The organism is Rhizobium sp. USDA 4016 (assembly GCF_056279705.1).
The window spans coordinates 1,693,840-2,150,713 of sequence record NZ_JBWCCY010000002.1 but is presented as its reverse complement, the minus strand read 5'-3'; the positions used below and the strand labels follow the sequence as shown (position 1 = coordinate 2,150,713).

General features: G+C 59.6%; 394 protein-coding genes, 35 pseudogenes and 1 riboswitch (2 of these 430 running past the window's edge). Of the genes and pseudogenes, 225 read left to right on the top strand and 204 right to left on the bottom strand.

The genetic code is table 11. The features are described 5' to 3' along the window. Positions 1-1,045, top strand: partial view of a Gfo/Idh/MocA family protein gene (locus ACZ9DP_RS11330; protein ID WP_476201707.1) — the 3' portion only. It extends 104 nt beyond the left edge of the window; the window shows 1,045 of its 1,149 coding nt (coding positions 105-1,149); its start codon lies beyond the left edge, outside the window; it ends in the stop codon at positions 1,043-1,045. A gap of 9 nt (positions 1,046-1,054) precedes the next feature. Then, positions 1,055-2,008: an alpha/beta hydrolase gene (locus tag ACZ9DP_RS11325; protein ID WP_476201706.1), complete on the top strand. Its 954-nt coding sequence runs from the start codon at positions 1,055-1,057 to the stop codon at positions 2,006-2,008. Here the strand turns inward: ACZ9DP_RS11325 and ACZ9DP_RS11320 are convergent. Then, positions 1,996-3,030, bottom strand: a complete 1,035-nt coding sequence (locus tag ACZ9DP_RS11320) for a LacI family DNA-binding transcriptional regulator (RefSeq protein ID WP_476201704.1) — start codon at positions 3,028-3,030, stop codon at positions 1,996-1,998. The genes ACZ9DP_RS11325 and ACZ9DP_RS11320 overlap by 13 nt on opposite strands. 160 nt (positions 3,031-3,190) lie before the next feature. After that, the gene (locus tag ACZ9DP_RS11315; RefSeq protein ID WP_476201702.1) at positions 3,191-3,952 is read right to left on the bottom strand and encodes a DeoR/GlpR family DNA-binding transcription regulator; all 762 of its coding nucleotides are present in this window, start codon (positions 3,950-3,952) and stop codon (positions 3,191-3,193) included. A 231-nt stretch (positions 3,953-4,183) separates the two neighbouring features. Between ACZ9DP_RS11315 and ACZ9DP_RS11310 the strand changes: the two genes are divergently transcribed. The 6 genes from ACZ9DP_RS11310 to ACZ9DP_RS11285 all read left to right on the top strand — a co-directional run bounded on the left by ACZ9DP_RS11310 (position 4,184) and on the right by ACZ9DP_RS11285 (position 10,940). Then, on the top strand, positions 4,184-4,984 hold the full coding sequence (locus tag ACZ9DP_RS11310) for a beta/alpha barrel domain-containing protein (protein WP_022713937.1): 801 nt from the start codon (positions 4,184-4,186) through the stop codon (positions 4,982-4,984). Between the two features lie 3 nt (positions 4,985-4,987). After that, positions 4,988-5,926 (top strand): PfkB family carbohydrate kinase, encoded by a 939-nt coding sequence (locus ACZ9DP_RS11305; RefSeq protein ID WP_476201700.1) that lies wholly within the window; start codon positions 4,988-4,990, stop codon positions 5,924-5,926. 127 nt (positions 5,927-6,053) lie between these two features. Continuing rightward, positions 6,054-7,199: an ABC transporter ATP-binding protein gene (locus ACZ9DP_RS11300; protein ID WP_074071343.1), complete on the top strand. Its 1,146-nt coding sequence runs from the start codon at positions 6,054-6,056 to the stop codon at positions 7,197-7,199. Positions 7,200-7,796: 597 nt separating this feature from the next. Further along, positions 7,797-9,050 (top strand): ABC transporter substrate-binding protein, encoded by a 1,254-nt coding sequence (locus ACZ9DP_RS11295; protein WP_476201698.1) that lies wholly within the window; start codon positions 7,797-7,799, stop codon positions 9,048-9,050. A 120-nt stretch (positions 9,051-9,170) separates the two neighbouring features. After that, complete coding sequence (locus ACZ9DP_RS11290) at positions 9,171-10,088, top strand: carbohydrate ABC transporter permease (protein WP_418336821.1); 918 nt, start codon at positions 9,171-9,173, stop codon at positions 10,086-10,088. A gap of 6 nt (positions 10,089-10,094) precedes the next feature. Continuing rightward, positions 10,095-10,940, top strand: coding sequence for a carbohydrate ABC transporter permease (locus ACZ9DP_RS11285; RefSeq protein WP_040114897.1), 846 nt, complete (start codon positions 10,095-10,097; stop codon positions 10,938-10,940). A 501-nt stretch (positions 10,941-11,441) separates the two neighbouring features. Here the strand turns inward: ACZ9DP_RS11285 and ACZ9DP_RS11280 are convergent. Then, positions 11,442-12,059 carry a TetR/AcrR family transcriptional regulator gene (locus ACZ9DP_RS11280; protein ID WP_194731615.1) on the bottom strand — a complete coding sequence of 206 codons (618 nt, stop codon included), beginning with the start codon at positions 12,057-12,059 and terminating at the stop codon, positions 11,442-11,444. A 108-nt stretch (positions 12,060-12,167) separates the two neighbouring features. Between ACZ9DP_RS11280 and ACZ9DP_RS11275 the strand changes: the two genes are divergently transcribed. The 3 genes from ACZ9DP_RS11275 (at position 12,168) to ACZ9DP_RS11265 (ending at position 16,656) form a co-directional block, all read left to right on the top strand. Then, positions 12,168-12,854, top strand: a complete 687-nt coding sequence (locus ACZ9DP_RS11275) for a PspA/IM30 family protein (RefSeq protein WP_476201697.1) — start codon at positions 12,168-12,170, stop codon at positions 12,852-12,854. 32 nt (positions 12,855-12,886) lie between these two features. Then, positions 12,887-13,168, top strand: coding sequence for a YiaA/YiaB family inner membrane protein (locus ACZ9DP_RS11270; protein ID WP_028739465.1), 282 nt, complete (start codon positions 12,887-12,889; stop codon positions 13,166-13,168). Between the two features lie 92 nt (positions 13,169-13,260). After that, a complete protein-coding gene (locus ACZ9DP_RS11265; RefSeq protein ID WP_476201696.1) occupies positions 13,261-16,656 on the top strand; it encodes an acyl-[ACP]--phospholipid O-acyltransferase in 3,396 nt (1,131 codons plus the stop codon). A gap of 504 nt (positions 16,657-17,160) precedes the next feature. Here the strand turns inward: ACZ9DP_RS11265 and ACZ9DP_RS11260 are convergent. Beyond that, entirely contained in the window at positions 17,161-18,945 is a 1,785-nt protein-coding gene (locus ACZ9DP_RS11260; RefSeq protein ID WP_283073458.1) for an APC family permease, read from the bottom strand. Positions 18,946-19,188: 243 nt separating this feature from the next. Here ACZ9DP_RS11260 and ACZ9DP_RS11255 point away from each other — a divergent pair, with 243 nt between their 5' ends. Then, complete coding sequence (locus ACZ9DP_RS11255) at positions 19,189-21,558, top strand: DUF1989 domain-containing protein (protein ID WP_476201695.1); 2,370 nt, start codon at positions 19,189-19,191, stop codon at positions 21,556-21,558. A gap of 3 nt (positions 21,559-21,561) precedes the next feature. Here the strand turns inward: ACZ9DP_RS11255 and ACZ9DP_RS11250 are convergent, their stop codons facing one another. The 9 genes from ACZ9DP_RS11250 to ACZ9DP_RS11210 form a co-directional block, all read right to left on the bottom strand. Continuing rightward, positions 21,562-22,161, bottom strand: coding sequence for a methyl-accepting chemotaxis protein (locus ACZ9DP_RS11250; RefSeq protein WP_239601375.1), 600 nt, complete (start codon positions 22,159-22,161; stop codon positions 21,562-21,564). Between the two features lie 113 nt (positions 22,162-22,274). Then, positions 22,275-23,612 (bottom strand): NAD(P)-binding domain-containing protein, encoded by a 1,338-nt coding sequence (locus tag ACZ9DP_RS11245; protein WP_239601372.1) that lies wholly within the window; start codon positions 23,610-23,612, stop codon positions 22,275-22,277. 50 nt (positions 23,613-23,662) lie between these two features. Continuing rightward, positions 23,663-24,703: a heme-dependent oxidative N-demethylase family protein gene (locus ACZ9DP_RS11240; RefSeq protein ID WP_476201694.1), complete on the bottom strand. Its 1,041-nt coding sequence runs from the start codon at positions 24,701-24,703 to the stop codon at positions 23,663-23,665. 30 nt (positions 24,704-24,733) lie between these two features. After that, entirely contained in the window at positions 24,734-25,699 is a 966-nt protein-coding gene (locus tag ACZ9DP_RS11235) for a PDR/VanB family oxidoreductase (RefSeq protein ID WP_476201693.1), read from the bottom strand. Next, positions 25,696-26,301, bottom strand: coding sequence for a dimethylamine monooxygenase subunit DmmA family protein (locus ACZ9DP_RS11230; protein WP_476201692.1), 606 nt, complete (start codon positions 26,299-26,301; stop codon positions 25,696-25,698). Before ACZ9DP_RS11230 ends, ACZ9DP_RS11235 begins: the two co-directional genes overlap by 4 nt. 10 nt (positions 26,302-26,311) lie before the next feature. Beyond that, positions 26,312-27,445 (bottom strand): aminomethyl transferase family protein, encoded by a 1,134-nt coding sequence (locus ACZ9DP_RS11225; RefSeq protein WP_476201690.1) that lies wholly within the window; start codon positions 27,443-27,445, stop codon positions 26,312-26,314. A 410-nt stretch (positions 27,446-27,855) separates the two neighbouring features. Beyond that, positions 27,856-28,542, bottom strand: a complete 687-nt coding sequence (locus ACZ9DP_RS11220) for a helix-turn-helix domain-containing protein (protein ID WP_194731605.1) — start codon at positions 28,540-28,542, stop codon at positions 27,856-27,858. A 134-nt stretch (positions 28,543-28,676) separates the two neighbouring features. After that, a complete protein-coding gene (locus tag ACZ9DP_RS11215) occupies positions 28,677-28,949 on the bottom strand; it encodes a hypothetical protein (protein WP_476201689.1) in 273 nt (90 codons plus the stop codon). A 118-nt stretch (positions 28,950-29,067) separates the two neighbouring features. Continuing rightward, entirely contained in the window at positions 29,068-29,742 is a 675-nt protein-coding gene (locus tag ACZ9DP_RS11210; RefSeq protein ID WP_476201687.1) for an HAD family hydrolase, read from the bottom strand. A gap of 227 nt (positions 29,743-29,969) precedes the next feature. Between ACZ9DP_RS11210 and ACZ9DP_RS11205 the strand changes: the two genes are divergently transcribed. Then, a complete protein-coding gene (locus tag ACZ9DP_RS11205; protein ID WP_476201686.1) occupies positions 29,970-30,782 on the top strand; it encodes a nucleotidyltransferase domain-containing protein in 813 nt (270 codons plus the stop codon). A 169-nt stretch (positions 30,783-30,951) separates the two neighbouring features. Here ACZ9DP_RS11205 and ACZ9DP_RS11200 read toward each other — a convergent pair whose 3' ends face one another. Beyond that, a complete protein-coding gene (locus ACZ9DP_RS11200) occupies positions 30,952-31,875 on the bottom strand; it encodes a LysR family transcriptional regulator (protein WP_476201685.1) in 924 nt (307 codons plus the stop codon). Between the two features lie 102 nt (positions 31,876-31,977). Between ACZ9DP_RS11200 and ACZ9DP_RS11195 the strand changes: the two genes are divergently transcribed. The 12 genes from ACZ9DP_RS11195 (at position 31,978) to ACZ9DP_RS11140 (ending at position 43,789) form a co-directional block, all read left to right on the top strand. Then, positions 31,978-33,003, top strand: coding sequence for a YeiH family protein (locus tag ACZ9DP_RS11195; RefSeq protein ID WP_476201683.1), 1,026 nt, complete (start codon positions 31,978-31,980; stop codon positions 33,001-33,003). Positions 33,004-33,104: 101 nt separating this feature from the next. After that, entirely contained in the window at positions 33,105-34,655 is a 1,551-nt protein-coding gene (locus ACZ9DP_RS11190; protein WP_476201681.1) for an acyl CoA:acetate/3-ketoacid CoA transferase, read from the top strand. Continuing rightward, positions 34,652-35,458, top strand: coding sequence for an SDR family NAD(P)-dependent oxidoreductase (locus ACZ9DP_RS11185; protein WP_476201680.1), 807 nt, complete (start codon positions 34,652-34,654; stop codon positions 35,456-35,458). Before ACZ9DP_RS11190 ends, ACZ9DP_RS11185 begins: the two co-directional genes overlap by 4 nt. After that, positions 35,455-36,306, top strand: coding sequence for a MaoC family dehydratase (locus tag ACZ9DP_RS11180; RefSeq protein WP_476201678.1), 852 nt, complete (start codon positions 35,455-35,457; stop codon positions 36,304-36,306). Before ACZ9DP_RS11185 ends, ACZ9DP_RS11180 begins: the two co-directional genes overlap by 4 nt. Continuing rightward, the gene (hutC, locus tag ACZ9DP_RS11175) at positions 36,303-37,070 is read left to right on the top strand and encodes a histidine utilization repressor (protein ID WP_476201677.1); all 768 of its coding nucleotides are present in this window, start codon (positions 36,303-36,305) and stop codon (positions 37,068-37,070) included. The genes ACZ9DP_RS11180 and hutC overlap by 4 nt, the downstream gene beginning before the upstream one ends. After that, entirely contained in the window at positions 37,067-38,572 is a 1,506-nt protein-coding gene (locus tag ACZ9DP_RS11170) for an HAL/PAL/TAL family ammonia-lyase (protein ID WP_476201675.1), read from the top strand. Before hutC ends, ACZ9DP_RS11170 begins: the two co-directional genes overlap by 4 nt. 115 nt (positions 38,573-38,687) lie before the next feature. Beyond that, positions 38,688-39,575, top strand: coding sequence for a glycine betaine ABC transporter substrate-binding protein (locus ACZ9DP_RS11165; protein ID WP_476201674.1), 888 nt, complete (start codon positions 38,688-38,690; stop codon positions 39,573-39,575). Positions 39,576-39,691: 116 nt separating this feature from the next. Further along, a complete protein-coding gene (locus ACZ9DP_RS11160) occupies positions 39,692-40,696 on the top strand; it encodes an ornithine cyclodeaminase family protein (RefSeq protein WP_476201673.1) in 1,005 nt (334 codons plus the stop codon). 6 nt (positions 40,697-40,702) lie between these two features. Beyond that, complete coding sequence (locus tag ACZ9DP_RS11155; RefSeq protein ID WP_476201672.1) at positions 40,703-41,521, top strand: phosphate/phosphite/phosphonate ABC transporter substrate-binding protein; 819 nt, start codon at positions 40,703-40,705, stop codon at positions 41,519-41,521. Between the two features lie 39 nt (positions 41,522-41,560). After that, a complete protein-coding gene (locus ACZ9DP_RS11150; RefSeq protein WP_194731593.1) occupies positions 41,561-42,193 on the top strand; it encodes an ABC transporter permease in 633 nt (210 codons plus the stop codon). Next, the gene (locus ACZ9DP_RS11145) at positions 42,190-42,825 is read left to right on the top strand and encodes an ABC transporter permease (protein ID WP_476201670.1); all 636 of its coding nucleotides are present in this window, start codon (positions 42,190-42,192) and stop codon (positions 42,823-42,825) included. Before ACZ9DP_RS11150 ends, ACZ9DP_RS11145 begins: the two co-directional genes overlap by 4 nt. 22 nt (positions 42,826-42,847) lie before the next feature. After that, positions 42,848-43,789, top strand: coding sequence for an ABC transporter ATP-binding protein (locus ACZ9DP_RS11140; RefSeq protein ID WP_476201668.1), 942 nt, complete (start codon positions 42,848-42,850; stop codon positions 43,787-43,789). 126 nt (positions 43,790-43,915) lie between these two features. Here the strand turns inward: ACZ9DP_RS11140 and ACZ9DP_RS11135 are convergent, their stop codons facing one another. The 4 genes from ACZ9DP_RS11135 to ACZ9DP_RS11120 form a co-directional block, all read right to left on the bottom strand. Further along, complete coding sequence (locus ACZ9DP_RS11135) at positions 43,916-44,257, bottom strand: hypothetical protein (protein WP_476201667.1); 342 nt, start codon at positions 44,255-44,257, stop codon at positions 43,916-43,918. A gap of 106 nt (positions 44,258-44,363) precedes the next feature. Further along, a complete protein-coding gene (locus ACZ9DP_RS11130) occupies positions 44,364-46,541 on the bottom strand; it encodes a xanthine dehydrogenase family protein molybdopterin-binding subunit (protein WP_476201665.1) in 2,178 nt (725 codons plus the stop codon). Between the two features lie 10 nt (positions 46,542-46,551). Continuing rightward, a complete protein-coding gene (locus ACZ9DP_RS11125; protein ID WP_476201663.1) occupies positions 46,552-47,022 on the bottom strand; it encodes a (2Fe-2S)-binding protein in 471 nt (156 codons plus the stop codon). Between the two features lie 374 nt (positions 47,023-47,396). Next, on the bottom strand, positions 47,397-47,786 hold the full coding sequence (locus ACZ9DP_RS11120; RefSeq protein WP_476201661.1) for a c-type cytochrome: 390 nt from the start codon (positions 47,784-47,786) through the stop codon (positions 47,397-47,399). A gap of 360 nt (positions 47,787-48,146) precedes the next feature. On the opposite strand from ACZ9DP_RS11120, the gene ACZ9DP_RS11115 reads away from it, so the two are divergent. Beyond that, positions 48,147-48,869, top strand: coding sequence for a response regulator (locus ACZ9DP_RS11115; protein ID WP_074071349.1), 723 nt, complete (start codon positions 48,147-48,149; stop codon positions 48,867-48,869). Continuing rightward, entirely contained in the window at positions 48,866-50,314 is a 1,449-nt protein-coding gene (locus ACZ9DP_RS11110) for an ATP-binding protein (RefSeq protein WP_476201659.1), read from the top strand. The genes ACZ9DP_RS11115 and ACZ9DP_RS11110 overlap by 4 nt, the downstream gene beginning before the upstream one ends. A 101-nt stretch (positions 50,315-50,415) precedes the next feature. On the opposite strand, the pseudogene ACZ9DP_RS11105 reads toward ACZ9DP_RS11110, so the two are convergent. The 6 genes and pseudogenes from ACZ9DP_RS11105 to ACZ9DP_RS11080 form a co-directional block, all read right to left on the bottom strand. Beyond that, positions 50,416-50,855: pseudogene (locus tag ACZ9DP_RS11105) on the bottom strand (ATP-binding cassette domain-containing protein); the annotation flags it as partial. A gap of 49 nt (positions 50,856-50,904) precedes the next feature. Further along, complete coding sequence (locus ACZ9DP_RS11100) at positions 50,905-51,819, bottom strand: SMP-30/gluconolactonase/LRE family protein (protein WP_239601333.1); 915 nt, start codon at positions 51,817-51,819, stop codon at positions 50,905-50,907. Between the two features lie 14 nt (positions 51,820-51,833). After that, complete coding sequence (locus tag ACZ9DP_RS11095; RefSeq protein WP_476201657.1) at positions 51,834-52,784, bottom strand: ABC transporter permease; 951 nt, start codon at positions 52,782-52,784, stop codon at positions 51,834-51,836. Next, positions 52,781-53,728 (bottom strand): ABC transporter permease, encoded by a 948-nt coding sequence (locus ACZ9DP_RS11090; RefSeq protein WP_476201655.1) that lies wholly within the window; start codon positions 53,726-53,728, stop codon positions 52,781-52,783. The genes ACZ9DP_RS11095 and ACZ9DP_RS11090 overlap by 4 nt, the downstream gene beginning before the upstream one ends. Further along, on the bottom strand, positions 53,725-55,176 hold the full coding sequence (locus ACZ9DP_RS11085; protein WP_476201653.1) for a sugar ABC transporter ATP-binding protein: 1,452 nt from the start codon (positions 55,174-55,176) through the stop codon (positions 53,725-53,727). The genes ACZ9DP_RS11090 and ACZ9DP_RS11085 overlap by 4 nt, the downstream gene beginning before the upstream one ends. A gap of 66 nt (positions 55,177-55,242) precedes the next feature. Then, positions 55,243-56,260: pseudogene (locus ACZ9DP_RS11080) on the bottom strand (substrate-binding domain-containing protein). 282 nt (positions 56,261-56,542) lie between these two features. Here ACZ9DP_RS11080 and ACZ9DP_RS11075 point away from each other — a divergent pair. Beyond that, positions 56,543-57,781 (top strand): GAF domain-containing sensor histidine kinase, encoded by a 1,239-nt coding sequence (locus ACZ9DP_RS11075; RefSeq protein ID WP_476201651.1) that lies wholly within the window; start codon positions 56,543-56,545, stop codon positions 57,779-57,781. A 13-nt stretch (positions 57,782-57,794) separates the two neighbouring features. Continuing rightward, complete coding sequence (locus ACZ9DP_RS11070; RefSeq protein ID WP_092584618.1) at positions 57,795-58,559, top strand: response regulator transcription factor; 765 nt, start codon at positions 57,795-57,797, stop codon at positions 58,557-58,559. A gap of 500 nt (positions 58,560-59,059) precedes the next feature. Here the strand turns inward: ACZ9DP_RS11070 and ACZ9DP_RS11065 are convergent, their stop codons facing one another. The 3 genes from ACZ9DP_RS11065 to ACZ9DP_RS11055 all read right to left on the bottom strand — a co-directional run bounded on the left by ACZ9DP_RS11065 (position 59,060) and on the right by ACZ9DP_RS11055 (position 60,801). Further along, a complete protein-coding gene (locus tag ACZ9DP_RS11065) occupies positions 59,060-59,602 on the bottom strand; it encodes an OmpA family protein (RefSeq protein WP_476201649.1) in 543 nt (180 codons plus the stop codon). A gap of 14 nt (positions 59,603-59,616) precedes the next feature. After that, the gene (locus ACZ9DP_RS11060) at positions 59,617-60,291 is read right to left on the bottom strand and encodes a L,D-transpeptidase (RefSeq protein WP_476201647.1); all 675 of its coding nucleotides are present in this window, start codon (positions 60,289-60,291) and stop codon (positions 59,617-59,619) included. A 135-nt stretch (positions 60,292-60,426) separates the two neighbouring features. Beyond that, positions 60,427-60,801: a DinB/UmuC family translesion DNA polymerase gene (locus tag ACZ9DP_RS11055; protein ID WP_476202265.1), complete on the bottom strand. Its 375-nt coding sequence runs from the start codon at positions 60,799-60,801 to the stop codon at positions 60,427-60,429. Positions 60,802-60,943: 142 nt separating this feature from the next. On the opposite strand from ACZ9DP_RS11055, the pseudogene ACZ9DP_RS11050 reads away from it, so the two are divergent. The 3 genes and pseudogenes from ACZ9DP_RS11050 to ACZ9DP_RS11040 all read left to right on the top strand — a co-directional run. Continuing rightward, positions 60,944-61,195 (top strand): annotated as a pseudogene (locus ACZ9DP_RS11050) (TerC family protein); the annotation flags it as partial. A 52-nt stretch (positions 61,196-61,247) separates the two neighbouring features. Continuing rightward, a complete protein-coding gene (locus ACZ9DP_RS11045; RefSeq protein ID WP_476201645.1) occupies positions 61,248-61,550 on the top strand; it encodes a hypothetical protein in 303 nt (100 codons plus the stop codon). A 33-nt stretch (positions 61,551-61,583) separates the two neighbouring features. Next, positions 61,584-62,204 (top strand): exopolysaccharide biosynthesis protein, encoded by a 621-nt coding sequence (locus ACZ9DP_RS11040; protein ID WP_476201644.1) that lies wholly within the window; start codon positions 61,584-61,586, stop codon positions 62,202-62,204. Between the two features lie 74 nt (positions 62,205-62,278). Here the strand turns inward: ACZ9DP_RS11040 and ACZ9DP_RS11035 are convergent. Then, positions 62,279-62,577 (bottom strand): annotated as a pseudogene (locus ACZ9DP_RS11035) (Tn3 family transposase); the annotation flags it as partial. 83 nt (positions 62,578-62,660) lie between these two features. Here ACZ9DP_RS11035 and ACZ9DP_RS11030 point away from each other — a divergent pair. The 4 genes and pseudogenes from ACZ9DP_RS11030 to ACZ9DP_RS11015 all read left to right on the top strand — a co-directional run. Then, a pseudogene (locus ACZ9DP_RS11030) lies at positions 62,661-62,773 on the top strand (ABC transporter ATP-binding protein); the annotation flags it as partial. Positions 62,774-62,898: 125 nt separating this feature from the next. Continuing rightward, positions 62,899-63,555, top strand: a complete 657-nt coding sequence (locus tag ACZ9DP_RS11025) for an ABC transporter ATP-binding protein (protein ID WP_476201643.1) — start codon at positions 62,899-62,901, stop codon at positions 63,553-63,555. Beyond that, positions 63,555-65,966 (top strand): ABC transporter permease, encoded by a 2,412-nt coding sequence (locus ACZ9DP_RS11020; RefSeq protein WP_476201641.1) that lies wholly within the window; start codon positions 63,555-63,557, stop codon positions 65,964-65,966. The genes ACZ9DP_RS11025 and ACZ9DP_RS11020 overlap by 1 nt, the downstream gene beginning before the upstream one ends. Next, entirely contained in the window at positions 65,956-67,029 is a 1,074-nt protein-coding gene (locus ACZ9DP_RS11015; protein ID WP_476201640.1) for a lipocalin-like domain-containing protein, read from the top strand. Before ACZ9DP_RS11020 ends, ACZ9DP_RS11015 begins: the two co-directional genes overlap by 11 nt. A 223-nt stretch (positions 67,030-67,252) precedes the next feature. Here the strand turns inward: ACZ9DP_RS11015 and ACZ9DP_RS11010 are convergent, their stop codons facing one another. Then, on the bottom strand, positions 67,253-67,873 hold the full coding sequence (locus ACZ9DP_RS11010; protein ID WP_476201639.1) for a LysE family translocator: 621 nt from the start codon (positions 67,871-67,873) through the stop codon (positions 67,253-67,255). Between the two features lie 16 nt (positions 67,874-67,889). Next, positions 67,890-68,819 (bottom strand): NAD-dependent epimerase/dehydratase family protein, encoded by a 930-nt coding sequence (locus ACZ9DP_RS11005; RefSeq protein ID WP_476201637.1) that lies wholly within the window; start codon positions 68,817-68,819, stop codon positions 67,890-67,892. Between the two features lie 110 nt (positions 68,820-68,929). Between ACZ9DP_RS11005 and ACZ9DP_RS11000 the strand changes: the two genes are divergently transcribed. Both ACZ9DP_RS11000 and ACZ9DP_RS10995 read left to right on the top strand, forming a co-directional pair. Next, positions 68,930-69,808 (top strand): LysR substrate-binding domain-containing protein, encoded by an 879-nt coding sequence (locus ACZ9DP_RS11000; RefSeq protein WP_194731575.1) that lies wholly within the window; start codon positions 68,930-68,932, stop codon positions 69,806-69,808. 925 nt (positions 69,809-70,733) lie between these two features. Beyond that, positions 70,734-71,180, top strand: coding sequence for a hypothetical protein (locus ACZ9DP_RS10995; protein WP_476201635.1), 447 nt, complete (start codon positions 70,734-70,736; stop codon positions 71,178-71,180). 75 nt (positions 71,181-71,255) lie between these two features. Here ACZ9DP_RS10995 and ACZ9DP_RS10990 read toward each other — a convergent pair whose 3' ends face one another. After that, positions 71,256-71,456 carry a hypothetical protein gene (locus tag ACZ9DP_RS10990; RefSeq protein WP_194731573.1) on the bottom strand — a complete coding sequence of 67 codons (201 nt, stop codon included), beginning with the start codon at positions 71,454-71,456 and terminating at the stop codon, positions 71,256-71,258. 12 nt (positions 71,457-71,468) lie between these two features. On the opposite strand from ACZ9DP_RS10990, the gene ACZ9DP_RS10985 reads away from it, so the two are divergent. From ACZ9DP_RS10985 to ACZ9DP_RS10970, 4 genes are all read left to right on the top strand, one after another. Further along, positions 71,469-72,872 (top strand): aminotransferase-like domain-containing protein, encoded by a 1,404-nt coding sequence (locus ACZ9DP_RS10985; RefSeq protein WP_476201634.1) that lies wholly within the window; start codon positions 71,469-71,471, stop codon positions 72,870-72,872. A 149-nt stretch (positions 72,873-73,021) separates the two neighbouring features. Then, positions 73,022-73,417 (top strand): DUF983 domain-containing protein, encoded by a 396-nt coding sequence (locus tag ACZ9DP_RS10980; protein ID WP_194731571.1) that lies wholly within the window; start codon positions 73,022-73,024, stop codon positions 73,415-73,417. A gap of 307 nt (positions 73,418-73,724) precedes the next feature. Beyond that, a complete protein-coding gene (locus ACZ9DP_RS10975; RefSeq protein ID WP_194731570.1) occupies positions 73,725-74,156 on the top strand; it encodes a SyrB-like regulator in 432 nt (143 codons plus the stop codon). 119 nt (positions 74,157-74,275) lie between these two features. After that, positions 74,276-74,887: a hypothetical protein gene (locus ACZ9DP_RS10970; RefSeq protein ID WP_194731569.1), complete on the top strand. Its 612-nt coding sequence runs from the start codon at positions 74,276-74,278 to the stop codon at positions 74,885-74,887. A gap of 196 nt (positions 74,888-75,083) precedes the next feature. Here ACZ9DP_RS10970 and ACZ9DP_RS10965 read toward each other — a convergent pair whose 3' ends face one another. Both ACZ9DP_RS10965 and ACZ9DP_RS10960 read right to left on the bottom strand, forming a co-directional pair. Next, positions 75,084-75,764 (bottom strand): DUF6064 family protein, encoded by a 681-nt coding sequence (locus ACZ9DP_RS10965; protein ID WP_476201632.1) that lies wholly within the window; start codon positions 75,762-75,764, stop codon positions 75,084-75,086. Beyond that, on the bottom strand, positions 75,764-76,684 hold the full coding sequence (locus tag ACZ9DP_RS10960) for an aldo/keto reductase (RefSeq protein WP_476201630.1): 921 nt from the start codon (positions 76,682-76,684) through the stop codon (positions 75,764-75,766). Before ACZ9DP_RS10960 ends, ACZ9DP_RS10965 begins: the two co-directional genes overlap by 1 nt. Before the next feature lie 598 nt (positions 76,685-77,282). Between ACZ9DP_RS10960 and ACZ9DP_RS10955 the strand changes: the two genes are divergently transcribed. Further along, positions 77,283-77,501 (top strand): hypothetical protein, encoded by a 219-nt coding sequence (locus tag ACZ9DP_RS10955; RefSeq protein WP_074073006.1) that lies wholly within the window; start codon positions 77,283-77,285, stop codon positions 77,499-77,501. A gap of 400 nt (positions 77,502-77,901) precedes the next feature. Here the strand turns inward: ACZ9DP_RS10955 and ACZ9DP_RS10950 are convergent, their stop codons facing one another. Next, positions 77,902-78,723: a DUF1206 domain-containing protein gene (locus ACZ9DP_RS10950; protein ID WP_476201629.1), complete on the bottom strand. Its 822-nt coding sequence runs from the start codon at positions 78,721-78,723 to the stop codon at positions 77,902-77,904. 161 nt (positions 78,724-78,884) lie between these two features. Here ACZ9DP_RS10950 and ACZ9DP_RS10945 point away from each other — a divergent pair, with 161 nt between their 5' ends. After that, entirely contained in the window at positions 78,885-79,700 is an 816-nt protein-coding gene (locus ACZ9DP_RS10945) for a pirin family protein (RefSeq protein ID WP_194731565.1), read from the top strand. 19 nt (positions 79,701-79,719) lie between these two features. Here the strand turns inward: ACZ9DP_RS10945 and ACZ9DP_RS10940 are convergent, their stop codons facing one another. After that, positions 79,720-81,186: an MDR family MFS transporter gene (locus ACZ9DP_RS10940; protein WP_476201627.1), complete on the bottom strand. Its 1,467-nt coding sequence runs from the start codon at positions 81,184-81,186 to the stop codon at positions 79,720-79,722. Between the two features lie 375 nt (positions 81,187-81,561). Next, positions 81,562-82,050 (bottom strand): cupin domain-containing protein, encoded by a 489-nt coding sequence (locus ACZ9DP_RS10935; protein ID WP_476202263.1) that lies wholly within the window; start codon positions 82,048-82,050, stop codon positions 81,562-81,564. Between the two features lie 381 nt (positions 82,051-82,431). Here ACZ9DP_RS10935 and ACZ9DP_RS10930 point away from each other — a divergent pair, with 381 nt between their 5' ends. From ACZ9DP_RS10930 to ACZ9DP_RS10910, 5 genes and pseudogenes are all read left to right on the top strand, one after another. Then, positions 82,432-82,653 (top strand): hypothetical protein, encoded by a 222-nt coding sequence (locus ACZ9DP_RS10930; protein WP_476201625.1) that lies wholly within the window; start codon positions 82,432-82,434, stop codon positions 82,651-82,653. Positions 82,654-83,225: 572 nt separating this feature from the next. After that, positions 83,226-83,435 carry a cold-shock protein gene (locus tag ACZ9DP_RS10925; protein WP_003588915.1) on the top strand — a complete coding sequence of 70 codons (210 nt, stop codon included), beginning with the start codon at positions 83,226-83,228 and terminating at the stop codon, positions 83,433-83,435. A 131-nt stretch (positions 83,436-83,566) separates the two neighbouring features. After that, a complete protein-coding gene (locus tag ACZ9DP_RS10920) occupies positions 83,567-83,791 on the top strand; it encodes a hypothetical protein (protein WP_074071378.1) in 225 nt (74 codons plus the stop codon). A 22-nt stretch (positions 83,792-83,813) separates the two neighbouring features. Further along, a pseudogene (locus tag ACZ9DP_RS10915) lies at positions 83,814-84,119 on the top strand (DUF6481 family protein). A 157-nt stretch (positions 84,120-84,276) separates the two neighbouring features. Next, a complete protein-coding gene (locus ACZ9DP_RS10910) occupies positions 84,277-84,552 on the top strand; it encodes a hypothetical protein (protein ID WP_092584589.1) in 276 nt (91 codons plus the stop codon). 257 nt (positions 84,553-84,809) lie between these two features. Here ACZ9DP_RS10910 and derI read toward each other — a convergent pair whose 3' ends face one another. The 7 genes and pseudogenes from derI to ACZ9DP_RS10875 all read right to left on the bottom strand — a co-directional run bounded on the left by derI (position 84,810) and on the right by ACZ9DP_RS10875 (position 91,997). Beyond that, positions 84,810-85,265 carry a D-erythrulose-4-phosphate isomerase gene (gene derI / locus ACZ9DP_RS10905; protein ID WP_476202261.1) on the bottom strand — a complete coding sequence of 152 codons (456 nt, stop codon included), beginning with the start codon at positions 85,263-85,265 and terminating at the stop codon, positions 84,810-84,812. Positions 85,266-85,280: 15 nt separating this feature from the next. Then, positions 85,281-86,048, bottom strand: a pseudogene (locus ACZ9DP_RS10900) (triose-phosphate isomerase); the annotation flags it as partial. Next, the gene (locus tag ACZ9DP_RS10895) at positions 86,045-86,821 is read right to left on the bottom strand and encodes a DeoR/GlpR family DNA-binding transcription regulator (protein WP_476201623.1); all 777 of its coding nucleotides are present in this window, start codon (positions 86,819-86,821) and stop codon (positions 86,045-86,047) included. The pseudogene ACZ9DP_RS10900 and the gene ACZ9DP_RS10895, both read right to left, overlap by 4 nt. A gap of 99 nt (positions 86,822-86,920) precedes the next feature. Further along, positions 86,921-87,856 (bottom strand): sugar-binding transcriptional regulator, encoded by a 936-nt coding sequence (locus ACZ9DP_RS10890; protein ID WP_074071383.1) that lies wholly within the window; start codon positions 87,854-87,856, stop codon positions 86,921-86,923. A gap of 72 nt (positions 87,857-87,928) precedes the next feature. After that, positions 87,929-88,861: a sugar phosphate isomerase/epimerase family protein gene (locus ACZ9DP_RS10885; RefSeq protein ID WP_074071384.1), complete on the bottom strand. Its 933-nt coding sequence runs from the start codon at positions 88,859-88,861 to the stop codon at positions 87,929-87,931. A gap of 11 nt (positions 88,862-88,872) precedes the next feature. Further along, positions 88,873-90,384 (bottom strand): glycerol-3-phosphate dehydrogenase, encoded by a 1,512-nt coding sequence (locus ACZ9DP_RS10880; protein ID WP_476201620.1) that lies wholly within the window; start codon positions 90,382-90,384, stop codon positions 88,873-88,875. A gap of 38 nt (positions 90,385-90,422) precedes the next feature. Continuing rightward, positions 90,423-91,997 carry an FGGY family carbohydrate kinase gene (locus tag ACZ9DP_RS10875; RefSeq protein ID WP_476201618.1) on the bottom strand — a complete coding sequence of 525 codons (1,575 nt, stop codon included), beginning with the start codon at positions 91,995-91,997 and terminating at the stop codon, positions 90,423-90,425. A 795-nt stretch (positions 91,998-92,792) separates the two neighbouring features. On the opposite strand from ACZ9DP_RS10875, the gene ACZ9DP_RS10870 reads away from it, so the two are divergent. From ACZ9DP_RS10870 to ACZ9DP_RS10840, 7 genes and pseudogenes are all read left to right on the top strand, one after another. Continuing rightward, positions 92,793-93,449 carry a DUF2291 family protein gene (locus ACZ9DP_RS10870; protein ID WP_476201617.1) on the top strand — a complete coding sequence of 219 codons (657 nt, stop codon included), beginning with the start codon at positions 92,793-92,795 and terminating at the stop codon, positions 93,447-93,449. After that, positions 93,446-94,990, top strand: coding sequence for a sugar ABC transporter ATP-binding protein (locus tag ACZ9DP_RS10865; RefSeq protein WP_476201615.1), 1,545 nt, complete (start codon positions 93,446-93,448; stop codon positions 94,988-94,990). Before ACZ9DP_RS10870 ends, ACZ9DP_RS10865 begins: the two co-directional genes overlap by 4 nt. A 23-nt stretch (positions 94,991-95,013) precedes the next feature. Further along, entirely contained in the window at positions 95,014-96,066 is a 1,053-nt protein-coding gene (locus ACZ9DP_RS10860) for an ABC transporter permease (protein ID WP_074071388.1), read from the top strand. A gap of 111 nt (positions 96,067-96,177) precedes the next feature. After that, positions 96,178-97,125, top strand: coding sequence for a D-ribose ABC transporter substrate-binding protein (locus ACZ9DP_RS10855; protein WP_074071389.1), 948 nt, complete (start codon positions 96,178-96,180; stop codon positions 97,123-97,125). 182 nt (positions 97,126-97,307) lie between these two features. After that, on the top strand, positions 97,308-98,150 hold the full coding sequence (locus ACZ9DP_RS10850; protein ID WP_074071390.1) for a DeoR/GlpR family DNA-binding transcription regulator: 843 nt from the start codon (positions 97,308-97,310) through the stop codon (positions 98,148-98,150). A 37-nt stretch (positions 98,151-98,187) separates the two neighbouring features. Further along, positions 98,188-99,739: pseudogene (locus ACZ9DP_RS10845) on the top strand (FGGY-family carbohydrate kinase). 28 nt (positions 99,740-99,767) lie between these two features. Beyond that, positions 99,768-101,513: a glycerol-3-phosphate dehydrogenase/oxidase gene (locus ACZ9DP_RS10840; RefSeq protein WP_476201614.1), complete on the top strand. Its 1,746-nt coding sequence runs from the start codon at positions 99,768-99,770 to the stop codon at positions 101,511-101,513. 8 nt (positions 101,514-101,521) lie between these two features. On the opposite strand, the gene fba is transcribed toward ACZ9DP_RS10840, so the two are convergent. Both fba and ACZ9DP_RS10830 read right to left on the bottom strand, forming a co-directional pair. Beyond that, the gene (gene fba / locus ACZ9DP_RS10835) at positions 101,522-102,586 is read right to left on the bottom strand and encodes a class II fructose-bisphosphate aldolase (protein ID WP_074071393.1); all 1,065 of its coding nucleotides are present in this window, start codon (positions 102,584-102,586) and stop codon (positions 101,522-101,524) included. A gap of 693 nt (positions 102,587-103,279) precedes the next feature. Beyond that, positions 103,280-104,443 carry an IS110 family RNA-guided transposase gene (locus ACZ9DP_RS10830; RefSeq protein ID WP_476200710.1) on the bottom strand — a complete coding sequence of 388 codons (1,164 nt, stop codon included), beginning with the start codon at positions 104,441-104,443 and terminating at the stop codon, positions 103,280-103,282. A gap of 260 nt (positions 104,444-104,703) precedes the next feature. Here ACZ9DP_RS10830 and ACZ9DP_RS10825 point away from each other — a divergent pair, with 260 nt between their 5' ends. Next, positions 104,704-105,375 carry a transporter substrate-binding domain-containing protein gene (locus tag ACZ9DP_RS10825; RefSeq protein ID WP_476201612.1) on the top strand — a complete coding sequence of 224 codons (672 nt, stop codon included), beginning with the start codon at positions 104,704-104,706 and terminating at the stop codon, positions 105,373-105,375. A gap of 46 nt (positions 105,376-105,421) precedes the next feature. On the opposite strand, the gene ACZ9DP_RS10820 is transcribed toward ACZ9DP_RS10825, so the two are convergent. Then, positions 105,422-105,907: an Lrp/AsnC family transcriptional regulator gene (locus ACZ9DP_RS10820; protein WP_283073999.1), complete on the bottom strand. Its 486-nt coding sequence runs from the start codon at positions 105,905-105,907 to the stop codon at positions 105,422-105,424. Positions 105,908-106,080: 173 nt separating this feature from the next. On the opposite strand from ACZ9DP_RS10820, the gene ACZ9DP_RS10815 reads away from it, so the two are divergent. From ACZ9DP_RS10815 to ACZ9DP_RS10775, 9 genes are all read left to right on the top strand, one after another. Continuing rightward, positions 106,081-106,863 carry an ABC transporter ATP-binding protein gene (locus ACZ9DP_RS10815; protein WP_476201610.1) on the top strand — a complete coding sequence of 261 codons (783 nt, stop codon included), beginning with the start codon at positions 106,081-106,083 and terminating at the stop codon, positions 106,861-106,863. 45 nt (positions 106,864-106,908) lie between these two features. Continuing rightward, positions 106,909-107,682, top strand: coding sequence for a transporter substrate-binding domain-containing protein (locus ACZ9DP_RS10810; protein ID WP_074071396.1), 774 nt, complete (start codon positions 106,909-106,911; stop codon positions 107,680-107,682). 25 nt (positions 107,683-107,707) lie between these two features. Further along, positions 107,708-108,433, top strand: a complete 726-nt coding sequence (locus ACZ9DP_RS10805; RefSeq protein WP_476201607.1) for an ABC transporter permease — start codon at positions 107,708-107,710, stop codon at positions 108,431-108,433. 12 nt (positions 108,434-108,445) lie between these two features. After that, positions 108,446-109,135: an ABC transporter permease gene (locus tag ACZ9DP_RS10800; RefSeq protein WP_476201605.1), complete on the top strand. Its 690-nt coding sequence runs from the start codon at positions 108,446-108,448 to the stop codon at positions 109,133-109,135. Positions 109,136-109,336: 201 nt separating this feature from the next. Continuing rightward, positions 109,337-110,254, top strand: a complete 918-nt coding sequence (locus tag ACZ9DP_RS10795) for a homocysteine S-methyltransferase family protein (protein ID WP_476202260.1) — start codon at positions 109,337-109,339, stop codon at positions 110,252-110,254. A 92-nt stretch (positions 110,255-110,346) separates the two neighbouring features. After that, on the top strand, positions 110,347-111,171 hold the full coding sequence (locus ACZ9DP_RS10790) for a hypothetical protein (protein ID WP_476201604.1): 825 nt from the start codon (positions 110,347-110,349) through the stop codon (positions 111,169-111,171). A gap of 1,167 nt (positions 111,172-112,338) precedes the next feature. Then, entirely contained in the window at positions 112,339-113,499 is a 1,161-nt protein-coding gene (locus ACZ9DP_RS10785; protein ID WP_476201603.1) for an alpha-hydroxy acid oxidase, read from the top strand. Between the two features lie 839 nt (positions 113,500-114,338). Further along, positions 114,339-115,337, top strand: coding sequence for a L,D-transpeptidase family protein (locus tag ACZ9DP_RS10780; RefSeq protein ID WP_476201602.1), 999 nt, complete (start codon positions 114,339-114,341; stop codon positions 115,335-115,337). Positions 115,338-116,306: 969 nt separating this feature from the next. Beyond that, positions 116,307-117,521 carry a peroxidase family protein gene (locus ACZ9DP_RS10775; RefSeq protein ID WP_476202259.1) on the top strand — a complete coding sequence of 405 codons (1,215 nt, stop codon included), beginning with the start codon at positions 116,307-116,309 and terminating at the stop codon, positions 117,519-117,521. A gap of 387 nt (positions 117,522-117,908) precedes the next feature. On the opposite strand, the gene ACZ9DP_RS10770 is transcribed toward ACZ9DP_RS10775, so the two are convergent. Both ACZ9DP_RS10770 and ACZ9DP_RS10765 read right to left on the bottom strand, forming a co-directional pair. Continuing rightward, positions 117,909-118,235, bottom strand: coding sequence for a DUF2934 domain-containing protein (locus ACZ9DP_RS10770; protein ID WP_083635933.1), 327 nt, complete (start codon positions 118,233-118,235; stop codon positions 117,909-117,911). Positions 118,236-118,239: 4 nt separating this feature from the next. Next, on the bottom strand, positions 118,240-118,482 hold the full coding sequence (locus tag ACZ9DP_RS10765) for a hypothetical protein (protein ID WP_040114960.1): 243 nt from the start codon (positions 118,480-118,482) through the stop codon (positions 118,240-118,242). Positions 118,483-118,844: 362 nt separating this feature from the next. Here ACZ9DP_RS10765 and ACZ9DP_RS10760 point away from each other — a divergent pair, with 362 nt between their 5' ends. The 10 genes and pseudogenes from ACZ9DP_RS10760 (at position 118,845) to ACZ9DP_RS10715 (ending at position 130,943) form a co-directional block, all read left to right on the top strand. Beyond that, on the top strand, positions 118,845-118,991 hold the full coding sequence (locus tag ACZ9DP_RS10760; RefSeq protein ID WP_074071407.1) for a DUF1127 domain-containing protein: 147 nt from the start codon (positions 118,845-118,847) through the stop codon (positions 118,989-118,991). A 557-nt stretch (positions 118,992-119,548) separates the two neighbouring features. Beyond that, entirely contained in the window at positions 119,549-120,577 is a 1,029-nt protein-coding gene (locus ACZ9DP_RS10755; protein ID WP_283073506.1) for a substrate-binding domain-containing protein, read from the top strand. 63 nt (positions 120,578-120,640) lie between these two features. Further along, the gene (locus ACZ9DP_RS10750) at positions 120,641-122,167 is read left to right on the top strand and encodes a sugar ABC transporter ATP-binding protein (RefSeq protein ID WP_476201600.1); all 1,527 of its coding nucleotides are present in this window, start codon (positions 120,641-120,643) and stop codon (positions 122,165-122,167) included. A gap of 22 nt (positions 122,168-122,189) precedes the next feature. After that, positions 122,190-123,179, top strand: coding sequence for an ABC transporter permease (locus ACZ9DP_RS10745; protein ID WP_476201599.1), 990 nt, complete (start codon positions 122,190-122,192; stop codon positions 123,177-123,179). Position 123,180: 1 nt separating this feature from the next. After that, the gene (locus ACZ9DP_RS10740) at positions 123,181-124,188 is read left to right on the top strand and encodes a sugar-binding transcriptional regulator (RefSeq protein WP_074071410.1); all 1,008 of its coding nucleotides are present in this window, start codon (positions 123,181-123,183) and stop codon (positions 124,186-124,188) included. Next, positions 124,185-125,180: an aldo/keto reductase gene (locus ACZ9DP_RS10735; protein ID WP_476201597.1), complete on the top strand. Its 996-nt coding sequence runs from the start codon at positions 124,185-124,187 to the stop codon at positions 125,178-125,180. The genes ACZ9DP_RS10740 and ACZ9DP_RS10735 overlap by 4 nt, the downstream gene beginning before the upstream one ends. 12 nt (positions 125,181-125,192) lie before the next feature. Next, on the top strand, positions 125,193-126,941 hold the full coding sequence (locus tag ACZ9DP_RS10730) for a glycerol-3-phosphate dehydrogenase/oxidase (protein ID WP_476201596.1): 1,749 nt from the start codon (positions 125,193-125,195) through the stop codon (positions 126,939-126,941). Then, positions 126,914-127,756, top strand: a complete 843-nt coding sequence (locus ACZ9DP_RS10725; RefSeq protein ID WP_194731542.1) for a class I fructose-bisphosphate aldolase — start codon at positions 126,914-126,916, stop codon at positions 127,754-127,756. The genes ACZ9DP_RS10730 and ACZ9DP_RS10725 overlap by 28 nt, the downstream gene beginning before the upstream one ends. 34 nt (positions 127,757-127,790) lie before the next feature. Then, positions 127,791-129,321 (top strand): annotated as a pseudogene (locus ACZ9DP_RS10720) (FGGY-family carbohydrate kinase). Next, positions 129,318-130,943, top strand: a complete 1,626-nt coding sequence (locus ACZ9DP_RS10715) for a GMC family oxidoreductase (protein ID WP_194731540.1) — start codon at positions 129,318-129,320, stop codon at positions 130,941-130,943. Before ACZ9DP_RS10720 ends, ACZ9DP_RS10715 begins: the two are co-directional and overlap by 4 nt. Positions 130,944-131,368: 425 nt before the next feature. Here the strand turns inward: ACZ9DP_RS10715 and ACZ9DP_RS10710 are convergent, their stop codons facing one another. After that, the gene (locus ACZ9DP_RS10710; protein ID WP_476201594.1) at positions 131,369-131,689 is read right to left on the bottom strand and encodes a nuclear transport factor 2 family protein; all 321 of its coding nucleotides are present in this window, start codon (positions 131,687-131,689) and stop codon (positions 131,369-131,371) included. Between the two features lie 199 nt (positions 131,690-131,888). Between ACZ9DP_RS10710 and ACZ9DP_RS10705 the strand changes: the two genes are divergently transcribed. From ACZ9DP_RS10705 to ligD (ACZ9DP_RS10680), 6 genes and pseudogenes are all read left to right on the top strand, one after another. Further along, a complete protein-coding gene (locus tag ACZ9DP_RS10705) occupies positions 131,889-132,041 on the top strand; it encodes a hypothetical protein (protein ID WP_194731539.1) in 153 nt (50 codons plus the stop codon). Positions 132,042-132,053: 12 nt separating this feature from the next. Beyond that, positions 132,054-132,351: pseudogene (gene rpsU / locus ACZ9DP_RS10700) on the top strand (30S ribosomal protein S21). Positions 132,352-132,362: 11 nt separating this feature from the next. After that, positions 132,363-132,557 (top strand): hypothetical protein, encoded by a 195-nt coding sequence (locus ACZ9DP_RS10695; RefSeq protein WP_074073013.1) that lies wholly within the window; start codon positions 132,363-132,365, stop codon positions 132,555-132,557. A gap of 21 nt (positions 132,558-132,578) precedes the next feature. Then, the gene (locus ACZ9DP_RS10690) at positions 132,579-133,154 is read left to right on the top strand and encodes an alpha-ketoglutarate-dependent dioxygenase AlkB (protein WP_194731538.1); all 576 of its coding nucleotides are present in this window, start codon (positions 132,579-132,581) and stop codon (positions 133,152-133,154) included. 124 nt (positions 133,155-133,278) lie between these two features. Beyond that, positions 133,279-133,446 (top strand): annotated as a pseudogene (locus ACZ9DP_RS10685) (DUF982 domain-containing protein); the annotation flags it as partial. A gap of 171 nt (positions 133,447-133,617) precedes the next feature. Next, positions 133,618-136,261, top strand: a pseudogene (gene ligD, locus ACZ9DP_RS10680) (DNA ligase D). Between the two features lie 285 nt (positions 136,262-136,546). Here ligD (ACZ9DP_RS10680) and ligD (ACZ9DP_RS10675) read toward each other — a convergent pair. From ligD (ACZ9DP_RS10675) to ku (ACZ9DP_RS10665), 3 genes and pseudogenes are all read right to left on the bottom strand, one after another. Next, a pseudogene (ligD, locus tag ACZ9DP_RS10675) lies at positions 136,547-137,595 on the bottom strand (non-homologous end-joining DNA ligase). 4 nt (positions 137,596-137,599) lie between these two features. After that, positions 137,600-138,418, bottom strand: a complete 819-nt coding sequence (gene ku, locus ACZ9DP_RS10670; protein ID WP_476201592.1) for a non-homologous end joining protein Ku — start codon at positions 138,416-138,418, stop codon at positions 137,600-137,602. A 14-nt stretch (positions 138,419-138,432) separates the two neighbouring features. Next, positions 138,433-139,056: pseudogene (gene ku / locus ACZ9DP_RS10665) on the bottom strand (non-homologous end joining protein Ku); the annotation flags it as partial. Between the two features lie 120 nt (positions 139,057-139,176). Between ku (ACZ9DP_RS10665) and ACZ9DP_RS10660 the strand changes: the two are divergent. Continuing rightward, complete coding sequence (locus ACZ9DP_RS10660) at positions 139,177-140,208, top strand: IS110 family RNA-guided transposase (RefSeq protein WP_476201518.1); 1,032 nt, start codon at positions 139,177-139,179, stop codon at positions 140,206-140,208. A 337-nt stretch (positions 140,209-140,545) separates the two neighbouring features. On the opposite strand, the pseudogene ACZ9DP_RS10655 reads toward ACZ9DP_RS10660, so the two are convergent. Then, positions 140,546-140,833: pseudogene (locus tag ACZ9DP_RS10655) on the bottom strand (Ku protein); the annotation flags it as partial. A gap of 196 nt (positions 140,834-141,029) precedes the next feature. Here ACZ9DP_RS10655 and ACZ9DP_RS10650 point away from each other — a divergent pair. Further along, positions 141,030-141,210 (top strand): annotated as a pseudogene (locus ACZ9DP_RS10650) (hypothetical protein). A 142-nt stretch (positions 141,211-141,352) separates the two neighbouring features. On the opposite strand, the pseudogene tnpA reads toward ACZ9DP_RS10650, so the two are convergent. Then, positions 141,353-141,739 (bottom strand): annotated as a pseudogene (tnpA, locus tag ACZ9DP_RS10645) (IS200/IS605 family transposase); the annotation flags it as partial. 36 nt (positions 141,740-141,775) lie between these two features. Between tnpA and ACZ9DP_RS10640 the strand changes: the two are divergent. The 3 genes from ACZ9DP_RS10640 (at position 141,776) to ACZ9DP_RS10630 (ending at position 143,639) form a co-directional block, all read left to right on the top strand. Next, positions 141,776-142,672, top strand: a complete 897-nt coding sequence (locus ACZ9DP_RS10640) for an RNA-guided endonuclease InsQ/TnpB family protein (protein WP_476201591.1) — start codon at positions 141,776-141,778, stop codon at positions 142,670-142,672. A gap of 41 nt (positions 142,673-142,713) precedes the next feature. Then, complete coding sequence (locus ACZ9DP_RS10635; protein WP_476201589.1) at positions 142,714-143,022, top strand: zinc ribbon domain-containing protein; 309 nt, start codon at positions 142,714-142,716, stop codon at positions 143,020-143,022. 200 nt (positions 143,023-143,222) lie between these two features. After that, positions 143,223-143,639 carry a GFA family protein gene (locus tag ACZ9DP_RS10630; RefSeq protein WP_476201588.1) on the top strand — a complete coding sequence of 139 codons (417 nt, stop codon included), beginning with the start codon at positions 143,223-143,225 and terminating at the stop codon, positions 143,637-143,639. A gap of 148 nt (positions 143,640-143,787) precedes the next feature. On the opposite strand, the gene ACZ9DP_RS10625 is transcribed toward ACZ9DP_RS10630, so the two are convergent. Both ACZ9DP_RS10625 and ACZ9DP_RS10620 read right to left on the bottom strand, forming a co-directional pair. Further along, positions 143,788-144,204 (bottom strand): GFA family protein, encoded by a 417-nt coding sequence (locus tag ACZ9DP_RS10625; RefSeq protein ID WP_476201587.1) that lies wholly within the window; start codon positions 144,202-144,204, stop codon positions 143,788-143,790. Next, positions 144,201-145,001 (bottom strand): imine reductase family protein, encoded by an 801-nt coding sequence (locus ACZ9DP_RS10620; RefSeq protein ID WP_476201586.1) that lies wholly within the window; start codon positions 144,999-145,001, stop codon positions 144,201-144,203. The genes ACZ9DP_RS10625 and ACZ9DP_RS10620 overlap by 4 nt, the downstream gene beginning before the upstream one ends. A 179-nt stretch (positions 145,002-145,180) precedes the next feature. Here ACZ9DP_RS10620 and ACZ9DP_RS10615 point away from each other — a divergent pair, with 179 nt between their 5' ends. From ACZ9DP_RS10615 to ACZ9DP_RS10605, 3 genes are all read left to right on the top strand, one after another. Beyond that, on the top strand, positions 145,181-145,549 hold the full coding sequence (locus ACZ9DP_RS10615) for a winged helix-turn-helix transcriptional regulator (RefSeq protein ID WP_476201584.1): 369 nt from the start codon (positions 145,181-145,183) through the stop codon (positions 145,547-145,549). A 481-nt stretch (positions 145,550-146,030) separates the two neighbouring features. Continuing rightward, complete coding sequence (locus ACZ9DP_RS10610; protein ID WP_194731526.1) at positions 146,031-146,735, top strand: carbonic anhydrase; 705 nt, start codon at positions 146,031-146,033, stop codon at positions 146,733-146,735. A 4-nt stretch (positions 146,736-146,739) separates the two neighbouring features. Continuing rightward, the gene (locus ACZ9DP_RS10605) at positions 146,740-148,269 is read left to right on the top strand and encodes a SulP family inorganic anion transporter (protein WP_476201583.1); all 1,530 of its coding nucleotides are present in this window, start codon (positions 146,740-146,742) and stop codon (positions 148,267-148,269) included. Between the two features lie 358 nt (positions 148,270-148,627). Here ACZ9DP_RS10605 and ACZ9DP_RS10600 read toward each other — a convergent pair whose 3' ends face one another. The 3 genes and pseudogenes from ACZ9DP_RS10600 to ACZ9DP_RS10590 all read right to left on the bottom strand — a co-directional run bounded on the left by ACZ9DP_RS10600 (position 148,628) and on the right by ACZ9DP_RS10590 (position 151,284). Then, positions 148,628-149,821 carry a (R)-mandelonitrile lyase gene (locus ACZ9DP_RS10600; RefSeq protein ID WP_476202257.1) on the bottom strand — a complete coding sequence of 398 codons (1,194 nt, stop codon included), beginning with the start codon at positions 149,819-149,821 and terminating at the stop codon, positions 148,628-148,630. A 132-nt stretch (positions 149,822-149,953) separates the two neighbouring features. Beyond that, a pseudogene (locus tag ACZ9DP_RS10595) lies at positions 149,954-150,273 on the bottom strand (hypothetical protein); the annotation flags it as partial. A gap of 21 nt (positions 150,274-150,294) precedes the next feature. Then, complete coding sequence (locus ACZ9DP_RS10590) at positions 150,295-151,284, bottom strand: aldo/keto reductase (RefSeq protein ID WP_476201582.1); 990 nt, start codon at positions 151,282-151,284, stop codon at positions 150,295-150,297. Between the two features lie 153 nt (positions 151,285-151,437). Here ACZ9DP_RS10590 and ACZ9DP_RS10585 point away from each other — a divergent pair, with 153 nt between their 5' ends. Together ACZ9DP_RS10585 and ACZ9DP_RS10580 are read left to right on the top strand one after the other, a co-directional pair. Next, on the top strand, positions 151,438-152,334 hold the full coding sequence (locus ACZ9DP_RS10585; RefSeq protein ID WP_074071423.1) for a LysR family transcriptional regulator: 897 nt from the start codon (positions 151,438-151,440) through the stop codon (positions 152,332-152,334). Between the two features lie 128 nt (positions 152,335-152,462). Continuing rightward, a complete protein-coding gene (locus ACZ9DP_RS10580; protein WP_476201580.1) occupies positions 152,463-152,888 on the top strand; it encodes a VOC family protein in 426 nt (141 codons plus the stop codon). A 203-nt stretch (positions 152,889-153,091) separates the two neighbouring features. Here ACZ9DP_RS10580 and ACZ9DP_RS10575 read toward each other — a convergent pair whose 3' ends face one another. After that, a complete protein-coding gene (locus tag ACZ9DP_RS10575) occupies positions 153,092-153,370 on the bottom strand; it encodes an HU family DNA-binding protein (RefSeq protein ID WP_476201578.1) in 279 nt (92 codons plus the stop codon). A 1,084-nt stretch (positions 153,371-154,454) separates the two neighbouring features. On the opposite strand from ACZ9DP_RS10575, the gene paoA reads away from it, so the two are divergent. Genes paoA through paoC form a run of 3 tightly spaced genes read left to right on the top strand, consistent with a single transcriptional unit; the run spans position 154,455 to position 158,241 of the window. Beyond that, positions 154,455-155,093 carry an aldehyde dehydrogenase iron-sulfur subunit PaoA gene (paoA, locus tag ACZ9DP_RS10570; RefSeq protein ID WP_194731522.1) on the top strand — a complete coding sequence of 213 codons (639 nt, stop codon included), beginning with the start codon at positions 154,455-154,457 and terminating at the stop codon, positions 155,091-155,093. After that, positions 155,090-156,040 carry an FAD binding domain-containing protein gene (locus ACZ9DP_RS10565; protein ID WP_476201577.1) on the top strand — a complete coding sequence of 317 codons (951 nt, stop codon included), beginning with the start codon at positions 155,090-155,092 and terminating at the stop codon, positions 156,038-156,040. Before paoA ends, ACZ9DP_RS10565 begins: the two co-directional genes overlap by 4 nt. Before the next feature lie 2 nt (positions 156,041-156,042). Beyond that, a complete protein-coding gene (paoC, locus tag ACZ9DP_RS10560) occupies positions 156,043-158,241 on the top strand; it encodes an aldehyde oxidoreductase molybdenum-binding subunit PaoC (RefSeq protein WP_476201575.1) in 2,199 nt (732 codons plus the stop codon). 95 nt (positions 158,242-158,336) lie between these two features. Here the strand turns inward: paoC and ACZ9DP_RS10555 are convergent, their stop codons facing one another. Continuing rightward, positions 158,337-159,221 (bottom strand): alpha/beta fold hydrolase, encoded by an 885-nt coding sequence (locus ACZ9DP_RS10555; RefSeq protein WP_476201573.1) that lies wholly within the window; start codon positions 159,219-159,221, stop codon positions 158,337-158,339. Positions 159,222-159,231: 10 nt separating this feature from the next. On the opposite strand from ACZ9DP_RS10555, the gene ACZ9DP_RS10550 reads away from it, so the two are divergent. Together ACZ9DP_RS10550 and ACZ9DP_RS10545 are read left to right on the top strand one after the other, a co-directional pair. After that, positions 159,232-159,534: a hypothetical protein gene (locus ACZ9DP_RS10550; protein ID WP_476201571.1), complete on the top strand. Its 303-nt coding sequence runs from the start codon at positions 159,232-159,234 to the stop codon at positions 159,532-159,534. Beyond that, complete coding sequence (locus ACZ9DP_RS10545) at positions 159,531-160,475, top strand: LysR family transcriptional regulator (protein ID WP_476201570.1); 945 nt, start codon at positions 159,531-159,533, stop codon at positions 160,473-160,475. Before ACZ9DP_RS10550 ends, ACZ9DP_RS10545 begins: the two co-directional genes overlap by 4 nt. Before the next feature lie 429 nt (positions 160,476-160,904). On the opposite strand, the gene ACZ9DP_RS10540 is transcribed toward ACZ9DP_RS10545, so the two are convergent. The 3 genes from ACZ9DP_RS10540 to ACZ9DP_RS10530 form a co-directional block, all read right to left on the bottom strand. Continuing rightward, the gene (locus ACZ9DP_RS10540; protein ID WP_239601195.1) at positions 160,905-161,060 is read right to left on the bottom strand and encodes an entericidin domain-containing protein; all 156 of its coding nucleotides are present in this window, start codon (positions 161,058-161,060) and stop codon (positions 160,905-160,907) included. 18 nt (positions 161,061-161,078) lie between these two features. Further along, positions 161,079-161,369, bottom strand: coding sequence for a hypothetical protein (locus tag ACZ9DP_RS10535; RefSeq protein WP_476201568.1), 291 nt, complete (start codon positions 161,367-161,369; stop codon positions 161,079-161,081). A gap of 100 nt (positions 161,370-161,469) precedes the next feature. After that, complete coding sequence (locus ACZ9DP_RS10530) at positions 161,470-161,790, bottom strand: YciE/YciF ferroxidase family protein (protein ID WP_283074004.1); 321 nt, start codon at positions 161,788-161,790, stop codon at positions 161,470-161,472. Between the two features lie 256 nt (positions 161,791-162,046). Here ACZ9DP_RS10530 and ACZ9DP_RS10525 point away from each other — a divergent pair, with 256 nt between their 5' ends. The 3 genes from ACZ9DP_RS10525 (at position 162,047) to ACZ9DP_RS10515 (ending at position 163,495) form a co-directional block, all read left to right on the top strand. After that, complete coding sequence (locus ACZ9DP_RS10525; protein WP_074073016.1) at positions 162,047-162,361, top strand: PepSY domain-containing protein; 315 nt, start codon at positions 162,047-162,049, stop codon at positions 162,359-162,361. A 24-nt stretch (positions 162,362-162,385) separates the two neighbouring features. Next, on the top strand, positions 162,386-162,985 hold the full coding sequence (locus ACZ9DP_RS10520) for a general stress protein (protein ID WP_476201566.1): 600 nt from the start codon (positions 162,386-162,388) through the stop codon (positions 162,983-162,985). 303 nt (positions 162,986-163,288) lie between these two features. After that, positions 163,289-163,495 (top strand): KTSC domain-containing protein, encoded by a 207-nt coding sequence (locus ACZ9DP_RS10515; protein ID WP_040114991.1) that lies wholly within the window; start codon positions 163,289-163,291, stop codon positions 163,493-163,495. Positions 163,496-164,903: 1,408 nt separating this feature from the next. On the opposite strand, the gene ACZ9DP_RS10510 is transcribed toward ACZ9DP_RS10515, so the two are convergent. Together ACZ9DP_RS10510 and ACZ9DP_RS10505 are read right to left on the bottom strand one after the other, a co-directional pair. Then, positions 164,904-165,137 (bottom strand): BrnA antitoxin family protein, encoded by a 234-nt coding sequence (locus ACZ9DP_RS10510; RefSeq protein ID WP_074071434.1) that lies wholly within the window; start codon positions 165,135-165,137, stop codon positions 164,904-164,906. A gap of 410 nt (positions 165,138-165,547) precedes the next feature. After that, positions 165,548-167,416, bottom strand: coding sequence for an adenylate/guanylate cyclase domain-containing protein (locus ACZ9DP_RS10505; RefSeq protein WP_476202256.1), 1,869 nt, complete (start codon positions 167,414-167,416; stop codon positions 165,548-165,550). Positions 167,417-167,863: 447 nt separating this feature from the next. Here ACZ9DP_RS10505 and ACZ9DP_RS10500 point away from each other — a divergent pair, with 447 nt between their 5' ends. After that, positions 167,864-168,253 carry a RidA family protein gene (locus ACZ9DP_RS10500; protein WP_074071436.1) on the top strand — a complete coding sequence of 130 codons (390 nt, stop codon included), beginning with the start codon at positions 167,864-167,866 and terminating at the stop codon, positions 168,251-168,253. Here the strand turns inward: ACZ9DP_RS10500 and ACZ9DP_RS10495 are convergent. The 6 genes from ACZ9DP_RS10495 to ACZ9DP_RS10470 all read right to left on the bottom strand — a co-directional run bounded on the left by ACZ9DP_RS10495 (position 168,250) and on the right by ACZ9DP_RS10470 (position 174,310). Next, the gene (locus ACZ9DP_RS10495; protein WP_239601192.1) at positions 168,250-168,831 is read right to left on the bottom strand and encodes an NAD(P)H-dependent oxidoreductase; all 582 of its coding nucleotides are present in this window, start codon (positions 168,829-168,831) and stop codon (positions 168,250-168,252) included. The genes ACZ9DP_RS10500 and ACZ9DP_RS10495 overlap by 4 nt on opposite strands. Then, complete coding sequence (locus tag ACZ9DP_RS10490; protein ID WP_476201565.1) at positions 168,828-170,237, bottom strand: FAD-binding oxidoreductase; 1,410 nt, start codon at positions 170,235-170,237, stop codon at positions 168,828-168,830. The genes ACZ9DP_RS10495 and ACZ9DP_RS10490 overlap by 4 nt, the downstream gene beginning before the upstream one ends. A 1-nt stretch (position 170,238) precedes the next feature. Beyond that, positions 170,239-171,552, bottom strand: a complete 1,314-nt coding sequence (locus ACZ9DP_RS10485; protein WP_372418989.1) for a cytosine deaminase — start codon at positions 171,550-171,552, stop codon at positions 170,239-170,241. Further along, the gene (locus tag ACZ9DP_RS10480) at positions 171,552-172,391 is read right to left on the bottom strand and encodes an ABC transporter permease (protein WP_074071440.1); all 840 of its coding nucleotides are present in this window, start codon (positions 172,389-172,391) and stop codon (positions 171,552-171,554) included. The genes ACZ9DP_RS10485 and ACZ9DP_RS10480 overlap by 1 nt, the downstream gene beginning before the upstream one ends. A 2-nt stretch (positions 172,392-172,393) precedes the next feature. Further along, positions 172,394-173,221, bottom strand: a complete 828-nt coding sequence (locus ACZ9DP_RS10475) for an ABC transporter ATP-binding protein (protein ID WP_476201563.1) — start codon at positions 173,219-173,221, stop codon at positions 172,394-172,396. Positions 173,222-173,293: 72 nt separating this feature from the next. After that, entirely contained in the window at positions 173,294-174,310 is a 1,017-nt protein-coding gene (locus ACZ9DP_RS10470) for an ABC transporter substrate-binding protein (RefSeq protein ID WP_074071442.1), read from the bottom strand. A 185-nt stretch (positions 174,311-174,495) separates the two neighbouring features. Between ACZ9DP_RS10470 and ACZ9DP_RS10465 the strand changes: the two genes are divergently transcribed. Further along, positions 174,496-175,446, top strand: a complete 951-nt coding sequence (locus ACZ9DP_RS10465) for a LysR family transcriptional regulator (RefSeq protein WP_476201560.1) — start codon at positions 174,496-174,498, stop codon at positions 175,444-175,446. A 2-nt stretch (positions 175,447-175,448) separates the two neighbouring features. Here ACZ9DP_RS10465 and ACZ9DP_RS10460 read toward each other — a convergent pair whose 3' ends face one another. The 12 genes and pseudogenes from ACZ9DP_RS10460 to ACZ9DP_RS10405 all read right to left on the bottom strand — a co-directional run bounded on the left by ACZ9DP_RS10460 (position 175,449) and on the right by ACZ9DP_RS10405 (position 186,214). Next, on the bottom strand, positions 175,449-176,246 hold the full coding sequence (locus tag ACZ9DP_RS10460) for a creatininase family protein (protein WP_074071444.1): 798 nt from the start codon (positions 176,244-176,246) through the stop codon (positions 175,449-175,451). A 291-nt stretch (positions 176,247-176,537) separates the two neighbouring features. Then, positions 176,538-177,449: an ABC transporter permease gene (locus tag ACZ9DP_RS10455; protein ID WP_476201559.1), complete on the bottom strand. Its 912-nt coding sequence runs from the start codon at positions 177,447-177,449 to the stop codon at positions 176,538-176,540. Further along, complete coding sequence (locus ACZ9DP_RS10450) at positions 177,446-178,546, bottom strand: ABC transporter permease (protein WP_074071446.1); 1,101 nt, start codon at positions 178,544-178,546, stop codon at positions 177,446-177,448. Before ACZ9DP_RS10450 ends, ACZ9DP_RS10455 begins: the two co-directional genes overlap by 4 nt. Further along, the gene (locus ACZ9DP_RS10445) at positions 178,543-180,066 is read right to left on the bottom strand and encodes an ABC transporter ATP-binding protein (protein WP_476201557.1); all 1,524 of its coding nucleotides are present in this window, start codon (positions 180,064-180,066) and stop codon (positions 178,543-178,545) included. The genes ACZ9DP_RS10450 and ACZ9DP_RS10445 overlap by 4 nt, the downstream gene beginning before the upstream one ends. Before the next feature lie 3 nt (positions 180,067-180,069). Further along, on the bottom strand, positions 180,070-181,167 hold the full coding sequence (locus ACZ9DP_RS10440) for a BMP family ABC transporter substrate-binding protein (protein WP_239603630.1): 1,098 nt from the start codon (positions 181,165-181,167) through the stop codon (positions 180,070-180,072). Between the two features lie 24 nt (positions 181,168-181,191). Then, the gene (locus ACZ9DP_RS10435; RefSeq protein WP_476201555.1) at positions 181,192-182,571 is read right to left on the bottom strand and encodes an amidohydrolase; all 1,380 of its coding nucleotides are present in this window, start codon (positions 182,569-182,571) and stop codon (positions 181,192-181,194) included. A 1-nt stretch (position 182,572) separates the two neighbouring features. Further along, positions 182,573-183,233 (bottom strand): annotated as a pseudogene (locus tag ACZ9DP_RS10430) (glutathione S-transferase family protein). Then, entirely contained in the window at positions 183,230-184,075 is an 846-nt protein-coding gene (locus ACZ9DP_RS10425) for an aromatic ring-hydroxylating dioxygenase subunit alpha (RefSeq protein ID WP_476201554.1), read from the bottom strand. The pseudogene ACZ9DP_RS10430 and the gene ACZ9DP_RS10425 overlap by 4 nt, the downstream one beginning before the upstream one ends. Continuing rightward, complete coding sequence (locus ACZ9DP_RS10420; RefSeq protein WP_476201553.1) at positions 184,072-184,725, bottom strand: Rieske 2Fe-2S domain-containing protein; 654 nt, start codon at positions 184,723-184,725, stop codon at positions 184,072-184,074. Before ACZ9DP_RS10420 ends, ACZ9DP_RS10425 begins: the two co-directional genes overlap by 4 nt. Positions 184,726-184,890: 165 nt before the next feature. Further along, entirely contained in the window at positions 184,891-185,160 is a 270-nt protein-coding gene (locus ACZ9DP_RS10415) for an acylphosphatase (protein WP_194731503.1), read from the bottom strand. Between the two features lie 196 nt (positions 185,161-185,356). Next, a complete protein-coding gene (locus tag ACZ9DP_RS10410; RefSeq protein WP_074073019.1) occupies positions 185,357-185,578 on the bottom strand; it encodes a hypothetical protein in 222 nt (73 codons plus the stop codon). 150 nt (positions 185,579-185,728) lie between these two features. Beyond that, the gene (locus tag ACZ9DP_RS10405; RefSeq protein ID WP_074071453.1) at positions 185,729-186,214 is read right to left on the bottom strand and encodes an Hsp20 family protein; all 486 of its coding nucleotides are present in this window, start codon (positions 186,212-186,214) and stop codon (positions 185,729-185,731) included. A 326-nt stretch (positions 186,215-186,540) separates the two neighbouring features. Then, a riboswitch (guanidine-I (ykkC/yxkD leader) is annotated at positions 186,541-186,649 on the top strand. Positions 186,650-186,723: 74 nt separating this feature from the next. Here ACZ9DP_RS10405 and ACZ9DP_RS10400 point away from each other — a divergent pair. The 7 genes from ACZ9DP_RS10400 (at position 186,724) to atzF (ending at position 196,327) form a co-directional block, all read left to right on the top strand. Further along, positions 186,724-187,797 (top strand): putative urea ABC transporter substrate-binding protein, encoded by a 1,074-nt coding sequence (locus tag ACZ9DP_RS10400; RefSeq protein WP_476201551.1) that lies wholly within the window; start codon positions 186,724-186,726, stop codon positions 187,795-187,797. Positions 187,798-187,859: 62 nt separating this feature from the next. After that, positions 187,860-188,678: an ABC transporter permease gene (locus ACZ9DP_RS10395; RefSeq protein WP_476201549.1), complete on the top strand. Its 819-nt coding sequence runs from the start codon at positions 187,860-187,862 to the stop codon at positions 188,676-188,678. Then, positions 188,675-189,484, top strand: a complete 810-nt coding sequence (locus ACZ9DP_RS10390; protein ID WP_476201547.1) for an ABC transporter ATP-binding protein — start codon at positions 188,675-188,677, stop codon at positions 189,482-189,484. Before ACZ9DP_RS10395 ends, ACZ9DP_RS10390 begins: the two co-directional genes overlap by 4 nt. Continuing rightward, positions 189,481-190,299 carry an urea amidolyase associated protein UAAP1 gene (locus ACZ9DP_RS10385; RefSeq protein ID WP_074071457.1) on the top strand — a complete coding sequence of 273 codons (819 nt, stop codon included), beginning with the start codon at positions 189,481-189,483 and terminating at the stop codon, positions 190,297-190,299. Before ACZ9DP_RS10390 ends, ACZ9DP_RS10385 begins: the two co-directional genes overlap by 4 nt. 13 nt (positions 190,300-190,312) lie before the next feature. After that, positions 190,313-190,963: an urea amidolyase associated protein UAAP2 gene (locus ACZ9DP_RS10380; protein ID WP_194731499.1), complete on the top strand. Its 651-nt coding sequence runs from the start codon at positions 190,313-190,315 to the stop codon at positions 190,961-190,963. A 1-nt stretch (position 190,964) separates the two neighbouring features. Beyond that, entirely contained in the window at positions 190,965-194,501 is a 3,537-nt protein-coding gene (uca, locus tag ACZ9DP_RS10375) for an urea carboxylase (RefSeq protein ID WP_476201545.1), read from the top strand. Then, positions 194,501-196,327, top strand: coding sequence for an allophanate hydrolase (atzF, locus tag ACZ9DP_RS10370; RefSeq protein WP_476201543.1), 1,827 nt, complete (start codon positions 194,501-194,503; stop codon positions 196,325-196,327). Before uca ends, atzF begins: the two co-directional genes overlap by 1 nt. 265 nt (positions 196,328-196,592) lie before the next feature. Here the strand turns inward: atzF and ACZ9DP_RS10365 are convergent, their stop codons facing one another. Beyond that, complete coding sequence (locus ACZ9DP_RS10365) at positions 196,593-196,850, bottom strand: hypothetical protein (RefSeq protein ID WP_074071460.1); 258 nt, start codon at positions 196,848-196,850, stop codon at positions 196,593-196,595. A 278-nt stretch (positions 196,851-197,128) separates the two neighbouring features. Here ACZ9DP_RS10365 and ACZ9DP_RS10360 point away from each other — a divergent pair. Continuing rightward, positions 197,129-197,260, top strand: a pseudogene (locus tag ACZ9DP_RS10360) (DUF6894 family protein); the annotation flags it as partial. A 33-nt stretch (positions 197,261-197,293) separates the two neighbouring features. On the opposite strand, the gene ACZ9DP_RS10355 reads toward ACZ9DP_RS10360, so the two are convergent. The 3 genes and pseudogenes from ACZ9DP_RS10355 to ACZ9DP_RS10345 form a co-directional block, all read right to left on the bottom strand. Further along, on the bottom strand, positions 197,294-197,485 hold the full coding sequence (locus ACZ9DP_RS10355; RefSeq protein WP_476202292.1) for a hypothetical protein: 192 nt from the start codon (positions 197,483-197,485) through the stop codon (positions 197,294-197,296). Positions 197,486-197,795: 310 nt separating this feature from the next. Beyond that, a complete protein-coding gene (locus ACZ9DP_RS10350) occupies positions 197,796-198,830 on the bottom strand; it encodes an IS110 family RNA-guided transposase (RefSeq protein WP_476201541.1) in 1,035 nt (344 codons plus the stop codon). Between the two features lie 131 nt (positions 198,831-198,961). Then, positions 198,962-199,557 (bottom strand): annotated as a pseudogene (locus ACZ9DP_RS10345) (Crp/Fnr family transcriptional regulator); the annotation flags it as partial. Positions 199,558-200,075: 518 nt separating this feature from the next. On the opposite strand from ACZ9DP_RS10345, the gene htpG reads away from it, so the two are divergent. Continuing rightward, positions 200,076-201,968 (top strand): molecular chaperone HtpG, encoded by a 1,893-nt coding sequence (gene htpG, locus ACZ9DP_RS10340; protein WP_476201539.1) that lies wholly within the window; start codon positions 200,076-200,078, stop codon positions 201,966-201,968. A 97-nt stretch (positions 201,969-202,065) separates the two neighbouring features. Here htpG and ACZ9DP_RS10335 read toward each other — a convergent pair whose 3' ends face one another. Next, the gene (locus ACZ9DP_RS10335) at positions 202,066-202,326 is read right to left on the bottom strand and encodes a tautomerase family protein (protein ID WP_476201537.1); all 261 of its coding nucleotides are present in this window, start codon (positions 202,324-202,326) and stop codon (positions 202,066-202,068) included. Between the two features lie 26 nt (positions 202,327-202,352). Further along, positions 202,353-202,556: pseudogene (locus ACZ9DP_RS10330) on the bottom strand (SDR family oxidoreductase); the annotation flags it as partial. A gap of 630 nt (positions 202,557-203,186) precedes the next feature. On the opposite strand from ACZ9DP_RS10330, the gene ACZ9DP_RS10325 reads away from it, so the two are divergent. From ACZ9DP_RS10325 to ACZ9DP_RS10315, 3 genes are read left to right on the top strand one after another with little or no spacing between them, the layout of a single operon-like run. Continuing rightward, on the top strand, positions 203,187-204,683 hold the full coding sequence (locus tag ACZ9DP_RS10325) for a sugar ABC transporter ATP-binding protein (RefSeq protein ID WP_476201536.1): 1,497 nt from the start codon (positions 203,187-203,189) through the stop codon (positions 204,681-204,683). A gap of 16 nt (positions 204,684-204,699) precedes the next feature. Beyond that, the gene (locus ACZ9DP_RS10320) at positions 204,700-205,764 is read left to right on the top strand and encodes an ABC transporter permease (RefSeq protein ID WP_476201534.1); all 1,065 of its coding nucleotides are present in this window, start codon (positions 204,700-204,702) and stop codon (positions 205,762-205,764) included. A gap of 38 nt (positions 205,765-205,802) precedes the next feature. Further along, positions 205,803-206,903: an ABC transporter substrate-binding protein gene (locus tag ACZ9DP_RS10315; RefSeq protein ID WP_476201532.1), complete on the top strand. Its 1,101-nt coding sequence runs from the start codon at positions 205,803-205,805 to the stop codon at positions 206,901-206,903. A gap of 96 nt (positions 206,904-206,999) precedes the next feature. On the opposite strand, the gene ACZ9DP_RS10310 is transcribed toward ACZ9DP_RS10315, so the two are convergent. Continuing rightward, a complete protein-coding gene (locus ACZ9DP_RS10310) occupies positions 207,000-208,022 on the bottom strand; it encodes a LacI family DNA-binding transcriptional regulator (RefSeq protein ID WP_476201530.1) in 1,023 nt (340 codons plus the stop codon). A gap of 213 nt (positions 208,023-208,235) precedes the next feature. Here ACZ9DP_RS10310 and ACZ9DP_RS10305 point away from each other — a divergent pair, with 213 nt between their 5' ends. The 4 genes from ACZ9DP_RS10305 to ACZ9DP_RS10290 all read left to right on the top strand — a co-directional run bounded on the left by ACZ9DP_RS10305 (position 208,236) and on the right by ACZ9DP_RS10290 (position 211,178). Continuing rightward, the gene (locus ACZ9DP_RS10305) at positions 208,236-209,039 is read left to right on the top strand and encodes a transporter substrate-binding domain-containing protein (RefSeq protein WP_074071467.1); all 804 of its coding nucleotides are present in this window, start codon (positions 208,236-208,238) and stop codon (positions 209,037-209,039) included. 66 nt (positions 209,040-209,105) lie between these two features. Then, positions 209,106-209,810, top strand: coding sequence for an amino acid ABC transporter permease (locus tag ACZ9DP_RS10300; RefSeq protein WP_476201528.1), 705 nt, complete (start codon positions 209,106-209,108; stop codon positions 209,808-209,810). After that, the gene (locus ACZ9DP_RS10295) at positions 209,807-210,466 is read left to right on the top strand and encodes an amino acid ABC transporter permease (RefSeq protein ID WP_476201526.1); all 660 of its coding nucleotides are present in this window, start codon (positions 209,807-209,809) and stop codon (positions 210,464-210,466) included. The genes ACZ9DP_RS10300 and ACZ9DP_RS10295 overlap by 4 nt, the downstream gene beginning before the upstream one ends. Further along, on the top strand, positions 210,447-211,178 hold the full coding sequence (locus tag ACZ9DP_RS10290) for an amino acid ABC transporter ATP-binding protein (RefSeq protein WP_194731489.1): 732 nt from the start codon (positions 210,447-210,449) through the stop codon (positions 211,176-211,178). Before ACZ9DP_RS10295 ends, ACZ9DP_RS10290 begins: the two co-directional genes overlap by 20 nt. Positions 211,179-211,225: 47 nt before the next feature. Here ACZ9DP_RS10290 and ACZ9DP_RS10285 read toward each other — a convergent pair whose 3' ends face one another. The 5 genes from ACZ9DP_RS10285 to ACZ9DP_RS10265 form a co-directional block, all read right to left on the bottom strand. Beyond that, entirely contained in the window at positions 211,226-212,245 is a 1,020-nt protein-coding gene (locus tag ACZ9DP_RS10285; RefSeq protein ID WP_074073021.1) for a LacI family DNA-binding transcriptional regulator, read from the bottom strand. Between the two features lie 191 nt (positions 212,246-212,436). Further along, complete coding sequence (locus ACZ9DP_RS10280) at positions 212,437-212,769, bottom strand: hypothetical protein (protein ID WP_074071471.1); 333 nt, start codon at positions 212,767-212,769, stop codon at positions 212,437-212,439. Beyond that, entirely contained in the window at positions 212,766-213,653 is an 888-nt protein-coding gene (locus tag ACZ9DP_RS10275) for an NAD(P)-dependent oxidoreductase (RefSeq protein ID WP_476201524.1), read from the bottom strand. Before ACZ9DP_RS10275 ends, ACZ9DP_RS10280 begins: the two co-directional genes overlap by 4 nt. Then, entirely contained in the window at positions 213,650-214,141 is a 492-nt protein-coding gene (locus ACZ9DP_RS10270) for a gluconokinase (RefSeq protein WP_476201523.1), read from the bottom strand. The genes ACZ9DP_RS10275 and ACZ9DP_RS10270 overlap by 4 nt, the downstream gene beginning before the upstream one ends. A gap of 13 nt (positions 214,142-214,154) precedes the next feature. Further along, positions 214,155-214,913, bottom strand: a complete 759-nt coding sequence (locus ACZ9DP_RS10265; RefSeq protein ID WP_074071474.1) for an SDR family oxidoreductase — start codon at positions 214,911-214,913, stop codon at positions 214,155-214,157. A gap of 88 nt (positions 214,914-215,001) precedes the next feature. Between ACZ9DP_RS10265 and ACZ9DP_RS10260 the strand changes: the two genes are divergently transcribed. The 3 genes and pseudogenes from ACZ9DP_RS10260 to ACZ9DP_RS10250 all read left to right on the top strand — a co-directional run. Continuing rightward, positions 215,002-215,949 (top strand): 2-hydroxyacid dehydrogenase, encoded by a 948-nt coding sequence (locus ACZ9DP_RS10260; RefSeq protein WP_476201521.1) that lies wholly within the window; start codon positions 215,002-215,004, stop codon positions 215,947-215,949. 11 nt (positions 215,950-215,960) lie between these two features. Continuing rightward, positions 215,961-216,992 carry an L-idonate 5-dehydrogenase gene (locus tag ACZ9DP_RS10255; RefSeq protein WP_476201519.1) on the top strand — a complete coding sequence of 344 codons (1,032 nt, stop codon included), beginning with the start codon at positions 215,961-215,963 and terminating at the stop codon, positions 216,990-216,992. A 67-nt stretch (positions 216,993-217,059) separates the two neighbouring features. Then, positions 217,060-217,152 (top strand): annotated as a pseudogene (locus ACZ9DP_RS10250) (SMP-30/gluconolactonase/LRE family protein); the annotation flags it as partial. A gap of 337 nt (positions 217,153-217,489) precedes the next feature. On the opposite strand, the gene ACZ9DP_RS10245 reads toward ACZ9DP_RS10250, so the two are convergent. Continuing rightward, complete coding sequence (locus ACZ9DP_RS10245; RefSeq protein WP_476201518.1) at positions 217,490-218,521, bottom strand: IS110 family RNA-guided transposase; 1,032 nt, start codon at positions 218,519-218,521, stop codon at positions 217,490-217,492. 102 nt (positions 218,522-218,623) lie between these two features. Here ACZ9DP_RS10245 and ACZ9DP_RS10240 point away from each other — a divergent pair. Next, positions 218,624-219,459 (top strand): annotated as a pseudogene (locus ACZ9DP_RS10240) (SMP-30/gluconolactonase/LRE family protein). A gap of 458 nt (positions 219,460-219,917) precedes the next feature. On the opposite strand, the gene ACZ9DP_RS10235 reads toward ACZ9DP_RS10240, so the two are convergent. Then, complete coding sequence (locus ACZ9DP_RS10235; RefSeq protein ID WP_476201516.1) at positions 219,918-220,310, bottom strand: HipA domain-containing protein; 393 nt, start codon at positions 220,308-220,310, stop codon at positions 219,918-219,920. 1,523 nt (positions 220,311-221,833) lie between these two features. On the opposite strand from ACZ9DP_RS10235, the gene ACZ9DP_RS10230 reads away from it, so the two are divergent. Beyond that, on the top strand, positions 221,834-222,250 hold the full coding sequence (locus tag ACZ9DP_RS10230) for a helix-turn-helix domain-containing protein (protein ID WP_074071477.1): 417 nt from the start codon (positions 221,834-221,836) through the stop codon (positions 222,248-222,250). A 186-nt stretch (positions 222,251-222,436) separates the two neighbouring features. Here the strand turns inward: ACZ9DP_RS10230 and ACZ9DP_RS10225 are convergent, their stop codons facing one another. Continuing rightward, positions 222,437-222,952, bottom strand: a complete 516-nt coding sequence (locus ACZ9DP_RS10225; protein ID WP_476201514.1) for a hypothetical protein — start codon at positions 222,950-222,952, stop codon at positions 222,437-222,439. Positions 222,953-223,100: 148 nt separating this feature from the next. Here ACZ9DP_RS10225 and ACZ9DP_RS10220 point away from each other — a divergent pair, with 148 nt between their 5' ends. Together ACZ9DP_RS10220 and ACZ9DP_RS10215 are read left to right on the top strand one after the other, a co-directional pair. Further along, positions 223,101-223,688, top strand: coding sequence for a DUF4304 domain-containing protein (locus ACZ9DP_RS10220; RefSeq protein ID WP_476201513.1), 588 nt, complete (start codon positions 223,101-223,103; stop codon positions 223,686-223,688). Between the two features lie 215 nt (positions 223,689-223,903). Further along, positions 223,904-224,771: pseudogene (locus tag ACZ9DP_RS10215) on the top strand (3'-5' exonuclease). 217 nt (positions 224,772-224,988) lie between these two features. On the opposite strand, the gene ACZ9DP_RS10210 reads toward ACZ9DP_RS10215, so the two are convergent. After that, positions 224,989-225,903: a proline iminopeptidase-family hydrolase gene (locus ACZ9DP_RS10210; RefSeq protein ID WP_194731480.1), complete on the bottom strand. Its 915-nt coding sequence runs from the start codon at positions 225,901-225,903 to the stop codon at positions 224,989-224,991. A 105-nt stretch (positions 225,904-226,008) separates the two neighbouring features. Beyond that, complete coding sequence (locus ACZ9DP_RS10205; RefSeq protein WP_476201511.1) at positions 226,009-226,791, bottom strand: helix-turn-helix transcriptional regulator; 783 nt, start codon at positions 226,789-226,791, stop codon at positions 226,009-226,011. A 127-nt stretch (positions 226,792-226,918) separates the two neighbouring features. On the opposite strand from ACZ9DP_RS10205, the gene ACZ9DP_RS10200 reads away from it, so the two are divergent. From ACZ9DP_RS10200 to ACZ9DP_RS10180, 5 genes are read left to right on the top strand one after another with little or no spacing between them, the layout of a single operon-like run. Continuing rightward, positions 226,919-227,809, top strand: coding sequence for a proline iminopeptidase-family hydrolase (locus ACZ9DP_RS10200; protein ID WP_476201509.1), 891 nt, complete (start codon positions 226,919-226,921; stop codon positions 227,807-227,809). A gap of 51 nt (positions 227,810-227,860) precedes the next feature. After that, complete coding sequence (locus tag ACZ9DP_RS10195) at positions 227,861-228,799, top strand: ABC transporter permease (RefSeq protein WP_239601138.1); 939 nt, start codon at positions 227,861-227,863, stop codon at positions 228,797-228,799. After that, on the top strand, positions 228,796-229,647 hold the full coding sequence (locus tag ACZ9DP_RS10190) for an ABC transporter permease (protein WP_283073562.1): 852 nt from the start codon (positions 228,796-228,798) through the stop codon (positions 229,645-229,647). The genes ACZ9DP_RS10195 and ACZ9DP_RS10190 overlap by 4 nt, the downstream gene beginning before the upstream one ends. Next, on the top strand, positions 229,644-231,347 hold the full coding sequence (locus ACZ9DP_RS10185) for a dipeptide ABC transporter ATP-binding protein (RefSeq protein WP_239601134.1): 1,704 nt from the start codon (positions 229,644-229,646) through the stop codon (positions 231,345-231,347). The genes ACZ9DP_RS10190 and ACZ9DP_RS10185 overlap by 4 nt, the downstream gene beginning before the upstream one ends. A 19-nt stretch (positions 231,348-231,366) precedes the next feature. Further along, positions 231,367-232,884, top strand: coding sequence for an ABC transporter substrate-binding protein (locus ACZ9DP_RS10180; RefSeq protein WP_476201507.1), 1,518 nt, complete (start codon positions 231,367-231,369; stop codon positions 232,882-232,884). 52 nt (positions 232,885-232,936) lie between these two features. Here ACZ9DP_RS10180 and ACZ9DP_RS10175 read toward each other — a convergent pair whose 3' ends face one another. Both ACZ9DP_RS10175 and ACZ9DP_RS10170 read right to left on the bottom strand, forming a co-directional pair. Then, on the bottom strand, positions 232,937-233,554 hold the full coding sequence (locus tag ACZ9DP_RS10175) for a hypothetical protein (protein ID WP_476201506.1): 618 nt from the start codon (positions 233,552-233,554) through the stop codon (positions 232,937-232,939). A 285-nt stretch (positions 233,555-233,839) separates the two neighbouring features. Then, positions 233,840-234,310, bottom strand: a complete 471-nt coding sequence (locus ACZ9DP_RS10170; RefSeq protein WP_476201505.1) for a transposase — start codon at positions 234,308-234,310, stop codon at positions 233,840-233,842. 645 nt (positions 234,311-234,955) lie between these two features. On the opposite strand from ACZ9DP_RS10170, the pseudogene ACZ9DP_RS10165 reads away from it, so the two are divergent. Beyond that, positions 234,956-235,123: pseudogene (locus ACZ9DP_RS10165) on the top strand (ABC transporter substrate-binding protein); the annotation flags it as partial. A gap of 9 nt (positions 235,124-235,132) precedes the next feature. Here ACZ9DP_RS10165 and ACZ9DP_RS10160 read toward each other — a convergent pair. From ACZ9DP_RS10160 to ACZ9DP_RS10150, 3 genes and pseudogenes are all read right to left on the bottom strand, one after another. Continuing rightward, positions 235,133-236,907: pseudogene (locus ACZ9DP_RS10160) on the bottom strand (adenylate/guanylate cyclase domain-containing protein). A gap of 444 nt (positions 236,908-237,351) precedes the next feature. Further along, positions 237,352-239,022, bottom strand: a complete 1,671-nt coding sequence (locus tag ACZ9DP_RS10155; RefSeq protein ID WP_476201504.1) for an MFS transporter — start codon at positions 239,020-239,022, stop codon at positions 237,352-237,354. Next, entirely contained in the window at positions 239,019-240,065 is a 1,047-nt protein-coding gene (locus tag ACZ9DP_RS10150) for an HlyD family secretion protein (protein ID WP_476201502.1), read from the bottom strand. The genes ACZ9DP_RS10155 and ACZ9DP_RS10150 overlap by 4 nt, the downstream gene beginning before the upstream one ends. Before the next feature lie 89 nt (positions 240,066-240,154). On the opposite strand from ACZ9DP_RS10150, the gene ACZ9DP_RS10145 reads away from it, so the two are divergent. Next, positions 240,155-240,793 (top strand): TetR/AcrR family transcriptional regulator, encoded by a 639-nt coding sequence (locus ACZ9DP_RS10145; RefSeq protein ID WP_476201501.1) that lies wholly within the window; start codon positions 240,155-240,157, stop codon positions 240,791-240,793. A 217-nt stretch (positions 240,794-241,010) separates the two neighbouring features. On the opposite strand, the pseudogene ACZ9DP_RS10140 reads toward ACZ9DP_RS10145, so the two are convergent. Beyond that, positions 241,011-241,364 (bottom strand): annotated as a pseudogene (locus tag ACZ9DP_RS10140) (pirin family protein); the annotation flags it as partial. Between the two features lie 756 nt (positions 241,365-242,120). Between ACZ9DP_RS10140 and ACZ9DP_RS10135 the strand changes: the two are divergent. Beyond that, positions 242,121-242,870: an SDR family NAD(P)-dependent oxidoreductase gene (locus ACZ9DP_RS10135; RefSeq protein WP_476201499.1), complete on the top strand. Its 750-nt coding sequence runs from the start codon at positions 242,121-242,123 to the stop codon at positions 242,868-242,870. A 120-nt stretch (positions 242,871-242,990) separates the two neighbouring features. On the opposite strand, the gene ACZ9DP_RS10130 is transcribed toward ACZ9DP_RS10135, so the two are convergent. Next, positions 242,991-243,926: a LysR family transcriptional regulator gene (locus tag ACZ9DP_RS10130; RefSeq protein ID WP_194731468.1), complete on the bottom strand. Its 936-nt coding sequence runs from the start codon at positions 243,924-243,926 to the stop codon at positions 242,991-242,993. 232 nt (positions 243,927-244,158) lie between these two features. Between ACZ9DP_RS10130 and ACZ9DP_RS10125 the strand changes: the two genes are divergently transcribed. The 8 genes and pseudogenes from ACZ9DP_RS10125 (at position 244,159) to ACZ9DP_RS10090 (ending at position 253,722) form a co-directional block, all read left to right on the top strand. After that, complete coding sequence (locus ACZ9DP_RS10125) at positions 244,159-244,695, top strand: RrF2 family transcriptional regulator (protein WP_476201497.1); 537 nt, start codon at positions 244,159-244,161, stop codon at positions 244,693-244,695. Positions 244,696-244,932: 237 nt separating this feature from the next. Further along, positions 244,933-245,583 carry a response regulator transcription factor gene (locus ACZ9DP_RS10120; protein WP_074071499.1) on the top strand — a complete coding sequence of 217 codons (651 nt, stop codon included), beginning with the start codon at positions 244,933-244,935 and terminating at the stop codon, positions 245,581-245,583. A gap of 719 nt (positions 245,584-246,302) precedes the next feature. Beyond that, positions 246,303-247,082 (top strand): annotated as a pseudogene (locus ACZ9DP_RS10115) (alpha/beta fold hydrolase). A 71-nt stretch (positions 247,083-247,153) separates the two neighbouring features. After that, complete coding sequence (locus ACZ9DP_RS10110) at positions 247,154-247,909, top strand: SDR family oxidoreductase (protein ID WP_476201494.1); 756 nt, start codon at positions 247,154-247,156, stop codon at positions 247,907-247,909. 210 nt (positions 247,910-248,119) lie between these two features. Then, the gene (locus ACZ9DP_RS10105) at positions 248,120-248,557 is read left to right on the top strand and encodes a CBS domain-containing protein (RefSeq protein WP_074071501.1); all 438 of its coding nucleotides are present in this window, start codon (positions 248,120-248,122) and stop codon (positions 248,555-248,557) included. A gap of 184 nt (positions 248,558-248,741) precedes the next feature. Further along, a complete protein-coding gene (locus ACZ9DP_RS10100) occupies positions 248,742-249,008 on the top strand; it encodes a hypothetical protein (protein WP_476201492.1) in 267 nt (88 codons plus the stop codon). 369 nt (positions 249,009-249,377) lie between these two features. After that, positions 249,378-253,073: a PAS domain-containing protein gene (locus tag ACZ9DP_RS10095; RefSeq protein ID WP_476201490.1), complete on the top strand. Its 3,696-nt coding sequence runs from the start codon at positions 249,378-249,380 to the stop codon at positions 253,071-253,073. Positions 253,074-253,359: 286 nt separating this feature from the next. Further along, a complete protein-coding gene (locus ACZ9DP_RS10090; protein WP_239601118.1) occupies positions 253,360-253,722 on the top strand; it encodes a response regulator in 363 nt (120 codons plus the stop codon). Between the two features lie 47 nt (positions 253,723-253,769). Here ACZ9DP_RS10090 and ACZ9DP_RS10085 read toward each other — a convergent pair whose 3' ends face one another. After that, on the bottom strand, positions 253,770-254,510 hold the full coding sequence (locus tag ACZ9DP_RS10085) for an NIPSNAP family protein (protein WP_476201488.1): 741 nt from the start codon (positions 254,508-254,510) through the stop codon (positions 253,770-253,772). An 86-nt stretch (positions 254,511-254,596) separates the two neighbouring features. Here ACZ9DP_RS10085 and ACZ9DP_RS10080 point away from each other — a divergent pair, with 86 nt between their 5' ends. Together ACZ9DP_RS10080 and ACZ9DP_RS10075 are read left to right on the top strand one after the other, a co-directional pair. Continuing rightward, positions 254,597-255,223, top strand: coding sequence for a TetR/AcrR family transcriptional regulator (locus ACZ9DP_RS10080; RefSeq protein ID WP_074071506.1), 627 nt, complete (start codon positions 254,597-254,599; stop codon positions 255,221-255,223). Positions 255,224-255,446: 223 nt separating this feature from the next. Further along, positions 255,447-256,688 carry a flavin monoamine oxidase family protein gene (locus ACZ9DP_RS10075; protein ID WP_476201486.1) on the top strand — a complete coding sequence of 414 codons (1,242 nt, stop codon included), beginning with the start codon at positions 255,447-255,449 and terminating at the stop codon, positions 256,686-256,688. 77 nt (positions 256,689-256,765) lie between these two features. On the opposite strand, the gene ACZ9DP_RS10070 is transcribed toward ACZ9DP_RS10075, so the two are convergent. The 5 genes from ACZ9DP_RS10070 to ACZ9DP_RS10050 form a co-directional block, all read right to left on the bottom strand. Next, a complete protein-coding gene (locus tag ACZ9DP_RS10070) occupies positions 256,766-258,301 on the bottom strand; it encodes a cation:proton antiporter (RefSeq protein ID WP_476201484.1) in 1,536 nt (511 codons plus the stop codon). Between the two features lie 468 nt (positions 258,302-258,769). Further along, positions 258,770-259,585 (bottom strand): ABC transporter permease, encoded by an 816-nt coding sequence (locus tag ACZ9DP_RS10065; RefSeq protein WP_074071509.1) that lies wholly within the window; start codon positions 259,583-259,585, stop codon positions 258,770-258,772. After that, the gene (locus ACZ9DP_RS10060; protein WP_476201482.1) at positions 259,585-260,841 is read right to left on the bottom strand and encodes an ABC transporter permease; all 1,257 of its coding nucleotides are present in this window, start codon (positions 260,839-260,841) and stop codon (positions 259,585-259,587) included. The genes ACZ9DP_RS10065 and ACZ9DP_RS10060 overlap by 1 nt, the downstream gene beginning before the upstream one ends. A gap of 69 nt (positions 260,842-260,910) precedes the next feature. Next, complete coding sequence (locus ACZ9DP_RS10055; RefSeq protein WP_418336828.1) at positions 260,911-261,927, bottom strand: ABC transporter substrate-binding protein; 1,017 nt, start codon at positions 261,925-261,927, stop codon at positions 260,911-260,913. A 78-nt stretch (positions 261,928-262,005) separates the two neighbouring features. Beyond that, complete coding sequence (locus ACZ9DP_RS10050; RefSeq protein WP_194731457.1) at positions 262,006-263,088, bottom strand: ABC transporter ATP-binding protein; 1,083 nt, start codon at positions 263,086-263,088, stop codon at positions 262,006-262,008. A gap of 237 nt (positions 263,089-263,325) precedes the next feature. Between ACZ9DP_RS10050 and ACZ9DP_RS10045 the strand changes: the two genes are divergently transcribed. The 5 genes from ACZ9DP_RS10045 to glgB all read left to right on the top strand — a co-directional run bounded on the left by ACZ9DP_RS10045 (position 263,326) and on the right by glgB (position 275,176). After that, on the top strand, positions 263,326-264,732 hold the full coding sequence (locus ACZ9DP_RS10045) for an aminotransferase-like domain-containing protein (protein ID WP_476201479.1): 1,407 nt from the start codon (positions 263,326-263,328) through the stop codon (positions 264,730-264,732). Next, complete coding sequence (locus tag ACZ9DP_RS10040) at positions 264,725-266,050, top strand: NAD(P)/FAD-dependent oxidoreductase (RefSeq protein ID WP_208645065.1); 1,326 nt, start codon at positions 264,725-264,727, stop codon at positions 266,048-266,050. The genes ACZ9DP_RS10045 and ACZ9DP_RS10040 overlap by 8 nt, the downstream gene beginning before the upstream one ends. A gap of 344 nt (positions 266,051-266,394) precedes the next feature. Further along, on the top strand, positions 266,395-269,640 hold the full coding sequence (locus ACZ9DP_RS10035; protein WP_476201478.1) for a maltotransferase domain-containing protein: 3,246 nt from the start codon (positions 266,395-266,397) through the stop codon (positions 269,638-269,640). 14 nt (positions 269,641-269,654) lie between these two features. Then, positions 269,655-272,972 carry a maltose alpha-D-glucosyltransferase gene (gene treS / locus ACZ9DP_RS10030; RefSeq protein ID WP_476201476.1) on the top strand — a complete coding sequence of 1,106 codons (3,318 nt, stop codon included), beginning with the start codon at positions 269,655-269,657 and terminating at the stop codon, positions 272,970-272,972. Beyond that, complete coding sequence (glgB, locus tag ACZ9DP_RS10025; protein ID WP_283073585.1) at positions 272,969-275,176, top strand: 1,4-alpha-glucan branching protein GlgB; 2,208 nt, start codon at positions 272,969-272,971, stop codon at positions 275,174-275,176. The genes treS and glgB overlap by 4 nt, the downstream gene beginning before the upstream one ends. A gap of 155 nt (positions 275,177-275,331) precedes the next feature. On the opposite strand, the gene ACZ9DP_RS10020 is transcribed toward glgB, so the two are convergent. Continuing rightward, on the bottom strand, positions 275,332-277,338 hold the full coding sequence (locus tag ACZ9DP_RS10020; RefSeq protein WP_476201474.1) for a putative bifunctional diguanylate cyclase/phosphodiesterase: 2,007 nt from the start codon (positions 277,336-277,338) through the stop codon (positions 275,332-275,334). Positions 277,339-277,808: 470 nt separating this feature from the next. Between ACZ9DP_RS10020 and ACZ9DP_RS10015 the strand changes: the two genes are divergently transcribed. Continuing rightward, on the top strand, positions 277,809-278,012 hold the full coding sequence (locus ACZ9DP_RS10015) for a response regulator transcription factor (protein WP_022716742.1): 204 nt from the start codon (positions 277,809-277,811) through the stop codon (positions 278,010-278,012). A 21-nt stretch (positions 278,013-278,033) separates the two neighbouring features. Here ACZ9DP_RS10015 and ACZ9DP_RS10010 read toward each other — a convergent pair whose 3' ends face one another. Then, complete coding sequence (locus tag ACZ9DP_RS10010) at positions 278,034-278,804, bottom strand: hypothetical protein (protein WP_476201472.1); 771 nt, start codon at positions 278,802-278,804, stop codon at positions 278,034-278,036. On the opposite strand from ACZ9DP_RS10010, the gene ACZ9DP_RS10005 reads away from it, so the two are divergent. Continuing rightward, complete coding sequence (locus ACZ9DP_RS10005) at positions 278,787-279,287, top strand: hypothetical protein (protein ID WP_476201470.1); 501 nt, start codon at positions 278,787-278,789, stop codon at positions 279,285-279,287. The genes ACZ9DP_RS10010 and ACZ9DP_RS10005 overlap by 18 nt on opposite strands. A gap of 35 nt (positions 279,288-279,322) precedes the next feature. On the opposite strand, the gene ACZ9DP_RS10000 is transcribed toward ACZ9DP_RS10005, so the two are convergent. The 6 genes from ACZ9DP_RS10000 to ACZ9DP_RS09975 form a co-directional block, all read right to left on the bottom strand. Next, complete coding sequence (locus ACZ9DP_RS10000; protein ID WP_476201468.1) at positions 279,323-280,537, bottom strand: ROK family transcriptional regulator; 1,215 nt, start codon at positions 280,535-280,537, stop codon at positions 279,323-279,325. 108 nt (positions 280,538-280,645) lie between these two features. Beyond that, on the bottom strand, positions 280,646-283,666 hold the full coding sequence (locus ACZ9DP_RS09995; RefSeq protein ID WP_476201466.1) for an alpha-mannosidase: 3,021 nt from the start codon (positions 283,664-283,666) through the stop codon (positions 280,646-280,648). Between the two features lie 28 nt (positions 283,667-283,694). Beyond that, positions 283,695-284,537: a carbohydrate ABC transporter permease gene (locus tag ACZ9DP_RS09990; protein WP_476201465.1), complete on the bottom strand. Its 843-nt coding sequence runs from the start codon at positions 284,535-284,537 to the stop codon at positions 283,695-283,697. After that, the gene (locus tag ACZ9DP_RS09985) at positions 284,534-285,466 is read right to left on the bottom strand and encodes a carbohydrate ABC transporter permease (protein ID WP_476201463.1); all 933 of its coding nucleotides are present in this window, start codon (positions 285,464-285,466) and stop codon (positions 284,534-284,536) included. Before ACZ9DP_RS09985 ends, ACZ9DP_RS09990 begins: the two co-directional genes overlap by 4 nt. A 90-nt stretch (positions 285,467-285,556) precedes the next feature. After that, positions 285,557-286,840, bottom strand: a complete 1,284-nt coding sequence (locus ACZ9DP_RS09980) for an extracellular solute-binding protein (RefSeq protein ID WP_372431615.1) — start codon at positions 286,838-286,840, stop codon at positions 285,557-285,559. Positions 286,841-287,120: 280 nt separating this feature from the next. Next, on the bottom strand, positions 287,121-288,008 hold the full coding sequence (locus ACZ9DP_RS09975; protein ID WP_074071522.1) for an AraC family transcriptional regulator: 888 nt from the start codon (positions 288,006-288,008) through the stop codon (positions 287,121-287,123). Between the two features lie 212 nt (positions 288,009-288,220). On the opposite strand from ACZ9DP_RS09975, the gene melA (ACZ9DP_RS09970) reads away from it, so the two are divergent. The 8 genes from melA (ACZ9DP_RS09970) (at position 288,221) to ltrA (ending at position 299,372) form a co-directional block, all read left to right on the top strand. Then, positions 288,221-289,687: an alpha-galactosidase gene (melA, locus tag ACZ9DP_RS09970; RefSeq protein ID WP_476201462.1), complete on the top strand. Its 1,467-nt coding sequence runs from the start codon at positions 288,221-288,223 to the stop codon at positions 289,685-289,687. A 119-nt stretch (positions 289,688-289,806) separates the two neighbouring features. Beyond that, on the top strand, positions 289,807-291,894 hold the full coding sequence (locus ACZ9DP_RS09965; RefSeq protein ID WP_476201460.1) for an ABC transporter substrate-binding protein: 2,088 nt from the start codon (positions 289,807-289,809) through the stop codon (positions 291,892-291,894). A gap of 117 nt (positions 291,895-292,011) precedes the next feature. Next, positions 292,012-293,019 (top strand): ABC transporter permease, encoded by a 1,008-nt coding sequence (locus tag ACZ9DP_RS09960; RefSeq protein ID WP_194731446.1) that lies wholly within the window; start codon positions 292,012-292,014, stop codon positions 293,017-293,019. Between the two features lies 1 nt (position 293,020). Continuing rightward, entirely contained in the window at positions 293,021-294,154 is a 1,134-nt protein-coding gene (locus tag ACZ9DP_RS09955) for an ABC transporter permease (RefSeq protein WP_476201458.1), read from the top strand. Positions 294,155-294,164: 10 nt separating this feature from the next. Next, on the top strand, positions 294,165-295,832 hold the full coding sequence (locus ACZ9DP_RS09950; RefSeq protein ID WP_476201456.1) for an ABC transporter ATP-binding protein: 1,668 nt from the start codon (positions 294,165-294,167) through the stop codon (positions 295,830-295,832). 22 nt (positions 295,833-295,854) lie between these two features. After that, a complete protein-coding gene (gene melA, locus ACZ9DP_RS09945) occupies positions 295,855-297,225 on the top strand; it encodes an alpha-glucosidase/alpha-galactosidase (protein ID WP_074071525.1) in 1,371 nt (456 codons plus the stop codon). 45 nt (positions 297,226-297,270) lie between these two features. Then, a complete protein-coding gene (locus ACZ9DP_RS09940) occupies positions 297,271-297,657 on the top strand; it encodes a zinc ribbon domain-containing protein (RefSeq protein ID WP_476201455.1) in 387 nt (128 codons plus the stop codon). 419 nt (positions 297,658-298,076) lie between these two features. Next, the gene (gene ltrA / locus ACZ9DP_RS09935; protein ID WP_476201453.1) at positions 298,077-299,372 is read left to right on the top strand and encodes a group II intron reverse transcriptase/maturase; all 1,296 of its coding nucleotides are present in this window, start codon (positions 298,077-298,079) and stop codon (positions 299,370-299,372) included. 85 nt (positions 299,373-299,457) lie between these two features. Here ltrA and ACZ9DP_RS09930 read toward each other — a convergent pair whose 3' ends face one another. From ACZ9DP_RS09930 to speB, 5 genes are all read right to left on the bottom strand, one after another. Then, positions 299,458-300,255 (bottom strand): ABC transporter permease, encoded by a 798-nt coding sequence (locus ACZ9DP_RS09930; protein WP_194731442.1) that lies wholly within the window; start codon positions 300,253-300,255, stop codon positions 299,458-299,460. Next, positions 300,252-301,106: an ABC transporter permease gene (locus ACZ9DP_RS09925; protein ID WP_022716722.1), complete on the bottom strand. Its 855-nt coding sequence runs from the start codon at positions 301,104-301,106 to the stop codon at positions 300,252-300,254. The genes ACZ9DP_RS09930 and ACZ9DP_RS09925 overlap by 4 nt, the downstream gene beginning before the upstream one ends. Then, on the bottom strand, positions 301,103-302,140 hold the full coding sequence (locus ACZ9DP_RS09920) for an ABC transporter ATP-binding protein (protein WP_194731441.1): 1,038 nt from the start codon (positions 302,138-302,140) through the stop codon (positions 301,103-301,105). The genes ACZ9DP_RS09925 and ACZ9DP_RS09920 overlap by 4 nt, the downstream gene beginning before the upstream one ends. 107 nt (positions 302,141-302,247) lie before the next feature. Next, on the bottom strand, positions 302,248-303,336 hold the full coding sequence (locus tag ACZ9DP_RS09915) for an ABC transporter substrate-binding protein (protein ID WP_476201452.1): 1,089 nt from the start codon (positions 303,334-303,336) through the stop codon (positions 302,248-302,250). 59 nt (positions 303,337-303,395) lie between these two features. Continuing rightward, complete coding sequence (gene speB, locus ACZ9DP_RS09910; RefSeq protein WP_476201451.1) at positions 303,396-304,457, bottom strand: agmatinase; 1,062 nt, start codon at positions 304,455-304,457, stop codon at positions 303,396-303,398. Positions 304,458-304,623: 166 nt separating this feature from the next. Between speB and ACZ9DP_RS09905 the strand changes: the two genes are divergently transcribed. From ACZ9DP_RS09905 to ACZ9DP_RS09895, 3 genes are all read left to right on the top strand, one after another. Next, on the top strand, positions 304,624-305,652 hold the full coding sequence (locus tag ACZ9DP_RS09905) for a LysR substrate-binding domain-containing protein (protein ID WP_194731439.1): 1,029 nt from the start codon (positions 304,624-304,626) through the stop codon (positions 305,650-305,652). 25 nt (positions 305,653-305,677) lie between these two features. Continuing rightward, entirely contained in the window at positions 305,678-306,841 is a 1,164-nt protein-coding gene (locus tag ACZ9DP_RS09900; RefSeq protein WP_476201450.1) for an aminotransferase, read from the top strand. 67 nt (positions 306,842-306,908) lie between these two features. Further along, a complete protein-coding gene (locus ACZ9DP_RS09895; protein ID WP_476201448.1) occupies positions 306,909-307,856 on the top strand; it encodes a lytic transglycosylase domain-containing protein in 948 nt (315 codons plus the stop codon). 9 nt (positions 307,857-307,865) lie between these two features. On the opposite strand, the gene maiA is transcribed toward ACZ9DP_RS09895, so the two are convergent. The 3 genes from maiA to hmgA are packed head-to-tail and all read right to left on the bottom strand — an operon-like array spanning position 307,866 to position 310,945. Then, positions 307,866-308,525: a maleylacetoacetate isomerase gene (gene maiA, locus ACZ9DP_RS09890; RefSeq protein WP_476201447.1), complete on the bottom strand. Its 660-nt coding sequence runs from the start codon at positions 308,523-308,525 to the stop codon at positions 307,866-307,868. Between the two features lie 8 nt (positions 308,526-308,533). Next, positions 308,534-309,550, bottom strand: coding sequence for a fumarylacetoacetate hydrolase family protein (locus ACZ9DP_RS09885; protein WP_476201446.1), 1,017 nt, complete (start codon positions 309,548-309,550; stop codon positions 308,534-308,536). A 39-nt stretch (positions 309,551-309,589) separates the two neighbouring features. Continuing rightward, the gene (hmgA, locus tag ACZ9DP_RS09880; protein WP_476201444.1) at positions 309,590-310,945 is read right to left on the bottom strand and encodes a homogentisate 1,2-dioxygenase; all 1,356 of its coding nucleotides are present in this window, start codon (positions 310,943-310,945) and stop codon (positions 309,590-309,592) included. Between the two features lie 67 nt (positions 310,946-311,012). On the opposite strand from hmgA, the gene ACZ9DP_RS09875 reads away from it, so the two are divergent. Then, positions 311,013-311,462, top strand: a complete 450-nt coding sequence (locus ACZ9DP_RS09875) for a MarR family winged helix-turn-helix transcriptional regulator (protein WP_476201443.1) — start codon at positions 311,013-311,015, stop codon at positions 311,460-311,462. Between the two features lie 370 nt (positions 311,463-311,832). On the opposite strand, the gene ACZ9DP_RS09870 is transcribed toward ACZ9DP_RS09875, so the two are convergent. The 6 genes from ACZ9DP_RS09870 to ACZ9DP_RS09845 all read right to left on the bottom strand — a co-directional run bounded on the left by ACZ9DP_RS09870 (position 311,833) and on the right by ACZ9DP_RS09845 (position 317,309). Next, positions 311,833-312,225, bottom strand: a complete 393-nt coding sequence (locus ACZ9DP_RS09870) for a hypothetical protein (RefSeq protein WP_372418890.1) — start codon at positions 312,223-312,225, stop codon at positions 311,833-311,835. A 72-nt stretch (positions 312,226-312,297) separates the two neighbouring features. Beyond that, positions 312,298-313,932, bottom strand: coding sequence for a chaperonin GroEL (gene groL, locus ACZ9DP_RS09865; protein ID WP_476201441.1), 1,635 nt, complete (start codon positions 313,930-313,932; stop codon positions 312,298-312,300). A 49-nt stretch (positions 313,933-313,981) separates the two neighbouring features. Next, entirely contained in the window at positions 313,982-314,299 is a 318-nt protein-coding gene (locus tag ACZ9DP_RS09860) for a co-chaperone GroES (protein WP_283073608.1), read from the bottom strand. 291 nt (positions 314,300-314,590) lie between these two features. Beyond that, on the bottom strand, positions 314,591-315,004 hold the full coding sequence (locus ACZ9DP_RS09855) for a flavodoxin (RefSeq protein ID WP_476202255.1): 414 nt from the start codon (positions 315,002-315,004) through the stop codon (positions 314,591-314,593). 272 nt (positions 315,005-315,276) lie between these two features. Further along, positions 315,277-316,434: an aldo/keto reductase gene (locus ACZ9DP_RS09850; protein ID WP_476201440.1), complete on the bottom strand. Its 1,158-nt coding sequence runs from the start codon at positions 316,432-316,434 to the stop codon at positions 315,277-315,279. A gap of 14 nt (positions 316,435-316,448) precedes the next feature. Continuing rightward, the gene (locus ACZ9DP_RS09845) at positions 316,449-317,309 is read right to left on the bottom strand and encodes an aldo/keto reductase (RefSeq protein WP_476202253.1); all 861 of its coding nucleotides are present in this window, start codon (positions 317,307-317,309) and stop codon (positions 316,449-316,451) included. Between the two features lie 611 nt (positions 317,310-317,920). On the opposite strand from ACZ9DP_RS09845, the gene ACZ9DP_RS09840 reads away from it, so the two are divergent. From ACZ9DP_RS09840 to nuoG, 17 genes and pseudogenes are all read left to right on the top strand, one after another. Continuing rightward, complete coding sequence (locus ACZ9DP_RS09840) at positions 317,921-318,817, top strand: LysR family transcriptional regulator (protein WP_476201439.1); 897 nt, start codon at positions 317,921-317,923, stop codon at positions 318,815-318,817. Between the two features lie 285 nt (positions 318,818-319,102). After that, positions 319,103-319,390 carry an alpha/beta fold hydrolase gene (locus ACZ9DP_RS09835; RefSeq protein ID WP_476202251.1) on the top strand — a complete coding sequence of 96 codons (288 nt, stop codon included), beginning with the start codon at positions 319,103-319,105 and terminating at the stop codon, positions 319,388-319,390. A gap of 76 nt (positions 319,391-319,466) precedes the next feature. Then, positions 319,467-319,559, top strand: a pseudogene (locus ACZ9DP_RS09830) (ABC transporter ATP-binding protein); the annotation flags it as partial. Between the two features lie 181 nt (positions 319,560-319,740). After that, positions 319,741-320,235, top strand: coding sequence for an NADH-quinone oxidoreductase subunit J (locus ACZ9DP_RS09825; RefSeq protein ID WP_040115122.1), 495 nt, complete (start codon positions 319,741-319,743; stop codon positions 320,233-320,235). Then, complete coding sequence (gene nuoK / locus ACZ9DP_RS09820; RefSeq protein WP_074071540.1) at positions 320,235-320,537, top strand: NADH-quinone oxidoreductase subunit NuoK; 303 nt, start codon at positions 320,235-320,237, stop codon at positions 320,535-320,537. The genes ACZ9DP_RS09825 and nuoK overlap by 1 nt, the downstream gene beginning before the upstream one ends. Positions 320,538-320,541: 4 nt before the next feature. Further along, on the top strand, positions 320,542-322,005 hold the full coding sequence (locus tag ACZ9DP_RS09815) for a monovalent cation/H+ antiporter subunit D family protein (RefSeq protein WP_476201437.1): 1,464 nt from the start codon (positions 320,542-320,544) through the stop codon (positions 322,003-322,005). Further along, complete coding sequence (locus ACZ9DP_RS09810) at positions 322,002-322,256, top strand: hypothetical protein (protein ID WP_194731427.1); 255 nt, start codon at positions 322,002-322,004, stop codon at positions 322,254-322,256. Before ACZ9DP_RS09815 ends, ACZ9DP_RS09810 begins: the two co-directional genes overlap by 4 nt. After that, complete coding sequence (locus tag ACZ9DP_RS09805) at positions 322,249-324,009, top strand: Na(+)/H(+) antiporter subunit D (RefSeq protein ID WP_476201436.1); 1,761 nt, start codon at positions 322,249-322,251, stop codon at positions 324,007-324,009. The genes ACZ9DP_RS09810 and ACZ9DP_RS09805 overlap by 8 nt, the downstream gene beginning before the upstream one ends. An 8-nt stretch (positions 324,010-324,017) precedes the next feature. Next, positions 324,018-325,493 carry an NADH-quinone oxidoreductase subunit M gene (locus tag ACZ9DP_RS09800; protein ID WP_194731426.1) on the top strand — a complete coding sequence of 492 codons (1,476 nt, stop codon included), beginning with the start codon at positions 324,018-324,020 and terminating at the stop codon, positions 325,491-325,493. Beyond that, positions 325,490-326,929, top strand: coding sequence for an NADH-quinone oxidoreductase subunit N (locus ACZ9DP_RS09795; RefSeq protein ID WP_476201434.1), 1,440 nt, complete (start codon positions 325,490-325,492; stop codon positions 326,927-326,929). The genes ACZ9DP_RS09800 and ACZ9DP_RS09795 overlap by 4 nt, the downstream gene beginning before the upstream one ends. A gap of 154 nt (positions 326,930-327,083) precedes the next feature. Next, on the top strand, positions 327,084-327,449 hold the full coding sequence (locus tag ACZ9DP_RS09790; protein WP_074071546.1) for an NADH-quinone oxidoreductase subunit A: 366 nt from the start codon (positions 327,084-327,086) through the stop codon (positions 327,447-327,449). Continuing rightward, on the top strand, positions 327,437-327,940 hold the full coding sequence (locus tag ACZ9DP_RS09785; RefSeq protein ID WP_022716698.1) for a NuoB/complex I 20 kDa subunit family protein: 504 nt from the start codon (positions 327,437-327,439) through the stop codon (positions 327,938-327,940). The genes ACZ9DP_RS09790 and ACZ9DP_RS09785 overlap by 13 nt, the downstream gene beginning before the upstream one ends. Next, complete coding sequence (locus ACZ9DP_RS09780) at positions 327,937-328,500, top strand: NADH-quinone oxidoreductase subunit C (protein WP_476201433.1); 564 nt, start codon at positions 327,937-327,939, stop codon at positions 328,498-328,500. Before ACZ9DP_RS09785 ends, ACZ9DP_RS09780 begins: the two co-directional genes overlap by 4 nt. A 1-nt stretch (position 328,501) precedes the next feature. Next, on the top strand, positions 328,502-329,716 hold the full coding sequence (nuoD, locus tag ACZ9DP_RS09775; protein WP_476201431.1) for an NADH dehydrogenase (quinone) subunit D: 1,215 nt from the start codon (positions 328,502-328,504) through the stop codon (positions 329,714-329,716). Positions 329,717-329,734: 18 nt separating this feature from the next. Continuing rightward, the gene (gene nuoE, locus ACZ9DP_RS09770; RefSeq protein WP_476201429.1) at positions 329,735-330,244 is read left to right on the top strand and encodes an NADH-quinone oxidoreductase subunit NuoE; all 510 of its coding nucleotides are present in this window, start codon (positions 329,735-329,737) and stop codon (positions 330,242-330,244) included. A gap of 4 nt (positions 330,245-330,248) precedes the next feature. After that, complete coding sequence (gene nuoF / locus ACZ9DP_RS09765) at positions 330,249-331,514, top strand: NADH-quinone oxidoreductase subunit NuoF (RefSeq protein ID WP_476201428.1); 1,266 nt, start codon at positions 330,249-330,251, stop codon at positions 331,512-331,514. Between the two features lie 32 nt (positions 331,515-331,546). Further along, entirely contained in the window at positions 331,547-334,177 is a 2,631-nt protein-coding gene (nuoG, locus tag ACZ9DP_RS09760; protein ID WP_476201427.1) for an NADH-quinone oxidoreductase subunit NuoG, read from the top strand. Here the strand turns inward: nuoG and ACZ9DP_RS09755 are convergent. From ACZ9DP_RS09755 to ACZ9DP_RS09740, 4 genes are all read right to left on the bottom strand, one after another. After that, on the bottom strand, positions 334,171-334,611 hold the full coding sequence (locus tag ACZ9DP_RS09755; protein WP_194731419.1) for a CBS domain-containing protein: 441 nt from the start codon (positions 334,609-334,611) through the stop codon (positions 334,171-334,173). The two genes, nuoG and ACZ9DP_RS09755, sit on opposite strands and share 7 nt — an antisense overlap. Positions 334,612-334,655: 44 nt before the next feature. Next, positions 334,656-335,222: an NADH-quinone oxidoreductase subunit I gene (locus ACZ9DP_RS09750; RefSeq protein WP_194731967.1), complete on the bottom strand. Its 567-nt coding sequence runs from the start codon at positions 335,220-335,222 to the stop codon at positions 334,656-334,658. Positions 335,223-335,253: 31 nt separating this feature from the next. Further along, the gene (nuoH, locus tag ACZ9DP_RS09745; protein ID WP_074071553.1) at positions 335,254-336,240 is read right to left on the bottom strand and encodes an NADH-quinone oxidoreductase subunit NuoH; all 987 of its coding nucleotides are present in this window, start codon (positions 336,238-336,240) and stop codon (positions 335,254-335,256) included. Between the two features lie 326 nt (positions 336,241-336,566). Next, the gene (locus tag ACZ9DP_RS09740) at positions 336,567-337,046 is read right to left on the bottom strand and encodes an Lrp/AsnC family transcriptional regulator (RefSeq protein ID WP_194731418.1); all 480 of its coding nucleotides are present in this window, start codon (positions 337,044-337,046) and stop codon (positions 336,567-336,569) included. Between the two features lie 128 nt (positions 337,047-337,174). Here ACZ9DP_RS09740 and hppD point away from each other — a divergent pair, with 128 nt between their 5' ends. Further along, positions 337,175-338,287: a 4-hydroxyphenylpyruvate dioxygenase gene (gene hppD, locus ACZ9DP_RS09735; protein WP_476201424.1), complete on the top strand. Its 1,113-nt coding sequence runs from the start codon at positions 337,175-337,177 to the stop codon at positions 338,285-338,287. A gap of 83 nt (positions 338,288-338,370) precedes the next feature. Here the strand turns inward: hppD and ACZ9DP_RS09730 are convergent, their stop codons facing one another. Both ACZ9DP_RS09730 and ACZ9DP_RS09725 read right to left on the bottom strand, forming a co-directional pair. After that, entirely contained in the window at positions 338,371-338,970 is a 600-nt protein-coding gene (locus ACZ9DP_RS09730; RefSeq protein ID WP_476201423.1) for a HupE/UreJ family protein, read from the bottom strand. A gap of 187 nt (positions 338,971-339,157) precedes the next feature. After that, positions 339,158-340,174, bottom strand: coding sequence for a substrate-binding domain-containing protein (locus ACZ9DP_RS09725; protein ID WP_074071557.1), 1,017 nt, complete (start codon positions 340,172-340,174; stop codon positions 339,158-339,160). A gap of 319 nt (positions 340,175-340,493) precedes the next feature. Between ACZ9DP_RS09725 and ACZ9DP_RS09720 the strand changes: the two genes are divergently transcribed. The 7 genes from ACZ9DP_RS09720 (at position 340,494) to ACZ9DP_RS09690 (ending at position 347,884) form a co-directional block, all read left to right on the top strand. Continuing rightward, the gene (locus ACZ9DP_RS09720; protein WP_476202250.1) at positions 340,494-341,744 is read left to right on the top strand and encodes an ABC transporter substrate-binding protein; all 1,251 of its coding nucleotides are present in this window, start codon (positions 340,494-340,496) and stop codon (positions 341,742-341,744) included. A 68-nt stretch (positions 341,745-341,812) separates the two neighbouring features. Beyond that, positions 341,813-342,799, top strand: coding sequence for a carbohydrate ABC transporter permease (locus ACZ9DP_RS09715; protein ID WP_194731414.1), 987 nt, complete (start codon positions 341,813-341,815; stop codon positions 342,797-342,799). After that, the gene (locus ACZ9DP_RS09710; protein WP_476201421.1) at positions 342,799-343,629 is read left to right on the top strand and encodes a carbohydrate ABC transporter permease; all 831 of its coding nucleotides are present in this window, start codon (positions 342,799-342,801) and stop codon (positions 343,627-343,629) included. Before ACZ9DP_RS09715 ends, ACZ9DP_RS09710 begins: the two co-directional genes overlap by 1 nt. 12 nt (positions 343,630-343,641) lie before the next feature. Next, positions 343,642-344,667, top strand: coding sequence for an ABC transporter ATP-binding protein (locus ACZ9DP_RS09705; RefSeq protein ID WP_476201419.1), 1,026 nt, complete (start codon positions 343,642-343,644; stop codon positions 344,665-344,667). 65 nt (positions 344,668-344,732) lie between these two features. Then, entirely contained in the window at positions 344,733-345,518 is a 786-nt protein-coding gene (locus ACZ9DP_RS09700; RefSeq protein WP_476201417.1) for a ThuA domain-containing protein, read from the top strand. Between the two features lie 10 nt (positions 345,519-345,528). After that, a complete protein-coding gene (locus tag ACZ9DP_RS09695; protein ID WP_476201415.1) occupies positions 345,529-346,644 on the top strand; it encodes a Gfo/Idh/MocA family protein in 1,116 nt (371 codons plus the stop codon). Between the two features lie 145 nt (positions 346,645-346,789). Continuing rightward, positions 346,790-347,884 (top strand): Gfo/Idh/MocA family protein, encoded by a 1,095-nt coding sequence (locus ACZ9DP_RS09690; RefSeq protein ID WP_476201413.1) that lies wholly within the window; start codon positions 346,790-346,792, stop codon positions 347,882-347,884. Positions 347,885-347,894: 10 nt separating this feature from the next. Here ACZ9DP_RS09690 and ACZ9DP_RS09685 read toward each other — a convergent pair whose 3' ends face one another. The 3 genes from ACZ9DP_RS09685 to ACZ9DP_RS09675 form a co-directional block, all read right to left on the bottom strand. After that, positions 347,895-349,793: an ABC transporter ATP-binding protein gene (locus tag ACZ9DP_RS09685; RefSeq protein WP_476201411.1), complete on the bottom strand. Its 1,899-nt coding sequence runs from the start codon at positions 349,791-349,793 to the stop codon at positions 347,895-347,897. A 23-nt stretch (positions 349,794-349,816) separates the two neighbouring features. After that, complete coding sequence (locus tag ACZ9DP_RS09680) at positions 349,817-351,670, bottom strand: ABC transporter ATP-binding protein (protein WP_476201409.1); 1,854 nt, start codon at positions 351,668-351,670, stop codon at positions 349,817-349,819. A 159-nt stretch (positions 351,671-351,829) separates the two neighbouring features. Further along, a complete protein-coding gene (locus ACZ9DP_RS09675; protein WP_476201407.1) occupies positions 351,830-353,044 on the bottom strand; it encodes an acyltransferase family protein in 1,215 nt (404 codons plus the stop codon). Positions 353,045-353,088: 44 nt separating this feature from the next. Between ACZ9DP_RS09675 and ACZ9DP_RS09670 the strand changes: the two genes are divergently transcribed. The 3 genes and pseudogenes from ACZ9DP_RS09670 to ACZ9DP_RS09660 form a co-directional block, all read left to right on the top strand. After that, the gene (locus ACZ9DP_RS09670; protein ID WP_476201405.1) at positions 353,089-354,018 is read left to right on the top strand and encodes an alpha/beta hydrolase fold domain-containing protein; all 930 of its coding nucleotides are present in this window, start codon (positions 353,089-353,091) and stop codon (positions 354,016-354,018) included. Between the two features lie 331 nt (positions 354,019-354,349). Further along, positions 354,350-355,756, top strand: coding sequence for an FAD/NAD(P)-binding protein (locus tag ACZ9DP_RS09665; protein ID WP_476201404.1), 1,407 nt, complete (start codon positions 354,350-354,352; stop codon positions 355,754-355,756). Between the two features lie 113 nt (positions 355,757-355,869). Then, positions 355,870-357,453 (top strand): annotated as a pseudogene (locus ACZ9DP_RS09660) (ATP-binding protein); the annotation flags it as partial. Here ACZ9DP_RS09660 and ACZ9DP_RS09655 read toward each other — a convergent pair. From ACZ9DP_RS09655 to cyoA, 5 genes are read right to left on the bottom strand one after another with little or no spacing between them, the layout of a single operon-like run. Then, positions 357,356-358,117, bottom strand: a complete 762-nt coding sequence (locus ACZ9DP_RS09655; RefSeq protein WP_476201402.1) for an SURF1 family protein — start codon at positions 358,115-358,117, stop codon at positions 357,356-357,358. The pseudogene ACZ9DP_RS09660 and the gene ACZ9DP_RS09655 sit on opposite strands and share 98 nt — an antisense overlap. A gap of 47 nt (positions 358,118-358,164) precedes the next feature. Continuing rightward, on the bottom strand, positions 358,165-358,566 hold the full coding sequence (cyoD, locus tag ACZ9DP_RS09650; protein WP_074071569.1) for a cytochrome o ubiquinol oxidase subunit IV: 402 nt from the start codon (positions 358,564-358,566) through the stop codon (positions 358,165-358,167). Then, complete coding sequence (gene cyoC / locus ACZ9DP_RS09645) at positions 358,563-359,183, bottom strand: cytochrome o ubiquinol oxidase subunit III (RefSeq protein WP_074073032.1); 621 nt, start codon at positions 359,181-359,183, stop codon at positions 358,563-358,565. Before cyoC ends, cyoD begins: the two co-directional genes overlap by 4 nt. A gap of 5 nt (positions 359,184-359,188) precedes the next feature. Next, the gene (gene cyoB / locus ACZ9DP_RS09640) at positions 359,189-361,192 is read right to left on the bottom strand and encodes a cytochrome o ubiquinol oxidase subunit I (protein ID WP_239601057.1); all 2,004 of its coding nucleotides are present in this window, start codon (positions 361,190-361,192) and stop codon (positions 359,189-359,191) included. A 46-nt stretch (positions 361,193-361,238) separates the two neighbouring features. Continuing rightward, positions 361,239-362,426 carry a ubiquinol oxidase subunit II gene (gene cyoA / locus ACZ9DP_RS09635; RefSeq protein WP_476201400.1) on the bottom strand — a complete coding sequence of 396 codons (1,188 nt, stop codon included), beginning with the start codon at positions 362,424-362,426 and terminating at the stop codon, positions 361,239-361,241. 368 nt (positions 362,427-362,794) lie between these two features. Here cyoA and ACZ9DP_RS09630 point away from each other — a divergent pair, with 368 nt between their 5' ends. Beyond that, the gene (locus tag ACZ9DP_RS09630; protein WP_194731400.1) at positions 362,795-364,129 is read left to right on the top strand and encodes an MFS transporter; all 1,335 of its coding nucleotides are present in this window, start codon (positions 362,795-362,797) and stop codon (positions 364,127-364,129) included. A gap of 99 nt (positions 364,130-364,228) precedes the next feature. On the opposite strand, the gene ACZ9DP_RS09625 is transcribed toward ACZ9DP_RS09630, so the two are convergent. From ACZ9DP_RS09625 to ACZ9DP_RS09575, 11 genes are all read right to left on the bottom strand, one after another. After that, the gene (locus tag ACZ9DP_RS09625) at positions 364,229-364,699 is read right to left on the bottom strand and encodes a cyclic nucleotide-binding domain-containing protein (RefSeq protein WP_022716669.1); all 471 of its coding nucleotides are present in this window, start codon (positions 364,697-364,699) and stop codon (positions 364,229-364,231) included. Between the two features lie 107 nt (positions 364,700-364,806). Beyond that, positions 364,807-367,521, bottom strand: a complete 2,715-nt coding sequence (locus tag ACZ9DP_RS09620; RefSeq protein WP_476201399.1) for an ABC transporter transmembrane domain-containing protein — start codon at positions 367,519-367,521, stop codon at positions 364,807-364,809. 193 nt (positions 367,522-367,714) lie between these two features. Then, a complete protein-coding gene (locus tag ACZ9DP_RS09615; protein ID WP_476201398.1) occupies positions 367,715-368,863 on the bottom strand; it encodes a glycosyltransferase family protein in 1,149 nt (382 codons plus the stop codon). After that, positions 368,845-370,092: a glycosyltransferase gene (locus tag ACZ9DP_RS09610; RefSeq protein ID WP_476201397.1), complete on the bottom strand. Its 1,248-nt coding sequence runs from the start codon at positions 370,090-370,092 to the stop codon at positions 368,845-368,847. The genes ACZ9DP_RS09615 and ACZ9DP_RS09610 overlap by 19 nt, the downstream gene beginning before the upstream one ends. Positions 370,093-370,103: 11 nt before the next feature. Beyond that, positions 370,104-371,312, bottom strand: a complete 1,209-nt coding sequence (locus ACZ9DP_RS09605) for a glycosyltransferase family protein (protein WP_074073034.1) — start codon at positions 371,310-371,312, stop codon at positions 370,104-370,106. Between the two features lie 93 nt (positions 371,313-371,405). Beyond that, positions 371,406-372,578, bottom strand: a complete 1,173-nt coding sequence (locus ACZ9DP_RS09600; RefSeq protein ID WP_074071575.1) for an ABC transporter permease — start codon at positions 372,576-372,578, stop codon at positions 371,406-371,408. Then, complete coding sequence (locus ACZ9DP_RS09595; protein WP_074071576.1) at positions 372,578-373,576, bottom strand: ABC transporter permease; 999 nt, start codon at positions 373,574-373,576, stop codon at positions 372,578-372,580. The genes ACZ9DP_RS09600 and ACZ9DP_RS09595 overlap by 1 nt, the downstream gene beginning before the upstream one ends. A gap of 1 nt (position 373,577) precedes the next feature. Beyond that, positions 373,578-375,488: an ABC transporter substrate-binding protein gene (locus ACZ9DP_RS09590; protein ID WP_476201396.1), complete on the bottom strand. Its 1,911-nt coding sequence runs from the start codon at positions 375,486-375,488 to the stop codon at positions 373,578-373,580. Further along, positions 375,482-377,377: an ABC transporter ATP-binding protein gene (locus ACZ9DP_RS09585; protein WP_476201395.1), complete on the bottom strand. Its 1,896-nt coding sequence runs from the start codon at positions 377,375-377,377 to the stop codon at positions 375,482-375,484. The genes ACZ9DP_RS09590 and ACZ9DP_RS09585 overlap by 7 nt, the downstream gene beginning before the upstream one ends. A gap of 145 nt (positions 377,378-377,522) precedes the next feature. Then, positions 377,523-378,866, bottom strand: coding sequence for an adenylate/guanylate cyclase domain-containing protein (locus ACZ9DP_RS09580; RefSeq protein ID WP_476201393.1), 1,344 nt, complete (start codon positions 378,864-378,866; stop codon positions 377,523-377,525). A gap of 204 nt (positions 378,867-379,070) precedes the next feature. Beyond that, on the bottom strand, positions 379,071-379,250 hold the full coding sequence (locus ACZ9DP_RS09575) for a hypothetical protein (RefSeq protein ID WP_476201392.1): 180 nt from the start codon (positions 379,248-379,250) through the stop codon (positions 379,071-379,073). Between the two features lie 57 nt (positions 379,251-379,307). On the opposite strand from ACZ9DP_RS09575, the gene ACZ9DP_RS09570 reads away from it, so the two are divergent. Next, positions 379,308-380,648 (top strand): nucleotide sugar dehydrogenase, encoded by a 1,341-nt coding sequence (locus ACZ9DP_RS09570; protein WP_476201391.1) that lies wholly within the window; start codon positions 379,308-379,310, stop codon positions 380,646-380,648. Here ACZ9DP_RS09570 and ACZ9DP_RS09565 read toward each other — a convergent pair. Further along, positions 380,638-381,813, bottom strand: coding sequence for a DUF3095 domain-containing protein (locus ACZ9DP_RS09565; RefSeq protein ID WP_476201389.1), 1,176 nt, complete (start codon positions 381,811-381,813; stop codon positions 380,638-380,640). The two genes, ACZ9DP_RS09570 and ACZ9DP_RS09565, sit on opposite strands and share 11 nt — an antisense overlap. A gap of 123 nt (positions 381,814-381,936) precedes the next feature. On the opposite strand from ACZ9DP_RS09565, the gene ACZ9DP_RS09560 reads away from it, so the two are divergent. Together ACZ9DP_RS09560 and ACZ9DP_RS09555 are read left to right on the top strand one after the other, a co-directional pair. Then, the gene (locus ACZ9DP_RS09560; protein WP_074071583.1) at positions 381,937-382,416 is read left to right on the top strand and encodes a class I SAM-dependent methyltransferase; all 480 of its coding nucleotides are present in this window, start codon (positions 381,937-381,939) and stop codon (positions 382,414-382,416) included. Positions 382,417-382,457: 41 nt separating this feature from the next. Further along, a pseudogene (locus tag ACZ9DP_RS09555) lies at positions 382,458-382,713 on the top strand (hypothetical protein); the annotation flags it as partial. Here ACZ9DP_RS09555 and ACZ9DP_RS09550 read toward each other — a convergent pair. Continuing rightward, positions 382,686-383,564, bottom strand: coding sequence for an FkbM family methyltransferase (locus ACZ9DP_RS09550; protein WP_476201388.1), 879 nt, complete (start codon positions 383,562-383,564; stop codon positions 382,686-382,688). The pseudogene ACZ9DP_RS09555 and the gene ACZ9DP_RS09550 overlap by 28 nt on opposite strands. Then, complete coding sequence (locus ACZ9DP_RS09545; RefSeq protein WP_074071585.1) at positions 383,564-385,282, bottom strand: adenylate/guanylate cyclase domain-containing protein; 1,719 nt, start codon at positions 385,280-385,282, stop codon at positions 383,564-383,566. The genes ACZ9DP_RS09550 and ACZ9DP_RS09545 overlap by 1 nt, the downstream gene beginning before the upstream one ends. 302 nt (positions 385,283-385,584) lie before the next feature. On the opposite strand from ACZ9DP_RS09545, the gene ACZ9DP_RS09540 reads away from it, so the two are divergent. Together ACZ9DP_RS09540 and ACZ9DP_RS09535 are read left to right on the top strand one after the other, a co-directional pair. Beyond that, on the top strand, positions 385,585-386,673 hold the full coding sequence (locus tag ACZ9DP_RS09540; protein ID WP_074071586.1) for a glycosyltransferase family 4 protein: 1,089 nt from the start codon (positions 385,585-385,587) through the stop codon (positions 386,671-386,673). Further along, a complete protein-coding gene (locus ACZ9DP_RS09535; protein WP_476201387.1) occupies positions 386,670-387,449 on the top strand; it encodes a polysaccharide deacetylase family protein in 780 nt (259 codons plus the stop codon). The genes ACZ9DP_RS09540 and ACZ9DP_RS09535 overlap by 4 nt, the downstream gene beginning before the upstream one ends. Here the strand turns inward: ACZ9DP_RS09535 and ACZ9DP_RS09530 are convergent. Together ACZ9DP_RS09530 and ACZ9DP_RS09525 are read right to left on the bottom strand one after the other, a co-directional pair. Then, complete coding sequence (locus ACZ9DP_RS09530) at positions 387,431-388,261, bottom strand: MBL fold metallo-hydrolase (protein ID WP_074071588.1); 831 nt, start codon at positions 388,259-388,261, stop codon at positions 387,431-387,433. The genes ACZ9DP_RS09535 and ACZ9DP_RS09530 overlap by 19 nt on opposite strands. A 391-nt stretch (positions 388,262-388,652) precedes the next feature. Beyond that, positions 388,653-389,420 (bottom strand): SDR family oxidoreductase, encoded by a 768-nt coding sequence (locus ACZ9DP_RS09525; protein WP_476201386.1) that lies wholly within the window; start codon positions 389,418-389,420, stop codon positions 388,653-388,655. Positions 389,421-389,538: 118 nt separating this feature from the next. On the opposite strand from ACZ9DP_RS09525, the gene ACZ9DP_RS09520 reads away from it, so the two are divergent. Beyond that, the gene (locus ACZ9DP_RS09520; RefSeq protein ID WP_476201385.1) at positions 389,539-390,063 is read left to right on the top strand and encodes a GNAT family N-acetyltransferase; all 525 of its coding nucleotides are present in this window, start codon (positions 389,539-389,541) and stop codon (positions 390,061-390,063) included. Here ACZ9DP_RS09520 and ACZ9DP_RS09515 read toward each other — a convergent pair. From ACZ9DP_RS09515 to pcaD, 11 genes and pseudogenes are all read right to left on the bottom strand, one after another. Beyond that, a complete protein-coding gene (locus ACZ9DP_RS09515) occupies positions 390,060-390,776 on the bottom strand; it encodes an ABC transporter ATP-binding protein (protein WP_194731389.1) in 717 nt (238 codons plus the stop codon). The genes ACZ9DP_RS09520 and ACZ9DP_RS09515 overlap by 4 nt on opposite strands. Then, positions 390,757-391,521, bottom strand: a complete 765-nt coding sequence (locus tag ACZ9DP_RS09510; protein ID WP_074071591.1) for an ABC transporter ATP-binding protein — start codon at positions 391,519-391,521, stop codon at positions 390,757-390,759. Before ACZ9DP_RS09510 ends, ACZ9DP_RS09515 begins: the two co-directional genes overlap by 20 nt. Then, entirely contained in the window at positions 391,518-392,528 is a 1,011-nt protein-coding gene (locus ACZ9DP_RS09505) for a branched-chain amino acid ABC transporter permease (RefSeq protein ID WP_194731388.1), read from the bottom strand. Before ACZ9DP_RS09505 ends, ACZ9DP_RS09510 begins: the two co-directional genes overlap by 4 nt. A gap of 1 nt (position 392,529) precedes the next feature. After that, a complete protein-coding gene (locus ACZ9DP_RS09500) occupies positions 392,530-393,393 on the bottom strand; it encodes a branched-chain amino acid ABC transporter permease (protein ID WP_239601034.1) in 864 nt (287 codons plus the stop codon). Positions 393,394-393,596: 203 nt separating this feature from the next. Further along, positions 393,597-394,770 (bottom strand): annotated as a pseudogene (locus tag ACZ9DP_RS09495) (ABC transporter substrate-binding protein). A 179-nt stretch (positions 394,771-394,949) separates the two neighbouring features. Continuing rightward, positions 394,950-395,996, bottom strand: a complete 1,047-nt coding sequence (locus ACZ9DP_RS09490; protein WP_194731385.1) for a 3-carboxy-cis,cis-muconate cycloisomerase — start codon at positions 395,994-395,996, stop codon at positions 394,950-394,952. Between the two features lie 110 nt (positions 395,997-396,106). Beyond that, positions 396,107-397,276, bottom strand: coding sequence for an acyltransferase family protein (locus tag ACZ9DP_RS09485; RefSeq protein ID WP_476202249.1), 1,170 nt, complete (start codon positions 397,274-397,276; stop codon positions 396,107-396,109). Between the two features lie 184 nt (positions 397,277-397,460). Continuing rightward, on the bottom strand, positions 397,461-398,072 hold the full coding sequence (pcaG, locus tag ACZ9DP_RS09480; protein WP_476201383.1) for a protocatechuate 3,4-dioxygenase subunit alpha: 612 nt from the start codon (positions 398,070-398,072) through the stop codon (positions 397,461-397,463). A 2-nt stretch (positions 398,073-398,074) separates the two neighbouring features. Then, positions 398,075-398,824 carry a protocatechuate 3,4-dioxygenase subunit beta gene (gene pcaH, locus ACZ9DP_RS09475; RefSeq protein WP_194731383.1) on the bottom strand — a complete coding sequence of 250 codons (750 nt, stop codon included), beginning with the start codon at positions 398,822-398,824 and terminating at the stop codon, positions 398,075-398,077. Positions 398,825-398,833: 9 nt separating this feature from the next. After that, the gene (gene pcaC, locus ACZ9DP_RS09470; RefSeq protein WP_074071596.1) at positions 398,834-399,238 is read right to left on the bottom strand and encodes a 4-carboxymuconolactone decarboxylase; all 405 of its coding nucleotides are present in this window, start codon (positions 399,236-399,238) and stop codon (positions 398,834-398,836) included. After that, a complete protein-coding gene (gene pcaD / locus ACZ9DP_RS09465) occupies positions 399,235-400,044 on the bottom strand; it encodes a 3-oxoadipate enol-lactonase (protein ID WP_476201381.1) in 810 nt (269 codons plus the stop codon). The genes pcaC and pcaD overlap by 4 nt, the downstream gene beginning before the upstream one ends. A 92-nt stretch (positions 400,045-400,136) precedes the next feature. Between pcaD and pcaQ the strand changes: the two genes are divergently transcribed. Beyond that, a complete protein-coding gene (pcaQ, locus tag ACZ9DP_RS09460) occupies positions 400,137-401,060 on the top strand; it encodes a pca operon transcription factor PcaQ (protein WP_476201380.1) in 924 nt (307 codons plus the stop codon). A gap of 197 nt (positions 401,061-401,257) precedes the next feature. Here the strand turns inward: pcaQ and ACZ9DP_RS09455 are convergent, their stop codons facing one another. Further along, the gene (locus tag ACZ9DP_RS09455) at positions 401,258-401,917 is read right to left on the bottom strand and encodes an SGNH/GDSL hydrolase family protein (RefSeq protein ID WP_476201379.1); all 660 of its coding nucleotides are present in this window, start codon (positions 401,915-401,917) and stop codon (positions 401,258-401,260) included. 105 nt (positions 401,918-402,022) lie between these two features. On the opposite strand from ACZ9DP_RS09455, the gene ACZ9DP_RS09450 reads away from it, so the two are divergent. The 7 genes from ACZ9DP_RS09450 to ACZ9DP_RS09420 all read left to right on the top strand — a co-directional run bounded on the left by ACZ9DP_RS09450 (position 402,023) and on the right by ACZ9DP_RS09420 (position 409,633). Next, positions 402,023-403,069, top strand: a complete 1,047-nt coding sequence (locus ACZ9DP_RS09450; protein ID WP_194731379.1) for a LacI family DNA-binding transcriptional regulator — start codon at positions 402,023-402,025, stop codon at positions 403,067-403,069. A gap of 28 nt (positions 403,070-403,097) precedes the next feature. Beyond that, positions 403,098-404,699: an FAD-dependent oxidoreductase gene (locus ACZ9DP_RS09445; RefSeq protein ID WP_476202247.1), complete on the top strand. Its 1,602-nt coding sequence runs from the start codon at positions 403,098-403,100 to the stop codon at positions 404,697-404,699. Positions 404,700-404,732: 33 nt separating this feature from the next. Continuing rightward, on the top strand, positions 404,733-406,016 hold the full coding sequence (locus ACZ9DP_RS09440; protein ID WP_194731378.1) for an ABC transporter substrate-binding protein: 1,284 nt from the start codon (positions 404,733-404,735) through the stop codon (positions 406,014-406,016). 11 nt (positions 406,017-406,027) lie between these two features. After that, positions 406,028-406,960, top strand: coding sequence for a carbohydrate ABC transporter permease (locus ACZ9DP_RS09435; RefSeq protein ID WP_476201378.1), 933 nt, complete (start codon positions 406,028-406,030; stop codon positions 406,958-406,960). Beyond that, positions 406,950-407,792: a carbohydrate ABC transporter permease gene (locus ACZ9DP_RS09430; RefSeq protein WP_476201377.1), complete on the top strand. Its 843-nt coding sequence runs from the start codon at positions 406,950-406,952 to the stop codon at positions 407,790-407,792. The genes ACZ9DP_RS09435 and ACZ9DP_RS09430 overlap by 11 nt, the downstream gene beginning before the upstream one ends. A 19-nt stretch (positions 407,793-407,811) precedes the next feature. Next, positions 407,812-408,861 carry an ABC transporter ATP-binding protein gene (locus tag ACZ9DP_RS09425; RefSeq protein ID WP_476201376.1) on the top strand — a complete coding sequence of 350 codons (1,050 nt, stop codon included), beginning with the start codon at positions 407,812-407,814 and terminating at the stop codon, positions 408,859-408,861. A 232-nt stretch (positions 408,862-409,093) separates the two neighbouring features. Continuing rightward, a complete protein-coding gene (locus ACZ9DP_RS09420) occupies positions 409,094-409,633 on the top strand; it encodes a DUF2380 domain-containing protein (RefSeq protein WP_476201375.1) in 540 nt (179 codons plus the stop codon). A gap of 324 nt (positions 409,634-409,957) precedes the next feature. On the opposite strand, the gene ACZ9DP_RS09415 is transcribed toward ACZ9DP_RS09420, so the two are convergent. Further along, positions 409,958-410,128, bottom strand: coding sequence for a hypothetical protein (locus ACZ9DP_RS09415; RefSeq protein WP_167377989.1), 171 nt, complete (start codon positions 410,126-410,128; stop codon positions 409,958-409,960). Positions 410,129-410,364: 236 nt separating this feature from the next. Between ACZ9DP_RS09415 and ACZ9DP_RS09410 the strand changes: the two genes are divergently transcribed. Together ACZ9DP_RS09410 and ACZ9DP_RS09405 are read left to right on the top strand one after the other, a co-directional pair. Then, the gene (locus ACZ9DP_RS09410) at positions 410,365-410,679 is read left to right on the top strand and encodes a hypothetical protein (RefSeq protein WP_476201373.1); all 315 of its coding nucleotides are present in this window, start codon (positions 410,365-410,367) and stop codon (positions 410,677-410,679) included. Between the two features lie 26 nt (positions 410,680-410,705). Beyond that, a complete protein-coding gene (locus tag ACZ9DP_RS09405) occupies positions 410,706-410,960 on the top strand; it encodes a YMGG-like glycine zipper-containing protein (protein ID WP_194731372.1) in 255 nt (84 codons plus the stop codon). Positions 410,961-411,107: 147 nt separating this feature from the next. Here ACZ9DP_RS09405 and ACZ9DP_RS09400 read toward each other — a convergent pair. Together ACZ9DP_RS09400 and ACZ9DP_RS09395 are read right to left on the bottom strand one after the other, a co-directional pair. Continuing rightward, positions 411,108-411,466 (bottom strand): annotated as a pseudogene (locus ACZ9DP_RS09400) (YciI family protein); the annotation flags it as partial. A gap of 227 nt (positions 411,467-411,693) precedes the next feature. After that, positions 411,694-412,743 carry a GlxA family transcriptional regulator gene (locus ACZ9DP_RS09395; protein WP_476201371.1) on the bottom strand — a complete coding sequence of 350 codons (1,050 nt, stop codon included), beginning with the start codon at positions 412,741-412,743 and terminating at the stop codon, positions 411,694-411,696. 179 nt (positions 412,744-412,922) lie between these two features. Here ACZ9DP_RS09395 and ACZ9DP_RS09390 point away from each other — a divergent pair, with 179 nt between their 5' ends. Further along, the gene (locus ACZ9DP_RS09390; protein ID WP_476201370.1) at positions 412,923-413,999 is read left to right on the top strand and encodes a class I SAM-dependent methyltransferase; all 1,077 of its coding nucleotides are present in this window, start codon (positions 412,923-412,925) and stop codon (positions 413,997-413,999) included. A 184-nt stretch (positions 414,000-414,183) separates the two neighbouring features. After that, positions 414,184-414,450: a YjiS-like domain-containing protein gene (locus ACZ9DP_RS09385; RefSeq protein WP_372418788.1), complete on the top strand. Its 267-nt coding sequence runs from the start codon at positions 414,184-414,186 to the stop codon at positions 414,448-414,450. On the opposite strand, the pseudogene ACZ9DP_RS09380 reads toward ACZ9DP_RS09385, so the two are convergent. After that, positions 414,436-414,926, bottom strand: a pseudogene (locus ACZ9DP_RS09380) (ROK family protein). The gene ACZ9DP_RS09385 and the pseudogene ACZ9DP_RS09380 overlap by 15 nt on opposite strands. Before the next feature lie 29 nt (positions 414,927-414,955). Between ACZ9DP_RS09380 and ACZ9DP_RS09375 the strand changes: the two are divergent. Then, a complete protein-coding gene (locus ACZ9DP_RS09375; protein WP_476201368.1) occupies positions 414,956-415,312 on the top strand; it encodes a Beta-galactosidase C-terminal domain in 357 nt (118 codons plus the stop codon). A 225-nt stretch (positions 415,313-415,537) separates the two neighbouring features. Here ACZ9DP_RS09375 and pobA read toward each other — a convergent pair whose 3' ends face one another. Further along, positions 415,538-416,710, bottom strand: a complete 1,173-nt coding sequence (gene pobA, locus ACZ9DP_RS09370) for a 4-hydroxybenzoate 3-monooxygenase (protein WP_476201367.1) — start codon at positions 416,708-416,710, stop codon at positions 415,538-415,540. A gap of 112 nt (positions 416,711-416,822) precedes the next feature. Between pobA and ACZ9DP_RS09365 the strand changes: the two genes are divergently transcribed. Continuing rightward, positions 416,823-417,704, top strand: a complete 882-nt coding sequence (locus tag ACZ9DP_RS09365) for a helix-turn-helix domain-containing protein (protein ID WP_476201366.1) — start codon at positions 416,823-416,825, stop codon at positions 417,702-417,704. 35 nt (positions 417,705-417,739) lie between these two features. Here ACZ9DP_RS09365 and ACZ9DP_RS09360 read toward each other — a convergent pair whose 3' ends face one another. Then, positions 417,740-418,495 carry an IclR family transcriptional regulator gene (locus tag ACZ9DP_RS09360; RefSeq protein WP_074071617.1) on the bottom strand — a complete coding sequence of 252 codons (756 nt, stop codon included), beginning with the start codon at positions 418,493-418,495 and terminating at the stop codon, positions 417,740-417,742. Positions 418,496-418,648: 153 nt separating this feature from the next. Between ACZ9DP_RS09360 and ACZ9DP_RS09355 the strand changes: the two genes are divergently transcribed. The 6 genes from ACZ9DP_RS09355 (at position 418,649) to ACZ9DP_RS09330 (ending at position 425,472) form a co-directional block, all read left to right on the top strand. Continuing rightward, positions 418,649-419,356, top strand: coding sequence for a 3-oxoacid CoA-transferase subunit A (locus ACZ9DP_RS09355; protein WP_476201365.1), 708 nt, complete (start codon positions 418,649-418,651; stop codon positions 419,354-419,356). Continuing rightward, entirely contained in the window at positions 419,353-420,057 is a 705-nt protein-coding gene (locus tag ACZ9DP_RS09350) for a CoA transferase subunit B (RefSeq protein ID WP_283073771.1), read from the top strand. The genes ACZ9DP_RS09355 and ACZ9DP_RS09350 overlap by 4 nt, the downstream gene beginning before the upstream one ends. A gap of 10 nt (positions 420,058-420,067) precedes the next feature. Further along, on the top strand, positions 420,068-421,273 hold the full coding sequence (gene pcaF, locus ACZ9DP_RS09345) for a 3-oxoadipyl-CoA thiolase (RefSeq protein WP_476201363.1): 1,206 nt from the start codon (positions 420,068-420,070) through the stop codon (positions 421,271-421,273). Positions 421,274-421,387: 114 nt separating this feature from the next. Continuing rightward, positions 421,388-422,182 carry an SDR family NAD(P)-dependent oxidoreductase gene (locus ACZ9DP_RS09340; protein WP_239600995.1) on the top strand — a complete coding sequence of 265 codons (795 nt, stop codon included), beginning with the start codon at positions 421,388-421,390 and terminating at the stop codon, positions 422,180-422,182. A gap of 77 nt (positions 422,183-422,259) precedes the next feature. Beyond that, complete coding sequence (gene glgX / locus ACZ9DP_RS09335) at positions 422,260-424,413, top strand: glycogen debranching protein GlgX (RefSeq protein ID WP_476201361.1); 2,154 nt, start codon at positions 422,260-422,262, stop codon at positions 424,411-424,413. 15 nt (positions 424,414-424,428) lie between these two features. Then, positions 424,429-425,472 carry a DNA topoisomerase IB gene (locus tag ACZ9DP_RS09330; RefSeq protein ID WP_372431499.1) on the top strand — a complete coding sequence of 348 codons (1,044 nt, stop codon included), beginning with the start codon at positions 424,429-424,431 and terminating at the stop codon, positions 425,470-425,472. A 48-nt stretch (positions 425,473-425,520) separates the two neighbouring features. Here ACZ9DP_RS09330 and ACZ9DP_RS09325 read toward each other — a convergent pair whose 3' ends face one another. Beyond that, positions 425,521-426,081: a DJ-1/PfpI/YhbO family deglycase/protease gene (locus ACZ9DP_RS09325; protein ID WP_476202246.1), complete on the bottom strand. Its 561-nt coding sequence runs from the start codon at positions 426,079-426,081 to the stop codon at positions 425,521-425,523. A gap of 134 nt (positions 426,082-426,215) precedes the next feature. On the opposite strand from ACZ9DP_RS09325, the gene ACZ9DP_RS09320 reads away from it, so the two are divergent. From ACZ9DP_RS09320 to ACZ9DP_RS09310, 3 genes are all read left to right on the top strand, one after another. After that, complete coding sequence (locus ACZ9DP_RS09320) at positions 426,216-426,707, top strand: cupin (RefSeq protein ID WP_476201358.1); 492 nt, start codon at positions 426,216-426,218, stop codon at positions 426,705-426,707. A gap of 201 nt (positions 426,708-426,908) precedes the next feature. Further along, entirely contained in the window at positions 426,909-427,868 is a 960-nt protein-coding gene (locus tag ACZ9DP_RS09315; protein ID WP_194731359.1) for a S1C family serine protease, read from the top strand. Between the two features lie 498 nt (positions 427,869-428,366). Beyond that, on the top strand, positions 428,367-430,508 hold the full coding sequence (locus ACZ9DP_RS09310; protein WP_476201356.1) for a TonB-dependent receptor: 2,142 nt from the start codon (positions 428,367-428,369) through the stop codon (positions 430,506-430,508). 259 nt (positions 430,509-430,767) lie between these two features. Here ACZ9DP_RS09310 and ACZ9DP_RS09305 read toward each other — a convergent pair whose 3' ends face one another. The 9 genes from ACZ9DP_RS09305 to ACZ9DP_RS09265 all read right to left on the bottom strand — a co-directional run bounded on the left by ACZ9DP_RS09305 (position 430,768) and on the right by ACZ9DP_RS09265 (position 441,906). Then, on the bottom strand, positions 430,768-431,931 hold the full coding sequence (locus ACZ9DP_RS09305) for an ABC transporter substrate-binding protein (RefSeq protein ID WP_476201355.1): 1,164 nt from the start codon (positions 431,929-431,931) through the stop codon (positions 430,768-430,770). Further along, positions 431,928-433,157, bottom strand: a complete 1,230-nt coding sequence (locus ACZ9DP_RS09300; protein ID WP_476201354.1) for an MFS transporter — start codon at positions 433,155-433,157, stop codon at positions 431,928-431,930. Before ACZ9DP_RS09300 ends, ACZ9DP_RS09305 begins: the two co-directional genes overlap by 4 nt. After that, positions 433,154-435,040 (bottom strand): IucA/IucC family protein, encoded by a 1,887-nt coding sequence (locus ACZ9DP_RS09295; RefSeq protein WP_476201352.1) that lies wholly within the window; start codon positions 435,038-435,040, stop codon positions 433,154-433,156. The genes ACZ9DP_RS09300 and ACZ9DP_RS09295 overlap by 4 nt, the downstream gene beginning before the upstream one ends. After that, positions 435,040-436,179 carry an NAD/NADP octopine/nopaline dehydrogenase family protein gene (locus ACZ9DP_RS09290; protein ID WP_476201350.1) on the bottom strand — a complete coding sequence of 380 codons (1,140 nt, stop codon included), beginning with the start codon at positions 436,177-436,179 and terminating at the stop codon, positions 435,040-435,042. The genes ACZ9DP_RS09295 and ACZ9DP_RS09290 overlap by 1 nt, the downstream gene beginning before the upstream one ends. Further along, entirely contained in the window at positions 436,176-437,186 is a 1,011-nt protein-coding gene (locus tag ACZ9DP_RS09285; protein WP_476201349.1) for a cysteine synthase family protein, read from the bottom strand. Before ACZ9DP_RS09285 ends, ACZ9DP_RS09290 begins: the two co-directional genes overlap by 4 nt. Next, the gene (locus tag ACZ9DP_RS09280) at positions 437,187-438,560 is read right to left on the bottom strand and encodes a Y4yA family PLP-dependent enzyme (protein ID WP_476201348.1); all 1,374 of its coding nucleotides are present in this window, start codon (positions 438,558-438,560) and stop codon (positions 437,187-437,189) included. Next, entirely contained in the window at positions 438,557-438,988 is a 432-nt protein-coding gene (locus ACZ9DP_RS09275; RefSeq protein WP_194731962.1) for a ParB N-terminal domain-containing protein, read from the bottom strand. Before ACZ9DP_RS09275 ends, ACZ9DP_RS09280 begins: the two co-directional genes overlap by 4 nt. Positions 438,989-439,266: 278 nt before the next feature. Beyond that, positions 439,267-440,316: a L,D-transpeptidase family protein gene (locus ACZ9DP_RS09270; protein ID WP_476201347.1), complete on the bottom strand. Its 1,050-nt coding sequence runs from the start codon at positions 440,314-440,316 to the stop codon at positions 439,267-439,269. Between the two features lie 234 nt (positions 440,317-440,550). After that, entirely contained in the window at positions 440,551-441,906 is a 1,356-nt protein-coding gene (locus ACZ9DP_RS09265) for a peptidoglycan L,D-endopeptidase MepK (RefSeq protein WP_476201346.1), read from the bottom strand. Positions 441,907-442,533: 627 nt separating this feature from the next. Between ACZ9DP_RS09265 and ACZ9DP_RS09260 the strand changes: the two genes are divergently transcribed. From ACZ9DP_RS09260 to ligD (ACZ9DP_RS09245), 4 genes are read left to right on the top strand one after another with little or no spacing between them, the layout of a single operon-like run. Further along, entirely contained in the window at positions 442,534-442,800 is a 267-nt protein-coding gene (locus ACZ9DP_RS09260) for a hypothetical protein (protein ID WP_476201344.1), read from the top strand. Positions 442,801-442,815: 15 nt separating this feature from the next. Further along, positions 442,816-443,046 carry a DUF2188 domain-containing protein gene (locus tag ACZ9DP_RS09255; RefSeq protein ID WP_074064889.1) on the top strand — a complete coding sequence of 77 codons (231 nt, stop codon included), beginning with the start codon at positions 442,816-442,818 and terminating at the stop codon, positions 443,044-443,046. Positions 443,047-443,066: 20 nt separating this feature from the next. Then, the gene (ku, locus tag ACZ9DP_RS09250) at positions 443,067-443,888 is read left to right on the top strand and encodes a non-homologous end joining protein Ku (protein WP_476201342.1); all 822 of its coding nucleotides are present in this window, start codon (positions 443,067-443,069) and stop codon (positions 443,886-443,888) included. A 2-nt stretch (positions 443,889-443,890) separates the two neighbouring features. Next, positions 443,891-446,395, top strand: a complete 2,505-nt coding sequence (gene ligD, locus ACZ9DP_RS09245) for a DNA ligase D (RefSeq protein WP_476201341.1) — start codon at positions 443,891-443,893, stop codon at positions 446,393-446,395. Between the two features lie 68 nt (positions 446,396-446,463). On the opposite strand, the gene fdhA is transcribed toward ligD (ACZ9DP_RS09245), so the two are convergent. The 10 genes from fdhA to ACZ9DP_RS09195 form a co-directional block, all read right to left on the bottom strand. Then, the gene (fdhA, locus tag ACZ9DP_RS09240) at positions 446,464-447,654 is read right to left on the bottom strand and encodes a formaldehyde dehydrogenase, glutathione-independent (RefSeq protein WP_074071636.1); all 1,191 of its coding nucleotides are present in this window, start codon (positions 447,652-447,654) and stop codon (positions 446,464-446,466) included. 136 nt (positions 447,655-447,790) lie between these two features. After that, complete coding sequence (ku, locus tag ACZ9DP_RS09235; RefSeq protein ID WP_194731349.1) at positions 447,791-448,606, bottom strand: non-homologous end joining protein Ku; 816 nt, start codon at positions 448,604-448,606, stop codon at positions 447,791-447,793. Between the two features lie 268 nt (positions 448,607-448,874). Next, on the bottom strand, positions 448,875-449,909 hold the full coding sequence (locus ACZ9DP_RS09230) for an IS110 family RNA-guided transposase (RefSeq protein WP_476201339.1): 1,035 nt from the start codon (positions 449,907-449,909) through the stop codon (positions 448,875-448,877). Positions 449,910-450,048: 139 nt separating this feature from the next. Further along, positions 450,049-450,780, bottom strand: a complete 732-nt coding sequence (locus ACZ9DP_RS09225) for a glutathione S-transferase (RefSeq protein ID WP_476201337.1) — start codon at positions 450,778-450,780, stop codon at positions 450,049-450,051. A gap of 8 nt (positions 450,781-450,788) precedes the next feature. Beyond that, a complete protein-coding gene (locus ACZ9DP_RS09220) occupies positions 450,789-451,079 on the bottom strand; it encodes a DUF3175 domain-containing protein (protein WP_074071639.1) in 291 nt (96 codons plus the stop codon). A 53-nt stretch (positions 451,080-451,132) separates the two neighbouring features. Next, positions 451,133-451,447 carry a plasmid stabilization protein gene (locus ACZ9DP_RS09215; protein WP_476201336.1) on the bottom strand — a complete coding sequence of 105 codons (315 nt, stop codon included), beginning with the start codon at positions 451,445-451,447 and terminating at the stop codon, positions 451,133-451,135. Positions 451,448-451,549: 102 nt separating this feature from the next. Then, positions 451,550-454,273 (bottom strand): hybrid sensor histidine kinase/response regulator, encoded by a 2,724-nt coding sequence (locus ACZ9DP_RS09210; RefSeq protein WP_476201334.1) that lies wholly within the window; start codon positions 454,271-454,273, stop codon positions 451,550-451,552. 162 nt (positions 454,274-454,435) lie between these two features. After that, positions 454,436-454,606, bottom strand: a complete 171-nt coding sequence (locus ACZ9DP_RS09205; protein WP_022716605.1) for a hypothetical protein — start codon at positions 454,604-454,606, stop codon at positions 454,436-454,438. A gap of 327 nt (positions 454,607-454,933) precedes the next feature. Continuing rightward, complete coding sequence (locus ACZ9DP_RS09200; protein WP_040115247.1) at positions 454,934-455,188, bottom strand: DUF2934 domain-containing protein; 255 nt, start codon at positions 455,186-455,188, stop codon at positions 454,934-454,936. Positions 455,189-455,320: 132 nt separating this feature from the next. After that, a complete protein-coding gene (locus tag ACZ9DP_RS09195) occupies positions 455,321-455,962 on the bottom strand; it encodes a UdgX family uracil-DNA binding protein (protein ID WP_239600967.1) in 642 nt (213 codons plus the stop codon). 128 nt (positions 455,963-456,090) lie between these two features. Between ACZ9DP_RS09195 and treZ the strand changes: the two genes are divergently transcribed. Beyond that, positions 456,091-456,874: the 5' portion of a malto-oligosyltrehalose trehalohydrolase gene (treZ, locus tag ACZ9DP_RS09190; protein WP_476201332.1), read on the top strand. Its footprint extends 1,043 nt past the window's final position; the window shows 784 of its 1,827 coding nt (coding positions 1-784); it begins with the start codon at positions 456,091-456,093; the stop codon falls past the right edge of the window.

Here is a 456,874-nt window from a genome sequence, read left to right as displayed (position 1 = left end):
GAGGGCATGTGCCGACATCTCATCCGAGATGTCGGCGCTGAGGGCGAAGGAATACGGCATCCGGGCAATGGAGGTCGATGCGCTGTTGGCCGACCCCGAAGTCGACCTTGTCGTGAACCTCACGATCCCGGCCGTCCATTTCGACGTGACGATGTCGGCGCTTTCTGCGGGCAAGCACGTCTTCACCGAAAAGCCGCTCGCCACGTCGGCTGCCGAGGGCCGCAAGCTTGTGGCCGAAGCCAGAAGTCGCGGTCGTTTGTTGGGTTCCGCTCCCGATACATTCCTCGGCGCTGCCGGCCGCCGTGCGCGAAGCCTGATGGATGCAGGTGCGATTGGCCGCCCGGTCAGCGGCACCGCCTTCATGTTTGGCCGCGGAATGGAGCATTGGCACCCCAATCCGCAATTCTACTATCAGCCCGGCGGCGGCCCGCTCTTTGACATGGGCCCCTATTATCTGACGATGCTCGTCAATCTGCTCGGCCCGGTGAAAAGCATCATGGCGATGGCGACGAAAGGCCAAGAAGAGCGGTTGATCACCGCTGACGGCCCCTTCAAGAACACCACGTTCAAGGTCGGGACGCCGACCAGCGTGCTCTCGCTTCTCGAGTTTCAGTCGGGTGCGACGGTGAATTTCGGTGCGTCGTGGGATGTCTTTCGACACTCCAATCATCCGATCGAATTGCACGGCACGGAAGGTTCGTTGCGCTTGCCCGATCCTGATACCTTCGGCGGAACAGTTTCGTTTTCCGAGCGCGGTGCCGAATGGAAGAATTTCGAAAGCGAGGGGGAGCTGTATGGCGCGCCGAACTGGCCGCATAACGCTCCCGACCGCGCCAATTATCGCATGCTGGGCGTTGCCGATCTCGTCCGCGCGCTTGGCGAGGGCAGGGCGCCGCGCGCCTCCGGCGATTTAGCGCTTCATGTTCTCGAGATCATGGAAGCGACCCTGGCATCCAGCGAGAGCCGGAGCGCGGTTGCGGTTGCGGGCACAGTTGCGCGACCACCGTTGCTCGGCGAAGACGAGGCCCGCAGCCTGCTTGTTTGAGGTGAAGCGATGAAACATCGAGTGGATCCCGGCGCCGCGCATGTCCTGGCACTCGGTCGCGCCGCCAACCAGCCACCCTTTGAACTTGGGACAGCCAACGAGGCGCGCGCTGCCTATGACGCCGGTTGCCCGACATTGCAGGGCGATCGCGAACTGGTTGCCGCCATCGAGCACAGGACCATCGCTGGGACGGGTGGCCCGATCCCGCTCCGGATCTATCGCGGCGTGGGTGCTCCGATCGCGGATGCGCCGGCGCTTCTCTACCTTCATGGTGGCGGCTGGGTTGTCGGCACGCTTGAATCGCATGACGAGATTTGCCGGTGGTTTGCAAATATCGGTGCCTGTATTGTATTTTGCCCCGACTATCGGCTGGCGCCGGAGCACAAGTTCCCGGCGGGCTTGGAGGACTGCGTATCGGCTCTTGCCCATGTGGTGGAGCAGGCAAGTTGGCTTGGTATCGATCCTGACCGGATCGCGGTCGCGGGCGATAGCGCCGGCGGCAACCTGGCCGCAGTCTTATCACTTCTGTCGCGAGATGGCGCTGCGCGGAAAATCTCGGCGCAACTTCTGCTCTATCCGAACACCGATGCCCGACAGACAGCCGACAGCTATGTCAGGTTTTCGGAAGGATACGGTTTGACCACCTCGACGATGCGTTGGTTCCGGGATCATTACGTCCGCGATGCGGCTGATATCGTTGATTGGCGCGTCTCTCCCCTGATCGTCGAGAATGTCGCGGGTGTGCCGCCGGCCTTCATCGCGATTGCGGGCCATGATATCCTCGCAGACGAAGGGGAAGCCTATGCCCGCCGGCTTGCCGAGGCGGGTATCCCCGTAATCCTGCGGCGTTGGCAGGATCAGATTCATGGCTTCGTTTCCATGGGGCGGCACATTCCGGCGGCGCGGCGGGCCGTGGAAGAGGCAGTTGCCGGATGGCGCAGCCTTGTCGATCACGCCGACTGACGCATCACCAATGTACCGTCGAATATGATTTTTCGGGCAATGACCTGTGCGGAATCATCGGATTCGTCCAGCATGGAAAGCAGCGTGTCGACGCTGCTGCGCGCCATGGCCGTGAAGTCCTGTGCCATTGTCGTCAATGGCGGGCAAGTATAGCGGCTGAGGGGGTGGTCGTCATGGGCGGCGATGCGAAGATCACTATCGCTCCTGCGGCCGACGCGTAGGCCGCGCGCATGGGCGGCTGCCATCGCGCCGAAGGCGAGGCGATCGTTCGCGCAAAGAATTGTCGTGCCCGGGAGCGTACCAGCCGTGATCAGTGCATCGGTCTGCTCATACCCCATGTGTTCGAAATTCCAGCTGTAACTCTCAGTGTCGCCAAACACGACCGGTTCAAATCCGAGCGACTCCATCGTGGCGATATAGCTTGCCAGCCGCTCCCCGGAATTGTGATTGACATGCGGAATGTCGAAATATGCAGGCGGCTCGCCCGATCGACAAAGATAGTCGACAATTGTCGCAACGCTTTGGGCGTTGTTGTTGCCAATGAACGGCGTGTTGCCTTCGATGAACGTATCGAAGTAGACAATGGGAATGCTCTCCCGAAGTTTTTCGAAGATGCCAGGCTCGGAAGCGAGGCCCAGAGGCGCAATGATCGCGCCAGCAGCCTTCAATGACAACAGCGTGTTCACAGCCTCGGCTTCAAGATTTGGCAAGCCGTGAGACGAGATTACGATTGGCCAGTAACCTTCGCCGCGAACGAGTAATTCCAGACGGTTGACCATTTCGGCATAGAATGGATCCGTTATGACAGGCACGAGAATGCCAATGTTCCGCGTCCTCTTGCGATTGAGGTTGCGGGCATAGAGATTGGGACGGTAGTCGGATGCCGACAGCGCGTCCTCGATGCGTTTGCGCGTCATCGGCTTTACGCTGCTCGGGCTATCGAAATACCTCGAAAGCGTTGGACGAGAAACGCCGCAGGACCGTGCGAAATCGTCCATGGTTTTGATCGTCATCTTATCCATTGGCAATTCTGGTTGCACTGCGCCAAGGAACGTCTGCGTCAGCTGATGTCGCAAAGGCAGTCAGTGTGAGGGCTTTCAAACTGCGTTTGTAGCCTGACAATATCGCATGCGCAAAATTTTTTGTTACACAAAGCACAATCGGCAGCGTAGTCGCCGCCCTCTATACATAGCGCACTTCGACTCCCAGCTTGTCCAATCGACTGCGAATCCCATGCGGCATGCCCGTATCGGTAATAATCAAATCGACCCGTGAAAGCGAAAATGCCTTGGATGAGGCGCCAATATCCCACTTGCTGGAATCCGCCACAAGGATCACGCGCCTCGCCATGCGCACCAGATTTCGTTTGGTCCGTGCAATGTCTTCCGAGACATCGACGACATCGAATGAGTGATCGATTGCATGAGCGCTGAGAAACGCCTGGTGGGCAACGAGACCGCCCACGGCCTTGTCTGAATCCGAGACAATCGTGCTGACAGTGCTGGGAAAGACTCGACCGCCTATCATGTGCACGTCCAAGCCTGGCCGATACATCAGATGCTGCGCAATATTCATGGCGGTTGTGGCCACCACGACATTGTTGACCGGCGGCATTTGCATGGCCACCTGCAGCAGCGTCGAGCCGCTGTCAAACACCACGGACTGGTTGTCGATGATCTGGCGTGCCGCCATCTGAGCGATGCGTCGTTTGGCATCGAAATTGCGGTTCATACGTTCTTCGAAGGCTGCCGCGGGCGAACTGGCCGGCAAAACTATCGCACCGCCATGTGTCTTGATGAGCAGCTTCTTGGCATCCAGAATTTCCAGGTCGGATCGGATGGTCACTTCGGACACGCCGAAATTTTCCGCCAGCTGGCTGGTGCGCGCTTGGCCGGTCCGCTGAAGTTCCAGCATAATCTGATGTCGCCGTTGTTCTGCAAGCATGTTTGATCCCGAATTGGCTTCCGAACAGGTTGCGGTGCCGATCTTTCGAAAATCGAAAATACGTGGTCGACCGTACTGTTCAAAGGACGAGCGAAAGGCCGAAGTTGGCATATGTCAGCGCGCGCAATCGTAAACTTAAATTAAAACGAAAGAAATCGAAATATTGAATATTCGTTTACTTTCGAGTTAGGCTCTCCCGCGAAATCGAACCTTATAAAGGACAGCATTGATATGGGCCTTGGAACCAAAATTCGCCTGTCACGGCTGTTTTCTCATCCGTCGGGGCATTTATTCGGTGGCGCCGTCGACCACTTCGTTGGCTATGGCAACGTCCGCGAGGGCGGTCTTGCGGATCTGCCGGGCGCCCTGAAGCGGGTGATGGCTGGAGAGCCGGACTATATCAGCATTCAGCCGGGGGCGGCGCGTCACTTGTGGCCGGCCTATGCCGGCAAGGCGGCGCTGGTTATTCAAGCCGGCTGCTTTACGCCGGACGATCGAATCCGTCAGTTGATCGCGACCCCTGAGGATGCGGTGCGCTACGGTGCCGATGCTTTGGCCGTTGCCATTCCGGTGCGCGGCAATACCGAAGGCGAATACATTCGCTGGCTTACCGATACGGTCAACGCCGCTGCTCGCTTTGAAATGCCGGTCGTTGCGCATGTCTATCCCCGCGACTATTCAGACGGCGGCAAGATCGTATTCACCCCCGACGAAATCGCCTATGCCGTGCGGATCGGGTTTGAAACCGGCGTCGACGTGATCAAGGTCGGATACACCGGGGACTTCGCTTCATTCCAAGAGACTGTCGCCACTTGCCCAGTTCCCATCGTTATCGCGGGCGGTCCGAAGGCGGATAATCTGCTCGGAGCCCTGACACAGACCTCCGATGCCTTGCGCGCGGGGGCAAAGGGTGCAGTGGTGGGGCGAAACCTTTGGGGGCACGGCGACACGACGATGGCGGCGCGCGCCTTCAAGCTGGTCATTCACGGTGGTATGGCGCCGCAAGAGGCGCTCGCGGCCGCGGGCGGTTGACAGGTGACACGCAACCTTCAGGTTCTGGGCTTTGGGGCCCTGGCGATCGACGATATCATCTACGTCGACCGACCGCTGAGTGCCGGCAAAGGGAAGGTGATAAATCGCACTCAGGACCACGGCGGCAATGTAGCGACGGCCCTTGTTGCGGTCGCAAAGCTGGGAGGGCGGGCCGGTTTCATCGGCTGGTTGAATGATCAGCCTCTCGCCGATGTCAGCGCCCGCGAGCTTGAGCGGCACGGAGTCGATATATCCTTTGCACCGCGTCGCCCAGATGCCAGGCCCATACGTTCGGTGATCACGGTCGGACCTGAAGGCGACAGGTTTATCGCCTATGACGATGATGTGCCGCACGGAACCTCCGAGGCGCTGACCGATAGCACCCTTGCGCAAGCCCAGGTGCTGTTGATTGACGGCTATGCCGTCAACGCCGATATGGTTGTTGCGCGCGCCCGTAAGCTGGGCTTGGCGGTGGTGGCAGACATTGAATGGGCGATCGGGCCGGCAACCGAACGATTAATGAGCTTATCCAATCACCTGGTATTGCCATTGAAATTTGCGCAGACTTATTCTTGCGAAACCGACCCGACATTGATCTTGCGCAAGCTGTGGTCTGATGACCGGACCGCAGTCGTTCTGACCGACGGCGAACGAGGATCTTATATCATGCAGACGGGAGATGACGTTTTGTGGCATGTCCCGGCCTATAAGGTCAAAGCGGTCGACACGACCGGCGCCGGAGATTGCTTTCACGGCGCCTATGCCTTTGCCCTTACACAGGGAAAGCAGCCTGTCGCCTGCGCCGTTTACGCAACTGCCGCAGCGGCGATTTCCGTGACCGGCCCGGGTGGCCGTATGGCTCTGCCAGATCAAAGCGCCTGTCTCGCGTGGATGGCGAAGGATAATGCGCCCGTGCCCAGACCGATTGCGCCGCCAGACTGAGCGTTCATTACGCTGGTGCCCTGGAGATCGGAATAGCGCTGCACAGAAGACGGTTCGGTTCGATCTGCGGTCGCGCCGGGAGGGCTGTCCGGAGGATTGGATGGCGTGATAGTAGGGAGGAAGTGCCGTGGCTGTTGTTGTACTGGACAAGATTTGCAAGACCTTCGGAACGAAATTCCACGCAATCAAGGATCTTAGCCTGACGATAAATGATGGCGAGTTCCTTATCCTCGTAGGCCCTTCGGGATGCGGAAAATCGACGGCGTTGCGCATGATCGCGGGGCTGGAGGAGATCAGCAGCGGAACCCTGAGCATCGGTGGGGAGAATGTCGAGGATCTCGCGCCGAAGGATCGGGATATAGCGATGGTCTTCCAGAACTATGCCCTGTATCCGCATATGACAGTGTTCGACAACATTGCCTTCTCGATGAAGCTTGCGGGGAAAAGCAAGGAGGAGCGCACGAAGCGGGTCCATGAAATAGCAAAGACGCTTCAGTTGCATACGCTGCTCGACAGCAAACCGGCGGCGCTGTCCGGCGGCCAACGCCAGCGGGTCGCCATGGGACGCGCAATGGTGCGGGAACCGGCGGCCTTTCTCATGGACGAGCCCCTGTCAAATCTCGACGCCAAGCTGCGCGTGCAAATGCGGGCCGAAATCGTCAGCCTGCAAAGACAGCTGGGCGTGACGACAATCTATGTGACGCACGATCAGACCGAAGCCTTGACCATGGGCGACCGGGTTGCGGTCTTGAAGGGCGGCGTCCTTCAGCAGGTCGACACGCCAAAGACATTGTATAGTCGGCCAGTCAATGCCTTCGTCGCGGGTTTCATCGGCTCACCGTCCATGAACCTGTTCGAAGGCCGTTTGCAGAACGGCAGGATCAATCTTCCCACCTTTTCGATACCAGTGCCGACGACCGCATTCGAGCGCTCTCCCGGTTTGACGACGTTCGAGGGCAAGACGATCATCTTCGGCATCCGCCCAGAAGACCTTTACGACAGCAGTTTGGAATCCGGATCACGCTACGCGACGATTCCGGCAGCTGTAAGATCGATCGAGGAATTGGGCTCCGAACTGATCGTTCATTTGAATATCGAAGCGGTGCGTATCGACTCCGGCGACCCCGATGCCGTCGAGGACTTAAGCGGTGCAGCAAACGCCGTAGCGAAATTCGAAGCGGTCAGCTCGGTCCAGCCGGGCGCAATGATCGATCTGGCGATCGATGCGGCCAAGTTACACTTCTTCGACCCACAAACGCATTTGGCAATCTAAGCATGATCCGCGATAGCGGACCTGATTGGTGGGCAGCCGCAAGACCGCATGCTTGCTTTGATGCTCACAACTGTTGCCGCCAAGCTCTTCGCTCTTCGCTCTTCGCTCTTCGCTCAGCGGCGTGGCGTGTCCCGTATAGAGAGCCCTAGATTTCACGCCGTCTTGAAACCCTGTAACTTTGCAGCCGGAGGTCGGGTCCTTCTGTGCTGCTCGATGGTAACCCGAGCGCATCTGATCACGATCAGCTGGTCGAAGGCATTTTTGCGAGGTCAATGGCGCGCACGGTCCCGCTGAACCCCGCTTTTCTTCGATCAACGAGCCTTTCATTTGTTTTCCTTTGGGCGGGGTGCCTTTCATTTGTTTACGAAAGTAAAGAAATAATGCGACACGAGGAAGGTGTAGGTTAGAAAAAAAGCGTCTCGGGTTCCATGGACAAAGCCTAGATTATTCAATGCCTTGCTGGCTTTTTGTTCCTCCCTGGGCCCCGCCAGCTTTTTCCGATGACAGTTCTTCATTGACAGCTAGACCCCGAAAGGAACCTACTTTGGTCTCGATCGGGAGGATCGAGCAAAAATATCGTTTCTATGGGAGGGAAACATGAACGTCAGAAGATATATCATGGCGGCTCAGTCCGCTGTGGCGGTCTGGGCACTATGCGCCACCTGCGCCTTTGCTCAGACCAATCTAGAGTTCATTCAATGGTGGGAGCCCGAAATGCCCGCCGGTGCTCTGCGCAGCATCATGGACGATTTCGAGGCCGCAAACCCCGGCATCAAAGTGACGCTCGTCAGCGGCCCCTATTCCGCCACCCATGATCAGATCGTCGTTGGAGCCGCGTCGGGGACACTCAGCGATGTCGTTGGCCTCGACGGAGCATGGGTCAACGGCTTGGCAAAGCAGGGCGCAATCGCTTCGATGGACAGCCTGATGGCTGACGCCAAATATGATCAGAGCCAGATCGCCGACATTGTCAAGGTCAACGGGCAAAGCGTCATGTTCCCGCTTGCCTCGTTCGTCTACCCGGTCTTCGTCAATCTCGATCTGGCAAAGGCCGCCGGCATCGACAAGGCGCCGACGAACCGCACAGAATTCGCCGATGCGGCGAAGAAGATGACCAATGCGGACAAGAACCAATACGGTTGGGTGCTACCGCTTTCGTTGCAAAATCCCGGCGGCATCCAGAATGACGTGATGTCCTGGGTCTGGGCATCCGGAGCATCGATGCTGAAGGATGGCAAGCCCGATCTGGAAAACGCCTCCGTGGTCGGGACACTTGAATATATCAAGTCGCTGCAGGACGCCGGCGTCATCGCGCCTGGTATTTTTGCCAAGAAGGAACAGGACAAGGTCGAAGAATTCGTCAATGGCCGCGTGGGTATGATGATCGATTCACTCGCTCACATCAATCTCATCCGCCAGCGAAACCCCAATCTCAAGTTCGGCATCTCCGCCCTTCCAGCTGTCGACGGTTATACCGGCAAACGCGGACTGCCGTATGCTTCCTGGGGTATCGGCATCAGCGACAAAAGCGAACACAAGGCAGAAGCCTGGAAGCTCGTTGAATATTTGATGAGCCCCGAAGTGAACAGCCGTCTCGTGTCGGTCGCCAATGCCTTCCCGGGAAATATCCACGCCAAACCCGATTTCTCGAAATCGGACCCGCTGTTTGAAGAAGCCTTCAAGATATTTCAAAGTGGGAAGCTGGCCAACGAATTCGTCGGCCTGCCGGTGGCCGAAGATCTCATGCGGCAGATGAACGTTGAAGTTCAAAAAATGTTCGACGGTCAGCAAACCGCGAAGGAGGCGGCCGCCAACACACAAAAGCAGTGGTTGGTCGAGTTCGACAAGTAAGACGCCACCGACAGTCATCTGCAGCGTGATAGAGATTATCGCGCTGCCGATGCATCAGGACGAATTGATGCGTTTTACGATAGGCGGAAATCACATCTCATGAGCCTCGCCACAGAAACTATGATCCGGACGCAAGCCAAAACGCGCAAGCGTGGCATGCTGTCTTACAAAACGAGAAAGAGGCTTGTTCCCTTCTTCTATGTTGCCCCGGCGACGTTTCTGTTCTGCCTTCTGATGCTGTTTCCCATGATCACCGTCCTGCGCTATTCGCTGATGGACGGCGCGATCACGAAGAAGGACGCGGCTTTCGTCGGATTGCAGAACTATGTGACGATCTTCAAAGATCCGGTTTTCTGGCAGTCGGTCGGGCAGACACTCTACTTCACTGTGATGAGCGTCATCTTCCATCTTCTGATTGGTCTGGCCTTCGCCCTTTTGTTAAACAGCCAACGTGTCGATCCGTTGATCAGAAGCATCCTGCGGGTTCTCTACATTATGCCGTGGCTCTTCACTGCGGTGATCATCGCCATCATCTGGCGGTTGCTCCTGGATCCCAATGGGGTCATCAACAGCATCCTGATGACGCTGCATATCATTGACTTCAAGGTCGAGTGGTTCTCTTCGACGAAAACCGCGCTGCACGCCTTGACCTTTGCGAATATCTGGGCGGGATATCCGCTCTATATGGTGAGCCTTCTCGCTGGTCTTCAGGGCATCCCCAAGGATCTCTACGAGGCCGCCGGTATTGATGGTGCTAACGAGTTCCAGAAATTCCGCTACATCACGATCCCGCAACTGATGCCGATTATCATCAGCATTGCCTTGCTGGATTTCATCTGGACAATGCAGGTCTTTCCCCTCGTATGGATGACGACGGGAGGCGGTCCGATCTACGCGACCGAGGTGCTTAGCACCTACACCTACAAACTTGCGTTTTCGAGTTACGAATTCTCCCGCGCGTCGGCGAGCGCAATCTTCATTCTGATCATCTCGATGGGCGCCACATACTTCTACATCAAACATCAGAAGGCCAGGTGACCGGCAATGGCAAAGCGTTCTCTCAGTCGCACCATATTACCGACCCTGCTGACATATCTCGGGCTCGCGGTTGGTCTGGTCTTCGCGGGCTTTCCGATACTGTGGATGTTTTTCACTTCTTTGAAGTCAAACACCGAGATCTTTGCCCTGCCGCCGCGGCTGCTTCCCGACCATTTCACGAACGTCGCCTACCTGTCGATCTTCAACGACCCAGCGAAGATTCGTTTCTTCCTCAACAGCTATCTCGTCGCGGGAGTGGTAACACTCCTGACGTTGCTGATCGCCATTCTGACGGCCTATGGCTTCAGCCGGTATTCGTTTCGATTCAAAAATACGCTGAACGTGTTCATCATCAGCACGCAGACCGTCCCGCCGATCACGCTTTTGATCCCGTATTTCGGGATGGTGGTCGCCTTCGGCATTTTCAATACCTATTTTGCGCTGATTTTGACGTACATGGTCTTCACCCTGCCTTATGCGATCCTTCTGATGACCGGCTATCTCAATACCCTGCCAAGGGAGCTTGATGAGGCTGTGCTTGTCGATGGCGGGTCAAGTTGGACGGCGCTGTGGCGAGTGATCATCCCACTGTCAGTGCCTGGCATCGTCGCGACCGCGGTCTATACGTTTCTGTTGGCATGGAACGAATTCCTCTTTGCTCTGACTTTGACGAAGTCGATGGATATGCGGACTGTTCCCATTGGGATCGAGTTGCTTATGGGCCAGCATGCCTTCGAATGGAACGAGATGATGGCGATGAGCGTGCTAGGATCGCTCCCGCTTTTGCTCCTGTATCTGATCGCCCAGCGCTACTTCCTTGCGGGCATGGCAGCTGGTTCGGTAAAGAGCTAGCAGGCGTGCAGCCGGGCGGGAGCAATGTTTCACTGTTTGTGAATCGGCATGGGGTCCCGGCGCCGGTTCGAATATGAAACAATTGGTTTTGCTGAGGTGACGGGGCTCATTGCACGACGCCTATTCACAACTACCGCTTGATGGCGTGATTCTCAGGCGGAAGGATGACTGTTCGGTTTGAGTGTGGTATCGACGGCCGGTGGTAGCGCTGCCCGAAAAAATCTCGCCGTCTTAAACATCGTCAATCAAACCGGGTGGGCAGCCCGCGCTGCCCCACATTCGCGTGTTGTTTTAATCTCCGACCGGACGCTCGCGCATGTCAGCGTGTTGAGTTCCGCTGTGATCTGAAACGCTTTTCCGTTCCGGACCAATCATGGGGTACACCGCCAAATGGCAGACGGGGTGAATTTCGAATGGAATTCCACATGACTGCGCTTCACCGAGCGAGACATCTGACCTGGTTGGAACAATCACGCAGCGGTTTCAAAACCAACATTCCCGTCAGGCCCGCGGCGCCCGTCCTGCGACCGCCCCAGCCGCAATGGTCAGGACGAATTCATCGAGTTCGCGTCCTAGCCGATCAGACGGCAAGCCGACGAAGCGCGCTTCCAGGCTGATGCTGATCACCCCATGCACCGCCCCGAACAACGTGCGAGCACGAATTGCTCTATCCTCTGCAGGCATGTCCGGCTGCAGTTCCGCGAGGGGCTCAGCGATCACGTCCATCAGGAACAGATGTTCATCGAGATGCCACTGGGGCGTTGGACTGCCTTCGGGCGGATAGTGATCGAACAGGGCTTTCCACAGATTACGATGGGCAAGCGCAAACCTAAGATATCCCTGTGCCAAATTGCGCAGTCGATCGGTCGGGGTGCGGTTTTTGACTTCGGTGAGAGCCAACGATTCCTCCAGAGCTTTAAGCGTTGAGGAGTTGACCTGGATAATGAGCTCATTGAGGTCAGCAAAGACCGTATAAAGACCTCCCAACGCACAACCGGCCTCCTGGGTGACGTCGCGTGCGCGCAAGTTTGCTAGCCCTTCGTTGGCTATCCTGTTGCGTGCGGCGTCGATTAACCGGGCCTTCAGGTCCTCGCGTTTTTCTTCTCTTCGACTGGCCATTAACCACTCCAATTTGATTCGTGAACGTTGTTCAAAAAAAGCTTGAACAACGTTCACGGTTGTGACAAAACAACTTCGTGAACAACGTTCATAAATGGGAGATTCGAAATGTTCAACTTAATTGTCACACTGCTGCGGGGCAGGGCGCATGACGCCGAACGTGCTTTTGCCGACCGTAACGCCATTCCTCTGCTCAGTCAGCAAACTCGCGATGCGGCCCACGCCATCCAGTCTGCCCGCCGCGCAGTGGCGGTGGCAATTGCACAAAATGAGCGGGAAAAGAGCCAACACACCATGATCCTGTCCCGGATCACTGATCTCGAAACACGCACTCTTGTCGCATTGGAAAAAGGCAGCGAGGGTCTTGCCCGCGAAGCGGCCGACGCGATCGCCTATCTCGAAGCCGAGCGGGATGCGTCGGAAAAGGCCCAAGCCCAGTTCACAACGGCGATTGCCAAGCTGAAGGGGATCGTGCGTGCCGCTGAAGCGCGATTGCAGGATCTGCAGCGCGGCGAGCGGCTGGCCCGTGCAACGGAACAAGCCCAGAAACTTGATCTCGCGGCTACCGGATCGGGTCTTGCCACACTCGACGAGGCTGAGGATACCCTTGCGCGCCTTCGCGCTCGCCAAAGCCAGAACGATACGATTGCCTCCTTGCTTAAGGAGATGGACAGCGCGCCTCGCTCTGCCGGGATCATCGAGAAGCTTGCCAATGCCGGCTGCGGTGCGCCGTTGCGGTCATCCTCCGATGATGTGTTGGCGAGGCTCCGCACTCGTATCAACAACGCTGCCTGAAACGTACTTCACTTAACAAAAGGACCACGACGATGAACGACAGTTTTCAGAAGCATTCCTCCAGCTGGGTCAGCTTTTCATACATCTCCTTCGGCACGGCAGCTTTCATGCTTGCAGCCGGCCTTTACATGATGCCGCTCGACCTCTGGGGCAAAGGCTATCTCGCCATGGGCATACTGATGCTGGTGCAAACGACGGTGAACATCACCAAGACGCTGCGCGATAACGCTGAGTCGGAGAAGTTGATCCGCAAGATCGAGGACGCCAAGACTGAAAAGCTCCTCGTCAATTTCAATCGTGGCAACGAAAGCTAAGACTTCTTGATCACACCACAGAGTTGTTTCTGTCTGCAACTTTTGCGTAACCACTCTGTGGCTTTCTCTTGCGATCTAACAGGGAAACAGCCATGCACGGCAATCTTATGACATCGAGGAAGTTCGCTCCGTTATTCTGGACGCAGTTCCTCTCGGCCTTCAACGATAATTTCCTGAAGCAGACGCTTATCTTCCTGATCCTTGCGCAGATGGCTGCCGAGGGGGCTTGGCTCGTGACGCTCGCTGGCGGCATCTTTATCATTCCGTTCCTGCTGCTTTCGGCGCTGGGCGGCGAGCTTGCCGACAAATATGACAAGGCGCAGATGGCCGAAATCCTCAAGCGTTGCGAGATCGCAGTCGCGGCGATCTCCGTCATTGGTATCGCGCTGTCGTCGATCTGGGTCCTTATGCTGGCTCTTTTCGGATTCGGGGTTATCTCGTCGCTCTTCGGCCCGATTAAGTACGGCATTCTTCCCGATCATCTCGAACGTAAGGACTTGCCAAAGGCCAACGCCTGGATCGAGGGCGGCACCTTCATCGCCATCTTGACGGGCACGATCGTTGCAGCGCTTGCCTTCACGAATGGCGAGAATGTCTGGGTGTTCGGACCGATGATGATGGGGCTTTCGGTGCTTTGCTGGTTCGCCGCTCGCATGATCCCTGCGACCGGTTCAAAAGCGCCCGATCTCGTTATCGACAGGAATGTCTTCCGCTCAAGCGTTACACTCGTCAATGAACTGCGCGAAGACAAGCGAGTCTGGCGCTCGGCGCTAATGAATTGCTGGTTCTGGTTCGTGGGCGCATTCGTCATGTCGATGCTGCCCTTCATGGTTACGGAAATCCTTGGTGGTTCGGAGATCGTCGTCCCCGCCTATCTTGCCGTTTTCGCGATCTCCATTGCGGTCGGTTCAGCGATCGCCGGCTGGATGTCGGCAGGCCGCGTCGTCTTGCTGCCGGCGCCAGTCGGCACCGTCATAGTTGCACTCTTCGGAATAGACCTCGCTTGGAATCTGTGGGGCCTGCAGTCCGCCTCTCATGCTGAAACCATCACCGCCTTCTTTGCCGGCGCAAAGACCTTGCGTGTGGCGATCGATCTCGCCGGTATGGCCATTGGGGGCGCATTCATGGCCGTGCCGACGTTCGCGGCGATGCAGGCCTGGGCAAACGAAGCCCGCCGTGCCCGTGTGATCGGAGCTGCGAACGTTTTGTCCGCGTTATTTATCACAACCGGGCTTGCGCTGGTCGCGATCTTGCAAGCCGTCGGTGTCTCCGTTCCGATGATCATTCTAGGTCTTTCGCTCATCAATGTCGGCGTTGCCTGGATGATGTTGAAGACGCTGCCCACCAATCCGTTCCGTGATTTCATTTCCATATTGTTCCGTGCCTTCCTGCGCCTTGAGGTGGAAGGTTTGGAGAACATCAAGAAGGCTGGTCGGGCACCGATCATCGCGCTCAATCATGTGAGTTTTCTTGATGGAGCTCTGGCGCTTGCAATAACTGAGGAAGAGCCTGTTTTCGCCGTCGATTACAAGATAGCTCAGGCTTGGTGGGTTCGTCCTTTCCTGAAGATGTGCAAATTCCTTCCGCTCGATCCGACGAAGCCGATGGCGACACGTTCGCTCATCAAGATTGTCAACGAGGGCAATGCGATCGGCATCTTTCCCGAGGGCCGCCTGACGGTGACCGGGACGCTGATGAAGGTCTACGACGGCGCGGCTATGGTTGCCGACAAGACAGGATCGATGATCGTGCCCGTCCGTATCGACGGGCTTGAGAAGAGCTACTTCTCGCGCCTTTCGGCTGGCCAAGTTCGCCGTCGCCTCTTTCCTAAGGTCAAAGTGACGATCCTCGAGCCGGTGAAGCTCGACGTTCCCGCAGACATCAAGGGCCGCAAGCGCCGTATCGCCGCAGGCGCGGCCCTGTACCAGGTCATGTCGATGTTGATATTCCGTACGACGAACACCAATCTGACGGTCCTGGACCGTATTATCGAGACGGCTTTGGAAGGAGGTGGGGGAAAACTTGCAGTCGAGGATCCGATTAGCGGCCAGCTCTCCTATGCCAAGCTTCTCACCGGCGCTTCGGTTCTGGGTGCCAAGTTCAAGGCGTTGTTTCCCGATGAACAGGCACTTGGCGTCCTGCTTCCAAACGCCACTGGCACTGCTGCGACCGTTCTCGCTGTGATGTCAGCGGGCAAGGTTCCGGCGATGCTGAATTTCACCGCCGGCGCCGCCAATATCTTGTCAGCGTGCAGGGCGGCAGAGGTAAAGCAGGTTCTTTCCTCACGTGCCTTCGTCGAGCAGGGCAAGCTTGGTCCCGTGATCACCGAGCTCGAAAAAGAGATGAAGATCGTCTGGCTCGACGAACTGCGCACGACAGTTACCGTCGTGGACAAAATTCGGGGCTTCCTCAACAGGTACACGCCGCTGGTCAAGCGCAGGGCCGGTGATGCCGCCGTGATCCTGTTCACATCTGGTTCGGAGGGAACGCCGAAGGGTGTTGTTCTCACCCATCGCAATATTTTGTCAAACGCCGCCCAGGCGGCCTCGCGCATCGACTTCCATTCCGGGGATAAAGTCTTCAATATCTTGCCGGTGTTTCATTCCTTTGGTCTGACGGCGGGGACCGTTCTGCCATTGGTCTCGGGCGTGCCGGTATATTTCTATCCGTCGCCACTTCACTACCGCATCGTGCCGGAACTGATCTACACTTCCAACGCGACCATCATTTTCGGGACCGATACTTTCCTGAACGGCTATGCCCGAACTGCGCACCCTTATGACTTCCGATCGATCCGATACATCTTTTCGGGTGCCGAGCCCGTCAAACCATCGACCCGCGAGACCTATATGGAGAAGTTCGGCCTGCGTATCCTTGAAGGCTACGGTGTTACTGAGACGGCACCCGTGATCTCCCTCAATACGCCAATGTTCAACCGCTCAGGCACCGTCGGCAAGATCATGCCCGGCATGCAGTCGAAGCTCGAGCCGGTTCCGGGTATCGATGAGGGTGGTCGCCTTTTCATCCGCGGCGCCAATGTCATGGCCGGCTATCTCCGCGCTGAGAACCCTGGCGTGATCGAGTCGCTCCCTGATGGCTGGCATGACACGGGCGACATTATCACAATCGACGATGATGGCTTCGTCAGGATCCGTGGCCGTGCCAAGCGCTTCGCCAAGATCGGCGGCGAGATGATTTCGCTCGCTGCCGTCGAGGCGCTTGCCGGCCAGTTGTGGGCCGGGGCCCTTTCGGTCGTTTCATCTATTCCGGATGCAAAGAAGGGTGAGCGACTGGTGCTGCTGACAGATGCGCCAAACGCTACTCGCGCTGAATTCGCGGCCTTTGCCAAATCCAGGGGAGCGATGGATATGATGGTTCCGGCGGAAATCAAAATCGGCAAAGTGCCAGTGCTGGGTTCGGGAAAGGTGGATTTTGTTGCAGCGAGCAAGATTGTCCAAAATTTGGAGCCATCGCAGCACGCCGCGTGAAGCCTCACACAAGGCGTGTAAAAATTGCTGCTTCAGCATGCAAGGAATTGTAGGGGTGGGCGCTATGCAAAGCGGATTTTTCCGCTGATGGTCCTATTTGCGTAAGCGATGGGGTGGACGCCCCCAGTCGACGGCATCCGACGTGCCAGAATGGTTGCGTTGGAGCCGTGAAAGAGGGAAGCGTCATCCATGGAAGAGATTTGCATAATCGGCGGGGATTTGGCGAAGAGAACCATCCAGGTCCATGCAGGCGAGGCAGATGGCGCGGCGATTTTTCAACGGAAGGTCTCGAGTGGCAAGCTGCTGCAATTCTTGCCATCCATCGAACCCTGCACGGTCGCGATGGAGGCTTGCGCCGGCAGCCATCAATGGGGTCGCGATTTCGCAAAGCTTGCGCACGACGTCAAATTGATGGCGCTCATCTATGTCACAGTTAGCGCTCGCACCCTTCCTCAAGGATCGCCGCCCTCACGGAGAGCGGCGATAAATGAATCGTCTTGGGCGTTAGGCCGGCAGTTGGAAGATCCAGTTCGCGATCAGGACTATCGCCAGACCGCCGGCAAGTGCGACATAGGGAAGGATGCCCGCCTTTTTCGTGCCAAGGTCCTGACCTGTCAGGCCCAGATCGTCCATCGCTCCTGCAGGGAATTTGCCGCCGTCCCGCACATAATGGCGATACGCAAAGACCGGGAGGATGACGGCGGCGAAGGCGAAGCCGACCCAAAGTGCGTTGGCATAACCCCAGACCTTTGCGCCGGCGCCGAGGAAGAGGGCATTGACGAAGGCGAGAACCGTGTTAAGGCCGATCAGCCAGCTCGGCGCCTTCCAGGGACGTTCGATGTGGCCGGAATCCATGCGATGGATCCAACCGGAGTTCAGGTTGAGGAAGTTGAAGATAATGTAGCCGACATTCGAGACGGCGAGCACGAAGAAGTAGCCGCCGACATCCGATGCGATCGCCAGAAGGAAGAGGTTGAAGGCGAAGTCCGTCCACATGGCACGGGTCGGCGCGCCGTTCTCATTCACATGGTCGAGGTATTTCGGCAGCCAGCCGTCTTTGGCGCCCTGATAGAGCGTGCGTGAGGATCCCGCCATCGCCGTCATGATCGCCAGGAAGAGTGCCATGATCATCAGGACGACGAGAAGCTGGGTGATAATGCGGCCCGCGCCGATCAACCCACCGAGGGCTTCCGCTACACCGGTACCGTCGATGATTCCAGGTGCCAGCATGCCGGCATGGCCGAGCACACCCTGGAAGGCGAAGGGCACGAGGAAGAAGAACAAGCAGCATGCCAGTCCGGAATAGAAGATCGCCTTGAAAGTATCGGTCTTCGGGTTCTTCAGTTCCCGGGTATAGCAGACGGCCGTTTCGAAGCCGTAAGTAGACCAAGCGGCGATATAGAGGCCGCCAAGGAAGAGTGTCCAGCCGCCGTTGCTCCATGTACCGTCCGCGTCTGAATATGCTGCCGTCGGCGGAAGGAGGCCTGTGACGTTCGCAGCAACGATCTGACCGCTGAGGATAGGGTAGATGCCGATCAAAAGCAGCGGCACGAGCACAATGATCGCCAGCCACTTCTGCACGCTTGCGGTTTCCGAGATGCCGCGATGCTGGATGGCGAAGATGATCAGCATCAGGATGCCGCCGATGAAGAAAGTGGCGTTGATGTTGGCGGTAGCGAGGAACGGAATGCCGAAGCTTGCGAGTGACCAATTGCGGACCGCCGGCGTCAGCGCCGCTACCGCATCCGTGCTCAGCAAGGCTTTGATGGCATCGTCCGGCGCCGTGCCGGCATGGGCTGTTATGTATTCTGCGACGCGCGGGCTATCGGCCGTGATTGAAGCGGCATGCGCGGCAATCCAGTCGAGGGCTGCTTGCGAGTCAGCTGCCGGAATCGGAAAAAATGCATTGAGAATATAACCGGCGGCGATGGCGCAACCGAGCGAAAGCACCGGCGACCAGGCAAACCAGTTGCACCAGACCGAAAGCGGCGCAATGAACTTCGAATATCGCAGCCAGGCGGTCGCGCCATAAACGGAGGCGCCGCCGGATTTATTGCCGAACATGCCGGCAATCTCTGCATAGGTGAAGGATTGCAGGAAGCCCATGATCATGGAAATGATCCATACGACAAAGGCGAGCTTGCCTGTCGTGCCTGCAATGCCGCCGATGGAGAAAAGGACGAGTGGCGGCACTCCCGCAGCCACCCAGAATGCACCCTTCCAGTCGAGGGCACGTATAAGCTTACCTTCGGTGCCGGCCGAAATCCCGGCGTCCACTACGTCTGTCATTGCTGAAGTTCCCCATTCGATTGTTCCGGACGTCTCTTCGTGCGTCTCCCTGAACGTGCCTCTCCCGGTATTTCCGGGGCCAGCCTGGTTTTTGGCGATCCGCGTTCCCGCACGGATTCTGAGCTTTGACCCTTGATGCATAGTGAAGATATTTTCTTTTTAGTCAATATGGTTTACTTTCCGACGGCATTTTGTAACGTTGTTTGGCGGGCGAAAGCGCGCTTCCAACCCCATGAGGGTCAAATGCGAGATCTCCATCCGGCGATGACCGGGGTGCGGCCGGCTTCCCCGAGCATCGTCCGCTATCCGGGCATTCCCGCGCTGCCGCAGGGCACGGAGCGCTACCGCGTCAAGGGCGGCGGCTCGTTGGTCGTGCGCGTCGAGGTCGCTGACCACGTGACCGTCACCGACATGGAAGGCGGTCAGCCGTGTGAACTTTCCTTTGTCGATGAGGCTGGGCGTTTCTTGTCGGCAGGTCTCGGCGCGACGTTCACCAATGCCGCCGAGGGCTTGAAGGCCATCCTGTCGACGGGGGAAGACAGTGCTATCCGTACCCGCGCTGCGCTTGCCCGTCGCGGCGCTGATCTTACGGCGGCTGGCGCGCTACGTCTCTTCGGAGCGGCAGCGACGCCGGGAAGCTCCGCGGAATTCACCATCGCCCTGAAAGGTCTCTTGATTGTCGCTGCTCCCGCAGGCGTGATGTTGCCGCAGGCGCAGGATACGGCGACGCCGATCGAGATTAGGATCAGGCGGAGCCAGCTCATTCACGATTATTCCTCGGCCTTGCCCGAGCCGATGGCCGATCCGATCGAGGATATCCGCATCAAGGCGGCAACAGCCTCAGCCTATTTCGTCCGCGCTGGCGAATTTATTCAGATCATCGACGTCTATGGGCGGCAATGCACGGATTTTCAGGCTTTCGCCGCCCGCAAGGTGGATAAAGGCCTCGATCTGGCCCTGGATTCGACGGTCACCCGCACGCTGCTCGGCCGCAGCTACCCGATGCCCGGCCTGCCGTCAAAGGCGTTCGATCGCGATTTCGAACCTCTCGTGGAGATCGTCCAGGACACGGTCGGTCGTCACGACGCCTTCGCAACCGCCTGCAACTCTCGTTATTATGACGATATGGGCTATCCCGGCCACGTCAATTGCACGGACAATTTCAACGCTGCGTTGGCGCCCTACGGGATTGCGCCTCGCAAGGGCTGGGAAGCGCTCAACTATTTCTACAATACGAACATCGATCACAATAACCAGCTCTACCTCGACGAGCCTTGGTCGCGCCCGGGCGATTATGTGATGATGCGGGCGCTGACCGATCTCGTCTGTGTCTCCTCCTCATGTCCAGACGATATCGATGCCGCGAACGGCTGGGATCCGACGGATATCCATGTCCGAACCTTTTCCGGAAAAGAAAAATTCTCACGAGCGGTAGCCTATCGCATGACACCTGACTCCGACGCTGAACTGACGCGCGAAACCGCCTTCCACCCACGCCTTTCGGCACTCACGAGGGATTACGCGGAATATCGCGGCTACTGGCTGCCGAACCGCTTTTCCTCCGAGGGCCCCGTCGAAGAATATTGGGCCTGCCGGGAGAGGGCAGTCGTCATCGACCTCTCGCCGCTGCGAAAATTCGAAGTGACCGGTCCCGATGCCGAGGAACTGCTGCAATATTGCCTGACGCGCGACGTGCGTAAGCTGTCGACCGGACAGGTCGTCTATTCGGCCATGTGCTACGAAAACGGTGGCATGATCGATGACGGTACGCTTTTCCGTCTTGGCGACAAAAACTTCCGCTGGATCGGTGGTGATGATGCAAGCGGCATCTGGCTGCGCGAGCAAGCGGAAAAGAAAGGCTTTAGGGCCTGGGTCCGCTCCTCAACCGACCAGATGCACAATATCGCTGTGCAGGGACCGAAGAGCCGCAACATCCTGAAGGAAATCCTCTGGACGGCGCCGCGCCAGCCGGCGATCGGCGAACTCGAGTGGTTCCGGTTCACGGTTGGGCGCATCGGGGACTTCGAAGGCGCGCCTGTCGTCGTCTCGCGCACCGGCTATACGGGCGAGCTCGGTTACGAGATCTTCTGTCATCCGAAGGACGCGCTTAAAGTGTTCGACGCGGTTTGGAAGGCCGGTGAGCCGCATGGCTTGAAGCCTATGGGCCTCGAAGCGTTGGACATGGTGCGCATCGAGGCGGGGCTGATATTCGCCCATCACGAGTTCACCGACCAAACCGATCCATTCGAGGCCGGCATTGGTTTCACCGTGCCGCTGAAATCCAAGGCGGATGATTTCATCGGCCGCGAAGCGCTGATTCGGCGCAAGGAGCATCCGCGTCATCTGCTGGTTGGGCTCGACGTGCAGGCCAATGAGGCGGTTGGCCATGGAGATTGCGTCCACATCGGCCGCGCTCAGGTGGGTGTGATCACCAGCGCTACCCGCTCACCTATCCTCGGCAAGACCATCGCTCTCGCCCGTATCGACGTCACGCATGCGTCTGTTGGAACGGCGGTGGAAATCGGCAAGCTGGACGGCCACCAGAAACGCTTGCCGGCGGTCATAGTACCGCTATCGCATTATGATCCTCAGAAGACGCGGCCGCGCTCTTAAGCTTCAGCCCGACTTGAGCTGGGCGTTTGAGATCGCGCGGGCGGCCTCCTCAGAGGCGTTGGCAAGCGCGCGCATTTCGGCTGCAAGCACGGCAAAGCCTGACCCTGCCATACCGGCACGTGCCGCCTCGATGCCGGCATTGACGGCAAGCAGTTTCAAGTAGCGCAGCGATTGCAGGATCTCATTGGTTTTCGATGCCGTGACGCGCATACCTGCCGTCTGCTCGTCGATACGCTGGTAAAGGGACTCAATGTTTATGATGCTGCCTTCGAGGTAGAGCAATTCGCCATTCTCGGCCCAAACACCACCGCCGGTTTCGGTCACCCAGATGAAATTCCCGTCTCGATGGCGGATCCGGTACTCCATCGTCCAGTCGGTACGCCGTTCGAGCGCCAGGCCGACGACCTGGTCCATGATCGGCACATCCTCCTCACACATGATGGAGGTGAAGGTCCGCGTCCGGTTGCCGATGATCTCGTCAGCGGGATGGCCGAAGATGCGCTCGATGCCGTTCGTCATCTCCAGCATAGTGTAGTTTTCGTCGGCACGGCAGCGGTAGAGAAATCCGCTCATGCGGCTAAGAATGCTCGTTTGAAAATCCATCAAGTCCACGTTCGAAGTGAGTTGCAGGTGAAATTGCTTCGTCTCATTTGATAGACCCACGAAAGGATCGCGATGAACGACCTTTTCGCGGTTAAGGGAGGACTTGGAATGCTTCAGTTGCGCAGATACTCGTCCATCGAATCGTCGAGAGCTTCAACCCACGGCGTATGGTGCCTCGGCGACATATTGCCGGTCATCAGTGATCGATAGGCGTGATCACGAAAGCCCATGATATTTTCCGCCTTATGGTGTTCCCATTCCATGAAGGTTCTATTCGTGCCTTCGATGTCGAAGCTCGGGTAGTCGGTCTCGGCGAGCAGCTCTTTCACGTAGTCTCCCTGATACCAGATCATCTGCTCGGCATCTTCGAGCGTCTCCTCGCGGGCACGCCACATGTCGAAATTCGCCTTCAGTTCTGCTTCCGGCGGCAGCTTGATGCGGCCCATCATGACGTCGCGCGCCCACCAGGCTTGTACGTCGAACATGTTGAAGGTGTAAAATTGGTCCTGCATGCCGATGTAGAAGAGCTGTGGGTTCTTGTCGAAAACAACGCCCTTGTAGAGGCCGTCTGCCCAGAGCCGGTTGGCAGTCTTCAGTCGTAATTCGTCCGGCAGAAAGGGAAAGTGGTGCTGGTAGCCGGTGCAGAGGATCAGCGCATCGACTTCCTTCATGGAGCCGTCGAGAAAATGCGCAGTCTTGTTTTCGAGCCGGGTCAAGAGCGGCCGCTCCTCGAAATTCTCCGGCCAATTGAAGCCCATAGGCTTCGACCGGTAGCTCGTCGTTACCGACCTGGCGCCGTATTTCCAGCATTGCGAACCAATATCCTCGGCCGAATAGCTACGGCCGACGATAAGGATGTCCTTGCCCTTGAATTCCAGCGCGTCACGAAAGTCGTGCGCATGTAAAACACGGCCGTTAAAGGTCCTGACACCCTCAAAATAGGGAACGTTCGGCGTCGAGAAATGACCGGTCGCAACCACGACATAATCGAATTCCTCGTCATACATGCGGTCCTCGATGCGGTTGTGGGCCGTCACCGTGAATTTCTTCGTCTCCTCGTCGAAGCGCACCATGCGCACGGGCGTGCTGAAGCGCACCCAATGGCGGACATTCGCCTTTTCGACACGGCCCTTGATGTAATCCCAAAGCACCGCGCGTGGAGGATAGGAGGCGATTGGTTTGCCGAAATGCTCCTCAAAGGAATAATCGGCGAATTCCAGGCACTCCTTCGGTCCGTTCGACCAGAGGTAGCGATACATGCTTCCGTGGACCGGCTCGCCATATTCGTCAAGCCCCGTGCGCCAGGTGTAATTCCAAAGCCCGCCCCAATCTGCCTGCTTTTCGTAGCAGACGATCTCCGGGATTTCAGCCCCGTTCTGGGCAGCCGATTGGAAGGCGCGCAGCTGTGCCAGTCCGGAGGGACCGGCGCCGATAACGGCAACTTTTGTCATGAAGCATTCCCCTCTTGGTATATTGCATTGCTTCGGCGCATCGTTGCGCGTTAATCCGGGAAGATGCCGAGGCTGGTGGGCGCCCCGTCATCATATTTCGCAAGCCAGTTGATCGTGTCCTCGCGGTAGCGGGTGAGCCCCTTGTAGTCGATGAGTTCCGTCGGCAAGGTTCTCAGCACGCGTGGCATGCGTCGCGCCCATTTCGGCACGGTGACCAGCTCGCCCATGTTCATGAGGTAGCAGCGGATGACGAAGAGGATGGCGTTCGAACGCGGCAGGCGCCACAGACTCTGCAGCTCGACGCGCAGATGTACCTTCTCGCCAACATTCTCTGGTGTCACGGTCGTGCGATCCGGCCCCCATTTGTGGTAGTTTTCTGGGCTGGTATCAAGCCGTGGATTGATCGTCATCGTCCAGTTGAATCGGCGCGTCGGCTTTCCCTGCTGCAGGTTCAGGAGGAATTTTAATGCGCGGTCGAAGACGCCGATCTGGTGGGCGAGTGGCACGGGTCCGTGCCACTCCATGAAATTCATGCCTATGTCGAAATCGAGCGACCAGTCGGCCTGGGTCGTCACCATCCCGGCATCCATCCAAAGATTGCCGTCGCGCTGGTCGACTATGCAGAAATCACCCTGCGCCTGCCGCGTGATATATTCGAAGGGCTCGTAGGGCAGCGTCGAGACATCGCCGAAGGTGAAAGTGTCGTCGATGCAGAGCGGCCGGTTGATCCAGCGCCACTGGTCGCCATTCCTCGTGAGGGTGAAGTGCTCGGGATAGCCAGCTGCCTGCTCTTCCATCAGAAGCTCGAGCGTATCCCACTGCGCACTCATCATATGGGGGAGGGCCTGATAGCGGAGCGAATCCTCCTTCAGCACCAGCATCCGGTCATGCATCTCTGCGACATAGTGCTCATCGACGTCAATCAGGTTTTCGAAGACGGTCCCCGGTCTGCCGCGCACGTGCGGCTCCATGTTGACGGAATACATGTACTCGTCGCGATCGAAGGGGAACGGGAAACGGCTGATGTTCTCCGGGCTGTTCCGGTAGCTGAAGTCGTCGCGGAAACTTTCCTGCTTGAAGGCGATTGCCATGTCGTTCTCCTTGTTCCGCGTTCAGGGCCGCTAGAGGTCGAGATGCAGCGTTTTCCCCTCGAAGCGGGAGACGCAGATCATCACCTTGCGGCCGGCCGCTTTTTCCTCATCGTTCAGGTAGAGGTCGTGATGCAGCAGCTTGCCATCGCAGGTGACGACCGCCGTCTCGCACTGACCGCAGGCACCACCTCGACAGAGGAAAGACGCATCGACGCCCGCCGCTTCGATGGCCTCCAGCATGCTTTCGTGATGGCCGACCCTCACGGTCTTGCCGGAGCGCACGAGCTCGACGGTGAAGGGCTTGCCCGGCAACGAGGAAAGGAAGCGCTCCGAATGCAGGTTCTGCTCCGGCCAGCCGGCCTCGATCCCGGCCCTTAAAACGCCGTCGATCATCCCCGATGGGCCGCAGACATAAAGATGCGTGCCGAGCGGCTGGCTGTCGAGCAGACGGCCGAGCGGCATCGTTATGCCTTCGGCGTCGCAATAGATCTTGATCCGTTGCGAGCCGTAGCGCTCGGCCAGTTCCTTCCAATAGGCACCGCGATCGCGCGTGCGCACGGCATAATGCAGCTCGAAATTGGCGCCTTCGCGGGTGAACTGCTCCATCATGGCGATGAAGGGGGTGATGCCGATACCGCCGGCGATCAGCAGATGCTTGCGGGCCCGCCAATCCGGCTGGAAAAGGTTGACCGGATAGCTGACCTTCAGATTGTCGCCTTCCTTGACCCTTTCATGCATGAAGGTGGAGCCGCCGCGCGAATCCTCGACATGCAGGACACTGATCTCATAGGCCGCGCAATCATGCGGCGGCGACATCAGCGAATAGGCGTTGCGACGCACATGGCCGTCATCATTCATCGCGACAATGATGTGCGCACCGCCTGAGAAATATGGCAGCGGCTTGCCGTCCAGCCGCTCGAAGCGGAAGCGCTTGATGCGCTCGGCAACCGGCGTCACCTTCGTCACGCGGACGGGAACTTCAGTACCACCGCTCAAAGGAACAACTCCTCTGGATCGGGCGCGCTGCCCGGCTCTTCCGCATCGATGTTGACGCCTTGAAAGGCACCGAGCCGTCGCGAATAATGATCACGCACGAGAAGCGTCAGGCGGCAATGGCTGCAGGTGAAGGGGCTCGCAGTCACGTCGTCAGTGATCCCTTTGCAATGCACGCACTGGACACGCCGCGCCAGCGAGCCGCGATGTTCGGTGATGATCGAGGCGTAATCCATGCCATGTTCGAGCCCCACCGTCATTGCCTGCCCGATGAAACCTTCCGTTCCAGCGATATAGAGGCGGATGCCCATGTGGGCGGTTGCCAGCAATCCCTTCAGCCGGAAGAGGAGCGTCGCAATCGTCGGCGCCGTCCAGAAGACATCTGTGCCAAGGTCGAGTAGCGCCGTGTCATGGCCTTTGCCCTTCGACCCGCACGCGACATAGAGGATTTCGCTCCGTGACAGGATCGTTTCGTCGAGGGCCGGTTTCTGGTCAGTGAGCGCTGTCGCACCCTCACCCTCGAGCGCGAAGATATGCCGCTTGGCATGCGGCTCGATGGTCAGACCTTTGTAGACCGGACGGCTCTTGATGCCTGCAACGAGCATGGCGCGCTCCCTAACCTAAGGCGGTTCGCTTCTTCTTTTCCGGATCGTCAAAGGGAAGCGTATGCGCGCTGGCCATGGCCTTCACGCTCTTGCCGCGCACTTCGAGCCTCGTGCCATGAACAGCCTTGTCGACATCGAGGCGAGCGATCGCCATGGATTTCTTCGTCAGCGACGAATAGCTCGGGCATGTGATGACGCCGACTTTTTTGCCGTCGGCCCACACCTCATCGCCGAGATCGGCCGGGCCATCGGCATCAATCAGCATGCCGAAGATCTTGAAGCGTTCCTTGCCTTTGAGGCGCGCGTGCTCCTCGGCACCGCGGAAGCCGGTCTTGCCGGGACTGACGGTGAAATCGAGGCCAAGTTCCCAGAGGCTGTCGCCAGGCGGCTGATCGGCAAAGGGATACATCTGCGAATTGTCATAGGGATAGAAGAGCAGATAGCTTTCGACCCGCAGCATGTCGAGCACGCTGAAGCAGCAGGGAATAATGCCCATATCCTTGCCCTCTTCGACGACCCGGTCCCAGACCATGACAGCATCCTGGCCGCGCACGAAGATCTCGTAGCCGCGCTCACCGGTATAGCCGGTGCGCGAGATCATTACCGGAGCGCCGAAGAGCGTCGCTTGCAGGTGATGGAAATATTTGAGGTCGCGGATGCCGGGCACATATTTGGCGAGGTAGTCGACCGCCAAAGGTCCCTGGAGCGAGAGATCATGTAGATCGTCGTCGAAGAGCACTGCACAATTGCGGCCAGCCGCCTGCTTGACGACCTCCTCGTGACCGGACCCGGAGCCATGCACCAGCATCCAGGAATTCGGGCCTGTGCGGTAGACGATGCAATCGTCGGTGAAATGACCGCGATCATTTAGCATCGTGGCATAGACCGAGCGACCGGGATAGATCTTCGTCATGTCGCGGGTGGTGACGTAGTCAAGCACAGCGATGGCATGGGGGCCGACCAGATGCACCTTCTTCAAGCCGGAAACATCCATGATGCCCGCCTTGGTGCGGACGGCGACGTGCTCTTCCGACATGTCCTTCTCATAGGTCCAGGCGGTTCCCATTCCGCTCCAGTCCTCAAGCTTCGATCCGAGAGCGCGATGCCGATCCGCCAAGGCGGAGAAACGCCAAGATAAAGCCATTCCCGTTCCCTCTTATTTCTTCTACGGAATATTTGTTTCCTGACTATATTCGTCTTTTGCGTCGTGGCAAGCCTGCGTGAGCAGGGATTCCTGCAAATCTTCAGCGGCGTCTGCTCGGCGGTGCGTTGGGCGGAGATGACGATGTTGGCAATCCGCCGCCGCCCGGAACCGGGATGATGGTGCTTGCGACGGTTGAGGGAATTCCTCGACGGTGAGCTCACCGCCGAGCCCGGGCCTCGCCCTTGTCCGGTGCGCCAATAGGGTTGATGCCGGCTTCCACAACCGCGGCGACCGGCTTGACTCGTAGCTGCTAGGGCTTGCCCGGAAGACCGGATTTCGTTCGCGTTCGGAAAAGGACCAGCGGGTCTTTGTGGTCAACTTGTAAGAATAGTTTGTTCTTTTGGAGCAATCTATCCCGTCTTGCCCCGCTGGGGATAACAGATGATTGAGAGGTAGCGGCTCGGCAGTTTGACCAGCACTTCCGGCCCGTGCGGCGCATCGGCGTCAAAGAACAGGCTGTCGCCCGGCTGCATCGGAAAAAGCTGGTCGCCGTGGCGATAGACGACTTCGCCTTCCAGCATGTAGAGAAATTCCATGCCCTCATGCTGAAAGGTCGGGAAGACGTCGGAATCGGCCGTCAGCGTGATGAGATAGGGTTCGACGATGACGCCGCTGGAATTGTTGTCGATATGTCCGAGCAGATTATATTGATGTCCCGCCCGCGTGCCGCGCCGCTCGAGCTCGATGCCTTGGCCGGCTTTGACGAAGACGGCATTATGCGGCTCCTCGTAACGCCGGAAGAAGGCGGTGAGGGGCACGCCGAGGGCGCGGGAAAGCGATTGCAGCGTAGTGAGCGATGCCGAGATATTGCCGTTTTCGATCTTCGAGAGCATGCCGAGCGAAATACCGGTTGCGGCGGCAAGATCGGTGACCGTGATGCCGAGCCTCTTGCGATAGGCGCGAACCTCGTGGCCGATCGCCATTTCGAGGTTGTTTTCCTTCGGTTCGCGGACAGCATGCGGATCCTGGGAAAGAGCGATCCGATTCCCGTGCGGCTGCTCCGCTTGGCTCAATTTGTCATCGGGCTTGGCCTTCATGCACCGTCCTTTCGCGTTTTCCTCTCCCCGGAAATCCTATCGCCGTAGTGAAATTTTCTCAACCGTGAAGAAAGTCAGGATCTGCGGCTATGCCCCATACCAATGGAGTGCGATAGGCGGCGCTGACATGCTGTTTAACTTCTGTGCTTCGCCATGGAACGATCGAGATGGAGCGGGCAGCAGTCGATGCGATAGGCGGCGCGGGCCGGCGCGTAGCGCGTGGCCGAGAATTTGAGAGCACGTTCGACCTCGGCAAAATCACCACGAACACCCGCTTCGATGGCAACGCACTTAGGCGGCGTCCCCCTTGCCTCTCGTGGCGCGGCGAAGCGACGGCCATGGGTAATCGTCGCGTGCTTCAGCCAGGTATTGATCCGCAAGCCGTATTCCCGGATGGTTTCAGCCATCGTGGGCGGGCTCTGCGTCGGCGGCCTCGCCCTCATCACGCTCGCCGTCCTGTCTTCGAGCCACTCTGCCTGCTGATCGGCTTTAGCGCCTATTACACCGCGGCGGCGGAAGATCTACCTATCGCCGCCCTCCCACTTCGTCGACATGATAGAGCAGATCGGCAGGATCCTCGTATACCCGGATCGCTCCAGCATCCCGGAGTTCCTCGCGACCGTAGCCTCCACTCAGCAACCCGACGCCGAGCGCCCTGCATCGGGTGGCCGCCAGCATGTCCCAGATACTGTCCCCGACAACAATGGATTTTTCGATCGCAACCCCTAAGGCCTCGGCCGCAGCGACAAATAGATCCGGATCCGGCTTGGCATATTTCACCTGATCGCGTGTGATCACGGGAAACGATCCCGGATCGACGCCAAGTGCCGCTATATTGACTGCGGCCGTCTCCATACGGCCGCTTGTTGCAATCGCGTAGGGGATATTCTCACTCGAAAGCCATTGAAGCAGTTCGCTCGCCCCAGGCAGCGGTTTTATTTGCGCTCCCAGTCGGCGATACGCGGCCGCATGAAGCTGACGCAACCGTTCGTTCTTCTCGTCAGTAATCTTGATCCCGGTTTCACGAAGCAACTGGTTGGTAAATAGTCCCCCGCTCATCCCGATCTTTCTATGGATCCGCCAGATGGATAGTTCGATGTTCTCGGCCTCGAGTGCTTCTTTCCAGGCTAGGACGTGTTGGTAAACGCTGTCGACTAACGTGCCGTCGAGATCGAAAAGGAAAGCGTGTTCCATCCGCATTTTCCATACCTCTTCCATTGTTCTTGTTCGATTCGAGCCGTGAACTTAGATGGACAGACTCGATTGTTCGGCAAGCGCCGATAAATTGGCAAGAGTCGCGGGCCTTCTTGTCGCCACGGACACCCGATTGCGCCGGCGCCACTAGATTCAGCCCCATTCGCCGCAGAGAAGCGGCACGATGGCACTCGATCCTTTGCGGTTGTTTCGAAGTCAGGTAGTCTCTCTACATGAGGACACCGATCAAACGAGACGATCTCGAAAGCGCGAGAAGCGACCTTCTTGCCACGGCGGTTGGCTGGTTCAAGAGAGAGCAGGACGTCGTGGGTATTTTCCTGGGAGGGTCGGTCGCTGCTGGAAGCGCCGACGCCTATTCCGATATCGACTTGCGCATAGTCGTGCAACCCGAGCACCATTTGCACTATGTGGAGAGGCGCAGGGAAATTCCAACGCTGTGGCCGGGTTTTCTCTTCAACGAATGGCTTCCCAACACGCAGCATTGCGTGTCGCATTTTCAGCCATTCGGGAAAATCGACATCTTTTATTATGATGCCGCCAAGCTGACACCTTCGCCCTGGTATCGGCTGCCGATCAGGATTTTGCACGACCCCAAAGGCATCGTTACCGATCTCGTGAAGCGATCGGAGGAGCTGCCGTTCTTGGTCGGAGAGAGCGACGTGGACCTTTCAATTAGCAAGGGCTTGGCGGCGGCTCATGAGACATATCGGCGGGCGAAGCGTGGCGAGCTGTTTTACGCGCAGACGCTCTTGGACGAACTGCGTCACCACGTGATGCAGGCCGACGATTGGCTGCATGATCGAACTCCTGAGACCACAGTGATGGCGAAGTTCGACAATCGAGCGAGTGGGGAGGTACTTAGCAGTCTCGCGACGTCCTATTGCCCATGCCTAGACGAGGCGATTTTGGCGGCATTGTCCTCGCTCGCTCGCGCCTATCGCAATCAGGTGCTGGCGCTGCATGAGAAGTTTCAACTTTCCCGACCGCTGAGAAATGATGTCGCGGCTCTTGATATGGTCGCGTAACTGCATCCGCTTTAGAGCACTGCAGGCCCGCGTTCGTGCTCTATCGGACCATCAAACACTTTCACGGTCCCGTTCGGACTTAATTATGTGGATGAGAGGAACCTCGGCAGATACTGCTGAAATGGTCCGCAATAGCGCTTTCGGCGTCATCTCATCGATGTTCAATGCGCTAGAGCGTCCAGTCCTCCCAACTTTGGACTTCGCCAGCTTTATCCTCGCGGCAAATCGTTTCCAGCGCTAACGAGGCACGACTAGAGTGCCGTTGTTTATGCCGCAGGATTGCAAATTGGCGGGACGGCAGAGGGAAGCGCGCCTTTACCAGCAGACCTTGCGCCAAGAGGGGCGCGGCTACCGCTCCCGACACGACAGTCGCACAGATGCCCTCTCTTGCTGCCGATATTACCGCCTCATTCGATGGCAGCTCAAGCGCAACAGCCAGGTCTGCAAAGCTTATTCCGGCATTGGAAATCGCGGTCTCGAAAGCCGATCGGGTTCCGGACCCCTTTTCTCGCATGACCCATTTTGTGCCCGAAACCAGGTCCGCCGGTGCAACCGGTTTGCCGGTTGCCCAAGGATGGCGCGGACCGACGACAACAAGGAGTTCGTCCTCGGCGAGAGACTGAAAAGACAGCGCCGGCTCCTCGACGCCGCCTTCGACAAAACCGACTTCGGCCAATCCATCGACAACCGCCCTTGCCACCGTGGTCGTGTTGCCAATTATCAGTTTAAGGTCGATGCCCGGGTAGCGGATCTTGAAACGCATCAGCATCGCCGGTAGCCAATAGCTCGCAATCGTCTGGCTGGCAAAAACCACGAGTTCACCCTTTTGCAACCCGCCGAGATCGGACAAGACGAGGGCTGCAGCCCTTGCGCGGGCGAGCGTCGCTTTTGCCTCTCCGAGAAACACCCGACCTTCATATGTGAGCTCTATGCGGCGTCCGACGCGATGGAAAAGTTCGACGCCATAGGAGGCCTCGAGATTGCGGATTGCCGAGCTGACGGCCGATGGTGTGAGGCCGATCACGAAAGCGGCCTTGGTCAGATGCTCCCGTTCCGCAACAGCGACGAAAATGGAAAGTTGCTCGAAAGTCATGAATCAATCCGTTCGATTTTACCGAACGAACTCTACTGAACTATTCAATAGAAGTCGATGATCGAGTGTGTGACAGTATAGCCATTCCGCAAGGTCCTACCGATGCTCATGTCAGCCTCACGCTCCCTATCGCTTCCTTCAGCCCTGCCGGGACTCGTCCTTTGTGCCGCGGTCGCGCTCGCTGCGCATCTCGTTGAGCAACTGCAGATGTTGATTTTCGGTTTGCATTGGATTGAGAGCCTCGTGTTTGCCATTCTGGTCGGCATTGCCGTTCGCTCTTCGGTCTGCCTGCCGCAGAGTTTCATTCCCGGCATCCAATTCGCCGCCAAGACGCTTCTCGAGATTGCGGTGGTGTTGCTGGGCGCGTCGCTCAGCGTGGCTGCAGTCCGGCAGGCTGGACTGCCGCTTGTCGGCGGAATTGCCATTCTGGTTGCTCTGTCTTTGGCAGGCAGCTTTCTCATAGGGCGCCTCTTGGGGCTCTCGGCCAGCCTGGCGACGTTGGTTGCTTGCGGCAACTCGATCTGCGGCAACTCTGCGATTGCCGCCGCAGCGCCCGTGATCGGCGCCACACCGGACGACATCGCGGCCTCGATAGCCTTTACCGCGCTGCTTGGCGTCGCTGCAGTTCTGACGCTGCCAGTTCTTCACATGCTCTTTGGTCTCACCGCCGTACAATATGGCGTTTTCGCAGGACTGACGGCCTATGCGGTCCCGCAGGTATTGGCGGCCACGGCCTCTGCCGGAGCCGTCAGTACCCAGGTGGGCACGCTCGTCAAACTGATCCGCGTGATGATGCTCGGACCCGTCATCCTTCTGCTTGGCGCAGTTCATGGCCGCCGCCTTGGCGGCTCCGCAGTCAATCTTCGCCATATTCTCCCATGGTTCATCATCGGTTTTGCAGCCATGGCGGTGCTTCGCTCCCTGGATGCCATCCCGGCCCCGCTGCTTTCCGGGATGTCGGCTGCCTCCACCGCCTTCACCGTCACCGCCATGGCCGCTTTGGGTCTCTCCGTCGATATTCGGTCCAGCGCCCAGACCGGCAGCCGGGTACTGGCGGTGGCGGCGCTGTCGCTGTTGGCGCTGGCGGCTCTTGGTCTGTGTCTGATTGGGCTGCTGAAAATTGCCTGATCGAGGCAATATGCCCAAAATACTTGCAAAGATTCCGGTTGCCTTCGAAACGATCAGCGGCTAGCCTGTATATACAGGTGGGGCGGAAACATAGATCGTTCATGCGGGTCATCTCTTCACAACAAGCTGCGGATCTTCTCGAAGACGGGATGACTGTCGCTGCTTCGGGTTTTGGAGGATGCTGCCATCCTGAGGCCATCACGGCCGCTGTCGACAAGCGCTTCCTCGCCTTTGGAAAGCCGCGCAACCTGACCCTTTTGTTTGCTGCCAGTACGGGCGATCGTCAGACGCGCGGCATGGGGCACTTTGGCTATGAAGGCCTGGTCGCCTGCGTGATTGCCGGGGGATGGCGCGGAACGCCGCGCCTTGGAAGGCTTGCGGTCGAGGGAAAGATCGAAGCGCATTGCTGGCCGCAGGGCGTCATCGCGCAGCTCTATCGGGCGATCGCCGCCGGTCAGCCCGGTGTGGTCACCCATATCGGGCTCGGCTCTTTCATGGATCCGCTTCATGACGGCGGTCGCATGAATGCGACGACGCCGCGTCCGCTCGTCGAGCGTGTGTCGTTGCGCGGCAAGGAATGGCTGCTTTATCCGTCGATGCCACTCGACTGCGTGCTCTTGCGCGGAACGACGGCCGACGAAGACGGTAACATCACCTTCGAGGACGAGGCCTTCCCACTCGACGTGCTCGCCATGGCACAAGCAGGCCGAAATTCCGGTGGTATCGTCATCGTGCAGGTCAAGCGGATTGCCGCGCGCGGCTCGCTGCAGCCGAACGATGTTCGTATCCCGGCAATGCTGGTCGATTATGTCGTCGTCTGCGAAGATCCGGTCCAGCACGGCATCAGCTTCGCCGAGACCGACAATATCGCCTATACAGGGCGCGTCCGGATGGCGGTGAGCCGCCTAAAGCCGGCGCCGCTGTCGGTCGATAAAATTATTCAGCGACGTGCCTTCCTGGAGCTGGCGCCGCTGAATTTTCCAACGATCAACCTCGGCATCGGCATTGCCGCCGGGATCGGCCGCATCGCGAGCGAAGAGGCATTCGACGATTATACGGTGACGATCGAATCCGGTGTCATCGGCGGCGTGCCGGCCGAGGAACTATCCTTTGGGGCCGCCATCAATCCGACCGCCATCGTCACGCAGGCATCGCAATTTGACTTTTACGATGGCGGTGGTCTCGATATCGCCTTTCTCGGTATGGCCGAAGTAGATAGGCATGGCGCGGTCAACGTCAGCCGCTTCAATAATTCTATCGTCGGGGTCGGCGGATTTACCAATATCTCGCAGACGGCCAAGCGCATTGTCTATCTCGGCACATTTTCGGCTGGTGGCGCGCAAATTACTGTCGCCGACGGCAGGCTCGACATCGTGCAGGACGGAAGACTTTGCAAGATCGTCGACGATGTCGACCAGATCAGTTCGAGCCCTGCCTTTGCGCCGGAGGACCAGTCGCAGCTCGTCGTCACCGAGCGGGCTGTCTTTCGTGTGATCGAGGGACGCCTGACGTTGACGGAGTTTGCCCCCGGTATCGATCTTGCCGCGCATGTTCTCGACCGTTTGCCGAAGGGCGTCGCGGTGGCGGACCAACTAAGGCAAATGGATGCGCGCCTGTTTTCGACCCGTGCGATGAAGGATTTTGTCCCATGAAAATAGATGGAGCAGCCATCATTGTCACGGGCTCGGCAACCGGCGTGGGGGCTGCATGCGTGAAGCAATTCGCCGAGGGCGGTGCCCGGGTGGTCGTCAACTACAGCCGCAGCAGAAAAGAGGCCGATGAGACCGGCGATATCTGCCGCAGTCTGGGCGCTCAGGTCGAGGTCGTCCAGGCTGACGTTGCCGATGACGCGGCTTGCCGCCGGATGGTCGCGACCGCCGTCAATCGATGGGGGCGGCTCGACGCCTTGGTGAACAATGCCGCAATGACGGTCAAGTCCGATCCTTTCGATCTGGAGACACTGTCGGCCGCAGATTTTCAAAACGTTTTCGGTGTCAATGTCATCGGCGCTTATCAGATGTGTCGGGCGGCGGTGCCCGCGATGCGTAACAGCGGCGGCGGTGCGATCGTCAATGTCTCATCCAACGTTGCCTTTACCGGGGGCGGCAGCTCGCTTGCCTATACGGCCTCCAAAGGCGCGCTCAATGCGCTGACCTTGGCCTTGGCGCGCACCTGCGGTCCCGATATCCGTGTGAACGCGGTTTGTCCCGGCATCATCGATACGCGCTGGATGCGCGACACACTCGGGCCAGATACCTATGAAGCCGTTGCCAAGCGATTTTCGGAAACCGCGCCGCTCGGCCGCGTCGCAACACCGGAAGACGTTGCAGGCGCCATTGTCTGGCTTGTTCAGGGTGCGGACTTTGTCACCGGCGAACTGCTTTCCGTTGACGGCGGAATCCGCCTGTCAGGTGGGGTTCGCAAACCCGCTACATCAGGGGGAGCCGCAAAGTGACGATCTCGGCTCAATCCATCCTCGACTTTCCAGTGCCGGAAGCGACCCAAGTGGTTAGCGCAAGGGATGCCATCCTTTACGCCCTGTCGGTTGGCTACGGCACCGATGCCCTTGACGATCAGGCACTGAAGTACGTCTATGAACGCGATCTCGTGACCGCGCCGACCCTTGCCAATATCGTGGCGCACCCCGGCCCATGGATGCAGCAGACGGGCGTCGACTGGACGCGTTTGGTGCATTCCGAACATCGCCTGACGATCCACCGGCCGGTTCCCGTCGATGTGCCCCTAATCTCTCGTTCACGCGTTTTGTCGGTGGTCGACCGGGGCGTTGAAAAAGGGATGTTCGTCAGCGTCGAGCGCCTGATCGCAACCGCTGACGGTGATCAGCCAGTTGCGACGATCGTCCAGACAAACGCGTGCCGGAGCGACGGTGGATGCGGATCGGCGGGATCTGCGCCTGAACCGCTGTCCAAGGTCCCGGACCGAGCGCCGGAGCTCGAATTCAATGTCGACATCCCGGAAAATGCCGCTCTGCTTTACCGCCTGAACGGCGATCTCAATCTGCTGCATGTCGACCCGCAGGCAGCCCGCAGGAGCGGCTTTGCCCGGCCGATCCTGCACGGGCTATGCAGTTTCGGCTATGCGGGTTGCGCCATCGTCGCTGCCGTCGATCCAAGTATGGCTACGGGGTTAAGCTCGATCGCAGCGCGTTTCAGCGCGCCGATCTTTCCCGGCGAAACGATCACCTTGCAGATGTGGCGTAACGATGCCGAGGTCCGCTTCAGGGGCCGTGTTGCGTCACGGAGCGCTACCATCCTCGACAATGGCATCGCGAGGTTGTCATGACGAAAGCGGTCAAACCGGCCGCCGGCGAGGCGCGCCACTATATACGGATCAAGGAGCAGATCCTGGCTGAGATCGCCGAGGGCAAGCTTCAGCCGGGAGACCGGGTATCTTCTGAAAGCGAACTCGTGGCGGCATTCGGGGTCAGCCGCATGACGGCGAACCGGGCGCTACGGGAGTTGATGTTCGAGGGTGTTCTCAAGCGGTCGGCCGGGGTCGGAACGTTCGTGTCGCCAAAGCACCTCGACGTGGATCTCCTGCAAATCCGCAACATAGCCGACGAAATACTTGAACGGGGTCACAAGCATAAGGCGGCGATCGTCGCGGTCGGCTTGATGAAGGCGGATGCCAACGTTGCCGACGCGCTTGAACTGACCCTCGGCGCCGAAGTAATGCATTCGCTGATCGTGCATATGGAAAACGACCAACCCATTCAGGTCGAGGAGCGCTACGTCAATCCATTGGTCGCGCCTGACTATTTGTCGACCGACTTCCACAGCATGACGCCGCACGAATATCTGACGAAGGTGGCTCCGATAACGGCGTTCGAACATATCGTTCAGGCCGTCAAACCGGATACGGCGGTGCGCAAATATCTTGGCCTGAAGAACGATTACCCTTGCCTGCGGGTCTTTAGAAGAACCTGGTCGGGTGAGGCCGTCGTGACTTGTGCGCTGTTGTATTATCCCGGCGCGCAATACCGGCTGGAAGCACGGTCCACCAAGGGTCCTCCTAAACCCGTCGCCATTCTCGGAGAGAAAAAGTGACCGCCATCAACTCTCCATCGATCATGTTCAGCGCGGCACCGCCGACGATCGAGGACATCGCAGCGGTTGCCCGTCGTCACGCAAAGATCGAGATATCCGCCGAGGTCGAGGCCCGGATTGCGGCCGCACGAGCCGTCGTCGATCGCTATACGGAAAGCGATCTGCCGGTCTACGGCCTGACAACAGGACTTGGAGCGGGTGTCGATACGCGACTTGCAACGGACGATCTGGTGGCGTTCCAGATGCGTGTGCCGCAAGCCCGCTCGGTCGGTGTCGGAAAGCCGCTTGCAAAGGAATCCGTGCGCGCGATGATGGCCGTTAGGGCAGCCGGCATGGCGGCGGGCGGTTCCGGCGTCTCGCCGAGCGTCTTCCATGGTCTGATCGCCGCCATCAATGCGGGTGTTCACCCTGTCGTCCCGTCACTGGGTTCGATCGGTGCAGCGGATTTGGCTCCGCTTGCTCATATGAGCCGGGGGCTTCTGGGCTTTGGCGATGTCGAGCTCGGCGGCGAAGTGCTGCCGGCCGGTATCGCTCTTGAAAGAGCGGGCCTGAAGCCGCTCGAACTAGCACCGAAAGACGGGCATGCGCTCGTCGTGGCCAACAGCCTCTCCAGCGGCCTTGCCTGCTTGGCGCTCGAAGACATCGAGCGGCTCTTCGGTTGGTCTCTTAAGGCGATTGCCATTAACTTTGAAGCGTTTCGGGCCAATGTCAGCGCCTTCGACGATCGCGCTTTGGCTGCGAGACCGGCCTTTGGACAGCGCCGTGTCGCCTCTGAGCTCATGGAGATTCTTTCGGGCAGCTCCTTGCTTGCTGCCGATGCAGCAAGACGTCTCCAGGACCCCTTGAGCTACCGCTGCGCCCCGCAGGTCTGGGGCGCATTGAGGCATGCGATCGATGAGGCAAGGCAGGCGACGGAAATCGAGCTCGTCAGTTCCAGCGACAATCCTGTTGTCATCGCATCTGAGGGTGTCATCCTTTCCCACGGCAATTTTGACATGACCGCTTTTGTGCTCGCCTGGGAAAGGCTGGGGCAGGCCATGGCGCATTGCGCGGCAGGTACCGCGCATCGGATCATGAAGATCATGTCGCCGGGCATGTCCGACCTCCCACGCTTCCTGACGCCAATGGGCCAGAGCCGCACCGGTTTTGCGACCGTACAAAAGACTGTCTCGGCTATGGAAGCCGAAATCCGCCATCTGGCGATGCCGGTTTCGCTCTCGCCCATTCCTGTTGCCGATGGCGTCGAAGACCAGGCGTCGATGGCTCCGAGCGTTTTGGCAAAGGCGCAGGCGATCGTCGAGCGCCTTCGCTATCTGGTCGCCATCGAACTGATCGCATCGGTACAGGCCGTCGAGCTGCGAGGCGTCTCAGGCGAATTGGGCAAGGGATCGGCACAAACCTATGCTTTTGTGCGCAACTATGTCCCCGCGCTTGAAGAGGATCGCGCGCAAGCGCCGGATTTTGCGACGATTGCCGCATTGATCGGGCTCGGCCCGCAATAAGCCCGGTTCGCCATTGCCACGACAAGAAGGGCAGGGTGCCGAGTGATCATGCTGACGGTCAATCTGAAAGATTCCGTCAGTCCGTTCGTTGAAAAGTCAACCAGAGGGAATGATTATGAAAAATTGGACAAAAGGCATCCTTGTAGCCGGCATCATGGCCGCCGCCATGTTCCAGTCTGCATCCGCACAGACCATCAAGGTCGGCAGCAAGAATTTCACCGAGCAGTATATTCTGGCCGAAATGTACGCCGCCGTTTTGGAAAATGCCGGTTTCACCGTCGAGCGCAAGATTAACCTCGGTGGCACGCTGATTGCTCATCAGGCATTGGTGGCCGGCGAGATCGATCTTTATCCGGAGTACACCGGCACAGCCCTGGCTTCTGTCGTCAAGGGTGAGATGTCGACCGATGCCGACAAGGTCTACACGCAGGTCAGGGACTTCTACGCCAAGCAATTCAACCTCACATGGCTAAAGCCGAGCGGCATTAACAATGGTTACGTCATTGTGGTCCGGCAGGAAACGGCGCAGGCCAACAATCTGAAGAGCCTGTCGGATCTCGCCAAGGTTTCCAAGACCCTGGTCTTCGGCGGCGGTGCTGAATTTCCAGATCGCGCCGATGGCCTGCCGGGCCTGAAACGCGTTTACGACGCGGAATTCAAGGAATTCAAGCTGTTCGCCAAGCTTGGTCTTCGTTATGACGCGCTGGAACAAGAGGACATTGACGTCGCCAACGGCGCGGCGACCGACTGGCAGATCGGCTCGAAGAAGCTCGTGCCGCTGGCAGATGACAAGGGTCTGTTCCCGCCTTATTACGTGGCCCCTGTTGTCCGCCAGGACGTGCTGAAGGCCAATCCGAAGATTGCCGAACTCCTGGACGCGGTCGGAGCCCATTTGGATAACGAGAAAATGCGGGTTCTCAATGCCAAGGTCGAGACCGATCACGAGGAATCCGAGGACGTGGCGGTAGACTTCCTCAAGGAAAACGGCCTGCTGCCGAAATGATTGGACGCCCTGCGCGCGGGTATCAATACGGCCGCGGCCTGGCGCAGCGGCCCTTTCACAGAATTTTCGAAAATTCCTCCGTTCAGCAGCCGGACAGGAATGTGGAGAAGCGGGAAATGCAGGAAATCTGGATTGACTATCTCAACGCCCTCGATGCCAAGTCGCTGGCGCTGACGAATGACGAGATTCTCGATGCGGTGTCGAAGGCGCTGGATGCACAGGGCAGGGGCGAAACCGTCATAGAGCCGCGTGTTCATCTTGTGCCGGAGAGCTCTGAGAAAGGCCATTTCAACGTGCTTCGTGGCTATGTCAAAGCGCTGAACTATGCCGGCGTCAAAGTCGTCGGCGATTTCGTCGACAACTACAAGGTCGATCTGCCTTCAGAGCTTGCGGTCCTCAACCTGTTCGATCCGAACACGGGCGTGCCGAAGGCCGTCATCGATGCAACGGCAATCACCGACATGCGCACCGGCGCCGTGACCGCCCTTGGTGCAAAATATCTCGCCCGCAAGGACAGCAAAATACTCGGGCATATCGGTGCCCGCGGAACCTCTTACTGGAATGTCCGCCTTCTCGATCATCTCTTCGACTTCGATGAGATCCGCGTACACTCGCGCCGCCCGGAAAGCCGCGATGCCTTCGCAAAGCGGCTTGAGACGGATCTCGGCAAGAAGATCATCGTCACCGACAACTGGGAGAATTGCCTCAAGGGTGCCGACATCATGGTCGAGGCAAGCCGCCTGCCGGAACCGGCGCCGCTGTTCAAGACGGGATGGGTGAAGAAGGGAGCTTTCGTCGTGCCCTATGGAACGATGAGCGCGCTTGAATTCGATCTGACCGACATCATGGACAAGGTCGTCGTCGACGATTGGGGACAATGCGGCCCGGGCAAGCCTTTCGGAGCGCTTCGCCGTCACGTCGACGAGGGCAAGGTGACGGCCGACAATCTGCATGCCGAAATCGGCCAGATCGTCTGCGGCATGAAACCCGGCCGGGAAAATGACGAGGAGACAATCCTGTTCTGGCACCGCGGCCTTAGCACGACGGACGTGGCGCTCGGCGCCGCTATGGTGAACAAGGCAAGAGACATGAACATCGGCCAGCGTCTGCGGTTCGCATAAACTGCCATGGTCATGTCCAAGCCAATCGCCTGTTCGAGAATGTATAATCTCAGCGCGCGCATTCGCGGGCTGTGGGATGCGCTTTTTGCGCTCGTCAGCGTGCATTCCGGAATCGCGCTTGAGATCATCGCTCATGCAGCTCCAGCACCCTTGTCGGAGTTATGGACAAGGCCGGATATGGGAGCGGTCTTCATGTGCGGCTATCCGTTTTCGCGCATGCCGGAGGGCGCAAGACCGACTGCCCTTGCCGCGCCCGTCTCGAGCGAGGCATGGTCTTCGGACCAGCCGCTCTATGCCAGCCACATCCTCATCGCCTCCACGGGGCCGGTAAACGCGGTGGCGGATCTCGCTGCGGCACGCTGGGGTTGGACCGTGCGCGATTCCCAATCGGGCTATCACGCGGCGCGTTCCTACCTCGCTGGCCAGTTCACGGGCAAGATGAAAGAGAGCGCGGCGGTCGGACCACTGCTCAACCCGTCAGGCATCGTTGCAGCTCTCAGGGATGGCAGGATCGAGGCGGGCGCCATCGACGCTTACGCCTTCCAATTGTTGTCAATGCATGAACCCGACGCGATCGATGGTCTTCGCATTCTTGCGACGACCGATCCGCTTCCCGCTCCCCTATTGGTTGCCGCAAAAACATTGCCCGGGGACATGGTCACGGCATTACAGCGGAGCCTCGTGACGTTGCATGAAACGCCTGACGGAACGGCGGTTCTGGGAGCACTCGGCCTCAGACGATTTTCGGCGGTCGCTCCGTCTGCCTACGATGTACTGCCGCAGAGAGCCGGCGCCGCCGATCGCAGATTGGGGATCACATGGTAGACGGTGGCGAACGAGCGCCCGGACACGGAGGTCTCGACGATGAAATGGGTCCCTAAACACCTCGACCGGCTACTCGAAGCGCTGCTGGAGCACCTGTATCTCGTTTTTTCCTCAGTTGGGATTGCCCTGGTGATCTCGATGATCGTCGGGATATGGGCTGCAAGGCGGCCTCGGAGTTTTGCCGTTATCGTCGTCTTGACCGGTATCCTGTTCGCCGTGCCGAGCCTGGCGCTGTTTGCGCTTCTCATTCCCGTCATGGGTATCGGGGCGGCACCCGCTATTACCGGACTTGCCGCCTATTCGCTGATGATCCTGATCCGCAATATCGGCATGGGGTTCCAGGCTATTCCGCGTGACATACTAGAAGCCGCCGATGGCATGGGCTACGGCACGGCGCGCCGGATATGGGAAGTCGAGCTGCCGCTGGCGATGCCCTATATCGTCGGCGGCATCCGCATTGCCATGGTGACGGTAATCGGCATCGGTACCGTTGCCGCCTATATCAATGCCGGCGGCCTGGGCGTCATCATTTTCGAAGGCATCGATCAGCGATTTCCCGAAAAGATCATCGCAGGCGGACTGCTGACGTCATTTCTGGCGCTCTTTGCCGACTATTTTTTTGCATCGTTCGAAAAGCTGCTGCGCCGTCGCAGTGGAGGTAAAGCCGCATGATCGTCATCGATGCATTCAGTTGGATCTTCAACAACTCCGGCGCCTTCTTCAACGCTTTCCATCGCCATCTTCTGATGTGCGTCCTATCGCTCGGCATAGCCTTTGTCATTGCCGTGCCGCTCGGATTTTCGGTCGCACGGGCACCTCGCGCCGCCTTCGCGGTGGTCAATATTGCCGGCGCTCTGCGCTCTATACCGAGCCTCGCGATCCTGTCGGCGACGATGCCATTCCTCGGCATCGGATTGTTACCGTCTATGACCGCCCTCGTCGTCCTTGCCGTACCGCCGCTGTTGTTGAACACGATCATCGGTATCCGCGAGATCGACACTTCCGTAATCGATGCGGCAAAAGGAATGGGCATGAGCACCGGGCAGATGCTGCGGGAAATCGAACTTCCTCTGGCCGTTCCGTCGATTCTGTCAGGTGTCAGGACGAGTGCCATCCAAGTCATCGGCGGTGCGGCACTGGCCTCCTTCATCGGCGGCGGCGGACTTGGCGATTTCATCAATGCCGGCATTGCGATCATGAACATGCCGCGCCTTCTTGTCGGAGCGGTTCCAATAGCCCTGCTCGCAATCTTTGCGGAATTGGCGTTCAGCGCTCTGGAGCGCATCTTCACTCAACGGCGCTAAGCGGCCGAAAACGGATATCAGTATGATTCATCTCGATCATGTTACGAAGAATTACGACGGAAGCGGCCAGCATGCGGTCGACAATCTCGATCTCTTGATCGAGACCGGTACGACGGTTGCGATGATCGGCCCTTCGGGCTGCGGCAAGACCACGACCATGCGCATGATCAATCAATTGGAGACGCCCACGACGGGACGCGTGCTGGTCGATGGCAAAGATATCGCCCGCGTCGATCAGAAAGAGCTACGGCGCAGCATCGGTTATGTCATTCAGCAAGTTGGTCTCTTTCCGCATATGTCGATCGCACGCAATGTCGCAACCGTGCCGCGCCTTCTTGGCTGGGATAAGGCGCGCAGTGATCGTCGGGTTGACGAGCTCCTGGATCTCGTAGGCCTCGATCCGGCCATCATGCGGCAGCGCCTGCCACACGAATTGTCAGGTGGGCAGCGTCAGCGCGTCGGGTTCGCGCGCGCTCTCGCCGCCGATCCCGCAATCATGCTGATGGACGAACCGTTCGGCGCGATCGATCCGATCACCCGCGTTCGACTTCAGGACGAATTCCGCGATATTCTCAGGAAGGCGAAGAAGACGGTGGTCATCGTCACGCATGACCTCGACGAGGCAATCAAGATGGGTGATCGCATTGCGATCATGCGGGATGGCCGCCTCCTTCAATATGACGCCCCGCAAGAGGTCCTTGCGCGTCCCGTCAATAAATTTGTCGAGAATTTCCTCGGCCCCGACCGAGCCATAAAAAGGTTGAGCTTAATCCCCGTATCGATGATCATGACCACGCCGGAACCGTTCAAGGGGGACGCCGAAATCGCCGCTGATGCCACGGTTCACGACGCCTTGGCGCTCATCCTCTCCGGCGAAATGCCGGGTCTGCACGTCAGAGCCGCCAACGGAACGCTTGCGGGATATTTGTCTCGTGACACCTTATTACGCGCCAATCGGCTCTAGTCTGCGCACACCCATGAACTTGTTTCACACTGTTAACATGCTTCGAGATTTCATTAAATCTTGCTGGTCGGTTCAACCCGAAGTTAATTTGAGGTTTCACGCTCATCCACTATCCATCGCCAGCCCCTACAGCATGGTGTTTGCGTCCAATCTCGACGACACTTTGCGAGGGGCGAGTATCGTGTTGATGTTCGGAACATGGCGCAATCTCATTGCCTCCGAGCTGCCTCCCGCCGGCATCCTGCCGTCGATGCAGGGCGTTGCGGGTCTCGCGATGACGAATGCCGACAGGGGTCGGTCGGAGGCCGGAGTTGTGTGCGCCGGCGCGGAGTCCAGGCCTATCGCCATCGCCAGAATGGAGAATGCGAAAAGTGCGAGGCCGACGAAGTAGTCGGATATAGCATGCCGACGGCGGTCCAGACGCTCTTCCAGGTAGTCCGGCTTTTGATCTCTGTCTTCGTCGTGCATGACAAACTCGCGTGGTTGGTTCTAGGGGGCAAGGTTCCGTAAGGAGGGTCTCCAGCATTCGTTGCGGAACCCGTTTCCGCCTATAAAAAGCTGCATCTCCCCTTGTTCATGAAGGGTTATTGTTCTTGAACGGCAGTTGCCGGATCCGTTTGCCGGTAGCGGCGAAGACGGCGTTCAGAACGGCCGGTCCGGCAACGGCGATGGTCGGTTCGCCAACGCCTCCCCAGAAGCCGCCGGACGGCATGATGATTGTCTCGACCGCCGGCATCTGCTCCATCCGCATCACCTCGTAGGTGTCGAAATTCTCCTGTTCGACGCGGCCGCCATTGATTGTGCATTCGCCGTAGAGGCAGGCGGAGAGACCGTAAACGAAGGACCCTTCGACCTGGCGTTCGGCCTGGGCGGGGTTGACGATATGACCGGGATCCGTCGCGGCGACGATGCGGTGGATCTTCAACTGTCCGTCGGTGATGGAGATTTCCGCGGCGGCGGCGACATAGCTGGCAAAACCCATGATCTGCGCGAGGCCACGGTATATGCCTTGCGGCGCCGGCGTTTCCCAGCCGATGCGCTCGGCAACGGCTTCCAGAACTGCCAGATGCTTCGGGTGGTCGGCCATCAGCTTCCGGCGGAAATCGAGGGGATCGATTCCGGCCGCATCGGCAAGCTCGTCCAAGAAGCTTTCCACGTAGAAGGCATTCTGGTTGAGGTTCACGCCACGCCAAAAGCCGGGCGGTACTGGAGGATTGCGCATGGCATGGTCGATGAGCAGATTTGCGACGGTGTAGCCGAAGACACCTTCGCTGCCGCTGGCGTTCAGCCCCTGGAACACGATTGGATCGTGACCGTTCTCACGAAACATCTGGGGACGGAGCGAGGAGAGGATGGACTGACCGCTGATACGCATGTGAAGCGCCGTCAGATTGCCGTCGGCATCAAGCGCGGCCCGCATCCTGCACTGCGTCGTCGGGTGATAGGAGCCGTGCAGCATGTCCTCCTCGCGCGACCAGATCAGCTTGACCGGCGTGCCCGGAAACTCCTTGGCGAGCGTGACCGCCTGGCGGACATAGGATTCGTTGGCGCCGCGCCGGCCGAAGCCGCCGCCGAGATGCAGTTTGTAGACCTCGCATTGTCCGATCGGCAGGCCGGAGGCTTCCGCCACGTTGACAAGGCTGCTTTCGCCGTTTTGCGTCGGCACCCACACCTCGCATTTATCTCGCGTATATCGCGCCGTCGCATTCATCGGCTCCATCGTGGCATGGGCCTGATAGGGGAAGGAATAGGTTGCCGTGACGACCCGCGCTGCTCCCTCAAGTGCTGCGGGCGCATCGCCGATCGAAGTGCCGACGAAGGCATCGTCGGCATCGAGGCCTTCGGCGAGCATTGCGGCGATGGAGGCACTGGTGACGGCGGTGTTCGGACCATCGTCCCAGGCGACCGGCAACGCGTTGAGCGCCGATTGCGCCTGCCACCACGTCTCGGCAACCACGGCCACGGTTGCCTCATCGACCTGCACGACCTTGCGCACGCCCGGCCTCGCCGCGACGGCGGCGGCATCGAAGCTTGCAATCTTGCCACCGAACACAGGGCAGGCCTTCACCGCGGCGTTCAGCATTCCGGGCAGTTGCACATCGGCGCCATAGATCTGCCTTCCGGTGAGCTTGTCGGCGGTATCGAGCCGCGGAAGCGGCTTGCCGGCGATCTTCCAGTCCTTCGGGTCCTTGAGCGCGATAGTGCTTGGAACCGGCATCTGTGTGGCAAGCGCCGCCACGGCGCCATACGACGTCGTACGTCCGGAAGCGGGATGGGTGATGATGCCGTTCTGGACCGTGCATTCGGAACTCGGGACATTCCAGGTACTGGCGGCGGCTGCAATGAGCATTTCGCGTGCGGCGGCTCCGCCCTGCCTGACGTATTCGTGCGAGCCGCGAATCCCCTGGCTGCCCCCGGTCGAGAAACTGCCCCAGACGCGCTCGCGTCGAAGGCTCTCCCCGGGCGTCGGATATTCGGTCCTAACCTTGGACCAGTCGCATTCGAGCTCTTCCACAACTAGCTGCGCCAGTCCCGTGAGCGTGCCTTGTCCCATTTCCGAGCGGGCGATGCGGATGACGACAGTGTCGTCCGGATGGATCAGAACCCAGGCATTGACTTCTGGCAATATATCCGATGCCGCCTGCTCGGCATTTGCCGACAGCGGAATCTGAAAGCCTAGTGAAAATCCGCCGGCCGCCGCGGCCGTACCGATGAGAAACTTGCGGCGTGATAGCGTGACCACATCATTCATCGTTCTACCCTCAGCCTTTCTGCGCGGCACTGCTGTTTGCAGCGGCGAGCTTGATCGCAGCCCGCACCCGGTTATAGGTGCCGCAGCGGCAGATATTGGTGATTTCCGCGTTGATATCGTCATCCGTAGGATCCGGGGTCGTGTTCAGCAGGGCGGTGGCCGCCATGATCATTCCGGCCTGACAGTAGCCGCATTGCGGCACGTCGAGCGCGAGCCATGCCTGTTGGACCGGATGGGAGCCATCCGGGGAAAGCCCTTCGATGGTGACGATCTGCTGGTTTGCGTCAATCGCGCTGACCGGCATAGCGCAGGAGCGCGTGGCGACGCCGTCGATATGCACTGTGCATGCGCCGCATTGCGCAATGCCACAGCCGAACTTCGTGCCGGTCAGGCCGGCCTGTTCGCGCAAGACCCATAAAAGAGGCGTTTCCAAATCCACGTCGATATCGCGGACCACGCCGTTAATGGTGAGTTGAACCATGACATGCTCCAATCTCTTGAAAGAAAGTCCCAGATGCGATGGCGGTTTTGCCCGCCATCGCACGCCGCTCGATCAGGATGCAGGTGTGGTATCCTGGTCAGCCGGCGTTGCGCTGCGCGTCCGATCCGGACTGGTCGGCCGGAGGAACTGGCTGCGATTGCGAGCTGGCGGACTGGAGCCGGGTGCAACCGGACCCTTGAGCCAAGGCAGTGCCTGCCGCCGCAAGAAGGCCGACGGAGGCTGCGAATGCGATGAGAAAATTCTTCATGGATGCCTCACTTCTGGTTGAAGTTTGAATTGCCTGAGACGGACGGTCCGATCTCTGGCTGCTACCGGAGCTTCCGCTCCGTCTTTTCCCCGCCTGGCGCATCGTCCTAGTTGGCGGCGGAAAGGCTCCGCAGATAGGCGATGATCGCCGATCGCTGCGCCTCGTCACGAATACTGACGGTCATCGTCGTGCCGGGAACGACCTGCCGCGGATTGGCGAGAAAGGCCTGCAGCCTTTCCTCGTCCCAGACGATGCCGGACCCGCCGAGCGCTTTCGAATAGCGTGCGCCTTCGATGGTTCCCGCCGACCGGCCGAGAAGGCCGGAAAGATGCGGTCCCATCCGGTTTTCGCCGCTGTTGGCACTGTGGCAGGTGCCGCAGCGGGTGCGAAATAGCCTTTCGCCCTCCGGATTGACCGGCTCCTGCGCCAGGCCCTGGCCGGCAGCCGCGAGCGAGAGCGAGAACACCAGCATTGAACCGAGACAGATTGGTTTCATCGAAAATCCTCACGTCATTGCGTCTTGCATCGTTGAGACTGCCCGGATGCAGATGAACGGCTGCTTCGCTGTCGATCGTTTCGACGCTTGCAGGCTAAGGGCGGTTTGTCGCAGAGATGTGCCAGACGGGCAGGAAAATTGTCGCGAAATGTCTCAAGCCGTCCGGATTGCATCCATACGCGCTTGGGGCCGGACCGAAGACGGATACGCCAGTTCAGGCTATTCCTTGGAAGGGCGAGCAATTCGCCAGGTAACCGGATCGCCGGTTTTGACAAACTTTGATACACTTTTGGAGATGCCGGGATTTTTCCGTCATTTTATATTGCCGTTCATGTCTTCATCCCATGCGCGAGGCGCTCCATGCAATCGGCACCCCATATCGTCGTCGTAGACGATCACCGGGACATCCGTGACCTTGTCGGCAAGTATCTTTCCCAGCAGGGCTACCATGTCAGCGTCGCCGAAAGCGGCGCGGCGCTGCGGCGAATCGTCGAACGCGGCGCCCCGGACCTGATCGTTCTCGATGTCATGATGCCGGGCGAGGATGGTCTGTCAGTCTGTCGCCAGCTGCGCGGTACACTGGAGATACCGATCATATTCCTGACGGCGATGGCGGACGATACCGACCGCATCATCGGGCTGGAGCTCGGCGCCGACGACTATCTCACCAAGCCCTTCAACCCGCGGGAGCTTCTGGCGCGCATCAGGGCGGTGCTGCGCAGGGTCAATAGCCTGCCGCCGCAGCAGCGCGAGACGATCAAGGCGAAAACCGTGACCTTCGATCAATGGCGGCTCGATGTCGGGCGCCGGGAACTCATCGGCGAGGACGGCGTCGGTATCGCGCTCAGCACCGCGGAGTTTCGCCTGCTAAAGGCCTTCCTGGAACATCCGGGTCTCGTCCTCAGCCGCGACCAGCTTCTCGATCTCACCGTCGGCCGCACCGCCGATTTTTTCGATCGCAGCATCGACAACCAGGTCAGCCGGTTGCGCAAGAAGATCGAGTTCGATCCGAAGAATCCCGCCATCATCAAGACCCATTGGGGTGGCGGCTACAGCTTTTCTGCGGAGGTGGCATCCGGATGACGCGATGGTGGAAAAGGAGCCTTGCTGCCCAGTTCATCGGCTTCATGCTGCTTGCGCTCGTTATATCGCAGGCCCTTGCATTCCTTATCTCCTGGGACGAGCGCGACAAGGCCCTGCGGGCGGCCGCCAAGGGCGAGTTCTTCAGCCGCACCGCATCGCTTGCGAGGCTGCTCGAATCCCTGCCTGTTCCCCTTCGCCAGGACGTCCTGCTTGCCAGTGGAACAGGCTATTCGCGCTTCTGGATTTCCGCCAGCGATCCGGCCGATGCGGACCAGTGGCGGACGGTGGCAGTAGCACAGCTTGCAAAACCATTGCCGAACCTGCCCGACCCACGTCGGAATTGGCAGGTGCAGCCGAGGGACCTGCCAGCGAAGCTTGGCTATGAACCCGGCCTCTTCGCGGCTGCAAACGCTTCGGATGACTGGACCACCTTGGCGTCTGGACCATGGTCCCTGCCGCATCCGGCGAAGTTCCTCTATTTCGATCAAACGAACGGAATGGGGCTTGCCGTCCGGCTCAGCGACGGCAGCTGGTTGAATTCCGCCTATCACAAGGTGATGCCGAGCACGCTCTGGAACACGCAATCGCTGTTCTCGCTCGGGATAACGGCGATTGTTCTTTCGATCATCGGTGTCTTCACTGCCAATCGCATTACCCGGCCGCTGCGAGGGCTCGCCTCGGCCGCCGAGGCTCTTGGGCGGGGCGAGACCGTGGAGAAGCTGCCCGAATCCGGGCCCGACGACATCCGCCAGACAGCGGAGGCGTTCAATCGGATGCAGTCGCGGCTGCATCGTTTCGTTGAGGATCGGATGCGCATGCTTGCGGCGATCAGCCATGACCTGCGCACGCCGCTGACATCCTTGCGTCTGCGCGCCGAATTCGTTTCGGATCCCGACGTACAGCAACGCATGCTGGCGACGATTGACGAAATCCAGACGATGACGGAGGCGACGCTTGCCTTTGCACGAGGGGAGGCGACCGTCGAGGAAACCAGGACGATCGAGCTCAACGCGCTTGTTGGAAGCCTTTGTGACGACCTTGCGGAACTAGGGCAGAACGTGGAATTTTCCGAAGGCGCGAAGATCAACTATCGCTGCCGCCCCGAAGGCCTGCGCCGGGCCATCCGCAACTTGGTCGAAAACGCGGTCCGTTACGGCGGCGAGGCCAGGGTCCATCTCTTTCATACGCCTACGACGATCGACATCGTCGTCGAGGACGACGGCCCCGGCATTCCCGAAAACGCAACCGAACAGGTGTTCGCGCCCTTCTTCCGCCTCGAGCAGTCGCGCAGCCGCGAGACTGGCGGCGTCGGGCTGGGGCTTTCGATCGCCCGAGCCATCGTCCGCCACCACGGTGGAGATATCGTACTTTCCCAGAATCGGCCGGCGCAGAAGTGGCCGGGGTTGCGGGCGTCTGTCTCTCTGCCCAAGGTGATTTCTGGTTGAAGTCGATGGGTAAGGTAGCAGTTGCCGCCGAAGTTTACGCCAGTCGATGACTGTATCTCATTTGACGTGTGCTACCCGCCGGCCTTAAGCCCGTGCCGTCTTTAGCTCGCTGATAGCCGCTTCGTTGTCTTCGCATCGAAAAGATGCACTTTCTTGAGATCGGTTTTACAGCGATGACATCGCCTGCTCGCAGGTCAAGCCGCTCTCGAACGTGCCCATTGAGTCTCGGCGCCTGTAGGTTCGATCACCGAACCTTGGCGCTTGTTTCTCCGTGATTGGCCAGGCGGTCTGGACGGATGCCATAGATGACTTCTTTTCCTCTCGCCATCGACACATTCCCAGAACCGGCAGCCTGCGCCTCCATCGGCAACGAATTCAAGTGGTCCCGAAGCGCTGATCGTTCCTTGATGAAGTTCATACCAGGCGAACCGACGAAACCGGCAACGAACAGGTTAGCTGGTCGTTCATAGAGCTCGAGCGGCGATCCAATCTGCTCGACGTAACCATCTCGCATTACAACGATCCGGTCGGCCATCGTCATCGGAATGACGGGTCTTTAGTTCAAATCCTGTCAAGGCAATATCATGATCCTATGGCAGCTGAGAGCCTGTCACAGCGACGTAAAGTGCATAGAGCGAGCGGGTTGCCGCGATGAACAGCCGGTTGCGTTTGGGCCCGCCGAAGGTGAGGTTCGCGACGGTTTGCGGTACGCGGATCTTGCCGATCAGTTTGCCCGTCGGGTCGAAGCAATGCACGCCATCACCGGCGCTCGACCAGAGGTTCCCGTTCACGTCTGTGCGGATGCCGTCCGGAATGCCGTTGTCGATGAGGCAGAAGACACGACCGTTCGCGAGCCGTCTGCCATCGACCACGTCGAAAGCGCGGATGTGACGCGGTAGGCTTTCGTCATGGCTTGCTGCCGAATCCGCCACGTAGAGGATTGTCTCGTTGGGCGAGAAGGCAAGGCCGTTCGGCTGGATGAAATCCGTGACGACCGCCGCAAGCTCGCCGGTCGTCGGATCGAGCCGGTAGACATTGCGGGTCGGTTGCTCCGGCTCCGCGCGATAGCCTTCGTAGTCCGACATGATGCCGTAGGTGGGATCGGTGAACCAGATCGTGCCGTCGGACTTGACCACCACGTCGTTCGGCGAATTGAGCCGAGCGCCCTCGAAACGGTCGGCGAGCACGGTGATCGAGCCGTCGACCTCGGTGCGTGTGACTCGGCGCGTACCATGCTCACAGGAGATGAGCCGTCCCTGCCTGTCGCGCGTATGGCCGTTGGTGAAGTTGGACGGTTGCCGATAGACGGAGACGCCGCTCTCGGGTGTCCATCGCATCATGCGCTGGTTGGGAATGTCGCTCCACAGGAGTTGGTTCGCGTCGTTGAACCAGACGGGACCCTCCGCCCAGCGGCAGCCGGAATAGAGTTCGTCGAGACCGGCGCTCATCACGATCATCTGCCGGAAGCGCGGGTCGTGGATTTCGTAGATGTCGGCCTCGGCCATGGCGGTCTTTCCGTTTATCGCATGCCAGGTCGGCGATCGCCGGCGAGCATGATGACGCTGATGATGATGAGGCCGGTCATGATGAGGCGGATGCCCGCGCCGAGCCCGTAGGTGTTGAGCATGGAAACGACTAGGAACATGAAAAGCGATGCGCCCCAGATGCCCGGCACGTTGGAATCGCCGCCGGCGACCGCCGTGCCGCCGATGACGACGACGGCGATCGACATCAGGAGATATTCCGAGCCCATGTTGAGCGCTGCGCCGCCGGAGAAGCAGGCGAGCAGATAACCTGCGACCGATGCGAGCACGGCGCAGAAAAGGTAGGTTACGAAGCGCGTGCCGTCGACCGGTATGCCCGCCATGCGCGCGGCCGGCATGCTCTGGCCGATTGCTGAGATCCAGCGCCCGTAGATCGTCTTCTCGAGCAGGAACCAGGCGAGGATCGAGATGAGGAGCGCGACGATCGCCACGTTCGGCGCGCCGAGCGTGTTCGACGTGGTGAACTCCGCAAGCACGCTCGGAGGCTTGATGCGCAATCCCCGATTCGTCCAGATCGCGGCGGACTGCACGATGAAGCTCATGGAAAGCGTCGCGATGATCGGCGGAATGCGCAGCGCCTTGATGAGCGCGTAATTGCAGAGGCCGACGACCAGGCCGATGACGATGACAACAAGAAGGCCGGGCAGGATCATGCCGTTTTCGACATTCATAAGCTTCAGCGCCACCGTGCCGGCAAGCGTCATGGTGGCGGGAACCGAGAGATCGATGTTGCCGGGACCGAGCGTGATGACGAACATCTGGCCGATCCCGACGATGACCGAGAAGGCCGCGAAGGTGAGCGCGGCCTGCGATAGGCCGAGCGTGCTGGCGCCGAGCGTCACCATGATCGTCAGGAACCACACGATAAAGGCGGCAAACCACGACCAGATCCAGGGTTTGCCGAAAAGGCGCAGGAGGGGGGTCATCGGCGTTTCTCCCGCTTCTCGAGGCGGTTCAGCATCAGGCGGAGCGCGAGCACAATGATCAGGATCGCGCCCTGAGCCCCGATCTGCCAGTCCGGCGAGATGCGTAGGAAGGACAAGAACGAGCCGGCGAGCGTCAGCGTCAGCGCGCCGATTACGGCACCGATAGGGGAGACGCGGCCGCCGATGAACTCGCCGCCACCGAGGATCACGCCGGCGATCGACAGCAGCGTGTAGCGCAGCGCGATATTAGCATCGGCTGAGGTGGTCAGGCCGACGAGGGCAATGCCAGCAAGAACCGCGAAAAAGCCGGCAAGGCCATAGGCGGCGGCGCGCGCCCCGACAATCGACCAGCCGGCGCGCTCGACAGAGCGCTGGTTGCCGCCGATGCCGCGGATAAGCACGCCGAGCGAGGACCGCATGACGACGAGATGGGCGACGGCGGCGACGACAATGCTGGCGACGATAGCCATCGGCGCCAACGGGGGCTTGACGGTCATCAGCCAGCGCACCCAGTCCGGCGCCTGCCCGCCCGGTGACGGCAGCAGCAGTACGGCAAGGCCGCCCCAGACGAAGCTCATGCCGAGGGTCACGACAATGGACGGCAGGTTGCGCGGATGGATGACGACGCCGAGCGCCGCATAGGTTGCGATCGCGCCGGCAAGGATCAGAACGCCGGTCACGGGGGCATCCCGCAGAAAGGTCGCGGTTACGCAGGCGATGAAGCTGACGAAGGTGCCCATCGATAGATCGAGATCGTTCACGGCCATCACGAGCATCTGGGCGATCGTCGCGAGAGCGATGGGCACAGCCAGGTTGAATAGCAGGTTGAGCCCGACATAGCTCATGGCGCGGGGCTGCAGCCAGAAGACGGCGGCGAGCAGCATCGTCAGCGACAGGGCGGGAATGGCAAGACGCATGGCGTCGGACGAGAGCCGGAACGTCATGCGGCGACCCCCTCGAAAGAGGCGGCGATAATGTTCGTCTCGTTGACGGCGTCGCCGGCGAGTTCGGCCGCGATACGGCTCTCGCGGAAGACGTAGACGCGGTCGCAGAGGCGGACCTCGTCCATCTCCGTCGAGTACCAGATGAAGGTGCGGCCGTGCGCCGCTTCCTCGCGGATGATCGCGTAGACCTCCTGCTTGGTCCCGATGTCGACGCCGCGCATCGGATCGTCCATCAGGACAATCGGAGCGCGCGTCGCAAGCGCGCGCGCGAAGAGTACCTTCTGCTGGTTGCCGCCGGAAAGCGACAGGATGCGGTTGTTCATATCGGGCGTGCGGATCTCGATCCGCCGCTTCCAGTCGGCGCCTTTCGTCCCCTCTTCGCTTGTGAGGATGAGGCCGCGCCGGGACAGGTCGCCGAGCGATGCGATGGAGAAGTTGCGCAGGATGCTCCACAGCTCGAAGACGCCGTTGAGGCGGCGGTCGCCGGCGACGAAGGTGACGAGCGGATCACGCTCAGGCAGCCAGTTGCCGGACTGGGAGGCATGCAGGGCGAGCAGGAGCTCGGTCTGCCCGTGGCCCGCCAGACCCGCCAGTCCAATGATCTCGCCCTTGCGCGCCATGAAGGAAAGACCCGCTGCCTGATGAGACAGAATGAGCGGAGCGGTGGACTGTTCGCGCGCCGAGCGCTGCCCGGTCTCCTCTTTCGCAACGGTGCCCATGGCTTCCACGACGCCATGATGGTCGAAGCCGTGCGCCGGACGTTCGGCGACAACGCGGCCGTCCTTCATGACGACGATGCGGTCGGAGGTTTCGAGGATCTCGTGCAGGATATGCGAGATGAAGATGACGGACCCGCCCGCGACAACGAAGCGGCGGACATGGTCGAGCATCTGGCGAGCAAGGCTTGCATCGAGCGACGAGGTCGGTTCGTCGAGGATCACTAGCCGCGGCGGAATGCCGGCGTCGGAAAACGCCATGGCGATCTCGACCATCTGCCGCTCGGCGATCGAGAGATCTCCCACGGTCCGGGTGCTATCGATGCCATGGCCGGGAAAGACGGTGTCGAGGCTCTTCTCAATGATTTTTGCGGCACGCCTCCGCCAGCCAAAGCCACCGAGATCGCGATGCATGATGCGCGCGTTCTCGACGATGGAGAGGTTGGGGCAGAGCGAAAGTTCCTGGAAGACGCAACGCACGCCGCGGGCACGCGCGACGTTGATGCCATAGCGCTCCAGCCGCTCGCCGTCGCTCGCGACGATTCCTTCGTGCGGTGTGAGGCCGCCGTTGATCACGCTGACGATCGTGGACTTTCCAGCTCCATTATGTCCGACGAGCCCGACGCATTCGCCCGGCATGACATGGAGCGTCACGCCGTCGAGTGCCCTGACCGCGCCGAAGCTCACCTTGGCGCCATCGACTGCGATCACGGCCTTCAATACGTCATTCATGCTGCCCGCCTGCTCGCAAAGAATGCCACGCGGCCATTTGCGGCCGCGCGGCAGTCGCCGGGAGATTTACTTTGCCGACTCGATGACCTTGACTGCATCTTCCTGCGTGTATTCGACGTTGGCGACGCCGCCGGCCTGGGTATTGGCGAGGTTCGTTTCGAGATTGTCCTGGTCGATGCGCAGGAAGGGCACGACGAGGTCCTTCTTGACCTCCTTGCCGTCGAGGATCTGCTGGGCGACCCAGAAGGCAAGCGTGGAGACGCCCGGCGCAATGGATACGGACATGGTCTCGTAGCCCTTCGCGTCCTTCTGCTCCTTCCACCACTTCAGTTCGTCTTCGCGGTTGCCCATAACAATGATCGGCATCTTCCGGTCGGTCGCGGCAATCGCCTGGGCCGCGCCATAGCCGTCGCCGCCCTGCGTCACCACGCCGACGATGTCGGGCAGGCTTGGCAGGATGCCGGCAACAGCCTTCTGCGCCACGTCCTGCGCCCAGTCTCCGTGAACGGAGCCGACTACCTTGAACTGCGGAAACTGCTTGGCGCCCCTCGTGGATGCCCGCCGAAATCTCGTCGTCGACGAAGACACCGGCAAGGCCGCGGATCTCGAGCAAGTTTCCGCCGTCTGGGAGCTTCTTAGACAAGTACTCCACCTGGCTGCGGCCCATTTCCTTGAAGTCGACGGCGATGCGCCAGGCACAGGGTTCGGTGACGATGCCGTCGAAGGAAACGACGGTGATGCCGGCGTCGCAGGCTTCCTTGACCGCGCCGTTTAGCGCCGTCGGCGAGGCGGCGTTCAGCACGATCGCGTCATAGCCCTGCAGGATCATGTTTTGGATCTGGGCGGCCTGTTCCGTCGCCTGGTTCTCGGCGGTGGTGAAAGCGTCGGCTGCGGCAACGACGCCAGTCTTCACGGCCTCGCCCGTCACCTTTCCCCAACTCGTCAGCATGGCTTGGCGCCACGAGTTGCCGGCATAGTTGTTGGACAGGGCGATCTTCTTTGCCGAAGTCTCGGCAAAGGCGGAAACGGGCATCGCGGCGCAAGCTATAGCGGCCGATGCCAGAAGCATCTTACGGATTGTCATGTCTCTCTCCCTCATGATCGCGCCGGTCAGCGGATCGCTTCACTCCTGCCTGCCCAAAATGGGTTCGAGTGAAAATTGTTCTTGCACTGAGCATCCTCCTCTCAGTAAGGGCAGGATGCGGGAGATCGACCGGCCTGTATAGGGGCAAGGCGGCAAGTCGTTTGCGGGTTTTGCGCAACAAGCTGCGGGTTTCCGCAAGACGGCGGCGCTTCCGCGGGCGCTTACTGCGAAGCGATCGCGGCGGGTTGAGGAGCCTGCTGCCGTCTCGGGGAGGAAATGACAATGCTGCACCTCGCACCCGCAGCCATGTTCGACCACTATCTCGGCATTTCCCGGCTGCTCGCGGGCCAGCTCGACTTCCGCTCGGCCATCCGTTCAGTCGCGGCCGAGGTCGCCCATATCATCCCGCACGATCATCTCGATGTCTGTGTGCTCCTTGAGGGCGGCAACTACCACACGGCCTACGAGACGGGCATCGAGACTGCCTGGGGCGACCTTGCCGGCGCGCCGGTGGTCAACAGCCCCATCCGCTCGCTGCTCTGGGGCGAGGTGGACTTTCTCCTGGCGGACGACGCCATGACGGACCCGCGTTTCCATTTCGAGGGCGCGTTCAAGCGGCCGATCGTCGAACAGTCGCTGAGGAGTCGCTTGCATGTACCGATGAAGGTGCAGGGCACGATCATCGCGGCGCTCTCCTGTTCGTCGCAAAAGGCAGATGTCTATACGATGGAGGATATCGAACGCGCCCGCATCATCGCCGACCTGCTGACGCCCTATTTCTTCGCGCTGCAGGCGGCCGAGCAGGCGCAGCGCTCGGCCATCGTGGAGGCGGAGGCCCGCGCCCGCGAGGAGGGGTTGCGACAAGGCGCGCTGAAGCTGACCGAAGCACTGGAGCAGGAACGCCAGCGGATCGGCATGGACCTGCACGACCAGACGCTCGCCGACCTGACGCGGCTCGCCCGCCGGATCGATCGGCTGTCGCGCAACGCCGAGGTGGCGCCCGAGGCGCTGGAGCCCATCTCCCGTTCCCTCCAGCATTGCATGCAGGATCTGCGGCAAATCATCGAGCAGGCAAAACCCTCCGTGCTCCAGCTCTTCGGCCTCGCCCAAGCGATCGAGCATCATCTGGACCGATCGACCCGCGACACGGGATCGGGCATCGAATGGGGCCTCGTCGACGAGACGCACGGCGCATTGGAGCGACTGGAACCGACTGTCAGCGTCGCGCTGTTCCGTATCGCGCAGGAGGCGATCAACAATGCGGTGCGCCATGCCGCCCCGCTGGCCGTCATGGTTCGGCTCGAGGCCGACGACGACCGGCTGTCGATCGAAATCTCCGACGACGGGAGCGGGCTCGCCAAGACGCGGGGACGGATCGGCGGAGGCATCGACAACATGAAGACCCGTGCGCGGCTCATCTCGGCGCGCTTCACGACCGGGCCTGGCAACAACAATCGCGGGACTGTGGTGCGCGTCGTGCTGCCGCTCGTGCCGCACGACCCGGCGAGCGGGTCAAACTGAGGAGAAGGGCACGATGAAGGTTCTGATCGTCGAGGACGACCCGCTGCACCGGTCCTATCTGCACGAGGCGGTCAACGCTGCCCTGCCGGAATGCGACACGGTGATCGAGGCGGAAAACGGAACCGTCGGCGAGAAGCTCGCCCGCGACCACAAGTCGGCGCATATCGTCATGGACTTGCAGATGGCGAGCCGCAACGGCATCGAGGCGGCGCGCACGATCTGGAAGGAGCGGCCGGAGACCCGCATCCTGTTCTGGTCGAATTACTCGGACGAGGCCTATGTGCGCGGCGTCTCCCGCATCGTGCCGGACGGCGCCGCCTATGGCTATGTGCTCAAATCCGCCTCCGACGAGCGGCTGAAGCTTGCGCTACGCTCGATCTTCATCGAGAGCCAGTGCGTCATCGACCGCGAGGTGCGGGGCCTGCAGCAGAAGAGCCTCGGCCAGACGAACGGCTTCACCGATTCCGAATACGAGATCCTCGTCGACATCGCGCTGGGCCTCACGGACCGGGCCATCGCCAAGCGTCGGGGCCTCTCGTTGCGCAGCGTGCAGAACCGCTTGCAGCAGCTCTACGACAAGCTGGACGTCTACCAGACCGCCGGCGACGACCACGAGGACGGCCGCTTCAATCTCCGCGCCCGCGCCGTTGCGGTCGCTTTCCTGCGCAAACTCCTGAACTACAGCGCTCTGGAGCGGGCTGAGGCAGAGGTGCAGGAGTGGCTTGATGGATTGCATGAAAGCCCGCGCGACAGGCATCGCAGGCGGGCTCGAACCTGAACTCGCGGTAGCTATCGATGTGTTCTTCCCATTATGGGCGACCGCTGATGGTTCGCACGAGTTTCGAGAAGAATTCCCGGCGACCCCGTTGCCGCTCTCCTGATTGAACTGTCGATCCAAATACTACCCCGGCGGGCTAAAGCTGCCGATGTCTGCAGTTTACGGCGTGGTCGCTCCGCCAGGACCCGCGGGCGGTGGATAATTGACCGTCTCAAATCGTGTTCTGGCGGCAATCTTAAAACAGTCAGCCCTTTGAATTGTTCGGCGCCGCAGGCGCGAACACACTTTGGAATGCATGACGACCACAGGCGAGAGGTCTCGCAGCATATTCGCGCTGTTGGTTCGAATACGACCTCGGATTGGCTTCGTTTTAAAGGATATCCGGTCCGCCGGGACGACCCGCCCATCCAGAACGGTGTTTCGACTTGCTGGCCACGGCCGGTTGTTCTTTTGCGATCACGCCACGGAGCAGGTGAGAAGCCAAAAGGCCCGGTCCGTTGTCAAGCTCCTTCATCATCGCGCTGGGTGCGCAGATTGGAGACAACGCGCCGGTTCTGCACCTTGCACGAGCGCTCCGCGCAATCGCGGACTTCGCGGTCCTTGCCGTAACCCTTGGCCCACATGCGTCTGGCGTCCACGCCCTTCGAAGCGAGATAGGCCATTGCCGCATCGGCGCGCTTCTGCGACAGCGCCACCATTTTGGACGCGGAACCGGAATCGTCGGCAAACCCCTGCAATTTGACCAGCCAATTCGGGTTCTTGTTGAGCCAAGTGGCTTGGTTATCCAACGTCGCCATGGCGACGGAATCGAGCGTGGCGGAGTCCTGCGTGAAGTAGATCCGTCGACCGGCATTGAGGATAAAATCCTCTTCGCTGCCAGCCATGATGTTCTCGAAACCTGGCGCGGGATCGTTGGTCTGACCGGTCATCGGCGCCGCGGCAGGTTCTTCCATGGAGGCGATATCGGTGGTGGTGCAGGCGGCGAGCATCAAGAGCATGGCCGCGGCAACAACGCTCCTCGTGTATCCGATGGTAGCAGACATCTGGATGATATTCCTTATTGTACCGGGGCTATTTCGCCAAGCTGAGCGGCATTTTCAGCCTGGTCGGCAATATGCGGCAGAACCTGCACAGCGGTGCCGACGGGGCAACGCTGGTAAAGATCGATGGCGTCTTCGTTGAACATGCGAATACAGCCGCTGGAGGCATCCTTGCCGATGCTCGCCGGCTCCAGCGTCCCGTGGAAGCGATAACCGGTGTCGACGCCGTCGCGAAGCAGGTACATGGCGCGGGGGCCAAGTGGATTCTTCGGTGAGCCTCCCGCCACGAATTCGGGCAGTTCGGGATGGCGCTTGCGCATCTCCGGCGGCGGTGTCCAGCGCGGCCAAAGCGACTTACGATCGATCGTGGCGCGGCCAAACCATTTGAAGCCCTCGCGGCCGACGCCGACGCCGTAGCGGATGGCTGTCTTGTTCTCCATGATCACGTAGAGAAAATGGTGCCTTGTATCGACAACAACGGTGCCGATCGGCTCGCTGCTGAAATATTTGACAACCTGGCGGTGCCACCGCTTATCGATCTTGGCGAAGTTGGTCTTTCGGAACGTCACGCCATTGTCGACGGCGGTTCCGGCAAAATAGGAAGACGCCTGGGCGAATGCCGGTTTTTGCACCGCGCCGGTGCCAAGTAAAGCCAAACCACCAAGTAACATATCCCTGCGGGTCCACACCATCGGCAATATCCCCCTCAAAGCCAAACAGCGAAGTGTCAGTAAATCAGATTTTGAATTGGCCACAACAGAAAACTCCGTTCCTGCTAACAGGCCGTGGTCGAGTTTCGGCTGTTCTGTATCTGTTTCGTTTGATCGTTACTTAGGAGGTTGCAACCAACAAACGCAAGGATCACTTGAACGGATAGACGAAGTTGTCAGCGGTCGTGACGCTGCGTCAAAAATATCTGTCATGTTTGCGAAGGCCACCCGCGCCTGTTCGACTGCGTGTCGCCCGGTAAAATCCGAATACTTGATTTTCACGATCACCGTCTTGCCGCTGATCTCTGCGCCTCGCAGGTGCCTCAGACCTTCGGTAAGCGGCTTCAGCTCCGCCGTTGCAACGTCGAACTCGTCAATATCCTGGACGAAGGTATCCTCGGCGCTCAGAGATTTTCGGATCGGCTCGCCGTCGCATTCCGATGGAGGAGGCGAGTTCAGGCTGCCCTTGACGGCAGAAAAGTGAATCCCCATCTGCGGGCTAACCCGTTGGTCCGGGCCCCTCTGGCGAGAGCCTCGGCACTCTTGCGATGTCGGACCGTTTTCCGACAACCAGTGCCGATTGGGGGTTATCTTTGGATCTCTCGTTTTTGCTTGTCGAGTGGCTGGGGACGCCGCGAATATATTCGCGATCCTCGGTCTCCGAACCCTCTATTTCGCCCTCGCGGCGATGATCCATCGCCTCCGTTATCTGAAGCCTGCGCTTGCCGTCGTCCTGATCTTTATCGGCTCGAAGATCTTCGTCGCCGATCTTCTCGGTCTTGAAAAGTTCCCGGCCGCGGTGTCGCTCGGCGTCACCTTCGCCATCATCGTTGCCGGAGTGGTCTGGAGCCTCCTCAAGACGCGGGATCAGCAGCAGCTTGCATGATCGGCGCTGCTCATAGGAACACCGTTAGCTACCGAACCGGAAGGAAATAGATATGTTCTCGGATTTCATCGGCTGGATTTTTGCCGTTCTCGTGGTCGATCCGCTGCAGGCTCAGATAGTGGAACAAGCCGAGCGCGCGAAGCTTCCCGTGGAGATCGTTCGACAGTCCCAGTCCTGCCTCACGTCCCACGGCCCGCAGCTGATCGATCGTGCCGCCGGCGACTACGGCTGGGCGGCGGCTACTGTCGTCAACATTGCGATCGGTCGTACGTCGCCGGCAGAACTTCTCGACAACCAAGACCCGCAATGCGCAGCCCTCCTTCGCGTTTTGGGGGGTGCCGGCGAGGATGCGTAATGCGCGGTTCGGGTTTGAAATGGCTTGAGTAAGATGTTCGAACAAGACGGGCACAAACAGTCGCGCGGAGTGGCCTCCGCGCAACTGAGGAAGATGCTGGAACTCGCCAGGGCGAAAGGCGGCCTCTCCATCGGCGAGGTTTTGGAATCCATGGGGCCGGCCGGCATCGCTTTCACGGTCCTGTTTCTGGCAATCCCGGCCCTGACGCCGATACCTGGCCCGTTCGGCATGGTGTTCGGCACGACGCTTGCTCTGGTCTCGCTCCAGATTAGCGCGGGCCGTCGGACGGTGTGGTTGCCTGCCATCGTCAGAAACCGTCAGGTTTCGTTCGCGACGCTTGATCTTATAGTCCGTCACTCGGTTCCGATGATCGCAAGGGTTGAGAAAGTCGTGCGCGCCGATCGGATAGAAGTCCTCACCGGGCCGACGGCGCAGGCCTTGCTCGGCTTCCCCATCTTCCTGCTCGCCCTGGTGATTGCCCTGCCGATCCCCTTTGGCAACGTGCCGCCGGTGTTGTCGCTGGTGATCCTGGCAGTTGCCATGATGGAGGGCGACGGCCTCGTCACTCTGATTGGGCTGCTGCTCGCATCGGCGACGATCGTCACAACCGCGGTTTTGCTCAACTTGATGGCGTCAATGGTCTTTGCGGCGTAAGGCGCCACCTGGCGAGTGTCGACCTTAACGTCCTCAAGAGCCGTGGTCGCCTGCAGTCAGCCCGTTCCTATCTACTCCACCGGCGGCGGCGCCCGAAGCACGGCCGCCGGATCGTCCTGGCGCGGATAGGATGCGAGTGTACGGAAGCAACTGGCTTGCCCTGATCTTGCCGGCAGCCATCGTGGCGGCGCAGCGGAACTAATCGGGCCGGTTCGCCGCGCAGTTCCTTGGGCGTCCGGCGGGATTAAACACGCAAAGCCGCTTCGAGGGCAGATCGCGGATGCGCAGCACAAGCCGATCCGAGCATGGCGCTGATGCCGAAGAGGTGATCGGTGAACCCGGACGACCTGAAGCGGCTGGCGCGTGCCGCTCGCGATGGGACTATCCCCGTGGTTAGCATAAGCTCGCGATCTTGCGAGCGCTTCCGCGCACGCTGTCGGCCGCTACGACGCTGTCTCCGTCGCGCGAGCCCTCATTCCGAACCGAAGCTGATCGTCGCCGATGGGCCGGTCTTAATGGTAGACACTTCACTTCGCATGTCGATCGTCAACCTCTTTCGCGGTGTGCGGAAATGGGGATGTATGCGCCGGCGCCGAGTATTGATGCTGCCTTCCCAAAATCGCCATGCAAGAACGGTTACAAAGCCGACGGTTATGCCTAAATACTCTGACATCTTCATCGATCCCGAACTCAGATGCTGCTCTCACTCCGCAATGTCAGAAAATCCTATGTGACCGCAGAAGGACCTCTTGAGATCCTGAAAGGCATCGATTTCGATCTCAATGCCGGCGAAAGCGTCGCGCTGACCGGGGAGTCCGGAAGCGGAAAGAGCACCCTACTTCACCTTGTCGGCGGGCTTGACTATCCCGATGTCGGACAGATCCTTTCAGCGGGCCGAGATATTGCCGCTCTGGATGATCGGGAAAGGGCCCAGTATCGACGTTCGGCGGTCGGGTTGGTGTTTCAGCAGTTCAACCTGATTCCGTCGCTCGATGTCGCGGCCAACATTTCCTTTCATGCAAAGCTTGCTGGCCGGCACAATCCTACCTGGGAGCGGCAGCTCGTAGAAAATCTTGGCATCGAGGCACTTCTCGCTCGATACCCCGAGCAGCTTTCCAGCGGCCAGCAGCAGAGGGTGGCGATCGGCAGAACGCTTGCCGCGCGGCCGCCCCTGGTTCTCGCCGACGAACCGACCGGCAATCTCGACGAAGTGACCGGGGACGCGGTGCTCGGCATCATGCTGTCGCTGACGAAGAGTGCAGGTGCTGCGCTGTTGATGGTGACGCATTCTTCGAGGCTGGCACAGATGCTCGACCGCAGCGTTCATCTCAGTGGCGGAAGGATCGCCTGATGCTCTGGACCGCCGCAACGGCTCTCGTTTCGCATTGGCGGCGTCGGCCTCTTCAGCTTGTTACGCTTATCCTCGGTCTTTCATTGGCAACCGCGCTTTGGTCGGGTGTCCAGGCGATCAACGCAGAGGCACGGGCGAGTTATGCCCGGGCAGCCTCCGTGCTCGACCAGAACGAACTGACGCAACTCGTAGCGAGTAACGGCCATTCCGTTCCCCTAAGCACGTATTCCAAATTGAGAAGGGCAGGCTGGAATGTCTCGCCCATTATCGAAGGCGACCATCGCTTCGGAAATGTCCGTGTGCGGCTTATCGGCAGTGATCCGTTGACGATGCCAGCGCAGGCGCGGGGCTTTAAAACCGGGGAATGGAATGACCTGGCTGCCTCCATGGTGGATCCGGGTACCCTCGTGGTTTCCAAGGCGACCGCCCTGAAGCTCGAGGGGCAAACGCAGATGCAGGTCGAGGTGTCGCCGGACCTGCCGGACGGAGCCGCGTTCACCGATATCGCCGTCGCCGAGCAGGTTCTCGAAAGACACGGTGAGTTGAGTCGTCTCGTCGTTGCGCCGGAACAGCGACCGAATCTGCCTTCGCTTGACACTCTCGCACCCGAGGTCGCAGTCAAGCCACCGGGCGACCGGCCGGATGTCGCCCAGCTCACCGACAGCTTCCACCTCAACCTCACGGCATTCGGTTTCCTCGCGTTTGCCGTCGGTCTGTTCATCGTCTACGCGACGATCGGCCTGGCGTTCGAGCAGCGCAGAGCGACCTTTCGGACCTTGCGCTCTCTCGGGCTTTCCATGTCGTCGCTAAACCTCCTGCTGATGACGGAGCTTCTGACGCTGGCCTTCCTTTCCGGGCTTATCGGCGTCGTGATCGGATATTTCGTGGCCTCCCTGTTGCTCCCCGGTGTAGCGGCAACCCTTAAGGGGCTGTATGGGGCGAGCGTCCCGGGTGCGCTGACCATCCGGCCGGAATGGTGGGCAACAGGGCTGGGAATAGCGATCGGCGGAACGATCGTGTCGTCGGCCCAAAGCCTCTGGCGGGTCCGGCGCATGCCGTTGCTGGCTGCAGCGCAGCCTCGTGCCTGGGCCCGTGCGACGGCAATCGGTATCCGATTGCAGCTTTTGGGCGGGTTGGCTCTGCTGATCACATCGGCCACTTTGGCGAGTGTCGGACACGGGCTGATCGCGGGCTTCGCGGTCCTGGCTTGCCTCTTGCTCGGAGCGTCCCTGATGCTGCCGGGCATGCTGTCGGCGTTTCTTGCTATCATGCAGAGAAACTCGTCACGCGTGCTCGTCACGTGGTTCTGGGCCGATACGCGGCAACAGCTGCCTGGGCTTAGCCTGGCCCTGATGGCGCTGCTTTTGGCGCTCGCCGCCAATGTCGGTGTCGGCACGATGGTCTCCAGCTTCCGCCTGACTTTCATCGGCTGGCTCGACCAACGGCTGGCGGCCGAGCTTTACGTCACGGCGCGAGAGGAGAACGAAGCGATGCGCTTGCGGACATGGCTGCTGGACCATTCGACGTCGGTTCTTCCCATCTGGAGCGTCGAGGGTGAGGTGCTTGGAGACAGGCTGCAGATCTTCGGCGCGGCAGCAGGCGATCCGACCTATCGCAACAACTGGCCGCTCCTGTCGGGCACGATCAATGTCTGGGACCAGGTCGCCGCAGGGCAAGGGGCGCTCATCAACGAGCAGCTCTGGCGTCGCAAGGGGCTCGCAATTGGCGATAGTCTGGTCTTACCCGGCGAATGGAAACTCCCGGTCGTCGGGGTCTATTCCGACTACGGCAATCCAAAAGGACAGGTCATCGTCGGCGTCGAAGCCCTGGCGGCACATTACACTGACGTTCCAAAGCTGAGGTATGGCGTGCGTGTTCCGCCGGTCGACGCCCCGGCGCTGAAGGAACGCCTGACGACCGAATTCGGTCTGCCTTCTGAAAACATCATCGACCAGGCTTCCCTGAAGCGGCAATCTCAGGCGGTCTTCGACCAGACGTTTGCCGTGACTGGAATGCTCAATCTCTTCACCCTCGGCGTTGCAGGTTTTGCGATGTTCTCCAGCCTGCTGACCTTGTCGGGCATTCGGCTGCCGCAGCTTGCACCTGTCTGGGCGATGGGGATCAGGCGGCGCGATCTTGCCTTGCTCGAAGTGCTGCGCACTCTGGCGTTGTGGCTCGCGACCTTCGTTGCCGCGGTCCCCGTCGGCCTTGCGCTTGCCTGGGTGCTGCTGTCGATTGTCAATGTCGAGGCTTTCGGCTGGCGGCTGCCGTTGCGGATTTTTCCGATGGACTGGCTCGTCCTAGGGTTGGTGGCGCTGGCTGCGGCGATCCTGTCTGTCTTTATTCCACTCCGACGGCTGGCGACGGTCGCGCCATCGGATTTGCTGAGGGTGTTTGCCAATGAACGCTAGAGGTCTTCTGGCCGCCTTTGTTTTCGTAGCCACGGCAATCTCCGTTCCTGCCGCCGCTATTTCGCAAGGGTTTGCCGGACTGGGCTCGACCGCCGAGGGCTTCGCTGTTCCACGCCCCGGCATACAACTCCGCTTTCCGGCAGATCACGGCCCCCATCCTGAATTCCGCATCGAATGGTGGTACATTACTGCAAACCTTGAGAGTGAGGACGGGACGCAGTACGGCGTACAATGGACGCTTTTCCGCGCCGCCCTGGCGCCGAAGACCGAGGGCGGCTGGTCCGATCCTCAAGTCTGGATGGGCCATGCCGCGATCACCGCGAAAGATCGGCATCTCTTGGCTGAAAAACTCGCCCGCGGAGGGGTCGGCCAAGCAGGTGTCGTGGCCGTACCCTTTTCTGCCTGGATCGATGATTGGGAAATGAAAGGCCTGCCCAAACCGGGCGCCGACCAGCTAGACAAGGTTAGCCTGCACGCAACCGGAAAAGATTTCGCCTACACGCTCGAACTCTCAGCCAGCGGTCCTCTCGTGCTGCAGGGAGACCAAGGCTATTCGGTGAAGTCGGCCGAAAGGCAGGCGAGCTACTATTACTCGCAGCCATTCTATGAGGTGTCGGGTTCTCTCGACATTGCCGGCAAGACCGTCCGGGTCAGCGGCAAGGCATGGCTTGATCGGGAATGGTCTTCGCAGCCCCTCGCTAAGGATCAGACCGGATGGGAGTGGTTTTCGCTCCACCTGGATTCCGGCGAAAAGGTCATGGCGTTTCGGCTTCGCGACGGCCGCGGCGGCTACACGTCGGCGAACTGGATTTCGTCGGATGGCAAGCCTACCCCCCTGTCGCCTGGATCTCTGCAGATAACCCCTTTGCGAACAGCACGCGTCGGCGACCGGGATGTCCCGGTTGCATGGCGCGTCCGGATCCCCGAGCGCGGCTTCGACGTCACGACTAGCCCTTTGAACGACCATGCATGGATGGCGACTACCACGCCCTATTGGGAAGGTCCAATTTCATTCAACGGAAGTGCTGGGGGGCATGGCTATTTGGAAATGACGGGATACTAACGATGATCGGCCGCGATATGCGCGGCCGAACTTTATGTCGCGCCTCGGGCCGGAGACGTCGAGATAGCGTCGAAGAGCCCCACCCTCCCAGGCGACAGGATCGAAGCGTTCATCTGCACATACAGCCTCGCTGAAATGCAATTACGCAAGTCTCGCGGTGTTCCACTAGGCTGTGATCGCATTCGGCGCATCGGATCTCTCACTTCGTCCAACTTGCTTCAGCTCACAGAAGGGTAGCGAGGAGGATGCCACTGCAAATTAGCAAGGCGATGCCGCTCAGCAGATTGAGGGTCGCTCCCTGGAAAACGGCCCTTGAGAGGCTCCGGCTGAAGAGCCGGACCAAGAGCGTCAACGCAGCAAAGTAGCATACATTAACTATCTGAAAAATTGCGCCCAACGCATAGAATCCCAGTAAGGTTGGCTGGTGGCCGAGCGGTAGAAATGCGGGAAAGAAGCCTGCGAAAAATATAATCGGTTTGGGATTGGAAAGCGTCAGCGCAATTCCCTTGGCAAATTGGTGCCGAGGCGGAACAACTTGACCGCGTTTGTCCATGCTGCCCCGGGAACTCAACGCCTGCCTGATCAGCCCTATTCCGATGTAGGCTACATAAGCTGATCCAAGGACCTTGATTGCATCAATTAGAAAAGGCCATTGGGCGACGAGGGCCGCAAAACCTAGGCCTGCACATGTAATGAGGACTATGTCACCAACGACAATTCCCGCAATGCCTCCGGCGGCGGCGGCCATGCCCCGTCCGGCCTGTCCCATCACAAAGAAGGTTGCTGGGCCTGGCACGAGGATTACGAGGCTAGAGGCAAGCACGAACGAAGCGATCGTTTCCATTGCGAACATGCTGGGCCTACCGTCCGTGCTCGAGGTGTGCGGCAACAACACCGGGCAACCATTGGGAAACATCTGGCGCTTTGTAGCCTAGAGAAATAGCCCTCGCGCTCGACATCGCGTAGTCGGCGGGGAAGTCATATGGACTGAGTACTGCGGCGCGGCTAATCCCGGTCATGGACTCCGATTGAGCCTCTCTTCCCATGACTGATGCGACGGCTTGATGTATCTCCAGAGCCGTCAACGTGCCGTTCGCGCATGCATTGATCGCACCAGTAAAGGTCTGCTGCCCAGCCCAGCAAAGAAAGTCGGCAATTCCGGCGGGATTGAAAAACGAACTCTTGCCGTTGTTGATCGAATAGAAGAGCGGCCGGCCGCTGGATACCCGATCAACATAACTCCGAAGCCGGCCGGTGAAATCGTCCGGCCCAGACAGAATATGCCCGATCCGAACGCTGACCACCGGCAATATGCCAGACTGATGAAACCAAACCTCAGCAGCGCGTTTGGCCTCCCCGTAGAGGCTTTCGGAGTATGTCTCGTCGCGCCAGGGAAAATCGGGATTTGTGCGCTCGTTGCTTAGATCGATGAGATCTTCGTCGAACGGCGCTTTTTTGGCCCAGAGCAATTGCGCATAGACCTCGATGGTCGACGCCATGATGTAACGGCCCACTCTCCCGGCGAAGACAGATTCCGATATCCGAGCGTCGAGCGGACTGTAGCACATCTGGTCGAAGATGACGTCATAGTCTCCTCTTCCAGCGAAAGCACGGTCCATGGCATCTTCGTCGCGCCGGTCCACCGTGACGCGGCTAACGGTAGACCCGAAGTCGTCCGAGGTGATCCCCCGGGTCGCCACGGTTACGTTGAGGCCAGCTTCGAGAAGCCGCCTTACCAACAGCCGGCCGAAAAAACGGGTTCCGCCAATGACTAAGGCATTTTTTTGCATGGTGGTTGTAGCTCCTGAATTAATCCTTGATTCCCATGCATCTATTGACTGCGCAACCGACAAATACTAAGCCAATGAATAAGAATTTCTATGTCTTTATGGACTGACAAATGCGCAGCCTGGCGGGACTTATTGACTTCGAATGCGCCGCGCGCTGGCAGAGCTTCAAGCTTGCGTCGCTTGAACTTCATAAGACGCCGGCTGCCGTGAGCCAGCAGATCAAGACTCTTGAACAAACGCTGGGCTTCCCCCTGTTCGAGCGGCACCCGCGCGGCGTGACGATTACCGATAAGGGCAAAGAACTTGCCGAGACTGTTGCCAAGGCAGTTCTGCTACTCGACCAGAAAATAAACGACCTTGCTGATGGCGGCGGCGACCGGGTGCTACGGGTTTCGACGACTCATTCATTCGCAATGAAATGGCTCATCCCAAGACTTCCGCGCTTCAACCTCGCCTATCCAGAGGTCGACTTTAGGCTGGAGGCGACAGATGAACCGGTACCGTTGAACTCGGGCAAATGTGACGTCGTGGTACGACATGCCAGGTATGAACCGCACGCGGCAGACGACCTGACGTTCCCGGATCGCTTCGTGATGGTCGCGAGCCCAAGCCTTCTTGAAAGGACAGGGCGCCCGGACCTCTTGATCGATGACATAGATGGCCTTCCAATAATCTATGAAGGTTCAACGCACCCTTGGATGCTATTGCTGGAAGCGCGGGGCATGCTTGGGAAGACATTGTCTTTCACCCGAGCCTTTAGCCATGCTGGGTTGCTCGTCCAGGCGGCGGTTTCGGGTGACGGGGTGGCACTGGTATCTGCAGCGATCGCGTCTGACGACATTTTGGCGGGCAGACTTGTTATGGCTGCCGATCTGTTCGTTCCGTCGTCCTACTGCTACAGGGTGCTGACTGCCTCCTCTAGTGCCACTAAGATCCAGGTGAAGCATTTCCGATCATGGATCGGCGAGGAAATGAGGCGATGCACTTAACCATGAGTCCGTTGCTGTACGAGTTCCCCAGATTCGTGATCCCTGCGGAAATGGCCGAGAGAACATGGCTGACCAAATGGATCCACCGCCACTGCACTCGATACTTTTCCCCAATTGTCTGCCTCGCATGAGAAAAATGCTCGGAAGTTTGACCCCTTCGGCGCAGAATATTGACCCTTGCGGAGGCAGGGTATCTCATTTCTTCGATTGCTGAATTTAGCGGGCTGTTGGGGTCAATCTTCAATGCAGACGGCGAACGTCTATGCCGAAATACACTCGTCAACCATGCCTTCGCGGCGGAGCCGTCATTCAGGCGTTTCTCCAGCTCTTGAATGCTCGAAAACACCTCGTCGGACGTGGGCGGAGTTTCAAAATCATGGCAGACATGCGCTCGTAGTCCGCCTCCAGCCGCTTGTGCACGTCGGCGCTCGGCACCAGCCGACGGGTTGCAGGCATGGCCGGTCGTATCGATGATCGGGCGCCCGAAACATTAGCTCCTTGTGCTGTCGGCTCGCCTCGGCGAGCTCGCGCTTTGAAGCCGTTGCGACACCATAGTCGGCATGAGTCCAGATCTGGTGGACATCGAAATACTGGCGCGAGTGCCGGTCGAGGTCGGGCACTGTGCGCGACGAGTCCGTGTCAGGGGGGCACTTCTTGGTCATTTCTGTCATGGCGGGCAGAGCCTTCGCCACTCTCCGCCACTATTCCACCGCCATGACGCAAAGGTAGGCTGGATTGCGGAACGTCCAGAAGCGGCAAAAATTATCTTTTGTTAATTACAGGTCTCGCTGACAAGGTTCTATCCTGTCTCGCTGCAGGTCGAGAACCGCCGGCGATGAGTGACCACCGCGACACGACGGAACTGGACGACACTGCAGACGGGAGGATGAAAAGACAATCGTCCTCCAAATTCGGGAGATGCAAAATGCGCTCTTTGATCGTTAAGACGGCGCTCACCGCCATCCTTATATCTGTCCCACTAGCAACCGCCTTCGCTGCGTCCCATGCTTCCCGTAATTCGCACGGTGTGCGCGCCGGCGAGCATGATCGTCGCGATCATTGGGTTCGGACCGAGCACGGCGACGATGACCCGCTGGTGGATCCAATGCCGATGTTCATCCCCGACAGCCGATTGCACACCATACTTGCTGAGATCCGTGCCGCCGACGGCCGTATCGCGGCTGACAGGGGCCGAAGGCTGCTCAGCGCCGCTGAAGTTCGTGATCTCCGTTCGGAAGAAGCCGCGATCCACAGGCAAGCCATCCAGATGGCTCTGAGCGACGGCATGATATCCCCGTTTCATTATCACGTGATAGAGCATCAGATCGCCAATCTCGATGGAGCGATTTCACGCGAGGCCCGCCACGCCTGACCGCTATCATCGCGCACCTGAAAGCCGCTCCTCTGGGCGGCTTTTCTCTTCCTTAAGTGTTTTGAACTGGCAAGGTCAGATGTGGCCGGCGCCGATCGTGGCCGCGCTCAGCAAGCGGCCAATTTTTGCAAGCCGTGGCGGCGGGTGGCTCTGCGTCTCGGCTGCCAATCGCTTGAGTGGGCTGAACTGGCCGACATTCGCATCGGAGTTTGAGACATTCTTCGTGACAGAGGGAAGTTGCAACAATATACAGTCAATGTCGATGAAGAAGGACATGGCGATATTCCGATGAAAGACTGGCGACCCGACCTCAGCCGCAGCAACAGCCCCCGCTACATGGCCATCGCCGACCTTATCGAGATGGATTTGCGCAGCGGTCATCTGGCCATCGGTGATCGTCTGCCGCCGCAGCGCGAGTTGGCGAAACATCTGGATATCGATTTCACCACCGTCGCGCGTGGTTATGCCGAGGCGCAGAAGCGCGGCCTGGTGGATTCGCACGTTGGCCGCGGCACGTTCGTCACTGGCGGGGCCGACAAGGAGCGCCGGGGCTTTGGGTCCGACAGCGCCCCCGATCCGCGCCGTACGTCTGCAATCGACCTTTCGATGAATATGCCGCCGGAGCCAACCGATCCGGAATTGATCACGCGGATGCGCGAGGGCATCTCGGCGGTGACTTCCAGCCTTATCCCGCTTCTGCGCTATCAGGGATTTGGCGGCTCGGGCATGGACAAGGAGGCTGCAGCCTCCTGGCTCAGCCGCCGCGGCCTTGTCCCTTCGCAGGAGCGTATTTTCGTGACGCCCGGCGCTCATCCGGCGCTGCTGGCGATTTGCGGCCTGCTGGCAAAGCCCTCTGAAACCATCCTGTCGGAATGCATCACCTATCCCGGCATCCGCTCGATTGCGGCGCAACTGCGTCTCAATCTTTCGGGTTTGCCGATGGACGCTGACGGCATTTTGCCCGACGCCTTTGCCGAAGCCTGCGAGAGAATGAAACCCAAGGGGCTTTATCTCAACCCGACCCTGCAGAACCCGCTTACCCTGACTATCCCAGAGCGGCGGCGCGAAGAGATTTGCGCGGTGGCGCGCAAATATCACGTCCCGATCATCGAGGATGACGCCTATGGCTTCATTCCGCTGCATGCGCCGCCGCCGTTTGCAGCAATGGCTCCGGACCTCACCTGGCATATCGGCGGCTTGGCGAAATGCATCGGCGCCGGGCTCCGGCTGGCCTATGTCGTTGCACCGGATACCAAGGCGATCTGGCCCTTCGTCAGTGCCATGCGTGCCAACAATGTCATGGCGTCGCCGCTCAACATGGCGCTTGCCACGCGGTGGATCGAGGATGGCACCGCCGATACCATCCTTCGATTCATCCGCAAGGAGGCAGCGGCACGCCAGGAACTGGTCGCAGCCATCCTTCCGCCCGGTAGCTATCGTGGCGATCCCATCAGCTTCAACATCTGGCTGCCGCTGACGAACGGCTGGACGCGGTCGACCTTCGGTAGCCACATGCGCGCCTCGGGCATTGGCGTCGTTGCCAGCGATGCATTTGCGGTCGAAGGTCAGGCGCTGGAAGCGGTGCGCGTCTGCCTTGGAGGCCCTATCGACCGCGAAAAGCTGCGGGGTAGTCTTGAATTCATGGGGCACGCACTCGAAGGCTCGCCTGAACTCGCGGCGTCCTTCTTCTAGGTTGTTGCGCATGTCAATTGATCCGAAGTGAGAGCACCGCGGCAATATGCCATATCGCACCAATTGGAGAAATGTACTTATTTTGAATGCAGTCAATGAATTCAGTCAATACATGCATACGTGCATGCACTGTATAAGGATCGTTCGTCATGCAAACGGAGTGGCCACCAATTCCGCCGACGACAACCGGGCTCAAAGGACGATGCCCGCGCTGTGGCCAGGGGCACATTTTCAACGGCTTTCTGAAAATTAGGCCCGAATGCGAAGTCTGCGGCCTCGACTACGGTTTCGCCGATCCGGCGGATGGTCCCGCATTTTTTGTCATCTGCTTCGCTTGCGTGCCAAGTGTCCTGCTCGGCGTGTGGCTCGAGATCCAGTACAGCGCGCCCTTGTGGGTCCATCTGCTGGTCACCGGTCCCTTTATGCTGGCTACTTGTATCCCGCCCTTGCGGCCGCTGAAGGGATGGTTGGTCGCCAGCCAATATTTCTACAAGGCGGAAGAGGGCAAGCTAGCCCGCACCTCTCCTGCGTCGAAAGAGGTTTAAGCCCCGTTCCCGCCGCATATGCAAAACCGGCTCATGCTATTGGCAGCCGGGCACACTGAATTCGAAACCTCGATCAAGCTACTTGAGAGCAACGCGCATAAATCGGCGGCGTTACTCAAGCTCAATTCAGATCGCTGCCCGTGGTTCGAATACGCTCAAGGCGAGCGCGGGAGCGTTAGCTGCTTCGCCAATCTTCTTATACGAGCGTTGGCGCCGCGTCTCAGCGTGAGCTATCCATGGCGCGCTCATGTTGACTCCGTCTTTCACTCAGCTCAAAAGAACTCTTGCCTACAGAGGGAGATAACTGATGGCTGACGAGAACAATACGGGCTCCATTACCGAAGTCGCAGAGAAGGATGCAACGGCAAAAGTGCCGGCACCTAAAAAGCCGCGCGCACCACGGGACCAGAAGGCCTCTGCCGGCGCAACGGTAGCTGCATCACTTGGGAAGACTGCGCAGCTGCCGAGTGGTCGCAGGAAGCGTGCCGGGCAGGCAAAGCTGACGCCCCAAGAAACGCAAATCACTGGCAAGAGCACGAGCAAGGACGCCATCAAGGACACCGGTAGAAAGCGGACGCCAAAGCAAATCGCGCAAACAGCCAAGACGCCGCTACCAGCTCTCGATGAGATGGCAGATCTTACTCAGCTTGAAGAAGAGAATAAAAGGCTTCGCAAAACCCTGGCAGATAAGCTTCGCGCGGAAAATACCGATCTGCGCAAGCGGCTCGGGCTCGTCTGATCGACTAGGGTGGGAGCGATTGGGCGATCGACGGTAGAAAAACTCGCCGGCCCCAGTCGCGAGCCCGGATCTAAAGCTGCGGCAACGCCCTGCTGCGGATTGCTCGAGGTTGAAGCACTATGAAAACACCATGGAAATTCCTTGCTCAGTTAGCGTCGCGAAGACGGCCGACAGAAACACGAGAGAGTTCGGTTGGGAATGATGCTGATACCGAGGCGAGCGAAAGCGGCGTACGACACGCCTCGGCGCTTTCGTCAGACTCAACGGAAGTATCCGTTCGTCCTGACCACAATGAGAATCCTGCTGTTGATCTAGTGGCAACGACGACTTCAGATGAACCCGACAGCGATCTCGATGTTCCCCAGGCAATCTCGCCGCCAAACGATGGGGAAGAGGTCCAGAGGCCCACTCGTCATGAGATTAGCCGACCCGGTGCCGATGCGCATGCGTTGGTGCCGGAAAGCAAGCCAAGTAAAAAATCTCCACGAAAACCGCGGACAAAGCGGCCAGAACGCCGCCCGAAGAGAACCCGCGCCGACATGGTTTCGGGGAGCGCTACCATCGCAAACAGTGATCAAAGCGCGCAATCCTCGTCCCCTCGAGAGGCTTTCTTCGATGAGGTGGCAAGCCTGGACGAGGAGATCACGCAACTGAGAATCCAATTAGCGCAAAAGCTGCATTTGCAGAATGTTCAGCTTGTAAGGATGCTTGAGCGATTCGACGGATCGTGAGCCTACATATCTCCTGGCGGTTGCCCGGACAAACCGGGTGGCCTGGATGGCAGAGATATCACTATCGACGATCCGTGCTCCGAGAGGATCACGCCAACATCTCCGCATAGCTGTCGCGGCAGTGGCTTGCAGAAGGCGCTCTCACTGGCGGGCGGTGCCGGAGAGCGCCTTCCTTCACGCAGCGGCATCGCAATAATCACGCGGTCGGTTGTCGCTGGTCGATGATCGCTCCGATGCAGGCTGCAAGCGTGAGCGCTACGGCCGCAAAAGATGCCCATGCCTCCGGCGCTCCCATGCTCCAGAGGGTTAGGCCGCTCAAGAAGCACCAGAGGAGGGGGATCGGTAGGAGCAGAGGTAAGAACTTGCTGGGGGCGAGAAGCAGAAAGCCCAACGTTCCGATCGCTGTCGGATCGGGCGCGACGCCAAAGATCTCGGATGAGGTCCAGACCCGTCCCTGCATCGGCGCAAGCAGCGGCTGCCCGGCGAGCGCGAAGGCGAGAAGCGCATATCCCGTCCAGGCGGCGGGTCCGCGCCGGCAAAAGACAAGACCGTTAAGCAGCGTGCCGATGACGAGGAGAAGGAGGGCCTCAACGGCAAATGCGGGTGCGACGTAGGCGGCGGTCCAGTTTATGGTCGCGTAACGGTTCCATAGAAAAGACCATCCGACGAGGGCCCAAAGGATCGCGAGAACGAGCGCGACGAAGCGCCCGGAGGCAGAAGACTGTCGCACGATAAGGGTAACCATTGCAAAGCCGCAAGCCAGTGTGAGCACCTGTAGCGGCCATAGGATCGCATTGTGCAACTCGAACATCCGCCAGTAGACGCGTGGCGAAAAGAGCAGAAAATCCTCAAGGCTGTAGGTCCACCATTCCGACATCAAAGATCCTGCACATGGGCAACCATGCGCTCGCGAGTGGCGGCATCTGGCAAGGGGCCTGTCGCCGCCGCGACGTTCTCACGCACATGGTCGGCACGGGTCGTTGCTGGGATCGCGACGGTGACGGCCGGGTGGGAGAGAATGAATTTCAGGAGAAACTGAGCCCAACTCGATACACCTAGTTCGGCCGCCCATTCGGGCATAGGTTCGCCGTCGAGCCGGCTAGTCAGCGCGCCTTGCCGGAAGGGCCGGTTGATGATCACGGCAATTCCACGTTCGGCCGCCAGCGGCAGGATCCGCTCTTCCGCCTCGCGATCGATGATATTATAGGAGAGTTGCACAAAATCGATGGCTTCGTGCCGCATGATCTGTTCAAGAAGATCATGACGGCGCCCTTCGGAGGTCGTAATCCCGACATAGCGCACGGAGCCAGCCGCCTTCATTGCGAACAGGGTTTGCAGATGCGCCTCCCAGGCAAGGAGGTTGTGGACCTGAATGAGGTCGAAGCGCGGCACATCCCAGAGACGGCGGGATTGCTCGATCTGGCTTGGACCGTCAGCGCCCGCGGACGTCCAGACCTTCTCCGCCGAAAAAAGCGCCGCCGGTTGCCCGAGCTTTTGCAGGCCATGGCCGATGACTGGCTGCGATGATCCGTACATGGGCGAAGAGTCGATCATGCGTCCGCCAGCCTCGAAGAAGGCTGCGATGACGTCCGCGCATTCGTCCCTAAGCGTCGGATCGTCGCCGACATTGAAGGTGATCCAAGTCCCAAGTCCGACGGCCGGAATCGCCTCGCCCGTCGAAGGGATGCGGCGCGCGACAGGCCGCTGATCCTGGGAATGTGCCAAGAGCGGCGGGAAATTTATTGCGGCCATCACAGCTAGGGAGGCCTGCACCAGCATTCGACGTGTCGTCAGCATCCGGTCTCCGTGATATCGGCGGCAACTGGCGAACCCCATGAGGCGATGGCCGATCTCGATCGTCTCGGGCTTTTACCGGGATTTTAGAACGTTGCCGAGGGTCTGCAAAGCGTCGGCCGCAGCCGATAATATAATGATACCCGCCGGCAGTCGTTGTGGACTTCGCCGAGCAACGGCTTTCAGCGACTCTATGGCGGAATGGAATGTCGCGAGGCGCACGTCGTATCATCTCGGACGCGGACGCATGCGCCCTCGCTAGGACGCGAAGCCGAGCCGCCGGACACGTTGCCACAATCTCGCCTAGGCCCACCGCCCAGGAGCTTGTCTTCAGAAAGTACCGTCTCGAGAGTTGGCCAAGGCTGGCAGCCACGAGTTCCCGTTCCGCGGCGCCGAATGGACCGAAGGCCCGCCGAACCGGGCCTTCGAGCTGAAGCCGGTGAGGGGCATTGAGTTCCGGTTTGGATTAGGGGTTGCGTGAAACAAGGGCAATCTGCGTCGCGTGAGGTAACTTCGCTCTTAGATGATGCGCGATTGACTCCGACAACCTTTGTGCGACTGTGCGCAAACCGGAATCACTTGCCAGAAAATGTCCGCAACCATGACACCCGAACGATTTTCCGAATGCCTTCTGCACATCCGTTGGACGCCGATCAACATTGCGTCCGCGCTTCAATGCGAGTTGTCATGGATCGAGGCGCTTGAAGCGGGAAACGAGGAAATTCCAGAGGGTCTGGCAGCTTGGTTGGAGACGCTGGCGCAAGCACACGAAGCTCTGCCGCCACCAAAGACATATCGCGGCAAGAGGTCTCAGTTATAAGCAGGGCGCCGGAACGGCATAGCGCTGTGAAGCTTGGCGCACTTGCATCCGACATAGGTGCGCCCGTACAGGCCTCCTTAAAACGTTCTCTCGCCCGCGCCGGGTCGACCGCCACTCTCCATCTCGATGAAATCTTCCTAGATTCCTGCAGCCGTATGCTCCTCTTCGTCACATGCTTGCTTGTGAATTTTCCCAGAAGTTTGACCCCTTTCGGCCCAGAACATTGACCCTGGCGGAGGTAGCATATCTCATTTGTTCGATTGCAGATTTAAGCGGGCTGTCGGGGTCAATGTCCAATTCATACGGTGGGGTCAAACGCTATGCCGAAACACACTCCGACTGCGGCAAGGAAGAATAACTATGGACAAAGTTATGGGAGCCGACCTCCGGGAAAGTACTATCAGGAGCCCGCAATCGAGATCGAACGCTTAGCGTCCGTTAACGATAGACCAGAAATGACGCGGTACCGTGCCTCCACAAGATTGTATATTCCGAAAGCTGCCAACCCAAAGGCGACGGCGATGTAGAGGAAGGATCCTAACGGAAGCTGGAGGAGCCATTCCAGGGCATCACCCATGCTTCCGGCTTGTCCCGGATCCACTCGGAAACCTGCATATGCGAAAAGTACGCCGGTAACCACAAACACTACGCCGCGAGCGACGAGACCGTAGATGCATACCAATGTCACGATACGCTTGCTATCAGGTATCTGAACGTAGCGCTCGAACGTCCTGGTGATGCCCTTCACAGCCGTCACGATCCCGCCGATGACCAAGCCAGCCCCAACGGCGATCGCAAAGTAGGAACCGAACGGCTGCGACATAATCCATCCTGCCAGACCCTTCTCACCGGAACCCTCGCTACCTCCTCCCAGGAACAAGGCATTCCCAAGTGCGTATCCGGCTAGCCCGAGATAGGTGATGGCGCTGCCGAGGAGCGCGGCCCGGATCGCCAAAGCCTTTCCGTCCCTCCCGTGGCCGTCGCTATCCGCTAGGGACTGGGCCAACCTCCAGGCAACAAATCCTAGCAGACCGAGGCCAATCAATCCGACCCAGACGCGGCCGAGCGGCTGGCCAAGGAGCGTTGAAAGCGCGGACTTCGTTTCTGGTCGGCCCCCCTCCACGCCGGAGAAGAGGGCGAACCCTGCCACAAGGAGAAAGACCACGCCGCGCGCCGCATAGCCGCCTTTGGCAAGTACATCAAATCGAAATTCTTTGGTCATCGGCGTTCCCTGTCCGTCGCAATGCGCGAAGTTAACGCGCCAACCCTCCGAAAGTTTGCTGAAGGACTCGCAGAGGTCCCCATGGATCGTAGACATCGACCTCCTTTGGTGGATAGCTAGTGGACCTGTGCCGTCACTGCCTTACAGGCATGGAGGATGCGATGCTGCGCAAGGGCGAACGGACGTTCGTGGTACGGGAAACGGGAGGTTTCGTCGCGCACCTCAACATGCCGGGGTGGCTGAATCCGAAGCCGACCGATCATGGCCAAGGCCCTCTCGCCATGGTCGTTGAATCCATCCTCGATCCTGGTCGCCTGATCGAGATGCACGAGCATAAGAACGACGAAATCATTTCCTGGGTGCCCGAAGGCGTCATGCGTCACAACGACAAGGCCGGTGGCCGACTGGTGATCGATCGCGATCATCTCATGGTGATGAATGCCGGAGTAAGCTTTTGGCATTCCGAAGAGACGCTGGCATCCGATCCACCTCTGCGGATGCTGCAGATATTTGTTCGCCCTCGGGCGGCCGATCTCGAGCCGAAGATCCAGCACGGACCGATCCCGGTGACGGCGGCAAACTCCTGGCGGCACCTGGTCGGTCCGGAAGGGGAGGAGGCGCCATTTTATGTCCGTAACGCGATCGACTTCTTCGACGTGCGGCTGGATTCGGGCGCACGGGTGAAGTTCCCGCAAAAGCAAGGCCGGGACCTCTATTTTTACGTCTTCAGCGGTTCCGTGGTCGTCGATACGCAGACCTTTGCCGGAGGAGAGCAGGGGCTTCTTTCATCTGATGATAACCCCGAATTGGAGGCGAAGGCATCAAGCAAGTTGGTCGCCTTTCTTCTGGATTCGAACGCACCGGTTACGAAGCGCGGGACTGTTGGCGACCATAAGAAGATCCCGTCGTCAATCGTCATTCGGGCGTTCCTGCGATGGCGGAAACTTCGCCACAGGTGGCGTCTTTTCGGATCGTGATCGACCGGAGATCGCTTCCTCAGGTCTCTTGCTGCATTTCCCGACGTTCCAAGGGTCGCGGAACAAACAGGCAGGCTGGAACGATCAATAAGGCAGTCACCAGCATGACCAAGAAGGTAGAATGTAGTGCATGCTGAAGGACGAGCCGGAGCTCTTCTGCACTAGCGACGACGGCACCCGTGCCATTCAAGAGCGCCCGCAGTTGCTCCGGCGTTATCGCCTGGCCGCTGGCGGTGTGCGCCAGGCCATATGTCAGTACTGCACCGAGCACGGCTGCGCCGAGCGTGCTACCGAGGTTGCGCGAGAAGACGTTCGAGGCGGTAGCACTGCCGCGCTCAGACCAGTTCACGCTTTCCTGAGTGAGGATCAAGGCACAGATGTTGAGCAATCCCATGCCGAAACCCATCACCAATGATCCAGCGCCAGCCAGGACAGCCGAACTCGAGGGCGTCAGCAGAACCAGCAGGCACGTGCCCGCCGGAATGCAGACGCTGCCGGCGATCATGATGGGTCGCAAACCGAAGCGGGCAAACTGACGGGATGCGATCGTTGCACCGCAGGGCCAACCCAGCAGCAACATGGTCAACGCGAAACCTGCCACGAGAGGCGAGCGGTTGAGAACCGTCTGCACGTACATCGGAAGGAAGGTCGTCAGACCCATGATCGACATACTTGCGAAAAAGACCGCCAGATTTGCGAACGCTATCGGCCGTTTCAGCCACAGGTCCGGAGCGACCATGGGCGCCTCGGCACGACGCGCCTGCCAGATGAAAGCGGCCAGAGTGACGATAAAGACGACGAGGGCAGCGATGGCTTGGCCGGAAACGGCACTTTCCATTTCCGTCAAAGCAATCATCAGTGAGGAAATCGAAATGGCGAAAAGTGCGGCGCCGAGCACATCGACAGAGACCACTCGGCTCCGCTTCTCCTCGTGCAAAAACAGTATGAACCCCAATGCGGCGAGAAGTCCGACCGGCACGTTGATCCAGAATACCCAGGCCCATGGGAGATTGTGAATGATCAGGCTGCCGAGGAGCGGGCCGACGACGGCCGACAGCGCCCACACGCTTGCGAGGTAGCCTTGGACCTTGCCGCGCTGGTTTCCGGGAAAAAGATCGGCAACTACCGTCATGGCGACGGGCTGAATCGATCCTGCACCAATACCCTGGAGCAGCCGAAAAGCAATCATCGACGGCATCGACCATGCGAAGCCGGCAAGCACGGATGCGAACAGGAACAATCCGATACCCAGGAGGATCATCGGTTTGCGGCCATAAATATCCGCGAGCTTGCCGAATACAACGGTTGTCGCCGTCTGCGTCAGCAGGAATGACGAGAAAACCCAGGAATAGAGGTTGATCTGCCCCAGCTGGGCGGCGATTTGCGGCATCGCCGTCGAAACAATCGTTGCTTCGATGGCAATCATCGCCATGCTTGCCATGATCGCGACCACAACGAGCCCGCGATGGGAAGTTTTTTCAGGCATAGATGGCTCTTCAGAAAAAAGGGGGGCCGTGAGGGGCTTGGCAGCGATGACGGGCTATTGCATGAGGACCTAACTACTCCTCAGGTCCCTCGCGTCAAGCAACGATTTGAGCGCTACCCAGGCTGCCCAGCAATATCTATTCCTGCCGATCATCAGCTCTTGTTCGCAGGCAAGCAGAGACGCGTTGGACTTAAATTGCGATGGAATCAGAGAGTTGCTGACCAAAATCAGGTACGAAAGCACCATGGATCGCAAGTGAATCGCCGGATTCGACTGAGCAGACTGACGTCAGCTTGGAATGCGTCTTAAGCGCGCGGATGACCGAACAAAGCGAAACTCCTCGACATTATTCCGTCCATGCGCGTTACCGATCAATCACGCGCGGTGGATTGGATCAATCCAGCGGACCTCTTCCGGCTTTTCGACCGGTTCGATATCAAGGTTGACGACCACCGGTTCCTGGCCCGAGCGGACGAGGACGCATTCCAGGGTCTCGTCCCGACTGGCGTTGATTTCTTGATGGGGAACGAATGGCGGCACGTAGATGAAATCGCCAGGACCAGCTTCAGCCGTATACTGAAGCTCCTCTCCCCACCGCATCCGGGCTTTGCCCTTGACCACGTAGATGATGCTTTCGAGATCGCCATGATGGTGAGCGCCGGTCTTGGCATTGGCATGGATCGTCACGGTGCCGGCCCAGATCTTCTCCGCTCCGGCGCGCGCCTTGCTGACGGCGGTGGCGCGGTTCATGCCAGGTGTCTGCGCCGTATTCGGATCGAGCGAATTGCCGGGAATGACTTTGACACCATTCTCGCGCCAATGGTCTTGCGCATGATGGTGCTGGGATCTGGTTTGCTCGGTCAGGCGGCCTCCCGTAGGTTGAGTTTGCGAACAGCGTCGATGACATCGGCAGGCTCGGTGCGGACCAGCCGGCACCGGGTCTGACATCTAATCGACAACAATGGTCGCCTGCATCGGCAGTTCCCAGTGCCGGTACACCGTTCACCTCGCCGATCGGAGAACCACTGGCGATCGAAGACCGCTTCGCTGGTTCGTCGAGAGTGTAGATGATACCGAAGCGGTGACCAAGCCTATTGTCCGTATCGCTGGCGTTCGCAAAATCGAACTTGTGGCGCTCGCCAATCTCGGCCGACCTTAATCAGTTCGAATGGTTCGACGGTATCGCCGGCCTTGACGAGACCGTCGCGGTTGCTCGTGTCGACCAGCAATTGACGCTGATCGACATTGATCTTCAGTTTATCGGGCGCCATCTGGTGCGTCGGCAGCTCACGTCTTACCGAAATCGAGGCGGCGCGGCACTATGGCAGCCGCTTCGTGACCGCCGCGGGATCACGCCCGGGGAACCGAAGCCGCCGCTCTCCGCATATTCCAGACGGATCGCGGATCGTCGTCACCCTCGTCTGCGACGGCCTCGATCCCGGCATCACCCGCCGGCACATGACCTGACCGCGAGACTAGCAGGAACTACGCCGCCCGGCATCCGCTCGTGCGGCTCCATTGGGTGCTTGCAGGAGCGGACTGCCGTTCCTATCTCAAATGCGGGAGCGTAAGAGGAGTGAAAAAAATGGCCCCGTCATCAGTTGAACCTTCCTGTTACGAAATCGAGATACTGCCGCCGCAACGATGCGGGCCGTCGCAGAGCTCCTTTATCTGTCTGTGTTGCCGCCGAAGCCAGCTTATGGACCCGGACGGCTGCGGAATCTGCGACGATTGCCTGAGCCCTGGCCTGCTTCCTGAACGCCCTTCGGCAGTTCACAGCACGATGTTCTTCGAGAAGGTCGCCCTATCACGTGTAGGGGTGGCGAGAGCAACTAAAAGATGACGTGTACATCAACGACAAACTAATAGTTGACGACGCGGCTTAGGTCAGTTATATGACTGATTGTCGAATTTTGCTTGCTAGCTTGGTTATCGCGCGATTGGCACCGCGGCCTGAACGAACTTCCTTTCAAAAATCGCTATCCCGTCCGCATCGCTTGGCGCTGCGGTTCTTCAATATTGCTATGAAAGGGTTCATCATGACCACTGGCACAGTTAAATGGTTCAATTCCACCAAGGGCTTCGGCTTCATTCAGCCGGACAACGGCGGCGCTGACGCCTTCGTTCACATCTCTGCCGTCGAGCGTGCCGGAATGCGCGAACTCGTCGAGGGCCAGAAGATTGGTTTCGATCTCGAGCGCGACAACAAGTCGGGCAAGATGTCGGCCTGCAATCTTCAGAACGCTTAAATCGATATCTGCTTTCCTTTGACCACGGATGTACTGGCACTGCCGGAAGCAGGTTATCAATTCGGGGCCAGGCGATTTGCCTGGCCTTTTTGCTTTCGCTCGCGCGTCGAGCCTGCCCTATCGGAGCCAAGATGACAGAGACCTACAGCAAATCTCGCCAACAGGCGGAGATTGCCTTCGGCAGTATCCAGACGCAGTTCTTCGCAAAGAACAAGGCGGTCGAAGAGCTCGACTCCGTTGCCAAGTCCCGAGAGGCGAAGACCTTACGGCTTCGTGAGGCGCGCCTTGCAAGGGAACTCAATGACCCCGTGTTGGCAACCTCCGCCCTGCTTGCAAAACGCGCCAAGGCCAGATGACCGCTATCACACCCCCATTTGGATGAAAAATAACGAGCTTTCAGACCGGCGCGCCGAAGCTGCGGGGGCCAAGTCAGCTCAGCTTAACGCATATCGTGTCGCAAAGACTGTGGCCGAGCCCGATCGGGGTGGCAAGGCAAGGCCGAGCGCACGACGGTTGCTGCGGCGCGGGATGCTCGACGCCTCGAGCGCACGCGACTGAAGCTCGATGAGCGGAGCCGCCTTGAGATGGAAGCAACTGGCTGCTGCGCTAGCCGAAAATCATACCCGGGAGAGCCGAAAAGGTTCGCATCGCAGGTATGCCAACCGCAAGGCAAAACAAGCGTAGTTGATCGGCGGCGCTCGGAGATCGCCCTCGCTGAGACTTCCCGCATCGCCCTGTCTTGAACGTGAAGCACCCTGGAGATGCACTTGTGCGGTTGGGGGGCACCAACTGCATTGGCCAGAGGCTTGCTGACAGTTCACTCACACCAAAGGAAGCTTCAATGGCACAGGATACGAAGGAACTTCAGTCGATCAATACGGCCTGGCAGATCGCTATCCAGGAAATTCTGCGCATGGTTATCAGAGACATGTATCACGGCGGCGGCGAGGCTTCATTCAAGACGCATATCAAGCGTATCGAAGAGGCAGCCGTGGACAGCATTTACACGGACCTGAGGCTGCGGGGGACAGATGAATGGACGGAAGTCCTGGTCAAGGAAAGGGCGAGTAATTTCGTTACGACCCTGCTGACCTCGTTTACATATGATCGGGCATGACAACAGCTGCTGGCAATCTCCAGCCGGCTCTGCCGTGAGCAGTCCGGGAGCAAACGAGCTAATGTCCTCTTCGGCCGCGCCGGCCACGCGGCCTGTGAGCTGCTTCTGAAATTGTCTGCAACGATCGTCGGTCAGGCGGATGTGGAAGTGGAAAGCGGGGCTTCCCGATCGTCGTAGCATGCCCATGGCGCACCCGTGCCGCTCTGACGATCGTGGCATTGGGCAATCTCCGGATCCGGCTCCATCGTCTGCACGGATTAACGGGCCTTGTACTTCGCGTCGAGATCATCCATGGCTTTGACATTACCGGCAGACCGACCGTTCTCGTCGAAGGTATGGGCAAGAAACGCATCAGCGATCGACTTTGCAAGCTCCGTTCCGATGACGCGGGCTCCCATCGTGATAATCTGCGCATTATTGGAAAGCGCGGCGCGCTCGGCAGAATAGGTGTCGTGCGTCAGGGCGGCGCGGATGCCCGGAACTTTGTTGGCCGAGATGCAGACGCCGATGCCGGTGCCGCAAACGAGGATCGCTTTGTGGTAGGCGCCGTCGATGACGCCTGAGGCGACGCGGTCCGAGAGGTTGGCGTAGAAAGGATCGGCACCGGCGCTGGTGCGCGAGACTTCGTGCACTTCGAAGCGGTCTTTTAGATGGTCGGCCAGTACTTTGGCGAGGCCTTCGCCGGCGCTGTCTCCTGCAATGGCAAGCTTCATGGTTCTTTCTCCTGAGAGTTTGGCGGCGCATTTTGTCAGGATGTCGAGGTAGCCTTCGACATTCCAGGCCGAACGGCCGATGAAGAGCCCGTCGATATGCGGGCTCACGATCAGTTCTTCGCAGTTCTGTGGGTTGACTGACCCGCCATAAAGGCAGGGGATCTTCCGGCCGAGCACAGCTTCGGCAACGGCGATTATTTCAGACTGGCGGGCATCTGCGTAATCCGCAGTCGCCGGAATGCCCTTTTCGCCGATCGCCCAGACGGGCTCGTATGCCAGCAGGATCTCGGCGCTCTTCTGGCCGCTCGAAAGTTTCGAAAGTGCAACACGCACCTGGGCCGCTAGGATTTCGGCAGCCTTCCCGCTTTCACGGTCGGAGAGCGTCTCGCCAATACAGATCAACGGAATGAGACCGTGGCGAACGGCCGCTTCGGTCTTCAGGCCAACTGTCTCGTCGGTCTCTCCAAAATGTTCGCGCCGCTCTGAATGGCCGAGCTCGACGAGATCGAGATCGCAGTCCTTCAGCATCACCGGCGAGACTTCGCCCGTCCAGGCTCCCTCTTCGGCCCAGTGCATGTTCTGCGCGCCGACCTTCACGGACGTCTTGGCAAGCATCGCCTTGACCTCGCGTACCGCCGTGAAGGGCGGAATCACGAAGCGCTGGATGCGCGGGTCGCGCACGGCATCCGCGGCTTCGAGGCCGCGCGCGAAATGTTGAGCTTGCGCAAGCGTCTTGTTCATCTTCCAGCTGGTGCCAATCCAGAAGCGCGGTTTTTCGGTCATGTCGGATCCTGCGTTGATGCGATGGTGAGCGTAATGCCCGCCTGCTCGAATTCCGCCAGGAAAGCAGCATCCGGTGCGATGTCGGTTATAACGGCGTCGAAATCGGCGAGATCCGCCATGACATGCAGTGCGGTATGGCCAATGCGCTGGTGGTTGACCAGGAGGCAGGTCCTGGCCGACGATGCGATCATCGCCCGCTTGGCGCGCACGACGTTGTCGTCCATGTGGTAGGCGAGCCTGCCGCTGACGGCCGGTGTGGAAATGAAGCCGATGTCGGCCCTTAGTCGCGACAGTGCCTCTTCGGTGACGACGCCGAGATAGGCGTTGAACTTCGCCGAATAGATGCCCCCGAGCGCGATCAGCGTGATGCCGCTTTCGCCTTTCAGCCGCTCCATGATCGCCGCGTTGTTGGTGATCAACGTCAGCGGACGCTTCTGCAGCAACATTTCCCCGAGCACGGCCGCCATTGAGCCATCGTTTACCATCACGGTCATTCCCGGCTCGACCAGTTCCAGCGCGGTCTGCGCCATTGCGAGCTTGGCCTCGGTGCCCTGGCGCTCGCGAATGCGAAAGTCGCTTTCGAACTGCATTCCCGCATCGATGGTCGCGCCCCCCCGAACCTTGCGCAGGACACCCTCCTGCTCGAGATCGTCGAGATCGCGATGGATCGTCATCTTCGACACGGCGAAGCGATCGGCAAGGTCGTCGAGATCGACGGTCTTGTTTTCGACGAGCAGGTTGACGATCAACTGCTGCCGCTCTTCCCGCCTCATCCCGGTCTCCGCCCTCGTTTGATATCAAAATAACGATTATCTCGTGATAATCAACACTACTTGTGTTATTTTGCGATGAAAACTTGTTTTCTTGATATGCTACTCCAACAGTGCCTGCGCGGTTCGCTCGTCCGTTATAAGCCCGAAAAGGCGGCGGCTGTTGAGAATTGCCCGGATGGCCGGCACCTTCGCCTGTCCACCCGCCAGCGCCACAAGCCGCTCGCTCGTGGTTTTGGGGAATGACGCGGAGAGCGTGCGCGCTGTTAGCGTCGTCTCAAGGATGTGGCCGTCGGCGTCGAAAAAGTGCCCGAGGATTTCGCCCACACCGCCTGCGGCGGCAATGTCCTCCATTTCACGGGGCTCAACCACACCGGACAAAACAAGCTGCGCCTCTGCATCGACAGTCCCCAGGCCAACGAGCTTCAGATCGGCGTTATTGGCCAGATCGAAGACTTCTTTGACGGCACGCTGCGCCTTCAACACTTCGCGGTCCTCGCCGGTATTGGCGAAGAAGGGAACCGGCATGACATAGGCATGGGTACCGGTCTTTTCGGCGATACGGTGCATCACGTCATAGGGATTGGCGCCGTAGTTTCGTGTCAGGCCGCCAAGCAACGAGACGAAGCGCAGGCCCTTCGCGTTCACCCTCGGCATATACTGGACGGCGGCGGAAAGCGTGCGGCCGTGACCAAGGCCGATGACCGTATTGTCGCCGCGCTCGATCTCGCGCTTGAGATAGCCGGCGCCTGCATGGCCGAGAGCGCGAAGCGGTAAGCCTTCCTCGCCGAGATCGGGTGCGACCTCGCAATATTGGAGCCCGAACCGTTCGGAAAGCCGCATCTCCAGCTCGACGCATTCGACGATATCCCCGTCGATGGTGACTTTGACGACGCCATCGGCAACCGCTCTCGCGATCAGGCGATGCGCCTTTACCGATGGCACGCCGAGGCGCCGGGCGACGTCGGACTGCGTTAGCCCGCCCGCATAGTGAAGCCAGGCAGCACGCACGGCCAGCGTATCATCGGCGTCCGTCATCACGGTTCCCTTTCGAATGTCACAGGCGGCGATTCCGCCGCATCGCAGTGCTGCCTTTTAAAGATGCCCGCCTTAGATGTTCAAGTCGGCGACGCCAGTGTCGATATGCGGCGCCCAGAAGGCGACGCTTTCGGCGATCTGCGGGATGACCTGACGATCGTTCGGCTCGCGTTCCTTGAAGGAGAGTTCCAGGCAAATTTCATTGTCCTTCGCCCCACCTTCGGCAAGTGCCTGGAGCAGAGGCGCGGGCTGAATGCGGCCCTTAGCATTGAATTCTGCAGTAAAGGGCCGGTGTCCGCCCTTGTCCATCAGGCTCTGCTTGATGTGGATGATCGGCGATACCGGCGGGACGGCGCGTGCCCAGGCATAGGGGTTGTAGTCGTCGGGGTTGGGGGAGGTGATGTCGCCATGATCGATATCCGCCATCATCCACATCGGGATGGCCAATCCGGCGGCTGCCAGCCGCTTTTGCAGCGACAGGCATGCGGCAATCGTCTCTCCGAACTCGCGACCGATGCTCATCGGTTCCCAGAAGATGCAGGAAAGGCCTGCGGCGCGTGCGTGGTCGGCTATCTCGGCCCAGCAGTCGATCGCGATCTTGACCAGTTCCTCGCGTCTGACCGGATCGTCGAAGTCCTTGTAGGTGAAGATTGCAAACTGCGTTCCGACGGAGTGGCCGCCGAGATCGGCGGTGATGTCGGCAAAAGTCTTGAACCATTCGATGTAATAGCGGCGCACATCGGCATCTGGATGTCCGAAGTGGTTGAGGCGACCATAGGGCCCCGTCATGCCTGATGTGATCCGCACACCCGTGCGCTTCAGCGCGGCGTTCATCGTGCGCGCCAGACGGCGGATCACGGGCGCCTGCCAGCTCGGATTGATGAATTCGTGGGTCAGCTGGAGGTCGCGGATCCTCAAGTCTCGCGCGACCGTCTCGATGAGGTCGTCGGGGTCTGCGAAGCGGTTCACAAGTGGATTGGTATTGAGCGAAAGGGTCAGCGGCATGGCAATATCCTTCAAGCTGCGGCAAGGCGGATTGAAGCAAACCACTCGTCAAAGGCTGCACGTTCCGCTTCGCTCAGATGCAGGTAATGCTTGGTGCGGCGGTAGAGGATGTCTTCGGCCGTCGCGGCCCATTCCGTCGCAACGAGATAGCGGGCCTCGGCCTCATAAAGCTGCCCGCCGAAATGCCGCCCGAGCCCTTGGATGCCAGTCGCACCCGCAATCACATTCTTCGTGCGGGCGCCATAGAGACGGCCGTAGTGATGCACGAGCTTGCGCGGCATCCATGGATAGGCATCGCGCAGGCTGTTGGCGAAGGTCTCGTAGTCGGCATTCGGAATTTCGCCGCCGGGCAACGGCGCCTTCTCCGTCCAGTCTCCGCCCATGTTCGGAAAAATATGCCTGAGACGTTGCATGCCCCGTTCGGCAAGTTCACGGAATGTGGTGATCTTACCACCGAAGACGTTGAGCAGAGGAGCGCCGCCCGTCTCGTCGAGATCGAAGACATAGTCGCGGGTAACGGCGGACGGATTGCCCTTGCCGTCGTCGAAAAGTGGACGAACGCCGGAGAAGCTATGCAGCACATCCTCCCGGCGTAGCTTCTCCTTGAAGTAGCGATTGACCGCCTTCAGCAGATAATCGATTTCCGCATCGTCGGCGGACACATCCTCGGCGCGGCCTTCATAGGCGATATCGGTCGTCCCGATCAGCGCCTTGTCGCCCTCATAGGGGTTGATGAAAATGACGCGCTTGTCGTGGTTCTGGACCAGATAGGCATTGGAGCCGGCCCAGAACTTCGGCACGATGATATGGCTACCCTTCACGAGACGGACGTTGCGGCCGGAGTTCGAGCCGGTGACACGATTGATGATGTCCATCACCCAGGGGCCGGCGCAGTTGACGAGACATTTTGCGCGGAAGGTTCGCGTCTCTCCGGTGAGGCTGTTTTTCGTCGTAACGATCCAGCTGCCGCTCTCACGACGCGCCGAGATTGCTGCCGATCGAGTGAGAATAGTAGCGCCCTTTTCCGCCGCGCTGACCGCATTCAAGATCACGAGGCGGGCGTCATCGACCCAGCAATCGGAATACTCGAAGCCGCGCGTGTATTGATCGAGGATCGGGGTTCCCTCCGGATCGCGCAGCAGATTGAGCGTGCGTGTCCCCGGCAGCTTTTTGCGGCCGCCAAGGTGATCGTAAAGGAACAGGCCGAGCCGCACGAGCCACGCCGGACGATCCTGCGGGCTGTGCGGCAGGACGAAGCGCATCGGCCAGATGATATGCGGCGCGGCATTGAGCAACACTTCACGCTCGAGCAGCGCCTCGCGCACCAGGCGGAATTCGTAGTATTCGAGATAACGCAGACCGCCATGCACCAGTTTGCCCGAACGAGACGAGGTTCCCTGTGCCAAATCGTCTTTATCGCACAGCGCGACTTTCAGCCCGCGGCCCGCAGCATCGCGTGCGATTCCCGCGCCATTGATGCCTCCGCCGATGACGAAGAGATCCAGGAGGTCGGGTTCAGTCATGTCATGCTCCTTCGATGCCTGCTGCATCAAAACTTGATTTACTCGCCTACCAGCGATGTCGTTGCGGCTCGGGCGAGCTTGCCCCAGGCAGGCGCCATTGCCTGGCGCACATCGGTGTAGGCGGAAAATAGCCGGTCGAACCGGGCAGCCTCGTTTACATCCGGAATCTCCGCGTCGCCGAGCAGCGGCGTCACCCAGTCGGCAATGCATTCGTCCATGCTGGAATAGACGCCGACGGCCACCGCGGCCATCATCGCCACGCCGGCGGCCCCCGTCTCATCGCGGCGCGACTGGCGGATCGGTGCGTTAACGGCGGCCGAGAGTGAACGGCGAAGGGCGAGCGAGCGTGTTGCGCCGCCCGTGACCCGCAACTCTTCGGGCATCGCGCCCATTGCCGCGTAGCAATCGCGGGTGGCAAGCCCCAACCCTTCGACCACACTGCGCAGCAGGTCGGGGAAGCCGTGGCGCGTAGAAAGCCCCGTGAAGCCCGCGCGCGCATTGGCGTTGACGAAAGGCCCACGTTCCCCAGCTTCGGAGATGTAGGGATGGTAAAGCACCGAACCCGGCCGGCTTTCCGCAAACCAGCCGTCGATGCGCGCAATCAGGTCTGCATGCGAATGAGGCTTGCCCGCCTCGGCCATCAAGTAGGCGGCGACGTCCAGGATCCAGTCGATGTTGATCGTAGCGCCCATGTTGGTCTGGACCTGGGTGACGATGCCGGGGATGGGCAGGGCGATCACATAGCCCGTTCCCTCATGATTGAGCTGAACGTCAGCAACGGGCTTGGCACGCATGTGCACGCCCGTCGAGCCGATCGTCGAGCAGGCGGCATTGCGAGCGCCGCTGCGCACGCCTGCACCGAGCGCCGTCATCGCCATGTCCACATAACCAAGGCAGACCGGCGTACCGGCAAGAAGTCCGCAGGCCCTCGCCGCCTCGGACGTCAGCGGGTGACTGATCTCGGTGCCGTCGATGATTTCAGGCAGAAGCGCCCGTCTATGGCTCAGGCCGAGCGCATCGATCACCACCGCATCATATTGCCGCGTCCGGAAGTTGCCAAAGGTAAAGCTCGCTTCGGACGGATCGGTCGCCCGCACGGTTGTCAGGTTGAGATAAAGCCAGTCCTTGCAGTGCAACGCCGTCTCCGCTCGGTCGAGAAGGTCCGGTGTGAAGCGATCCATATGGGCGAGTTGCGCACCCTGCTGGCAAGTGTTGAGGCCGGTGCCCGTTGCCTCGAAGCGGGCACGGTTCTCATTTCCGCCGGCAAGCGAAGTGACGGTCGGTGCGGCGCGCGCATCGAGCCATAGCCAGGCATCAGCGACCGGCGTATTGCCGCGGCCGACGAGCCAGGTGCCGTCGCCCTGGCCGGTGACCGCGACGGCTGCGGTGCGTGATGCGAGATTGGGTACTTTTTCTCCGAGGCCACGTAACGCGCTGGCGCAATCAAGCCAAGTCTGACCCAGCGACTGCGTTGCGGAGCCGTCGTCTCCCGTCGTGTATCTGTTGCGTACGGAGGCCGTGGCGATCTGGCGTCCGGACAGATTAAAGGCCACCGCCTTGATGACGGAGGTACCGGCATCTATCCCGATGATGATTTTCTCAGTCGATGTCATCGCAGGACCATCCCGCCTCTATTGCGAGCGCCTCGGCGGCTGTTACGCGCGTCCAATTCATCTGAAGTCCTCCCGATCGGCAAGATTCGTTGGGGATTCGGCATCCGGCTGCCAACTACTTCGGTCCTTTTGGCCTGCGGCAAGCTGCTCTGCCTTTTGAAAATCCTGGATGGAATATGTGGCCGAACCTCCGACAGGCCTCGTTGCGAAACATAACATAACGATACCATAAGGCTAGTAAGATTTTGCTGGCATTGAAATTTTTTTCATCTAGAATAAATCGCATAAGAGTGTAGAAAGCCGCTTGCGAAGATTGGGCCGCAACGTCATCATCGCCAGTCTCCGCTGCGCCGGATCTGGATAATACGCAATCTGTACAGCGAGTTATATGCCTATGCCGGGTGCGAAGCGTAGAGGAAAGTTTGTGCGTTTGCTTCCAATTATTCCGCGCTGCAGCGGGAAAAACTGAACGCGAAGTCACGCGTTTTTGCTCAGGTTCTCATCAAGTTGCCGTTGACATGTGTCGAAAATTATAACATCGTTTGCGACGTAAATAACATAGTTCTATCACGGAGGTGCGCTTCCGGATCGAGAGCTGCAGGTCCAGGTGGTTGGAGGAGACAGTCGCCGGTCTTGCTGAGGAGGCTTCCCAATGAGGATTTTTGTCCACGGTTGCGGTCCTGCCGGTGATCCGCCGATTTTTTGCTCTGGTGCGGCACAACGGGTCCGCCGGTCTGCGATTGCTGCCGCGCTCGCCCTTCTTTCCCTGCCATTCAAGTCAAAGGCCGTCCGGACATGAGTACACCGCCTGATTATGCAGCATCAAAGCCGAGCAGCGGCAATTTCAAGCTCATCGCAAGCGCGGCGCTTGCCGTCATCGTCGTTGGAGCGATTGCGCTCGATACCACGGTCGTCAAGATCGGCTCCGCCGACGATGTCCGCCAACAGGCATTTTCCGCGGAGACTTTCGGCGCAGAGCAGTTCCCGAAGATTAAGGCGAATGTCGAGGATCGGGCCGTTGCGGTCGCCGAGCTTGCGGCCGCAATCGCTGCCGACAAGAAGGCAGCCGCCGAAAAATACGGCACTGCGACGAGCACCGGACCGGTGATTCCTGTTACGCTGACGGGTGTCTTCGGCGCCCGCAAGGCGAACATTAACGAGATAAAAGTCGATGGGTTGCCTCCCGAGACGGTGGTCCGTGTCCAGACCGGTCCTGCGGTCAATGGCACGGACCTCCGTGACGCGACCGGAACCATCGAATTCGGGCAGTTTACCAACCAGATCCAGTATCAGGATGCCGGTTCGGCCATCAACAACGAGATGAAGAAGACGGTCTTTGCAGGCCTCGATCCTGACACGCTGGATGGAAAGACGGCGACCGTGGTGGGTGTCTTCAAGCTCATCAACCCGAAGAACTGGCTCGTCACGCCGGTGAAGGTCGAGGTCAAATGAGCCAGCCGCTATGCAACTCCGGAAGCCGGGGCGAGGTCGTTCTTGCCGCTCGCAACATCGCCAAGTCCTATGGCAATGTTCACGCCCTGAAAGGAGTGAACTTTGACATCCACCGCGGCCAGGTCACGACTCTGTTCGGAGAGAACGGCGCGGGCAAGTCGACTTTGATGAAAGTCCTTTCGGGGGTCGTGCAGCCGAGTTCTGGCGAGATCATCCTCGACGGCTCGCCTGTCAGCTTTGCATCGTCGACCCATGCGCGCGGGTGCGGGATTTCTATCATTCACCAGGAGCTCAGCCTGGCACCCAATCTCAGCGTCCGTGACAACATCTTCATGGGTCGAGAGATCATCAAGGGTGGGGTTGTCGACTTCGCCGAGGAAGAGCGCCAGACACGTGCGCTCATGGAAGAGCTCGAGGAAGACATCGATCCGCTGACGCGTGTCGAGGATCTCCGCCTCGGCCAGCAGCAGATCGTCGAGATCGCGCGCGCCCTTTCTATCAATTCGCGTATCCTCATCATGGACGAACCGACTTCGGCTTTGAGCGCCACCGAAGTGGAAGTGCTCTTCAAGGTCATCCACGACCTAACCAGCCGCGGCGTCTCGATCGTCTACATCTCGCATCATCTGGAAGAGGCCCTGCAGATCACCCACCACGCCGTTGTCCTGCGCGACGGGAACATGACGGCCTATGCGGAGCGCAAGGATATCGACCTCGAATGGATCGTCCGCAACATGGTCGGCGATAACTTTGACCTTGGCAATCCACCGCAAGGCCATCAGTTCGGCGCAGTGGCGCTTTCCATCGAAAACCTGAGTGTTCCGGGTCCTTCCGGCGTTGCCTATAATGCGGTCGACCGCCTATCGCTGCAGGTGCGCACCGGCGAGGTCGTCTGCATATACGGGCTGATGGGGGCCGGGCGGACCGAACTCCTTGAATGCATCGCCGGTCGCCTGCGTTCGAACGGCGGCAAGGTTCTGCTCGAAGGACAGGACGTCGGCGGGCTCAGCATCGCCGGACGCATCGCCGGCGGTCTCGTCCTTGTACCCGAAGATCGCCAGCGCGATGGCCTGGTCCAGACGATGACGGTCGGATCCAATCTGTCGCTTGCGAGCATCGGCGCCTTTACGAAGGGGCTGTTCACCTCCGGCCATCGGGAGCGCGATCTCGTCAACGATGCGATCCGCCGGGTGCATGTGAAGACCGATGGCGGCGCGGCAGCGATCGGCTCGCTGTCCGGCGGCAACCAGCAGAAAGTCGTCATCGGCAAGATGCTGGCAACCCAGCCGAAGGTGATCCTGCTCGACGAGCCGAGCCGCGGAATCGATATCGGCGCCAAGGCCGAAGTGTTCAAGCTGCTCGCGGAGCGCGCCAAGCAGGGACTGGCGGTCATCTATTCGACATCCGAAGTCAATGAATGCCTGAGCATCGCGCACCGCATCGTCGTTATGCACCGCGGCAGGATATCGGCCGAGTTTGGCTCGGACGTCACCAAGGAAAAGATCATGGCAGCCTCCGGCGAAGCCGTGGTCGCGCACTAGCCTGGAACTATGGAGCGCTGAGTATGTCAGTCACAAACATCGTCGAGAAGAAGTCAGTTTCCACCGGGCAGAAGCGCAATACCAACGTCGTGCGTCTCATCCTGGAAGGCCGGGCATTCTTTGCGCTGATCGTCATCATCGCAGTCTTCTCATTCCTGTCACCCTACTATTTTACGCTGAACAACTTCCTAATCATGGCGTCGCATGTCGCGATCTTTGGCATTTTGGCAATCGGCATGCTGCTGGTGATCCTGAACGGCGGCATCGACCTGTCGGTGGGCTCGACGCTGGGGCTCGCAGGCTGCATCGCCGGCTTCATGATGCAAGGCGTCACGCTCAACTATTTCGGCGTCATCCTCTATCCGCCGGTCTGGGCCGTCGTCATCATCACATGTGCGCTTGGTGCTTTGGTGGGTGCCGTCAACGGCGTGCTGATCGCTTACCTCAAGGTGCCGGCCTTCGTCGCTTCGCTGGGTGTGCTTTATGTAGCCCGCGGTATTGCGCTATTGATGACCAATGGCCTGACCTACAACAATCTCGGCGGCCGCCCGGAGCTCGGCAATACCGGGTTCGATTGGCTCGGCTTCAACCGGCTCGGAGGCATCCCGATCGGCGTGATCGTGCTTGCGGTTCTGGCAATCGTCTGCGGCATCGTGCTGAGCCGAACGGCCTTCGGCCGTTGGCTCTATGCCTCGGGTGGTAACGAACGTGCGGCCGACCTTTCGGGCGTTCCCGTCAAGCGCGTCAAGATCGTCGTCTATGTGCTGTCGGGTGCCTGTGCCGCGATCGCCGGCCTGGTGCTGTCGTCGCAGCTGACCTCCGCCGGTCCGACTGCCGGCACCACGTATGAACTGACGGCGATCGCAGCCGTCGTCATCGGTGGTGCAGCGCTGACCGGCGGCCGCGGTACGGTTCGCGGCACCATGCTCGGGGCCTTCGTCATCGGCTTCCTCTCTGACGGCCTCGTAATCATCGGCGTCTCAGCCTACTGGCAGACCGTCTTCACCGGCGCGGTGATCGTTCTCGCCGTCCTCATGAACAGCATCCAATACGGCCGCCGGGTCAAATCGTCCTGACGGCTTCAACTGAACTTATCCGCGACGGCAGGCTGGATTCCATGAAGGCCGATTGGGGAAAGCACCGCCGGGTCTCCGGCAATAACTGAGCTCACTAGTGGGAGAGAGACTATGTTTAAAAAAGGCATGCGCATTCTTTTTGCCGCCGCGACTGTGGCGCCGCTTCTTGCAAGCTCGGCCTGGGCGGCCGGGATGATGACGATCATCGTCAACGACCCGTCGAACCCGTACTGGCTGACGGAAGGCAACGTTGCCAAAGCCGCCGCCGAAAAGCTTGGCTATACCGCCTCGGTCAGCGCGCACAAGGGTGACACCAACACCGAAAGCAACCTGATCGATACGGCCATCACCAACAAGTCGGTTGCGATTATCCTTGATCCGGCGAATGCTGACGGTTCCGTCGGTGCGGTGAAGAAGGCCGTTGCCGCAGGCATTCCGGTTATCCTCGTCAACGCGGAAATCAACCAGGAAGGCCTGGCGAAGGCGCAGCTCGTTTCCAACAACGCCCAGGGTGCAGCACTCGGTGCCCAGCAGTGGGTCGAAGCTATCGGCGACAAGGGCAACTATGCCGAACTCTTCGGCGCACCGTCGGACAACAATGCCGCGACGCGCTCCAACGGCTATGAGACCGTGCTTTCGCAGTATCCGGACCTGAAGAAGGCTGCCAAGGAAGTCGCCAACTGGGACCGTACTCAGGGCCATAACAAGATGCAGTCCATGCTGCAGGCAAACCCGGACATCGTCGGCGTCATCTCTGGCAACGACGAAATGGCGCTGGGCGCCATCGCCGCTCTCAAGGAAGCCGGCAAGCTCGCCAACATCAAGGTCGGCGGTTTTGACGGTTCTCCGGATGCTGTTGCGGCCATCAAGGCAGGTGAACTCCAGTACACCGTCCTGCAGCCGGTTGCCGTGTTCTCCGAAGAAGCGGTGAAGCAGGCAGACAGCATCATCAAGACTGGCAACACCGGTGCCAAGAGCGAGAAACAGCTCTTCGATTGCCTGCTGATCACCAAGGACAATGTGGATAAGTACACGGGTCCGTTCGTCTTGTCGCAGTAATCGTCGAAGGGGCGCTCGAAAAGGCGCCCCTTTCAGCGACGGCGGCACAGGCTGCTCGGCTCTTCGGATGCCGGAAACGCTAACTTGTGGGCCGCAACCGCCCGTTCCATGTCGCCTTTTTGCCTTGGGGCGGCAATCACTGTACGAAGCTGGGATCCAGAGTTCAGCGACAAGGGTGACCCGTGACACAGAAGACGAGCCAGGGCGACGATCTGTTGGACCAGCTTACGAGCGACAGCCGCCAGACGCGCCAGATCGCTCGCCGGCGCATGATTGCCGAGGCCGTCATGAATGAAGGCTCGATGCGGATAGAAGACCTCACCGACCGTTTCGGGATCAGCCTGATGACTGCTCATCGCGACGTGGACGAACTTGTCAGCCGCGGTCTCTTCAGGAAGACGCGCGGCATCGTCACTGCGGCTGCAACCAATCTCATAGAATCAAGCGAGGTCTATCGCTCGAACCGCCAGTCGGCGGAGAAGAAGCTGATCGCCGAAGCGGCGATGCAGTTCGTTGAGCCGGGGCAGGCCATTTTTTTCGATGATTCGACCACGGTACTACAGATGGCGGCGCATCTGCCGTCGAAGGTACCGGTCACGGCCATCACCAATTCGCTGACGCTCATGAACGCGCTGAAGGGCATGCACGACGTGACGCTGCTCGCACTCGGTGGACAGTATTACAACTGGTGTAACGCCTTCATGGGTCGCATGACCATAAACGAGATCAGAGGTCTCAGGGCCGATGTCGCGTTCATCTCCATGTCGGCGATCAGCGACGGCACGGTTCTGCACCAATCCCCGGAGACGGTCGATACCAAGCGTGCCATGTTCGACTGTTCCGTCAAGCGCATCCTGCTTGCCGATCACACGAAGTTCGAGCAGCGGGCGCTTCACAGTTTCGCGGCACTGGACGAGTTCGACGTCGTCATCGTCGACGACAAGACGCAGCCGGTGCACATCGACCGCATGCGGTCCAGAGATATCAACGTTGTCATCGCCAAGGGCGCCGGAGGGCGCTCGTGACCGGACAAGCCCGTTGCTGATAGCGAGGTAAAAGCGAATGCCGAGTCTGCTCGGGATCGATAGTGGCCTGACGGTCACCAAGGCCGTCATCTTCGATATTGACGGCACGCCGCTCGCAGTCGCCCGGCGCCGCGTCACGCAGTTTATCCCAAATGCCCGCCATATCGAACGGGACATGGACGAATTGTGGAGCGCGACGGTTGACGCGATTCGGGAGGCGATCACTCTCAGCAATCGGCCGGCAAGCGACATCCAGGGCATCGCGGCAACGGCCCACGGGGATGGCATCTATCTGCTCGACCACGAACGGACACCTTTGGGCCGGGCCATCCTGTCCCTGGACAGCCGGGCCGGTGCCGTCATCGATCGGTGGATGGAAAGCGATGTCGCCGACCAAGCCATCGAGCTCACGGGTCAGATCCCGCATGTCTCCGCACCATCGACACTGCTTGCCTGGATCCGCGACATGGAACCCGAGCGGTTCAAACGCATTGGTCATTTCCTGAGCTGCAAGGACTGGCTGCGGTTTTGCCTGACAGGCATCGTTGGTACGGATCGCACGGAGGCAAGTACCTCCTTTACCGATGTGAAGACACAGGAATACAGCCAGGAGGCCCTGAGGCTCTTTGGGTTGCAGAAACTTGTCCATGCTCTGCCGCCGGCCGCGCGTTCCGATCAGATCATCGGGCGGGTGACAGGTGAGGCGGCGCATCTGACCGGCCTTGCCAAGGGAACGCCGGTCGTTGCCGGGCTGCATGATGTCACGGCCTCCGCGCTCGGGGCAGGCGGCTATGCCAAGGGCGTCGTCGCCGTCATTGCCGGTACCTATTCGATCAATGAGACGCTATCGTCGGAACCGCGGGTCGACCGGCGTTGGTTCTGCCGCAACGGCATCGCGCCCGGCATCTGGAATAACATGTCGATCTCGCCGGCATCGACCGCGAATTACGACTGGTTTCTCGACAAGCTGTGCGCCGGCGAGCGGACGAAGGGCGAGGCGCAAGGCAGCTCCATTCACGCGTTGCTCGCGCCGGAAATCGATGCGGCTTTCGATCGGCCATCGACGGCGCTCCTTCCATCCCTACCTGTTCGGCTCGCCCTATGGTGCTTTGGCAAGTGCCGGCTTCTTCGGCCTCGGCGGCTGGCACGATCGCGGCGACATGCTGCGGGCCGTGCTTGAGGGTATCGCTTTCAATCATCGCATCCATGTCGATGCACTTGGCGACGGCTTTGAATTTGAAGAGGCAAGGCTTGCCGGGGGTGTCTCGCGCAATCCGCTGGTCGTTCAAATGTTCGCCGATGTGCTCGGCATACCGGTGACCGTGACCGAAACGGATGAGGCCGCCGCCTGGGGTGCTGCTCTTTGCGCCGGATCGGGCGCCGGCGTTTATGCTGATCCGCAGAGCGATCCGCGCGACATCTCCCGCATCGCGAAGACGTGCCAGCCGGATGCGGCACGCAGTGCGGACTACGACAAACGCTACCGGGTCTTCCGCCAGATCGCCGACGCTATGACGCCCCTTTGGCCGAAAATTGCCGGCCTTGCGCCGGAGCAATCGGTAACCGACGAGGCAGAACCCCGGCACTGATGTGTGGGCGATTTAGGACGACAAGATCATGACTCCCGACATGCAGCAACGCTTCTCGAACCTTGGACAGGGCGACATCGACGTCCTGATCATCGGAGCGGGCATCAATGGTGCCGGACTGTTTCGCGACCTTTCGGCGCAAGGCGTCAATTGCGTGATCGTCGACAAGGCCGATTTCGGCTCCGGGACGAGTGCTGCGCCATCGCGCCTTATTCACGGTGGCCTGAAATATCTCGAGACGGGCGAGTTCGGCTTGGTCGCCCAGTCGACGTTGGAGCGCAATTTGCTGCTGAAGAACGCTCCGCATTGCGTCGAGCCATTGCCTACTTTCATACCGGTATTCTCCTGGACACGGGGTATTTGGGCAGCGCTGCGCACGCTGCTTGGCTCCAAGACTGCGCCACGCAGCCGGGGGGCCGTTCTCATCAAGATCGGGCTTAGGCTCTACGATTTCTTTGGATCACGCGACCAGGTCATGCCGCGCCATCGGCTGATCCTGAAAAAGAAGGCGCGCAAGGAAATGCCGCACCTCACCCCGGCAATCGTCGCCGGCGGAATTTATTACGACGCCAAGATCAGCAGGCCCGAGCGGCTCGTCTACGAACTCGTCATGGACGGACTTGAGGCAAATACGAAGAGCCTTGCCGCCAATTTCGCGACGCTTGCGGCAGTCTCCGGCGGGCGGCTGACATTCAGGCAACCGGACGGCGGCGAATTTGCTGTGTCTCCCAAACTGGTGGTGAACGCCGCCGGTCCCTGGATCGATCATGTCAATGGGGCGCTCGGCGCTCCCTCTCGGATGATCGGCGGTACCAAGGGTTCCCACATTCTGCTGGATCATCCTGAGCTGGTTCGCGGCCTGAACGGCCACATGATCTATTTCGAGGCCGATGATGGGCGCATCTGCCTTGTCTACAGCTATCTCGGGATGGCGCTCATCGGTTCCACTGATATCCCTGCCGACGACCCGGATAATGTCCGCTGCGAGGAACCGGAAACCGAATATTTTCTCGATAGCGTCCGCTCGCTGCTACCGACGCTTCGCTTCGATCGTGATCAGATCGTCTACAGTTATAGCGGCATCCGTCCGCTGCCGGCCTCCGACGCGACCGCCCCGGGGCTGATCAGTCGCGATCATTCCGCACCAGTGAAGGAGCCGGAAGAAGGCAGGCCGTTTCCGATCATCTCGCTGGTCGGCGGAAAGTGGACTACTTTCCGCGGTTTTGCCGAGGAAGTTGCCGATTCCGTTCTCGCGCGCCTGCAGCATGTTCGCAAGCAGTCGACCCGCTACCTGCCGATCGGTGGCGGAAAGGCCTTCCCAATGGATGTGCAGCAACGAAGCGTCTGGATCAAGGAAATCGCGGCGTGGACCGACGCGCCGGTCGAGCGCGTGGACGAACTGCTTGGCCGCTACGGAACGACGGCTGCGGCCGTGCTCTCTTTCTCGTCGGCATATTCCGATGAACAGCGGCTGACGGGCGCGGGGCACTACAGTTTCAAGGAAGTCGACTGGATTGCTCGAAACGAACTCGTCGTACACCTCTCAGATATCGTCCTTCGGCGCACGACGCTTGCTATCGAAGGCCGCTTGAAGCTCGAAGGCTTGCGGGAAATCGCCGGTGTCGCCGGGGCTGCGCTCGGCTGGAACGCAGAACGCATTGCAGGCGAGATCGAGGACGTCGTCAACCAGCTTGAAAATTTCCATGGCCAGACGCTCGCAAGCAGGATGCCTGCCGCCGGGCCTAAGCAGGCACAGCACCCCGCGTCAGCATAGGCTGCAGCTCAAGAGAAGACCGGATCGAGCGAACCGGATTTGTAGCGCTTGGCCATTTCCGACACAGGAAGCGGCGTAATCCGGCTTGCCATTCCGGCCGTGCCGAACTGTTCGAAGCGCTCCTTGCAGAGCTTGCTGAGCGCAGCCATCGCCGGCTTAAGATATTTGCGCGGGTCGAATTCGCTCGGATCTTCCTGCAGCACTCGGCGGATCTGGCCGGTCATCGCCATCCTGCCATCGGTATCGATGTTCACTTTGCGCACGCCGTTCTTGATGCCGCGCTGGATTTCTTCGACCGGCACGCCCCATGTCGGCTTCATCTGGCCGCCGTACTTGTTGATGATCTCCTGCAGTTCGATCGGGACTGACGACGAGCCGTGCATGACGAGGTGCGTATTCGGCAGTTTGCGGTGGATCTCTTCGATGACGCTCATCGCCAGCACGGATCCGTCCGGCTGGCGGGTGAATTTGTAGGCACCATGGGACGTGCCCATGGCGATCGCCAGCGCATCGACCTTGGTTTCGCGCACGAACTTTACGGCCTCGTCGGGGTTTGTCAGCAGCTGGTCATGCGACAGCTTGCCTTCGGCGCCGTGGCCGTCCTCGGCCTCGCCCATGCCGGTTTCCAGCGAGCCGAGAACGCCGAGTTCGCCCTCGACTGAGATGCCGCCGAAATGCGCCATGTCCGTCACCATCTTGGTGACGCCGACATTGTAGGCCCAGTCAGCCGGTGTCTTGGCATCCGCCTTTAGCGAACCGTCCATCATCACCGAGGTGAAGCCTGCCTGGATCGCCGTCATGCAGCTCGACGGATCGTTGCCGTGGTCGAGATGAACGCAGACCGGAATATGTGGATAGATCTCGACGACGGCATCCATCATGTGCTTCAGCATGATGTCGTTGGCGTAGGCGCGCGCTCCGCGCGACGCCTGCATGATAACCGGTGCACGAGACGCGTCCGCGGCCTCCATGATGGCGAGTGCCTGCTCCATGTTGTTGATGTTGAAAGCAGGAACGCCGTAGCCTTCCTCCGCAGCGTGATCGAGCAGCTGCCTCAGCGTGATGCGTGCCATTCAAGATTTCCCCATATCGATGGTCGAACGGAACGCCGCCATCCTGTCGAAAGTAGAGCCCAGGCGCGCGGGCTGTTCGCGCGCCCAATTTGTAAAGGGCAGAATGGCATAGGAGGAGGAATGTAACAAGCAGGAATAACAATATCACAATCAGTATGATATTTGCGGGAAGCCATCTTCGCATGCGTCAACCGATCGGAGCAGTGACCAGGAAGGCAGTAGCCCTATAAATGCTCGCTGCACCGCGCTTCTCCTTTCCAGCCGAAGAATTGTTGGTTGTTGGTGGCAAAGCGGACTTTTCCGCCGCAATATCTCAGTGAAACTGCAGCTGTTGGTCGCGCCAGCTCGTGGACGCAGGGAGTGACAAACCCTTATATGAGGAAGGTCAAGGGGAACGGGGATGTCAGGGCAACATTTCCACTTCTCCTGGTTGGTCCATTGCGGAATCCATGGTCTGAGCCCGATGGCATGACGCGGCCCGTTTGTCCGAGCCAGATCCACCTTATATACGGTCGCCGTTCGAAACAGCGCGCACCAACATCCCGCTTGCGACGGGGCAAGGGCTCAGGAGGACGAAACCCTTCTGGACAGGCGGCATTTCAAGCCAAGGGTTTGTTCGGTTCGTCCCACCTGGATCCGCCGGGACTGATCAGGTCCCGGAAGATGGCAGAATTCAGTTTGATGGCTAACGCATCAGGCGGTCGTCATGGCCGCTCCCTCGATGACGACGCCGGCATTGATGTATTTCCACATCGCCACAAGCAGCTTGCGAGCAAGCGCCACAATCAGCGTCTTCTTCAGCCGCCCGTTGTTCTGCTTCACCCGCTCCTTGAACCATAGGGTGAGCGCCGATTGCGGTTGATGGCGCACCCACAGCCAGGCAAGCTGAACGAGCGTCGTTCGTAGCCTAGGATTGCCGGATTTCGACACGCCCTGCTCGTGATCAATCGCCCCACTCTTCCACGGTGTTGCGACCAGGCCCGCATAGGCAGCCAATTGTCGCCGGTTGTCGAAGTGGCGGGACAGGCCTTCCGACCACAGCACGGCGGCAAACTCTGGTCCGATACCTTTCAGAGCGAGTAGCATGGTCGGCGCCGATGAAGCACCCTGCTGGGCCGCCAGCATGGCGTCGCGCTCAGCCTCGATCGCCTTGATCTGTTCGATCAGCAGTTCCAGCCGGTCGAGGATGCGGCCAATCTGCCGCTTCAGATGGACAGGCAGCGGACGCCCGTCGCCGGTCCTCAGTTCCTCAAGGCACTTGCGCCGGTCTCGACGCAGTGGTTCGTAGCCGGACACGCCCTGGGCAAACAGCAGGCCCTTGACGCGATTGACGTGCCTTACGCGCTCGTTGGTCAAGACCTTGCGCTCTCGCGCAAGGCGGCGGCGGTCCTCTTCCTCGGGTGTCGGTACCCTGAGCATGGCGCAGACGCGCGGCTCGCCCCGCTTATAGGCGAGCAGCGCGCGCACCAGCGCTTCGCCATCGATCTTGTCGGTCTTGGCCCGCCGCCGCCGGCGCGAGGTCGCAATCGAGGCGGGATCGACGACGTGGCTCTCGATCCCCTCCGCCTCCAGCACGCGGTGGATCCAGAAGCCGTCGAGCCCAGCTTCCTGGATGACGATGATCGGAAAGCATCGTCCCGTCCGCGCCTGGGCCTTCCTGTTGAGTTCGGCAAACCGTTCCAGCAGGGCGGCGATGTCGCCGGCCTCCACCCAGTACTTGGACATCTTCTCGCCGCCACCCGGCGACAGCGAGGTGACCAGCCATTTCGAGCGGGAGAGTTCCATCGAGACGAAAATTGCGCGAAGATCGGTGTGGATAGCGGTCGGCGTTTCGGGGTGGTGTGCTGCAACCGGCATGCTGGCCTCCAGTGTGAGATGTTTTAGCGAGCCTCACTTTGCCACAGCGCGGACCGCTATCCACCTCCTCATAGGATCTGGCTGCGTCAGTAATCTCGCGCGACTAGCCGGCAATCCCGCTGCAACAACCGAAACAATGTCTATAGAGAGGAACCATGAAGCGAACCTGTTTTGCGGCCTCGTTGGTGGTGGCGTGGAGCCTGACATCGGCACTGACCTTCGCGGCGGACGACGCTCTATCGGAAATCAAGAAGGCTGGCGTGATCAAGATCGGCACGACGGGCGACTACAAGCCCTTCAGCTACAAAGCTGCTGATGGCACCCTCACGGGTGCCGACATCGCCATGGCCAAGGATCTTGCCGCCGATCTCGGGGTCAAGGCGGACTTCGTTACCACTACCTGGAAAACAATGTTGGACGATTTCAAGGCCGGCAAGTTCGACATCGCACTCGGCGGCATTACCGTAAACGCCGCTCGTGACGAAGTGGGCGACTTCTCGGTGCCCAATGTGACCGACGGAAAGCGACCGATTGCCCGCTGCGAGGACAAGGAAAAATACACCACGCTTGATGCGATCGACCGGCCCTCCGTGCGGGTGATCGTCAATCCGGGCGGGACCAACGACAAGTTCGCCCACGAGCATTTCGACGAGGCGTCGATCGAGGTGTTTCCCGACAACAAGACAATTTTTGACCAGATTGCGTCGGGCAGGGCCGATGTGATGGTCACGGACGGCGTGGAGGTGGACCTGCAGTCCAAGCTGCATGCCAGCGTCTTGTGCCCGGTCGCCGTCAAAGAGCCGTTCACGCATTTCCAGAATGCCTATCTGCTGCGCGAAGACCCCGCCTTAAAGGCGGCGGTGGACACTTTCATGCGCAAGCAACTGGAAAGCGGTGGGTGGAAAGAGAAACTCGACGCGGCAATGCAGTAAGGAATCTCTGCTGCGTAATAGCGGACGAAAAGAGTATTGTCCGCACTCATCTGCTGGGATCATCGGCAGCGCTCAGCGGAACCAATAGGCCTAACTTGACGTCCCTCAGCACTACATTCGTGTGCATGCGCCGGATCTGCGGGTTTTCTTTCATGATCAGCGCCGCGATGTCGTCATAATGTTCGACGTCGCGGGCCGTGATAATGGTGATCAAGTCCACCGCTCCGGTAACGTAGTAAACTTGCTGGATGTGATCCTGCTTTTCCGCCCAAAGGCGGAACTTCGCTAGCGCATCGTAGTTGTCACGCTCGATCTCCAATCCGGCGATGAACACCATCGGTGTGCCCGTCGCCTTGCGATCGACGACGGCTACTTCTGCCTTGATGATGCCGTCCTCGCGCAGGCGTTTCAGCCGCCTCTGCACCGCCGAGGTCGAAAGCCCGACCTTTTCGGCGATGGTTTCCGCCGTCAGCTGACAATTGCGCTGAATGATGTCGAGAATATCGCGATCAAAGCCATCCAATCTTTCCATGCTCCTCCCTCCGCTTTCCAACGGCGAAATTACCCGGCGACACCGGTGTTCTGTCATATTAAACGCATTAGAAACAGATTTCTGCTTAATAAATGCAAAACAATCAGAATTTGCGCGCAAAAACCGCAGCTATCCGCGATATTCTCCAAACATTATTTGAACCGGTACCGCGCATGACAAAACCGTCTATCCAGGCACTTCGTGTGGATGATCTTCACAAGAGCTATGGCCCACATGAAGTCCTCAAGGGCATTTCGACAACGGCCCGTAAAGGCGACGTGATTTCGATCATCGGTTCGTCGGGCTCCGGGAAGAGTACATTCCTGCGCTGCATCAATTTGCTGGAGATACCGGATCGGGGCCGCATTGTCGTGAACGGCGAGGAAATTGCTTTGAAACACAGCCGCAGCGGGCAGATGCAGCCGGTGAACTGGCGGCAGATCGAGCGGCTGCGCACCGGCCTCGGCATGGTTTTCCAGAACTTCAATCTCTGGGCACATCGAACGGTTCTTGAGAACGTCATCGAAGCACCGGTCCAGGTCATGGGATATGCTCGCCGCGAGGCCATCGAGAAGGCGGACGCTCTCCTCAATAAGGTTGGGCTCTACGACAAGCGCGACGCGTACCCCGCCTTTCTTTCCGGCGGCCAGCAGCAACGGGCGGCCATTGCCCGGGCGCTTTGTGTCGATCCGTCCGTCATGCTGTTCGACGAGCCGACCTCGGCGCTCGATCCCGAGCTGGTCGGAGAGGTGCTCAAGGTGATCCGCGAGCTCGCCGAGGAGGGCCGCACAATGCTGATTGTCACCCATGAGATGCGCTTTGCCCGCGACGTCTCAAGCCACGTTCTCTTCCTGCATCAGGGCCTGATCGAGGAGGAGGGATCGCCTCGGCAGATCTTCGACGCCCCACTCAGTGCCCGCTGCCGGGAATTTACCGGCATGCTCGCCCATCATTGATCCGCCGCTTGGTCACAGATACCCCCAAACAGGAGAAATCCACGAATGAAACTGCTCCCCCTGCTGCTCGCCGGCGCCACGCTTGCCATTTCTGCCATCACGGCTCAGGCTGAAGTCCGTTTTGGCGTCATGAACGAATCGTATCCTCCCTTTTTCGCCAAGGATGCCTCCGGTGAGTGGCAGGGCTGGGAAATCGACCTGATGAACGCCGTGTGCGAGCAGATGAAGGAGAAGTGCTCAGTTGTCGAGGTCTCCTGGGATGGGCTCATTCCGGCGCTGCAGAGCAAGAAGTTCGACGTCATCTGGTCGTCGATGTCAAACACTGCAGAGCGCTCGAAGGTCATCGACTTCACCGACAAGTATTACAACACGCCGAGCACCTTGATCGGCCCAAAAGACCAGAAGCCGGGCGCGACGGCCGATGACGTGAAGGACAAGACTCTCGGCATTCAGGTCTCAACCATCCAATCGGAATACTACAAGAAGTATTTCGCTGATGTCGCTGACGAGAAGACCTATCAGACCCTGGATGAGGCATTCCAGGATCTTGCCGCCGGCCGCATCGACTATGTGTTCGGGGATTCCCTTGCCCTTGATGCATTCCTGAAAAGCGACGCCGGCAAGGATTGCTGCGTCAAGATGGGTGACGTCGCCGACGACGAGGAGATTCTCGGAGCCGGCGTTTCCGGCGGCCTGCGAAAGGAAGATTCCGAGCTCAAGGCAAAGCTGAATGCTGCGATCGCCGCCGTGCGCGCCAGCGGCAAGTACGGTGAAATCACCAAGAAATATTTCGCCTTCGACATCTACGGTACGAACTGACCTCGATCCCGGATCCGGCCGGACGATGGCAACCGAACCACGAGGCATATTAGACCTGCTTTCCCCCTATCCGCCCGGATGGGGTGGAACCCTGCTTGTCGGTGCCGCCTCCACGATTGCCATCTCCGCCGGCGCTTTCCTGATCGGCATTCTGCTCGGGACGGGAGGCGCGCTTGGCAAGCTTTCCGGCAACAGGCCGCTCGGCTTGCTGCTCAATGTCTATACGACAGCTATCCGCGCCATTCCGGAACTGATTTTGATCGTCGGGCTCTATTATGCGGGAATGGACGGCCTCAACCGGCTTTTGGCCGGGCTCAATCTGCCTGCGATCGAAGTGAACGGCTTCGTCGTCGCCGTCGCCGTACTCGGCTTCGTGCAGGGTGCCTATATGACGGAAGTGCTGCGCGGCGCGATCCTCGCCATCCCCGTTGGTCAGATCGACGCGGCGAAAGCCTTCGGCATGGGGCCGATGCTGCGTTTCCGCCGAGTCATCCTGCCGGCATTATTGCCAAATGCCCTGTCGGGCCTTGCCAATCTGTGGATGTCGGTCACCAAGGACAGCGCGCTGGTTGCCGTCGTCGGCTATCAGGAACTGGCGCTCGCCACTCGCCTGGCTGGCGCGAGCACCAAGCATTATTTCATCTTCTTCCTCGCATCTGCGCTTCTCTATCTCGCTCTCACGCTCGTCTCCAATATCGTCTTCAACCTGATCGAGCGCCATGTGCGGCGCGGACAGCCGAAGCCTGCCTAAGGAGCACACGGCATGACCTTCTCGTGGATAGCCACCTATTGGTCGCTCCTATTGGCGGGCGCCGCGCAGACGGTGCTGCTGCTGGTGATCTCGGTCGTCTTCGGATTCGTCCTGGCGATCGGCCTCGCCTTCGCGCAGGTGAGCGGCGGCACGCTGACGCAATATCTCGCTCGCGGCTACTGCACCTTCTTCCGCGGCACGCCGCTGCTCATCCAGCTCTGGCTTTTCTATTACGGCGTCGGTTCGCTGCTGCCAATGATCCCAGGCCTGCGTCAGAGCCTGTTCTGGCCCGTCCTGCGTGAGGGCTTCTTCTTCGCGGCCGTGAGCTTTACGCTAAACTATGCCGCCTACGAGGCGGAAGTGCTGCGCGGCGCGCTGCTCGCAGTGCCCAAGGGCGAGTTGGAAGCGGGCCGCGCCTTCGGCATGCGGCCCTTCACTCTGATCCGGCGCATATGGCTGCCCCGGGCCATTCGCATCGCATTGCCGACAATTGGCGGCGAAATCGTCATGCAGCTCAAAGCGACACCGCTCGCATTTACCGTCACAGTGATGGATCTCTACGCGGTGGCGAGCAAGGTGCGCCAGGACACGCTGCTCGTTTATGAGCCGCTGATCGTCGTTACTGTCTTCTATCTCATTCTCACGGCAATCATCGCTCGCGCCTTCCGCCTCCTCGAGGCGCAGGTGCCATCGCGACGCTAACGCCAACGCGGAAATGAACGGTCATGACTCCACACCTTTCCGGACTTGTTTCGCCGTGCTGGCAGAAATGAGTGCTGGAAGGCCATCCGCCAGAGACGCTTCCGGTTGTCGATCGGCTCGAAACTGCGGACGACATCATCGCCCACTCGCGGCCAGGCTTTGCGGCCGGCTTTGGTTCAATTCCCCTACGGAGACCTATCCATGAGCAGACTGTGCATTCTCGACGGCGGCATGAGCCGCGAACTCCTGCGCCTCGGTGCCGAACTGAAGCAGCCGGAATGGTCGGCACTGGCGCTAGTCAATTCGCCAGACATTGTCCGAAAGGTCCACGAGGAATTCATCGCCGCCGGCTCGGACGTCGTCACCACCAACAGCTATGCGCTGGTGCCTTTCCACATCGGCGAGGAGCGGTTTCAGAAGGAAGGGGCGGCGCTAATCGCGCTCTCAGGCCAATTGGCACGCAAAGCCGCCGATGCCGTCAAGGATCGGAAAGTCCTGGTTGCTGGTTCGCTGCCGCCAATCTTCGGGTCCTACGAACCCCAGAACTTTGATCCTTTGCGGGTCCAGGACTATCTCAAGGTGCTAGTTGAACAGCTCAGCCCCTTTGTGGACCTGTGGCTAGGGGAAACCCTCAGCCTGATCGCCGAGGGCGAGGCTGTGCGCACTGCAGTCGCCGCAAACGGGAAGCCGTTCTGGATCTCGTTCACGCTGGCCGATGACGAGGTACAAGTAAAAGGAGGTGAACCGAAGCTGCGTTCCGGCGAGCGGGTCGACGATGCGGCGCATTGGGCAGCCTCGTCTGGCGCGCAGGCGCTCTTGTTCAACTGCAGCAAGCCAGAAGTCATGCGGGCGGCGGTTGAAACAGCATCTCGTGCATTTAAGACTAGGGGCTCCACGGTAGAGATCGGTGTCTATGCCAATGCCTTCGAAGGGGAGCAAAATGATTCCGGCGCGAATGAAGGCCTCCATACTACCCGCAACGATCTGAACGATGATGGCTATTCGCGCTTTGCCTGTTCTTGGGCGGAGGCCGGTGCAACAATAATCGGCGGTTGTTGCGGCATTGGTGCCAGGCATATCCATCGCCTTAAGCAGACCCTGGCGGGTGAATCTGTATGAGCGAATGCTGCAAAGCCGCGTTTGTGTCGCAGGTTTCCTAAGTACAAAGCCGAGGCTGTGATGAGTGTACGACCGATCAGGAGGCATATACCTTGAATCTTATGCGTCGCGTGCTTTTGGGATCGATGTGGACCATGATCGGCTGGAAACCTTCGTCGGCGCAGGAATTCGGTCGAGATTCGTCTGACGGGGAAACAACGACGCAAACCGAGGCGAAAGGATCGTCAGTCACGCCCCGGCATGTTCTCTGTTTTCTCGGCAAGGAGCGCGACCTGACGCCTTTGTCCGGTGCGGCATCGCAGGCCATCCGCGACTTCGCCACGGGATTCAGCGTTGACGAGGACTATTCTCGGGCCGAGCCGGATGATCGTATGGAGCAGTCATTCGCCGTGTGCTGGGATCGGGTCGAACCTAGAGCGTGGAACGCGGCAGACGAGGAAGGCGTCGCCAATCACCAGGTGGAGACGGTGAAGGTTTCGATGGCAGCCGCGCGCCTTGTCGGACGGTTGATCGACGCAGGGGCGGTTGCCGTGAAGGGAGAAAAGCGCTGGTCGCCCAATGGGCTTGATCGATGGAGAGAACTGATACGCCAAGCAGCCGAAGCGCTCAAGGCCGGCGACCTTTTGGCTCAACAGCGGGTCGGACGCCTGGCTTTTGCGAAACGCCCGCTATCAGCTCGGGGATATTTTGAGAGTGTCGGTTTTCATCTCGTGGGGCTTCCGGAAGTGTATGTGCCGGAACCGGTTGGCTCTGAAAGGCAGGCTGTCGCCACGATGGATGCGGTCGCTGACGAGATCGCGAAGCGGGGGCTCGAGCCGACACTTAAGATACGCCATGCAACCCTTTCCTTTGATTCAACTTACGACGTGGACGAGTTCAGGTTCAATCCATATGGAATTGTCAGGCTCGCCATGTGAGCTGGGCGGATCCAGGCGAGGGGCCGTCGTCAAAAAGAAGGCGGTAGGCGCTCATGTTTGCCCACCGCCCTCCGCCTCCGAGCGTTCGCCGCCACGCGCTCAAGAGAGAGGCCGAGTCTATCTCAGCGGGGCCTCGGTTTGTATCGAAGCCGACAAACAAATGCATAGTGTCATCCAACAGTCACATAGCATTGTGTGTTGTGATTTCCGTCACGCAAATGTCATTGAAGTTTGCTGCGGTCGTCGTCGCCATTGCTGTGGACAAGCTGTGGATAATCGGTGGATAACGCAATCAGTCAGCGCATGATATGGTCCCCAAATCCGATCCCATGTTGCCTATCCGTTCCGAATCTCTTCATCTTGTCGGTGCCTGCTGTCGACCTCCGCCGCAAACGTCGTCGACCGCATGCTACGGGCGCTCCGAGATGAAGTCGTGGAGCGCCCTTTCTCTTCCGGCAAGATCGCTGCAAAGCTGGCGGGTGAGCCAGAACCCGATATGTTGCATTACCTTGTCGTGCAGTCGCTGGATCAAGTAATTGCCGAAGCCCCCCGTGATCCTCCGGCACCACCAGAGGCGTCGTTCTCTGAGTATTACCGTGACTACTACGGGAGCGCGGCTTGCGCGGACATTTGCGGATACTGATAAGTCTGCTACCGTCTTCCTTCTATCCAAACGGTGCTTCAACTCCCGGGAATTTCGGGCAGACAGCCCCGCGCGATCACGTAAAGCGCACTCTTCAGTGAAAGCGCCTTAATCGCACATCTCTGCGCCTGCACGCAAGAACTGACGAAAAGGCTTGCGGAAGATGAGTTGGTAGGCAGCACCGGAGGTGTAGTCATCGGAGAACCTACGATTGTCGGTCTACAACCCACAACGTCGGACGCAAATATAGGTGACTTATCTTTCCCCCGTAGGTATCCAAAGCACAGGGACGACTTGTCCAGGCCGCCATGTCACAACGCGACATATCCCGTTTCCGATCTTTGCAGGAACTTGCCATCGAACGCGGCACCCTCTACCCCTTCATCGAGACACAAGGTCGAACTCTAGGGCAATGGAACGTCCTGGGCTTAGTGGAGGATGGAACCGAGACATCCCGACGACGATTGAATGGGCGAAAATCAGAGCTCGGTCGTCAGTGCAATTCAAGATACCAGAGCTAGAATATGAATGTGAAGAACTGCCATAATTTCCATGATTTCCGCCAATTGGCCAAGCGGCGCCTCCCCGGGCCGATCTTCAATTATATCGACGGTGCGGCTGACGACGAAGTCACCTATCGTCGCAATACGACATCCTTCGGTGACTGCGACCTGGTGCCTAACGTATTGCGCGGCGTGAGCGATGTAGACATGTCGGTGACGATCATGGGCCAAAGACTAGCAATGCCAGTCTATTGCTCGCCGACGGCGCTGCAGCGGCTGTTTCATCATCAAGGCGAGAGGGCGGTGGCTGCAGCAGCAGCCAAATACGGCACTATGTTCGGGGTGTCGTCACTGGGAACTATCAGTTTAGAAGAAGCGCGTCAGATCAGCGACGGGCCGCAAGTCTATCAGTTCTATTTCCACAAGGACCGTGGCCTGAACCGGGAAATGATGGCACGCTCCAAGCAGGCCGGCGTAAACGTGATGATGCTGACCGTCGACAGCATCACCGGCGGCAATCGCGAACGCGACAAGCGCACGGGCTTTTCGATTCCGTTCAAACTGAACCTCGCCGGCCTCACCCAGTTCGCGGTCAGGCCGGCTTGGGCCATCAACTATCTCATGCATGAACGTTTTCGTCTGCCGCAACTCGACAGCCACGTCGACATGAGCGGCGGCGCCATGTCGATCAGCCGCTATTTTACGGAAATGCTGGATCCTGCGATCTCATGGGCCGATGTCGCCGAAATGGTGCAGCATTGGGATGGACAGTTCTGCTTGAAAGGCATCATGTCGGTTCAGGATGCTCAGCGAGCAGCCGAGATAGGATGTACCGGCATCGTGATCTCCAACCATGGCGGCCGCCAGCTGGACGGCTCGCGTAGCGCATTCGACCAACTCGCCGAAATCGTCGACGCGGTCGGCCACAAGATCGACGTGATGATGGATGGCGGCGTTCAGCGTGGCACCCATGTGCTCAAAGCATTGTCATTGGGCGCGAAAGCTGTCGGCCTAGGTCGATACTACCTATTTCCGCTCGCCGCCGCGGGGCAAGTGGGCGTCGAACGCGCGCTGGATTTGATGCGTAGCGAAATCGCGCGCGATATGACGCTTATGGGATGCACGTCCGTCGATCAGCTCACAAGACAGAACCTGCGCTTCCGTCAAAACCTCCCATATTAGATTGACCAGCAACCAACTCGCTCAAGTTTTGGCGACTTCGCCCGTGCCGCAAACGACCCATCCTGCCTGCGGGTTTGTAAAAGCGGCTTCCTGATCGTGGAAACCTGCTGCGGGGATAGGCGCGGCGTCGGTTCCGTCGAGACGCAAGATGCGAATAGCGCGGTCGATCTGCCGGTGCCGGACCGCATGCATGTGCAGTGGCGATAGCGGAACATCTGCGCTTATGCAGAGTTGAGACGCGATCAAACATGATGGCGACCATCAGCCGACCTCCAATCCATTTGACTGGCTTCAAGGGAAGATGCCCCAGAAACGGCGGCAAGGCCACCTGTTCGGGAGCTAAAAGCTTGCTCCTCCATGCGATGTGTGGGGTCGACTATTCCCTCCCCGACCCGGCGGATGGACCAGCTTATTCCTCCATGATTCTCGTAGCGGTCCCGGCACTAGCTTTGCCCTCTGGTTCCAGCTTGCATCGGATCCGCCCCTTTGGCTGCATGTGTTGTCACGTTACCAATTCCCTACTCGCATGCGTCCTCCTCTCAGACCGCTGAGGGGCTGGCTCGTCTTTTCCTCGTTTTTTTCATAAAGCGGAGGAAGGAAGTATCGATGTCGAGCGGCACACCGCCGCGGCTGAGCTTCGTTCATAGAAATAGCTACCAGCCGACCTGGGGTTTCGAAATGCGAGAACTGCCAGCGCTCGCTTTTCCAGGCCTCACAACCTGCATGCAGCTAGACAGCCATCGATAGTCAATGCCGCTCGGCAGCTTTCTTAGCATTATCAAGGCACCAGGCCCTGCAGCGTTGTGGAACAAGTTGCCGGTATCGGCCATTTGTTGTCCATGAAAACAGCCCTGCCGATGTCGCTGCTCGCTCTGGTCTTCACCGTTGGTGGTGTTGGCGCGCAGGAACTTCGGCGCGAAGCCATCGATGCCGCTTCGATTGCTTCCATCGTTGCAGAAAGGCCGACTAAGGCGCCTACCGATCCAGATCCAGCGGTCGTGCGTCTTCAGGTCCTGCTCGACCGCGCGGGCTCGTCTCCAGGTGTGATCGACGGCTTCTACGGCGAGAATGTCCGCAAAGCCGTGGCCGGGTTCGAGATGATGAACAGCCTTGTTGTCGATGGTAAGCCGGATCCGGAGGTGGTCGCCCGCTTGGAAGGCAATTCGCCCATCGTTGAGAGCTACGTCGTCTCGGCAGAGGATGCCACGGGCCTCGTCGACAAGATCCCTGAAGATTACGACGAGAAGGCGAAGATGCAGAGCCTTGGATACACCAGTGTTGCCGAGAAGCTTTCCGAGCGGTTTCACATGGACGTCGGCCTTATGCAAGCGCTTAATCTCTCTTCGCGGTTCGCTCCTGGTGACACGGTTTGGGTCGTGACGCCCGGCCCTCCGAAAGAAGGAAAGGTCGAGAGGATCGAGGCCAACAAGAAGACAGGGCAGATCCTGGCCTATGCCGAAAACGGATCGCTGCTTGCAGTCTATCCTGCGACGATCGGAAGCGAAGACAATCCGGCCCCGTCGGGCAAGCACAAGGTGAAAGGCGTCGCGAGGATGCCAGCGTACAGGTACGACCCAAGGCTCAACTTCAGGCAGGGGAAGAATAACAAGGTTTTGACGATACCAAAGGGGCCGAACGGTCCGGTCGGCAGCGTCTGGATCGACCTGACCGAGCCGACTTATGGAATACATGGGACGCCTGAACCAAAACTCATCGACAAGGTTGGATCGCACGGTTGCGTGCGTCTGACGAACTGGGACGCCGAAGAGCTGGCCGGAATGGTCAAGCCAGGAGTCGTGGTGGAATTCGTCAATCAAGGTCCGGCCGCTCCTAAGTGAAGCGTATGGCATTTCGGTCGGTCGAAAAAACCGTGCGACTGGCGGTAATGAGCGCCACCCTTGCTCGGTCGCGGATTTTGGCCGGTCTTTCCGCTTTTGACGAGTGCTTGGCTCACGGCAAGCGATGCCTGAGCGCCGCCTCAGAAGTGGGCGGCGTTGTTTCTGGCGATCGACGTGCAAGGTATACGAACTGCGGCGCTGGCGTTGACCGAGTGTCCTAAGGGGCTAGCGCTCACGACAATTATGGCCGCGTTGACAAGTGCTCGGAATCCAAACACCACGTGCGCCAGTTTACACTGTGTTTACCAACTTTAAGGCGAATAATAGCCCTATATGATTAATTGACTTCGCCTTCTGGCTGTACGAATTATCCCGCGGGCTGGAAAACGGAGGGTGTTGCCAATGGCAATCGTTTTTCAATCACACGGGGGTACAGAGCAAAAGCGCACCGTTTCTATCTCAAGCCTTCGCGCCGGGCCGCCAGCGACAGGTGACGTCGCGGTCGACGAAGAGGCGGACTTCGGCTATTTCGTACCGCCACTGGATGCGCCCGAGAATTACTTGCCCAGCACGGCGGAGACGGTGGGGGAACTCGATGAACTGGGCGCAATGTTGATCGACGTTGTCGCTACGCCGACGAGTGAGGACCCGACTGAAGATTCTACGCTCCCGCCGGTTTTCACATATTGGGGGCAATTCCTGGATCACGAGCTGACAGCCCGAACCGATCGCGAAGGGGCAATTTCGAGCATGGTCAACGCACACCCGCCTGTCGCCTCGTCGACAGTGGAGAGCCAGTTCAGGAACGCCCGCTCGCCCCGCTTCGATCTTGATAGTGTCTACGGCGGATCTGCCGTCGGTGACGGAATAGATGCAGACGTTGTCAAAGTGATTTCTGGTCTTCGCCACCCCACGCTGAAAGACAAAATGCGTGTCGGAACAGCGATCGAACCGGGGCCTTTGCCCGACATGCTCGACCAACATCGAGACCTGCCTCGGTATGGCCAGGTCCAGTCGTCTGTCCGGGAAGCGGCTTTACGTCTGGCTCAGGCGGCGATGAACCCTGAGGCGTTTCAGAAATTCTCCGATACGTTGCCCCAGCGCGCGATAATCGGGGATAATCGCAACGACGAAAATCTCGTCGTTGCGCAGTTCCATCTGAGCTTTCTTCGGTTCCACAACAAGGCCATCGATTACCTTGCGTCGCACGACACGGGCTGGATCGCCGATTTCAGCTCAGCGCAGGCTCTAACCAGACTCCATTATCAGTGGCTGATCGTTGATGGATATCTCAAGGGCGTGTGCGACCCGGTTGTGGTGGACCGCGTCGTCAACGATCGGGCATCTCATTTCTTCAAGTTTAGAGCCGAATTCGATGCCCGAAGGCAGAATACCCGACTTGGAAATGCCTTGCCGTTAGAATTCTCCGCGGCGGCTTATCGGTTCGGTCATTCCATGGTGAGAGCCTTCTATGACTACAACAAGAACTTTGGGCGACCGGGCACTGGTTTTCTACCGCGCGCCACCTTGCGGTTGCTTTTCGAATTCACCGGCGGCGGCGGCAGGCTGGATGACGAGAAGAAGCTGCCCAAGAACTGGATAATCGACTGGGCGCGCTTTACAGGGGTCGATCCCCACGACGGGAGCGACGGGGAGCCGGCCCGTCTTGCCAGAAAGATCGACACGGAACTCGCTCCGCCATTGCATACGATGTTCAAGGAAGGCGAAGACCAGGGCGATCAACAGCTCAAGGCGTTGTTCAAGAACCTGGCAAGGAGGAACCTTCGTCGAGGCTACAATCTCAGGCTTCCGACGGGCCAGGCGCTACACAAGCATCTCAAACAAATCGGCGCAGTGGAGTCCTCGCCGATCCAAGATGTCTCAGCCCTGTTTGCCACGAAGCCCGATTTGCAGAACTTCCTCGCCAGCACCGCGTCGCGCTTCCACGAACGCACACCCCTCTGGTTCTACATTCTTGCCGAAGCCGAGGCTGCAGGTGGAAACCGATTGGGCGAAGTTGGCAGCTGTCTCGTGGCATTGACATTCGTGGGCGTGCTACTTGCCGATCCCGACTCGGCCCTTTCGCGCGGGTTCACGCCCGATCAGAGCCCTCTCAAGATGCCGGACAACGCACCGATCGACTCGATCGCCAAGTGGATGCAGTTCGCCGCGGTTATGCAGTAGGGGCTCTTGAGACTGCTGCCTCGCCGCATCGCGGCGAGGCAAAGAGACATACTTGCTGCTTTGGCAAATCACCGAGACGAGCCAAGGCTGCCGCCGGCCGTGGCCGGCACGACCGTTTGACAAATCAGGATCGATACCGTCTACCCGGCGTGCTGACGGCGTCCCGTCCGCTGGTGTCGCCGATCTTGGTATCGGCTTTGCGCCGGAATGGAAACCGAAGGCTGAGCATCGGTTCTAAGGATCGGATTGGGTGTTGCCCGGAACGATCGGTGTCACGAACCCATGCCGCGGATCGTGTTACCGCAGGCGGAGAGTGAAAGCAGGATGCCGCAGGCGGCCGCAATTGTTGTCACGGTCTTCGTCATCTTCTCTTTCCTTTTGCCATGATCAGGGTTGCTCACGGGTGCCGGGCGCGGCCTCGCGCTGATCGGCATCTTCAAGGTCGGTTGCAACTAGGAACGCGTCGGTATGTTCGCGTGCGGCTTCTCTCAGGGCGTCCAAACTTGGAAGGTCGTCGCCTTCGATTTCCCCGGCCTCCCGTTCGATCTCCCCCTTCGCCTGGATCCAGTGATCTTCCTGACGACCCTCAGGTCGTCCTTCTCGCTCCCAAATGGCATGAGCTCGTCTCCGCACTTCGTCTTCGTGGATGGAGCCATGCCGTCCTCCATATTCATCAATACTCTGCGATCGAGCGTCATTTTGCTCTCCTGCCATGTCTTTACCTCCAATACCGATTTCTGGTGGAGACGGACGACCTGCCCAGCAGGTAGCCAATGCCGAAGGCTGCCGCTCCAATACCGAGGATGAGTGAGCTTGCGGCCTGCGGATGGTCTGTCACGCCGACTGCGACAGCGTTGGCCTCCCGCTTGATTGCGGATGCCGTGTCAGATGCGACTTTCCGGATGCCCTCAGGTTTTTCAACTGGCGATCCGGTAAAGCCGGCTTCGAGTTCATTTGCCATTGAGTTTTCCTTTCATAAAAGGAGAACTGGCGGGGAGGGGTGTCGGTTCCTCAGTATTTTACCGGCCGATGCGGATACTCCCGAGGTGGTCCGGACAAAGTTCCTGATCGCGTCCAATGAGGCGTTTGCGGGATGCGGCTTTTAAGATCGGCGGGTAGATGCCATTCAGGCGTCTGCTTAAAGAGCGAGCCAATGGCGATCGTCGCAAGAACTCCGGACCATATGCGGCAGACGCATAGCTGCGGTGACGGATTGTTGCTGTTTTAAAACGATTGAAACACCTATATTCCAATCATCGAAACGACGCCAGAGCCCAAGCACGGTTGCTGACGTCAGACAGCCCTCGGGAAAGGGGATTTATCATGAACGTGGCACGCTCTTTCAACAACTGGCGCAAGTTCCGCCAGACCGTTTCCGAACTTGGCCGGATGTCCAGCCGTGAATTGCAGGATCTCGGCATCGACCGCGCCGATATTCGTAGCATCGCCCGGGCATCGATCGCTCGCTGATAGCGCTGCTCCAAGCTCGACGACACTGCCGACGCCCGCTCATGCGGGCGTTTTCGCGTCAATTTTCATGTTACCATATTCTCCTAGGGCTTTTGCCGGTCGCGAGCCTGGTGGCTTGTGTTTCTTGCATAGCTGCAGTGCAACATAAAGCCTATCAACCGCCGAGCGATCGCGTATGATCTCTCTCAACGAAGCAATTGCATCTCCTCCCGCAGAGCTTCGTGTTTCAGGCGGCCCACTCCTCCTCCCAAGGGACGTCTGTAGGAACGGCGGCACTCCTCCTCCCAGTCGCTGTTCGGTTTTTTTGAGAAAGCCTGCCGCACCTCCTCCCGCGGCAGGCTTTTTCGTTTCTGGGCTCTGCTTGAGCACCGCGTAGCGATGGTAGCGTATGTGAATTATAATTCACGAGATGAATTATATTGACAGGCGCGGCGCATTGCGTTTAGTTACCCCTACCGGACTTCGAGGAGGAAATCCGGTCATCACTGCGATCACCGGCGCCGCTCTGGCGCCCTTCGGGCTTTTTTTGGGAGGGGCTTTGGCCCCGAGGAGGACACTTGCGCACTTTTTTCAGCACGACCGCGATGGCGGTCCTTGCGTCGACGCTCTTTGCCGGTTCCGCGGCCGCCGAAACGGAAAACCCGTTCCGCTGCAAGCCGGGCGAAAAATACGTCATGAACGTCATGGTGTCGGGCGTGGAATACTGGTTCCCCGTCTATGAAATGTTCAAGCAGGCCGGCCAGCAGCTCGGCTGTGAGACGGAATATACCGGCACGCCGGAATATGACGTCAACAAGCAGATCGCCACCTTCGACCAGGCGTTGGCACAGAACCCGGCCGGCATTCTCGTTCATCCGATGAATTCCGATCCCTTCATCGAGCCAATCAACCGCGCGATCGACCAAGGTACGGCGGTCGTCACGTTTGCGGCCGACTCGCCGCTTTCCAAGCGCGTCTCCTTCATCACCTCGGACAACACCCGCGAGGGCACCTATGCCGCCGACGCGATCGCCGAGAAGATGGGCGGCAAGGGTGAATATGCGGTTCTCGAAAATCCGGGCCAGGACAACCACGACAAGCGTATCGCCGCCTTCATAGCCCGTATGGAAGAGAAGTGGCCGGACATGAAGCTCGTCGGCCGCGCTGCTTCCAACCAGGACCCGACCAAGGCTTATCAGGGGCTTTCGAGCCTTATCCAGGCCAATCCGAACCTCGGCGCGGTCTTCATGCCCGAAGCGAACTCGGCGATCGGCGCCGCACAGGCAAACAAGGAAAGCGGCGGCAAGGTCCTCGTCATGTGCGCAGATGTCAACGCCAACATCCTCGACATGATCAAGGCCGGTGAAGTCTTCGGCTCGATCAATCCGAACCAGGGCATGCAGGGCTATATGGGCTTCATGCTGCTGTGGTTCGCCGAGCATCCGGAACTGATCGACCCGATGAACGACGCCAAGCGCTCCGGATTCAACCCAATGAGCATCCCGGTCGTCGATAACGGCCTGTCTATTGTGACGGCGAAAAACGCCGACGACTTCTACTGGGACAAGTACCTGAAGCGCCGCGGCACGAAGGGTATCGAGGAATAAGCTTCTGAAGATCGCCATCCGCACCCTTGAGTGCGGATGGTCGTGATGGAGAGGGAGAAGACGATGACAGAGCCGGTGCTCAGCATTCATGGCGTGACCAAGCATTTCGGGGCGGTGAAGGCGTTGACCGACGTCGATTTCACGCTGGAGCGCGGCGAAGTCCATGCGCTCTGTGGCGAGAACGGTGCCGGCAAATCGACGCTGATGAACATTATCGCCGGCGTGCTGCAGCCGAGCGAAGGCGAAACTCGCGTAGACGGCAAGGTCGTGCGCATATCCTCCCCTGCCGCCGCCCAATCGCTCGGCATCGGGCTCGTGCATCAGGAAATCGCCCTCTGCCCGGATGCGACCGTGGCCGAAAACATGTTCATGGCGGCGACCAACCGCCGCCGTGCTCCCTTCATGAACTATCGAGCGCTGGAGCGCGATGCACAGGCCGTCATGGATCGTCTCGCCGCGATCGACGTCCGCCGCAAGGTCGCGGACCTGCCGATTTCCAGCCAGCAACTCGTCGAGATCGCCAAGGCTCTGACGCTCGACTGCCGCGTACTGATCCTGGACGAGCCTACCGCGGCGCTGACCGAAACCGAGACGCGGCAGCTTTTTGCAATCATCCGCGACCTTAAGGCGAACGGCATTTCGATCATCTATATCAGCCATCGAATGGCGGAGATTTTCAGCCTGTGCGACCGGGTTACCGTGTTCCGCGACGGCCGCTACGTGTGTACCGACCACATCGCCGACATCACGCCCGACGACGTGGTGCGCCGCATGGTGGGGCGCGAGATCACGCAGCTCTATCCGGACAAGCTCCGTGCGGACGACGCGTCCGGGGAGGCGATCCTCGAGGCCGACAATATCGGTGACGGCGAGCGGTTCCATGATGTGAGCTTCGACCTGCGCAAGGGCGAGATCCTCGGGATCGGCGGCCTCATCGGCTCCGGCCGCACGGAAATCGCCGAAGGCATCTGCGGGCTCAAATCGCGCTCGGCGGGCACGGTTCGCCTGCATGGCAAGGCGCAGTCGATCCGCGCCTATTCCGATGCCGTAAAGGCCGGCATCGTCTATCTCTCCGAGGACCGCAAGGGGTCGGGCGTGTTTTTAGAGATGTCCATCGCACAGAACATCTCCGTACTGGACCTTAAGTCGCTGACCAATCCGATCGGTCTGCTCAACCGTCGCGCGGAAGCCGCACTGGCAGAGAATTTCGCGCGCCGGCTTGGGGTGCGCATGGGCGGCATTGAGGCGCCGGTCAAATCGCTCTCCGGCGGCAACCAGCAGAAGGTTGCGCTCGCCAAGCAGCTTGCGGTGAAGCCAAAGGTCATCCTGATGGACGAACCGACGCGCGGCATCGATGTCGGCGCGAAAACCGAAATTCACCGCCTACTACGTGAGCTTGCGCGGTCGGGCATCGGCATCATCGTTATCTCTTCGGAAATGCCGGAGCTCCTCGGGCTATGTGACCGCGTGCTTGTCGTCCGGGAGGGGCGCATCGCCGGCGAGCTCGGCGTCGACGAGATGACGGAGGAGGCCGTGATTCGCCTCGCTTCGGGGGTGGGCACGGCAAAGGCGGCGAGCCATGCCGCGTGAGGACAAAGTGGGAGAGACGGGAATGGCAATCGACACGTTGGCGACAGGCGCACCGAAGACAGCGTCCTTCAAACGCATCGGCACAATGCGCGAGGCGGGGCTGATCGCGATCATCCTCGCGCTCTGCGTGATCATGAGCTTTGCCTCGCCGCACTTCCTGACGCTTGGCAATTTCCGCGCCATGCTGATGAGCTTTTCCGTTGAAGGCATCGTTGTCGTGGGCATGACGATCCTGCTCATCGTCGGCGGCATCGACCTCGCGGTCGGCTCCGTGGTCTGCTTCGCGATGGTGCTCTCGGGCTCGCTCTTCCTCGCCGGGCTCGACCCGTGGACGGCCTCGCTCATCGGCGTCGTCGCGAGCAGCACGATCGGTGGCATAATGGGCTTCTTTGTGACGGTCGTGGGTCTCAACCACTTCATCACCTCGCTTGCGGCAATGGTGATCGTGCGAGGCCTTTGCCTCATTATCACAAAGGGCACGCCGCTCTCGCTCTTCACGCTGCCGGCGGGCTTCAAGGCGGTGGGGCAGGGCACGTTTTACGGCGTACCCTACGTCATCTTGATCTTCGTCGCCGTCGTCATCCTGTTCGATTTCCTGCTGCGCCGGGCCACCGCCTTCCGCAAAGTCTTCTATACGGGCAGCAACGAGAAGGCCGCGCTCTACTCCGGCATCAAGACCAATCAGGTGAAATTCTGGGTGACGGTGCTCTGCTCCACGCTCGCCGGTGTCGCAGGCGTCATCTACATGTCCCGCTTCGGCGCGGCGACCCCCACCTTCGGCGTTGGCATGGAACTCAACATCATCGCTGCGGCGGTGATCGGCGGCGCCTCGCTCAACGGCGGCTCCGGCACGATACTCGGCGCCATCCTCGGCATCGCACTTCTATCTGTCGTCACCAGCTCTCTGATCCTGCTCGATGTTTCAGTCTATTGGCAGGACATGATCAAGGGGTGCATTCTGCTCGCTGCCGTTTCGATCGACCATTTCCTGCACAAGCAGAAAGCTGCCTGACATGCCAATTGCGAAATTGAAACCCAAGACGACAGTACCGCGCGAGGAGATTGTCATCGCCCGCCAGATGCACCAGGCGCTCGTCCTTCACTTTATGGAGGGCCTGACGCAGGCACAGATCGCCGGCCAGCTCGGCATCTCGCAAGCCACCGTCAACCGCCTCATCAAACGCGGCCGTCAGCTCGGCCTCGTCGAGATCAAGATCAAGTCTCCGGTCGAGCCGCTGGTCGACATGGAGGAGCGGCTTCTGGCACTTGGCGGCATCAGCCGCGCGATCGTGGTCCCGACCGTCTCCGACAATCCGCAGACCGCGCTCCAGGCAGTCGGGGAGGCGGCGGCTCGCCTACTGATGGAGGAGCTCGGCGACGGCGACACAATCTGCATCACTGGCGGCAAAGGGGTGAGCGCCGTCGTCGCCGGTCTGCAGCCGCCGCGCCGTTTTGATGTCGAGGTCATTCCGGCAACGGGCTGCGTCCAGGGCAAGCACTATACCGACGTCAACCATGTTTCGACCCTGATGGCCGACCGGCTCGGGGGTCATTCCTACCAGATCCACGCGCCCCTCTTCGCCGACGATGCCGAGCAGCGGGCGATGCTGATCAACATGCGCTCTGTCGCCGACGTCTTCAAACGTGCGCGCGAGGCGAAGGTGGCGGTGGTCGGCATCGGCTCGATCCTAACGGACGACTCCAGCTATTACGACCTGCATCCCTCCTCGAGTACTGATCGGGTGGCGATCGAGCGCTCGGGCGCAAGCTGCGAATTGCTTGCCCATCTGCTCGATGACCAGGGCCGGGTCTGCGACTACAGCCTCAATCGTTCGCTGGTGTCGCTTACCCTGGCGGAATTCGCCTCGATCCCGCTGAAGATCGGCGTCGCCAGCGGCCCGAACAAGGCGGGCCCGATCCTCAGCGTCCTGCGCGGCAACCATCTCGACACGCTTGTCACCGACGAGGCGACCGGGACACGCATTCTTGAAATTGCATCCACGGAAGGGGTTTCGGCATGAGCGGCGAACAACTGATCCGCGAGATCGGGTGCTCCGGCGTCAAGGCGTCGGCCGTTGGGCTCGGCACCTGGGCGATCGGCGGTTGGATGTGGGGAGGAACCGACGAGGCGCAATCCATCGCCGCCATTCAGGCCTCGCTCGAAGCCGGCGTAACCCTGATCGATACGGCGCCCGCCTACGGGCTCGGCCGCTCAGAGGAAATTGTCGGCAAGGCGCTTGCCGGCCGGCGTGACAAGGCAGTGATCGCCACGAAATGTGGCCTCGTCTGGCACACGCATAAGGGCAATCACTTCTTCGACCAGGACGGTAAGGCGGTTCACCGCTATCTCGGCGGGGATTCGATCGTCCATGAAGTGGAGGACAGCCTGCGCCGGCTCGGCACGGATTATATCGACCTCTACATCACCCATTGGCAGGACGTGACGACGCCGGTCGAGGAGACCGTCGCGGCGCTGGAGGAACTGCAGCGGGCCGGCAAGATCCGCGCCATCGGCGCCAGCAATGTCAAACGGTCCGCGCTTGAGCAGTACATAGCCACTGGCTCGCTTGACGCGATCCAGGAGCGGTACAGCATGATCGATCGAGAGATCGAGGCGGACCTTTTGCCGCTCAGCGTTGCAAACGGCGTATCGACGCTCAGTTATTCCTCGTTGGCGCTCGGGCTACTTTCGGGCAGCATCGGGCCGGACCGGATCTTCTCCGGCGACGATCAGCGCAAGGACAATCCGCGCTTTTCCGTCGCCAACCGGCAGAAGGCCCGCGATTTCTCCGACGCGATCCGGCCCGTCGCGGAGCGTCACGATGCGAGCATCGCCCAGACGGTGATCGCCTGGACACTGGCGCAGCCAGGTGTGACTTTTGCCCTTTGCGGCGCGCGTAACCCGGCACAGTCACTCGACAATGCCCGGGCCGGCACGCTTCGGCTGTCCCCGCAAGATCTCGCGGCTATCGACGCCGCCCTATCGGCGAAGCTGGCCAACATGGACGGATAACGGATTGTCATGATGAACCGCGAACAGACATTGGACGGGCTTCGCCGAAGCCCGAAGGTGGACGTGTGCGTCCTTGGCGGCGGCATCAACGGTCTCAGCGTGTTCCGCGAGCTGGCGCTGCAGGGCGTCAACGTGCTCATCGTGGAAAAGGGCGACTATTGCTCCGGGGCCAGCGCCGGGCTCTCGCGCATGGTGCATGGCGGTCTGCGCTACCTGGAAAACGGTGAGTTCAACCTCGTGCAGGAATCGCTCGTCGAGCGCGACCGGTTGCTGCGCAATGCCCCTCACTATGTCGCCCCGCTGCCGACCATGGTGCCGATCTTCGATATCTTTTCCGGGCTGGCAAACGGCATCGTGCGCTTTCTGGGGCTCACCCGTCGGCCGAGCCGCCGCGGCAGCGTCGCCATCAAGGCTGGACTGAGCATCTACGACTTCCTGACGCGCAAGCGCGCCCTGATGCCGCGCCATCAGTTTCGCGGTCGCAGGAGCACGCTTTCGAAATGGCCGGCGCTCAATCCGGCGATCCGCAACTCCGCCACCTATTATGATGCCTGGGTCAGTCACCCGGAGCGCATCGGCATTGAGCTCCTGCTTGATGGGCTCTTGGCCGGCCCGAGCGCCGGCGCCTTGAACTATGCGACGATCGAGCATGCACCGGCCGGGGCGTTTCTGCTGCACGACGGGATTTCGGGCGAAACCTTGGCAATCAAGCCGTCACTGGTCGTCAACGCGACCGGCGGCTGGATTGACATCGCCAATGGCGCGCTCTTTCCTGAGGCAGCTCGTCCCGCGCCGCTGATCGGCGGCACGAAGGGCTCGCACCTCATCATCGACCATGCGGGGCTTCGCGACATGCTCGATGGCCACATGATCTATTACGAGAACGAGGACGGGCGCATCTGCATCCTCTTTCCTTATCTCGGCAAGGTGCTCGTCGGCTCAACGGATATCCGCGTGGACGACCCCGGAACGGTGCGCTGCGAGGCCGACGAGCGGGACTATATCCTGCAATCGCTCGCCTTCGTGTTGCCGGGTGTCCGCATCCGCCCGGAAGAGATCGTCTTCCAGTTCGCAGGCGTGCGCCCGCTGCCGGCAAGCAATGACAGCTTCACCGGCCGCATCCCGCGTGACCATTACTGCACCGTTCTCGAAGGCCGCGACGGCGGGCCGCCAGTGCTCTGCATGATCGGCGGCAAGTGGACGACCTTCCGCTCCTTCGGCGAACTCGCCGCGGATATGGCGTTGGAACGGCTTGACCGGAACCGCCGCCTCGACACGGCGGACCGCACTTTCGGCGGCGGACGGGCATTTCCGGTAGACCGTAGCGGCTGGATTCGGGACCTGTCGGAATCGACAGGCCTTTCCCTCGATCGCGCCGCAACGCTTTTCGAGCGCTATGGCACAGATGCGAAGGCCGTCGCCCGCTTCACCGCCGCGGGGCCGGACAACCTCTTGCCTCATGCCGGCTACAGCGCCCGGGAGCTCCTGCATCTCATCCGCACGGAGGCGGTCGAGCATCTGGACGACCTGCTCCTCCGGCGCACGACACTTGCCATCACCGGTGAGCTTTCCCTCGACATGGCCGAGATCGCGCTCGACCTCCTCGCCGACGAGAAAGGCTGGCCAGTACAGCGCAAGGCCGAAGAGCGCACCCGTTTTCTCACCCTCATGCGCGAGCGCCACGGCGTCGCGGAGGCAATCCTTTCCGCAAGGAACAAACAAAGGAGTGAACCATGCGAGACAACCGCAAGATCCGGATGAACCGGCTGTTCGGCAACGGCCGTTGCCTGGACGTGGCGATCGATCACGGCGTGTGCAACGAACCGTCCTTCCTCGATGGACTCGAGAACATGCCGGCCATCGTCAACGCGCTGGTCGATGCGAAGCCGGATGCGATCCAGATGAACTACGGCCAAGCCGACCTGCTGCAGGACATTGCCGGCAAGGAGAAGCCGGCGCTCGTCATGCGCATCGACATGGGCAACCCCTATAACCGGATCCGCCATCGCGACATGTGGGCGGTGTTGCAGAACGAGGCGGAGCCGCTGATCGGCGCGTTGCAGATGGATGCCGCCTGCGTGGTGGTCAACCTCTTCATGCTGCCGGACGAGCCGGATCTCTTCCGCCAGTGCGTGCAGAACATTTCTCGCGTACGGGCAGACTGCGAAAAGTACGGCGTGCCGCTGATGATCGAGCCGCTCGTCATGCAGCCGGTCACCGAACGCGGCGGCTACATGGTCGATGGCGATGCCGACAAGATCGTCACGCTGACGCGGCTTGCCCGCGAGATGGGCGCGGACATAGTCAAGGCGGACCCGACGACGAATGCGGAAGATTTTCACCGCGTGGTCGAGGCTGCGCGCTGCCCGGTTCTGGTGCGCGGCGGCGGCAAGGAAGACCTGCGCGCCGTGTTCGCCAAGTCCGCGGCCTTGATGCGGCAAGGCGCGGTGGGCATGGTCTATGGGCGCAACATCTACCAACATGCCAATCCGAGCGCCGTCGTGCGCGGGCTCATGGCGATCGTGCACGAGGATGCGAGCAGCGAGGACGCCTTCGCGCTCTATCAGCAGGGGTGAAGGCGTAACCAACCGAACCTGGGAGGGGTTGCGAATGGGAGACTATCTTTTAGGGATCGACGCCGGCAACACCGTCATCAAGGCGGTGATCTTCGACCGGACGGGCCAGGAACTGGCGCATGCGGGGGAGGAGGGCCACAGCCGCATGCCATACCCCGGCCATGTCGAGCGCGATCTCGGCGAGCTCTGGGCCCATGCCAAGCGCGTCATCCGCACCTGTCTGGACAAGGCGGGCATCGCGGCGACCGATATCGCCGCAATCGGCTGTGCCGGCCATGGCAACGGGCTTTATGCGCTCGACCGGAACGGCGAACCGTTCCTCGCCATCCAGTCGCTCGACACGCGGGCGATAGGTCTCGTCGAAGAATGGGCGGCGGAAGGCGTGGGCGACCGGACCTATCCGATCGGCCGCCAGCGCCCCTGGCCCTCGCAGACGCCAACGCTTCTTGCTTGGCTGAAGCGTCACAGGCCGGAGCTCTTCGAGCGCATCGGCACGGTGTTCTTCTGCAAGGATTTCGTCGTCAACCGTCTGACCGGCCGTCGCGTCAGCGAGGTCTCGGACATGTCCGGCGCCGGCCTTCTCGATCTCGCCGTCCGCCGGTACGACCGGACGCTGATGGCTGCCTATGGGCTGGCTGACTGCATGGACCTGCTGCCGCCGCTCATCGAAAGCGCCGACATCGCTGGCACCGTGACTGAAGAGGTCGCAGCGCAAACCGGGCTTGCAGCCGGCACGCCAGTCATCGGCGGGCTGTTCGACGTCGTCGCCTCAGCCCTCGGCTCGGGCGTCTCGCGCACCGGCAGCGCCTCGATCATCGCAGGCACCTGGAGCATCAACCAGGTGATCATCGATCGCCCCGCCCTCGACGGGCCGGTCTTCATGTCCGCGACCTTCGACCGCAGCCGTTACATGGCGATGGAAAACAGCGCGACCTCGGCGGCCAATCTCGAATGGCTGGTGCGGGAATTCTTCGAGGGGGAACATCAGGATGGCGTATCGCCCTTCGACGCCTGCTGCGCTTTGGCGGCTGCGATCGAGCCTGCGTCCGACGATCCACTCTACCATCCCTATCTCTACGGTGCCCAGCAGGACGGCCATGCGCGGGCGGGCTTTTATGGAGTTGCGGGCTGGCATGGCAAGGGGCACCTGGTTCGCGCGCTTCTGGAGGGCGTGGCCTTCGGGCATCGTCAGCACATCGAGACGATCCGCAAGGCGGGCGCCATCTTCGACGAGGCCGTGCTGTCGGGCGGCGGATCGCGCAGCCGCCTCTGGCCGCAGATATTCGCCGACCTGCTGGGTATGCCGGTTTCCGTCGCTGTCTCGCGGGAAACAGGCGCGTTGGGCGCGGCGATTGCGGCGGGAACGGGCGTCGGCCTCTTTGCAGATTTCACGGAAGGGGCGAATGCCATGGTGCGGGTCGAACGGCACTACGAGCCGAACGATGCGCTGACGGCGCACTACAACAGGGCGCTATGCGCTCTACAAGGATATTGCAGAAGCGATGACCCCCCTCTGGCGGCGGCTTTCGGCAACCAAAGGCCAGGTGGCGGGAGCTGCGGCATGACCATGCATAGCACTGAAATGCCGGTGGACGAAGGCAGCTACGATTTCATTGTCGTGGGTGCCGGCTCGGCCGGATGCGTCCTGGCAAACCGGCTGTCCGCCGATCCGAAGAACCGGGTCCTGCTGCTCGAAGCCGGCGGCTCGGATCGCTACCATTGGGTCCATGTGCCGATTGGCTATCTCTATTGCATGGGCAACCCGCGTACCGACTGGATGATGAAGACGGCCGCGGAAGCCGGCCTCAACGGCCGCGCGCTGAACTATCCGCGCGGCAAGCTGCTTGGGGGCTGCTCGTCGATCAACGGCATGATCTATATGCGCGGGCAAGCCGCCGACTACGACGGCTGGCGGCAGGCCGGCAATGTGGGCTGGGGCTGGGACGACGTACTGCCCTACTTCTTGAAGTCAGAAGATAACTATCGTGGCAAGTCCGCCACGCACGGCGCCGGCGGCGAATGGCGCGTCGAGCGCCAGCGTCTCTCCTGGCCGATCCTCGACGCCTTTCGCGACGCGGCGGAAGAACTCGGCATTCCGAAGACCGGCGACTTCAACGACGGTGTCAACGAAGGTTCGGGTTATTTCGAGGTCAACCAGCGCGGCGGGGTGCGCTGGAACACAACAAAAGCCTTCCTGCGGCCGGCGATGAAACGCACGAATCTGCGCCTGCTCACAGGCGCCGAAACTGAACGACTTGAATTCAACGGAAAGACGGTCACCGGCGTGCGCTTCCAGCATCGCGGCCGCCTCTGTTTCGCTCGCGCATCCCGAGAAGTCGTGCTGTCGGCTGGCGCGATCAACTCTCCGAAGATCCTGGAGTTGTCCGGCGTCGGCCGGCCGGAGGTGCTCTCGGCCAACGGCATTCCCGTCCACCACGACCTTCCGGGTGTCGGAGAAAACCTTCAGGACCACCTTCAGATCCGCACGGTTTTCAAGATTGAAGGCGCGCGCACACTGAACCAGCTCTATCACAGTCTCTTCAGCCGCGTCGGCATGGGTTTGCAATATGCCATCAGCCGGTCCGGCCCGCTCTCCATGGCGCCCAGCCAGCTCGGTATCTTTGCCAAGAGTGATCCGGCCGTCGCGACGGCCGATCTCGAGTACCATGTCCAACCGCTCAGCACCGATCGGCTTGGCGAACCGCTCCATCGCTATCCGGCTGTAACGGTGTCCGTCTGCAATCTCCGGCCCGAAAGCCGCGGCACGGTGCATGTGACGACGCGCGACGCGGCGCTGCCGCCAGAAATCCGCCCGAATTATCTCTCCACCGCCGGCGACCGGATTTTGGCGGCACGGTCCATCCGCCACGCCCGCAGCCTTATGAAAACGAAGGTGCTCGCGCGCTTCCGGCCGCAGGAAATCCTTCCCGGTCGGGAGCACGACAGCGACGAGGATTTGATCCGCAGGGCGGGCGACATCGCGACGACCATTTTTCACCCAGTCGGCACATGCAAGATGGGGAATGACACTTTGGCGGTGGTGGATCCGACGCTGAACGTGCACGGGATCGATAGATTGCGTATCGTCGACGCCTCTATCATGCCGACGATTGTCTCCGGCAACACGAACTCACCGGTGATTATGATCGCGGAGAAGGCTTCGGAAATCATTCTGAAGCGGTTGTGAGCATTAATTGAAAATGTGCCAGCGCTGACGTTCGCGTTCAATCGCAGTGAGCGAGGCTCCAGTTCTGATCCGTTTAAGGCGCCTAATCTGTGCAGCAGAGCGATTCTACGAGAGGCGAGCCAGTTTTTGTGTTGTGCTGGTGATTGTGCGGCAGATCAGCCGCCATGGACCATCACTTGACGAGTCCACCCATGAGCTTAAGACCGAGACTTGATCTAGCCTCGCGGGTTCTCCGGCAACCGACCCCTCTCTGTCGTCTTCGTCATCGCATAAAGAATGGGGACCTTTTTCCCAGAAAGGGCGCTCGCCATTGAGCGTCATCACGTCTGCGGTTCGACGGGAATGGATCCGATTGATGCGTCTCTTTCAAGCGCACGACGGCGCACGGCATGACCTCCACTCATGTCAAAGGCGCTCCTGTGTGGTTAGATTTGGCGGCTGATGGCTGTTGCCTGCGACCAGACGACCGTCCAGACGCCGTCGCGATGCTCGTAAGCGTCGGTGTGCCAGTAGTCTCCGGGCGGAACGGGATGCCCGTTGAATACGACTTCGAGGCGTGCGCGGTAGCGTATCACCGCCGCGAAGCTGCAGAGGCGGACCGCGATGTCACCCGCTTCCCAGGCGCGATATTTGATCTGCCCGGCTGCGATCGCACCGAGATATTCGTCCCCCAGCGAAACGCTTCTTCCTCGGAGCGTGGCTGCCGTTGAAACCGCTTCTCTGCCATTGCGAGCTATCGTGGTCAACGACGCGCAGGGTTGAGCGCCTCCATTCACCCATCTATGTCCGCGGCTGTGCACCGCCTTGTAATGCAGACGGGCACCTCTTATCTTTTGGCAATCACCCACATATCCCATACCGCGCGGCTTGCTCCTGATGAGGTCGACAATCCGCGTGTCAAAAGGGCGGCCGAGGTGTGGCCGCCTGTACTGCTAAGGTACTCGATTGAACAAGACAAGCATCGCTACCGCGCCTGCGGTCATGAAGCCGCGCGAGCGCGGTGACGTCGTCGCTCGGCCGGACAACAACTGGAAGCCGTACCCCTGCCTTCTAACGCGCAGGGAACTGGAGGCGATCATTGCCAAGCAACTCGGCTGAACATAAACCACAATGATAGGGGAAGAAGCAGATGCAGGTCATCGTCAGAGAGATGTCGAACAGGCCAGCCGCGCGGTGAAAAGATATACAGCGCGAAGGCCTGTTCCTCGAGATAAAGGAACGCCGCGCTTACGAGAAACCGTCGGAACGTCGGGTTCGCGAACGAGCCCAGGTGATTGCCAGATGGCAAAAGGCAGTCTGCAAGAAGATGCAGCGCGAGGGCCTTCTGCCTATCGCCGTGCGCCGAGCGTCTGCCCGTAAATTATTTTGGCCCGCTGGCACATTGAACAGCCGGCAGCCGAAACCTTGAAAGGTCGAACGATGGAAGAATTGCACAGCATAACAATCTCGGACGAGCGGCTCGACGATTGCCGCGATGTCGTCGAGCCTGATCTGCAGGATCTGATCCGCACTACGATCGCTTCTGGCTTCTCGGCCGAGGAAGTCCTGATTGCGATCAGCGAACTGGTGGCAGAAGATTTCGCCGCAGTCGTCAAAACGCCGCGTGTCCACTGACACGCCGGCGAGGAACTGACCATGAGCATTTCGCCGCAAGGAGACCTGTTTGCTGAAGCGGAGACGCGATTGCCGCAGGGCTTCCGCTATCAACCCGCCGTCGTTCCCGAGGCGGTCCAGTCGGATCTGCTTCGAGAGATAAGACAATTGCCGCTGAAACCCTTCGACTTTCATGGCTTTGAGGGCAAACGAAAGGTCATCTCCTATGGCTGGAAGTATGACTTCGATAGGGAGCGGGTGAGGCGCATTGACGACGTTCCGCCGTTCCTTTTGCCCGTGCGCACCCTTGCGGCAGATTTCGCCGGTATCGAACCCGATGGATTGCAACAGGCGCTGATCACCGAATATGCGCCGGGCGCGCCGATCGGCTGGCATAAGGACAAAAAAGTGTTCGGCAGGGTCGTCGGTGTCTCATTGCTATCGCCATGTACTTTCAGGTTGAGGCGCCCCGCCGGCCCGAACTGGGAGCGTGTCTCGGTGATTGCCGAGCCGGGCTCCGTCTACCTGCTGTCGGGTCCCGCCCGGAGCGAATGGGAGCACTCCATCCCGCCTGTCGGGCAGCTTCGCTATTCCATTACCTTCCGGGAGATCGGTTGACGGAACCGTGCAGATTCCCTGAACAACGGCGCGATGATCTGGTTGGCCTTACGGTCTTGAACAGTCGGAGACAACTCCCAATATCATTTCGTCAGGATCATTGGTGGCATGAAAGGAGGAAAAGATGCCGCTCAACGATGTTCCATGGACCCGGCCGGTAAGGATTCGGCTGCAATGCGGTTTGGAGCGGACCTTCACAGGCGCTTACGACGCGTTGGATTTTCTCAAAAACGAATGGCCACTGCGCCACGGAGAGCGCCATGAACGCGCGGTGAAGACGTGCCGGGGTGCCCGGCCAGCACGTGTAGCCATTATCTAGAGCATCAGCGATGGCCTCGTCTCCGAAGAGACGAGGCCTGGTACAAGCTTCCTGTTTTCCGATGATCGGCTGGAGGAACGCCATCATGGAACTTCCAGCTGCCAACCAGCATTTCGCTGTCGGACGCTGTTTGCGGGAACAACCATGGCCAGTGACAAACTATCGACCTATCGATCGAAGCGCGATTTTCAAAGGACTGCTGAGCCGAGCGGTGAAGGGCGCATTGCGCGCAGCAATCGCTCTCGTTTCGTCATCCAGAAACACGACGCGACCCGCCTTCACTACGATCTGAGGCTCGAGTTCGATGGGGTCTTCAAGTCCTGGGCCGTCACGAAAGGCCCGTCTCTCGACCCGCACGACAAGCGGTTAGCGGTCGAGGTGGAGGACCACCCGCTCGATTATGGCGATTTCGAAGGGACGATCCCGAAAGGCCAGTATGGCGGCGGTACTGTGATGCTATGGGACCGCGGCTATTGGAAGCCGGAAGGAAAGAAGAGCCCGAAGCAAGCTCTGGAAAAGGGCGATTTCAAATTCACCCTCGAAGGCAAACGCCTGCATGGCGGCTTCGTGCTGGTGCGCATGGGCAACGATCGCGAACGTGGTAAGCGAACCAACTGGCTGCTGATCAAGCACCATGACGCGTTCTCGGTCGAGGAGAATGGCGCGGCGATCCTGGAGGACAATGACACATCGGTCGCCTCCGGCCGAACAATGGAGATGATCGCCGCTGGCAAAGGGCGCAAGCCCAAAACCATTCATCGTCGCGGGAGGCGACGTTCAGGCTGATGCGGTCTGGGACAGCCATCAAGGGCTGGCCGCTGACGAGCGAAAATCGGATGTGCGAGCCGGCAAGGCGTCGGTTTCGCCTGTCGACCTGCCTGACTTCATCGCGCCACAGCTCTGTCAGACCCTGGAGCGCCCTCCCGTGGGCAAGGGCTGGATCCACGAGATCAAGTTCGACGGTTACCGGATCCAGATGCGCGTGCTGGACGGTGAGGCGACACTGAAGACCCGCAAGGGCCTCGACTGGACAGCCAAATATCGCGAAATAGGCGAGGCGGCATCTGCACTGCCCGATTCGATTATCGATGGTGAGATCTGCGCCCTCGACGAGAATGGTGCGCCCGATTTCGCAGCCCTGCAAGCGGCGCTTTCGGAAGGCAAAGCCGGCGATCTCGTCTACTTCGCATTCGATCTTCTTTACGACGGTGGTGAGGATTTGCGATCTCTGTCAGTTGTAGATCGGAAGGCGCGGTTGCAGAGCCTGCTGGCCGAGGCAGGCAATAATCCCCGCATCCGGTTTGTCGAGCATTTCGAGACTGGCGGCGACGCGGTCCTCAGATCTGCCTGCAAACTGTCGCTGGAAGGCATCATCTCAAAGCAGGTGGACGCGCCGTATCAATCCGGCCGAACCGAAACCTGGGCCAAATCCAAATGTCGGGCCGGCCACGAGGTCGTGCTCGGGGCTTATGCCAAGACGAATGGCAAGTTCAGATCCTTGTTGGTCGGCGTCTACCACGGCGACAACTTCGTCTATGTCGGCCGCGTCGGTACCGGATACGGCGCGAAGAAAGTGGAAACGCTCCTTGCGAAGTTGAAGGCGCTCGAGACGACGAAATCGCCCTTTACTGGCATCGGCGCGCCGAAGAAGGGGGCGGAGGTCACTTGGCTGAAGCCCGAACTCGTAGCGGAAATCGAATTCGCAGGCTGGACCGCCGACGGTCTTGTCCGCCAAGCTGCTTTTAAGGGACTGCGCGATGACAAGCCGGCCAAGGAAGTCGAGGCCGAACGGCCGGCGAAGCCTTCGAAAACCGACGTGCCCGGGCCGGCGCTGCTAGTTCCGGCGGCCAGGTCAACGCGGCGGAAGGGTGTTAAGGCGGAAGTGATGGGTGTGCTGATCTCCAACCCGGACAAGCCGCTGTGGCCGGATGCCAGCGACAAGGGACCCGTCACCAAGGAAGAGCTGGCCCGTTATTACGAAGCCGTCGGCTCCTGGATGATCGAGCACATCAAGGGGCGGCCCTGCTCCATTATCCGCGCTCCCGACGGGATCGGTGGCGAGCAGTTTTTCCAGCGACATGCCATGCCTGGCACCTCGAGCCTTCTCGAACTAGTAAAGGTCTTCGGTGACAAGAAGCCTTACCTGCAAATCGACCGGATCGAGGGTTTGGCTGCCGTCGCTCAGATCGGTGCTGTTGAACTGCATCCTTGGAATTGCGAGCCGCAGCAGCCGGAAGTGCCGGGACGGCTCGTCTTCGACCTCGATCCTGGTCCGGACGTACCCTTTTCTACAGTCGTTTCAGCAGCCCGCGAGATGCGTGACAGGCTTGAGGAACTGGACCTGATCAGTTTCTGTAAGACAACTGGCGGCAAGGGCCTTCATGTGGTCACTCCGCTTGCCATCAACAAGCGCAAGCCGCTCTCCTGGTCGGAGGCGAAAGGGTTTGCGCATGCTGTCTGCCAGCAGATGGCGCGCGACCATCCCGAACTCTATCTGATCAAGATGACCAAGAGCTTGAGGAACGGCCGGATCTTTCTCGACTATTTGCGCAATGACCGCATGGCGACGGCGGTTGCACCATTGTCACCACGGGCCCGAGCGGGCGCCACCGTCTCGATGCCGCTGACATGGACGCAGGTCAAATCCGACCTCGATCCGAAGCGGTTCACGGTCAGGACTGTGCCGGTTCTGCTCGCAAAGACATCGGCTTGGCAGGGCTATTGTGATGCCCAGCGGCCGCTGGAGCAGGCGATTAAGCGTCTGGGCAAGACAAGAGCCGCCGCATGAGCGGCATCTGCAATAGCTCTGATGCGGATCGTATTGCGATGGTCATGGCCTGAGTTGCCGTCATGCCAAAGCGCACGACGGCTGGCTTATCGCCGTAGCCGATGATTTCATGCTGGCATCCAGCTCGCGCTTGAGAAGTGGCGCCACCTCATCATTGACGTGCCGAAGCCGCTCTCCTCCAGGGAAGCAATCGCTGCCTCGATCGTCTCGACGCCTTTCGCGTGAACAGGTTCCGCGAAGCGCGGATCGCCTGTTCCGGCGCGCCGACGGTGTGATCTATTCCCATCACCAATCCGTCACATCGAAGACGGCCGCGTTGTCCTGGACCTCCCGAAGCCCCTTGTAGGAAGCGTGTCGTAGATTGCGGTCATGCGTCCAGCCGCGAAATTCGATCTCGACGATCAGTGTCGGCTGCGCGAAGACGAAGCGCTTGCCCTTAAGCGGAACCACCGGCGTGTTCGTTCTCAGCTGATCGAGCGCCTATTTCAAATACTCGGCATCGCTCCTGGTGAAACCGGTGCCGACCGACCCGACATAAACCCGGTCGAAGCCCTTCTTGCCGGCCAATAGCAGACTGCCGATGCCGCCGCACGCTGATGCCGATTGTTCATAGCCGACGACCATGAAGCTTTCACTCTGGACGCACTTGATCTTCAGCCAGTCGCCAGTCCGACCGCTCCGGTAAGGCTGATCCCGATGCTTGGCTATGATCCCTTCCAGGCCGACCTGGCATGCGTGCTCAAGGAGATCTTCGGCTGGCAGTTCTATCGCTTCGGAAAGGCGGATCGTCCCATTGCCGCCTTCTGGTATCAGATCTTCAAGAAGGCGCCGGCGCACGGCAAGCTCGGTGCGAGTGAGATCGTATCCGTCGAGATAGAGAAGATCGAAGGCGTAGAGGATGGACTCGGTCGAGATCCGTTTGCCGACCCGACCTCCGAGCGAACGCTGCAAGGCGCCAAAGTCCGACCGGCCCTGATCGTCGAGAACAACGGCCTCGCCGTCGAGAATGGCGGTCGTCACCCCGAGGTCTTTTGCCGCCGCGGCGATCGAGGGAAAGCGGCGGGTCCAGTCATGGCCGCCGTGGTAATGATGCTCACACCCTTTGGTTCGATATGAATCGCGAGCCGGGAACCGTCCCACTTCACCTCGTAAAGCCAATCCGGTCCCAGCGGAGCCACGCTCTTCAGCAGCGCGAGGCAGGGTTCCACGCGCTGCGGCATCGGATCGAAAGGCAGGCTCGGCTGCTCAGGATCGCGCTTGCGGATTGGACGAGACTGCAGCGCCGAATGAGACACGTCGAGAAATGGCAAAGAGGGTCGGCGCGGGCGCGTCATGAGGCTACTGCCGCTCCGAGCGGTTTTCAGCTTCGACCGATTTGCGCAATGCATCCATGATGTTGATGACGTTGGTTGGCGCCGGCTCTTCCTTGTCCTTGCCTTTCGGCTTTGCCCTGGCGGGTTTCTTCATCAGCTTCTTCTTCGCCTCGATGATGTCGAGGAGCTTATCCTGGACAGGGTCGGAGGCCATCTTCGGGTTCCAGGGTTGTGTCTGCTTTTTGATGAGTTGCTGGACCAGGGGCATCAACTCATTGTCGGTCATCTCGTCATCGATCTTCTCGAAGTAGGTCTCGGCGTCGCGGACCTCATCCCCGTAACGCAGCGTCCAGAGCACGATGCCCTTACCGCGCGGCTCAAGCATGACGGCGCGTTCCCGCCGCGAGATGACAAGTCTGGAAATACCGACCATATTCTCGGCCGCCATGGCGTCGCGAATGACCGAGAAGGCTTCCTGGCCGACAGGATCGTCCGGCGACAGGTAGTAAGGCGTGTCGAGCCAGATCCATCCAACACTATCGCGCGGCGCGAACACCTCGATGTCTATGGTTTTGGTGCTCTCGAGTGCAACATTTTCGAGTTCCTCGTCTTCGAGAATGACATAGTCGTTCTCGCCTTTTTGGTAACCTTTGACTTCGTCTTCGTCCTTCACCTCCTTGCCGGTGACGGAATCGACATAGTGGCTCACGACGCGATGCTGGGTTTGCCGGTTCAGCGTGTGGAAGCGCACCTTTTCGTTTTCCGACGTGGCCGGCATCATCTGTACCGGGCAGGTAACCAGCGAAAGCTTCAGATAGCCTTTCCAGTAAGGACGGAGAGCCATGGTGTCCTCTTCGATCAGCCAGCACGGCGCTGGTGGGCACCAGTGCTGCGGGCCTTGGATGCGGCGGCCCGACTGGCTTGTTGCCGGCCTTTGCCGGCGGTGGCGTTGGCCGCGGTGCGTTTGCTCTTGGCAGGCGTGGACATTCCGGCACTTTCACGCAGGGCCTGCAGAAGATCGCCCGGTTTGGATGCTGGGGGTGCCTTCTTCTTCGGCAGCGTGCGGCCTTCCATCTTTGCTTTCACGAGCTCGGCCACCGCCTCCTCGTAGCGGTCGTCGAACTGTTTCGGGTCGAACTCACCCTTCTTGGTGTTGATAATGTGCTTTGCCAGCTCCAGCATCTCGCCTTCAATCTTCAGGTCCGGCATCTCCTCGAACGCCTTTTCGGATGAACGCACCTCGTAGTCGTAGTTCAACGTCGATCCAATCAGGCCCTTGCCGTGCGGTCGGATAAGTACGGTGCGCAGGCGCCGGAACAGGACCGTGCGAGCGATTGCGGCGACCTTGGCTTTTTTCATGCCGTCGCGCAGGAGCTTGTACGCATCGTTGCCCATTTTGTCGGGCGCAAGATAATACGGTTTGTCGAAATAGACGTCGTCGACCTCGTCGCAAGGAATGAATGCCTCGACATGGAGTAATCGCGGCGCGATCACCCTCAGCCATTTATACGATGATGGCTGGCGGGGGTGGTTGCCCCCGATATGATGGAAAAACGGGCTCACGATTGGAACCGGGCCCAAGGCATCGAACGGAGAGCAACCATGGACCAATATATCGGGCTTGATGTTTCATTGAAAGATACCGCGATCTCGATCCGAGAAAACGGGAAGCGGATCTGGCGGGGGAAGTGTCCTTCGGATCCAAAACTTCTAGCGCAGATGATCCGCAAGCACGCCCCAAACGCCAGGCGCGTCGTATTCGAGACGGGGCCGCTGTCGACGTGGTTCTATCACGGACTGACGGCGGAGGGGATTCCGGCGATCTGTATTGAAGCGCGGCACGCGCAAAAGGTATTGGACGAGACGCTCAACAAGACCGATGCCAATGATGCGGATGGCTTGGCGCAGCTGGCCGAAGCCGGCTTCTACAAGGCGGTTCGGGTAAAATCGTTCGACAGCATGCTGACGCGCACGCTGGTCGGGGCTCGCAATCAGCTCTTGAGCATCTCAACCCAGCTCAGCAACCAGATCCGCGGCCTGATGAAGACGTTCGGTCTTATCGTCCCCAACGGAAAAGGTCGGGTGTTTGATGGCAATGTGCGGGAGCTCTTGGATGGGAATGACGGCCTGGCACGGATCATATTGCCTCTGCTTGAGGCGTGGCGCGACATCCGCAAGCGCGCCGCCGATCTTGATCGCCAGCTGCTCGCAGCGGCACGGGAGAGCCAGGCCACGCAGCTGTTGATGACGATCCCGGGGATCGGCGCCGTCACGGCGGTCTCCTATGTCGCCGCGATTGAAGATCCAGACAACTTCCGAACGTCGCGCTCGGTTGGCGCCTGGCTCGGGCTTACAACGCGGCGCTACCAGTCAGGCGAGGTCGATTATGATGGCCACATCTCGCGAAGAGGCGACAACCACCTGCGGGGACTGCTTTATGAAGCGGCGACGGTGATCCTCACAAGAACCAGCGCCAGGAACGACAGCAGTCTCAAGAGCTGGGGGCTTAAGCTGCGGGAGCGGTTGGGCTTCAAGCGCGCTGCGGTGGCGGTCGCGCGTAAGCTTGCGGTCATCATGCACAGCATGCTCAAAACAGGAGAGGTATTCAACACATTGGCTGGCGCCACCGCATAAGCGAAGTGTCAGCCTTCTTCCCTCAGCGCGTCAAATCTGATTTGAGGCACTGAGCGTCCCCTGCTGCGGACGTGGGTTCGATCATTCCGTTGCACTGGGCTGCAGCTCGTTCGAGACTGCGCCCTCGACATAGGAAGATCCTACCTGCGAAGACCCATTGTGCGGCGACCATTTGTCGACCGCGGAGACAACCCTGCTCCCGGCGCGGGACAGCTCTGAAGAAAATATGGCCGCTGAGGCCCGATCCAAACAGTCCATTCACGCCGCGTTGCCTATTCTGCAACACGGCAAGATGGCGAGTGCCCAGACGACCTTGACTAAGGGAACGCGATTAGACAACCTTCAGTGTCTTGTCGCTATTTGGAATCGCTGCTGCGACTTCTTCGGGTTCGAGGACAACATAGCGCCCGTCGTCGATCTCGAAGCCCTTCACCTGTGCCTCGCGCTCCACCGGATCGCCGGTTTCGCTATCGACGAATTCGCGGCGGACGCGATTGCCGGTCTTGCGATTCAAGGTATTGAAGGCGATCCGCTCGGAGGACGAGGCGGCCGTGTAAAGCGCGACCGGAAACGCAACTTCACCGAACTTGATGTAGCCCTTCCAATTCGCTCGCGGGGTAACCATTTACGCGGACTCCTGACTCCAACTATCGCGAATCAACCGAATCACTGATCGATTGTTCCGATTCGAAACGAATCTAATTTCAATGACTTAGCCTTGCGTCGAGGCTCGTTTTCCGAGTCATCATCATGGCCTTGATTCGATGCATCTTTTTTGCCCCGGCGTGCGTTCTTCGTTAGTCGCAACTGACGGATGGATGTTGACCAAGCCCGAACTGATGATACAGGCAGCGACGAACGCTGTGTCCGCCGCAATGAAAAGGGACAGTTCAAGGAGAGCGACGACCTCGGCGGCTCTCTTTCTGCCGATCGCCGCCGGACGGCAAAACCAAAGCAAGGCCTGGTGAGGGCGACCGGGGCGATTGGAAGGTCAAGCGCTGACCAGGTTTCGCCGATGTACTGGCATCAACGGCGGAAGAGCTTTAAGCGTCTCCGCGGCGAAACGGGGGATGTCATCGTGAACCTCGCGGGATACCCCGGCGTTCGGGCGGCGGAGGAACGCGAGAGCGGCCTTTGCCGCTTCCCGCTGGGATTTGACATATTCGGTGATCACCGAGAGCGGTGCGCCGCCACAGCTTGCCGCAAAGGAGGACGGCGACCACAAAACGCCCTTGTGGTAGCGCCCGGTGATTTCCGGGCGGCTCTCGCGCAGACGTCGGCTGGATACGCCGTTGCGGCTGTTGACCAGCTTCGACAGGGCGATCTTCGGAGGGTCATGCACCCGCAGGTGAACATGATCGTCCTCGCCGTCGCATTCGATCAATTCGGCCTCGAAGTCGCGACACAGCTTGGCGAAGATGCGCCGCAGGTGGCGGATTGCCGGTTCTGACAGAACGTCACGGCGGTATTTCGTGACAAAGACCCAATGACCATGGAGCATGTAGACGACATGCCTGCCGGTGCGATCCACGGTTGCGCTCCTTGGAGCAATTGATAGAACCGCAACATGATCCACCGCGCTTTCCGCTACAAGCTCGCTCCGACCGCCGAACAGGAAGTCCTGTTGCGGCAGTTCGCGGGTGTTGTGCGGCTGGTCTATAATCTGGCGCTGGAGCAGCGCAGGGACTGGTGGCGGCATTACCGGCGGCAGACCGGGAACCGCTTGAACGACATCGCCCAGGCGCGGGAATTGACCGCATTGCGGGCCGCGTTCGACTGGATTGCCGCCGTGCATGTGACGCCCCAGCAGCAGGCCCTGCGCGATCTGGATAAGGCGTATGCCAACTTCTTCGCCGGGCGCGCAGGATATCCCTCACCCCGCAAGAAGGGCGTGAACGGCGCCTTCCGCTTTCAGGGGCGGGAGATCGAGGTCAAGCGCCTGAACGGCAAGTGGTCCGCCGCGCGCCTTCCCAAGATCGGCTGGGTGAAGTTCCGCGACACGCGGCGCCTGCGTGGCAAGACCATGAATGTGACGGTGAGCCTGGCGGCGAACGGCAGGCACATCGCCTTCGCCTGCGAAATCGACCATGCCGTCCCGCAAAACGATTTGCCCGCCGTGGGGATCGACCGGGGCGTGGCGAACACGCTGACGCTTTCGACCGGGGAGCATTGGTGGATGCCTGCCGGCCTTGCGGAGATCGAGCGCAGGAAGCGCCGGGCCCAGCGCGTTCTGGCGCGGCGCAAGCGCGGGTCGCGTCGCCACGCCAAGGCCCGCCGCCGGGTTGCCGCCTTACAGGCCCGTGCTGCCCGCATCCGGCAGGATTGGCGGCACAAGGCCAGTCTTGATATCGCCCGTCGCTTCGCAACGGTCGTGCTGGAAGACCTCGCCACGCGCAACATGACGCGCAGCGCCAGGGGAACCGTGGACGCGCCCGCAACCAACGTCTGCCAGAAGCGGGCCTGAACCGGGCGATCCTCGAACAAGGCTGGCACGGCTTTGAAACCGTGTTGGCCGACAAGCTCGAAGAACGGGGCGGATACCTGTGCAAGGTCGATCCCCGCCACACCTCGCAGACCTGTTCGGCCTGCGCAGCCGTGGACAGGGAAAGCCGCGAAAGCCAAGCGTCTTTCCGCTGTTGCCAATGCGGCTTCCGCGCCCATGCCGACCACAATGCTGCAATCAACATCCTGCGTCGGAACACGGCGTCTATGATCGTGGAGGAAGGGCAGCGGCTCTCCGTTGAAGCGATAACCATCGGCGGAGCTTCGCGCCCCCTCGGAAATCCCCCGCTCTCAAGCGGGGGGAGATGTTAATGAAGTGCTTCGATCAGTTCCCCGATCGTCCGGATTGGTCGCTGCTATGCGGCCACTTGCATTGTGTCTTGTCTCCAGTCTTGATGAAAACTACTCGTGAAGATTCCCATGAGAAATTCGCCAGCGGTCAAGGCAAAAGTGGCGATTTGTGCTATAGGGCTGAATCGGTGAGATGATGCAAAGCATTGGGAGGACCTGGAATGGTTGAAGCCGGCTCCAATAGCCGACTAACTGGCGGATGCCGTTGCGGCGCCGTTCGATATGAGTCCGATCGACCTGTTCACGCCGCGATCTGCCACTGCGAGGATTGTCGTCGTTCGTCCGGTGCGCCGATGGTCGGTTGGATGGGGGTAGAGGCCGGCAGCTTCCGAATTACCAAAGGCGAACCTCGCATCTGGTCATCCAACGGCGAAGCGCACCGCCATTTCTGCGCGATATGTGGAACAGGCCTTGTCTATCTGAACGAAGCCCTCATTCCCGGGATCGTTGACGTGCAAATTGCCACCCTCGACGATCCAACGATGGTTGCCCCTGACATTCAGGTTCAGGTCGCCGAGCGCTTGCCTTGGTCCGCGCACATCCAAGCGCTTCCAATATTCGATCGGTATCCAGATTGAGTCGGCCGCGAGAGGAAACCGCGGAAGAGAATGCTCAAGCCTAAGCCGCGAGAGGCGGGTAATATAGTCTTTCCAGCTCGGTCTCTCCCGAATGAAGGTTCCCGGTAAACAGCTTACAATATTTGAGTGCGGTCGCAGAGGATTGAGGCTACTCGACAAGCTGGATCTCCGCGTTCGGCTCGTACCAGCCGTGGCGGCGCCGTGACCAGAAGATCGCAGCTGGCGGCGCGAAATCTGGCTCGGCGAAACAGCCAATCGAGACGACGATCTGCTCGTCCAGCACCTCAGCCTCCATGTAGATCAGCGTGCCGCAATTCGGGCAGAAGATCTGATCCATCCAGCGGCCCTTGTCGGTGAAGCGCCGGAAGCGCCGTCGCTCGCCGTCGTCGGCGATGATGGCCTGTTTGCGATAACGCGCCCGGTAGGAAAATGCCGAACCAGTCGCTTTCTGGCAGTTCAGACATGCGCAGGCATAGACCCGTTCCGGCGCGCCGCGGAGGCTCAGCTTCAGGCTGCCGCAGGAACAGCGTGCCGTGCGGACGACGGGCTTTTCCGCACCGGTCATGGCGCCCTCATGAAACGAGCCAGTATCGCGAAATCGTCGCCGACGTGACCATTTTGGATGGCGGTTCTGAAGAGGCTGTCGAAGGCATCGGCAAGGACCGGATTCAGGCCGCGCTCGGCGTTGATATGCCGCAGATGCTGGAGAGCGACATTGTGAGCAGCGATTGTTGCAAATGTTTCATCGTCACCGCGGTCGCGGCCGTCGCGGACCCGTTGCATGAGGTCCCGCTCGGCCCCGTCGATGACCGGCTGGACGAGCTTGAGGTACGTCGCGTAGGTGTCGGCATTAATGTTTTCTGCCCTGTTAATGGCGAGCGCTTGAAGCGTGCCGAACAACGTGCCCCACATCTGCCCAAGAAGGGCGCTGTCGAGGGCCGATGCAGCCCCGAAATCCTCGCTGAGGAAGGCGGATTTGCCGCCGAGCGCCACAAATACCCTTTCGTGCTTTTGGTAACGCGACTTCGACCCGGCGAAGAGGATCAGCGTTTCGGGTTCTCCGATGACATTTGGTGTCGCCATAATGGCTCCGTCGAGATAGGCGATCCCGTGGCCGGTCGCCCAGGCGCCGGTGTCGCGCGCCGCTTTTGGGGAGCCCGAGGTGAGCTGCACCAGGAGCTTGCCCTTCAGCGTCTGTGTGACCTCCGGCTTTCTCAGCTGTGCGTCGGAGGCAGCATAGTCTATCAGGTTGACGAAGACGATCTCGGCCTCAGCCGCCGCCGCTTCCGGCGTTAGTTTCGGCTGCACACCGAACGGCGCCAGCGCTTCCGCCTTCGCCGCCGTTCTGTTCCAGACATGCACCCGCTTTTTGCGAGCGTCCGAACAAGTGAAGCTCCCATCCGGCCCGCGCCGAAGAACCCTATTGTAGTCATCGAATTGAACTCCAATATTTGAGACGTCATTTGATACGGCTGCAAGTCGGTGAGGTAAATTGCGTACCTTCAGGTAAGCGGTTACTCTGCAGTAAGGGGAGAACGGAAATGAAACGCCTGCCGGACGACGATTGCGGCTTTGCAAGTGCACTCGACGTGATCGGTGGAAAGTGGAAGACTGACATCCTCTGGGAGATCAATCTCTCGCCCCGCCGCTTCGGCGAGTTGAGGCGCATCCTGTCAGGGATCAGCGAGAAAGTCCTCGCCCAGCAGCTCCGCGAGATGGAGGCGGACGATCTCATCAGCCGCGCGGTATTTCCGGGGAAGGTGCAGCGGGTGGAATATTCTGCGACCGAGTTCGGCCGCAGCCTCAACCATGCCGTGACCGTGATGGCAAACTGGGGTAAGGCATACGAAATCCGCATGGCGGAGAAGGCAGAGCAGGAGCGTCGGCCCGTCTTGGCGATGGGGGCCTGAGGCAGATCCTGCCGAAATTCATCGCCGTTCCGCGCTACGGCTTCACCGTATTTGTTGAGCAGCCGATGACGCTTGTCTTGTCGCTCAAGCGGGACAGCACCACCACCACTGCGCGGTAAAGTTTCAGTTCTATGGGAGCCGCCAGGCCAGTTCGTGGGACCTTCTTTCAAGCATCGTGCTGGATCATGATGCCGTTCTGTCCGTCGGAATAAGGGCATCTGCGAATCACCGGCGAATTCGGCGGCGGAACCCCGCGCGAAGGCGTGGATCGCACCAGTTCGATCTTGGAATTCGCGACGTGAGCGGCAATCAACCAGATCACGTCTTGTTCAAAAAATGTTGCGACGCAATATGCTGCGAGACTCTTTTTTTGCTCTCGTTCTGCCCTTTATTGTGCATCTGCGAACAGATCGCTTCTGCAACCCGCCGGATGAGAGACATCCTCCCAGTCCGACGTCCGGCCAGAAAGAGGATCCGATATATGGGTGACTTCCTGAAAGGTATCTCCAGTTTTCGTGGCGCCGTGTTTCCGAATCATTCGGCCCTTTACCGCAAGCTGGCGCGCGAAGGCCAGCAGCCACATGCCCTGATGATATCTTGTGCCGACAGCCGAGTGATGCCGGAAACGATAACACAGTCCGGTCCCGGCGATCTCTTCGTCTGCCGCAATGCCGGCAATATCGTTCCCCCCTTCTCGACCCTCAATGGTGGGGTCTCTTCCGCAATCGAATATGCCATCCTGGCGCTCGGCGTCAGCGACATTGTCGTTTGCGGTCACTCCGATTGCGGGGCGATGAAAGGGCTGTGCCACCCGCAAATGCTGGAACCAATGCCGAATGTCGCAGCCTGGCTGCGGCACAGCCACGCCGCCTATTCGATTGTTTGCCAAGCCTATCCCGACGATCTCTCCGAAACTGACCGCGTGCGTGCGGTAGCCATGGAAAACGTCGTCGTGCAGCTCGACCATTTAAAGACCCATCCGTCGGTGGCTGCGAAGCTTGCGACCAACGAGATCACGCTGCACGGCTGGTTCTTCGACATCGGGACGGGCGAGGTCCAAGTCTATGACGGGGTTTTGGCGACGTTTACCGAGGTGCAGGAGGGCGAGCCGCTGCCGGTCGCCATCACAGGACGAGACCACCCGCATGTCATGCCGCGGGTTGCCGCAACGCTTGGCGGGGAGTAGTGCCATGATAAACAACGGCTCTGCATTCTCGCGCGACCTCGCTTCGTCTCTGGTGGTTTTTCTTGTCGCCATTCCGCTCTGCCTGGGAATTGCGATCGCCTCCGGGGTACCAGCGGCCATGGGGCTTATCTCCGGTATCATAGGAGGCCTCGTTGTCGGCCTGCTGGCAGGCTCGCCTCTTCAGGTCTCCGGGCCTGCCGCCGGTCTTGCCGTCATCGTCTTCGGCTTCGTCGAACAGTACGGCGTTGCCATGCTCGGTCCCGTGCTGCTCATCGTCGGCCTCCTGCAGATCTTGGCGGGTTTCCTCAGGATCGGCTCCTGGTTCAGAGCAATTTCGCCGGCCGTCGTTCATGGCATGCTGGCCGGCATCGGCATTTTGATCATCCTCGGACAGGTCCATGTGCTCATGGATGCCAAACCTGCCGCCGGCGGCATCGAGAATGTCACCGCGATAAACGAGAGTGTCGGTAGATTGTGGGGCGCCAGCGTGACCAACGAGGCCGTCGCGCTACTGGTCGGTCTAATCGCCCTCCTCGCCATGGTCTGCTGGGAACAATTCCGGCCCAAATGGCTGGCGCTGGTTCCGGGGGCGCTTGTCGGGGTTGCTGCCGCGACGGTCCTGACGACCACTCTTGAACTCCCGATTGCCCGTGTGGAAGTGCCTGCCTCACTGGCAGAGAGCATATCGATACCGACGGCCGAGAATTTTGGCCAGCTAGCGCAGCCCGGCATTATCTTGACGATCCTGATGATTGCCGTCATTGCGAGCGCCGAAACGCTTCTTTCGGCGGCCGCTGTCGACCGCATGCATGACGGGGGACGCACGCGCTTCAACAGGGAGCTTTTCGCCCAAGGCGTCGGTAACGGGCTTTGCGGATTGCTCGGGGCATTGCCTATCACCGGTGTCATCGTCCGTTCATCGGCCAACGTCCAGGCTGGGGCTCGCACGCGGGCCTCGGCAGTATTGCATGGCGTGTGGATCCTCGGCCTTGTTGCGCTTTTGCCGGGATTGCTGGAAATGGTACCCTTGACGGCGCTCGCCGCCGTGCTGCTCGTCACCGGCTGGCGGCTGATCAGCCTTCACCATGTGCGCCACCTGTTCGAACACCATGGTCTTATGCCGGTTGGAATCTGGGCCGTCACGGTGGCCATGGTCGTCCTGCAGGACCTGCTGGTCGGGGTGGCGCTCGGCCTTGCGCTGTCGATCCTCGAAATTCTTCCTTATCTGCGCCGAAAGCTCGCAATCAGGCATTCCGAGGTCGACGATGAAATTCATGTCCGACTGGGCGGAGCGGTCACCTGCAAGGACGTGCCGGTGTTGCTTAGCACGCTCGAAGGGCTGCCCGAAGGCCGTAAAGTCAGTATTATCGGCAAACACCTGCTCTACATGGATCACACCAGTGCAGAGACCATCAGCGAATGGCTCAGGCGCGAGACGAAATCCGGCCGAACCGTAGAGATTCATCCGCCTCAGGCGGCGCGTCATCCTCGCCTTAAGCCGCTATTTGCACGTTTCTCTGCAGAAGCCGCCTGATTGTTCGCGGGAGGGCAATTCTTCCGTTGCCCTCCCGTCTAAAGCCCGTCTCACTGAACCGGCAGCCTGTAATGAACCCGCCATGATGGCGGGAGCTAGAGAACGCTCCAACCGGGTGCGATCATGTCGCATTTGTGGATTTTGCTTCCGTAATTGCGAGGATGATTTGCCGCAGAAATGCCACCCAGCTCGTGGAGCTCTATGGATTGCGCGGTGCCCAGGCCCACCTTATGGCCCAACCGCGTAAGAACGCGAGCCCCGCTCGCATGAAGCCGGCTGCTCAGAGACAGAGCCTTTGGAAGAGTTCGTTTTTAGATCCTCTTCCGCATCGATTTCTCCGTCAGGCTCCTCCGGCCACTCAATCGATTTCGCGACCCTTGCCGTAGTCTTCGTCGGAAACCTTCTCCATCCAGGTGACCGAACTGCCGTTTAGGGCTTCGGCCACTGCAAAATGTGTCATCGGCTCGCCTGCCGAGGCGCCGTGCCAGTGCTTGACCAGCGGCGGTATCCAGACCACGTCGCCCGGTCCGACCTGCTCGATAGGCTTTCCTTCTGTCTGAATCCAGCCGCGGCCGGAGATGATGAAGAGCGTTTGACCAAGCGGGTGGGTATGCCATGCCGTGCGGGCTCCAGCCGGGAAGGATACTGTCGCTCCTCCTATGCGGGCGGGCGTATCGCCCCGATAGAAGCCAGAGGTCTCAACCTCGCCCGTGAAATATTGTTCGGGAGCCCTGGCCCGGCCCTGATTGACGCGGGTTATCTTAAGATCGGCAGAGGCCGCAGATGCTTTAGAGGCGGCCTCCCGACTGTCGAACGCCCGCTGGAGCACCTGCACTGCGGACATGGCTCGTGGCCAACCCGCGTAGAAGGCAACCTGGGTTACGACCTCGGATGCTTCCGCGCGGGTCAAGCCGTTGTCCATCGCCCGGTTCGCATGGAAAGGAAGCTGCTCCGGTTGTCCAATGGCAATCAGCGCCGACATCGTTACCAGGCTGCGGTCGCGGGCCGAAAGATCTGGCCGCTGCCAGAGGTCCCCGAAAAGCACGCGGTTTGTGAGATCGGCAAGACCCGCGGCGGTCGGAGCGACGGAGGCATTGACCGTCGCTGCGCGAGCCGCCTCGGCGGCAGCCTCGAGCTCGATCCGGGCCGTCACACTGTTCTTGACCGGAGCGATGTTGCGCTCGTCAAATACCGTTTTAGTCTCTGCTACGGCGGAGATGGCGTTCGGCCAACCGGAATAAAAGGCGAGCTGGGTGATCAGTTCGCCAATCTCTCCGGCTTTGACGCCGTTGTCGAGGGCGCGCCGGACATGACCGCCGATCTGCGCCGTCTTGCCAGTCGAGATGATCGCCGAGACGGTGACGAGGCTGCGATCGCGAGGTGCAAGTTCTGCTCGTTCCCAAACCTCGCCGAAGAGCACATCGTCGGTGAAGTGGGCAAGGCCGGGCGCGACGTCGTAGACGGCGGGTGGAGCGACCCGGCGACGTTCCTGAGCCTCGACTCCTGCCGCGGCGAGAGCGGAAATGGCGATGCCTGCGGCAATGTTCTTCATCTGGTTTTCCTCTTCCATGGTCTGCTCCCGTGAACACTAGCTCTCCAGTAGCGCGCCGCGTCTAGTGTGTCAGATGGGTGACGAATCCCATTCGATTAGATTGCTGCATCCGATTGGGTCTATATCTCCCGTTCATGATCCGGACTGTGTGTACGCGTCCCGCAGTAGCAGCGCCTCGCCGACGTCCAATTGGACCCTGAGCTGTATTGCGCGGCGTTCGTCCATGGCGCCATAGCCTTCGGCGACATCGGCAAGCGGCAGTTCGAGGTCGAAAACCCAGCCCGGGCCGATGGTGCGGTCGAGCACCAGGTCCATCAGCTAGGGCAGGAAACGGCGGACTGGGGCCGGACCTCCGAGCAGGTCTTCTGCGCGAAGAACAGGCCCCGTCGGTCAAGCTGCACGCCGTGCGGGACCCCGACGAAGCCGATCTTGCCATCCGGACGGGAACAGTTGTGCGTCAACCCGCCCAAGCGTCAGCGCCCGGTAGTGGCCATCAACTGTTCCGGATAGCGTTCCCCCTCGATTTCGATCGTCGCGGCGGCATCCTCGATCTCGGCAAGGTCCGCGGCCGTCAGGGCGACGTCAACTGCTCCCAGATTCTCTTCTAGGCGATGCAGCTTCGTGGTGCCCGGAATCGGCACGATCCACGGCTTTTGGGCAAGCAACCAGGCCAGAGCGATCTGAGCGGGCGTCGCGCTTTTCTCTCCTGCGATGCGTTTCAACAGATCGACGAGGGCCTGGTTCTTTTCAAGCGCTTCAGGAGTGAAGCGCGGCAGAATTTTACGGAAGTCATTGTCTCCGATCTCCGTGTCCTTGCTGATCGCACCGGCGAGGAAACCCTTGCCGAGGGGACTGTAGGGAACAAGGCCGATACCGAGTTCCTCGCACGCGGCCAGGATTCCGTTGGTTTCCGGCCCGCGGGTCCAAAGCGAATACTCGTTCTGCAGTACTGCAACGGGCTGGACGGCGTGGGCGCGGCGGACCGTCTGCGCGCCAGGTTCGGACAGTCCGAAGTGCCTGACCTTGCCCTCTGCGATCAGTTCTTTCACCGCGCCGGCGACATCCTCAATCGGCACGTTCGGATCGACGCGGTGCTGGTAAAAGAGGTCGATGACCTCGACACCGAGCCGCTTCAGCGATGCGTCGCAAACCTCGCGTATGTGTTCCGGATGGCTGTTCAGTCCCGCCATCTTCCCGTCTTCGATGTTGAAGCCGAACTTGGTTGCGATGACCGCGCGGTCGCGGACCGGCGCGAGCGCTTCACCTACGATTTGCTCGTTCGTAAATGGGCCGTATACCTCAGCCGTGTCGAAGAAGGTCACGCCGTGTTCGACCGCGGCGCGGATGAGCGCGACGCTGTCCTGCCTGCTCAGGGAGTGACTGTAACTGAAGTTCAGCCCCATGCACCCGAAGCCGAGAGCCGATACCTCCAGGCCACTGTTTCCAAGGACACGTTTCTGCATTTGCTTTCTCCATTTTTGCGTGGTGGGGTCGGGGCTACACCTGCCATGGCGCAATCTCCGATGATGATGAAACGCGTGACCTAAAATTTAGCGCTGGTAGGGACGAGCTGTTAGGTGCTAGGTTCGGCATGAACCTATGCTGTGGATTCATGAATGAAGCGGGACGAACTCGGGGATCTTGTTGCCTTCCTCGCTGTCGCGGAGGAGCGTAGCTTTACCCGCGCGGCTGCACAGCTCGGAACTTCTCAGTCTTCGCTGAGCCACACCGTGCGCCGTCTGGAAGAGCGCATGGGCGTGCGGTTGCTCACTCGAACGACGCGCAATGTCTCACCCACTGATGCAGGCGAGCAACTGGCCGAAACTCTGCGCCCAGCCTTCAATGACATCCGGAGCAGGATCGATGCCCTGAGCGCGTTGCGTCAGCGGCCCGCCGGAACGATACGCGTCACGTCCAGTCGACACGCGGCCGAGACCATACTCATGCCTGCCGTGAAACGTCTGATGGCCGAATTTTCTGAGATCAACGTGGAAATATCGATCGAGCAAAGGTTCGTTGATCTGGCCGCTGAGCGCTTCGATGCTGGCATACGGCTTGGAGAGGGCGTTGAGAAGGACATGATCGCTGTGAGGATCGGACCGGAGCTTCGCATGGTGGTTGCCGGATCGCCGCAGTACTTCGAGCGTCATACGAAGCCTCGGACACCCCACGACCTGACGCAGCACTCCTGCATCAATCTGCGCCTTCCTACGCTCGGCGGGCTCTACGCATGGGAATTCGAGAAAGATACACGTCCGCTGAACGTCCGCGTCGACGGCCAATTCATCTGCAATGATGTGCCGATGATAATCGACGCCGCTTTGAGCGGTATCGGGTTGACGTGTCTCCCCGACGATCATCTCGGTCCGCTGGTGAAGGAGGGTAAATTGGTTTCGGTGCTGGAGGACTGGTGCCCTCTATTCCCTGGCTATCACCTCTACTACCCGAGCCGCCGCCTGGCTTCGCCCGCGTTCGCGCTTCTGGTCGACGCTTTGAGATATCGCTCGGCCTAGGGCCAAAGAAAAAACAACTCTGAGTGTTACGCCAGCTCCCGGGCAGTGCTCCTTCGGCAGCACTGTTTACAAATCGAAGCCCCGTCGATTTGGGATTTGGCGGAGCTGATTGAGACGGAGGAATGTCCATGAAACCGCGAATTTCTGTCTTGACGCTGGGTATTGCCCATCTTGAGCGCTCGCTTGCCTTTTACCGTGACGGCCTGAAACTGCCCACTCAAGGGATCGTCGGCCGTGAGTTCGCGCATGGCGCCGTCGCGTTCTTTGACCTTTCCAGCGGGGTTAAACTTGCGATTTGGGCTCAGGATGATCTAGCCCACGACAGTGGTCTGACGAAAGCGCCCGCGAGCAGCACCTCGTTCTCGATCGGCCACAACGTCTCGCATCGACGTGAGGTTGACGAGGTCATGGAACAGGCCCGGCTTGCGGGAGCAGACATCGTAAAGCCCGCTGAGGAAACGTTTTACGGTGGATACGCTGGATACTTTACTGATCCGGACGGCCACCTTTGGGAAGTGGTGTGGAATCCGGCCAATCTGCCACCGCAGGATTGAATGACTTGACGTCCGCTACTGCGAACGGAACGGATGCCCGCATCCTGGCCAACGCGCCGCGCCGGGGGATGTTGCCCTGCAGATTGTGCGGCCGTAGGCTCTGAGCCTGCACAGTACAGAACTCAGCCCTTAAATCAGCCGGCCTTCTAAACTGTCCAACTTAATGGGGTCAGTTCAAAGGCGGGCCTCCTTGATCCGAACGATCACTTGTTCAGAGCATCCTTCACTGCCTTGGCCGGCGTGAAGGCGAGCTTCTTTGCGGCAGCGATCTTGACGGTGGCCCCGGTTGAGGGATTGCGGCCTTCGCGCTCCGGCATCTCCTTTACCTTGAACTTGCCGAAGCCCGGGATCGAGGTCTCGGCGCCAGATGTGGCGGCCGACGTGATGGAGGCGAAGACCGCCTCTACGACGGCTTTGCTCTGGGCTTTGGTAAGGCCATGTTCACCGGCAATCTTGTCTGCGATTTCGTTTGTCGTCGTCATGTAAGATGGTTCCTTTTGAATGTTTCCTATCCACCTTGACACATCAGCTTCGCAAAAGGGTAGAGAGGGAACGGGTTCAACGGCGTCAATCCACTGATTTGATGCGTACTTCCCTTCGGCGGTCATGAAACGAGAGGCTGAATTGCAGCGTGTGCGTGAATGCCTAACATCCTGCTCGTTGAGCTCTGGGGCCGTTGAAGCCTATGGGACCGGAAACGAGACGGTGCGTCCACGAGCTACGATTGGATCCAGACGAAGAGTATCGTTCGCTATCCGTATCTCCCTGGCGAGACCGAAGAACGCAAAAGGAGGGTCGCCTCAGGTGTTCGTCTGGCCGACCTGAGGACCGCAAAACACCAAAGCGGAGATTTGGCTTCAGGCGCCGAGGCGCACTTTGCAGAATCGTCTCCGCAAGCGTCTGCAGGTCCTTCACCCGCGCGACAAGCCATTGCAGTTCATCATTGCTGACCGTGTATTTCGAGGAGTAGCGCGCCTCGACATAAGCCCGTGACAACGGCTCGAAGCAGCGGCGGCAAAGCGAGTGTCGCGCGGCCAGGCCGCGACCAGCCGCGCATCTGCTCTCGGCTTGAGAACGCAGCACTCTGATCCGGTGCGATTTCGGGCTGTAGAGGGTCAGGGTCGGCAAGACGCAATGATAAAAGCGCTCTGTCGATTGGTGAAGGTCGAATGCGGCGCTGCGCCTCATCGGTTGGTGCGCACCTAAACTCTTTACGTACACAATTTGTAAACTGAAACTGGACTTCGGGCGGAAAGTCGTCTGGATCCCAAACTTCACCTCGATCCCGCGAGGCTCCGGATTCACTTTCGAACAGTTCCGCTGCCCTTTCGGCCGCGCCCACTTCAAAGTGACAGGCAATTGCGCGCGAAGCGCTGTGTGACAAAGGATGCATGGCCGGCATAACCTTGCACTAGCCTGTCGGAATGCCATTCATGAATCAGATCGATAAGAGTATGCAGCAGGAAGGCCTAATCATCGCTCGTTTCTGCTCTATCTAGCCTGCTGGCGCCTTTACCGGATCGACTGGACGCGCCCCCATGCAATGAGCGTGAAGTGGAGCTGCACATGCATAACCCCATTCAACTCGAAATCTCCCGTCGGGATTTACTTATCTCGTCTGCCGCGACCGTCGCGGTCACCGGCGTTGCAGCCGGGGGAGCGGCGGCACAATCTGCGGAAACCGCAATGCACTACACAACGAAGATGTCCTTCACCGTCAACGGCGAGAGGCGTGATCTCGACGTTGACAATAGAACAACGCTCCTCGACGCGCTGCGCGAACACCTCCATCTGACGGGTACGAAGAAGGGATGCGACCACGGTCAGTGCGGCGCGTGCACAGTCATGGTCGACGGCCGTCGCGTCATCTCGTGTTTGACGCTTGCCGTCATGCATGAAGGCGACCAGATTACGACGATCGAAGGTCTCGGAAAGCCAGGCGATCTCCACCCGATGCAGGCGGCCTTCGTCAAGCACGACGGATTTCAGTGCGGCTACTGCACGCCTGGGCAGATCTGTTCCTCCCTGGCGGTGCTAGAGGAGATCAAGGCGAACATCCCGAGTCACGTCACTGGCGACCTAACCGCCAAGGTGGCTGTCACCCCGGCCGAGATCCGTGAGCGCATGAGCGGTAATATCTGTCGTTGCGGCGCCTATTCCAACATTGTCGACGCCATCGTCGAGGTCGCGGGGACAAAAGCATGAGAGCCTTCACCTACGAACGGGCCTCGTCCGTCGAGGCCGCGGCCCAAGCGGCCGCCTCCAATCCGGAAGCGAAGTTTATCGCCGGGGGCACTAACCTTCTCGACCTCATGAAGCTCGAGATCGAGACGCCGACGCATCTGATCGACGTGAACGGCCTCGGATTGGACAAGATTGAACCCACTTCGGAGGGCGGACTGCGCATCGGGGCCCTGGTTCGCAACACGGACCTTGCGGCACACGAAACCGTTCGTCGAGATTACGAGCTCCTGTCCCGAGCGCTCGTCGCGGGCGCTTCCGGTCAACTCCGCAACAGGGCGACGACGGCGGGGAACCTCTTGCAGCGCACGCGCTGTCCGTACTTCTACGACCCGAACCAGCCGTGCAACAAGCGTCAGCCAGGCAGCGGCTGTTCGGCCATCGGCGGCTTCACCCGCCAGCACGCCGTCGTCGGCACGAGCGACGCCTGCATCGCCACCCATCCGAGCGACATGGCGATCGCCATGCGAGCGCTGGATGCCGTGGTCGAAACGGTAAAGGCAGACGGCAGCCAGCGTTCCATCCCCATCGCCGACTTCCACCGCCTGCCGGGCAACACCCCGCATATCGAGACGGTTCTCGAACGCGGCGAGTTCATCACAGGGGTCATTCTCCCACCGCCGATCGGGGGGCGTCACATCTACAGGAAGGTCCGCGATCGCGCCTCCTACGCCTTCGCACTCGTTTCCGTGGGCGCGGTTATCCAACCTGATGGGACCGGTCGCGTCGCCGTCGGTGGCGTTGCCCATAAGCCTTGGCGCGTCGAGGCGGCCGAAGCCGAGCTGCCAAAAGGGGCCCGCGCCGCCGCTGGTGTCCTTCTCGCGGACGCCCGTCCTACCGAACAGAACCGTTTCAAGGTCGACCTGGTCGAGCGCACGCTCGCAGCGGTCATCTCGCAAGCCAGGGGGTAGCCATGCAGTTCGATACGCCAGCAACTACGAACCCGATCGACCAGCTCAAGGTCGTCGGCCAGCCGATCCACCGCATCGACGGCCAGCTCAAGACGACAGGCCGGGCGATGTACGCCTACGAATGGCACGATGCCAAGGTGCCGTACGCCTACGGCTATCCCGTGGGCGCGGCTGTCGCCAAGGGGCGCATCAAATCCATGGACGTCTCTGCCGCAAAAAAGGCGCCAGGCGTCATCGCCGTTGTGACCGCGCCTGAAGTCGGCGAACGGAAGAAGGGCAAGTTTAACACCGCCAAGCTCTTCGGCGGTGACGAAATCCAGCATTACCACCAGGCGATCGCCGTCGTCGTGGCCGAAACCTTCGAACAAGCCCGCGCAGCCGCAGCACTGGTAAAAGTCGACTATGCCGAAGAGAAGGGCGCCTTCGACCTCAGAGAGGCGAAGGAATCGGCAGTGAAGCCGGACGAGTCCCAGCAGCCGGACTCAGCTGCCGGCGACTTCGATGCGGCTTTCAGGACGGCTCCGATCACTTTCGACGAAACCTACACGACGCCGGACCAGTCCCACGCGATGATGGAGCCGCATGCCTCCATCGCAGCCTGGGATGGCGACGAGCTAACAGTCTGGACCTCGAGCCAGATGATAGACTGGTGGCGGTCAGACCTGGCGACCACCCTCGACGTGGAAAAGGAGAAAATTCATCTGATGTCGCCATTCATCGGCGGCGGGTTTGGAGGCAAGTTATTTCTTCGTGCCGACGCCGTCCTTGCCGCGTTTGGAGCAAAGGCTGCGAAGCGACCTGTCAAAGTGGCGCTGCCGCGTCCGTTCATGATGAACAACACGACCCACCGCCCGGCGACCATCCAGCGCATCCGCATCGGAGCGGAACGCGACGGCAAGATCACCGCGATCGCCCATGAAAGCTGGTCAGGCGATCTGAAGGGCGGACAGCTCGAGACGGCCGTCAATCAGACCAGGTTGCTCTACGCCGGCGCGAACCGCATGACGGCGATGCGGCTGGCGACGCTCGACCTTCCCGAGGGCAACGCGATGCGTGCTCCAGGCGAAGCGCCTGGCTTGATGGCTCTGGAGATCGCCATCGACGAGATGGCCGAGAAGCTCGGTCTCGATCCCGTGCAATTTAGGATTATCAATGACACCCAGGTCGATCCCGAGAAGCCCGAGCGGCCGTTCTCGCACCGCGATCTCGTCGGATGTCTGAAGCTCGGCTCCGAGCGGTTCGGGTGGAGCGCGCGAGGAAGACCGGGGTCGAAGCGTGAGGGCAACTGGCTGATCGGCATTGGCGTCGCAGCCGCCTTCCGCAACAACCTGCTGCTTCCTTCCGGAGCACGCGTCCGCCTCGCCCGGGAAGGGGTCGTTACCGTCGAAACCGACATGACCGATATTGGAACGGGCAGTTACACCATCATCGCGCAGACTGCGGCCGAGATGATGGGCGTCACCGTCGACAAGGTCGCGGTCCGGCTTGGCGACTCCCGCTTTCCGGTGTCCGCCGGTTCCGGCGGGCAGTTCGGGGGCAACTGCTCGACGGCGGGTGTTTACGCAGCCTGCGTGAAGCTGAGGGAAGCCATTGCGCAGAAACTTGGTTTCAATTCCGAGGATGTCGTCTTCAAAAACGGCGAGGTCCGCTCCGGCAACCGGTCGGTGTCACTCGCAGAGGCAGCGGGCGCCGAGGGACTGGTTGGTGAAGATACGATCCAATGGGGCAAGCTTTCCGAAACGCACCAACAATCGACCTTCGGCGCGCACTTCGTCGAGGTCGGCGTGGACGTCGCCACGGGAGAAACGCGCATCAGACGGATGCTGGCGGTGTGCGCGGCGGGACGCATTCTCAATCCGATTACCGCGCGCAGCCAAGTGATCGGCGCGATGACCATGGGGGCGGGCGGGGCTCTTTCGGAGGAGCTCGCGGTGGACGCGCGCCGCGGCTTCTTCGTCAATCACGATCTTGCCGGCTATGAGGTACCAGTGCATGCCGACATCCCTCATCAGGACGTTATTTTCATGGACGAGACGGATCCGATGTCGTCACCGATGAAGGCGAAAGGGGTCGGCGAGCTCGGCCTGTGCGGTGTCTCCGCCGCAATCGCCAACGCCATCTACAACGCGACCGGCGTCAGGGTCCGGGACTATCCGATCACAATTGACAAACTGATCGGCGGCCTTCCAGACACCGCTTAGCGCAGGCAACACGGAACCGCCGTGCACGAGGTCTTGAGCCGCCGCTGCCTAGAGGCTCCTTGAGTCAGAGAAGTGACCATCGGTTGAACATGAGCTCACCGGCTTGTGGTGTTGTCGGATTCCGAGAGCAATCTCACCACTTCTGTGATGAATTGCGAACGGCCACGCTCGGAACGATCGAGGTGGACATAATGCGTGGCGCCCGGAATCGTTACGCTACGGACACGGGCCGCATTGACGAGGTGACCTTCAAGCGTCGTTACGTCATCAGGACGGCTCCAAAAGTCGTTCTCAGAACGGATGATCAGCACGCGTGCGGTAATCGATGCAGCGTCCCAAAGCTGCCTGCCGGAGGCAAGATAGAAGCTGTCTTCCATTGCCCCGGAAGGGGAGCGGAATGCAGCCGGCTTCCGATCGCCAGATGTCTGATCGGACGCCAGCGCCGCCTGTTGGTAGGCTTCGACCACTGCCGGATCACGCCAGCTTTCCTTGGCGTCCACAGGAATGGATTTGTCCCAGGAGGGCATGAGTGAAGCAGCCGTGTTCAATCGGTAGGCCCCGAACTTCGCAATGTTGAAGCGGCGGTGATCATTCGGGTCGGCGGTCTCGCTGTCCGATCCAAGTGTCGGATGTCCAGAGGTTGCGCCGTAAAGCGAGTTATAGACGACCAGGTGGCTGACCTTTTCCGGGAAAAGAGATGCGTACATGCCAGCCCAATGTCCGCCGGTGGCCCAGCCGAGCAACCCGACTTGCCGGCTGTCAGTCCTATCCCGGATAGCCTCGACCGCAGCATCGATGTCGCGGGCGACTTCGTTGGAATGGGTCAGCGGCCGGCCTTCCGGTGGACCATCCTGTCCGGGACGGTCCGATCTGCCGTAGCCACGGGCGTCCACGATGAACACCTGATATCCTCTCGTTGCCAAGTCCGCAGCCAGTGATCCTCCTTCGACCGGCAAATCGAAGGAGGCAATACCCGGCACCCCGTGCTCCATGGACAAGGACGATGGGAGGCCCGTTGCGTTCTGCCTCTGTCTTCCAGACCTCCCGGATAGCCAGTTCGACATCAGGTGCAGCATTTACCCGGAAATCCTTGCGTTCGACTTCTGCGAATGTAGGCACAACACCGAACGTCGTCGCGATGGCAGCGCAATAGAAAGCAAGTTTTTGCATGGTCACTCCTTCGAAATAGTTTTCCGCCCATGGGCTGGCTTCGACTGGATCGACCGTAAATCGTTGTTGCCGGCGAATGTTTCCAATATCAAAACAGTGTTTATTGATATTCTCTTGATATGATGATCAGCTTGCTCCATATGCGGCATTTCATTGCCGTGGCCGAAGAATTGCATTTCGGACGCGCCGCTGCCCGGCTCGGCATGGCGCAACCGCCGCTTAGCCAATCGATCAAAAGGCTTGAGGAGCGTTTGGGATTTCCGCTATTCGAGCGGACGCAACGCATGGTGAGCCTCACAGCCGCGGGTCGCGTGTTTCTGGAGGAGGCTCGTCGAACAATTGCGCAATCTGAAGACGCGGTTCGCTTGGCCCGCCGCGCGGCTTCAGACGACCTTGCCCAGATTTCCATCGCCTTTGTCTCCGCAGCTCTCTATCGGCTGCTTCCTCGGGCCATTCGCGCCTTCCACAACGTTTGGCCCGATACGACAATTCGCCTCGATGAACGTTCCACGGAGGCGCAACTGGCCGATCTTGCCGGCGGTGATATCGACCTTGGCTTCTTCCATCCGCCCATCAAGACTGTCGATGGCCTCGCGGTGGAACTGATACACCGGGACAAGCTGGTTGTCGCAGCGCCATCACATCACCCGCTCGCTGTTTCGAACTTTTGCCGGCTTGCTGATCTGGCTGGACACGATTTCATTATGTTTCCTCACCCACAAGGCCCGACGCTTCATGGGAGGATTACAAACGCCTGCAGGACGGCGGGTTTCGTACCGAATATCGTCCAGGAAGCAAGGCAGATGCATACGATTTTGAGCTTGGTCGCCGCTGGGCTCGGCGTATCGTTGGTGCCCGTGGGCGCGACGACGATGAAGATCGCTGGTGTAGCATTCATCCCACTGATTGACGCACCTGTAGAGCTGGCCTGGGAACTGGCCATGGGATGGCAGCCACGAGGTGCGCGAAAAGCACTGCGAAACTTCCTGGAAGCGGTACGATCAACAAGTCAGGAGCTGAAGTCCGAAATAGCCTGCCTCCCTAACCAACGCTCAAACTCATGACGTTTCCAGGTATAGCTGCCGTCCCGCTCCACGGGTCGGAAGAGGAGCCGCTTTAGTGAGTAGGTACGGAAGAATAACCCTTTTCGGAGGAGCACATGGACCCTGGCGGAGGCAGGATATCTCATTCGTTCGATTGCAGAGGTTAGTGCCGCCGGCGTCAATGTTTAAAGCGCGCGGTGGGGCCTAACGCTATATCGAAACACATCCTTGAAAACGAGGGGAAGCCTCGGCTTTCAACGAGTTGCACAAGCCACTCGTCGGCGCTCACGGTCTTCGAGCGAGCTCCGATGCGGTCTTCGTCAGCCGTCCCACTTCTGGCCTTGCGCTCTTCCGATCCTAGAGACGCAAGCGTTGGCCAACCGGCGGAAAGTCCGCCGGCGAATTTGGCCCAGGGATGGCCGAGAACGGGGCGCTTACTGTGCTTGCCGCTCAATTCGCCGCTGCTCTGCCTACCCGATTTCCGGCACTTTGGGTGGCATCCACGGTATTGGCAGCATCACGCCCCACGCCACGGATAGTGTTCCCGCAAGAGGAAAGGGCGAGAAGAACGCAGCAGGCGGCGGCGATTTTTGTCGTCAGTAACATTGCATAGATCCTTGGAGTTTAAGGCCGTTTGCGAATTCGCGACGCCTTCTGTTGGTCGACATCCTTGGTGCTCTCGGAGAGAAACATGTCGGTGTGCCTGCGAGCAGCTTCGCGAAGCGCGTCCATCCTCGAAAGGTCGTCTGCGTCGGCGCCGGCTGCGCCTTGACCGATTTTCGGTAAAGCCTGGCCCCAGTGCTCAACGCTTTTGCCCTCTTGCCGGCGTTCCTTCTGTTCGGCGCGCAGGCATAAAGGCCGTCCTCCGTTTTCATTGACACCCTCCCATCGGGCACCTTTTGTTCCGCTGATCATGATGATCTCCTTCCATGAGAGGAGAACTGCCGGGGAGGGCGTGTGTTCCGTCGCGGCGAGAATAAGCGCGGCGCGCCTAGAGGTAGTTCCTCGACACCCGTCATATTAAACCTTCCTCTTCAGCGAGGCTTGCCTGAAGGAGAGGGATCGCGTCCTTCAGACCCAGCTGCTTGGCCCAGGCGATCAGCGTGCCGTAGCGGTCGATTTCGTAATGTTCGACGGCCTGGGCCGCAGAGATCAATCCTGCGTCGAGTGCGGCAGAGCCCTTGAACTCTTCGATGATCTCTTCGCTTTCGGCGATGATGCCCTTCAGGAAACCCACTTTGCCTTCCTCCGATTGCGCCGCGCGCGCCATCCTCGGCAAGGCTTTGAGGATTTGCTTCTCGGCGAAGTAAATGTCCTTCAGGGTGTCGTCGAACAGGTCGGTTTAGCGTCTTTGCAGCCATTCTGCTCTCCTATGGTGGGGTAAGTCACCAACCCGCCGCGTAGGGCGTCGCGGGATGTTCCGCTCAGCAACGATAGGCGCATTTTTCGAGCTCGCCTCTGGATGCAATCAATCAGAAGAATGGAATTCCGGCCGGCAACCAGCTCATACCTGCGCCGGCTGGAACTTAAAGCGCACCATGGTGTTCTCCGGTCATGGATCGGACATGAGGTCCGCAAAAAAGGAAACACCGATGAAAAACATCATTCTCGTGGCGGCCCTCGGGGCATCCGCGCTCTCAGCATTTGCCCAGACAACCCCCGCTCCCTCGTCGAACGGAAATACCCCTGCAGTAGCGACCCCGGACACGAAGAACCCGGCGGCGCCTGTCGAAGGTGCCAACAGCTTTACCGAAGCCCAGGCCAAGGAGCGCATCGAGAACGCAGGTTACACCGATGTCAAAGGCCTGAAGCTCGATGACAAGGGGATCTGGATGGCGTCCGCCACCAAAGACGGCAAATCGTTATCGGTCGCACTCGACTACCAAGGAAATGTAGTCGCCAAGTAACCAGCACCATCAAGGAGAAGAACAATGAGAACTGTAAACGGACTATTCGACGACTATTCCGACGCGCGCTCGGCCGTGAATGAACTGGAGTCGGCCGGAGTTCCCTCCGATGATATCAGCATCGTCTCGAACAATGGGCGCGATCAGGATAACGCCTCTGGCGCAGCAGAAGGTGCGGCGACTGGCGCCGGTATCGGCGCGGCGGTGGGTGGCACCGGTGGACTACTTGCCGGGTTGGGCCTTTTGGCCATTCCAGGTGTCGGGCCTGTCGTTGCAGCCGGTTGGTTGGTCGCGACCGCGGCTGGCGCCGCTGCTGGCGCGGTAGCTGGCGGAGCTGCGGGCGGTCTGATCGGAGCGCTCACCAGTTCGGGAGTCTCGGAAGAAGATGCTCACCTCTATGCAGAGGGCGTGCGTCGGGGCGGGACGCTCGTGAGCGCAAGGGTGGACGAGGGTCGGGTCGCTGAAGCCGAAGCCATCCTCCGGCGTTCCAACTGGGTGGATCCGAGCGAACGCCGCCGTGCCTATATTGAGGAGGGCTGGACACGGTTCGACGACAGCCTCGATCCCTATAGCCCCGAGCAGATCGAACAGGAACGGAACCGCTACCGCCGTACCGCACCCTAAGGAAAGCGCGGGATTGAGAGCACGAATCTCTTTGGGCTCTGCTTATGATGTCGTGCGACTTGCGTTAGGCGGGACACTTTTTTCGGGAAGCGGCAACCAGACGACTGGCGATCGCGCCTGGGCCCCACATCGAGCCTTTCCATAACCGTCCGGTCGTTGCCCCCGAGCCCTGGGGCACGTGGTTCGATCTCATCCGGTCAGAAGCGGGACTCCTGCGACCCTATGGGCGGGCAGCCCTGGAGGTAGCAGCTTGGGTCAGCAAGCGATTGAGCGAGACGAGATGCCTGAGGGATGGAGTGGGCAATGCCTTCGCATTTGATCCGCGACACCAATTATGATGCGGCGACCCGCACACTCTCGGTCTGGCTGGTCACCAGCGAGAACCGCTACGACTACGAGGATGTTCCTCCCGAAACATATGCGGCGTTCCGGCGGGCCTTCTCGAAGGGACGGTTCTTCAACGCCCATATCAGGAATCGGTTCACATATCGAATTTCCAAGGAGGAGTGACGTGTTGGCCCTCTGGTGGTTGGCGCTGCTGGGTGTGGCGAGAAGGGTCCGAGCCACTAGGGACGGTACGCCCGTATATGGCAGACGGTTGACCTGAACCAGTGCCGAGCGAGCGTTCTTGTCCTGTCTGGAGGAAAAGACCTAACGCCGGATTGTCGTGCGTAGCAGCGATTGCACGGGCAGAACGTGCCAATCGCTATCGGCAAATCTGTGCCAACATGTATCGACTGTTTCATCTTGCTCGCGAAACCACTTAACTTGACCAGCTAAGTTCGGACTGGCAGTCGACGTACCCTCATCGGTACATGGCGCATAGGAGTGAGAGCTGCGATTGGGCCCAATCGCGGGCCAGCTGTTGGGTTTCTGTCAGTCCGGACAAGAGCGCGCCAATTTCGCCGCTGATTTCAAGGTTCGTATCTCTTATCCGGCATTCAACCGTATCAAGCGTTATCGTGGCCACAACCTGACTGTCGAGTGGCGGCGTCTGAAAAAGCGCCTCTGAATCAGCCTCGCACGTCAGCAATGCCCTTGCTGTGACTGAGGAGACACTGCTCGAAACGGAGCAGAAATCGACCGACTCCACCTGAAGCCGGGCGGTTTGATTTGGGCCGACGGGAATCTGTTCGCACAACTGCAAGGAAGCAATTGACTTGGCGATCCTTGGCCACTCTGGGTTGTCGAGGGCTGATCGGCAGTCAGCTGAAACTGGAGCATAAGACCAAAACGAGATTGCTGCCGCAAGGCAGCAAGCTTTGGATTCTCTGGAAAATCGTCCCCTCATTGACCATCCTCGTTGGCCGAGAGGTCGATTTTACGCTACTTGGGGACAGTCAACAAAGGGTTCCCTCCAAAAATTGAGAACTGGGCTCTTGGAGGCTGCCTTCGGTAGCGGCCGCAGAAGTCCTGCTTCGGGTTTGTGAGCTCCAGCCGGTGCCACCAGCCTGCGGCTTCAGGACGACGATCTGTCGTGCACGACGCGGGGTGGCTGCTTTCGCCCTCCTGCCAAAGGCTGCCGAAAGCCATGAACGTCCGCCGACAAAGGTGAACCGATGCTCGGCCTTACGATATTTCGTGCCGTAACTTCAGAATGCCGAGGCAGGGACGAGGCACCTCTTGCTGTCGCCGAAGTAGCGGCCTCCGAACCGGAAATTGAAGGCTGGTCCGCGTCTCTTGCCTGCGGGCGGCCGGAGCCGTTCCTTCATGGGAGACAGGCTGACGATGCTCTCACCCGCGGCGCAGCATTACCAGCCCCGTATCGCCGAACTTGATGTCGTCGGCCAGAGGCAAATCGAGCTCGGATTGGTGATCCGGTAGTCCGAGCGCGAGATACTGCATCATTTTGCAGTGGCGCCATCGAGCGGCGACTGACCCCGCCAACGGATAGTTGGCTGCGCTCCGATCGAGCCGCTCAGGTCTTGTCTGTCATTACGGCCCGCAATGTCTCGTTGATCCGATCCTGCCAGCCGGGGCCGTCTTCCTGGAAATAGGCGAGCACATCGCTGTCAATCTTGAGCGAGACAAGCTCTTTTGTTTTTGGGAGCGCTGGCCGGTCGATCGCAGGTGCTGCGGCCTTTCTCGCTGGTTTGAACAGCGCTTCGGCCGCGTCCATTGGATTGAGGGGTCTGCGAGGCGGGTTTGCCATGAGCGAATCTTTCTATTCTGACAGCAGCCGTAACCGTCTGATCTGTTAAAGGCATATCACCTTTTCGCCGGTCATGTGAACCGCTCCTACCCGCCGAAGTTGTGTGCAAACGATGTCTCGTTACTTGAAATGCCCGCGTCGCCATCACACCTATCGAGCGCCTTTTCGTTTTCAGACGGGTGCCTGACCGCCTGAGTCATTGATTTGTCCTCGTGGAATGCCGGAAGTCCGAAAGCTAATTTGATGCGTGCAGATGGGGGACGCATCCCTTGAAATTGGCAAGCACAGGCCGTCGTCGCGCCGAAGCGGCATTCTGACACCATTTGCCGCCCTCTCCGAGTTGGCTTCGAGCGATGACTGGCGGGCGAAGGACGAGGCAACCTGAAAATCTGTTTCCAGATCAGTGTCTCTTAGTCGAGGAGTTCAAGCACCTTCAGGAAGTGCGGATGACGACGGATCGGGTCGAGATCCGAGTCGTATTTCACCCACCTTTTTGTTTCGTGGGTGGCGCGCGGGAGAAGCTCCACTAGCAGGCCGATGGCTCGTTCATGTTCACCCTCGAGCGAGTAAAAGCAAGCCACGTTGTATTTCGCCAGGCGGTCGTCGGGATCGATGGTCAAAGCGCGTCCTGCCCATTCCTTAGCACGATCAAGCTCACCAAGGGCCGCGAGACCCAAAGCCCCCAGGTAGGCGGCCCTCGCGTTTTCCGGACGCAAAACGAGCTCGCGCTCGGCGCGTGCAACACCTTCACGCGCCGCTATCTTCATTTCCTGCTCGCGCCCGAGCGATCGGAGAACGTTAATGAGCACAAGCAAGGCCTGGTAATCGTCAGGCTTGATCTCTGCGGCGCGCTGGAAAAGCCTGGCCGCTTCGTCCAGTTTTCCCTGGGTGAAGCAGGCGCGGGCATAGAAGTAATAGGCTTCAAACAGATTGGGATCGAGGGCAATTGCCTGATCGAACTCTGCCATCGCTTCCGGATGTCGCTCGCGAAGCGAAAGAGCGAGGCCGCGTGAAGCATGCGCTTCTGCGAGACCGCTCTCAAGATCCAGCGCCTTGGCGCTGGCCGCCAGAATGCCGTCGATTGAGACATCAGCGTTATAGTGAAGGAAGAGAAAGGAATCGCAGTCCGCAATTCCGGCGTAGGCCCGGGCATAGAGTGGGTCGAGTTCGACGGCCATGGCGAACATGCGCTTCGCCAGGACGTAATGAGATTTGGAGTGCCAGTGCAGGAAATGCCGTCCTCTAAGGTAGTACGCATAAGCCTCGACACTCCCGGTCGGGGCCTGACCGATGACCTTCTTCTCCTCGGGCAACAGCTTGACCTTCAAGTGGTCCACGATGGTATGGGTGATCTCGTCTTGAAGGGCGAAGATGTCGGTGAGATCACGGTCGTAGCGATCGGCCCAGAGATGACCTCCGCCCTTTCCCTCGACGAGCTGCGCGGTGACCCGCACACGCGAGCCGGCCTTGCGGACGCTTCCTTCCAGAATATAGTTCACCCTGAGATCCTGGCTCACCTGCTGTACCTTCGCCGGCTTGCCCTTGTAGGTATACACCGTATTGCGCGCGACGACGAACAGACCGGAGATTTTCGACAGGTCAGTAATTATGTCCTCAGTGATCCCATCACTAAAATATTCTTGCTCGGGGTCGCCGCTGATGTTGTTGAATGGCAGGACCGCGATGGACGGCTTTTCGATCTCCCAAGGCTCTTCTTGGCTTGCATCCGAGCCGCTCGGAGCCGGAGGAAAGTCCAGGGAGATACCATAAGCGCGCACGGGCCTGTCGATGTTCTTGAGCGTCTGCTCGCCCATGTCCTCGAACCGAAGATCGAGCCGGTTGCCGACATTATCTCGGACGGCTGCAGAGACCGCGATTCCGCCCGGCGCCGCTATGCTTTCAAGCCTCACCGCCACGTTGACGCCGTCCCCGAAGATGTCGTCGCCCTCAACGATCACGTCCCCAAGGTTGATGCCCATGCGAAGCTCTATTCGGCTGCGCTGCGGCACACCCGCATTACGCTCTAGCATGCCCCGCTGGACTGTGGCCGCGCAGGTGACCGCATTAACGACGCTCGGAAATTCCGCCAGAAATCCGTCGCCGGTGAGCTTCACGATGCGACCCTCACATTCGGCGATCTTGGCGTCGATCAGTTCCTTGCGATGCGCTTTCCAAGCCGCGTGAGTGCCTTCCTCGTCCCGGCCCATGAGTCGGCTATAAGTTACAACGTCTGCGGCGAGGATTGCCGTCAAACGTCTGTGCACCGTCGGATCGTCCATGTGACCATCTCGTCTCCGTGTACTGCCACGCTCGGGGTGCCATATTTCCAGGCCGATCCGATCATACTCCAGCGGTTGATGAATGTCTCTTTTTGCTGCCGCCAAGACCGCGAACTTGCGCTTTCTGGTCATTCCCGACCGCCGATATTCAGAGGGCGCGGATCAAGTTCCATAATTTTTGCGCGGACTTACGAAAGAGCCTTGCTCTTCCAAAGAGTTGAAACCGCAGCGCGTCGAGATCTGGCTCACGGGCTAAGGAAAAAGACGACAATCGACATGACTGTGGCCGGTTTTCGGATGCCGAGTAAGCTAATCCACTCTGTTGAGGTCTAACTGGATACGTGATCTGGACGGTGGCTTTTGGGATTCCCTCCGGGAGATGAGACCACGGTCTTGGAACCACGACGGTTTTGGCTATAACTGATAGGGTTCCAACGAGGCTCTTCCATGACGAAGGTTTTCAATCCGCCGTCGGTTCGCCGACCCTTCGGAAACTATAATCACGGCATGCTGGTGCCGCCCGGAGCTTCGTTGCTGGTGACATCCGGCCAACTCGGGATCAGCCTCGACGACACGGTGCCCGGGGACGTGACGGCGCAGGCCGCGCTGTGCTTCGAGGCGATCAGGGCTATACTCGAAGAGGCGGATATGAGCTTTGCCGATGTCATCCGCATTTCAGGCTTCCTGACGCGGCGCGAGGATTTTCCGGCCTATATGGCCGTGCGCGACCGCTTTACCGCGGACCTGAAGCCCACGTCGACGCTGATCATCGTCAGTGGCTTTACCCGGCCGGAATTTCTGGTCGAGGTCGAAGTGACCGCTGCTAAGGTTTTCTAGAAACGCTCCATTGCCGTCTTCACCTTACCAAGGAATGCAGCGCGCGTTTCCGCCGTGCAGTTGTTCATGTCGTAATGGGCGAGGAAAGTGACCGGCCTCAGTGGGTTTATCTGGGCGCGCAGCACCCGCTTGACGATCTTCTTCGGCGGATTGCCGGCGACGAAGGCGCGAAAAGGCGTGGCGCCGTAAGTCAGGACGGCTGCTAGTTTTTGGATGTGCCGGAGCCGCGATTGCACCTGTCCGTCAACCAGCTCGAAAGATACACCCGGTAGCCAGACGCGGTCGAAATATCCTTTGAGGATCGCCGGGAAACCGAAATTCCACACGGGTGTGACGATGACGAGCCCTTCCGCCTGCTTGAGGCGATCGACATAGGGTTTCACCAGCGCGATATTCCCCGGATATTCGTGATAGACGAGGCGATCGTCACGGGAGAGCACCGGATCGAAGCTTTCCGCATAAAGATCGCAGCCATCGACCGTGTGTCCGGCCGTGGCGAGACTTTCAAGCGTCTGTCGGTAAAGGGCTGCACCGTAACTTGCTTCCACCGGATGGGAATGAAGGACGAGAACCCTCATGAGGGCTCCATGATGCTGGCAAGACCCGGGAACAGATAGTTCTTGCCTGCCGAGAAGTCGAAATTCGGGTTCTCCCAGGCAATCATCTTGCCGGGATTGAGTAAGCCCTTTGGGTCCGTTTCATGCTTGAAAGCAAGCTGAACCTTGTCGGTCCGCTTCATGCCGCCCTCCTCCAGTGTATAGCGGTGCGGATTGAAGATCGGGCAGCCATGGTCCTGATGGATCTGAATGATTTTTTCGAGCCGCTCTTCCGTCGTGTAGCGCACCAGCGGCAGGCCGGAGCACTGGATCTGACCGTCGAACCTGATGAATTCGAGATGCCCAGGCACTTCATCGCCGAAGATTTCGACCATCTTCTGAACCTTCTCGACATGGTCCGGTCCCGGATACTGGACCTGAAGATAGGTGAATTTCGGATCGATCTTCAGCGCACGGAGCGTCGTGTGGTTCCAGGCAAGCTCGTAGGCATGCGGAATACCCCGCATGCTCTCCACCTTGTCGGAGCGGAAAATGATCTCGCCGTTCTGCGATGCCGCAAAGGCAAGGAACGCATCCATGGAATGCGGCGCAATCATCAAGACGACGACTGACTGATCCTTGCGGATGTAGGGCCTGTGGCGGGTGAAGTAGTCATGCGGGATCGGGGCGGCAATCGGCGCGATTTCCTTGACGAGGATGCCGTTGCACCGCAAGAGCTTATCGGAGAAGCGGACGGCCGTCATGAAATCGTCGCAGCCGACCAGCACGTCCACCCAATCGTAGGCCGGCGCGAGCGGCATTTCGATCTCGGTGATGATGCCGTTCGTGCCGTAGGCGTGGCTCACCTTCTGCAGGTCCCAGCCCGTCAGGTCGAGCACCCGCGGTTCTGCTTCCATGGTAACGACGCGCAGCCGCAGGATATTGCCGAGGTCGCGCAGTCCACCCCAGGTGATCGAGCCGACGCCGCCGGAGCCGCCAGCAATGAAGCCACCGATCGTTGCGGTCTGGGCCGTCGACGGGTGGAAGCGCAGTTCCTGGCCGGAATGGGCCCTCGTCTCTTTGTCCAGTTGCGCCATGACGATGCCCGGCTCGCAGATGACGCGCCCTGGATGGATTTCCTTGATCTTGTCCATGGCCGAAAGATTGAGCACGATGCCGCCGGAAAGCGGCATGGCCTGGCCGTAATTGCCGGTGCCGGCGCCGCGCGGCGTCACGGGTACGCCGTGTGCGAAGGCGACCTTCAGCGCCTGGATCACCTCGGCTTCATTTTTCGGCGTGACGACGAGATCAGCGGTCACGTTGTCGAGCTGGGCCTTCAGGATCGGCGAGTACCAATAGAAATCGCGGCTCTTTTGACGCACGAGCGCTGGATTGTCCTCGATGGCTATGCCTGCAAGTTCCTTTTTGATCTTTTCGTAATCCGGCATGTCAGGCTCCAACGACACTATCGAGTTCACGGTAATCCGGCAGGCTGCGGTCGATCACCTTGCCGCGCCGAAGCACGACGCGGTCAGACTGCGGACGGGAGAGAAATTCGCTCCAGCGCCGGGCGCTGAAGAGGACGAGATCGGCCGGGCTTCCGGGGGCGATCCGGCCGATATCCGGGCGGCCGACGATCGACGCTGGCGACGTGGTGATGATGCGAGCAGCCGTATCCAGAGGATGATCGAGATGCAGGATGCGTACCGCCTCGCGGAAAACCTCGACCGGATCAAGATCGCCATATGCATAGAACGGGTCGCGGGTATTGTCGGAGGCGACGGCGGTCTTGACTCCGGCTTTGGCAAGCTCCTTGAAGAGCGTTACCCCACGCCATCGCGGCGTGCGGTCCGGATAGCGATCCTGGAGATACATGTTGCACATCGGAAGCGAGATGATCGACAGGCCGGCCCTGGCGACCAATTCGACAGTTCTCTGAGCAAGACCGTCGTCCTGTCGGGCGAGCGAGCAGCAGTGGCCTGCCGTGACCTTGCCCTGAAAGCCGTTGCGGATCACCGAGTCGGCGATTGCTTTTAGCGTTTCAGCGCCCGGATCGTCCGTCTCGTCTACATGGAGGTCGACGTCGAGCCCACTGTCTGCGGCCGCACGAAAAAGCGTATCCAACTGCCAGACGAGGTCTGGTCCCACCTTCGTGACCCCGCCAAGCAGGCCGCCTTTATTGCGAACGACCGTCACGAGATCGGCGAAATAGGCCGCATCGGTCATGAGCTCCATGGGAAAGAGCGCGACCGCTTGCAGTGTAATCCTATCCTTCCAGGCATCCCGCACGTCGTCGAAGACATCGAAGGAAATCCTGTGCTGCGGAGCGATAGAATCGAGATGCGTGCGGATGAGGCTGGTGCCGTGGGCGTAGGCGGAGCGTAGCGAGAATTCCATCCGCATTCTGACGTCTGTGGCGGACCAATGCGCCTCCCGATCGACGCGCACCGCCTCCAACGCTCCCATGAAGGTGCCGTCGAGGTTGGCGTTGCGGGACCATATATGTCCCTTGTCGAGATGCGTATGAGCGTCCACGAAGCATGGCCAGGCCATGCCGCCCTTAAGATCGGACCTTGCATAGTCCGCGGGTGCTTCGCCTGGCGGCAGAACGGCGGAAACCAGACCGTCTGCGACGACAATATCAGCCCTGACGAGACCCTCTTCGGCCGGTGCGGCGTAGCCGCTGACAGCTGCCGCCGGAAGCGTCGCATTGCTCAGCACGAATCGGCCGGCATTGGGAGGTGAGATGAAGGAATAGGTCATCAGTTTTCCCGTCTCAGGCTGCTTTCATGCCAGCGATGCAGGCTGAGCCACGAGATGAAGGACGTGACGGCAAAGATTGCGACGCCGAGCAGCGACAGCATCAGCAAGGCCGCGAAGAGTCGGGGTATGTTCAGCCGATACTGGGCCTCGAGCAGGCGAAAGGCGAGGCCGGAACCGGCGCCGGCTGAGCCGGCGGCGAATTCCGCCACAACAGCGGCAATCAGCGCAAGCCCGCCACCGATCCTGAGCCCTGTCATGAAATAGGGCTGGGCTGCAGGCAGCTTGAGATAGAGCAGCGTCTGCCAACGCGAGGCACCGTAAAGCTCGAAGAGATTGATCAGATTGTGATCGACGCTTTTCAGGCCCTGGACCATGTTGGAAAGGATCGGAAAGAAGGCGACGAGGAAAGCGCAGATGAGGAGCGCCACCTGCGTCGATGGTGCATAAATGAGGATGAGAGGCGATATAGCCACAATCGGTGTTACCTGCAGGATCACTGCAAGCGGGTAGAAGGCGATCTCGATCCACCGGGATTGAACGAGGAAGATCGCAAAACCGACGCCGCCGACCAGTGCCAGCATCAGCGACATGAAGGTGATCTTGGTTGTGACCCAAAGGGCGGGGGCGAGCGTGCCCCAATCCGTGGCAAAGGCATTGGCCACGGCGATCGGTCCGGGGAGGATATAGGGCGGAACACCGGAGAGCTTGACATAGAGCCCCCAAATCAAGACAACGACGGCTATGACGGCGAAGGGTACGGCAATGCGAAGCGCCAGATCACGCCGCCTGGGGTTGGGCCGATTGGGGATCGACGGCGCGAAGGCGTCGGCTGTGTCCATCTTCAACGATCTTCCTTTGCAGCGTTAATTGCCCCGATCAGCGAATGGGAGACCGTTTCGCAGGCGCGCCGGTATTCTTCCGAGGTGCGATAATGCGCGTCGCGCTCCCGGCTCGTCACAAGCGAAAGATCTGCATGAACCCGGCCGGGGCGCGCCTTCATGACAACGATGCGGCTAGACAGATAGGCGGATTCGAAGACGGAATGGGTGACGAAGATCACGGTGATGCCCGTCTCCTTCCAGAGCCGCAGTACATCGTCGTTCAGCTTCTGACGCGTGATTTCGTCGAGTGCCGCGAAGGGCTCGTCCATCAAAAGAAGTTTCGGCTTGGTTACGAGCGCACGGGCGATCGAGACGCGCATCTTCATGCCGCCGGAGAGCTCGCGCGGATAGGCGCCGGCGAAATCCTGCAAGCCGACGGTCGCGAGCGCACTCATGATCTGATCGCGTGCCGCGGCCCTTGAAACCCCGCGCAGCTTTAGTGGCAGATGGACATTACCGAAGACATTCTTCCACGGCATCAGCGTCGGCTCCTGGAAGACGAAACCGATATCGCCTTCGGGAAGTCCCTTTGCGTTGATGCGCGAACTTGGCCAGTCGATGCTGCCGGACGTGATATCACCAAGGCCGGCGATGATGCGAAGCGCAGTCGACTTGCCGCAACCCGACGGGCCGAGCAGGCTGATGAACTCGCCAGTCTCGACCGTGATCGACATGCCAGAAAGCGCGACCGTTCCGCTGGAGAAAACCTTCGAAACGGATTGCATGGCGACCAGCGGCCGTTTGCGTTTTTCAGTCAGCGGCGCCGTCTGGACTTCGGCTAGGGGCATTGCGGGTCTCTTTGTTTGAAGAGGATGCAGCTTGACGCTTGGCGCGGCAAGCTCTTCACACAGCCCTGTGGCTTACTTCTTCAGCGACATGCCGGTGCCCTTGCAGACGAACTTGGTCGTAAAGGCCTTGGTATAGTCCGTGTCTGCCTTGAAGATCTTGATCGCCACCATTTCGTCGAAGAACTTCTTGTAGTGCGCGTCGGTGATGCAGCCGATGCCCTTGTCCATGGCGTCGCCGGATTCAACGATGCCGAATTCCTTCATCTTGGCAATGGAATAGGCGATCTGACCATCCGTCATTTCCGGATTGTCATTCTTGATCAGTTCATTCGCCTTGCTGTTGTCACTGTAAAGGTAATTGTACCAGCCTTCGATCGAGGCATCGACGAAGCGCTGGACGATGTCCGGCTTCGTGTCGATCATCATCTGGGTCGTTGTGATCATCGTGGAGTATGGGGTATAGCCGTTGTCGGCGAGCAGGAACACCTTCGGCTCCCAGCCCGTCTGCTTCTGGATTTCGTAGGGTTCGGACGTCAGGTAGCCTTGCTGGGCAGACTCCTTGTCGGCGATGAACGGTCCAGGATTGAAGTTGTAGGGTTTGTACTGTTCGTCCTTGAAGCCGTTGTAATTGGACTTCATCCACTCGAAGTAGGTCAGGTAACCGTCCTTGCCGAGGAAGAGCGTCTTCAGCTTGGCCAGATCCTCGAACGTCTCAATGCCGGCATTAGGATGCGCAATCAGCACCTGCGGGTCTTTCTGGAAGATGGCTGCGACATCCACCAAAGGAATGCCTTGCTCGACGGCGGTGATTTCGCCCTGTGAGCCGCCCATGTAGAAGTCGATCTTGCCGGATATCAGCAGCGCGCTGTTTGCTGCATTCGGGCCGCCCTGAACAATGCTGACGTCGAGACCGTACTTCTCGTAGGTGCCGTCGGCGACCGCCTGATAGAAGCCACCATGCTCGGCCTGCGCCAGCCAGTTGGTGCCATAGCTTACCTTGTCGAGCGCGTGGCCCGGCACGGCCGCGGCGATCGAGCCCCCGATACCAAGGAATGCGGTGAGTGCAATATTTTTCAGTGCATTGGACATGTTCGGCGTTCCCCTATGGTGCCAGGGATTGCCCCTACCGGCACCCCATTTTCTTTATTTGAGCGATTGCGTTGCTCTTTGAAAAGCATCAAAATTCGTGCGCAACGATGCCTTTTTGGCATCTCAAACGGTGCGCGTTCCTTATTTGGGCTGCGTGCTTAAATTTGATGCACCGAGGGCGCGCGATGCTGCATTCCAGGAAGCTTCTCTACATCAACGAAATTGCGCGGTCGGGCTCTATTCGCAAGGCAGCGGCACGGTTGAACGTTGCTTCCTCTGCCATCAACCGGCAGATCCTGGCGCTGGAAGCGGAAATGGGCGCTCCGCTCTTCGAGCGCCTGCCGCGCGGCCTCAGGCTGACTGCGGCCGGCGAACTGTGCATAGAACACATTCGCGAGGTTCTGAAGAATTACGATCGTTTGGAGGGCCGCATCCGCAGTCTCAGGATGCAGCAGGCGGGCAAGGTGCGTCTGGTAACGACGGTCGGGCTTGCCGCTGGGCCGCTGGCGGAAATCATCAGCCGCTTTCAGTTGGAACATCCGCGTGTTTTCTTTCAGATCAGAAATGATGCCGGCACGATGACGGTCAATCCCGTGCTGTCGGGTGAGGTGGATATCGGCCTCGGCTTCAATATTCCGGCGACACCTGGAATACGCACTCTCGGAACTTTCGACATCCCGATCGGCGTCGTCCTGCCACCCGGCCATCGGCTTATCGGTCAAGGCCCGATCAACCTGACGGACGTGGTGCAGGAGCGACTGGTGCTGGCCCAACAGGGCACCAGCCTGCGCGAAGTGATCAATCTTGCACTTGCGCGGCTCGATGTTCATGTCGAGCCGGTGCTTGAGACCAATGCTTCGGAGATGCTGAAGAAGCTGGTGAAATGCGGGGCAGGGTTATCGATGCTCAATCCGCTCGACGTGATCACCGAGTGCCGAAAGGGCGAACTGGTTTTCCGTCCGGTCGCCGAGCCACATGCGCGCCAGCAGCCGATGAAGTTGTTTGCCCGTGTGCGTGCGCCGCTGGACGCCGCAACGAGCCTGTTCGTGGAATACCTGCTGGCAGAGCTTGCCGGCCTTGTACGGGAACTTCAGGTCAAGGGGCACATCGCGCCCGACAAGCCGGCTGCCAGTTGACCTTACTTCGTGTAGAGATTTGAAAGAGGATAGAGCTTCAAATCATAGAGCATCTCGATGAAGCCCTTCACTTGATGGCGGCAGATGGCTGCGCCCTTTTCCGCCGTGCCGCGGGAGGCGTCGCCGACGACGCCGTTGGGATTGAGATCATGCGCAATCCACGCCAACGAATGCGGGGGTAAAGGCTGAATATAGTTCGACCGTTCCCGCATCCATTCGGCTTTCGAGGCAAAATTCTGCGCCTTGTCCATGCGCACCAGGTCCGGCCGGAAACGCAGCATCAGGGAGGTCTCCACCTCGCCGCCGTGAATACCATATTTTGCTTCGTGTTCGCTGATCATGCCTTCCGGATGTCCGAACCGGCCCCACTGCGTCGACAGCACGGCCATCTGGTGACGGACGCGCAATTCGCGCGCAACGATGCTCATGATGTCGACATTGCCGCCATGCGAGTTGACGATTACCATTTTGCGGATACCAGCTTCCGCGACCTTTGCGCCAATCGCAGTCCAGACCGGGATCAAAAGTTCGGCTCCAAGCGAGAGCGTGCCCGGGCCATAGATATGTTCGTTCGCCTTGCCGATCTCCTGCGTCGGCAGGACCAGTATGTCAAGGTCTTCGGGCCGCTCCTTACGCAACTCCGCAAGCATTCCGTGTGCGATTGCGACATCGGTGGCGATTGGCAGATGCGGCCCATGCTGTTCTGTCGACGCGATCGGCAGGATGGCTATGGTCGTGTCGCAAGAAAGCGCCGCGAAGTCAGAGGTATTGAGCTCGTTCCAGTAAAATGGCATCGCCATTGCCGCATCCTTCCTTGGCCTTCCACTATTGAGTAGGGAACCTGCGTGCATGCGAAAAGCATCAATTTGCGCCAATGCCGATGCCTTTTTGCGAGAGGTGCCAAGAGTACAGTCTAAGGCTTGCCCAGGTGGCGCTCGGAATAATTTTTCGGACGCAGGTGCTCGACCACAATCCGAAGAGAAAATGCGGTTCGAACGCGCGCCTTCGGCCAATGGGCGGTTGCGCCGCAACGCAGGTTCATGGTCGAACTCTCTTCACACCTGAATTTTCAAAAGCCGCTTGGCGTTATGCTAGCGTTCGAAAGGCTCGCCGAGCGAGGCGACGCCATTCAGCTTAAGCAGGCGGCGGTCTGCCGAAATGATGCCCAGCACGATAATCGTGACGAGATAGGGCAGGCTCGCAAGCAGTTGTGATGGGACGTCCAGTCCGGCCGCCTGGGCTGCGAGACCCGTCAGTGACACGGCTCCGAAGAGGCACGCCCCCAAAAAGATCCGACCGGTGAGCCACGTCCCGAAGACGACGAGCGCGATTGCGATCCAGCCACGACCGGCGATCATCCCATCGGCCCAAAGCGGTGTGTAGACGACCGACGCGTAGGCGCCGGCAAACCCTGCCATCGTTCCGCCGAATGCGATGGCGGCGAAGCGGACGGCGATGACTGAATACCCGACAGCATGGGCGGCTTTGGGGCTCTCGCCGATCGCCCGGACGACAAGGCCGGCCTTCGTATAGGCAAACATCGCCCAGATGGCGAATGTTGCGGCAAGGGAAAGCCAGACGACGGCGTCTTGGATGAAAAGGTTGCCAATGACTGGGATATCGGAAAGCCATGGAAAGGCAAACTTTGGAAGCCCCTTAACCGTGAGGCTTTCATAGGTCTTGCCGAAGAGCGCCGAGAGGCCTTGACCGAGAATGCCGATCGCTAGACCTGTCGCTACTTGGTTTGCCCGAAGTCCGACCGCGATGACGGCAAATACGATTGAAAGCGCGGCGCTGCCGAGACCGGCGGCGACGAAACCCAAAAGATGGCCCCCACCATGATAGACGATAATGAAGGCGAGCACCGCACCGAACGCCATCAAACCCTCGGCGCCGAGGTTGAGAACCCCGGCTCGCTCGACCACCAGCTCGCCGAGAGCTGCAAGGAGGAACGGTGTCGCAGCTGCGAGCATCCCGGCAAGAATGAACTCGATGGCGTTCATGGCTGGCTCCGATAGGCGGAAAGGCGCCATTCGAGACGGTACCGCACGAAGGCGACGGCGATGAGATAGGCGACGAGGAGACTACCTTGAAATACGCGGACCGCGGCAATCGGCAAGTTTGCCGACACCATGGCATTGTCCCCCCCGATGTAGAGCGCCGCCATGAACAGCGCAGAGACCACGATCCCGATTGGATGCAGACCGCCGAGATAGGCGACGATAATAGCCGCATAGCCATAACCCGTCGAAATCGAGCGCTGCAACTGGCCGAGGGGACCGGCAACCTCGGCTGCGCCAGCAAGCCCTGCGGCGCATCCGCCGATGAGAAGGGAAAGCCAGATCGCCCACCCTTCGTTAAAACCGGCGTAGCCGGCGGCACGCGGCGCGAGGCCGCCGACCTGGAGCTTATAGCCGGTGAAGCTCTTCTGCATGAAGATCCATGCCACCATCGACAAGACGATCGTCAGGAGCAGGGAAACGTTGATGCGGGTGCCGGAGATCAAGATCGGCACCATCGCGTCATACTGGAACATCACAGATTGAGGAAAGTTAAACCCGTTGGGATCCTTCCAGGGACCAAGCAGCAGGTAGTTGAGCAACTGCGCAGCAACGAGGCTCAGCATCAGGGAAACGAGGATCTCGTTCGCGTTGAGCCTGACGCGCCAGAAGGCGGTAAGCGACGCCCATGAAGCACCACCGAGTGCGCCAAGGAACAGCATCAGTGGCCAGATCCATTGACCCGTCGCCTGCGGGAACCATACGGGGATGGCCGAGGCGAAGATCGCACCAAGAATGAACTGGCCCTCGGCACCGATGTTAAAGACCTTGGCGCGAAAGCCGATCGCCAGGCCCTGCGCGATGAGGAGAAGGGGGCCCGTCTTCAGCATGACTTCGGAGAACGACGCCCAAGAGAGGAAGGGTTCGAGAAGCATCGCGTAGAAGACAGCGACCGGATCGCGGCCCATCAACACGTAAAGTCCGAGATTGAGAGTGGTAGCCACCCCCAGAGCAACGGGAGGTGCAAGCAAGGTGGCGGTCAGCGAGGCGCGCTCCCGACGGACAAGGGTGGGAAGGATAGCTGCCAATAAAGCCCTCATGCCAGAGCCTTCTCCTGCGAAGAATGTGCACCGATCATATATCGGCCGATGTCCTCCGGCCGCGTGTCCCGTGTGACGAGAGCCGGGCTCAGCGTGCCGTGGTGCAACACCTGAATGATATCGCAGAGTTCGAAAAGCTCTTCGAGCTCCTCTGAAATGATGAGGATCGCCATGCCTTCGTTACGCAGCCCGACAAGCCGCCTGCGGATGGCCGATGCAGCGCCGATGTCGACGCCCCATGTCGGCTGTGCGATGAACAGTAGTTTCGGAGACAGCATGATCTCTCGGCCCACGATGAACTTCTGCAGATTACCGCCAGAGAGCGAGCCGGCTTCCACCTCTTGGCCGGGCGTGCGGACATCATACTGGCGGATGCACTCATCGGTGAATGCCATCGCCTTCGCTTCGTCAACGAGACCGTATCTGAGAAGGTTGAGCGGATGAGCGGTCAGCAGGCTATTTTGGGTGAGGGACATTTCGGGTATGGCGCCACGCCCAAGCCGGTCTTCGGGAACGAAGGCAAATCCAAGCTGCCGGCGTGCAGCCGCATCGAGCGTGCCCACGTCCTTTCCCATCATGTAGATCCGCTCGCGCTGTTCTCCTGGCAGGACCACTTCGCCGGAAATGAGCGAGGCAAGCTCGCTTTGCCCGTTGCCGGAAATTCCGGCTATGCCGAGGATTTCGCCCGAACGAACCGTGAGGCTCAAAGTGCAGAGCGGCACGGCAAAGGGGTCATCCGGTCGATAGTCGAGGCCTATGATTTCAAGCCGCTTTTCCCCGCCAGAAATGGGCAACGCCGGCATTGGCTCCGGCATGTCGCGGCCGATCATCATGCGGGCCAGGTCATGAGCATCGTGTTTTCGCGGATCGACATGCCCGGTAACGCGCCCGCCGCGCAGAATGGTCGCCCTGTCGCAGATCGCGCGGATTTCCTCCAGTTTATGCGAGATGAAGAGAATGGAGACGCCACCGTCGCGCAGGCGACGCAATGTCTCGAAGAGTCTCTCCACCGATTGCGGCGGCAGGACGGAGGTCGGCTCGTCGAGGATCAGCAGCTTCGGGTTTGTCAGCAGACAGCGGATGATCTCCACCCGCTGCCGCTCGCCGACGGAAAGCGTGTGCACATGGGCGAGGGGATCGACTTCGAGCCTGAAGTCGCGCCCGATCTTCCGGATGCGCTCAGCGAGATCGGCTTTCCGGCCCGGAACGACCAGTTGCGTGTTCTCCACCACCGTCAGGGTCTCGAACAGCGAGAAGTGCTGAAAGACCATGCCGATACCCTTGCGCCTCGCCTCTGCAGGGGATGCGAGGCTCAAAGGTTCTCCTTCCCAGATGACGGTTCCGCTGTCCGGTTGCTCGACGCCATAGATCAGCTTCATCAGCGTCGATTTACCCGCCCCGTTTTCTCCGAGGATTGCATGGATCGACTGCGGGGCCACGTCCAGGTCGATGGCTTGATTGGCCCGGTTCTGGCCGTAGCTCTTGGAAATGCCGCGCAGCGACAGGAGCGGAACGGTCATGGCTCACTTCGGCAGAGGCGTAGCGACGCCCTTGACGTGCCAATTCATGGCGACGACCTCGCCATCGGTGAGCGTTGCACCGGAGGGCGCCGCTTCGCTGCCATCGGCCTTGGTGATCGGCCCTGTGAAGGGAGTGAAGCTGCCGCTGGCGATCTTCGCCTCGATCTCCTTGATCTTGGCCATGGCGTCGGCCGGGATATCCGGATTCCAGTCGACAACCTCGACGACCTTTTCAGCGACGCCGAGGAAGGCATTGCCGCCCTTGAACGTGCCGGCGATATGAGCGTCCACCGAGGCCTTGAAGAACGGCGACCAGTCGGTTGCGACACAGCCGAGATAGGTCTTAGGCGCGTACTTCTTCATCGACGAGTTGAGGTTGAACGCGTAAACGCCGGCTTCCTCGCAGGCAGAGATGACCGACGGCGTGTCCTGCGCATTGGAAAAGATCACATCGCACTTCTGCGCCATCAGCGCCTTCGCAGCTTCCTGCTCCTTGGCCGGATCGAACCACGAGTTCACCCACACGACCGACACCTCGATATCCGGTTTCACCGACTGGGCACCGAGCGTGAAGGCATTGATGGACGTGATCAGTTCCGGGATGGCAAAGGCGGATACTGAGCCTAACTTACCGGTCTTGGAGAGCGCAGCGGCAGCCATGCCGAGCAGGTAGGTTCCCTGAAAATACTTGGCTGCGAAGGGCGAGAAATTCGGTGCTACCTGGAAGCCCGAGGCATGCAGCACGGTGACCGCCGGATTCCGGCGGGCGATCTGCAGGGCGCCGTTCTGATAGCCGAAAGAGCCGGCGATCAGGAATTTGTTTCCGTCGGCGACCGTCTTGTTCATGATGCGGTCGGCATCCGGACCTTCCGGGATGTTCTCGATGACCGTGACCTTTACCTTGTCGCCGTACGCAGCCTTGACGGGTTCGAGGCCGGCGGCAAGGGCATGTCCCCAGCCGACGTCACCGACCGGCGAGGGGATCACGAGAGAAATACCGAGCGGCTCGTCGGCTGCCATGGAGGACCGGCCGCCAAGCACGCTTGCGAGGCCGGAGGCGGCAACAGCCTTTATCAATGTTCTGCGGGTGAGGTTTTTCAGCATGTCAGTTCCCCTGTTTCGTTTTTAGAATTCCATTGTCGCGAGAGCGGCCTCGGCTTCGGCGAACAGCCGCATTTCGTCGAGCCCGATGAACTCGCCCTTGGCCCAGACGATGCGTCCATTGATCATGGTCATGTCGGTAGGCATTCCGATGCCTACTTTGGCAATCAGGCTCAGCGGGTCATGCCGCGTGCCGATATAGTCCATGCGCCGGGTGTCGATTGCAAAGAGGTCGGCGGCCATCCCGGCAGCAAGCCGGCCGATATCCCCGCGGCCGAGGAGGGCCGCCCCGCCGGTCGTCGCATAGCCGAGAAAATCGACCGGAGGCGGGACGGGATGGGCGCGTGTCGAGGCTGTCAGGCACTGCAGCATGTAGGCGGAGTGCAAGCAGTGCATCAGGTTTGAATTGTCGTTCGAGGCGGCTCCATCGCAGCCGAGACCGACGCGGAGACCGAAGGCCGACATGGCCGGAATATCGGTGACCTCGGCGCCGACCAGATAGACCGGCTCGGGGCAATGGGAGACACCGGTGCCGCTTGCCGCCATCATGCGCAGTTCGTCATGGGTGAGTTCCCAGCAATGGGCATAAAAGGTATCGGGACCGGCAAATCCAATTTCTGCGCAGTAATCCACCGTCCTCATGCCGTGCCGAGCCTCGATGACGGGGCTTTCGCCTTCGCCGACATGGGTATGGAGTTGCACGCTGCGGTCGCGCGCCAGCGCTGCCGCCTCGACGAAGGTCTCTCTATAGCAGTTGACCGGCTGACAGGGCGCGACCACGACCTGCCGCATGCTGAAGGGGCTTGTATCGTGGTAAGTGTCGATCAGGCGCGTACAATCGGCGATGAATTCGTCCGTCGTCTCCAGCATGGCGTCCGGGATGGTCGAGCCTTCGGACTTCGGCAGCGTGTTGCCGCCGCGGCCCGCATGAAAGCGCATGCCCAGCAGGTCGGCTGCCTCGAACTGACGGTCTATCAGTTGCTTGCCAGCGCGGCGCGGGAAGCAGTACTGGTGGTCGAAGGCCGTCGTGCAGCCGTGCTTGATCATCTCCGCCATGGCGGTGACAGAGGCATGGTAAAAGCATTCCTCGGTCAGGCGCGAGAAGATTGGATAGATGCGATCAAGCCATTCAATGACCGTCAGCTTCGTCCAATCGAGATCCGCCCGGTTGCGCACGAAGCACTGGAAGAAGTGGTGGTGGGTATTGACGAGCCCCGGATAAACGAACCAGCCCGTCGCGTCTTGGGTGATGGTCCCGGCCGGCAGCTCTCCCTTGTAGAGGTTTTCGCCGATCGCTTCGATCGAAGGACCGTTTGTCAGCAGGTCCACGTTCCGGCAGACACGCAGCCCCTCGCCATCGTTGGCGATGACGGCAGCACAGTTCGTTAGGAGATAACCGGCCACGTCACACCTCGCCCGGTTCTGCGTAGGGTTCGGGCGTTAACTCGTGCAGCCTATGGATGCCAGGCATCTCGACAAAATTATCGAGGCTGCGGATTGCACGCGACCAGAGCCTGATGGCGGGATAGGGGTCGAGCGGGATGCCGCCATCCGGCGGCGAGCGCCACGTAGGGAAAGCAAGCGATATCAGCAATTGTCGGGCGGTTCGACGCGAGGAACTGAAATCCCCGCAAGCCCTGTTCGACCAGGTTCGCTTCCAGTTCGCGAAGCGCAGCAATCCCTTGTGCTTGAAGCGAGGCGATGTCCCCCGGCCCCAGAAGCATTTCATGAAGGCGCGCGCCTCCGAGGTTGGCGGTCAGCCGGTGTGAGAACGAAAGCCATTGCTGGACGCGCGCTGTTTCTTCCGGCGTGCCGCTGCCCAGCCACTTTGGCGCCGTCTTGGCGGCGAGGTAGGTAAGCATGGCGGCGGATTCGGTCAGGATCAGATACCCATCTTCCAAGATCGGGATCGAGCCCGCCGGATTAAGCGCCATGAGCTCGAGGCTGCGATGCTCGGCGCCGGGATGAAAATCTACTGGCCGGATTTCCAGCTTCACGCCGGCCAGTGCCGCCATCAGCCGAACTTTGTAGCAACTGGGTGAGAGAACGTAATCATAGAGCTTCATTGCGCCACCAATTGTGCCCCATAGGTGTAGTGGTGGCGTTTCAGCCAGCGTCTGTAAGCGATCGAAGTCAGGTCGGCTCTGGTGGGGATTTCCATTCCGGGATCGAGGGGCAGGAGCCTGGGGATCTGGTTTTCGAGAATGGACCGGTCCTGCAGGAAGATCGTCTGCTGAAAGTGAATGAGGTCGGTCATCGGCGTGACATCGTCGAAGAGCGCCATCCACGGCCAGACGTCGCACAGGTCTTCGGCGAGGGGTTGGACGAAGAGGGCGATGACATCCCATTCACCAGGGCGGGGCGGACAGGTCTTGTAAAGGACGGAGCAGGTCGGCGCCGGCACGCGGTACATGTATTCGGTCGTGAGGCCGCCGCTTGCCGACTTGGCAGCCTGAGGTTGGTAGAATTTGACCTGCGTGGCCCAGACCTCATCTACTTCTTCGCGGATTTCGACCTTGTAGTCCTGAACCTCGGTGTGTGGCTCCGCGCCTAAGATGTCGGTGTGCACAAAGGGAAAGTGCGCTATGTCGAGAAAGTTCTCCACTGCGCGCAGCGGCGAGCAGCGCACGCGAGCGACACCCACATCGACAAACCGGCGGCCGGGCTGATCGGCCTCGGGGATCGGAAAAAGATCCGTTCGAGGTTTGCCGAGAGAGGACCAGATGTGGCCGTAGCGGAGGCAAACGGGGAGAAAGCGCCCGTCGCCGGATTTCACGTTGATGTTTCCGTGGGCGTCAAGCGCCACTTCGATAGGCTCTCCCATCAGGGCGGTCTTGCGCCCATCGATGTCGAGCTGGCTGAAGAGACCGACGGGATACCACTCGTCGATCATCGCGTTTTGCCTCATGACGCTTTCCCTTTCGTCTGAAGCTCCTCGGCCATCCGCCGCAAAGTTTCGGATGCCCGTGACGCGGCAATGCGCGCGGCCAGGCAGCTATCATTGTCCAGCAGGATATGAATCAATGTCTGGCCGTTGTCTTGCGGGACGAGCAACAGCCGGATCGTCTGGCTATTCTGCGCATGCCAGACAAGGCCTTCCGGGCCTGCCTTTCCGTTCGCAGCAGCCTCGACCGCCTCAGTACCGGCATCTGCCACCAGGGAGCGCAATGGAACAAGGCCTTCAAGCCGCGGGGGCCCAGCTATAAGTTGCTCTGCGGCAACCCAGATGACGCCGTCAGACTCTTCGACCTGTTGCGTCTCCAAGCGGATCGTTTCGGGCGGCGTGAGGCCTGGATGGGCCGGGATGCGCAGGCAGGTTCCGGTCCGGGTGTAGCTCCAGCCGTGATAGATGCACGAAAGTGCCTCGCCACGCACGAAGCCGTGAGACAAGCGCATGCCGCGATGCGGACACCGGTCTGCCGATGCTGCCACGCGCCCTGACTGACTTCGCCAAAGAGCAATCGGCCCGGCTGGCGTCCGTGCCGGAATAACGGTTCCCGCTGGCAAATCCGCGGACAGGGCGACTGGCGTCCAAGAGCCCGTCGTGTCAGACAGCATCGCTCGGCTTTCTATATAAAATCAATGGCCTGGTTGGTGAATCCGCTAAGCGTCGGCGGTCCGCCAATCAGTGTGGTCACGTTTGCATAATTTTTTCGCATTGGCAATATTGATTAAATATAAGGCATACAATGCGCATGCAGCCAAAAAAGATCGATCGCGACGTCAGCCGGCTCCCCTGTCGATTGGTGTGCGGTGTATCGTCTCGACCCAGACATCGATGGGCCCGAGCAAACATCCGATCTCCATCATGTCGATCAGCTCCACGGGCCCGGTGATGTCGAGCTCGACCCGATCGGAACTGGTATGGGCGATCGCCTGCGCAAGCCCGAGCTTAGCGGCATGGCGTCGGATCCAAGGAAGGAAGGAGGCGGCGTCAAGTTCGCCGAGGATCGTCATTCGCTCCCGAAAGTCGCTTTGATGTTGGTCCGTCATGAAAGGCCCTAAGCTTGGTATCTTGGCATAGAGCATAGCGCCCAGGTGCACTTATGAAAGGGTGGTCATCAAAGCGCGCCTCAGCCGCGCTGGCTGTCGCGTCCTGCGGCTCGCGTCACACAAGGCTGCGCGCCTCTATCGGTAGGCACTGCCCTTTGCCGCCGATCAGTCACGCAAAGAAACGGCAAGCGGCGCTTTATAGTTCGTTCTCCTGGCCGGGATCCAGCAGATCAACAAGCCGCGCAATTCTTCCCGTCGGCAACGGACGGCCTTCATCGGCCAGAGCTTCTTCAGCATTCACCCAGGCCCAGGCTTCCGCCAGTTCCTTTGCCGAAGCTCCTGTCGCCAGAATGTCTGCAAGCAAGACCTCGTCAACCGGGCCGATGATGGCCCTTACTTCTCCTGACGATAGGGTCATTTCAATCACCTCCCTCACGTTCGGCACTTCATGACTGCGGCTGTGCCAGCACATTGTGTCGCTGCTGGCAGCCAATAGGACACGCATCGCATCCAACCGCGGCAATGCCGCGCCGGGTAAAAGCCCGGCGCGGGTCGTCGTCATGTTCGATCAAGCCACCTGCTTTTCGCCTTCGATCTGTAGCGGCCCAGTCTCCTCTTTGGCCTGCTTGGCCTCATTCGTTCCGATAGCAATGCGCCGCGGCTTCATCTCTTCGGGGATCTCGCGTTTCAGCTCGACCGACAGAAGGCCGTTCTTCAGGCTCGCACCAAGCACCTTGACGTGGTCGGCAAGCTCGAAGCGTCGTTCGAATGATCGGCCGGCGATGCCGTGATGCAGATATTGCATATCCTCCTTGTCGGGCTTCGCACCGGCAATAACGAGCACGTTTCGCTCATGTGTGACCGACAGATCTTCCTCGGCGAAACCTGCAACTGCCATGGTTATGCGGTACTCGTCCTCGCCTGCCTTGACGATATCGTAAGGCGGCCAGGTATCGACAGCTTGAAATCGCTGCGCATTGTTGAGGAGATTGAAGACGCGGTCAAAGCCGATGCTGGACCGGTAAAGCGGGGCGAAGTCGAATTCGTTTCTCATAGCCATATCCTCCGTAAAGCAACATGGAATGGAGACGCATGGAAACTCGCGTCTCCAACATCAGCCCCGTACGGGCGGCTGACGGAATTGATTTGGTTGCGGAGTTTTCAGGTTCAAGAGCGTTCAGACAAAAATTGGCACTCCAGGCTCGAGAGTGCTAAAAATTGTCGCCGCCGTTCTTGAAATGCCGTCTTCCACATTGTGACAGCTGCGCCTAAATAATGAGCAGTTGCCGCTCGGTGCCGCTGTGAGAAAGCCGAGACAATAGAAAAACCTTTATAGAATCAATTTAGCAGTAACTGGCACGCGTCTTGCTTTGACAATACTGAGTTGGTGGCTAGGGTTCCGGCGCTTGACAAGCGTGCTGGTCCGAGAGCTGCCGTCGGTGGGAGAGAAATCCTGCCGGATGCACGGCGGGACAAAAGCCCGGGAGACCTCGTAAGCCAAGGGATTGGCGGCGCGATGGTCTTTGCCAATCCCTTTTTGAAAAAAGCAAAAGGGGAATTTCAATGCAGACTTTTTCGAAGCTTCTTTCCATCACCGCCTTGACTGCCTACTTCATTCTGGGCCTCGGCCCCACCGTCGAGGCTGCCCAAAAGACCGAGTTCAAGGTTGCATGGTCGATCTATGTGGGCTGGATGCCCTGGGGCTATGCTGCCGATCACGGCATCGTCAAGAAATGGGCCGATAAATACGGCATCAAGATCGACGTGACCCAGTTCAACGACTACGTCGAGTCGATGAACCAGTATACGGCCGGTACCTTCGACGCCGTGACGCTCACCAACATGGATGGCCTTTCCATTCCGGCCGCCGGCGGCGTCGATACGACCGCCGTGATCGTCGGCGACTTCTCGAATGGCAATGACGCCGTAATTCTCAAGGACAAGACGAGCCTTGCCGATATCAAGGGCCAGAATGTCAATCTGGTCGAGTATTCCGTCTCGCATTACCTGCTTGCTCGCGCGCTCGAAAGCATCAAGCTGACAGAGCGCGACGTGAAGGTCGTCAATACGTCCGACGCCGACATGGTCGCCGCCTATAAGACGCCCGACGTCACCTCCGTCGTCACCTGGAATCCGCTGGTCTCCAGCATCCTTGAGGATCCTTCGGCCAAGAAGGTATTCGACAGTTCGCAGGTTCCTGGCGAAATCATCGACCTGATGGTCGCCAATACTGATGTGCTCAAGGACAATCCGAACTTCGGCAAGGCGCTGGCAGGCATCTGGTATGAGACCGCGGCGCTGATGGAGGCGGATACGCCGGACGGCAAGGCGGCCCGCGAGACGATGGGGTCGGCCTCCGGCACCGACCTTACAGGTTTTGAGGCGCAGATCGCTGCGACCAAGCTCTTCGCCAAGCCCGCTGACGCCGTCGCCTTCACCGTGTCCCAGAGTCTTCCCAAGACGATGGATCTGGTGCGCAACTTCCTCTTCGAGAAGGGCCTGCTCGGCAACGGTGCGCCGTCGGCGGATGTCATCGGGATCGAAATGCCGGACGGCAAAATCCTCGGAGACAGCGGCAACGTCAAGCTGCGCTTCACCGAGACCTACATGAAGGCGGCCGCTGACGGGACGCTCTGAAGTTCGACCGGCGGCGCGGGAAAACTGCGCCGTGTCATTCCTTCATCAGCGGAGCTTTCCTCATGCGCTGGATCAATATCAAGCCAAGTCGGGGCGCGCAATTTGCCCTGATGCTGATACCCTTCGTGCTGCTGATCGTAGCCTATGCCTTCGGCTCGGCGGCGCGCCTGTCCGAGAATGCCAACGACAAGCTGCTGCCCACTCTCTCCGGCTTCGCCCAGGCGATCGAACGCATGGCCTTCATCGCGGATCAGCGTACCGGCGAATACCTGTTCTGGTCGGATACCTGGGCGAGCCTGATCCGGCTTTTCGCAGGCCTCGGCATCTCCACAGCGACAGCGCTGCTGATCGGAATGCTGATCGGCATGCTTCCGTATCTGCGGGCGCTCCTCGCTCCCTTCATCACTGCCGTCTCTATGGTGCCGCCGCTGGCGCTGCTTCCGATCCTCTTTATCGTGATGGGTCTCGGCGAGACATCCAAGATCGCTCTTATCGTGATTGGCGTCGCGCCGACGATGATCCGCGACCTGGCGCTGAAGGCGCTGGACTTGCCGCGCGAGCAGGTCGTCAAGGCCGAGACGCTTGGCGGCTCCTCGTGGCAGATCGCCTTGCGCGTGGTTCTGCCGCAGATCCTGCCGCGGCTGATCATCTGCCTCAAGCTGCAGTTGGGGCCCGCCTGGCTCTTCCTGATCGCGGCCGAAGCGATTTCCTCGGAATCCGGCCTCGGCTACCGCATCTTCCTCGTCCGCCGCTATCTGGCGATGGACGTGATCTTTCCCTATGTCGTCTGGATCACGCTCCTCGCCGTCTTGACGAACTACGTCCTTGATCGCATCCGCGTCGCCGTCTTCCCCTGGTCCGAACTGGAGAAGCAGGGATGAGCGAACTCAGGATCGAAAATCTCTGGAAGGAATATGGCAACCAGATCGTGCTCGAGAACGTGTCGCTGAGCGTCCCCTCGCGCGCCTTCGTCGCACTTGTCGGGCCTTCCGGCTGCGGCAAGTCGACGTTCCTGCGTATGCTGCTCGGTCAGGAACAGCCGACCAGGGGCCGGATTTTGCTCGATGGCGAGCTTCTTCCGGCGCAGCCCGGCCCCGATCGGGGTGTCGTCTTCCAGCGCTATTCTGTCTTTCCGCATCTAACCGTGCTCGGCAATGTGCTGCTCGGCAAGGAACTTTCCGGCGCGCGCTACATGGCGAAGCTCTTCGGAGCGGCGCGGCGCAATGCGATTGCCGAGGCGCAGCAATTGATCGGCGAAGTCGGCCTGGCCGGGGCGGAGGACAAATATCCGGCACAGCTTTCCGGGGGCATGCAGCAACGGCTGGCCCTTGCCCAGGCGCTAATCATGAAGCCCAAGGTAATGTTGCTTGACGAGCCATTCGGCGCGCTCGACCCGGGTATCCGCGCCGAGATCCACATACTGATGAAACGGCTCTGGCACGAAACGCAGATGACCGTCGTCATGGTTACCCATGACATGCGCGAGGCTTTCACGCTTGCAAGCCGCGTGGTCGCCTTCGAGCGGCGCCGCGATCGACACGGCGCGACCATCACTAAGGACATCTCAATCTGGCCGCCACGCCATGCCGGAGCGCCTTCGATCTTCAGCCCCGACCGGGACGGCCTGGTCGCTTACCAGGGGCATTGCCGGGACGACCTGGCTTCGTCAGGAGAAACCCAGCCATGACACGCGTCAGACGTTCGCCGGAAGAAATCACTGCCAACCGCGCGCGTTACGAGGAGCATCAGAAGAAGGGGCTCGAATTTGCACCCAAGGCACTGCCCGGTGCAAGCCCATTGCCGGCGCCCGGGATCGCGCCCGACAAGATCATCCACCGCGAGGTAATCCCGGGCGGCTGGTATTGGTCGACCCATATCAAGAAGCACGAGGCATTCCGTGTCAGCCTCGATAGCGGATTCTCGACCATTTCCCTCATCGCTTGGAGTACCGCCGACACCAGCGAGCGGTTGAACCTGCCCGATACAGTGAAGGTGCAGTGGACAACTGCTCTGGGGAAAGGCCGTGTGATTTTCTCTGACATGGGGCGGGTGATGTTTTCGGTGACGGAAGACTCGTCCGGCGCCCACGACGGGCTGATGGGCGGTTCCACATTCACGTCGAACGCGGCAAAATACGGAGAGGGGACACGCAACACCCGTGACAACCTGATCCTCCTTGCAACCAAAGCCGGGCTCGATAAACGCGACATTCCGCCGGCCCTTGCACTCTTTGCTCCGGTCCGCGTCGACCGGAACGGGGCATTTTTGTGGAAGCCGGAACTTCTGCACGAAGGCGATTATGTCGAGTTGCGCGCCGAGATGGATATGATCGTCGGCTTTTCCAACTGCCCCCATACGCTCAATCCGGACACGGTCTATCGACCCAACCCGGTGACCGTCACGCGTATCGCGGCGACCGAGCCCCCGAGCGGCGACCTTTGCCGGACTGCGACCGCCGAGGCTGTTCGCGGCTTTGAAAACAACGCGCGGGCAGCCGTGTGAGGGAAACATGACCATGACCGATTTCATTCAGACAGCGCCGGGCCGCACGCTCGAAAACGCCGCACAGGACCATTACATCCCGGCTGAGGCACCATTTTCGGCGGTGGTCCGGAAGGGCCAGACCATCCGTATCGAGGACACATACGGCCAACAGGCGATCGACACGCTGTTCTACAATGCCGAGGACTTTTCCGAGCGCTACTCCAACCAGGATACGATGCGCGAACAGGGTGCGGCCTATATTTCGACCGGCACGAGGATCATCTCCAATGAGGGCCGGGTGATGCTGACAATGACCGCCGACAGTTGCGGGCGCCACGATACGTCCGCTGGTGCCTGCTCCTGCGAGAGCAATACGGTACGCTTCGGCCACGGCACCAAATATCTCCATGCCTGCCGGGACAATTTCGTTCTTGAAGTCTCCAAGCACGGCATGAGCAAGCGCGATGTCGTCCCCAACATCAATTTCTTCATGAACGTCCCGATCGAGCCAAGCGGCGAGATGACGATCGTCGACGGGATCTCCGCGCCGGGTGACTATGTGGAACTGAAAGCGGAGATGGATGTTTTGCTCGTCATTTCCAATTGCCCGCAGATCAACAATCCCTGCAACGGTTTCGATCCTACCCCGATCCGGGTGCTGGTCTGGGACAGCGAGATCTGACATGTTCAAGAAGGTTCTGATCGCAAACCGGGGCGAGATCGCTGTCCGGATCATCAAGACGTTGCAGCGCATGGGTATTGCATCGGTCGCCGTTTTTTCGGATGTCGACCGCTTTTCCAAGGCGGTGTTGATGGCAGACCAGGCGGTAAGGCTCGGCCCGGCGCCGGCGGCCGAAAGCTACCTCGACGTCGAGGCCGTCATCGCGGCCTGCATGGCAACAGGTGCCGAGGCCGTCCATCCCGGCTACGGCTTCCTTTCGGAGAATATCGACTTCGCCGAGCGACTGGCAAAGGTAGGCATCGCCTTCATTGGCCCGACGCCCGGCAATATCGCGGCTTTCGGGCTCAAGCACACCGCCCGCGAACTGGCGCAAGCCTGCGGGGTGCCGCTACTTCCCGGCAGCGGCCTCCTGGAGACGAGCGAAGCCGCGCTCACGGCCGCAGCCGACATCGGATATCCGCTGATGTTGAAATCGACCGCCGGCGGGGGCGGCATCGGCATGCGACTCTGCGATGACCCCGAACACCTGACGGCGGCCTTCGAGAGCGTGCAGCGCACTGCGCGCGCAAGCTTCGGTGATGCGCGCGTCTATCTCGAGCGTTTTGTCGCCAAGGCCCGCCATGTTGAAGTGCAGATCTTCGGCGATGGCAATGGCCGAGTGATCGCGCTTGGCGATCGCGACTGCTCGTTACAGCGCAGGAACCAGAAGGTGATCGAGGAGACACCGGCGCCGGGATTGCCGGATGTGGTTCGCACGCGGCTGCATGCCGCGGCCGTCGCGCTCGGCGCCTCCGCCGGCTACCGCTCGGCGGGAACGGTCGAATTCATCTACGATCCTGCGCGTCAGGAATTCTACTTCCTCGAGGTCAATACGCGCCTGCAGGTCGAACATCCGGTGACCGAGGCCGTCTTCGGCATCGATCTCGTCGAATGGATGATCCGCCAGGCGGCTGGGGAGGATATGCTGGCCGGTAACGCGGCCCTTATACCCAGCGGCGCGGCCATCGAAGCGCGCATCTATGCCGAAATGCCGCATGCGGAGTTCAGGCCAAGCGCTGGACTGCTGACCGAGGTCGTCTTTCCGAAAAACGTGCGTGTCGATGGATGGATCGAGACCGGCACCGAGGTCAGCCCCTATTACGATCCCATGCTTGCCAAGGTGATCGTGAAGGCCGAAGATCGCCCCGCCGCAATCGCGGCACTCGGCAAGGCTCTTAAGGAAAGTGCGATTTCCGGAATCGAGACCAATCTCGATTATCTGAGGGCGATTGCGGCTTCGCAGCTCCTGTTAAGTGGTGATGTGGCGACGACGGCGCTCAATGATTTCGCCTTCGTGCCCGAAGTCGTCGAGGTGATCGCGCCAGGCGCCCAGTCGAGCTTACAGGAATTGCCCGGGCGGCTGGGTCTCTGGCACGTCGGGGTACCGCCATGCGGGCCGATGGACGAGCGATCCTTCCGCCATGCCAACCGGCTGGTCGGAAATGCAGACGAGGCGGTAGCTCTCGAACTCACCGTATCCGGCCCAGTGCTCAAATTCCTCTCGGATGTCAGGATCGCACTTGCCGGCGCGCACATGCCGATGACCCTCGACGGTACGTCGATTCCGCAGGGAGCGGCGATCCTCGTCAAGGCGCACCAGACGCTTGCGATCGGGACGATTGCTGGCGCCGGCCAGCGCTCGTATCTCGCCGTCGCCGGCGGATTTGCAGCACCAGTAGTGCTCGGTTCACGAGCAACCTTCGGCCTGGGACAGTTCGGCGGCCATGCGACCGGCACGCTTCGCGCCGGACATGTGCTGCGGCTTGCCCGCACGCCGCAGCCGACATCGAAGCCGGCCAACGACCCAGCCGAGCTCACGCGCGCCTGGGAGGTCGGCGTCCTCTACGGCCCGCATGGCGCTCCCGATTTCTTTTTGAAGGAAGACATCGAAACGCTGTTTTCGACGGAATACGAAGTCCATTTCAACAGTGCCCGCACCGGCGTGCGGCTGATCGGTCCGGCGCCGACGTGGGCCCGCGCCGATGGCGGCGAGGCGGGGCTCCACCCGTCGAACCTGCATGACAATGCCTATGCCGTCGGCGCAATCGACTTCACCGGCGACATGCCGATCATCCTCGGCCCCGACGGCCCAAGTCTCGGCGGTTTCGTTTGCCCGGCGGTGATTGCGCGCGACGAACAATGGAAGATGGGCCAATTCAAACCGGGCGACAAGATCCGCTTCCACGCGGTGAAACGCACCGGAGACCCGATCGCCGGGCCGATGGTCAAGCGCATCGGCGATGCCGCCGGCTGCCCGATCGTCGGACGGAACGAGACGGGGCCGGTCCCCGTGATCTATCGCCGGCAGGGAGACGACAACCTGCTGGTCGAATATGGGCCAATGCAGCTCGACATTGCGCTCCGCTTGCGTGTCCATCTTTTGATGCAGGCGATCAAGGAGGCGAAGCTCACCGGGCTTATCGATCTTACCCCCGGCATACGATCGCTGCAGATCCATTATGGCGGAAGCGGCCTCACCCGTACACGCCTTCTTGGCCTGCTCGCCGAGATCGAAGCTTCCCTGCCGCCGGCGCAGGCGGTGAAGGTGCCAAGCCGGATCGTGCATCTGCCGCTCTCCTGGAACGATTCAGATGCCGAACTTGCGATGCGCAAGTATCAGGAACTCGTCCGGCCGAATGCGCCCTGGTGCCCCTCGAATATCGAGTTCATCCGACGCATCAACGGCCTGGCCGACGAACAGGCGGTGCGCAAGGTCGTCTTCGACGCCAGTTATCTCGTACTCGGGCTCGGCGACGTCTATCTCGGCGCTCCGGTTGCCACACCGGTGGATCCCCGGCATCGGCTGGTGACGACAAAATACAATCCCGCCAGAACCTGGACGCCGGAAAACGCCGTCGGCATCGGGGGCGCCTATATGTGCATCTACGGCATGGAAGGTCCCGGCGGCTATCAGTTGTTCGGCCGTACGATCCAGGTCTGGAACACTTGGCGCCAGACGCCGTTCTTTTCCAAGGACAAGCCTTGGCTGCTCGATTTTTTTGACCAGATCCGCTTCTTCCCCGTGAGCCACGAGGAACTGACCGAGGCGCGCGCCGCCTTCCCTTATGGCGGTTATCCAGTCCGCATCGAGGAAACCGAATTCAGCTATGCGGCCTATGAAGCGGAGCTTTCAGCCAATGCACAGGCGATTGGCGCCTTTAAGGCCAATCAGCAATCGGCGTTCGAGGCCGAACGCAAGCGCTGGAAGGATCTTGGCCTCGACAGCTTCGTCGTCGACGAGGGCAGCGGCAGTGGGCTTGGGGGCGAAATACCCGATGGCTGCTTTGGCGTCGAAAGCGCCGTACCCGGAAACGTCTGGAAGATCCTCGTCGAGGAAGGCCAGCCGATCGCCGCCGGTCAGACGCTCGCCATTATCGAATCCATGAAGATGGAAATTAATGTGACCGCCCATGCCCCAGGTCGCGTCCGCGATCTGCGCGCACGCCCCGGCCGCAACGTGAAAGCCGGCGATGTCCTCGTCGTGCTGGAGGAAATCTGATGCTCCCTACCATTCTCGATCTCGCTTCGCTCCAATCCGCCTATGCAGCCGGACTTTCGCCCCTTGATCTCGTCGAGCAGGTGATCGCCCGAAGCAGAGCTGCCGATGATCCGGCGATCTTCATCACACAGACCCCCGACGATGATTTACGCGCCGCTGCCAGGGATCTGATGGCACGCGCTCCCGAGCCAAACAGTCTCCCGCTCTGGGGCATCCCCTTCGCGGTCAAGGACAATATCGATGTTGCCGGCTTGCCGACGACGGCGGCCTGCCCGGCCTTTGCTTATCGCCCCGAGCAGGACGCGACGGTGGTGGCGCGGCTGACAACCGCCGGCGCGTTGGTGATCGGCAAGACCAATCTCGACCAGTTCGCCACCGGCCTCAACGGCACGCGGTCTCCCCACGGCGCGCCGCGCTCGGTCTTCGACAGAAATTATGTGTCGGGCGGCTCGAGTTCCGGGTCGGCCGTAGCCGTTGCTTCGGGCCTGGCGAGCTTCGCGCTCGGCACCGATACGGCCGGTTCCGGCCGCGTGCCGGCAGCCTTCAACAACCTGGTCGGCATCAAGCCGACGCCGGGGCTCGTGCCGAATGTCGGCGTGGTTCCCGCCTGCCGCAGCGTCGATGTCGTCACCGTCTTTGCCGCGACGGTCGGCGACGGCGTTGCGATCCGCAAAGTGATGGAGGGTTATGACGCCGCCGACCCCTTCTCACGCAAGGCAGTTCCCGCCAGCCTGCCCGCCTCCGGCCTGAGAATCGGCGTGCTCGACGGAGCCGAACGGGAATTCTTCAGCAACAAGGATGTCGAAGGCCTCTATGATGCGGCCATCGAAAGGGCGCGTGCTCTCGGTGCCACCATCGTTCCTTTCGATTATGCCCCGTTCCGGCAGGCGGCCGAATTGCTGTATAACGGCCCCTGGATCGCCGAACGGCTGGCCGCGGTGAAGGATTTTCTCGCGACGAATGCCGGTGATTTTGATCCGACGGTGCGCACTATCATCGAGGGTGCGAAAGCCTATGATGCCGTTGCCGCCTTCGAGGGCAGATACAAGCTCGAAGCGCTCCGGCAGAAGACCAGGCAGGAATGGCAAAAGGCGGATATTTTGATGCTGCCGACCTCGCCGACTACTTATACGGTCGAGCAGATGATGGCGGATCCGATTGTCAAAAACGGTCATTTCGGCCGGTACACCAACTTCGTCAACCTGCTCGATTGCGCGGCGATCGCCGTCCCAGCCGGATTTGATGCGGACGGCCACCTGCCGGCCGGTGTGACGCTGATCGGCCCGGCCTTTACCGACGACGCTCTCGCCCCTTTAGCCGACGCCATGCACCGGACCTTGAACATGGGGATGGGTAAGGACCGCGCGGCCGTCATCCCCGAGGTAAGCCACGTGCCGCAGGCCGATGATCGCTCGGTGCCGATCGCTGTCGTCGGGGCACATCTGACTGGCATGCCGCTCAATTCCGAGCTCACGGGAGGAGGTGGGCGCCTTGTCAAAACTTGCCGGACTGCAGGTGACTACCGGCTATTTGTCCTTCCGAATACAGCCCCGCCAAAACCCGGCCTGGTGCGCCAACCTGGGTATCAGGGAAAAGGCCTCGAAGTCGAAGTCTGGGCGCTGCCTCCGGAAGCCTTTGGTCGCTTCGTGCAGAATATCCCCGGACCGCTCGGCATCGGCAAGCTTGTTCTCGATGATGGCTCCAGCGTCTCAGGATTTATCTGCGAAGCCTATGCCGTCGATGGTGCGCACGAGATTACCGAACTCGGCGGCTGGCGACACTACATGCGAATGAAGACCGAAACAGAGGAAAAGGACAGAGGATGAGGACATCATTGAGTCGGCCCCCCGCGCAAAGACGACGCTCCCCTCCGAGACTAGGTATGGCTTTTTTGCCTTCGTGTCGTTCGCCTCGTGCGATCCCCAATGGATAGCGGCCTTACACGACGTTATGGGAGGACGTGAAGCGTTGAGTTCACAACCAGGCGCCGCAAGCAATAGCCCTCACAGAAGCAGCACGATCTAGCGAAAGCCACTTGCGGCCTGGCACATCACGCCACGCGTGGCCGAAGGTTTCGAACTGGAATAGTAGTCAGCCGGTTCTGTTTTCGTCGCCCGCGAGAGACGAAGGATGGCCACCGGGCGGTGGCGCGCAATCATGGTTGAGCCTCTCGACCAATGTATCCGACGACTTGATGCCACAGCTAACAAGCTCGATGGCGCGCTTGACCGCGTCCTGGCCGCGCTCGCTGTGGATTTCAACGCGATTTTTTTGCGACCACCGGCGCAGGGCGGAGGTGATGAGATCGACCTCTTCGTCCGTGAAGGAGAGGAGTTCAAAGAGAACCATGACGCCCTCCCATGAAGCAAAACAGTCGTCCGAATACAACCTCGTCGGGGCCAGGAAAAACTATGGCAGAAAGGACGAACGGCTAAAAGGCATTGTGCGTTTTCGGACATACCGGATCCATCAAGCCAGCCACGGCGCTGCCGGACCGGCTGTTGGTCAGCAGCGTTGAAAGCCAGCCTCAGGGCCAGCTTGACTGATCCAGAGCTTCACGCGGCCCAGGATCTTGGTACAACGGCTCCCCGCGCTTACCCAACGCGACGTTTTCGAGCACAAAAGGACTGAGCGCTGATCTCCCTACGCTAGAAGATGCCAGGCATGAGGCGCTCAATGACGCGCGCGTACTGATGAGCGACGCTGTCCTTCGGGGTCGAGACATTTCCGAGCGGAATGTTGAACCCTGCCATGATGCCGGCCGTTCTTTGCAGTTCAGTTTGCAGATGCGATCAAGCGATGCGAACAGCCCGGTGCGCCACGCTCATTGGAATGCCTATCAGCCGCTCGTACTCCGCCTCGGGCAGGCCGTAGCAGCCACCGGCAATTTTCTTGAGCTTTTCCCTGTCGATGATGCGTACGTTCCCCGCGTTGATCTGATGGCGTCGTCTAATCGCACGGCATTTTGCAAGCGTTTTTTTCAAAGATCAGTCCGGCCGGCACTGTGGTCAGTGCTGGAGTGCGAGCGATGTGGGCGCCAAGTATATGATTTTCGGCGTCTAGTGAGCGTTTGCCGGAAGCAGGGTCGTCTTCGCGGTCGACACACGGTCGCCGCATGATGGGGCTTCGCAGGTCGAGTGTTCCAATGTGGACGACGCAATTCGCAGGTTACTTGCGAGTGCACCCCAACAGGCGGAATCACCGTGCCTACGTCCCGGCAGGGACGTTCTGACGCCGGTCCATCAGGACGCTGGCGGAAAGTATTCGGATCAAACCAGGCAGTCTTCGGACCAGCTAGCCGTTGGCCGGATCCATTCCAGCTGCTCGATCAAAAAGCTGACCAGTCTTGAGCATCGCGTGCATAGTGACAGACAATCTGCGCGCAACCGCGACCGCGGCACGTTTGAAACCCAGCCTTTCCCTTAGCTTTAACCCCCAAGAGCGCAGGCCGCTATCGGCACTGCTGCGCGTGAGGATAACAGTTGCAGCTTCGAACAGGAGACCGCGCAAATGGGCGTCTCCGCGACGCGAGATATGACCGTCATAGTCGACCTCGCCTGATTGATAGCGGCGTGTCGTTAGTCCCAGCCAGGCTCCTACGGATCGTGACTTCTTGAAGTTCTCCGGATCTTCAATGGCAGTCACGAACGAAGTTGCAGTGACAACCCCAACACCGGGAACCGACATGAGTAGCCGGCACGATTGGCTCGCCCGCGCGATCGCGATCAACTGCCTACTGAGTTCGGCCGCCTGTTCGCGCGTGCCATACCAGGCCTTCAAGAGTGGGAGAATGATCCGCGAAAGAGACTGGTGGCCGTCAAGGAGAATTCGAACGTTGTTTCCGAAGGTGGCACCCTTGCCACTTGGAATGACCAAGCCAAACGTCTTCATCAAGCCTCGGATCTGATTTGACAGCTCTGTGCAGATCGTCACCAACCGCATTCGTGCCGCCACGAGCGTCCGGGTGAGCATGCTGTCGTACCCTTTGACCCGGACTTCGCGGTAGAAGCCGACCTCGGCAAGATGCGCGAGGCCATCGGCGTCGTTCGCATCTGTTTTGTTCGCAGCCATGTCGAGCGCCGCCTTGGCATGCCGAGCGTCGATGCAAATCGCCGGAACCCCTGCATCGGTCAGCGCATGATAAAACCATATCGATAGCGGACCAGTTTCAAAGATGACCCGCCTCGCATCAGGCGCATGCTTATGGAGCAATGTTATGATGCTGTCCGGGTCGGATTTGCATTTACCGCGCCAGATCCTTTTGCCACCGCGCCGAATGGAAATAGCTGTCTCTTTCAACGACACGTCAAGCCCGATATACTCTTCCATGGTTGTTCTCCGTTAGATGCCTGGGCCTGACCGACCAGTCTTGAGCCCGCACTTTCATCTTATCGGGGAACAGCCACCAGCTTCCACTGTCCGGACTGCATCAGGGGGACTCGCTCCCGCGATTACCCCATGTGGATGCCTTCGAGAATGTGCAACTCGTTTTGTCACGCCAGCACGCCGAACCCCGAGCATCATTCCCAGGAATTCATGGGTAAGCGCGAGATTGTCGCCCTCGAGACGGTCATGACACATCAGCAGCCATCGCGCGAGGCACTCCTGCATGCTGTAGCGCGCGTTTGCGAGAGCTGAATGAGCAAGCTGCAAGCTCGCCGAATTGCACGTAGCGCAGCAGCAAATCTCTCGTCGGCTTATGGTTGTCGATAACGGTCATGAAGTGTTCGACCGGAACGGCTATTCCAGTTCCGGCGACTTGCATAAATGTTTTACTCGGGGTGCGGTCGGTCATTAACAGCACATGGTGGCCACCAAGACCCTCGCGTCCCACGTGCCCGGCCTCGACCACTTCATTGTCGGAGCTGACGGCAACCATTGACGCAAGACCGCTCTCGATGAAGCAAACATGTGAGATGGGCGCGTCGGATTCGACAACAACTTGTCTGAGACCAAGATCGATTGCGGCCATTTCCGAACTGAGCCGCTCGAAGGCTTCCGGCGCCAATGCCTTAAGCAGTCTGTTCGCAACGGTCGCCTGTGAGAAGGATGGCATGGACGTCACAGGGCTAGAACTGCGGCGGTTACTCGGGAGCTCCAGAGGCCCCATATTCGATGACGGCCAGGGTACTCGATGGTCGCTGCGACCGATAGAACGAGATTGGTGTGAGCCCAGATACCCGCAAACACGCGCAAGGGCACGTTCACGTGGCTCGCGCAGAGGGACCATCAGGCGGCTCGACCAGCCTGCCTGTGTCGAGCTCACTCGTGCTCCGCCGCTGCGTATCGAAGTGGCCTTCCTTCCGAGCAACGGGGCAGTGCCCGCGATCCCTCAGCCGGGCCCCGGCGCGTCCTGCGGGCGCTGCTGCTCGGTCCGGGAAGAGGCGGCTTCGCCAAGCACACCGAGATCGTCAGCGGACGTGTCACCGACAATCGACACTGCGAATTCCGAAAGCCGGCGGCGCAAGCGCACTGAGTATTGCGCTTCATTCGGCGTTAAAGAAACATCTTGAATTCAATCGCAGTCTTTGCCACCTGATCGATCGTTTTTTTCATCATGGGAGATCATGACGTATGACGACGACCGCCACGCACAACACTGCCGAAAACCACATCTTCGAAGCCGATGTGGCGCGCCTTCTGCATATGATGGTGCATTCGGTCTATTCGGATAAGGATGTCTTTCTGCGTGAACTGATCTCGAACGCCGCCGATGCGTCCGAGAAGCTGCGGTTCGAGGCGATTGCCACACCCACAATGCTTGCAAACGATCCGGACAGCCGGATCACGCTATCGCTCGACGAGGAAAAGCGCCAGTTGGTCGTCGAGGACAACGGAATTGGTATGAGCCGTGACGAATTGATCGAGGCGATCGGCACCATTGCCCGCTCGGGAACCCGTGCCTTCATGGAGCGCATTGAGGCCAACAAGACCGGCGAGAGTGGCCAACTGATCGGACAGTTCGGTGTCGGCTTCTATTCCTGCTTCATGGTTGCCGAACGCGTCGACGTGGTTTCCCGGCGTGCGGGCGCCGATGAGGCTTGGTTGTGGTCGTCTGATGGTCGGGGCAGCTATAGCGTCAGCCCCGTGGATGTGGTGGATGCTCCGCCGCGTGGCACGCGTATCACTTTGCATTTGATGGAGGACGCCAAGACCTACACATCCCGTTGGTCGGTCGAGCGGATCGTCAAGGAGCAATCCGGCCACGTTCCCGTGCCGATCACGATCATTGAAAAGCCGGGCGCCGAACCGATCCAGCTCACCGACGGTACGGCTCTTTGGACTCGTTCGAAAAGTGACATTTCGACCGAAGAGTATACGGATTTCTACCGCGGAATTTCCGGACAGTACGACGAGCCTGCCGTGACTGTTCATTTCCGGGCCGAAGGACGGCATGAGTATACTGCACTAGCCTTTGTTCCGGGATCGCAGCCGTTCGACATGTTTGATCCTGACCGCAAGGGCCGGATGAAGCTTTATGTAAAGCGTGTCTTCATCACCGATGACACCGAACTCATGCCGCGTTATCTTCGCTTTGTGAGAGGCCTGATCGATACCGCAGACCTTCCCCTCAACGTTTCGCGCGAGATGATCCAGGCGAGCCCCATTCTGGCGGCGATCAGGAAGGGCGTCACCAGCAGGGTCGTAGCAGCAATCGAAAAACTCGCCGAGACCGATGCGGACGCCTTCATCAAGTTTTGGGAGAATTTCGGTTCAGTCGTTAAGGAAGGCATTTACGAGGATTTCGAACGCCGCTCGCAGCTGATTGCCCTATCGCGCTTTAGAACCACGGCCTCGAGTGACGGGTATCGCTCTCTGGCAGATTATGTGAAAGATGCCAAACAGGATCAGAGCGCAATTTATTACTTGACCGGCAACAATCTGGATCAGCTGAAGGCATCGCCGCAGCTAGAAGGATTTCGCGCTCGCGGCATCGAGGTCCTGCTGTTGACCGACTCCATCGACAGCTTCTGGGTGATGAATGCACCCGAATTCGAAGGAAGGACCTTCAAATCGATCACGCAAGGGGCAGCTGACCTGGCGCAGTTCGCCACGTCCAATGACGAAGCAGCCACGAAGAGCGAAACGTCGGCGGATCTCGAGAGCTTCATCGCCTTTGCCCGCGAGACGCTCGCAGACCAGGTGTCGGATGTTCGTGCCTCCCATCGACTGACGGAAAGTGCGGTTTGCCTTGTCGCATCTGAGCAAGGCTACGACCGCCAGATGGAAAAGATACTGCAGGGCGCGGGGCGGCTCCAGTCGGCTGCAAAGCCCATCCTGGAGATCAATCTCGAGCATCCGCTGGTGAAGGGAATTGCTGCCAAAGACGACGGCTCTTCGCTAAGGGAGGATGCAGCATTGCTCCTGCTTGACCAAGCACGGATCCTTGATGGCGACAGACCCGTCGATCCCCGTGCCTTTGCCGAGAGACTGACACGGGTATTCCAAAGAGCGTTGCAATCTTGATGGAGAGCTGGCGGTAGGCTTACTCTGCCGCAATAGTCAACATCACCGGTAACGCTTGCGGAACCGTGCTCGACATGGGCAGGACGCGGTACGAATGTCACATTCCCGGCGGACGGCATGTCCGCCGGGAATGGGCCACGTAACTGTTTTCTTTGCTGCGATAGGCGTCCGGCAGGATAAAGATCTCATCGCAGCGGCCGTAACCGCCGTCCTTCACCTCCTCGATTAGTACCATGGTGTGCGGCCTTGCGGCCTCTGAAAAATACTCGACGAGCATGTTCGTCGTGCGGTGCACGATCTCCTGCTTCTGGGCGCGGTTCAGCGCGCCTTCCGGCGTCTTGATGTTCACGAATGGCATGGTTTTATCCTCGGTTCGGGCTTGCTTCAGATCATGCTGCCATTGACGCGAAGTACCTGGCCGTTCACCCAGGCACCTTCCGAGCTGGCCAGGAAGGCAACGACCGAAGCGACATCCTCCGGTTGGCAAAGCCGGCTCAGCGGTATCGTTCTGACGATGGACTGGACCAGTTCATCCGATTTGCCGGTCATGAACATATCCGTTTCGACCGGGCCGGGCGCGACCGCGTTGCTCGCTCTGAGACGTGGCTGTCTTACTACTCCTTCGCTTAAGCCTTTGGGACAGGCTTCGATACGCGAGAAATATGTTATTCTTCGATCTCGCGCGCTCTCGCAGACCATCGACGCCCACGGGACGTGCGTTCCGCCAGTCCTATTCTGGCATCTGGCCCTGCCCCGTCTGCCCCCAGCCCGCAGGGCCTTTTTTGTGAGGGGTATCACTGCGAGCCGACGTTCCACCACTTTGGAGGAATTGAATGGGTCATTCAGTCTGGGCATTGCGAGCAAGCCCAGTCGTGCATCGTGTTTTCATCTGTCAGCCCGAGCAGTAATCCCGAACGCTGCAAGAACTACAATTTGCTTGTGGAAATGGTCCTATGAGGGAAAGTCAGCTGGGGATCCGAGCGACATCCCGATATGTCTAAGGGCTGCGCGGCGGCGCGCTCTTCTAGACGGGTGGCCTTCCACCTTGGCCGTCGACGATCACGAACGGCTGCCGCGGAAGCATGTGTCAATCCCGAAAGAAAGCAGCCATTGCAATGCCTTGTGCGCGACCAGCCTACGCGCAATTCCCTGTTGACAGCATTGTTATCGATAACATACCATGTCTTGCAAGTTCACAGAGCTTTGGGAGGAGCGCCGATGTCGAGCGAAAAACTGCTGGAGTTTCGCTCCATCACCAAGGAGTTCGGCGGCACTCGGGCCTTGTCGCAGGTATCGCTGGATTTGCATCCGGGGGAGATCCTGGCGCTTCTTGGAGAAAACGGCGCGGGCAAATCGACACTCATCAAGACCTTGGCCGGCATCTACAGGCCGGACGGCGGCGATATTCAGTTCCGTGGTGAACCCTATGTCCATCGGCCGCCAAAGCCTAACGAACGTCAGCCTCTCGCCTTTATCCACCAGGACCTTGGCCTGATCGAATGGATGACGGTCGGCGAAAATGTCGGATTGGCGCAGGGTTTCTCCATGCGTTCGCGCCTGATCGACTGGAAGCGAACGGAGGAGCGGGCCAGGGAGGCGCTGAATCTCGTCGGCTGCGACTTTGATCCGTCGACGCGTGTCCAGGATCTCACCCGTACCGAAAAGTCGCTTGTGGCGATTGCCCGCGCGCTCGCCGTGGAAGCGGACGTGCTTGTTCTTGACGAGCCGACCGCCAGCCTTCCGGCTGATGAGGTGGAGCGTCTCTTCCATGCTATCCGTCCGCTGAAAGCGCGAGGGGTGGCGATGATCTACGTGTCGCATCGGCTCGATGAGATTTTCCGCATCGCCGACCGGGTCGCGGTCTTGCGCGACGGACGCCTGGTTGGCCAGAAGCCGGTGGCACAGACGACGCCGGACGAATTGATTGAAATGATCGTCGGCCGCAAGACGGACCAACTTTTCGCCAAAGCGACAAGCAACCCGGGCGAGACGATCGTCAGCATTCGGGATCTTGCCTGCCGCAGCGCCGGACCTGTCTCCTTTGATATCCGGAAAGGAGAGCTGCTTGGCTTGGTTGGCTTGCGCGGCGCCGGTCAGGAACTGATCGGTCGGGCCCTTTTTGGCTGCGAAGCTTTTTCCGGCGCAGTAGATGTCGGTGGGGCGGTACCGGACCTGTCGAGCCCGGTCGCTGCAATGAGGTCCGGCATAGGCCTGATTGCGCGCGACCGCACCGAAGAATCCGTTGCCATGTCGCTGTCGCTTCGGGAAAACACCTTCCTCAATCCGGCAGCGTCCGGACGCAGGCTCCTTTCTTTCCTGTCGCCGTTTAAAGAAGCGTCCCTGGCGCGCACGATCGGCGAGAGTGTCGGATTGAGGCCGAACGACCAGAGCATGCCGATCGAGGCGCTATCGGGGGGCAACCAGCAGAAGGTGGTTGTCGGCCGCTGGCTTGCAACTGGTCGCAAGCTCCTGATCGCCGAGGATCCGACCGCAGGCGTCGATGTCGGCGCCAAGGCCGACATCTATCGGCTGATCGCCCGTGCACTTGAGGCGGGTCTGGCTGTCGTCGTCGTGTCGACGGATTTCGAGGAAATCGCACATATCTGCCATCGTGCCTTGGTGTTTTCACGCGGACGGATTGTGCGTGAATTGCAAGGTGCGGATTTAACCACATCGGCGGTGGTCGCTGCCGCGTCGGCTTCAGAGGCCGCTTGAGTTCCGGGAGAAGATAATGCAGTCGATCGAATCCACCGCCCTTGAGCCGACCCGAGCCGAACTGGCGGGCCTCAGCTATACGCAGAAGCTCCTGCGGTTCCTGCCGGTTTACGGCCTGGTCATCCTTACTTTGCTGCTTATCGTGCTGTTTTCGCTTCTCCTGCCGCAGACCTTTCCGACGGTTCTCAATCTTCGCTCGATCGTCTCCGACAAGGCGATCATCGCTCTCCTGTCGCTGGCGGCCATGATCCCGATGGCTGCCGGTCGCATCGATCTTACGGTCGGCTACGGCATCGTGCTCTGGCACATTCTTGCGATCAGCCTGCAAACCGTGTTCGGCGTGCCTTGGCCGGTCGCAGTCGTCATCGTGCTTGCGCTCGGTGCTTTCACCGGCTTCCTCAACGGTCTTCTGGTGGAGGTCGCACGCATCGACTCGTTCATTGCGACGCTCGGCACCGGCACGGTCCTCTACGCGCTGGCACTCTGGCACACCGGCGGGCGCCAGGTCGTTGGCGTCTTGCCGGAGGGTTTTTACTCGTTGAACGGCACCATGGTATTCGGCCTGCCGATCACCGGCTTTTATGTGCTGCTGCTTGCCGTTGCGCTCTGGCTCATTCTCGAATATCTGCCGATTGGCCGCTATATCTATGCGATCGGCGCCAATCCGAAAGCGGCAGCGCTGAACGGCATTCCGGTCCGCCGCTTTGTCATCGCCGCTTTTGTCTCCTCGGGCACCCTTGCTGCGCTTGCAGGCGTCCTGCTCGCCTCTAAGCTGCGCATCGGCCAGGCCAGTGTTGGCCTCGAGTACCTGCTGCCGGCGCTCGTCGGTGCCTTTCTCGGCTCAACCACCATCAAGCCTGGACGCGTCAATGTCTGGGGCACGATGACCGGTGTCATCATTCTTGCCGTCGGCATTTCCGGCATCCAGCAATTCGGTGGCTCGTTCTTCGTCGAACCACTCTTCAACGGCATCACCCTGCTCGTGGCCATCGGCATCGCCGGTTATGCGCAAAGGAAACGGGGTGCAGTTGGAAAAACGGCAGCCACCAATCCGGCATCTGCAAACCCACCGAAAAACTGATCGCCGTCGGCACACAAACTTCAAAGGGAGGAAGAACCATGAAACGCAGAACGCTTATCCAGAGTTCCGTCGCCGCACTGGCCTTGATGCTCGCGGGACCGGCACTGGCAGATGCCATGTCCGACGCCAAGGCGGTGGTCGAAAAATATGCGACCCGCGTCACCACCTGGGACGGACCGAAGACAGGACCCAAGGCGCAGGAGGGAAAGACGATCGTCGTGCTCGCCGGCGACCTGAAGAACGGCGGCATCTTGGGCGTTACCACCGGCGTCGAGGAGGCTGCAGCCGCCATCGGTTGGCAGGTCAAGGTTCTCGACGGTGCGGGCTCGATCGGCGGCCGCACGGCAGCGTTCGGCCAGGCCATGGCGCTGAAGCCCGCCGGGATCATCATCAACGGCTTCGATGCCGTCGAGCAGGCGCCGGCTCTTGAGCAGGCAAAGGCTGCGGGAATTCCGCTCGTCGCCTGGCACGCAGGCCCGGTCATCGGCCCTGACGAAAAAACCGGCCTTTTCGCCAACGTCAGCACCGACGCGATGGAAGTTTCCAAGTCGGCCGCGGACTGGGCCTATGCAGATGCGAAGGGCAAGCCAGGCGTCGTGATCTTCACCGACTCGACCTATGCGATCGCCATCGCCAAGGCCGACAAGATGAAAGAGGAGATCGAAAAACTCGGCGGCAAGGTTCTTGAATATGTCGATACGCCCATTGCCGAAACCTCCCAGCGCATGCCGCAACTGACGACATCGTTGCTGCAAAAATACGGCGACCAGTGGACTCATTCGCTCGCCATCAACGATCTTTATTTCGACTTCATGGGCCCGTCGCTGGCAGCCGCCGGCAAGGGTGGTACAGACGCGCCAATCAATGTCGCTGCCGGTGACGGCTCGGAATCGGCCTACCAGCGCATCCGCGCCGGCCAGTTCCAGAAAGTTACGGTCGCCGAGCCCCTCAACCTGCAGGGCTGGCAGCTTGTCGACGAGTTGAACCGCGCCTTTGCCGGCCAACAGTGGTCTGGCTATCTCTCCCCGCTCCATGTCGTCACCGCCGACAATGTCGAATTCGATGGCGGCCCCAAGAACTCGTTCGATCCGGAAAACGGTTACCGCGACGAGTATAAAAAGCTCTGGGGCAAGATGTAGCAGCCTCCCTCCGGAAACTGGGCACCGCGAATGGTGCCATTTTTTTTGCACGTTGCGTCGCAAGCGATATTGACGGAAGGATGAACGGGCGATCGATTATCGTTTCGTCGTCGTGTTGCCCTGGATGAGCTGGATCTCAGCCCGCCACGATCTGTTCATGTGCACGTGTGCAAGTATATTCAAGAGCGCCTGAGCCGCCGTCTTTCCGATCTCGGCGCGAGGTACATCAACGGTCGTAAGTCTGGTTCGGACCGTGTTGGGGATGGACGTGCCGTTAAATCCCACCACGGACACCTGCTCTGGAACTGGAATTCCCGCTTCGTGCAGATAGGAGAGGCCACCAAGCGCCATCGCGTCGTTCAAAAAGTGAATAGCCTGGATCTCGGGATGATCGCGGATCAATTCCTGCGTAAGGGCGCGTCCTGTTTCGGCCTGTCTCGGCCGATTTTCGCAAACCATGCTGATCACGTCGATGTTGGCGCTCGCAAGCGTAGACCGCAAGGCAAGGTAGCGCCAGCGGGCGCAGAGATCCTTCTCCAATTCGGCGCCGACATAGGCAACGCGCCTGAGGCGGCGCTCCAGGAAATGCGCAGCAACGAGTTGCCCTGCCTCCATGTGCGAAGGGCCTGCGCTGAAATCGAGATCTTCATTGTCGCAATCCCACAATTGAATGGCCGGGCAGGTACGTCTTTCTAGCAATTTGTCGCAAGCGGCGCTTCGTGCCATGCCGCCGTTTAGCAAAAGCCCTGCCGGGCGGAAGGACAGCATCTCGCGCACGAGGTCTGCTTCGATGCCGGGATCGAAATGCGATTCTCCGATGAAGGTATGAAGCCCATTGGGGCGCAGGATGGCGTTTACCCCACTCAGCACTTCGGAAAAGACGATGTCGCTCATCGAGGGGATAATCACTGCTACCATCCGGCTCTTGCGCGAACTCAATGATCCGGCAAGGTTGTTCGGCAGATAGCCAAGCTCGTCTGCGGCACATCTCACCCTTTGTTGCGTCGCCTCGGAAATGTTGCCGACGCCTCGCATCACCTTTGAGACTGTCATGCTGCTTACGCCTGCCTTTGCCGCCACATCAAGCAGCGTGACGATCCGTGTCTTATCCTTTGCCACTTGCCCCGTCCCCACGCCTTGAAAAGTAAAAACTGGCTTGACAGTCCGATTGTTATCGATAACATAAAATGAGGTTAACGATAACCCTTGCATGATTCAGATGCAATGCCCGGTGCAAGGGAGTCCAGAGGAGGCGAGCAATGGAGCGGTTTCTGTCGCTCCAGAGATCGCATGCACGAGCAAGAGCTCAGTCAAATAAGGTGGAGGAATGTCATGAATGTTCTTAACTCTATGCGCGCGGTTGTAATGGCAGCCGCACTCGCCATCACGTCCTTGGCGATGACCGCCGAAGCCGGGGCGGTCACGCTCAATGACATCATATCACGCGGCACCGTCCGGATCGGCGTTCTGACCGGTGCACCGCCGATGGGGATGGTGGATGAAAAAGGTAATCCGACCGGCTACGACGTTGACGTCGCCAACTTGATTGCCGGATATCTCTCGCTGCCTGTCGAACTCGTCCCACTGACGCCGCCGGCCCGCATTCCGGCGCTCCAGACCGGCAAGGTCGATTTCCTCGTTGCGACGCTGGCCCCGACGGGTGAGCGGGCCAAGACCGTCATGTTTACGCAGCCCTACAGCGCCTTTAACATGGATATCATATCCGGTCCCGACCAGAAGTTTGCGAGCCTTGCCGATCTTCAGGGCAAGCGCGTCGCGGTCAATCGGGGTTCGTCACAGGAAACCGCGCTTCGCAAGGCGGCGGTCCCCGGCATGGAGATCGTGGTTTTCGAAGACGACTCCACCAGTGCGCAGGCGCTGATTGCCGGTCAGGCGGACGCGGTCGCACTGCCGTCGACTGTGGGAGAAGCGATCATCAAGCAGCGTCCTGACGCTGGCCTCCAGGTCGGCTTCACCTTCTTCCAGCAAGGCAACTCGATGGCGACGAAGCTCGACGATTTCGAACTGCGTCAATGGCTGAATACGTCGATCTATCTGATGAAGATCTCCGGCGATCTCGACAAGATCGCGACGAAATGGACAGGCCGTCCGATGCCGACCCTTCCGTCCTTCTGATTGAGCTTGCGTGAGAGCCTGCCGGTGAGGCACCGGCAGGCCGCGAAACTTCGACGGAGCTCGCTTATGTCCTACACTTTTCAATTCGGCGTGCTGGCCCAGTATCAGGGCGAAATCCTGAGCGGTGTCTGGCTGACGATCAAGCTGTCGATCCTTTCGATCGTTCTCGGTTCGGCAGCAGGTGTCATGCTTGCATCCTTGCGCTCCATAAAGGGCGGTGCCGTGCGGTATCTTGTCGATGCCTACGTCGAGGTGATCCGCAACACGCCCTTTCTGGTCCAGCTCTTCATCGTCTATTTCGGCCTGCCTGGGCTTGGTATTCGCGTGGGCGCCGATACAGCGGCGCTGATCGGCATGACCATCAATCTTGCCGCCTATTCAACGGAAATCATCCGTGCCGGCATCGAGGCCGTGCACAAATCTCAGATCGAAGCGGGCGAGGCGCTTGGCTTCTCGCGTTTCCAGATCTATCGCCACGTCATTCTGGTGCCGGCGGTCGCCAAGGTTTATCCGGCGCTCTGCAGCCAGTTCGTGTTGATGATGCTGGCCTCCAGCATCTGCTCGGCAATTTCGACCCATGAGCTTGCCGCCTCGGCCGCTTTCGTCGAATCGCAGACCTACCGGTCCTTCGAAGTCTATATTGTCGTCACGCTGATCTATCTGGCGCTGGCGCTGGCGCTGCGCGCAGCCCTGGCATTCATGGGCATGTGGCTTTTTGGCAGGCGGGTTGCCCGCCGCACGATGACGGCTCTGCCGGAGGTGCCGGCATGACGCTGAGAACATTCGGTTTCGATGAATTCGGTTTCCTGCTGCAAGCATTGCAGTGGACCATTCTCCTGACGGTCATCGCCCTTGTCGGTGGAGGTCTGCTCGGCTTTGCCGTGGCGCTTGCCCGAACCTCACCCGTCAAGGCCGTGCGCTTTGCCGCAGGTTCCTATATTCAGGTTATCCAGGGCATTCCGGTGCTGATGATCCTGTTTTTGTCCTATTACGGCCTCAGCCTTGCCGGGCTTGAGCTGCCGCCGCTCTTTGCCGCCGGCGCATCGATGACGATCTACGCATCAGGTTATCTCGCGGAAATCTGGCGCGGCTGCATCCAGGCGGTGCCGAAGCAGCAATGGGAAGCGTCGGAATCGCTTGCCATGACCCGCCTTCAACAATACCGCTACATCATCCTGCCGCAGGCAATCCGCGTTTCGCTGCCGCCAACCGTCGGCTTTGCGGTGCAGGTGGTCAAGAATACGTCGATCACATCGATCATCGGCTTCGTCGAACTCGCCCGCGCAGGGCAGCTTGTCAATAACACGACATTCCAGCCCTTCCGCGTCTTCATCGCGGTGGCCGCTCTTTATTTCATCGTCTGCTACCCATTGTCCCAGCTGTCGCGTTGGCTGGAAAGGAGGCTTCATGCCGGAAGTAATCGTTGAAAATGTTCACAAGAGCTTCGGTGCGCTCGAGGTTCTCAAGGGCGTATCGCTCAGCGTCGGGCGCGGAGAGGTCTTTGCACTGATCGGCCGGTCCGGTTCTGGAAAGAGCACGCTGCTACGCTGCATGAACGGTTTGGAAAAGATCAACTCCGGTCGCATCGAGATCGCCGGCCATGCGCTTGGAGGAGACGCAAAGGCGCTGCGAAGCCTGCGCACCGATGTCGGCATCGTCTTCCAAAGCTACAACCTCTTTCCACATTTGACCGTGGGCGAGAACATCATGCTGGCGCCCCGCATTGTCAAAGACGTTGCAAAGGCGGAGACACGGGAGATCGCCCGCGAGGTTCTCCAGCTCGTGGGCCTGTCGGAAAAATTCGATGCCTATCCGGACCAGCTTTCTGGCGGCCAGCAGCAGCGTGTGGCGATTGCCCGTTCCCTTGCAATGCGCCCGAAGGTGATGCTCTTCGACGAAGTCACCTCTGCGCTCGATCCGGAACTGACCGAGGAAGTGCTGACGGTCATGGAGAAATTGGCCCGCGATGGAATGACCATGATACTCGTCACGCATGAGATGGGTTTTGCGCGACGGGTGGCTACGCAGACGATCTTCATGCACAAGGGCACGATCTGGGAGCAGGGGGCATCCAAGGAGCTGTTTGTTAATCCACAGACGCCCGAGTTGCGGCAGTTTGTGAAATCGGACGTTAAGTAATCGTGACAGCGGGTGGGCAAGCAATCTTCTTCCGGCCCGCTATTTCCTCAGCGGCTTGTTTGACGCAGAATCAAATCCGGTCGGATCGTTATCACGCCCGCGCTGTCCGAAAGCGACCCGTCCAGGACGTCGAGAATGAGCCGCGCCGTTTTTGCTCCGATCTCGGCTGCAAAGGCATTGATCGTTGTCAGACTGGGAACGCAAATTGCGCCGATCTCGTAGTCGCCGAAGCCGCCGATGGCAATCTGGTCCGGCACCGCAATGCCGCGCCGTTGACATTCGGTAAGGGCGCCGAAGGCCGAAAGATCAGAAACGCAGATGACCGCTTCGGTATCTGGGAAATGCTCCAGCAACCGGCCCATCGCGTTCGCGCCCTCGCGCATTGAAATCGGCGGCGGCCCGGCGGCAATCAGGCGCGTCGCGTCCAACCCGTGATCCTCCATCGCGGTTATGAAGCCGGCTCGCCGATCGCTGCCGCGTGTGTCTCGATCAGCATCACCACCAATGAAGGCGACCTTTCTATAGCCGACGGTGACAAAGTGATCGATCATCTCGCGCACCGCCAATGCGTTGGAAAACCCGACCACGTGTCCAATCGGGTCTTCCGGAAGATCCCAGGTTTCAATGACGGGGATGCCGGCATTCGACAGGAGTTTGCGGGCTCGCGATGTATGCTTGCCGCCCGTTACCACGATTGCTTCGGGCTTGCGCCGCAAGAGCTGCTCGATCAGCCGCTCTTCTTCACGAACGTCGTAGTTCGTGTAGCCGAGCAGGACCTGCAAGCCCTTATCCGACAAGCCGTCCGACAGCGCCCGCACCGTATCGGCGAAATTGGCATTGTTGATCGAGGGGATCGTAACGGCCACGAAGTCGGTGCGCTGTGATCGCAGATTGGAAGCCGTGCTGTCGAAGACGTAACCAAGTTCCTCGGTTGCGCGTCTGACAGCCTCGCGTGTCTCTTGGCTGACGGAGGTGTCACGCTTGAAAGCGCGCGACACCGTCATCGGCGACACGCCTGCCATGCGGGCGACATCCGCCATGGTTGGTGGTTTACGAATATTGGGCATTTGCATCCATGTTATCGTTACCAGATTGATACAACCGCCTTTACGCTTAATTTGCAAGCAGGTTGTGATTTCGCCTCGTTCAACGCGAAGCCAAAGGCCGATGCTTTGGGCCTCGACGGTTCGGTCTTTGGGTCTGCCCCTTGCCGGTAGTCGAACAGCCAAGAGGGCAGCTAGCCGCCACGGCGTCGAGCTTAGAGCGGGAATTCGTTCGCCTGGGTCACATGATGATGGATTCGCCCGTCAAAAAAGCGCGCCAATACCTCTTCCGTCGCTGCCTTGGCCGCAGTGCGGGCTGGACTTGCAAGCGCGGCCTCGACGGTTGCGAGATCGGGATAGTTGATCGCAAGGATCATGGGAATTTCCGGCGCTCCTTCATCGCGGGCATCGGCGAAGGTTACCCGGACATCGAGGGCGCCGGGGAAGGCCTTCCATTTCGGCAGGATGTCGTTGAGCACTGCGGCCCGAAACGCCTCCGTTTGACCGTCCTTCACTTTTCCTTCGAAGAGGGCATAGCGTGTTATCATTGTACGATGTCCTTGTTGGGTCCCTTGAAAAATTCCATAAGGGCGGCCTGGTCCTCACCGCCGAGGCCGGCGGCAGTCAGCATGCGGTGAATTTCGGCGCACAGCGCCGTCAGCGGCATGGCGGTGTTGGTGCGGCGGGCGAGATCCTGCGCCCCGCTCAAATCCTTGACCATGTTGTCGATCCGGCCGGTGCGACGGTAATCTTTGACGACAAAGCGCGGCATGTATTCTTGCAGGATTGCGCTGTCGGCCCGGCCGCCTTTCAATGCCTGCGGGATCTTTGCCGCATCCACGCCGGCGTCGAGAGCCAATTGAGTCGCTTCCGCAACGGCCAGAAAATTGAGCCCGCAGAGAACCTGGTTGATCAGCTTCGTGGTCTGGCCGGCGCCGGAAGGCCCCATATGCGTGTAATTCGAGGCAACGTGCCGCAGCACCTCATGTGCATCAGCGACATCTTGTTCCTTGCCGCCGGCCATAAGCGTAAGCTGTCCGACCAATGCCTTGGGCGCGCCGCCCGACAGGGGACTGTCGACCCAGCGCAGGGCCTTTTCCGCCGCGTCGGACGCCAGGGCCTTCGTCGCCTCCGGGTCGATCGAGGACATGTCTATGATGACAGTTCCGGGCCTGGCGCCGCCTGCAACGCCGCCTTCGCCGAAGACGGCGAGCCGGACGATTTTCGCCGAGTTGAGGCTGAGGATGACATAGTCCGAGTCGGCGGCTGCTTCCGCCGCGCTTGCCGCCGGTAGAGCGCCTTTGTCGACCAGGTCGCGCATCTTGGTCGTGTCGAGATCAAAGACCGTCAAATGATTCCCGGTTTCGACGAGCCGCGTTCCGATGGCGCCGCCCATCGCGCCGGCGCCGATCAATGCAATCTTGTTCGTCATGTTTTCATTCCTTCCAATTGCGTGACGATTGCTTCGACGATCGCGCCGAGCGGCCGGTCGATATCCACGTTGAACGCGTTTTCGTCCGCGTCCGGTGGTTCCAGCGCTGCGAACTGGCTCGTCAGCAGGCCGGCCGGCATAAAATGACCTTTTCTTGCATTCATTCGCGCCTTGATGACCTCGGGCGTACCGGCAAGATGAACGAAGGTGATCGTCTCTCCGGAAGTTTGCGTGATGTGAGCGCGGTAGGCTCGCTTGAGCGCCGAACAGCCGACGATCTGCGGCCCTTCGGACTTGGCCAGATTCTGGCCCACGAGGGTCAACCATGGCCAGCGATCCTCATCGTCCAAGGCCATGCCGCGGCTCATCTTGTCGATGTTCGCCGACGGGTGAAGGTCGTCGCCATCGAGATATGCCGCCCCCAATCGCGCGGCGAGCGCGGCCCCGACCGAGGACTTGCCGCACCCTGCAACCCCCATCAGCACCATTCGCTGCGGAACCTCAAAGAGAGGCCGTGATGCCACCGTCAACATAAAGCACATGTCCGTTCACAAATGAGGATGCGTTGGAGGCGAGGAACACGCAGGCGCCGACCAGTTCGTCCACCTTGCCCCAGCGGCCGGCCGGCGTGCGCTTTTCCAGCCAGGCGGAAAAGGCGGAATCGGCAACCAATGCGGCGTTCAATGGCGTATCGAAATAGCCGGGCGCAATGGCATTGCATTGCAGCCCGTATTTGGCCCAGTCGGTTGCCATTCCCTTGGTCAGATTACCGACGGCGCCCTTCGTCGCCGTGTAGGGTGCAATGCCGGGACGTGCCAATGCAGTCTGTACGCTGGCGATATTGATGATCTTGCCCGCTCCGCGTTTGATCATGTGCCGTGCGACCGCTTGGCCAACGTTGAAAACAGTGGAGATATTGGTCCGCATAAGCTGCTCGAACGCGTCCGCCGGAAAGTCCTCGAGAGGCGTGCGATGCTGCATTCCCGCATTGTTTACGAGGATGTCGATCGCACCGATCGTTGCTTCGAAGCCATCCACTGCTGCGCGAACGGCCTCATGATCGGTCGCGTCGAATGCCAGTTGATGCGTGCTGCCGCCGAGACCTCTCGCGGCTTCCGCAAGTTTTGCGGCGTCGCGGCCATTGAGCACGATTTCGGCACCGGCATTGGCAAGACCGCGCGCAAGGGCAAGGCCGATCCCCTGCGACGATCCCGTGACGAGGGCTCGGCGGCCCGTCAAATCAAACAAGTCCTGCCCCATTGGCTTCCCTCATTTTTTGTCTCGACATTCGCAATGCCCACCTTTATGTTATCGATAACATTAATTGTCAAGGGACGGAGACACCGAAATGAGAAAACCCCAGATCCTTCAAGTCGGGCCCTATCCGGAATGGGACGAAGCGCCTCTGAATGCTGCATTTTCGGTTCATCGCTACTTCGAGGCCTCCGACAAGTCGGACTTTCTTGCTGCTGTCGGTCCCAATGTCCGGGCGATCGCTACGCGAGGCGAACTCGGCGCCAGCCGGGCCATGATCGAGGCCTGCCCTTCACTTGAGCTGATCTCTGTCTATGGGGTTGGTTTTGATGCCGTCGATCTGGCTGCTTGCCGGGAACGTGGCATCCGCGTCACCAACACACCGGACGTGCTGACGAGCGACGTAGCGGATCTTGGCGTGGCGATGATGTTGTGCCTGTCGCGCGGCATGATTGGCGCGGAAAGCTGGGTAAAGGACGGAAGCTGGGCGGCAAAGGGGCTCTATCCGCTGAAGCGTCGCGTGTGGGGCCGCCGCGCCGGCGTACTCGGCCTTGGCCGGATCGGCTATGAAGTGGCCAAACGCCTTCAGGGCTTCGATATGCAAATCGCTTATTCCGATGTTGCGCCAAAAGATTTTGCCGCCAATTGGGAATTTGTCGCCGATCCGGTAGCGCTCGCGGCGCGTTCGGATTTCCTGTTCGTCACTTTGGCCGCTTCCGCCGCCACCCGCCACATCGTCGGCCGCGAGGTGATTGCGGCTCTCGGCGGGGAGGGGATGCTGGTCAATATCTCCCGCGCTTCCAATATCGATGAAGAAGCCCTGCTTGATGCACTCGAATGCGGTGCGCTGGGCTCCGCCGCCCTTGACGTGTTCGAAGGTGAGCCGAAGCTCAATCCACGGTTTCTCGCCCTCGACAATGTGCTCTTGCAGCCACACCACGCATCTGGAACCATCGAAACACGCAAGGCCATGGGACAGCTTGTTCGTGACAATCTCATGGCGCATTTTTCCGGTCAGCCCCTGCTGACCCCGGTTCTTTAAGGAGCGCGCCGATGAAAGCCATCGTCATTCACGGTTCGAAAGACCTGCGTATCGAGGAGCGCCCGATCGAAGCGCCAGGTCCCGGAGAAGTGCGCCTGCGCCTTGCGACCGGTGGCATCTGCGGCAGCGATCTGCACTATTACAATCACGGCGGCTTCGGCGCAGTCAGGCTGCGGGAGCCGATGATCCTTGGTCACGAGGTGTCCGCGTATGTGGAAGCACTCGGCTCGGGCGTTGAGGGATTGAAATCGGGCCAGCTCGTCGCTGTTTCTCCGTCCCGGCCGTGCCGATCCTGCCTATATTGCCAGGAAGGGCTTCACAATCAGTGCCTCAATATGCGGTTTTATGGCAGTGCCATGCCTTTCCCGCATGTCCAGGGAGCATTTCGAGAGGTTCTCGTCGCCGATGCCGTTCAATGCGTGTCGGCGGACGGTCTTACCCCAGGCGAAGCGGCGATCGCAGAACCCCTGGCCGTTACTCTTCACGCCACTCGCCGGGCGGGAGATATATTGGGTAAACGGGTTCTGGTGACCGGCTGCGGGCCGATCGGCCTTCTGTCGATCCTCGCAGCCCGCCGTGCCGGCGCCGCCGAAATCGTCGCAACGGATCTCTCGGATTTCACCCTCTCGCTGGCACGCAAGGTCGGCGCGGACAGGACCATCAATATGGGAGGCGAGCCGGATGCGCTGACCCCTTACGCAGCCCAAAAGGGCTCATTCGACGTCCTTTACGAGTGCTCCGGTGCCGCGCCTGCCTTGGTTGCCGGCATCGCTGCTCTTCGCCCGCGCGCCGTGATTATTCAGCTTGGCCTTGGTGGAGACATGAACCTCCCGATGATGGCGATTACAGCCAAGGAGCTGGACCTGCGTGGTTCCTTCCGCTTTCACGAGGAGTTTGCGACCGGTGTCGGACTGATGCAAAAGGGGCTGATCGACGTGAAGCCGCTGATTACCCACACACTTCCCCTATCAGACGCTGTGACGGCCTTCGAACTGGCAACTGATAGGAGCCAGGCGATGAAGGCGCAGATTGCCTTCAATTGACACCAGTCCCAACTCGCGTCCGGCTGTCCGAATAAGAATGGCCCGGTAAATCTGGGAGAAGAACGCAATGCCATGTTTCGAAGTGCTTGATCCGCTGTTTAGCACCTATGTGCTCGGCAATGCGCCGGTCAAGCAGATCGCCACCGGCTTTGACTGGGTTGTCTAATCGCGTTCCCTTAGTCAAGGTCGTCTGGGCACTCGCCATCTTGCCGTGTTGCAGAATAGGCAACGCGGCGTGAATGGACTGTTTGGATCGGGCCTCAGCGGCCATATTTTCTTCAGAGCTGTCCCGCGCCGGGAGCAGGGTTGTCTCCGCGGTCGACAAATGGTCGCCGCACAATGGGTCTTCGCAGGTAGGATCTTCCTATGTCGAGGGCGCAGTCTCGAACGAGCTGCAGCCCAGTGCAACGGAATGATCGAACCCACGTCCGCAGCAGGGGACGCTCAGTGCCTCAAATCAGATTTGACGCGCTGAGGGAAGAAGGCTGACACTTCGCTTATGCGGTGGCGCCAGCCAATGTGTTGAATACCTCTCCTGTTTTGAGCATGCTGTGCATGATGACCGCAAGCTTACGCGCGACCGCCACCGCAGCGCGCTTGAAGCCCAACCGCTCCCGCAGCTTAAGCCCCCAGCTCTTGAGACTGCTGTCGTTCCTGGCGCTGGTTCTTGTGAGGATCACCGTCGCCGCTTCATAAAGCAGTCCCCGCAGGTGGTTGTCGCCTCTTCGCGAGATGTGGCCATCATAATCGACCTCGCCTGACTGGTAGCGCCGCGTTGTAAGCCCGAGCCAGGCGCCAACCGAGCGCGACGTTCGGAAGTTGTCTGGATCTTCAATCGCGGCGACATAGGAGACCGCCGTGACGGCGCCGATCCCCGGGATCGTCATCAACAGCTGCGTGGCCTGGCTCTCCCGTGCCGCTGCGAGCAGCTGGCGATCAAGATCGGCGGCGCGCTTGCGGATGTCGCGCCACGCCTCAAGCAGAGGCAATATGATCCGTGCCAGGCCGTCATTCCCATCCAAGAGCTCCCGCACATTGCCATCAAACACCCGACCTTTTCCGTTGGGGACGATAAGACCGAACGTCTTCATCAGGCCGCGGATCTGGTTGCTGAGCTGGGTTGAGATGCTCAAGAGCTGATTGCGAGCCCCGACCAGCGTGCGCGTCAGCATGCTGTCGAACGATTTTACCCGAACCGCCTTGTAGAAGCCGGCTTCGGCCAGCTGCGCCAAGCCATCCGCATCATTGGCATCGGTCTTGTTGAGCGTCTCGTCCAATACCTTTTGCGCGTGCCGCGCTTCAATACAGATCGCCGGAATCCCCTCCGCCGTCAGTCCGTGATAGAACCACGTCGACAGCGGCCCCGTCTCGAATACGACGCGCCTGGCGTTTGGGGCGTGCTTGCGGATCATCTGCGCTAGAAGTTTTGGATCCGAAGGACACTTCCCCCGCCAGATCCGCTTCCCGTTTTCTCGGATCGAGATCGCGGTATCTTTCAATGAAACATCAAGCCCGATATATTGGTCCATGGTTGCTCTCCGTTCGATGCCTTGGGCCCGGTTCCAATCGTGAGCCCGTTTTTCCATCATATCGGGGGCAACCACCCCCGCCAGCCATCATCGTATAAATGGCTGAGGGTGATCGCGCCGCGATTACTCCATGTCGAGGGCCCGGTCTGGTTCGGTGACGCGGGATGCCTACTGTTCTCGGACATTCCGAATAATCGCATCCTTCGCTGGTCCGCGGGCGCTGGGGTATCGGTATTCCGAGAGCCGTCAAACTTTGCCAATGGCAATACGCGCGACAAGCAGGGCAGACTGGTGACATGCGAGCATGGAACGCGGCGGGTGACACGGACGGAACTCGACGGTTCCGTCACTGTAATTGCAGACAGCTACCAGGGCAGGCGGCTAAACTCCCCTAACGATGTGGTGGTAAAATCGGACAATTCGATCTGGTTTTCCGATCCGCACTACGGGATCATGACCGACTACGAGGGCTATCGTGCCGAGCAAGAACTGCCATGCCACGTCTACCGGTGGAGCCCTCCGGAAAAATCGAAGCCGTTCTGACGGATTTTGCCTGCCCGAACGGCCTGGCCTTTAGTCCAGACGAATCTCGCCTTTATGTTGCCGATACCGGGCGGATGTTCAGCTCAGATCCGCGACATATCCGGGTCTTCGATGTTGCGTCCAACGGCAGGCTTGCCGGCGGAGAGGTGTTTTGCGCCATCAATCCCGGATGCGCGGATGGTTTTCGGATCGATGGTGAAGGTAACCTGTGGTCTTCGGCAGCCGATGGGGTGCACTGCATCGCTCCAGACGGTCATCTGATGGGCAGGATCCTCGTCCCGGAGCTTGTGTCGAACCTTTGCTTCGGTGGTCGTGCAAAACATCAGCTCTTCATCGCTGCGACAACGAGCATTTATGGAATCGTCCTCAATCGAAGAGGCGCTCAAAATCCGTGAGTTCACCCGATCGCGCGATCAAATCTGAAATCGAACACGACGGTTTTCAGGTCGAACCTTTCAAGGCGATTTTGCTGGTGCATTTGTCTCGCACACCGCCGTTGAAGCTGCTTGTTACGCCCCGAACGACTTTGGAGGTTGCTAAAGCAGTCCGGTGGTGCAACCGACCGCTCATCGCCTCATGTCGACAAACCTGCCCCTGAAGATCACCGCAGCCAGTGCCCCTTCGAAGCTTGCGGCAGCCTCAAGAAGCCACCGGGGCACCCACGAATGCGAAATAGAGCCAGGCGACCGCAAACAAAACAAGCACGACAAGTACAATGAGAATCTTGCGAAGACGGGGATCTCGCTGACGGGGCGGCCTGGGCTTGCGAAACTTGATGACATTGTCGTCCATCACGCAGGCTTAGCGCGATTGCCGGGCGAAGTGCAAGTCGATCGAAATTCCGCCGCCTCTCTTAAAGCTGCGTCAAAGTCCGTCGGCATCTCTTGCGGCCCTCGTGCACGATCCGCTCCAGTACTCGGGCTGGATCACCAGCTCCTGTGACGATCTGCTGTGGAACATCTCCGCAGACCTGATCGACCTTGGCGGCAAGTTGGCCAACGCGCTTTACGGTCGATGCCGGGCTCAGCCCAGTCTCTTCGGCGAACGCTTTCCACTGCTTCCCATGTAAATCCGCCGCGAGAAAGCTGCCGCCAATATTTTGCGGCAGGTGTTGATCTACCCGGTCGTAGATTGCCGCGCAGATCAGATCGTAGGGCGCAAGCTTTGCAGTCCCGCCCGCACCGATCAGGACTGAGCAGTTCTTCGCCTGTGAGTCGGAATTGCAGATCAACACGTTAAAGATCACTGCGTCCAGCAGCCCCCAAGGCGCTCTGCGGGAGAGACGAGATCGGCGACGGCCTTAAACATCTGTGGTAGCGTGGCGCCGGATCCACCTGCCGCATTCTCATATTTCTGCGATGGGAAGTGACCGGTGAGCTGGCAAAGATCCTCCTGATGGAGCCTGCGGATTTGCAATCCCTAGGACTTGGGAAGACACTCCTTGTCGGCGACGAAGAAATGTCGGATGCCTGAGCGTCTCGAGCGCGTCGGACCATCGCGAAAGAGACCGATGGTTCAGAACTCTGCAGTGTCTGTATCGGGGTTCGTGGGGCGCTCTTTGCCTCTCATGGTCTGGGCGTCGCCAGCCGCTTCGGAAGAACCGGTTATATATCGGTGTGCCTGGGCGGCTCGAGTTCGTCTGCAGATCCTTGCCAGCCCGCCTGGAGTTCGCGACTGAGGGAAGACTACAACAAGCGGGAGTATGTGCCGACCAGCCAGAAGGTCGAAACCTATAGCAAATGCTTCTCATCGAAGTCGCGACAGCCAAGGTAAAGATGAAGAGGCCGTGCGTCGTCAAGAGATCGATAACGCCACCATGAGCGCTGCGGCCCAGAACAGGGCCGACAGTTCAGCTGCCACCATGAAACCAACAGCGGTATCGCTCATAATCTAAACCCTCCTTAGGCAACCTCCATTGCTGAAAGGAAACTATAGGGCACAGCTTGAGGTTCGGCTACCCAACGGGTGTCGACTTTTCCTCGAGCAATCGAATCAAGACCCGGCCGGGAGGGACGAGTTTCGCAGAACGCCTTCACGTAAGCAGGGAGTACATCAGAACGCCGACGGAACCCCAGAAAACAACCATCACGAGTGACATCGCAACAACGAAGATTTTAGCCATAGCGAAAACTCACAACCCTTTCGCGTACAAACATACTGTAGCTGCCGAGAGGTGGTATCGGCACGAAGTCTGAGAAACGGTCGGACTTTGGTCTGATATTCGCTCTTTACACCTGCCCAACCGGGCCTGACGGTGTTTCGGCGGGGCATTTGAGGCCCATCTCCATGAAGGACCGTGGCAAATCTGGCAGCCGCAATCCTAAAGGAAAGGGCCGGGCGACACGCGCACCGGCCCTTCCTGATCAATCGACGACGGCTGCCAGTACATCCGTGGTCAGCCGTCAGTACGAATTTGATGAATCCATGATAGCGTCTTCGACGAGAAGCGCTATTACCCATGGGTAGTACATTTGGCGGACGTAACGGTCACCACCCCACTGGCCGAGGGAAGGCCCATCGGAGATGGGCTCGGGAATGTCCTCATCGATGCCCGACGTTGTGCTCTGACCGCACACGCGCCGGTCGCAGCTATCCTGGGCGTTGAACAGGGCGGAACATTAGGCCGGGAGTGAAAGGCACGCCTGTCATTGAAGAGAACGGATCGGGCGATTGGGAGGGACACCTCTTCAAGAACTAGCTAGATTGGATCAATCGACAACGTTTCCACACTGGCACAATTTTAGTTCCCTGAGGCGCAAAGGAAAGATCATGAATAAAGCCGTTAATGCGAAGGAGCCAAGTGCAGTCGACATAGAAGTCGGAAGGCGAATCCGTATGCAACGACGGGTGCTTGGGATGAGCCAGTCAGCGCTTGCTGAACGGGTCAGTGTCACATTTCAGCAGGTGCAGAAATACGAGAAGGGAAGCAACCGGGTGGGGGCGAGCCGGCTTCAGGGCATTGCCGACTGTCTGAACGTGCCTGTTTCATTCTTTTTCGAAGGAATGGCCGGAGCGGATGAAAGTGAATCAGGTTTAGTGAAGGGCATGGACGATCTGACGGGCTTTATTTCCACCGCCGAGGGGCTCGCGCTAAACCGCGCATTCCTTGCTGTAAAAGACGCCCGAATACGGCAAAAGATCGTGGGTTTGGTAAAGTCGCTTGCGTCGCTGGAAGGCGACGACTGATACTCACGGATTCCAAGAATAGGATGCTTCCGGCCCATGGCGGCTGTGGGCTTGCTGTTCACTTCAGTTGTGAAAACCGACAACAGCAAGATGCGGTGGTTGGGCCGGAGGCGAGGCGACAGCCGGGCAATTGACGTGGCCTGGCCGCCATTCACGTAGTTTCCGCCGCTTAAGCAGGACCGATCATTAATCCTCACACCCTTTGATCCGGGCGACTTTGCCGCCAGGAGATAGACCGAAACGACAAACGACCGGCATGGCGGGCGTGTAGGTAGCGGTGCCCCTCAACTCGACGCGTGCCCCGTCCTTGGAAAAAGTCATTTCTGGCGTGCCTATGCTGTAGAAGCCACCTTTAACCAATTCCACGGAATGGACGATTTGGGCGTCATCTGTTTCAGTCGGCACTGATTTCCATTCCACCACGACGCGCGACGATACGTGCTCAAAGCCCTGGTTCACAACGATGATGCGGTAACTTCCTTCGCCGACGCCGTCTTCTTGCCAGTGTCCGCCTTCAACGACAGACACGACATTCGTGTCTACGAAGGTTTCGGCGAATGCCGCGTTTGCAACGAGCAGAAAAATGCCCCCACATAACCTCGGGATCGTTGGGTACGCGCCGCCGACACATTTGCCGTTCATCATCATCATCAACAACGCAAGAATACCTTTAGTACAAAGGCCTGATCCTAGCACGATCAAGACGCCTCGCGAACCGCGATTGCGCCTTGCCCGGCAGAGGATCCAAATCAGCCGCCGTCGACCACGTAGAGCAGCGAACTCTTGACCGTCGCGCCCGCCTCCTGTCTGCTGACCCTGCCATTCGACCCGAGTGAGGGGACGCCAAGAGGTGGAAAAGACCGACAAAACGATGGAGGACGCCGACAGAAATGCCATTAATGCATGGAAGGCTGCGCTCGATCCGACGACGCGCAAACGGGCGCTGAAGCTTCTGACGAAGGAGGTGGATGATATCTTTCTGCCGCTAGGCTTTGTCCGGAAAGGGGTCCGCTGGCATCGCACCGGCTGGTTCGCGACGACGTTTGTCGAGATCCAGAAGAGCCGCTATGGCGATGCCTGCTTCATCAACTTCGGCCGAGACGCGAGGGATGCCGACTGGCGCGCGCCGAGCTACCGCAACAACACGCATTGGCGAATCGCATCGCTCGCGCAGAGGGACGCCGCCTGCCGGCTCGACCAGCTTCCCTATGCCGAGCTCGATGGTGCTTCGGAGCTGCGTCTCGAGGTGGTCTTCCTCCTGCGCCACGGGGCAGCGCCCTTCCTTGAGCAGGCGCAGGGATTGTTTGGTTCTATCCTGCGGCCCCGGCGATCCGTTGAAGATGAACTCCGCCGCAGGCCCGCCGCTGTCTTCCGACGCGTACTGTCGGCGCTGCTGTTCGGTCGCGACGACAACAGGGGCGCCGGGAGCGGCCACTGATCTTTTCAGGCCTCAACTTTCTTCCTGATTTGTTCGAGCGGATGTCTTATAGCGACTTTGGCGGATGATGCAGTCCGGAGAACCATTTGAGAATTAGGCCGAGATAGCGAATGACGCAGCAGTTCGATCTGTTTGATGCTGACGGGGCAGCACCTGCAAAGGGCGCAGGCTCATCGACAAAACGCCATTCTCCGGCTGCGTTGAGGGAAGATGATATGGTGCGGCAACTCCACGAGACTGGCCGCTACCGTATCCTGAGAAAACTCGAGCCACGTTTGGTGATCACGGCTGCGCGACCCGGATTTCCGCTGAAAGGCGTGATCATCGACACTGAAACAACCGGCCTTAATCATCGCAAGGACGAGATTATTGAGATTGGCGCGGTTGCGTTCACATTCGATGAGACGGGAAATATCGGCGATGTCATCGGCGTCTATAGCGCTCTTCAGCAGCCCAGCATTCCAATCCCGGAGGAGATCACACGTCTCACCGGTATCTCCGACGACATGGTTGCCGACCAGATGATTGATCTTTATCAGGTTCGTGCCGTCATCGAGCCTGCTGATCTCGTAATTGCCCACAATGCCGGCTTCGACCGGCCGTTCTGCGAGACCTTTTCACCAATCTTTGCCGGAAAAGCCTGGGCTTGTTCAGTCTCTGAAATCGACTGGGCGTCGCGCGGCTTTGAAGGAACAAAGCTCGGTTATCTGATTGGGCAGGCCGGTTATTTTCACGAGGGCCACCGAGCGGTTGATGACTGCTTTGCTCTCCTTGAGGTTCTCGCGGAGAGTGGAGGAGAATCGGGACGAACACCTTTTGCCGAGCTCTACGAAGCAAGCCAGCGATCACGCGCCCGCATCTTTGCGGAAAACAGCCCCTTCGACATGAAGGATCAATTGAAAGCACGCGGCTATCGTTGGTCGGATGGCAGTGACGGCCGTCCGAAGTCCTGGTGGATCGAGGTTGCGGAAGACGCACTCGATGACGAACTCCGCTATCTGCGTACGCAAGTCTATCGCTGGGATGACGCAGATCACACCGATCAAGCGTCTCACCGCCTTTGACCGCTTCAGGGCGGCCTAACAACCGCTCGGTGCGCATCGCGCATGGCTGGACGGACGATCCGCGACTGGGTTTGCGCCGGAGCATCTGGCTAACCGACGAGAGAAACCGCGGTCCTGTGCCGCAGCTTCTGCCCGCAATCGCTCCTGCGAAGCGATCAAGGTTGTCCAAAAGTGCTGCGAGCCCGGGGCTTGCCAGCACACCGGCGCTGGGTCTGCGGCAACCTGCTTCGCGTCAATCAATCGTGTCGTCGCAAGAAAGTCGAAACCGTCTCCAGGCAGAGTGCCTTCTCTTCCACATGCGGCATGTGGCTCGACTGCTCGAAGAGCACCCATTCGCATCTCTCAATGCGGTCGACATAGGGCTTGACGACCAGCGGGGTCGCCTCATCGAACTTGCCCGAAATCAGCAGCGTCGGGGCCTCGATGAGCGGCAGCCTATCTTCGATCGTCCAATCCTTCATCGTGCCAATGACATGGAACTCCGTTGGGCCGTTCATGTTGCGGTAGACGGTGTTGTCTTCGTCCATGATGGCGAAGGTGCGGGCGACTTCCGGCGGCCAGGGTACGACGCGGCAGACATGGCGATCATAGAAGACGCGCGAGGCGGCGATATATTCGGGGTCGGTAATCGTTCCGGCCTGCTCGTGCTTTAAGAGCTTATCCTGCACCTCCTGCGGCAGTTCCTCGCGCAGCCGGTTGGCTTCAGAAACCCAGGTATGCATGTTGGCTGGGGAATTGGCGATGACGAGCGCCTTCAGGCCCCTCGGCCGGCGCACGGCATGTTCCGCGCCGAGCATGCCGCCCCAAGACTGGCCGAGGAAGGCATAGCGGTCGTGAATGCCGACCTGCTTCAGGAGCGCATCCAGCTCTTCCAGAAAGAGCGCCGGCGTCCAGAAATCCGGTCCTTTTTCCCGCAGGCGGGTGGAATTGCCGTTACCGAGCTGATCGTAGTGAATGACCGGGCGGCCGTCGATCTCGGTAATCCCGGTGAAGGAATCCACATAGTCATGGGTGCAGCCAGGACCGCCATGGGCCACAACGAGCGGCAGCTTGCCGCTGTCGAGCGAGCCGGTGATGCGATACCAGGTCTGATACTCGCGAAAGGGCAGAAAGGCTTCCTTCGACGCAATTGCGGCCACATGGATCTCCATTCAGATTCGAAGTGTCACAGCCGCCTTTGCGCGCCACGAGTGACACGCGACGCTGCGGCGAGCAATTGAGAAAGCATAGCGTGGTGCTTTAGAGCGCGGCAGCTATCACAAGTTATAGGATGAGCGCTCTTCCAGAAGGCGATAATGGGCGGCGCGAACCACGGCCTGCGTGCGGTTCTTGGCGCCGAGCTTCTTGGCGGCGGCGGTCAGATGCATGACCACCGTTGGCACGGAGCGATCGATGATGCGCGAGATTTCCTTGGCGGAGTATCCTTCGGCCGAATAGCGCAGGCATTCGCGCTCCCGTTCCGTCAGCCTGGCCTTGCCGACATGGAAGACGTCGGCATCGAAGAGGTTGTAAGCCGCTTCATGGAAGACATGGGCGAGCAGATTGAAATCGGCGATATAGCGCAGGGCGTGCCGCTCGAATTCTTTGTTGCCCCCGAAGCGGATGCCGGTGACTGTGGCATAGTCACCGCGCGGCATATGAATGGGCACCGTCACGCCGGTCGACATATCCCTTTCGCTCAGATAGCGGGCGACGGGCGCGGTGTCCTCGGTCATGAAGCGGCGGATCAGCGTGTCGGCGTCGGCATCATAGCTCCAGAAGAAGGGTGTCGAGGTGCGAAGTGCGACCTGCTGCACCGGGTCGATGCGGAAGTAGCCGCGGTTGAACCAGTAGTCATGCATGTCGCCGCAAATGTTGCGAAGCTTCAGCAGCGACGGAATCATGATCGCGCCGTCGAGATCGTAAGCCACCGGGGTATAGTCATATATCAGCGCTTCGAAGCCGATTGTCTTCATGGCCTCGAAGATCTGATCGATGCGGCCATCCAGTGTCTGATGAGCCGTAAACTGGCGTCTGATGGTTTCGATTTCGTCAAGCATCGGCTGACTCCGGCTCGTATTCCCTGGCGACCCTATCACTTCTTATAGCTGGCGCGGACCGTCGTTTGAGATAAAAATTTAGACATGCTCAAATATTGAGCAAGGAGAATCTTTGCCGGAGTGGTCAATGTGGCGTGAAATCGAACCCGAGGCGCGACACCAAATCGGAGTCGATGGCTATAAGGTCGTCGCCTATAGCTTCGGCTCCGGCCCCGAGACGATCTTTTGCCTGAACGGCGGGCCGGGACTGCCCTGTGACTATCTGCGCGATGCGCATTCCTGTCTTATCGACAGAGGCTATCGCGTGGTGGCCTTCGACCAGCTCGGCACGGGCGCTTCAGACCGCCCGACCAGCCCGGCGCTGTGGACGATCGGGCGCTATGTCGAGGAGACGGAGACGGTGCGCAAGGCGCTGGGGCTCGGCAAGGTGCACATGCTCGGCCATTCCTGGGGCGGTTGGCTGGCAATCGACTATGCGCTCACTTACCCTCAAAACCTGCAGACGCTGATCCTCGAAGATACGGTCGCGGACATGCCCCATCTCATTACCGAGCTGGAGCGGTTGCGCGCGGCGCTCGGCCCCGAGACGGTTGCCATGATGCAGAAGCACGAGGCGCAGGGCACCTACGACCACCCGGAATATCTCGCAGCCATCACTATATTGAACTACCGCCACGTCTGCCGGTTGCCGGAATGGCCGGCGCCGGTGCGCCGGTCGCTCAACGACTGGAACTTGGGGCCATATGGCACGATGCAGGGACCAAACGAATTCCTCTATATCGGCAACCTCAAGGATTGGAACCGTATTCCCGACCTGCCGCGCATCACCGTGCCGACACTGATCACCACGGGCGAGCACGACGAACTGACGCCGGCCTGCGCACTGAAGATAAAGCTCGCCATTTCGAATGCCGAACTCAAGGTCTTTGCCAATGCCAGCCACATGCCCTTTTACGAAAATCCCGGAGACTACTATCCAGCGCTGATCGATTTCTTGTCGCGGCACAGGCGGAACTGATGCAAAGAATGGCGACCGACATCCGAACAATACGGAGGCGCTGACATCACCATGCATCGCTATAGGTTCGTCCTCACCCGACCCTTGCAGTTTTTGCCCGTCATTTTCGGCATCAGCGTTATCACCTTCATTCTGGTGCGGCTGATCCCTGGCGATCCGGCACGCAACCTGCTCGGCTCGCGCGCCACGCCAACGGCGATCGCCAATATCCGTGCCCAGTACGGCCTCGATCAGCCTATGTGGCTACAATATCTGTATTTTCTTAAAAACCTCGCCAATGGCGAGATGGGCAAATCGATCCTCTACAAGATCGACGTGCTGAGACTGATCGTCACCCGCATCGAGCCGACTGTTGCGCTCGTTACCACCAGCGTCGTTCTGTCGATCCTGATCGCCGTGCCGATGGCAGCGATTGCCGCGCGCAATGCCGGCAAGGCGCCCGATCATGCGGTGCGTATCGTCTCTACCTTCGGCATCGGCTTCCCGCCCTTTTGGCTCGGGCTGATGCTCATCATCCTCTTCAGCGTCGAGCTCGGCCTGCTGCCGGTCTCGGGCTATGGCGCAACAATCGGCGACAAGCTCGCGCATCTGATCCTACCGAGCTTGACCGTGGCCCTGTCGCTCTCGACCGTTTTGACGCGCAGCCTCAGGGCGGCGATGATCGAATCTCTTAAATCCGACGTGGCGACGGCAGCGCGCGCCCGTGGCATGCCCGAACGCATCGTCTTCTGGCGCCATGTCGTACCGAATTCGCTGGTGCCGACCGTCAATCTTCTCGCGGTCAATATTGGCTGGCTCATCGGTGGCACCGTCGTCGTCGAGAGCGTCTTTGCGCTTCCCGGCATGGGACAGCTTCTCGTCCGCGCCATCTTCTCGCGCGACTATATGGTGGTCCAGGGCGTTGCCATGGTTTTCGCCTGCGCCACCGTGCTCGTCAATTTCGTCGCCGATATCGTCACCGTTGCGATCGATCCGAGGGTGAAGCTATGAGCGTCGATACCCTGTCTTCAGGCTCCGTCGGCTGGCGGACGATCTTCAGCAAGCACTTGATGCTTGTGACCGGCGCCGGCATCTTGCTGTTCTTCGTCCTGCTGGCGACAGGCGCGCCGGTTCTGGCACCCTATGACCCAATCCTTCACAACGGCGACGCCCGTCTGCAGGCGCCTTCGCTGCTGCATCCGTTCGGTACGGATAATTTCGGCCGCGACGTGCTTTCCCGCGTCATCTGGGGCACGCGGATCGACCTGCAGATCGCGCTGATCGGCGTCGCTTTCCCCTTTCTCATAGGCACCGCTGTTGGCACCATCGCCGGCTTTTTCGGTGGCATCGTTGATGCGCTGTTCATGCGGCTCGTGGATATCATCCTCGCCTTTCCCTTCCTGGTGTTGATGCTATCGATCATCGCCATCCTCGGACCGGGGCTCGGCAGCTTTTACCTCGCCATGGCACTGGTCGGCTGGGTTTCCTATGCCAGGCTGATCCGGGCGCAGATGCTGGTGCTCAAGAACAGCGACTATGCGATGGCCGCCGTCAGCCTCGGCTTTTCGCGGATGCGCATCATGTTCCGACACCTGCTGCCGAATGCGGTTGCCGGCTCGATCGTCTTTGCGATGTCGGATGCGGTGTTGGTGCTGCTCAGCGGCGCGGCCGTCAGCTATCTCGGCCTCGGTGTGCAGCCGCCGGTCGCCGAATGGGGTGTTATGGTGGCGGAGGGCCAGAGTTTTGTCACCACGGCCTGGTGGATCACCCTGTTTCCTGGGCTTTCCATCGTCTGCCTCGCTTTCGGCTTCAGCATGCTCGGCGATGCGTTCGGCGAACGGCTCGGAGTGCACGAATGAGCGCGTCCGTTCTTTCCGTCCGCGACCTGACCGTCAAAGCGCATCTCGACAGCGGGGTCCGCATTCTGCTCGATGCCGTGTCGCTTGATCTCGCAAAAGGCGAAATTCTGGGTCTCGTCGGCGAAAGCGGCTCCGGCAAGAGCCTGTTCTGCCGCTCGCTCGTCCGCCTCCTGCCCTCCTCGCGACTAACGATCGAGAGAGGCATCGTGCTTCTGGAGGGCCGTGATCTCACCGCCGTCAGCGATGCTGAGATGCTGAGCGTGCGCGGCAGCGAAATCGGCATGATCTTCCAGAACCCCACCAGCCATCTCGACCCAGTCATGCGCATAGGCGACCAGATCGCAGAAGGCATCCGCTATCATCAGGACCTCAATGGGCGCGATGCGCGCGCGGCCGCCGTCGAGATCCTGGCGCAGGTCGGCTTTCCGGATCCCGTTCGGCACTTTGACAGCTATCCGCACGAATTTTCGGGCGGCATGCGCCAGCGCGCGATGATCGGCGTGGCGCTTTCCTGCAATCCGAAAATCCTGATCGCCGACGAGCCGACGACGGCGCTCGACGTGACCATCCAGGCACAAATTCTCAACCTTCTGATGGATCTGCGCGACAAGCGCGGGCTGTCCATCATCCTCATCACCCACGATCTCGGCATCGTGGCACAGACGTGCGACCGTATCGCCGTTATGCGTGGTGGCAGGCTGCTGGAGGAAGGCCCGAAGCGGGCGATCCTCTCCCGCCCGAAAGACCCCTACACGATCAATCTGATCCAAAGCCATCCGTCCATGCCAGAGATTGGCGTCTCCGCCGGGAGCGAGACCGCGCGCTCGGCAGGAGCGTTGAAGCCGCTTCTTGAGATCGACGACTTGCACGTGCGCTTTCCTTCCGGCGGCAGGCTCTTGAAAGGAGCTGCCGCCAAGACCGTCAACGCGGTTTCCGGCGTCAGCCTGCAGATCATGCCGGGCGAGACGGTCGGCATCGTCGGCGAATCCGGTAGCGGCAAGAGCACGCTTGCCCGCGCCGTCCTCGGCCTGACGCCGATCTCTTCCGGCCATGTCAGTTTCGACGGCATCGACCTTACCCAGCAGAGGAGGGCGGGACTGGCTAAGCTGCGGCGGGAGACGGCGATGGTCTTCCAGGACCCGTTCAACGCGCTGAACCCGCGGTTGACGATCGGCCAGACGCTGGCTGAGGTGCTGACGGTGCAGGCCACGGTCGCCAAACTCGACATTCCAGCACGCATCGGCGAATTGCTCGACCTCGTCGGGCTCGACCGCGAATTCGCACACCGAAAGCCGCGCAGCATGAGCGGCGGCCAATGCCAACGGGCCGGCATTGCGCGGGCACTGGCTGTAAATCCGAAGATGATCGTCGCCGATGAATGCGTGGCGGCGCTAGACGTGACCATCCAGGCGCAGATCATCGGCCTGTTCCGGGATCTGGCGGCCAAGATGGACCTGACGTTGATCTTCATTGCCCATGACCTGGCGATTGTGCGCCATCTCTGCACACGCACCGTCGTCATGTACCGCGGCGAGGTGGTCGAGGAGGGGCCGTCCGAAGAGGTTTTTTCGCGGCCGAAGCATGCCTATACCGCCGCGCTGATCGCGGCGATCCCAGATATCGATCCGGATAAGCCTCGGTTCAAAGGTGTCGAGCCGACGCCGGGCGAACCGATCCAATCCATCAAATGCATGCCATAACAACGAAGGGAACGACATCATGACAATCAGGTGGAAATCTATCGGGCTTGCCGCCTTCGCCGCTGCCCTCACCCTCAGCGCCAGCTATGCGGAAGCGGCCGGCGTTCTGACGATCGGCCGCCGCGAGGATTCGACGACATTCGACCCGATCAAGACGGCGCAGAACATCGACAACTGGGTCTTCTCGAACGTCTATGACGTGCTGGTGCGGGTCGACAAGACCGGCGCCAAGCTGGAGCCTGGCCTTGCCGAAAGCTGGACCACCTCGGACGACGGCCTGACCTATACATTCAAGATCCGCGATGCAAAATTCTCGGACGGAACGCCGCTGACGGCCGAAGATGCCGTCTTCAGCCTCCTGCGCATTCGCGACGACGAAGGCTCGCTCTGGAGCGATTCCTACAAGGTGATCGACACTGCGGTCGCGACCGATCCGCGCACGCTGACCATCAAGCTGAAGAACCCCTCCGCGCCATTCCTTTCAACGCTCGCGCTTCCGAACGCCTCGGTCATCTCCAAGGCGGGCATGGAATCCCTGGGCGCTGACGCTTATGCCGAAAAGCCGATCGCTTCCGGCGCTTTCACCGTGGATGAATGGCGACGCGGTGACCGCATCATCCTCAAGAAAAACCCGAATTTCTGGCAGGCGGATCGGGTGAAGCTCGACGGAGTCGAGTGGATCTCGGTACCTGACGACAATACCCGCATGTTAAACGTTGAGGCGGGGGAACTGGATGCGGCGATTTTCGCGCCGTTCTCGCGCGTCGAGGAACTGAAGAAGGATCCGAACCTCAACGTGCTCACCGATCCCTCGACCCGCGAGGACCATCTGCTGATCAACCACGCCCATGGCGATCTCGGCAAGAGGGAAGTGCGCCAGGCGCTCGACATGGCGATCGACAAGAAGGCGATCGTTGATGCCGTCACGTTCGGACAGGGTACGATCGCTAATTCCTACATTCCGAAGGGCGCGCTCTATCACTATGCCGACAACCTGCAGCGGCCCTACGACCCGGAAAAGGCCAAGCAAATGCTGGCGGATGCCGGCGTCTCCAACCTGACGCTCACTTATCTGCTGCGTGCCGGCGATGAAGTGGATGAGCAGACGGCCGTGTTGATCCAGCAGCAGCTCGCCAAGGCCGGCATTACCGCCAATCTTCAGAAGGTCGATCCCAGCCAGGAATGGGATATGACTGTCAACGGCGACTACGATATTTCGGTCAACTACTGGACCAACGACATTCTCGACCCGGACCAAAAGACGACCTTCGTTCTCGGCCACGACTCCAATAACAACTACATGACCAACTACAAGAGTGATGCGGTGAAGGACCTCGTCGCCAAGGCGCGTCAGGAACTGGATCCGGCCAAGCGCGCGCAGATGTATTTCGATCTGCAGAAGATGGCCAAGGAAGACGTGAACTGGATCGACCTCTACTACAGCCCCTACATCAACGTCGCGCGCAAGAACGTTGAGAATTTTTACCAGAACCCGCTTGGCCGGTTCTTCCTGGAAGACACCGTGAAGAACCAGTAGTTGTTGTATTCATACCTCGCGGCAGGGGGTCGCGCGCGCGACCCTTGGGCTCTTACGTGACATCAAAGCGCTCGAGCATCTTCTTGAGCTGCAGGTTCTGTGCATGAAGCCGTTCTGCCAGTAGCCTCTTGAGCCGCTTGTTTTCTGCATCAAGTGTAGTTACCTCCTCGAGGGAAACCGCATCCCGAGCCGTTACGGCTTCCACGCTTCGGGGCTTGTTCCTCCTCATCGCAACATGCGCGGTCGCGCGGAGGGGACCGCGCTTAACACGCTTTCGAGGAGTGTCGCTTGATGTTCGCTTGGGCTGAAACACCGGCGGGCTCTCCTGCACCGGTTCAACAACTTCGGCAGTCGCAACAGTCGTCTCACTTTGCTTTGGCACGTCGACCTTTGCGCCGTCACCTAATGATGTCGATGCTCCCGCAACGCTGGCCTCGCCTGCGTGTCCGCCAGCAGAGCCCGAGTTCATCGTATCAGACGCTATGTCTTCTCCGCCCTCGTCAGGCCTACCAGGTGCCGCATTTGAATTGAACAGATGCGGCGCCTTGTCTTCCGCTTCACGAACCAAAGCCTTGAGATCGGTATCACCCCAAATTGAGTTCGTCCGCGCCTTCGTCTGTCGTCGACCCGACTTGAATTCAACAACGAATTTCCGTTGTGGCGTTTTCATATGGTTTCAACCTTGAGCAAATCGCTAAATAGCAGGCGCCGATCAGCGCGACTGCGTTCCTGCTGGCGAACCCATATATCGCCTTGCCGCGCGCTTCAACTGGCCAGTGTCCGAGAGAATGACGATAATTAGCGCCAAAATCCCGTCGCAAACGGTCATTTGAACAGGAGACATTTGCTCCCGCGATCGCTCTCCTCAACGGAGAGACTGGAGGCGACCAAGCCTCTGGAGTTAAAAAAGATCAGGCGGCCAATCGAGAAGATGACCGCCTGCGCCGTTCTCAGATCAATCCAGCCCGAGCCTCTTGCGCAGCTCCGTATTTTCCGAGCGCAATTTTTCCGCCAGAAGCTTGCGAAGCTTCTGGTTCTCTTTTTCGAGCTGAACAAGATCTGGCAGCTCATCGCCGGCCGGAACAGGCTTTGCGTTCCTTTGAACAACGGGCGTCGCGGTCCGTTTCCAGTTATAGTAGGTTTGCTCCGATATGCCGGCACTCTTGATCGCATCCTTGAGGGTGCTTTTGCCCTCGGTGATTGCCTTTTCGATCAGCTTGAGCTTGCCGGTTTTTTCCTGTTCGCTATACGTCCTGGGCTTGGCGACCTGCGACTTTGCGGCACTTGCCTTTGCCGCGGCTCGCGCCGGTTCGACGGTCGTCTTCTGACGCTGTGGTGGCTTCTGCTTCTTGGCAGCGGGTGCTTTTGCCTCTGCATCCGTCGCCTCAACTGCAGCAACCGGTCCTGTGGTGTTCTCGTTGGCCATCATTATTTCCTCTCTATTCGATCGCCTGTTTTCGGCTGAGTGAACTCCAGAGTCAACACTACCGCCAGTCTCCTCATTTGCAGTCGTTGAAGATGGGGAGATATTCTGCCGGCGATCGCTGCGCGACTGGCGCTTAAACTTCGATCATCATGAAGAACGCGCATGCTTTTGCTTAGGGTATATCGCCCATTGGCGACGTCGTCTCCTGATTGCTTCCTCGACTGGTGTGAGATCTCTGACAAGCTCGAAACGCAGAATTATCTCCGCAGCAACCGCGAGCCATCGTGGAAGTTCGCGACGGAATACGAATTAGCCAAAGCGCGATTATGCTAGCGGTGAAACTCTGACGCTTGGTATGCGACACAGACTGCCGCTTGAGATCTGTTCCAGCCGCCGATCGGAAATACCCGGCAAGAGGCGACCGGTACCCGAAGTAATCCCAACTTGGTCGGAAAGGTGTTCACGTTCGTCGATTCAAGCCTGCTCGGAACGTTGCGGGCCGGCGCTCGTGATTTTGGAGATTAAGCCACATGGCTGAAAGGTGACTGAAGGCTTGGGCTGCTAGTGTTGTCGTCGCATCGTGGAGGAGAGACACGAGCCCGTGTGTTATTGGCGATGCTGAAAACCATCAGGAGGATATAGTCTATGCGTTGTACACGCGCGCTTTTTCACACCGCTGCCGTTTCCGTCTTCCTTGCTGGCGCCGCTATAACAACCGCGAATTCGGCCAATGCTGCTGACAAGATCACGATCATGGTCGGCGGCTATGAAAAGCAGATCTATTTGCCGGCAGCGTTGGGAGATGGGAATGGATCAGAGCGATCAGACCGCCAGTCCTGCCCTCCGGAGACCTTCAACGCGATGGTTAAAGTCCTGGGGGTTTCTGAATGGAAGGACGCGGCGGCGGCGCTCGATAGAGAAGTCAGGGTTTATCTGGAGCGCCGTCTCCCAAGCCTGTCGACTTTCCTCCAGCCGGCCTAGGTGGCCGTAACATGACGCAAGCAGCGCATAGGCGGTCTCCGATTGGGAGTTTCGTGCGAGGCGCTGCTTGATCGCAAAAATTGCCTGCTCATACTCGGCGAGAGAAAAGCGCGCATCGGCGAGAAACTGGAGAAGAACTTCCGGATAGTGCGGGTCCAAGCGCATGGAAGCATCAAGTGTCTCGAGGGCATCTGCGGGATCGCCGGAGAATATCTGGATATGGGCCATCAACATGAGGAGTTCGGCGGAGTTGGGCGAAAGCGCGAGGCCTCGTTGCGCTTCTGTCAGCGCCCTCTCCAGTTCCCGATTCCACATGCAAGCCATCCCCAGTGCGAAGTGGCCGTCGGGCTGTTCTTGGCCATTTCCACTGCCTGCTGCGCGAGTTCCAGTCCGAAGCGCAGTGAGTCCTCCGGATCGGTGCTCCAGGCGTTGACGTAGTCGAGCACATGGGTGAAAGAAATGAGTGCCTGGGCAGCAACATATCCTGGATCGATAGCGATGGCGTCGGACGCCAAGCTGCGAGCTGCGACATTTCCGGTTCGTGTATGTGCGGACGCCTGCTCCCGCCCACGCAAAAAAAACTCATATGCCTGGACATTGACTGCGCGCGCCCGAGTTAGCCGATCCTGAACGCCACGCGTGAGGTTCAGTTTGAGCGCGGCCACGATCTCCTGTGTGAGTTCGTCCTGAACCGCAAAAATGTCGGTCAGGTCACGATCATACCGGCTGGCCCAGACATGTCCGCCGCTGCTTGCATCGATCAATTGCGCTGTGACACGAACCCGGTTGCCGGCCTTGCGCACGCTGCCCTCGAGCACGTAGCGGACGCCAAGCGCCCTGGCCATCTGTGGCACAGAGGCTGCTGCATTCTTGTATACGAAAGACGAGTTGCGGGCGATTACGTGCAACTCAGACAGCTTCGAGAGGTCGGTAATGATGTCCTCGCTGATGCCGTCGGAGAAATATTCCTGTTCGGCATCGCCGCTCATGTTGTTGAACGCCAATACGGCAATGGAGATTTTATCGAGATTGGCCGCAGTCAAAGGCATTTCTGTTGCGGGCGGCGGCGTTTGTACCGCCGCTGGGGGGACCGTTCCGATCTGGAGGGAATAGACCCGCATCGGCTCTGAAATATTTTTCAGATGGAGCTGGCCGAGATCAGTCACCGCAAAATCAAGCCGCGCTTTCACCTGGCGGTAAGCATCTTCGGAGAGATAGATCGTGCCGGGCTTGGCAATTCCTTCTAAGCGCGCAGCGATGTTGACGCCGTCGCCCATTAAATCGCCGTCGCTCTCCTCGACCACATCGCCTACGTGGATCCCGACCCGGAACTCGATGCGCTGCTCACGCGACACGCCGGTATTGCGATCGATCATGGCCGTCTGCACCTCGATCGCGCAGCGCACAGCGTCCACGACGCTACGGAACTCGATAAGAATTCCGTCCCCGGTGCGCTTGACCACGCGGCCATGATTGACGTCGATAGTCGGGTCGATCAGATCGCTGCGCAGCGTCCGCAGCCGCGCTAGGATGCGATCCTCGTCCGCACCGGCAAGACGGCTGTAGCCGACTACATCCGCAACTAGGATCGCCGCAAGTTTTCGCGTCTCGCTCATAGCTCCAGTTCCCGTCGATCCAGATTAGCACATAGGCCAGAGAATGCCTCAGCATAGGAGCGAATTTATATGAGGTTTAGAGGTGAGGGGGGCCGTCAGTTCGAGAAAATTGCGCCTAAGGTCTGCGGCGAGCGGATTGATCGCGCGAGCAACCCGCCCCTACTCCGTTTAGCGGGCACGGATGTGGCGACCGCCGAGGGAGCAGACAGGCTTCGCAGTGACCGCAGTTCCTTGATGACCGGCGCCATGCGCCCGAACTCCACTCACACAATCTGGAGTAGTGGATCCGGACGCCGAAGCGTTGGCGCATTTGCCAACGAATTGCACTCATTTCAGCGAGGGTCGTCGGAGTGACCCTTCCCGAGAAGTTGGGCTTCGGCATTGGCGGCACTCAATGAGGACTTACAGTAGGTCGTATGACGATTTCGCTCACATCAACATCGCCTAGCTGGTCGTCTGCATAGGCTTGAGCGCCGATTCCAATTCCTCTGCCGGCATGGTTAGGGTCTTGCTGCGGGAACCGAGAGCCCTGCCGATTATAATTTTCAAGGTGATCAGGACCGGCGCCGCGGCAATGAAGAAAAGGGAAAGAGTAAGAAATGCGGTGTCGAAGGCGATGATGCTCGCCTGTGCAGTCACTTCTCTTGTGAGGATCTGCACAGCAGCTTTAGCAGCGACGCTCAACTCCATCCCATGCGAGGTGAGGCTATTGGTCAGCAGGGCAAGTCGTTCGGTTACAGCCATGCGGCCCGGGACGATGTATGTGGCGATGACGCCCTTATTCAAAGCCGTTTGGTGATCGAGAAGCGTCTGCATGACTGCCACGCCGAAAAGCCCCCCGGTCTGGCGGCCGACATTGAAGAGCCCAACCCCGTACGCGATTTGCGGCCCCTCAAGATCGAGCAACGTGATCAGCGTGATCGACAGAAAGAGGAAACCTAGCGCAAGACCACGCAGGAGGATGGCCGGCATCAAGTCCGAAAAGCCGCTTTCGCCGTTGGAACCGGATAGCATCCACATGGCTACGATAAAGCCGAGGATACCGAAAGGTACCGTGATGATCGGTGGGAGCTTGCCCCGCCTGACCAGGAAGGTGGTTAGGAGGAGTGCGCTGATGAACATCAGTGTGCTGGGAAGCAGCAGCATGCCCGCTTCAGTCGGAGTCATGCCAAGGACGGAAATGGCGAAGGACGGTATGAGATAGGCGCTGCCGAACAGCGCGAAACCGGCTGCAAAGCTTGCGATGAAGCCAAACGCAAATCCGCTGTTCCGGAAAATCGCAAGATCAAGAATGGTATCGGAGCCCGTCGCGCAAAGCTGAAAGGCTATGAACAAGAGCAAGGATACGACGCCCACGAGCAACAAGTGCACGATCATCGGCTCTTCCAACCAATCCCAACGGCTGCCTTGATTGAGGACAAAGGTCAGACAAAATGCGGCGATGGTAAAGAGCACTGCGCCCAGCCGGTCTAGTCTAACTGCTCGTGTCTGCGCATCAGCGCCAAGATCCGTCGACGCAAGAAGTGCCAGCGCCGACAGGCCGATTGGCACGATGCTCAGGAATATCCATGTCCACGACAGGCTGTCGAGCAGCCACCCCTGCATGTAGGGCGTGAGCGTTGCAGGGGCGACCACCGCTCCGAAGGCAAAAAAGCATTGAACGACAGGCTGAAGCGAACGGGAGAAAGTCTGGAACAGCAATGTCTGTCCGCTCACCAGGAGCGCTCCTCCGGCGAGCCCTTGAAGAAGTCGCAGAACGACGAGGGTATCGAAATTATAAGTCAATGCGGCCGCTCCACAGACGAGCGTCATGATCCCTGTCGCGGCGCGAAGGCACGTCTGTGATGAAAGCCTGCCCATGAGCCAGGGGGTCAGCATAAAGGCGGCCAGCTTGGCGGCCGTATATCCAACTTCCAGCAGCGCGAACTGGTCGAGGGTTGCGTGGGTATCGCCGATCATGTCGAGCCGGGCCGTGGACAAGGCCGTGCCGGCCACCGCCTCAGTGAGCGCGGCGAAGACAATGCCGGCAACAACAAGCAATGTCGGCATGGTTCCGTGGGAGGCTCTGGTGTTGACCGGTGCGACTTGCTCCGGATCGATGACCACAAGCTTCATGACGTCTCCCCCTCTTCTACGGTGCGGATCGATACACGGGCAGAAAGACCAGGCACGAGGCGCACCTGCGATGGGATACTCGTTAGCCTGATCTTGACTGGCACGCGCTGAACGACACGAACGAAATTGCCTGTCGCGTTGTCCGCCGGGATCAGACTGAAGGCAGCGCCGCTCCCGGGCGCGAGGCTGTCGACAGCGCCCCGAACCTCTGCATGGGGGTAGCCGTCAACGGAGATACGCACCGGCTGGCCCACACGAATATGCTCAAGTTCAGTCTCCTTGAAATTGGCGACGATCCAAACGTCATGGATAGGGACGATGTCGAGCATCGGCGTTCCAGTGGTGACAAATCGGCCAACACGCACCTGACGATTGCCGACGACGCCGTTCACCGGGGCGCGCACCGTCGTGTTGTCGAGATCGATCTGAGACAATGTACGAGCAGCCTCAGCTTGAGAAAGCGCTGCTTGGGCAGCATCTCTTTGGGCGGCCAGAACGTCCAGCTTTCTATGCTGGGCCTCAATTCCAGCTTGTGCGGCGCTGACAGAAGCGTCAGCTTGGGCGATGCCCGCTTCGCTTTCTTCGAACTTTGCCTGGCTGACAGTGCTGGCGCGTATTAGCGAGCGATAGCGGTCGAAACTCTGCATCGCCAGTGTCTGAGCGGCGAGTGCGGATTTGAGCTGGGCTTCACTTTGAGCGATTACGGCTTTTTGGAAGCGTGTCTCGGCTTCCAGATTCACGAGAGCAGCCCGGGCGGAAGCAACATTGGCATCTGCCTGAGCCAGCCGAGCCCTGTAGTCCCTATCGTCGATACGAAAGAGAATATCGCCTGCCTGGACCATGGCATTGTCGGTAACGCCCACCTCAAGGACATAGCCTGCGACCTTCGGCGCCAGAGACGTGATGTCGGCCCGGACATAGGCATTGTCGGTTGCCTCCTCAAAACGGCCCGTTGTCACCCATTGCCATCCCCAGGACCAAGAAAGCCCCGCGATAAGGGCAGCCAGAGCTCCCAGAGTTCCGATTTTCATCATGTGTCGCATCTGTGGATCCTAACTGGTACTGATCGTTACCATTGACAAGTACGGTAACGTACCGTATCCGTCAAGTTGGTAACAACAGGATGGACAGGATGGCTACCAGGACAGCAAAAAGATCGTCTTCAGATGAACGGCGATCTGCGATTCTGCAGGCCGCTGCCACCGTGTTTTTCGAGCAAGGCTATACCGCTACCAGCGTGGATGCGATCATTGATCGGGTCGGCGGGTCGAAACGGACCATCTACAGTGAATTTGGAAGCAAGGAGGGGCTGTTCACTGCCTTGGTGTCCGAGGGAGCCGATAATGCGCTAAGCACGTTGGCAGTTGAAGAAATCGTCGGTCGCAATCTCCGTGAAACGTTGACGCAATTCGCTCGCAAGCTTGTTGAAGTCTACATGTCGCCCATGATGATCGGCGTGTACCGCGCAATCATGGCGGAGGCTTTTCGCTTCCCTGATCTTGCCAGGGCCTTCTATGATCGAGGACCCGGTCGCGCCTCATTTCGTCTCGCCGAAGTTCTGGAAGAGGCGAGCAAACGGGGCGAAATCGAGGTCGAGGACTGCAAATTGGTTGCAGATCATTTTGCCGGTATGTTGCGCGACAATACACACCTGCAAGTCGTGCTCGGCTTGCGCCCGCCCTTGGGTCCTGAGGCGATAGAGGAAGTCGCCGGTTCGATCGTGGCGATTTTTCTTGATGGAATTCAAAGACGGACCGCGTCGGGCGGCTAACGACCTCCCGCCACGCGCGAGGGCTTTGGAGTGAGCCCGCAACCAGTCCAAAGCACCCTGGCTTGTCCGCTGTTGCTGATGAAAAACCGTCAGACTCTCCGGCAATCAAAGTCATTTCGACCCCGTCGGCATAGGTTCTGGTCACTTCCGACGCGTCGTAGTGTACAAAGCTCGGGGCAGGCTCTTCGTCTCGGGAGGGAAGAGCGATCCAGGCTTGAATGCTGAGGAGGTCGCTTCCAGTGGCCCGGATGTCTGGAGGCATCCGCTCGGAATGCACGATGCCCGATCCGGCGGTCATCCAGTTAATCTCGCCAGGGTGGATGGTTTGCACCTCACCCAGACGGTCTCGGTGGAGAATCTCTCCATCGATTAGGTAAGTCACAAGGCCCATGTGGGGATGCAGCGGTACGTCGAGGCCATGACCGGCTCTAAACTCAGCAGCGCTGATTTGCTCGAAAACGACGAAAGGACCAACCAAGTATCGATGTTGAGGCGGCAAGGCACGCTGTGCCTTAGAGCCATCTCCAAGATCACGAACTGGTTGCAATACGATAGTTTCGATGCCGATCATGGCTTTTCGTTCCATTGTAGCAAGCAACTTAGCCGCCATATGAAGCCCGGTGCCACACGACAGGTGACATCACGAAAGTGGGCGGAGCCGGACAGGTTGGACGCTCGGCTGCCGCTTCGTTGGCTGCAGGGTGAAACCGGAAAGACCCCCGCATTCGTCATCTCTGTCATGTCCGGTTAACGCGGCTCACGGCATCAAGCTGCCACGAGAACGCCCGCCTCGACCAGCCACACAATCGATCAGGAGCGCCAAGCCGACGTATGTGTGCATCAATCCTCACGTAAGCCATCGGCGCAGGTGCATAACCTGCCCCGGCAGGGTGATTAACGCTTTAGCGTACGCCTCGTAGACGGCTTGGTTTGCGAGGGCAGATTGATCTCTCGATTAGCAACCGGTGCGATCAGTCGACCTGTCCCTCGGTATTATCTGCTCTCGTCCTTGATCTGATCGATCACAACCGCGCTCTCCTGATAGGTTCCTTTATGTTGACGGCGTGGGTTCATGTGTCGATCGGGCAGACCATTTTTCACGACGAGAACGACCGGATTGGGCGGCCTTGGCCTGCCCGCAGTCAAACGCTTTGTCCAGGACGCGGGAGGAAACATCGGCATCGAAAGCGAACCAGGCGTCGGCACGGTCGTTGTGCCGCGTTTGCCGGTTCCATGGTCAAAGGCTGAACATCGATCAACACCATCAAAGCCGGCGGGCGAATCGTACTCACACCGGCACTTTTTCAAAGGCAGGAGCAGCGATTACATGGGTATGCTTGCAGGCAAAGTCGCCGTCATCACGGGCGGAAACAGCGGGATCGGACTGTCGGCGGCGAAGACCTTCGCTGCTGAAGGTGCGCAGGTCGTCATTACGGGCCGGCGCCAGCAGGCGGTCGACGATGCGATTGAGCAGATCGGTGCGGGTGCGCTGGGGATACAAGGCGACGTCGCAGATCTTACCCACCACGACCGCATTGCGAAAGAAATCGCAAATAAGTTCGGGGCGCTCGACATCTACATGGCGAACGCGGGGATCAACACGATCACACACTCGGCCGAGGTTAGTGAAGCGGAATATGACGCGCAATTCGCCGTCAACACGCGAGGCGTCTTTTTTGGCGTACAGAAACTAGCACCGATTATGCGGGATGGCGGCGCGATCATTCTCACTGGTTCGATTGCCAGCGAGAAGGTGCTTGACGGACATGCCGTATACGCGGGTTCGAAGGCAGCGCTCGGTGCCTTCGCTCGGTCCTGGTCGATCGAACTGAAGTCGCGCGGCATCAGGGTCAATGTGCTCAGCCCAGGGCCTGTCGACACCGAAATCCTGGCCAAGCTGGGCATTCCGGCCGAGCAACGGGGGACCTTCGAGAAAGCCATGGCGGAAGCGATACCTCTGGGGCGTATGGGGTTGCCGGAGGAACTTGCGAAAGCTGCGCTCTTCCTGGCAACGGACGCGAGCAGCTTTGTCACAGGCGTCAACCTGAGGGTCGACGGTGGTATGACACTGCTTTGACCCCGGTATGGCCACGCACGCGACCGCGTCTTGCGAGTGCGAAGCCATCGAAGCGCCTGGCACAGACGACGGTTATCTGTGTTTCGCCATCTGAAAACGCCGATCGCGGCACTGCGATCATCAGGCTGCGACCTCTCGCCCGCGCTCCTTCATTAGGCTGCGATCCCATACGGGCTCGCCACGGAAGCGTTCGACCATGATGTCGATCAGCACGCGCACCTTGGCCGGCACGTATGGTCCTGGTGGGCGTACCACGTAGATAGCGCCGGCATCCATCGGGTAGTCGAGCAGCAGCGGGACGAGCGCTCCGCTCTTGACTGCGTCAGAGACCATGAAAGAGGGGAGCTCGGCGATACCGAGACCAGCGATCGTCCAGTTCAATATCGCTTCGCCATTGTCGGTGAAAAGACGCCCTTTCGGACGAACCGAAATCATGCGTTTGCCTGCGCGGAATTTCCAGTCAAGCGCCGAACGGCCCGAATAGATGAGGCACTCGTGAGTGTGCAGATCCTCGGGCTTTTCGGGACGGCCGTAGCGCGCAAGATAATCGGGACTGGCGACAATGAAGGGCCTGACAGAGGCGATGCGGCGTGCGATCAGGCTGGAGTCGCGCAACTCGAAGAGACGGACTGCGACATCGTAGCGCTCGCCGATAAGGTCGACGCCACGGTCGCTGAAGGAGACCTCGAGTTCGAGCCGCGGATGGCGACCGGCGAGCTCGGTCAATACGGGGACGAGGTAGCGCTGTCCGAAATTCAGCGGCGCCGAGAGCCGCAGCCGGCCAACCACCTCACCGGCGTGCATTGCAACTGCTTCGCGCGCCTCATCGAATTCCGATATGATCCGCTCGCTGCGCTGCTTGAATTCGAGGCCGGCCTCTGTCGCGCAGATGCCACGCGTGGTGCGGGTGATGAGGCGGGTGCCGAGGTCAGCTTCCATACGTGCGATGCGCCGGCTCACGATCGACTTCGACACCCCGAGCCGCCTGGCGGCGCGGTTGAAGCCGCCGCTTTCGACCACTTCGATGAAGCTTCTAAGGTCATCCAGGTCGGTCACAAGTGTTCCCCCCGATGCAACAGCCTGCTGCCTGAAACGAGCATTGTGCTGCCCGGTCGGCCCCGCTACCCTACCGATATTGCATTTGCCAGATTTCAGGACGGTATCATGATGAGCAATGTGCTGTCATCACGGCAGTGCGCTGCGCGATGTATAGGGCTTCCATAACGCGGATGAACATTATCCGAGGTATGCCTTGCTTGCTATAACTCGGACTGATACAGTCCGTGTAATGGCGCATTTGACGGTGAGCGTGGAATATGGATTGCACTGCCTGCTCTGGCTCGTTGGTTCGCCCGAGGCGCCGGTGAGCAGCCGTGACCTGGCTGACTTCCAGGGGATTTCTCCAAGCTTCGTGGCCAAGATATTCCCGAAGCTCGAGAAAGCCGGAATCGTGCGGGCCTCGGAAGGGTTGCGGGGCGGATATCTACTTGCCAAAGCGCCCGAGAGTATCAGCATTTTGGATGTCGTGGATGCGATCGAGGGCCAAAAACCACTCTTCGATTGCCAGGAAATTCGCGGACGCTGCGCTGTATTCGGTAATCAGCCGCCGAAGTGGGCGACGGCAGGGGTCTGCGCGATCCATGCGGTGATGCTCGGTGCGGAGAAGGCAATGAGGGATTCTCTGGCGAGTCAGTCGCTGGCGGATGTGGGACGCGTCGTGGGCCGCAAGGCGCCGCGTGATTTTTCGAATGAGGTTCGTGATTGGCTTGACGAACGGACTAAGTCTCGTAGCCGCAAGCCCGCGGCGCGTGATCTGTCTTCCTGAGGGCTGCCCAAGTGCCGACGGAGCTCGGGAGACCAAATCTGGTCCACCTCAGGCGATGGCTGAAATGCGTGACGTCCGGCGAGCAGAAGGAGATGTGGCAATGAAGCGAGACTTTAATCGCCCGCCTGGGATTTCCCGGTTTGCAGGCCAGGATTGGACGCAATCACAGCCGGAACATTGGTGCGCCGACGGCAAGGCCTTTCGTTTTCAGAGCTTGCCGAGTCCGGAGGTAGCCCCATGACAACGCTCGCCGCAGATACCGATTGCCCGTTGGTCCTCGTCGTTGACGACGACGAGGAGGTGCGGAGCTCGCTTCAGGAGCTCATGTTGTCCGTCGGTCTCGAAGTCAGTTGTTTCGCCTCGTCGGGCGAACTGCTGGAAGCGGAGCTTCCCGAGCGGCCTGGCTGCCTTGTACTTGACGTTCGCATGCCAGGATCGAGCGGCCTGGACCTTCAGTATCAACTCGCTGCAAGGGGCAGTCCAAAGCCAATCATCTTCCTGACCGGCCATGGCGACATTCCGATGACGGTGCAGGCGATGAAGGCCGGAGCCGTCGATTTCCTTACAAAGCCGGTTCGAGACCAGACCCTGCTCGACGCGGTGATAGCCGGGATCGAACGCGATGTCGCGCAGCGGGCACAAGCGCAGACGATCAAGCAGCATGCCGGGCGGTTTGCGACCTTGACGCCGCGCGAGCGGCAGGTCCTGCGCGAAGTCGCCCACGGCCGCCTCAATAAGCAGATCGCCTTCGAACTCGGAATCAGCGAGATCACCGTGAAGCTCCATCGCAGCAACGTGATGCGTAAGATGCGGACCATTTCTGTCGGTGAGCTTATCCGCGCCTGGGATACGCTGCCCGCCGACCTTCGCGAAAAGTACCAACCCTAGTCATGGGTATGTGGAGGGATTAAGCGGCACTTTTAGAAGGCGCTCTGAGAAGCCCAGTTGCAAGGCTGTCCCTTTGTTCGAGCCGCCTGTCATTGCGGTGGTTGAAGGACGTCGCGGCCATGCGTGAGGTCCGTCCCGAGTACTCCAGGTTCTTGGCCTGCCATGGCCTACTTTCGATCGGCGGCAGGCGTCTACGCGATTATGTTGAGACCCGTGACGTCGTCGATGGCGCAATCGTGCGTCGGCGAAATGACGCGAATGCTCGTCTGCGACAACTTCATAGACTTCATAGGCTTCGCCTTCATCATGCGGGATAGTGTTGTGCTATCGACGATCAGAGCGTCGGAGGTAGGTCGCCAGCCCTTCAAGGCGGCAGAGACCTGGTTCCAGAACTGCGCACTTCTTCTCCATGATCTACGGACCTTTGACGAACCCCGTAAAAGCCGCTCGAAACCGACGCGTCGGCGATGGAGATTTGCGCGCGCTATCGTCCACCACATTTACTGATACCCAAGGCGGTCGACGGTCGACCTGGAGCAAAATCCAGCCAATTCCAAGGATGGCCGGCTCGGTTCGTTTCGACCGGGATTGCCAATCACCCGATATATGCGACCTACACTCTGGCATCATATGGCTGATGCTTGCGTTCGATAGGCTGGCCCGCCCGGCTGGCGCATTCTCATCAGACTGGTCACGACGACCGCAGGAGGAAAAAACAGGTGCGAGACATCATCAGAGTTCTGGCGCTTGCCACAGCGGCGACCGTGTCGGGAAGCGCGCTGGGACAGACCACACATCCGCAGGACAAGCCGACCATCGTGCTCGTGCATGGCGCTTTCGCGGAATCTTCGAGCTGGAGCGACGTCATTGGCGAATTGAGAAGGATGGCTATACGGCCATCGCCGCGGCCAATCCGCTTCGCAGCGTCGCCGGAGATGCAGCGGCCGTTTCGTCCCTCATCCGCTCGATCTCAGGCCCAATCGTGATGGTGGGCCATTCCTATGGTGGGCCGATCATCACGGAGGCTGCCAACGGCAACGCCAATGTGAAGGCCTTGGTCTATGTAGCCGCTTTTGCGCCAGATACTGGCGAATCCAGTCTTACACTCTCGGGAAAGTTTCCGGGCAGCACGTTGGCGAGCGCGATTTCGGCGATCGCGCTGCCGGATGAAGGCCAGGATCTTTACATCCAACAGGACAAGTTCCGTGCTCAGTTCGCCGCTGACGTGTCCGAAGATCAGGCAAAGCTGCTGGCCGCAACCCAGCGGCCCATTAGGCAGGCCGCCCTGGCCGAACCCTCGGGTGCCGCCTCATGGAAGAAACTTCCTTCCTACATGGTCTACGGTTCGCAGGACCGTCCCGCCTGCTGTCATGAACTTTATGGCGGCGCGCGCGCACGCGGTGAAGACTGTGGTCATCGAGGGGGCTTCCCACGCTGTCATGGTTTCACATCCCGCCGAGGTCGCCTCGCTCATCGAAGAGGCCGCAGCGGCTGAGTAAGTGCCTGGCGGCACAAGGACTTCTTTCGATCCAGCGACGCAATTTCAATAATGCAAACGAGGAGAATGGGCATGAAAATCGTCGTTGTCGGTGGAACAGGACTGATCGGTTCAAAGACTGTGGAAAGATTGCGCAAGAAGGGACACGAAGTCCTGGCAGCATCCCCGAATTCGGGGGTCAACACCATAACCGGGGAGGGCCTGGCCGATGCTCTGGCTGGTGCGCAGGTGGTGGTCGACCTGGCGAACGCGCCATCGTTCGAAGAAAAGGCCGCTATTGAGTTTTTCGAGACATCCGGGCGAAACCTCCTTGCAGCCGAAAAGCCTGCCGGCGTTCGCCATCACGTCGCGTTATCGGTCGTTGGCACCGACCGCCTTCAGGCAATGGGCTACTTCCGCGGCAAGATGCTTCAGGAAAAGCTGATCAGGAGTTCGGGAATTCCCTATACGATCGTTCACGCCACCCAGGTCTTCGAATTCATTGGCGCCATCGCCCAATCCGGCACCACGGGGTCGACTGTTCGACTGTCACCAGGCGCCTTGCAGCCGATCGAAGCTGACAATGTCGCCGATGCCATGGCTGATGCGGCCCTGGCAGAGCCCCAGAACGGCATGATCGAAATCGCCGGTCCGGAGCGAGCGCCTCTCAGCGACTTCGTCACGCGCTTTCTGAAAGCGACCAAAGGCGCGCGCGACATCGTGGTCGATCCGCACGCCCGCTACTTCGAGGTGGAGATCGACGACCGGACGCTCGTTCCCGGCGATGGCGCACGCCTCGGGGCAATCCGGTTCGAAGACTGGCTCCGCCATTCCACGCAGCAAAGATAGTCCCAGACAAGAACCCTCGCGGTTCGCCGATCCATTGGGTCGGTGAAGTGACGACTATACGGAAACAACGATGACGATGCGAAGTTCGGTTTGGAGAAGGCAGCGCTCAGCTGACATTTGCCGATTATGCCGCAGCGGCGCCATGTCCGGTCTCGAATGAAACACCTGGCGTAGCAGGCCATGGCCCGCGGAAGCTCTCAGGAGGGCGCAATGCGCATCGAACGATTATATCCTATGACAGTGGCTCGTTTGAAGGTGATCGATGTCAACGCCACTTTGCAAGCTGCGGCACTCTCGCTTTCCAGCCCCGGGATTGGCTTGGCCGTCGTGAGCGGGGAAAATGGAAAGGCGACGGGCGTGCTGAGCAAATCCGACCTCGTTCGCCATCTCACGTACCGAGAACCTGCGGAAGTTTCAGTCGAGACGCTCATGAGCCGGAATATCATTTCGTGCGATCCCAATGAGGAGCTCCATGCAGCCTGGGAGATCATGGTGGCGCGTCGGCTTCAGAACATGCCGGTGCTTGGTGCGGGTTCGAAGCCGCTCGGCGTGCTTGATATTCGCGACGTGATGAAAGTCCTCTTCGAGCAAGAGCAGCTGCAAGAACACATGCTCGCGAACTACATTGCGGGTATAGGCAACCAATAACCAGTGGCGGTTCAAAGATGCTGGTCTGCAATCATTGCCGGCGTTCGCTGCCATCATATTCAAAAGTATCCCGGATCGAGGCGGTTCCTTCACACCAGATCAGGCCCTCCAAACCCCGTCGACACTGAAGTCTTCGAATGTCAGGCGCAAACCGATCTGCCATTTACGGCAAGAGATGACCATCATGCTGCAGGATTATCTGAGTGAAATCGCGAGCGCTCCACTGGCCTGGATGATCTTTCTCGGATTGGCTGGAATAGCCGTATGGCACCTGCTTTCGGCTGGGCGCGCGAACCTCGGTCGTACAGACTGCCTTCTTTACTGCCATGACCGCCGTCCTTGTTCTGGGCGGGATCTCTCCCAGCCGAGCGATCTTCGCCAGCTGACCTGGGTTTATGGTGTCGAAACCATTGCGGATCTGAGGCATGAAAAATGCGAAGGGGCGCATTGAAGCCGATTTTTCCTGCCCCTAGTTTGCAAAGGATGAGGGTTTGGGTCAACCTCTCGGGTATTTTGATGCCGGGACAAAAAAGCTCCAGGCCTCGGTGCTTCCTGGACTGCCTGGCGACCTCCAAGAAGGGCTTCACCGACAAGCTGCCGGACCCTATTCTTCGGAATAGGTGTTTTTGTCGCTTGCTTCCACGTATCCTAAGCGCAGAAGCGCAGGACCTATTCCGGCTTTCGTGAGGAGGGTCCACTATAGTCATGGGGCATGCTGGGATTAAGTTGGGGTATGATTAAATCAGCCCGGATATTGGGTAAAGGTGCCGGACGAAGCGCTGACAGTGCCCAGACTTCCTTTGTCCGACAGGAGCTGCCGATGAGGTGCGTCTGGTCGCATCGTCCCCAATTCTTGCACCTGGGGCTTTTTTTTGCAGCTTATGTGTTGGGTTGCGCATTCGCTCAGTCGCTCGCAATCGTACCTGGAACAGGTATCTCCATTTGGCCTGCGAGCGGACTTTTCATTGCCACGCTTGTCGTCGCCTCCAGGTACAGCTGGCCGTGGTGGGTGCTGGCGGGGTGCCTGGCTGAACTGTTCAGCAATTTTTTGTGGTTCCATAGTCCGCTGCCTGCAGCCTTCCTGATCTATATCGGCAACGCGCTTGAAGCGGCGGTTGGCGCTTGGCTTGTGAACCGGACCTGCAGGCGGCCGGTTCGGCTGGAAACCTTGCAGGAAGTACTCGCATTCGTGGTACTGGCCGCCGGAATTGCGCCAGTCGTAGGCGCGACGGTGGGAAGTGCGACACTTGCGTGGTTTGGCATACAATCGCAGACCTTCGTGGCGGCTTGGCCACTATGGTGGGTCGGAGACGCCACCGGGATCCTGATCGTAGCGCCACTGGCGCTGGTCGTGTTCCAGAACTGGCGCGGTAGGATCGAGCTCTCGTCCGCGCGATGGTTGGAAGCTTGCGTCCTTGGGCTGATCTTTCTTGGTGTCGCCGCCCTTTCCTTGAGCGGTTATCTACCCTTCGCCTACATCATCATGCCGCCCCTTCTTTGGGCTGCGGCGCGCTTTGAGTTCAGAGGCGCCGCCGTCGCCTTGACCCTCCTTGCTCTCATCACGGCGGTATTTACAATATCCGGCGCCAGCCAATTTGCCGGCGATGCCGAGTCCTTGAAGCACAAGCAGATAATGCTGCAGCTTTTTCTGGCCATCTCGGCATTTTCTGCGCTCATCGTTGCCGCTATATCCCGGCAGCATCAGCTGGCGCTGCTCACGTTGCGCCAAAGCGTGGTGGCATTGCGCGACCGGGAGCGGGAGCTCTCGCAGCTCGTGGACATGGTTCCCGTCCAGATCAGACGTTTGACGCCCGAAGGCAAGCCGACATTCTTCAACAAGCGCTTGCTTGACTTCTTCGGCTTGAACGACGTGGCCGAACTGGATAGGCCGGACATGAGCCGGATGGCGGCAGCCATAGAGTCTCTGGTCCATCCCGAAGATGCAGCCCGTCTGCTAGAGACGGTCCGACACTCCCTAGCCACCGGTGAGCCATACTCCATGAAATATCGTATGCGTCGCGCGGACGGCGCGTATCGCTGGGTTGATGGCCGCGGGGAACCGTTGCGGGATGAAGGCGGCGTGATAGTGCAATGGCTGGCCATTTCCATCGACATCGATGATGAGGTGCGCGCGCAGGAAGCATTGCGCGAAAGTGAGCGGCAGCTCCGGCAGCTCATCGACGCCGTGCCCGCTCTGATCTGGAGCACGACGCCTGAAGGGACCCCGTCCTACATCAACAAGCGGCTCATGGACATGGTCGGCGTCACGCTCGAAGACTTGACCGCGCCGGACGCCTCGCGGTCCTTGGCCGATGTCCACCCGGAAGAAAGGCAGGCGGTGGAGCAGGCGCTCGCGCGCTCGTTCGAGACTGGTACCTCCTTCGCGATGAAGTATCGTCAACATCGGGCAGATGGAACCTATCGCTGGACCGAGGGGCGTGCGGAGCCGCTGCGCGACCCCGACGGCCGGATCGTGCAATGGTATGGCGTCTGTCTCGATATCGATGACCTGGTGACGGCGCAGGAGGCTTTGCAGCAAAGCGAGCGTCGCTACCGCGACCTGTTCCACTATATGCCGATCGGGCTCACGCAGGTGGGTGCCAGCAAGCTTATTCCCTTGTTCGAGGAGTTGCGGGCGCAGGGCGTGACGGAACTCCAGACCTACATCGACGAGCATCCCGAATTCCTGCCGCGCGCCGTGGAAGCTCTGGAGGTTGAGGAGGTCAACCAACATCTCATCGAGATGTTCGGTGCAAAAAATGCCGAGGAGATGCACGGGCCAATTACCCGCTACTGGCAGCCGAGCATTTCCACCATACGTCGCTCCATTGAGGCGCGTTATCGCGGCGAGGAGGTCTTCCAGGAGGAGACCCAGGTGGCGCGAATGGACGGCACCGTCATCGACGTCCTCTTCACAACCGCCCGTCCCGGCGCCGTCGCCGACAAGAGTCTGGTCGGCTTTATCGATATCACAGAACGCAAGAAGGCTGAAAAGGCTCTGCTCAACCGGGAACGGGAGTTCTCGCAGCTCGTCGACATGGTTCCAAGCCTGCTCTGGCGGCTAAGTCCAGAGGGCGAGCCGGTTTTCTTCAGCAAGCGCATGATCAAGTTCTTCGGTTTGGACGTAGGCGATTACGATAGTCCGGAATCGAGCGGGCTGGCTGCCGCCATAGCAGCGCTCGTCCATCCCGATGATGCAACCCGGCTGGCGGAGGCGCTCAATCACTCCTTCGCCACTGGCGCGGCCTTTTCCCTGAACTATCGCCTGCGTCGTGCGGATGGGGTCTATCGCTGGATGTCGGCCCGCGCTGAGCCGCTGCGCGATGATGGCGGGCGCATCCTGCAGTGGTACGGCCTCTGTCACGACATCGAAGATCAAATGCATGCCGAGGAGGCGCTGCGCGAGAGAGAGCGTTTTCTCTGGCAGCTGGTTGAAACGCTGCCGGCCTTGATCGATTGCGCGGCGCCGGATGGTGAGCCGGTCTATCGCAGCCAGCAGCTCCGCGAATTCCTAGGATACGAGCTTGAAGAACTGGACGGCGCAGGAAAGTCCCGGCTGGCCGGCACACTGGACGCCGGCGTTCATCCAGACGACGTCGCGGGCGTTAAGGAGCAGTACGCCCATTCCCTGTCCACCGGTGAGCCCTATGCGCGGAGACACCGTCTGCGGCGCTTCGATGGTGAGTATCGCTGGGTCGAAACGCGCGCAGCGCCAATGCGCAACGCCGACGGCGCCATTGTGCAGTGGAACGTCATCTGCCTGGATATCGACGGTGAGGTTCGAGCTCAGGAAAAGTTGCTTCTAACGCAAGAGAGCCTCGCCCGCGCAAGCCAGGCGGCCAGCCTTGCTGAACTTTCGGCATCCATCGCGCATGAGGTCAATCAACCCCTGGCGGCCGTGATGAACTACTCAAGCGCCTGCCAGCGTTGGCTCACAGCCGAGCCACCGAATATCGAGCGAGCTCAAAAAACGGTGGAGCGCATCATTCACAGCGCAAATTCCGCCGCCGATGTCGTCAGCCGCATTCGCGCCTTGTTCAGGCAGTCCTCAGACACGCGAGATTGTACGACCCTCGGCGGCGTCATCGCCGAGGTGCGCGATCTCGTGGCCGAGGAGGCGTCACGGCGCCGCATCCGCATGAACATCGAGGTCGAGGACCATCTTCGGCTTGTCGCTTTCGATCGCGTCCAGGTTCAGCAGGTTATGATCAATCTCATTCGCAACGGCATGGACGCGATGGCGTCAGTTCAAAATGACAGGGTTCTTCGGATACGGGTACATCGGATGGGCGACATGGTCCAGACCGAGATCAGTGATCGTGGCCGTGGCGTTCAGTTTCCCGACAAGATATTCGAGCCGTTCTTTACGACGAAAGAGAACGGGATGGGCATGGGGCTGGCGATCTGCCGTTCGATTGTCGAGGCGCATAGTGGACAGCTGTGGGCCGAGAAAAACGAACCACACGGAGCGAAGTTCATCTTCACATTGCCGGCCGAAATGAACACAGCTCCATGACAACAAATAATCCATGCGTATGGAGCGTGAATGACGATGCGCGCCTCCGAACGGGCGTTCAGCCAGGCGGCAATCGGCCAAGATCGGGAGAAGACCGGAGCGTCATGAACTTGATGTGCCGAGGAAGGGCTGCCGCTTACGGGAGCGGTGTCTTTAACAGATAGGCCGCTGCAGAACTGCGGATCAGCGGGGTCATGCAGCAAATCCACACAAGGAACGTTATGCGGGGGATAGCGGAGTTGGAAATGTCAATAACTCACTCGCGTCAAGCGAGAGGGAGCAAAGCATGAGCAAGAAAAGACCTGTCGTGGCGGTTGTTGATGACGACCCAAGGGTACTTGAGTCGCTGGAAGAACTCCTGGAGTCCGGGGGCTACGTGGCACGCAGCTTTTCTTCCGCAGAATCGCTGCTTACGAGCGGGCTGTCAGGCGTGGATGTCCTCATCACCGACATAGGAATACCAGGCACGGATGGCTTTGAACTTCGTGACTTGGTGAAGAAGGCGCATCCGGAATTGCCGGTGTTCCTGATCACAGGCCGCCATGAGATCGCGGATCAGGGCCGCGCCCAGGGTATCAGCGGTTTTTTTCGTAAGCCCTTCGATGGCCGAGTGCTGCTTGCCGCCATCGGCGAGGCCTTAGGCAGTTGAAAAGGAATTCATCGCGGGCCTGAAAATCGATGGAGGTTCCGACAAAACTAGCGCATCAACGATCGTGACGTCGGTGAAAGCCTCAGCACCTCGCTCGCCCGCCACGTGCGTCGCATGATTTGCGGTTCGATTTCCTCGGTCCACTTCCGCGACGCTGCAAGTGCGCCGAGATGAGTGGCGTAAGCTTGCGGCGTCGGGAAACGGTAAAGAGCGACAAAAACCGATTCTCCTTCTCGGATCGGGAGCCTTGGGAACGAGTTGGCGCTGTGTTCGCTCATGAAGGTTGCAGGGACGGTCGCGCCACTTTCGAGAAGCGGTAAGCGGAGGTCATTTTCGAAGAAGGCAGAAAAAGCCTCCTCTTTACCCGGCGCAGTGTAATGGATCGCGCAAAGAAACAGCGCGGACGACTCCAAAGTGCTGCCGGAGGTCGGCCGCTCTGCGGCGCACAGCTGAGAACTCGGGTCGAGGTTGGCGGGGCGCAGCAGCAGAACATTGTCGGAATTGACCATTGTGCCGTTGGCGACATCACGATGGCGCGCCCAGACCGAGCCTCCGTAAAAGCGGCCGAGCGCCTCTCTTCGCGACTCCATATTCGCAAAGCCGCGCAGCCAGACGAAGCTGTCGGTATCATCGAGATCGCGAAACTGAGCGACGACGCGTATGCCAGCCTCCTCCTGTGTCTCCAGGAACTCTCGATCGAAAACGTCGATCAGCGTTTCGCGCGCACCCGGATGGAGACGGTACTGGCGGAGTTCGAAGACTGAATCGGCTGACGTGGGGTTACGCATTGATCCCTCAAAAAACAGGATAGATGTCCTGTTTTTAATTACAGGTCGATTGTCCTGTTTGTCAAGTTATGTTACAGAACCCTTCAATGGCGAAACGTCTGCAGAAGCGAAGATCGAACGATCCGGAAGGCGTAAGAAGGCGAATTGTCGAAACCGCTTTCAACGCCTTCACCACCCGCGGCTACGGCGTTACTACCGTTCAGGACCTCAAGGCGGCGGCGCGTGTAACAGGTGGAGCGTTCTCACATCACTTCCCGACCAAGAAGGAGCTGGGTCTTGCAGTTTTGAACGGCAATGTCGCCGACGCAGTCGAGCAAACTTGGATCAAGCCGATATCACAGGCTAAGACGGCATCCGACGGCATAGAAGCCATATTCACCGAGATCATCCGAGAACTGGATCAACAGGGCTTTGTGTCTGGATGTCCGCTCGGCAACATGGTGAGCGAACCGGTCGGACAAGATGGCGCCATGCGGGAGGCCGCCATCGCAATCCTCGCGCAATGGAGAAGTCAACTTGCGCAAAAGATCCGCGCGGATCAACTCGCCGGACGCTACGCGCACCTTGATGCCGAGGCCGCAGCAATCTTCATCATTGCTTCATACTGGGGGGCAATGGGGATCGCGAAGGCAAGCCAGAGCAGTTCTGCTCTCAAAGACTGCGGCCAGGAACTATTGAGATACCTTGATCTTTGTCCGAGCCAGAAGCCATGAAACGACAGCGGCGCAAAGTCCGCAGCGCGCATCTTGACGACTCCGAAGTATTCAGGAGGCGGCTTCAGCGAAGATCACCTGATTTTGGGCGGCATCTCCTTTGAAACTGGCTGATGGGAGCGGTTTGTGTCTGCAGCTATTCTCCGGCTCTGTCCGAAGCTATGCTGGCGCTGGTGTATATGGATCACCATGGCCGTTCTGAGCTCAATCGGGAGGCACCATTGTGACTGAGAACGAAGTAGATGTGGCGATCATCGGCGCTGGCGCAGCCGGTATAGCGGCGGGCCGGCACCTTATGGCGGCGCGACCGGACCTTTCGCTCGTCGTTCTGGAGGCGTCCGCACGTATAGGAGGGCGAGCGCGGACGGAGCATTTCGGTGCGGGACTCGGCGCCCTTGACGTCGGATGCGGATGGCTGCATGGGGCAAGAACGAATGCCTGGACGGCGATCGCCCGGAAACTGGGGCTTACGATCGATGACGCCCGCGCCCCATGGGACGAGGGAGGTCGTCAGCTCGAAACAAACGCTGACGCCCGGCCCGCAATCCGCGCCCTCGAAGCATTCTTTGAGAGGATCAATTCCCATGAGGGCGAGGATGCGGCGCTTTCGAGCATGCTCCCGGCTGGCGGCAGGTGGAACGAGTACGTCCATGCGGTCGGTGCGTTCATCACCGGAGCCGGACTTGAAAGATCGTCGGTTGTCGACCTCCAGCGGTATGAGCCCGGTCCCGGTCCCGACTGGCGAGTACGTGAAGGCTATGGAACGGTTGTCTCCGCCTATGCCGGACCCCTTGCGATCGAGCTGCAGACCGCCGTGGAACGCATCGACCACCGCGCCGCGGATCATGTCGGTATTTCGACATCGAAAGGCCACCTCCGTGTCAAGGCGGTAATCGTCACTGTCTCTACGAATGTGCTTGCGAGTGAGCGCATCGCGTTTCTCCCGCCGCTTCCCGATAAAATCGATGCAGCCTCCCGCCTGCCCCTCGGCCTTGCGAACAAACTGTTCATGAAGGTGGAAAGGCCAGACGCCCTACCGCTGGACAGTCATCTTCTAGGCTCCTATCGCGAACGCCGGACAGGTGCCTACCAAATCAGGCCCCTCGGAAATCCCGTTGTGGAGGGATATTATGCAGGGGATTTGGCACATGACTTAGAACGTGGGGGACCGAAGGAGGCGTTCCAGTTCGGACTTGACGAGCTGAAGCGCGCTTTGGGATCCGACATCGGACCGCAGCTTTCATTGATCTCCTTTTCGGCTTGGGGCTCCGATCCGCACATCGGCGGCTCCTATTCATATGCCAGCCCAGGAGCGTCTGATCTTCGCAGAACGCTTGCCGCTCCGCATGACAATCGCATCTTCTTTGCAGGTGAAGCCTGTTCGACTGGACGCTATTCGACTGCACACGGCGCATATGATAGTGGAGTGATGGCGGCGCAGGAGCTTATGAAGACCATCGCCTGAAGGGCGCGGGCAAGAATTTCAGCACGCGACAGGGACCAAGCATTCTCGCGGGGACACGAGGGATGCAGCGCGTGATTTCAGATCTCCTCAATCTTCCGATCTTCGAGCGGCAAAACAGAAAGCTCTCGCCAGTCGATCTCCTCAAGCAGCAGATTGTACTCATCGACGTTGAGTTCATTCTGGGAACGAAGTCGCTCAAGCTCCACGCGTTGGGCGGCAATCGAGCCCAGCGCCAGTTTGCGGTAGGTTTCAAGCGAGGAGGGTCCTTCAACATTGAAAAGTGCTTTCTGCTCGATCAGAAACTTGCTTCTCAAAAGCTCCGCCTCCGGGCCGGACTGATCCTCCAGTACGCAGATGCCGGCCTTTGTGATCTGCGCGCGACGGCCCCGCAGCTCCTCGGCTGCCGCTGCGCGCCCGTCGAGACCCAGCCATCGGATCAAGGGTGAAAGCGTCAGTCCTTGGATGACGAGTGTTGCAAGAACCACCGCGAAAGCAGTCAGCACGACTGTGTCGCGCTGAGGAAAATCGCTCGGCAGCGCGAATGCTGTCGCAAGGGTGACCAGTCCTCGCATTCCGCACCAGCCGGCGAGAACCGCCTGCTTGATCGTCGCTGGTTCCTTTCGTCCGCGGCGGCGTGCAAGGCGAGCCAGGATACGGTTATAGCCGATGCAGACCGCAAACCGGACGAGAACGACGATCGCGACGACAAACGCAGCGAATGTGCAGGCCTGGCCGAGCTGACCCTCCGGCATGCCTGCGATGATGCTCCTGATCTGCATGCCCATTAATAGGAATGCCATGATGTTGAGGACGAAGACGACGGCACTCCAGACCGCATAGGACTGGACCCGCATGCGCGCAGATGTCGCGACGCTGCTTGCCATAGCCATGGCCATGGCCACGACCGCAAGCACCGCCGACAGCCCCAGATGTTCGGCAAGAATCCAAAGCAGGTACGTCTGGACGAACTGAAGCAGGTTTCCGCCCAAGGTGCCGGACACGAAACCGGAAAGATGCTTGCCGACGAAAGCCGCCAAAATACCGAGAAGTATGCCGCCAGGAGCCGCAAGGGCGAAATGTAGGCCGACGGTGACACCAAGATTCCCCGTTGAATGTACCGCGAGCGCGGCCCCGAAGATGAGGAGGGCGGCCGCGTCGTTGAAAAGGCTTTCGCCTCGCAGCACGGCATCTGTGCTGCGAGGTATCGCCACCCCTGAAAGGATCGCAGTCGCCGCTGCTGCGTCGGGTGGTGCGACAATGGCCCCAAGGACGAGCGCGGCCGCAAACGGCAGGCCAGCAAGCCAAGATCCTGCAAGCGCAACGGCGAATGCTGTGACAATCACTCCACCGATGGCAAAGACGAGCAACGGCAACCAGAAACGCCGGGCAGTTCGGACTGGAAAGTCAAATGCCGCGTCCATCAGCGCGGGGGCGATGAACAAAGCAAGGGCGGTCTCAGGTTCAAGTGAGACATATGGGGTTCCCGGCACAAGCGCAGCTGCAGCGCCCGCCATTGCCAGCAGGGAAGGATAGGGAAGCGACAGACGTCGCGAAACCTGCAGTAGCAGGATCGCCACGAGAGACAAGACGAGGAGGCTTTCAAAAAAGCTCATAATCGACACTATCCCATCTCTTTGTTGTCCGGCATCTCCTGAAACGATGTTGGCCGGTCTGAGTGCTTCAAAAGCATCGAGCGTTGCTGCTGGGCGTCCTGATCGGTTTCATCTTCCATGGCAGACTGTGAATCGAAAACAGGATATCGATGTCACTCGGCGCCCAACTTCGGTTGATTTCATCACAAATTCTCGGCGGCATCCATGATGGCCGTTCACCGGCGCCGAACACGCTGAAAATCAGCTCCCGAAGCCCGGCCGCGAAAAATACCGTCATGGCAGGTGAGTATTGGCCGTGCGAAAGACGAGCGGCACTTCATTGGAGCCAGGGAGGCGGCACCGGCCATTTGCCGAGAGCCGCTTTCTTGCCGAACGGGTTCGGCACCAAGGCTGCTGCAGCCTTGCCGTCATAAGACCAATTTGGTGTCCATCTGGACAGCACGCCAGACGCGTTGGCGTAAAGCCCGATCAGTGCATGAGCTTTTGGCGTTCGGCGCGCCGGTGCAGCCACTGGATAGTTGCGAGAAACAGCGTTGAGAATAGGATCAGCAGTGTTGCGACGGCGGCGATGGTCGGGCTCAGTGTCTCGCGAACGCCGCTCCACATCTGACGGGGCAGGGTGCGTTCCTCGGAGCCGGCGATGAAAAGTGCAATCACCACCTCGTCGAAGGACGTGACGAAGGCAAATAGCGCACCCGACACGACACCCGGTGCGATGATCGGCAGCATGATGCGCAGCACGGCTTCAAGGGGCGTTGCGCCAAGACTTGAGGCCGCGCGCATCAAATTGTGATCAAAGCTCGCAAGTGTCGCCGTCACGGTAATGACGACGAAGGGCGCTCCGATTGCGGTATGGGCAAGGACCAAACCGGTCAAGCTGTTAAGCAGACCGACGGCTGCAAAGGCATAATAGATGCCGACCGCCGAGACGATGACCGGTACGATCATCGGTGAAATCAGAATGGCAGTCAGTGTGGCGCGGAAGGGGCATTCCGGCCGGCTAAGGCCGATTGCTGCCAACGTCCCGAGTGCGGTTGACACCAGTGTGGTGCAGACGGCGACGATGATGCTGTTCTTCAGAGCCAGTTGCCAGACTTCGGAGGAGAAGAATTCCTCATACCAGCGCAGCGAGAGGCCTGGCATCGGATAGGTGAAGAAGGGCTCCACGTTGAACGACAGGGGCACGATGGCGATGATCGGCGCGATCAGGAAGACAACGACAGTGCCGCCGGCAATCCATAGCAGGATGGGAAGCAGGCGTTCGACGGAAAGGGAGTGGTTCATCAGCCTATCCTTAGACGATCGATGCCGACCATGCGATTGTAGACGGCGTAAAGGATGAGCACGGCGACCAGGAGGATGGCGCTCAATGCCGCCGCCATCCCCCAGTTGGTCACCTGGTTCGAATAGTAGGCAATGTAGTAACTGACCATTTGATCGCGCGGACCGCCGACGAGCGCTGGGGTGATGTAGTAGCCGAGGGCCAGGATGAATACCAGAAGTCCACCGGCGCTGACGCCTGGCATGCTCATCGGCAAATAGATTCGCCAGAAGGCCGATAGTGGTGGCGCCCCCAGCGAGGAGGCGGCGCGCAAGTAGATCGGGGGGATGCTCTTCATGACGCTGTAGATCGGCAACACCATGAACGGGAGAAGGATATGCGTCATCGCGATCAAGACGCCGATGCGGTTGTAGATGAGTTCCAGCGGCTGCGATGGGTCGATGACGCCAAGCCATGCAAGAGCGGAATTCACTACGCCGCGGCTCTGCAATAGCACGACCCAAGCGCTCGTACGCACCAGCAGTGATGTCCAGAAGGGCAGGAGCACGAGGATCAGCAGAGTGTTGGCGGTGCCCCCCTTGGACCGGGCGATCAATGCCGCAAGCGGATAACCAAGCAGCAGGCACAGCAGCGTCACCGAAGCACTGACGGCGAAGGTGCGCAGCAGTACATCGACATGAACGGCGTTTTCGGGTGCGACTGTCGTTATAACGCCGGTCTCGTCGCGGCTCATGTCCAACGCTGCGAGCAGATAGAAATCGGTAAGCTCAGGCATTGCCTGCCTGAGAAGATGCCAATAGCGGGGCGTTGCCCATTGAGCGTCCGCTGCGACGAAGGCATCCTTGTAGGGCGCCTTTGCATTGCGGATCGTGCGCGCGGTCTTCAAAAGCATCGAGCGCATGCCAGTTTCGTAATAATTGAGCCGTTTGGCGATCTCGGCCACATCCTCGCGGGACGATGCCTTCAAGTCGGTTGCGAGGGCGGCATAGACCGCCTCGTCTGGTACGCCTCTGCCGTCCCACGAGGAAAGCATTGCGACGGTGTTCGGCAGCGTTCGCGCCACTTCGCGGTTGTCGACGCTTCGGGTAAGAAGCATGCCGATCGGCAGGATGAAGATCGCCAGCAGGAAAAGCATCAGCGGCGCGACGAGAAGCAAGGCTCTCATCTGCCCCTTCCGTCGCAGGCCACGCAGCCGGCGGGCAAGAGGCGCCGTGTCGATGGCATTGTTGATGACGTCGTCGGTAAGCATGAGCGCCATGGCACACCTTCATTCGCAAAAAAATGGGCGGGCAGGCCCGGGAGGAAAAGCCCGCCCGCCGAGCGAGGACTATTGCGCCAGCCACTTGTTGAAGCGTTCGGTCAATTCCTCGTCATGGTCGGCCCAGAATTCTGCCGAAACCACGAACGCGTTCTTGGTGTTTTCGGGCGCCGTCGGAAGGTCGGGCAGGATGTCGGCCGGAACCTTGGCGATCGCCGCCTTCAGCGTCGGACCGTAGGAGATGTACTGCGACTGCCGGGCCATGACGTCCGGTGTCATCGTATAGGCGATGAATTTGTCGGCCGCCTCCTTGTGCGGCGATCCCTTCGGCTCGGCCCAAAGGTTGAAGTCCATCCCCTGGCCATCCCAGACGATCTTGAAATTCTTGCCGCTGTTTTTGACGGCATCGTAGATGCGTCCGTTCCACGCCGTGGTCATCAGCACTTCGCCGTCGGCCAAAAGCTGCGGCGGTTGGGCGCCGGCCGTCCACCAGACCTTGACATCCTTCTTGATCGTATCGAGCTTCTTGAAGGCGCGATCGACGCCTTCGGGCGAGCCGAGGACGTCATAGACCTTGGCCGGCGCGACGCCATCGGCGATCAGCGCGAATTCCAGCGTCGTCTTCGGCGCTTTGCGCAACGCCCGCGGACCGGGGAATTTTTTCGTGTCGAACAGATCGGCCATCGTCGTCGGCCCGCCGTTCGGAAATTTTGATGCATCATAGGCATAGATCGTGCCGAAAACGATGGTGGCCGCCGCACAGTCCATTGCCGCGCCATCGATGAAGGCCTCCTTGCCGCCGAGCTTGGAATAGTCGATCTCTTCCAGCCATCCTTCGTCGCAACCCTGCAGCGCATGTCCTGGTTCGACATCGACGACATCCCAGGTGACCTGGCCGGTTTCCACCATGCCCTTCAATTTCGCGGTGGATCCATCCCACTCGTCCTGCAGGATCTTGACGCCGGTCTCCTTCGAGTAGGGACCAAAGAAGGCTTTCTCCTGGCTTTTGGTATATGCGCCTCCCCACGACGTTACCGTGATCGTATCCCCAGCAAGGGCAGGTGCGCTCATGGCGAGACAAAGCATGGAGGTCTGAAGCAGTATCGAGATGCGGTTCATATTTGTTCCCCTGTTCTGGTTGAATGCAGTTTAGGCTTTTCGCTCTCACGATAGAGCCAGCGCCCGGCAGTCTTCCGGCGCCCAGCCGATGACGATGTTGTCCCCGGAGGCCCGAAACGTGTCCGCCAATGCAGCCGGCACCTTTATACGGACGTCATCGCACCCGCAGGCCTGGACGCGCAGCCGCAGGTGATCGCCGTGGTAGATCAGTTCGACGATCTTGGCCGTGAAGCGGTTGGGACTTTCGGCAGGAGACGACAGCGTGATGCGCTCCGGGCGCAGCACTAAGGTCGTGCGCGTCCCCTGTTTCAGCCCGTCACCGGCAAGAGCCGAGATGATGGAGCCGTCCGCGGTCCTGATCCGGCAGGTCTTTCCGACAAGCTCGACCACTTCGCCCGCGATGGCATTGTTCTCCCCGATGAAGGTCGCGACAAACGGGTTTGCCGGCGCTTCGTAAAGGGCGTGCGGCGAGGCGATCTGCTGCAGCGTGCCGTCATCGAAGACGCCGACGCGATCCGACATGGTCAGTGCCTCGCTCTGGTCGTGCGTCACATAGACGACGTTGATGCCAAGACGGCCGTGCAGGTGCTTGATTTCGAGCTGCATGTGTTCGCGCAATTGCTTGTCAAGCGCGCCGAGCGGCTCGTCCATCAGTATCAGTTGCGGCTCGAACACCAGCGCACGGGCCAGTGCGATGCGCTGCTGCTGGCCACCGGAAAGCTGGTTCGGCCGGCGCGTTTGGAAGCTTTCCATGCGCACCATGTCGAGTGCGCGGCGCACGCGTTCGGCCGTTTGCGCCTTGCCGAGCCGCCGCATCTTGAGTGGAAATGCCACGTTTTCGCCAACGGTCATGTGCGGGAAAAGCGCATAGTTCTGAAAGACCACGCCGATGTTACGGCGGTGCGGCGGTACGCTATCGATGCGGTGACCGGCGAGCGTGATGGTGCCATGGGTCGGAGCCTCAAAGCCGGCAAGCATCATCAGTGTCGTGGTTTTGCCCGAGCCGGACGGGCCAAGCAAAGTGAGAAATTCACCTTTTGCGACACTGAGGTCGAGCCCGCGCACGACGTAGCTTTTGCCGTCATAGGATTTGCGGACGCCTTCAAAGGCGATGAAAGGCTCATTCATGAAAATCCTCCGGTCACCGGTCAGGTTCTTTGCCTTTGTCTCGGTGTGCGATCGATATTGTCTCGCTGGCGTCAACTTTGTCAAGCAAGACAAATAATTTTGTATGGCGATCAACTGCCCCTCGAAATTCATAGAAAAAAATGATAGGCAGCAAAGCGATAAGGGAAAGCAATGAGAACGAGTGCATTTTCCGCCATACCAGCGGATCGGCGTTCGAAAACAGATGCGGAAATTTGTATGCCGAGAGATATGCAGGAGAACCACACAAAGAGCGGGGTGCTGAAGCGACCGGCGCGCCGGCCCGCCTATCTCGAGCTTGCCGGCGAGATAGAGGCAAAAATCCGTTCCGGCGAGCTTTCGCCCGGAAGCCAGTTGCCGCCGCAACGGGATCTGGCAAAGGAGCGTTCGGTCAATGTATCGACTGTCACCAAAGCCTATCGCGAGCTGCAGAACCTCAATCTGGTAGTGGGAAGTACGCGCCGCGGGACGATTGTGATGAGGGAAGGTGCGATGCCGCGCGTCGATCGCGCGACACGGCCCAGCGGCGTCATTGACCTTACCGTTAACCGCCCGGCTGTCGATGATTTCCAAAAACGCCTTGCCGAAACACTCCCCAAACTTGCGGCCGATTCGCGCTTCCAGGAAATGCAGGAGTACCAGCCGCCCGAAGGAGCCGCCTGGGCACGCGCCGCCGGCCGGCGCTGGATCGGGCTCAACGGCTTTGAACCATCCGCTGACGACATCGTCGTCACCAGCGGGGCCCAGCACGCCCTCCTCGCAGCCGTCAGCAGCCTGATCGAGCCTGGCGACGTAGTCGTCTCGGACCGGCTCACCTATTATGGCCTGAAGGCGCTCGCGCAGATGTTTCGCTTTCGCATCGTTGGCATCGGCAGCGATGATGAGGGCATGTCGGCAAGCGAGCTTGAGGATATCTGCCGGCGCGAAACGGTCCGGGCGGTGTTCGCCGTTCCTTCGATGCACAATCCGAGTGTCGTGACGATGAGCGAGGCGCGGCGCCGCGAATTGGTCGCCGTGGCCGAACGCCACGACGTGGTGATCATCGAGGACGACGTCTATGGACCGATGCTCGGCACCCGAGCTCCGACGCTCGCCACGCTTGCGCCGGAAAGGACCTACCATATTTCGGCCCTCTCTAAGGCCCTGGCGCCGGGCCTGCGCGTCGGCTATCTGACCTGCCCGCCGGGGCTTGCACAGGTGACTGCCGAAGCAGTGCGCACAACGGCCTGGATGCCTGCGCCGTTGCCGCTCCTCATCGCAAGCCGGTGGCTGGAGGATGGCACCGCCCAGGCCATTTTGAAGGCCCAGCTTTCCGAACTTCGGGCGCGCCACACGCTTGTTACCACTATTCTGGCAGGCCACTCCTTTGCAGCGGATCCCCGCTGCATGTTTGTCTGGCTGCGATTGCCGGCACCCTGGCGGGCAGAAGATTTCGCCGCCAACCTGCGTGCTCACGGCGTCGCGGTCATGCCGGCTGCTGCCTTTGCCTGCGATCGGCAGCCGGTCGAGCATGCCGTCCGTGTCAACATTGGATGTGCCGCCTCGCGCGAAGAGTTGACGACGGCGCTGCGGATCATCGCTTCGACACTCGCCGACCGTCCCCGGGCGTTGATCGGTCATGTCTGAGCAATCGGGCGTGACAAATCTGGAAATCGCGCCGCTGCCGGAGACGGAGAGGCGACATGTTCTCGTGATTGGTGCCGGTTTGGTGGGCCTTGCTTCGGCGCTCTGGCTGCAAAAGGCAGGGCATCGCGTCACCGTCATAGACCGCGAGCCACCGCTCGCCGGCGCATCCTATAAGCAAGCCTGTTCATACGGGAATGCCTGCACGATTGCGCCTCATAGCGTCGTGCCCGTCGCAACGCCCGGCATTGCCTGGCGGGTGCCAGGGATGCTTGCAAACCCGCTTGGCCCACTTGCAATCGTCTGGCGCTACCTTCCGCATCTGGCACCTTGGTTGCGTGCGTTTGTGGCATCGAGCAGCAAGGATGAGGTCGAACGGATCGCCGCTGTGCTCTCCGGCCTTCTTATGCAGGCCGATGCCGGCTGGCGGCCGCTTGTCCACGAAGCAGGCGCAAAGGCGCTTGAGCGGCGCCATGGATGTCTTTATCTCTATAAGACAGAGGCGCAGTTTCAGGCGGCGGAGCCTGAAATGCTCTTTCGCGAGCGTCACGGTGTTGCCCTGGAGCGGCTGGACGCCGCGGCAATCCGCGATCTCGAGCCCAATCTTGCACCACTATATTGTCGCGGCGTTTTGTTCCGCGATGCCTATACGATTTCGAGCCCGAAGCTGCTGGCCTTCGCGCTTGCCATGGTCGTCGGCGAGCGCGGCGGCACGTTTGTCGGCGGCGACGCCAGCGGCCTGGAGATGACAGAAGCAGGCGTCCGCCTCCGGGCCGGTGATGATGAAATGGGTGCCGATCACGCCGTGGTGGCGGCAGGTGCGTGGTCAGGCACGCTTGCGAGGCAGATCGGCGACAGGGTCCTGCTCGACACTGAACGAGGCTATCACGTGCTCTTCCCGTCGGCCGGCTCTCTCTTGGCGCGCCCCGTCTGTTATCCGGAACACGGATTCTACATGACGCCGATGGCAGATGGCCTGCGCGCTGCCGGCACGGTGGAACTCGGCGGCCTCTCGGCCCCGTCCAATGCCGGCCGCACGGCCATGATCCGCAGGGGCGTCGAAGCGCTTCTGCCTGGTGCGGGAGAGGGTACCTTGGAATGGCTCGGCTTTCGTCCATCGATGCCGGATTCGCTGCCGGTCATCGGTAACTCTCCGACATCACCGAACGTGACCTACGCCTTCGGGCACGGCCACCTCGGGTTGACGCTGGCTGGCATCACCGGGCGGCTCGTGGCAGATCTCGTCTCAAAGCGGAAACCGTCGATCGATCTGACGCCGTTCCGTTCCCAGCGCTTTAGCCATTTTGGCGCAAGCCGATGATAGGCGACTGCTGGCCCAAGACTGGAAATCGGCAGGCTTAGCTGTACTTCCATGATCTTCCCTAAACGGCACCACTCGATGCGTGGCTGATTGGCGCGGCCCCGGACGGCGCTGTCTTATGCGCGCTGCCATGGCGGCAGTATCGACCGCAATCAGCGGCTTTCCGGACCCTCTAGGACAGGCGGTCCACAGCGCGCACCACAGTCGCCAGATCGTCATCCGGTCAGCGAGCTCCGGTACCCAAACCGGCGCCATGTCCGGAAATGATGGTCAATTGCGCCAGTAAAAAAAAGGAACAAGCACGGCGGCCTTGCAGTTAATGCTGAAAAGGTTAGGGACTCACAATGAACACGCGCCCGCAATTCGTGTCGCGAAGCTCGCAACTTCCGCCGCAGATCTACTACGTGCATCCCCTGATGTTGAAGGGTTTGGCGGCGTGGAGGGAGGTTTTTGCGCATGCAAGAGACCTTGGTTTTGACACGGTCCTGACGGCTCCACTTTTCGAACGCGGTCATAATAGCAGTGTCTTTGTCACGAAAGGCTTCGATCGCCTCGATCCGGCATTGGGGCTGGGAAGTTCTGTCACTGAGGCCGTCGGAGCCTTGGTCCAAGCCGCAACCGACAACAAGCTCAAGATCATGCTCGACCTGGCCATTGATCGGGTGGCGGTCGACGAGGCTTCAGGATCAGTCGTCGCCGATCCGCGCGTGCCGCCGCACAAAGCCGGCAGCCAGCGCATCGATCCTACACGTGATCCTGGCCATCTCGACGACTGGCTCGCTCGGATGAGGCTGCTTACCGGCCTCGGAATTGCAGGCTTTCGCTGCCTCGGCATCGCAAGCCTGGCGCCGGAAGCCTGGTTCAACATCATCATGTCGACCCGCAAGTCTGCGCCAGAAACAACCTTTCTGGCCTGGACGCCGGGAAGCGACTTCGAAGTCCGCAAGGCCCTGGAGGGAACCGGTTTTGATGGCAGCTTCTCCTCGCTGGCATGGTGGGACCTTGAGGAACGTTGGATCATGGAGGAATACCAGATCCAGCGGCAGATCGGTTATCAGATCACCTTTCCGGAAGCGCCGTTCGGCAAGCGCGTCGCCCACGGCACCGACAGCTGGGAGGTCCTACAGCGCAAGGCCGTCCGAGCATTGCGGCTGTCTTCCACGTTTGCCAGCGGCCTGATGATCCCAATGGGCTTCGAGTATGGTGCCGCCGCACCGCTTGATCCGATGCATGGGGACGGGACCGGCCTGCGCGGCCTTCGCGAACGGGGCGCGTTCGACCTTTCCGGCGATATTCGCGCCGTCAACGCCTGGACGAACAAGACGGCTGCCGGTTTCGCGCGTCGGCCGCTCAAGCTCATCTCCACCAGCCAAACGCCGGCCGTTGCTCTGATGCAGACGGATCAGGAGGATGTGCCAAGCTCACAGAAAGTGCGTGTCGTCGTCCTCAATCGTGATCTGCGGCGCAGCGTCGGCGCTCCGTTCAATCTTGTGCGCGAGGCTGCATCCTCATTTCTGCCGCTGAGCAACCCGCAGGCCGACGATGAGATCCTTGACGCCCAACTGAAGTTGAAACCGGGTGAGCTTCGCGTTTTCGAAGGACTGTCGTCCGTTCCCATCATTGACGCACTCGCTGTACCCGCAGCCAGCGAGGCCGCGGCGTCTGCAAGATTGGCAATCGAAAAAATCACGCCGGCGGTCGACGAGGGACGGTTCGTGGTCAAACGCGTTGTCGGCGAAACGATAAAGGTTGAAGCCGATATTTTTGGAGACGGTCACGACCCCCTGTCGGCGGCGCTTCTTTGGCGCCCGGCCGACCAGAGCGGGTGGAACGAAGTCCGCATGGAGCTCGTCGAAAACGATCGCTGGCGTGCGGAATTCGTGGCAAAGCGCCTAGGGCGGCACGAATTCGTCGTGGAAGCATGGCGCAACCCCTTCCAGATCTACCGCTATGAACTCGTCAAGAAGCACGAGGCACGTCTCGATCTCAGGCTGGAAATCCAGGAAGGCATCAACCTCGTGCTGGACGCGCTCGATCACGCCGACGGCCAGATCAAGAGCCGACTGAAAGTCTTGTTCGACGAACTGACGGAGACGCAGGATGCACGGCGCACCGAAATCCTGCTCGCCACAGAAACCGCCGAGCTGATGGCGGCGGCAGATAGGCGTCCTTACCGGCTCCGGTCTCAAGTCATCCCGCTCGATGCCGAGCGTTCGGCTGCCGCCTTCGCAAGCTGGTACCAGATATTCCCGCGCTCCCAGAGCGGCGATGCGGACCGACACGGCACATTCGATGATGTTATCAAGCGGTTGCCGGCCATTCGCGCAATGGGCTTCGACGTGCTCTACTTTCCGCCTGTTCACCCCATCGGTACAACAAATCGCAAGGGTAAGAACAACAGCCTGCGTGCAGAACCAGGCGATCCCGGCAGTCCGTACGCGATTGGCTCGCAGGCGGGCGGCCATGACGCAATTCACCCCGAACTCGGCAGCTTCGAGGACTTCCGGCGGTTGGTCGATGCCGCCAAGGACGAGGGCCTGGAGATAGCGCTTGATCTTGCAATTCAAGCTTCCCCCGATCATCCGTGGCTAAAACAGCATCCGGGCTGGTTCGACTGGCGACCGGATGGGACCATACGTTATGCGGAAAATCCTCCCAAGAAATACGAGGACATCGTCAATGTCGACTTCTACGCGGGTGAGGCAGTCCCGTCATTATGGATTGCGCTGCGCGACATTGTTCAAAAGTGGGTCGACAACGGCGTAAAGCTGTTTCGGGTCGATAATCCGCATACTAAGCCTTTCCCGTTCTGGGAGTGGCTGATTGCTGACATCCGATCCCGGCACCCGGAGGTCGTATTCCTGTCGGAAGCCTTCACGAAACCCAAGGTGATGTACCGGCTCGCCAAGGTCGGATTCTCGCAGTCCTACACCTATTTCACCTGGCGCAACGCCAAGTGGGAACTGGAACAGTACATGCGTGAGATCACGACGGAAGAACCCAAGGAATTCTTCCGTCCGCACTTCTTCGTCAATACGCACGACATCAACCCTGACTTTCTGCAAAATGCGCCTCGTCCGGCTTATCTCATCCGTGCGGCGCTCGCAGCGACACTGTCGGGACTATGGGGGGTCTATAACGGTTTTGAGCTTTGCGAGGGTCGCCCGGACGCCAAGCGCAAGGAATATGCCGACTCAGAAAAATACGAGATCCGGGCCTGGGACCACGATCGGCCGGGCAACATTAAGTCCGAAATCACGATGCTCAACCGCATCCGCAAGGAAAACCCGGCTCTGCATTCCCACCATGGCCTGCAGCTTCTCACAGCCTGGAACGACAACATCATGTTCTACGAAAAGGCGAGCCCCGGGCGCGAGAACGCTCTGCTGATCGCTGTCAATCTCGATCCGCATAATGCCCACGAGGCAGATGTGGAAATTCCGCTCTGGTCATGGAACCTCGCGGACCATGCCGCGCTCGATCTCGAAGACCTGATCGACGGTCACAAATTCACCTGGACCGGCAAGGTTCAGCGCCTTCGGCTCGATCCCCACGCCGGGCTGCCGTTTTCGATCTGGCGTGTGAGATAAGGGAGGAAAGCAAAATGGACGTCGCAACCACAAGCCGTAGTCAGACGCAGACCGAGACGCAGACAAGCAAGCAGGATTCCGATCCCCTGTGGTACAAGGACGCTGTCATTTACCAGCTTCACATCAAGTCGTTCTTCGACGCCAATGGAGACGGCATCGGTGACTTCGAGGGACTGCATGAGAAGCTCGATCACATCGCTTCGCTCGGAGCCAATGTCATATGGCTCTTGCCGTTCTTCCCGTCCCCGCGCCGTGACGATGGATACGATATCGCCGACTACACCAATGTCAGTTCGGACTACGGCACCATGGAGGAGTTCGAGGCCTTCGTCGAAGCCGCACATCAACGTGGGCTGAGAGTCGTTATCGAGCTCGTAATCAACCACACCTCCGATCAGCATCCGTGGTTCCAGCGGGCGCGCCATGCGCCTCCCGGCTCGCCGGAGCGCGACTTCTACGTCTGGTCGGACACGGATCAGAAGTTCCCGGAAACCCGGATCATCTTTCTTGACACTGAAAAGTCCAACTGGACCTGGGATCCTGTCGCCGGCGCCTATTATTGGCACCGGTTCTATTCCCACCAGCCCGACCTCAATTTCGATAATCCGCTCGTACTGAACGAGCTTCTAAGCGTGATGCGCTTGTGGCTGGAAACCGGAATCGATGGTTTCCGACTGGACGCAATCCCCTATCTGGTCGAGCGCGAGGGGACAATCAACGAGAACCTGCCAGAGACGCATGGAATCCTGAAGAAGATCCGTGCAGCGCTCGATTCCACTCACCCTGGCAAGATGCTGCTTGCCGAGGCCAATCAATGGCCGGAGGATACCAGCGACTATTTCGGCAACGGCGATGAATGCCACATGGCATTCCACTTCCCCTTGATGCCGCGCATGTATATGGCAATCGCCAAGGAAGATCGGTTTCCGATCACCGATATTATGCGTCAGACGCCCGAAATCCCGGAGAGTTGCCAATGGGCGATCTTCCTGAGAAATCATGACGAGCTGACACTCGAGATGGTCACTGACGACGAACGGGACTATCTTTGGAACATCTACGCCGCTGATCGCCGCGCGCGCATCAACCTCGGAATCAGGCGACGTCTTGCGCCGCTGATGGAGCGCGACCGCCGCCGCGTCGAGCTGATGAACGCGCTTCTGCTTTCGATGCCCGGTACTCCCGTGATCTACTACGGCGACGAGATAGGCATGGGCGACAATATCTATCTAGGCGACCGCGATGGCGTGCGAACGCCGATGCAATGGTCTCCGGACCGCAATGGCGGCTTCTCGAAGGCAAACCCCGCGCGCCTCGTTCTGCCGCCCATCATGGATCCGCTTTACGGCTACGAAGCGGTTAATGTCGAAGCGCAGGGGGCCGATGCCCATTCGTTGCTCAACTGGACACGGCATATGCTGGCCTTGCGCAACAAGCATACTGCATTTGGGCGCGGTTCCTTACGGTTCCTGTCGCCCGGCAACAGGAAAATCCTTGCTTATCTTAGGGAATACCAAGGCGAAACGATCCTTTGCGTCGCCAACCTGTCGCGCCTGCCGCAAGCCGTCGAGCTGGATCTTGCCCATTTTGCCGGTTACATCCCGATTGAGCTGACGGGCATGTCTCCTTTCCCGCCGATCGGTCAACTCACTTATCTGCTCACGCTGCCCCCTTATGGTTTCTTCTGGTTCCAGCTCAGCCAGGAGACTGATGGCCCCGCATGGCGCGCCGAGCCTCCCGAGCAGATGCAGGACATGGTGACCATGGTCGTGCGTCGCGACCTGCAGGAACTGCTCGATGAGCCCCGGCTTTCAGGTACGCTTTCGAGCGAGGTGCTGCCGGCCTATCTCGGCAAGCGGCGCTGGTTCGCCGCCAAGGGCGAGAGGTTAAGGCGTGCGTCCCTGATTTCCGCCATGCCGTTTCCATTCGCCGGCAACATCTTGTTTGCAGAACTGGAAGCGGAACTGGAAGCTCGCAATGAGACATACCTGCTGCCGCTTGCCGTATCGTGGGATGACAGCCAGCCCAGTGCTCTTGCCCAGCAGCTTGCCCTTGCCCGTCTCCGTCAGGGCCGTCGCGTCGGCTTCCTGACTGACGGATTTGCGATGGAAGGTCTTGCACGCGGCGTCATACGAGGCCTCTGTGACCGTGCCGTCATTGCCGGTCGCGCTGGCAAGCTCGAGTTCTTAGGGACCGCGCAGCTCGACTGCATGAGCGTCGATGATGACATACAAGTGCACTGGCTCTCTGCCGAGCAATCCAACAGCTCGCTGATCGTCGGCGATATGGCGATGGTAAAACTCATCCGCCATATCTTCCCCGGTGTCCATCCGGAAGTGGAGATGACGCGCCGGCTGACCAGCGTCGGATATGCCAATACCGCGCACCTGCTCGGCGAAGTCGTTCATATCACACCCGATGGCAGCCGATACACGCTGATTATCGTGCAAAGAGCCATTCGCAATCAGGGCGATGCGTGGAATTGGATGCTGGCCAATCTGCGTCGCTCGACCGACGAGGTCGTGGTGACCGGCGTTGACGGCAAGGCGGCCGACGAGCATTTCAAGCCGCTCGTCGCGTTCGCTGCGACCGTTGGCAAGCGGCTCGGCGAATTGCATGCGGCGTTGGCGCGGCCGACCGAAGACGAAGCCTTCAAGCCCGTCCGCATCACCGATGAGGACGCCGCTCGCTGGGCAAACGCTGTAAGGGAGCAAATTCGCGGCAGCCTCGCCATGCTTAAGGCAAGCGGCGACAGTCTTGCGCCGGCGCTGGCGCAACAGATCGGCTTTCTCGTCCAGCAGCGCGAGGATCTCTTGAATGCTGTTGACGATCTCGCCAGGGCTGCGGTCGGTACGCTGATGATCCGAAATCACGGCGATTTCCACCTCGGCCAGGTCCTGGTTGCGGAAGGGGATGCCTACATCATCGATTTTGAGGGCGAGCCCGCACGCGATCTTGCCGAACGCCGCGCAAAGACCAATCCCCTGCGAGATGTCGCGGGCCTCCTGAGGTCGTTTAGCTATTTGGCGGCATCCGCCGATCTTGACCTGGAACGGGTAAGCGAGGTGGAAGATCAAAGACACAGCGCACTCGTTAGGCGCTTCATCGACTTGGCCGAGCAGGCGTTCCTCGGTGCTTATTTCGGAGTGATCGAAGACGTGCGCGAACTCAACATTCCGACCAATTCGCGCAGTCGCATCCTCGATCTGTTCCTGCTCGAGAAAGCCGCTTACGAGATCGCCTATGAAGCGCGCAACCGACCCAACTGGCTGGCCCTGCCGCTTGGCGGTTTCTCGGCCATCGCATCGAGACTGCTGGAGAAAGTCGCATGAGATACGAGCGCACAGACTTGATGATAGGCACTGTCCAGGAGGGCCTTCAGGCTCTCGTCGAAGGCCTTCACGGTGATCCATTCTCGATCCTTGGACGCCACCAGTATGGCGATCTTACCGTCGTAAGAGCCTTGTTGCCCGGGGCAGCATCCGTCGACGTGGTCGAGGCTGACACCGGCCGCGTGCTGACGAGACTGGAGACGATTCATGAAGGTGGCCTCTTTGCCGGGGCAATCGGTAGCACGACGAATTACCTCTTTCGCATCAACTGGCCGGATGCCGTACAGGAGACGGAGGATCCTTATTTTTTTGGATTGCTGCTCGGTGAGCTTGACCTGCATCTAATTTCTCAGGGCACCCACTATGATCTCGGCCGCACGCTCGGGGCCATTCCGATGGAGATCGATGGCATACAGGGCGTGCGATTTTGTCTGTGGGCACCCAATGCGCGGCGGGTTTCCGTGGTTGGCGACTTTAACAGTTGGGATGGTCGCCGGCATCCGATGCGACTGCGTCCTTCAGCCGGCGTATGGGAACTCTTCATCCCGCGCCTGACGCATGGAGAACGCTACAAGTTCGAACTCATTGATGCCAACGGCAATCTCATGCCGCAAAAGGCCGACCCGGTTGCCCGTGCCAGCGAGGCTGCACCTTCTACGGCTTCGATCGTCGCGCCCTCAAAACCCTTCCGCTGGAGCGATGAAGACTGGATGCGTGCTCACCGCGCCGAGCGCGCACTCGAAGGCGCAATTTCAGTTTACGAGGTGCATCTTGGCTCCTGGCTTCGGATTGCCGAGGAGGCAAACCGGTCCCTCGACTGGGTCGAATTCAGCCAGAGGCTGGTTCCCTATGTCCAAGATCTCGGCTTTACGCATATCGAACTGTTGCCGATCATGGAACATCCGTTCGGCGGCTCCTGGGGCTATCAGCCACTTGGCCTTTTTGCCCCGACCGGCCGTTACGGCCTTCCGGATGACTTCGCCTATTTCGTCGACCGCTGCCATGCTGCAGGCATTGGCGTCATTCTCGATTGGGTGCCGGCACATTTTCCAACCGATGTCTGGGGGCTTGCCCGCTTCGATGGCACCGCGCTTTACGAGCACGAAGACCCGCGCGAGGGCTTCCACAAGGACTGGAACACTCTGATCTACAATCTCGGGCGCAACGAGGTGAAGGGGTTCCTGATCGCCAGTGCCCTTGAATGGCTGGAACACTATCACGTCGACGGTCTGCGCGTCGATGCGGTCGCCTCAATGCTTTACCGCGACTACAGCCGCAACGAGGGCGAATGGATCCCCAACGCATATGGCGGACGCGAGAATCTTGAGGCGGTGGAATTCTTCAAGCACCTGAATAGCATCATCCATCATCGGTGCCCGCATGCCTTTACGGCTGCCGAAGAGTCGACCGCCTGGCCAGGGGTCACGACGCGGCCCGAGGACGGTGGCCTCGGCTTTGATTTCAAGTGGAACATGGGCTGGATGCACGACACCCTGCATTACATGCAGGAAGATCCAGTTCACCGCAAATACCATCATGCGGCGATGACGTTCGGCATGATCTATGCCTATTCCGAACACTTCATGCTGCCGCTTTCCCATGACGAGGTTGTGCACGGCAAGGGTTCGCTTTTCGCAAAGATGCCCGGCGATCACTGGCAGCGGCTTGCAAATCTGCGCGCCTATTACGGCTTCATGTGGGGACATCCAGGCAAGAAACTCATTTTCATGGGTTGCGAGCTTGCCCAGGAGAGTGAATGGGACCACGATGGTTCCGTTCATTGGGACCTGCTCGACAGTCCCGCTCATGCAGGTATTCAGCGGTTGATCCGTGACCTCAACAGGCTCTATGCGCAAGAGCCGGCGCTACAGTTCAGCGACCTTCATGCCGCTGGTTTCGAATGGGCAGTCGCAGACGACGCGGAAAACTCCGTCTACGGCATGCTTCGCAGTTCGCCCGACCGCTCGTCGCTGATGCTGATTATGTCCAATCTCACCCCTGTTCCGCGCTACGGTTACCGGGTCGGTGTGCCCACGGAGGGCCGCTGGCAGGCGGTACTCAATACCGACGCGGCGATCTACGGGGGGGCCAATCTTGGCCAGACTGAGGTCTGGGCAGAACGCCAGCCAAGTAACGGCAAGGAGTATTCCGTCCTTCTGACACTGCCGCCGCTCGCAACGGTCTTCTTAAGGCACAAGGAGTAACGCTCTTCCATCTGCGCTGGGGTGGTGCCGGACGCCCAGGCGTCCGGCACCTGGTCGTGCTTTCAGGAATACTGCGGCGAAGCCGATTCACCGCGATGGTATGCGGCGCTTTTGTCAGACAAGAAGCGGCCAGACGCTTGGCTTCCGAAGGCTTCTCAGCGCGACTGGGAAGGCGAGCCTTTGCGCAAGAGTTTCTCGACGTGACTGAAAGGCAGAGGTTTTCCGAAGAAATATCCCTGAATTTCGGTGCAGCCGTGCTCCCTCACTTGATCGAGCTGGTCGGTCGTTTCGACGCCTTCGGCAGTGGTCGTGATACCGAGGCTGGATCCCAGATCGACCACCGCCTTCACGATGGCGGCGCAATCCTTGGAATCTCCAAGTTCACGGATGAATGATTGATCGATCTTGATCTTGTCAAACGGAAAAAGCCTCAGATAGCTCAAGGAGGAATATCCGGTACCGAAGTCGTCCATCGCGATCCGCACTCCAAGTCCCTTGATGTGGTGCAGGGTTGCCAGGGCCGTCTTGCTGTCAGTGAGGAGGACGGATTCGGTGATTTCGAGTTCAAGCTGAAAAGCCGACAGACCGGAATCAGCAAGGGCAGAAATAACCGTATGGGTAAGCGAGGGGCTTCTGAACTGGACTGGGGAAAGGTTCACCGCAACCCTTACATGCCCCGGCCAGCTTGCGGCATCTTTGCAGGCCTGGCGCAACACCCATTCCCCGAGTGGCACGATCAAGCCGGTTTCTTCCGCCAGCGGGATGAATTCAGCCGGTGAAACCAGGCCCCGCTCGGGATGGTGCCAACGCAAGAGCGCTTCGAAGCCGACAACCTCTTCGGTTCCTGCATTGACCTGCGGCTGATAGTAGATTTCGAACTGGCGCCCTGCGATAGCCTGCCGAAGGTCGACTTCGAGTTTGCGCCGCTTCTGGATGCCGGCATCCATTGCAGGCTCGAAGAAGCAATAGGTGCCTCTGCCATCCGTTTTTGCTTTGTAGAGAGCGGTGTCGGCATTCTTCAGCACACCATCTGCCGTGTCGCCGTCGTCAGGAGCTATCGCAATGCCGATGCTTACCCCGATTTGAACAGGCTGCCCCTCGACGATAAACGTTTCGCCGATAGCATTGACAAGTCTTTGTGCAAGTGCCGCGGCGCGTTCCTTCGTTTGGACCTCCTCCTGAAAGACGACGAATTCGTCGCCGCCCAGCCGAGCAACGCTATCGCCCTCACCCAGGCATGTCTTCAGCCTGTCGGTTACGGCCTTCAGCAGGAGGTCGCCGACGGCGTGCCCCAATGTATCATTCGCACGTTTGAAGTGGTCCAGATCCAGGCATAACAGCGCGCAGCGCTTTCCCCCGTTACCAAGGGCCAATTCCTTTTCAAGCTTCTCACGTAAAAGCGTGCGATTGGGCAGGCCAGTCAGCGGGTCGTGACCAGCCATGTGTTTGATCTGTTCTTCGGCGCGCACGGATTCGGTGACGTCTTCATGGGTTGCGACGTAGCCGCCGTTTTCCATCGGGTTATGTGTGATCTTTATCACCCTGCCATCCATCAAGACGATATTCTCACTGGCGGCGGAACCCTTTAGCGCGGCCTCGACGACAACATCGAAATACGCCTCCTGCTGAACCGGCGCGTTTCCAGCTGTTTGCCGATAGTCGAGGATTTGCAAAAGAGGCGTCCCCGGCCGTGTCAACGTTTCGGGCAGGTCGTACAAGCGACAATAGCCTGCGTTGCACAGCAACAGGTTCTTGTCAGCATCGAACATGCACAGACCGTGCGGCATGTTTGCCAGTGCCGCATCGAAGCGGCGGTTCTGATCGGCCATATCCTTTCTTATGCTGGCCAGCGCCGAAATATCATCACAGCTGATCAACCATCCGCCGTCGTCCACCGGCGTGGAGGTCAGCGAGACGATCCTCTCACCGACTGAGATCTCCTGATAGAACAAGGTTGAACGTGTGAGGAGATGCGTGAGCCAGCTCTCTTGACTGTCGTCGGATTGCTGCGTCCGGCCAAGGATCGGAATCTGAGCAGCCATCCTTGTCGCACTGACGCCGACTTCAATAGCCCCTCTGGGGGCCTGCAACAGTTTCCCTATCCGATCGTTGAAAATCACAACCCGTAAGTCTGCATCCAGCAGCGCGACACCCTGCTGCATAATCTCCAGAATACGGAAGGAACTAAGCATAATCTACCTTTGCAACAGCCGACATAAAACGCAACCGTAAAGTGCGCCGGATGCAATCACAATGCCTTTTTTTCAAAATTGCTCAACCAGGTCGTGTTGGCGATCGCTTCTGCGCGTGCAAACAAGCCGACACTTCCGGCATGATTGCCGTCGTGCTTCGCTCCGCAAGTGCTTATATAAGGGCCCAGGTTCTGCCATTGAGAGAAACAGCGAGCTAGAGACTGACGGAGATGCTGCGAGCCTTAACGGTTCGATGCCGTCTGAACGGAACAATGGGTGCGGTCGAGACCGCCGCAATGCTCAGACCGCGTAGCGGTGGCGCATTGTTGCACAAGGTGCACCCAGAATTCTTGAAAACGGGTTCGTTCTGCCTCCGGCGAGCGCACGACGCACCTATATCTATTAGGAGCCACGCAATGCGTTAAGCGAAGAGGAAGAACTTGAACGAGATCCACATCACCAAGCGAGAGAGGGAAATCCTGACGCTCATGTGCGACGGAAAGAGCGCGCAGGAGATTGCGATCATCCTCGGGTGCTCGGTGCATACCGTGCGAACGCATATCGAAGCGCTGAAGGATACATTTGCAGTCTACAAGGACACAGCTCTGGTGGCCGCGGCGCTAAGGACAGGCGTGATTGAATGATGAAAGTGTCACGCCTGTTCTTTAACGTGCACAGAGAAATGGCCGGCGCGCTGCGGCAGTTCGCCTGTTCCGGCTGCCGTTTGAGGGCGGCGCCATTCCTTCAGTTTGCCCGTAAACGCATTTTTTCATTTTGATGCAGGCGAAGACCCGGTATTGCATTGTCGATCGTATCGGGAATGGCTTGATTTGAAAATAGGACGGCGGCTTTCGGTATCTGGCGCATCGAGGGGGCGGGATCGCAACGATGATCGTCCAGGCATCAGCCCGGTCGACATTGCAGATCACAATTCCCGCACGGCCATGGGGCTCCTGCGCCGCTTTGGGCCGCTTACCCGCCAGGAGCTTTCCAGGCATCTTGGGCTCACGGAGCCGGCTATAACGGGGATTATGCGCCGCCTGGCCGATGCGGGTCTGGTCAGCGGGAAAAAGCGTCCCACAACTGCGCACTACACGGCGCTCGAGTTCTCGTTGCGAGCCGACGCCGCATATTCCTTGGGAATCCGCCTCGGTGCGCATGGCGGCGAAGCTGTCGTCATGGATCTTGCCGGTAGGATCCTTCAACAACACGCCTTCACAAAACCCGAAGAAATCAAGAAGGCTGTTTTGCACATCCGGCATGCCGCTGGCCTCTCTGGCAGACTGCTGGGATGCGGCATCGCTCTCTCTGCCGGGTTGGCACTCGATCGGAAAGCCATTGAGGATACCCTTGAATTGGACGTTGGCCCGCTCTTTTTTCTGGATGACACCGAGGCGGCGGTCAATGCCGAGCGTATGTTGGGCATAGGCGACCACGAAGGCGGTCTGGTGATCGTCATCGTCGACGAGACTGTGCGCGCCGGGCTTTTGATCGGCGGGCGGCCGTTTCGGGGTGTTCACGGATTGGCGGGCCAGATCGGCGACATGCGCTCGGGTGTTGATGGCGCGAGCCTGAACGAAGTCGCGACGTTGCCCTCGCTCAAAGAGTACCTTGCAGCCCACCCGGGCGAAACGGATGGCTGGGTGGCGATTGCTGCGCGCCATCTTCATGAGGCGGTCCTGGCGATTTCAGGATTTATCGCTCCGGGCGCCATCCTCATCGGTGGTGCTCTGCCCGACGATGTTTTCGAGGCAATCTTTGCGCGCCTGTCGCGCGAACGGGACGACAAAATTCGCGATCTCGTGATCGCGCCTTGGATACCCTCCGTGCGGCGTGCGTCCTTTCCGTGGGCAGGGGTCGCCGTCGGCGCGGCATTACGGCCGTTTTCCGACACACTTTTGCCCGCTGACCGTCCATGATCTTTCGGGCGTGGCTTGACGCGCCCTGCCAACCGTCACGCAACCGTGACCGGGTCCTGGGACTGTCGGCTGCTGATTGGATTTCGAAACCTCTGACCCGGTTCGGCGGATGGCAACCCCAGACGATGGGCAAGCGGGATTGCGGCAGCACCGAGAGCCGCGGCATCTTCCGAGCCGGCCGCCCGGTGAAGGGACGGCGCTCGTGCGCCAAGCCGGGTAATCTCCTCGTGGACGTAGACAAGCAGTTCATCGATTAGACGGACAGGAAAGCGGCCACCGATGAGAACGCCTTCCGGATCAACGATCATGCCGATATCGACAATTGCTTGGGCAAGCTTGACGCTGATCTTTCGCAGCCAGCTGCTGACGCGGCTGCGTCCCGCGTTGTCGAGGTTGAGAAGATCTCCCGGGGTTGTCGCTTTGATGCCGTTGCGCTCAAGATAGTCAAACAGGATAAACAGCGAGAACATTTCGCCCAGCGGCTGGGTGCTTCCTGCAAACGGGCCATCATCAAAGACGACCGGCAGCCAGCCAATTTCTCCGCCGATTCCGCTGGCGCCTTTATGACGGACCCCATCTATGACGAGGCTGCCGCCGAGACAGGCATTGGCGAGGATGTAAAAGAAACTGCCGATTTCCGTGCCGAGACCATACTCGATTTCACCGAGTGCAGCAGCGTTGGCGTCATTGTCGATGAACACCGGATGATCGGAAATTGCCTCCAGCGCACCGCGCACGTCATAGCCAACCCATTGCCGGTATTCTGATGGAAAGCCGACGACTTTAACCTCTCCGAGCCAGTCAGGAATAGCAAGGCCAATCCCCGCCAGACGAGCTTCTTCGATGACCCTGCGGCGTCGGAAGGAGGATAGCGCGTCTGCCATCAAGTTCGCGAAGTCGTCCGGTAGCAGAAAGCGCCTTTCGTGATGGATGCGTCCGCGCACCGTGCCGGCTGCATCCACAGCGACGATCGTCAGGTGATCGCGATCGATATTCGCGCCGACCGAAAACACGCCTTCGGGATCGATCTCCAGCTCGATGGCAGGTTGTCCGCGCAGGCCGTGCCTGCGGCGGGCCTCCATAACGAGACCCTCATCGAGCAATCGATCCACGATGCGGGTGACGGCTTGTTTCGTCAGCCGCGATTGGTGGGCAAGCTCCGTGCGCGAGATCGGGGCGCCGCGATGAATTGCGGCGAGAATCATGGCCCGATTGGCCGCCGCAGCCTGCTCCGTATTCGAGCCCGACATTATCAATCCCGGTATCCCTTCGCCGTGACCTAATCTCAACGCAAACTAGGCGATTGTAGTGGATGCGAAAAGCGCCCCAAGAGCGCTGTTGCATCGAGCCGTATCGCATCAAGTCCTGACTATTCGCCAGCTCTTGACCTCAAAGGGGCGCAAACCGGCATTCGGCACCTCCATCGGCTCTTCGAGGATACTGACGACGCCCATGTTTTGCCAGCGCGGCGGAAGGCGTAACTCAAAATTCCCGCGCCGCCCGGCAGGCTCGTACACGCGCACGATGAGGCCATCGCCGTCCTCCGAGGGCTTGACGGCGGAAAGTGCCGCATCAATCCCGACGGCGGCAAGCGGCTGCCATCTGCCCGTTGCGCGATCTGTGACGGCGACGGCCAACAGCGGTTGGTTTAGATCTTCGGCCTCCTCCCTCACACCCCCTTCGTACCACGTGCCCTCATGTGGCATCAGTGAATAGGTGAAAGTCTGGATGCCTTCGTCGGCAAGCGGATCGGGATAGACCGGCGCGCGCAGGAGGGAGAGGCCCAGGACATTGCCGCGCACGCTGTGGCCATACTTTGCGTCATTGAGGATGGCAACGCCAAAACCAGGCTCCGAAAGATCGGCAAAGCGGTGGGCAGGTGCTTCGAACATCGCAGCGTCCCAGGACGTGTTCGAATGGGTCGGACGTTCCACGACCCCGTAGGCGCATTCGCAGGTCGCCCTCGCGTGACGCACGGCAACGCCCGTGAGCGTGCGAAGGAAGACACGTCGGTCATGCCAGTCGAGTTCTGTCTGTATGTCCAGCCGCCGCGCGTTGGCACCAAGCGACAGAACCTGCGTGATGCGCGAGTGGCGCCAGGTTCGAACGATCTTGATCGCCGCCCGGTGGGGACCGTTCTCAAGCAGTTCAAGGCTGTCGAGATGAGTGATCTCTTCGCCACGAGCCGCGTAGTCTTCTTCGACATCCCAGGCGTCCCAATTGCGCGGCTTGTCGGCAGGATAGACGAAAAGCCGATTGCCGCAGCCCTCAAGCGCCTCACGGCCTGTTGGCTTGTGCAAAATGCTGGCGATCGAGCCGTCGTTGGCAAGCCTCACTTTCAGGACAGCGTTTTCCAGATAGTCGCGCCCAGCCGAAAGGCCGGTCTTTGGTTGGAGAGCTTCGGTCGCCAGTACAGCAATCCCAAGCGGCGCGATCTGTCCCTCGGCCGAGATTGTGCTGCCGTCTGATAGCGTCAAGCGGATGGGACGCTCAGACAGCGACGGATTGACCACCAGAACATTGTTGCCTTCTCCAACCGGCAGTTGCGCGGCTATCGATTCCATCGCCGCCATTTGAGTTGAGCGCGCCTCTGCCACGACTGCGTCGAGTTCGTTGGCGGCATCGACATAGACCTCGGCAATCGAGGAGCCGGGCAGGATGTCATGAAACTCGTTCTTTAAGACGACACGCCATGGGCGCTCCATTGATGCCGGCTGCTCGCCCCCCAGAAGATAAGCAAGGCCGGCCAGCGTCTCGGCGGTAACCAGACTGCGCTCTGCTTTTCGGTGCAGCCGCTTAACGGCGCTCTGACTTGTGAGCGTTGCGCGGTGCAGTTCGAGATAGATTTCGCCTTGCCAGACTGTCAGGTCCTTCCTGGCTGCCGTGTCATGCGCATCCTTGAAGAAGTCGTGGACCCTTGTCCAGCGTGCTTGCGGCAAAGCCGGGAAGAAGCGCAGTTGCTCTTCCCGCATAATCATTTCCGGCGTCACGCCGCCGCCGCCATCGCCATAGCCCACAGCAAGCAGCGTGGTTTCGTGCTTGTCCTTCTGGCGGAAGTTCTTCCAGGTCGGCACGAAACAATCCGGGCGCACGAAGCCATTGTAGCCCTGCATCGGATTGTCGAATGTGTGGGCAAGGACCCTGCTGCCATCGAGCCCTTCCCACCAGAAGAGGTCGGCCGGGAACTGATTGGTTTCCGACCAGTTGACCTTGATCGTGAAGAAGCTGTTCATGCCGCCTTGACGCAGGAGCTGGGGCAGGGCGCCGGAAAAACCGAAGCAATCGGGAAGCCAGCAGACGGTATGGCGAATCCCGAAGGTCTTTTCGAAATAGCGCTGGCCATAAAGGATCTGCCTGCTGAGGCTCTCGCCGGTCGGCATGTTGGTGTCGGGTTCGACCCACATGCCACCAAGCGTTTCCCATTGGCCTGCCTTTGCCCGCTCGATGATGCGCGCCAGCAAGCCTGGATCGTCTTCGGCAATCTGCGCATAGTAGTGGGCTGTGGACTGATTAAAGCGGAAATCGGACGATTGCTCCATGAGCGACAACGCCGTGTGGAATGTACGGCGCATCTTCCGCCGGGTTTCGCTGTAAGGCCAAAGCCATGCAAGATCGATATGCGCATGCCCGGTCAGTGCGATTGCGCCTTGCGGCGGAAAACGCTCGCGCAGTTGCTTGAGCTGTCCAACAAGTGTTTCGTAGGCTTCGAGCACGCTGGCCCGCTGGCTCTGATTAAGACCTTCAGGTGAAACCTCAAGTGGCGGCAACTGCCAGATCTTCTGCTGGACCGGCGAGGGCGCCGTACGCGCGACATAGGCGGCGGTGGCCGACGGCCAGTCGAGGCCGCGCATGGCGTGTTCGGCGACATCCAGGAGATGCGGAATGACCTCGTGGCCGTCGAGGATTTCGGCCGCCTCGGTGATCTGCCGCAAGAGCAGCCAGAGCCTGTCAACGGCAGTGTCCAGCCAGATGACTGCACCACGTTCCAACCTCGGGTGCCGCACGGGTTCTCCAAAGGGCAGGCGCGCGACAGTTTCGGAAGAGATGCGGATGCTGCGCGAAGGGACAAGGAATTCCCGGTGATAGGGATCGAGGCCGAGCCGTGTCTCATTGCCCGTCTCGTCGGCGATCGTGATCAGGCTTTCGCCGCCAAGGTCAAGCACGAGCCGAGCGTCGTCAAGGCGCCAATGGCCGGGCAAGGTGATTGCGCCGGAAAAGCGCACCGTGCCGTTTTTGCGTGGCCATGAGTCGCCGATTGCGATCGGCTCTCCTTCAAAGGTCCAGCCGTCTATCTCAATTGTTTCGCGCGAACGCCAGTATTCCAGCTCTGCGATACGGACGCGAATGCGGTCGAGGCGTTGGGTCAGAGTAAGCGTCATGATGAGATCCTGAGATGTGAATGCAATGTCAGCCCTTGACGGCGCCCTCCGTCATGGCGCCGAGGATGAGCCGCTGGAGGGCGAGAAAGGCAACAATGGCTGGAACGACCGATACAAGGCAGGCCGCCGCCAGCAACTGGAGGGAGGAGTCGTTTTGTGTTCCGGCATACTGGAATATCCCCACGCCAATGGGCATGAGCGATTCCTTGCTGATGAGAAGAAATGGGACGAGAAACTGCGACCAGCCGGCGATGACCGAGATGATGAAGGCTGAGGCGATGCCTGGTGCCGACAAGGGAAGGATGATGCGCCAAAAGACGCTAAAATGACCGCAGCCGTCAATGACGGCAGCTTCGTCGAGGCTCTTCGGAATGCCGTCGATTGAGCCCTTCAATATCCACGTCACCATTGGTACCGCGAGTGCAATATAAACCATCGTTGCACCAAAATGGCTGTCGGTAAGGTGAAGTGCTGCCATATAGCGGTAGAGCGGCACCATGATCACAAGCGGTGAAATCATCTGAAAGGCGAGCAGGACCATCATCCAAGCTCCCTTGCCGCGAAACGGAAATCGGGAGAAGGCATAAGCTGCAGGCAGCGCCACGATCAGGCAGCCGATTGCGCTGCACGAGGACAGGATCAACCCATTCCAAAGATATCCTGCGAACTTGTCGGAGGATAAGATGGCGCCGAAATTATCCAAAGTTGGCGCTTTGGGGATGAGACGGCTCACGCCCAGAAAGATTTCCTTGCGCGTTCTTAGCGCAAGCGACAGCAGCCAAAGCAACGGCCAGGCGAAGAAAAGAAACGTTATAGCAAGGAACAGATAGCTTAGCGCATCGCCAATGCGATCTTGTCTGAGAGGCCTCAAGTCGGTTCTCCTCTTGGCAGAAAACGCGCATAGACGAGTGCAAGGCCAAGGCTGATTGTAAGCATCAGGATCGACAAGACCGCGCCGGCTGCAAGGTCGTAATTTCGGAACACGACATTGAAGGTGTATAGCGAGAGAACCTCGGTCGCGCGGCCGGGGCCGCCGCCGGTGAGCGAAATGATTGCGTCAAACGTGTTCAGGGTCTGGATCGTGATGAGGATCATGTTGACGAGGATAGCGGTCCGCAGCTGGGGTAGAGTGATATAGATCAGCCGTTGCCACGGATTTGCGCCGTCGACTTCGGCAGCCTCGTAAAGAACAGGATCGATGGCCTTGCTCGCCGCATACATCACAACCATCGAGAACGCCGTGCCGCGCCAGACATTGGAAATTACGACCGACCACATGACCATGTGCGGATCCGACAACCACTGCACAGCCGGAACGCCGATCAGGCGCAAGAGACTGTTCAATCCGCCAAACGGCGCTTCGTTGAAAAGCATTTTCCAGATGATGCCTCCGGCAATGCCCGGAACAACCCAGGCGACGAGGGCTGTTGTTCGCACGATCGTCGAGCCGAAGAGCCGGCGCTTTTCGCTGTGCAAAACAATCAAGGCGATGAAAAGCCCGAAGAATTGCTGCACAACGACGCTCGACGCGGTGAAGACGAATGTCACCCACAGGATTTGCAAGAGCTCGGGCTTTGACAATGTGGTGACGATCGTCTGCAGCGTATATTCTTCGTCCGTGCCAAGCAGCGAGACGTTGGTGAACGCAAAACGAAAGACGTCAAGCAAGGGGTAAAGATAAAAGACGCCAAGGATAAGAATGAGCGGCATAAGCCAAGGCAGCGGGGAGGGACTATGGCGTCCGGCGGCATTCCTGCCGATCCTCTGGGGGCCTCTGGCGGCAATGCTTGCATCCATCATCGGTCCGATCCGGCCATTTCATCGTTAGGCAGCGGTTGCACGGGCTTCCTGGCGGCACGAGGCGTTCCGGCCCGCGCCGCCAGGTGGTGTTCAGCTGCGTTTGAAGGCGCTAAGCGAAGCGCCGAATGCCTCGTCCACGGCGGCTTCGGTTGGCTGGACGCCCGTCAGCACCTTGCCCATCATGATCTGAATCTGATTTGAGATTTCAGGATAGACGGGTGCGCCGGGCCTTGCCTGCCCGAACTTCAGCGCTGCCGCAAAGGTCTTGTTGGCGTCTGAGGAAAACACCTCGTATTTGTCATAGAGATCGGCGCGGGTCGGAAGCTGTTCCTGCAGCGCATTGGCAGGTCCCATATAGATATCGCGGGCAAGTTCTGCGCAGAGCTTTACCTTTTCAGTGTCCTTGCTGAAAGCCGCCACCGTCCAGCCGCCGGTGCCCGTTGAGCGCTGGTCCGCTGCCGGACCAGGAAGCGGGGAAAAAGCCCATTTGGCGAATTCATCGGCATCAAGCGCTGTTTTGAGCTGCGCGTATTGCCAGTTGCCACCGACGAATAGCGCCGTCGTGCCGGCCGCAGCCGCTGCATTGAAGTCGTCATAGTTGCCGATTGTCGCCACGCGTTTCGGAGCGGCTCCGGACTCAACGAGATCGCGGTAATAGTTGACGGCTTTGATGAACTTGTCGCGATTTTCGCCCTCGCCAAAGATCGGCTTGCCATCGTCATCCACCAATTTGCCGCCTTGGGCCCAGAAATTGGCGAGCCAGTCGAATGTTGTTCCTTCATAGCGGCCGCCGTTGAACAGAACGCCTTCCATTCCCTGCTCGACCGAGGAAAGGGCCGCCTTCTTCAAGTCGTCCCAGGTCTGTGGCGCATCAGGAACAATTTCCTTGTTGCGGTAAAGGACACGAAGGTCCGTCGACCACCACCATGCGTAGATGTTGCCGTCCGAGCCGGTTATGCCTTCGCGGATAAAGGGGAAGAGCTGGTCAATTTCCTCTTTGGTGAAGTAAGGTGAGAAGGACTGCAAGACGCCGGCTTTCTTGAAGAGCGGCAACACGAAGGAATCGACGGCTGCACAATCGGGGGCCGATCCCGATTTGGCCTGCTCGAGCATGCGCGCTTGTTCCTGTCCGATATCCCCCGACATCATCTGCAACTCGATCTGCCAGTCGGAATGCTTGCCGATGAAGTCGTTGAACAGCTTGCTGTAGCCTTGGGCGTAAGCCGGCTCGTTGTTGCGCGGACCATCCGTGGTCATCCGGAAAATCAGCTTGTTGGGTGCGTCGGACTTGCCGACGATGTCGCCCGTGATGGCCTCTTGTGCCGGGCTGTCATGCGGCGCGGCTAAGAAAGTGGTCGCCGCCAGTGCAAGAATGAGTGCTGTATTCCTCACGAGTCTCTCCTCCCGGGTCAGGATCCGATTTGAGCCGCTGCCTCCAACAACGCTCCGATCCGCGAAAATAGATTAAGTCACATTCATTTGGTGTCAAGGTTCGATCGGGCTGGAAATATTGATCAAAAAATATCGCTTCTGTCGGCTCCCCCGGACTGAAAAAAGGCTCTGGCTCCAATGTCTTTGCGAGCAAGCAGGCAATACGGAAATTTCCCTGTGTCATTTCCGGCGGCGACGCGCTGAGATCTCAGCCGGGACCCGATCATGTCGATCGATGTCTGGCGTTGCCGATGCTTGCATACATGCCCGTGGTTCGAAACTCTGTGGGCGTGATGCCGTAAACGCGGCGGAAGACCTTGGAAAAATAGTTGGAATCTTCGAAGCCGCACATGATCGAGACCTCCTTGACCGGCAGGAAGTCGGCCTTCGTCAAAAGTTTTGCCGCACGCTGCAGCCTTTGCTGCAGCACATATTCGGCAGGCGGCATGCCTTCGCTTTCCGCGAAGCTGCGGGAAAAATGCGCGCGGCTGAGGCCGACGATGCCCGCAAGTTCGCTCACCGGCAATGGCTGGTCGAGATTGGCGTGGATATGATCGATCACCGGCTGCATGGCGCTGAGGTCTGCCGCAAAAGCCGGAGAACCGAAGACGTCGTCATAAAGCGCCATGGCCGCCTCATAAGCGATCGCCGACGCTGCTCCGGGCGTTGAAGCACCCTTGACAAGGCGAAGGCTGCAGTCGGCGAGATGATCAATGGTCGATGGCTTGAGCCTTAGAACCGGACCGGCCAGCCCAAGTACCATCTTGTGGATTCTCAGCGTCTCCTCACCGTGCATCGATATCCAGAAATATTCCCAACGGTCGCCCTTTTCGAGCCAGTAGCGGTGATTGTGTGGCACGAGAACCAAAAGCGTATCGCCGCTTTGGAGCCTGTAATTGCGGTTCTGGTAGCGTAGGCGGCCCGTGCCGCTGATCGTGTGCTGCAGCACGGTAAAGGGGGTCTGGCCGCGCCGCCTGCCGTCCCAGTCGTAGACTTCGTTTTCCCGCACCTCATAGCCAGCACTCGTCGGCATGGCGTGCAGGCGCTGGCGCCCACGCGGCAGGGAGATTGTCCTCATGGACTGGCCGTTGGCGATCAAATCCCGCAGCACAAAATTACCCTCGAAAGCATAATCCTTCTCTGGCCACCTCCGCGAATATCCGCATAATCCCCCTTCATTAGAGGAAGAGATTGCGGTCGAGAGAACGGCCGGGAGGAAATATAGGCGTTATTTATGCTTTTTCGGACTGCATGCGCCGGCATGTGGTCTTTCCTCTCCTGCCCGTCCTTTACCTAGCATCTGATCAGGTTGAGGTGAAGATTATGAGTTTCAAAATCGCTATCATCGGGGCAGGCAGCGTCGGCTTCACCAAGAAGCTGTTTACGGACATCTTGTGCGTTCCCGAGTTCAAGGATGTCGAATTCGCGCTGACGGATCTCAGTGAACATAACCTTCAGATGATCAAGGCGATCCTCGACAAGATCGTTCAATCGAACAAGCTGCCGACCAGGGTCACGGCGACGACCGACCGCCGCAAGGCACTCGAAGGCGCTCGCTACATCATCAGCTGCGTGCGCGTCGGGGGGCTCGAAGCCTATGCCGACGATATCCGCATTCCGCTGAAATATGGCATCGACCAATGCGTCGGCGATACGATCTGCGCCGGTGGCATCCTTTATGGGCAGCGCAACATTCCCGTCATTCTCGATTTTTGTAGGGACATCCGCGAAGTCGCTGAACCCGGCGCAAAATTCCTGAACTATGCAAACCCGATGGCGATGAATACGTGGGCTGCGATCGAATATGGCAAAGTCGATACGGTCGGTCTGTGCCACGGGGTGCAGCATGGGGCCGAACAGATTGCCGAGGTTCTCGGCGCAAGGTCGCTTTCGGATCTCGATTACGTCTGCTCCGGCATCAATCATCAGACCTGGTTCATTGACCTGCGCCTCAACGGCCGCAAGATCGGCAAGGACGAGCTTTTTGCGGCCTTCGAAGCGCATCCGGTCTATTCGCAGCAGGAGAAGCTGCGCATCGATGTTTTGAAGCGCTTCGGCGTCTATTCGACGGAAAGCAACGGGCACCTTTCCGAATATCTGCCGTGGTATCGCAAGCGTCCGGAGGAAATCACCAAGTGGATCGACATGTCCGACTGGATCCACGGTGAGACAGGCGGCTATCTCCGTCACTCGACGGAAACGCGCAACTGGTTCGAGACGGAGTTCCCGCAGTTTCTTGAATCGGCGTCGAAGCCAATCGATCCGTCCAGGCGCTCCAACGAGCATGCAAGCCATATCCTTGAGGCGTTGGAGACCAACCGGGTCTATCGCGGCCACTTCAATGTCAAGAACAATGGCATCATCACCAACTTGCCGGCCGACGCTGTCATCGAGTCGCCCGGTTTCGTCGATCGCTTCGGCATCAACATGGTCTCCGGCATCACCCTTCCGGAAGCCTGTGCGGCAACGTGCATCTCGTCGATCAACGTTCAGCGCATGTCCGTCCATGCAGCGATCAGCGGCGATATCGAACTGTTGAAGCTTGCCGTGCTGCACGACCCCTTGGTCGGCGCCGTCTCGACGCCCGAAGAGGTCTGGCAGATGGTCGATGAAATGGTCGTGGCTCAAGCCCGCTGGCTGCCGCAATATGCCGATGCTGTGCCGGCTGCGCAGGAGCGTCTGTCGAAATCGAGCGTGAAGACGCGTGATTGGGCCGGCGCTGCTCGCCGCAGCGTGCGCTCGATCGAGGAGCTGCGCGCAGAAAAGGCGGCCTTGAAACAGGCCGTTTGAACTTCGTGGAAGGCGGGTTGCGGCGGTTTTCCGGGAGGAAAAGCTGTCGCCTCAGACCTGATTTCACGCCGCTAGAGGAGAACGGAGAGCGCAAGCGCTCCGAACAAGAGGGAGAGACGATGAGACATTTTCGCAAAATTGGCGTTCTCGCCGGACTGGCGCTGAGCGTCTCGGCCGCGGCCTTGAATGCCTATGCATCCGAACCGACCGTTCCGCCGGCGCCGGCGCCGTTTCCGGCTGAAGGCAAGATCAAATACGTTGCCCGCGACTCCATTTTGGAGTTCAAGGCGCTGCCGGAATATAACGAACCCGACTGGGTGAAGAAGAATTTCGTCGACACTGGCAAGCTTCCGCCGGTCAAGGATCGGCTTCCAAAGGAGCCGCTGGTCTTCAAGACCGAAAACATGCCCGATGGTATCGGCGTATACGGCGATACGATGCGCCATGTCATCGGCGGGCGGCCAGAAGGGTGGAACTACGGCGCGGGCCAGACGCAGGGCTGGGGCGGTATCGATATCGGCCTTTCGGAATGCCTGACGCGCACCGCACCGCTCTTCCAGGTGGAGGCCAAGGATACCGAGCCGCTTCCGAACCTTGCCAAGAGCTGGGAGTGGTCCGAGGACGGCCACAAGCTGACGATGCACCTGATCGAAGGTGCGAAGTGGTCAGACGGTGCCCCTTTCAACGCCGATGACATCATGTTCTACTGGGAAGACGAGGTTATCGACCCGAACGTCTCGCCCCTCGGCGGGGGCGCATCGCCGGAAGCCTTCGGCACCGGCACGACCCTGAAGAAGATCGATGATTATACCGTCGAATGGACCTTCAAGGAGGCCTTCCCGAAACAATATCTCTACACGATGGCCTATCCCAACTTCTGCCCGGGTCCATCGCATCTCCTGAAGCCGAAGCATCCCAAATATTCGAAGAACACGTACGACCAGTTCAAGAATGCGTTCCCGCCAGAATATATGAATATGCCGGTGATGGGCGCCTGGGTGCCTGTCGAATACCGACCGGACGACATCATCGTGCTGCGCCGCAATCCCTATTATTGGAAGGTCGACGAAAAGGGCAACCAACTCCCCTATCTCAACGAGCTGCATTACAAGCTTTCGACCTGGGCGGACCGTGACGTTCAGGCGGTCGCGGGCTCGGGCGACTTTTCGAACCTCGAACAGCCTGAGAATTTCGTTGCTTCGCTGAAACGCGCTGCCGAAAAAACGGCACCCGCCCGTCTCGCCTTCGGCCCCCGGTTGATTGGCTATAACCTGCGCATGAATTTCTCGGCCAACGGCTGGGGCGATCCGGATGCGCGTGGCCAGGCGATCCGCGAGCTGAACCGCAACGAGGATTTCCGCAAGGCTGTCACGATGGCGTTCGACCGCAAAGCCATCGGCGATTCGCTCGTCAAGGGACCGTTCACGGCCATCTACGCCGGCGGCTTGTCCTCCGGCACGAGTTTTTACGATCGGCAATCGACGCTCTACTATCCATACGATCTTGAGGGCGCGAAGGCCGGACTTGCCAAGGCGGGCCTGAAGGATACGGATGGTGACGGCTTCGTGAACTTCCCCGCCGGGCAGGCGGGCGGAAAGAACGTCGAAATCGTGCTGCTCGTCAACAACGACTATGCCACCGACAAGAGCCTCGCAGAAGGCGTCGTCGGCCAGATGGAGAAGCTAGGCCTCAAGATCATTATTAATGCGCTCGACGGACCGAAGCGCGATGATGCGCACTATGCCGGCCGCTTCGACTGGCTGATCCAGCGCAACACCACGGAACTGGCTTCGGTCGTGCAAAATACAGAGCAACTCGCCCCTGTCGGCCCGCGCACCAGCTGGCATCACCGTGCCGGCAAGGACGACCAGCTCGACCTGATGCCCTTCGAGAAAGAGCTTGTCGATATCGTCAACAAATTCAGGACAAGCCAGGACAATGACGAGCGGGTCAGGCTGATGAAAGAGTATCAGAAGCTTTCGACGGAGCACGTGAACACCGTCGGCCTCACGGAATATCCGGGGGCACTGATCATCAACAAGCGCTTCTCGAACATCCCGCAGGGCACACCGATCTTCATGTTCAATTGGGCTGAAGATTCCGTCATCCGCGAACGCCTGTGGGTGGCTGCCGACAAGCAGCAGAAATATGAACTTTTCCCCGAGCAATTTCCCGGCAAGCCGGGAGAAAAGGGTCCGCTGAACTAGAGCTCCCTCCCAAATGAAAGTGAGCTTCCGGCCGCGCGTGGCGCGCGGCCGGTCATAACCAACAAGCCGGCCGCGCTGCCGAGGAGCGACTGGCGGCAAGGAGAAGCGAACCGTCCGATGTTACGATTCCTGCTCGTGCGCATAGCCTCAGCGATCCCTGTGCTCTTCATCCTGAGCGTGGTGACCTTCGCGATCATTCAGGCACCGCCTGGCGATTACTCCGATTACATTCGCTCCCAGCTCATCAACCAGAGCGGAGCCTCCTATGCGCAGGCGGAGGCGCAGGCCCAGGCCTACCGCGTCGAGCACGGCCTTGATCGACCGATGGTCATCCAGTATTTCAACTGGATCGGCGGTATCGTCACCCGCGGCGATTTCGGCTACAGCATGTATTATAACAAGCCGGTTGCCGACGTCGTCGGAGAGCGCCTGCCGCGCACACTGCTCTTGGCCCTCGTGTGCCATCTCTTTGCCTCCGTGCTCGGCATCACCTTCGGCATCTGGGCGGCGACACGCCAATATTCCTGGATCGACAGCCTTCTTTCCGGCATTTCTTTTCTCGGCATGACGGTGCCGCGCTTCTTGATGGCGCTGATCATCGTCTACCTGCTGGTGTTCCAATTCAACATTTCCGAGATCGGCAGCTTCTTCTCGCCGCAATATGGCGGCGCGCCATGGTCGTGGGCGAAGTTCGTCGATCTGGTCAGTCATGTCTGGCCGGTCGTTGCGATCGCCACATTCGGGGGACTCGCCTACAATATGCGCGTCATGCGCGGCAATCTCCTTGATACGCTGAACGCGCAATATGTCGAGACGGCCAAGGCGAAAGGCTTGACCGGCAGCGCGGTCGTCATGCGCCATGCGGTGCCCAACGCGCTGCATCCGCTCGTCATGTATCAGGGCGTCGTGCTTCCCTACATGCTGACGGGAGAAATCGAGACGGCGATCATTTTCGCCCTGCCGACCGTCGGTCCTGCCATCGTCGGCTCCATGGCGATTGGCGATGTCTATGTTACGGCGACCTTCATGATGGTGCTGTCGGCAACGCTGATTGTCGGCAACATCATCGCCGATATGCTGCTTGCCCTGCTCGACCCGCGTGTCCGTCAGTCTGTAGGAGCCTGATATGTTCGCCTTCGACTCCTCCCTGCCACCACCGCACGAAGAAACCATCAAGAAGCCGCCGCACGGCAACGAAAGCTACATCGCGCTCGTATGGCGCCGCCTGAAGCGCTCCTGGACAGGCATGATGGGCCTCATCCTCGTCGGGCTGCTGATCATCATGGCCGTGTTTGCGGATTTCTTCGCGCCGATGGATCCGAAGGCAACCGATGTCGGCTTCGCGCCACCGCAGGCCATCAGCTTCCACGACAAGGATGGCAACTTCGTCTTTCAGCCGCGCGTCTATGCGCTCGCCGATTCCGAAGAACTCGACCCCGTCACCTTCCAGCCGATCGTCGGTCCGGATTATGACAATCCCCGCTACCTCGGCTTCTTCGTGAAAGGGGCGGACTACAAGCTTTTCGGCCTCATCCCGGCGAACCGGCATTTCTTCGGTTCGACAGATGGCCAGCCGGTGCATTTTCTCGGCACCGACAAATTTGGACGCGACGTGCTTTCGCGCGCGATCATCGGCTCGCGCATTTCGCTGGTGATCGCTCTCACCGTCGTCTTTATCGTCACCCTCGTCGGCACGACCGTCGGTATGGTCTCCGGTTACTTCGGCGGCACATTCGACGTCTGGGTTCAGCGCTTCGTCGAACTGGTTCTCGCATTTCCTCAACTGCCGCTTTATCTGGCGCTGACGTCGCTTATCCCGGTGACGGCTCCGACCAACGTCTTCCTTGCCTTCGTCATCTTCGTCATGTCGGCACTCGGCTGGGCGCAGATGTCGCGGGAGGTTCGCGGCAAGACGCTGGCATTGGCGCGCATCGACTATGTGCGGGCGGCGATGGCCGTCGGCGCCACTGACCGGCGCATCATCTTCCAGCACATCTTTCCGAACGTGATGAGCCACGTGATCGTATCGGTGACACTGCACATCCCGAGCGTCGTGCTGCTCGAATCCTTCCTCGGTTTCTTGGGCTTTGCGGTGAAGCCGCCACTGATCTCCTGGGGTCTCATGCTGCAGGATACGGCGAATTACTCCGTCATCGGCACCTACCCTTGGATCCTTGCCCCTGTCGGCTTTGTGCTTGTAACCGTCTTTGCCTTCAATGCGCTGGGCGATGGCCTGCGCGACGCAGTCGATCCTTATTGAGGTGGTGAAGATGGCCCTTTCTCTCGTCAATTCCTTTGCGCCGCCCGTTCGCCATGATCATGATGGCCGCAAGGAAAGTCCAATCATCGACGCGCGCAATGTCGCGGTGACCTTCAAGGTCGAAGACGGTTTCGTCGAGGCGGTCAAGGATATCTCGTTTCAGCTCTATCGCGGAGAGACGATCGCGATCGTCGGTGAGTCCGGATCCGGAAAATCGGTAACCGCGCGCACGGTGATGGGGCTTCTTTCGAAGCGCGCCGTTGTCTCGCCGAAATCGGCCATCGACTATGATGGCGCCAATATCCTGAAATTTTCCGAAGGCGCCCGGCGCAAGTTGCGCGGCAACCGCATCTCGATGATTTTCCAGGAGCCGATGAGCTCACTCAACCCGATCTATACGGTCGGCAGTCAGATCGTCGAGGCAATCCGTGTACACCAGAAGTTCGGCCGCCGGCAGGCGGAAGCGCGGGCACTGGAGCTTCTGAAGCATGTGCAAATTCCCGATCCCGAAGCCCGGCTGAAGCAATATCCGCATCAGCTGTCGGGCGGCCAGCGCCAGCGCGTGATGATTGCCATGGCGCTCGCCAACGATCCGGACGTCCTCATCGCCGACGAGCCGACGACAGCGCTTGACGTCACCGTGCAGGCACAGATCTTGAACCTTATCCGCAACCTGCAGAAGGAACTGCGCATGGCGGTGATCCTGATCACCCACGACCTCACGGTCGTCCGGCAGTTCTCGGACTATGTCTATGTGATGCAGCATGGCGAGATGCGGGAGCACAACACGACCGAAAGGCTCTTTGCCAATCCTCAGCACCCTTACACGAAGCATCTGCTCGGCTCCGAGCCGCGCGGTCAGGCCAACCCATTGCCGGAAAATTCCGAGATCATTCTTGATGCCAAAGGGGTGCGCGTTTCCTTCATGCTCCGCCACGGCACGTTCTTCAAGCCGGAAATGAAGGAACTCGTCGCTGTCGACAACCTGAGTCTCACGCTTCGCCGTCATGAGACGATTGGTCTCGTCGGCGAATCCGGTTCCGGCAAAACGACCTTCGGTCAGGCGCTGGTCCGGTTGAACGATCCGGACGGCGGAGAGATCTATTTTGACCGCCAGCCCATCCACGGCCGCTCGCGCGCCGAGATGAGGCCGCTACGATCGCGCATGCAGATCGTCTTCCAGGATCCGTTCTCGTCGCTCAATCCGCGCATGACAATCGGCCAGATCATCGAGGAGGGGCTGGTCGTCAACAGGCTAGGTGCGACTAAAGCCGAGCGCATGGACCGGGTGCGCGAGGCGTTGATTGCGGCCGGCATGCCGGGCCATATTCTCTCGCGCTTCCCGCATGAATTCTCCGGCGGCCAGCGCCAGCGCATCGCCATCGCCCGCGCTATCGCCCTCGAACCTGAATTTATCTTGCTCGATGAGCCGACGTCGGCGCTCGATCTTTCCGTCCAGGCGCAGATCATCGAGCTCTTGCGCAGGCTGCAGGACGAGCGGGGCCTGAGCTACCTCTTCATCTCGCACGATCTTAAGGTCGTGCGGGCGCTGTGCCACCGGGTGATCGTCATGCAGCATGGCCGCATTATGGAAGAGGGGCCTGTCAACGAAGTTCTATCCAACCCCAAGACCGCCTACACGGAACGGCTGGTGAAAGCCGCTTTCGAGGTAGCATGATTGCCGAATGCCGGAGGTTATAATGGCACGAAATCCCAAGATCACGTTTATCGGAGCAGGCTCCACCGTCTTCATGAAGAACATCGTCGGCGATGTCTTGCAGCGTCCGGCGCTGTCGGGCGCCACGATCGCGCTGATGGACATCAATCCGCAGCGTCTCGAAGAAAGCGCCGTCGTTGTCAACAAGCTGATTTCGACGCTGGGCGTAAAGGCCAGGGCCGAAACTTATTCCGATCAGCGCAAGGCGCTGACAGGCGCAGACTTCGTCGTCGTCGCCTTCCAGATCGGCGGCTATGAGCCCTGTACCGTCACCGATTTCGAAGTGCCGAAGAAATACGGTCTGCGCCAGACCATTGCCGACACACTCGGCGTTGGCGGCATCATGCGCGGGCTTAGAACCGTGCCGCACCTTTGGAAGATATGCGAGGACATGCTCGCCGTCTGCCCGGAGGCGATCATGCTGCAATATGTGAATCCGATGGCCATCAACACCTGGGCGATTGCGGAAAAATATCCGGCAATCAAGCAGGTCGGCCTCTGCCACTCCGTCCAGGGCACGGCCATGGAGCTGGCGCATGACCTTGACATTCCTTACGAGGAAATCCGCTACCGCTCGGCCGGCATCAACCATATGGCCTTCTATCTGACGTTCGAGCACCGGCAGGCGGATGGTTCCTACAAGAATCTCTATCCCGATCTTGTCCGCGCCTATCGTGAAGGCCGTGCCCCGAAGCCCGGCTGGAACCCGCGCTGCCCCAACAAGGTGCGCTACGAGATGCTGACACGCCTCGGCTATTTCGTCACCGAGAGCTCGGAGCACTTTGCCGAATACACGCCCTACTTCATCAAAGAGGGCCGAGAGGACCTGATCGAGAAGTTCGGCATTCCGCTCGACGAATATCCGAAGCGTTGCATCGAGCAGATCGAACGTTGGAAAGGACAGGCCGAAGCCTACCGCTCGGCCGAGAAGATCGAGGTCGCACAATCGAAGGAATATGCTTCCTCCATCATCAACTCGGTCTGGACTGGCGAACCGTCGGTCATCTACGGCAATGTCCGCAACAACGGCTGCATCGCCTCGCTGCCGGCAAACTGCGCCGCCGAAGTGCCCTGCCTGGTCGACGCCTCGGGCATTCAGCCAACCTTCATCGGCGACCTGCCGCCACAGCTGACAGCGTTGATCCGCACCAACATCAATGTTCAGGAGCTGACCGTCCAGGCACTGATGACGGAAGATCGCGATCACATCTACCACGCTGCGATGATGGATCCGCATACGGCAGCTGAACTCGACCTCGACCAGATCTGGTCGCTCGTCGACGATCTTCTTTCCACCCACGGTGACTGGCTGCCGGCCTGGGCGAGAACAGCCAAGAAGGTGCAGGCAGCCTAGAGTGCAAGCGACGCCCTTCAGGCAGCTCGTTTAAGCCGGCGAGGCTTGTCGCCGGCTTCGCCTTCAGTCTGCCGGATCGGCCACTTGCCTCTTGATGTCTCCCAGAAAGGCGAAGAACGGGGCGGATACCTGTGCAAGGTCGATCCCCGCCGCACCTCGCAGACCTGTTCGGCCTGCGCAGCCGTGGACAGGGAAAGCCGCGAAAGCCAAGCGTCTTTCCGCTGTTGCCAATGCGGCTTGCGCGCCCATGCCGACCACAATGCTGCAATCAACATCCTGCGTCGGAACACGGCGTCTATGATCGTCGAGGAAGGGCAGCCGCTCTCCGTTGAAGCGATAACCATCGGCGGAGCTTCGCGCCCCCTCGGAAATCCCCCGCTTTCAAGCGGGGGAAGATGTGTGCGCCCAGCATGGGCGCATTCTAGTGGGTGAAAGTCCCACCGTGAGCTGGTCATGGCAAGCGAAGTGAAGCGCAACTGCAGAAGGGCGACCAACTGTGGGGAGGAAGCGTGGATCGAACCTGCGGGCCGATGGACAAGAACTGGATATGAGGCGTTGCCGATCAGGGCGAGCGGGCACGTTACCGCGAAGCTCTTATGACCAAAGGGTCGGTGGCGTAAATCCGGCGGTCGTGCAGGGAAGGAATGCGTCCTTACCTGGGGAGAACTCGCTTTGCGGCTGAAAGGCCGACGGTGATGAACCGGAGCGAGTAGTCAGCAGAGGCCGTAGTAGTCGGATTTCCGACGAAGGGCCAAACGAGAAGGAAAGCCAGAGGTCATGACTCTTGATAAGGCATTGCGTCAGAAGCCGGGAAGTCCGGGCGTACCGCGGGGAGCGTAGGTGAAGCCTCCGTGACCGCGTTGCGTGACGAAGCACTGTCGGCGAGCCATGCATCAGAAGGCTTAGGGCGAGAGAACCTACTTCAACAGGCTCTCTCGCGCGAGAACATGGTTGAGGCGTGGAAACGCGTCAAGGCCAATAAGGGAAGCGCAGGCGTGGATGGACTAACCATCGAGCAGACTGTCGAATACCTCAAAACCCAATGGCCGCAAATACGCACGGAACTACTGAACGGGACCTATCAGCCAAGGGCTGTTCGTCGCGTGGAAATTCCGAAGCCGACAGGCGGCGTCAGGGAATTAGGCATCCCGACAGTCACAGACAGGCTTATCCAACAAGCGTTGCTACAAATCCTACAGCCGCTAATCGACCCGACTTTCTCAGAATTCAGCTACGGCTTCCGACCCGGACGAAGTGCGCATCAAGCAGTGCGACAAGCACAGCGATATGCGCAGGAAGGTTACCGAGTGGTAGTCGACGTTGACCTCGAGAAGTTCTTTGACAGGGTCAATCACGACATCCTTATGGACCGACTTGCGAAGAGGATCGCCGACAAGGCCGTGTTGCGGCTAATTCGGCGCTACTTGCAGGCAGGGATCATGTCGGATGGCGTGGTGATGGCGCGTGACGAAGGGACACCGCAGGGTGGTCCTCTGTCTCCGCTGTTAGCTAACGTGCTGCTGGATGAAGTAGATCAGGCGCTGCAACAGCGTGGCCACCGTTTTGCCCGGTATGCCGATGACTGCAACGTTTACGTTCGCACTCAGCGGGCGGGTGAGCGCGTGCTATGCTGGATGCGGAAGATGTACGAGAAACTGCATCTCCGCGTGAATGAGACGAAGACCGAAGTGGGCCCGGTATTCGGGCGTAAATTCCTTGGCTATTGCCTTAGGCGATGGAGCGGGAACACCGTCAAGATAGCCGTGGCTCCAAAGGCACTCGACACGTTCAAGCAGCGTATCAGGATCATCACCAAACGCGTCAGTGGCCGAAGCATGGACCAGATCGCCGAACAGATGCGGAAATATCTCCCAGGCTGGAAGTCCTACTTCCAACTGGCACAGACGCCGCAAATATTCAAAAATCTGGACTCGTGGATACGCCACCGCCTTCGGGCCATCCAGCTCAAGCAATGGGGCAAAGGAACCACGGTCTATAGCCGTCTCCGCAGCCTCGGAGCTAACCATGAGTTGGCGGCACTCATAGCCGGAGGCACGGGACATTGGTGGAGGCATAGCGAAGCTGGGCTGAGCCGCGTCCTGACGGTTGGACACTTCGACGCCCTCGGCTTCCCCCGACTTGCATGACCTCAACTTCTCGAACCGCCCGGTGCGGACCCGCATGCCGGGTGGTGTGGCAGGGGTACGGCTTAATCGCCGTCCCCTATGCCGATTAATTTTCTGCCGCCATCGCACCCAGCAACTTCGGAAGATCGCCGAAGCGCGCGATGACGCCGAAGACGAGCGCTGCGATTGCGACAAAGAGGACCGTCACCGAAGCCATGGTCGGCGTATAGCCATAGCGCAGCGCGTTGAAGATCTTGATCGGCAAGGTTTCCATGGTAAAGCCGACAGTCATGTAGGCGACGATGTATTCGTTCAGCGAAAGCACAAACGCAAAGGCGTAACCCGAAATCAGGTAGGGCCGGATCAGCGGCAAGACGACCGTCGTAAATATCGTCCTCTCATTCGCCCCCATCGTCGCCGCCGCTTCGACGAAGGAGCGATCGATTGCGGTGAAGCCGAGCGACAGCGTCACCAGTGGCAATGTGACGAAGAAGATCGCGTGGCTGATCACAGCGGTCCACGGTGCGCCGTAAAAGCCGGTCGTTGCCCAGAAAGTCAAAAGGCCGAGTGCGGTAATGACGGGTGGCAGGGTGAAAGGCGCGACGCCCAAAAGCTGGAAGATGTTCGCCCATGGCGCAATTCTCCGCCACAAGAACCAGGCAAGCGGCAAAGCAATGAGCACTGCAAGTGCTGCGGACAGAACCGCAAGCGTGAGCGACGCGAAAAGCGCGTTGCGCCATTCCGGATTGGTGAATATCTCACCGTACCAGCCAAGCGAAAAGCCTTGGGGCGGGAAGGTGAGGCTCTGTTTCGCATTTACGGATACCCCGGCAACGACGATCATGGGTGCCGCCAGGAAAAGTCCGATGAGCGAAAAATAAAGACGGCGGAGCAGCGTGTTCATGCCGCATCTCCCTTCCGGCCGATCAGCACCGTCAGCCCGACCATGGCAAGCGTCACCAGCACCAGAAAGACGGCCATTGCGGCGGCGAAGGGCATGTTCGACTGATAGACGGCCTGATCGGTGATCAGCACAGACAAGGTCCAGTGCGACGGACGGCCGAGAATCTGTGGCAGCAGATAGGAGCCGAGCGCAAAAATGAAGACCATGATGAGCGTTGCGATAATGGTGTTGCGCAATGTCGGTAGGACGACCGTGAAAAATGCCTTGACCGGCGATGCGCCGAGCGTGCGCGCCGCTTCCGTCAAGGTTGGGTCAAGCCGAACGAGCGCGGGATAGAGGATCAGGATCGTGTAAGGCAGGGCCTGATAGACCATGCCGGCCAGCACTGCGCCGAAGCTCGGCGTCAGAGCCACGGGCTGCTGCATGAGGCCTGCCATGACAAGCAGATTGGTGATGCCGGCGGTGCGTGAGAACAACGTCGACCACGCAAAGCCGATGATGACTTCGGAGAGCGAAAGGATCGCCAGCATCGCCACCAGCCAAATCACCTGAGCTTTGCGTCCCATGCGCGTCAGCAGATAGGTGAATGGAATGCCAAGCACGATGCAGCAGATCGCGACGGCGATTGCAAGCATCAGCGAAAAGCCCAGCACCCTGCCGAAAAACAGACTGACGAAGCGGGCGTAATTGTCGAATACGAAGGCCGGCGTGTAAAAGCCGCCCTGCTGCCGCTGGAAAAAGCTGACGGCAATCATCGTTGCGAAAGGAATGACGAAGAAGACCGTCAGCATTCCGGCCGGGAAGGCAAGCGGCCAGTAATCGGCAATTTTTTGTGGTGGTTCACGCCTCATTTCTGCAGTACCACGCAGACTTCCGGCGAGAGCTTGACGCCAACCTCCTGGCCCACGGTGACGGCCGGCCTTTCGCGCGGTGTCGAAACGGCGACGACCTGTGTTCCGGATAGATCGAGGAAGGTCTCGATCGTGCCGCCGAGATCGCGAATGAAGGTTACCTTGCCAGCAATAGTGTCGCCGCCTGGCGCTGTCAGATGCACGTCCTCCGGCCGCACCGAGATCGTTGCCCTGTTAAGGCCGGGAGGAAGCAGAACGCCTTCGATGACCTTGCCGAAGACCGTTGCGCGGCCGGCGCTGTCGGCTTCTGTCGTGAGCAGGTTGGTCGAGCCGATGAAATCGGCGACGAAGCGGTCGGCGGGACGGCGGTAGATCTCGATCGGGCTTGCTGCCTGGCGCAGTTCGCCACTGTTCATGACGACGACGGTATCTGCCATCGTCATTGCTTCGCGCTGGTCGTGGGTCACGACGATCGTCGTGATGCCAAGCGTCTGCTGCAGCTGCCGGAGTTCCACCTGCATCGCCTCGCGCAGTTTTGCATCGAGGGCCGACAGGGGTTCGTCGAGCAGGAAGAGCTTCGGCGAAATCGTCAGTGCACGGGCAATTGCGACACGCTGGCGCTGGCCGCCGGAAAGCTTGTTCACCGGCCGGTCTGCATAGCCGGGCAAATGGATCAGCGACAGCAGCTCATCGACACGCTTCGTCTGGGCTTCCTTGGCCGTGCCACGGATCCGCAGCGGATAAGCGATGTTCTCGCCGACGGTCAGGTGAGGGAAAAGCGCGAGGGACTGAAACACCATCCCCAGATCGCGCTTGTGTGTCGGGACGGCCGTAATGTCGTTGCCGTCGAGCACAATGGCGCCGCTCGTCGGCATGTCGAGACCGGCTATCATGCGCAGCAGCGTTGTCTTGCCGCAGCCCGAGGGTCCGAGCAGGCAGACGAACGTGCCATGCGGAACGTTGAGCTGCACATTGTCGACGGCGGTGAAGGCGCCGAATTTTTTGGTGATATTGTTGAGTGTCAGTCCGGACATAAATCCCCCGCATGGGCCACGTGCTTAGGACGACTGCCCCCGCATGGGCCTTGGCCGTCAAAGGCGCAAGGCGCATGCATTGTTATGGGGCGTTCAGTCTCGAGAACTCAACCGACGATGAGTTCCGTCCACTTCTGGTTCAGCCAATCGGACTTGGTCTGATAAAGATCGTAGCGCGGCGTAATCGGCTCGATGTCAGAGGCGACGGCTGCAAACTCCTTGTCGGTCAGGTCAAGCAACTCGCGCTTGATCGTTGGCGCGGTGCCTACCTTGCGCGACATCAGTGCCTGGATGGCCGGCTGGCACATGTAGTCGATGAAGATATGTGCCTCTTCCGCCTTCTTGGAGGCACGCGACAACGCCCAGCAGCCGGAATCCTGGATGCCGCCTTCCTTGGGGAAAGTCGAGCGGACGGGGAAACCATCGGCGGCGGCAAGGCCGGTGACGTCGTGATAATACTGTCCCATCGGGATCTCACCGGACTTCAGCGCCTGCTCGAACTGTGCCTCGTCGCGATACCACAGGCGGACATTCGGCTTCACCTCGGCAAGCTTTTCGAACGCCTTCAGGAGACCCTCTTCCGTATCGAGTGCGTTCGTGCCGCCAAGATGCGTCTTGGCCGTCACTTCCAGCAGGAACGAGTTGGAAACAAGGGCAAGCAAACCGAGTTTGTCAGCATTTGCCGGATCCCAAAGGGCGTTCCAGGAGGTCGGCGCTTCTTTAAAGACGTCTGTATTGGTGACGAGCGTGATGTACCACGCAACGGCCCCGACGCCGGCAACACGGCCATCCGGATACTTGTTGACGAAGCGGTCGATAAGGCCGGAGGCGTTCTTCAGCTTTGCTGTGTCGATCGGCGTCCACAGTTCGGTCGCCTGGCCCTTGAGCATTGCGACCTGCGACATCATCGAAAGGTCGGCAGGCGCCTGGCCGGCCTTGGCAGCCTGCTCCAGCTGCACCAGCCAGGCCTCGCCCGTCGGTTCGGCCACCGATTCCACGGCAATGCCGGTTGCCTTGGTGAATTCCGGGAAGACGTTCTTGTCGAACGAATCCTTGAAGTAGCCGCCATAGACGCCGACCTTCAGCGACTTGTCCTGCGCGCGCAGAATGGAGGGCATGGCGAGCATGCTGGTGGCGGCGAGGCCGCTTGCCAGCAGGTTTCGGCGGCTGACCGCCTTGTCGAGAATGGTTTTCATGGCTTTGTTCCCTCTTTTGTTTGGTCTGTCATGTTGCAGTTTCCGGTTGCTGCCGATTTTTAGCCAGCCTTGCTGCCGATGGACGGGCTGAAGACCATCAGGCTCAGGATTTCGAACAAGACCTGGGCGCCGGCATGGGCGGTATTCGTCGTCGCGTCATATTGCGGGGCCACCTCGACAACATCTCCGCCGACAAGATTGATCCCTTTCAGGCCGCGGATCAATTGCAGAACTTCCCGCGTCGTCAAGCCGCCGACTTCCGGCGTGCCGGTGCCGGGCGCAAAGCTCGGGTCGAGGCTGTCGACGTCGAAGGAGAGATAGGTCGGCGCGTCGCCGACGATTTGCTTTGCCCTCTCGATGATCGCGGACATGCCCATGTCTGTCACCTCCTCGGCGTGGATCACGGTCATTCCGGATTCGTAGGAAAACTCCCAGAGATATTCTGCCGAACCGCGGATGCCGATCTGCACCGTGCGTGTCGGATCGAGCACGCCATCGAGAACGGCATTGCGGAATGGACCGCCGTGGTGGAATTTTGTCTGATCGAAGGCGCCGCCGGTATCACAATGCGCATCGATGTGGATCATGCCGACCGGCTGCTTCTTGCCGACTGCCTTGAGGATCGGGTGAGTCATCGAGTGATCGCCGCCGACGCAAAGCGGTGCGACGCCTGCATCGACGATCTGGCCGATGCGTCTTTCGATGTCATCATGGCTGAGCTCCAGCCGGTAGCGGCTCTGGAAAGGGACGTCGCCGATATCGGCTGCGCGCAAATCAAACAGCGGCGCCGTGCCCAGCACATGGTTATAAGGACCAATGCGCTCGATTGCGCGCAGTGCCCGCGGTCCGAAGCGCGATCCCGGACGGTTGGTGACGCCGAGATCCATCGGAACGCCGGTGATTGCGACCTGCAGATTGCCGAAATCCGGCTCGTCGGCGGCAACCTGCATGTAGGGTGCGCTGAGGAATGTCGGAACGCCGGCATAGGGCGCAAGGCGCGTGCCGCTTTTTGAAAAGATCTTGTCGGCTACCTTGCGAAAGTCAGGATCGAATATCTCACCGCCGTGGCTGTCGGCAAATTTTGCGCGCAGTTCTTCGAGCTTCGTCTGGTTCCAGACCATTCCGGTTCACCTCTTGTCTTTAACGGCGGGGAAGCGGAACCTTGCTGCGGCATCACGTCATACCCTCGTCGTTCTTGCTTTTTCTGCATTACCCAACAAAAAGGTTGGAAATGCAACTCACATTGTTATAGCACTAAGCGTGAGTTTTATTCACATACAAATTGCCATGTTCAACCGACTGCCGCCTCTGAATTCTCTGCGTGCTTTCGAGGCAGCTGCCCGCCGGGGCTCGGTCTCGGCGGCTGCGCGCGAGCTCAATGTTACCCATGGTGCCGTCAGCCATCAGATCAAGGCGCTGGAGGCGGTCTTCGGCACGCCGCTCTTTGAGCGCAATGGCAAACGGCTGAAGCTTACCCCGCAGGCTGCCCTGCTGTTGCCGGCTCTGACACATGCATTCGAGAACATTGCGGCGGCAACGGCCCTGGTGACCCGTCCGTCGACAAGCGGGAGTCTTAGAATTTCATGCGTTCCGGCTTTGCTGTCGTTCTGGCTGATCCCGCGCATGCACCAGTTCAGCGAACAGTTCCCCGATATCAGCCTGACGCTCGTCGCCTCCAATGATCCTGAGCTGCTTTACTCGCCGGATATCGATGTCTGTATTCTCTATGGTGATGGGACCTGGCTTGACTGCTGGGCGCGTCTTTGGAGCAACCTGCAGCTTTTTCCGGTCGTCAGCCCAACACTGATGAACAGCCGGGCAGTGCGTTCGGTGCGCGATCTGCGCGACCATGTTCTGCTTCACGGCGACGATGGGCGCGAGTGGAACACGTGGCTGGCGGCAGCTGACGCGCTGGACATGCCGCGGGGCAGGCAGCACTTCATGAGCGATGCGCGGCTTTCGACGGAGGCGGCCTTGAGCGGGCAGGGGGTCGCACTTGGCGATACGATTACGGCCGGTAGCCTGATTGCTCAAGGCGAACTCGTCGTCCCCTTCGACCTCTCCGTTCCGGCCAGTGATGCCTTTTATGTCGCCTGCCGAAACGAAGTGCGCTCCGCGCCGATCGTCAAGGTCTTTGTCGACTGGTTCTTCTCAGCGCTCGAAAGCGACCGCGGAGCAGAACTGCAGGCGTCCGCCCGGCGTGCGATCCGCGGGCGCGGACGCGTCGACGCCCTGGCGGCGGCTGAAAGCTTCACGCCTGTCTCCCGCGCCCGCGCTGCGTCACAACGGCCCATCAAGCGCCGTTTGAAATCCTGATCGATCTCTCAAGGAAAGCCCTGGAATGCCGCTTGCTCATCCAAATCCGCTCGTCGCCCGTCTGTCACCGCCGCCCATTCCCTCCGTACTTGCCTGGGCCGGTGACTATGATGGTGCCAAAGGGCCGCTGATTGATCTGTCCCAAGCTGTACCCGGCTATCCGGCGCATCCCGAAATGCTGCGGCTCCTCGGCGAGGCGGCCGCCTCCCCGGCCATGACCAGCTATGGGCCGATCGAGGGGGAGGAGGCGCTCAGGAAGGCTTATGCGACACATGTGTCGGCGGTCTATGGCGCGAGCGTTTCTGCCGCCAACATCCATATTACCTCCGGCTGCAACCAGGCCTTCATGTGCAGCACCATCGCGCTTGCCAAGTCGGGCGAGACGATGGCGCTCACCAATCCCTTCTATTTCAACCACGAAACCACGCTTTCGATGCTGGGGATCGGACGTGTTCTCGTCGATTGTGATGCCGCAAAAGGCTTCCTGCCGAGCCTCGTATCGGCAGAAGAGGCCCTGTTGTCGGGAGCGCGTGGCCTTGCCGTCGTTTCGCCGAACAATCCGACCGGTGCTGTCTATCCGCCGGCGCTGCTTCGCGAACTCTTTCAGCTCTGCCAAAAATATGGAGCGTGGCTGATCCTGGACGAAACCTATCGGGACTTTCTGCCGACCGATGCCGGAGCGCCGCACGACCTGCTCTCCATCGAGGGCTGGGAAGAGACGCTCATCCTCCTCTACAGTTTTTCCAAATCCTTCTGTATTCCGGGACATCGATTGGGGGCGATCACAGCAGGTCCGCGCATCGTCGGCGAGATCACCAAGATCATGGACAACATGCAGATCTGCGCCCCGCGGGCGGCTCAGGTCGCCGTAGCGGCAGCGCTTCCGATTCTGGCGGAATGGCGCGTGGCAAATCGGCTGGAGATCTCCCGCCGCGCCGATGCGCTGAAAGCGGTCATGGCAGCAACGGACGGCTGGTCGATCGCCGCCGTCGGCGCCTACTTTGCCTTCATCCGGCATCCTTACGGCAACACACCTTCCGCCGAGGTGGCGGAAAGGCTGGCGAAGGATGCTGGAGTGATCTGTATCCCCGGAAGCTATTTCGGCGAGGGACAGGAGAATTATCTCCGGCTTGCCTTCGCCAATGCCGATGTTGGCGTGATCTCGCAGTTGCGCGGCCGTCTGCGATAGGCGGCTTCCGCGCAATTTTGTGATAGTCTCGCCCCGACGGTCCGATGGAGTAGGGGAGAGGGCACCGATGAGGCGCTCCATAGGGAAGGCAGCCGAAAGACTTGCGCCGATCGCAGCTGCGTTCATTGCCACTTTTTTTGGCAGCCACCCTGCACATTCCCAGCCCGAATGGAGTGCTGCGCCGCCGGCATGTCTTTATTCTCTAGAGGCTTCGGCACGCGGGCCGGCCCTTTGCGTCAGAAAGGAGAGCTTCAGCGCCGACATCTGCACGGCCATCGATCATTTTGCGCGCGCTAACCGACTTCCTCCTGATTATTTTGCACGGCTCATCTGGCGGGAAAGCCGTTTCCGCCCCGATGCGCTAAGTCCGAAAGGCGCTGAAGGGATCGCCCAATTCATGCCGGGCACTGCCAAGCTGCGCGGCTTGGAAAACAGTTATGAGGCGCTGAGCGCGCTGCAGGCATCGGCGGCCTATCTTAATGAACTGCGTAACCGTTTCGGTAACCTGGGGCTTGCGGCGGCGGCCTATAATGCCGGCGAAAACGGTCTTTCGTCATTCCTCGAACATGGCACGTTGCCTTTCGAAACACGAAGTTATGTCACGGCGATAACCGCACACAGCGTTGAAGAATGGAAAAACAGCCCGCCCGACAAAGCAGCACTTGAACTCGACAAGGACAAGACGTTCCTGGAGGCTTGCACCGCTCTTGCCGAAAGCCGCCGTTTAAAAAATGCGCCTTGGCAGCCCGAAGGCGAGTGGGCGCCCTGGGGCGCGCAACTCGCAGCGCACTTCGATCCTGCGGCGGCACGCAGTCTTTTCCTGGAAGACGTTCGCAAGTTGCCGGCGCCTCTGAACGCCGAGAAACCGCTGATTTTACGCCAGCGTGACCGCAGCTTCGGTTACCGGCCGCGCTATGTCGCTCGCGCTGCGCGCCAAACGAGGGCGGAGGCAAATCAGGTCTGCACCGAGGTGCGCAAGCGCGGCGGCGTCTGCCTGGTATTCAAGAATGAATAAGTGCTTTTTCTATTCGGCCGGAGAGTTCGAGGCCGCCGCCCGATCGGGATGAGCCGCAGCAAACGCACGCAGCCTTTCGCATCTCTCTGCGATGGCCGTCGCGCGCGGGTAGGCGGAAAGATCGACGTTCCATCGCCGAGCATTGTAGATCTGCGGCACGAGGCAAAGGTCAGCCATGGTGGGCTGATCTGCATGGCAGAACTCACCAGCTTCCGGCGCCTTCAGCATACGCTCAAAGGCGTCAAGACCCTCGCGGATGAATTTGTCCATCCATGCCAGCCGGGCAGCGTTCGGATCGTCCGATTGCTGCATGACGTGGGAAACGACGCTCAGATTGCAGATAGGATGTATGTCCATTGCGATGGCATAAGAAAGCGCCCTGACGCGCTGGCGACCCAAAGCATCCGAGGGCAGCAGGCCTGCGTTCGGCCGCGTTTCCGAAAGATACTCGATGATGGCGAGCGACTGCGTCAGCATCTCGTCGTCGATGGCAAGCACGGGAACCAGACCCTGGGGATTTCGCGCGAGATGAGCCGCCTGCTTGTGTTGGCTTGCCAGGAGATCGACGGGAACCGACCGATAAGGGATCGCCAGCATGTTGAGTGCGATCCGGACGCGATAGCTTGCCGAAGAGCGCCAGTAGTCGAAAAGAACGGTATCGCTCGCCATGTCTGGCCTCACTGCCTTTCGTATCTCGCAACGACCTGCTCGATGGCTCCGAAGATCGAGCGCCCGTGCGCATCCTTCATCTCGATGCGGACGGTATCGCCGAACCTCATGAAGGGCGTTGCGGCCGCGCCGGTCCCGATCGTTTCGATCATGCGGATCTCAGCGATGCAGGAATAGCCGGCGCCGCCTTCGGAGATCGGTTTACCCGGCCCGTCCTGCAGCTTGTTGGAGACCGTCCCGGAGCCGATGATGGTGCCGGCGCCAAGCGGTCGGGTCTTGGCAGCGTGGGCGATAAGCTCACCGAAATCGAAGGTCATGTCGATACCGGCATTAGCGCGCCCGAAGGGCTGGCCGTTGAGGTCGACGAGGAGCGGCAGATGCAGTTTGCCGCCATGCCAGGCATCACCAAGCTCGTCTATCGTCACCGCAACCGGCGAGAACGCAGAGGCGGGTTTTGACTGGAAGAATCCGAAGCCTTTTGCAAGTTCGGCCGGGATCAAGCCGCGCAGGGAAACATCGTTGACGATCATGACGAGCCGGATGGCGCTACGCGCTTCGTCGACCGTAGAGCCCATTGGCACGTCGTCGACGATGACGGCGATCTCCGCTTCCATGTCGATACCATAGGACTCGTCCGCCATCACAATGGCGTCGCGCGGCCCAAGAAAGCTGTCGGAGCCCCCTTGATACATCAAAGGCTCGGTCCAGAAGGTTGCCGGCATCTCGGCGTTGCGCGCCTTGCGAACCAGCTCGACGTGGTTGACGTAAGCTGAACCATCCGCCCATTGATAAGCGCGCGGGAGCGGCGATGCGGCATCGTGCTCGTGAAATCGCATGGCTGGCTGCGCGCCGGTTTCCAGACCCTCTGCAACTGCGGCCAGGCGTGGCGCAGCGTATGCCCAGTCGTCGAGCGCGGCCTGAAGCGTCCGGGCGATATGGCCGACTTCGGAGCATTGGCTGAGGTCTTTGGAGACGACGACCAGGCGGCCATCACGGGTGGAGTCCTTGAGGGTTGCAAGCTTCATGCGTTTGAGTTCCGTTTCTTGAGTAGCCGGTAAACGGCTTCACTTGATGCCGGGCGTTCCGTCGAATTTGCGCTCCAGGCCGTCCCAGCATTCGAGATAGTTATCCTGCAGCGTCTCAAGCTCGGCTGCGTATCGTGTCAGTTGCTGCGGATAGCGGGTCTCGAACATGAAGGCCATCGTGTGGTCGAGCTTCACGGGTTGCAGATCGTCGCTGGATGCCTTTTCGAAGCCCATAGAGTCCGGCCCATGCGGCAGCATCATGTTGTGCAGGCTCATCCCGCCCGGCACGAAACCCTCCGCCTTGGCATCGTATTGACCATGGATGAGCCCCATGAACTCGCTCATGATGTTACGGTGGTACCAGGGCGGACGAAATGTATGTTCTGCCACCAGCCATCGCGGTGGAAAGATGACGAAATCGACATTGGCCGTCCCCTCTTCGCCCGAAGGCGCCGTCAGCACAGTAAAGATCGATGGATCCGGATGGTCGAAGAGGATTGCGCCGACGGGCGCGAAAGTGCGCAGATCATACTTGAACGGCGCATAGTTGCCGTGCCAGGCCACCACGTCGAGTGGCGAATGGCCGATCTTGGTCGCATAGAACTTGCCGCACCATTTGACGTGGAGACGGCACGGGATTTCCTTGTCCTCGTAGGCGGCCGCCGGCGTCTTGAAGTCGCGCGGGTTGGCAAGGCAATTGGCGCCTATCGGTCCGCGATCTGGCAGCGTGAACTTGGCGCCATAGTTCTCGCAAATATAACCGCGCCACTCGGCACCCTCGCCGAGGCGCGTTACCTTGAAGATCATGCCGCGGGGAATAAGGCAGATCTCCAAAGGCTCGACGTCGATGATGCCCATTTCGGTGAACACGCGGATGGCGCCAAGCTGCGGCACGACCAGTAATTCTCCATCGGCATCGAAGAAATAGTCATCAACCATGTCGGCATTGAAGATATAGGCATGGGCCGCCATGCCGGTCTGGGTCATGACATCGCCAGCCGCCGTCATCGTGCGGATGCCGGCGAGGAAGTTGAGTTCTTCCGCCGGTGCCGGGATCGGGTTCCAGCGCAGCTGGCCGAGCGGCAGCGAATGATCATCGAGACAGGGTGCTGATTTCCAGAAGGGATAACTGGCGTTGGAAAAACGGCCTGTATGGCGCACGCTCGGGCGAATGCGGTAGAGCCAGGAGCGTTCGTTGGTGCCGCGCGGCGCGGTGAAAGGCGAGCCTGACAGTTGTTCGGCATAGAGCCCGTAATTGCATTTCTGCGGGCTGTTCTGGCCCTGCGGCAGCGCACCGGGCAAGGATTCCGTCTCGAAATCATTGCCAAAGCCCGGCATGTATTGCGGATTGTTGACGACGGCATCGGCAGCCGTGCTCCTCGTCCTGTCCAGCATCGCTTGCACCTCCTCTGCAGATATGGTTACAAACGTAACTGTCGATTTTGTAACTATCAAGGAAGCCATGAAGAACGGCGAGTTCGACCTCGAGCAGTTCCTGCCGTTTCGCCTCAATCGCGCCGCGGAGTTCATCGCGCTGCGCTTTGCAGCCGCCTACAAGGCCAAGTATGGTCTGACGCGGCCGGAGTGGCGCACGTTGGCAGCACTCGGGAGTTCGGGGCGTATGACGGCAAAGGAGGTCGGCGTTCATTCGACGATGCACAAGACCAAGGTCAGCCGGGCGGTTTTCTCACTTGAGAGACGCCGCTGGCTGAAGCGGACGCAGCACGAAGACGACCGCCGCGTCGAATATCTTGAGTTGACGGCTGCCGGAAGCACTGCCTATGGCGAGCTGACGATGCTCGCCGTTAACTATTCGGCGGAAGTAGCGTCCCTTCTTGGCGAGGACGGCCTGAAGGCGCTTTCCTCCGGCTTGAGTGCTGTGGAGGCTGCCATGGTGACACGACGCCGTTAGCTCCTATCGGCGCGAGCGTGAAGAGCCGCAGGTTCAAATCCTGCCCCGCAAAACCCCGGTGACGGGCTCCGATTTGTCGTTGTTTTGCAAGGTCGCATGGGACTGGTGGCCAGCGCCTCCACTGGACATCCGCACACCGACGAGCTGCGCGGTTCTCAGCGATGATGAGCATAAGCGGAATCAGACATTCGCAAATGATGTACCTTCTCAGGTCATCCCGAGCCCCGCGGTAGGTTTCAGGAGGCCTCCATGACATTCGAGCATGTCGACGCGGAGGCTCCTTTTTTTCGAAACGGATCTCGCTTCATGTGCTGTTGTGGCGGATAGGGAAAGCACCCCGGGGCGCCAAGCGAGTCTTAGACAGGAGACTTCAGGCGGAGAGCGCGGTGCTGCAGCCTTCGGCGATCTTGCTGTCGGCTGAGGTTTGTCCTGGCATGGTTGCCCATCCGCCGGCTTCGATGAACTGGCGCTTCTTATAGCTGTCTGGAAGAGCCTTAAATTCAATTAGTTTTGCGGCGGCATCCGTCGCACTGTTGAACCGGTCAACGCATATGGCCGATGCAAGTTCTCCACGTGCTGTTTCGCCCGCAGTCGCCGCTGCTTTGAGGGAAGTGCCGCCTGTCACCCAGCCCCCCCAGCTAAATCCGACGATGATCGTGGCGACTGCCGTGACGACACAAGCCCATACGAGGATCGTCTTCGATGGCTGATAGCTGTCGAAACGTTGGAAAATCGATGTTTTGCTGCTGCTCTGCATTGCCATTGGAATTCTCCTTGCCGATGTTGTTTGGTTCACCGCTGTGGCCGTCCTGGCCGAGCGGCTCAGGCACTGTCCTCAGTATCCCATGCCACCCATGCCGACGTTTCCGGCCGGCAGCGCAGATTCTCTTTCGGGAATATCGGCAATCACCGCTTCGGCGGTGATCAGAAGTGCTGCGATCGAGCCGGCGTCTTGCAAAGCGGTCCGCACCACCTTGGCAGGATCGACAATGCCAGCCTTGATCATATCGACATAGGTCTCCGTCTGTGCGTCGAACCCCTGGTTGTGATCCGTGCTGTCGGCGAGTTTACCAACAACGATAGAGCCCTCGACACCGGCATTGTCGGCGATCTGCCGGATCGGGGCTTCCAGCGCCCTCAGCACGACCGAAATCCCCGCCGTCACGTCGGCGTTTTCTGCAGTTAGCCCCGCCAGGACCGACTTGGCGCGCAATAGGGCGACGCCTCCGCCCGGAACGATTCCCTCCTCGACCGCCGCACGAGTTGCGTTCAGGGCATCGTCGATGCGGTCCTTCTTCTCCTTGACTTCAATTTCGGTCGAGCCGCCGACGCGGATCACCGCAACGCCGCCGGCGAGTTTTGCAAGGCGTTCTTGCAGCTTTTCCTTGTCGTAGTCGGAGGTGGTTTCCTCGATCTGCGCCTTAATCTGGCTGATGCGTCGAGCGATCTCAGATTTTTCACCTGCGCCGTCTATGATCGTGGTGGTATCCTTTTCGATCAGTGCCCGCTTGGTGCGCCCGAGCATATCCAGCGTGACATTTTCCAGCTTGATGCCGAGATCCTCGGAGATCATCTGGCCGGCCGTCAGAATGGCGATGTCCTCCAGGATGGCCTTGCGGCGATCGCCGAAGCCCGGGGCCTTGACGGCAGCGACCTTCAATCCGCCCCGCAATTTATTGACGACCAATGTGGCCAGAGCTTCGCCTTCGACATCCTCGGAAATAATAAGCAGCGGCTTGCCGCTCTGCACCACGGCTTCGAGGATGGGCAGCATTGCCTGCAGATTGCCGAGCTTCTTCTCATAGATAAGGACATATGGGTCCTCCAGCTCCACGCGCATTTTTTCGGCATTGGTTACAAAGTAAGGCGAGAGATAGCCCCGGTCGAATTGCATACCCTCGACGACACTGAGTTCAGTATCGGCCGTCCTGGCCTCCTCGACTGTGATGACACCTTCGCTGCCAACCTTTTCCATCGCATCAGCGATCATTTTGCCAACCGTCGCATCGCCATTGGCGGCGATTGTGCCGACCTGGGCGATTTCGCTCGATGAGCTAACCTTCGTGGCGCGCGCTTTGATTTCCGTGAGTACGGCCGCAACGCCAAGATCGATGCCGCGCCTCAAATCCATGGGGTTCATCCCGGCCGCGACAAGTTTGGCGCCTTCGCGAAAGATGGAGGCTGCGAGCACCGTCGCGGTTGTGGTGCCGTCGCCCGCAAGATCGTTGGTCTTGGATGCCACTTCGCGCACCATCTGCGCGCCCATGTTCTCGAACTTGTCCGCAAGTTCGATTTCCTTGGCGACCGCGACGCCGTCCTTGGTAATGCGTGGCGCGCCATAGGACTTGTCGATGACGACGTTGCGGCCTTTGGGGCCCAACGTTACCTTGACGGCATTGTTGAGCACCTCGACGCCGCGAAGCAGACGATCGCGTGCGTCGGTGGAGAAGATGATTTCCTTGGCAGACATTGTCTGTGGTCCAGTTCGGTCTTGAGAGTCGGGGTCGGAATTCGGCGGATCAGGCGGCCGTGTCGGCGGTCGCCTCGGTCTTTTCGACGATGCCCATGATGTCGCACTCCTTCACGATCAGGAGATCTTCGCCATCGATCCCGATCTCGGTTTCCGCCCACTTTCCGAACAGGATCACGTCACCGGTCTCCACTTCGAGCGGCATCAGTCGCCCATTTTCGTCGCGCAAGCCCGGCCCAACGGCGATCACTTCGCCTTCCTGCGGCTTTTCCTTGGCGGTGTCGGGAATGATGATCCCGCCCCTCGATTTTAGGTCACCTTTCGCGCGCCGTATGACGACGCGGTCGTGGAGAGGACGGAATGTCATGAGGGATCTTTCTGCGGTCGGCGCATAGGGCGGCCGCATCTATTACATAACATCTCTGGCACTCGATTGGTAGGAGTGCTAAGAAATATTATCTGCAAGCGGATAATCCAAATCATTATCCGTTAGAAAATACAACAAGCTCTAGGATAATCCGCGGATTTTTTGTTCGATTTTCATGAAGTATTTCAGCAAGGATCACGACAAAGAACTTCTCGAAAGTCTATCAGCGACGTTGAGCCATACACTGCTTCTTTGCCGGACAAGGATACTTCGCTTTTCAGTGGGACATCATCACAGCTCGATTTCGCTGAGCCATGTCCTGACCTCGTTGAGAGTTCGGCGTTCCTGGTCCGCCTCCATTGAGAAGGGAGGCTCGATCTGAGCGCCCCGTGCATGGACTGCAAGGACGGTCATACTATTGCCAAGACCATAACCTCCATGGGTGACGAAGGGCCGGACCGTCTTGCCAAAGAGATCATGCATGCTCAGAAATGAGCGGATCACCGGTGGGGCGGTCTCCCCCCAGATCGGAAAACCGAGGAATACTGTCTCATAGGTGGCCATGCCAGGAACCGTCATCTTCAGAGGTGGCTCAAAGCCGCTATCCCGCTCCTGCCGTGCTTGCTCTACTGTCTGCTCGTAGTCGTCCGGATAGGGCCGCGACGGAAGGATTTCGAAGAGGTCTGCAAGAAGCGTCCGCTGCAGGGTTCCGGCGAGGACACGAGTGTTTCCCGTGCGGGAGAAATAGGCGACAAGGATGTTTGAGGGCGCGCGCTGTGGCGTACTCGTCAGCTGCGCGCTCGCGCACGTCCCAGCACCAAAGACAACAGAGCGGGAGCGGCCAGCAACGCGCGTCGGGATATGTCTTTGATCATATTGACTTCAGCCTTCGCGTAAGGGTGTACCCTCAGAGGGCCCGTCGCTCACTTTCCGGCGGGCCGCTAAGGCTAGGCGGGCAATTATGTCGAGCCTGCCGGTCACGTTTTTGGAGGCGCTTCGACACTCGAAAAGACCAGGACCTGGTCTGGAAGACGCGCTCCCCGACTTTCAATCGTTGACGCAGCAGCATTGAGCTCGGTGAGTTCGGCCAAAGTGAAACGAACCGATGCTGCGCTGATGTTCTCGAGCATGTGCGGCATCTGCGTGCTACCGGGAATCGGAACAATCCAGGGCTTCTGCGCCATCAGCCAGGCCAGAGCGATCTGGGCAGGGGTCGCCTGCTTCCGTTCGGCCCACGTCTTCAAAAGGTCAACGAGCGAGAGATTGTGCGGCAGGTTCTCAGGTGAGAAGCGGGATTCCACTCGGCGAATGTCGCCCTCTGCAAAGCGCGTCCTTGCGTCAATCGCGCCAGTTAAAAAACCAACCCCCAGAGGGCTCCACGGCACAAACCCGATGCCCAGCTCCTCGCAAAGGGGGAGTACCACCTTCTCAGGCCCGCGCCACAGCATCGAATATTCGTTCTGCACAGCGGTGACCGGAAGCACGGCATGGGCGCGACGCAACGTGTTCGGTCCCATTTCGGAGAGGCCCCAATGCAGCACTTTGCCTTCGTCCATGAGATCCTTAACTGCGCCGGCGACGTCTTCGATGGGGACCGCGGGGTCCACACGGTGCTGATAGAGGAGGTCGATCCGGTCGGTCCGCAGGCGCTTGAGCATGCCGTCGACGGCCAGCTTGATATGGTCAGGGCGGCTATTGAGACCCGGGCGACGCTCGCCCGTTTCAAGATCGATGTTCCAACCGAACTTGGATGCGATCACGACTTTGTCCCGGAATGGGTCGACGCCTTCACCGAGAATCCGCTCCACCTCATGAGGTCCGTATGCCTCGGCCGCGTCATAGAAGGTGACACCGCGTTCGAAGGCCGTCCGGATGATCTTGATCATCTCCGGCCGGCTAGGGATCGTGGTCTGGTAGGTCCGGCTCATGTTCTGGACGCCGATGCCGACGCTGGAAACTTCCAGTGCCCCGAGCTTTCGCCGCCCGCTCTGCGTGGACTCGGCTGGGCTGGTCAAGGCACTGGTCTGAGCGGACGCAGAAGCAGCATTTCCGGGTAGGAACGATGCTGCTGCGAGGCTTCCCGCTGTCCCCAGAAAGCCACGTCGTCCCATATTCATGTTTTGCTCGTTTGCCATGTCAGATGGTCCTTTCATCGCGGACGGACTTCAATCCGAAGGGGATACGTCTTGGTATCGATGTCATCCGGGTTCGGGCCGCTGCGGACGCCTGTGTCCAGGGCATCTATTGCCGCCATCTCGTCCACGGACAGAACGAAGTCAAAAACGTCGAAGTTCTCGGTGATGCGTGCGGCGCGGACGGATTTCGGGATGGCGGAGAAACCATGTTGCAGATGCCAGCGGAGGATGATTTGTGCCGGCGTCTTGCCGTGTTTTTCGGCAAGATCCGCGACCGCAGTATGCGACAACGGGCTCGGCGCGGCTTCCGGATGGTCGGAGACGTAGCGCATCACGCCGCCGATCGGCGACCACGCCTGGGTGGCAATCCGGAGCCGCTGATGCGTCGCTCGCAAGTCTTCCTGTGTAAAAAAGGGGTGCAGCTCGACCTGATTCACGTGGGGAACGAAGCCGGTGCGGTCGATCAGGTCGGCCAGGAGCTCGGAGTTGAAATTGGACACGCCGACGGCGCGGGTGCGCCCCTCGTCGAAAAGACGCGCCAGAGCCTTCCACGACGCGACCGTCCGCTCCCACTCATTGGGCATCGGCTGATGCAGAAGATAGAGATCGATTCCGTTAAGCCCGAGCTTGCGCATGCTGCGATCGAAGCCGCGCAGCGTCTCGTCATATCCGTAGTCGCTGATCCACAGCTTGGTGATGACGAAGACATCCGCGCGGTCAACGGCACTCTGACGCATGGCTTCGCCGACCTGCTCCTCATTCCTGTAGGCTGCGGCGGTATCGATCAGCCGGTATCCGGTGGCGAGTGCGGTCGAAACCGCCTGCACGGTGTCTTCGGGACTGCTGCGATAGACGCCGAGGCCTAGGAGCGGCATATCGACACCATTGGACAGAGTGGTCTTTTGGGTGTTGGAAGTCATTGCTGTCTTTCTTGCGGATATGAATCAGCGATTGACCAAGCGCTGGTGCGAAGCAAAATAGCGGTCACCGAGCACTTGGATGCCGGCAGGGCTTGCTCTGTACGAGCCAGGTCATTAGCCGTCAGTTCCACATCCGTTGCTCCGAGATTTTCTCGAGCCGGTGAGCTTGGTAGTGCCGGGGATCGGCACGATCCAGGTTCGCTCCGCGAGCGCCGGCGTGACACCCTTGGCTGAGGTATAGATCCGATGAGGTCGACAAGCGCCTGGTTGGCCTTGAGCGCCTCGGGGGCGAAGCGTGGCACAATGCGCCGAAAATCGTTTTCGCCGAAGGTAGTGCTTGCAGCCGAGGCCGATGGCCGAGACTTGGAGATTGCTGTTGCCGAGCGCGCGCTTTTGAATGTCGTCCTCCTTTGAGATCCGATTTGGTCTGAAAGCTGCGGGTCGGGCCCGCGATGCCGCTCAGTGAGCCTGCGGGGGGCTTCGAATGCGACGAGGACAACATAACGCTCGCATCAACTCTCGATTAGTCGCTATAATCGGCATTGCCTTATAAGTTGGTCTAATGAATGCAGATCGAAAACTTCAACAACCTCGCCGCCTTCGTCGTTGTTGCGAAGGAGCGGAGCTTCACCAGGGCCGCCGCCAAGCTCGGCGTTTCCCAATCCGCTCTGAGTCAAACCGTCAAGGCTTTGGAAGCGCGTTTAGGGTTGCGGCTGCTGACGCGCAACACGCGCAGCGTCTCGCCCACAGAAGCAGGAGAGCGGCTGCTACAGTCGGTCGCGCCCCGGTTCGAGGATATCGCGCAGGAAATCTCAGCACTCAGTGCCTTGCGGGAGAAGCCCGCCGGGATGATCCGCATCACAGCGGGTGAACATCCAGCGGTGACGATTCTCCAGCCTGCATTGGCGAGGTTTCTCCCTGAGTATCCGGACATTCACGTGGAGATCGTGGTCGACTATGGCCTGACCAATATCGTCGCAGAAGGCTATGATGCCGGCGTGCGGCTTGGCGAACAGGTCGCCAAGGACATGATCGCTGTCAGAATCGGTCCTGAAATGCGCGTGGCAATCGTCGGATCGCCCGCCTATTTCCAGAAGTATCCGCGGCCGGAGACGCCGCAGGATCTGACGCAGCATAACTGCATCAACTTCCGGCTACCGACCTATGGTGGCCTTTTCCCGTGGGAATTCGAAAAGGGCGGGCGCGAACTCAAGGTGAGGGTCGAGGGTCAGCTCGTCTTCAATAACATGGCGTTGAGGTTGAACTCCGCTCTCGCGGGGCTAGGGCTTGGGTATGTTCCCGAAGACGAAGTTCTCGAACACATCGCTGAGGGCCGCCTGATCCGGGTGCTTGAGGACTGGTGTGAACCGTTCCCCGGCTATCATCTCTATTATCCCAGCCGCCGGCACTCCTCTCCTGCTTTTGCCCTGCTTCTTGAGGCACTACGCTATCGCGGCCCGTGAACCAGGGCGTTCTTCGCCCTATCGAGGGGAGGTTTTGCCTTCGGATTGGCGCATGCCGCGACGCCTGAAACAACGTCATCGACAGTGCTGCAGGTTGCACACCATCTCGAGCCTGGATCGAGATGCCTTGCATCACCGCCACCAAATGACGCCCCAGACGGGAAACGTCATAAGTGCCGGCGAAAGGCTTGAGTATTTCTGTAATCCTCTCTTTCATGGCCTCACGCCGGGTTGCGGCTTCGCGGGCGAGAATTTCAACCTCCAACAGGTGACGACTTGCAGCGAATGCTTGTCATCAACGGTATGACGCCGCGCGCAGCGAACGAAGGTTTCGTGAAGACCCAAACCTCAGATCTGGAGCCTGCGTTCCGCGGCTTTCCCGCCCCCATTCTCCTGACGCACGGCAAGCACGATCGGCTTGTCCGTACGGCCATGTCGGAACGAGTAAAAGCGACCCACAAGGACAGCCGCTTGTCGATCTTTGCCAACAGCGGCCATTCGCCCTTTTACGAGGAGCCCGACCGCTTTGGGCGCGAACTGGCGACGTTCGTGAAGGCTGCAAATCGGGGGTGAATATAACGGCCGGCCGGCTAAGCAGATTGGTTGATGCTGGGGCGCAGACCAGGGACGAAGCTATGGCGGCGCGCCCGTCGAAACCAAAACCTCGGATCTTGCCGAAAGACCGGTGGACGAGCTTTCCGGCGGGCAACGCAAGCGTGTCTGGATTGCCATGGCGGCGGCGCTTCGAGACCTTGGCGAGCGGTTCAGCCACATCAGAACCGCAGTGGTTTGTCCGCCGACGACAATAATCTTGTGAAAAATCCGATACTAGGGCACAATTTATAAATGCACCTGAAGTGCAGAGCTATCTCAAATCCGGCCGTCTCGCGCCGAGTGACAGCTCGCGTGGGAGGGTCGCGTCGATGGATCAGGGGTTCTTTCTTCTGTTCGCTACGGTGTCCGTGATCACGGCCCTGACCGTGGTCCTGGCGCGGAATCCGGTTCACTGCGCATTGGCGCTGATGGCGTGTTTCCTGCAGATTTCGGCAATCTTCGTCCTGCTCGAAGCGCCGTTGCTCGCGGTCATCCAGATCTTCGTATATGTCGGCGCAATCATGGTCCTGTTCCTATTCGTGATCATGATGATCGATGTGCGCGAAGCAAAGTTGCAGCGGTTCTTACCGGGGGGCAACCTGCCGGCTCTGGTGATGCTCGTTCTGCTTGGGATCGAGATGTCGGTACTGGTGCTCTGGAGCGATCGCTTTTCGGTCACTGTTCCCGTAGGCGGCGGCGATGAGATCAGGCAGCTCAGCACGACGCTTTTCGCCGGTTATCTTCTGCCGTTTGAGGTCGCCTCCGTCATCCTGTTGGTGGCTTTGGTCGGCGCCATCGTGCTGGCGCGGAAGGAGCAGGGGTGATGGTTCCGCTGTCGTGGTATATTCTGCTCGGGGTGGTCCTGTTCGTGATCGGAGCGGCGGGCGTGCTGCTCAGGCGCAATATTCTGGTCGTGCTGATGTCGCTGGAGTTGCTGCTAAACTCGGTCAACATCAATTTCATCGCTTTCGGGCGCATCTACGACGACTTCCGCGGGCAGATCTTCGCCATCTTCGTCATAGCAATCACTGCGGCCGAGGTTGCCGTTGCTCTTGGCATCCTGGTCGCCCTTGTGAGGAACAAATCCACCCTCAAGGTCGACGACGTGACCATGATGAAAGGATAACGGCTTGGACCCGGTGATATCGATCAGGCCGCTGCTTGCCGTCGCCGTCCCGGGCCTGACCGCCGTGGCAGTTCTTCTTTTGAATAACCGTGAGAAAATCCGCGATCTCGTCTCGCCGCTGGCCGCGATCGCCCTGTTTGCGATTGTTGCCTCTATGGCGCCCACGGTGTTGGCGGGCGGAACCGTCGATTTGCGCCTGTTCGAGATCCTGCCGGGGGCCGACTTCGCTTTCCGGGCGGATGCCCTCGGCATGGTGTTCGCCACCGTCTCGTCACTCCTATGGATCGTCGCCGCGGTCTATTCCGTCGGCTACATGCGGCACTTGAACGAGCATGCGCAGACCCGATTCTTTGCCTGTTTCGCCACCAGCCTCGCGGCGGCCGTCGGAGGCGCCTTTGCCGCCAATCTGTTCACGCTGGTGATCTTCTACGAGGTGCTCAGCCTCGTTACCTATCCGCTCGTCTACCACCACGAGGACGAAGAGGGATGGGCGGGCAGCCGCAAATACCTCGTCTATCTGATGGGCGCATCGAAAAGCGTGCTGCTTGCCGCGCTGGCACTGACATATTCCATTGCGGGGTCGCTCGACTTTGTGGAGGGGGGGCTATTGGAGGACGTCAATGCCTCGGCGCCGCTGCTGACGGTCGTCTATTTCTGCTATCTTTTCGGCTTCGCCAAGGCTGCGGTGATGCCCATGCACGCGTGGCTGCCGGCCGCTATGGTGGCGCCAACACCTGTCAGCGCACTCTTGCATGCAGTGGCTGTCGTCAAGATGGGTGTGTTCTGTGTGCTGCGGGTGGTGTTCCATGTCTTCGGCGTCGGGCTGGTCGGAGAACTGGGCCTCGGCATCGCCACAGCCTATCTGGTTTCATTCACGATCCTGATGGCGTCGGTCTACGCCCTGACACGGGACGACCTGAAAGCTAGGCTCGCCTATTCGACGGTTTCCCAACTCTCCTACATCGTGCTGGGCGCGGTCCTGTTGTCGCCCGTCGCAATGGTCGGCGGGATCATCCACATTGCAGCGCACGCATTTTCCAAGATCACGCTGTTTTTTTGCGCCGGGTCGATCTACTGCGCATCGGGAAAGCGCAACATCAGCGACATGGCGGGCATCGGCCGCCGGCTGCCCTGGACGATGGGGGCATTCTTCGTCGCCTCGCTCAGCATGATCGGGGTGCCGCCGACCGCGGGATTCGTCAGCAAATGGTATTTGACGCTGGGGTCGGTGGAGGCGGGACAGATGGCGTTCCTGGTCGTACTGCTGGTGAGTTCGATCCTGAACGCCGCCTATTTCCTGCCGGTCAGCTATGTCGCCTTTTTCGGGACCGAGTCGCAGGAGAGCCGGACGACGGTCCGTGAAATTCCGATGATCACGATCCCGCTTGTTGCGACCGCCATCCTATCGGTGCTGATGGGCATCTTCCCCGATTATTTTCTTACCCTGGCGGACGGAGTGGTCAGATGATCAAGCGCGTGGTCGACTTCTTTGGTGACGAAGAATGGGCAAGGCAGCGCCGCCGACTGTTCTATCTGGCACTCGTTCTGATCGTGGCCGCCGACTTTCTGGTTTCTCGCGAACACGCCGAATACATTTGGGAGCGCCTGCCTGGCTGGTCCGCCGTCTACGGTTTCGGCTCCTGCGTTCTGCTCATCTTCGTTTCCAAGTTTCTCGGCCATCGGATCGGGCTGATGCGGCGCGAGGACTATTATGACTGACTTCATCCATCCGGCTCTGCTCTTCATTCTCGGTGCTCTGCCGATACCGTTCCTCAGGGGATCGATCGGCAAGGCCTATCTGCTGCTGATCCCGACGCTGGCGATCCTTGCCGTGCTCGCGATGCAGCCGGGCAGTTATGGCGAGGCGAGGTTTATCGGGCAGGAAATCCTGATTGCAAAGGTCGACAGGCTGAGTATCGTCTTCGCCACCGTTTTCACCGTCATGGCGCTGATCGGCACGGTCTACGCGTTGCACCTGACACGCCCCGGCCAGCATGTGGCCGCATTCATCTACGTCGGCAGCGCACTCGGCGTGGTGTTCGCCGGTGACTACCTGACCCTCTATCTGTTCTGGGAAGGCATGGCATTTTCCTCTGCCTATCTGGTCTTTGCCCAGGGAGGCGACAAGGCGATCCGGGCGGGGTTCCGGTATCTCATGGTCCATATCACCGGCGGGGTCTGCCTGCTCGGCGGCGTGGTTCTCCACGGGCTCGCCACAGGTTCATCTCTTTTCGGCCCGATCGAGGGAGAAATGGGCGTGGCCGTCTACCTGATCCTTGCCGGGTTCATCCTCAACGCCGCAGTGCCGCCGCTCAACGCCTGGCTCACCGACGCCTATCCGGAGGCGACCGTCACAGGCGCGGTGTTCATGAGCGCCTTTACCACCAAGACCGCCGTCTACGTGTTGGCGCGGGCGTTTCCGGGGACCGAGCTTCTCATCTGGCTCGGCACCGCGATGGCGCTCTACGGCGTTATCTACGCGGTGCTGGAGAACGACTGCCGGCGACTGCTTGCCTATCACATCGTCAGCCAGGTGGGGTACATGGTGGCGGCCGTCGGCATTGGGACCGAGATGGCGGTGAACGGAGCCACCAGCCATGCCTTCGCCCATATCCTCTACAAGGCGCTTCTGTTCATGGGTGCGGGGGCGGTGATTCATGTCACTGGGCGGCGTAAGCTCACCGAACTCGGCGGGCTCTACAAGACCATGCCGCTGACCTTGACGCTCTATATGGTCGGCGCCTTAGCGATCTCGGCATTTCCGTTCTTCTCGGGTTTCGTCACCAAGTCGATGGTCGTGGCCGCCGCCGGGCAGGATCACCGCGCGCTGGTCGTGCTCGCGCTGACGATGGCATCGTCCGGAACGTTCCTGCACACCGGGCTCAAGCTCCCGTACTACATGTTCTTCGGTAAGGACCAGGGCCTAGGGGCCAGGGACCCGCCCGGCAACATGCTGGTTGCGATGGGTATGGCGGCGGTGCTCTGCATTGCGATCGGGGTGTTCCCGCGGCCGCTTTATGCATTGCTACCCTATCCGGTCGACTTCGAACCATATACGGGTCTCCATATTACGGAGAGCCTCGGCGTGCTGATGTTCACGGCACTGGGTTTTGTCATTTTCCTGCGAGCGCTCGATCCCGAGAATACGATCAGCCTGGACACCGACTGGTTCTACCGCAAGGGTGCGCGGTACTTCATGTGGCTCGCCGAAAGGCCGCTGGCGCGCTACGAGAAGGCGGTGAGCGAGGTGTCTGAGACAACGGCGCTACCTTTCCTGCACGGGTCGGCACGAGAAGGATTGCGGATCGATCTTAACGGTGTGGACGCCGTCGTGAACGGCGTCGCCCGTTCGATCCTGAGCGGGGGCGCGGCGTTGCGGCGGCTCCAGACCGGTGTCGTGACCCATTATGTGCTGGCGATGATCGCCGGACTGATCGCGGCCGCCGTCGTTTTCGCCGTGGCTTGGCGGTAGGGGGTGCGATGGGATTGCCGCTTCTCAGTCTCATTGTATTCACGCCTGCCGCCGGGGCAGTGGTTCTAATGTTTCTCCGCAGCGAAGATGCGGTGCGCTGGACAGCGCTGGGTATCACCGTCCTCGACCTGGCTCTCTGCATCGCAATGCTGGCCGGCTTCGACCAGACGACCCACGAGATGCAGTTCACCGAGATACACCCGTGGGTGCCTACGCTCGGGATCACCTACGCGCTCGGTATCGATGGGATCAGCGCGCTCTTCGTGTTCTTGACCGCACTGCTGGGGTGGATTTGCGTGCTCGCCTCGTGGGTCGCGATTGACAGCAAGGTGAAGGAGTTCATGGTGAGCTTGCTCGTCATGCAGGCGCTGATGCTGGGGGTATTCTGCGCCCTCGACCTGTTTCTGTTTTATGTGTGCTGGGAGGCGATGCTGATCCCGATGTACCTGATCATCGGCGTGTGGGGCGGTGATGGCCGGGTCTATGCCGCGTTCAAGTTCTTCCTCTACACGCTGGCGGGCAGCCTCCTGTTCCTGATCGGTGTCATCGTGCTCTATTTCCACGGCGGTAGGACCTTCGACATTCTCGCGCTCACAGGTCAGGATTTGCCGTTCTGGGTTCAATCCTGGCTTTTTTTCGCCTTCCTGATCGCCTTCGCCGTGAAGGTGCCGATGGTCCCGGTTCATACCTGGCTGCCGGACGCTCATGTACAGGCGCCGACGGCTGGCAGCATCATCCTGGCCGGAGTGCTCCTGAAGATGGGCGCCTACGGGTTCTTGCGGTTCTCGCTGCCGATGCTGCCGGAGGCGTCGGTATATTATTCGACGCTGATGCTGGCACTTTCGGCTCTTGCCATCGTCTATGGCGGATTACTTGCGCTGGCGCAGGACGACCTGAAGAAGCTGGTGGCCTATTCCAGCATCAGCCATATGGGTTTCGTAACGCTGGGGATTTTTGCGCTGAACTTCCGCGGGCTCGAGGGCGGCATCCTGCAAATGTTCAATCATGGCGTAACGACGGGCGCATTGTTCCTCTTCGTCGGCCTGATCTACGAGCGGACGCATACGCGCAGTATCGCCGACTACGGCGGGCTGATGAAGGTGGCGCCGGTCTACACGGCGTTTCTGGCGCTGTTCACCTTGTCGTCGATGGCCTTGCCGGGGACGAATTCGTTCGTCGGCGAGTTGCTGGTGCTGTCGGGCGGATTTGCGGCCAACCTGGCCGCCGGCGCGGCCGCGGTCGTGGGCGCGTTGCTGAGCGCGGCCTATCTCCTTGGCATGTATAGGAGAGTAGCACTTGGTCCGGCCAGCATCGGCGCCCGCTTCAAGATACGCGACGTAAACGCCCGCGAGATGGCTGCGATCCTGCCGCTGGCCGTCTTCGTGCTTTGGGTCGGGCTCTATCCGAAACCCTTTCTCAACATCATCGACGTCTCGGTGAAGCATTTGCTCGCGCACGTGCACACCAAGGGGAGCGGCCAATGACCGCCGCCGCGCTTTTCCAGTCGGCTTTAGCGAGCCTGCCCGAGATCGTGGTGATTACTGGAGCCTGCATCCTGCTGATCCTTGGCCAGCTTGTGCGGAAGGGGCAGGAACATGTCTTTGTCTGGGCTTCCGTCGCCGTCGTGCTGATTGCGGCTTTGGGGACACTCATGCTGGCGAGCGAGGTACGGCCGGCCTACACGGGCATGTTCGTCGCCGACGGCTTTGCGGTCTTTTTCAAATTCGTGTTCTACTTAGCCACTGTTTTGACATTCTTCCTGTCGCGAAAATATGCCGACATTGAGGGGATTGAAAGTAGCGAATACTATGTTCTGCTGCTCTTCGCCCTTTCGGGAATGATGATCATGGCCTCGGCGACCGATCTCTTGTCGCTTTATGTGGGTCTCGAACTGATGGTGCTCTGCACCTATGTACTGACCGGTTTCTTGCGAAGAGAGCCGCGTTCGAACGAAGCGGCACTGAAATACGTGATCCTTGGCGCGGTCTCGACCGCGATCTTCCTCTATGGCGTTTCGCTCGTTTACGGGCTCACCGGCACGACGCAACTGGACGGCATGGCGGCCGCGGTGACCGGCGATCCGCTCGATCCCGGATTGCTGCTGGCGGTGGTCTTCATCGTCGCGGGGTTGGTCTTCAAGGTCGGCGCGGTGCCGTTCCATATGTGGGTCCCGGACGTCTACGAGGGCGCGCCGACGACGATCACGGCTTTCATGTCTGTGGGGCCGAAGGCTGCGGGGTTCGCGGCGATCCTGCGGGTGTTCCTCAACCCGCTGGTTGCAGCCTCGGACGCCTGGGTCGTTGTCGCCGTCATTGCGGTGGTGACAATGGCACTCGGCAGCTTCGTGGCGCTGGTGCAGGACAATTTCAAGCGCCTCCTGGCCTATTCCAGCATCGCCCATGCCGGGTTCGCCATTTTCGGCGTGGTGGCCGGCGGTGCGGACGGCATCGCCAGCGTGATGCTCTACCTGCTGATCTATTCTTTGATGAACCTCGGCATTTTCGGCATCGTCATCATGATGCGGAACGGCGATTTCTCGGGCGAGATTATCGAAGACTACGCGGGCTTTGCCAGGTCGCATCCCGGGCTGGCGCTTCTGATGCTGCTCTATCTGTTCTCGCTGGCCGGCATTCCGCCGACGGCCGGGTTCTTCGCCAAGTTCTACGTGCTGGTCGCGTTGGTCGAGCGGGGTTTCGTCATGCTGGCGGTGATCGCAGTGCTGCTGAGCGCCGTCGCCGCCTACTTCTACATCCGCATCGTCATGGTGATCTACATGCGCGAGCCACGCAGGGCGTTTGACCCGGCTCTGACGCCCCTGGTTCGCGCGACGCTCGCCTTCACCGCCGTCGGGACTCTCGGAATCGGCCTATTTCCGGAACGGTTCCTGAGGCTTGCTCAAGGTGCGGTGTTTGGAGGCTGATCTATTGGATTTGCAATGGTTCCCCCGAGGGAATACACTGACAATTGAAGAAAGGAGCGCCCAAGTCACTTACTGGGGCGACCGCATTGCCGGCCCGAATGGGGCCGGTCGCGGCCTGAGCAAGGCCCTCGGCGGGTGACCGGGGAAATGCGACATGTCTGCAATGGAATTTCTGCCTGTTCTCTTCATGGCCGCCGGAATTGTTCTGGTGGCGATGACGACGCTTTTCGTCTCGTCGCTGCTGCGCCCCTCCAATTCCTATCCCGCAAAGAACATGCCCTACGAATGCGGCATGGACCCGTCGGGCGAGGCCGCCGGGGGCCGCTTCAGAGTGCCGTTCTTTATCCTTGCGATACTGCTGGTGGTCTTCGATGTCGAGGCAATGTTCCTCTTTCCCTGGGCCGTCGTTCTGAAAGAGATCGGGTTCATCGGTTATGTTGAGATGTTCGTCTTCATGTTGCTGCTTCTCGTGGGCTTCGCCTACGCTTGGCTGAAGGGAGCGTTGGAATGGGAGGAGTAAACAACGCGATCCGCGATAGCGTGCTGTTCACCACGGCCGACAGCATCATCAGCTGGAGCCGGAGGTCGGCCCTATGGCCTGAGACCTTCGGCATTGCTTGCTGCGCCATCGAGATGATCTCAGCCGGTTGCGCGCGCTATGATCTCGACCGGTTCGGCGTGGTGTTCCGCCCTTCACCACGTCAGTCCGATGTGATGATCATCGCCGGCACCGTGACCCGGAAATTCGCGCCCGTGGTGCGTCGGCTCTACGACCAGATGCCGGAACCGCGCTGGGTGATTGCAATGGGCACCTGCGCCATTTCGGGCGGGGTTTACAACACCTACGCCGTGGTGCAGGGGTCGGAGACTTTCGTGCCCGTCGACGTGCATGTGCCGGGCTGTCCCCCGCGGCCCGAGGCGTTGATGCATGGCTTCCTCCTGCTTCAAGAGAAGATCAAGAGGACCCGCGCGCTGGCCGGGACGCCTCTGGATCGGGTTGCAGCGTCATGAGTGTAGGGCGGCCTCTCAATCTGGGTCCGATCATGGAGCGTTTCGGGGGATCAATCGAGGATCTCGGCTACGCGCACGGCATTCACGTCTTTGCTGTTCCTCCCGAGACGATCGTCGAGTTCTGCCGGTTCCTGAAGGAACACCCAGCACTGCGATTCAACTTCCTCTCCGACATCTGCGGGGTTGATCACTATCCCGAAACGCCGCGATTCGAAGCGGTATACCACCTCTACTCGCTCCCCAACCGGTGGCGGATTCGCATCAAGTGCTGGCTTGGCGATCCGCCCCAGCTCTCCTCGGTTACGGGCGTCTGGCGTACCGCCAACTGGCATGAACGCGAAGCCTGGGACATGTACGGGATCAGGTTCGAGGGCCACCCCGACCTGCGCCGGATCTACATGTGGGAGGGATTCGAGGGCTTCCCGCAGCGCAAGGACTTTCCGCTGCGTGGATACAAGGATAAGTTGAATCCGTTTGGAGCCGAAGGCCCGCCGCCGACACAGCCGGACCTCGCCACCAGGGATATTCCGCAAGGAGGCCGTTCCGCGCCGGAGAGTTGAGATGACTGAAGTCACCGAGCTCAGCAGGCCTGAAGGCGAAGCGCTCCATACCAGGGAAGTGCTTCTCAATCTCGGCCCGCAGCACCCCAGCACTCATGGGGTTCTTCGGCTCGTCCTCGAATTGACCGGCGAGTACGTCGAGCGCGTGGACCCGCATATCGGCTATCTCCACCGCGGCACCGAAAAACTGGCGGAGAGCTTCACCTATACCCAGATTTTCCCGCTGACGGACCGGCTCGACTATCTCTGCCCACCTTCGAACAACCTGGCGTTTGCGCTGGCCGTGGAGAAACTCCTCGGCATAGAAGCACCGGAACGGGCGCAGTATATTCGTGTGTTGATGGCTGAGCTGGCACGGATCTCGGGCCATCTCCTGATCACTGGCGCACTGCCAATGGACCTTGGCGCCATGACTGCCCTGCTCTATGCGATGCGCGAGCGCGAAATGATCATGGATCTGTTGGAGATGATTTCCGGGGCGCGGATGCATACCTCTTTCTGCCGGGTCGGCGGTGTGCGCGAGGACCTGCCCGACGGGTTCCTCCCCAAGATCCGGGAATTCTGTGACATCTTCCCGAACCGCATTCGCGACTATGACCGGCTGCTCGAGAACAACCGGGTGTTTTTGAACCGTACGCAAGGGATCGGCGTAATCGCCGCCGAGGATGCCATCGATCTCGGCCTGAGTGGCCCAAACCTGCGCGCCTCGGGCGTCGATTGGGACATCCGCCGCGACGAGCCTTATGAGATCTACGATCGGCTCGACTTCAATGTCATTACCCGCGAGGAGGGCGACTGCTATGCGCGCTGGCAGTGCCGTGTCGAGGAAATGCGCGAGAGCATCCGTATCATTGAGCAATGTCTCGACCAGATGCCCGAGGGGCCGTTCCAGATCGACATGCCGACAATCGCCTTCCCGGTGGACAAGGACAGGGTGCACTGCTCGATGGAGGCTTTGATCCAGCATTTCGACCTCTCGGCCTACGGCTTCAAGGTGCCGAAGGGCGAGGTCTATTCTGCGATCGAGGCGCCAAAGGGCGAGCTAGGCTTCTACATCATCAGCGACGGATCGCCCAAACCGTTCCGCATGAAGGTGCGGGCACCGTCCTTCGTCAACCTTCAGGCACTCTTTGGAGTGACCAACGCCCGCTATCTGGCGGACATGATCGCCGTGCTCGGCAGCCTCGACCCGGTGATGGCCGAGGTGGACAAGTAGCAGGGAGGTTCAAACGCGATGACCATGCGCGAACAGATCGAGGCGGCGGCGGCGCGGTATCCCGACCAGCGCTCAGCGATCATGCCCGCGCTTCTGATCGCGCAGAGGGAGCATGGCCATTTGCCTGGTCCAGTGCTGGAAGAAGTCGCCGATATCCTTGGTGTCGAGCGGATCTGGGTCTACGAACTGGCGACCTTCTACACACTCTTCCATATCGAGCCGGTGGGCATGTTCCACCTGCAACTCTGCGACAACGTTTCCTGCATGCTGCGCGACTCCGAGGAGCTGCTGAGGCATTTGGAGGAGGTGCTGGGGATCAACAAGGGCGGCACGACGCCGGATGGGCTGTTCACGCTTTCGACCGTCGAGTGCCTCGGTGCCTGCGAGATGGCTCCGGTGATGCAGGTTGGCGACGATTACCACGGCAACCTTGATGTCGCGCGGATAGACGCGCTCCTGGACAGCCTCCGCGCCATGGCGAGGCAGGTCGAAAGTGAGCCCGCCTTTGCGCGACCGCCGGGAGAGTAGTGCCATGTTCGAGCCGGTTCTTCTCAAGAATGTCGACGTGCCGGACAGTCATTTGCTGTCGACCTATGAGGCCGGCGGCGGCTATCAGGCGTTGGCCAAGACGCTGCGCGAGTATACGCCGGACGAGGTCGTCGACCTCGTCAAACAGTCCAACTTGCGCGGCCGCGGCGGGGCCGGGTTCCCGACGGGCATGAAATGGTCCTTCGTGCCGAAGCGGGCCGGCAAGCCGAAATATCTGTGCTGCAACGCTGATGAGGGCGAGCCCGGAACCTTCAAGGACCGGATCATCATGGAGCGCGATCCACACCAGCTCATCGAGGGGCTGGCGGTAAGCGCCTACGCGATCGGGGCCGAAACCGCCTATGTCTACATCCGAGGAGAATATGTGACGGCGATACGCCGCCTGGAGCAAGCGATCGCCGAGGCTCACGAAAAGTCCTATCTCGGAACGCGTGTTCTAGGCTCTGATTTCAAGTTCAACGTGCACGTTCACTGCGGCGCCGGCGCCTATATCTGCGGCGAGGAGACCGCGATGCTCGAGTCGCTCGAGGGCAAGCGGGCGCAGCCGCGATTGAAACCGCCGTTTCCCGCCGTGGCTGGGCTCTACTCCAGCCCCACCGTCATCAACAATGTCGAGACGCTTGCTTGCGTGCCGCATATTGTGGCGCGCGGGCCGGCCTGGTTTCGGGGGATAGGTCCGGATAAGAGCCCCGGCCCGAAGCTCTACTGCCTGAGCGGGCAGGTGCGCAAACCCGGCCTTTACGAACTGCCGATGGGCATACCGCTGCGCGAACTGGTCGAGCAGCACGCTGGCGGTCCGTTACCGGGGCGCAGGATCAAGGCTGTAATTCCGGGCGGGGTCTCGGCGCCGGTAATACCTGAGGGCGGGCTGGAGGTCGGGATGGATTTCGACTCGCTTGCTGCCGCCGGCTCGATGCTTGGTTCGGCCGGCGTTGTTGTAATCGACGACTCGACCTGCATGGTCAAGGTCGCCACCCGGATCATCGAGTTCTTCCATCACGAGTCCTGCGGCAAGTGTACGCCATGCCGGGAAGGATTGAACTGGGCCGTAAAAGTACTGCGCCGCATTGAGACCGGGGAAGGCGGGCCTGGCGATCTGGAGCAGCTGGAGATGCTTTGCAAAGGCATTTTCGGCAATACGTTTTGTGCTTTGGGTGACGGTGCCGCGATGGGATTGCGGGCGGCGCTTAAGCATTTCCGCGACGAGTTCGTCGCCCATATCGAGGAGCGGAGGTGCCCGTTTCACTGAGAGCGTGTGTTTGAGGCGGGCTTGGAGGAAGCATGGTTAGCGTTACGATCGACGGACAAACGCTTGAAGTCGAGGCTGGCTCCACGGTGCTCATGGCGGCTGAGCGTTTGGGCATCGACATTCCAACTTTCTGTTACTGGAAGCGGCTGCCGCCGCTGGCCTCCTGCCGCATGTGCCTGGTGGAGATTGAGGGGTTGCGGCGGCTGCAGCCGTCCTGCGCCACCACGGTCACCGATGGCATGGTCGTGCGGGCGAATACGCCGCTGATCGACGAAACGCGATCTTCCATGCTCGACATGTTGCTTGCCAACCACCCCCTTGACTGCCCGATCTGCGACAAGGGCGGCGAATGCGAGCTTCAGGACATGGTGATGGCATACGGCCCCCGCAAAAGCGAGTTCCACGATCTCAAGCGTGTATTCCACTCCGAGGACATTCGTCTCAGCCCGGTCGTCATCATGAACGTCAACCGCTGCATCCAGTGCCAGCGTTGCGTCCGGATGTGTGAGGAGGTGGTCGGCGCGGTCGCGCTTGGCACCGTCGAAAAAGGCATGGATACGGCCGTCACCGGCTTCGAGGGTAGCCTTGCGAGTTGCGATCAGTGCGGCAATTGCATCGAGGTCTGCCCGGTCGGCGCTCTGATGAGTTTCCCCTACCGCTACAAGGCACGGCCCTGGGATCTGGTCGAGACCGACACGGTGTGTCCGCATTGTGGCACCGGTTGCCAGTTGACGGTGGGCACACGCAAGGGCGAGTTTATGCGGGTACGCTCGAAGTGGGACGAGGGGGTCAACCGCGAAACGCTTTGCGTGCGGGGACGCTTCGGTCTCGATTTCGTCTCGGGCAGGGACCGGATCGAGCGGCCGATGATCCGTCGCGATGGCACTCTGGCTCCGGTTTCCTGGGACGAAGCGGCGGACTATCTGCGCCGGCGGCTGTCGGCCGTCGAGGACAAGGCTGCAGGGGGGCTGGCCTCGCCGCGCCTGCCCAACGAGGTGCTCTATCAGTTCCAGAAGCTGATGCGGACGGTATTCCGGACCAACAACATTGATTGCTCGTCGCGCTGGTCCGCGCCCTTTGATACGCTCGGGCCATTACTGGCAGCCTTCTACAGCCGCGCCCCGCTGGAAGAGGTGATCGCCAACGACTGCGTGCTCGTCGTCGGCGGCAACGTGACCGAGGAGAACCCAATCACCGAATACCTGCTGCGGGACGGCGCGCGGCGGCGGCAGACCGCATTGCTCATGCTTTCGGCGCGGCCCTCCCGTCTGGAGGCCGATGCCTGCGTTGTGGTTCGCGTGCCGCCGGGCGGAGAAACGGCGAGCCTTGCGGCGGTGGTAGCCGGGCTCGTGGAAGCGGCCGGTCACGCCTTGCCGGGCGAGACTTTTGCAGACATCGAAGCGACGGTCGGCAGGCCGCCGGTGAATACCGGTAGTGACGGGCCGGCTCGTCTGGCCAGTGCGCTCAAGGAAATCCGAAGCGTCACTGTGCTTGTCAGCGTCGAGCTCCTGAGGTCACCCGAAGCGCGCGCGACGCTGCAGCAACTCAACAACCTGCTGCAGGTTCTCCGCCTGCTCGGTAAGGGCCTGGCGATGCAGTTCCTCTTTGATCGCGCCAACCAGCTGGGCGCCTGGGACATGGGTGTTTTGCCAGCGGCTTTGCCGGGGTTGTGGGCGGTCACCGATGATGCGACCCGTACAACCCTTGCACGGAACTGGGGTGCCGAAATCCCGTCTGAACCCGGCGCGGGTCTCGACGCCATGCTGGAGCTCTGCGTCGGTGGCGGGATGGGCGCGCTCTACCTTGCCGGAGCAGACCCCCTGATCGCCTACCCCGACAGGGATTTCGTGACGCGAGCGCTTGGCGCCGCCGATCTCCTGATCGTGCAGGATACCTTCCTAACGGATACGGCGGGCCTGGCCGAGGTTGTTCTGCCCGCGGCAGGTTACGGCGAGGAATCCGGGACGTTCACCAACAACGAGGGCCGGACCCAGAAGATCCGCAAATTCCGCGAACCCGCCTTCGAGGCGCGAGGCAATCTGGCGATCTTCGACTTCGTCGCAGCGCTGCGCAGCCAGACGCTGCAGCCCTCGGCAGAAGGCGGAATTTTCGACGAGATTGCCCGGCGGGTTCCGGCCTATCAGGGGTTGACGCAGGATGGACTTGGCGCTGACGGCGCGTTCACCAAGGCGGTCCCGCTGCCACCGGCTGGCGAGTTCTTCGCGCCGCCGCCGGCCGCGAAAGCAGCCAACGGATTGATGCTGATTACCGGCAACTGCCTGTTCCACAACGGATATCTTTCCGAACGCTCGGAGATCCTGAATACGGTCGCTGATGACCCCTATGTCGAGATGAGCGCGCAGGATGCCGCCGAACTTGGCTTTTCGGATAGCGATCCGGTGGTCGTGCGATCCGCTCTGGGAGAATTGACGGCGAAGCTCAAGGTCAACAGGCGCTTTCCTAAGGGCCTCGTATTTCTCCCCGAGAACTACAGGGCCCTACGCCTCAACAGACTGATGCGTCGGGGTGTATATCCATGTCCGGTGGAAGTTCACCGGGCCACGGCGTCCGCCTGTCTCACTGGTTCTACGTCGAACCCTAAGGATCGACACCAAGGCATGGACGGTGGCTTGCCTGACCCTGCATCGCGCCTTGATCAGTGATACCTGTTCCCGCAGATGTAATCCTGCAGATCCTGTTCCGTGCGCTCCGCTTCGTCGAGCCTATGTTTGACCACATCGCCGATGCTGACTACGCCGACAACGTTGTCCCCATCCATGACCAGGACATGACGCGTACGCCGCCGGGTCATGATTCCCATCGCGACCGGCAGCAAATCCCGGGTCGAACAGGTCGCTACATTGCGGTTCATGATGTCCGCGGCTCGCATCATCGCCGCCGCGGCCCCGTATTCGGCTACCGCATTGCAGCAATCCCGCTCCGACAAGGTACCAAGGTATTCGCCGTCTGATTGGCTGACGACGACGAAGCCTATATTGTTCTCGCGAAACAGTCTCAGGACTTCCACCATCGACTGATCGCGATTGACCGCGATGACACCGACACCCTTGTTCTTCATGATTTCGCCGACAAACATCTGACCCTCCTGTCCGAGCGCATTGTTTGACAGCTGGCGCGTCTTCACGTTCGCCGTATATTCCGCCACCAGTTGTAGCCCTGCGTCTCTTTGGTTTCGACGAGCACGTCCTTCTCCGTATTCAGGCGCGCGGCAATTACGCCGCCACCGGTTGCCGCCTTGCCCGGTTTGGCGAGCAGATCGTCGCGCCCGATCACCAAATCACGCGAGGAAAAGCTCGAGAATTCGTATTGTTGGCCAAGCGCGATCGCGTCCGCTGGACAGGCGTCCTCGCATAGCCCGCAGAATAGGCACCGGGCCGTGTCGATCTCGAATTTTGCCGGGTGACGGTTGCCCTTTTCGTCCTCGTAGGGGATGACTTCGATGCAGTCGCAGGGACAAATCCGGGCGCAGAGTTCGCAGGCCACGCATTTGATCTCGCCCTCTTCGTCGCGCGTCAAGAAGTGATGCCCGCGGTAGCGCGGGTAGGGCAACCATTTTTCCTTGTCCGGATACTGCATGGTGACGGATCTGGCGAACATGTAGCCGAACGTCAGCGCCAAGGCTCTCGCCAGATCGCCGAAGAACGCCCAGCCGATCCATGTTCCAATACTGTCCTGCGCGCGCGACATCATCGCCCCCGCTATGGAGCCGCTGCGGCCCCTAAATGAAAGCAATTCCGGTTATGATTATGTTCGCCATCGATAAAGGAAGCAAGACTTTCCATCCGATCGCCATCAGTTGGTCGTAGCGGTAGCGGGGGAAAGTGAAACGGAACCAGATAAACAAATAGACGAAGAACGAGACCTTGAGCAGAAACCAAAGGAGTGGTGGCAAGGGGATCAGTACGCCGTTCCAGCCGCCGAAGAACAGGATCACCACCAGCACCGACACCAGCAAGACGATGGCATATTCGCTGATCATGAAAAACGCAAAGCGGATACCGCTGTATTCGGTATGGAAGCCAGCCCCCAGATCACCTTCCGCTTCCGAAAGGTCGAATGGAATGCGCTGTGCCTCGGCCAGTCCGGCAACGAAGAACACCAGGAAGCCGATCGGTTGGTAAACGATATTCCAGACATCGGCCTGCGCCCGTACGATTTCGAGCAGGCTCATGGATTGCGCCAACATGACCACGCCGATGACCGCAAACCCCATCGGGATCTCATAGCTGATCATCTGCGCGCAAGTCCTGAGGCTGCCCAGAACAGCGTATTTGCTGTTCGCGGCCCATCCGCCGAAGATGACACCGTAGACCTCAATGCCGATCACAGCGAAGACGAAAAGGATCGCCACATTCATGTTGGAGACGTAGAGCGTGATCTCGGCACCCAACACCGAGACGGTTTCGCCGAACGGGATCGCGACGAACACCACGAATGGTGGGGCGAGCGCCAGGATTGGCGCCAGTTTGAACAGAAAGCGGTCGGCCTCGTCCGGGATGTGGTCTTCTTTGGTCAAGAGCTTGATTCCGTCCGCCACCGGCTGCAGCAGCCCGTGCCACCCGACGCGCATTGGCCCCATCCGCTGCTGGATGTGCCCAGCAATCTTGCGTTCCAGCCAGGTCAGCGGCAAGGGCAGCAATAGCAGGATCGCGATCAGAAACGCGACCTTGAAGACGATCAGGCCGAGGGCGACGATAAGTTCCATGATCCGCGGCTACTTATTCATCGGTTGAAACGCGCGACCGGATTTTTGCCCGGCTATAGACTGAGCACTTGTGCAGTTATCAGCTTGATAGGGTACAGCGGCGACGCGCTACTTGCAAAGCGGAAATCAATTCTGCCTTCCCCGATTGCAAGAACCCTTTTGCCGGGTTTGTATGAGCCTACCAAGGTTGTTGAAAGGCAGAGCTTAGGTCCCGCCTTGGGCGAGGGAACGGAGTCTGACAAAAATAATCACAGAAATCCAACGCAAACAAATTTGTCGCTGCAATTTCAATAAGATCAATATAATAAGAAACCTATGAATAAGGCTTACGGCCGACTGCGCTGGTGGACTGGCAATCCCTGAAAGTCCTTGAGCGTCGCTAATACGATCGACGTCTTGACATGCTGAACGCTGTCGTGCGGCAGGAGCACGTCGTTGACGAAGCGCGAAAGTCCGGCAAGGTCAGGCGTCACGACCTTGAGGTGGTAATCCATTTCACCGGTCAGGGCGTAACATTCCAGCACCTCCGGCAGGTCCGCAATCAGTGTTGCGAAACGCTTGGCGTTGTCGCGGTTGTGGGTCGCAAGGGTTACGGCGATGACGACCATGAGGTCGAGCCCCAGCCTGCCGCGATCGAGCACGGCGCGATAGCCGTGGATAAAGCCCTCCGCCTCAAGCCGTGCCCTCCGGCGCGAACATTGCGATGGCGAGAGCGCGATTAATTCCGAGAGCTCGTTGTTGGTGAGGCGGCCGTCGCCTTGCAATTGGGCAAGGATTTTTAGATCGTATCTGTCGAGCTGTTCCATTTGTGCGCGTTCTCCCATTTTTTTGCATGAAACATGTATTGAATCGCTAGAACTGCGCGTGAATGCAAGCACCATGCGTAAAAATCCCGTCATAATGCCATTCAGGATCCTGGTTGGAGGAAAGAACGATGGGCCCCTATCCGCACGACGCGCCGCCGACAGGCATCACTGCCGACAATCCGGTCGGCACTGACGGTTTCGAATTTGTGGAGTTCGCCCATTCGGAGCCGGAAAAACTGCGCGAGCTTTTTATCCGCATGGGCTACAGTTGCGTTGCCAAGCACCGCATGAAGGACGTTACCGTCTGGCGCCAGGGCGAAATCAACTATCTGCTCAATGCCGAGCCCGGCAGCCATGCCATGCGCTTCGTCGCCGAACACGGCCCTTGCGCGCCCTCCATGGCCTGGCGTGTCACCGACGCCAAACATGCCTTCGACCACGCGGTTTCAAAGGGGGCGACGCCGTATGAAAGCAAGGACAAGGCCGTCGATATCCCGGCCATCGTGGGCATCGGCGGTTCGCTGCTTTATTTTGTGGAAACTTACGGCGAGAAGGGCACGCCCTATGATGCAGAGTTCGAATGGCTGGGTGAACGCAACCCGAAGCCGAAAGGCGTTGGCTTTTACTACCTCGATCATCTGACCCACAATGTCTATCGCGGCAATATGGACAAGTGGTGGGAGTTCTATCGCGAGCTCTTCGGTTTCCGCCAGATCCATTTTTTCAATATCGACGGCCGCATTACCGGGCTGATGAGCCGGGCAATTACGTCTCCTTGCGGCAAGATCCGCATCCCGCTGAACGAGTCCAAGGACGACACCAGCCAGATCGAGGAATATCTGCGCAAGTACAAGGGCGAGGGCATCCAGCATATCGCCGTTGGTACGGAGGCAATCTACGACGCGACGGACAAACTCGCCGAAAACGGCCTGAAATTCATGCCCGGGCCGCCCGATACCTATTACGAACTCTCGCATGAGCGCGTACACGGCCATGAGGAGCCGATCGAACGGATGAAAGAGCATGGCATTTTGATCGACGGCGAGGGCGTCTTGGATGGCGGCACGACCCGCATCCTGCTGCAGATTTTCTCGCGAACCGTCATCGGACCGATTTTCTTTGAGTTCATTCAACGAAAGGGCGACGAAGGCTTTGGCGAAGGAAACTTCCGCGCACTGTTCGAATCGATCGAGGCTGATCAGATCCGGCGCGGCGTGCTGCGCCCGACGGCTGCCGAATAACCAGAGCCGCGTTTGAGAACACGGTGAGAATAAGCGGCGATAGACGGATCGCCCCTCTTACATTTTTGGTGTTTGTCGAACGATTATATCATGCCGGCGAGGAAGCCGACGCCTGCTATAGCGGCTAGGCCGCCGGCAAGGCGCGTGACGATGAAGCCTCGGCGTTCGCCGATGCGGCCGATCGCATAGCCAAGCCTAAGTCCGACAGCGTGCAGAAGAGCGGTCGCGATCAAAAAACCTCCCCCGTAAGCAGCGCCCGCAGCACTTTCCGGCATTTCGGTGCCGTGGGCATGGCCATGGAAGATCGCAAACAGCCCGACCACGGCCATCGCAATGGCTGCTGGGGCCTTGACGTTGAACGCCACGACCGCGCCGAGAAGGACCACCGATAACGCGATACCCGCTTCAACAAATGGGATATCGATGCCGGCAACACCGAGCGCGCCGCCGAGGGCCATAACAAGGACGAAGGTTGCCGGGACAAGCCAAGTTGCGCGACCGCCAAGCTGATAGGCAAAGACGCCAACCATGATCATCGCAAGGACATGATCGATACCCGATACGGGATGGGTGAAGCCATGCGCGAAGCCTGCTGCTTCGCCGGCGACGGGATGGGCATAGGCGGCGGCTGGAAGCGCTGTTGCGACCAGTGCCAAAAGGCCGCTCTTGAGTGTTGATTTCATTAATCAATTCCCCATTGAGTTATAGAATGCGTTGCGGGCGCTGGATCGGGTAAGCACGGTGAATATCGCGGGGCAATGCTATGTGAAACACGCCGGAAACGTCAACGAAAAAATGTCGAATATGAATGTATTTCAATAGTTTATCAGTAGTGCATTTGCGGCATGCATCTGCCTAATTGGCGGGCACTCATCGCCTTACAGGACGCGTCGATTCCCGCAAATTGAGTTCGACGGGCCATAATTCATGAATATCTGAAACCGAGCGTCCCGCCAGCAGTTGCAAGGTCAGGTCGGCGCACCTTGCGCCTGCTGCTCTCATCGATGATCGGCTTGCCGAAAGTGAGGGTGCCATATTTTCCGCCGTCAGGTAGGGAAACACGTCGTCATGGGCGATGACAGAGACGTCCTCGCCGATAGCGAGGCCGAGGGATCGGACGGCGCGATAGACGCCGAGTGCTGTCATCATCGAACCGGCCACGAAGGCCGTTGGCGGATTGGAACTCTCCAGAAAAAAGCGGGCATGTCTAAAGCCGAGCTCGTCGGTGAATGTGTCATGGGCGATCAGCTGTGCGTCCTGCTCAAGAGCCCGCCCCTCGAAGGCCTTGCGGAAGCCGATATCGCGGTGGATGGAATAAGTCAGTCCTTTGCGGCCGTTGATCATCGCGATCCTGCGGTGGCCGAGGTCGAGCAGATGCTCCGTCGACCGGCGGATTGCCCCTTCATTGTCGATGTCCAGCCATGCATGGGGAACGGCGATATCCGATCGCCCGTGCACGAAGAAAGGAATTTTGAGCCTGTCCAGAAGCTCGATGCGCGGGTCGTTCGGTTTCGGAGAGTGGACGATAATTGCATCGACGCGCCGGCTTTCGGCAAGCCGTCTATAGGTCTGCATCTCCTCGTTAAGATCGCGATCGGCCATCGGGATCACCAGGATATCAGTATCCTCCGAGGCCAGTCTCTCCGCCATGCCGGCCATGAATTCGGCAAAGTGGAATTCACCGGAGCGTCCCATAATGACCCCGATCGCGCCGACGCGGCCGGTCTTCAGCCGGACGGCGTTGACGTCCGGCCGGTAGCCGAGCCTCAGGGCTTCCGCAACGACGCGTGCGCGGGTCGTCTCGCTTACCTCCGGATAGCCGCTCAGCGCTCGGCTTACCGTTGTCGGCGACAGGCCGACTTGTTTTGCGAATTCCTTGAGCTTCATTCGAACACGTTAGGTTGGATCCGCGCGGATCAATGACGGATTGTTGAGCGCTCGGCAATCTCGTCTATCACCAACTGCGGGTATTTGAAATCGGTTTCAATTGTTTGAAGGCAATAATGAGAAACGATCAGTTGCTCTGATCATCTAATTTAAGAGTTTAAATAGTTGATATAAAACATATAAATAGAAATTTAGCGACATTGTGGATGTTTGAGGTGGCGCTCTTGACGGTTGAAAAAACTTTTGTAATGTTCCGTCTAGCCAAATCGATTTCAATATTTCGTCTGGCAAACGGGAGGATGACATGAAGTATCGTTTGATGGCCGCCGTTTCGGCGGTGAGCATGATCTGTACCTTGAATCTTGCGGCTGCAGCCGAGCTTTCCTTCGCGGCGAGTTCGACGGGCAATAACCTCGAGTTTTTCCGCAAGCAGTTTGCCGTCTTCGAAGAGAAGACGGGCCACAAGGTCAACATCGTGAGCATGCCGTCGTCGAGTTCTGAACAGTTCTCGCAGTACCGTCTGTGGCTTGCCGCCGGCAACAAGGACGTCGATGTCTATCAGACCGACGTCATCTGGGCACCGCAGCTTGCCGATCAGTTCGTGGACCTGAAGGAAGCTGCCAAGGACGTCGTCGAGCAGTTCTTTCCTTCGATCATCGCATCGCAGACGGTCAACGACCGTCTCGTGGCGCTGCCGATGTATACCGATGCGCCGGCGCTTTATTATCGCAAGGACCTGCTTGAGAAATACGCTAAGCAGCCGCCGAAGACCTGGGACGAGCTTGCCGAGACCGCCAAGGAGATCCAGGAAAAGGAACGCGCGGCCGGTCAAAAGGACATGTGGGGCTTCGTCTTCCAGGGGAATTCCTATGAAGGCCTCACCTGCAATGCGCTGGAATGGGTGAAATCCTCCGGCGGCGGGCAGATCGTGGAGCCGGACGGCACGATCTCGATCAACAATGAAAAGGCAGCAGCCGCAATCGACCGTGCGAAGGGCTGGGTCGGCACGATCTCCCCGCCTGGCGTGCTCGCTTATCAGGAAGAGGAGTCGCGCGGCGTCTGGCAGACCGGAAATGCCGTCTTCATGCGTAACTGGCCCTATGCCTATTCGCTCGGCAATGGCGCCGATAGCGCGGTGAAGGGCGAGTTCGACGTAACGACGCTTCCCGTCGCAGCGCTCGGCGACAAGCCGTCTTCAGCGCTCGGCGGCTGGAATCTCGCAGTTTCGAAATATTCTGACGAGCAGCAGGCGGCCATTGAGCTCGTCAAGTTCCTGGCGTCGAAAGACGTTCAAAAGGCACGTGCCATCGAACTTTCCAATCTGCCAACCCTGGTGGCGCTTTACGACGACAAGGATGTCGCTGCCGCGCAGCCTTTCATGCCGGAGTGGAAGCCGATCTTCCAGGATGCCGTACCGCGTCCTTCGGCGACAGCCAAGGTGAAGTACAACGAAGTGTCGTCGAAGTTTTGGACGGCAGTACACAACACGCTGTCCGGCAACGGGACCGCGGCTGAGAACCTTGAGCTTCTCGAGGCCGACCTGACGACCCTTAAGGGCGATAACTGGTGATGAGCGGGACCGGCGGCCGGCAGGCCGCCGGTCCCGCTTCAGATGTCTCGAGCACGGATAGCCTTTCCATGAGCGAAATCGCAGTTTCACAAGCGCTCAAACCGCCAGCCTCCGCTTTGAGGTCGGCGAGCGAATTGCGCTCCGAGCGTGTCAGATCGGCCTGGCTGTTTCTGGCACCGACGCTTTTAATATTGGCTGTGGTGGCCGGGTGGCCGCTGTTTAGAACGATTTATTTCAGCTTCACGAATGCGTCGCTGACCGATCTTGGCAATGCGCAGTTCATCGGTTTCGGCAATTATCTGTCCTGGGTCACGCTGAAGAGCGGGCGAACCATCTATCGTGGGCTGCTTGCCGATCCCGTCTGGTGGAGCGCCGTCTGGAACACCGCCAAATTCACGGTGGTCTCGGTCATGACCGAGACGACGCTTGGCCTTATCGTTGCGCTGGTCCTGAACGCACAGTTTGCCGGGCGCGGCATTGTGCGCGCTGCAATTCTTATTCCCTGGGCAATTCCGACGATCGTTTCGGCAAAAATGTGGGCCTGGATGCTCAACGACCAGTTCGGCATTTTGAACGATATCCTCCTTGGTGTCGGCCTCATCAGCGAAAAGATCGCCTGGACTGCCAATCCGGAAACGGCAATGATTGCGGTTCTGATAGTCGACGTCTGGAAGACGACGCCCTTCATGGCGCTTCTGATCCTTGCCGGACTGCAGATGGTACCGGCGGATATCTACGAGGCTGCCAGGATCGACGGGGTCAATCCCGTCAAGGTCTTCTGGCGGCTGACGCTGCCGCTGATCCGGCCGGCCATTATGGTCGCCGTGATCTTCCGGATGCTGGATGCGATGCGCATCTTTGATCTGATTTATGTGCTGACGCCCAACAATGCCCAGACCAAGACCATGTCGGTCATGGCGCGTGAGAACCTGTTCGACTTTGACAAGTTCGCCTATGGCGCAACCGCTTCGACAGTTCTCTTCCTCATCATCGCGTCCGTCACCGTACTCTACATCTGGTTCGGGCGCGTCAAACTCGGCGGGGAGGACCGTTGATGCTCTTGCAGATCACGAAGAATACGCTCTTTTACCTGCTCGTCGCGGTGATCGTCCTTCTTGCCGTTTTTCCTTTCTACTACGCGATCCTCACGAGTCTCAAAACCGGCACGGCGCTTTTCGAAGTCAATTACTGGCCGAGGTCGATTTCATTCGGAAATTACACATCGGTGATGAACCAGGGCGGCTTTGTCCGAAGCCTTGGAAATTCCGTAATGGTTGCCTTGATCGTGGTTGCCGCGTCGCTGCTGCTTTCGATCACCGCATCTTTCGCCTTGGCGCGAGTGCATTTTCGCGGCCGGGCGCTGCTGATGCTGACGATCCTTTCAGTGTCGATGTTCCCGCAGATCGCCGTACTTGCAGGCCTTTTCGAGCTCATTCGGTGGATCGGCATCTTCAACACGCCTTTCGCGCTGATTTTTTCGTACATGATCTTCACACTGCCGTTCACCGTGTGGGTACTGACGACCTTCATGCGCGACCTGCCGATCGAGATCGAGGAGGCCGCGATCGTCGACGGTGCTTCGCCATGGGTCATCATCACCCAGGTCTTCATGCCGCTCATGTGGCCGGCGCTTGTGACAACCGGCCTGCTTGCCTTCATCACCGCTTGGAACGAATTCCTCTTCGCGCTAACGTTCACATCATCGAATGCGCAGCGGACCGTGCCGGTTGCCATTGCCCTGCTTTCGGGCGGCAGCCAATTTGAAATTCCTTGGGGCAACATCATGGCGGCGTCGGTCATCGTCACCGTGCCGGTTGTTGTTCTCGTCTTGATATTCCAGCGCCGGATCATCTCGGGACTGACCGCCGGCGGCGTTAAGGGTTGAGGGAGTAGACCATTGGCACAGATACGCCTAGACAATATCCGCAAGAGCTTCGGCGCCTTCGAGGTCATCAAGGGTGTTACGATGGACATCCGCCGCGGCGAGTTCATGGTCTTCGTCGGTCCCTCCGGATGTGGCAAATCAACGCTGCTGCGCCTCATCTCGGGCCTTGAGGACATTACGTTCGGCACGCTCTCCTTCGATGACGAGGTGGTAAACCAGCGTGCGCCGTCGAAGCGAGGGATCGCCATGGTGTTCCAATCCTATGCGCTCTATCCCCATATGACGGTTTTCGACAATATTGCCTTCGGCATGAAGCTTGCGGGACGGACGAAGGATGAATGCCGGCATAGGGTCGAGCAAGCCGCCGGCATGCTCCAGCTATCGCCCTATCTGGACCGTCTGCCGCGTCAGCTATCGGGCGGGCAGCGTCAGCGCGTCGCGATCGGCCGGGCGATCGTTCGCGATCCCAAGGTCTTCCTCTTCGATGAGCCGCTGTCGAACCTCGATGCCGCCTTGCGCGTGGCGACAAGGCTGGAGATCGCCAAGCTGCACCGCAGCATGCACAACACGACGATGATCTATGTGACGCACGATCAGGTTGAGGCCATGACGCTTGCCGACCGTATCTGCGTGCTGAGGGACGGCGTTGTCGAGCAGATCGGCACGCCGCTTGAGCTTTACGAGAGCCCGAATTCAATCTTCGTTGCCGGCTTCATTGGCTCGCCGAAGATGAATTTCCTGTCCGGCGGCCTGGCGCAGCCCTATAATACCCATACGATCGGCGTGCGTGCAGAGCATATCCGGATCACGCCGCAAGCGGCAGTCTGGAACGGAACCGTCATTCATTCGGAGATCCTCGGTTCCGACAGCTTTGTCTATCTGGACATCGGTGCAGATGAGCCGCTGATCGTGCGTGAGACCGGCGTTTCCGGCCATGAGCCGGGCCAGAAGCTCGGCGTTGCGCCAGTTGCCGGCCACATACACCGTTTTGACCAATCTGGCCGCGCGCTTGCGAAGGCATCCATGCGCGCTGCCTGACTATCCACCAAGGATCGATCCACCTCCCAGGCTCGGTCCTCTTCACATCGCAAGGAGTAACGACCGTGCCTATTCGCACCATTGTCTGGGGTGAAAACATCCATGAGAACACCAATGCCATCGTCAGGGAAATTTATCCCGAAGGCATGCACACCACGATTGCCGCTGCGCTGAACAGCGACCCGGCAATCAGGGCGACGACCGCGACGCTGCAGGAGCCGGAGCACGGCCTGTCGGAAGCGCGGCTTGCCGAAACCGATGTCCTCACCTGGTGGGGCCACAAGGATCATGGCGCAGTCTCCGACGAAGTGGTCGAACGCGTCGCCAAGCGGGTCTGGGAAGGCATGGGCCTGCTGGTGCTTCATTCCGGGCATTTTTCGAAGATCTTCAAGCGGCTGATGGGAACACCCTGCGCGCTGAAATGGCGCGAGGCAGGCGAACGCGAGCGGCTGTGGACCATCAATCCGCGCCATCCGATCGCCGCCGGCCTTGAGGAGAACTTCGTCCTTGAAAACGAGGAGATGTACGGCGAACAGTTTTCGGTTCCCGAGCCGCTGGAAACAGTGTTCATCTCCTGGTTTCAGGGCGGTGAGGTGTTCCGGTCCGGGATGACCTGGCGGCGTGGGGCGGGCAACATCTTCTATTTCCGTCCCGGTCACGAGACCTATCCGACCTATCACGACCCCAATATCCGCAAGGTGCTGATCAACGCTGTCAAATGGGCTCATAACCCGCAGGGCGACCTCAAGACCATCACCGATGCCCCGAACGTTCCGGTGGAGAAGGCGCACGAACCGATTGTGGAGCGCGGCCCGAAATTGCACCAGGCCGGCGAAGCCGGTTATCGCTGAGGGGGCAAGGATGAGACTTCTTGTTCTTGGTACAGGCTCGATGGCGAAGAGCCAGGTCAGTCATTTCAAATTGATCGAAGGCGTCGAGGTCGTCGGCGCTGTCGACACTGATCCGTCACGCCTTGCCGAATTTTCCGATCATTTCGGGATTGAGAAACGTTTCCTCGCGCTTGAGGAAGCAATCGCCTGGGGAGATTTCGATGCCGCCACCAATGTAACCCCAGACCGAATCCATCATCCGACGACGATGGCGCTGATTGCCGCCGGCAAGCACATCTTCTGCGAAAAGCCGCTGGCCGAAAACTACGCTGACGCTCTGGAAATGACGACTGCCGCGGAGACGGCCGGAGTGATCAATATGGTCAACCTCACCTATCGCAACGTCGCGCCGCTGCAGCGGGCTCGCGAGATGGTGCTCGCCGGTGAACTCGGTACGATCAAGCATGTTGAAGCATCCTATCTGCAGAGCTGGCTGGTGTCGCGGGCCTGGGGGGATTGGCGCACGGAATCGCGCTGGCTCTGGCGGCTTTCGACCGGTCACGGCTCGAACGGTGTGCTTGGCGATGTCGGCATCCATATCCTCGACTTCGCCGCCTATGGCGCGGCAACCGATATCGACCACGTCTTTGCGCGGCTCAAGACCTTCAACAAGGCGCCAGGTGGCCAGATCGGCGAGTATATGCTCGATGCCAACGACAGCTTCACGATGTCTGTCGACTTCGCCAATGGTGCGCTCGGCGTCATTCACGCGACCCGCTGGGCGACGGGTCATCTCAATGAGCTGAAGCTTCGCATCTACGGTGAACGGGGCAGCCTCGAGGTCATTCACCGGCCGAACGGCTCGCAGCTGCGCGGCTGCTTTGATGAGAACATCGAGACGGCGACCTGGGCCGATATCGATGTTGCGCCGGTGCCGACCAACTATCAGCGTTTTGTCGAAGCGGTCGCGACCGGCAAGCAGCTTGATCCGAATTTCCGTCATGCCGCTAACCTGCAGAAGGTCATCGATCTCGCGATCGTCTCGGAAAAGGAGCGCCGTGAGCTCAATCTGCTGTCGGAGGAGGTCGGCATGACGCCCGGACCGGAAGGCGCCGGCAACGTGGAGGTGCTGCCGATCGCGGTATAAGCGCTTGCCGCACGAAGCCCCATGCGGCCTGTCCAAAGGGCCGTATGGCCGGATGTTGAAGTCCCGCCTTGATGAAGCATGACCGAGGGCCGGGCGCAAATGCCAACGTGCCCGTCTGGTCGGGTGCAAGCACAAGGAGGCAACAATGAAGCTGATCATACTTGGCACTGGCTGGTGGGCGAACACCCATGCCACGAGTTTCTCGGAGATCGCAGGCGTGGAGATCGTCGCGGCGGTCGATAGTGATGATGTGCGCCTGCGCGCCTTTGCCGCCCGGCACAATATTCCGCTCACCTTCAATTCCCTGGAGGATGCGCTTGCCTGGGGCGAATTCGACGCAGCGACCAATGTCACGCCGGACCGCGTGCACTATGCCACGACCTTGGCCCTGCTTGCAGCCGGCAAACATGTCTTCTGCGAAAAGCCGCTGGCTGAGAATTTCGCCCAGGCTGCAGAAATGGCCGACGCCGCCGAGAAGTCGAAGCAGATGACGATGGTGAACCTCACCTATCGCAATGTCGCTCCGCTGCAGAAGGCTCGGCAAATGGTGCTGAACGGCGATATCGGTCAGATCCGGCACTTCGAGGCTTCCTACCTTCAGAGCTGGCTCGTGTCGAAGGCCTGGGGCGACTGGACGACGCAGCCGCAATGGCTCTGGCGCCTGTCGAGCAAGCATGGGTCGAACGGCGTTCTCGGGGACATCGGCATTCATATCCTCGATTTCGTGGTTTACGGGGCGGGAAGCGATATCAAGACCGCGGCTGCGCAACTGAAGACCTTCGAAAAGGCGCCGGGTAACAGGATTGGCGAATACGAGCTCGACGCCAACGACAGCTTCGTGATGATGGCCGAGCTGCAGAACGGCGCTCTGGGCGTCATCCATGCCAGCCGCTGGGCGACCGGACACCTGAACGAACTACGGCTGCGGGTCCACGGCGACAGGGGGGCAATCGAAGTCACCGACACGCCGAACGGCGCGACGCTTAGAATCTGCGCCGGCGCGGATGCCGACAAGGCGATCTGGCGGCGGGTGCAGGTTGAACCCGTTGCGACGAACTTCGAGCGGTTCGCCGAGGCCGTGAGGACCGGCGTCGGACAGGAGCCATCCTTCCGGCATGCCGCCAGTCTCCAAGAGGTCATCGACCACGCGCGCAACTCCGCCGCCAGCCTGCCCACCCTGATCATCGCCGCTCAAAGCGGACAATATGACACGGTGGCTGCCGGGGAGCGTCGTCGTTAGACAGTTGCGGTCACGTCGTCGAACTGCTGAGGGCCGTCTCTTCCAAAACCTTCTCCGGAATATCGTCGAAGGAGGCATAATTCAGATTGTAGAGCCGCGAATAGAGTTTGCCGCTCGTCATCAGCTGCCGGTGATCGCCGCTTTCGATGAGCTCGCCATTTTGCAGGACGATGATACGGTCGGCCTCCCGGATCGTCGCCAGCCGGTGGGCGATGACGAGGCCGGTGCGGTTTTCGAGAAGTTTAACCAGCGCCTTCTGGATCAGCATTTCCGTGTAGCTGTCGATATTCGCCGTCGCTTCATCGAGCACCAGGATCTTTGCATCGGCAACGAGCGCACGAGCGAAACTGAGCAGCTGCCGCTGGCCGAGCGACAGGTTGCCGCCGCGCTCGCCGAGCACGCTGTCGTAACCTTCGGGCAGGCGCATGATGAAGTCGTGAGCACCCACGGCCTTGGCGGCTTCGATCACCTGTTCGCGCGTCGCCTCTGTCTTGTGATAGCGAATGTTGTCGAAGACGCTACCGGTGAAAAGGAAAGGTTCCTGCAATACCATGGCGATCTGATCGCCGAGTGAATCCTGCGTCAGCTGGCGTACATCATGCCCTCCGACCAAAACCTGGCCCTGCTGCACATCATAAAACCGGTGGATCAACGACATACAGCTCGATTTGCCTGAGCCGGTCGGGCCGACGAGGGCGACTGTTTCGCCGGGGTTCACCTTGAAGCTCACCTGCTTCAGCACCGGGTGCTTCGGATTGTAGCCGAAGACGACGTCGCGGAATTCGACTGAACCGTCCATGTCTTTCGAAAGCGCCATGGCGTTCGGTGCATCCTTGATCTCTACCGGGACATCGAGAACCTCCGTCAGTCTCTGACCCGACGCCATGGCGCGCTGCAGGACGGAATATTGCAGCGTCAGCGAGCGGATCGGATCGAAGAAACGCTGGATGTAGAAGAGGAAGGCAACGAGCACCCCGACATCGAGAGCCTGGTTCAGGACGCGCGCCCCGCCGACGACGATAACGAGAGCCATTGCTACGCCGGTCAAAGAATCAACGATCGGTACCATCACCTGTGCATAGCGGGCGGCCGTCAGATGCGTCTTGAGGTTCGCGTGCGCCTTGTCGTCATAGAGCGTGAAATTGACGCCCTGGCGATCCATGCTCTGCACGGCGCGGACGCCATGGATTGCCTCGGCAAGCGCACCAGCCGCAACCGAGTTCGTCTCGTGCGCCGCCATGAAGGATTTGCGCGCCAGCGGCAGCCAGAAGAGACGGACGATGAAGAGGACAGGCAAGACGGAGAGCGTCAGCAGGCCAAGCCTGAAGTCGAGATAGAGCATCACGAAAACGATGCCGAAGAGTAGGGCGATATCGCCGACGGAAAGCACTGACGTCTCGAGAAACTCCTGCATGGAGTTCACGTCGCCTTGAAAACGCGACATCAGCCGTCCGACCTCCGTCTTGTCCATGAAGGAAAGCGAGACCCGCTGGAGATGGGAGAACATTGCCTTGCGGATGTCGAAGAGCACCTCCTCGGCGACGTTGCCGACCAGCGTCTCCTGGGCGTAGCTCGCCGCATAATTGATCAGGATCACGATCACAAAAGCGATGATCGAATAGAGGAGGGCGGAACGATCCCCGCCCGGCTGCATGCCGTGGTCGATCGCGTAGCGGATGATCAGGGGGATCAACAGCTGCATCGCCGTGAAGGTGAGCACGGCTACGACCGACCACATGACTTGCGTGCGATATGGCTCGACAAAAGCCCAGATGCGCTTGACGATGTTGCCGTCGAAGGCCTTTCCGAACATTTCCTCTTCAATGCGATGCGAGCCGACGACCGCCCGCGGCGGACGGCGTCCGTCCTCGCGAACGTCGGAACGTTCGGTTTCCAGTTCCTCGGCCATGAAGTCCTCCCTGCGCCGGTTTCTTACGCGCTCAAAGCGTCGTCGCCCGGCCGCACCTGCAAGTCGTAAAGTGCCTTGTACCGGCCGCCGGCGGCCAGCAACTCCTCATGCGTGCCGCGCTCGACGATGCAGCCGTCCTCGACGAAGAGGATCTGGTCGGCATGCATCAGCGAACTCAGCCGGTGGGCGACGATGATCGTCACGCGGTCGGCGGCGTATTTGCGCATGGCGGCGCGGATGCGCTGTTCGGTGGCAGCGTCGATCGCCGCCGTCGAGTCGTCAAATACCATCACTGCCGGCCTCAGCATCAGCGCGCGCGCGATCGAAAGGCGCTGGCGCTGGCCGCCGGATAGCGAAACGCCGCGTTCGCCGACCACCGTGCCGTAGCCTCTCGGCAGGCCGAGGACATAGTTGTGCAGCTGCGCGCTTTCGCTCGCGCGCTCGATCCGCGGCTCCTTGGCCCACGGATCGCCATAGGCGATATTGTTTTCGATGGTTGTCGTGAACAGGAAGGAATCCTGCTGCACGACGGCAACTGCGCGGCGGAGCGATTGCAGTGTCACCTTGCGGATATCCTGCCCGTCGATCGTGATCCTTCCCTTCGTCACGTCATAAAAGCGCGGGATCAAATGGGCAATCGTCGATTTGCCGCTGCCCGGCGGGCCGACGATGCCAACCGTTTCACCACGCCGCGCTTCGAAGGAAACGCCGTGAAGCACCTGATGCATGTCCGAGCTTGGATAAGCGAAGGCGACATTCTCGAAACGAAGCGTGCCTTCTGACACCTTCAATTCCTTTGCATCCGGGGCATTGCGTATGGCGATCTCCAGGTCGAGCAGATTGAAGAGGCGCGTGCCGCATGTCGATGCCCGGGCAAAGGCGTTGACCATCAGGCCGAGTTGACGCACCGGCATTTGCAGGATGGTCATGAACGTCAAGAACGAAGCGAGCGTGCCGACGGTGATGTCGCCGGCCATTACCTTTTCTCCGCCGACCCAGAGCACGAGGCCCATCGCAGCGAAGAAGGAAAAGGTCATGGCGCTGGTATTGGCAACACGGATACCGACACGCTGGTGGGCAAGCGTCAGCGCATTCTTCGATGCCTTTTCGAATTTGGAGAGCTCATGGTCTTGCGCTGCGAAGGCACGGACGACACGGATGCCGCCGAGATTCTCCTCCATGATACGGGTCAGCACCGAAAGCCGCTCCTGCAGGTCGAGCCACGTGGCACGCAGCCGCAGCTGCGTCACTGAGGAACGCCAGCCGACGAAAGGCACGAAACTCAGCGCCAGGAGGCCAAGAACCACATCGGTCGAAATCAGCATGTACGCACCGATCCCGATCAGCGTCGAAAGCAGGAAGACACGCACAAGCGCTGTCGAAAAATACATTCGCACGCCTTCGAGATCGAGCAGTCCGACAGTGATCAGATCGCCCGAATGAACCGTGTCGTGAAAGCTGAAGGAGAGCCGCTGGATCTTCTCGTAACAGGCAAGCCGCAGCTCGTAGCCCATGTGGTGGCCGACGCTTTCGCTGTAATAGTTCTGAACCATCGTGAAGACGCCGCGGAGCACGCTGGCACCGAGTAAAAGCAGCGCCGTCGTCAGCAGCGCCTCCTGCGCCAACTGGCCGGCCGCTCCGCCGGTCAGTGCAACCTGCGTATGGTCGACCGCCTGGCCGAGCAGGCGCGGAATCAGAAGCTGGAACGCGGATGCTATGAGGGTTGCGCCAATGGCGAAACCCGCTTGCCAAGGGTGACGAAAGGCCATGACGGTGATGCGGACCAGCGTATAAAGGCCCTTGCCCCAGCCTGCCGCATTCACAAGCGCAAGCGAAGCTGAAGGCTTCGTCGCGCGTATCGACGCATCGCTGCTCACGGTATTGATTCCAAATAGATGTATGGTTCGGACGCTGGCCCGAAAAGACGGCAATTCCATGAAGGGATTGATTAGCGCGCTTAGTTTTGCCGATTCTACCTGAGCGTTCAAGTAAAGAATTCACCAGTTGGTTATTTTCTCGTGAGTGAGACGAATCCCTCAGCTCGGTCCCAATTGCGGCGAACGCCGCAGCATTAGAGGTTTCTTCACGATCCTTTCTGCGGACGTGACGAAACAGGACATCAAAAGGACGGCGCAAACCGAAGCGCAGAACAGCAAACCGACAGACACCCGCGAGACTGGCGGCAGCACTGTCGCCAGCGATTGGACGATCAAGCCGCCGAACGTGTAATGATTAAGGTAGAGTGCGTAGCTCAGGCTTCCGAGATATCGGAATATTGTCCGCTGCCGATGGGTGAACCGGATTTCGAATGCGTCCGCATGCATGATGCAAAAAACCATAAAGGCTGTGGCCGTCAGCCACACCACACAGGCCCCGGTGCCGATGCCCCATAAGAGATCCCTGCCGACGAATATCTCGACAATGCACATCAAACCTGCTGGCAGCAGGGCGCCGATCGCGACTTTGGAGCGATGGCCGCGCAGGTGAGCCCACAGCAACATGCCCAGCGCAAAGAATACGCCGTAGCGCATGAGAAAGACCTTCGAAGGGAAACGCGAAAGCGTCGCAAACAGCTCCTTGTCGAGTAGAAAGGCCGCAGACCATACAACGAGATAGACCGAGCTTCCGGCGCAAATGATCTTCGCCAGGTTTTCCAAAGAAAGACGCGGCGCAAAGACGATCGTGATCCCGACGGTCAGGTAGAACGCAGCCTCGACCACCAGCGACCATACGACGCCATCGATATAAGGCCCGACCGGCGAAAGGACCGAGGAACGGATGAGGGGAGGGACGAGAGACGTAATGTCCTGGCCCGCCAGCGATAAGGCCGCAAAGCCGATCACGCTGGAAATCCACAAAGCCGGCAGGATTCGAAGGGCGCGCAGGTGAATGAAACGGAGAGCGCCGTGCATGCCGCTGGCGCTTTCTGCGCTCATGGAGATCACGAGGCCGGAAATCACGAAAAAAATCTCAACGCCAATGCTGCCAACCCCATCGAATGGCCAGAGGAAGGCGAACACCGGCCCGCTAGTTTGCGGAAGCTGGAAGCTTGAAAAGTGGAATAGCAGAACCAATGCAGCAGCATAAATTCTGACTATATCTACCACGTAATAATGTGTTGCAGGCTTTTGTTCAGGCATAGTCTCATCCAAAAGGAGTATATGTCCCGGATAAGTTTCGAGTATTTGTTTCTTTAGCGTATTACTATTAATATAATTCCGTTGTCCACCCATATTGCGCGTGGATTGCAAACTTTTTATCTTGGAACACGTGGCGGACGGCGAGAGGTTGCAGCATGAGTTACGGATTATCGAGGCGTATCACGGCGATGCTGGCTATAGCCGGGCTCGCATTTTTCTTACTTGCGGCCGGGACTTGCGAGCTTTTGGCCTCGACTGATAGGGACGGTCCTGCCTTCAAGGACATCGCCTACGGAAGCGACGCCCGCAACAGGATGGACATCTATAAACCGCCCGGTGCCGGTCTGTTTCCGGCGATCATCTATGTCCATGGCGGCGGATGGTGGAATGGTGACAAGCAGTATCTCGCGGCCAATGCCAGGGACTATATGCTGTCGAAGGGCGTTGCGGTCGTTGCGATCAACTATCGCAATCTGGTCGAGGCAAAACGCGACCGGATATTCCCGCCCGTGCTTGCCGCGCTTGAGGATACCAAATCGGCCTACGGATATCTCCTGAAGAATGGCGGGAGCCTTGGCATTGATAATACACGGCTTGCCATATACGGCGCTTCGGCAGGCGGCTTCAATGCGCTCTGGCTGGCATTGTCGATCAATGAGGACGGTTCGCTGCAGGCGATCAAGGCGGTCGGCGGCATCGATGCGCAAACCACGATCGATCCCTTTGAGATGCGCGATTGGGTCGGTCCATCCATCAATTACGGAGGCCATGCCTTTGGCCTGCCCGAAGCGGATTTCCAATCCTTTCTGGCGCAAAGAGATAAATTCCTGAATTACATCTCGACGCTGTCACCCTCCTATCTGGTTCGCGCAGACTCGCCGCCGATCGTGCTTCTCTATTCGGGGGGGCTGCAGGATCAGTCGAGCGATCACATGGCGCTCGTCCACAGCCCGAAGTTTGGCGCAGAATTTCAAAAGACCGCCGAAAGGAACGGCCATGCCGTGACCCTTCTCGAGGGGGCAGAGCGTATTCCGGCGCGCTACAGCGATTTCTTCAATTTCCTGATCGATCGCGTTGTGAAATAGCCGCCTGGTCCGAACAGGTATCTTAGACAAGGCAGCACAAGGCGCGGTGGAAAGGACAAATCTCTCTTTTGTTTCAGCGCTGTGGCTGACTTGTCTGCAGTTATGCCGAACAAAACGCTTGCCACGTTCCCATTTTAGGGCTTTCATACACGACTAGTTTGATAGACTATGACGACGGCAATGTTCCCTCGTTTCTGACGAAGCTCAACGCTTCGATGAGCGGCAAGCGTTCCAGACGGCCGCATGAACCTCACCAACGCAGGCGCGTGTTGTCCTGCGTTGAAAACCTTGATCGAGACACGATGCGGGCTGATCCTGCAAGGGAGTTGAGATGACGGTTCAGGGACTTTTTGCTTCGAAGTTCAAGACGACGGCACGGGTTTCGGCTGTCCCTCGTATCGCAATCGTCGGCCGGGGTTTTTCCGGCATGATGAGCGCAATCGCCGTGATGAAAACGGTGCGAACGCCGTTCCATCTTCAGCTTTTCGATCCGAATTCCTCGGTCAGCGGGGGCCAGGCGCTGTCGTCGGCGCGCGCTTCGACGATCCTCAATACCCGCGTGCGCGACCTTTCGGTGTCGCTCGGCGACGCCGACGATTTCAACGACTGGCTCTGTAGCAACGCGGAATTCCGGGCTGCCGTGCGTGCCGCGATCCCGGGTTTCCGCCAGATTTTCGTTCCAAAGGCACTTTTCAGCGACTACGTCTATCAGCGCTTTTCAGAAGCGCTCGCAGCCCGCAAGGATATCACCGTACAGGTCTGTCACGAGCCGGTCGTCGCAATCCGCAGAAGCGATGCAAACCGCTTTCTGCTCGAAAGCGCCCATCCAGCCAATCCGCTCTTCGATACCGTCGTCCTGGCCACCGGCTACGGGCTTTCCGAGCCCGAGCCGGAGACGGAGGATCGGTCGCCGGTGCGGGCCCAGCGTCTCGTCGCCCGGCCGCATGCTGTTCTCCTTGGAAGCGGCATCCGCGTGGTCGACCAGTTGCTGCAACTGCGCGATAGCGGTTACACTGGCCAGATCACGATTGTCTCGAAGCATGGTTTCCTGCCGCAGAGCCATACACCGAATTCCGCCGATCCGGTTTTCCCGGCCGAGGGGTTGCCGCAAAAGCTGCCCGAGATCGTCCGCTTCATCCGCACTGCCTGCCGTGAGGCAGAAGAAGAGGGCCGTAGCTGGCAATCGGTGATGAACGGTCTGCGCAGACATGCCCGCTCTCTCTGGCGTTCGCTGCCGGCCGATCAGAAACGCCAGTTCAACCGGCATCTGCGCGCCATCTATGACAGCCACCGCAACCGCCTGCCAGAAGCGATGTATCTGCGCTTGAAACGCGAGCTTGCCGAAGGCAATACTATCCTTCGTCGAGGCACGGCCGGCCGCCCGGGGCTCAGCGGCATCTTCTTCACGCCGGCCGGATCAAATGTCGAGGAAGTCATCTATGCGGAGCGTGTATTCGACTGCCGCTGCAAGGCACCTGATCTGGCGATGCCTTTGATGCAGAGCCTGATCGGCTCCGGCCTTGCCGTGCCCGACGAGCTTTCGCTGGGGCTTGCCGTCGATCAGCGCGGCGACCTCTGCCTCGAGGACGGATCGACGGTGGACGGCCTCTTCGCCGTCGGTCCGCTCGGCCTTGGCAGTCTGCCGGATATCGATCTGGTCCCTGAAATCGTCACCCAGGCCTACGCGGCTGCGGAGAAGGTAGGAGAGCAGTTCTATCCTCGAAGCAGAGCTGTTTGAAATTATTCGGACTTTTGTGGGAACCATTTCGCGGCTCCTTCGGTTTAGGAAACTGGTGTTTCCCACGGGGGCTTATGGAAGTGATGGATCGATTTGGTGCGTCTCTCACGGGCGAGGGCCGCTTGCGGTTACTTGTCGATGCCATCACCGACTACGCAATCTATATGCTTAGTCCGGAGGGTCACGTCGCCACCTGGAACGTCGGTGCTCAGCGCCTCAAAGGATATTCACAGGAAGAAATCATCGGCAGGCACTTCTCGAATTTCTACACCGAGGAGGACCGTGCTGCCGGTGAGCCGGAACGTGCGCTTGAAATTGCCCGCCGCGACGGCCGCTTCGAAAAGGAGGCCTGGCGCATGCGCAAGGACGGCAGCCGCTTTTGGGCGAACGTGGTCCTTGACGCTATCACGGACGATTGCGGGGAAGTAATTGGTTTTGCGAAGATCACCCGCGACATGACCGAGAAGCGCGAAATCCAACGTGCGCTCGATCAGGCACGCGAAGAGCTCTTCCAGGCGCAGAAGATGGAGGCGATCGGCCAGCTCACCGGCGGCATTGCCCACGACTTCAACAATCTTCTGATGGCCGTTCTCGGCAGCCTGGAGATTTTGAAGAAGCGGATGCCTGAACAACCGGAGCTGATGCCCCTCGTCGAAAATGCCATCCAGGGTGCGCAGCGCGGCGCTGCCTTGACGCAGCGCATGCTCGCCTTTTCGAGGCGCCAGGAACTGGCGGTCAAGACGATCGAGATTGCAGCGCTCATGGACGGAATGGCCGACATGCTGCAACGTTCGCTCGGGCCGCTGACCATGCTGGAAATCGATGTGCTGCCGGGCGTTCCAATAATTGCCACCGATCCCAACCAGCTCGAAACAGCAATCCTCAATCTGATTGTGAACGCGCGTGATGCCATGCCGCGCGGAGGGAAAATCACTGTCAGAGCGCAGGAACGGACGGTAGGTGAAAGGGAAGGGATCCTTACGCCCGGTGCGTATCTTTGTCTTTCGGTCATCGACGGCGGAGAGGGCATGGACGAAGAGACACTTGAACAGGCGACGACACCCTTCTTCACGACGAAGGGTGTCGGGAAAGGCACCGGTCTCGGATTGCCGATGGTTCAAGGGCTCGCCGCGCAGTCAGGCGGCCGGCTCGTCTTGAAGAGCCGCCTCGGCGAAGGCACGGTCGCCGAGCTTTGGTTCCCTGCGGTCCTGGCACAGGACGCACCGGTAGAGCTCCCGGAAAAAGCGGCCGATCATCCCGGCCTTCCGCGCTCGCTTCGCATCCTGGCCGTCGACGACGACAGTCTCGTGCTCATGAACACGGTTTTGATGCTGGAGGACCTAGGCTACGACGTCATAGAGGCGGCATCGGCCGCCGATGCGCTGGCCATCCTTTCCAGCGAACAGGTCGACCTTGTCATCTCCGACCACGCCATGCCGCGGATGACGGGTGCAGAGCTTGCGGAGGCGATCCGCCGTGATTGGCCGCACATGCCGATCATCCTTGCCACGGGCTATGCCGACATTCCGCCCGGCGGCGGCCTCATCGACCTGCCGCGTCTCGGCAAGCCCTTCTCGCAGGCACAACTTGCCGAGGCAATCAGCCGGACGATTGCCACGGCCGGTGCGTCCGAACCTCGCTTCGGATCACGAATGCCAGCAGGCCCGCCACCATCAGCGCCAAGCCAAACCATGTGATCGCGTAGACGAGGTGGTTGTTCGGAAAGACGATGCGTGTCAGTCCGCCGATCGGCAGACCACCGGGATTGGGAGTGTTGTCGGCATCGATGAAATACTCGGCAGCGTCTGCCACATGCTTTTCCGCCGCGATTGCAGCTACATCGCGGGAGTACCAGCGGCCCGAGGCCGGGTCGTTCGATTGTAGCAACGAACCCTTCGGTTCCGTGATCCGCATCAGCCCTGTGATCGTGACCTGACTGGAGAGTTGGCCGGACGGCCGGGTTTGCGGATCGCGCCTGTCGGTCGGCACGAAGCCGCGGTTGATCAAGACCGTCTGGCCATCACCAAGCGACAGCGGTGTCATCACCCAAAAGCCTGGACCCAGTTCGGTCGAGGCATAGACCAGCGTCTCCTTGCCGTTCTGCAATGTGCCGGTCGCCGTTACACGGCGGTATTCGTCGTCTGCGGCATGGACTGCCCTTCCTGTCGGGGCCGGGGCCGGCTCGGCGTGGACCCGTTGATCGACCCGAGCAATGAGGTCACGTTTCCAGGACAGCCGCTCCACCTGCCAGAGGCCGAGAGCGACGAAACCTGCCGTCGAAAGAAGCATCAGGCTGCACAGCATTGCCAGCCGGATTGATGGTCGGCGCCGGTCTTTCGGTAAAGGAAAGCTGTCTGGCATGGCGGAAAACCTGCACGGGCGGCCTTGCCGCCGCCCGCTCGACACCCCTAGGGCATGTTCTTCATCATTTCAGGGCTCATCGGCATCATATTGGTATTCAGATGATGCATGACCCAAAGCGAGCCGGAAAGCGCGATCGCCACGATCACGATCGTGAAGATCAGCGCCATCATCGTCCAGCCGCCTTCCGAGCGGGTGTTCATATGCAGGAAGCAGATCATGTGAACGACGATCTGGATCGCGCCGAGCGCCATCACAAGAAAAGCAGTCACCCCCGGGCTCTCGAAGACACCGGCCATGACAAGCCAGAAGGGAATGGCGGTCAAGATGACCGAGAGGGCGAAACCGATCGTATAGCTCTTCATCGAGCCATGGCCTGCCCCGTGTCCGTGGCTATGGCCATGATGGGCTTCGTGTGCGTCCTCATGTGCGGGTGCTTGCGAACTCATCCGAGAACTCCCATCAGGTAGACAAAGGAAAAGACGCCGATCCAGACGACGTCGAGGAAGTGCCAGAACATCGAAAGGCACATCAGGCGGCGCCGGTTGGCCTCGATCAGGCCGTACATCGAAACCTGCACCATCAGCGTTGCCATCCAGATGATGCCGGACGTGACGTGCAGCCCATGGGTTCCGACCAGCGTAAAGAAGGCCGAAAGGAAAGCGCTGCGCGATGGACCTGCACCCTCGTGGATCAAATGAATGAACTCATAAAGTTCAAGCCCGATGAACGCCGCCCCGAACAGGCCGGTCACCGCCAGCCACATCAGCGTGCCCGATTTGCTGTTCTTTTCCATCTGGAGCATGGCGAAGCCGTAGGTGATCGAAGAAAAGAGCAGCATCGACGTGTTGACTGCCACGAGCGGCAGATCGAACAGGTCCTTCGGCGAAGGCCCTGCCGCATAATTGCGGCCAACAACGCCATAGGTCGCAAACAGCACCGCAAAGATCAGGCAGTCGCTCATGAGGTAGAGCCAGAAGCCGAGATTTGTGCTGCCTTCGGGATGATGTTCTTCGGTCAGATAGAACTCAGGCTTTTCGGCCGTGTCGATAGTATGATCGCTCATGGTCATTATACCTGTGTCGCAAGCAGTTCGGTCCGCTTGCCTTCCGTTTTACTGACCTCTTCGGCCGGGATATAGAAGTCGCGCCTATAGTTGAAGGTATGGACAATGGTGACGACGAGCAGCGCCGCGGCGGAGGCAGCGACGAGCCACCACATGTACCAGATCAGGCCGAAGGCGAGAGCCACGCTGATGGCCGAAAGGATTGCCCCGGTGCCGGTGTTCTTCGGCATGTGGATCGGCTTGAAGCCTTCGAGGGGTCGTTCGTAACCGCGGTTCTTCATGTCGTACCAGCTGTCATGATCGTGCACCACGGGCGTGAAGGCGAAGTTGTAGTCGGGCGGCGGCGACGACGTCGACCATTCAAGTGTGCGGGCATCCCATGGATCGCCTGTATGGTCGGCAAGTTCCTCGCGCCTCATGAAGCTGACGACAAGCTGGACGAGGAACGACAGTATGCCGAGCGCGATCAGGAAAGCACCGAAGGCTGCGATGATGAACCAGATCTGCAGCGACGGGTCCTCAAACTGCGACACGCGGCGGGTGACGCCCATCAGGCCGAGCACATAGAGCGGCATGAAGGCGAAATAGAAGCCGGTCAGCCAGAACCAGAAGCTCACCTTGCCCCAGAAAGGATCGAGCTTGAAGCCGAAGGCCTTCGGGAACCAGTAGTTGACGCCTGCAAGCAGGCCGAACAGCACGCCACCGATGATCACATTGTGGAAGTGGGCGATCAGGAACAGCGAGTTGTGCAGCACGAAGTCTGCAGGCGGAACGGCAAGCAGCACCCCGGTCATGCCGCCGATGACGAAGGTCACCATGAAGCCGACGGTCCAAAGCATAGGCACTTCATAGCGGATGCGGCCGCGATACATGGTGAAGAGCCAGTTGAACATCTTCGCTCCCGTGGGGATCGAGATGATCATGGTCGTGATTCCGAAGAAGGAGTTGACGCTGGCGCCGGAACCCATGGTGAAGAAGTGATGGAGCCAGACGATATAGGAAAGGATGGTGATGACCACTGTCGCATAGACCATCGAGGCGTAGCCGAACAGGCGCTTGCCGCAGAAGGTCGCGACCACTTCCGAGAAGATGCCGAAGGCCGGCAGCACGAGGATATAGACCTCCGGATGGCCCCAGATCCAGATGAGGTTGACATACATCATCGGATTGCCGCCGAGGTCGTTCGTGAAGAAGTTCGTGCCGGCGTAGCGGTCGAGCGCCAGCAGCGCAAGCGTTGCCGTCAGGATCGGAAAGGTGGCGACGATCAAGACGTTGGTGCAAAGCGAGGTCCAGGTGAAGACGGGGAGCTTCATCATGGTCATGCCAGGCGCGCGCATCTTCACGATGGTGGCGATCAGGTTGATGCCCGAAAGTGTCGTCCCAACACCTGCAACCTGCAGGCCCCAGATGTAGTAGTCGACGCCGACCCCCGGACTGTAGTCGGCGCCTGAAAGCGGCGGGTAGGCAAGCCAGCCGGTGCGCGCGAACTCGCCGATGAAGAGCGACAGCATGATGATGATGGCGCCGGCCGTCGTCATCCAGAAGGAGAAGTTGTTGAGGAAGGGAAAGGAGACGTCACGAGCACCGATCTGCATCGGTACCACGAAGTTCATGAGGCCCGTGACGAAGGGCATGGCCACGAAGAAGATCATGATAACGCCGTGGGCGGTAAAGATCTGGTCGTAGTGGTGCGGCGGCAGATAGCCTTCCGATCCGTTGAAGGCGATCGCTTGCTGGATCCGCATCATGATCGCGTCCGAAAAGCCGCGCAGCAGCATGATGACGGCGAGGATCACGTACATGATGCCGATTTTCTTGTGATCGACGCTGGTGATCCAGTCGCGCCACAACGGACCCCAAAATCTGTAATGAGTAATGAGGCCGACCAGGGCGAGACCACCGATGACCACGGCTATGAAGGTCGCGACGAGGATCGGCTCGTGATAGGGGATCGCCTCAAGGGTCAACCGGCCGAAGATGAACTTCAGGAGGTCAGGATTGGAAAACATGGATTAACCCGTTCATTGGTGTCTTAGCGACGCAAAGCGCCAGGTTTTAATTGTTGCTGCCCGGTTGAGCCGGACTGCCACTGCCGTGATCCATGCCGGGCATCGAATGACCGTCATGCTGCATCCCGGGCATGGTCTGCCCGCCCTGCTGCGGCTGGGCGTCAGGCTGCTGGCTGTTGCTGTCGGTGCCCTCGGGCTCTTGCCCGCTGCGTGCCGGCGTGCCGGTTGCAGGGAAGGTCGGGGCATTGGTGCGCTCACCCTGTTCGGCATGGCGGTTGTCATATTCCAGCCGCTCCCGGTTTTCGGCGCTCTCCTTGCCTGCGCCGCCCATCATGTCGATGTGCATCATCTCGTTCATGCACATCTTACCGGGCGTCGCGCACATGTTGAGGATGGCCTCGTAGAGGCCGGCCTCGGCGCTGGCGTAGTAGCGCACGGGCTCTCGTTCGCTCGGCCTTTCGAGTTTCAGGTAGGCATCGCGGTTAAGCGCCGTACCTTGCGCTTTGACACGGGCGATCCAATCGTCGAAGCCCTGCTGGTTTAGGCCGTGAAACTTGAAGCGCATGTGCGAGAAGCCGTCGCCGCTGTAATTGGCAGAAAAGCCTTCGTACTCGCCTTCCTTGTTGATGACGGCGTGCAACTTCGTCTGCATGCCGGGCATGGCGTAGATCTGGCCGGCGAGCGCCGGAATGTAGAAGGAGTTCATTACCGAAGACGCGGTGATTTTGAAATTGATCGGAACGTCGACCGGGGCTGCCAGTTCGTTGACGGTCGCAATGCCGAGGTCAGGATAAAAGAACAGCCATTTCCAATCGAGCGCCACGACTTCGACGGTGAGCGGCTTCGCACCAGCAGGAATCGCGCGTTCTGCATCCAGCCGGTCAAGCGCGCGGTAGGGGTCGAGCTTGTGTGTGCTGATCCAAGTGATTGCGCCGAGCGCAATGATGATGGCAAGCGGCGCTGACCAGATCACGAATTCAAGGCGGGTGGAGTGATGCCATTCCGGATCATAGGTCGCCGCTGTGTTCGAGCGCCTGTATCGCCAGGCGAAGAACAGTGTGAGGAACAAGACCGGCACGATGATCAAAAGCATCAAGAAGGTCGAGACCAGGATAAGGTCTGCCTGTTGATTGGCGATATCGCCCGAGGGCGACATCACCACCAGATTGCACCCTGCCAGCATGAATAGCGGCAACACGGATAGAAGGCGGGAAAACTTCATCAGTTTTTGCACGTCTCTAAGCTCTTGTTGTTTCGTCCGAACCGCGACTAAAGCACGAAACGGCATGGTGACATGAGGTGTTTGGTCGCAGTGCAGCAAATATGCCGCGATGCGGCAGAATGTCATTTCACGGCATTCTGAAAAATCCTGATCAATGCAAGAAGGATTGTGCCGGGATCAAATGTTTTTCCGGCCTATATATCCGCAAATGCGCAGTTGGCCAGTTTCGCAAGCCGCCCCGTGCGCATTTTGCGATCTACATGCAATTTTGAGAATGGATGATGAACTATTTGCGCCGTCCGGACTTGATAACCCGGCGGGTTTGATCAAGATCGTCCTTGAGGCGCTTCGTAAAAGCACCTCAACGAGGGAGGCGTTAAATGGCTGAAACACAGGTACACTACGGACCGTCATCGCGCACGCTGGAACGCGACGCACGCAGAATTCACGATGACAAGCCGGTCTCGCCGGGCAGCATCGCGATCGGCGTCGTCATCGGACGCATGTCGGAATTTTTCGATTTCTTCGTTTACGGCCTGGCCTCGGTTCTCGTCTTTCCGCAGCTTGTCTTTCCCTTCGCGCCGGACCGGCTGACGGCGACGCTTTATTCTTTCGCGATCTTTTCGCTGGCTTTCCTTGCCCGCCCTGTCGGCTCCGTTGTGTTCATGACCATCGACCGCTTCTACGGCCGCGGCACAAAGCTGACGATTGCGCTCTTCCTGCTCGGTGGCTCGACGGCCTCGATTGCCTTCCTGCCCGGCTACAACGTAATCGGCTACTGGTCGATCGCCTTGCTTGCGCTTTTCCGCCTTGGGCAAGGCTTTGCCCTCGGAGGCGCATGGGACGGGCTTGCTTCGTTGCTGGCACTGAATGCGCCGGAGCGGCACCGCGGCTGGTATGCGATGATCCCGCAGCTCGGTGCGCCGATCGGTTTTGCGCTGGCGAGCACCCTGTTCGGCTTCTTCATCGCCAATCTCTCAAACGATGATTTCCTCTCCTGGGGCTGGCGCTACCCGTTCTTCGTCGCATTCGCCATTAACGTCGTGGCCCTCTTTGCCCGCCTGCGTCTCGTCATGACGAAAGAATTCGGCACGCTCCTGGAGCAGCATGAACTGGAAGCGGCGCCAATTGTTGATGTCCTTCGCATCCACGGTCGCGATATCCTGATCGGCGCCTTCGTCCCTCTCGCAAGCTTTGCAATGTTCCATCTCGTCACCATTTTTCCGCTTGGTTGGATGAGCCTTTACGGCAGCCAACCGCTCGGCACTTTCATGGTTGTGCAGATCATCGGTGCCATGGTCGGCATCGTCGCCATCATCGCCTCTGGCCTGATCGCCGATCGCATCGGCCGCCGCGGTCAGCTCGCCGTCTGTGCCGTGCTGATCGCGATCTTCTCCTTCATCGGTCCGATGCTGATTGCCGCCGGCGACACCGGTCAGGACGCATTCGTCATCATTGGCTTCGGCGTGCTTGGCCTTTCGTTCGGTCAGGCTACCGGTTCGATCTCTTCGCGGTTCGGCCGCGGCTATCGCTATACGGGCGCAGCCTTCACGTCGGATCTCGCCTGGCTGGTGGGTGCGGGTTTTGCGCCCCTCGTTGCACTTAGTCTGTCCAGCCGCTTCGGCCTGCCTTTTGTCGGCTATTACCTGCTTTCGGGCGCCATCTGCACGCTTGCCGCACTTGCCTTCAGCAAGGCGCTGGAACAGCGCGAGTAGCGACCACTGAAGCATGAAGCCCGCCGACCTCGGTGAACTGACCCCCGAAAGTTGGACAACAGCCTTCGGGGGGTTTTCATGTCCGGAACTTGCCGAAGATTACTGCAGCGCCGCCTGCGGCTGCTTTGCAGCGCGTGCGGCCGTCAATTCCGCCGTCGTATGGTTCAGGCGGTCGGCAAGGACGCGCATGATCTCGACGGCAATTTCGGGAAAATCGCTGAGAAGCTTCAGGAAATGCTCCTTGCTGATGCGCAGCACTTCCAGTGGAGAGGTAGCACGGACAGTCGCGGTGCGCGACACGTCACAGAGGATGGCGATTTCGCCGACGATGGAATTAACCTCGACGTCGGCGACTTTTATGTCGCCTGCAGGCGAATTCACGAGAATATCGGCGGTGCCGGAAAGCACCACATAGGCCGCGTCGCCCGGATCGCCCTGGTGGAAAAGATCCTGACCGGCCTTGTAGGTCATTCGATCGGAGGTGAAGGCCAAAAGCTTGAGTTTCGCCGGGGCGATCCTTGCGAAGATCGGCACCCGCCGCAGCATTTCGACTTCATCTCTCAACAGCATGAGCGTCTCACCCCCTGCCGCTTCTCCTCGCCGAAGGAGAACGCGCTTTAAAAAACTCTACTGACATTCCCTCGCAAGAATGCCGTCTCAGCCGCTGCAATAGAATATTACGATAACAGTTCCTTGAACATCCCGTTTTTCTCGGAAAGTTCCGGATAGTTTCCCGCTTCTACTAAATCTCCGCGATTAAAAAGTAAAATCCTGTCGAAGATTTCTGCAAGTCTTGCGTTTGAAAGCACCCAGATGATCGCTGGGCGTTTACCCTCCTCGTGCAGGTCTTGGACGACGTTGCGGATGATCTGATCCTGCACACGCTGATCGAGCGCGGGAAGCGGCCGGTTGAAGATGAAATAATCCGAGCGCTTCAAAAGCGCGCGGGCGAGGTTGAGTTTCTGGCGCTGAACCATCGTCAATCGCTTGCCGCCGGAACCGACGTCAAACTCAAGGCCGATCGACAACACGTCGTCGTAAAGATCAAGCGCATCGAAGAGTTCGCTCATGATGGTGCGAATACGATCGGAAGCGTCCGCCTGCTGATAGGCGATACGGCCGAACAGCACGTTGTCCATCAGCGTTGCGGAGGAGGTGAAGCGCTCGGGATCGTGCCGCTCGATGAGAACGGCCAGATCATCCGGTATATGCTCGTGAAACTGCTTGCGGGCGCTCACGATCTTGGCCATCAGTTCATCGCTCAGCAAGCCGAAGCGATGGCGCGGCTCGATATAGGCAAAGCTCAGCCGGATGATCATCGAGCGCTCATCGATGCTCGCATCCTCGAACCGGCGGCTCTGCAATTTCTGCAGCAAGGCCTGATAGGTCGGAATATCATCCGCCGTCATGAAGGTCAGCTGCTGGAAAAAAGGGTGGTCGGGCGGTAGATCGTGGAAGAGTTCGACGGCGTTTTCGGCGATTTCCAGGCCCATCGCATAGAGGTCGTTGCTGAGGCCGGTATTGCGGAAAAGCTGCTGGAAATAGGGGTGTGCCGCAAGCTTGCGGTTGTTCATCATCGGTCGTTTCATCGTGCCGAAGAGCAGGTTTTCGCCGACCGTTGCCTGGGAATTGTAGTTATCGAAATCAAAAGGCACGACGATGGCATCGAGGCTCTCGTCCTTCATACGCCCTCGCAGCGACTGACGCAGATCGACGATGCGATCCGCAAGCGCCACATGCACTGTTGTATCAACCGTCGAGCGTAGGGCTAGGTCGAGAATGTCCTGCGAAATCAACACGGCATCGAGCACCGGTCGGATCGCCGTCAGCAGATCGTCCGGTCCGGTTGCCCCGGCGGCGTTGTAATCGACCCAGTCGCTGTTGAGATCAAGCGTCGGGTTGCCGGCCTTCAGCGCCTCGGCGGCATGCCATTTGAATTCCTGTGCTGCCTCGTCCTCGTAGTTGGGATCGGTCAGCGGTGCATGCTTGAGACCGTAAAGCAGGTTGTCGCGCAGCGTGCCGTGAAAAAAATAGCTATCGGCGGAAGCGTAGGAAATGCGACGGCCGGTAATCGATTCCGGCAGTTCCAGAAGGTCGCGGCCGTCGATGCTGATACGGCCTGAGTCCGGCCAGACGATGCGGCCGAGCGCTTCGGCGAAAGCCTCCGCACCGCTGCCGTTCGGCCCGACAATCGCCACTGTCTCGTTCGGCCTGATCTCGACCGAGACGTGGTCGACCAGGCGCGCGCCGCTATCGTCGCTGAGGGTGAGGTTGCTGACGACGAGGGCTGCCGTCAGCGGGCCGATTGCTTCTGCCGGGATTTCCTGGATGCGGCTGTCAATGAGCGGCTCGACATTGAACTGTTCATAGACCTGCTGATACTTGACCTGAACGTCCTGGCGCATCTGATCCCAGTCGATCAGTTCTTTCAATGGCCCCGGAAGATCCTTGTAGGCGCTGATGACGGCAACGAGCTGGCCGATGTCAAGGCGCCCCTGCAACGCGAGATAGCCGCCGATCGCGTAGAATAGGAACGGCGTCACCTGCGCCAGGAAGTTGTTCAGGAACTTCACCAGGAACTTCCACTGGTAAAGGTCGTAGCGGATCGAGAAGATGAGGCCGAGACGCGTGGCAATGTCGGCGCGTTCCAGGTTCGAGGTGTCATTGCCGTGAATCGTGCCGATACCCTCGACAATCTCGCCAACGCGGCCGGAAAGCTCGCGGGCTGTCAGCTGCCGCTGGCGGCCGAGCTCGAGCAGTCGTTTTCTCATGCGCGGAATGACGACCGCCTGCACGCCGACGATTGCGGCCGCAATCATGCCGAGCCAGAAGTTCTGGACAATGATGAAGGCAAGCGCCGTCAGCGCCTGGCCGCCGAGAAGGGCAGGCGAGACGAAGGCATCACCGGTGAAGCCGCCCATTGGCTCCACCTCGTCCTTAATCATCGTGGCAATTTCAGCCGATTTCACCCGCTTGAAATGGACGGGCGGGAAACGCAGCACCCGGTCGATGAGTTGGAACCGAATACGCCTTAACATCCGCTCGCCGAGGCGGCCTTTGTAGGTATTGATGTAGAATTTGAAGAGGCCGTTCAGTACGACGAGCGCCAGGAAGACGAGGCTCAGCGCCATCAGCATCTGAAGGCGGTTGAGCTGGAACCCCTCGAAGAACTCGACATGCCCGATCAGCGGGATGTCATAGGCAAGATGCATGAAGGTCTGGGTCGCATTCGCATTCTCGAAGCCATCACCTTGAATCGGGCCGTTGACGATCTGTTTCGGCAAATCGAAGGACAAGAAATAGGGGACCATCGAGACGGCAACGACAGCCAAAATCCAAAGCTGCTGTCGCCGCGTGTTCGACCAGATATAGCGGGCGAGGCTTTTTTCCATGCTAACCGTCAGCCTGATTGGAAAGGGCGGGCCGGGATAGGGGGCCATTCGTAAGGGGAGATGCCGAAAACAGATTCATGCAACCGGACCGCCGGGTATTGTAGGGAAATCAAGGCGAAGCGGATTGCTGTCGAATGCCGATTCTCGCCGGAGCTTCAGTTATATCACAGGATTTTCATAATAGGCGAGCGATTCAACCAAGCATCGAACGGATGATCGAAGCAGTTGTCTCGGCTCCCGTCAGATCGAGCGTGACGTCCTTTCTGGCGGGTGCTGCAAGCACTCTTTCGATCGCCGCTGCCACATGCTCTGCGGTCAGTCCTTGCTCTGGAAGAACTGCGGCAAGACCCAGTGCCTGCAAACGCTCGGCCCGCACCGTCTGCTCCGTTTCGCCGCCGGCGACAAAGGGGATAAGGATCGAACGACAATTTGTTCGCAGCAGGTCTCCGACCGTGTTGTAGCCTGCCTGCGAGATCGAGATTTTCGCGCCGCGCAGCAGCGAGGGAAAGTCCTTGCGGAAGCGCGCAAGCGTGATGTTGGCAGGTGCGGCCCGGCTCAGCCCGATAAAGTCCGTCTCCGGCAGATTGGGACCGGTGACGAGCAGCCAGCGATGACTTGCGGGCAGCATGGCTGCGGCATCGCGCGCCGCGCGGATGAGCTTCAGGCCGACGGCCCCGCCGCCAGCGGAGGCAATGATGTCGAAGACGTCGGTCGGAGCGGCGGCCGGTGGGGGTGCAACGAGACCGGTATATCGTACCTTGTCTGCGATTTCGGCCGTCAGCGGAAAGGTATCTTCAAGTCGCACAAAATCCGAATCACCGTGAACGAGCACGGCGTCGAAGTGACGTTTCACCAGGTCGACGGTTTCCTCGTCCCGGCCGGGCTTGCGGTTTTCTTGAAGGATGTCGCGCACCGAACTGAAGAGTTTTGGCTTTGGATCCGTCCTGCCGATCATATCGAGCAGCGGCAGCAGTTCGAAGCGCATCTGACGCCTGCCGAAGGGGAAGGCCTCGGTGATGACGGCATGCGGCCGCACCTCCTGAAATGCGGCAAGCAGCAGGTCGCGCCGTCTTGACAGAAAGGCGTCGCCGGCGACATTGCCGTGGGCGTCCGCCAGACCCGAAAAGCCGGCATTGCTGGCAACGACCGGCGGCAAGGCTATGGTCTTTATGCCTGCGCCGGGAAAGCCTGGAACTGGTAAGCCGCCTGTTGCGACCGTCACGTCAAAACCGTCCTTGACCAATGCGTCGGCAATGCGGCTTGCGCGCGCGATGTGGCCGATGCCGAGCAGGTGCTGGACGTAAAAGAGGATGCGTATTGCGCTCATGAGGGTTGTTGCCATTCCTCTTCGAAGAGGTGTATCAGCTGCTTTATGCTGGAATGATAGTCGAAATGCTCACGCACGCGTTTTTCCGCCGCATCGCCCAGCCGTCTTCGCAGCGCCGGATCGCGGATCGCCGCCTCAAGCGCGCCAGCGAGCGCCATCGGATCTTCCGGTGGAACGACGAGACCGTTCTCGCCGTTTGTCAGCAGTTCCGGCACACCTGAAACATCGGTCGAAAGGCACATGAGCCGCTGGCTCGACGCCTCGACCAGCACATTTGGCAATCCATCCCTGTCGCCGTTGGCTGCAATACGGCAGGCAAGCGCAAACAGGTCGGCGCTGCGGTAATGAGCGAGCACCTCCTTCTGCGCCATCGCGCCTTTCCAGGCAATGTTGCCGGCAAGTCCGAGCTCCGCGGCGAGCCCCTTCAATCTGGCCAGTTCGTCACCGCCGCCGATGTGTTCGAAACGCCAGTTGAGGCTTTTTGGAAGCAGGGCAAGGGCGCGCAGCAGCACGTCGTAGCCCTTCTTTTCGACCGCCCGGCCGACGCTCAATAGAAAAACCGGGTCGGACGGATCGGTGCCATCCCGGTTGGAGTGCTGGCCTTCGAAACGGCCGAAGCGGGCCAGATCGAGGCCGTGATAGCTGAGGTGTACTGCATCCGGCCGCCCGGTCAGGCTTCGCATATGCTCCCAGCCGCTCCTCGTGCACGTTACCGCCCAGCGGGCGGTGCCAAGCTTGGTGTTCAGCTCCCAGTCGGGTGACGTCCAAATGTCTTTCGCATGGGCCGAGACGGTCCAGGGCACGCCTGTCAGGATGCTTGCATAATCGGTGACAGAAGCAGGTGTATGGATGAAGTGTGCGTGCAGCCATTGGCCGTTATCGGGCCACTCGCGGGCAAGCACCAGCGCCTGGCCGAGACGGCGGAAGCGGTTGCGCGACATATCGCGTGGCAGATCGGTCAGAAAGCGTTTCATCAAGGCCTTGAAACCCGGCTTTCCAAAGCCGGCAAAAAGCCCCTTCAGGACGCGCAGCGGCTCTTCGTGCAGGTATTCCGGCAGGTAGACGACGCGCGCCTTGATCTCGTCATGCACCGGGTGGCGTTTCGTGTCGGTCGGCCGCCTCATCGAAATCAGCGTCAGATGGAAGCCCGCTTTTTCCAGGCCGAGCAGCTCTTGGGCAATGAAGGTTTCGGAAAGGCGCGGATAGCCTTTCAGCACGACAAGAATCTTGCGGCGCTCCGGCAAGGCTTTGATCTTTATTCTGCGCCGACGACGGCAAGATGGCTGCCGCGATTGTCGAGCCAGTGGCCGACGGTCTGCGAAATATGGTCGAGCCCTTGAAGTTGCATATCGCGTCCGCTCTTTGATGGTGGCAGGCGTTGCGGCAGCCGTTTCAGTGCCTCTGCCATGATGGCCGGATCAGCCGACTGATCGGGCAGAAGCACGTCCACAAGGCCGAGTTCGCTGGCGCGCTGGGCACGCAGCAACTGCTCTTCCCGGGGCTTGACCCGCGGCACGACGAGGGCCGGCTTGTCGAAGGACAGAATCTCGCAATAGGTGTTGTAGCCGCCCATGGCAACGACGCCCGTGGCGCCGACCATGAGTTCTTCCATGTGGTTGTCGAACTCGATCACTTCGATATAGGGGATCTTTTCGCCTTTCCTGACGAGTTTTGCGCGCTCGACTGCCGGCATGTAGGGTCCGAGCACGACCAGCGCTTTCTGCTCAAGCGTCGCATCATGCTCATAGGCGTTCATCACGTCATGTACGAGGTCGGAACCATCTCCGCCGCCGCCGGTGGTTACGAGGATGTAATCGTCCTTGCGCGCGTTGACCGATGTCTTGCCGACCGAAACGCTGCGTTGCAGGAAGCCGACGAAGTCCATCTTCCGGCGCACGCTGTGGGGAACGTCGAGGCCGATCAGCGGATCGTAAAAATCAGGCGGCCCGTAGACCCAGACGCTGTCGTAATACTGGTCGATCTTCTGCATGATACCGTTCCTCTTCCACTCGGCATCGAGCAGATGCGGCGCATCCATGATCTCGCGCAGACCGAGCACCAATGTCGTGCCCCGTGCCTTCAGATAAGCAAGCGTGTCCTCGATTTCGCCTTTGAGGCCCATCGGCTCCTTGTCGACGATGAAGATGTCCGGCTGAAAGGTCTCTGCCGTATGGCGGATGCTCGATTCGCGCATCTTCAGCGTTTCGTGAAGATCGATATGGCTCGCCATAGACGTATATTCGCCGTTGTGAAGCTTGATCACGCTGGGGATCTTCACGAAGTCGACGCGCGCCCGGTAGTCGAACGCACCGGCAATCGTTGCGCCGGAAATGATCAGCACATTGAGACCACGATAATCCTCGACCAGCGCATGTGCAATTGTCCGACAGCGGCGCAGGTGGCCGAGGCCGAACGTATCGTGGCTGTACATCAGAATGCGAGCATCTTCCACGCGTCTGGCCATGGGTATTTCCTTCGGGGCGAACAACATAGTTAGGCCCCCAGTCTTCCGGAGGGCGAGACACAGCAGAGCGGCAAATCTCCACCAAGCCTGCTGCTATTTGTAGGGATCTGCTGCATCGCGCAACCCATCTCCCAGAAAGTTGAAGGCCAAAATGACAAGAACCACTGGAATAATCGGGAAAAGCAGCCACGGATAAAAGGCAATGACGCTGACGCTCTTGGCCTCGGTGAGCAAGATACCCCAGCTGGTGATCGGCGGCCGAAGGCCAAGCCCGAGAAAGGAAAGCGCCGTTTCTCCGAGGATCATGCCCGGGATCGAAATCGTCGCCGAGGCAATCAGATGCGACATGAAGCCGGGAACAAGATGCCGCGCGATGATGCGGGGCGTGCTTGCCCCCATCAGCTGGGCAGCCTGCACGTAATCCTCTTCGCGCAGCGCCAGAAGCTTCGAACGCACGGCACGCGCAAGCCCGGTCCAATCGATGATGCCGAGGATTACAGTAATACCGAAATAGATGACGATCGGGCTCCACGTCACCGGCATGATGGCTGCAAGAGCCATCCAGAGCGGCAGGCTCGGCAGCGACTGCAGCACCTCGATCACCCGCTGGACGATCAGGTCGAAGACGCCGCCCCAATAGCCGGCAAGGCCGCCGATGACGATGCCGAGCACGAAGCTGATTGCGATGCCGATCAGGCCGATTGTCAACGAAATCCGGGCGCCGTAGAGGATACGGGAGAGCACGTCGCGGCCGAGGCGATCGGTGCCGAGCAGGTACATCTGGCCGCCTTGTGCCGGGCAGACAAGATGCAGATCGGACTGAACGAGGCCCCAAAACTTATAGGAATCGCCACGGCAGAAGAAGCGGATCGGCTGAACGTCGTTCGGATTGTCGGTGTAGACCCGGCGCAGCGTGTCAAGGTCAAGTTGCATCGTGCGGCCATAGACGAAGGGACCGACGAATTCGCCCTTGTCGAAGAGGTGCACGCGCTGGGGCGGGGAATGGATGTAGTCGACATTGCGCGTGTGCAGGCCGTAAGGCGCCAGAAACTCAACGACCAGTATCATCAGATAGACGACAAGCAAAAAGATGCCGGAAGCCAGCGCTAGACGGTGCTGCTTGAACTTCCACCACATCAGTTGCTTTTGGGAAGCAAGGTGAATACGCGAACTGGCAGCCGCCATCGTTTCCGTGGCGATGGGATCGAACGGTGCGGTCGAGACATAGTGCTGCAAGGGAGCGCCGGGCGGTGGCAAGGGCGACATTATTTGGTGCTCCTGCCTTGCAGACGGATGCGCGGATCGAGGAAGCCGAGGGCGATATCGGAAACCAACACGCCGATGACGTTCAGGAAGGCAAGGAACATCAGGAAGGAGCCGGCAAGGTACATGTCCTGGCTCTGCAGGGCCTTTATCAGCATCGGGCCAGTCGTTTCGAGCGACAGCACGATGGCGACGATCTCGGCGCCGGAGATGATGGACGGCAGGATCGAACCGATGTCGGCGACAAAGAAGTTGAGCGCCATGCGCAGCGGATATTTGATGAGCGCACGGGTCGGATGAAGACCTTTGGCGCGCGCAGTCGTTACATATTGCTTCTGCATCTCATCCAGCAGATTGGCACGAAGGCGGCGGATCATGCCGGCCGTACCCGCCGTGCCGACGATGATGACAGGGATCCACAGGTGGGACAGGATCGATCGCGCCTTCTCCCAGCTCATAGGCTCGGAGAGATATTTCTGGTCCATCAGATGACCGATCGAGATGCCGAACCAGATATTGGCGAAATACATCAGGATGAGTGCCAGCATGAAGTTCGGAATGGCAATGCCGAGCAGCCCGAGAAACGTCAGTCCGTAGTCGCTCCAGCTATATTGATGGGTAGCGGAATAGATGCCGATCGGAAAGGCGATCAGCCACGTCACCAGGATGGTCGTGAAGGAAACGAGGATCGTCAGCCACAGACGGTCGCCGACCACTGCGGAAACCGGCAACTGGTATTCGAACGAATAGCCGAAATCGCCGTGCAGCATGCCGCCGACCCAATAGAAGTAGCGGATGATCGTCGGTTTGTCGAAACCGTATTGCTGCCGCAGCTCTTCGATTTCCTGCAGGTTCGCGCTCTCGCCCTGCGCGCGCAGCTCGGCGATCTGGCTTTCGAAGAAATCGCCCGGCGGCAACTCGATGATGGTAAAGACGAGCGCCGAAATCACGAGCAGCGTGGGGACCATGGCGGCAATCCGCCAGAGAATATATCTCAGCACGTCACGCCTCCTTCAGCCAGAAAGCATCCGGCATGTAAATGCCGAGATAAGACGTTGGATCGAAGCCGTAGAGCGCCCGCTCCGGCACGTTCTGCATCTTGGCAGAACGCAGGATCGGCTGCAGCGCGCCATTGATGAGCCCGATCGAAAACACCTGCTGCGTATAGATCGACAGCATCTTGTGCCAGATCGCTTCGCGCTTGCGGAAGTCGGCAGTGGCACCCCACTGTTTCAGGAGGTCGACGAGCTCGACCGCCTCAGGCAGGTCGGGGGCGCTGCCCTCCTGGCCGGCAGACAAATAGTACATGCCCCAGATCGGCCATTGCAGCTGATCGTCGACGGTCGGCGCCAGCTGGCTTGGCGCCATGTCGGCGGTCGGAACGCCGTTTTCAATGCCGAACCACGTCGACATCATGATCGTGCCGCTCATGGCGCGGCTCTGAAAGACGTCACGCTGCGACGTTCGCGTGTAGAGCGCAAGCCCGATATTCTTCCAATGATCGCGGACGAGTTCGAGCACGTCGGTATCGAGTGTGCTTTCGCCGGAAGTTTCGACGGTGATTTCCGCTCGCCGTCCGTCCGGCAGCAGGCGGAAACCTTCGCCGTCACGCGCTTTGAGACCCAGTTCGTCAAGCAGGCGGTTGGCTTCATCCGGATCGAACTGAATGAAGGCGTCGGCGTATTCTTGCTTATAAAGCGGGCTGTCCTGCAAAACGGTGTCGGCGCTCGGCTTGCCGAGGCCGTAGAAGGCGACCATGTTGATTTCGTGCCGGTCGATCGAAAGTGACAGCGCCCGGCGGAAGCGAACGTCGCGGAAGAGCTTGCGCCAGGTTTCGTCGGCGCAATTGAGGTTCGGGAGCAGCGCGATGCGCGATCCGCGCGCCTGTTTCCAGAGATTGACTTTGACCGGGAAGCGCTTCTCGGCCTCTTTGAGGAAGGTATAGTCGTTGAAGTCGATGCCGGTCGCCTGCAGGTCGGATTCCCCCGCACCCGCTTTGGCCGCGATGATCGACGACGAGCTGACGTTCAGGATGAAGCGGTCGATATAGGGCAATTGCATGCCGTTTTCATCGACGCGATGGAAGAACGGATTGCGCACGAAAACGAATTGGTCGGCTGGCGGCGCTGTCGTGTTGCGCCATGGATCGAGCGTCGGCAGCTCCGGATTTTCCGGACGCGAGGCGCGCGACATCTTGATGTGCAGATCAACCCACTTCTTCACCCGGTTTTCCCGCATGAGTGCGGAAAGCCGGAAGTCATCCTGGTATTTCTTGTGGAACTGCTTGAGGTAATGGGCGGGACCGAAGATGACGAGCGGTAACGGGCCGGCGAGCGCCGGCAGGAAATTCGGGTTTGGCTTGTCCCAGCTATAGCGGACGGTGAATTCGTCGAGCACCTCGAACTGCGGAAGCACGCCGTGCGGGCGCAGCTCCAGCGCCCCGCCGCCGGGCGTCAGGGAGTTGTTGGAAATGACGTCTTCCCACCAGTAACGGAAATCGTCGGCCGTGAAGGGATGCCCATCGGACCACTTGTGGCCTTCGCGTAGGTGGAAGGTGAAGATGCTATCGTTTTCCGATGTATAGCCGCCGAGAATGTCGGCCTGGAACCGCAGGTGCTTGTCATACCCGACAAGGCGGGAATAGCCGTAAACGGTCATGTAGCGGATGTCGCGGGCGGCGCCGATGATGGTGCGCACAGAACCGCCGTAGACGCCGGGCGTCAGGCCGGCCTCTTTCATGTTGATGATGCGCGGATGCTTCGGCAATCGCTCGGGCATTGGCGGAATGCGATCTGCAGTCAAAAGGTCACGCAGGAATTCCGGCTCAATATCGCGGTCGCCCATATCACGTGCAGCAGCCGGTCCGACGGCTGCGCCTAGAAGGCCGCCGAGAAAGGTTCGGCGGGTTACCATGCACGCAGTTCCTTTGCATCTGCACCCTTGCGGGCGCGCACCAGATGACCGTTGCCGAGATCGGCATAGGCAAGTTCGGACGCATCGTCATGTTCGGCGGTAAAGGTGATGCCCCAGTTCTGTTTGTCGGCGGCGCCATTTTTGCGCAACGCTTCGAAATCAAGTGGCCGGTCGAGATCGGGGAAGGGGACGGCGGCAAGCAGTGATTTCGTGTAGGGATGCACCGGATCTCGCAAGATGATCTCGCGCGGGGCGATTTCGACGATGCGGCCCTTGCACATCACGGCGATGCGATCGGCCATGTAGTCGACGACGGCGAGATTGTGCGAAATGAAGAGGTAGGTCAGGCCGAGCTCTTTTTGCAGATCCTTGAGCAGATTGAGAATTTGCGCCTGCACGGAAACGTCGAGGGCGGAGACCGGCTCGTCCAGGATGATGAGTTTGGGACCAAGAGCCAGGGCTCGAGCAATGCCGATGCGCTGGCGCTGGCCACCCGAGAAGCTGTGCGGATAGCGGCTCAGGTAACGCCGGTCGAGGCCGATAGCGCCCATCAGCGCTTCGACCTTCTGCTTGCGTTCGGCGCTGTCCCCGCGATCGTGGATTTCCAGCGGCTCGCTTAGGATGTTGCGCACCGTCATGCGCGGCGACAGCGACGAGACCGGATCCTGAAACACCATCTGGATCTTGGTTCGCAGCGCCTGCAAATCGTCGCCCTTGACGGAAAGGACGTCGATCACGTCCTTGCCGTCATTGAAGATCACCGAGCCGCCATCGGGCGTGATTGCGCGCATCAGGATCTTGCTGACGGTGGTCTTGCCGCAGCCCGACTCGCCCACGAGCCCCAGACATTCGCCGCGCCTAATATCGAAACTGACGTCGTCGACGGCCCGCACGACTGCCGCTTGACCTCTGCCGAAAAGACTGCGCTTGCGCGTCGCAAACGTCTTGGAGAGATTGTTGACCGAAAGCAAAAGCTTCGGCCCGTCCGCACCCACCATTCGCTTTTTGCCGAGGAACGATTCCAGATTGACCGGAACATCACGCAGCGCTTTTAGCCGCTCGCCCGGCTTCATGTCAAAATGCGGCACGGCAGCCATCAGGCCCTTCAGATATGGATGCTGCGGATCACGAAATATCGTATTGACGGGTCCAGCTTCCATGATTTCGCCGTGATAGATCACGACGACCTCGTCTGCCATGTTGGCGACGACGCCGAGATCGTGTGTGATAAGCAGCATCGCCATGCCGAGCTTATGCTGGAGGTCGCGCAGCAGCTCGAGAATTTGCGCCTGGATCGTCACGTCGAGCGCCGTGGTCGGTTCGTCGGCGATCAGCAGAGCGGGCTTGCAGATCAGCGCCATTGCGATCATCGCGCGCTGGCGCATGCCACCTGAAAGCTCGAACGGATACATGTCGTAGGTGCGCTGCGGATTGGCAAATCCGACGAGGCCAAGCATCTCCTCGGTTCTTTCGCGTGCCTCGATCTTGTCGGCATCGGTGTGGATCAGCAGCACCTCGCTGATCTGGTTGCCGATGGTGTGGAGCGGCGAGAGCGACGTCATCGGCTCCTGGAAGATCGTCGCCATGCGCTTGCCGCGCAAATCCCGCATTTCCTCGCTGTCGCGGCCGAACTGCAGGATATCGGTGGTCTCGCCGTTGAGCGGATCGGTGAAGAGAACGCGGCCGGTCGCCTTTGCGGCGTTCGGCAGGATGCCCATGATCGACTGGCTGATGACCGATTTGCCGGAGCCGGATTCCCCGACAAGTGCGGTCACCTTGCCCGGAAGAATGCGCAGTTCAGCATTCTTTACAACGCGCAGCTTGTCTCCGAACACTGAGAATGAGACGTCGAGATTCTCGATGCGCAATAAGTCGGACGCGGACGCCATACCAACGATATTCCCAGTCTCTTTTGTGTTCCCGTTAAGGCACACTATCGTACCGCAATCGGGGTGTCCAGTTGATGACGGGGCATGGGGAACCGACACGTTTCGTCTGATTTACAAAAGCAAAAACAAGCATTTCAGCCGCAGCTTACTGAACGAATCCCTCGGCCGTCGCCCGCTTGGCCTGCTTCTTGGCATCGCGGTGGAGGAGGATGACCTGTTCGGCCTCGGAAAGGCCATTTGGCGCGACTTCGCGGAAATTACCGTCGATGGCGCGTGCCGGTGCGGGCGCGCGCGGCTGAAGGATCGTCACCTTTTGGCGGATGCCGCGCAGCTTCTCTTCACCAAGCGTCGTCCATTCACCGCCGCAGTAACCGGCAAACGCCTGGCTGGCGACGACCTCGCGATTGTACTTCTTCGTCAGCGCCTGCAGACGCTGGACTTCGTTGACGGCCGAACCGAAGGCCGAAAACGTCAGGCGGTCCTTGAGGCCGACATTACCGAGCATCACGTTGCCGATATGCAGTCCGATGCCATAATTGATCGCGCCAAGACCTTTTTCGGCGCGTTCGTTGTTGAGCTCGGCAACGCGGGCTTGCGCCTGATGGACGGCAGAAAGGGCCGCCTGCGAGGCGATCTTCGACGGATCCTTATGACGGCCGCAGGGGTAGACGGCGAGAAAGCCGTCACCGAGGAAGCTTAATATCTCGCCGCCGTTGCGGTTGAAAGGTGCTGCAATCGCGTCGAAGAACTCGTTCAGCGTGTCGATATAGGCCTGCCGGCCTTCCTTTTCGGCATACATCGTCGACTGGCGCATGTCGCCCATGACAAGGGCGGCCCGAATCGTTTCTCCGTCGCCGCGGCGGATCTGGCCGTTCAGCACGCGCTTGCCTGCGTCGCCGCCGAGATAGGTCGTCAACATGTTGTTAGCGAGCTTGCCAAGCACGGCCATCTTGGCGGCGACGGCCAGATGGTTCTGCATGCGCAGCAGCGCATCGATCATGTCGTCGGAAAAGCCAAAATGATTGTCCGTCGACCACGAGCCCATCATGCCCTGGACGGAACCGTCGCCGAAGGGCTGCACGAAGGCGAGATAGTCGGTGATCTTCTCGGCGCGCAGGTCCTCGAAAATCGGGAATTCCGCAGTGCCATCAAGCGAGATGCGGCGGCGGATATGCTGTAGATTGTTGTCGAGAAGATAGTAATACGGGCTTTGGAGAAAGCGGTCGGGCTTTGCGCCCACCGAATGGCGGTAGCCTTCGATCGTGACGCCGCTCGCACGCCGCCAGGTGAAGCCCAAAGCGTCATAGAGCGGATGAAGCATCGAAAAGGTCAGGTGCACGCGCGCGATCGGGAGACCGGCGGCAGCAATCCGCTCGCAGAACCCGCGAACGATGTTTTCGAGATCATCACCGGCAAGCGAGGAATTTGTCAGCCATTCGGCGACGCGGTCCAGAAGGATGGAGGACACGCTGGATTCGATCGTGCTCATTCTTGGTATTATCCTCATAAAGCACGTCCGTTCCTGAAGACGATAGAAAACCGGCCCGCGGCACTGTCGTGCGCAGGGCGGAAATTCAAGATGGACGAGCGGTATTATCGTGTCAACGATCTGCCGAGGAACCGGCAGACGTACCTGTCAAACCCACAAAAACCGGGAGGACGGGCAGCCCTTTCCGTCATTCACTTATTCGATTTAAATAGGCGCGCCGGGAATGCGAAACAATGGCATCGGCGCATTTTTCTCCGCTTGGACAATCATCTCGAGCAGCTTGCGAGTCTTTTCGGTCACACCGGAAAGACCTACCCTGCGGGCCGATGCGGGCAAGGCGATCACGCCGGCTTCACATCGCCGTTGGAAGACGCCGGGTTTCAATCTCGGCGATCTTGCATTATCTCACGGCCTAACTTCCTCTTATTGAAGAGATCTGTCTTGGCCAGCCCATCCTCCTTCGCCGACCTTTCCGCAAAGATTAAAGACCGCTCGGCCCGTGCGGGCGTCATCGGGCTCGGCTATGTCGGCCTGCCGCTGGCGATTGCAATTGCCCGAAGCGGTTTTGAAGTGACCGGCTTCGACATCGATCCGAAGAAGATCGTAGCGCTCGATGCCTGCAAATCCTATATCGACGCGGTGGCAGACGAGGCATTGACCGCCGAGAGGGAGGCGGGCCGCTTTTCGGCGACGACGGACTTTACTGGCCTTGCAGCCTGCGACGTCATCGTCATCTGCGTGCCGACACCACTTACGAAGCATCGCGATCCGGATCTTTCCTATGTCGAAGCGACGTCACGCTCGATCGCAGCGCATCTTCGTGCCGGTCAGCTCGTCGTTTTGGAATCGACGACCTATCCCGGCACCACGGACGACGTCGTGAAGGTCATCCTGGAAAAGACGGGCCTGAAATCGGGCGTGGATTTCTTCGTCGGCTTTTCTCCAGAGCGCGAGGATCCCGGCAACCAGCACTATCACACCGCGACCATTCCGAAGGTGGTCGCTGGCGACGGCGCGGAAGCGCTAGACCTGATGAGAGCCTTTTATGGCGCGGCGGTGAAAACCGTGGTTCCCGTTTCTTCCAACGCGACGGCCGAAGCGGTGAAGCTTACGGAGAACATCTTTCGCTCGGTCAATATTGCACTCGTCAACGAGCTGAAGACCGTTTATGCGGCGATGGGCATCGATGTCTGGGAAGTGATCGACGCGGCCAAGACCAAGCCGTTCGGCTATATGCCGTTCTATCCTGGGCCCGGACTCGGCGGCCACTGCATTCCGATCGATCCGTTCTATCTGACATGGAAATCCCGCGAGTACGAACTGCCGACGCGCTTCATCGAACTTGCGGGCGAGATCAATTCGGCGATGCCGCGCTATGTCGTCGGCAAGCTTGCAGAAGCACTGGATATCCGTTGCGGGAAGGCACTGAGCCGCAGCAAGGTTCTGGTCCTCGGTCTTGCCTACAAGAAGAATGTCGCAGATATCCGCGAGAGCCCGTCGCTACGCTTGATCGAGATCATTGAGGAGCGCGGCGGCAAGGCGGATTATCACGATCCGTTTGTGGCTGAAATTCCGCCGACCCGCGAACATCAGGCCTTGAAAGGACGCAAATCCGTGGCGCTGGCGCCGGAGATCTTGGCAGATTACGACGCTGTGCTGGTCGCAACCGATCACGACCAAGTCGATTACGCCGCGCTTGTCAAAAACGCGCCGCTGATTGTCGACACGCGAAACGTCTTCAAGCGGCTCGGCCTTTCGGCAGGTCACGTCATCAAGGCGTGACGCTTGCCGCCGAAACAGCCTTGCCGGTGATCTTGGCGGCGGCAACGGCATAGCCGCCGTTTGCGCCATCTATGAAATGCATGTGGTCGCGTGAGAGCGGCGTCGGCACGAAACACGTCATCAGTGCTGATTTCTGCCGATGCAGGCCGTAGCGGGCAATGCCGCCGGCTTGCGCTTGATCGAGCAGCTTTTCGATCCGCCTCAGACGTGTGGCATCTACATCGATCGTCATCTTCAGCCCGTCGTCGAATTTGCGGAAATCCGAGTTTCCGGCAACGTCCTCCTTGTAGCGCTGGGCGTCGAATTTGCCGAGCGGAATCCCGATTTTATAGAGCGCGGAAAGGAGGGCGAGCTGAAGCACGATGAAGAGCTTTGTCAGAAAGCGCTTTCCCTTCGGTGCAGTCACCTTGACTTCGCGATCGATGCCTTTCATCGAAAAGGACAGCTTGGGACCTTCCGGCGGTATCGGATGGCCGCCTCGGCCCTGCTCGGCGGCAATCGCGACGATTGCCGTGACCAGTTGTTGAAACTGCGCGCCTGCCCCCATTGCGCCGGCAACGGCAATGATGGAGACGATTTCTCCATGTCGCGATTCAATCGGGTTCCAGCGGCAGGAGAGGCCGGCGAGGTCCGGCCGGGTGCCTGGGGCGGCGCGCGCAACGGCGTACTTGCCGTCTTTCATCTGCCGTTCGGCCCAGCTGTTGCCGCCTCCTGAAAACATCGCGTAGCTGACGTAGGGGCTCGCGGAATAACGTGCGATCATGACATCGAGACCTTCGCGGCGGATATCGGCGAGCGGCACGACGGCGGCGCGCAAGATGAAGCCGAGCTCTTCTTCGGCCCAGATCTGTACGGCTGCGAGAGCATCGCGCGCAATCATTTCGAGTGATCCCGGCAGAGCGATGAGCGCCCCGTCGCCACCGAAGACGAAGGGATAATCGCCCTTGCTGACGGCATTCAAGACGGCGGAGATAACAGAGGCGCCCGCCATGTTGACGTCCTTGTAGCGTCCGGCTTCGATCGCCTGCGTCGACCCGACGATATCAGCAAGCGCCAAAATCCAGCCGTCCGGCAGTGGCCGGTAGTTTCCAGCATCGGTCACGTCCTCGAAATCGGTGAAGACCGGCACTGTCGCGAAGAATTGTTGATCCGGAACGGCATTCATAATCCGACCTTATCACAGACGCGTGTCGCCGCGGCAACGGCATTTTGATTTACGGTGGTCGACTTTGCGCGGTTTCATGTGATAGCACCGGATTGCAAAAATGAATGACGGACAAGGACATAGATGAGCCGCCTCGACAGCTTCATCCGCCGTTTGACGGCTCAGCGCGACATCCTCAATTCCATCTGTGATCTGGTGAAGGAGACAGAAGGTCCGGTTTTGGAATTCGGCCTTGGAAATGGCCGGACCTATGATCATTTGCGCGAGCACTTCCCGACCCGCCGCATAATCGCATTCGATCGCGAGGTGCATTCCTATTCGGCCTCGACCCCGCCTGCCAACGACATGGTGACGGGCGATATCCGCGAAAGCGGCCAAGCCTTCATCGGTATCGGTGCAGCACTTGCCCATGCCGATATCGGGACGGGCCATGACGAGATCGATGCAATAACGCTGACCTGGCTGCCGCAGCTGGTGGCCGGCGTTCTTACAAGGGGCGGCGTCGCCGTCAGCGGTCTGCCGCTCGATTGGCCGGAGCTTGAGCCGCTGCCGCTGCCTGACGGCATCAAGGAAGGACGGTATTTTCTCTACCGGAGGATATAAGCCTGCTTAGGTGCGCAGGTTTCCCGTGCCGTAGGGCCAAGAGCCCACTTCCTGCGCAGCTCGGTTGTGCATTTGATGAGGCGCCTTCGGTCCGGTCATCCGCACCGATGACAAGCAGGAGACGACGGTCACAGACGTCATTGCCGCCAGCGATGCGGCAAGCGGACGCATAACGCCACGCTTGCGTCGGCTTCGGCCGTCCTTGCTGGCGTCAACTGCCATCTATCCCTTGCCATGCATGTGCACGCCGGGGGGCCGCAAGCGAGGGATCAGGGCAGCAAGAGGACGTCGTACTGATCAATGCCGCCTGGCAGGTCGCGGACCTTCATTTCCTGCTCGCCCTCCTCGAAGAAGACGACGCAATCCTCATAGCAGCCGGCAAGCATCGTTACGAAATCGCGGGTCTGTTCAAGGCCGTAGAAAATGGGTGTGAATTCCATGTAGAGCGGCACGCGCCGCGACATCAGCGGAGCCATGGAGCGGCAGGCGACAGGCTCGTAGCCTTCGATGTCCATCCAGACGAGGCTGACGTCGTCCGGATTGAGACCTGCCTCGCGGAGGATGTCGCTCACCGGCTTTACCGGGACGCTCACCTTCATATCCGATGAATTCCGTCGAATGGCGCTGCTCTTTCCATGGTTCGTTGCGTTGAGAAAGAAGTCGATCTCCCCTGCAGTCTCGCCTGCGGCGCAGTTGACGAGCGTGACCGTCTCCTCCAGCCGGTTCTGGCCAATGTTGGTTTGCAGCAGCCGGAAATTGCGAGGATCAGGTTCGACGCTGACGATGCGCGAATAAGCGTTGCTCAGCGCGAAATAGACCGTCTGCGTGCCGATATTGCCGCCAAGCTCGAGCAGCACGCCGTCCTTTCGCAAAAGGCCGCGCTCGCGCAGCACCGCCAGGAGCCGATCGACGTTCCCGCGCTCGAAATGCCCCTTCCGGAAGACTTTGCGGCCGATATAGTCGGATGGCGAAAAGGTCATCAGATGATCGCCGGCATCAACGGTCATGGAAACGACCCGCGGGCCGATGTTCTCGATGAGCAACCGCCGGCCGAAGCGCGTGTCGAAGAAGCGGCTTGCCACGGCGTTCCGCGCTCTGCGCAGGCGCTTTCGCCAGTATTTTTTTGATCCCAACGCGTCAACGGCCATCAGGCTTTCCCATTGAGCGGCCCACCCGCCCGTTCCTTGTGGATCACATAGACTTTCAAAGGCAGCGCCCGGCCGCGCACACTGATGTCGCGGCTTTCGATGCCGCGCATATCGGCGCCCGACAGGTCGGCCACAGGCTCGGAAATGACGAGCGCTGCACCGAACTCCTTGGCGGCGTTTTCAAGGCGGCTGGCAACGTTTACCGTGTCGCCGACGGCGGTGAGATTTCGCACCCTGCCGTACCCCATCGTCCCGACGACGGCCGGTCCAAAATGAATGCCGATCGCGATCTGAAGCGGTATCGTAAGTTCATCGGCGAGTTCGGCGCCGAGTTTTTCAATTTCCGACGTGATCGTTTCGGCTGCTTTCAGCGCCTGGCGGCAGGCCTCGCCGGGCGAAGTGCCGATGCCAAAAAGGGCCATGGCGCCGTCGCCGATGAACTTGTCTATCCGTCCGCCGGCTTGTTCCACTGCCTTGCCGACGAGGGCGAAGTAGCGGTTGAGCAGGAAAACGATGTCGAAAGGCAATCGGGTTTCCGTCAGACTCGTGAAATTGCGAATATCGCAGAAAAGCACGGCAATTTCACGCTCCCGGCCAGGACTTGTTTCCTGCGTGTTGGCAGGAAGGGCCGTTTCGGTCGCCGGGATCAGAAGTGGCGCGACGGTGATGTCATGGTCCGGGCGCAGCTGACAGGCGAGACGCACGTCCGGCGCCGCATTGATGCGCTCGAGCGTCTTCTGCTCCAGTTGATCAGGTTGCGGCAGGCGTTGGTAGTCGCCGAGGATCTGAACCCGGCAGGTGGAGCACTGTCCCTTGCCGCCGCAGACCGAGTAATGGGGCAGCCCGCCGAGACGGCTCGCCTCCAGCACCGTAAAACCGCGTGGCACCTTGATCGTCTCACCCCCCGGATAGTGCACGGCAATCTGGTCAGTGCGCTCCTTCCACTTGCGGCGGGTGCGCGCGGCGACGACGGACAGAAGCGCCAGCGAGAAGCTGCCATAGAGCCCGGCGCGTATCATCGCGATCTGCCGCTGGGCGTGCGGGTCGGAATAATAGCGGGTATTCAGGTTTTCCTGATAGCGCCCGGTGTCGACAAGACCCTCATAGTCCGGCTCGGCGATCGTGCGGCCCATCTCGATAAAGCCGAGCAGCGAAAGCACGGGCAGCAGGATGGCAAGCGCCAGAAGCAGCGGTGCAAGACCGTCGTACCAAGGCCGGTAGCGCAGCCAGAAATGCAGGCCGATGCAGCCGTGGATCCAGACGACGATAAGCGCGACTGCCTGCCGGATGCCGTTGCCGAAGGAGAGGATCCACAGCTGGCGAACGACCGTTTCGTAGTTGTCGGCATATCTGTAAAGTTCATGGACGATACGGGTTCCGATCACATGATCGATCAAGAGCAGCGGGATGGCGAGGCCGAGCACGATCTGGGCCATTTCACCGTTTGGCATGACCAGGCTGCGACGCATGTATAGCGAGCGAAGCACCAGCGCGATGTGAATGAAGATCGCGCTGTAGAAGATCAGCGTGCCGAGCGGATTTCGCCAGAGGGCGACAAACAGCCGGCGGCCGTCATCGGCAGCAGCGACGGAAATGAGGCCGAGTGCATGGTTCGACAGGTGGAGGACCACGAAAGTGAACATGACAAGGCCCGAGCCGAGCCGGGCGCGCCGGATGTTGCGCTCCGAAAAAATGCCTGTGTCCGCGATGGTTGCCATTCATTTCCGTTCTTGACGTTCACCTGCATATGCCGAAAGTCGGTTAACTTTAGATCGTCTTTTCCTAAATCTGAATCCGCCACCAGTTCGAGACGCTGGAGCGTGACCTGCGGAAAACCGTTTCACAGCTTCGAGGATCATGCTCTAGAGATGTTGAGGTGAAAGCGAAATGCCATCTGCTCCAGCCACGATCACATTCCATATGTTTATCAGTAACTTTTAAGGAAACGGACAATAGCGGTAATTTTTGCGATAGGCTGGATGGGCGGCGCAATAAAGCGCTTTCTCAATGGAGCGTCCTGATGCGGATTGCATTTTACGCGCCGCTGAAATCCCCAAACCATCCGACACCATCCGGCGACCGCCTGATGGCACGGCTGCTTGTCGAGGCGCTGCATCGTTCCGGTCATTCGGTCGAGATCGCCTCCGAGTTCCGCAATTTTGCGCCAACTCCCGAGGCGGCAACTATGCTTGAAGGCGAGCGGCAGGCGGAGCTTTTCCGGCTAAAAAGCACGTGGCGCCGTGGACCAAAACCGCATCTGTGGTTCTGCTATCACCCGTACTACAAATCGCCGGATCCTTTCGGACCCGTGCTTGCGGCCGAATTCGGCATTCCCTACGTCACTGCCGAGGCGTCCTATTCCCGCAAACGCGACGCCACCGGCTGGGCATCGGCGCAGGCGACGGTTGCGGCGGCAATCCGGCAGGCGGCGGTCAACATCGTGCTCACGGAACGCGACGGGGCAGGGATCGGGCAGGCTGTTCCCGAGGCCCGTCTTGCTTCAATCAAGCCGTTCATCGACACGGCATCGATCAAAAACATCGATCTGCGGCCGGATTCGAAACGGCTCGTGACGGTCGCCATGATGCGCGCCGGCGACAAGATGGCGAGCTATAAGGTGCTGGCTGCGGCACTGCGCGTGATCGAAGACAAGGCCTGGACGCTCGGCATCATCGGCGATGGCCCGATGCGGGCGCAAGTCGAGGCGCTGTTTTCGGATTTCGCGCCCGCCCGCATCGATTGGCTGGGCGAACGAAGTGCGTCAGACGTCGCAAGTCTGCTCGCTCGATCGGGAATCTATGTCTGGCCCGGTTGCGGTGAAGCCTATGGCCTTGCCTATCTCGAGGGGCAGGCGGCCGGCCTGCCTGTGGTGGCGCAGCGAACAGCGGGCGTGCCAGCGGTCATTGAAGATGGGGTGACAGGCATATTGACGGCAGATGGCGATATCGACGCCTTTGCCGCCGCCACCGGCCGCCTGCTGGACGATCCGGCGCGACGCCAGGAAATGGGCGCGGCGGCGCGGCACTTCGTGCTGGAGGAGCGATCGCTGGAGATCGCTGCCCTGGACCTCGACAGAATACTGAAACGATACGCAGGAGTGGAACCATGAGCGGCAGTTCGACCTGGAAACCCCTCCGTGAGGAACTCGCGCGCTGGCGGGAGGCTGGAAGGGTGGCCCGCTTCTGGTGGCGCGATGACGATGCGATCGAGCCGACGGCGGCGCTCGACAGATTGCTCGGCCTTTCCAGCGCGCATAAGATCCCGGTGACCGTTGCCGTCATCCCGGCAACGACCGGTCCAGCACTTTCTCAACGGCTTTCGGGTGCGAGCGGGGTCAGCGTAGCCGTGCATGGCTGGTCGCACGAGAATTATGCGCCGCCGCAACAAAAAAAGCAGGAACTTGGCGGACACCGGCCGGCGGAGGCCGTGCTTGGCGAACTTTATGATGGCTTCCTGACGCTGCACCGGCTGCATCCGGCCAGGTTCATTCCCATGCTGGTGCCGCCATGGAACCGCATCGACGGCAGCCTTGTTCCCAAGCTCCCGGCACTTGGTTTCGAATGCATGTCGACGTTCGGCCGGGCGACTGCGGGGGCGGCGATCCCGCTCCTCAACACCCATATCGATATCATGGGACGGCGAGCGGACGGAAAGGGGCCGCGCGTCGGCCGACCGCATGACGAAATTGTAAGCGAACTTGTGGGAGAACTGCAGGACCGCTTCGAAGGCCGAAACGAGCCGGTCGGCCTGCTGACCCATCACCTCGCGCATGACGAGACGGCGTGGAAATTTACCGAGGCATTTCTCTCGGAGGCCAACAGTCATCAGGCGATTTTATGGAAACCGGCAGCTGAGCTGCTGAAAGATCAGATGTCGACGACCTGATTGTCACGCGCGGCGAAGGCGCCGGGGAATGCTGCCTGGGCATTCTTTTCCATCTGGCCAAGCTGCTCGTCCGTGCGCGAAGGCGCGTGATGGAAGAGCGCGAAGCGTTTCGTTCCTGCCATTTTGGCCAATTCGATGCCGTGCTGCCAGGTCGAATGGCCAAAGCCCTTGAAGCGCTGCATCTCGTCTTCGTTGTAGGTGCAGTCGTAGATCGCCAGATCCGCATCCTTCATCAATTCCAGAGACACCGGGTCATAAGTGCCGGGGATATGCTCGACGTCGAATACAAGCGCGACGATCCGGCCGCCCCACTCGATGCGATAGCCGATCGCCCCGCCTGGATGGTTCAGTTTGTAGGTCTTAATGCGCACACCCTCGCGCGGAGAAAGCATGTCGCCGGCATGGAAATCGCGGAAGTTCATCGTTGCCTGGCAGATATCGGTCTTTACCGGAAACCAGGGCGGGCTGATGAACTGATCGACCATATCCTTGGTGCTCATCTTGCCGTCGAGATGGCCGGACCAGATGTTGACATTGATCGAGGGATAGTAAATCGCCTTGAAGAAGGGCAATCCAATGATGTGGTCGTAGTGACAGTGGCTGAAGAACAGATCGACCTGCGTGACGCCTTCGTTGAGCATCGCAAGCCCGGCCTCGCGCAGCCCGGAGCCTGCGTCGAAGATCAACCGGTGGCCGCCGCAGCGCAGTTCGATGCAGGTGGTGTTGCCGCCGTAGTGATCGAATTCGGGGCCCGATACCGGGATGCTGCCGCGAACGCCCCAAAATTTTACCTGAAACTGATCGTTACTCATGGTTCTTCAAAATCGGGCTCCCGCACAGCGCTATCGTAATCATAGTTTAACCCTGATGCGAAGTGCGGAATTCCTCGCGGGTGCCTCTATCTTGCCTATTCTCCCAATCGCTAGCAGCAGAAGGAGTAGATTTTCCTAAGGCAGCAGGAGTTGGTCGGAAAGCAGCCGGATATGGTTTGCTTTGCGTAAACGGAAATGCCGGAGTCTGAAAGCCGACGGACATCTCCTGTTCTATTAGGTGGCTCTTCCGGGGCGAAAATACAATTTTCCGCTTTTTTCTAGCCCATCTTCGTCGGATTGAATGTCACAAGATTGAGATCAAACGATTGCAAGGCCGTCCTATTGGCAGATCCACGGAATCTTGCCGGTTGCGTTCGCGCAGCCGGCAATACTAGAGGCTGGCGGCGATGCCGCCATCGACCATCAGCATATGGCCGTTGACGAAAGAGGAAGCGTCCGAAGCGAGAAAGACCGCCGCGCCGACCAGTTCCTCGACATTGCCCCATCGGCCTGCAGGTGTGCGCGTCTCCAGCCAGGCCGAGAATTTCGGATCGTCCACCAGCGCCTGGTTGAGCGGCGTTTTGAAATAGCCGGGGGCGATCGCATTCACCTGCAGGCCGTACTTTGCCCAGTCGGTCGCCATGCCGCGGGTGAGATTTCTGACCGCACCCTTGGTCGCCGTATAAGGAGCAATGCCCGGCCGGGCGAGTTCAGCCTGGACAGAGGCGATGTTGATGATCTTGCCCCTGCCGCGCCCAATCATCGCCTGCGCCACGGGCTGGCTGACATAGAAAATGCTTGAGACATTGGTCTTAAGCAGTTCATCCCACTTTTCGATCGGGAAAGATTCCAGCGGCGTTCGAAACTGCATTCCGGCATTGTTGACGAGGATGTCGACCGGGCCGATCTCGCTTTCGATATAGGCGACGCCATCGCGCGCGGCGGCAGCATCGGTCACGTCGAAGGCGGCACTCAGCGCATGCAATCCCCTTGCCCTGATCGTCTCTGCTGCAACTGCCGCCTTCTCGGCATTGCGGCCATTGATGACCAGGGAAGCGCCGTGTTCTGCAAGGCCAAGGGCCAGCGCATGACCGATGCCCTGGCTGGAGCCGGTAACAAGCGCTCGGCGGCCGGTGAGGTCGAATAAGGGGAAAGACAAGCGGGGCGCTCCTTTATTGCGGTGCCCGATTGAAGAGGAGTCCTTGGGCCGATGCAAGCATCGTTTTGACGCAAGGCGCTCCGGTCTGTTATGTGCGGCACTGCAATGGAGGTTCATCATGCGCATCCGCAACGAGACAAAAGCCGATATCCCGGCGATCCGCGCGCTGGTCAGCACGGCGTTTGCCGGCAAGGCCTACAGCAGCCAGACGGAAGCGGCAATTGTCGATGCCCTGCGCGGGAACAGAGCGCTTTCCGCCACGCTCGTTGCCGAAGATGAAGGCCGTATCGTCGGCCATATCGCGTTCTCACCGGTGATGATCAATGGCAGGGATTTGGGCTGGTACGGCCTCGGACCAATCGCGGTAACACCCGAAAGGCAAGGCGAGGGGATCGGTACTGGTCTGGTGAAGGGTGGACTTGCAGCCATCCGCAAACTCGGCGCCCAGGGATGCGTCCTGCTTGGCGATCCCAAATATTACGGCCGGTTCGGCTTCAAGGCGGATGCTCGCCTCAGGCTTGCAGGTGTTCCGGCCGAATATTTTCAGGCATTGTGCTTCAGCGGTGAAATGCCGTCCGGCACGGTCACCTATGACGCGGCTTTCGACATCACGAATGACGAGGCGCCACGCCACGTGACCTAGTGCAGCCCGCCGACCCCGAGCAGACGTTCCACGGCGGCGTGATCCGTCGACAGCGCTTCGGGCGTGCCGGTCCAGGCAAGGCGCCCCCGTTCGAGGATGATGACCTGATCGGCGAAGTCGAGCGCACTCTGGATGCGTTGTTCGACAAGCAGGATCGTCATGTCGCCGGTCTTGGCGAGTTCGGAAAACGCGGCCATCAACTCTTCGCAGATGATGGGTGCGAGACCTTCCAGGGGTTCGTCAAGCAGCAGAACGGAGGGGCGGCCGAGAATCGTGCGGGCAGTCGACAACATCTGCTGCTCGCCGCCGGAGAGTTGGCCGCCGAGATTGCGGCGGCGCTCCTTCAGACGTGGAAACATCGCGTACGCCTCTTCGAGCGCCGTCTTCGGCCGTCCTTTGAGACCGACGAAGAGGTTTTCCTCAACCGTCAGCGTCGGGAAGATGCAGCGCGCCTGCGGCACATAACCGAGCCCTTGACGGGCGCGAGCTGAGCTGGCCATGGCGGTGAGGTCTGCGGAGCCGAGGCGGATGCGGCCGTCATAACGCCTGGTCTGTCCGGCAAGCGTCGCAAGCAAGGTTGTCTTGCCCATTCCGTTGCGGCCAAGGATGGCAAGGCGGGCGCCTGCGGGCACGGCGAATGAAACGTTTTCGAGAACCCGCGTCGGTCCATAGCCAGCGGAGAGATTGTCGACCTCAAGCGGCGTGGCTGGCATTGGCATAGCTCCCGAGATAAGCCTCGCGCACGCGGGCATCCTTGGTGACCTCGACCGGCGAGCCGTCGAAAATGATGGTGCCCGCCGCAAGCACGATGACACGCCTGGCGAAGCGGAACACGAGGTCCATATCGTGCTCGATCATCAACACAGCGAGATCGGCCGGCAGATCGGCGAGTGCCTGCTCGATCCGGGCGGTATCGCTTTGCGGCACGCCGGCAGCAGGTTCATCAAGCAACAGCACCTTCGGTTTCAGTGCCATGGCGACGGCAATCTCGAGGAGACGCTGCTGTCCATAAGCAATTTCACTGACCCTGCGGCACATGAGATCGCCAAGGCCGAGTGTGCCGAGCAGATCGGTGACTTCTGCCATGAGATCCGGCATCGCGAGAAAGTTGCCGAACATCCGGCCAGTGAGTCCGTCACGCTGCAGAATCGCGAGCGCGACGTGTTCGGCCGGCGTCATTTCCTGGAAGAGCCGTGTGACCTGGAAGGAACGGACGAGGCCGCGCCTGACGCGGCCCGCCGCACCAATTCTCGTCACGGTCTCGCCACCGAGGCGGACATCGCCGGCGTCCGGCGAAAGGTTGCCAGTGACGAGATTGACGAAAGTGGTCTTGCCAGCGCCGTTCGGGCCGATGAGCGCGACGCGGTCACCTGCTGCCACCGAGATCGATACATCGTTGGTCACCACGAGGCCACCGAAGGATTTCCTGAGCTTGACGACTTCGAAGACGGGGCTCATTGCGCAGTCTCCTTCCGGCGGACGAAAAAGGCAGTTGCGGTCCCATAAAGGCCCTTCGGTGCGAAGAGGACGACAGCGACCAGTAACGCGCCGACCATCGTCAGCCAGTGGAACGGGTTTGCAGCCGAGACATAATCTTCAAAGAGCATGAAGATGACGGTGCCGGAGAGCGCACCGAAGAGCGAGCCGGTGCCGCCGAGAACGAGCATCACGAGGCTTTCGGCCGAAAGCGTGAAGGAGAGGCTGTCGAGGCCGACCACCTGTGTGGAGATGGCATTGAGGGCTCCACCGACACCGGCGACGGCGCCTGAAATCACATACATCTTCATCAGCGCCGCTTTCGGCGAGGCGCCCATGGCCCGGATGCGCAAGGCATCTTCCTTGATGCCGCGGCAGAGCATGCCAAAGGGCGAACGCACCACAAGGCGGAGCAGAATGAAAACGACAAGCAGCAGGATCACCCCGAAAACATAGGCGGTATGGCCGTAGAGGTCGAACTCGAAGGTGCCGAAGATTGGATCGGCCGAGATGCCGGATAGGCCATCGCTGCCGCCGGTCCAGGATGATGCCTTGTTGGCGAATTCGTGGAAGAGGTTGATGAGCGCGATCGAAAGGACAAGCTGCGGCAGTCCGTGGGCACGCAGGATGACGATGCCGCAGACGAGGCCTGCAGCAGCGCCACCGGTGATACCGGCAAGCGTCATCAACAGAGGATCGGTGATGCCGTAATGGGCCGAGACGATGCCCGCCGCATAGGCGCCGGAGCCGAAGAGTGCTGCATGGCCGAGCGTCGCCACGCCGCAATATCCGGTGACGAGATCAAGCGAGAGAACGAGCAATGCGATTGCGATGACGCGCGTCAGCAGCGCAAGGTTATCCGGAAAGAGTAAATAGCCGATGCTGGCGAGCGCGACGATTGCGGCAATGCCGGCTGTATCGCGGACGAAAAAGCGATTGCGCCGGATGGGTACTGCTGTCGTGGTTTGCGTGTTCATGGCGAGCGTCATCCTACTTCACCCTTCCGGCAAAGCCGCGCGGAAAAACGCAGATGATTGCAATGACGGCGAGATAGAAGAAGAATTCCCCGTATTCCGGCATCAGGTAGCGGCCCGTGGTGTCGATGCCGCCAAGAACCAGGCAGGCGATCAGTGCGCCGGGAATCGAGCCTGCGCCGCCGACCGAGACAACGACGAGGAAAGTCACCATGTAGCGCAGCGCATAATAGGGCTCGACCGGCAAGAGCTCCGCGCCGACCACGCCGCCAAAGGCGGCCAGGCCGACGGCGACTGCGAAGCTCAGTGCATAGATGATCTCCGTGCGCACCCCAAGCGCGGCGGCCATGGCGGCATTATCAACGGATGCGCGCAGTTTTACACCGAAACTTGTCTTTTCGATCGTGTACCAAAGGGCGCCCGCTACCGCGAGGCCGCAGAAGATGGCAAAAAGCCGGTGCACCGGAATGGTGCGAAAGCCTAGATCGGCGGAGCCCTGCAGGCCGTCTGGCAATGGGATTGTCTTCAGCGTCGGCCCCATGACGTAGTTGGCTATGCCGATGATGCAGAAGGTGATGCCGATCGTCATCAGAACCTGGGTCAGTTCCGGCGCGCCGTAGATGCGCCGGTAGAGGAAGCGTTCGACCGGAATGGCGATGACGATGGTTCCAGTGACGGCGACAAGAACTGCGATGCCGTAGCCAAGGCCAAGATCGCGCGTTGCATAGGAGGCAATGTACCCGCCGATCATGGCGAAGGCACCGTGGGCAAGGTTGACGACCCGCATCAGGCCCATGGTGACCGAAAGGCCGATCGAGATCACGAACAGCACCATGCCATAGGCAAGCGCGTCGACGGCAATGCTGAAGACAGTCTGCATGAGGCTCGTGTGTTCCTTATCTCAGCAGGTGCTGAAGCCCGCTCTGCGTCGTTGAGGGCGCCGTCTCGCCCCATCCACCTGCCGGAACCTTCTCCCCTGCCGGGAGAAGAGACTTGCGGTTTGCGCGCCATATGCCCTTTCGTCGACAACGGGATGGGCTGATGGGTGGTCGGGGCGATCGCCTTTTAAGAAAGCCTTGCTCCTTACTTTGTCGCCGCCAGACCTGGATCCCCCTGCTTTTCAAATGTCTGGATTTCCTTGTTGATGTATTTGCCGTCCGCATCCTTGGCGACTTCGCGCAGATAGATATTTTCTGTGATGTGGCGGCTTTCGGGATCGATGGAAACGGGGCCGCGCGGGCTCATCCAGGAAAGGCCCTTTACGGCTTCGACAGCTTTTTCAGCATCCTGCTTGCCGCCAGTTGCCTCGATCATCTTGTAGATGACGTGCATGCCGTCATAGGCCCCGACGGCCGGGAAGGTGAGTTCGGCCGGATTGCCGAGTGCCTTGCCGGCGGCTGCAACGAAGGCCTTGTTTTCGGGCGAGTCATGCGAAACCGCGTAGTGGTATGTCGTCAATATGCCGAGAGCGGCGTCGCCGAGCGCCGGAAGGTCGGATTCCTGCGTCAGGTCACCGGTCGCAAAGAGTTGGATGCCGGCGGCTTTCAGGCCATTCTCGCTATAGGATTTCACGAAGCCAAGCGTCGGCGGACCGGACGGCAGGAATGCAAAGACGCCCTCAGCACCCGAATCCTTAATGCGCTGCATGATCGGGCTGAAATCGTTGGTGGCAAGTGGCATACGGATCGCTTCGACGATTTCCCCCGCCTTGCTTTTCGAAGCCCGCCTTGAAGGCGTTTTCAGCGTCGACCCCCGGACCGTAGTCGCTGACAACCGTGATGACCTTCTTAATGCCTTTGTCGAACGCGACCTTGGCGATTGGCATGGAAGTTTGCCAAAGGGTGAAGGATGTACGAACGACCAGAGGGCTCTTGGTGACGATGGCAGAGGTTGCGGCGTTCATGATCACGAGCGGCGTATTGGCCTGTTTCAGGATGGGCGTGACGGCCATTGCGTCAGGCGTGAAATAGAACCCGGCCAGATACTGGACTTTCTCCTTGACGACGAGTTCCTGGGCAAGCGCCTTGGACTTGGCCGGATCGGCGGCCGGCAGGTCGCGATAGATGACTTCGACGGTATTGTCGCCGATCTTGGCGCCATTCGTTGCCATATAGGCGTCGATCCCGGCCTTGAAGTTCTTGCCTTGCAGCGCGAACGGACCCGAAAACGGCCCAACGACCCCGACCTTGATGGTGTCGGCATAGGCGGCGGTACCCATGACGATTGCCGCCGCAGCGGCCAGAACCAGCTGTCTCATCTTTCCTCTCCCTTTATACCCGGCGGACTCCACCGCCGGGTTAGCGCGCAGCTAAATTTCACGTCAGTGTGTCATGCGAAACGGTAATGTAAAATGAAATAAATACGGTAATTCATAACTGATGCATTATGTTAAGCATCTGCCTGAGGCTGACATGAAGGGTGAGGAAGGAAGCGTGTCTACGAGCCCCCGAGGCGGAGGATATTGCCGGTCAGCTCGCGCGCAAGCCGCAGGGCGCCGGCGGTCGCCATGACCATCTGCGGCAGCACGAGCCATTCAAGTGTCCAGGCGGCACCCGAACGTTCCTGTTCGTGAACAAGCGCTTGGTGGATGGCCGAAAGTTGGGCGGCGTTGAAGCGGGAAAATGTGACAAGCGTTTCGGCACCGACCGGGTTCTGCTTGTGCACCATGGCTGACGATCTTCCGCCGCCAGCAAGTTCGATCTCTCCACCCGCCTGCGCCAGAAGGGCGATGTCCTGGCCCATCTTCCCCAGGCTGCCGGTGATCAGCGAAAAGAGGTTGGCAAGGTCGGCGATTGGTGCGCGCTGGTTTTGCCATTGAGGCTCGTCAGTCAGTCCAAGTTCCTGGGCGAGTGACGCGCGGATGTCGGCAGCCTTGCCGCCCAGCCTGTCCAGCGTCCCGGCCGCGCCACCGAACTGGATGGGAAACTTCTGTACCCCCAGCCGGCCGTGATAACCTTCAAGCGGGGCTCGCCATGTCCGCAGACGATCGGAAACGGCAATCGGGATTGCCGCCTGCATGCGGGTATGGCCCATCAGACTGTTCTGGCCGAACTGGCGATCGAGCGCGTCGAGAGCGCGAACAATGGCATCGAGCCGGCCGGAAAAAAGAAAGACGATCGCCTTTAGCCTAATCATCAGGCTGGTATCGATCGCGTCCTGGCTGGTCGCCCCGAAATGGACATACTGGGCCGCCTCGCCGCCCACTGACCTGCGCAGTTGCGTGACGAGATCGGGAACGACGACGCCGTCTGTGGCGGTCGCAACCTTGAGGCCCGCGATGTCGGCAGTGAAACCTCGACAAGCTTCGGCAATGCGGCTTGCTGCCCTTTGTGGGATCAGGCCATGGGCGCCTTCGGCCTTGGCAAGTGCAGCCTCGAAGGAGAGCATAGCGCGGATGTCGGCATCCGCCGAAAGATGGGCCGAAATCTCATCGTCTCCGAAAAGGCCGCTGAGGAATGGGTGGTCGAAGGCGGATGCGGTCACGTGACCTCTCATTGATTTTGCCTACTTCTGCCGCCAGCTTGCCGTTGCAGAACCGCACCGGCTGTAAAGATGCCGGCAGAGATGGCGCGGGATGTCCGCCCCTTTGCCAACTATGCCTTTACCGGTTTCTCGACGGGCAGGATCTTTATATCCGCATTCTCGTCGACACCTCGCGCCTTTGCAACGAACGAGAATTTCTTTCGCATGCCCAGGATCGGCTTCTCAATCATATGCCAGGAAAAGACAGCGATGCCCATCGCGGCGCAGATGCCGATAGCATAGAGCGCGAGCGCGCCGGTTTTCGGGATCAGGAACAGGCCCGGCGCCAGACTGATCAAAATCTGAAGAAAGGGGTCGTGATAAAGATAGACGCCATAAGAATAGTCGCCCTTGTGAAAGACGGAGGGCAGGGGCACCGGCGTCAGACCGACAAATACCGTGATATAGACGAGCGCTGGGATTACGAGCAGTCTGTTTGGCACGCTCTCGATGGAGGGGCTGCTCAAGGTCAGCATCGCCAGGACGCAAACCGCCATGCTGGCCAAGAACAGTGATTTTTTATGCGGAATGAAATCCCGCAATTGATAGGCCAAGATGCCGAGCAGAAACGCAAATACCAGCTGTGCGCCGCGGCTGACGAACAGCGTGCTCAAGACCAGGTTTACGCGATAGGGCAGCAGATGTCCGAAGGACTGGACGATAAGCCCGCTCAGGATAAAGCCACCGGTCAAAAGTGCCAGCTTCTGCCATGACTTGATGATCGAGGTGATCATGAGCGCAGACATGATGATGTAGCAGAAGATTTCCCATGGCACGGTCCACAGAGCTCCGTTGACCCGATGCGTCGGGTTTTGCTCAAATACACCCGGCAGGCTGTAATGAATCCAGCCGATGATGTTGAGAAAATACTTGTGGAAGTCGGCGCCGAGAAAATAGTCACGCAAAGCGACGGTCGTCACCAGCGGGCCGATGATGAGCGCGCAGACGACGATATCGACCGCAAGAGCAGGAACGATGCGCAGTCCGCGGTTCAAGAGAAAGTTCTTCAGGCTGAGGCGCTGAGCACTGCCGGCGATCAGAAACCCGCTGAGAGCGAAGAACATCGGAACCAGTGCGTATTCGGCAAACCACAGCGGGCTCGAACGGAAAAAAGCGTCATTTCCGGTCAGCAAAAATGAATGTGCCAATACGATTGAAAAAGCCAGGGCAATTCTGAGGAAGTCAAAACCTGGACCAAGACCCTTGTGTGCCGTCAGGACGTGCCCGAATGTTTTCTGCATGTTTCCACCATCAAGGTTCAGCCCGTCATAAGTCTTACTGCGGTGCAGCATTTTTAACAACCCGCCTATCGTCGTTTCGACACGCGCGCAGCTCTCTATGATTGTAAACGGGGTGCCGGCGGCATCGGCTTCCAGCAGGAAGCGCCCTGCATTGAAGGGAAAAGCGCCTTATCTTACCTGCTGATCAAATGTCGAGAAATACCGTTTCCTTCTCCCCCTGAAGGCGGATATCAAACGTACAGGTTGCGCCGTCCCGGGTCGCGATCATTGTTGCAATGCGCTCGCCGAGTTCGACACGGGCAAGCAGCGGATCGGCGTTGTTGGCGTCTGCTTCCTCCGGAAAGTACATGCGGGTGTGGAGCCCGATATTGATACCGCGCGCAACGATCCAGAAAGAGATGTGCGGCGCCATCGTGCGGCCGTCCTTGAAGGGCACGCAGCCAGGCTTGACGGTTTCGAATCTATAGACGCCATCTTCGGCGCTGGTCGGGCAGCGGCCCCAACCGGCAAAATTCTGGTCGGCCGCGCCGCGCATTTCCGATGGGCTGTTGTAAAGCCCGGCGCTGTCGGCCTGCCAGATTTCGACGACCGCGTCACGCACGGGCGCGCCTGTTCCATCATAGATGTGGCCCGTCACGGTGATGCGCTCGCCGAGGGTCTTTTCGTTGACCATCGCGCTGCCGAGGTCTTGTGCGTAAACGCCGCCGATATCACAGAAATTCGGCGTCAGGCCGATATGGACATAGGGACCTGCCGTTTGCGACGGGGTTTCCTTGAGATAGCCGAGTTCCTGCATGATCAGTTGCCCTCCAGCCGGTTTTCGAACAGGGTCGAGCGGCGGCCGCGCAGAACGATATCGAACTTGTAGGCGCGCGCGTCCATGGGGATGGTGTTGCCCCAGTCGAGCGCTGCAATCAGCTGCTCGATTGCAGCCTTGTCCGGGATCGTGCCGACGATCGGACATTTCCAGATCATCGGGTCGCCTTCGAAATACATCTGCGTGATCAGCCGCTGAGCAAAGCCGTGGCCGAAGATCGAGAAGTGGATGTGCGCCGGGCGCCAGTCGTTGACGCCGTTCGGCCACGGATAGGCGCCGGGGCGAATGGTGCGGAAGGAGTATTGCCCATATTCGTCGGTGATGCAGCGCCCGCAGCCGCCGAAATTCGGATCGATGGCCGCGAGATAGGTTTCTTTCTTGTGGCGATAACGCCCGCCGGCGTTGGCCTGCCAGAATTCGACCAGCGCGCCCGAGACTGGCCGGTCACGCTCGTCCAGCACCCGTCCGTGAACGATAATGCGCTCGCCGATGGCGCTCTCGCCGGGGCGGGCGAAGTTGTGGATCAGGTCATTGTCGAGTTCACCGATGATCGAATGGCCAAAGACCGGCCCGGTAATCTCTGAAATCGTGCCGTCGAGCGACAGTAACGCGCGTTGTGGGGAACGCAGCACCGAGGTCTTGTAGCCGGGCGCATAGGCCGGTGGATGCCAGGCGCGGTCGCGGGCGAAGAAGGCGCCGGTTTCCGGCTTGCGGTTCGAAATATCGGACATCTCTTCCTCTCAGGCTGTCTTTTCGGCGTCCATCTGCTCGAAAACCTGTTTGGCGATTTTGATCGCGTGATTGGCAGCCGGAACACCCGCATAGATCGCCACGTGCAAAAGCGCTTCGCAAACATCCTCGCGGCTGGCGCCGGTATTGGCCGTAGCGCGAACATGCATCGCAGTCTCGTCATCCTGGCCCAGGGCAGCCAGAAGCGCGATCGTTACGATCGAGCGCTCGCGTTTCGTGAAGGTTGGGCGCGACCAGACATGCCCCCAGGCAGCCTCCGTAATCAGGTCCTGAAACGGTTTGTCGAAAGCCGTCGAGCCTGCTTCGGCGCGATCGACGTGGTCGTGGCCGAGGATCGCGCGGCGGGTCGCCATGCCCTGCCGGTATCGTTCGGACGGGATTGAGGCTTCATTCATGGGCTTAGTTCTCCATGCAAGGCGAAATCGATGAAGGCGCGGATGACGGCGGTAAGCGCCTCCGGTTGTTCGACGCAGGGGATGTGACCGGCATCGCGGATCGTTTCAAACCGGGCGTTCGGGATCAACTGCGCGGTGGACCTCACCAGGTCCGGTGGCGTCGAACCGTCCTGATCGCCGACAATGCAGATGGTGGGAACCGCAATCTTGCCTGCGGCGTTTGTGAAATCGGCATCGCGGATGGCGCCGCAGGTTGCCGCATAGCCTTCGACGTTCTGGCGGGCAAGCATGTTGCAGTAGCCTGCATAGGCCGGATTTTCCGGGCGGCGGAAGGCAGGCGTGAACCAACGCTCCATCACCGCATCGACGATGCTGCCGATCCCGTTATTTTCGACCGCCTCGATGCGGGCGTTCCATGTTTCGGCGGTGCCGATCTTATGTGCCGTATCGCAAAGGATGAGGCCGCGCACGAGATCCGGGCGCTGCTGGTAAAGCGACTGCGCGATGAGCCCGCCGACCGAAAGGCCGCAGATGAAGGCCCGCCCGACCTCAAGCGTCTCCAGGAGGCCGATCAGGTCTGAGGCATGATCGTCGATCGAATACGGCAACTGGCCGACATCCGAAAGACCATGCCCGCGCTTGTCGTAAAGCACGATTGCAAAATCACCTGCCAGCCGCACGATCACATCGCGCCAGATCCTGAAATCCGTGCCGAGCGAATTGGCAAAGACAATGACCGGCTTGTCGGCAGGGCCACCAATGATTTGATAGTGGATCGTGACATCGTTGACGCGGGCAAATTGCACGGAACTTCCTCCTGACACGAAATTGAATGTTTAATTCGGTTAGGTAAAATGATATTTCGTGGCTTTCCGATAACTTGTGGGTTATGTGACCAATGATCGACAGCCGTATCAAGTTTCGCCATCTACAGACCTTTGTCGAGGTTGCGCGACAGAAAAGCGTCATGAAGACGGCCGAACTCCTGCGTGTCAGCCAGCCTGCGGTGACAAAGACGATCCGCGAACTGGAAGAGGTGCTTGGCGTTGCGGTTTTCGAGCGCGACGGGCGCGGCATCAAGATCACACGGTACGGTGAGGTGTTCCTGAAGCATGCGGGCGCGGCGCTGACGGCGCTCCGCCACGGGCTCGATTCCGTCACCCAGGAGCGGGTGGGCGATGCTCCGCCGATCCGCATCGGCGCGCTTCCGACGGTTTCGACGCGCGTCATGCCGCAGGCGATAGAGCTATTCCTCAAAGAAAATACCTGGAGCCGCATCAAGATCGTGACTGGGGAAAATGCGGTGCTTTTGGAGCAGCTTCGGGTCGGCGACCTCGATCTTGTCGTCGGACGCCTTGCAGGAGCGGAAAAGATGGCAGGCTTTTCCTTTGAGCATCTCTATTCCGAGCAGGTGGTGTTTGCCGTCCGGGCTGGCCACCCGCTGCTGAAAACCAAACAGTCGCCCTTTGGCGCGCTTGCGGATTACACAGTGCTGATGCCGACGCGGGCCTCGATCATCCGTCCTTTCGCGGAAAGTTTCCTAATCGCCAATGGCGTACCGAACCTGCCGAACCAGATCGAGACGGTTTCCGATTCTTTCGGCCGCGCCTTCCTGCGGTCAAGCGACGCAATCTGGATCATCTCGACTGGCGTTGTGGCAGCTGACATCGAGGACGGTTTGCTTGCGGTACTGCCGATCGACACGAGCGAAACGAAAGGGCCTGTGGGTCTGACGATGCGCACGGATGCCATCCCCTCATTGCCGCTATCTATTCTGATGCAGACGATCCGGGAGGCCGCGCGCGAGACTTCCGCAAGATGAAGTGCCAAGGATGTCGGCCGACACTGATCGGGCCGCCGCCCACGCACGGACTGGTTAGCCGCGAGCGTGTTCTTCAATCGAGCCCTCGGCTGTTCTTGTGGCGACGAGGGGCCATGTTGCGGTCGACGCTATGCAATCTGCTTGACACGACGGAGACGGAGAGGCCGACGGTGGGGCTACCTCTGCTTGAAGCCCTTTCAATGACGTGCATTTATGAACGCACCAGAGATCGCGCGATGTCCGGCATCGCTCGGATGGATTTGATCAGTTGAGGCCAAGACGCCGTCGCCATGAGCTTTCATGCTCTCGTAAACAGATGCATAGAAGAGCGAGAAGCGTCGCGCCAGCATGCGCACGACCTCGACATAACCTTCGAAACCCGTTCGCGTCTGGCCCGTGAAGCCGGCGCTACCGACCAAAAACCCGGCATCGGGGATGTAAGGCGGGCTGCCGATTGCGAGCCGCTCACCGTGGCCGGCTTCGATCAGCTTTTCCAGCATCCGCGCATAGTCGCGCGTGAAATTCTGCACATTCATGGTCTCCGGCGCCGCCGTATAGCGGGCGTCGTTGTAGCCGTAGAGGATCAGGATCGCATCGCGATGCGGCCCAGCCAAAAGAGCCCGTTTGAAGCGGCCGAGCCCATTGTCCGGCCGCGGCTTGCCATCCGCAAGGCGTGAGCCCTGCAACACGGTACCTGGAACCGCGTGGTTTTGGATCGGCAAGCCGTCGACCTCGGCTGCGAACAGAGGAGGCCAGGCAAGATGCGGCTGGCTGGCGTTCAAGCCGGCCGTGATGCTGTCGCCGAACACGCGGATGTTGGAAATTCCCAGCGATTTCAAGTGGTCCCCGAATTGCATCGACGCTCCCTCGTTTTCCCGCTTGACAGCAGGTCATCCAATCTTGTTTATACGTATTAGCAGCTAATACGCATTAGCAGTCAAGAGGGGACGGGAGGGATTGGCGTGACAGGCAGTAAGCGCTTGACTCAGCACGATATTGCGAAACTAGCCGGCGTCAGCCAGGCGACCGTCTCGCTTGTGCTGAATGGCGCTCCCGCAGCTCTGGCGCGCATCCCGCAGGACACCCGCGAACGTGTGCAGCATGTCATCCGCACGACGGGTTATGTGGCCGACCCGATCGCCCGGCGCATGGCCAAGGGCCTCAATCGCATTCTCGGCGTCTTCACCTACGAACCAGCCTTCCCGAGCGAGCAGGCGGACTTCTTCGCGCCATTCCTGCTCGGCATCGAGGAAGAAGCGCAGGCGCAGAACTACGATCTCCTGCTTTTGACCGGCGCCGGTGTCGGCCGGGAACGGAAGATCTTTGCCGACGGCAACCGGCTGAGGATCGCCGACGGCTGCCTTGTGCTCGGCCGCGAATTCGATCGCGCCGAACTCAAGCGGCTGGTTTCTGGCAATTATCCCTTCGTGGCGATCGGCCGACGTGAGGACGCTGGCGGACCCGTTCCTTACGTCGGCGGCGATTACACGAACGGCACGCGGACACTGGTCGAGAAGGCGAGGGCGTTGGGACACGAGAAGCTGGCTTACGTCGGCCCCAGTGGATCGGCCGAATCGGTCGCGGACCGCTGGCGCGGCTTTGCAGACGCGACCACCGCGGGCGCCGAGCTGGTTTTGCATGTCGACGAGGTCGGTCGGCCGGCCGGCGAGACCCTCGATGTCATCGTCGCGAGCGGCGCGACTGCCGTCTTCTTCATCGAACTGGCGGATGCGGTGCGCGTCGAGGCGGCGGCTCGCAAGCGCGGCCTTTCCGTCCCCGAAGATTTCTCGGCGATCGTACTCGGCAGCCATGTGCGCGCCGAGCGCAGCCATGTGCAGTTCACCGCCTTCGACATTCCTCGCGAAGAAATGGGGCGGCAGGCGACCGCCATGCTGGTGCGCCGAATCGAGGGTGCGGCCCCGATCGAACAAATTCTTCTGACCTGTGAACCGGTCGAAGGCGAGACGCTTGGTCCCGCCCCTTTCGGCTCTGCAAAGAAACGGATGTGAGAACGTGACATACATGCCTGCGAAAGAGATGCGAGCGGATATTCTGGTGGTGGGCGGCGGCCTCGGCGGTGTAGCGGCGGCACTTGGTGCATGCCGGGCGGGCAAGAGCGTCATTATGACCGAGGAATTCGACTGGATCGGCGGTCAGTCGACCAGCCAGGCCGTGCCCTCCGACGAGCATACTTGGGTCGAGCAGTTCGGCATCACGCGCTCCTATCGAAAGCTGCGCAATGGCATTCGCCAGTATTACCGCGACAACTACCCGCTGACCGAAGCGGCTCGGGGCTGGGGCGATCTCAATCCGGGCGGCGGCTGGGTGAGTCGCATCTGCGCCGAGCCGCGGGTCAGCCTCGCGGTGATGGAAGCGATGCTGATGCCCTATCGTGGCGCCGGTCGTCTCAAGGTGCTGCAGCCCTATAGACCGGTCACGGCTGATGTCGATGGCGATAGGGTTCGCTCCATCACCGTCCGCCATCGCGATACGGGCAGGGAGATCGTCATCGCTGCCAATTACATCCTTGATGCGACCGAACTTGGCGATCTGCTGCCGATGACCGGCACCGAGTATGTGAAGGGTTTCGAGGCCCAGTCCGATACGGGCGAGCCTAATGCACCGGCAAAAGCCCAGCCGGACAACGTCCAGGCGGTGTCGGTCTGCTTCGCCGTCGATTGCGTGGATGGCGACCAGACGATCGACAAGCCGGAGCACTACGACTACTGGTGCAAGTATCAGCCGCATTTCTGGGGCGGCCCGCTGCTTGGTTTCACTGCGCCGCATCCGCGCACGCTGGAATTCACGACCCGCTCGTTCACGCCGAATGTTGACGACAATCCGCTGCTGGTCGATGCCGACCAGCGCAAGGGCGGTGGGGACGAAAACCTCTGGCTTTTCCGCCGCATCGCGGCACGCCGCAATTTCGTGCCCGGCTTCTACGAATCCGACATCTGCTTCGTGAACTGGCCGATGATCGACTACATGGACGGCACGATCATCGACGTTTCCGAGGAGGAGAAGGCGAAGCACCTGAAGTCGGCCACCGATCTTTCTTACTCGGTCTTCTACTGGCTGCAGACGCAAGCGCCGCGCGTCGACGGCGGGCAGGGCTATCGCGGCCTACGGCTCCGCGGCGACATCACGGGCACCGAACATGGCCTCGCCATGGCCCCTTATGTCCGCGAAAGCCGCCGCATCAAGCCGGTAACGCGCGTCGTCGAACAGGATCTTTCTTATGCTGTACGCGGAGGGAAAGGTGCCGTGAGCTATCGCGACAGCGTCGGAATCGGCATGTATCGCATCGACCTTCATCCCTCGACCGGCGGCGACAACTATATCGATGTGGCGTCCTGTCCGTTCGAGATCCCGCTCGGCGCGCTCCTGCCTGAGCGGATGAAGAACCTCATTCCGGCCAGCAAGAACATCGGCACCACCCACATCACCAACGGCTGCTACCGCCTTCATCCAGTCGAATGGAATATCGGCGAAGTGGCCGGCATGCTCGCGGCCTATTGCCTGGAGAAAGGACTGAAACCTCACCAGGTCCAGGAAAACGACGAGCATCTCCGCGACTTCCAGCGAGAGCTCACCCGTGAGGGCATTGAAATCCGCTGGCCGGACATCGCGGCCTACTGACCAAGCAAACCGATCTTAGGAGGAGGAACGGGAATGAATTATCACAGGACACTGAAATCGCAGGTGGTGGCGCTTGCCGTTGCCGTGCCGCTCGCCATCGCGCTCCCTTGGGGCGGCATCGCCAACGCACAGGATGCGGTCAACCTGCGAATGACCATCTGGAGCGCCAACGAGGCGCATCTGAAGCTCTTCAACGAGATCGCTGCCGGGTTTAAGAAGGACCATCCGAACGTCACGGTGACCTTTGAGTCGCTGCCGTTCGACACCTACACCACGGCGCTGACCACCCAGATCGCCGGCGGCAATGCGCCGGACATGGCCTGGATCTTCGAGACTTCGGCCTATGACTTCGTCAATTCGGGCGCGCTCTATCCGCTCACCGATACACTCAAGGCGACGCAGGGCTACAATCTCGACGAAGTGAGCGCCACTGCGACCGAACGCTGGGCGAAGGACGGCAAGTTCTACGCCTATCCCTTCTCCACCTCGCCGTTCGCGATGTTCGTCAACAACGACGTCATCAAGGCTGCTGGTGCGAAGACGCCTGCCGAGCTCATCGCCGCCGGCCAATGGACCTGGGACAACGCGATCGCCACAGCTTCAGCCGTGGGCCAGAATGGCAAGGGCGGCCTGATCGTCCGCGACTTCAACTACCAAATCTGGCAGAATCTCGCCTCCATCTGGAACGGCTGGGGCGCTTCCCCCTGGAGCGCCGACGGCAAGACCTGCACGATGACGGAAAAGCCGATGGTCGACGCGCTGACCTTCATCCATGAGGCGATCTTCAAGAAGAAGGCGATCCCGGGCCCCGGCGAAAACGTCGATTTCTTCGCCGGCAATGCGGCGATGACGATCACGCAGATCAGCCGCGCCTCGCTGCTGCCGAAGGACAAGCCCTTCTCCTGGGATCTGGTGCCGCTGCCGAAGGGACCTGCCGGTGACTATGCGCTGATCGGCCAGGCCGGTATCGGCGTCATGCAGACCGGGAAAAACGCCAAGACGGCCGCCGAATTCGTCGCTTACATGACGAGCCCGGAAAACTCGGCCAAGCTCAGCCAGTTCTTCCCGTCGGCCCGCAAGTCGCTGCTCAATGCTGAAGTGCTGAAGAAGACCAATCCGCTTCTGAGCCAGGAGCAGATCGACAAGGTCGTCATCTCCGGAATTGTAACGGGCAAGGTCATCCCCGGACACACCGGCTTTGCGCAGATCCAGCAGGCCGTTCGTTCCGGCCTCGATGCCGTCTGGCGTCCGGATGCGGATATCCCGGGCGCGCTCCAGAAGATCTGCGGCCAGATCGGCCCACTCTTGAAGCGCTAAGGGAGTGTAAGATGGCTGTCGCGCAAGATCGCGCAATTGCGGAAGACCGCTCCTCATCGCCGTTCTGGACGGTTGCGCGGCGCGACAGTCTCGCTGGTTTCCTCTTCATCGCCCCGCAGCTGATCGGCATCGTCGTCTTCGTGCTGATCCCGCTTGGGCTCGTCTTCTGGTATTCGCTGCACGAGTGGAACGTGCTTGCCAATACCTTCACCTATACGGGCGCACAGAACTACTGGATGCTGAGCGAGGATACGAACCTCCTGGAAGTCCTGGGGGCGACCGCGATCTTTTCCGCCGGGCTCGTCGTTTTCAACCTCTCCCTGGCGCTCCTGCTTGCGGTTCTCCTCAACCAGAAGCTCGCAGGCATCGCCATCTTCCGCACGCTGTTCTTTTCGCCGGTCGTCGTCTCGCTGGTTGCCTGGACAATTGTCTGGGGGTTCCTGCTTCAGAAGAATGGCGGCATCAACGGCGTACTGCAGGTCTTCGGCATCGAAGGGCCGAACTGGCTTCGCGAGGAAACGACCGCGATGATCTCCGTCATCGTCGTGCAGGTCTTCAAGAATGTCGGCCTCAACATGATCCTGTTCCTGGCGGCGCTGCAGGGCGTGCCGAACGAGCTCTACGAGGCTGCGCGGATCGACGGCGCGCCGCGCTTCAAGCAGTTCCGCCGCATCACCCTGCCGCTGATCAGCCCGACGATGCTCTTGACCTCGATCATCACCATCGTCGGATCGCTGCAGGTTTTCGCGCAGATCGCGGTGCTGACCCAAGGCGGCCCAGGGCTTTCGACGACGGTGCTCGTCTATTACCTCTACCAGCAGGCCTTCCAGTTCCATTTCTTCGGCTATGGCTCGACGCTGTCGATCCTGCTCTTCGCGATCGTCGCCGTGCTGACCTTCGCCCAGTGGCAGATGCGCAAGAGGATCGTCTTCTATGAAAGCTGAGTTCTCCCCGCGCATGAAGATTTTTCTCTACGGGTTGATGTGCGTGCTGCTCATCCCCTTCGTCTTTCCGACCTGGTGGATGGTGACGTCTTCGGTGAAACCGATCAGCGACATCTTCGCCTTTCCGCCGCAACTCGTTCCGGCAAGGTATGACTGGACGACCTACCGCAAGGTTTTCGAGCTGCAGCCTTTCGTGCAGCAATACTGGAACTCGGCCTATATTGCCGCGGTGGTGACGGTCGGCACGATGATCGTCTCCTCCATGGCTGGTTATGCCTTTGCGCGCATTAAATTTCCTTTCGCTAACACGATCTTCATGATCGTGCTGCTCGGGTTGCTTATCCCGTCCGAGGTGACGATCGTGCCGCTTTTCCAGATGTTCCTGAAAGCCGGCATGGTGAATACCCACTGGCCGCTGGTCCTTGTGCCGATCTTCGGGGCGCCGAGCGTCTTTGCCACGTTCGTCATGCGGCAGTTCTTCGTGACGCTGCCGGCGGAGCTGGAAGAGGCGGCACGCGTCGACGGCCTCGGCCGCTTCAAGATCTTTCGGAAAATCGCCCTGCCGCTGGCGAAACCGGCGCTCGCCTCAGTGGCGATCTTCACTTTCCTCCATTCGTGGAACCTGTTCCTCGAACCGATCGTGTTCCTGTCGAGCGCGGAAAAATTCACCCTGCCTCAGGCGCTGACCCAATATACCGACGCCTATGGCGGTCCGATGTGGAACATCCAGCTCGCCGCCGCGACGCTGACGGCGCTACCCGTTCTCATCGTCTTCATCATCGCGCAGAAGCAATTCGTCGAAGGGCTCGCGCATACCGGCCTCAAGGGCTGAAGAACCGGAAACCTGATTGATGGCTGAAGTTACCCTTTCCCGTGTCCGCAAGAGTTATGGCGCCGTCGACATCATCCACGGTGTCGATCTCGGCATAAGCGACGGCGAATTCGTCGTGCTGGTCGGTCCATCCGGCTGCGGCAAGTCCACGCTTCTGCGCATGATCGCCGGGCTGGAAACGATCACCGGCGGAGAAATCAAAATCGGCGGGCGTGTGGTCAACGACCTCGACCCGAAGGATCGCGACATCGCCATGGTCTTCCAGAACTATGCACTTTATCCGCATATGACCGTCGCGACCAATATGGGCTTTTCGCTGGAACATCGCGGCACAGGCAAGGCCGAGATCGCGGAGCGGGTGAAGTGGGCGGCGGACATTCTCGGCCTGTCGCATCTGCTCGATCGCTATCCGCGCCAGCTTTCCGGCGGCCAGCGCCAGCGCGTCGCCATGGGCCGGGCGATTGTCCGAAACCCACAGGTCTTCTTGTTCGACGAACCGCTGTCGAACCTTGATGCGAAGCTCCGGGTCGTCATGCGCGGCGAGATCAAGAGCCTGCACCAGAAGCTCAAGACCACGACCATCTATGTCACCCATGACCAGGTGGAGGCCATGACCATGGCCGACAAGATCGTCGTGCTGAATAGCGGGAGGGTGGAGCAGATCGGCGCCCCGCTCGATCTTTACGACCGGCCCGCCAACCAGTTCGTGGCAGGTTTTATCGGCTCGCCGGCCATGAATTTCCTATCCGGCACGATCACCTCGACGGGTTTCGCCGCACCCGGCATACTGCTGCCGCTTCCGCAAGCCGCCCACGAGTTCAGTGACCGCAAGGCGGTTTACGGCATCCGGCCCGAGCATTTTGCTCTCGACGATAACGGCGTGCCGGCGGAGGTCGCGCTCGTCGAGCCGATGGGTTCGGAGACACAGGTAACGATGAAGCTCGGTGAAACGCAGGTCAAAGGCGTCTTTCGAGAGCGCGTATCGCTCTCAACCCGCGCGACGATCCGCGTCCGTCCGGAACTCGCCAATATCCACCTCTTCGCAAGTGGCGGCCAGCGACTGAACTGAGGTTTCGTCCAAGCCGACTTACCCGGAAGGCGATTGCTTACGAGGAGACGCCGTCGTAGCGCAATGGCTAGATCGAGGATGGTGGCGCTGGTCACGGGCGGCTATCGTGGCCGATCCTTGCACCAGACTTCCGGTTACTGAACGCGTTGGCATGGCAGCGGCGTTCATCTCGCGTGAGGCAACATAGGACGCTGCCCCTGGCTTGGCGTCAATTTTAAGTTGGGAGGAGCACGTGGTAAAAGCGAGCTTTAACGTTGCAAGGAGATGTTGCTTCCCAGGTTGGTGGGCCGCCACAGCGTTGGCGGGTGCCAGCGCCCTTGCATCAGTCGCCGTTGCCGACACGATTGAACCGTTAACGGTAGCCGTTGCCAATTTTGACTTTAAGGACACGTCCGGCGAAGCTGGTCACCAGCTCGGCGACCACGATGCTCGGTTGACGGCGTTTGTCTCAACCCTACGCGACAGTCTCTCGAAACGTAGCAAGATCAGCATCACTTCGTTGGCTTGCCAGAATGGGCGGTGCACGGCGCGCGAACCGGGGATCGCGGAGCTTTCGAAAGAGGCGAAAACGGCTGGCGCGAATTACTTGCTAATAGGCGAGATTCACAAGATGAGCACCTTGGTGGGCTGGGCGAAGTATGTCCTGTTGGACATCCACACCAACAAGCCCACCTGCGACCGGTTTATAACGTATCGAGGCGACACAGGCGAAGCCTGGAACCGTGCTGCAAGATTTGTGGCAAATGACATTGAAAAGAACTGCATTCCGTAAGGCAGTTGTTGCGACCGCGGATCGGACCGTCGTTAGGATCTGAGGTGCCGAGTCTAGGCGTTTAACTGTCCCTCGATCATCACCTGCATCTCGGTGCTGCGTTCGCTCAGCGCGTGCGGCGGCCTCTTTCATGCCGACGGGGCCTCAGACATTGGTCCCGAACTATGATTGAATGAACACTAGATCGTTCATAGCAACACCCGTCTTGAGCTGCAACGACTAGAATGAGCTGTCGCACTTCGTCGCCAACCAATCGAAAAGTCGACCGAAGGATGGATGAGATTGAACAGCCCCCGCGGGTCAACTCGTGTACTTCTGATCCCGTTAGCCTCCATCGGCGGTGGCCGCGGCTTCACGAAGACTCCTCGTCAATTGCTCGCTGTCGCCCGACAGGAGTTGACCATAGACGTGGAGCAAGGCGGCAAGGGCGATGACAATGACGACGGCCGCCACGCTCCAGCCACTTTTGCCACGGGTGGATCCATCGTCCTTCATTGCAAACCTCCTTTGACCGTTCTTCCGGCACGCCACCCCAATGCCGGGCAGTGAATGACGTTCCCGATCCGGGACCACAGTCTGAAATTCAGAAGGACTTTGGACTTGGTCTTTCATGGGGCCAAAGTCCGATCGATCTGGGACCGAAGTCCGACACAGGAGATCGGGCCGGCGCGCTAGCGGAACAAAAAAGCCATCCAACGCTTCCCTTATTCATCAGAAAGCGGAGAATGAAGATGACGTACGACCCTAACAATCCGAACGATCCTAATCGCACAACGACCCCGAACCCCGATCTGGACCTCCGCACGACACCGGTGGAGCACACCCGATCCAGCGCATGGGTGGGCTTGGCCGCCGCCATTGCAGCAATCGCCGTGATTGCGGTTGCCTACACACTGTGGAGCGGTGCTCCGGATACGGATCCGCAGCCCACGGCATCCACGACGAATTCTGAGCCAACCCCTGGTCCGGCAAAGCCGATGGCACCAGCTGATAACAACGCGACGCCGGCACCGGCTACGCCGCCGGCCTCTCCCGCGCAGCAGTAGTATCGGCAGATAAGGAGGCGTTCAAAATGATGAGAAAAATTGTCATTGCGAGTGCCTTCGTTGGTGCCCTGGCATCTTGCACAGCGACGGAGAAGGGAACGGCCATTGGGGCCGGCACCGGAGCAGTTATCGGCGGGGCCGTCAGCAATAGCTGGGAAGGTGCTGCGGTCGGAGCCGTCGCCGGCGGCGTCGCCGGCGCCCTGATTGGCCGCTCGACCGAACGTCGCGGCTACTGCGTGTATCGAGATCGCTATGGACGGACCTACGAGGCGCGCTGCTAATACGGCGGAATCGCATCCACCCAACAGATAGAGCTGGCTCTTTGGCAGATGGCGGCCCATTTAATGTCTTTGCGGCCTTTGCCCAGGAACGTGTCGCGCCAGGCGTCGCAGCGTGGGGAAAAATGCTGCGGCGCGCACGCCCACCCAACCCTCGTCCCGCGATGCCAGTGGCGCACCAGGGAGATAAAGCGAGATCGGCCGGATTTCATAGACCGCGGAGGGATTGGCGCGGCGCAGGTCGCGCGCTGCGGCGACGGCTGCCTCAAGCGTTGGATAATCCACGACGTAGAAGCCGAGCAATTGCTCCTTGGTTTCAGCAAAGGGCCGTCGGAGATCATGCCGGCACCCGTCCCCCCCGCAAGGTCACGGCGCGCCCCCGTCGGGCCAAGCCGCGCAGCCGGTCCCAAATGCTTCTCCTCGACGAGGCGATCATTGACCTGGAGCAGTTCGCTCATCAGCGCCGCATCCTCCTCTTTGGTCCAGGATTCGACCACTTTCTTCGTGATAGGATGGCGTAAAGCATGGAATGTCCTGTGCGCCCGTCATTTTCCTGAAGGTCTGTAACCGGTCTTGCTTGAGCTTAGAGCTACCGGCACAACGGCATCGACACCTGCCGCGAAGATCGAAACGTGTTACCGATATCTCCGGCTGGGAATTCCGACAGCCTGAGCGATGAGTACGGAATTTGCCGGAGACAATTGTTGTAACGTGCCGAACGGCCTAGTCGAGCACCTTAATCCCTTACACGGGTCTGTGCATACTCAGGAATTCTGAAACGCCGTCGATAGCCCCCTGGCGTCAAGCCGGTGACTCGCTTGAAGAGACGGCGGAAAAAAGCCGGTTCCTCGTAACCGACCTGCCAGCCGATCTCGTCGACCGATGCCTCGGTCCGCTCCAAACGGCGTTTCGCGTCCTCGATCCTTAGGCGCTGCACGTAGGCGATCGGGCTCAATCCGGTCGCGGCTGTGAAACGGCGTTTGAAGGTGCGCTCGGCAAGTCCGGAGCGGCGGATCATTTCCTCAAGCGGGCTCGCCACGGGGAAATGCGTGGCCACCCATTCCTGAGCCGCCTGGACAGCGACGTCTCCATGATCGTTGCGCCCCTCGAATACCATGTAGGGCGTAAGTCCGTCCTGATGCCATTGGAGGGCAAAGCAGCGCGCAACTGCCTGTGCGGCGGTCGCTCCCGCATGTCTAGCAATCAGGTAGAGGACCAAATCATGCCAGGTCATGGAGGCTCCTGAACTTACCAGTTCTTCGCGCTCGCCCGAGACGACCAGAACCCGCTCAGGGTGGATATGGACCTGCGGAAAAGTTGCCGCGAAGGCGTTGGCGTAACCGAAATGTACCGTCGCCTCTGCGCCATCGAAGAGCCCTGTTTCGGCGAGCAGGAAAACACCGGAGCAAGCCGAGCATAGAAGCGCACCGCGCCGGTGCATGGCTCGCAGCCATTCTACTAGTTCCGGGTGTCGACCTTTTCGCCACCCCTCAGGGCCAAGCAGGATGGAGGGGACGACAATGATGTCGGTCGTATCAAGTGCGGCAATGCTGCGTTGGACCATGACGGGGACGCGACTGGCAAGCGACAGCGGCCCGGATTCGAGCCCAACAATCTCGACCTGGAACGGTGGCGCGCGGCGCTGTGCGTCGCCTAGCGGAGGCATAATAACAAAGGCGTTCATCACGTCGAAGATGCCACTCAGCGTCGACACCACGGCCTCGGGAATAGCGATGAGGCTGACATGGAGCGGCTCCGGACCCGTCTGCTCAGCGTTTTGCAGCATGTTAGATTTCCTTTGACGCAAGGACGACACGATAACGCGGATGGGGCAACCGCGCCACGCCCCGGTGATGTGGCACGATCGGCCCGTTTCTGGACAGTTCCGCTCTGCCGGGCACTCCCTAAAACTGCGATGCTCTCCCCGCCCTCCGCTTCCGAAGGCTCTTGAACAGGGGAATTGAAATGGGACATGTCCAAATCAGCACGATCGATTCTGCAAAGCTAGATACGCTTCTTTCGCGCGTGGTCGGAGATCTTTCGGCCGGCTATGGCGGCGTGATGGTGAGTCTTGGAAACCGGCTCGGCCTTTATAAGACAATGGCCGAAGCAGGCCCGCTTACATCGCACGAGCTTGCCCGCCGCGCCGGATGCGCCGAACGCTACGTTCGCGAATGGCTCAATTCGCAGGTCGCTGGCGGCTATGTCGCTTACCACGCGATCAGCGGTACATATGAGCTCACGCCGGAGCAAGCGCTTGTCCTTGCCGACGAGGATAGCCCTGTCTTCATTCCTAACGCCTGGGCAGTCCCTGCTTCAATGTGGGCGGACGAGGACAAGGCGGTAGAGGCCTTCCGCACTGGCAACGGCGTACCGTGGGGCGACCATGACGGACGTCTCTATTGCGGAGTTGCCGCCTTCTACCGCAATGCGTACAAGGCAAGCTTGGTCGCCGAATGGCTGCCGGCTCTCGATGGAGTCGTCGAAAAGCTCAAGGCCGGGGCATTTGTGGCCGATATCGGCTGCGGACACGGACATTCCACCGCCCTCATGGCCAAGGCATTTCCGGCTTCGAGATTTTGTGGCTTCGACACTCATCAGGGCTCCCTGATCGAAGCCCAGAAGGTTGCCACCATGACAGGCGTTTCGGAGCAGGCAACCTTCGCGGCAGCTCCGGCCGACAACTATCCAGGAACCGGCTACGACCTGATCTGCTTCTTCGATTGCCTGCACGATATGGGAGATCCCGTTGCCGCGGCCGCACATGCCGCTAAGGCGATTGCACCAGATGGTACGGTCGTACTCGTGGAACCCTTCGCCAACGATCGGGTGGAAGACAATATCTCGCCGGTTGCCAGAATGTATTATGCGGCTTCCACGACGATCTGCTGCGCCCACGCAATTGCAGATGGCGGCCGTATGGTACTTGGTGCGCAGGCCGGCGAAGCCCGCCTGGCAGGAGTCTTCCGCAAGGCGGGCTTCACCCGTTTCCGCCGCGCTATGGAAACGCCGTTCAACCTGATCCTCGAAGCGCGGCTCTAATCCGGCGATCGTACACTCAGCAGGAGTGGCCTGCATTAGGACGGCAGTGCCTCTTCCGTGAAAACATCCGGCGGAGACCACTTGCCGGCCCAAGGCAAAAAGGGAACCGGTGATTGCGTAGCCTCACGCCGTCCACCTCTGCAGAGTTCGCAAATTGCAGCCGCCAAATTGGAGAGCATTGCAAATGACGTCAGCCACAAAACGGCCGCTCCGAACGGTGGAGTGGATGCTCAAAATATTGCGGGCCGTCATTGGAACATTTGGCGGCAGGGAGGAACCGCCAGCCACCAGCTGTGCGCTTTCGGCTCTAAATGATCACCTGCTGAAAGACATAGGAGTTACCCGCTTGGAAATTGATTTTGGCCACCTGGCACCCGCGGATCAGCGACCCTGCTCAACGTGCGATCCCGCCAAATCCCGGGGCCTCCTCAGCCCATCAACCACTTGGTGAGCGTTCGAAGTCGAAAATGTTCTGCGTCGCGAGTGCGGCAGCGCCCCTTGCCCAGGAACTCGGAACCCAATCTGCGACGAGTTCCGGCTTGGTGAAGAACGCGAATTCCTCCATTGTTTTGCGGATCGGGTCGAGTAGCGCATCACCGAATTGCACGGCTTCTCCGCCCACGACGATGATCTCCGGATCGAACAGATTGACCATGTCGGCCAGATGTCGTCCGATCCTCGAACCACAGTCCGACAAAATCGAAAGTGCGAGGTCTTCTTGATTTCGACGGACCTGGCAAACTCATCGCGGCTTATCGAAGAGCCGGACCGGCTCTGCCATTCGTCCAGCATGTAGGGCTCGGCTGCATGCGCCATCAGGCATCCCCGCCGGCCGCATTCACACAATCGGCCATTCGGAACGGAGGTCGTGTGGCCAAGCTTGCCGGCGGCACTGTGGCTTCCGTGATAGATCTCGCCCTTGATCACGAGCGAACAGCCGATACCCGGACGTCGAGGTGCTTGGGCAGTGGAGCAGCCGCTTTGCCAGCGGGCGGGCAGCCATTACGAACCGCAAAGTGGGCAGGGGTCGTGCTGTCTACATAGGCACGTATCTTACGGAGGCCTTGGTCGAAGGCCTGGCTGACGAGCTCTTCGCACACACCGGTATCGCGCCGCTGATCGCCGACCTTCCCGCGAATGTGGAAGTGACCGTCCGTGAAGCTGCCGACAGGAAACTGCTGTTCGTGCTCAATACGGATGAAGGCAGAGTCGAGGTCTCGTCACTGCCAACCGGCGTCGACTTGCTCACAGGTAAGGAGGTGAACGGTTGCCTTTCACTTGGGCCGCATGAAAGTGTGGTCATTCGGTTCTGAGGATGCGTTCTCGTTTGAAGAAATGGAAAATCGCATTGGCAATTCTTCACCTTCGCGGCGACTTGCCTGTTTTAAAGGCTACGCAATTGCGGGGTGGCCGGTTCGCATTCCTTTCGACGAAATGCCTCTTAGCGTGGGCAAGCCGAAGCTGAGGCCGCCGTCTAGCGTCTCAAGCAGGCCGATGAGATCCTTTCAGCGGGACCGCTTGGAAGCGGAACGCTTCGGCTAGTAGGGAAGCCCAACATAGTTTTCCGCAAGCGCTGTCGCGGCTGCCTGGGAATGCGTCAAATAGTCGAGTTCGGCTTCCTGGATCTTCTGGTCGAAGTCGCTCGTATCGGGGAACCGGTGCATCATCCTCGTCATCGACCAGGAGAAGCGGACGGCTTTCCAGACGCGGGAGAGCGCGCGTTCGGAATAAGCATCGATACCGGCATCCGAGCGATCCTGATAGTGCTCGATAAGGCCGCCAAAAAGGTAGTGTACGTCGCTGGCGGCGAGGTTGAGGCCCTTGGCGCCCGTTGGCGGGACGATATGGGCGGCATCCCCGACCAGGAACAGCCGGCCGAAACGCATCGGCTCGGAGACGAAGGATCGAAGCGGTGCGATCGACTTTTCGAACGACGGTGCGGTGATCACTGCGTCTGCGTGGTGAGTTGGAAGGCGGCGGCGGAGTTCCGCCCAGAAACGGTCGTCGCCCCAGTTCTCGATTTTTTCATCGAGCGGGCACTGGATGTAATAGCGGCTGCGGGTCTGCGAGCGCATCGAACAGAGCGCGAAGCCGCGGGGATGGTTGGCATAGATCAACTCGTGGCTGACCGGCGGCACGTCAGCCAAGATGCCGAGCCAGCCGAAGGGGTAGACCTTCTCGAAGGCGCGGAGCGAACTTTCCGGCACGGCTTTGCGGCTTGCACCATGAAAGCCGTCACAGCCGGCGATGAAATCGCAATCGATACGATGCGTGGTGCGGTCCTTATTATAGGTGACGCAGGGGAGCCGGCCGTTGAATTCGTGCGGCTGGACGTCAGCCGCGTCGTAGATCGTCAAGGTGCCGCTCTTTTCGCGATGGTCCATCAGGTCGCGTGTGAGTTCCGTCTGGCCATAGACCATGACGCGCTTGCCTCCGGTAAGCCCAAAGAGATCGATGCGGTGATCGCGACCGTCGAAGGCAAGCGAGAAGCCGTCATGCGGCAGGCCTTCGGCATGCATTCGGGCGCCGGCCTTTGCCTGATCCATAAGGTTAACCGTGCCTTCCTCCAAGACCCCGGCACGAACGCGTCCGAGAATGTAGTCCTTGCCGACCCGATCCAGAATGACGTTTTCAATACCGGCCTCCGTCAAGAGCTGGCCGAGCAGAAGTCCGGATGGCCCGGAGCCGATAATCGCAACCTGTGTGCGCATGCTTCCTCCCCGCGCTTGTCTTTCGTCAAATTCTCCTCTCAGGCGACAGCCCCGGCAATGGACTTTTCATCCGAGAAATTGCACAAATTGAACATCAATGGACGTGCGTGCGATGACGAAATTCGTTCCGACCTATGAGCTCTATGGCGTGAGTGCCGGCAAAAAGCCGGATTTCTGGGTGCATTGCGAGACAATTCCATCGCGCAGCAGCCTTCATCACTGGGAAATCCGGCTGCATCGGCATGAAAACTTCCTTCAGATCTTGTACATCGATTCCGGATCGGGCGATGCGATCTTCGGCCAGGAGCGGCATGCAATCCATCCGCGCTCGGTGATCACCGTACCGCCCGGCCTGAGGCACGGCTTCCGCTTTTCGAAAGATATCGATGGCTTTGTTATCACGGTGCTCGCCTCGCATCTGAAGGCCACACCTGGCGATCGCAGCTGGTTCGGGGAGTGGCTGGCGAAACCGCACCTGACGGAGCTCGATATGCAAAACGAGGATGCTGCTTACGTGGCGCAGACGCTGACGCGGTTGGGAGAAGAATTTTCGGGGCGGCGGAGCGGCCGGAACGATCTGCTGGATGCCTATCTGACTTCCGCGCTGCAACTGACGGCGCGGATTTGCGAAGGTGTCGAGCGTGAGATGGCCGATGAGAATTGCCGACGCATGGAGGTTCTAAGCGGCCTGATGCAGCAGCATCTAAGGGGACATAAGCCGGCCGCCTTCTACGCTCGCGCGCTCGGCATCTCGCCGACGCATCTGAACCGCATCGTCAAGGCTTCAACGGGACATAGCATGCACGAACTCATCGCCCGCAAGCTGACGGATGAGGCAAAACGCGAACTGGTCTTCACCTTCGGCAGCGTCCAGGAGATCGGCTACCGGTTGGGCTTTGCCGATCCGGCCTACTTCTCGCGCTTCTTTCTGAAACGGACGGGCGAGACGCCGCGCAGATGGCGTATGGCCGAGCGGACGAGGCTCGGGGTATGACTTCGCTTCGGCTTGCGGGGAAGGGCTTTCGCCCGCTATCGCAAAACCAGCCGCAAGGCCCTTTGCGTCTCCTGCAAAAGAGGCAGATAGCGCCCGGCCATTTCCGATGCAGGGGCGTGGGCTGCCGGCGCTCCGATGTTGATTGCCGCAACCGTCTGACCTCGATCGTTTTCGACCGGAACGGCGATGGAGCAAAGGCCGATTTCAAGCTCTTGATCGATGATGGCATAGCCTTTTGAGCGGATGCGGCGGAATTCGGCAATCAGGTCTTCCGGGTCGGTTTTGGTGTTCGGCGTGTTCTGCTTCAATTCCGTCCGGCCAAGAATCGCACGCGCTTCGCTTTCCGGCAGTGCTGCGAGCAGCACACGGCCCATCGAGGCGCAATAGGCAGGCAGACGGCTGCCAGGCGTCAGATTGATCGACATGACGCGGCGTTGCGAGGCGCGGGCGATATAGACGATCTCGCTGCCATCGAGAACCGAGGCCGAGGCGCTCTGCCCGGCCTTTTCGGACAATTGGTCGAGATGCGGTTGGATCTGCAGGGGCAAGGGTGTTGCCGAGAGATAGGCATGGCCGAGGCGCAGGATCTTCGGCGTCAATGTGAAGAACTTTCCGTCGTAATCCGCATAGCCGAGCTCTGCGAGCGTCAGAAGCGAGCGGCGGACGGTGGCCCGGTCAAGGCCGGCGAGCTTGGAAGCTTCTGTGATCGACAGACGCTGGTGCGTCTCACCGAAGGCTTCGATGACTTTCAAGCCGCGGGCAAAGCCGCTGACGAAATCCGTTTCCCGCATTTTGACCTCCAATCAGAATTTTAACTCTGTGCGATATACGAACAAAAGTCAAATAGCGCACAAAGTATCTTGCCGCCGATTTCGTCTCGCACTATTCGTGATCACGGGCATGGGAGGAGCGTGTCCCGCCTATTCGGCAAGGAGAGATCCCGCATGGACAAGACAATCAGGAGCGCGGCGGAAGCTGTCTGCGAAATCAGTGACGGCGCCAGCATCATGATCGGTGGTTTCGGCGGCTCAGGGGCACCGATCGAGCTTATCCACGCTCTCATCGACAAGGGACCGAAGAACCTGACCGTCATCAACAACAATGCCGGCAACGGCCGCATCGGCATCGCCGCGATGATCGACGCCGGCATGGTGCGGAAAATGATCTGCTCCTTCCCGCGTTCCTCGGATCCGCGTGCCTTCACGCAAAGATATCTTGCCGGGGAGATCGAGCTGGAACTCGTGCCGCAGGGGACGCTTGCCGAACGCATCCGTGCGGCCGGTGCCGGCATCCCGGCTTTCTACACGCCGACGGCCTACGGCACCGAGCTTGCCGAAGGCAAGATAGTCGCCGAATTCGATGGCAGGCACTATGTCCAGGAGCGCTGGTTGAAGGCCGATTTTGCGATCGTGAAGGCGCATATCGGCGACTTGCACGGCAATCTCACCTACAACAAAGCCGGCCGGAACTTTAACCCGCTGATGTGCATGGCGGCTGCAAAGACGATCGCACAGGTCTCGAAGATCGTGCCTGCGGGCCGGATCGATCCCGAACATGTCGTCACACCTGGCATCTTCGTCGACCGTCTCGTCGAGATATCCAATCCGCAGCAGGAAGAAGAGCTCGTTCGAGCCGGAGTGGCTTGCCTATGACCGTCGATACCCGACCCGCGACAACGCGCGAAGACATCAAGCTTTCCAATGCTCAGATCGCCTGGCGTGCCGCTCAAGATATTGCCGACGGCGCCTATGTGAACCTCGGCATCGGCTTTCCCGAAATGGTGGCCCGCTACCAGCCGCCCGGTCGGCAGGCGATCTTCCATACCGAGAACGGTATCTTGAACTTCGGTGAAGCGCCACCTGTCGGCGAAGAGGACTGGGATCTGATCAATGCCGGCAAGAGGCCGGTGACGCTGAAGCCTGGTGCGTCCTTCTTCCACCACGCCGACAGTTTTGCCATGGTGCGCGGCGGTCATCTCGACGTCGCCATCCTCGGTGCCTATCAGGTTGCCCAGAGCGGCGATCTGGCCAACTGGCGCGTCGGCAGCAAGGGCGTGCCGGCCGTCGGCGGCGCGATGGATCTCGTCCATGGTGCCAAGCAGGTCTTTGTCATTACAGAACACGTCACCAAGAACGGCGAGCCGAAGCTCGTCGCCAGATGCACTTTCCCGCTGACCGGCGTCGGCTGCATCACGCGCGTTTATACGAGCCACGCCATCGTCGACATTGTGAAGGGACATTTCGTGCTGCGTGAGAAGCTGGCGGCGATCTCGATTGAGGAACTGCAGGCCATGACCGGTGCGCCGCTCCATGTCGAGGAGCCGGTTGCCGACCTTGTCGTTCCGGAACTTTGAGGAAGAGACCATGAGCGACGCCTATATCTGCGACTATATCCGCACGCCGATCGGCCGCTTCGGCGGCTCTCTGTCATCGGTGCGCGCGGACGATCTCGGGGCGGTGCCTCTCAAAGCAATGATGCAGCGCAACCCATCGATCGACTGGGAGGCCGCCGACGACGTCGTTTTCGGCTGCGCGAACCAGGCCGGCGAGGACAATCGTAACGTGGCGCGGATGTCGCTGCTGCTTGCGGGCCTGCCGATTGCAGTCCCGGGGACGACGATCAACCGGCTCTGCGGCTCGGGCATGGATGCGGTCATCGCCGCTGCGCGCGCCATTCGCGCCGGCGAGGCGGAACTGGTGATTGCAGGCGGCGTGGAGAGCATGTCGCGCGCACCATTCGTGATGCCGAAGGCGGACACGGCCTTTTCGCGCAATGCCGAAATCTACGACACGACGATCGGCTGGCGTTTTATCAACCCGCTAATGAAGAATCAGTATGGCGTCGATTCCATGCCGGAAACGGGCGAGAACGTCGCCGAGGATTACAAGGTCAGCCGCGAGGATCAGGATACCTTCGCACTGCGTTCGCAGGCTAAGGCCGCCGCCGCTCAGGCAAACGGCCGGCTGGCGAAGGAGATCACGCCAGTCGTGATCCCACAGCGCAAGGGCGCTCCCGTGGTAATCGAGAAGGACGAGCATCCGCGCGCAACGACGATGGAAGCCCTAAGAAAGCTTGGTACGCCGTTCAAGAGAGAAGGCGGCACGGTCACGGCCGGTAATGCGTCTGGCGTCAACGACGGCGCCGCGGCATTGGTCTTGGCCTCCGAAGCAGCGGCGAGGAAGCATGGCCTGAGGCCGATCGCGCGTATCCTGGGCGGTGCTGCCGCCGCCGTGCCGCCGCGCGTCATGGGGATCGGACCGGTTCCGGCATCGCGCAAGCTGATGGCGCGGCTCGGCATGACCGAGGATCAGTTCGATGTCATCGAGCTGAACGAAGCCTTTGCTTCGCAGGGGCTGGCCGTGCTGCGCGAACTTGGGATTGTCGATGACGATCCCCGCGTCAACCGCAATGGGGGCGCCATCGCGCTCGGCCATCCGCTTGGCATGTCGGGCGCGCGCATTACCGGAACGGCTGCACTGGAGCTCATCGAATCGGGCGGGCGCTATTCGCTCTCGACGATGTGCATCGGCGTCGGCCAAGGGATTGCGATAGCTCTCGAAAGAGTTTGACGGCGCACAGCGGTTCTCGCTTTCGCGCGTTGTCCATCCGCAATTTCGCCTGCTAAGACGCTCGTCAAATCCATTTCACTATCTATTTCATCTTTTCGGGAGGCTGCTGCTGCCATGGCTAATCTTGCTCAATCACTAGCGTCCATAAAAATACCTGACCTGAACGGCAAAGCGGTTCTGATCACCGGTGCATCGACCGGCATCGGTGCAGCTCTTGCCCGGGCGTTCGCGGCGCAGGGCATGAAGGTTGGCATCCACTATAATGCAAGCCGCGAGCCGGCCGAAAAGCTTGCCGAGGAGATCAGAGCGACTGGTACCATTGTGCATCTGGTGCAGGGCGACGTTTCAAAGGAAGGCGAGACGGAACGCGTTGTAGAGGAGACCGCTAAGACCTTCGGACATCTCGATGGCCTCATCAACAATGCTGGCGGCATGCTTGGCCGCAAGCCGACCGCGGAATATACCGACGAGCATTATGCCAAGGTAATGGATCTGAATGCCCGTTCTGTTCTTGCCGCAACGCGCGCCGCGCATCCCTGGCTGAAGAAGCAGGGCGGGTTTATCATCAATACCACCTCGATCGCTGCACGAAATGGCGGCGGCAACGGTGCGATTCTTTATGCAGCCTCCAAAGGCTTCGTCTCGACGATCACGCGGGGCCATGCCAAGGAGTTCGTCGGCGACCGCATCCGTGTCAACGCCGTCGCACCGGGCGTCATCGCAACGCCGTTCCACGAACGCTATACCAACGTCGAACAGATGGAGATGCAGCGCAAAACCATTCCGATGGGCTTCGTCGGTACATCGGAAGACTGCGTCGGTGCTTATCTGTTCCTCGCTTCGCCGACGCTGTCAGGATACATCACCGGCCAGATCATCGAGGTGAATGGCGGCCAGCTCATGCCGTAGCGCCCTTGGCGCCGGCGCAGGGAACTTTCGCACTGCGGTAACGTTTCCCGCTCGGCGATCCACCAAGCGGAGTGATCATGAGTTTTTCTTTTTCCGAACTCGATTTCATGAAGCCGGAACTGGGCGCCGAATATACCGGGACCGGGACTCATTTTGCTGTCTATTCCGCTCACGCCGAGCAGATCGACCTTTGTCTCTTTTCCGACGACGGCGAAAAGGAAATGGCACGCATGCCGTTGCCCAAGCGCGAGGGCGATATCTGGTCGGGCTATATCGCCGGTCTGAAGCCGGGCACCGTCTATGGCTATCGCGCAAGCGGACCCTATGATCCAAAAAGCGGCCACCGTTTCAATCCCAACAAGCTTCTACTCGATCCCTACGCCAAGCAGGTGGTTGGCGATCTAACATGGGACGATGCGCTCTACGGCTATACGATCGGCAAGGACGATCTCTCCTTCGACGAGCGCGACAGCGCACCCTTCATGGTGAAGGGCGTGGTGCAGGATCCCGATTTCGACTGGGACGGCGATGAGGCAATCCGGCGCCCGTGGACGGAAACGGTCATCTATGAAACGCATGTACGCGGTATGACGATGACGCATCCGAAGGTACCGGACAGATTGCGCGGTACCTTTCTTGGCATGTGCAGCGACCCGATCATCGATCATCTGACGAAACTCGGTGTCTCGGCCGTCGAATTGCTGCCGATCCAGTTTTTTCCGAACGACCGGTATCTGGAAGAGAAGGATCTCACCAACTACTGGGGCTACCAGACGCTCGGTTTCTTCGCGCCGCAGTCGCGCTACATGTCGAGCGACAAGATCACCGAGTTCAAGACGATGGTGAGAAAGTTTCATGCCTCCGGCATCGAGGTGATCATGGATGTGGTCTATAACCACACGGCCGAAGGCAGCGAGAGAGGTCCGACGCTTTCCTTTCGCGGCCTCGACAATGCAAGCTACTACATCCTTTCACCTGACGATCCCCGCCACACCTTCGATACGACAGGTACCGGCAACACACTGAACGTTGCCAATCCCATGGTGATGCGCATGGTGCTCGACAGCTTGCGCTATTGGGTTGGCGCCATGCACATCGACGGTTTCCGCTTCGATCTGGCGAGCACGCTCGGCCGGCAGGATATGGAATTCGACCGGCAGGGCATCTTCTTCAGCGCGATTCGGCAAGATCCGATGCTTGCCGGCGTGAAGCTGATTGCCGAGCCTTGGGATGTCGGCGAAGGCGGCTATCAGGTCGGCGGATTTCCCCACCCCTTTCGCGAATGGAACGACAAATTCCGCGATGACGTTCGACGTTTCTGGAAAGGCGACGGTGGCCAGGTGTCGGAGATGGCAGAGCGCGTTACCGGCTCGGCGCTGCAGTTCAACCATTCGGACCGTGGCTCGACATCGTCCATCAATCTGCTTTCGGCTCATGACGGCTTCACGCTGATGGATACGGTCTCCTTCAACGGCAAGCATAATGAGGCGAACGGCGAGGACAACCGGGACGGCCATTCCGACAATCATTCGGACAATATGGGAGTGGAGGGCGCGACCGGCGACGCCGATATCAATGACGCGCGCCGCAGGCGGCGGCGCAACATGATGGCAACGCTGCTGCTCAGCCAGGGCGTGCCGATGATCCTTGCAGGTGATGAGGTCGGCAACAGCCAGGGCGGCAACAACAATGCCTATTGCCAGGACAACGAAATCGGTTGGATCGACTGGAGCGGGCTTGACGATCCATTTCTGACCTTCTGTCAGAAGATGATTGCTTTCCGTAAGGCGCAGCCGGAGCTTCGGCAGGAGCGCTTCCTGACAGGTGAAACCGCAGAGGACGGACGGATCGAAATCGCCTGGTACAAACCGGATGGCGACTTCATGGACGATGGTGCCTGGAACGACAACGAATTGCGGGTGCTGAGCGTTTACGTGTCACGGAGTGTCCTCGCATCGGATGCGGAAAAGATGGATGGTCTCTTCATGGTATTCAATGCTGGCGGTGATTGCGAAGTCACGCTTCCGGGAGTGAACGGCATCAAGACGTGGCAGCGGGTGGTCGACACTGGTGCCGACGATCCCTTCACGGTATTCGATCCGGAAAACCCGGTGATGGTCTACCGCGAAAGCATTGCCGTCTTTGCGCCGAAGGGTGCCTCGGTGCCACCGAAGAATGCCACAAAGACTGAACGTCAACGCTGGTTTCGCTTCGGCCGCCGGAACAGTTAGCAATCGAACAAAGCGATGAGTGCTGAAGCCCTAAGTGACATTGGCCTGGTTTATGTGAGCGACACCGAACCCGGTATTCGCAGGCAGAGAAAGGGCCGAGGCTTCTGTTACCGGCTACCGGACGGCTCGTTGGTCTGCGAGCCGCAGCAGAAGCACCGTATCGCCGCACTCGGGTTGCCTCCCGCATACGAAAACGTCTGGATATGTCTGAAGGAAAACGGCCATTTGCAGGCGACCGGATTTGATGCACGGGGCCGAAAGCAATATCGCTATCACAAGGATTGGCAGTCCTTCCGCAGCATCGCAAAATTCGATCAGCTGATTGCCTTTGGCCACGCCTTGCCAAGGATACGGCGGCAGGTGCAGCGCGATCTTGAGGTCGGTGCGGAAAATGTCCGCGGTGTCCTCGCGGCGTTGACGACATTGCTCGATGAGGCACATCTCCGCGTCGGCAGCCAAGCCTACCTTAAGGAAAACGGCACTTATGGCGCAACGACGCTGTTGAAGCGGCACATCACGCTGGTGGAGGGCCGGATCGAACTGAAATTTCGTTCCAAGGGCGGAAAGCGTGTCGGGCGCAGCCTCAGGCATCCCAGATTGCAAAAGATGCTGGAAGAAATCGCCGACCTCCCCGGTCGCCAGCTCTTTATCTGGAAGGACGAGACGGGCACGCTGAAACCGATCGAATCCGGGCGTCTGAATAGCTATCTGGCGGAAATTTCAGGTATTGCGATCACCGCGAAGACCTTTCGGACGTGGGCAGGCTCGCTCGCCGCCTTCGCCGTTGCGCGCAATGCGCTCGAAAGGGGCAAACGGCCGACCGTGAAGGACATGGCGGAGGCTTCAGCCGCCGTGTTGCACAACACGGCGGCCATCTCGCGCTCAAGTTACATTCACCCTTCCATCATTGCGCTGGCCGACAAGGACTATTCTGGAGGCGAGGGGATTCTGCCTGCCGCTAAGCCGTTGTGGGGGCTACGGGCGGCGGAGAACCGACTGCTCGATTTCCTGTCTCGCGATCGGCAGTCGGCGGAGACGCCTGTCCGCAAAGCCTCATAAAAAAGAGCCCGCGCAGGGGTGCGCGGGCTCAGCGAACAGGAGGTCCTATCAAGCGGCTCGCTTCTCGTGGCGGCCTTCCTCGATCTTTTCGACGATCTTTGCAACGAATGCGTCCAGATCGTCCGGCGAACGAGAGGTGATGATGCCTTGGTCGGTCACGACCTTTTCATCTTTCCAGGTGGCGCCGGCGTTCTTCACGTCGGTCTTGATCGACCCGTAGGAGGTTGCGTGCCGGCCTCGCAACGCATCGGCTTCGATAAGCAGCCACGGTGCATGGCATATGGCGGCGACGACCTTACCGGATTTCACGAATTCGCGGACGACGCGCATTGCATTCTCGTCGGCGCGCAGCTTGTCGGGATTAATCTGGCCTCCAGGCAGGACGAGGGCATCGAAATCGGCAACCTTTACCTCCTTTGCCAGAAGGTCGACACCGATGCTATCACCCCAGTCGCCTTTGCTCCAGCTCTTGATGCTGCCCTCCCTGATAGAGGCAATCTTGACGGTGGCGCCACGCCTTTTCAGCTCCTCATGCGGTACCCGCAGTTCGGAGCGCTCGTAACCGTCAGTTGCAAGAACAAGAATTTTTGCAGAACTGATGGAAGGCATGGACATGTCCTTTCCTTCTCCTGTTGAATTCGAGATGCATATGCACAACTACCCGAAGCGCGGTTGGTTCCCCAGATTTTCGGGAACCCCTGGAGGCAATGGCGATTATCGTTCAGTGGAGGAAAGGCGCACATATGGAACCCGAAGCAATCCGGCTTGAGCCTGGCAATGTCATTCCGAACAATCCGACATTTCCGCTGCTGCTTTATCGTGGCGTGCTGAAGGGTGACGACCGGGCAGCCGGCTTTGAAGCGCTGTTCGGACGAAACGGCTGGGGCAATATGTGGCGGAATGGCGTCTATCCGTTCCATCATTATCATTCGAAAACCCATGAGGCGCTGGGTTTTGCCATCGGTTCTGCGACGTTGATGCTCGGCGGGCCAACGGGCCTCACGGTCGAGATCCATGCCGGCGATGCAGCGGTATTGCCTGCTGGAACCGGCCATTGCCGGCTTTCGGCAAGCAGCGATTTCCTGGTGGTCGGTGCCTATCCGGCTGGAGCCGATTATGACCTCTGCCGTGACGAGCCAACGCCGGAACAAAAGAAACGGATTGAAGACCTCGCCGCGCCAATCACCGATCCCGTTACCGGCAGAAGCGGCGGGCTTATTGCGCTGTGGCGCTGAAATGCCGGAACTTTTGGCCGCTCGCCGAGATTGAATTGGAGGCAGAGGGAGGACGGAATGTGTGGGGCTGGTCAGTGGCTTGATTAACATGGCCGCGAGCATCATTTGAGTTGCGATTAACCTGTAACTGACAGCTTCTTGCTCTTTTGTAGACGCTGCCGGTCATCAACGTGACGCGTCCTGCGTCCGAGCAGTTTTTCAATGGGCTTCATTGATCGCGACATCCAGCCGTCTTCGGACACCGGATTGCTGGATGCCTATTCTTTAGCAGTGTCTTCATCGGTCGATCTTGTCGGCCCTGCGGTCAGTCGGATCGAAAGAGCCGGTGGGCGTGCCGGTCATGGATCGGGCTTTGCAATCTCGCCGGATGGCCTTGTCGTCACCAACAATCATGTCGTGGATGACGCCAAGAATATCCGGATCACCACGCCGGAAGGAGCGGTCGTCGATGGCAGGGTGCTAGGACGCGATGCTGACACCGACCTCGCTTTGATCCGCGCGAACGACTGGACGGGTGTTTGGGCGAAACTGGGAGACTCAAAAAGCCTTAAGCGCGGACATATCGCCATAGCAATCGGTAATCCTCTGGGCTTTGAATGGACGGTCACGGCAGGAATAGTATCCGCATTGGGTCGGTCGATGCGCGCGGCCAGTGGTCGTTTGATGGAGGACATCATCCAGACCGATGCGGCGCTCAACCCAGGCAATTCCGGCGGCCCACTGGTGTCGTCTGCGGGTGAGGTGATCGGCGTTAACACCGCGGTCATCCAAGGCGCGCAAAGCATCGCGTTCGCGGTTGCGTCCAATACGGCAAAGCATGTGGTCTCCGAGCTTCTGCGCTTCGGTCACGTTCGTAGAGCCTATGTCGGCATTGCTGCGGACACCGTCGAGCTCCATCGAAGGATAGCTTTGGAAGCGGGTATCGTGCAAAAGACGGCTGTCCGACTTCGCCGCGTCGAGCCGGGCAGCCCAGCCGAGAAGGCGGGGCTGCAGGAGGGCGACTATCTCCTGTCAATCGACCGCCATCCGGTTTCGGGCATCGACGACGTCGTGAGATTGATGGACGGAGAAAGGATCGACACGGACAGCGATTTCCTGATCTTCTCGGTGGCAGGCCGGATAGAAAACCGTACGGTCAGGCCGCAGCGCAGGCATTCATAGCGCCCCAAAGCTGTGAGTCCTGTCATTGGTATCAATGCCGCCCGCAATCGCTAGCAAATGAAGGGCCGGAAGGGGTAGCGCGCTGCCAGCGGAGCCCTTTAGGTCCGGCACGATGCGGTGCACCAGATAAATGGGAAGGCAGCAGGGTCGTCACATACTGGCGGTTGCCCCGATCCAGACCTGCTTCCAGAAGGCGATAGTCAAGCATGTTACTGCAACGGCCGTCAGAACGAGGCTCTTTGCCGGATCATGGTGGCGCCAAAAGGTCCCGAGCTGAAAGACTCAGTAGATCGTGAAGATCTGACGCGGACCGAAGTCAAAGACTAGCGGCAGTGAAAAGCGGTTGTGCAGCGCCAATCTTTGGAGCGAAATTGCCCGATCCTTCGAATATGTTGACAATCATAGTCATGTTATCTAACACCCCTCAAACCAACGGCATCTTGCACCTGTCGAGGCAGGCGAAGTGTTTGATTGGTGCGCGCATGAGAGGGGCTGTGTATGGAACTGCGTGTTGGACTGCTGACTGTTTTGCTGGCGACGGTAAGCCGCGCCGCACTGGCGCAAGATGCTACGGTGTTGGAGCGCATCGAGATCAAGGCGGGGTCTTCGACATCGACGATAGGCACGGCTCCGGACGAATATCCGGGCGGACAGGTGGCGCGCGGCGGTCGCATTGGATTGCTCGGCAACCGGGACTTCATCGATACGCCGTTCAACATTACCAGCTACACCGCGGAGACGATCGAAAATCAAGGCGCTCAAACGGTAGCCGATGTTGTGGCCAATGATCCATCGGTGAGAAGCACCCATGCGTCCGGCGGTATGCTCGATTCCTTCTATGTCAGGGGATTCCCGCTCAACGAGGGGAACTTCGGCGAAGTCGCCTTCGACGGCGTATTCGGTGTCGCTCCGACCTACCGCCTGTTCACGGACTATGCAGAGCGCGTGGAGGTTCTTAAGGGGCCGACGGCGCTTCTTTACGGCATATCGCCGAACAGCAGCGTCGGCGGCACCATCAACATTGTGCCGAAGCGCGCTTCAGACGTCGACTTGACGCGGGTGACAACCGATTATGCTTCGGATCTTTACGGCGGCAGCCATCTGGATCTGAGCCGCCGCTTCGGCGAGGAACGCCAGTTTGGTGTGCGCTTCAACGGCAGTTTTCACGGTGGCGACACGCCGATCGACAATCAGTCGCGCGACATTGCGGTGGGCGCTCTCGCTCTCGACTACGAGGGCGAAGATCTAAGGGCGACGCTCGACTTCATTGGCCAGCGCGAAGACTTCGACGCTCCGCAGCGTCCGTTCTTTCCGATGGCCGGCATAGAAATTCCAGAGGCGCCAGATGGCGGGTCAAATGTTCAGGAACCTTGGGAGTGGTCGAAGAGCAAGGATCTGTCCTGGCTGGGGCGCCTCGAATATGATCTCAGTGACACCGTGACAGTCTTCGGTGCCGTTGGCGGCGGCAATTCGCGCGTCGAACGTCTTTTCGGCACGCCAACCATTCTTAACTCCGCCGGCGACGTCAGCATTACGCCGCAGAATTTCATTTTCGATGTCGACCGGCTCACGGCCGAGACAGGCGTAAGGGCTGCGTTCGAGACGGAGGCCGTGGAGCATACCGTCACGTTCCAGGTCAGCGGTCTCCAGCAGACCCTCAACCGAGGCTCGAACTCGGGTACCGCGCAACTTACCAACCTCTTTGATCCGCTTTTCCGCCCCGAACAGGACGTGCCGCAACCGAGCCACGTGCCGAAGGTGTCCGAGAACACGTTCTACGGTTTTGCTCTCTCCGACACGATGTCAATGCTGGACGAGCGTGTGCAGTTGACGCTGGGTGGGCGCTGGCAGCATATCGATACCGAAAACTTCAGCCCAGTGACGGGCGACGTCACCAGCTCTTCCGATGAGGCCGCAGTGACCCCACTCGCTGGTATTGTCGTCAAGCCGTGGGAGAGCGTCGCCCTCTACGCCAACTATGTCGAAGGCCTGAGCGTCGGCGACACCGCTCCCACGACAGCCGTCAATGCCGGCGAGACGCTCGCTCCCTATCGGTCCAAACAATACGAAATCGGCACGAAAATCGACCTCGGACGGGTGGCGGTAACCGTCAGCGCGTTCCAGATCGAAAAGCCCTTCGGTCAGCTTGAGACGCGCGGCAGTGACCTCGTCTTCGTCGAGGGCGGCGAGCAGCGCAACCGCGGCGTGGAGCTCAGCATCTTCGGCGAAGTAACGCCTGAGATCCGGGTGCTTGGCGGCGTGACCTTCATCCATGGCGAGTTGACGAAAACGAACAGCGCAACAACCCAAGGCAATACCCCGATTGGCGTGCCGTCGGTGCAGGTCAATGTGGGAGCGGAATGGGATACGCCCTTCCTGCCGGGCCTGACGCTTGCCGGCAATGTCATCCACACGGACGAGCAGTTCGTCAACACGGCGAATACACAGAAAATCCCCTCATGGACGCGCCTTGACCTCGGCGCCAGATATCACACCGAAATCAACGAAAAGCCTGTTACCTTCCGCGCCGAAGTCGAGAATGTCTTCGACCTCGATTATTGGTCCGGCGTCGCGAGCTTCGGCACGATCTCGCAGGGAGCACCGCTGACGGTGAAGGTCTCGATGACGACTGATTTTTAACGGCGCGGTGAGTGCCGCCGCCGACGGGCGAACCACCTTAGTGATACGCACCGAGGCGCCGGCCAAATGCCGGCGCTTCGGCCGTTTGGAGCTCGACTGACCGGAACACGTAAAAGCGATTTTGCCGATCAGCCAATTGCGGCTACGGGGAAGCAATCTTCGCTTCAGCTTGCGTTGCGGACAAAGAAGAGACAAGGAGAGGCTCTCCTAGTATCAAGAGCCTCGCCTGCGGAAAGCCAATTGCGCGGCTGGTTCCTGTCTAATTCGCCCTGTCAGAAAGGCTGACGGCATAGCCAGGCCGATAGGGGATAGGCAGGAAGCGGCGGTGGTATTCCGCAAATGTCACATCCGGATCAAGATCGGCGAACAGGTCCGGATGGAACCATTTCGCCAGTTGCTGGACCGCAAAGAACTCGTAGGGGCTGTTGTAGAACTGGTGCCAGATACCGTGGAAATTCCGCGTCCTCTGCGCGGCGATGCCGGTATAGGCGCTACGGGTGGTGAACCACTCGAGCTTCTTGCGGGTCACCTCGGGATCGGCGCCCGGGCCAAGCGGGATCCACTTGCCACCTGGGACATAGGCTTCCCAGTCGGCGCTGGTAACCACCACCTGCTCAGGATCGGCGGCGATCACCTGCTCGGGGTTGATCTGTCCGAAGGTGGAGGGAAGCAAGTCGCTGCCGATATTGTGGCCGCCGGCAAGTTCGACATATTTGCCGAAGTTTTCCGCACCAAATGACAGGCAGCAATCATCGGCATACCCGCCGATCCGTTCGACGAACACGCTCGGGGGTTGCGGCTTGGCACGGGCGAGCACATCAGTCACGCGGGACATGGCCTGATGCCGGAAAGCGATAATCTCTTCCGCACGCGTATCGCGCGCCATGATCTTGCCAAGGAGGCGAATGGTCGGTTCGGTGTTCTTCAGGGGGGCATGACGGAAGTCGATATAGAGGACCGGAATCTTCAGCTCCGCCAGCCTCTCGATATAGTTGACGTCCTGATTGGCCCTCATCGCTTCGAGATTGAGCAGGACCACATCGGGCTTCTGGACGATGGTCGATTCGATGTCGATCAGCCCATTCTCCTTTCCTGCGAAAGCCGGAAGCTTCGCCAGTTGGGGAAAGGCGTCGAGATACTGGGCGTAGGTGGCGGGATCGGCCTCGACCAGATCGTTGCGCCATCCGACGACGCGGGCCAACGGGTCTTCCTTGTCGAGCGAGGCGATGAGATAGAGCTGCCGCCCCTCTCCAAGGAGAATCCGCTTGACCGGCGCGTTCACCGTCACCTCACGGCCGGCGATGTCGGTGACAGTGATCGGTGCTTGCGTTGCCTGTTCGCCGGCGAATATGATCGCCGGGCCCAGTGCAATCAACACAAAAGCCGCGATCACGGCACGCAAGGCCGAACGGTCTCTCCTCACGATAATTCTCCTTTGTCGGATGACGGGCGCGATTTGAGCCATAGGCCAAGCGCCACTAAAAAAGATAGGCCATAAAGGCTCGCAACGAGCGGGAATGCGATTTCGAGACCGTACCGTTGCGTGGCAACAACGCCGGCGATGATCCCGACGACCGAAGCAATCTGCTGGCAGCTCTGCGCGAGCCCCAGGACCGACCCCTGCCGGTCGCTTTGCGTGGCTGCCGAAACGAGGGACAGCAGCACCGGCGTCGTTCCTCCAAGGAGCGCGCCCCAAGCGAAATAGAGCGCAGCGAAAAGGCCGATGGCACGGGTCGAGCCGGCAAAACCGGTGACCGCGAGGCAGCCGGCTGCGATCAACACGCTCCATCCGAGTACAAAGGACGGCGCGCGATCCTCGAAGAGCCGTGCCCATAGGGGCGCGGTGACCACGAAACCGAGCGCCATGAGCCCGTAGCTTAAGCCGGTGATCCAATGATGAGCGCTGTAGACCTCCGACATGAAGAGCGAAAACGGGACCTGCAGGACCATCCTGCTTGTCAGCAGTATCCCCATCAGTGCCAGGAGTCCGGGCACGGATAAGCCGGCCGATGGCGCAAGACCCGCCGTGCTCCGCTTTGCCGGACCCTTGAAGCCCGCCCCTCCTGGCGGTACCGGCAAGCAACCCCAGGCAACAATGGCGCAGAGCGCACAGATCACGCCGGCGGTGAGATTGACGGCCGCGAATGGCAAGGCATCAAGGATAAGGCCACCCAGGAAGGCGCCACCAAGAGAGCCGACATTGGTTGCCACCTGGAGCCAGGCGAAGAGACGCGCGCGATCGCGCCCGCCTGTGACCTGCACGCTATAGGCCTGGGACGGGGCGATATAGCCGGCGCACGCCCCCTGCAGGAAGCGCAGAGCCAGAATGGTCCACACGTCGTTCGCAAAGGCGACAAGTAGTTGCGTGACCGCCAGGCCCGCCAAGGCGCGGACCATCATCAGCCGATTGCCGTAGCGGTCGCCCATGCGCCCCCAAAAGGCGCTCGTCAGCGATACGCCGAGCATCGGACATACATAGACGCCGATTCCGGCGAGACCGAAGATGCTTCCGGAAGTGCTCAAAGCCTTGATCTGGATCGGCCAGAAGGGGCCGCTCATTTCCATTGCGCCCATGGAAATGAATTGCAGGCCGAACAGCAGCGCGAAGACAGGTCCGAAGCCGCGCAGGACGGCGACTGCACTGGTCATTGCTCCCCCGCCAGGGGGTTGGGCAATTGGTGTTCGAGCCGATAATCGCGATAGCGTTCCAGATGCATCCGCAGGACCGAACGGGTCGGCCAAGACTGTTCAAGAAAAGCTTCGCGCTCCGCAAGCCAAAACGCATCAGACAGCATCCGGGGCCGCAGCGTCTTGAACGCCTCTTCTGTCTCCTCCCGCAGGATGCACCATAGAAGGTCGCCGGAAAGCTTATAGTGCTCGGTCAGGCAAAGGGCGATCTCATGAAGGTGGCAGACAAAGCAGGCATCGATGACGAAGGAGCGGACGAGACTGATGTCGTCGTCAAATGTCGTCGGCAGAATCCCCTTGCGGCTGAACGGCTTCAGCGCGTAACCGCGCTCCTTGAAGAGCGGCGCGAAACTGCGGCCGTCGCCGAAGTCGCGGATCAGCAGTTTCCGCGGCTGGCCGTGATCGTCGAAGAGAATCGTACTGTTTTGCTGATGCGCCTCGAAAGCAATTCCGTAGAGAAGATACATGGCGAGCGCCGGGCGGACGACGGTGCGCGCATAGGCGCGGAAGAATGCGGCAACCGCCGCCTCGCTCTCGTTGCCATTTCTGGCGATGAGCTCGCAGATGAGAGGTTTGCCGTCCAGCGGGCTTGCCGTCAGCAGCGCCGCGACGGTTACGGGCAACATGCCGTCGCCGCGTGCCAAGGCACCGGTGCTGCGATAGACCACCGACAGGAAACGGCCGGGATGCTCGTCGCCCGTGTCCGGATTATGCAGAATGGCGCCCAGCTCTTCGGTGAAAATCTCCAGCTCATTTTTGAGATTTTCCTCCTTCGACAGAATGTCGGAAATCAGCGCGCTGAGGCGAGGCCCCATATGGATCGATTTGGCCTGCAGCGTGCGCTGCTCGCTCGTCATCCAGATTGCTACCGGCAGCTTGATGAAAGGTCTCGGTGCCTCTGTCTCCGGCAGCATCGTGCGGAACGACATGGACGGCAGCGTGACGATCTCCGGGCCTTCCGGGTCGAAAACACCCGCCGAGATCTCGGGCGCGAATTCGCGATGCACAAAATTCTTCAGGTGCCATGTGTGGACAGGGAAAGGAAGCCAGTCTTCGGGTAGTTTCCCGCGCTCTCTCAGGCGATCGCTCCAGTCCTGCCAGAGGTCGGGGAAGTTCTTCGAAAACCATCCCGAATAGCTTTCCACATGCGGCATCTTCTCCACATAGGTCCAGTCGTTGCGCAACGCGGCGATGCGAAGCCGCACACGGGCGCCGAACTCCGGTGATAGTGCAATAACGTCTTCGGGCGGCAGGCCGGGCTTTGCCTTCCATGTCGGATAGAAGGGGTGGCCCTCAAGCGCACCCCATTGGTCGAGGGTCATGGCAGCCAAGTGCGGGGGCAGGTTTCCTTCGAGATAGGCAAGGAAGCCTGATGCACCGGCCTCAGCGATTTTCTGGCGTAGTTCGGCGCTCCAGCGTTCCCGATGGCGCCGTGCGAGAACGTCGTTGCGCATGCTATCGTCCACGTCGCGGAGCAGGTGCTCTAGTCCGTCGGGCGCAAGCGTAAGCGCGAGAGACGGCGCAACCTCCCGCATCAGGGCGGCGGGACCATCGATCCTGTATCGGATGCCTGTTCCGTCCAGCACTTCGATTTGCCCGCGATTTTGCAATGTTCCGGCCGGCGCAAGGTACAGGTCGGTAAAGTGCAGCACACGCCGCGAAACCCAAAGGGGAAACCAAGCCTGCCTGCCGTCATGAGCCCACAACAATGCATCCGGATCCAACAGACGTTCCGCGAACAGGCAGCGGACCAGGCGGCTGATCGCGTTGCACGCCGCCTTCTCCAGAAGCTCTGTCTCACCTGTCGCAATTTGATCTGTTGCAGAAGAAATTTTCTCGTCCATTAAGCTGCCTCCGGCCAGTCAGATGGTACATAGTCGAGCGCTCCGTCGGCCAATCCGCCATGATAGTCGCGCGCCCATTGATAGGTTTTGGCAATGGCGGGAACCGCCACATTGAGCCGTTCAGCCATTGTGACGAGCAGGGCCTGTCCGAAGGCGATATCCTCATGGAAGGCGCGGCTTTCGCGATCGACGATGAGTCCCGGACCGTATGGGTTGGCAACGAGGGGCGCACGGATGCCCGCATAGGCGCGATTTGTGCGCAGAAGCGTGTACAGAGTCCGGTCGTCCGCGATCTGGTTCCCATAGGCCTCCACGAGTTCCTGCTGAAGCGGCTTTACGGAACTCAAATCAATGCTGAGACGCGCCTCACTCGCTCGCCGGATCGCCTGATTCTCCGCGTCGCAAGCTTCCAGGAGCTCGGCGCCTGCTTGAGGGCAATCGCTCCACCAGCACAGGGGTTCGTTGAATGGCCTGTTCTCGAAGGGTGCGCCAGGGCCGATGAGAGTGTAAAGGATGGCGGGATGCATCAGTGCGTTGCCCGGCGTCAAAGTGATCTCAAGGTAGTCTCGCAAAAGGGTGATGGGCGCCACGTAGAGGCGATTCAACATTGCCGTGAGTCCGGCGCCGTTGGCAGCGCTTTCGCGACGATGAAGGGCGACAAAAAGTTCTGCTTTGGCCCCACCCATTCGCACCTTCTGCCCCGCGGCCAGGTCGAAGGCGATGTGGGGCACGTCCTTCATGCCCCAGATCACTACATTCTCGCATCCTGAAAGCGCTTTTGCCGCGAGCCAATCGAAGCCACAAAAGCCGGGAATTGCTCCGACATACACGCTCTTCTCCCGAGCCAAATGCGGCGCGATTCGATGCAAGAGTGCCGGTCTCGCCTGGGCTGGCTGCGTGATGACGACCATATCGGCATTCTCAAGCGCCTTGGCAGGATCAGTTCCGACATGGTCGGGCCTGGCGCTCAAGATGTGATCGTCCCGGGTCTGTGCTTGCCACAGATCGTCGCCACTTGCCCATCGCCCGGCGACGGTGTTGGAGGTGGTCAGGACAGAAACCTCAATGCCTGGAACCTGCTTGAAAAGAACCGCGTTCAAGTGGCCCGTGCGGCCAGCGCCACAAATGGTCACCTTCATGCTGCGCGCGCCCGTCCGGAGAGCCAGCCATCCAGCTGGATGGCGATTGCCGGGTCGAGAAGGCGGCGCTTTGCCATCCATTCGTCGTCGAAAATCGAACCCAGATATTTCTCTCCGCCATCCGCGACCGTCGTCACGACCGTGCCTGTCAGCTTGCCGGCGGCGATAAGCTCCAGCGCCTTGTAGATGGCGCCGCCCGTTGAACCGCCCACCAGCAGTCCTTTGCTGCGTGCGATGTAGCGCGCCGTCTCGAAGGCTTGGGTGTCCGTCACCTGGACGCCCTCGTCAATGCAGCCATAGTCCAGCACTTTACCGACCTCGTCACCTGCCGGCGTTCCCGTTCCGGATTGATAGTAGGGATGCCCAGGCTTGCCGAAGACAATCGATCCTGCCGGCTCGACCGCGATCGTGCGCACGGCCGGGTTGTGGCGCTTGAGGCGCTGGGAGATCCCAGTCATAGAGCCGCCTGTCCCGACGCAACCGACAAAGGCATCAATGCCGTCCGGGAGTTGGGTCAGCAACTCGTCGACGAGACCGGCATAGCCTTCCGGATTTGCCGGATTATCGGATTGGTTCATGAACAACGCGCCTGGAAGCTGGGCTCCTAGCTGTGCGGCCAGCCTTTGTCGCTCGACGACGGCAACTTCGTCCTCGCGAAAATCGCCTTCGACGTAGCGGATCTCGGCGCCGAGCGCCCGCATCATGCGGACCTTGTCGGGTGCCGCATGATGGTCCACCACTGCGATAAAGCGCAGCCCGAACTCCAGTGCAGCGAGCGCAAGGCCGGTGCCAGTATTGCCGGAGGATGATTCGACGATGGTGCCTCCCGGCCCGAGGCGCCCATCTTCGAGAGCGGCGACAACCATGCTGCGTGCCATGCGGTCCTTCATCGAGCCGCCGGGATTGTTCTTCTCAATCTTCAATACCAAGACGGCTTCGCGGCTCGGCACGTCAATCGACATTACCGGAGTTTGGCCGATCAATTGCGTTACGGTCGTGTGCAGCATTTAAACCTCTTCGTCTGCGTCGGGAATGAGGATGGGATGCCCTTTAGCGTCCCCGACGACGCATAGGCGGGCGGGCATCGGGTGGCGGTGGAATTCGTTTTCGAGAAGATCCATCTGGTAACCGCCAGTATTGGCGAAGACCAGGAGGTCTCCGGCTTGCGGGGTGACGGGGAAGGTCAGCCACCTGTTGCTGAGAACGTCCTCGTCGAGACAACTATGTCCGGCGAGATAGGCCCGGATTGGGGAAGACACGGAGAGTCGTCTGGCGGCTGGCACGAGAATCGGATCGACCAGAAACTCGGAGGCAAACCAGGTTTCGCAGGCGCTGAAGCTGCTGCCTTCAACGAAGATGACGTACGTGCCCGCATCGAGGGATTTCACGCGCGTTACCCGAACGACCGTAATGGCCGCCTGGTCCGCCAAGGCGCGACCCGGCTCCATTGCCAGAACGAGCTGCTCCTGCCTAAAATAGGTCGCGACGCTGCGGCCTTCGCTCATCTCAGCCTGCAAGAGGCGGCGCAGCCAATCCGGCGCTGCGAGAGCGCTGCCGTAGGGATAGAACGAGCCCGGTATTTTTCCGGTACGATAGTCCTCAGGCGTCTGGGCTGCGATATGCGCCTGATATTTCAACTGATCGACGTATTGAACTGGCAAGCCCCCACCGATGTCGATCATGCGCGGAGAAAGTCTCATGGCCCGCGCTTGGGCAATGAGTTCAGCGGCCTCGTTCAGTGCTGCCAAGCGGGTCTCCCAGCCATATCCGCTGAGATGGAAATGTAGCCCGTCGAAGCGCAATCTGCTTTCCCGTGCAATACGGGCAAGGCAAGGAATGACGGTCTCCGCCGGCATGCCGAAACGGCTCTTGCTCTGATCCCTCGGCCGAAGCCGCAGGAGGATCGGGTGCGGACTGGCATGTGCCGGCAAGCGAACGACCAGTTCTTCCAGCTCCTCGGGCGAGTCCACCGATATCAGCGCGTTGCAATCAATGAGCTCTTGATGGAATGCGCCCGTTTTCGCCGGCCCGGTCGCCACGAGCCTGGTGCCATTGGCCCCAAGCCGCCTTGCGTCGCGAAGTTCATAAAGACTGGAGACGTCGAGTCCAGCGCCTGAGCTGAGCGCCGCCTGCATGAGGCCGGGCGATTTGTTGACTTTCACTCCATAATAGATCGCATGCTCGACGCCGCCCTCCGTCAGCACGGTTCTTAACGCCGCAAAGTTGTCCTGCAACGCGTCCGGCCAGACCAAATTGAGCGGTGAGCCGAAACGGGCAACCCAGTCGAGAAGAAGAGGATCGTGCCGGGTGAGAAGGTCCGCAGTCGCCGATCGTAAAATCGGCGGCAGGTCAGAGTCGATCTTGTGGCAATGCAACGTCATGACAGCGCCCCGGAAGCGCGTAGAGGCGCCATTTCTGACGAAGCGGGCTTGCACAAAAGCTCAAGAGGGACATCGCATGTCGGCACGCCCTGGGCAAAGATGTGCCGTGTTGTTTTGTAGGGAAACTTGCGGCCGCTGCGCGCCATTTCGAAGATTTCCGCAGGGGTGATCTCCTCACCCGGGCGCCAACTTTCCACCCGCACTGAATTGTAGTCGAGAAGGACCACGGGTATCTTGGCGAGCTTTAGGCGATGTGCAACCGTCAGTCGGTGATGGCCGTCCATGACGAACAGGGCATCTTTTTCTGCCGTTATTGGCGCGGTCCATGCACCTGCTTTCAGGATTTTGGCTTGTAATGCATCGACTCTGTCGAAATTCACCTCTTCTGTTGGGATCAATCGTGCTGGGGAGAGAAGGCAATATTCCATGCGGTCCGGCCTCATGCTCGCTTTTTGCATCGCATTTTATATCTTGAGTTTATGACTCAAGATATGGCCGCTATAACCAGCAGTGATTGCGGCGTCAACAGCGCCTTCAATGACCGATTGCTACAAGAGTTAGAGAACGCCTGATAGCGTTACCGCTTTCCTAAAGGCCGTGGATCCATCTCGTCCAAAACGAGACAAGCCTCGGACGTAGCGACGAAAGAGGCCGTTCGCCGTTGGGCAATACTTCGCGGGCATGACAAGCGAGACTGCGGCTGAAATCATTCCTTTTCGTAAGGGTCAGCCAGCGCTGCATCTGGCTGGCTTACGGGATAGTCGATGTTGGAAATCTTCTCTGCCAGCTTCTTAGGGCCGTTCTGCTTGAGAAGCGCCCGAAAGCTTGGGTGCATGCCGCCGTCGACATAGGCTCTCAGATGAGAAGGGCCGTCCTTTTCGAGCAGCGCGGCAAGCTCGGCATCTTCCGTCTTTATCCTGGCGGCGACTGCAGGATCGGGGGTGTCGATGCGCGCAGGGCACGCGGCCAACGGATCGTCTGGGTCGCCTCCCTGAAATTCGGCGTTAACGACGTATTTTCCCCCACATGCGGAAATCCTGGGTTCTGTCCTCGTCGCCTCGAAGGCGTCATATCCCGACTTCAATGTCTTCCAGAAGGCGAAATTGGGGTCGCTTCTGTGTTTGGCCATGTTTTTCGCCGTCATACGGAAGGGGAGCGCCTGAACCTGGAATGATGTTTGGCCGCCGCCCAGCGAGGCATTGACGATTGCATAGATCTCGCCGACGCCCTGGTCAGTCATCGCGTAGCAGCCGGCGGAGGAGCACGCACCATGCACCATGAGCGCCGTGCCGCTATATCCAAGGGCGGATTCGAGCCTGTTGGGATAACCCAGGTTGAAGGAAAGGTAGTACTGGGACCTAGGGTTCAGCATGCTCTTGCTGACCGAATAAAAGCCTTCGGGAGCTTGGCGGTCGCCGTCGGTCTTCTTGGGTCCGAGCTTGCCCGACCACCGACATATCGGGAAGGATTTCAGCAGGCGATAACGCCCCGTGGCGTCCTGCTTCCACACCTCGAGCTCGCTCTCCTCCTTGAAGGTTCGAACGAGCACCGGGCTTTGAGGCGACATTTTCTTCTTACGCATCTCCGCCATTGTCTTGGTTGAGATCTGAGGAGCAGCGTCGCCGAGATCGTCCAGCGCCGTCTGCACGCAGCCGCTGGTCGCAGTCGCGATCAGGATCATCACGGCAGCCGGCACGACGCCTCGCAGGCGTGACAGGCGGTCAAGAGGACTGCGACAGAGTTTGGTATCATTCATGTCTTGTCTTCCGGGGCGGCATCGCGCGGTGCCTCGAGGTGGCTCTTTGCCGGGAAGACAAAGACAGCGGCAGTCACTTCTTATCCCAGTCCGTTTCGGAATTCGACGGGGAAGGTGGACAAAGGATATGGATGTCGGCCTTCCTGCAGTTCGAGAGGGCGGGCCTGATCTCCGCAGTAAGGGCCGACGGGGAAGACCTGCGGGGGATCAAAGCCGCCGCGATGACGAATGCGCTTAGCCCTCGGGGGGTGAGGCAAACCGATCGGCGTCGAACCGGTCAGTGGCGGCGACCGGAATGATGTTCGTACCGGATGCGGCATCCGGATTATGCTGAACCGTGCGGCGGGAAACGCGAGGCGCTCTCATTCCAATCACCGCGCCCGGGGGATGCAGCGCCCAATTCATCAGCGCCGTGTCTGAAATCGGTCCGAATAGATCTGCCTCCTCCCAGGAGGCAGTCATTGGCAGGGAGGCGATCACGTTCGCGTCCTCTTGTGAGGCGCGATGTGCGGCAGCGAAAGGTTTGAAGCCGCTATAGGTCGGCAATGCAGATGTCCGTTTATCCGGAAGCATGCCGATTGGGCCAATCGAAGCAATCTCCAGCTTGGCGTCGGCCCCCAAGTCGGCTGGCCGCATTGCCGGTATCGGGATCGGGAACGATGAAAGATCCAGGGAGGACCGTTCGTCGTCCCGCTCGGCCGCGTCGGTCTGCAGGGCCAGCGCATTCAATGCGCGGCTTCGCGGCGTGGGCAGGAGCGCCGTCACGAGGCTATTGTCTATCGCGTCGCGGCCCGACGTTCCTGCGTCATCGTCTTCTCCAGCGGTGCTGGCGATCTGGATGGAGGCGGCGCCGGCGCGCTTCCTATAGTTGGCAACCGCCTGGTTATATCCCGGCAGCGGCCGGCCATCGGCTGGAAGATGCATCGTCTGCCCGTTCGGGAATATTCGAGCAAGTTCTTGCCGAGACATGCGGGGCCAAGCCCGGACGTTGCCGACGTCGAGATGCACGAACGGCGATCCCGATGTCGGATAATATCCGACACCACCAGCCTGCATCTGCATTGCAAGGGTACGCAGCGTCGAAAGCTTCACACCTGGAACGTAGAAGTCCATCGCCTTGCCAAGCATGTGCTGGCTCTTCTTGGCGACGCCCGTACTGCGCGAACGGTTGCGGAGCATGTTATTGGTGGCCGGAGAACGGTAGGCGGAGACGATGTGGATGTAGTCCTTCGCGCCGCTGCGCTTGTACACTTCCCAGACCAGGTCAAGCAGCCGGGGATCCATCCGGGTCGGCTCGTTCCTTCGCCAGTCGCGCAGAAACCGATTTATCTGGGACAGGCCCTTTGGATCGAACCTTCCGTCGCGCTTGTAGGTAATCGTGGCCCTCTCGCCCGTATGGGTAAAGAACAGCTTCAGCGTACGATCTTCCGCGGAGGCAAAAGATGCAGAACCGATAAGCGCGGGGAGCGCGAGCAGAGTTCGCAGGATGGTCTGCGCGACGAGCCGTCCCACACGCGAAAAGAGTGCGGCGACCGCGCCGTCCGATGCTGCACCCCAGAACCCTTTCACTGGATATTTCGACACGAACAATCCCGTCTCACACAAAAACACTCGACGACGTGCGGGAACGTCCGCATCCATCGCGCTCAGTAGAACCACTTTATGGTCAACAAATTCCTAACAGACGGATGCTTAGGCTCGGTGAATCGAGGCAGCGGGGCCATCCGAGGACGGCCAGCTTTTCAAACGCGAATATCGTCTCCATTTTCTGGCTTGGGCTTGCCAGATCGTGCAGCCCCTCGGACTGAACTCATTGATCGGCTTTGCGTTCACGAAAAACGTTGGTTGTTGCCACGATTTCGGCGCCTCGACGACTTCCAGGTCCTGGACTGCAGCGCCTCAGCCTCAGGGTGCCGCTCAGGACCCGGTTGCGTGTCGGGCAGAGTCCGAAGGATGGCAGGACTCAAATCAGAAGCCGAGCTAGGTAACAAATCGCATCCCGGCTCCATTCGTTTCCGAGCATGCTGCTGTGATGTGACTTTTCGCGGGAAAACTCGGTTTCATCATGGACTTTGCTCATGGCACCTGCCCTTCCAAGGACAGGTCATTCGTAGGCAAGCATCGCCCAGTCGCGCTTTGGTGCTGAAATATCGGAACTTTTCGGGCTGTAATCAGTTGAAAAGCTTTGATCAGGAGAAATCGCGAAGGGCCACCTGCATGCCGAACATCCGGAACATGGCGCCGAAGAGCGGGTTCGATCCCCGCGACCGGCTGATCGTGGCTCTCTATGCGCAGCTGAAGGCAGAGCGGGAAACGCGTGAAACATTGGAATGGGCAATCCGCAACGGCGCGCTTTCAGACGAAGTGCTCGAAGCGATCGCCGCGGACCCCGTGCGGCCCGTTACCAGCGACGATATCGCATCCGTCGAAAAGATTATCGCCTTGGATGAGCGCCGCAAAGCAGCGACACGCGATGACGACTGAAGAGAGGACAGGAATATGGTCGACATTACCTATCAGATTGTGCCGCATGACGAAGGCTGGGCATACAAGCTCGGCGGCACGCTTTCCGAAACCTATGCGACCGTCGAAGAAGCGATCAATCACGCCAAACGCGCAGCGTCCCGCCAGAAGATCGGCGACGGCGACGCTACACTGGCTTTTCCGGCTCCGGACGGCGGCTGGCGGTTTGTGCCGCTTGAAACGGATAAGAGCGGAAGCAGGCTCTGATCGATACGCAGGAGACGGGGATGGCAGCGCGGGCAAGCTGGAAGGGTCATCTGAAGATTGGCGACCTCGTCTGCGCCGTCGGGCTTTATACGGCAATTTCCGCATCGGATCGGCTCTCCTTCAATATCATCAACCGGAAGACCGGCCATCGCGTCGAGCGTCAGTTCGTGGACAGCGAGACCGGCAAGCCTGTGGAGCGCGAGGATCAGGTCAAGGGTTACCGGATGGACAATGGCGAATACATCGTCATCGAAGGCGACGAGATTGCCAATGTCATGCCCGAGAGCGACAAGGTCATGGATGTCCAGAGCTTCATTGCTCTCGATGAATTCGACAAGCTCTATTTCGACCGTCCTTACTATCTTGCACCTGTCGATGAGAATGACGAAGAGGCGCTGCGCCTGATTGCGAGGAGCATGCGTGAAAACAAGGTGGCAGCGCTTGCCGAGGCCGTGCTCTTCCGGCGCAACCGGACCCTGCTGATCCGCCCGCGTGAGGACTACGTCATCGCGACGATGTTGAACTTCGACTACGAGGTCCGTTCTGCCGATCCGGTCTTCAAGGACATTCCGGACATCAAGTTCGACAAGGAGATGCTCGAGCTTGCCGGTCATATCATCGGTACGAAGAAGGGCGTGTTCGAGCCGAGCGAATACGAGGATCGCTACGAGGCGGCGCTGACCGAATTGGTGAAGGCCAAGGTCGAGGGAAGGGCACTGCCGAAGAGGAAGCCGAAGCCGGAGGGCAAGGTTGTCGATCTGATGGAGGCGCTGCGCCAGAGTGCCAAGTTGAGTGAAAAGAAAGCGCCTGCCTCTGATAGCCGCCGCAAGAAAGCTGGCTGACCATGGCGCTCGAGACCTATCAGGCAAAACGCAACTTCAGGATCACCCCTGAACCGCGTGACGCCAAAGGCCGCAGTCTTAGAAACAGTTTTGTCATTCAAAAGCACGATGCCACGCGGCTGCATTATGACTTCCGGCTGGAGATAGACGGGGTCCTGAAAAGCTGGGCCGTGACCCGGGGACCAAGCCTCAATCCGGAGGACAAGCGTCTCGCCGTCCATGTGGAGGATCACCCCCTTTCCTACGGCGATTTCGAAGGCATCATCCCGAAGGGGCAGTATGGCGGCGGTACTGTGATCATCTGGGATCGTGGCACCTGGACGCCGCTCGCCGATGCAAAGATCGCCTATCGAAAGGGCCATATCGAATTCGAGCTTGATGGCGAAAAGCTGAAGGGACGCTGGCATCTGGTGCGAATGCACAGGCGCCCGGGTGAAAGGCATGAGAACTGGTTGCTGATCAAGGGAGACGACGCCGAGGCGCGCCATGACGGCAAAGACATTTTGGAACAACGGCCGGAATCGGCAAAGACCGGACGGCGGATTGAAGAGGTCGCCAAGAATCCGACCGATACCTGTAATTCCAAACCGAAGGGCGGCGACAAGACTGTCACGGCAAGGACAAAGAAGGTTGGACCGCAAGTCCACGATTGGCCAAAAGGCGCCAAGAAAGCGGCGATGCCAGATTTTGTGGAGCCGTTACTTGCCAAGCTGAAGGCCAGGCCGCCGGCCGGCGACGGCTGGATCCACGAGATCAAATTCGATGGTTATCGGCTGCAGGTCCGGATCGAAAAGGGAAAGGTGACGATGCTGACCCGCACGGGGCTCAACTGGACGGAAAAGTTCGGCAGGGACATCGTCGACGCCTTCATGGCATTGCCAATCCAATCGGCGATTATCGACGGGGAGCTGGTGGTAGAGCGGGATACCGGCGCTTCCGATTTTTCCGCGCTTCAGCAGGACCTGAGCGCGCGACGCTATGATCGCTTCATCTTCTACGCGTTTGATCTGATGTATCTTGACGGCCGTGATCTAAGTGCCGCGCGTTTGATGGAGCGCAAAAGTCTGCTTGAAAAAGCGCTGCTTGGCGGAAACAACAAGGTGCGTTTCAGCGAGCATTTCAACGAGAACGGCGGCCTGGTTTTCGATCACGCCTGCAGGCTGAGCCTGGAGGGCGTCATCTCCAAGCAGTGCGACAGCCCCTATACGTCCGGCCGCAATGGCGATTGGATCAAGGCCAAGTGCTCGCACCGGCAGGAGCTTGTCATTGGTGGTTATGTGCCATCGACCTCCATGAAGAATGCGATCGGCTCGTTGGCGATGGGTTACTATGATAATGGCAAGCTGAAGCATGTCGGACGTGTCGGCATCGGCTACACAGCCACGGTGGCCCAGGATCTCTATGAGCGGCTTTCCAAAATCGAAGAGAAGGGGAGTGGTTTTGACGGTAAGCTGACGTCGGAGGAACGGCGCGGGCTTATTTATGTGAAGCCGGAGCTTGTCGCGGAGGTGGAATTTCGCGCGTGGTCCGCCGATGGTAACCTGCGGCACGCCGCTTTCCGCGGTTTGCGCGAGGACAAACTGGCGAAGGACGTGGTGCGCGAGATGGAAAAGACGACCGCAAAAAGCCTGACGAAATCGCAAGTGACGCTGACCCATCCGGATCGCATTTACTGGCCGGATGAAGGCGTTACCAAGGAAGGACTTGCCAATTATTACGCGCAGGTCTGGCGCTTCATGGAGCCTTACGTGGTCAATCGTCCTTTGGCTCTGCTGCGTCTGCCAGACGGCATTGAAGGACATCAGCGTTTCTTCCAGAAACACGCCTGGAAGGGCATGAACGAGAATATCGAACAGATCACGGATCCGAAGGACAGGGGCGGAGAAAAGTTGCTGCGCATTGCCGATTTCGATGGTTTGGTGGCCCTCGTGCAATCGGCTGTGCTCGAAATTCATCCCTGGGGCGCGACGACGGACAGTTGGGAGAAACCGGACATGATAACCATGGACCTCGATCCGGGCGGCGAGGTTGCGTGGGATAATGTCATCGCTGCCGCCCGCGAGATCAAAGAGCGCCTGGAGGCCGAAGGACTTGCCGGCTTCGTCAAGACCTCGGGCGGCAAGGGCCTGCATGTGGTCACGCCACTGAAGCCAAAAGCAGGTTGGGCGGAGGTGAAGGCCTTTGCGAAACGGCTGGCGGACACCATGGCCGCAGAAAGCCCGGACCGCTACATCGCAAAGGCGACGAAAGCCGAACGCACCGGCAAGATCTTCATCGACTACCTGCGCAATGGCCGCGGCAACACCGCAGTCGCCGCCTATTCGACGCGTGCCCGGCCGGGAGCGGCCGTCTCGATGCCGCTGGAATGGACCGAACTCACCGCCGACATCGGCCCGGCCTATTTCACCATCGAGAACACGCCGCCGCGGCTCGACGCGCTGCCGAAAGACCCGTGGGACGGGTTCTTTGCGGCAGCAAAGCCGCTTGAGAAAAAGAAGAAGCGTTAGCGCCTGGCAGCGGCCTGCCGTCAGCCTCTCCCGTGGAGGAGAGACTGACAATGCGTTGGTTCCAGCAACTAGGCTGCCTTCGCAACTTCGCCGTGCGGGTCGAGCACGAATTTGGTGGCGGCTCCCTGGTCGAAGCTCTCATAGCCTTGCGCAGCTTCCTCCAGTGAGATCACCTTGGCATTGACGATGTCGGCAATCGGTAGGCGGTCGTGGAGGATCGCCTGCATCAGCTGACGGTTGTATTTCAGGACAGGCGTTTGGCCGGTGTGGAAGGATTGGGCCTTTGCCCAGCCGAGGCCGAAACGGAGCGAGAGGTTGCCGTGTTTTGCGGCATTGTCGACGGCGCCTGGATCTTCGGTGACGTAGAGGCCCGGAATTCCGATCGAACCGGCCGCACGGGTGATCTCCATCATCTGGTTGAGCACGATTGCCGGCTGCTCGCCGCCCGAATGACCGCGGGCTTCGAAGCCGACGGCGTCGATGGCGCTGTCCACCTCATTGGTGCCGACGACCTGAGCAATCATGTCGCCGAGGCGGTCGCTCTTGGAAAGGTCGATCGGCTCAAAGCCAACCTTGGCGGCATGGGCCAAACGATCCTTGTTGAAATCGCCGATCATGACGACGGCCGCACCGAGGATGCGGGCAGAAGCGGCAGCGGCCATGCCGACCGGACCGGCGCCTGCGACATAGACCGTCGAGCCGACGCCGACGCCGGCGCGCACTGCGCCGTGGAAGCCCGTCGGAAGGATATCGGAAAGCATGGTGAGATCGCGGATCTTCGCCATTGCCTTGTCGCGATCGGGAAGTTTCAGCAGATTGAAATCGGCGTAGGGGATCATGACGTAGCGGGCTTGGCCGCCGATCCACCCGCCCATGTCGACATAGCCATAAGCCCCGCCAGCGCGCGAAGGGTTGACCGTCAGGCAGACGCCGGTGTCCTGGGCTTTGCAGCAGCGGCAGCGGCCGCAGGCAACGTTGAAGGGCACGGAAACGATATCGCCGATGCTCAGCATTTCGACATCGACGCCCTTTTCGATGATCTCACCGGTAATTTCGTGGCCGAGAACGAGACCGGGCATGGCTGTCGTGCGGCCGCGGACCATATGCTGGTCGGAGCCGCAGATATTGGTGGAGATTACCTTCAGGATGACGCCATGCTCGATGCGGCGGCCATCCGGCGCTTCCAGTTTCGGATCGTCGATGTCGCGGACCTCGACCTTGCCGGGCCGCAAATAGACGACGCCTCGGTTCTTGCTCATTTTCATCTCCTCCGTTGAAAATGTGACCAACCGAGCATGGCTCCTCTCCATGCCGGCTGCTTCGAACAGATTAGTGCAGAATGGCGGGCGCGCCGTTCCGTTTACGACGATTTGGGGCCGGAAATGGCCGCTGCCCTCAGTGAGATCTTGGCGACCTCGGTTTTTCGCCTTCGGCGGCCAAGCTCTTCTTCAGGGCGTCCATGATGTTGATGACATTGCCGGTCGATTTGACAGCGGGCCGTTTCTTTGCGGGCGCAGCCTGCTTGAGGCTCTTCGTCTTGTTGCGGATCATTGTTTTCAGCCGCTTCTGAATCGGATCCTGCACCATAGAGACATTCCACTCTTTCGTCTCTTCCTTGACAAGGCGCTTCATCATGGCGAGCACCTTGTTGTCGACTTTGGTGTCGATATCCAGGTGCGCGACCGGCTCTCGGACCTCGTTGCCGTAATGCAACGTCCAGAGAATGATGCCCTTGCCTTGAGGCTCGAGAAGCACCGCCCTTTCACGGCGATAAAGCACCAGCCTTGCGATGCCGACCACGTTGTTTGCCCTCATCGCTTCGCGAATGACGCAGAAGGCCTCTGTACCGACCTTGTCCTCCGGCGCCAGAAAATGCGGCTTGTCATACCAGATCCAGTCGATCGAGCCGCGCGGCACGAAAGTGTCGATGTCGATAGTACGGGTGCTTTCGAGCCCGACCTCCTCGATCTCATCGTCTTCGAGAATGACGTAATCGTCCTCGCCCTTCGGATAACCCTTGACCTGTTCCTTTGCGGACACGGCCTTATGGGTGACGCTGTCGACATAGCGGCTTTCGACCCGGTTGCTGGTCTTGCGATTGAGAACATGGAAGCGGACCTTATTGCTCTCGGTGGTGGCCGGCGTCAGCGAGACTGACGCCGTGACGAGCGACAGCTTGAGATAGCCTTTCCAGAAAGTCTGCCGCGCCATGGCCGTCTCCAATGAAAGAACACAAGGGGCAAAAAGCCTTCAACTGGCGGCTTTCCTTGGGTTCGGTTAGGTTTTGACCGGCTTTCTTCGCCGATCGGCTAAGTCTCTTCCTTCCGCTGGACAGAGTATTGCCGTCCGTCGGTTCTCGTACCAATCTCCAATGCGTGACCTAATGCGTTAGCTTCGGTCACAGAGTGACGTTCGGCTCCCGGTTTCCCATTCTCCTTCAGGAGCGCAGCCCAGTCCTGCCGGGCTCGCTAAACGGCCATCAGGACAACCGGGATATCGTCGACGCGCTTTCCATGGGGCTGTCACCGCGCCGCTCGTAAGCGCGCTGGTCACGCAGAATCTGGAAGGCGATCGTCAAAAGCTTGCGCGCGATGGCAACACGCGCCTTGTTCACTCCTCTGAACTTCAATTGCTCATACTGGGCGCGCAGCTGCGCATCGCTGGCGATGGCCGGGGCGACCGCCTCGACGAAAGCCCAGCGTAGCCAGGTCTTGCCGCCGGAGGAATAGGTCGACGGCACCAGTCCGGCATAGGCGGCAAGCTTCTTCGGGTTGCGAAACCGCGCTAGGTCGTCGATCTCGGCGTCGATCAGCCGGGCGAAGAACTCGCCAATGCCAGGGATCGTCTTCAACAGCCTCACATTGGTATTGGCCTTGGTCATTGCCCGGATCGTTGCTTCCGACTGCTTGATCCGCACGTCGATGTCGCCGATGAAGTCGAGGCCACGGTCGATCTGGATGCGGTCGATCTCCGAGACCTTCACCTGCGCCAGCTGAATGCGGCCGGCCTTGCCGAACAGGTCGCCGAGCTTCTTCAACTGTGCCGTCTGCTCCGGATAGCGATCAAACACCGTGACGATACGGTTCTTCGTCATCGTCCGCAGCCGCACGTAAAACATCCGCTCACGAAGGGCGACGCGCAGCTCGCGGGCTCGCTCTCCAGGAGCCCAGGCCTCCGGCACCAGGTCGGCTCTGAGCAGATGCGCCAGCACCGTCGCATCGATCTTGTCGGTCTTGATCTTGGCGTCGGCGATCGCCTTGACCTTCCAGGGATGGGCGAGAACGACATCATCACAAATGTCGTCGAGCCAATCGTAGATCACCATCCAGTTGCGGGTGGCCTCGACAACCGCATGCGAATTCTCCCGGTAGCGTTCCAGAAACCCACCCAGAGACTGGCGGTCGTTCTTCACCCGGCCGGATCTCAGCGTCTTGCCATTGCTGTCCTGCACCACCAGGTGGCTATAGGATTTGTGGTAGTCGACGCCGATATGGTAATTATAAGAGGCAGTCATGCTTCCAACTCCTTTATTGAGATCTTGCGAACCCCAACAAGGTAAGCCGAAAGGCTCGAAGCGTGACTGTCCCTCGACCATCACCTGCATCTCAGTGATCCGTTCTATCGGTGAAGGCGGCCTCTTTCATGTCACCTCCTTAAGCCGCCTTGTCGAGTTCCGGATAGTGCCGGAAGATGCCATCCTCGTTGAAAGCGATGCGCCGCTCCGATTTCAGGTAGGCGGCGATGTTCGGGCGCCTGGCCACTGCATCATGCAGGGCCGATAGCGCCGGGTATCTCGCCCGATAACCTGCCATGCCCTTGGGGAAGGCATAGTTCAGGCCCTCAATGATCTGAAAGAGCGAAAGGTCGACATAGGTAAGCGCATCGCCGAGGATATGTTGCGGGCCTTGCGGGTTCTGCTGAAGCACGCGTTCGAAATAACCGAGGTATTTCGGGATGCGCTCCTTGATAAATTCGGCCGAGCGCGCCTTTGCCTCGTCCTTCTGATCTTCGTAGTAGAGCGAGGTGGCGATCGGATGGTGCGTGTCATGCACCTCAGCGACGAAATCAGTAACCGTGAGTTGCAAGCCGTTCAACACGTAGCGCAAGCCTTCCTCCTTAGGCGCCAGACCAAGCTTCGGCCCGAGATAAAGCAGGATATTGGCGACGTGCGGCATGATGAGGTCGCCATCTTTCAAAAAGGGAGGCGCAAACGGGATATGCGGTTCTGAGCCGCTCCGCATGAGGCTCATCATTGCGCTGGTTCCCCGGCCGCTGCCGGATTCGCGCGCGACGTCGACATACTCGGCGCCCGCCTCCTCCAGCGACAGGCGGACGAATTCGCCCCGTCCCTGGATGCCGTCCCAGTAATAAAGCTCGTATGCCATCCATTCCCTCAACGCTTGGTTTTGCGACCGAAATCTTTTCGCAGTTCATCCTTTGCTTGTTCAAGTGTGTTCTTTTTCTTCTTCGTCAACTGGTCGCCGGCGCGGTTGATATAGAAGCTCAGCATCGACATGGCCGAGCGAAAGGGGCTCGATTTTCGGCGGCGGCTCGCCACCGCGGAGTGTTTGATCGAAGCGGCGATCTTCTTCGGATCGTCGGATTTGAAAACGCTTTCCTTGAGGTCCATGGCGTCGCTGTGCTCGGTCACCTCTTGCGACCATTTCCTTTTCGCCTTGGTCATCGGAACCTCCTCGATCAGGAACGGCGCACTTTGGCGGCGGGCCATTCCAAAGATCAGTGATGAGCTTCATGTTCGTGGCGCTTGCGCGTCGCGGCTGCCTTCTTGGCGGATGCCGAACGCTCGGCTGCGGAGCGGGATGCCGATGCCGCGCCGCCTTTGCGGCCGCCTTTTTCAGAGGCTTCGTGCGTGTCTTTCTTTCCGCGACCCGAACCGGACTTGTTGCCGCCGCCGCTTTCCTTGTTGACGGTAGCCCAGGCCCGGCGCTCTGCCTCTTTCTCGGAAACGCCACGTCCCTCGTAGCCTTCCTCGATGTGCTCTGCCTTGCGTTTCTGCTTGCCCGTATAGGTGGATTTGTCACCTCTTGGCATATTTTCCTCCTCTTGTTTGCAAAGAGATTGAACCGCGCGGCACTGCAAAAAGTTCCGGAGTCATGCCTGGATTTTGACGCAGGAGGAGCGTGCTTGGTGCAGCTAAGCGATCGGCCTTTGCTCAGCCGCGGTCTTCACCGCCAGGTCGAGGGCTCTGCTGCTGAAGGGTTTCGACAGCAGGACCGAGCCGGAGAAACGGCTGGCGTCCGGAAGCTGGCTGTTTCCTGTGGCAAATACCAATCCAACGGATGGTAGTACTTCTCTTGCCTTGGCAGCGAAGGCGGGGCCAGACATGCCCGGCAAGCCGACATCGACGACGATGATATCGATCTTTGTATGCACCAGGATCTCGACACCCTGTTCCCCGCTTTCGACATCGATCACCTCATAACCCAGGTCGTGAAGTATTTCCGTCGTGTCCATACGGATGAATGCATCGTCCTCCACCAGCAACAGTTTGAGTTTGGCATGCATGATCTCCGGCGGCGTGGTACCTGGGATGTCGGCCGGTCCGGCCGGGGCATGGAGGCGTTGGGCGTTGTGGGCAAGCACCAGGCGGATCTTCCGCGCAAGCGCCTCTCGCGTATAGGGCTTGGAGAGAAGTTCGAGGCCGGGATCGAGGCGGCCGTCATGGACGATCGAGTTTTCCGCATAGCCGGAGGTATAGAGAACTGCGATGTTCGGCAGGCGTTGGCGCGCCATGCGCGCGAGCTCGGGGCTCTTCAACGGACCTGGCATGACGACGTCCGTAAATAGCATATCGATATGCGCGCCGCTTTCGATGACGGTGAGTGCGCTCTGCGCATCGCGGGCCTTCAACACGTAATAGCCGAGATCGGTCAGCATCTCGACGACGGTGGCCCGCACGCCCTCGTCGTCCTCCGCGACGAGGATGGTTTCCGTGCCGCCGACCGATGGTGGTGCTTCGTTGCTGGCCACGCGGTCCTCGGTCTGGAACGAGCGAGGCAGATAGAGCTTGATCGTCGTTCCTTCTCCAACCTCGCTGTAGATCTTCACATGCCCGCCGGATTGCTTGACGAAGCCGTAGACCATCGAAAGCCCGAGGCCAGTGCCCCTGCCTTCGGGCTTGGTGGTGAAGAAGGGCTCGAAGGCCTGCACCATGACCTCCGGAGGCATCCCGCACCCGCTATCGGTAACGGCGAGCACGACATACTGACCAGCAGTCACTTCCGGATGGATCCGGCAATAGGAATCGTCGAGAAATGCATTACCCACCTCGATTGTCAGCTTACCGGATCCTTCCATCGCGTCCCGCGAATTGATGGTGAGGTTGAGAACCGCATTTTCAATCTGGACCGGATCGGCAAAGGTGTTCCAGAGGCCACCGGAAACCATGGTCTCGATTTCGACCTCCTCGCCCAGCGCGCGGCGAAGCATATCATCCATGCCGGTCACGAGACGGCCCATATTGATGACCTTCGGCTCCAGCGCCTGACGGCGGCCGAAGGCGAGCAAATGATTTGCCAGCCGTGAGCCCCGCTCCACGGCGGCAAGCGCGTTTGAAATCCGCTCCTTGGCGCGACCATCGTGCGGGACGTCCTTTCCCAGGAGTTGGAGATTGCCCGAGATGACCTGCAGCAGATTGTTGAAATCATGGGCGACACCGCCCGTGAGCTTGCCAATCGACTCCATTTTCTGTGATTGCTGGAGGGCAGCCTCGGCCTGTTGGCGCTCGGCGATCTCATTGGCAACGCGCAGTTCCAGCGTTTCGTTGAGTCTACGCAGTTGGCTTTCGATGCTGCTGCGCCGGGCGATCTCCATGTCGGCAGCGTGCAGCAGCCGGGCATTGTCGATTGCGACAGCCGCCTGACCGGCAAGGCTGACAAGACTCGCCTCCGCCGCGCCGGTGAAGCGGCCGGGCTGCGCGTGGCCGAAAAAGAGGCCGCCGATGACTGCCCCGCTGCGGGATTTTACCGGCACTGCGAGATAACTTCGTACCGGCAGATGGCCGTTTGGCATGCCGGCATAAGGAGCGTTGTGCCCGTAGCGGGGGTCAAGCAGGATATCGTCGGAACGCACGACACCTTCGCCGCTGAAGGTCGGCGCGAAGACCTTTGTATTGCGCGGCATCGGAAACGTTTCGAAGTTCTTCCGCTCGACGCCCGAAAGCGCGTAGAGCATGTAGCTTCCGCCTTCTCCGTCATCGACGTTATAAAAGAACGCGCCAAATTCCGCTCCCGTCAGTGCCACGCCGGCATCAACGGCAATCTGTGTCAAACGGTCGATATTGAGTTCGGCCGTGATTGCAGCACCGGCTGCATTGACGATCGAAAGTGCGTCGGATTTCGACCGCAGCTCTTCAAGCGCGTGACGCTCGCGCCGCTTGGCGATGACTTGCGCCGAAACCTCCATGGTCGCACAAAGCAGACCGCCAATTGCGCCTGTTTCGTCGCGAAGCGGCGTATAGGAAAAGGTGAACCAGGTGTCCTCCGTGCGTCCGTCCCGCCGCATCGGAATCAGCAATTCCTCGAAGATATGAGATTCGCCTTTGAGCGTGGCATGGACGATCGGTTCGAATTGCGGCCAGATATCGCTCCAGACTTCAGTGAAGGGTTTGCCCAGCGCGCTTGGATGACGATCCGGGAAAATCGGCACGTAGGCGTCGTTGTAGATGAAGGCAAGGTCCGGCCCCCAGGCGACGAATTTCGGCTGGCGCGAATTCAATACAACTTCGACAATATACCTGAGGCAAACAGGCCAGCCCTTCACAGGCCCAAGGCCTGAAACGCTGAAGTCGGCATTGCGCAGTATGTCGCCGATATTTCCGCCACCCTTCGGCCAAATGCCGTCTTCGCGCCGGGTCATTCAAACCGCCTTCATGATCGGACCGCAACGAGGCGAATTCGCTCGGGAATTCAGGCCATCTGCCAACGGCAAAATAGAGGCCTTGGGGCGTTCGGAAAGAGGATTTTGGAAATAACCTTAACGTTGAAGAAGCAAGGCTACCGATCTGGACTTTCGCCTGTGCTATTTGCGAGAAAGCCGTTGGAAACCGGACAATGCCTTGCCGAAATTAAACAGGCGGCCGGACTGCGAGCGGGTTTCGCGGAAGACAAGGCCAACCATGTTGTCGATTGCGACGACGAGACCGAGCGCAAGGACGAGGTAGAGAAACGCGGCGAGTGATAAAATCAGCATCTCCGCCCTCACAAAGGCGCGATCAAAATGTAGCAACCCGCCACGATAAGCGAAACGAGAATGGTGTCGAAGTAACCCCTATTCATGGCAAGCCTCCCATTTCGCCACTAACAGCCGACGAAAAAATTGGTTCCGCCATTGCTGGCCGTTTTGCAGCCTTTTTTTGAAGCGGACACCGCTTTAGGGTCATTCGGCCGATCTATCCTCACGTCAGAACGTTCCACGCGTTACAAACACCCTAAAGCGCAAGTAATTCAACCATATGACAACAGCTGCGGGCGCAGCTGGCGCAGCGTCCGCATCTTGAAACTTAAATATCGAATGCGTTCAGGCAGACTTGCGGCTGACGGCACGCTTCGGAGCCGGCTTTGCAGCGCCGTTGCTTTTCGTCCCGGGGGGTGCGGTGCGTTTGCCCCGGGTCTTGACTTCCTTGCCGTCCTTCGACGCAGCAGAACCTTCGAGCTTTTCACGCTCTTTCTTTGCCTGCTCCCAATGTATGGAATCTCGTCCGGTAGGATGTCCCTCTTCTTCCCAGAGGGCGTATGCACGTTTTTTAATCCACTCTTCCCGAGTTTCTGTCATCGCTGATCTCCAGTCACATCATCCCGCAGCCAAACGCTAGACTGAGGAGATGGTTCCAGAGGATTCGGGGATATTCAAGAAGAATTTTGACACGATGCAAAATATTATTTGCACTGCAGCATAAAATGCCGGTCAACCGACCTGAAATGCTACGGCCTTTGCCAGATCCTGCACGAAATGCTCGCGGTTCGCGCGGGCATCTTCCTCGTCGCGAATGCGCAGAAGGTAAGAAGGATGAATGGTCACCAGAACCGGAGGATGGTTTGCCGGCTGAAGAACATGGCCCCGCTCGGCGGTGACCTTCACTTTAGGGCCGAGCAGCGAATAAAGTGCTGTGGCACCCAGCGCAACGACGAGTTTCGGCTGGAGAATATCGAGCTCGGCGCCGAGCCACCACGCGCAGCGCTGGATTTCTCCGGCATTTGGCTTGGAATGCATACGGCGCTTGCCGCGCAGCTCGAATTTGAAGTGCTTGACGGCATTGGTGACGTAGCAGCGGGAGCGGTCGAGGCCCGCCTCTTTCAGACACTGATCGAGCAGGCGTCCAGCGGGGCCGACAAAGGGCTTGCCCGCCAGGTCTTCCCTGTCTCCGGGCTGCTCGCCAACCAGCACGATTTCGGCCGTTGGCGGGCCTTCGCCGAAGACGAGCTGGGTGGCGTTCTTGTAAAGGTCACAACGCGTGCAGTGTTCAGCCTGCCGTTTCAATTGATCGAGGCCTTTGGCCTCTGCATTCTCAAGTGTGAAGGCCGGACCGAATTTGGGCACGATGGTCATGGAGGCCTCCTTCTTTCGTCTTCATCTGCAACCGATCCACGCGGTGTTTGTTCCAGCCTGGGAACAAGTGGCGCCCTTCATGACTTTGAAGAGGAGTTTTAAGCACTCATGTCAGTCAGGGGCAATTTATGCATCAGGTTTCGAAAGCAGGCTCTGCCGCGCAAGGCCAAAAAAGCTGGGGTCCTAAGATCGGGGCGAACTGCGTCGATTTTCGCATCTGGGCGCCGGGGCAAAAGGAGATGACACTCCGTTCCTGCGGCAAAGACAGGCTTATGGACCGGTCCGCCGGCGGCTGGTTTGAGCTGACGGTTGCAGAGGCGAAGGTGGGCGACGCATATGCCTTCGTTCTTGGAGATGGCAGCGCCGTGCCCGACCCTGCTTCTCGGGCGCAGGCCGGCGATGTGCACGGTCCGTCGCTGATCGTGGAGCCTTCCTATCAGTGGGTGAATGACGCCTGGAAGGGAAGGCCCTGGGAAGAGGCGGTGATCAGCGAAATCCATATAGGCGCCTTCACAGGGGAGGGCACCTTCAAGGCGGCCGCCGAAAAACTCGGCCATCTCGCCGAGATGGGCTATACGGCAATCGAAGTCATGCCCGTCGCGCAATTTTCAGGCACGCGCGGATGGGGCTATGACGGCGTCCTGCACTATGCGCCGCATTCAGCATACGGAACGCCGGACGATTTCAAGGCATTCATCGACGCAGCACATGGCCACGGCCTCATGGTGCTGCTCGATGTTGTCTATAACCATTTCGGCCCGGATGGAAACTACCTGCACGGGTATGCGCCCGAGTTCTTCCGCTTCGATCGCAATACGCCGTGGGGTGCGGCGATCGATTTCGGACAGGAGCCGGTACGCCGCTACTTCGTCGAAAATGCGCTCTATTGGATCGGTGAATTCCGGCTCGATG

What these genes read in the sequence shown, in the direction of transcription:
- ACZ9DP_RS11325 (WP_476201706.1), top strand. Translation starts at nt 1,055, where the DNA reads ATGAAACATCGAGTGGATCCCGGCGCCGCGCATGTCCTGGCACTCGGT.
- ACZ9DP_RS11320 (WP_476201704.1), bottom strand. Translation starts at nt 3,030, where the DNA reads ATGGATAAGATGACGATCAAAACCATGGACGATTTCGCACGGTCCTGC.
- ACZ9DP_RS11315 (WP_476201702.1), bottom strand. Translation starts at nt 3,952, where the DNA reads ATGCTTGCAGAACAACGGCGACATCAGATTATGCTGGAACTTCAGCGG.
- ACZ9DP_RS11310 (WP_022713937.1), top strand. Translation starts at nt 4,184, where the DNA reads ATGGGCCTTGGAACCAAAATTCGCCTGTCACGGCTGTTTTCTCATCCG.
- ACZ9DP_RS11295 (WP_476201698.1), top strand. Translation starts at nt 7,797, where the DNA reads ATGAACGTCAGAAGATATATCATGGCGGCTCAGTCCGCTGTGGCGGTC.
- ACZ9DP_RS11290 (WP_418336821.1), top strand. Translation starts at nt 9,171, where the DNA reads ATGATCCGGACGCAAGCCAAAACGCGCAAGCGTGGCATGCTGTCTTAC.
- ACZ9DP_RS11285 (WP_040114897.1), top strand. Translation starts at nt 10,095, where the DNA reads ATGGCAAAGCGTTCTCTCAGTCGCACCATATTACCGACCCTGCTGACA.
- ACZ9DP_RS11280 (WP_194731615.1), bottom strand. Translation starts at nt 12,059, where the DNA reads ATGGCCAGTCGAAGAGAAGAAAAACGCGAGGACCTGAAGGCCCGGTTA.
- ACZ9DP_RS11275 (WP_476201697.1), top strand. Translation starts at nt 12,168, where the DNA reads ATGTTCAACTTAATTGTCACACTGCTGCGGGGCAGGGCGCATGACGCC.
- ACZ9DP_RS11270 (WP_028739465.1), top strand. Translation starts at nt 12,887, where the DNA reads ATGAACGACAGTTTTCAGAAGCATTCCTCCAGCTGGGTCAGCTTTTCA.
- ACZ9DP_RS11265 (WP_476201696.1), top strand. Translation starts at nt 13,261, where the DNA reads ATGCACGGCAATCTTATGACATCGAGGAAGTTCGCTCCGTTATTCTGG.
- ACZ9DP_RS11260 (WP_283073458.1), bottom strand. Translation starts at nt 18,945, where the DNA reads ATGACAGACGTAGTGGACGCCGGGATTTCGGCCGGCACCGAAGGTAAG.
- ACZ9DP_RS11255 (WP_476201695.1), top strand. Translation starts at nt 19,189, where the DNA reads ATGCGAGATCTCCATCCGGCGATGACCGGGGTGCGGCCGGCTTCCCCG.
- ACZ9DP_RS11250 (WP_239601375.1), bottom strand. Translation starts at nt 22,161, where the DNA reads ATGGATTTTCAAACGAGCATTCTTAGCCGCATGAGCGGATTTCTCTAC.
- ACZ9DP_RS11245 (WP_239601372.1), bottom strand. Translation starts at nt 23,612, where the DNA reads ATGACAAAAGTTGCCGTTATCGGCGCCGGTCCCTCCGGACTGGCACAG.
- ACZ9DP_RS11240 (WP_476201694.1), bottom strand. Translation starts at nt 24,703, where the DNA reads ATGGCAATCGCCTTCAAGCAGGAAAGTTTCCGCGACGACTTCAGCTAC.
- ACZ9DP_RS11230 (WP_476201692.1), bottom strand. Translation starts at nt 26,301, where the DNA reads ATGCTCGTTGCAGGCATCAAGAGCCGTCCGGTCTACAAAGGTCTGACC.
- ACZ9DP_RS11225 (WP_476201690.1), bottom strand. Translation starts at nt 27,445, where the DNA reads ATGGCTTTATCTTGGCGTTTCTCCGCCTTGGCGGATCGGCATCGCGCT.
- ACZ9DP_RS11220 (WP_194731605.1), bottom strand. Translation starts at nt 28,542, where the DNA reads ATGAAGGCCAAGCCCGATGACAAATTGAGCCAAGCGGAGCAGCCGCAC.
- ACZ9DP_RS11215 (WP_476201689.1), bottom strand. Translation starts at nt 28,949, where the DNA reads ATGGCTGAAACCATCCGGGAATACGGCTTGCGGATCAATACCTGGCTG.
- ACZ9DP_RS11210 (WP_476201687.1), bottom strand. Translation starts at nt 29,742, where the DNA reads ATGCGGATGGAACACGCTTTCCTTTTCGATCTCGACGGCACGTTAGTC.
- ACZ9DP_RS11205 (WP_476201686.1), top strand. Translation starts at nt 29,970, where the DNA reads ATGAGGACACCGATCAAACGAGACGATCTCGAAAGCGCGAGAAGCGAC.
- ACZ9DP_RS11200 (WP_476201685.1), bottom strand. Translation starts at nt 31,875, where the DNA reads ATGACTTTCGAGCAACTTTCCATTTTCGTCGCTGTTGCGGAACGGGAG.
- ACZ9DP_RS11195 (WP_476201683.1), top strand. Translation starts at nt 31,978, where the DNA reads ATGCTCATGTCAGCCTCACGCTCCCTATCGCTTCCTTCAGCCCTGCCG.
- ACZ9DP_RS11190 (WP_476201681.1), top strand. Translation starts at nt 33,105, where the DNA reads ATGCGGGTCATCTCTTCACAACAAGCTGCGGATCTTCTCGAAGACGGG.
- ACZ9DP_RS11185 (WP_476201680.1), top strand. Translation starts at nt 34,652, where the DNA reads ATGAAAATAGATGGAGCAGCCATCATTGTCACGGGCTCGGCAACCGGC.
- hutC (WP_476201677.1), top strand. Translation starts at nt 36,303, where the DNA reads ATGACGAAAGCGGTCAAACCGGCCGCCGGCGAGGCGCGCCACTATATA.
- ACZ9DP_RS11165 (WP_476201674.1), top strand. Translation starts at nt 38,688, where the DNA reads ATGAAAAATTGGACAAAAGGCATCCTTGTAGCCGGCATCATGGCCGCC.
- ACZ9DP_RS11160 (WP_476201673.1), top strand. Translation starts at nt 39,692, where the DNA reads ATGCAGGAAATCTGGATTGACTATCTCAACGCCCTCGATGCCAAGTCG.
- ACZ9DP_RS11155 (WP_476201672.1), top strand. Translation starts at nt 40,703, where the DNA reads ATGGTCATGTCCAAGCCAATCGCCTGTTCGAGAATGTATAATCTCAGC.
- ACZ9DP_RS11150 (WP_194731593.1), top strand. Translation starts at nt 41,561, where the DNA reads ATGAAATGGGTCCCTAAACACCTCGACCGGCTACTCGAAGCGCTGCTG.
- ACZ9DP_RS11145 (WP_476201670.1), top strand. Translation starts at nt 42,190, where the DNA reads ATGATCGTCATCGATGCATTCAGTTGGATCTTCAACAACTCCGGCGCC.
- ACZ9DP_RS11140 (WP_476201668.1), top strand. Translation starts at nt 42,848, where the DNA reads ATGATTCATCTCGATCATGTTACGAAGAATTACGACGGAAGCGGCCAG.
- ACZ9DP_RS11135 (WP_476201667.1), bottom strand. Translation starts at nt 44,257, where the DNA reads ATGCACGACGAAGACAGAGATCAAAAGCCGGACTACCTGGAAGAGCGT.
- ACZ9DP_RS11130 (WP_476201665.1), bottom strand. Translation starts at nt 46,541, where the DNA reads ATGAATGATGTGGTCACGCTATCACGCCGCAAGTTTCTCATCGGTACG.
- ACZ9DP_RS11125 (WP_476201663.1), bottom strand. Translation starts at nt 47,022, where the DNA reads ATGGTTCAACTCACCATTAACGGCGTGGTCCGCGATATCGACGTGGAT.
- ACZ9DP_RS11120 (WP_476201661.1), bottom strand. Translation starts at nt 47,786, where the DNA reads ATGAAACCAATCTGTCTCGGTTCAATGCTGGTGTTCTCGCTCTCGCTC.
- ACZ9DP_RS11115 (WP_074071349.1), top strand. Translation starts at nt 48,147, where the DNA reads ATGCAATCGGCACCCCATATCGTCGTCGTAGACGATCACCGGGACATC.
- ACZ9DP_RS11110 (WP_476201659.1), top strand. Translation starts at nt 48,866, where the DNA reads ATGACGCGATGGTGGAAAAGGAGCCTTGCTGCCCAGTTCATCGGCTTC.
- ACZ9DP_RS11100 (WP_239601333.1), bottom strand. Translation starts at nt 51,819, where the DNA reads ATGGCCGAGGCCGACATCTACGAAATCCACGACCCGCGCTTCCGGCAG.
- ACZ9DP_RS11095 (WP_476201657.1), bottom strand. Translation starts at nt 52,784, where the DNA reads ATGACCCCCCTCCTGCGCCTTTTCGGCAAACCCTGGATCTGGTCGTGG.
- ACZ9DP_RS11090 (WP_476201655.1), bottom strand. Translation starts at nt 53,728, where the DNA reads ATGACGTTCCGGCTCTCGTCCGACGCCATGCGTCTTGCCATTCCCGCC.
- ACZ9DP_RS11085 (WP_476201653.1), bottom strand. Translation starts at nt 55,176, where the DNA reads ATGAATGACGTATTGAAGGCCGTGATCGCAGTCGATGGCGCCAAGGTG.
- ACZ9DP_RS11075 (WP_476201651.1), top strand. Translation starts at nt 56,543, where the DNA reads ATGCTGCACCTCGCACCCGCAGCCATGTTCGACCACTATCTCGGCATT.
- ACZ9DP_RS11070 (WP_092584618.1), top strand. Translation starts at nt 57,795, where the DNA reads ATGAAGGTTCTGATCGTCGAGGACGACCCGCTGCACCGGTCCTATCTG.
- ACZ9DP_RS11065 (WP_476201649.1), bottom strand. Translation starts at nt 59,602, where the DNA reads ATGTCTGCTACCATCGGATACACGAGGAGCGTTGTTGCCGCGGCCATG.
- ACZ9DP_RS11060 (WP_476201647.1), bottom strand. Translation starts at nt 60,291, where the DNA reads ATGGTGTGGACCCGCAGGGATATGTTACTTGGTGGTTTGGCTTTACTT.
- ACZ9DP_RS11055 (WP_476202265.1), bottom strand. Translation starts at nt 60,801, where the DNA reads ATGGGGATTCACTTTTCTGCCGTCAAGGGCAGCCTGAACTCGCCTCCT.
- ACZ9DP_RS11045 (WP_476201645.1), top strand. Translation starts at nt 61,248, where the DNA reads ATGTTCTCGGATTTCATCGGCTGGATTTTTGCCGTTCTCGTGGTCGAT.
- ACZ9DP_RS11040 (WP_476201644.1), top strand. Translation starts at nt 61,584, where the DNA reads ATGTTCGAACAAGACGGGCACAAACAGTCGCGCGGAGTGGCCTCCGCG.
- ACZ9DP_RS11025 (WP_476201643.1), top strand. Translation starts at nt 62,899, where the DNA reads ATGCTGCTCTCACTCCGCAATGTCAGAAAATCCTATGTGACCGCAGAA.
- ACZ9DP_RS11020 (WP_476201641.1), top strand. Translation starts at nt 63,555, where the DNA reads ATGCTCTGGACCGCCGCAACGGCTCTCGTTTCGCATTGGCGGCGTCGG.
- ACZ9DP_RS11015 (WP_476201640.1), top strand. Translation starts at nt 65,956, where the DNA reads ATGAACGCTAGAGGTCTTCTGGCCGCCTTTGTTTTCGTAGCCACGGCA.
- ACZ9DP_RS11010 (WP_476201639.1), bottom strand. Translation starts at nt 67,873, where the DNA reads ATGGAAACGATCGCTTCGTTCGTGCTTGCCTCTAGCCTCGTAATCCTC.
- ACZ9DP_RS11005 (WP_476201637.1), bottom strand. Translation starts at nt 68,819, where the DNA reads ATGCAAAAAAATGCCTTAGTCATTGGCGGAACCCGTTTTTTCGGCCGG.
- ACZ9DP_RS11000 (WP_194731575.1), top strand. Translation starts at nt 68,930, where the DNA reads ATGCGCAGCCTGGCGGGACTTATTGACTTCGAATGCGCCGCGCGCTGG.
- ACZ9DP_RS10995 (WP_476201635.1), top strand. Translation starts at nt 70,734, where the DNA reads ATGCGCTCTTTGATCGTTAAGACGGCGCTCACCGCCATCCTTATATCT.
- ACZ9DP_RS10990 (WP_194731573.1), bottom strand. Translation starts at nt 71,456, where the DNA reads ATGTCCTTCTTCATCGACATTGACTGTATATTGTTGCAACTTCCCTCT.
- ACZ9DP_RS10985 (WP_476201634.1), top strand. Translation starts at nt 71,469, where the DNA reads ATGAAAGACTGGCGACCCGACCTCAGCCGCAGCAACAGCCCCCGCTAC.
- ACZ9DP_RS10980 (WP_194731571.1), top strand. Translation starts at nt 73,022, where the DNA reads ATGCAAACGGAGTGGCCACCAATTCCGCCGACGACAACCGGGCTCAAA.
- ACZ9DP_RS10975 (WP_194731570.1), top strand. Translation starts at nt 73,725, where the DNA reads ATGGCTGACGAGAACAATACGGGCTCCATTACCGAAGTCGCAGAGAAG.
- ACZ9DP_RS10970 (WP_194731569.1), top strand. Translation starts at nt 74,276, where the DNA reads ATGAAAACACCATGGAAATTCCTTGCTCAGTTAGCGTCGCGAAGACGG.
- ACZ9DP_RS10965 (WP_476201632.1), bottom strand. Translation starts at nt 75,764, where the DNA reads ATGTCGGAATGGTGGACCTACAGCCTTGAGGATTTTCTGCTCTTTTCG.
- ACZ9DP_RS10960 (WP_476201630.1), bottom strand. Translation starts at nt 76,684, where the DNA reads ATGCTGACGACACGTCGAATGCTGGTGCAGGCCTCCCTAGCTGTGATG.
- ACZ9DP_RS10955 (WP_074073006.1), top strand. Translation starts at nt 77,283, where the DNA reads ATGACACCCGAACGATTTTCCGAATGCCTTCTGCACATCCGTTGGACG.
- ACZ9DP_RS10950 (WP_476201629.1), bottom strand. Translation starts at nt 78,723, where the DNA reads ATGACCAAAGAATTTCGATTTGATGTACTTGCCAAAGGCGGCTATGCG.
- ACZ9DP_RS10945 (WP_194731565.1), top strand. Translation starts at nt 78,885, where the DNA reads ATGCTGCGCAAGGGCGAACGGACGTTCGTGGTACGGGAAACGGGAGGT.
- ACZ9DP_RS10940 (WP_476201627.1), bottom strand. Translation starts at nt 81,186, where the DNA reads ATGCCTGAAAAAACTTCCCATCGCGGGCTCGTTGTGGTCGCGATCATG.
- ACZ9DP_RS10925 (WP_003588915.1), top strand. Translation starts at nt 83,226, where the DNA reads ATGACCACTGGCACAGTTAAATGGTTCAATTCCACCAAGGGCTTCGGC.
- ACZ9DP_RS10920 (WP_074071378.1), top strand. Translation starts at nt 83,567, where the DNA reads ATGACAGAGACCTACAGCAAATCTCGCCAACAGGCGGAGATTGCCTTC.
- ACZ9DP_RS10910 (WP_092584589.1), top strand. Translation starts at nt 84,277, where the DNA reads ATGGCACAGGATACGAAGGAACTTCAGTCGATCAATACGGCCTGGCAG.
- derI (WP_476202261.1), bottom strand. Translation starts at nt 85,265, where the DNA reads ATGAAGCTTGCCATTGCAGGAGACAGCGCCGGCGAAGGCCTCGCCAAA.
- ACZ9DP_RS10895 (WP_476201623.1), bottom strand. Translation starts at nt 86,821, where the DNA reads ATGAGGCGGGAAGAGCGGCAGCAGTTGATCGTCAACCTGCTCGTCGAA.
- ACZ9DP_RS10890 (WP_074071383.1), bottom strand. Translation starts at nt 87,856, where the DNA reads ATGACGGACGCCGATGATACGCTGGCCGTGCGTGCTGCCTGGCTTCAC.
- ACZ9DP_RS10885 (WP_074071384.1), bottom strand. Translation starts at nt 88,861, where the DNA reads ATGCCGCTGACCCTTTCGCTCAATACCAATCCACTTGTGAACCGCTTC.
- ACZ9DP_RS10880 (WP_476201620.1), bottom strand. Translation starts at nt 90,384, where the DNA reads ATGACTGAACCCGACCTCCTGGATCTCTTCGTCATCGGCGGAGGCATC.
- ACZ9DP_RS10875 (WP_476201618.1), bottom strand. Translation starts at nt 91,997, where the DNA reads ATGACATCGACTGAGAAAATCATCATCGGGATAGATGCCGGTACCTCC.
- ACZ9DP_RS10870 (WP_476201617.1), top strand. Translation starts at nt 92,793, where the DNA reads ATGAGTACACCGCCTGATTATGCAGCATCAAAGCCGAGCAGCGGCAAT.
- ACZ9DP_RS10865 (WP_476201615.1), top strand. Translation starts at nt 93,446, where the DNA reads ATGAGCCAGCCGCTATGCAACTCCGGAAGCCGGGGCGAGGTCGTTCTT.
- ACZ9DP_RS10860 (WP_074071388.1), top strand. Translation starts at nt 95,014, where the DNA reads ATGTCAGTCACAAACATCGTCGAGAAGAAGTCAGTTTCCACCGGGCAG.
- ACZ9DP_RS10855 (WP_074071389.1), top strand. Translation starts at nt 96,178, where the DNA reads ATGTTTAAAAAAGGCATGCGCATTCTTTTTGCCGCCGCGACTGTGGCG.
- ACZ9DP_RS10840 (WP_476201614.1), top strand. Translation starts at nt 99,768, where the DNA reads ATGACTCCCGACATGCAGCAACGCTTCTCGAACCTTGGACAGGGCGAC.
- fba (WP_074071393.1), bottom strand. Translation starts at nt 102,586, where the DNA reads ATGGCACGCATCACGCTGAGGCAGCTGCTCGATCACGCTGCGGAGGAA.
- ACZ9DP_RS10830 (WP_476200710.1), bottom strand. Translation starts at nt 104,443, where the DNA reads ATGCCGGTTGCAGCACACCACCCCGAAACGCCGACCGCTATCCACACC.
- ACZ9DP_RS10820 (WP_283073999.1), bottom strand. Translation starts at nt 105,907, where the DNA reads ATGGAAAGATTGGATGGCTTTGATCGCGATATTCTCGACATCATTCAG.
- ACZ9DP_RS10815 (WP_476201610.1), top strand. Translation starts at nt 106,081, where the DNA reads ATGACAAAACCGTCTATCCAGGCACTTCGTGTGGATGATCTTCACAAG.
- ACZ9DP_RS10810 (WP_074071396.1), top strand. Translation starts at nt 106,909, where the DNA reads ATGAAACTGCTCCCCCTGCTGCTCGCCGGCGCCACGCTTGCCATTTCT.
- ACZ9DP_RS10805 (WP_476201607.1), top strand. Translation starts at nt 107,708, where the DNA reads ATGGCAACCGAACCACGAGGCATATTAGACCTGCTTTCCCCCTATCCG.
- ACZ9DP_RS10800 (WP_476201605.1), top strand. Translation starts at nt 108,446, where the DNA reads ATGACCTTCTCGTGGATAGCCACCTATTGGTCGCTCCTATTGGCGGGC.
- ACZ9DP_RS10795 (WP_476202260.1), top strand. Translation starts at nt 109,337, where the DNA reads ATGAGCAGACTGTGCATTCTCGACGGCGGCATGAGCCGCGAACTCCTG.
- ACZ9DP_RS10785 (WP_476201603.1), top strand. Translation starts at nt 112,339, where the DNA reads ATGAATGTGAAGAACTGCCATAATTTCCATGATTTCCGCCAATTGGCC.
- ACZ9DP_RS10780 (WP_476201602.1), top strand. Translation starts at nt 114,339, where the DNA reads ATGAAAACAGCCCTGCCGATGTCGCTGCTCGCTCTGGTCTTCACCGTT.
- ACZ9DP_RS10775 (WP_476202259.1), top strand. Translation starts at nt 116,307, where the DNA reads ATGCTCGACCAACATCGAGACCTGCCTCGGTATGGCCAGGTCCAGTCG.
- ACZ9DP_RS10770 (WP_083635933.1), bottom strand. Translation starts at nt 118,235, where the DNA reads ATGGCAGGAGAGCAAAATGACGCTCGATCGCAGAGTATTGATGAATAT.
- ACZ9DP_RS10765 (WP_040114960.1), bottom strand. Translation starts at nt 118,482, where the DNA reads ATGGCAAATGAACTCGAAGCCGGCTTTACCGGATCGCCAGTTGAAAAA.
- ACZ9DP_RS10760 (WP_074071407.1), top strand. Translation starts at nt 118,845, where the DNA reads ATGAACGTGGCACGCTCTTTCAACAACTGGCGCAAGTTCCGCCAGACC.
- ACZ9DP_RS10750 (WP_476201600.1), top strand. Translation starts at nt 120,641, where the DNA reads ATGACAGAGCCGGTGCTCAGCATTCATGGCGTGACCAAGCATTTCGGG.
- ACZ9DP_RS10745 (WP_476201599.1), top strand. Translation starts at nt 122,190, where the DNA reads ATGGCAATCGACACGTTGGCGACAGGCGCACCGAAGACAGCGTCCTTC.
- ACZ9DP_RS10740 (WP_074071410.1), top strand. Translation starts at nt 123,181, where the DNA reads ATGCCAATTGCGAAATTGAAACCCAAGACGACAGTACCGCGCGAGGAG.
- ACZ9DP_RS10735 (WP_476201597.1), top strand. Translation starts at nt 124,185, where the DNA reads ATGAGCGGCGAACAACTGATCCGCGAGATCGGGTGCTCCGGCGTCAAG.
- ACZ9DP_RS10730 (WP_476201596.1), top strand. Translation starts at nt 125,193, where the DNA reads ATGAACCGCGAACAGACATTGGACGGGCTTCGCCGAAGCCCGAAGGTG.
- ACZ9DP_RS10725 (WP_194731542.1), top strand. Translation starts at nt 126,914, where the DNA reads ATGCGAGACAACCGCAAGATCCGGATGAACCGGCTGTTCGGCAACGGC.
- ACZ9DP_RS10715 (WP_194731540.1), top strand. Translation starts at nt 129,318, where the DNA reads ATGACCATGCATAGCACTGAAATGCCGGTGGACGAAGGCAGCTACGAT.
- ACZ9DP_RS10695 (WP_074073013.1), top strand. Translation starts at nt 132,363, where the DNA reads ATGGAAGAATTGCACAGCATAACAATCTCGGACGAGCGGCTCGACGAT.
- ACZ9DP_RS10690 (WP_194731538.1), top strand. Translation starts at nt 132,579, where the DNA reads ATGAGCATTTCGCCGCAAGGAGACCTGTTTGCTGAAGCGGAGACGCGA.
- ku (WP_476201592.1), bottom strand. Translation starts at nt 138,418, where the DNA reads ATGGCTCTCCGTCCTTACTGGAAAGGCTATCTGAAGCTTTCGCTGGTT.
- ACZ9DP_RS10660 (WP_476201518.1), top strand. Translation starts at nt 139,177, where the DNA reads ATGGACCAATATATCGGGCTTGATGTTTCATTGAAAGATACCGCGATC.
- ACZ9DP_RS10640 (WP_476201591.1), top strand. Translation starts at nt 141,776, where the DNA reads ATGATCCACCGCGCTTTCCGCTACAAGCTCGCTCCGACCGCCGAACAG.
- ACZ9DP_RS10630 (WP_476201588.1), top strand. Translation starts at nt 143,223, where the DNA reads ATGGTTGAAGCCGGCTCCAATAGCCGACTAACTGGCGGATGCCGTTGC.
- ACZ9DP_RS10625 (WP_476201587.1), bottom strand. Translation starts at nt 144,204, where the DNA reads ATGACCGGTGCGGAAAAGCCCGTCGTCCGCACGGCACGCTGTTCCTGC.
- ACZ9DP_RS10615 (WP_476201584.1), top strand. Translation starts at nt 145,181, where the DNA reads ATGAAACGCCTGCCGGACGACGATTGCGGCTTTGCAAGTGCACTCGAC.
- ACZ9DP_RS10610 (WP_194731526.1), top strand. Translation starts at nt 146,031, where the DNA reads ATGGGTGACTTCCTGAAAGGTATCTCCAGTTTTCGTGGCGCCGTGTTT.
- ACZ9DP_RS10605 (WP_476201583.1), top strand. Translation starts at nt 146,740, where the DNA reads ATGATAAACAACGGCTCTGCATTCTCGCGCGACCTCGCTTCGTCTCTG.
- ACZ9DP_RS10600 (WP_476202257.1), bottom strand. Translation starts at nt 149,821, where the DNA reads ATGAAGAACATTGCCGCAGGCATCGCCATTTCCGCTCTCGCCGCGGCA.
- ACZ9DP_RS10590 (WP_476201582.1), bottom strand. Translation starts at nt 151,284, where the DNA reads ATGCAGAAACGTGTCCTTGGAAACAGTGGCCTGGAGGTATCGGCTCTC.
- ACZ9DP_RS10585 (WP_074071423.1), top strand. Translation starts at nt 151,438, where the DNA reads ATGAAGCGGGACGAACTCGGGGATCTTGTTGCCTTCCTCGCTGTCGCG.
- ACZ9DP_RS10580 (WP_476201580.1), top strand. Translation starts at nt 152,463, where the DNA reads ATGAAACCGCGAATTTCTGTCTTGACGCTGGGTATTGCCCATCTTGAG.
- ACZ9DP_RS10575 (WP_476201578.1), bottom strand. Translation starts at nt 153,370, where the DNA reads ATGACGACGACAAACGAAATCGCAGACAAGATTGCCGGTGAACATGGC.
- paoA (WP_194731522.1), top strand. Translation starts at nt 154,455, where the DNA reads ATGCATAACCCCATTCAACTCGAAATCTCCCGTCGGGATTTACTTATC.
- ACZ9DP_RS10565 (WP_476201577.1), top strand. Translation starts at nt 155,090, where the DNA reads ATGAGAGCCTTCACCTACGAACGGGCCTCGTCCGTCGAGGCCGCGGCC.
- paoC (WP_476201575.1), top strand. Translation starts at nt 156,043, where the DNA reads ATGCAGTTCGATACGCCAGCAACTACGAACCCGATCGACCAGCTCAAG.
- ACZ9DP_RS10550 (WP_476201571.1), top strand. Translation starts at nt 159,232, where the DNA reads ATGGACAAGGACGATGGGAGGCCCGTTGCGTTCTGCCTCTGTCTTCCA.
- ACZ9DP_RS10545 (WP_476201570.1), top strand. Translation starts at nt 159,531, where the DNA reads ATGATGATCAGCTTGCTCCATATGCGGCATTTCATTGCCGTGGCCGAA.
- ACZ9DP_RS10540 (WP_239601195.1), bottom strand. Translation starts at nt 161,060, where the DNA reads ATGTTACTGACGACAAAAATCGCCGCCGCCTGCTGCGTTCTTCTCGCC.
- ACZ9DP_RS10535 (WP_476201568.1), bottom strand. Translation starts at nt 161,369, where the DNA reads ATGATCAGCGGAACAAAAGGTGCCCGATGGGAGGGTGTCAATGAAAAC.
- ACZ9DP_RS10525 (WP_074073016.1), top strand. Translation starts at nt 162,047, where the DNA reads ATGAAAAACATCATTCTCGTGGCGGCCCTCGGGGCATCCGCGCTCTCA.
- ACZ9DP_RS10520 (WP_476201566.1), top strand. Translation starts at nt 162,386, where the DNA reads ATGAGAACTGTAAACGGACTATTCGACGACTATTCCGACGCGCGCTCG.
- ACZ9DP_RS10515 (WP_040114991.1), top strand. Translation starts at nt 163,289, where the DNA reads ATGCCTTCGCATTTGATCCGCGACACCAATTATGATGCGGCGACCCGC.
- ACZ9DP_RS10510 (WP_074071434.1), bottom strand. Translation starts at nt 165,137, where the DNA reads ATGGCAAACCCGCCTCGCAGACCCCTCAATCCAATGGACGCGGCCGAA.
- ACZ9DP_RS10505 (WP_476202256.1), bottom strand. Translation starts at nt 167,416, where the DNA reads ATGGACGATCCGACGGTGCACAGACGTTTGACGGCAATCCTCGCCGCA.
- ACZ9DP_RS10500 (WP_074071436.1), top strand. Translation starts at nt 167,864, where the DNA reads ATGACGAAGGTTTTCAATCCGCCGTCGGTTCGCCGACCCTTCGGAAAC.
- ACZ9DP_RS10495 (WP_239601192.1), bottom strand. Translation starts at nt 168,831, where the DNA reads ATGAGGGTTCTCGTCCTTCATTCCCATCCGGTGGAAGCAAGTTACGGT.
- ACZ9DP_RS10490 (WP_476201565.1), bottom strand. Translation starts at nt 170,237, where the DNA reads ATGCCGGATTACGAAAAGATCAAAAAGGAACTTGCAGGCATAGCCATC.
- ACZ9DP_RS10485 (WP_372418989.1), bottom strand. Translation starts at nt 171,552, where the DNA reads ATGACCTATTCCTTCATCTCACCTCCCAATGCCGGCCGATTCGTGCTG.
- ACZ9DP_RS10480 (WP_074071440.1), bottom strand. Translation starts at nt 172,391, where the DNA reads ATGGACACAGCCGACGCCTTCGCGCCGTCGATCCCCAATCGGCCCAAC.
- ACZ9DP_RS10475 (WP_476201563.1), bottom strand. Translation starts at nt 173,221, where the DNA reads ATGCCCCTAGCCGAAGTCCAGACGGCGCCGCTGACTGAAAAACGCAAA.
- ACZ9DP_RS10470 (WP_074071442.1), bottom strand. Translation starts at nt 174,310, where the DNA reads ATGTCCAATGCACTGAAAAATATTGCACTCACCGCATTCCTTGGTATC.
- ACZ9DP_RS10465 (WP_476201560.1), top strand. Translation starts at nt 174,496, where the DNA reads ATGCTGCATTCCAGGAAGCTTCTCTACATCAACGAAATTGCGCGGTCG.
- ACZ9DP_RS10460 (WP_074071444.1), bottom strand. Translation starts at nt 176,246, where the DNA reads ATGGCGATGCCATTTTACTGGAACGAGCTCAATACCTCTGACTTCGCG.
- ACZ9DP_RS10455 (WP_476201559.1), bottom strand. Translation starts at nt 177,449, where the DNA reads ATGAACGCCATCGAGTTCATTCTTGCCGGGATGCTCGCAGCTGCGACA.
- ACZ9DP_RS10450 (WP_074071446.1), bottom strand. Translation starts at nt 178,546, where the DNA reads ATGAGGGCTTTATTGGCAGCTATCCTTCCCACCCTTGTCCGTCGGGAG.
- ACZ9DP_RS10445 (WP_476201557.1), bottom strand. Translation starts at nt 180,066, where the DNA reads ATGACCGTTCCGCTCCTGTCGCTGCGCGGCATTTCCAAGAGCTACGGC.
- ACZ9DP_RS10425 (WP_476201554.1), bottom strand. Translation starts at nt 184,075, where the DNA reads ATGAGGCAAAACGCGATGATCGACGAGTGGTATCCCGTCGGTCTCTTC.
- ACZ9DP_RS10420 (WP_476201553.1), bottom strand. Translation starts at nt 184,725, where the DNA reads ATGCTGTCTGACACGACGGGCTCTTGGACGCCAGTCGCCCTGTCCGCG.
- ACZ9DP_RS10415 (WP_194731503.1), bottom strand. Translation starts at nt 185,160, where the DNA reads ATGACGGACCAACATCAAAGCGACTTTCGGGAGCGAATGACGATCCTC.
- ACZ9DP_RS10410 (WP_074073019.1), bottom strand. Translation starts at nt 185,578, where the DNA reads ATGACCCTATCGTCAGGAGAAGTAAGGGCCATCATCGGCCCGGTTGAC.
- ACZ9DP_RS10405 (WP_074071453.1), bottom strand. Translation starts at nt 186,214, where the DNA reads ATGAGAAACGAATTCGACTTCGCCCCGCTTTACCGGTCCAGCATCGGC.
- ACZ9DP_RS10400 (WP_476201551.1), top strand. Translation starts at nt 186,724, where the DNA reads ATGCAGACTTTTTCGAAGCTTCTTTCCATCACCGCCTTGACTGCCTAC.
- ACZ9DP_RS10395 (WP_476201549.1), top strand. Translation starts at nt 187,860, where the DNA reads ATGCGCTGGATCAATATCAAGCCAAGTCGGGGCGCGCAATTTGCCCTG.
- ACZ9DP_RS10390 (WP_476201547.1), top strand. Translation starts at nt 188,675, where the DNA reads ATGAGCGAACTCAGGATCGAAAATCTCTGGAAGGAATATGGCAACCAG.
- ACZ9DP_RS10385 (WP_074071457.1), top strand. Translation starts at nt 189,481, where the DNA reads ATGACACGCGTCAGACGTTCGCCGGAAGAAATCACTGCCAACCGCGCG.
- ACZ9DP_RS10380 (WP_194731499.1), top strand. Translation starts at nt 190,313, where the DNA reads ATGACCGATTTCATTCAGACAGCGCCGGGCCGCACGCTCGAAAACGCC.
- uca (WP_476201545.1), top strand. Translation starts at nt 190,965, where the DNA reads ATGTTCAAGAAGGTTCTGATCGCAAACCGGGGCGAGATCGCTGTCCGG.
- atzF (WP_476201543.1), top strand. Translation starts at nt 194,501, where the DNA reads ATGCTCCCTACCATTCTCGATCTCGCTTCGCTCCAATCCGCCTATGCA.
- ACZ9DP_RS10365 (WP_074071460.1), bottom strand. Translation starts at nt 196,850, where the DNA reads ATGGTTCTCTTTGAACTCCTCTCCTTCACGGACGAAGAGGTCGATCTC.
- ACZ9DP_RS10350 (WP_476201541.1), bottom strand. Translation starts at nt 198,830, where the DNA reads ATGGAAGAGTATATCGGGCTTGACGTGTCGTTGAAAGAGACAGCTATT.
- htpG (WP_476201539.1), top strand. Translation starts at nt 200,076, where the DNA reads ATGACGACGACCGCCACGCACAACACTGCCGAAAACCACATCTTCGAA.
- ACZ9DP_RS10335 (WP_476201537.1), bottom strand. Translation starts at nt 202,326, where the DNA reads ATGCCATTCGTGAACATCAAGACGCCGGAAGGCGCGCTGAACCGCGCC.
- ACZ9DP_RS10325 (WP_476201536.1), top strand. Translation starts at nt 203,187, where the DNA reads ATGTCGAGCGAAAAACTGCTGGAGTTTCGCTCCATCACCAAGGAGTTC.
- ACZ9DP_RS10320 (WP_476201534.1), top strand. Translation starts at nt 204,700, where the DNA reads ATGCAGTCGATCGAATCCACCGCCCTTGAGCCGACCCGAGCCGAACTG.
- ACZ9DP_RS10315 (WP_476201532.1), top strand. Translation starts at nt 205,803, where the DNA reads ATGAAACGCAGAACGCTTATCCAGAGTTCCGTCGCCGCACTGGCCTTG.
- ACZ9DP_RS10305 (WP_074071467.1), top strand. Translation starts at nt 208,236, where the DNA reads ATGAATGTTCTTAACTCTATGCGCGCGGTTGTAATGGCAGCCGCACTC.
- ACZ9DP_RS10300 (WP_476201528.1), top strand. Translation starts at nt 209,106, where the DNA reads ATGTCCTACACTTTTCAATTCGGCGTGCTGGCCCAGTATCAGGGCGAA.
- ACZ9DP_RS10295 (WP_476201526.1), top strand. Translation starts at nt 209,807, where the DNA reads ATGACGCTGAGAACATTCGGTTTCGATGAATTCGGTTTCCTGCTGCAA.
- ACZ9DP_RS10290 (WP_194731489.1), top strand. Translation starts at nt 210,447, where the DNA reads ATGCCGGAAGTAATCGTTGAAAATGTTCACAAGAGCTTCGGTGCGCTC.
- ACZ9DP_RS10285 (WP_074073021.1), bottom strand. Translation starts at nt 212,245, where the DNA reads ATGCCCAATATTCGTAAACCACCAACCATGGCGGATGTCGCCCGCATG.
- ACZ9DP_RS10280 (WP_074071471.1), bottom strand. Translation starts at nt 212,769, where the DNA reads ATGATAACACGCTATGCCCTCTTCGAAGGAAAAGTGAAGGACGGTCAA.
- ACZ9DP_RS10275 (WP_476201524.1), bottom strand. Translation starts at nt 213,653, where the DNA reads ATGACGAACAAGATTGCATTGATCGGCGCCGGCGCGATGGGCGGCGCC.
- ACZ9DP_RS10270 (WP_476201523.1), bottom strand. Translation starts at nt 214,141, where the DNA reads ATGGTGCTGATGGGGGTTGCAGGGTGCGGCAAGTCCTCGGTCGGGGCC.
- ACZ9DP_RS10265 (WP_074071474.1), bottom strand. Translation starts at nt 214,913, where the DNA reads ATGGGGCAGGACTTGTTTGATTTGACGGGCCGCCGAGCCCTCGTCACG.
- ACZ9DP_RS10260 (WP_476201521.1), top strand. Translation starts at nt 215,002, where the DNA reads ATGAGAAAACCCCAGATCCTTCAAGTCGGGCCCTATCCGGAATGGGAC.
- ACZ9DP_RS10255 (WP_476201519.1), top strand. Translation starts at nt 215,961, where the DNA reads ATGAAAGCCATCGTCATTCACGGTTCGAAAGACCTGCGTATCGAGGAG.
- ACZ9DP_RS10245 (WP_476201518.1), bottom strand. Translation starts at nt 218,521, where the DNA reads ATGGACCAATATATCGGGCTTGATGTTTCATTGAAAGATACCGCGATC.
- ACZ9DP_RS10230 (WP_074071477.1), top strand. Translation starts at nt 221,834, where the DNA reads ATGAATAAAGCCGTTAATGCGAAGGAGCCAAGTGCAGTCGACATAGAA.
- ACZ9DP_RS10210 (WP_194731480.1), bottom strand. Translation starts at nt 225,903, where the DNA reads ATGGAGATCCATGTGGCCGCAATTGCGTCGAAGGAAGCCTTTCTGCCC.
- ACZ9DP_RS10205 (WP_476201511.1), bottom strand. Translation starts at nt 226,791, where the DNA reads ATGCTTGACGAAATCGAAACCATCAGACGCCAGTTTACGGCTCATCAG.
- ACZ9DP_RS10200 (WP_476201509.1), top strand. Translation starts at nt 226,919, where the DNA reads ATGTGGCGTGAAATCGAACCCGAGGCGCGACACCAAATCGGAGTCGAT.
- ACZ9DP_RS10195 (WP_239601138.1), top strand. Translation starts at nt 227,861, where the DNA reads ATGCATCGCTATAGGTTCGTCCTCACCCGACCCTTGCAGTTTTTGCCC.
- ACZ9DP_RS10190 (WP_283073562.1), top strand. Translation starts at nt 228,796, where the DNA reads ATGAGCGTCGATACCCTGTCTTCAGGCTCCGTCGGCTGGCGGACGATC.
- ACZ9DP_RS10185 (WP_239601134.1), top strand. Translation starts at nt 229,644, where the DNA reads ATGAGCGCGTCCGTTCTTTCCGTCCGCGACCTGACCGTCAAAGCGCAT.
- ACZ9DP_RS10180 (WP_476201507.1), top strand. Translation starts at nt 231,367, where the DNA reads ATGACAATCAGGTGGAAATCTATCGGGCTTGCCGCCTTCGCCGCTGCC.
- ACZ9DP_RS10175 (WP_476201506.1), bottom strand. Translation starts at nt 233,554, where the DNA reads ATGAAAACGCCACAACGGAAATTCGTTGTTGAATTCAAGTCGGGTCGA.
- ACZ9DP_RS10170 (WP_476201505.1), bottom strand. Translation starts at nt 234,310, where the DNA reads ATGGCCAACGAGAACACCACAGGACCGGTTGCTGCAGTTGAGGCGACG.
- ACZ9DP_RS10155 (WP_476201504.1), bottom strand. Translation starts at nt 239,022, where the DNA reads ATGAAGCTTGTGGTCATCGATCCGGAGCAAGTCGCACCGGTCAACACC.
- ACZ9DP_RS10150 (WP_476201502.1), bottom strand. Translation starts at nt 240,065, where the DNA reads ATGCGACACATGATGAAAATCGGAACTCTGGGAGCTCTGGCTGCCCTT.
- ACZ9DP_RS10145 (WP_476201501.1), top strand. Translation starts at nt 240,155, where the DNA reads ATGGCTACCAGGACAGCAAAAAGATCGTCTTCAGATGAACGGCGATCT.
- ACZ9DP_RS10135 (WP_476201499.1), top strand. Translation starts at nt 242,121, where the DNA reads ATGGGTATGCTTGCAGGCAAAGTCGCCGTCATCACGGGCGGAAACAGC.
- ACZ9DP_RS10125 (WP_476201497.1), top strand. Translation starts at nt 244,159, where the DNA reads ATGGCGCATTTGACGGTGAGCGTGGAATATGGATTGCACTGCCTGCTC.
- ACZ9DP_RS10120 (WP_074071499.1), top strand. Translation starts at nt 244,933, where the DNA reads ATGACAACGCTCGCCGCAGATACCGATTGCCCGTTGGTCCTCGTCGTT.
- ACZ9DP_RS10110 (WP_476201494.1), top strand. Translation starts at nt 247,154, where the DNA reads ATGAAAATCGTCGTTGTCGGTGGAACAGGACTGATCGGTTCAAAGACT.
- ACZ9DP_RS10105 (WP_074071501.1), top strand. Translation starts at nt 248,120, where the DNA reads ATGCGCATCGAACGATTATATCCTATGACAGTGGCTCGTTTGAAGGTG.
- ACZ9DP_RS10100 (WP_476201492.1), top strand. Translation starts at nt 248,742, where the DNA reads ATGCTGCAGGATTATCTGAGTGAAATCGCGAGCGCTCCACTGGCCTGG.
- ACZ9DP_RS10095 (WP_476201490.1), top strand. Translation starts at nt 249,378, where the DNA reads ATGAGGTGCGTCTGGTCGCATCGTCCCCAATTCTTGCACCTGGGGCTT.
- ACZ9DP_RS10090 (WP_239601118.1), top strand. Translation starts at nt 253,360, where the DNA reads ATGAGCAAGAAAAGACCTGTCGTGGCGGTTGTTGATGACGACCCAAGG.
- ACZ9DP_RS10085 (WP_476201488.1), bottom strand. Translation starts at nt 254,510, where the DNA reads ATGCGTAACCCCACGTCAGCCGATTCAGTCTTCGAACTCCGCCAGTAC.
- ACZ9DP_RS10080 (WP_074071506.1), top strand. Translation starts at nt 254,597, where the DNA reads ATGGCGAAACGTCTGCAGAAGCGAAGATCGAACGATCCGGAAGGCGTA.
- ACZ9DP_RS10070 (WP_476201484.1), bottom strand. Translation starts at nt 258,301, where the DNA reads ATGAGCTTTTTTGAAAGCCTCCTCGTCTTGTCTCTCGTGGCGATCCTG.
- ACZ9DP_RS10065 (WP_074071509.1), bottom strand. Translation starts at nt 259,585, where the DNA reads ATGAACCACTCCCTTTCCGTCGAACGCCTGCTTCCCATCCTGCTATGG.
- ACZ9DP_RS10060 (WP_476201482.1), bottom strand. Translation starts at nt 260,841, where the DNA reads ATGGCGCTCATGCTTACCGACGACGTCATCAACAATGCCATCGACACG.
- ACZ9DP_RS10055 (WP_418336828.1), bottom strand. Translation starts at nt 261,927, where the DNA reads ATGCTTTGTCTCGCCATGAGCGCACCTGCCCTTGCTGGGGATACGATC.
- ACZ9DP_RS10050 (WP_194731457.1), bottom strand. Translation starts at nt 263,088, where the DNA reads ATGAATGAGCCTTTCATCGCCTTTGAAGGCGTCCGCAAATCCTATGAC.
- ACZ9DP_RS10045 (WP_476201479.1), top strand. Translation starts at nt 263,326, where the DNA reads ATGCCGAGAGATATGCAGGAGAACCACACAAAGAGCGGGGTGCTGAAG.
- ACZ9DP_RS10040 (WP_208645065.1), top strand. Translation starts at nt 264,725, where the DNA reads ATGTCTGAGCAATCGGGCGTGACAAATCTGGAAATCGCGCCGCTGCCG.
- ACZ9DP_RS10035 (WP_476201478.1), top strand. Translation starts at nt 266,395, where the DNA reads ATGAACACGCGCCCGCAATTCGTGTCGCGAAGCTCGCAACTTCCGCCG.
- treS (WP_476201476.1), top strand. Translation starts at nt 269,655, where the DNA reads ATGGACGTCGCAACCACAAGCCGTAGTCAGACGCAGACCGAGACGCAG.
- glgB (WP_283073585.1), top strand. Translation starts at nt 272,969, where the DNA reads ATGAGATACGAGCGCACAGACTTGATGATAGGCACTGTCCAGGAGGGC.
- ACZ9DP_RS10020 (WP_476201474.1), bottom strand. Translation starts at nt 277,338, where the DNA reads ATGCAGCAGGGTGTCGCGCTGCTGGATGCAGACTTACGGGTTGTGATT.
- ACZ9DP_RS10000 (WP_476201468.1), bottom strand. Translation starts at nt 280,537, where the DNA reads ATGTCGGGCTCGAATACGGAGCAGGCTGCGGCGGCCAATCGGGCCATG.
- ACZ9DP_RS09995 (WP_476201466.1), bottom strand. Translation starts at nt 283,666, where the DNA reads ATGACGCTTACTCTGACCCAACGCCTCGACCGCATTCGCGTCCGTATC.
- ACZ9DP_RS09985 (WP_476201463.1), bottom strand. Translation starts at nt 285,466, where the DNA reads ATGATGGATGCAAGCATTGCCGCCAGAGGCCCCCAGAGGATCGGCAGG.
- melA (WP_476201462.1), top strand. Translation starts at nt 288,221, where the DNA reads ATGAGTTTCAAAATCGCTATCATCGGGGCAGGCAGCGTCGGCTTCACC.
- ACZ9DP_RS09965 (WP_476201460.1), top strand. Translation starts at nt 289,807, where the DNA reads ATGAGACATTTTCGCAAAATTGGCGTTCTCGCCGGACTGGCGCTGAGC.
- ACZ9DP_RS09960 (WP_194731446.1), top strand. Translation starts at nt 292,012, where the DNA reads ATGTTACGATTCCTGCTCGTGCGCATAGCCTCAGCGATCCCTGTGCTC.
- ACZ9DP_RS09955 (WP_476201458.1), top strand. Translation starts at nt 293,021, where the DNA reads ATGTTCGCCTTCGACTCCTCCCTGCCACCACCGCACGAAGAAACCATC.
- ACZ9DP_RS09950 (WP_476201456.1), top strand. Translation starts at nt 294,165, where the DNA reads ATGGCCCTTTCTCTCGTCAATTCCTTTGCGCCGCCCGTTCGCCATGAT.
- melA (WP_074071525.1), top strand. Translation starts at nt 295,855, where the DNA reads ATGGCACGAAATCCCAAGATCACGTTTATCGGAGCAGGCTCCACCGTC.
- ACZ9DP_RS09930 (WP_194731442.1), bottom strand. Translation starts at nt 300,255, where the DNA reads ATGAACACGCTGCTCCGCCGTCTTTATTTTTCGCTCATCGGACTTTTC.
- ACZ9DP_RS09925 (WP_022716722.1), bottom strand. Translation starts at nt 301,106, where the DNA reads ATGAGGCGTGAACCACCACAAAAAATTGCCGATTACTGGCCGCTTGCC.
- ACZ9DP_RS09920 (WP_194731441.1), bottom strand. Translation starts at nt 302,140, where the DNA reads ATGTCCGGACTGACACTCAACAATATCACCAAAAAATTCGGCGCCTTC.
- ACZ9DP_RS09915 (WP_476201452.1), bottom strand. Translation starts at nt 303,336, where the DNA reads ATGAAAACCATTCTCGACAAGGCGGTCAGCCGCCGAAACCTGCTGGCA.
- speB (WP_476201451.1), bottom strand. Translation starts at nt 304,457, where the DNA reads ATGGTCTGGAACCAGACGAAGCTCGAAGAACTGCGCGCAAAATTTGCC.
- ACZ9DP_RS09905 (WP_194731439.1), top strand. Translation starts at nt 304,624, where the DNA reads ATGTTCAACCGACTGCCGCCTCTGAATTCTCTGCGTGCTTTCGAGGCA.
- ACZ9DP_RS09900 (WP_476201450.1), top strand. Translation starts at nt 305,678, where the DNA reads ATGCCGCTTGCTCATCCAAATCCGCTCGTCGCCCGTCTGTCACCGCCG.
- ACZ9DP_RS09895 (WP_476201448.1), top strand. Translation starts at nt 306,909, where the DNA reads ATGAGGCGCTCCATAGGGAAGGCAGCCGAAAGACTTGCGCCGATCGCA.
- maiA (WP_476201447.1), bottom strand. Translation starts at nt 308,525, where the DNA reads ATGGCGAGCGATACCGTTCTTTTCGACTACTGGCGCTCTTCGGCAAGC.
- ACZ9DP_RS09885 (WP_476201446.1), bottom strand. Translation starts at nt 309,550, where the DNA reads ATGAAGCTTGCAACCCTCAAGGACTCCACCCGTGATGGCCGCCTGGTC.
- hmgA (WP_476201444.1), bottom strand. Translation starts at nt 310,945, where the DNA reads ATGCTGGACAGGACGAGGAGCACGGCTGCCGATGCCGTCGTCAACAAT.
- ACZ9DP_RS09875 (WP_476201443.1), top strand. Translation starts at nt 311,013, where the DNA reads ATGAAGAACGGCGAGTTCGACCTCGAGCAGTTCCTGCCGTTTCGCCTC.
- ACZ9DP_RS09870 (WP_372418890.1), bottom strand. Translation starts at nt 312,225, where the DNA reads ATGGCAATGCAGAGCAGCAGCAAAACATCGATTTTCCAACGTTTCGAC.
- groL (WP_476201441.1), bottom strand. Translation starts at nt 313,932, where the DNA reads ATGTCTGCCAAGGAAATCATCTTCTCCACCGACGCACGCGATCGTCTG.
- ACZ9DP_RS09860 (WP_283073608.1), bottom strand. Translation starts at nt 314,299, where the DNA reads ATGACATTCCGTCCTCTCCACGACCGCGTCGTCATACGGCGCGCGAAA.
- ACZ9DP_RS09850 (WP_476201440.1), bottom strand. Translation starts at nt 316,434, where the DNA reads ATGGCAAACGAGCAAAACATGAATATGGGACGACGTGGCTTTCTGGGG.
- ACZ9DP_RS09845 (WP_476202253.1), bottom strand. Translation starts at nt 317,309, where the DNA reads ATGCCGCTCCTAGGCCTCGGCGTCTATCGCAGCAGTCCCGAAGACACC.
- ACZ9DP_RS09840 (WP_476201439.1), top strand. Translation starts at nt 317,921, where the DNA reads ATGCAGATCGAAAACTTCAACAACCTCGCCGCCTTCGTCGTTGTTGCG.
- ACZ9DP_RS09835 (WP_476202251.1), top strand. Translation starts at nt 319,103, where the DNA reads ATGCTTGTCATCAACGGTATGACGCCGCGCGCAGCGAACGAAGGTTTC.
- ACZ9DP_RS09825 (WP_040115122.1), top strand. Translation starts at nt 319,741, where the DNA reads ATGGATCAGGGGTTCTTTCTTCTGTTCGCTACGGTGTCCGTGATCACG.
- nuoK (WP_074071540.1), top strand. Translation starts at nt 320,235, where the DNA reads ATGGTTCCGCTGTCGTGGTATATTCTGCTCGGGGTGGTCCTGTTCGTG.
- ACZ9DP_RS09810 (WP_194731427.1), top strand. Translation starts at nt 322,002, where the DNA reads ATGATCAAGCGCGTGGTCGACTTCTTTGGTGACGAAGAATGGGCAAGG.
- ACZ9DP_RS09805 (WP_476201436.1), top strand. Translation starts at nt 322,249, where the DNA reads ATGACTGACTTCATCCATCCGGCTCTGCTCTTCATTCTCGGTGCTCTG.
- ACZ9DP_RS09800 (WP_194731426.1), top strand. Translation starts at nt 324,018, where the DNA reads ATGGGATTGCCGCTTCTCAGTCTCATTGTATTCACGCCTGCCGCCGGG.
- ACZ9DP_RS09795 (WP_476201434.1), top strand. Translation starts at nt 325,490, where the DNA reads ATGACCGCCGCCGCGCTTTTCCAGTCGGCTTTAGCGAGCCTGCCCGAG.
- ACZ9DP_RS09790 (WP_074071546.1), top strand. Translation starts at nt 327,084, where the DNA reads ATGTCTGCAATGGAATTTCTGCCTGTTCTCTTCATGGCCGCCGGAATT.
- ACZ9DP_RS09785 (WP_022716698.1), top strand. Translation starts at nt 327,437, where the DNA reads ATGGGAGGAGTAAACAACGCGATCCGCGATAGCGTGCTGTTCACCACG.
- ACZ9DP_RS09780 (WP_476201433.1), top strand. Translation starts at nt 327,937, where the DNA reads ATGAGTGTAGGGCGGCCTCTCAATCTGGGTCCGATCATGGAGCGTTTC.
- nuoD (WP_476201431.1), top strand. Translation starts at nt 328,502, where the DNA reads ATGACTGAAGTCACCGAGCTCAGCAGGCCTGAAGGCGAAGCGCTCCAT.
- nuoE (WP_476201429.1), top strand. Translation starts at nt 329,735, where the DNA reads ATGACCATGCGCGAACAGATCGAGGCGGCGGCGGCGCGGTATCCCGAC.
- nuoF (WP_476201428.1), top strand. Translation starts at nt 330,249, where the DNA reads ATGTTCGAGCCGGTTCTTCTCAAGAATGTCGACGTGCCGGACAGTCAT.
- nuoG (WP_476201427.1), top strand. Translation starts at nt 331,547, where the DNA reads ATGGTTAGCGTTACGATCGACGGACAAACGCTTGAAGTCGAGGCTGGC.
- ACZ9DP_RS09755 (WP_194731419.1), bottom strand. Translation starts at nt 334,611, where the DNA reads ATGTTTGTCGGCGAAATCATGAAGAACAAGGGTGTCGGTGTCATCGCG.
- ACZ9DP_RS09750 (WP_194731967.1), bottom strand. Translation starts at nt 335,222, where the DNA reads ATGTCGCGCGCGCAGGACAGTATTGGAACATGGATCGGCTGGGCGTTC.
- nuoH (WP_074071553.1), bottom strand. Translation starts at nt 336,240, where the DNA reads ATGGAACTTATCGTCGCCCTCGGCCTGATCGTCTTCAAGGTCGCGTTT.
- ACZ9DP_RS09740 (WP_194731418.1), bottom strand. Translation starts at nt 337,046, where the DNA reads ATGGAACAGCTCGACAGATACGATCTAAAAATCCTTGCCCAATTGCAA.
- hppD (WP_476201424.1), top strand. Translation starts at nt 337,175, where the DNA reads ATGGGCCCCTATCCGCACGACGCGCCGCCGACAGGCATCACTGCCGAC.
- ACZ9DP_RS09730 (WP_476201423.1), bottom strand. Translation starts at nt 338,970, where the DNA reads ATGAAATCAACACTCAAGAGCGGCCTTTTGGCACTGGTCGCAACAGCG.
- ACZ9DP_RS09725 (WP_074071557.1), bottom strand. Translation starts at nt 340,174, where the DNA reads ATGAAGCTCAAGGAATTCGCAAAACAAGTCGGCCTGTCGCCGACAACG.
- ACZ9DP_RS09720 (WP_476202250.1), top strand. Translation starts at nt 340,494, where the DNA reads ATGGCCGCCGTTTCGGCGGTGAGCATGATCTGTACCTTGAATCTTGCG.
- ACZ9DP_RS09715 (WP_194731414.1), top strand. Translation starts at nt 341,813, where the DNA reads ATGAGCGAAATCGCAGTTTCACAAGCGCTCAAACCGCCAGCCTCCGCT.
- ACZ9DP_RS09710 (WP_476201421.1), top strand. Translation starts at nt 342,799, where the DNA reads ATGCTCTTGCAGATCACGAAGAATACGCTCTTTTACCTGCTCGTCGCG.
- ACZ9DP_RS09695 (WP_476201415.1), top strand. Translation starts at nt 345,529, where the DNA reads ATGAGACTTCTTGTTCTTGGTACAGGCTCGATGGCGAAGAGCCAGGTC.
- ACZ9DP_RS09690 (WP_476201413.1), top strand. Translation starts at nt 346,790, where the DNA reads ATGAAGCTGATCATACTTGGCACTGGCTGGTGGGCGAACACCCATGCC.
- ACZ9DP_RS09685 (WP_476201411.1), bottom strand. Translation starts at nt 349,793, where the DNA reads ATGGCCGAGGAACTGGAAACCGAACGTTCCGACGTTCGCGAGGACGGA.
- ACZ9DP_RS09670 (WP_476201405.1), top strand. Translation starts at nt 353,089, where the DNA reads ATGAGTTACGGATTATCGAGGCGTATCACGGCGATGCTGGCTATAGCC.
- ACZ9DP_RS09665 (WP_476201404.1), top strand. Translation starts at nt 354,350, where the DNA reads ATGACGGTTCAGGGACTTTTTGCTTCGAAGTTCAAGACGACGGCACGG.
- ACZ9DP_RS09655 (WP_476201402.1), bottom strand. Translation starts at nt 358,117, where the DNA reads ATGCCAGACAGCTTTCCTTTACCGAAAGACCGGCGCCGACCATCAATC.
- cyoD (WP_074071569.1), bottom strand. Translation starts at nt 358,566, where the DNA reads ATGAGTTCGCAAGCACCCGCACATGAGGACGCACACGAAGCCCATCAT.
- cyoC (WP_074073032.1), bottom strand. Translation starts at nt 359,183, where the DNA reads ATGAGCGATCATACTATCGACACGGCCGAAAAGCCTGAGTTCTATCTG.
- cyoB (WP_239601057.1), bottom strand. Translation starts at nt 361,192, where the DNA reads ATGTTTTCCAATCCTGACCTCCTGAAGTTCATCTTCGGCCGGTTGACC.
- ACZ9DP_RS09630 (WP_194731400.1), top strand. Translation starts at nt 362,795, where the DNA reads ATGGCTGAAACACAGGTACACTACGGACCGTCATCGCGCACGCTGGAA.
- ACZ9DP_RS09625 (WP_022716669.1), bottom strand. Translation starts at nt 364,699, where the DNA reads ATGCTGTTGAGAGATGAAGTCGAAATGCTGCGGCGGGTGCCGATCTTC.
- ACZ9DP_RS09620 (WP_476201399.1), bottom strand. Translation starts at nt 367,521, where the DNA reads ATGGAAAAAAGCCTCGCCCGCTATATCTGGTCGAACACGCGGCGACAG.
- ACZ9DP_RS09615 (WP_476201398.1), bottom strand. Translation starts at nt 368,863, where the DNA reads ATGGCAACAACCCTCATGAGCGCAATACGCATCCTCTTTTACGTCCAG.
- ACZ9DP_RS09605 (WP_074073034.1), bottom strand. Translation starts at nt 371,312, where the DNA reads ATGGCCAGACGCGTGGAAGATGCTCGCATTCTGATGTACAGCCACGAT.
- ACZ9DP_RS09600 (WP_074071575.1), bottom strand. Translation starts at nt 372,578, where the DNA reads ATGTCGCCCTTGCCACCGCCCGGCGCTCCCTTGCAGCACTATGTCTCG.
- ACZ9DP_RS09590 (WP_476201396.1), bottom strand. Translation starts at nt 375,488, where the DNA reads ATGGTAACCCGCCGAACCTTTCTCGGCGGCCTTCTAGGCGCAGCCGTC.
- ACZ9DP_RS09585 (WP_476201395.1), bottom strand. Translation starts at nt 377,377, where the DNA reads ATGGCGTCCGCGTCCGACTTATTGCGCATCGAGAATCTCGACGTCTCA.
- ACZ9DP_RS09580 (WP_476201393.1), bottom strand. Translation starts at nt 378,866, where the DNA reads ATGAGCACGATCGAATCCAGCGTGTCCTCCATCCTTCTGGACCGCGTC.
- ACZ9DP_RS09565 (WP_476201389.1), bottom strand. Translation starts at nt 381,813, where the DNA reads ATGAATGCCGTTCCGGATCAACAATTCTTCGCGACAGTGCCGGTCTTC.
- ACZ9DP_RS09560 (WP_074071583.1), top strand. Translation starts at nt 381,937, where the DNA reads ATGAGCCGCCTCGACAGCTTCATCCGCCGTTTGACGGCTCAGCGCGAC.
- ACZ9DP_RS09550 (WP_476201388.1), bottom strand. Translation starts at nt 383,564, where the DNA reads ATGGCCGTTGACGCGTTGGGATCAAAAAAATACTGGCGAAAGCGCCTG.
- ACZ9DP_RS09545 (WP_074071585.1), bottom strand. Translation starts at nt 385,282, where the DNA reads ATGGCAACCATCGCGGACACAGGCATTTTTTCGGAGCGCAACATCCGG.
- ACZ9DP_RS09540 (WP_074071586.1), top strand. Translation starts at nt 385,585, where the DNA reads ATGCGGATTGCATTTTACGCGCCGCTGAAATCCCCAAACCATCCGACA.
- ACZ9DP_RS09535 (WP_476201387.1), top strand. Translation starts at nt 386,670, where the DNA reads ATGAGCGGCAGTTCGACCTGGAAACCCCTCCGTGAGGAACTCGCGCGC.
- ACZ9DP_RS09530 (WP_074071588.1), bottom strand. Translation starts at nt 388,261, where the DNA reads ATGAGTAACGATCAGTTTCAGGTAAAATTTTGGGGCGTTCGCGGCAGC.
- ACZ9DP_RS09520 (WP_476201385.1), top strand. Translation starts at nt 389,539, where the DNA reads ATGCGCATCCGCAACGAGACAAAAGCCGATATCCCGGCGATCCGCGCG.
- ACZ9DP_RS09515 (WP_194731389.1), bottom strand. Translation starts at nt 390,776, where the DNA reads ATGCCAGCCACGCCGCTTGAGGTCGACAATCTCTCCGCTGGCTATGGA.
- ACZ9DP_RS09510 (WP_074071591.1), bottom strand. Translation starts at nt 391,521, where the DNA reads ATGAGCCCCGTCTTCGAAGTCGTCAAGCTCAGGAAATCCTTCGGTGGC.
- ACZ9DP_RS09505 (WP_194731388.1), bottom strand. Translation starts at nt 392,528, where the DNA reads ATGACGCTCGCCATGAACACGCAAACCACGACAGCAGTACCCATCCGG.
- ACZ9DP_RS09500 (WP_239601034.1), bottom strand. Translation starts at nt 393,393, where the DNA reads ATGCAGACTGTCTTCAGCATTGCCGTCGACGCGCTTGCCTATGGCATG.
- ACZ9DP_RS09485 (WP_476202249.1), bottom strand. Translation starts at nt 397,276, where the DNA reads ATGCAGAAAACATTCGGGCACGTCCTGACGGCACACAAGGGTCTTGGT.
- pcaG (WP_476201383.1), bottom strand. Translation starts at nt 398,072, where the DNA reads ATGCAGGAACTCGGCTATCTCAAGGAAACCCCGTCGCAAACGGCAGGT.
- pcaH (WP_194731383.1), bottom strand. Translation starts at nt 398,824, where the DNA reads ATGTCCGATATTTCGAACCGCAAGCCGGAAACCGGCGCCTTCTTCGCC.
- pcaC (WP_074071596.1), bottom strand. Translation starts at nt 399,238, where the DNA reads ATGAATGAAGCCTCAATCCCGTCCGAACGATACCGGCAGGGCATGGCG.
- pcaQ (WP_476201380.1), top strand. Translation starts at nt 400,137, where the DNA reads ATGATCGACAGCCGTATCAAGTTTCGCCATCTACAGACCTTTGTCGAG.
- ACZ9DP_RS09455 (WP_476201379.1), bottom strand. Translation starts at nt 401,917, where the DNA reads ATGCAATTCGGGGACCACTTGAAATCGCTGGGAATTTCCAACATCCGC.
- ACZ9DP_RS09445 (WP_476202247.1), top strand. Translation starts at nt 403,098, where the DNA reads ATGCGAGCGGATATTCTGGTGGTGGGCGGCGGCCTCGGCGGTGTAGCG.
- ACZ9DP_RS09440 (WP_194731378.1), top strand. Translation starts at nt 404,733, where the DNA reads ATGAATTATCACAGGACACTGAAATCGCAGGTGGTGGCGCTTGCCGTT.
- ACZ9DP_RS09435 (WP_476201378.1), top strand. Translation starts at nt 406,028, where the DNA reads ATGGCTGTCGCGCAAGATCGCGCAATTGCGGAAGACCGCTCCTCATCG.
- ACZ9DP_RS09430 (WP_476201377.1), top strand. Translation starts at nt 406,950, where the DNA reads ATGAAAGCTGAGTTCTCCCCGCGCATGAAGATTTTTCTCTACGGGTTG.
- ACZ9DP_RS09425 (WP_476201376.1), top strand. Translation starts at nt 407,812, where the DNA reads ATGGCTGAAGTTACCCTTTCCCGTGTCCGCAAGAGTTATGGCGCCGTC.
- ACZ9DP_RS09415 (WP_167377989.1), bottom strand. Translation starts at nt 410,128, where the DNA reads ATGAAGGACGATGGATCCACCCGTGGCAAAAGTGGCTGGAGCGTGGCG.
- ACZ9DP_RS09410 (WP_476201373.1), top strand. Translation starts at nt 410,365, where the DNA reads ATGACGTACGACCCTAACAATCCGAACGATCCTAATCGCACAACGACC.
- ACZ9DP_RS09405 (WP_194731372.1), top strand. Translation starts at nt 410,706, where the DNA reads ATGATGAGAAAAATTGTCATTGCGAGTGCCTTCGTTGGTGCCCTGGCA.
- ACZ9DP_RS09395 (WP_476201371.1), bottom strand. Translation starts at nt 412,743, where the DNA reads ATGCTGCAAAACGCTGAGCAGACGGGTCCGGAGCCGCTCCATGTCAGC.
- ACZ9DP_RS09390 (WP_476201370.1), top strand. Translation starts at nt 412,923, where the DNA reads ATGGGACATGTCCAAATCAGCACGATCGATTCTGCAAAGCTAGATACG.
- ACZ9DP_RS09385 (WP_372418788.1), top strand. Translation starts at nt 414,184, where the DNA reads ATGACGTCAGCCACAAAACGGCCGCTCCGAACGGTGGAGTGGATGCTC.
- pobA (WP_476201367.1), bottom strand. Translation starts at nt 416,710, where the DNA reads ATGCGCACACAGGTTGCGATTATCGGCTCCGGGCCATCCGGACTTCTG.
- ACZ9DP_RS09365 (WP_476201366.1), top strand. Translation starts at nt 416,823, where the DNA reads ATGACGAAATTCGTTCCGACCTATGAGCTCTATGGCGTGAGTGCCGGC.
- ACZ9DP_RS09360 (WP_074071617.1), bottom strand. Translation starts at nt 418,495, where the DNA reads ATGCGGGAAACGGATTTCGTCAGCGGCTTTGCCCGCGGCTTGAAAGTC.
- ACZ9DP_RS09355 (WP_476201365.1), top strand. Translation starts at nt 418,649, where the DNA reads ATGGACAAGACAATCAGGAGCGCGGCGGAAGCTGTCTGCGAAATCAGT.
- ACZ9DP_RS09350 (WP_283073771.1), top strand. Translation starts at nt 419,353, where the DNA reads ATGACCGTCGATACCCGACCCGCGACAACGCGCGAAGACATCAAGCTT.
- pcaF (WP_476201363.1), top strand. Translation starts at nt 420,068, where the DNA reads ATGAGCGACGCCTATATCTGCGACTATATCCGCACGCCGATCGGCCGC.
- ACZ9DP_RS09340 (WP_239600995.1), top strand. Translation starts at nt 421,388, where the DNA reads ATGGCTAATCTTGCTCAATCACTAGCGTCCATAAAAATACCTGACCTG.
- glgX (WP_476201361.1), top strand. Translation starts at nt 422,260, where the DNA reads ATGAGTTTTTCTTTTTCCGAACTCGATTTCATGAAGCCGGAACTGGGC.
- ACZ9DP_RS09330 (WP_372431499.1), top strand. Translation starts at nt 424,429, where the DNA reads ATGAGTGCTGAAGCCCTAAGTGACATTGGCCTGGTTTATGTGAGCGAC.
- ACZ9DP_RS09325 (WP_476202246.1), bottom strand. Translation starts at nt 426,081, where the DNA reads ATGCCTTCCATCAGTTCTGCAAAAATTCTTGTTCTTGCAACTGACGGT.
- ACZ9DP_RS09320 (WP_476201358.1), top strand. Translation starts at nt 426,216, where the DNA reads ATGGAACCCGAAGCAATCCGGCTTGAGCCTGGCAATGTCATTCCGAAC.
- ACZ9DP_RS09315 (WP_194731359.1), top strand. Translation starts at nt 426,909, where the DNA reads ATGGGCTTCATTGATCGCGACATCCAGCCGTCTTCGGACACCGGATTG.
- ACZ9DP_RS09310 (WP_476201356.1), top strand. Translation starts at nt 428,367, where the DNA reads ATGGAACTGCGTGTTGGACTGCTGACTGTTTTGCTGGCGACGGTAAGC.
- ACZ9DP_RS09300 (WP_476201354.1), bottom strand. Translation starts at nt 433,157, where the DNA reads ATGACCAGTGCAGTCGCCGTCCTGCGCGGCTTCGGACCTGTCTTCGCG.
- ACZ9DP_RS09295 (WP_476201352.1), bottom strand. Translation starts at nt 435,040, where the DNA reads ATGGACGAGAAAATTTCTTCTGCAACAGATCAAATTGCGACAGGTGAG.
- ACZ9DP_RS09290 (WP_476201350.1), bottom strand. Translation starts at nt 436,179, where the DNA reads ATGAAGGTGACCATTTGTGGCGCTGGCCGCACGGGCCACTTGAACGCG.
- ACZ9DP_RS09285 (WP_476201349.1), bottom strand. Translation starts at nt 437,186, where the DNA reads ATGCTGCACACGACCGTAACGCAATTGATCGGCCAAACTCCGGTAATG.
- ACZ9DP_RS09280 (WP_476201348.1), bottom strand. Translation starts at nt 438,560, where the DNA reads ATGACGTTGCATTGCCACAAGATCGACTCTGACCTGCCGCCGATTTTA.
- ACZ9DP_RS09275 (WP_194731962.1), bottom strand. Translation starts at nt 438,988, where the DNA reads ATGGAATATTGCCTTCTCTCCCCAGCACGATTGATCCCAACAGAAGAG.
- ACZ9DP_RS09270 (WP_476201347.1), bottom strand. Translation starts at nt 440,316, where the DNA reads ATGAATGATACCAAACTCTGTCGCAGTCCTCTTGACCGCCTGTCACGC.
- ACZ9DP_RS09260 (WP_476201344.1), top strand. Translation starts at nt 442,534, where the DNA reads ATGCCGAACATCCGGAACATGGCGCCGAAGAGCGGGTTCGATCCCCGC.
- ACZ9DP_RS09255 (WP_074064889.1), top strand. Translation starts at nt 442,816, where the DNA reads ATGGTCGACATTACCTATCAGATTGTGCCGCATGACGAAGGCTGGGCA.
- ku (WP_476201342.1), top strand. Translation starts at nt 443,067, where the DNA reads ATGGCAGCGCGGGCAAGCTGGAAGGGTCATCTGAAGATTGGCGACCTC.
- ligD (WP_476201341.1), top strand. Translation starts at nt 443,891, where the DNA reads ATGGCGCTCGAGACCTATCAGGCAAAACGCAACTTCAGGATCACCCCT.
- fdhA (WP_074071636.1), bottom strand. Translation starts at nt 447,654, where the DNA reads ATGAGCAAGAACCGAGGCGTCGTCTATTTGCGGCCCGGCAAGGTCGAG.
- ku (WP_194731349.1), bottom strand. Translation starts at nt 448,606, where the DNA reads ATGGCGCGGCAGACTTTCTGGAAAGGCTATCTCAAGCTGTCGCTCGTC.
- ACZ9DP_RS09230 (WP_476201339.1), bottom strand. Translation starts at nt 449,909, where the DNA reads ATGACTGCCTCTTATAATTACCATATCGGCGTCGACTACCACAAATCC.
- ACZ9DP_RS09225 (WP_476201337.1), bottom strand. Translation starts at nt 450,780, where the DNA reads ATGGCATACGAGCTTTATTACTGGGACGGCATCCAGGGACGGGGCGAA.
- ACZ9DP_RS09220 (WP_074071639.1), bottom strand. Translation starts at nt 451,079, where the DNA reads ATGACCAAGGCGAAAAGGAAATGGTCGCAAGAGGTGACCGAGCACAGC.
- ACZ9DP_RS09215 (WP_476201336.1), bottom strand. Translation starts at nt 451,447, where the DNA reads ATGCCAAGAGGTGACAAATCCACCTATACGGGCAAGCAGAAACGCAAG.
- ACZ9DP_RS09210 (WP_476201334.1), bottom strand. Translation starts at nt 454,273, where the DNA reads ATGACCCGGCGCGAAGACGGCATTTGGCCGAAGGGTGGCGGAAATATC.
- ACZ9DP_RS09205 (WP_022716605.1), bottom strand. Translation starts at nt 454,606, where the DNA reads ATGCTGATTTTATCACTCGCCGCGTTTCTCTACCTCGTCCTTGCGCTC.
- ACZ9DP_RS09200 (WP_040115247.1), bottom strand. Translation starts at nt 455,188, where the DNA reads ATGACAGAAACTCGGGAAGAGTGGATTAAAAAACGTGCATACGCCCTC.
- ACZ9DP_RS09195 (WP_239600967.1), bottom strand. Translation starts at nt 455,962, where the DNA reads ATGACCATCGTGCCCAAATTCGGTCCGGCCTTCACACTTGAGAATGCA.